The sequence below is a fragment of the Pseudomonas sp. JQ170C genome (genome assembly GCF_035581345.1).
Taxonomy (GTDB): Bacteria; Pseudomonadota; Gammaproteobacteria; order Pseudomonadales; family Pseudomonadaceae; genus Aquipseudomonas.
In genome coordinates, this window is the sequence record NZ_CP141608.1 from 3,265,493 (window position 1) to 3,726,865 (window position 461,373).

General features: G+C 63.6%; 374 protein-coding genes, 2 tRNA genes and 3 pseudogenes (1 of these 379 running past the window's edge). 171 read left to right on the top strand and 208 right to left on the bottom strand.

Going from position 1 to position 461,373, the window contains the following annotated elements; genetic code table 11:
* From U9R80_RS14820 to U9R80_RS14830, 3 genes are all read right to left on the bottom strand, one after another.
* Window positions 1–464 carry the start of an efflux RND transporter permease subunit gene (locus tag U9R80_RS14820; RefSeq protein ID WP_301837518.1) on the bottom strand. Its footprint begins 2,029 nt before the window's first position, so 464 of the gene's 2,493 nt are visible here — the first part of the coding sequence; it begins with the start codon at window positions 462–464; its stop codon lies off the left edge, out of view.
* Window positions 464–1,549, bottom strand: a complete 1,086-nt coding sequence (locus U9R80_RS14825; RefSeq protein ID WP_301837517.1) for a WD40/YVTN/BNR-like repeat-containing protein — start codon at window positions 1,547–1,549, stop codon at window positions 464–466. Before U9R80_RS14825 ends, U9R80_RS14820 begins: the two co-directional genes overlap by 1 nt.
* Window positions 1,550–1,634: 85 nt before the next feature.
* A complete protein-coding gene (locus U9R80_RS14830; protein WP_301837516.1) occupies window positions 1,635–3,329 on the bottom strand; it encodes a DUF1302 domain-containing protein in 1,695 nt (564 codons plus the stop codon).
* Window positions 3,330–3,549: 220 nt separating this feature from the next.
* Between U9R80_RS14830 and U9R80_RS14835 the strand changes: the two genes are divergently transcribed.
* The gene (locus tag U9R80_RS14835) at window positions 3,550–4,623 is read left to right on the top strand and encodes an MBL fold metallo-hydrolase (protein ID WP_301837515.1); all 1,074 of its coding nucleotides are present in this window, start codon (window positions 3,550–3,552) and stop codon (window positions 4,621–4,623) included.
* A gap of 52 nt (window positions 4,624–4,675) precedes the next feature.
* Here the strand turns inward: U9R80_RS14835 and U9R80_RS14840 are convergent, their stop codons facing one another.
* A complete protein-coding gene (locus tag U9R80_RS14840) occupies window positions 4,676–5,419 on the bottom strand; it encodes an SDR family NAD(P)-dependent oxidoreductase (protein ID WP_301837514.1) in 744 nt (247 codons plus the stop codon).
* Between the two features lie 389 nt (window positions 5,420–5,808).
* Between U9R80_RS14840 and U9R80_RS14845 the strand changes: the two genes are divergently transcribed.
* Window positions 5,809–8,400: a LuxR C-terminal-related transcriptional regulator gene (locus tag U9R80_RS14845; protein ID WP_324803071.1), complete on the top strand. Its 2,592-nt coding sequence runs from the start codon at window positions 5,809–5,811 to the stop codon at window positions 8,398–8,400.
* Between the two features lie 317 nt (window positions 8,401–8,717).
* Here U9R80_RS14845 and U9R80_RS14850 read toward each other — a convergent pair whose 3' ends face one another.
* The 3 genes from U9R80_RS14850 to U9R80_RS14860 are packed head-to-tail and all read right to left on the bottom strand — an operon-like array spanning window position 8,718 to window position 10,707.
* Window positions 8,718–9,659: an electron transfer flavoprotein subunit alpha/FixB family protein gene (locus U9R80_RS14850; RefSeq protein WP_301837512.1), complete on the bottom strand. Its 942-nt coding sequence runs from the start codon at window positions 9,657–9,659 to the stop codon at window positions 8,718–8,720.
* Window positions 9,659–10,408 (bottom strand): electron transfer flavoprotein subunit beta/FixA family protein, encoded by a 750-nt coding sequence (locus U9R80_RS14855; RefSeq protein ID WP_301837511.1) that lies wholly within the window; start codon window positions 10,406–10,408, stop codon window positions 9,659–9,661. Before U9R80_RS14855 ends, U9R80_RS14850 begins: the two co-directional genes overlap by 1 nt.
* Complete coding sequence (locus U9R80_RS14860) at window positions 10,405–10,707, bottom strand: hypothetical protein (RefSeq protein ID WP_324803075.1); 303 nt, start codon at window positions 10,705–10,707, stop codon at window positions 10,405–10,407. The genes U9R80_RS14855 and U9R80_RS14860 overlap by 4 nt, the downstream gene beginning before the upstream one ends.
* Before the next feature lie 808 nt (window positions 10,708–11,515).
* Here U9R80_RS14860 and U9R80_RS14865 point away from each other — a divergent pair.
* The gene (locus tag U9R80_RS14865; RefSeq protein ID WP_301837509.1) at window positions 11,516–11,959 is read left to right on the top strand and encodes a hypothetical protein; all 444 of its coding nucleotides are present in this window, start codon (window positions 11,516–11,518) and stop codon (window positions 11,957–11,959) included.
* A 52-nt stretch (window positions 11,960–12,011) separates the two neighbouring features.
* Here the strand turns inward: U9R80_RS14865 and U9R80_RS14870 are convergent, their stop codons facing one another.
* From U9R80_RS14870 to U9R80_RS14915, 10 genes are all read right to left on the bottom strand, one after another.
* A complete protein-coding gene (locus tag U9R80_RS14870; RefSeq protein WP_301837508.1) occupies window positions 12,012–12,662 on the bottom strand; it encodes a dTMP kinase in 651 nt (216 codons plus the stop codon).
* A gap of 39 nt (window positions 12,663–12,701) precedes the next feature.
* Window positions 12,702–13,613: a LuxR C-terminal-related transcriptional regulator gene (locus U9R80_RS14875; RefSeq protein WP_301837507.1), complete on the bottom strand. Its 912-nt coding sequence runs from the start codon at window positions 13,611–13,613 to the stop codon at window positions 12,702–12,704.
* Window positions 13,598–15,079, bottom strand: a complete 1,482-nt coding sequence (locus U9R80_RS14880) for an aldehyde dehydrogenase family protein (protein WP_301837506.1) — start codon at window positions 15,077–15,079, stop codon at window positions 13,598–13,600. Before U9R80_RS14880 ends, U9R80_RS14875 begins: the two co-directional genes overlap by 16 nt.
* A 55-nt stretch (window positions 15,080–15,134) precedes the next feature.
* Window positions 15,135–16,178: a zinc-dependent alcohol dehydrogenase gene (locus U9R80_RS14885; RefSeq protein ID WP_301837505.1), complete on the bottom strand. Its 1,044-nt coding sequence runs from the start codon at window positions 16,176–16,178 to the stop codon at window positions 15,135–15,137.
* A gap of 90 nt (window positions 16,179–16,268) precedes the next feature.
* On the bottom strand, window positions 16,269–16,856 hold the full coding sequence (locus U9R80_RS14890) for a hypothetical protein (protein ID WP_301837504.1): 588 nt from the start codon (window positions 16,854–16,856) through the stop codon (window positions 16,269–16,271).
* Window positions 16,857–16,874: 18 nt separating this feature from the next.
* Window positions 16,875–18,311 carry an APC family permease gene (locus U9R80_RS14895; protein WP_301837503.1) on the bottom strand — a complete coding sequence of 479 codons (1,437 nt, stop codon included), beginning with the start codon at window positions 18,309–18,311 and terminating at the stop codon, window positions 16,875–16,877.
* Window positions 18,312–18,492: 181 nt separating this feature from the next.
* Window positions 18,493–20,871, bottom strand: a complete 2,379-nt coding sequence (locus U9R80_RS14900; RefSeq protein ID WP_301837502.1) for a TonB-dependent siderophore receptor — start codon at window positions 20,869–20,871, stop codon at window positions 18,493–18,495.
* A 16-nt stretch (window positions 20,872–20,887) separates the two neighbouring features.
* Window positions 20,888–21,607 carry a siderophore-iron reductase FhuF gene (gene fhuF, locus U9R80_RS14905; RefSeq protein ID WP_301837501.1) on the bottom strand — a complete coding sequence of 240 codons (720 nt, stop codon included), beginning with the start codon at window positions 21,605–21,607 and terminating at the stop codon, window positions 20,888–20,890.
* 1 nt (window position 21,608) lies between these two features.
* Window positions 21,609–23,270, bottom strand: a complete 1,662-nt coding sequence (locus tag U9R80_RS14910; protein WP_301837500.1) for a cyclic peptide export ABC transporter — start codon at window positions 23,268–23,270, stop codon at window positions 21,609–21,611.
* A 1,060-nt stretch (window positions 23,271–24,330) separates the two neighbouring features.
* The gene (locus U9R80_RS14915; protein WP_324803081.1) at window positions 24,331–25,293 is read right to left on the bottom strand and encodes a FecR family protein; all 963 of its coding nucleotides are present in this window, start codon (window positions 25,291–25,293) and stop codon (window positions 24,331–24,333) included.
* A gap of 210 nt (window positions 25,294–25,503) precedes the next feature.
* Between U9R80_RS14915 and U9R80_RS14920 the strand changes: the two genes are divergently transcribed.
* Together U9R80_RS14920 and U9R80_RS14925 are read left to right on the top strand one after the other, a co-directional pair.
* A complete protein-coding gene (locus U9R80_RS14920) occupies window positions 25,504–26,850 on the top strand; it encodes a lysine N(6)-hydroxylase/L-ornithine N(5)-oxygenase family protein (protein WP_301837498.1) in 1,347 nt (448 codons plus the stop codon).
* Window positions 26,835–27,482: pseudogene (locus U9R80_RS14925) on the top strand (GNAT family N-acetyltransferase); the annotation flags it as partial. The gene U9R80_RS14920 and the pseudogene U9R80_RS14925, both read left to right, overlap by 16 nt.
* A 653-nt stretch (window positions 27,483–28,135) precedes the next feature.
* Here the strand turns inward: U9R80_RS14925 and U9R80_RS14930 are convergent.
* Genes U9R80_RS14930 through U9R80_RS14965 form a run of 8 tightly spaced genes read right to left on the bottom strand, consistent with a single transcriptional unit; the run spans window position 28,136 to window position 62,674 of the window.
* The gene (locus U9R80_RS14930) at window positions 28,136–29,098 is read right to left on the bottom strand and encodes an alpha/beta hydrolase (RefSeq protein WP_301837497.1); all 963 of its coding nucleotides are present in this window, start codon (window positions 29,096–29,098) and stop codon (window positions 28,136–28,138) included.
* A gap of 33 nt (window positions 29,099–29,131) precedes the next feature.
* Window positions 29,132–43,258, bottom strand: a complete 14,127-nt coding sequence (locus U9R80_RS14935; protein WP_324803084.1) for a non-ribosomal peptide synthase/polyketide synthase — start codon at window positions 43,256–43,258, stop codon at window positions 29,132–29,134.
* Window positions 43,255–54,153: a non-ribosomal peptide synthetase gene (locus U9R80_RS14940; RefSeq protein WP_324803086.1), complete on the bottom strand. Its 10,899-nt coding sequence runs from the start codon at window positions 54,151–54,153 to the stop codon at window positions 43,255–43,257. Before U9R80_RS14940 ends, U9R80_RS14935 begins: the two co-directional genes overlap by 4 nt.
* Complete coding sequence (locus U9R80_RS14945) at window positions 54,150–57,194, bottom strand: non-ribosomal peptide synthetase (protein WP_301843347.1); 3,045 nt, start codon at window positions 57,192–57,194, stop codon at window positions 54,150–54,152. The genes U9R80_RS14940 and U9R80_RS14945 overlap by 4 nt, the downstream gene beginning before the upstream one ends.
* An 11-nt stretch (window positions 57,195–57,205) precedes the next feature.
* Window positions 57,206–58,261, bottom strand: coding sequence for a TauD/TfdA family dioxygenase (locus U9R80_RS14950; RefSeq protein ID WP_301843345.1), 1,056 nt, complete (start codon window positions 58,259–58,261; stop codon window positions 57,206–57,208).
* Window positions 58,258–61,686: a condensation domain-containing protein gene (locus U9R80_RS14955; RefSeq protein ID WP_301843344.1), complete on the bottom strand. Its 3,429-nt coding sequence runs from the start codon at window positions 61,684–61,686 to the stop codon at window positions 58,258–58,260. Before U9R80_RS14955 ends, U9R80_RS14950 begins: the two co-directional genes overlap by 4 nt.
* On the bottom strand, window positions 61,683–62,411 hold the full coding sequence (locus U9R80_RS14960; protein WP_324805230.1) for a thioesterase II family protein: 729 nt from the start codon (window positions 62,409–62,411) through the stop codon (window positions 61,683–61,685). Before U9R80_RS14960 ends, U9R80_RS14955 begins: the two co-directional genes overlap by 4 nt.
* 47 nt (window positions 62,412–62,458) lie before the next feature.
* Window positions 62,459–62,674 (bottom strand): MbtH family protein, encoded by a 216-nt coding sequence (locus tag U9R80_RS14965; protein ID WP_301843342.1) that lies wholly within the window; start codon window positions 62,672–62,674, stop codon window positions 62,459–62,461.
* Between the two features lie 218 nt (window positions 62,675–62,892).
* Here U9R80_RS14965 and U9R80_RS14970 point away from each other — a divergent pair, with 218 nt between their 5' ends.
* Both U9R80_RS14970 and U9R80_RS14975 read left to right on the top strand, forming a co-directional pair.
* Window positions 62,893–63,411: an RNA polymerase factor sigma-70 gene (locus tag U9R80_RS14970; protein ID WP_301843341.1), complete on the top strand. Its 519-nt coding sequence runs from the start codon at window positions 62,893–62,895 to the stop codon at window positions 63,409–63,411.
* Window positions 63,412–63,503: 92 nt separating this feature from the next.
* Window positions 63,504–64,472: an endonuclease gene (locus tag U9R80_RS14975; protein ID WP_301843338.1), complete on the top strand. Its 969-nt coding sequence runs from the start codon at window positions 63,504–63,506 to the stop codon at window positions 64,470–64,472.
* Between the two features lie 266 nt (window positions 64,473–64,738).
* Here U9R80_RS14975 and U9R80_RS14980 read toward each other — a convergent pair whose 3' ends face one another.
* A complete protein-coding gene (locus U9R80_RS14980) occupies window positions 64,739–66,640 on the bottom strand; it encodes a potassium transporter Kup (protein ID WP_301843337.1) in 1,902 nt (633 codons plus the stop codon).
* 1,058 nt (window positions 66,641–67,698) lie between these two features.
* On the bottom strand, window positions 67,699–68,622 hold the full coding sequence (locus tag U9R80_RS14985; protein WP_301843365.1) for a LysR family transcriptional regulator: 924 nt from the start codon (window positions 68,620–68,622) through the stop codon (window positions 67,699–67,701).
* A gap of 131 nt (window positions 68,623–68,753) precedes the next feature.
* On the opposite strand from U9R80_RS14985, the gene U9R80_RS14990 reads away from it, so the two are divergent.
* From U9R80_RS14990 to U9R80_RS15030, 9 genes are all read left to right on the top strand, one after another.
* Window positions 68,754–69,917: an acyl-CoA dehydrogenase family protein gene (locus tag U9R80_RS14990; RefSeq protein ID WP_301843366.1), complete on the top strand. Its 1,164-nt coding sequence runs from the start codon at window positions 68,754–68,756 to the stop codon at window positions 69,915–69,917.
* 201 nt (window positions 69,918–70,118) lie between these two features.
* Window positions 70,119–71,321: a CaiB/BaiF CoA transferase family protein gene (locus U9R80_RS14995; protein ID WP_301843368.1), complete on the top strand. Its 1,203-nt coding sequence runs from the start codon at window positions 70,119–70,121 to the stop codon at window positions 71,319–71,321.
* Between the two features lie 38 nt (window positions 71,322–71,359).
* Complete coding sequence (locus U9R80_RS15000) at window positions 71,360–72,202, top strand: FAS1-like dehydratase domain-containing protein (protein ID WP_301843370.1); 843 nt, start codon at window positions 71,360–71,362, stop codon at window positions 72,200–72,202.
* Entirely contained in the window at window positions 72,199–73,020 is an 822-nt protein-coding gene (locus tag U9R80_RS15005; protein ID WP_301843371.1) for an HpcH/HpaI aldolase/citrate lyase family protein, read from the top strand. The genes U9R80_RS15000 and U9R80_RS15005 overlap by 4 nt, the downstream gene beginning before the upstream one ends.
* Before the next feature lie 133 nt (window positions 73,021–73,153).
* Complete coding sequence (locus U9R80_RS15010; protein WP_301843374.1) at window positions 73,154–84,511, top strand: VCBS domain-containing protein; 11,358 nt, start codon at window positions 73,154–73,156, stop codon at window positions 84,509–84,511.
* 877 nt (window positions 84,512–85,388) lie between these two features.
* Entirely contained in the window at window positions 85,389–86,924 is a 1,536-nt protein-coding gene (locus tag U9R80_RS15015; protein ID WP_301842500.1) for a TolC family protein, read from the top strand.
* A complete protein-coding gene (locus U9R80_RS15020; RefSeq protein ID WP_301842499.1) occupies window positions 86,905–87,687 on the top strand; it encodes an efflux RND transporter periplasmic adaptor subunit in 783 nt (260 codons plus the stop codon). The genes U9R80_RS15015 and U9R80_RS15020 overlap by 20 nt, the downstream gene beginning before the upstream one ends.
* On the top strand, window positions 87,674–89,017 hold the full coding sequence (locus U9R80_RS15025) for an efflux RND transporter periplasmic adaptor subunit (protein WP_301842498.1): 1,344 nt from the start codon (window positions 87,674–87,676) through the stop codon (window positions 89,015–89,017). Before U9R80_RS15020 ends, U9R80_RS15025 begins: the two co-directional genes overlap by 14 nt.
* Complete coding sequence (locus tag U9R80_RS15030) at window positions 89,017–91,113, top strand: HlyD family efflux transporter periplasmic adaptor subunit (protein WP_301842497.1); 2,097 nt, start codon at window positions 89,017–89,019, stop codon at window positions 91,111–91,113. Before U9R80_RS15025 ends, U9R80_RS15030 begins: the two co-directional genes overlap by 1 nt.
* A gap of 42 nt (window positions 91,114–91,155) precedes the next feature.
* Here U9R80_RS15030 and U9R80_RS15035 read toward each other — a convergent pair whose 3' ends face one another.
* The gene (locus tag U9R80_RS15035) at window positions 91,156–92,034 is read right to left on the bottom strand and encodes a Dyp-type peroxidase (RefSeq protein WP_301842496.1); all 879 of its coding nucleotides are present in this window, start codon (window positions 92,032–92,034) and stop codon (window positions 91,156–91,158) included.
* A 194-nt stretch (window positions 92,035–92,228) separates the two neighbouring features.
* On the opposite strand from U9R80_RS15035, the gene U9R80_RS15040 reads away from it, so the two are divergent.
* Entirely contained in the window at window positions 92,229–92,801 is a 573-nt protein-coding gene (locus U9R80_RS15040) for an HD domain-containing protein (RefSeq protein ID WP_301842494.1), read from the top strand.
* Here U9R80_RS15040 and U9R80_RS15045 read toward each other — a convergent pair.
* The gene (locus tag U9R80_RS15045; protein WP_301842492.1) at window positions 92,798–93,805 is read right to left on the bottom strand and encodes an AraC family transcriptional regulator; all 1,008 of its coding nucleotides are present in this window, start codon (window positions 93,803–93,805) and stop codon (window positions 92,798–92,800) included. The genes U9R80_RS15040 and U9R80_RS15045 overlap by 4 nt on opposite strands.
* Window positions 93,806–93,978: 173 nt before the next feature.
* Between U9R80_RS15045 and U9R80_RS15050 the strand changes: the two genes are divergently transcribed.
* Window positions 93,979–94,755 (top strand): class II aldolase/adducin family protein, encoded by a 777-nt coding sequence (locus tag U9R80_RS15050; RefSeq protein ID WP_301842491.1) that lies wholly within the window; start codon window positions 93,979–93,981, stop codon window positions 94,753–94,755.
* 46 nt (window positions 94,756–94,801) lie between these two features.
* Window positions 94,802–95,698, top strand: a complete 897-nt coding sequence (locus U9R80_RS15055; protein WP_301842489.1) for a bile acid:sodium symporter family protein — start codon at window positions 94,802–94,804, stop codon at window positions 95,696–95,698.
* A 5-nt stretch (window positions 95,699–95,703) separates the two neighbouring features.
* On the opposite strand, the gene U9R80_RS15060 is transcribed toward U9R80_RS15055, so the two are convergent.
* The 8 genes from U9R80_RS15060 to U9R80_RS15095 all read right to left on the bottom strand — a co-directional run bounded on the left by U9R80_RS15060 (window position 95,704) and on the right by U9R80_RS15095 (window position 102,047).
* A complete protein-coding gene (locus tag U9R80_RS15060; RefSeq protein ID WP_301842488.1) occupies window positions 95,704–96,522 on the bottom strand; it encodes an AraC family transcriptional regulator in 819 nt (272 codons plus the stop codon).
* A gap of 1 nt (window position 96,523) precedes the next feature.
* Window positions 96,524–97,441 carry a pyridoxal-phosphate dependent enzyme gene (locus U9R80_RS15065; protein WP_301842487.1) on the bottom strand — a complete coding sequence of 306 codons (918 nt, stop codon included), beginning with the start codon at window positions 97,439–97,441 and terminating at the stop codon, window positions 96,524–96,526.
* A 147-nt stretch (window positions 97,442–97,588) separates the two neighbouring features.
* Window positions 97,589–98,059 (bottom strand): sterol desaturase family protein, encoded by a 471-nt coding sequence (locus U9R80_RS15070; RefSeq protein WP_301842486.1) that lies wholly within the window; start codon window positions 98,057–98,059, stop codon window positions 97,589–97,591.
* Between the two features lie 80 nt (window positions 98,060–98,139).
* Window positions 98,140–98,289, bottom strand: coding sequence for a hypothetical protein (locus U9R80_RS15075; RefSeq protein ID WP_301842485.1), 150 nt, complete (start codon window positions 98,287–98,289; stop codon window positions 98,140–98,142).
* Window positions 98,290–98,432: 143 nt separating this feature from the next.
* A complete protein-coding gene (locus tag U9R80_RS15080; RefSeq protein ID WP_301842484.1) occupies window positions 98,433–99,374 on the bottom strand; it encodes an HlyD family efflux transporter periplasmic adaptor subunit in 942 nt (313 codons plus the stop codon).
* A 3-nt stretch (window positions 99,375–99,377) separates the two neighbouring features.
* Complete coding sequence (locus tag U9R80_RS15085) at window positions 99,378–99,578, bottom strand: DUF1656 domain-containing protein (protein WP_301842483.1); 201 nt, start codon at window positions 99,576–99,578, stop codon at window positions 99,378–99,380.
* A complete protein-coding gene (locus U9R80_RS15090; RefSeq protein ID WP_301842482.1) occupies window positions 99,568–101,715 on the bottom strand; it encodes an FUSC family protein in 2,148 nt (715 codons plus the stop codon). Before U9R80_RS15090 ends, U9R80_RS15085 begins: the two co-directional genes overlap by 11 nt.
* Before the next feature lie 116 nt (window positions 101,716–101,831).
* Window positions 101,832–102,047: a hypothetical protein gene (locus U9R80_RS15095; RefSeq protein WP_301842481.1), complete on the bottom strand. Its 216-nt coding sequence runs from the start codon at window positions 102,045–102,047 to the stop codon at window positions 101,832–101,834.
* A gap of 191 nt (window positions 102,048–102,238) precedes the next feature.
* On the opposite strand from U9R80_RS15095, the gene U9R80_RS15100 reads away from it, so the two are divergent.
* From U9R80_RS15100 to U9R80_RS15110, 3 genes are all read left to right on the top strand, one after another.
* Complete coding sequence (locus U9R80_RS15100) at window positions 102,239–103,150, top strand: LysR family transcriptional regulator (RefSeq protein ID WP_301842480.1); 912 nt, start codon at window positions 102,239–102,241, stop codon at window positions 103,148–103,150.
* Between the two features lie 94 nt (window positions 103,151–103,244).
* Complete coding sequence (locus U9R80_RS15105) at window positions 103,245–103,625, top strand: RidA family protein (RefSeq protein ID WP_301842479.1); 381 nt, start codon at window positions 103,245–103,247, stop codon at window positions 103,623–103,625.
* A gap of 165 nt (window positions 103,626–103,790) precedes the next feature.
* Window positions 103,791–105,785 carry a peptidase U32 family protein gene (locus U9R80_RS15110; RefSeq protein WP_301842478.1) on the top strand — a complete coding sequence of 665 codons (1,995 nt, stop codon included), beginning with the start codon at window positions 103,791–103,793 and terminating at the stop codon, window positions 105,783–105,785.
* A gap of 142 nt (window positions 105,786–105,927) precedes the next feature.
* Here U9R80_RS15110 and U9R80_RS15115 read toward each other — a convergent pair.
* Window positions 105,928–106,002, bottom strand: a tRNA-Gln gene (locus U9R80_RS15115).
* Window positions 106,003–106,371: 369 nt separating this feature from the next.
* Here U9R80_RS15115 and napE point away from each other — a divergent pair.
* The 5 genes from napE to U9R80_RS15140 are packed head-to-tail and all read left to right on the top strand — an operon-like array spanning window position 106,372 to window position 110,434.
* Window positions 106,372–106,542 carry a periplasmic nitrate reductase, NapE protein gene (napE, locus tag U9R80_RS15120; RefSeq protein ID WP_274115610.1) on the top strand — a complete coding sequence of 57 codons (171 nt, stop codon included), beginning with the start codon at window positions 106,372–106,374 and terminating at the stop codon, window positions 106,540–106,542.
* 33 nt (window positions 106,543–106,575) lie between these two features.
* Window positions 106,576–106,836 carry a chaperone NapD gene (locus U9R80_RS15125; RefSeq protein ID WP_301842476.1) on the top strand — a complete coding sequence of 87 codons (261 nt, stop codon included), beginning with the start codon at window positions 106,576–106,578 and terminating at the stop codon, window positions 106,834–106,836.
* Complete coding sequence (gene napA, locus U9R80_RS15130; RefSeq protein ID WP_301842475.1) at window positions 106,833–109,337, top strand: nitrate reductase catalytic subunit NapA; 2,505 nt, start codon at window positions 106,833–106,835, stop codon at window positions 109,335–109,337. The genes U9R80_RS15125 and napA overlap by 4 nt, the downstream gene beginning before the upstream one ends.
* An 11-nt stretch (window positions 109,338–109,348) precedes the next feature.
* Window positions 109,349–109,828: a nitrate reductase cytochrome c-type subunit gene (locus U9R80_RS15135; RefSeq protein ID WP_301842473.1), complete on the top strand. Its 480-nt coding sequence runs from the start codon at window positions 109,349–109,351 to the stop codon at window positions 109,826–109,828.
* 9 nt (window positions 109,829–109,837) lie between these two features.
* A complete protein-coding gene (locus U9R80_RS15140) occupies window positions 109,838–110,434 on the top strand; it encodes a cytochrome c3 family protein (protein ID WP_301842472.1) in 597 nt (198 codons plus the stop codon).
* 134 nt (window positions 110,435–110,568) lie between these two features.
* On the opposite strand, the gene U9R80_RS15145 is transcribed toward U9R80_RS15140, so the two are convergent.
* The 6 genes from U9R80_RS15145 to U9R80_RS15170 all read right to left on the bottom strand — a co-directional run bounded on the left by U9R80_RS15145 (window position 110,569) and on the right by U9R80_RS15170 (window position 116,547).
* Complete coding sequence (locus U9R80_RS15145; RefSeq protein ID WP_301842471.1) at window positions 110,569–110,988, bottom strand: DUF6691 family protein; 420 nt, start codon at window positions 110,986–110,988, stop codon at window positions 110,569–110,571.
* Between the two features lie 2 nt (window positions 110,989–110,990).
* Window positions 110,991–111,425 (bottom strand): YeeE/YedE family protein, encoded by a 435-nt coding sequence (locus U9R80_RS15150; RefSeq protein ID WP_301842470.1) that lies wholly within the window; start codon window positions 111,423–111,425, stop codon window positions 110,991–110,993.
* A 39-nt stretch (window positions 111,426–111,464) separates the two neighbouring features.
* Complete coding sequence (locus U9R80_RS15155) at window positions 111,465–112,826, bottom strand: outer membrane beta-barrel protein (protein ID WP_301842469.1); 1,362 nt, start codon at window positions 112,824–112,826, stop codon at window positions 111,465–111,467.
* Window positions 112,827–112,923: 97 nt separating this feature from the next.
* Window positions 112,924–114,690 carry an FAD-dependent monooxygenase gene (locus U9R80_RS15160; protein ID WP_301842468.1) on the bottom strand — a complete coding sequence of 589 codons (1,767 nt, stop codon included), beginning with the start codon at window positions 114,688–114,690 and terminating at the stop codon, window positions 112,924–112,926.
* Between the two features lie 31 nt (window positions 114,691–114,721).
* Window positions 114,722–115,642, bottom strand: a complete 921-nt coding sequence (locus tag U9R80_RS15165; protein WP_301842467.1) for a VOC family protein — start codon at window positions 115,640–115,642, stop codon at window positions 114,722–114,724.
* A 71-nt stretch (window positions 115,643–115,713) separates the two neighbouring features.
* Window positions 115,714–116,547: a fumarylacetoacetate hydrolase family protein gene (locus U9R80_RS15170; protein WP_301842466.1), complete on the bottom strand. Its 834-nt coding sequence runs from the start codon at window positions 116,545–116,547 to the stop codon at window positions 115,714–115,716.
* Window positions 116,548–116,718: 171 nt separating this feature from the next.
* Here U9R80_RS15170 and U9R80_RS15175 point away from each other — a divergent pair, with 171 nt between their 5' ends.
* Window positions 116,719–117,456 carry a GntR family transcriptional regulator gene (locus U9R80_RS15175; protein ID WP_301842464.1) on the top strand — a complete coding sequence of 246 codons (738 nt, stop codon included), beginning with the start codon at window positions 116,719–116,721 and terminating at the stop codon, window positions 117,454–117,456.
* The gene (locus tag U9R80_RS15180; protein ID WP_301842463.1) at window positions 117,449–117,748 is read left to right on the top strand and encodes a hypothetical protein; all 300 of its coding nucleotides are present in this window, start codon (window positions 117,449–117,451) and stop codon (window positions 117,746–117,748) included. Before U9R80_RS15175 ends, U9R80_RS15180 begins: the two co-directional genes overlap by 8 nt.
* Window positions 117,749–117,758: 10 nt before the next feature.
* Here U9R80_RS15180 and U9R80_RS15185 read toward each other — a convergent pair whose 3' ends face one another.
* Both U9R80_RS15185 and U9R80_RS15190 read right to left on the bottom strand, forming a co-directional pair.
* On the bottom strand, window positions 117,759–118,847 hold the full coding sequence (locus tag U9R80_RS15185) for a polyamine ABC transporter substrate-binding protein (RefSeq protein WP_301842462.1): 1,089 nt from the start codon (window positions 118,845–118,847) through the stop codon (window positions 117,759–117,761).
* 25 nt (window positions 118,848–118,872) lie between these two features.
* Window positions 118,873–120,177: an NAD(P)/FAD-dependent oxidoreductase gene (locus tag U9R80_RS15190; RefSeq protein ID WP_301842461.1), complete on the bottom strand. Its 1,305-nt coding sequence runs from the start codon at window positions 120,175–120,177 to the stop codon at window positions 118,873–118,875.
* Window positions 120,178–120,331: 154 nt separating this feature from the next.
* Between U9R80_RS15190 and U9R80_RS15195 the strand changes: the two genes are divergently transcribed.
* Window positions 120,332–121,228 carry a LysR family transcriptional regulator gene (locus U9R80_RS15195; protein ID WP_301842460.1) on the top strand — a complete coding sequence of 299 codons (897 nt, stop codon included), beginning with the start codon at window positions 120,332–120,334 and terminating at the stop codon, window positions 121,226–121,228.
* An 18-nt stretch (window positions 121,229–121,246) separates the two neighbouring features.
* Here U9R80_RS15195 and U9R80_RS15200 read toward each other — a convergent pair whose 3' ends face one another.
* From U9R80_RS15200 to U9R80_RS15250, 11 genes are all read right to left on the bottom strand, one after another.
* Window positions 121,247–122,362 carry an acyl-CoA dehydrogenase family protein gene (locus U9R80_RS15200; RefSeq protein ID WP_301842459.1) on the bottom strand — a complete coding sequence of 372 codons (1,116 nt, stop codon included), beginning with the start codon at window positions 122,360–122,362 and terminating at the stop codon, window positions 121,247–121,249.
* 12 nt (window positions 122,363–122,374) lie between these two features.
* Window positions 122,375–123,568, bottom strand: coding sequence for an acyl-CoA dehydrogenase family protein (locus U9R80_RS15205; protein WP_301842458.1), 1,194 nt, complete (start codon window positions 123,566–123,568; stop codon window positions 122,375–122,377).
* Window positions 123,569–123,624: 56 nt separating this feature from the next.
* Complete coding sequence (locus U9R80_RS15210) at window positions 123,625–124,710, bottom strand: Zn-dependent alcohol dehydrogenase (protein ID WP_301842457.1); 1,086 nt, start codon at window positions 124,708–124,710, stop codon at window positions 123,625–123,627.
* Window positions 124,711–124,739: 29 nt separating this feature from the next.
* The gene (locus U9R80_RS15215; protein WP_324803122.1) at window positions 124,740–126,092 is read right to left on the bottom strand and encodes a coniferyl aldehyde dehydrogenase; all 1,353 of its coding nucleotides are present in this window, start codon (window positions 126,090–126,092) and stop codon (window positions 124,740–124,742) included.
* A 125-nt stretch (window positions 126,093–126,217) separates the two neighbouring features.
* On the bottom strand, window positions 126,218–127,585 hold the full coding sequence (locus U9R80_RS15220; RefSeq protein ID WP_301842455.1) for a DUF1329 domain-containing protein: 1,368 nt from the start codon (window positions 127,583–127,585) through the stop codon (window positions 126,218–126,220).
* A gap of 26 nt (window positions 127,586–127,611) precedes the next feature.
* Window positions 127,612–129,441, bottom strand: coding sequence for a DUF1302 domain-containing protein (locus U9R80_RS15225; protein ID WP_301842454.1), 1,830 nt, complete (start codon window positions 129,439–129,441; stop codon window positions 127,612–127,614).
* Window positions 129,442–129,527: 86 nt separating this feature from the next.
* On the bottom strand, window positions 129,528–130,730 hold the full coding sequence (locus tag U9R80_RS15230; RefSeq protein ID WP_301842453.1) for a lipid-transfer protein: 1,203 nt from the start codon (window positions 130,728–130,730) through the stop codon (window positions 129,528–129,530).
* Window positions 130,731–130,758: 28 nt separating this feature from the next.
* On the bottom strand, window positions 130,759–131,898 hold the full coding sequence (locus U9R80_RS15235; RefSeq protein WP_301842451.1) for an acyl-CoA dehydrogenase family protein: 1,140 nt from the start codon (window positions 131,896–131,898) through the stop codon (window positions 130,759–130,761).
* A gap of 105 nt (window positions 131,899–132,003) precedes the next feature.
* Window positions 132,004–133,560, bottom strand: a complete 1,557-nt coding sequence (locus U9R80_RS15240) for an acyl-CoA synthetase (protein WP_301842450.1) — start codon at window positions 133,558–133,560, stop codon at window positions 132,004–132,006.
* Between the two features lie 4 nt (window positions 133,561–133,564).
* A complete protein-coding gene (locus U9R80_RS15245; RefSeq protein WP_301842449.1) occupies window positions 133,565–135,121 on the bottom strand; it encodes an acyl-CoA synthetase in 1,557 nt (518 codons plus the stop codon).
* A gap of 60 nt (window positions 135,122–135,181) precedes the next feature.
* A complete protein-coding gene (locus U9R80_RS15250) occupies window positions 135,182–135,985 on the bottom strand; it encodes an enoyl-CoA hydratase/isomerase family protein (RefSeq protein ID WP_301842448.1) in 804 nt (267 codons plus the stop codon).
* 180 nt (window positions 135,986–136,165) lie between these two features.
* Here U9R80_RS15250 and U9R80_RS15255 point away from each other — a divergent pair, with 180 nt between their 5' ends.
* The 6 genes from U9R80_RS15255 to U9R80_RS15280 all read left to right on the top strand — a co-directional run bounded on the left by U9R80_RS15255 (window position 136,166) and on the right by U9R80_RS15280 (window position 143,251).
* The gene (locus U9R80_RS15255) at window positions 136,166–138,991 is read left to right on the top strand and encodes a LuxR C-terminal-related transcriptional regulator (protein ID WP_301842447.1); all 2,826 of its coding nucleotides are present in this window, start codon (window positions 136,166–136,168) and stop codon (window positions 138,989–138,991) included.
* Window positions 138,992–139,188: 197 nt separating this feature from the next.
* On the top strand, window positions 139,189–140,289 hold the full coding sequence (locus U9R80_RS15260) for an acyl-CoA dehydrogenase family protein (protein ID WP_301842502.1): 1,101 nt from the start codon (window positions 139,189–139,191) through the stop codon (window positions 140,287–140,289).
* Between the two features lie 26 nt (window positions 140,290–140,315).
* Window positions 140,316–141,500 carry a lipid-transfer protein gene (locus U9R80_RS15265; protein WP_301842446.1) on the top strand — a complete coding sequence of 395 codons (1,185 nt, stop codon included), beginning with the start codon at window positions 140,316–140,318 and terminating at the stop codon, window positions 141,498–141,500.
* A 27-nt stretch (window positions 141,501–141,527) separates the two neighbouring features.
* Window positions 141,528–141,968 carry a MaoC family dehydratase N-terminal domain-containing protein gene (locus tag U9R80_RS15270; RefSeq protein ID WP_301842445.1) on the top strand — a complete coding sequence of 147 codons (441 nt, stop codon included), beginning with the start codon at window positions 141,528–141,530 and terminating at the stop codon, window positions 141,966–141,968.
* 14 nt (window positions 141,969–141,982) lie between these two features.
* Window positions 141,983–142,399 carry a MaoC family dehydratase gene (locus tag U9R80_RS15275; RefSeq protein WP_301842444.1) on the top strand — a complete coding sequence of 139 codons (417 nt, stop codon included), beginning with the start codon at window positions 141,983–141,985 and terminating at the stop codon, window positions 142,397–142,399.
* 27 nt (window positions 142,400–142,426) lie between these two features.
* On the top strand, window positions 142,427–143,251 hold the full coding sequence (locus tag U9R80_RS15280) for an SDR family NAD(P)-dependent oxidoreductase (RefSeq protein WP_301842443.1): 825 nt from the start codon (window positions 142,427–142,429) through the stop codon (window positions 143,249–143,251).
* 14 nt (window positions 143,252–143,265) lie between these two features.
* Here U9R80_RS15280 and U9R80_RS15285 read toward each other — a convergent pair whose 3' ends face one another.
* From U9R80_RS15285 to U9R80_RS15300, 4 genes are all read right to left on the bottom strand, one after another.
* Window positions 143,266–143,718 (bottom strand): YMGG-like glycine zipper-containing protein, encoded by a 453-nt coding sequence (locus U9R80_RS15285; RefSeq protein ID WP_301842442.1) that lies wholly within the window; start codon window positions 143,716–143,718, stop codon window positions 143,266–143,268.
* 76 nt (window positions 143,719–143,794) lie between these two features.
* A complete protein-coding gene (locus U9R80_RS15290) occupies window positions 143,795–144,112 on the bottom strand; it encodes a DUF2388 domain-containing protein (RefSeq protein WP_301842440.1) in 318 nt (105 codons plus the stop codon).
* Window positions 144,113–144,179: 67 nt separating this feature from the next.
* Window positions 144,180–144,926 carry a hypothetical protein gene (locus U9R80_RS15295; RefSeq protein WP_301842439.1) on the bottom strand — a complete coding sequence of 249 codons (747 nt, stop codon included), beginning with the start codon at window positions 144,924–144,926 and terminating at the stop codon, window positions 144,180–144,182.
* Window positions 144,927–145,011: 85 nt separating this feature from the next.
* Window positions 145,012–145,440, bottom strand: coding sequence for a hypothetical protein (locus U9R80_RS15300; protein WP_301842438.1), 429 nt, complete (start codon window positions 145,438–145,440; stop codon window positions 145,012–145,014).
* Between the two features lie 228 nt (window positions 145,441–145,668).
* Between U9R80_RS15300 and U9R80_RS15305 the strand changes: the two genes are divergently transcribed.
* The 4 genes from U9R80_RS15305 (at window position 145,669) to U9R80_RS15320 (ending at window position 149,713) form a co-directional block, all read left to right on the top strand.
* The gene (locus U9R80_RS15305; RefSeq protein ID WP_301842437.1) at window positions 145,669–145,989 is read left to right on the top strand and encodes a hypothetical protein; all 321 of its coding nucleotides are present in this window, start codon (window positions 145,669–145,671) and stop codon (window positions 145,987–145,989) included.
* A 27-nt stretch (window positions 145,990–146,016) separates the two neighbouring features.
* Complete coding sequence (locus U9R80_RS15310) at window positions 146,017–147,342, top strand: cation:proton antiporter (RefSeq protein ID WP_301842436.1); 1,326 nt, start codon at window positions 146,017–146,019, stop codon at window positions 147,340–147,342.
* A gap of 138 nt (window positions 147,343–147,480) precedes the next feature.
* Window positions 147,481–148,815 (top strand): putrescine-ornithine antiporter, encoded by a 1,335-nt coding sequence (gene potE / locus U9R80_RS15315; RefSeq protein ID WP_301842434.1) that lies wholly within the window; start codon window positions 147,481–147,483, stop codon window positions 148,813–148,815.
* 13 nt (window positions 148,816–148,828) lie between these two features.
* Window positions 148,829–149,713, top strand: a complete 885-nt coding sequence (locus U9R80_RS15320; protein ID WP_301842433.1) for an amino acid ABC transporter substrate-binding protein — start codon at window positions 148,829–148,831, stop codon at window positions 149,711–149,713.
* Window positions 149,714–149,830: 117 nt separating this feature from the next.
* Here U9R80_RS15320 and U9R80_RS15325 read toward each other — a convergent pair whose 3' ends face one another.
* Both U9R80_RS15325 and U9R80_RS15330 read right to left on the bottom strand, forming a co-directional pair.
* Entirely contained in the window at window positions 149,831–151,096 is a 1,266-nt protein-coding gene (locus tag U9R80_RS15325; RefSeq protein WP_301842432.1) for an NTP/NDP exchange transporter, read from the bottom strand.
* Between the two features lie 12 nt (window positions 151,097–151,108).
* Window positions 151,109–152,032: an aldo/keto reductase gene (locus U9R80_RS15330; RefSeq protein WP_301842431.1), complete on the bottom strand. Its 924-nt coding sequence runs from the start codon at window positions 152,030–152,032 to the stop codon at window positions 151,109–151,111.
* A gap of 250 nt (window positions 152,033–152,282) precedes the next feature.
* On the opposite strand from U9R80_RS15330, the gene U9R80_RS15335 reads away from it, so the two are divergent.
* The 5 genes from U9R80_RS15335 to U9R80_RS15355 all read left to right on the top strand — a co-directional run bounded on the left by U9R80_RS15335 (window position 152,283) and on the right by U9R80_RS15355 (window position 156,960).
* Window positions 152,283–152,882 (top strand): paraquat-inducible protein A, encoded by a 600-nt coding sequence (locus U9R80_RS15335; protein ID WP_301842430.1) that lies wholly within the window; start codon window positions 152,283–152,285, stop codon window positions 152,880–152,882.
* On the top strand, window positions 152,879–153,526 hold the full coding sequence (locus tag U9R80_RS15340; RefSeq protein ID WP_301842428.1) for a paraquat-inducible protein A: 648 nt from the start codon (window positions 152,879–152,881) through the stop codon (window positions 153,524–153,526). Before U9R80_RS15335 ends, U9R80_RS15340 begins: the two co-directional genes overlap by 4 nt.
* Window positions 153,507–155,159 (top strand): PqiB family protein, encoded by a 1,653-nt coding sequence (locus U9R80_RS15345; RefSeq protein WP_301842427.1) that lies wholly within the window; start codon window positions 153,507–153,509, stop codon window positions 155,157–155,159. Before U9R80_RS15340 ends, U9R80_RS15345 begins: the two co-directional genes overlap by 20 nt.
* 17 nt (window positions 155,160–155,176) lie before the next feature.
* Window positions 155,177–155,725 carry a PqiC family protein gene (locus tag U9R80_RS15350; RefSeq protein ID WP_301842426.1) on the top strand — a complete coding sequence of 183 codons (549 nt, stop codon included), beginning with the start codon at window positions 155,177–155,179 and terminating at the stop codon, window positions 155,723–155,725.
* A 107-nt stretch (window positions 155,726–155,832) separates the two neighbouring features.
* Window positions 155,833–156,960, top strand: a complete 1,128-nt coding sequence (locus tag U9R80_RS15355) for an AI-2E family transporter (protein ID WP_301842425.1) — start codon at window positions 155,833–155,835, stop codon at window positions 156,958–156,960.
* 43 nt (window positions 156,961–157,003) lie between these two features.
* On the opposite strand, the gene U9R80_RS15360 is transcribed toward U9R80_RS15355, so the two are convergent.
* The 3 genes from U9R80_RS15360 to ptrR all read right to left on the bottom strand — a co-directional run bounded on the left by U9R80_RS15360 (window position 157,004) and on the right by ptrR (window position 159,289).
* Entirely contained in the window at window positions 157,004–157,963 is a 960-nt protein-coding gene (locus U9R80_RS15360; protein WP_301842424.1) for an HlyD family secretion protein, read from the bottom strand.
* Window positions 157,964–157,966: 3 nt separating this feature from the next.
* The gene (locus U9R80_RS15365; protein WP_301842423.1) at window positions 157,967–158,326 is read right to left on the bottom strand and encodes a DUF3302 domain-containing protein; all 360 of its coding nucleotides are present in this window, start codon (window positions 158,324–158,326) and stop codon (window positions 157,967–157,969) included.
* A gap of 75 nt (window positions 158,327–158,401) precedes the next feature.
* Window positions 158,402–159,289 (bottom strand): putrescine utilization regulator PtrR, encoded by an 888-nt coding sequence (ptrR, locus tag U9R80_RS15370; RefSeq protein ID WP_301842422.1) that lies wholly within the window; start codon window positions 159,287–159,289, stop codon window positions 158,402–158,404.
* Between the two features lie 103 nt (window positions 159,290–159,392).
* On the opposite strand from ptrR, the gene U9R80_RS15375 reads away from it, so the two are divergent.
* Window positions 159,393–160,787: an aldehyde dehydrogenase family protein gene (locus U9R80_RS15375; protein ID WP_301842421.1), complete on the top strand. Its 1,395-nt coding sequence runs from the start codon at window positions 159,393–159,395 to the stop codon at window positions 160,785–160,787.
* Between the two features lie 12 nt (window positions 160,788–160,799).
* Here U9R80_RS15375 and U9R80_RS15380 read toward each other — a convergent pair whose 3' ends face one another.
* The gene (locus U9R80_RS15380; protein WP_442964977.1) at window positions 160,800–162,377 is read right to left on the bottom strand and encodes a mechanosensitive ion channel family protein; all 1,578 of its coding nucleotides are present in this window, start codon (window positions 162,375–162,377) and stop codon (window positions 160,800–160,802) included.
* Between the two features lie 192 nt (window positions 162,378–162,569).
* Here U9R80_RS15380 and U9R80_RS15385 point away from each other — a divergent pair, with 192 nt between their 5' ends.
* A complete protein-coding gene (locus U9R80_RS15385) occupies window positions 162,570–163,466 on the top strand; it encodes a universal stress protein (RefSeq protein WP_301842419.1) in 897 nt (298 codons plus the stop codon).
* Between the two features lie 3 nt (window positions 163,467–163,469).
* Here U9R80_RS15385 and U9R80_RS15390 read toward each other — a convergent pair whose 3' ends face one another.
* The 10 genes from U9R80_RS15390 to U9R80_RS15435 all read right to left on the bottom strand — a co-directional run bounded on the left by U9R80_RS15390 (window position 163,470) and on the right by U9R80_RS15435 (window position 177,946).
* Window positions 163,470–164,171: a phytanoyl-CoA dioxygenase family protein gene (locus U9R80_RS15390; RefSeq protein ID WP_324803145.1), complete on the bottom strand. Its 702-nt coding sequence runs from the start codon at window positions 164,169–164,171 to the stop codon at window positions 163,470–163,472.
* Between the two features lie 52 nt (window positions 164,172–164,223).
* Window positions 164,224–164,679, bottom strand: coding sequence for a carboxypeptidase regulatory-like domain-containing protein (locus tag U9R80_RS15395; RefSeq protein ID WP_301842417.1), 456 nt, complete (start codon window positions 164,677–164,679; stop codon window positions 164,224–164,226).
* Between the two features lie 83 nt (window positions 164,680–164,762).
* A complete protein-coding gene (gene pelG, locus U9R80_RS15400) occupies window positions 164,763–166,136 on the bottom strand; it encodes an exopolysaccharide Pel transporter PelG (RefSeq protein WP_301842416.1) in 1,374 nt (457 codons plus the stop codon).
* Window position 166,137: 1 nt separating this feature from the next.
* The gene (gene pelF / locus U9R80_RS15405; RefSeq protein ID WP_301842415.1) at window positions 166,138–167,655 is read right to left on the bottom strand and encodes a GT4 family glycosyltransferase PelF; all 1,518 of its coding nucleotides are present in this window, start codon (window positions 167,653–167,655) and stop codon (window positions 166,138–166,140) included.
* Window positions 167,652–168,641: a HEAT repeat domain-containing protein gene (locus U9R80_RS15410; RefSeq protein WP_301842413.1), complete on the bottom strand. Its 990-nt coding sequence runs from the start codon at window positions 168,639–168,641 to the stop codon at window positions 167,652–167,654. Before U9R80_RS15410 ends, pelF begins: the two co-directional genes overlap by 4 nt.
* Entirely contained in the window at window positions 168,619–169,989 is a 1,371-nt protein-coding gene (locus tag U9R80_RS15415) for a PelD GGDEF domain-containing protein (RefSeq protein ID WP_301842412.1), read from the bottom strand. The genes U9R80_RS15410 and U9R80_RS15415 overlap by 23 nt, the downstream gene beginning before the upstream one ends.
* A gap of 5 nt (window positions 169,990–169,994) precedes the next feature.
* Entirely contained in the window at window positions 169,995–170,513 is a 519-nt protein-coding gene (locus U9R80_RS15420) for a hypothetical protein (RefSeq protein ID WP_028945009.1), read from the bottom strand.
* Between the two features lie 29 nt (window positions 170,514–170,542).
* On the bottom strand, window positions 170,543–174,187 hold the full coding sequence (locus U9R80_RS15425; protein ID WP_301842409.1) for a tetratricopeptide repeat protein: 3,645 nt from the start codon (window positions 174,185–174,187) through the stop codon (window positions 170,543–170,545).
* Entirely contained in the window at window positions 174,165–176,963 is a 2,799-nt protein-coding gene (locus tag U9R80_RS15430) for a bifunctional glycoside hydrolase 114/ polysaccharide deacetylase family protein (RefSeq protein WP_301842407.1), read from the bottom strand. Before U9R80_RS15430 ends, U9R80_RS15425 begins: the two co-directional genes overlap by 23 nt.
* A 50-nt stretch (window positions 176,964–177,013) precedes the next feature.
* Entirely contained in the window at window positions 177,014–177,946 is a 933-nt protein-coding gene (locus U9R80_RS15435) for an NAD-dependent epimerase/dehydratase family protein (protein ID WP_301842406.1), read from the bottom strand.
* Window positions 177,947–178,707: 761 nt separating this feature from the next.
* Between U9R80_RS15435 and U9R80_RS15440 the strand changes: the two genes are divergently transcribed.
* Window positions 178,708–179,454, top strand: coding sequence for an enoyl-CoA hydratase (locus tag U9R80_RS15440; protein ID WP_301842405.1), 747 nt, complete (start codon window positions 178,708–178,710; stop codon window positions 179,452–179,454).
* Window positions 179,455–179,584: 130 nt separating this feature from the next.
* The gene (locus U9R80_RS15445) at window positions 179,585–180,262 is read left to right on the top strand and encodes a DUF3313 domain-containing protein (RefSeq protein ID WP_301842404.1); all 678 of its coding nucleotides are present in this window, start codon (window positions 179,585–179,587) and stop codon (window positions 180,260–180,262) included.
* On the opposite strand, the gene U9R80_RS15450 is transcribed toward U9R80_RS15445, so the two are convergent.
* The 6 genes from U9R80_RS15450 to U9R80_RS15475 all read right to left on the bottom strand — a co-directional run bounded on the left by U9R80_RS15450 (window position 180,259) and on the right by U9R80_RS15475 (window position 191,087).
* Complete coding sequence (locus U9R80_RS15450; RefSeq protein ID WP_301842403.1) at window positions 180,259–180,666, bottom strand: OsmC family protein; 408 nt, start codon at window positions 180,664–180,666, stop codon at window positions 180,259–180,261. The genes U9R80_RS15445 and U9R80_RS15450 overlap by 4 nt on opposite strands.
* Window positions 180,667–180,781: 115 nt before the next feature.
* Window positions 180,782–182,527, bottom strand: a complete 1,746-nt coding sequence (locus U9R80_RS15455) for a ShlB/FhaC/HecB family hemolysin secretion/activation protein (RefSeq protein WP_301842402.1) — start codon at window positions 182,525–182,527, stop codon at window positions 180,782–180,784.
* A gap of 2 nt (window positions 182,528–182,529) precedes the next feature.
* Window positions 182,530–186,339, bottom strand: coding sequence for an MBG domain-containing protein (locus U9R80_RS15460; protein WP_301842401.1), 3,810 nt, complete (start codon window positions 186,337–186,339; stop codon window positions 182,530–182,532).
* Between the two features lie 157 nt (window positions 186,340–186,496).
* Window positions 186,497–188,197 (bottom strand): response regulator, encoded by a 1,701-nt coding sequence (locus tag U9R80_RS15465; RefSeq protein WP_301842400.1) that lies wholly within the window; start codon window positions 188,195–188,197, stop codon window positions 186,497–186,499.
* Window positions 188,198–188,289: 92 nt separating this feature from the next.
* The gene (locus tag U9R80_RS15470; RefSeq protein ID WP_301842399.1) at window positions 188,290–189,588 is read right to left on the bottom strand and encodes a serine/threonine transporter; all 1,299 of its coding nucleotides are present in this window, start codon (window positions 189,586–189,588) and stop codon (window positions 188,290–188,292) included.
* A 122-nt stretch (window positions 189,589–189,710) separates the two neighbouring features.
* The gene (locus tag U9R80_RS15475; RefSeq protein ID WP_301842397.1) at window positions 189,711–191,087 is read right to left on the bottom strand and encodes an L-serine ammonia-lyase; all 1,377 of its coding nucleotides are present in this window, start codon (window positions 191,085–191,087) and stop codon (window positions 189,711–189,713) included.
* Window positions 191,088–191,233: 146 nt separating this feature from the next.
* Between U9R80_RS15475 and U9R80_RS15480 the strand changes: the two genes are divergently transcribed.
* Window positions 191,234–192,169, top strand: coding sequence for a LysR substrate-binding domain-containing protein (locus U9R80_RS15480; RefSeq protein WP_301842396.1), 936 nt, complete (start codon window positions 191,234–191,236; stop codon window positions 192,167–192,169).
* Window positions 192,170–192,172: 3 nt separating this feature from the next.
* On the opposite strand, the gene U9R80_RS15485 is transcribed toward U9R80_RS15480, so the two are convergent.
* Together U9R80_RS15485 and U9R80_RS15490 are read right to left on the bottom strand one after the other, a co-directional pair.
* Entirely contained in the window at window positions 192,173–192,304 is a 132-nt protein-coding gene (locus tag U9R80_RS15485; protein ID WP_301842395.1) for a hypothetical protein, read from the bottom strand.
* A gap of 758 nt (window positions 192,305–193,062) precedes the next feature.
* A complete protein-coding gene (locus U9R80_RS15490; RefSeq protein ID WP_301843389.1) occupies window positions 193,063–195,300 on the bottom strand; it encodes a putative bifunctional diguanylate cyclase/phosphodiesterase in 2,238 nt (745 codons plus the stop codon).
* Window positions 195,301–195,439: 139 nt separating this feature from the next.
* Between U9R80_RS15490 and U9R80_RS15495 the strand changes: the two genes are divergently transcribed.
* The 4 genes from U9R80_RS15495 (at window position 195,440) to U9R80_RS15510 (ending at window position 199,287) form a co-directional block, all read left to right on the top strand.
* The gene (locus tag U9R80_RS15495) at window positions 195,440–197,059 is read left to right on the top strand and encodes an NADP-dependent glyceraldehyde-3-phosphate dehydrogenase (protein ID WP_301843390.1); all 1,620 of its coding nucleotides are present in this window, start codon (window positions 195,440–195,442) and stop codon (window positions 197,057–197,059) included.
* Window positions 197,060–197,166: 107 nt separating this feature from the next.
* Window positions 197,167–197,634, top strand: a complete 468-nt coding sequence (locus U9R80_RS15500) for a VOC family protein (protein ID WP_301843391.1) — start codon at window positions 197,167–197,169, stop codon at window positions 197,632–197,634.
* Between the two features lie 83 nt (window positions 197,635–197,717).
* Window positions 197,718–198,911, top strand: coding sequence for a hypothetical protein (locus U9R80_RS15505; protein ID WP_301843392.1), 1,194 nt, complete (start codon window positions 197,718–197,720; stop codon window positions 198,909–198,911).
* Window positions 198,912–198,990: 79 nt separating this feature from the next.
* The gene (locus U9R80_RS15510; RefSeq protein WP_301843393.1) at window positions 198,991–199,287 is read left to right on the top strand and encodes a hypothetical protein; all 297 of its coding nucleotides are present in this window, start codon (window positions 198,991–198,993) and stop codon (window positions 199,285–199,287) included.
* A gap of 69 nt (window positions 199,288–199,356) precedes the next feature.
* Here U9R80_RS15510 and U9R80_RS15515 read toward each other — a convergent pair whose 3' ends face one another.
* The 3 genes from U9R80_RS15515 to U9R80_RS15525 all read right to left on the bottom strand — a co-directional run bounded on the left by U9R80_RS15515 (window position 199,357) and on the right by U9R80_RS15525 (window position 204,081).
* Window positions 199,357–200,790 (bottom strand): sigma-54-dependent transcriptional regulator, encoded by a 1,434-nt coding sequence (locus U9R80_RS15515; protein WP_301843394.1) that lies wholly within the window; start codon window positions 200,788–200,790, stop codon window positions 199,357–199,359.
* Window positions 200,765–202,255 carry a sensor histidine kinase gene (locus U9R80_RS15520; protein WP_301843395.1) on the bottom strand — a complete coding sequence of 497 codons (1,491 nt, stop codon included), beginning with the start codon at window positions 202,253–202,255 and terminating at the stop codon, window positions 200,765–200,767. The genes U9R80_RS15515 and U9R80_RS15520 overlap by 26 nt, the downstream gene beginning before the upstream one ends.
* A gap of 356 nt (window positions 202,256–202,611) precedes the next feature.
* A complete protein-coding gene (locus tag U9R80_RS15525; protein WP_301843396.1) occupies window positions 202,612–204,081 on the bottom strand; it encodes a sensor histidine kinase in 1,470 nt (489 codons plus the stop codon).
* A 236-nt stretch (window positions 204,082–204,317) separates the two neighbouring features.
* Between U9R80_RS15525 and U9R80_RS15530 the strand changes: the two genes are divergently transcribed.
* The 3 genes from U9R80_RS15530 to U9R80_RS15540 are packed head-to-tail and all read left to right on the top strand — an operon-like array spanning window position 204,318 to window position 206,511.
* A complete protein-coding gene (locus tag U9R80_RS15530) occupies window positions 204,318–204,548 on the top strand; it encodes a hypothetical protein (RefSeq protein WP_301843397.1) in 231 nt (76 codons plus the stop codon).
* 24 nt (window positions 204,549–204,572) lie between these two features.
* Complete coding sequence (locus U9R80_RS15535; RefSeq protein WP_301843398.1) at window positions 204,573–205,040, top strand: curlin; 468 nt, start codon at window positions 204,573–204,575, stop codon at window positions 205,038–205,040.
* A gap of 16 nt (window positions 205,041–205,056) precedes the next feature.
* Complete coding sequence (locus U9R80_RS15540) at window positions 205,057–206,511, top strand: curlin (RefSeq protein ID WP_301843399.1); 1,455 nt, start codon at window positions 205,057–205,059, stop codon at window positions 206,509–206,511.
* A gap of 149 nt (window positions 206,512–206,660) precedes the next feature.
* Here the strand turns inward: U9R80_RS15540 and U9R80_RS15545 are convergent, their stop codons facing one another.
* Window positions 206,661–206,792 carry a hypothetical protein gene (locus U9R80_RS15545; RefSeq protein WP_301843400.1) on the bottom strand — a complete coding sequence of 44 codons (132 nt, stop codon included), beginning with the start codon at window positions 206,790–206,792 and terminating at the stop codon, window positions 206,661–206,663.
* A gap of 831 nt (window positions 206,793–207,623) precedes the next feature.
* Between U9R80_RS15545 and U9R80_RS15550 the strand changes: the two genes are divergently transcribed.
* From U9R80_RS15550 to U9R80_RS15565, 4 genes are all read left to right on the top strand, one after another.
* Entirely contained in the window at window positions 207,624–209,870 is a 2,247-nt protein-coding gene (locus U9R80_RS15550; protein ID WP_301841169.1) for a FepA family TonB-dependent siderophore receptor, read from the top strand.
* A 236-nt stretch (window positions 209,871–210,106) separates the two neighbouring features.
* Complete coding sequence (locus tag U9R80_RS15555; protein WP_301841168.1) at window positions 210,107–210,718, top strand: response regulator transcription factor; 612 nt, start codon at window positions 210,107–210,109, stop codon at window positions 210,716–210,718.
* Window positions 210,719–210,725: 7 nt separating this feature from the next.
* Window positions 210,726–213,764 carry a transporter substrate-binding domain-containing protein gene (locus U9R80_RS15560; RefSeq protein ID WP_301841167.1) on the top strand — a complete coding sequence of 1,013 codons (3,039 nt, stop codon included), beginning with the start codon at window positions 210,726–210,728 and terminating at the stop codon, window positions 213,762–213,764.
* Complete coding sequence (locus U9R80_RS15565) at window positions 213,679–214,008, top strand: Hpt domain-containing protein (RefSeq protein WP_301841166.1); 330 nt, start codon at window positions 213,679–213,681, stop codon at window positions 214,006–214,008. The genes U9R80_RS15560 and U9R80_RS15565 overlap by 86 nt, the downstream gene beginning before the upstream one ends.
* 6 nt (window positions 214,009–214,014) lie before the next feature.
* Here the strand turns inward: U9R80_RS15565 and U9R80_RS27335 are convergent, their stop codons facing one another.
* The 3 genes and pseudogenes from U9R80_RS27335 to U9R80_RS15575 all read right to left on the bottom strand — a co-directional run bounded on the left by U9R80_RS27335 (window position 214,015) and on the right by U9R80_RS15575 (window position 216,465).
* Window positions 214,015–214,587, bottom strand: coding sequence for a methyl-accepting chemotaxis protein (locus U9R80_RS27335; protein WP_442964978.1), 573 nt, complete (start codon window positions 214,585–214,587; stop codon window positions 214,015–214,017).
* 12 nt (window positions 214,588–214,599) lie between these two features.
* Window positions 214,600–215,427, bottom strand: a pseudogene (locus tag U9R80_RS27340) (PAS domain-containing protein); the annotation flags it as partial.
* An 18-nt stretch (window positions 215,428–215,445) separates the two neighbouring features.
* Window positions 215,446–216,465, bottom strand: a complete 1,020-nt coding sequence (locus tag U9R80_RS15575) for a LacI family DNA-binding transcriptional regulator (RefSeq protein ID WP_301841164.1) — start codon at window positions 216,463–216,465, stop codon at window positions 215,446–215,448.
* 207 nt (window positions 216,466–216,672) lie between these two features.
* Between U9R80_RS15575 and U9R80_RS15580 the strand changes: the two genes are divergently transcribed.
* Window positions 216,673–217,212 (top strand): gluconokinase, encoded by a 540-nt coding sequence (locus U9R80_RS15580; RefSeq protein ID WP_301841161.1) that lies wholly within the window; start codon window positions 216,673–216,675, stop codon window positions 217,210–217,212.
* Window positions 217,213–217,309: 97 nt separating this feature from the next.
* Entirely contained in the window at window positions 217,310–218,662 is a 1,353-nt protein-coding gene (locus U9R80_RS15585; RefSeq protein ID WP_301841158.1) for a GntP family permease, read from the top strand.
* A 167-nt stretch (window positions 218,663–218,829) separates the two neighbouring features.
* Here the strand turns inward: U9R80_RS15585 and yiaY are convergent, their stop codons facing one another.
* From yiaY to U9R80_RS15600, 3 genes are all read right to left on the bottom strand, one after another.
* Window positions 218,830–219,978, bottom strand: a complete 1,149-nt coding sequence (gene yiaY, locus U9R80_RS15590) for an L-threonine dehydrogenase (RefSeq protein ID WP_301841156.1) — start codon at window positions 219,976–219,978, stop codon at window positions 218,830–218,832.
* A gap of 82 nt (window positions 219,979–220,060) precedes the next feature.
* Complete coding sequence (gene ilvA, locus U9R80_RS15595) at window positions 220,061–221,623, bottom strand: threonine ammonia-lyase, biosynthetic (RefSeq protein ID WP_301841155.1); 1,563 nt, start codon at window positions 221,621–221,623, stop codon at window positions 220,061–220,063.
* Window positions 221,624–221,801: 178 nt separating this feature from the next.
* Window positions 221,802–222,230 (bottom strand): PACE efflux transporter, encoded by a 429-nt coding sequence (locus U9R80_RS15600; RefSeq protein WP_301841154.1) that lies wholly within the window; start codon window positions 222,228–222,230, stop codon window positions 221,802–221,804.
* A 97-nt stretch (window positions 222,231–222,327) separates the two neighbouring features.
* Here U9R80_RS15600 and U9R80_RS15605 point away from each other — a divergent pair, with 97 nt between their 5' ends.
* From U9R80_RS15605 to U9R80_RS15630, 6 genes are all read left to right on the top strand, one after another.
* Window positions 222,328–223,218 carry a LysR substrate-binding domain-containing protein gene (locus U9R80_RS15605; protein WP_301841153.1) on the top strand — a complete coding sequence of 297 codons (891 nt, stop codon included), beginning with the start codon at window positions 222,328–222,330 and terminating at the stop codon, window positions 223,216–223,218.
* Window positions 223,219–223,459: 241 nt separating this feature from the next.
* Complete coding sequence (wecB, locus tag U9R80_RS15610) at window positions 223,460–224,614, top strand: non-hydrolyzing UDP-N-acetylglucosamine 2-epimerase (RefSeq protein WP_301841152.1); 1,155 nt, start codon at window positions 223,460–223,462, stop codon at window positions 224,612–224,614.
* On the top strand, window positions 224,611–226,785 hold the full coding sequence (nfrB, locus tag U9R80_RS15615; RefSeq protein ID WP_301841151.1) for a cyclic di-3',5'-guanylate-activated glycosyltransferase NfrB: 2,175 nt from the start codon (window positions 224,611–224,613) through the stop codon (window positions 226,783–226,785). Before wecB ends, nfrB begins: the two co-directional genes overlap by 4 nt.
* The gene (locus U9R80_RS15620) at window positions 226,782–229,757 is read left to right on the top strand and encodes an NfrA family protein (RefSeq protein ID WP_442964912.1); all 2,976 of its coding nucleotides are present in this window, start codon (window positions 226,782–226,784) and stop codon (window positions 229,755–229,757) included. The genes nfrB and U9R80_RS15620 overlap by 4 nt, the downstream gene beginning before the upstream one ends.
* Window positions 229,757–230,602, top strand: a complete 846-nt coding sequence (locus tag U9R80_RS15625) for a DUF4434 family protein (protein WP_301841150.1) — start codon at window positions 229,757–229,759, stop codon at window positions 230,600–230,602. Before U9R80_RS15620 ends, U9R80_RS15625 begins: the two co-directional genes overlap by 1 nt.
* 36 nt (window positions 230,603–230,638) lie before the next feature.
* Complete coding sequence (locus tag U9R80_RS15630) at window positions 230,639–231,715, top strand: GGDEF domain-containing protein (RefSeq protein ID WP_301841149.1); 1,077 nt, start codon at window positions 230,639–230,641, stop codon at window positions 231,713–231,715.
* A gap of 15 nt (window positions 231,716–231,730) precedes the next feature.
* On the opposite strand, the gene U9R80_RS15635 is transcribed toward U9R80_RS15630, so the two are convergent.
* Window positions 231,731–233,029, bottom strand: a complete 1,299-nt coding sequence (locus tag U9R80_RS15635) for an ATP-binding protein (RefSeq protein ID WP_301841148.1) — start codon at window positions 233,027–233,029, stop codon at window positions 231,731–231,733.
* Between the two features lie 16 nt (window positions 233,030–233,045).
* Complete coding sequence (locus U9R80_RS15640) at window positions 233,046–233,747, bottom strand: response regulator transcription factor (protein ID WP_301841147.1); 702 nt, start codon at window positions 233,745–233,747, stop codon at window positions 233,046–233,048.
* A 157-nt stretch (window positions 233,748–233,904) separates the two neighbouring features.
* Here U9R80_RS15640 and U9R80_RS15645 point away from each other — a divergent pair, with 157 nt between their 5' ends.
* From U9R80_RS15645 to mobA, 3 genes are read left to right on the top strand one after another with little or no spacing between them, the layout of a single operon-like run.
* On the top strand, window positions 233,905–235,083 hold the full coding sequence (locus U9R80_RS15645; protein ID WP_301841146.1) for an efflux RND transporter periplasmic adaptor subunit: 1,179 nt from the start codon (window positions 233,905–233,907) through the stop codon (window positions 235,081–235,083).
* 11 nt (window positions 235,084–235,094) lie between these two features.
* Window positions 235,095–238,223 (top strand): efflux RND transporter permease subunit, encoded by a 3,129-nt coding sequence (locus U9R80_RS15650; protein WP_301841144.1) that lies wholly within the window; start codon window positions 235,095–235,097, stop codon window positions 238,221–238,223.
* 60 nt (window positions 238,224–238,283) lie between these two features.
* On the top strand, window positions 238,284–238,859 hold the full coding sequence (mobA, locus tag U9R80_RS15655) for a molybdenum cofactor guanylyltransferase MobA (protein WP_301841142.1): 576 nt from the start codon (window positions 238,284–238,286) through the stop codon (window positions 238,857–238,859).
* A gap of 47 nt (window positions 238,860–238,906) precedes the next feature.
* Here mobA and U9R80_RS15660 read toward each other — a convergent pair whose 3' ends face one another.
* From U9R80_RS15660 to U9R80_RS15685, 6 genes are read right to left on the bottom strand one after another with little or no spacing between them, the layout of a single operon-like run.
* Entirely contained in the window at window positions 238,907–239,335 is a 429-nt protein-coding gene (locus tag U9R80_RS15660) for a MarR family winged helix-turn-helix transcriptional regulator (protein WP_301841139.1), read from the bottom strand.
* Complete coding sequence (hemE, locus tag U9R80_RS15665; protein ID WP_301841138.1) at window positions 239,328–240,413, bottom strand: uroporphyrinogen decarboxylase; 1,086 nt, start codon at window positions 240,411–240,413, stop codon at window positions 239,328–239,330. Before hemE ends, U9R80_RS15660 begins: the two co-directional genes overlap by 8 nt.
* Before the next feature lie 35 nt (window positions 240,414–240,448).
* Window positions 240,449–241,132, bottom strand: coding sequence for a ribulose-phosphate 3-epimerase (gene rpe / locus U9R80_RS15670; RefSeq protein ID WP_301841136.1), 684 nt, complete (start codon window positions 241,130–241,132; stop codon window positions 240,449–240,451).
* 12 nt (window positions 241,133–241,144) lie between these two features.
* Window positions 241,145–242,071, bottom strand: coding sequence for an alpha/beta hydrolase (locus U9R80_RS15675; protein ID WP_301841133.1), 927 nt, complete (start codon window positions 242,069–242,071; stop codon window positions 241,145–241,147).
* Between the two features lie 37 nt (window positions 242,072–242,108).
* Window positions 242,109–243,686 (bottom strand): class I adenylate-forming enzyme family protein, encoded by a 1,578-nt coding sequence (locus U9R80_RS15680; RefSeq protein WP_301841130.1) that lies wholly within the window; start codon window positions 243,684–243,686, stop codon window positions 242,109–242,111.
* Window positions 243,673–245,274: a phosphopantetheine-binding protein gene (locus U9R80_RS15685; RefSeq protein WP_301841128.1), complete on the bottom strand. Its 1,602-nt coding sequence runs from the start codon at window positions 245,272–245,274 to the stop codon at window positions 243,673–243,675. Before U9R80_RS15685 ends, U9R80_RS15680 begins: the two co-directional genes overlap by 14 nt.
* Before the next feature lie 443 nt (window positions 245,275–245,717).
* On the opposite strand from U9R80_RS15685, the gene ccoN reads away from it, so the two are divergent.
* Complete coding sequence (gene ccoN / locus U9R80_RS15690) at window positions 245,718–247,145, top strand: cytochrome-c oxidase, cbb3-type subunit I (protein ID WP_301841127.1); 1,428 nt, start codon at window positions 245,718–245,720, stop codon at window positions 247,143–247,145.
* A gap of 11 nt (window positions 247,146–247,156) precedes the next feature.
* Window positions 247,157–247,369, top strand: coding sequence for a cbb3-type cytochrome c oxidase subunit 3 (locus tag U9R80_RS15695; RefSeq protein ID WP_301841125.1), 213 nt, complete (start codon window positions 247,157–247,159; stop codon window positions 247,367–247,369).
* Between the two features lie 58 nt (window positions 247,370–247,427).
* Here U9R80_RS15695 and U9R80_RS15700 read toward each other — a convergent pair whose 3' ends face one another.
* The 9 genes from U9R80_RS15700 to U9R80_RS27345 all read right to left on the bottom strand — a co-directional run bounded on the left by U9R80_RS15700 (window position 247,428) and on the right by U9R80_RS27345 (window position 260,544).
* Window positions 247,428–248,912: an efflux transporter outer membrane subunit gene (locus U9R80_RS15700; protein ID WP_301841124.1), complete on the bottom strand. Its 1,485-nt coding sequence runs from the start codon at window positions 248,910–248,912 to the stop codon at window positions 247,428–247,430.
* Entirely contained in the window at window positions 248,909–252,016 is a 3,108-nt protein-coding gene (locus U9R80_RS15705) for an efflux RND transporter permease subunit (RefSeq protein WP_301841122.1), read from the bottom strand. Before U9R80_RS15705 ends, U9R80_RS15700 begins: the two co-directional genes overlap by 4 nt.
* Window positions 252,013–255,114 carry an MdtB/MuxB family multidrug efflux RND transporter permease subunit gene (locus U9R80_RS15710; protein ID WP_301841121.1) on the bottom strand — a complete coding sequence of 1,034 codons (3,102 nt, stop codon included), beginning with the start codon at window positions 255,112–255,114 and terminating at the stop codon, window positions 252,013–252,015. The genes U9R80_RS15705 and U9R80_RS15710 overlap by 4 nt, the downstream gene beginning before the upstream one ends.
* A complete protein-coding gene (locus U9R80_RS15715) occupies window positions 255,111–256,394 on the bottom strand; it encodes an MdtA/MuxA family multidrug efflux RND transporter periplasmic adaptor subunit (RefSeq protein WP_442964913.1) in 1,284 nt (427 codons plus the stop codon). Before U9R80_RS15715 ends, U9R80_RS15710 begins: the two co-directional genes overlap by 4 nt.
* 215 nt (window positions 256,395–256,609) lie before the next feature.
* Complete coding sequence (gene tpx / locus U9R80_RS15720) at window positions 256,610–257,110, bottom strand: thiol peroxidase (RefSeq protein WP_301841119.1); 501 nt, start codon at window positions 257,108–257,110, stop codon at window positions 256,610–256,612.
* A 163-nt stretch (window positions 257,111–257,273) separates the two neighbouring features.
* Window positions 257,274–258,551, bottom strand: coding sequence for a serine/threonine transporter (locus U9R80_RS15725; RefSeq protein ID WP_301841117.1), 1,278 nt, complete (start codon window positions 258,549–258,551; stop codon window positions 257,274–257,276).
* Between the two features lie 253 nt (window positions 258,552–258,804).
* Window positions 258,805–259,998 carry an amino acid aminotransferase gene (locus U9R80_RS15730; RefSeq protein ID WP_301841115.1) on the bottom strand — a complete coding sequence of 398 codons (1,194 nt, stop codon included), beginning with the start codon at window positions 259,996–259,998 and terminating at the stop codon, window positions 258,805–258,807.
* Between the two features lie 91 nt (window positions 259,999–260,089).
* Entirely contained in the window at window positions 260,090–260,371 is a 282-nt protein-coding gene (locus tag U9R80_RS15735; RefSeq protein ID WP_301841111.1) for a response regulator transcription factor, read from the bottom strand.
* A complete protein-coding gene (locus U9R80_RS27345) occupies window positions 260,269–260,544 on the bottom strand; it encodes a response regulator transcription factor (RefSeq protein ID WP_367619276.1) in 276 nt (91 codons plus the stop codon). The genes U9R80_RS15735 and U9R80_RS27345 overlap by 103 nt, the downstream gene beginning before the upstream one ends.
* Before the next feature lie 250 nt (window positions 260,545–260,794).
* On the opposite strand from U9R80_RS27345, the gene U9R80_RS15740 reads away from it, so the two are divergent.
* Window positions 260,795–261,856 (top strand): hypothetical protein, encoded by a 1,062-nt coding sequence (locus U9R80_RS15740; protein WP_301841109.1) that lies wholly within the window; start codon window positions 260,795–260,797, stop codon window positions 261,854–261,856.
* Between the two features lie 52 nt (window positions 261,857–261,908).
* Complete coding sequence (locus tag U9R80_RS15745) at window positions 261,909–262,343, top strand: hypothetical protein (RefSeq protein WP_301841108.1); 435 nt, start codon at window positions 261,909–261,911, stop codon at window positions 262,341–262,343.
* Window positions 262,344–262,392: 49 nt separating this feature from the next.
* Here the strand turns inward: U9R80_RS15745 and U9R80_RS15750 are convergent, their stop codons facing one another.
* Complete coding sequence (locus U9R80_RS15750) at window positions 262,393–263,418, bottom strand: Ldh family oxidoreductase (RefSeq protein WP_301841106.1); 1,026 nt, start codon at window positions 263,416–263,418, stop codon at window positions 262,393–262,395.
* A 149-nt stretch (window positions 263,419–263,567) separates the two neighbouring features.
* Between U9R80_RS15750 and U9R80_RS15755 the strand changes: the two genes are divergently transcribed.
* From U9R80_RS15755 to U9R80_RS15780, 6 genes are all read left to right on the top strand, one after another.
* The gene (locus tag U9R80_RS15755) at window positions 263,568–264,437 is read left to right on the top strand and encodes a MurR/RpiR family transcriptional regulator (protein ID WP_301841104.1); all 870 of its coding nucleotides are present in this window, start codon (window positions 263,568–263,570) and stop codon (window positions 264,435–264,437) included.
* 31 nt (window positions 264,438–264,468) lie between these two features.
* Window positions 264,469–265,227: a transporter substrate-binding domain-containing protein gene (locus tag U9R80_RS15760; protein WP_301841102.1), complete on the top strand. Its 759-nt coding sequence runs from the start codon at window positions 264,469–264,471 to the stop codon at window positions 265,225–265,227.
* A 98-nt stretch (window positions 265,228–265,325) separates the two neighbouring features.
* Window positions 265,326–266,045, top strand: coding sequence for an ABC transporter permease (locus tag U9R80_RS15765; RefSeq protein ID WP_301841100.1), 720 nt, complete (start codon window positions 265,326–265,328; stop codon window positions 266,043–266,045).
* On the top strand, window positions 266,042–266,752 hold the full coding sequence (locus tag U9R80_RS15770) for an ABC transporter permease (RefSeq protein WP_028941990.1): 711 nt from the start codon (window positions 266,042–266,044) through the stop codon (window positions 266,750–266,752). The genes U9R80_RS15765 and U9R80_RS15770 overlap by 4 nt, the downstream gene beginning before the upstream one ends.
* Before the next feature lie 26 nt (window positions 266,753–266,778).
* Window positions 266,779–268,020: an NAD(P)/FAD-dependent oxidoreductase gene (locus U9R80_RS15775; RefSeq protein ID WP_301841097.1), complete on the top strand. Its 1,242-nt coding sequence runs from the start codon at window positions 266,779–266,781 to the stop codon at window positions 268,018–268,020.
* An 18-nt stretch (window positions 268,021–268,038) separates the two neighbouring features.
* Window positions 268,039–268,827, top strand: coding sequence for an amino acid ABC transporter ATP-binding protein (locus U9R80_RS15780; protein WP_301841094.1), 789 nt, complete (start codon window positions 268,039–268,041; stop codon window positions 268,825–268,827).
* Window positions 268,828–268,911: 84 nt separating this feature from the next.
* On the opposite strand, the gene U9R80_RS15785 is transcribed toward U9R80_RS15780, so the two are convergent.
* The gene (locus tag U9R80_RS15785; RefSeq protein ID WP_301841093.1) at window positions 268,912–269,202 is read right to left on the bottom strand and encodes a hypothetical protein; all 291 of its coding nucleotides are present in this window, start codon (window positions 269,200–269,202) and stop codon (window positions 268,912–268,914) included.
* 415 nt (window positions 269,203–269,617) lie between these two features.
* Between U9R80_RS15785 and U9R80_RS15790 the strand changes: the two genes are divergently transcribed.
* Both U9R80_RS15790 and U9R80_RS15795 read left to right on the top strand, forming a co-directional pair.
* Entirely contained in the window at window positions 269,618–270,433 is an 816-nt protein-coding gene (locus tag U9R80_RS15790) for a gamma-glutamyl-gamma-aminobutyrate hydrolase family protein (protein WP_301841091.1), read from the top strand.
* Between the two features lie 158 nt (window positions 270,434–270,591).
* Window positions 270,592–271,665: an NAD(P)-dependent alcohol dehydrogenase gene (locus U9R80_RS15795; RefSeq protein ID WP_301841089.1), complete on the top strand. Its 1,074-nt coding sequence runs from the start codon at window positions 270,592–270,594 to the stop codon at window positions 271,663–271,665.
* A gap of 27 nt (window positions 271,666–271,692) precedes the next feature.
* Here the strand turns inward: U9R80_RS15795 and U9R80_RS15800 are convergent, their stop codons facing one another.
* From U9R80_RS15800 to U9R80_RS15810, 3 genes are read right to left on the bottom strand one after another with little or no spacing between them, the layout of a single operon-like run.
* Window positions 271,693–272,904 (bottom strand): YeeE/YedE family protein, encoded by a 1,212-nt coding sequence (locus U9R80_RS15800; RefSeq protein ID WP_301841088.1) that lies wholly within the window; start codon window positions 272,902–272,904, stop codon window positions 271,693–271,695.
* A 45-nt stretch (window positions 272,905–272,949) separates the two neighbouring features.
* A complete protein-coding gene (locus U9R80_RS15805; protein ID WP_301841086.1) occupies window positions 272,950–273,657 on the bottom strand; it encodes an MOSC domain-containing protein in 708 nt (235 codons plus the stop codon).
* A 6-nt stretch (window positions 273,658–273,663) separates the two neighbouring features.
* Window positions 273,664–274,221 (bottom strand): MarR family winged helix-turn-helix transcriptional regulator, encoded by a 558-nt coding sequence (locus U9R80_RS15810; protein ID WP_301841085.1) that lies wholly within the window; start codon window positions 274,219–274,221, stop codon window positions 273,664–273,666.
* A 127-nt stretch (window positions 274,222–274,348) separates the two neighbouring features.
* On the opposite strand from U9R80_RS15810, the gene U9R80_RS15815 reads away from it, so the two are divergent.
* Window positions 274,349–275,083, top strand: a complete 735-nt coding sequence (locus tag U9R80_RS15815) for a hypothetical protein (protein WP_301841083.1) — start codon at window positions 274,349–274,351, stop codon at window positions 275,081–275,083.
* Window positions 275,084–275,178: 95 nt separating this feature from the next.
* Window positions 275,179–275,565, top strand: a complete 387-nt coding sequence (locus U9R80_RS15820; RefSeq protein ID WP_301841179.1) for a hypothetical protein — start codon at window positions 275,179–275,181, stop codon at window positions 275,563–275,565.
* A 9-nt stretch (window positions 275,566–275,574) separates the two neighbouring features.
* Here U9R80_RS15820 and U9R80_RS15825 read toward each other — a convergent pair whose 3' ends face one another.
* The 3 genes from U9R80_RS15825 to U9R80_RS15835 all read right to left on the bottom strand — a co-directional run bounded on the left by U9R80_RS15825 (window position 275,575) and on the right by U9R80_RS15835 (window position 279,585).
* Window positions 275,575–278,016 (bottom strand): TonB-dependent siderophore receptor, encoded by a 2,442-nt coding sequence (locus U9R80_RS15825; RefSeq protein WP_301841082.1) that lies wholly within the window; start codon window positions 278,014–278,016, stop codon window positions 275,575–275,577.
* An 82-nt stretch (window positions 278,017–278,098) separates the two neighbouring features.
* Window positions 278,099–279,073 (bottom strand): FecR domain-containing protein, encoded by a 975-nt coding sequence (locus tag U9R80_RS15830; protein WP_301841081.1) that lies wholly within the window; start codon window positions 279,071–279,073, stop codon window positions 278,099–278,101.
* Complete coding sequence (locus U9R80_RS15835) at window positions 279,070–279,585, bottom strand: sigma-70 family RNA polymerase sigma factor (RefSeq protein WP_301841080.1); 516 nt, start codon at window positions 279,583–279,585, stop codon at window positions 279,070–279,072. The genes U9R80_RS15830 and U9R80_RS15835 overlap by 4 nt, the downstream gene beginning before the upstream one ends.
* 78 nt (window positions 279,586–279,663) lie before the next feature.
* On the opposite strand from U9R80_RS15835, the gene U9R80_RS15840 reads away from it, so the two are divergent.
* The gene (locus tag U9R80_RS15840; RefSeq protein WP_301841079.1) at window positions 279,664–279,957 is read left to right on the top strand and encodes a DUF7693 family protein; all 294 of its coding nucleotides are present in this window, start codon (window positions 279,664–279,666) and stop codon (window positions 279,955–279,957) included.
* A 400-nt stretch (window positions 279,958–280,357) separates the two neighbouring features.
* On the opposite strand, the gene chrA is transcribed toward U9R80_RS15840, so the two are convergent.
* The 5 genes from chrA to U9R80_RS15865 form a co-directional block, all read right to left on the bottom strand.
* Window positions 280,358–281,545 carry a chromate efflux transporter gene (gene chrA / locus U9R80_RS15845; RefSeq protein ID WP_301841078.1) on the bottom strand — a complete coding sequence of 396 codons (1,188 nt, stop codon included), beginning with the start codon at window positions 281,543–281,545 and terminating at the stop codon, window positions 280,358–280,360.
* A 70-nt stretch (window positions 281,546–281,615) separates the two neighbouring features.
* Complete coding sequence (locus U9R80_RS15850; RefSeq protein WP_301841076.1) at window positions 281,616–282,356, bottom strand: TorF family putative porin; 741 nt, start codon at window positions 282,354–282,356, stop codon at window positions 281,616–281,618.
* A gap of 99 nt (window positions 282,357–282,455) precedes the next feature.
* A complete protein-coding gene (locus U9R80_RS15855; RefSeq protein WP_301841074.1) occupies window positions 282,456–284,198 on the bottom strand; it encodes an amidohydrolase in 1,743 nt (580 codons plus the stop codon).
* An 82-nt stretch (window positions 284,199–284,280) separates the two neighbouring features.
* Window positions 284,281–285,261 carry a helix-turn-helix transcriptional regulator gene (locus tag U9R80_RS15860; protein ID WP_301841177.1) on the bottom strand — a complete coding sequence of 327 codons (981 nt, stop codon included), beginning with the start codon at window positions 285,259–285,261 and terminating at the stop codon, window positions 284,281–284,283.
* Window positions 285,262–285,404: 143 nt separating this feature from the next.
* A complete protein-coding gene (locus U9R80_RS15865) occupies window positions 285,405–287,309 on the bottom strand; it encodes a M14 family metallopeptidase (RefSeq protein WP_301841073.1) in 1,905 nt (634 codons plus the stop codon).
* Window positions 287,310–287,381: 72 nt separating this feature from the next.
* On the opposite strand from U9R80_RS15865, the gene U9R80_RS15870 reads away from it, so the two are divergent.
* Complete coding sequence (locus U9R80_RS15870) at window positions 287,382–287,705, top strand: cupin domain-containing protein (RefSeq protein ID WP_301841072.1); 324 nt, start codon at window positions 287,382–287,384, stop codon at window positions 287,703–287,705.
* Between the two features lie 719 nt (window positions 287,706–288,424).
* Here U9R80_RS15870 and U9R80_RS15875 read toward each other — a convergent pair.
* Complete coding sequence (locus tag U9R80_RS15875; protein ID WP_301841071.1) at window positions 288,425–289,318, bottom strand: AraC family transcriptional regulator; 894 nt, start codon at window positions 289,316–289,318, stop codon at window positions 288,425–288,427.
* A gap of 180 nt (window positions 289,319–289,498) precedes the next feature.
* Between U9R80_RS15875 and U9R80_RS15880 the strand changes: the two genes are divergently transcribed.
* Together U9R80_RS15880 and U9R80_RS15885 are read left to right on the top strand one after the other, a co-directional pair.
* Window positions 289,499–290,551 carry an NAD(P)-dependent alcohol dehydrogenase gene (locus tag U9R80_RS15880; protein ID WP_301841070.1) on the top strand — a complete coding sequence of 351 codons (1,053 nt, stop codon included), beginning with the start codon at window positions 289,499–289,501 and terminating at the stop codon, window positions 290,549–290,551.
* Window positions 290,552–290,625: 74 nt separating this feature from the next.
* The gene (locus U9R80_RS15885; protein ID WP_301841069.1) at window positions 290,626–292,851 is read left to right on the top strand and encodes a C1 family peptidase; all 2,226 of its coding nucleotides are present in this window, start codon (window positions 290,626–290,628) and stop codon (window positions 292,849–292,851) included.
* A gap of 37 nt (window positions 292,852–292,888) precedes the next feature.
* Here the strand turns inward: U9R80_RS15885 and ureG are convergent, their stop codons facing one another.
* From ureG to phnD, 15 genes are all read right to left on the bottom strand, one after another.
* Window positions 292,889–293,515 carry an urease accessory protein UreG gene (ureG, locus tag U9R80_RS15890; protein ID WP_301841068.1) on the bottom strand — a complete coding sequence of 209 codons (627 nt, stop codon included), beginning with the start codon at window positions 293,513–293,515 and terminating at the stop codon, window positions 292,889–292,891.
* A gap of 10 nt (window positions 293,516–293,525) precedes the next feature.
* Window positions 293,526–294,200 (bottom strand): urease accessory protein UreF, encoded by a 675-nt coding sequence (locus U9R80_RS15895; protein ID WP_301841067.1) that lies wholly within the window; start codon window positions 294,198–294,200, stop codon window positions 293,526–293,528.
* Entirely contained in the window at window positions 294,200–294,745 is a 546-nt protein-coding gene (locus U9R80_RS15900; protein ID WP_301841066.1) for a HupE/UreJ family protein, read from the bottom strand. Before U9R80_RS15900 ends, U9R80_RS15895 begins: the two co-directional genes overlap by 1 nt.
* A gap of 23 nt (window positions 294,746–294,768) precedes the next feature.
* Entirely contained in the window at window positions 294,769–295,248 is a 480-nt protein-coding gene (gene ureE, locus U9R80_RS15905; RefSeq protein ID WP_301841065.1) for an urease accessory protein UreE, read from the bottom strand.
* A gap of 10 nt (window positions 295,249–295,258) precedes the next feature.
* The gene (gene ureC / locus U9R80_RS15910) at window positions 295,259–296,962 is read right to left on the bottom strand and encodes an urease subunit alpha (RefSeq protein WP_301841064.1); all 1,704 of its coding nucleotides are present in this window, start codon (window positions 296,960–296,962) and stop codon (window positions 295,259–295,261) included.
* Window positions 296,959–297,276: an urease subunit beta gene (locus U9R80_RS15915; RefSeq protein ID WP_301841063.1), complete on the bottom strand. Its 318-nt coding sequence runs from the start codon at window positions 297,274–297,276 to the stop codon at window positions 296,959–296,961. Before U9R80_RS15915 ends, ureC begins: the two co-directional genes overlap by 4 nt.
* Window positions 297,277–297,285: 9 nt before the next feature.
* Window positions 297,286–297,588: an urease subunit gamma gene (locus U9R80_RS15920; protein WP_274116204.1), complete on the bottom strand. Its 303-nt coding sequence runs from the start codon at window positions 297,586–297,588 to the stop codon at window positions 297,286–297,288.
* Window positions 297,589–297,597: 9 nt separating this feature from the next.
* Window positions 297,598–298,431 carry an urease accessory protein UreD gene (locus tag U9R80_RS15925; RefSeq protein WP_301841062.1) on the bottom strand — a complete coding sequence of 278 codons (834 nt, stop codon included), beginning with the start codon at window positions 298,429–298,431 and terminating at the stop codon, window positions 297,598–297,600.
* 282 nt (window positions 298,432–298,713) lie between these two features.
* Window positions 298,714–299,547: a phosphonoacetaldehyde hydrolase gene (phnX, locus tag U9R80_RS15930; RefSeq protein WP_301841061.1), complete on the bottom strand. Its 834-nt coding sequence runs from the start codon at window positions 299,545–299,547 to the stop codon at window positions 298,714–298,716.
* An 81-nt stretch (window positions 299,548–299,628) separates the two neighbouring features.
* A complete protein-coding gene (locus U9R80_RS15935; protein ID WP_301841060.1) occupies window positions 299,629–300,501 on the bottom strand; it encodes a LysR substrate-binding domain-containing protein in 873 nt (290 codons plus the stop codon).
* Between the two features lie 40 nt (window positions 300,502–300,541).
* A complete protein-coding gene (locus U9R80_RS15940) occupies window positions 300,542–301,837 on the bottom strand; it encodes an MFS transporter (RefSeq protein ID WP_301841058.1) in 1,296 nt (431 codons plus the stop codon).
* A gap of 117 nt (window positions 301,838–301,954) precedes the next feature.
* The gene (gene psrA, locus U9R80_RS15945; RefSeq protein WP_301841056.1) at window positions 301,955–303,046 is read right to left on the bottom strand and encodes an iron-containing alcohol dehydrogenase PsrA; all 1,092 of its coding nucleotides are present in this window, start codon (window positions 303,044–303,046) and stop codon (window positions 301,955–301,957) included.
* Window positions 303,047–303,268: 222 nt separating this feature from the next.
* Window positions 303,269–304,093: a phosphonate ABC transporter, permease protein PhnE gene (phnE, locus tag U9R80_RS15950; RefSeq protein ID WP_301841054.1), complete on the bottom strand. Its 825-nt coding sequence runs from the start codon at window positions 304,091–304,093 to the stop codon at window positions 303,269–303,271.
* On the bottom strand, window positions 304,093–304,890 hold the full coding sequence (phnC, locus tag U9R80_RS15955; RefSeq protein ID WP_301841052.1) for a phosphonate ABC transporter ATP-binding protein: 798 nt from the start codon (window positions 304,888–304,890) through the stop codon (window positions 304,093–304,095). The genes phnE and phnC overlap by 1 nt, the downstream gene beginning before the upstream one ends.
* A complete protein-coding gene (phnD, locus tag U9R80_RS15960) occupies window positions 304,887–305,756 on the bottom strand; it encodes a phosphonate ABC transporter substrate-binding protein (protein ID WP_301841050.1) in 870 nt (289 codons plus the stop codon). The genes phnC and phnD overlap by 4 nt, the downstream gene beginning before the upstream one ends.
* 114 nt (window positions 305,757–305,870) lie before the next feature.
* Between phnD and U9R80_RS15965 the strand changes: the two genes are divergently transcribed.
* The 3 genes from U9R80_RS15965 to U9R80_RS15975 all read left to right on the top strand — a co-directional run bounded on the left by U9R80_RS15965 (window position 305,871) and on the right by U9R80_RS15975 (window position 308,760).
* Window positions 305,871–306,743, top strand: coding sequence for a LysR substrate-binding domain-containing protein (locus U9R80_RS15965; protein ID WP_301841048.1), 873 nt, complete (start codon window positions 305,871–305,873; stop codon window positions 306,741–306,743).
* A 103-nt stretch (window positions 306,744–306,846) separates the two neighbouring features.
* Window positions 306,847–307,821: a quinone oxidoreductase family protein gene (locus U9R80_RS15970; protein ID WP_301841046.1), complete on the top strand. Its 975-nt coding sequence runs from the start codon at window positions 306,847–306,849 to the stop codon at window positions 307,819–307,821.
* Window positions 307,822–307,842: 21 nt separating this feature from the next.
* Entirely contained in the window at window positions 307,843–308,760 is a 918-nt protein-coding gene (locus tag U9R80_RS15975; protein WP_301841045.1) for a LysR family transcriptional regulator, read from the top strand.
* 1 nt (window position 308,761) lies between these two features.
* Here the strand turns inward: U9R80_RS15975 and U9R80_RS15980 are convergent, their stop codons facing one another.
* From U9R80_RS15980 to U9R80_RS15995, 4 genes are all read right to left on the bottom strand, one after another.
* Complete coding sequence (locus U9R80_RS15980) at window positions 308,762–309,265, bottom strand: VOC family protein (protein WP_301841044.1); 504 nt, start codon at window positions 309,263–309,265, stop codon at window positions 308,762–308,764.
* Between the two features lie 98 nt (window positions 309,266–309,363).
* Complete coding sequence (gene nfuA / locus U9R80_RS15985; RefSeq protein WP_028941949.1) at window positions 309,364–309,948, bottom strand: Fe-S biogenesis protein NfuA; 585 nt, start codon at window positions 309,946–309,948, stop codon at window positions 309,364–309,366.
* A gap of 57 nt (window positions 309,949–310,005) precedes the next feature.
* Window positions 310,006–311,040: an acyltransferase family protein gene (locus U9R80_RS15990; protein ID WP_301841042.1), complete on the bottom strand. Its 1,035-nt coding sequence runs from the start codon at window positions 311,038–311,040 to the stop codon at window positions 310,006–310,008.
* A gap of 111 nt (window positions 311,041–311,151) precedes the next feature.
* Window positions 311,152–313,452, bottom strand: coding sequence for a fatty acid cis/trans isomerase (locus U9R80_RS15995; RefSeq protein WP_301841040.1), 2,301 nt, complete (start codon window positions 313,450–313,452; stop codon window positions 311,152–311,154).
* Window positions 313,453–313,608: 156 nt separating this feature from the next.
* On the opposite strand from U9R80_RS15995, the gene metH reads away from it, so the two are divergent.
* Both metH and U9R80_RS16005 read left to right on the top strand, forming a co-directional pair.
* The gene (gene metH / locus U9R80_RS16000) at window positions 313,609–317,316 is read left to right on the top strand and encodes a methionine synthase (protein WP_301841039.1); all 3,708 of its coding nucleotides are present in this window, start codon (window positions 313,609–313,611) and stop codon (window positions 317,314–317,316) included.
* 91 nt (window positions 317,317–317,407) lie between these two features.
* On the top strand, window positions 317,408–317,626 hold the full coding sequence (locus U9R80_RS16005; protein ID WP_301841038.1) for a DUF2970 domain-containing protein: 219 nt from the start codon (window positions 317,408–317,410) through the stop codon (window positions 317,624–317,626).
* A gap of 261 nt (window positions 317,627–317,887) precedes the next feature.
* Here the strand turns inward: U9R80_RS16005 and U9R80_RS16010 are convergent, their stop codons facing one another.
* Window positions 317,888–318,970 carry an ABC transporter substrate-binding protein gene (locus tag U9R80_RS16010; protein ID WP_301841037.1) on the bottom strand — a complete coding sequence of 361 codons (1,083 nt, stop codon included), beginning with the start codon at window positions 318,968–318,970 and terminating at the stop codon, window positions 317,888–317,890.
* Window positions 318,971–319,187: 217 nt separating this feature from the next.
* Here U9R80_RS16010 and U9R80_RS16015 point away from each other — a divergent pair, with 217 nt between their 5' ends.
* Genes U9R80_RS16015 through U9R80_RS16025 form a run of 3 tightly spaced genes read left to right on the top strand, consistent with a single transcriptional unit; the run spans window position 319,188 to window position 321,579 of the window.
* Complete coding sequence (locus U9R80_RS16015; protein ID WP_301841036.1) at window positions 319,188–320,840, top strand: nitrite/sulfite reductase; 1,653 nt, start codon at window positions 319,188–319,190, stop codon at window positions 320,838–320,840.
* On the top strand, window positions 320,824–321,318 hold the full coding sequence (locus tag U9R80_RS16020; protein ID WP_301841035.1) for a DUF934 domain-containing protein: 495 nt from the start codon (window positions 320,824–320,826) through the stop codon (window positions 321,316–321,318). Before U9R80_RS16015 ends, U9R80_RS16020 begins: the two co-directional genes overlap by 17 nt.
* A gap of 60 nt (window positions 321,319–321,378) precedes the next feature.
* Window positions 321,379–321,579 carry a hypothetical protein gene (locus U9R80_RS16025; RefSeq protein WP_324803218.1) on the top strand — a complete coding sequence of 67 codons (201 nt, stop codon included), beginning with the start codon at window positions 321,379–321,381 and terminating at the stop codon, window positions 321,577–321,579.
* Here the strand turns inward: U9R80_RS16025 and U9R80_RS27350 are convergent.
* The 3 genes from U9R80_RS27350 to sohB form a co-directional block, all read right to left on the bottom strand.
* Entirely contained in the window at window positions 321,501–321,776 is a 276-nt protein-coding gene (locus U9R80_RS27350; RefSeq protein ID WP_442964979.1) for an NEL-type E3 ubiquitin ligase domain-containing protein, read from the bottom strand. The two genes, U9R80_RS16025 and U9R80_RS27350, sit on opposite strands and share 79 nt — an antisense overlap.
* A gap of 113 nt (window positions 321,777–321,889) precedes the next feature.
* Complete coding sequence (locus tag U9R80_RS16030) at window positions 321,890–322,054, bottom strand: hypothetical protein (protein WP_301841034.1); 165 nt, start codon at window positions 322,052–322,054, stop codon at window positions 321,890–321,892.
* 181 nt (window positions 322,055–322,235) lie between these two features.
* Window positions 322,236–323,252, bottom strand: coding sequence for a protease SohB (gene sohB, locus U9R80_RS16035; RefSeq protein WP_301841033.1), 1,017 nt, complete (start codon window positions 323,250–323,252; stop codon window positions 322,236–322,238).
* A 196-nt stretch (window positions 323,253–323,448) separates the two neighbouring features.
* Here sohB and U9R80_RS16040 point away from each other — a divergent pair, with 196 nt between their 5' ends.
* The 5 genes from U9R80_RS16040 (at window position 323,449) to U9R80_RS16060 (ending at window position 327,525) form a co-directional block, all read left to right on the top strand.
* The gene (locus U9R80_RS16040; RefSeq protein ID WP_301841032.1) at window positions 323,449–324,159 is read left to right on the top strand and encodes a histidine phosphatase family protein; all 711 of its coding nucleotides are present in this window, start codon (window positions 323,449–323,451) and stop codon (window positions 324,157–324,159) included.
* 56 nt (window positions 324,160–324,215) lie between these two features.
* A complete protein-coding gene (locus U9R80_RS16045) occupies window positions 324,216–324,533 on the top strand; it encodes an SCP2 sterol-binding domain-containing protein (RefSeq protein WP_301841031.1) in 318 nt (105 codons plus the stop codon).
* Window positions 324,534–324,728: 195 nt separating this feature from the next.
* Window positions 324,729–325,796 carry a phosphotransferase family protein gene (locus U9R80_RS16050; RefSeq protein ID WP_301841030.1) on the top strand — a complete coding sequence of 356 codons (1,068 nt, stop codon included), beginning with the start codon at window positions 324,729–324,731 and terminating at the stop codon, window positions 325,794–325,796.
* A gap of 22 nt (window positions 325,797–325,818) precedes the next feature.
* Window positions 325,819–326,586: an SDR family oxidoreductase gene (locus U9R80_RS16055; RefSeq protein WP_301841029.1), complete on the top strand. Its 768-nt coding sequence runs from the start codon at window positions 325,819–325,821 to the stop codon at window positions 326,584–326,586.
* A 159-nt stretch (window positions 326,587–326,745) separates the two neighbouring features.
* Window positions 326,746–327,525, top strand: a complete 780-nt coding sequence (locus tag U9R80_RS16060) for a TSUP family transporter (RefSeq protein ID WP_136475667.1) — start codon at window positions 326,746–326,748, stop codon at window positions 327,523–327,525.
* Here the strand turns inward: U9R80_RS16060 and nudC are convergent.
* Both nudC and U9R80_RS16070 read right to left on the bottom strand, forming a co-directional pair.
* Window positions 327,493–328,323, bottom strand: coding sequence for an NAD(+) diphosphatase (gene nudC / locus U9R80_RS16065; protein WP_301841028.1), 831 nt, complete (start codon window positions 328,321–328,323; stop codon window positions 327,493–327,495). The two genes, U9R80_RS16060 and nudC, sit on opposite strands and share 33 nt — an antisense overlap.
* Before the next feature lie 33 nt (window positions 328,324–328,356).
* Window positions 328,357–329,169, bottom strand: coding sequence for a crotonase/enoyl-CoA hydratase family protein (locus tag U9R80_RS16070; protein WP_301841027.1), 813 nt, complete (start codon window positions 329,167–329,169; stop codon window positions 328,357–328,359).
* 156 nt (window positions 329,170–329,325) lie between these two features.
* Here U9R80_RS16070 and nhaB point away from each other — a divergent pair, with 156 nt between their 5' ends.
* A complete protein-coding gene (gene nhaB, locus U9R80_RS16075) occupies window positions 329,326–330,828 on the top strand; it encodes a sodium/proton antiporter NhaB (protein WP_301841026.1) in 1,503 nt (500 codons plus the stop codon).
* A gap of 127 nt (window positions 330,829–330,955) precedes the next feature.
* Here the strand turns inward: nhaB and U9R80_RS16080 are convergent, their stop codons facing one another.
* From U9R80_RS16080 to gnd, 3 genes are read right to left on the bottom strand one after another with little or no spacing between them, the layout of a single operon-like run.
* Window positions 330,956–332,752: a glycoside hydrolase family 15 protein gene (locus U9R80_RS16080; protein ID WP_301841025.1), complete on the bottom strand. Its 1,797-nt coding sequence runs from the start codon at window positions 332,750–332,752 to the stop codon at window positions 330,956–330,958.
* Window positions 332,753–332,772: 20 nt separating this feature from the next.
* Window positions 332,773–334,275 (bottom strand): glucose-6-phosphate dehydrogenase, encoded by a 1,503-nt coding sequence (gene zwf / locus U9R80_RS16085; protein ID WP_301841024.1) that lies wholly within the window; start codon window positions 334,273–334,275, stop codon window positions 332,773–332,775.
* The gene (gnd, locus tag U9R80_RS16090) at window positions 334,272–335,255 is read right to left on the bottom strand and encodes a phosphogluconate dehydrogenase (NAD(+)-dependent, decarboxylating) (RefSeq protein ID WP_324803227.1); all 984 of its coding nucleotides are present in this window, start codon (window positions 335,253–335,255) and stop codon (window positions 334,272–334,274) included. The genes zwf and gnd overlap by 4 nt, the downstream gene beginning before the upstream one ends.
* Before the next feature lie 197 nt (window positions 335,256–335,452).
* Between gnd and U9R80_RS16095 the strand changes: the two genes are divergently transcribed.
* Window positions 335,453–335,620 (top strand): DUF6026 family protein, encoded by a 168-nt coding sequence (locus U9R80_RS16095; protein ID WP_301841023.1) that lies wholly within the window; start codon window positions 335,453–335,455, stop codon window positions 335,618–335,620.
* A 52-nt stretch (window positions 335,621–335,672) separates the two neighbouring features.
* Here U9R80_RS16095 and U9R80_RS16100 read toward each other — a convergent pair whose 3' ends face one another.
* Entirely contained in the window at window positions 335,673–336,164 is a 492-nt protein-coding gene (locus tag U9R80_RS16100) for a GNAT family N-acetyltransferase (RefSeq protein ID WP_301841174.1), read from the bottom strand.
* 416 nt (window positions 336,165–336,580) lie between these two features.
* On the opposite strand from U9R80_RS16100, the gene glgA reads away from it, so the two are divergent.
* The 8 genes from glgA (at window position 336,581) to U9R80_RS16140 (ending at window position 349,530) form a co-directional block, all read left to right on the top strand.
* On the top strand, window positions 336,581–338,140 hold the full coding sequence (gene glgA / locus U9R80_RS16105; protein WP_301841022.1) for a glycogen synthase GlgA: 1,560 nt from the start codon (window positions 336,581–336,583) through the stop codon (window positions 338,138–338,140).
* Window positions 338,141–338,177: 37 nt separating this feature from the next.
* A complete protein-coding gene (gene treZ / locus U9R80_RS16110; RefSeq protein ID WP_301841173.1) occupies window positions 338,178–339,935 on the top strand; it encodes a malto-oligosyltrehalose trehalohydrolase in 1,758 nt (585 codons plus the stop codon).
* On the top strand, window positions 339,928–341,997 hold the full coding sequence (gene malQ, locus U9R80_RS16115; RefSeq protein ID WP_301841021.1) for a 4-alpha-glucanotransferase: 2,070 nt from the start codon (window positions 339,928–339,930) through the stop codon (window positions 341,995–341,997). Before treZ ends, malQ begins: the two co-directional genes overlap by 8 nt.
* On the top strand, window positions 341,994–344,762 hold the full coding sequence (locus tag U9R80_RS16120) for a malto-oligosyltrehalose synthase (RefSeq protein WP_301841020.1): 2,769 nt from the start codon (window positions 341,994–341,996) through the stop codon (window positions 344,760–344,762). Before malQ ends, U9R80_RS16120 begins: the two co-directional genes overlap by 4 nt.
* Before the next feature lie 18 nt (window positions 344,763–344,780).
* On the top strand, window positions 344,781–345,029 hold the full coding sequence (locus U9R80_RS16125) for a DUF2934 domain-containing protein (RefSeq protein ID WP_301841019.1): 249 nt from the start codon (window positions 344,781–344,783) through the stop codon (window positions 345,027–345,029).
* A 79-nt stretch (window positions 345,030–345,108) separates the two neighbouring features.
* Window positions 345,109–347,265 (top strand): glycogen debranching protein GlgX, encoded by a 2,157-nt coding sequence (gene glgX / locus U9R80_RS16130; RefSeq protein ID WP_301841018.1) that lies wholly within the window; start codon window positions 345,109–345,111, stop codon window positions 347,263–347,265.
* 64 nt (window positions 347,266–347,329) lie between these two features.
* Window positions 347,330–348,124 carry an endonuclease/exonuclease/phosphatase family protein gene (locus U9R80_RS16135; RefSeq protein ID WP_301841017.1) on the top strand — a complete coding sequence of 265 codons (795 nt, stop codon included), beginning with the start codon at window positions 347,330–347,332 and terminating at the stop codon, window positions 348,122–348,124.
* Window positions 348,125–348,429: 305 nt separating this feature from the next.
* Window positions 348,430–349,530, top strand: a complete 1,101-nt coding sequence (locus U9R80_RS16140) for an autotransporter domain-containing protein (protein ID WP_301841016.1) — start codon at window positions 348,430–348,432, stop codon at window positions 349,528–349,530.
* 75 nt (window positions 349,531–349,605) lie between these two features.
* Here the strand turns inward: U9R80_RS16140 and glgB are convergent, their stop codons facing one another.
* The 3 genes from glgB to U9R80_RS16155 are packed head-to-tail and all read right to left on the bottom strand — an operon-like array spanning window position 349,606 to window position 357,165.
* Window positions 349,606–351,816: a 1,4-alpha-glucan branching protein GlgB gene (glgB, locus tag U9R80_RS16145; RefSeq protein ID WP_301841015.1), complete on the bottom strand. Its 2,211-nt coding sequence runs from the start codon at window positions 351,814–351,816 to the stop codon at window positions 349,606–349,608.
* Complete coding sequence (gene treS / locus U9R80_RS16150) at window positions 351,816–355,127, bottom strand: maltose alpha-D-glucosyltransferase (RefSeq protein ID WP_301841014.1); 3,312 nt, start codon at window positions 355,125–355,127, stop codon at window positions 351,816–351,818. The genes glgB and treS overlap by 1 nt, the downstream gene beginning before the upstream one ends.
* Window positions 355,128–355,140: 13 nt before the next feature.
* A complete protein-coding gene (locus U9R80_RS16155; protein ID WP_301841013.1) occupies window positions 355,141–357,165 on the bottom strand; it encodes an alpha-1,4-glucan--maltose-1-phosphate maltosyltransferase in 2,025 nt (674 codons plus the stop codon).
* A gap of 142 nt (window positions 357,166–357,307) precedes the next feature.
* On the opposite strand from U9R80_RS16155, the gene U9R80_RS16160 reads away from it, so the two are divergent.
* On the top strand, window positions 357,308–357,469 hold the full coding sequence (locus U9R80_RS16160; protein ID WP_274116244.1) for a hypothetical protein: 162 nt from the start codon (window positions 357,308–357,310) through the stop codon (window positions 357,467–357,469).
* A 153-nt stretch (window positions 357,470–357,622) separates the two neighbouring features.
* Here the strand turns inward: U9R80_RS16160 and U9R80_RS16165 are convergent, their stop codons facing one another.
* A complete protein-coding gene (locus U9R80_RS16165) occupies window positions 357,623–359,296 on the bottom strand; it encodes an AMP-binding protein (protein ID WP_301841012.1) in 1,674 nt (557 codons plus the stop codon).
* Between the two features lie 200 nt (window positions 359,297–359,496).
* Between U9R80_RS16165 and U9R80_RS16170 the strand changes: the two genes are divergently transcribed.
* From U9R80_RS16170 to U9R80_RS16185, 4 genes are all read left to right on the top strand, one after another.
* Window positions 359,497–360,660, top strand: a complete 1,164-nt coding sequence (locus U9R80_RS16170; RefSeq protein WP_301841011.1) for an isovaleryl-CoA dehydrogenase — start codon at window positions 359,497–359,499, stop codon at window positions 360,658–360,660.
* A 109-nt stretch (window positions 360,661–360,769) separates the two neighbouring features.
* Complete coding sequence (locus U9R80_RS16175; protein WP_301841010.1) at window positions 360,770–362,374, top strand: carboxyl transferase domain-containing protein; 1,605 nt, start codon at window positions 360,770–360,772, stop codon at window positions 362,372–362,374.
* 2 nt (window positions 362,375–362,376) lie between these two features.
* Window positions 362,377–363,195: a gamma-carboxygeranoyl-CoA hydratase gene (locus tag U9R80_RS16180; RefSeq protein WP_301841009.1), complete on the top strand. Its 819-nt coding sequence runs from the start codon at window positions 362,377–362,379 to the stop codon at window positions 363,193–363,195.
* Window positions 363,192–365,147 (top strand): acetyl/propionyl/methylcrotonyl-CoA carboxylase subunit alpha, encoded by a 1,956-nt coding sequence (locus tag U9R80_RS16185; protein WP_301841008.1) that lies wholly within the window; start codon window positions 363,192–363,194, stop codon window positions 365,145–365,147. The genes U9R80_RS16180 and U9R80_RS16185 overlap by 4 nt, the downstream gene beginning before the upstream one ends.
* Window positions 365,148–365,222: 75 nt before the next feature.
* Here U9R80_RS16185 and U9R80_RS16190 read toward each other — a convergent pair whose 3' ends face one another.
* Window positions 365,223–365,882: a LexA family protein gene (locus U9R80_RS16190; protein ID WP_301841007.1), complete on the bottom strand. Its 660-nt coding sequence runs from the start codon at window positions 365,880–365,882 to the stop codon at window positions 365,223–365,225.
* Between the two features lie 131 nt (window positions 365,883–366,013).
* On the opposite strand from U9R80_RS16190, the gene U9R80_RS16195 reads away from it, so the two are divergent.
* The 3 genes from U9R80_RS16195 (at window position 366,014) to U9R80_RS16205 (ending at window position 368,498) form a co-directional block, all read left to right on the top strand.
* Window positions 366,014–366,358, top strand: a complete 345-nt coding sequence (locus U9R80_RS16195) for a DUF6124 family protein (protein WP_301841006.1) — start codon at window positions 366,014–366,016, stop codon at window positions 366,356–366,358.
* Between the two features lie 430 nt (window positions 366,359–366,788).
* Window positions 366,789–367,301 carry a DUF4880 domain-containing protein gene (locus tag U9R80_RS16200; protein WP_301841005.1) on the top strand — a complete coding sequence of 171 codons (513 nt, stop codon included), beginning with the start codon at window positions 366,789–366,791 and terminating at the stop codon, window positions 367,299–367,301.
* Between the two features lie 48 nt (window positions 367,302–367,349).
* On the top strand, window positions 367,350–368,498 hold the full coding sequence (locus U9R80_RS16205; RefSeq protein WP_301841004.1) for a M14 family metallopeptidase: 1,149 nt from the start codon (window positions 367,350–367,352) through the stop codon (window positions 368,496–368,498).
* A 24-nt stretch (window positions 368,499–368,522) separates the two neighbouring features.
* Here U9R80_RS16205 and U9R80_RS16210 read toward each other — a convergent pair whose 3' ends face one another.
* Together U9R80_RS16210 and U9R80_RS16215 are read right to left on the bottom strand one after the other, a co-directional pair.
* Window positions 368,523–369,020, bottom strand: a complete 498-nt coding sequence (locus U9R80_RS16210; RefSeq protein WP_301841003.1) for a PaaI family thioesterase — start codon at window positions 369,018–369,020, stop codon at window positions 368,523–368,525.
* Between the two features lie 110 nt (window positions 369,021–369,130).
* Complete coding sequence (locus tag U9R80_RS16215; RefSeq protein WP_301841002.1) at window positions 369,131–370,543, bottom strand: amino acid permease; 1,413 nt, start codon at window positions 370,541–370,543, stop codon at window positions 369,131–369,133.
* Between the two features lie 337 nt (window positions 370,544–370,880).
* On the opposite strand from U9R80_RS16215, the gene U9R80_RS16220 reads away from it, so the two are divergent.
* From U9R80_RS16220 to U9R80_RS16230, 3 genes are all read left to right on the top strand, one after another.
* Window positions 370,881–371,786, top strand: a complete 906-nt coding sequence (locus tag U9R80_RS16220) for a LysR substrate-binding domain-containing protein (RefSeq protein WP_301841001.1) — start codon at window positions 370,881–370,883, stop codon at window positions 371,784–371,786.
* 92 nt (window positions 371,787–371,878) lie between these two features.
* Window positions 371,879–373,120 carry a 2-aminoadipate transaminase gene (locus U9R80_RS16225; protein ID WP_301841000.1) on the top strand — a complete coding sequence of 414 codons (1,242 nt, stop codon included), beginning with the start codon at window positions 371,879–371,881 and terminating at the stop codon, window positions 373,118–373,120.
* A gap of 125 nt (window positions 373,121–373,245) precedes the next feature.
* Window positions 373,246–376,110: an HD domain-containing phosphohydrolase gene (locus tag U9R80_RS16230; protein WP_301840999.1), complete on the top strand. Its 2,865-nt coding sequence runs from the start codon at window positions 373,246–373,248 to the stop codon at window positions 376,108–376,110.
* A gap of 28 nt (window positions 376,111–376,138) precedes the next feature.
* On the opposite strand, the gene U9R80_RS16235 is transcribed toward U9R80_RS16230, so the two are convergent.
* Window positions 376,139–376,780 (bottom strand): ArsR/SmtB family transcription factor, encoded by a 642-nt coding sequence (locus tag U9R80_RS16235; RefSeq protein ID WP_301840998.1) that lies wholly within the window; start codon window positions 376,778–376,780, stop codon window positions 376,139–376,141.
* A gap of 64 nt (window positions 376,781–376,844) precedes the next feature.
* On the opposite strand from U9R80_RS16235, the gene U9R80_RS16240 reads away from it, so the two are divergent.
* Window positions 376,845–377,336 (top strand): DUF2938 domain-containing protein, encoded by a 492-nt coding sequence (locus U9R80_RS16240; RefSeq protein WP_301840997.1) that lies wholly within the window; start codon window positions 376,845–376,847, stop codon window positions 377,334–377,336.
* Window position 377,337: 1 nt separating this feature from the next.
* On the opposite strand, the gene U9R80_RS16245 is transcribed toward U9R80_RS16240, so the two are convergent.
* Both U9R80_RS16245 and U9R80_RS16250 read right to left on the bottom strand, forming a co-directional pair.
* Window positions 377,338–377,586, bottom strand: a complete 249-nt coding sequence (locus tag U9R80_RS16245; RefSeq protein ID WP_301840996.1) for a hypothetical protein — start codon at window positions 377,584–377,586, stop codon at window positions 377,338–377,340.
* Window positions 377,587–377,674: 88 nt separating this feature from the next.
* On the bottom strand, window positions 377,675–377,962 hold the full coding sequence (locus tag U9R80_RS16250; RefSeq protein ID WP_028941898.1) for a hypothetical protein: 288 nt from the start codon (window positions 377,960–377,962) through the stop codon (window positions 377,675–377,677).
* Between the two features lie 155 nt (window positions 377,963–378,117).
* Here U9R80_RS16250 and U9R80_RS16255 point away from each other — a divergent pair, with 155 nt between their 5' ends.
* Window positions 378,118–378,549, top strand: a complete 432-nt coding sequence (locus tag U9R80_RS16255) for a hypothetical protein (RefSeq protein WP_301840995.1) — start codon at window positions 378,118–378,120, stop codon at window positions 378,547–378,549.
* Between the two features lie 74 nt (window positions 378,550–378,623).
* Here the strand turns inward: U9R80_RS16255 and U9R80_RS16260 are convergent, their stop codons facing one another.
* A complete protein-coding gene (locus U9R80_RS16260) occupies window positions 378,624–379,568 on the bottom strand; it encodes a LysR family transcriptional regulator (RefSeq protein WP_301840994.1) in 945 nt (314 codons plus the stop codon).
* A gap of 92 nt (window positions 379,569–379,660) precedes the next feature.
* On the opposite strand from U9R80_RS16260, the gene U9R80_RS16265 reads away from it, so the two are divergent.
* From U9R80_RS16265 to U9R80_RS16280, 4 genes are read left to right on the top strand one after another with little or no spacing between them, the layout of a single operon-like run.
* Entirely contained in the window at window positions 379,661–380,713 is a 1,053-nt protein-coding gene (locus U9R80_RS16265; protein ID WP_301840993.1) for a Gfo/Idh/MocA family protein, read from the top strand.
* 40 nt (window positions 380,714–380,753) lie between these two features.
* Window positions 380,754–382,148 (top strand): MFS transporter, encoded by a 1,395-nt coding sequence (locus U9R80_RS16270; protein ID WP_301840992.1) that lies wholly within the window; start codon window positions 380,754–380,756, stop codon window positions 382,146–382,148.
* Window positions 382,145–382,600, top strand: coding sequence for a type II 3-dehydroquinate dehydratase (gene aroQ / locus U9R80_RS16275; RefSeq protein ID WP_301840991.1), 456 nt, complete (start codon window positions 382,145–382,147; stop codon window positions 382,598–382,600). Before U9R80_RS16270 ends, aroQ begins: the two co-directional genes overlap by 4 nt.
* Window positions 382,597–383,763, top strand: coding sequence for a Gfo/Idh/MocA family protein (locus U9R80_RS16280; RefSeq protein WP_301840990.1), 1,167 nt, complete (start codon window positions 382,597–382,599; stop codon window positions 383,761–383,763). Before aroQ ends, U9R80_RS16280 begins: the two co-directional genes overlap by 4 nt.
* 43 nt (window positions 383,764–383,806) lie before the next feature.
* Here the strand turns inward: U9R80_RS16280 and U9R80_RS16285 are convergent, their stop codons facing one another.
* On the bottom strand, window positions 383,807–384,364 hold the full coding sequence (locus tag U9R80_RS16285) for a DUF4174 domain-containing protein (protein ID WP_301840989.1): 558 nt from the start codon (window positions 384,362–384,364) through the stop codon (window positions 383,807–383,809).
* A gap of 186 nt (window positions 384,365–384,550) precedes the next feature.
* Here U9R80_RS16285 and U9R80_RS16290 point away from each other — a divergent pair, with 186 nt between their 5' ends.
* Window positions 384,551–385,078 (top strand): anthrone oxygenase family protein, encoded by a 528-nt coding sequence (locus tag U9R80_RS16290; RefSeq protein WP_324803258.1) that lies wholly within the window; start codon window positions 384,551–384,553, stop codon window positions 385,076–385,078.
* A gap of 73 nt (window positions 385,079–385,151) precedes the next feature.
* On the opposite strand, the gene U9R80_RS16295 is transcribed toward U9R80_RS16290, so the two are convergent.
* Together U9R80_RS16295 and U9R80_RS16300 are read right to left on the bottom strand one after the other, a co-directional pair.
* A complete protein-coding gene (locus U9R80_RS16295; RefSeq protein ID WP_301840987.1) occupies window positions 385,152–387,512 on the bottom strand; it encodes a DNA polymerase II in 2,361 nt (786 codons plus the stop codon).
* Between the two features lie 41 nt (window positions 387,513–387,553).
* Complete coding sequence (locus U9R80_RS16300) at window positions 387,554–388,774, bottom strand: MFS transporter (protein ID WP_301840986.1); 1,221 nt, start codon at window positions 388,772–388,774, stop codon at window positions 387,554–387,556.
* A gap of 113 nt (window positions 388,775–388,887) precedes the next feature.
* Here U9R80_RS16300 and U9R80_RS16305 point away from each other — a divergent pair, with 113 nt between their 5' ends.
* Window positions 388,888–389,793 carry a LysR family transcriptional regulator gene (locus U9R80_RS16305; RefSeq protein ID WP_301840985.1) on the top strand — a complete coding sequence of 302 codons (906 nt, stop codon included), beginning with the start codon at window positions 388,888–388,890 and terminating at the stop codon, window positions 389,791–389,793.
* Between the two features lie 27 nt (window positions 389,794–389,820).
* Here the strand turns inward: U9R80_RS16305 and U9R80_RS16310 are convergent, their stop codons facing one another.
* Complete coding sequence (locus U9R80_RS16310) at window positions 389,821–390,741, bottom strand: LysR substrate-binding domain-containing protein (RefSeq protein WP_301840984.1); 921 nt, start codon at window positions 390,739–390,741, stop codon at window positions 389,821–389,823.
* Between the two features lie 111 nt (window positions 390,742–390,852).
* On the opposite strand from U9R80_RS16310, the gene U9R80_RS16315 reads away from it, so the two are divergent.
* The 5 genes from U9R80_RS16315 (at window position 390,853) to U9R80_RS16335 (ending at window position 394,355) form a co-directional block, all read left to right on the top strand.
* Window positions 390,853–391,470: a LysE family translocator gene (locus U9R80_RS16315; protein ID WP_301840983.1), complete on the top strand. Its 618-nt coding sequence runs from the start codon at window positions 390,853–390,855 to the stop codon at window positions 391,468–391,470.
* Between the two features lie 203 nt (window positions 391,471–391,673).
* On the top strand, window positions 391,674–392,327 hold the full coding sequence (locus tag U9R80_RS16320) for a sel1 repeat family protein (RefSeq protein ID WP_301841171.1): 654 nt from the start codon (window positions 391,674–391,676) through the stop codon (window positions 392,325–392,327).
* 104 nt (window positions 392,328–392,431) lie between these two features.
* Entirely contained in the window at window positions 392,432–393,130 is a 699-nt protein-coding gene (locus U9R80_RS16325) for an AzlC family ABC transporter permease (RefSeq protein WP_301840982.1), read from the top strand.
* Complete coding sequence (locus U9R80_RS16330; protein WP_128325690.1) at window positions 393,127–393,450, top strand: AzlD domain-containing protein; 324 nt, start codon at window positions 393,127–393,129, stop codon at window positions 393,448–393,450. Before U9R80_RS16325 ends, U9R80_RS16330 begins: the two co-directional genes overlap by 4 nt.
* A complete protein-coding gene (locus U9R80_RS16335; RefSeq protein ID WP_301840981.1) occupies window positions 393,447–394,355 on the top strand; it encodes a helix-turn-helix transcriptional regulator in 909 nt (302 codons plus the stop codon). Before U9R80_RS16330 ends, U9R80_RS16335 begins: the two co-directional genes overlap by 4 nt.
* Here U9R80_RS16335 and ahpF read toward each other — a convergent pair.
* The 8 genes from ahpF to U9R80_RS16375 all read right to left on the bottom strand — a co-directional run bounded on the left by ahpF (window position 394,325) and on the right by U9R80_RS16375 (window position 402,640).
* On the bottom strand, window positions 394,325–395,887 hold the full coding sequence (gene ahpF, locus U9R80_RS16340) for an alkyl hydroperoxide reductase subunit F (RefSeq protein ID WP_301840980.1): 1,563 nt from the start codon (window positions 395,885–395,887) through the stop codon (window positions 394,325–394,327). The two genes, U9R80_RS16335 and ahpF, sit on opposite strands and share 31 nt — an antisense overlap.
* 122 nt (window positions 395,888–396,009) lie before the next feature.
* Complete coding sequence (gene ahpC / locus U9R80_RS16345; protein WP_038612379.1) at window positions 396,010–396,573, bottom strand: alkyl hydroperoxide reductase subunit C; 564 nt, start codon at window positions 396,571–396,573, stop codon at window positions 396,010–396,012.
* A 210-nt stretch (window positions 396,574–396,783) separates the two neighbouring features.
* Window positions 396,784–398,139, bottom strand: coding sequence for a glutathione-disulfide reductase (gorA, locus tag U9R80_RS16350; protein ID WP_301840976.1), 1,356 nt, complete (start codon window positions 398,137–398,139; stop codon window positions 396,784–396,786).
* 94 nt (window positions 398,140–398,233) lie between these two features.
* The gene (galU, locus tag U9R80_RS16355) at window positions 398,234–399,073 is read right to left on the bottom strand and encodes a UTP--glucose-1-phosphate uridylyltransferase GalU (RefSeq protein ID WP_028941878.1); all 840 of its coding nucleotides are present in this window, start codon (window positions 399,071–399,073) and stop codon (window positions 398,234–398,236) included.
* Between the two features lie 47 nt (window positions 399,074–399,120).
* A complete protein-coding gene (locus U9R80_RS16360) occupies window positions 399,121–400,482 on the bottom strand; it encodes a UDP-glucose dehydrogenase family protein (RefSeq protein WP_301842809.1) in 1,362 nt (453 codons plus the stop codon).
* A gap of 88 nt (window positions 400,483–400,570) precedes the next feature.
* On the bottom strand, window positions 400,571–401,485 hold the full coding sequence (locus U9R80_RS16365; RefSeq protein WP_301842808.1) for a c-type cytochrome: 915 nt from the start codon (window positions 401,483–401,485) through the stop codon (window positions 400,571–400,573).
* A complete protein-coding gene (locus U9R80_RS16370; protein ID WP_301842806.1) occupies window positions 401,482–402,132 on the bottom strand; it encodes a c-type cytochrome in 651 nt (216 codons plus the stop codon). The genes U9R80_RS16365 and U9R80_RS16370 overlap by 4 nt, the downstream gene beginning before the upstream one ends.
* 157 nt (window positions 402,133–402,289) lie before the next feature.
* The gene (locus U9R80_RS16375; protein WP_028941874.1) at window positions 402,290–402,640 is read right to left on the bottom strand and encodes a hypothetical protein; all 351 of its coding nucleotides are present in this window, start codon (window positions 402,638–402,640) and stop codon (window positions 402,290–402,292) included.
* Between the two features lie 161 nt (window positions 402,641–402,801).
* Here U9R80_RS16375 and U9R80_RS16380 point away from each other — a divergent pair, with 161 nt between their 5' ends.
* The 8 genes from U9R80_RS16380 (at window position 402,802) to csrA (ending at window position 408,528) form a co-directional block, all read left to right on the top strand.
* Complete coding sequence (locus tag U9R80_RS16380) at window positions 402,802–403,104, top strand: DUF1883 domain-containing protein (protein WP_028941873.1); 303 nt, start codon at window positions 402,802–402,804, stop codon at window positions 403,102–403,104.
* 4 nt (window positions 403,105–403,108) lie between these two features.
* Window positions 403,109–403,279 (top strand): hypothetical protein, encoded by a 171-nt coding sequence (locus U9R80_RS16385; RefSeq protein WP_274116287.1) that lies wholly within the window; start codon window positions 403,109–403,111, stop codon window positions 403,277–403,279.
* 28 nt (window positions 403,280–403,307) lie between these two features.
* Window positions 403,308–404,381, top strand: coding sequence for an NAD(P)H-dependent flavin oxidoreductase (locus U9R80_RS16390; RefSeq protein ID WP_301842805.1), 1,074 nt, complete (start codon window positions 403,308–403,310; stop codon window positions 404,379–404,381).
* An 81-nt stretch (window positions 404,382–404,462) separates the two neighbouring features.
* Window positions 404,463–405,221, top strand: a complete 759-nt coding sequence (modA, locus tag U9R80_RS16395; protein WP_301842804.1) for a molybdate ABC transporter substrate-binding protein — start codon at window positions 404,463–404,465, stop codon at window positions 405,219–405,221.
* Window positions 405,221–405,901, top strand: a complete 681-nt coding sequence (modB, locus tag U9R80_RS16400; protein ID WP_028941870.1) for a molybdate ABC transporter permease subunit — start codon at window positions 405,221–405,223, stop codon at window positions 405,899–405,901. Before modA ends, modB begins: the two co-directional genes overlap by 1 nt.
* A 3-nt stretch (window positions 405,902–405,904) precedes the next feature.
* Entirely contained in the window at window positions 405,905–406,993 is a 1,089-nt protein-coding gene (gene modC, locus U9R80_RS16405; protein ID WP_301842803.1) for a molybdenum ABC transporter ATP-binding protein, read from the top strand.
* A gap of 43 nt (window positions 406,994–407,036) precedes the next feature.
* The gene (locus U9R80_RS16410; RefSeq protein WP_301842802.1) at window positions 407,037–408,047 is read left to right on the top strand and encodes a DNA topoisomerase IB; all 1,011 of its coding nucleotides are present in this window, start codon (window positions 407,037–407,039) and stop codon (window positions 408,045–408,047) included.
* Window positions 408,048–408,327: 280 nt separating this feature from the next.
* Entirely contained in the window at window positions 408,328–408,528 is a 201-nt protein-coding gene (csrA, locus tag U9R80_RS16415) for a carbon storage regulator CsrA (protein ID WP_028941867.1), read from the top strand.
* Between the two features lie 72 nt (window positions 408,529–408,600).
* Here csrA and U9R80_RS16420 read toward each other — a convergent pair whose 3' ends face one another.
* The 4 genes from U9R80_RS16420 to U9R80_RS16435 form a co-directional block, all read right to left on the bottom strand.
* Window positions 408,601–408,972 carry a response regulator gene (locus U9R80_RS16420; RefSeq protein ID WP_301842801.1) on the bottom strand — a complete coding sequence of 124 codons (372 nt, stop codon included), beginning with the start codon at window positions 408,970–408,972 and terminating at the stop codon, window positions 408,601–408,603.
* A gap of 19 nt (window positions 408,973–408,991) precedes the next feature.
* Window positions 408,992–410,437 carry an ATPase domain-containing protein gene (locus tag U9R80_RS16425; RefSeq protein WP_301842810.1) on the bottom strand — a complete coding sequence of 482 codons (1,446 nt, stop codon included), beginning with the start codon at window positions 410,435–410,437 and terminating at the stop codon, window positions 408,992–408,994.
* Between the two features lie 12 nt (window positions 410,438–410,449).
* The gene (locus U9R80_RS16430; RefSeq protein ID WP_301842800.1) at window positions 410,450–411,604 is read right to left on the bottom strand and encodes a two-component system sensor histidine kinase NtrB; all 1,155 of its coding nucleotides are present in this window, start codon (window positions 411,602–411,604) and stop codon (window positions 410,450–410,452) included.
* 92 nt (window positions 411,605–411,696) lie between these two features.
* Window positions 411,697–411,894: a hypothetical protein gene (locus tag U9R80_RS16435; protein ID WP_301842799.1), complete on the bottom strand. Its 198-nt coding sequence runs from the start codon at window positions 411,892–411,894 to the stop codon at window positions 411,697–411,699.
* Window positions 411,895–412,096: 202 nt separating this feature from the next.
* Here U9R80_RS16435 and U9R80_RS16440 point away from each other — a divergent pair, with 202 nt between their 5' ends.
* The 3 genes from U9R80_RS16440 to U9R80_RS16450 all read left to right on the top strand — a co-directional run bounded on the left by U9R80_RS16440 (window position 412,097) and on the right by U9R80_RS16450 (window position 413,065).
* Entirely contained in the window at window positions 412,097–412,291 is a 195-nt protein-coding gene (locus U9R80_RS16440; protein WP_301842798.1) for a hypothetical protein, read from the top strand.
* Between the two features lie 149 nt (window positions 412,292–412,440).
* Window positions 412,441–412,525: transfer RNA gene (locus U9R80_RS16445), tRNA-Leu, on the top strand.
* Window positions 412,526–412,651: 126 nt separating this feature from the next.
* On the top strand, window positions 412,652–413,065 hold the full coding sequence (locus U9R80_RS16450; RefSeq protein WP_301842797.1) for a DoxX family protein: 414 nt from the start codon (window positions 412,652–412,654) through the stop codon (window positions 413,063–413,065).
* A gap of 77 nt (window positions 413,066–413,142) precedes the next feature.
* Here the strand turns inward: U9R80_RS16450 and U9R80_RS16455 are convergent, their stop codons facing one another.
* Together U9R80_RS16455 and U9R80_RS16460 are read right to left on the bottom strand one after the other, a co-directional pair.
* A complete protein-coding gene (locus U9R80_RS16455) occupies window positions 413,143–413,319 on the bottom strand; it encodes a hypothetical protein (protein WP_301842796.1) in 177 nt (58 codons plus the stop codon).
* A 66-nt stretch (window positions 413,320–413,385) separates the two neighbouring features.
* On the bottom strand, window positions 413,386–413,580 hold the full coding sequence (locus U9R80_RS16460; RefSeq protein WP_301842795.1) for a hypothetical protein: 195 nt from the start codon (window positions 413,578–413,580) through the stop codon (window positions 413,386–413,388).
* Between the two features lie 255 nt (window positions 413,581–413,835).
* On the opposite strand from U9R80_RS16460, the gene U9R80_RS16465 reads away from it, so the two are divergent.
* The 4 genes from U9R80_RS16465 (at window position 413,836) to U9R80_RS16480 (ending at window position 416,615) form a co-directional block, all read left to right on the top strand.
* A complete protein-coding gene (locus tag U9R80_RS16465) occupies window positions 413,836–414,072 on the top strand; it encodes a hypothetical protein (protein ID WP_301842794.1) in 237 nt (78 codons plus the stop codon).
* Between the two features lie 73 nt (window positions 414,073–414,145).
* On the top strand, window positions 414,146–414,508 hold the full coding sequence (gene osmE / locus U9R80_RS16470; protein WP_301842793.1) for an osmotically-inducible lipoprotein OsmE: 363 nt from the start codon (window positions 414,146–414,148) through the stop codon (window positions 414,506–414,508).
* An 83-nt stretch (window positions 414,509–414,591) separates the two neighbouring features.
* Window positions 414,592–414,846, top strand: coding sequence for a hypothetical protein (locus tag U9R80_RS16475; protein ID WP_301842792.1), 255 nt, complete (start codon window positions 414,592–414,594; stop codon window positions 414,844–414,846).
* Window positions 414,847–415,043: 197 nt separating this feature from the next.
* Window positions 415,044–416,615, top strand: coding sequence for an arylsulfatase (locus tag U9R80_RS16480; protein WP_301842791.1), 1,572 nt, complete (start codon window positions 415,044–415,046; stop codon window positions 416,613–416,615).
* Between the two features lie 78 nt (window positions 416,616–416,693).
* Here the strand turns inward: U9R80_RS16480 and U9R80_RS16485 are convergent, their stop codons facing one another.
* From U9R80_RS16485 to U9R80_RS16500, 4 genes are all read right to left on the bottom strand, one after another.
* On the bottom strand, window positions 416,694–417,278 hold the full coding sequence (locus tag U9R80_RS16485) for a nitroreductase family protein (RefSeq protein ID WP_324803287.1): 585 nt from the start codon (window positions 417,276–417,278) through the stop codon (window positions 416,694–416,696).
* Between the two features lie 218 nt (window positions 417,279–417,496).
* Window positions 417,497–417,913: a bleomycin resistance protein gene (locus U9R80_RS16490; RefSeq protein ID WP_301842789.1), complete on the bottom strand. Its 417-nt coding sequence runs from the start codon at window positions 417,911–417,913 to the stop codon at window positions 417,497–417,499.
* A gap of 46 nt (window positions 417,914–417,959) precedes the next feature.
* Window positions 417,960–418,361 carry a hypothetical protein gene (locus tag U9R80_RS16495; RefSeq protein ID WP_301842788.1) on the bottom strand — a complete coding sequence of 134 codons (402 nt, stop codon included), beginning with the start codon at window positions 418,359–418,361 and terminating at the stop codon, window positions 417,960–417,962.
* A 47-nt stretch (window positions 418,362–418,408) separates the two neighbouring features.
* Window positions 418,409–419,272 carry a sensor domain-containing diguanylate cyclase gene (locus U9R80_RS16500; protein WP_301842787.1) on the bottom strand — a complete coding sequence of 288 codons (864 nt, stop codon included), beginning with the start codon at window positions 419,270–419,272 and terminating at the stop codon, window positions 418,409–418,411.
* Between the two features lie 358 nt (window positions 419,273–419,630).
* On the opposite strand from U9R80_RS16500, the gene U9R80_RS16505 reads away from it, so the two are divergent.
* Both U9R80_RS16505 and U9R80_RS16510 read left to right on the top strand, forming a co-directional pair.
* On the top strand, window positions 419,631–420,719 hold the full coding sequence (locus U9R80_RS16505; protein ID WP_301842786.1) for a YkvI family membrane protein: 1,089 nt from the start codon (window positions 419,631–419,633) through the stop codon (window positions 420,717–420,719).
* A gap of 247 nt (window positions 420,720–420,966) precedes the next feature.
* Window positions 420,967–421,641 carry a DUF3313 domain-containing protein gene (locus tag U9R80_RS16510; protein WP_301842785.1) on the top strand — a complete coding sequence of 225 codons (675 nt, stop codon included), beginning with the start codon at window positions 420,967–420,969 and terminating at the stop codon, window positions 421,639–421,641.
* A gap of 53 nt (window positions 421,642–421,694) precedes the next feature.
* Here the strand turns inward: U9R80_RS16510 and U9R80_RS16515 are convergent, their stop codons facing one another.
* Both U9R80_RS16515 and U9R80_RS16520 read right to left on the bottom strand, forming a co-directional pair.
* Entirely contained in the window at window positions 421,695–422,063 is a 369-nt protein-coding gene (locus tag U9R80_RS16515; protein ID WP_301842784.1) for a hypothetical protein, read from the bottom strand.
* Between the two features lie 133 nt (window positions 422,064–422,196).
* Window positions 422,197–423,648 (bottom strand): NAD(P)/FAD-dependent oxidoreductase, encoded by a 1,452-nt coding sequence (locus U9R80_RS16520; protein ID WP_301842783.1) that lies wholly within the window; start codon window positions 423,646–423,648, stop codon window positions 422,197–422,199.
* Window positions 423,649–424,197: 549 nt separating this feature from the next.
* Between U9R80_RS16520 and U9R80_RS16530 the strand changes: the two genes are divergently transcribed.
* Complete coding sequence (locus U9R80_RS16530; protein WP_301842782.1) at window positions 424,198–426,549, top strand: hypothetical protein; 2,352 nt, start codon at window positions 424,198–424,200, stop codon at window positions 426,547–426,549.
* A gap of 224 nt (window positions 426,550–426,773) precedes the next feature.
* Here U9R80_RS16530 and U9R80_RS16535 read toward each other — a convergent pair whose 3' ends face one another.
* From U9R80_RS16535 to U9R80_RS16545, 3 genes are all read right to left on the bottom strand, one after another.
* Complete coding sequence (locus tag U9R80_RS16535) at window positions 426,774–429,278, bottom strand: TonB-dependent siderophore receptor (protein ID WP_301842781.1); 2,505 nt, start codon at window positions 429,276–429,278, stop codon at window positions 426,774–426,776.
* 95 nt (window positions 429,279–429,373) lie between these two features.
* The gene (locus U9R80_RS16540) at window positions 429,374–430,357 is read right to left on the bottom strand and encodes a FecR family protein (protein ID WP_301842779.1); all 984 of its coding nucleotides are present in this window, start codon (window positions 430,355–430,357) and stop codon (window positions 429,374–429,376) included.
* Entirely contained in the window at window positions 430,354–430,830 is a 477-nt protein-coding gene (locus U9R80_RS16545; RefSeq protein ID WP_301842778.1) for a sigma-70 family RNA polymerase sigma factor, read from the bottom strand. The genes U9R80_RS16540 and U9R80_RS16545 overlap by 4 nt, the downstream gene beginning before the upstream one ends.
* A 315-nt stretch (window positions 430,831–431,145) precedes the next feature.
* On the opposite strand from U9R80_RS16545, the gene U9R80_RS16550 reads away from it, so the two are divergent.
* From U9R80_RS16550 to U9R80_RS16570, 5 genes are all read left to right on the top strand, one after another.
* Complete coding sequence (locus U9R80_RS16550; RefSeq protein ID WP_324803295.1) at window positions 431,146–431,631, top strand: sigma-70 family RNA polymerase sigma factor; 486 nt, start codon at window positions 431,146–431,148, stop codon at window positions 431,629–431,631.
* Window positions 431,628–432,569: a FecR domain-containing protein gene (locus U9R80_RS16555; protein ID WP_301842776.1), complete on the top strand. Its 942-nt coding sequence runs from the start codon at window positions 431,628–431,630 to the stop codon at window positions 432,567–432,569. The genes U9R80_RS16550 and U9R80_RS16555 overlap by 4 nt, the downstream gene beginning before the upstream one ends.
* Window positions 432,570–432,665: 96 nt before the next feature.
* Entirely contained in the window at window positions 432,666–435,209 is a 2,544-nt protein-coding gene (locus U9R80_RS16560; protein ID WP_301842775.1) for a TonB-dependent siderophore receptor, read from the top strand.
* Window positions 435,210–435,469: 260 nt separating this feature from the next.
* Complete coding sequence (locus U9R80_RS16565) at window positions 435,470–436,186, top strand: hypothetical protein (protein ID WP_301842774.1); 717 nt, start codon at window positions 435,470–435,472, stop codon at window positions 436,184–436,186.
* A gap of 695 nt (window positions 436,187–436,881) precedes the next feature.
* Window positions 436,882–437,829: a universal stress protein gene (locus tag U9R80_RS16570; protein WP_301842773.1), complete on the top strand. Its 948-nt coding sequence runs from the start codon at window positions 436,882–436,884 to the stop codon at window positions 437,827–437,829.
* Between the two features lie 85 nt (window positions 437,830–437,914).
* Here U9R80_RS16570 and U9R80_RS16575 read toward each other — a convergent pair whose 3' ends face one another.
* From U9R80_RS16575 to U9R80_RS16595, 5 genes are all read right to left on the bottom strand, one after another.
* The gene (locus U9R80_RS16575; RefSeq protein WP_301842772.1) at window positions 437,915–438,679 is read right to left on the bottom strand and encodes an ABC transporter ATP-binding protein; all 765 of its coding nucleotides are present in this window, start codon (window positions 438,677–438,679) and stop codon (window positions 437,915–437,917) included.
* A 16-nt stretch (window positions 438,680–438,695) separates the two neighbouring features.
* On the bottom strand, window positions 438,696–439,406 hold the full coding sequence (locus U9R80_RS16580; protein WP_301842771.1) for an ABC transporter permease: 711 nt from the start codon (window positions 439,404–439,406) through the stop codon (window positions 438,696–438,698).
* Window positions 439,403–440,131: an ABC transporter permease gene (locus tag U9R80_RS16585; protein ID WP_301842770.1), complete on the bottom strand. Its 729-nt coding sequence runs from the start codon at window positions 440,129–440,131 to the stop codon at window positions 439,403–439,405. Before U9R80_RS16585 ends, U9R80_RS16580 begins: the two co-directional genes overlap by 4 nt.
* Before the next feature lie 55 nt (window positions 440,132–440,186).
* Window positions 440,187–440,969, bottom strand: a complete 783-nt coding sequence (locus tag U9R80_RS16590) for a transporter substrate-binding domain-containing protein (RefSeq protein WP_301842769.1) — start codon at window positions 440,967–440,969, stop codon at window positions 440,187–440,189.
* Between the two features lie 131 nt (window positions 440,970–441,100).
* Window positions 441,101–442,231 (bottom strand): succinylglutamate desuccinylase/aspartoacylase family protein, encoded by a 1,131-nt coding sequence (locus tag U9R80_RS16595; RefSeq protein ID WP_301842768.1) that lies wholly within the window; start codon window positions 442,229–442,231, stop codon window positions 441,101–441,103.
* A 193-nt stretch (window positions 442,232–442,424) separates the two neighbouring features.
* Between U9R80_RS16595 and U9R80_RS16600 the strand changes: the two genes are divergently transcribed.
* Window positions 442,425–443,810, top strand: a complete 1,386-nt coding sequence (locus U9R80_RS16600; RefSeq protein WP_301842766.1) for an aminotransferase-like domain-containing protein — start codon at window positions 442,425–442,427, stop codon at window positions 443,808–443,810.
* Window positions 443,811–443,815: 5 nt separating this feature from the next.
* On the opposite strand, the gene U9R80_RS16605 is transcribed toward U9R80_RS16600, so the two are convergent.
* Window positions 443,816–444,049, bottom strand: a complete 234-nt coding sequence (locus U9R80_RS16605; RefSeq protein ID WP_301842765.1) for a hypothetical protein — start codon at window positions 444,047–444,049, stop codon at window positions 443,816–443,818.
* Window positions 444,050–444,186: 137 nt separating this feature from the next.
* Between U9R80_RS16605 and U9R80_RS16610 the strand changes: the two genes are divergently transcribed.
* Window positions 444,187–444,558 (top strand): DUF4377 domain-containing protein, encoded by a 372-nt coding sequence (locus U9R80_RS16610; protein WP_301842764.1) that lies wholly within the window; start codon window positions 444,187–444,189, stop codon window positions 444,556–444,558.
* Between the two features lie 126 nt (window positions 444,559–444,684).
* Here U9R80_RS16610 and U9R80_RS16615 read toward each other — a convergent pair whose 3' ends face one another.
* A complete protein-coding gene (locus tag U9R80_RS16615; protein WP_051939439.1) occupies window positions 444,685–444,885 on the bottom strand; it encodes a hypothetical protein in 201 nt (66 codons plus the stop codon).
* A 147-nt stretch (window positions 444,886–445,032) separates the two neighbouring features.
* Window positions 445,033–446,514 (bottom strand): MocR-like pyridoxine biosynthesis transcription factor PdxR, encoded by a 1,482-nt coding sequence (gene pdxR, locus U9R80_RS16620; protein WP_301842762.1) that lies wholly within the window; start codon window positions 446,512–446,514, stop codon window positions 445,033–445,035.
* A gap of 103 nt (window positions 446,515–446,617) precedes the next feature.
* Between pdxR and U9R80_RS16625 the strand changes: the two genes are divergently transcribed.
* The 3 genes from U9R80_RS16625 to U9R80_RS16635 all read left to right on the top strand — a co-directional run bounded on the left by U9R80_RS16625 (window position 446,618) and on the right by U9R80_RS16635 (window position 451,012).
* A complete protein-coding gene (locus U9R80_RS16625; protein ID WP_301842761.1) occupies window positions 446,618–447,088 on the top strand; it encodes a GNAT family N-acetyltransferase in 471 nt (156 codons plus the stop codon).
* A gap of 272 nt (window positions 447,089–447,360) precedes the next feature.
* Complete coding sequence (locus U9R80_RS16630; protein ID WP_301842760.1) at window positions 447,361–449,154, top strand: alpha/beta fold hydrolase; 1,794 nt, start codon at window positions 447,361–447,363, stop codon at window positions 449,152–449,154.
* 235 nt (window positions 449,155–449,389) lie between these two features.
* Window positions 449,390–451,012: a methyl-accepting chemotaxis protein gene (locus tag U9R80_RS16635; protein ID WP_301842759.1), complete on the top strand. Its 1,623-nt coding sequence runs from the start codon at window positions 449,390–449,392 to the stop codon at window positions 451,010–451,012.
* Window positions 451,013–451,075: 63 nt separating this feature from the next.
* Here U9R80_RS16635 and U9R80_RS16640 read toward each other — a convergent pair whose 3' ends face one another.
* Together U9R80_RS16640 and U9R80_RS16645 are read right to left on the bottom strand one after the other, a co-directional pair.
* Window positions 451,076–451,846, bottom strand: coding sequence for a class II aldolase/adducin family protein (locus tag U9R80_RS16640; protein WP_301842758.1), 771 nt, complete (start codon window positions 451,844–451,846; stop codon window positions 451,076–451,078).
* Between the two features lie 51 nt (window positions 451,847–451,897).
* Window positions 451,898–452,737, bottom strand: coding sequence for a TauD/TfdA dioxygenase family protein (locus U9R80_RS16645; protein WP_301842757.1), 840 nt, complete (start codon window positions 452,735–452,737; stop codon window positions 451,898–451,900).
* Window positions 452,738–452,949: 212 nt separating this feature from the next.
* Between U9R80_RS16645 and U9R80_RS16650 the strand changes: the two genes are divergently transcribed.
* Both U9R80_RS16650 and U9R80_RS16655 read left to right on the top strand, forming a co-directional pair.
* Complete coding sequence (locus U9R80_RS16650; protein ID WP_301842756.1) at window positions 452,950–453,636, top strand: TetR/AcrR family transcriptional regulator; 687 nt, start codon at window positions 452,950–452,952, stop codon at window positions 453,634–453,636.
* A gap of 62 nt (window positions 453,637–453,698) precedes the next feature.
* Entirely contained in the window at window positions 453,699–454,145 is a 447-nt protein-coding gene (locus tag U9R80_RS16655) for a hypothetical protein (RefSeq protein WP_301842755.1), read from the top strand.
* A gap of 75 nt (window positions 454,146–454,220) precedes the next feature.
* On the opposite strand, the gene U9R80_RS16660 is transcribed toward U9R80_RS16655, so the two are convergent.
* From U9R80_RS16660 to U9R80_RS16670, 3 genes are all read right to left on the bottom strand, one after another.
* Complete coding sequence (locus U9R80_RS16660; RefSeq protein ID WP_301842754.1) at window positions 454,221–454,583, bottom strand: VOC family protein; 363 nt, start codon at window positions 454,581–454,583, stop codon at window positions 454,221–454,223.
* 150 nt (window positions 454,584–454,733) lie between these two features.
* Window positions 454,734–455,030, bottom strand: a complete 297-nt coding sequence (locus U9R80_RS16665) for a hypothetical protein (protein WP_301842752.1) — start codon at window positions 455,028–455,030, stop codon at window positions 454,734–454,736.
* Window positions 455,031–455,133: 103 nt separating this feature from the next.
* Window positions 455,134–455,415 carry a DUF3224 domain-containing protein gene (locus tag U9R80_RS16670; protein WP_301842751.1) on the bottom strand — a complete coding sequence of 94 codons (282 nt, stop codon included), beginning with the start codon at window positions 455,413–455,415 and terminating at the stop codon, window positions 455,134–455,136.
* Window positions 455,416–456,220: 805 nt separating this feature from the next.
* Here U9R80_RS16670 and U9R80_RS16675 point away from each other — a divergent pair.
* On the top strand, window positions 456,221–456,439 hold the full coding sequence (locus U9R80_RS16675; protein ID WP_301842811.1) for a hypothetical protein: 219 nt from the start codon (window positions 456,221–456,223) through the stop codon (window positions 456,437–456,439).
* Window positions 456,440–457,140: 701 nt separating this feature from the next.
* A complete protein-coding gene (locus U9R80_RS16680; RefSeq protein WP_301842750.1) occupies window positions 457,141–457,605 on the top strand; it encodes a hypothetical protein in 465 nt (154 codons plus the stop codon).
* Between the two features lie 111 nt (window positions 457,606–457,716).
* Here U9R80_RS16680 and U9R80_RS16685 read toward each other — a convergent pair.
* Window positions 457,717–457,895 (bottom strand): annotated as a pseudogene (locus U9R80_RS16685) (DUF4113 domain-containing protein); the annotation flags it as partial.
* A 480-nt stretch (window positions 457,896–458,375) separates the two neighbouring features.
* On the opposite strand from U9R80_RS16685, the gene U9R80_RS16690 reads away from it, so the two are divergent.
* Together U9R80_RS16690 and U9R80_RS16695 are read left to right on the top strand one after the other, a co-directional pair.
* Window positions 458,376–458,681 carry a hypothetical protein gene (locus U9R80_RS16690; protein ID WP_301842749.1) on the top strand — a complete coding sequence of 102 codons (306 nt, stop codon included), beginning with the start codon at window positions 458,376–458,378 and terminating at the stop codon, window positions 458,679–458,681.
* A 476-nt stretch (window positions 458,682–459,157) separates the two neighbouring features.
* Window positions 459,158–460,120, top strand: coding sequence for a bifunctional GNAT family N-acetyltransferase/nucleoside diphosphate kinase regulator (locus tag U9R80_RS16695; RefSeq protein WP_301842748.1), 963 nt, complete (start codon window positions 459,158–459,160; stop codon window positions 460,118–460,120).
* 383 nt (window positions 460,121–460,503) lie between these two features.
* On the opposite strand, the gene U9R80_RS16700 is transcribed toward U9R80_RS16695, so the two are convergent.
* Window positions 460,504–461,019 carry an AAA family ATPase gene (locus tag U9R80_RS16700; protein ID WP_301842747.1) on the bottom strand — a complete coding sequence of 172 codons (516 nt, stop codon included), beginning with the start codon at window positions 461,017–461,019 and terminating at the stop codon, window positions 460,504–460,506.
* Window positions 461,020–461,373: the final 354 nt, after the last annotated feature.

Below are 461,373 nucleotides of genomic sequence, written 5' to 3' on the forward strand. Positions count from 1 at the left end.
TTGTCCGGCATCACCGGACCGCCGGCGAAGCCCTCTTCGGTGACCTCGTTCCAGCGCACCACCGGCATCCACAACGACTTGACGTTGGCCCGATCGACACCCGGGGTCAGAAACAGCTCGTCGTTGATCTGTTTGAGGGCTTGCAGGTAGGCAGGATCGAAAATATCCCCCGAGCGGTTTTCCACTACCACACGCACGGCATTGCCCAGGCCTTTGAGCTCGTCGCGGTGTTCGAGGAAATTGCGGATATACGGCTGGTTCAGCGGAATGGTTTTCTCGAAAGCGGCATTGAGAGTCAGGCGCGAGGAGTCCCAGCCCAGTATCAGCGTGGCGATGCTGCACAGCAGGATCACCAGCAGGCGATGGTTGAAGATCAACTGCTCAAGGCGGCTGCCTGACTTGTGGTTGAAATCTTCGATATTGCTGATGGACTGCAAGTTATCGCTGGCGTTGTGGGTACCCATCACGGCTCTCCGGCTTTCGTGTTCTGTTGCAGGCTTTGCACGCGTACACCGCCAAGCCCGGCCAGGGCGACGGCCCCGTCGGCAGCCGGTGCGAGGGCAAAGTTGGGCGCCACGCGGTCCACCGGGATGCGACGGAAGGTCGCCCCCCGGTCGTTGGAGCGCAGCAACTGACCGGTCTGGCTGGCCAGCAGGATGGAACCGTCATCGGCGATCAGGCCGCTGGTAATGCCTTCCGAGATACCGGTGTCGACCGTGCTCCAGCTCGCGCCACCGTCCAGGCTGCGCAAGGCATTGCCGCGCAGGCCGTAGACCAGCACCAGGCGGTCATCGCCGAGCAGGCCGAACAAGGTGCCCTCGTAGGGCAACTCGACTTTGACGAAGCGCTGGCTGTCCGCGTCCAGTTTCAGCACCAGCCCCTGCTCGGCGACCATGAACAGCGTGCCGGCCGCCGGGCGCAGGCCATACAGGTGCATGCTGCGCGGGTTTTCGACACGGTCCTGCCAGGCGGTCCAGGTCTGGCCGCCATCCTCGGTGCGCAGAATCAGGTTGAAGGCGCCGGTGACGAACCCCGTGCGCGCATCGGCGAACCACACGTCCAGCAAGGGCTTGTCGGCGCCCTGGGTGGCAAACAGTTCGGCGTCCTGCTTCAAGCGCTGCGCCTCGGGGTCATCCGGGTTGGCGGGGTTGCCGAACTGCTTGAGCAGGATCGTCGCGATCTGCCGGCCATCCAGCTGTTTGGTCCAGGTCTGTCCCGCATCGTTGCTGTGCAGCACAACGCCTTCGTGGCCGACCGCCCAGCCTTGGGTGGCGCTGGGAAATGCCAGCGCCGTCAGGTCGGAGCTCACCGGCACCTGGGCCTGGCGCCAGGTGGTGGCGTCATCGGAATAAAGAATATGGCCGCGCTGCCCGGCAGCAATCAGCCGCCCGCCGGCCTTGGCCAATGCATTGATGGGCGCCTGGATCGCCTTGGCGCTGTGCAGCGAAGGCGTGTCCAGAGGCGAGACGAAAGTGGCCTGGGCGAACGCCGGCATGGCCAGCATCGCGGCCAGGATCACCAAGGGGGGCCGTAAGAATGGTTTGAACACGTGTCACCTCACATCAGTTGCGCGCAAGCGCCTTGCACCCGCGAGGGCCGCAACGGGCCTTCGCGGGTGGAGTTGCACTGGGGGCTCAGAGCGTGGTCTTGAAGGTGAAGTACACCGCGCCACGATCTTCGAGCAACGCCTGGCTGCCGCTTGGGGTCAGCGCCGCGCCGGTCACCGGGTTGGTCGAGTAGTCACCGAAGTAATCCACGTACTTCAGATCGAAGCGGTAGCGGCTGTAGAGGTCGAGCGCCAGGCCCACCGCGTAGCTGCCGGCATCCTTGTTGCCGCCGGAGGCGACCGCCGAGTTGCCCGACAGCCCTTGGGAGTAACTGACGGGCAGCGACAGATCGCCACCGGGGAAGACCTGGTACCAGTTCGGCGTGAAGTTCACGGCGATGCCATAGGCGTCGCGGGACACCTCGTCGATGTTGCTGGGCACCGCCTTGTAGGCGGACGATCCCTTGAACAGGTTCAGAGGGTCGTCGTTGACCGAGACCCAGCGGCTCCAGGTCAGCTCTGTCGACCAGCTGGCGCCGTCGAAGAAGGCGGTCGGCCTGATGGTGCCGATCGCGTTGAGCACGCCGTGCAGGGTGTCGCCACGGGCGCCGAGAATGTCGCCGTCGTCCGGCAACTGGGCGGTCGAGGTGACGCGCGCCGCCGAACTCACCAGCGGCATGTTGTGTCGGTAGTTGAGGTCGGCGCCGACACTGATGCCGCCGATTTCCTTCGACAGGCTGATGCCATACATGTCGATCTTGTCGGCATAGTTGAGGTAGTACTGCGGCTGCGCGTTAGCCAGCAGAATCACCTGCGGCAGGGTGTCGGAGAACTGGCGGACATAGAAGCCCAGCGTGCCGTCCAGCCACTGCGGGCTCCAGCGCGTCATGACGCCCCAGTCACCGGAGTTGCGCGGCTCGATGTCATCGCCATGGATGGCACGCAGGGTGGGGCTGAGGATGAACGACTCGCCGCCTTGCTGGTAGATATCGGCAAAGCCCAGGTAGCTGCCCGATTCCGGCACGCGCGAGGGGCGCCATTCAAAGAAGTACTGCGCCGCAAACGACCACTCGGGGTTGACCTGCAACTGCGCCGAAATCTGGTTGCGCGGCAGGTACAGCTCCTTGGCCTCGATCCCTGGCAGGGCCAGTGCCTTGCCCTGGTCCAGGGGGGCCTGGCCGTAGGCGATGCCGTGGATGGCGCCGGCCCCGAGCAACGACTCGCCCCAGTTGATGGTGTGACGGCCCAGGCGGGCCTTGAGTGGCATGTCGCCCAGGTCGTACTGGCCGAACACGAAGGCATCCATCCATTCGGCGGACGGGCCCTCATAGTAGCGGTTGGTATAGCGACTCAGCCCGGTGGCCGGGGTGCCGCTGGAGCCCAGGTGGTTGGAGGTGGCGACGCTGTCGTTGTCCAGGTCGCCCGAATAGGCGGCGTCGTACCAGAGTGCGGCACTGACCCGAGCACCGTACTTGCGTTTGTAGATGATGTCCGACTCGCTGAGGATATCCAGGCGGTTGTTCACCAGCCGGTGCTTGTCGAAGTTGCGGTCGCCGTCATCGTTGTTCGGGTTCGCCAGGATCGCCTTGTCCTGCCCTTCGGTACGCATGCCCAAGTTGTAGCGCAGGGTGTTGTCCCAGCGCAGTTGAAGGTCGTCGTTGCCGGTATCGATCTCGACCGCAGCGGCGCTGCCGCAGGCGATGGCGCACATGGCCACGACCGTTGCCCGCACGGCATGAGAACTGGTGGGATGACGTTGATTCGATTTGTTTTTGTTATTCATCTGGGTCTCTCCTCCCCTGGGTTGAACCTGGACATCCAGGTTCGCAAGCCACTCAATCAGTGATCGAGTGGCCGAAGGGTGCCAGCGTCAGGCCGCAGTCCTCCCCCCCCTTTCTGAAAGGGGGGGGCACCCCTACCCCCTCTCCGTTAACGTCTGCCCCACGAACTGCCTGCACACCTGCACCGGGTGTGTCGGCGATGAGCACAGACGGGAGAACACCATGACGGATGACACATCGGCCGGCGCAGGCGGGCGCATCAGCTACCCCTTCGCCACGCTGCCGACACCGGGCGTACCCGAGCAGATAGCCCCGGGCGTGCACTGGCTGCGGCTGCCGCTGCCGGTCTCGCTGGCCGCCATCAACGTCTGGCTGCTGGCCGACGGCGCAGGCACCGCACTGGTCGATACCGGTATCTACGACGAGCAGACCGTCGCCCTCTGGCGCACCGTGCTTGAAGGGACGTTGAACGAGGCGCCGCTGACGCGTGTCATCGCCACTCATCTGCATCCCGACCATGTCGGCATGGCGGGCTGGCTCACCCGCAAGGCAGGCTGCCGACTGTGGATGACGCGCCTGGAATACCTGCACTGTCGAATGCTGGAAAGCGACAGCGCACGCCCGGCACCGGCAGAAACACTGGCGTTCTACCGGCGCGCCGGCTGGGACGAGCCGACCCTGGAGCGCTTTGGCCAACGCTTCGGCGGTTTTGGCCGGATGATTGCGCCCCTGCCCGACAGTTATCGGCGCATTCGCGACGGCGAGCGCCTGCACATTGGCGAACATGCCTGGGAGGTGGTGGTGGGCGCCGGCCATTCGCCGGAACACGCCTGCCTGTACGATGCCGACCGCAAGCTGCTGATCTCCGGCGACCAGGTGTTGCCGCGCATCTCGTCCAACGTCTCGGTGCAGCCAACCGAGCCCGACGCCGATCCGATGAGCGACTGGCTGGCATCCCTGGCCATGCTGCGCCGCAGCGTGCCCGACGATGTACTGGTACTGCCGTCGCACAACAAACCGTTTCGGGGCCTGCATGCGCGAATCGAGCAGTTGCAGGCCGATGCACTGGACGCCCTGGATCGCCTGCGCCACGGCCTGAAGCAGCCCAAGCGCGTCGTTGACCTGTTTGACTTGCTGTTCAGCGCCGCCGTACGCAGCGACGACACCACCCGGTTCACCCTGGCGACCGGCGAAGCACTGGCCGGCCTCAATCATCTGATCGTGCGCGGCGAGGTTAGCGTCGACCTCGATGAACAGGGTGTGGCCTGGTACCGACGCCAGCCGCATGCGGATTGATCGAGCCCTGCGGGCAAGGCTCGATGCAGGGAACGCTCAGTGCGCCGTCAGCTCAACGAGTACCGCAATGGATATCCAGGGTCAGCGCGTTCAGGTAGGCATTTTCCACCACATGCTGAACCAGCGCGGCGAACTCCTGCGTATGGCCCATGCGCCGGGGGAACAACAGCCCCTCGACGATGGTTTCGCTGACCTTGGCCGGCATGCCGGCAGACATCCCCGACTCGAACAGGCCCGGAGCCAGGCTCACCACGCGAATGCCGTAGCTGGCCAGGTCGCGGGCGATCGGCAGCGTCATGCCGATGACCCCGGCCTTGCTGGCACTGTAGGCCGCCCGCCCCATCTGCCCCTCACGTGCCGCGCCGGAGGCGGTATTGATGATCACGCCGCGCTCGCCGGTTTCCTGGGGGGTGTTCGTCGACATGGCCTGGGCCGCGTAGCGGATCATGTTGAACGTACCGGTGAGGTTGACCCCCAACACCCTGTTCCACAGCTCGGTCGGAAACAGCTGGCCCTTGGAGAGGGTCTTGCACGGCCCCAGGACGCCGGCGCAGTTCACCACCACATGCACTTCGCCAAAGCGTTGCACCACGGCCTCGATGCCCGCCTTGACACTGGCTTCATCGGAAACGTCGACGGCGATGCCGAGCATGCCATCCAGTGCGGCATCGAGTCGCTGTTGATCGAGGTCGAACCCCACCACCTTGGCCCCGGCGGCGGCCAGCGCGTTGCAGGTGGCCAGGCCAAGTCCCGATGCCGCGCCGGTGACGACGGCTACTTTATTATCCAGTTTCATCGTGATTCCTTCGTAGGTGCCCAAAGCGGCAACCCGGAGGATCTTAGAAAACAACACCGTCCCCTCGTCCCCCCCTTTGCGGATGGACTGCCTCGGAACCGGCGGCCGGCGTGCGGCACAGGATCGGGCGCGGTGGGCGCATGATAAAATCTTGACCTGCATCGGTGGGTTGGCTAGTTTCGCCCGACGCGCAAACCGCCCTGCGGCACAGGCATCACCCGCGATTACGTCTAATAATTATTCCCGGCTGTGGCGCAAGCAGACCGCGGAGCGAGGATAAAACGTTGCCGGATATACCCGCCAGACATCTGGTCTCGACCAAGTTTTCGCCCCCGCGCATCGGTACGCGCCATGTGCCCCGCACCGCCCTGCTCGCCCGGCTCAAAAGCATGCAGCACTGCAAACTGGCGCTGGTCACCGGTGCGGCCGGCTATGGCAAGACGACCTTGCTGGCGCAGTGGCGCCAGGACCGGCTCATGGCCGGCGCCGAGGTTGCCTGGATTTCGCTGACGATTGATGACAAGGGCTACACCGCCTTTTGTGGCGCACTGTTCGAGGGGTTGCGCCGCCTGGGTATCGAGGTGGACATCGACCCCTTGCGCGAAGACAGCACGGTGCCGGCGATGGAGGCCTGCGTCGCGATCATCGTCGAAGCGGCCACCCAGCTCAGCAAGGAGCTCTACCTGATCGTCGACGACTACCACCACGTCGAAGTCCCCGCAGCGCACAAACTGATTCAAAAGCTGCTCGAGCAGAGCCCGGGCAACCTGCACCTGGTGCTCGCTGCACGGGTCAATCCGCCGCTGAGCCTGACTCGACTGCGGGTCATGGACCAAGTCGTCGAAATTGAAAGCGCCGAGCTGCCGTTCGACCTGGCCGAGACCCGCACCTTCGTCGAAGAGAACCTGGGCACCGACAGGATCAACGTCGATGAGTTGAGCCTGATCAATGACCTGACCAGCGGCTGGCCCTCGTGCCTGCAACTGATCGTCATCATGCTCAAGAACCGCCCTTCCACGCGCTCGATCCTCAATGACCTGGTCTGGCGCTCCAGCGACCTGCAAAGCTACCTGAGCGAAGAAGTGGTCGCGCACCTGCCAGACGAACTGGTCGAAGTTGCCGAAGCGTTGTCACTCTTTCGCCGATTCAATGCCGCCATGGCCGTGGCCGTGACCGGCAATGCGCAAGCCGGTGAACTGCTGCAGCGCATGGAAGACGAGAACCTGCTGATCTACCGGGTCGACTCTGAAGACCGCATGACCTGGTATCGCTTTCAGCCGCTGTTCGGCGAGTTCCTCAGTGCACGCCTGGAGCGTCGCAAGTCGGACATCCACGCCTTGCACCGCCTCGGTGCGCAGTGGTTCGCCGCGCACAACTGCCTGACCGAGGCGGTGCGACACGCCAACCTGGGTGAGGACACCGAGTTTGCCATCCGGGTGATCGAGCAATCCGCGCCGGCGACCTGGAGCCTGGAATACCTCGCCCCGACCCTGCGCTTGCTCGAGCGTTTGCCCGAGGACGTGCTGTTTTCCCACCAACGCCTGCTGTTCCTGGCCTGCATCACGGTTTCCCTGACGTCGCGTCCGGGGCGGGCGAAAGCCTGGCTCGAGCGTCTACAGGCCAGCGATCTGAGCGAATACCCTGAGCTGGCCAGCGGCCTGCCGCTGATCCAGGCGGCCATCGCCGTCCAGGAAGACGACATCGAGCGGTCCATCGACCTGCTTGAGCCGGTGCTCGACGCGCCGATGGAAAACCCGTTCTTGCGCTATATGCTGCTGGCCGCGCTGACCGTGGCCTACTACACCGCCGGACGCTATGCCGATGCCCGGCGCCTGTTCGACATTCACCCGATCCCCCCGCAGGATCGCGGCAACGACATGGCCCTGGTGGCCGAATCGGCGCGCCTGACCACCTACATCATCGCCGGCGAGATCGGCGAAGCCGAACCGCTGATCTGCGAACTGCTGGAGCGCTCCACCCGCGAAGGCGGACACCGTTCGATCTGCACCAACCTGTGTGCCAGCCTGCTGGCCGATGCATTCTACGAGCTCGACCGCATCGACGACGCCCGCGAACTGATCGCCAACCGCCTGGGCCTGCTGCACTCCTCTGTGCCCGATGTCATCGTGCGCACCAACATCAGCCGCAGCCGCCTGGACTTGCTGCAAAAAGGCCCGGATGCCGCCCTGCCGTTTCTGCGCCAGCAAATTGCCCACCTGCGCTGCCTGGGACAGATCCGCCCGGTGGCCCAATTGCTCGGCGAACAGATCCGCGTGAGCCTGATCAAGGGCCAGCGCAATCAAGCGGTGGAACTGCTGCAATCGCTCGACGACTTTGTCCGCGACCACAGTAGCGAACAGGGCGGCCGTGCAGAGCTGCCCGCCATTGCCGCGCTGGCGCGGGCGCGGATACTGCGCAGCGAGGATTCCCAGGCGGCCCTGCGCGCGTTGAACAAGGTGCAAGACTATGCCGAGCGCTTCAATCGCGCCCGCCTTGGAGTGCTTGTCGACCTGCTGTCGGCCGATGCCCTGGAGGATCTCGGTCGCTCGGAAGAATCCCTCGAACGTCTCTATCGGGCGGTGGAGAATGGCCGGCGCCTGGGGTTGGTCCGCACCTTGCTGGACGAAGGTGCATTGAGCGAGAAACTGCTGACACGCCTGTCCCAATGCCCCCTTGAAGATCAGCTGCGGGAATACCTGGACGAGCTGCTCGGAAAACTCGCCGCCCCCTCTGCGCCGAGTCTTGCAGCCCCGCGTTCACGGCGCACGACAACAACCGGGCAGACGCCGCAACTGACGCCACGGGAACGCGAGATTCTCAGCCTGGTTGCCCAGGCCATGTCGAGCAAACGCATCGCCCACACGCTGGACATCACCCTGGACACCGTGAAGTGGAACCTGCGCAACATCTACGCCAAGCTCGGCGTCTCCAGCCGCTACGACGCCATGGTCTGGGCGCGTAACCATCAACTAATCGACTGAGCCCTGACCAGATCAGGAGCGGGCGTGGGTGGGTGGGAGCAACTGTCTTCACCCTGCCATTCATCACCGCATTGGCGACTGCTACACAGTCGATCGCAGCCTGTCGGCAGCGGCTACGGCGATGTAGCCGCTGCCGAGGTACGAGGCTGCGATCGGCCGCGCAGCGGGCGTAGAGCGTTTCCCGGACTGATCGCAGTGGGAGCGGGCTTGCCCCGCGAGGGGCCCTCAGCCTTCAGACACCTGATTGCCTGCAATGCCCATCGCGGGGCAAGCCCGCTCCTACCCGGGATCTTCAGGCCCGTTCGCCACCGCGCGGATCAAACCAGCCGTTCAAGCTCCGGCACGGCCTCGAACAGATCCGCCACCAGGCCATAGTCGGCCACCTGAAAAATAGGCGCTTCGTCGTCCTTGTTGATCGCCACGATCACCTTGGAGTCCTTCATGCCGGCCAGATGCTGGATCGCCCCGGAGATGCCCACCGCAATGTACAGCTGCGGCGCGACAATCTTGCCGGTCTGGCCGACCTGCATGTCGTTGGCGACAAACCCTGCGTCGACCGCCGCGCGGGAAGCGCCGACACCGGCACCGAGCTTGTCGGCCACGGCATACAGGTGCTTGAAGTTGTCGCCGTTCTGCATCCCGCGACCACCGGAAACGATGATCTTGGCGGCGGTCAGCTCAGGACGGTCGGACTTGGCCAGCACTTCGCCGACGAAGCTGGAGATGCCTGCATCGCAGTGGATACCAACGCTTTCAACCGCGGCCGACCCGCCATGATCGGCAACCGGATCGAAGCCAGTGGCGCGCACGGTGATCACCTTGACCGAAGCGCTCGACTGCACGGTGGCAATGGCATTGCCGGCGTAGATCGGGCGCTTGAAGGTGTCGGCGCTCTGCACGGCGATGATTTCGGAGATCTGGTCAACGTCCAGCCGCGCAGCCACCTGCGGCAGGATGTTTTTCCCGTTGGAGGTGGCCGCCGCCAGCACGTGGTTGTAGATCGAATGTTGTTCGATCACCAGGCTGGCCACCAGCGGTGCCACGTTTTCCGGCAGTTGGTGCGCATAGGCGGCGTTGTCGGCCACCAGCACCTTGGCCACGCCCGCGATGTTCGCAGCGGCTTCAACCACGGCGCCGACACCCAGGCCTGCCACCAGCAAGTGAATATCGTCACCGATCTGGACTGCCGCCCCCAGGGTATTGAGTGTGGCGGCGGCCAGTGTTTTGTTGTCGTGCTCAGCGATTACCAGAATAGTCATCAGATCACCTTCGCTTCATTTTTCAGTTTCTCGACCAGTTCGGCCACCGACTTGACCTTGATGCCCGCGCTGCGGGACGCCGGGGCTTCGACATTCAGGATTTTGCTGGTGGAGGCAGTGCTCACGCCCAGCGACTCCGGGGTGACGATTTCCAGCGGCTTTTTCTTCGCCTTCATGATGTTGGGCAGGGAGGCATAGCGCGGTTCATTCAGGCGCAGGTCGGTGGTGACGATGGCGGGTAGCGTGAGGGACACGGTCTGCGCCCCTCCGTCGACTTCCCGGGTCACGCAGGCCTTGCCGTCGCTGACCTCGACACGGGAGGCAAACGTGCCCTGGCTGTAGCCGCTCAAGGCGGCGAGCATCTGCCCGGTCTGGTTGTTGTCGCTGTCGATCGCCTGTTTGCCGAGGATCATCAGCTGTGGTTGCTCCTTGTCCATCACCGCCTTGAGCAATTTGGCCACCGCCAGGGAGCCCAGTTCGTCGTCGGCCTGCACCAGGATGGCGCGGTCCGCCCCCAGTGCCAGGGCGGTACGCAACTGCTCCTGCACAGCGGACGAGCCCACGCTGACCACCACAACCTCGCTGGCGATGCCTTGTTCCTTCAGGCGCACCGCTTCTTCCACGGCGATTTCGCAGAAGGGGTTCATTGCCATTTTCACGTTGGCGAGATCGACGCCGGAACCGTCCGCTTTGACGCGGACTTTCACGTTGAAATCGACCACGCGCTTTACCGCAGCCATTACTTTCATGAGGAACTCCTGTTGAGCGGACTGTCCGCACGGGGATCGGGTGATCGCCAATTTATCCGCTCACGCTTGTAAATGGCCCTCCCTTGAATGGGTGGGCTGCGCGTCCGGATCACCCCTACCCCCCTTTTTATTCGGTGCTTCGTGGATTGTCGGGAAAGTTTGGCTTGGATGGTGATGGTGATGGTGATGGTGATGGTGATGGTGACGGTGACGGTGACGGTGACGGTGACGGTGACGGTGACGGTGACGGTGACGGTGACGGTGACGGTGACGGTGACGGTGACGGTGTGCTTATCCATTTTGGAGGGTGACGCCACTGGCCCCTTCCGCCCTTACGGCGGGTTCCTTTGGCAAACGCCCCAAAGGAACACAAAGGTCTCGCCCCACCAGGGGCCCTGCGCTTCGCTCCGGGTCCCCTCACTCCGGTGTCGCTACGGGGTATCGCGGCCTACGACTTGCTTCGCCAAGTCTACGTCTCGCGACTTCGGCTAGCGCCGAAGGTGCTTCGCACTCACCCCTCCACTTCCCCTACGCTCGGCCCTTCTGGTTAACGGGGCAGGTAGATCAAAAGCAAGATCAAAAGCAAAAGAGCGGTGCCTACTGGCTCACCGTGGTCCAAAAGCAAGAGCGCAGCGAATTGTGCTCTTGATCTTGATCCACCCGCCCCGTTAACCAGAAGGGCCGAGCGGAGGTGTCGTGGAGGGGCTAGCGCGTAGCGCCTTCGGCCTTGGCCGAAGTTGCGAAGCGTAGAGTTGCTTGCAACTCGTAGCTCGCAATGCCCCGTAGCGACACCGGAGAGAGGGGACCCGTAGCGAAGCGTAGGGCCCCTGGTGGGGCGAGAATTTTTTGCTTACTTTTTTTTTCGACTGAAAAAAAGTAAGGCGCCGTAAGGGCGCAAAGGTGACTCGGCGCCGCCGTGGCAAATGGATAAGCTCACAAAAGCCACAAAGCCACAAAGCCACAAACAACATCAACCCCGTAAACCCGTGAAGATCCTTGTATTCCGGCTACAACTGACCACCCATCAGCCGAATCCCGTATTCGGAGCAGGAAACTAGACTTCATAGGGGGGACCAAATCAACGCACCTCACATCAGGAGATCTGTGATGAACAGAACATCTTGGCTAGCGTTGGTAGTGGCAGTCGGGGCGATTTCAGGTTGCGCAAGCAACGCCGATATTGTCGATGTCCCTCTCAATGCTACCCCGCAGAATGCAGGCCATACCGCGCGTGCCTCCCTGAACCCTACAGGCGATACCACCAGCATCTACCTCACCACCGCCGGCTTGCCCGACCACATGGCAGTCCCGAGCCGCCTTGAAACCGAAATCTACGCAGGCTCCTGCCAAAACCTGGGAAAAGCGCCTGCCTACAAGACCGACAAGGTCGAAACCCTCAACTACCTGTCCCTGGCCCCGCGTACCCGCTATGGGTCCCAGGCCCCGGTAGCGCTGGCTGACTTGACCCGGGGAGACTATGCCTTGCTGGTGCGCACCAGCGCGGCCGATGGCAGTCGACCCATGTTCTGCGGCGACATCAAAGCCGGCTAAGACCGCATCAGGCAAGCGGTTCGGTAAGGTTTCCGTTGCGGCACCCGCCAGGTCACAGTGGCGGGTGCTCCTGGCTGACTGCGCCTTCGGCATCCGCAAGCACGCGATAGATCTCGCAAACCACCTGCATCGTTGCCTCTTCGACCGTCCGTTCATTACGGCACAACACCCAGCCGTGATCGACGATGGCTCGCTCGAACGCCTCGGTACAGGCGACATGCTCTTCCAGCGTGTGCATCACTGTACTGCCCAGGCCACGCGAGCGTGCCGCCGCCCGCGCCCATGAAATTCCAGGCGCGGTGACAACCCCGACATGCAGGTCTGGCACTTGCACATTCCGATCAATGTTCAGTTGCAGAATTTCTGCAAACGGGAGCAACCGGCGAAACGCCGCATCGGACGGGTACCAGCGATCGATCAAGATGATGCTGTCGCGTGGCTGTTTAGGCAGCACGTGCCGGGAAATCCAGGCACGGCTATCGGCAAAGCGCTCACACACCTGCAATTCCAGCTCCCGGCTGGGATGCCTGACGAGCTGGTTGACGAGGGCCATTGTTTCACCGCGATAGGGATCGCTTTTTTTCTCGCACAGGCGGATCACCTTCTTGTTGTCGGCCCTCAATACTTTGGTAATGGCCTCCAACAGCGTGGTTTTGCCAGACCCCTTGGGCCCATCCAGAGAAACGAACAGCGGACGATTCATTCTTCAACTAACGCTTGATAACCGACGGTGGCGGGCACTCTACCCTAGTTCCTGGCTACAGATCGCTTTTGCAGGGTTCAACGATTTCCCCTTGATCGCCTGTACAAACAGCGCCAATAGCTCTGACTGACTGCCAATTCCCAGCTTTTCATACAGGTTCTTGCGGTGAACCTTCACCGTCGCCGGGCTGATCCGCAGCTTCTGCGCAATGGACTGGCTGGAGTGCCCCTGCAGCAACAACCTGACCACTTCACGCTCACGCTCGGTCAACGAACCACGGCCAAAGTTGGCAAACGCCTCTTGTACCAGGTGGTCATGATCATCCATCGGCCTTGCCGCGGCCTGGCTGTTTGCTTCCCAGGCCGCGCGCACTGCCGCGCTGACCACCGGGACGGCGCTTTCCAGTTGCCTGATTTCGTCGTCAAAGAACCGTGTGCGCCCGCGTCGGCGCATCAGTGACAGCACCCCATGGGTGTCCGGGCGCAAGGTGATGAAAAAACCCACTTCTTCGCACAGCCCGAGATGGTGGTAATAGGTCAGGAAGTATTCGCTGTTGTAGAACTGGTCCGGCGCCAACTGGCGCATGCTGTAAACGCCCTCGGACTGTTCCGGGTGGCAGGCCAGGTAGAACGGATCGAGCAGGTAAGGACCGGTCTGGTACTCGTCTATGAAGATGCAGCGCTGTTCTGCCGTGAAGGTGTCGAACAATGCCAGCGGGCGATAGCTGCCCTCATAAATGAACAGCACGAAGTGGTCCGCGATACTCAAGCGTCTCAACCAGGCAGCCAGCGCTCGCAACTGCTGACCGCCGGGCGGCTGCGTCAGCACGTCGACAACACTTCGAGTCCAATCAGTCAGGTGCAGTTGCATCAGCGCAAACCTCAAGGGGTGCAGGTAGCCGGTGGAGCAGGCCACCGGTTTGGCAGGCAGCGGTTTTACTTGAGGTACCACCCCCAGTCCTGGTCGCTGTCGTAGCGGGTAATCTGTTTGATTTCCAGGTAGTTGTTCAACCCCCACTCGCCCAGCTCGCGACCGATGCCACTCTGTTTGTAGCCGCCCCAGGGCGCCTCGGTAAAGGTCGGCTGCGAGCAATTGATCCAGACGATGCCGGCGCGCAGTTTGCGTGCCACCCGTTCGGCACGCAGCAGGTCTTTGGACATCACCGCCGCCGCCAGGCCGAAGCGCGAGTCGTTGGCTGAACGCAGCGCCTGGGCCTCATCGTCAAACGGCCGGATGCACACCACCGGACCGAATACTTCTTCGCGCCAGATCCGGCTGCCGGGAGGTACATCGGCAAAGATCGTGGGTTGCAGGTAGAAGCCTTTGTCAAAACCGGCCGGCCGCACGCCTCCATAGACCAGCCGAGCGCCCTCCTCCAGCCCGTCGGCAATGGCGCTCAACACCTTGTCGTACTGGCCCTTGCTCACCAGTGGCCCAAGCAGCACGCCGTCCTCCAGGCCGTTGCCGATGCGAAGCTTCTCGGCCTCCTGGCGTAGCCGCTCCAGTAGCGGCGCGTAGAGTTCGCGCTGCACCAATACCCGCGACGTCGCGGAGCACACCTGTCCCTGGTTCCAGAAGATGCCGAACATGATCCACTCGACAGCCGCCTCGATATCGCTGTCGGCAAAGATGATGAAAGGCGACTTGCCGCCCAGTTCCAGGCTGATGTTCTTGATGTCGTTGGCGGCCGCTTGCATGATCCTGCTGCCGGTGGGCACGCTGCCGGTGAAGGCCAGCTTGTCGATACCCGGATGCGCGGCCAGCGCGGCACCGGCGTCCTGGCCCAGGCCAGGCAGCACGTTCAACACCCCGGCAGGCAACCCGGCAGTGTCCGCGATGCGCGCCAGCTCAAGCGCCGTCAAGGGCGTCAGCTCGGATGGCTTGAGCACCATGCAGCAGCCGGCCGCCAAGGCCGGTGCCACCTTCCAGGCGGCCATCAGCAGGGGGAAGTTCCACGGAATGATCGCACCGGCCACGCCCACCGGCTCCTTGCGCACCACTGAGCTGAAACGCTCATCGGCCAAGGCGACGGGGTGTTCTTGCTGATCGTCCAGGCCTTCGGCGAGCTCGGCATAGTAGTCAAAGCAGCCCGCGGCATCGCCGATGTCCCACAGGGCCTCCGGCAGCGGCTTGCCGTTGTCGCGCACCTCCAGTTCGGCCAGTGCCTGTTGGCGATTGCGGATGCCCTGGGCGATACGCCGCAACACGTCGGCCCGCGCCGAACCGTTCATGTGTGGCCAAGGCCCCTCGTCAAAGGCCTGGCGTGCGGCCCGCACGGCCAGGTCGACGTCGGCGGCCGTGGCAGCGCCTACCCTGGCAATCAGTGCCTCACTGCTCGGGTCGATCGTGTCGAAGGTCCCGCCCTCGACCGGGTCCACCCATTGCCCATTGATGTACAGCTGCGTATCGGCATTCATGATTGAGCTCCAAGCAAGCCACCCGGCTGGCGCGTGCACGCCAGCCGGGCCAGCGTCAGGAAATTTTCAGTACTTTGCGGCCCACTACCGTTCCCTGGCGAATCTGCTCGAAAATCGCGCCGATCTCCTCCAGGGTGGTCAGGCTCGCCTGGACCGCAACCAGGCCATTGGCGGCAAACTCCACGGCCTCGTGCAAGTCTTGCCGGGTGCCCACGTTGGAGCCGCGGATGGACAGCTCCCAGTTGACGATGCGGTCGATGGAGCTGCGCACTTCATCGGCAGCACCGCCTGGCTGGCCAATGTAGATTGCCGTGCCGCCGGGACGCAGCAGTTTCACGGCCAGTTCAAATGCCTTGTTGGAGGTGGCCGTCACCAGCACGCCATGGACCCCACCCAGCTCTTCGTGGATCGCACTTTCAGGGTCTTTGAGCACGTTGTACACGCGCTCGGCGCCCAAGCGGTGGGCCAGTTCCAGTTTTTCATCACTGACGTCAACGGCCACCACCCTCAAGCCCATGGCCTTGGCATATTGCACCGCCACATGCCCCAGGCCACCGATGCCGATCACGGCCATCCACTGCCCCGGACGCGCCCCCGAACGCTTGAGCCCGCGATACGTCGTGACCCCGGCGCAGAGAATCGGTGCCAGCGCATACAAGTCGGCACCTTGCGGTACTTTTGCCACGAACGCCGCTGGGGCAATCATGTACTCGGCATAGCCCCCGGGTTTGCTGTAGCCGGTGGCCTCGCCCTGCTTGCAGATGGTCTCCATGCCTGCACGGCAGTACTCACACGCGCCGCAGGCGCTGTACATCCAAGGCACGCCAACGGTATCGCCAACCTTATAGCCGGTCACCCCCTCGCCCAGCTCGGCAATATGCCCGGTCACTTCGTGGCCGGGAATCAGCGGCAGGTTGGGCGGTGTAGGCCAGTCGCCATCGCAGGCATGCACATCACTGTGGCACACGCCACAGGCCACGACCTTGATGAGAATTTCACCGATGCCAGGCTGCGGAATAGGCACCTGTTCAAGGTTCAGCGGTCCGCCCAGCTCACGAAGTACAGCGGCTGTCATGGTTTTCTTGTTTGTGTCCAACATAACGACATCCTCATGAAGTAACGTTTTTTGGCAACACTGTCCCCTCGCGCGCAGGGCTCCTGCGCGCGCAAGGCTGTTCGATGACCACGCTCAGCCGGCCAAGGCCTGGCATCGGCTGGCGTGAAGAATCAGGGAGAGCTGTTGAATGAGCAGCACCGTGCTGTCCACTTCAGCAGGTGTGGGTTGGCGCCCGTACTTCACCGGCGGTATGAGCATCCAGACAAAGTCCCCATAGTTGGGACTCAGTACGACCTCACAGGTTTTCTCTGCGGCGTGGTAGTGGATGCTCAAGCCCCCCAGCTCCATGGCCGTGCACAGGGGCAGTACAACGGCACTGGCGTTGAGTTGATCGCACAAGGCGCTGTTGCCCCGCTGCCCGACAAAGCTCGCCGTCCGGCTCGATGGCTTCCAGCCGCGATAACGCAGGCGAATCACCTGGGATACGGCGCCCAGGTCCACTGCGACCTTCCAGCGCCAGCGGCAGGTGTAGATGCGGCCGATCAATTTGCTCGACAAGCGATGCTCGAGCACCAGGTCATCCGCGGCCAGGCGGTGGTCCAGGCCTGACACTGCACGTACCCCCTCCCCACCGTCATGCGCCATGTACGGGTCGAAGCGAGAAACCGTATCGCGAAGCATCTGCTGCGCGCGCCGGTCGATGATCGAATAAAGATCCATGCGGGCTCCGTCGTCGGGTTACTGGCGTTTCAGCTGGGCAAGCAAGTCACGCTCGACACCGTCACCGGGTTCATCCAGCGATTCGGAGCGATGCACGATCCGGCGCAGCACCTCGTCGAGCGGCACCGGCTGGAACAGGGCCTGGCCGGTCTTCTTCAGGTAGATCACGCCAAACGCCAGGATCAACGCCGAGCACACCACGGCAATGCCCAGCACCTGGGCGTCCGCGACCAGTGAACCGATCATGTAAAGGCATGCAACAATCCCGACCACCTGTGGCAACGGATAGAGCGGCGTGCGGAATGGACGGTGGGCATTGGGGTACTTGGCCCGCAGTACCAGCACATTCACCTGGGCGATCAGGTACGACATCAACCAGGTGGTGCAGGCCACGCTGATCATCATGGTGATCAAGGCAATGTCGGCATGGTTGGCCATGGCGTAGACCAGAACGATCAGGATCAGCGCCACCACAAAGAAGATACTGAACCAGGGTGTTCTGGCGGTGGGGTGCAGCCAGGAGAAGATCTTCGGCAGCATGCCTTCGCGCGACAGGCCATAAAGCATGCGCGGCACGGCGATCAGGTAGGTGTCACAGGTCGTCACCGCCGCCAGGATCGAGATACTGCCCATGAGGATCAGCCCCGGCTGGCCGAGCATGGCCGCAGCGCCATCGACATGGGGAATGGTCGAGGCCGCCAGCTCTTCAAGCGACAGGTAACGGGTGATGCTCAAGCCAAACAGCAAGTCGACCAGCCAGATGCTTGCGCAGCCGAAGATCATTGCCAGGGGGATGGTTCGCCCCGGGTTCTTGACCTCTTCGGCCAGGGGCGCGACGAATTCCATCCCGATGAACAGCCAGATCGCCAGGCTCAGGTGACCCAGCTGGTCCTGCCATGTGCCCACTGAGAAGGCCGGCTGCTCGGCCAGTTGCGGGGCAGTCTGGAACCCGGACAAGCCCCATACACCCACCAGGCCAAGCATCAGCATCATGGCGATGGCCAGGGTCGTTTGTACCCGGCCGAACAGGTCCACGCCTTTGAGGTTGATGGCCACCAGTACCGCCAGGATACCCAGTGAAAACAGGTACCACGGCACCCCTGTCAAGCGCTCCAGCGACTGGCCGCCGATGATCATGTTGGTACCGCCGTCGGTGCCGACCAGAACGATGTAGCCAGCCAGTACCGCAAACAGGGCCGGGAGCTTGCCCAGCGCAGGCAGCGTGTATTCACCCACCATGCCGGCCCCCGGCAGCATGGCCGCAAGCTCGGAATAGGACATGGCGATACACAGGATCACCATCAGGGCCAGCAACGCGACGATGCTGAATGCAGGCCCCGAAACACCGTAGCCGTTACCCAGCGCCACCATGGCCGTACCCGAAACCACCAGGCCCACCGATGTGGAGTAGGCAGCCCAGAACCCCAGGCTTCGGCTCAACTTCAAACTACTCATAACGCACCTCTCCACTATTGTTTTTTTAATGACAAGCGGTGTGACGTAAACAGGAAGTGGGGTAACGCTATCAATGCAGCCCTGAAGCTGTACATACACCGACGGGGGTAGACGGGCGCAGAAACAACACTGGCGCCCGAAGGCGCCAGTGACGTTTTTCAATGAGGATGGAAGCTTCGGCCTACCAGTTATAGGTCACGGTACCGTAGACCGTCCGCTGCTGGCCGTACTGGCAACCCACCGTGCTGAAGCAGCCCGCCACGTAGTCCTCGTCGAACAGGTTGGTGGCGTTGAGCGACACTTCCACACCGTCGAGCGAGGCGTCGACCTTGCCCAGTTCGTAAGCGACCAGGGCATCGACCACGCTGTAGCTGTCGACCTTGAAGCTGTTGGCCGAATCACCGTAGGTGCTGCCCACGTAGCGGGCGCCGGCGCCAATGCGCAGCCCTTCGAGCGGGCCGCCCTGGACGATGTAGTCGCCCCAGATCGAGGCCATGTGCTCGGGAATCCGGAACGGTGTGTTGCCTTTGTTGCCGACGTCAGACTTGGTGACTTCGACGTCGTTCCAGGTGTAGCTGCCAATCAGGTTGAAACCCGGGGTGACTTCGGTCTTGCCCTCAAGCTCGATACCCTGGGAGCGAACTTCGCCTTCCTGGCGCGAGAAGCCGCCGACGTTTTCGGTGGCATTCTCCTTGGTCAGGTCAAACGCCGCGATGGTGTACAGGCTGTTGCTGCCCGGCGGCTCATACTTCAGGCCCACCTCGTATTGCTTGCCGACTTCCGGGTCGAGCTGCGAGTTGCTGGCGGTGATGCCCATCACCGGCAGGAACGATTCGCTGTAGCTGGCATAAGGGGCCAGGCCGTTGTCGAACAGGTAGACAATACCCGCGCGACCGCTGAACTTTTCATCCTTCTGGGTTTGCGGATCGCGGTCGTCCTTCTGGTTGCTGGCCCAGTCGTAACGACCGCCGAGCAGGAACACCCAGTTATCGACCTTCATTTGATCCTGCAGGTACACACCGGTCTGCGACAGCTTCTGCTCGTAGCTGGAGGCACTGAACGGAATGAAGGTCAGCGGCTCGCCGTAGACGGGATTGAACACGTCGAAGGTCTGCAGGATGAAGTTGAGCGACTGGTCCTGGTCGAACTTGCCGTTGTTGTAGTCGACGCCGGTCAGCAAGGTGTGCTCCACCGGTCCCGTGGCGAAGTTGGCCTGGATCTGGTTGTCCATGGTGAACAGCCGGCCATCGCCCTTGCGCTCGTCGTTGTAGCGCGAGTAGGCATCGCCCGCCGGGCCGAACAAGGCAATTTCGGAGCTGGACTGGCGGTAGTCGCTGTAGCGAACGTTCTGACGCAGGGTCCAGATCTCGTCGAAGCTGTGCTCGAACACATAGCCCAACGACGTCTTCTCGTTGGTCATGTAGTCGTAGGCGCTGTCGCCGACGTAGGTATCGCGGTCCAGGCGGCCACGCGGGTCGCGAAACACGGTGCCCTGGGCCGGCAGCGGGTTGGCGAAGTTGCCGGTCTGCTTCTGGTATTCGCCCAGCACAGTCAGCTCGGTGTTGTCACTGGGCCGATAGCTGATCGCCGGTGCCAGGTACTCGCGGCGGTTGGTGATGTGATCGGCCTGGGCATCGGCTTCGCGAAACAGGCCCGTGAGGCGGTAGCTCCACACCCCTTCATCGTCCAGGGCATCGCCGAGGTCAAAGGCACCCTGCTTGTAATCGTGGTTGCCCATTTGCAGCTGCACTTCACGCAGCGGGTCGAGGGTCGGACGCTTGCTGACCAGGTTCACCTGGCCGCCGGGGTCGGAAGCACCGTAGAGCACCGAGCTTGCACCACGCAGTACCTCGATCCGCTCCAGGCCGTAGGGCTCCGGGGCATCCCAGCCCAGGAAGTCGGGCAGAAAGGTGCGGGTGCCATCGCGCAGCATGCGGCCGGTGCCTTGCTGGAAGCCGCGAATGGTCATTTGATCGGTAACGAACTGCGGGCCAGCCAGTTCGGCGTTGATGCCCGGGGTATAACGCAGGGCCTGGGCGACCGTCTTGGGTTGTTGGGCCTTGATCTGCTCACGGGTGACCACCGACACCGAATACGGTGTTTCGATGATCGGGGTATCGGTCTTGCTGCCCGCCGATGCACGCTTGGCCACATAGCCGTCATCCGGGCTCACCGAACTGTACGCCTGGCTGACCACGCTGGTGGTGGGCAGGGCAATCGCCGCACCGTCGCGGTGGCTCTGCAAGGTCACATGGTTGCCTTCGATCTGGTAGGCAATGTTGGTCCCCTGGAGCAACTGGCGCAGCGCTTCCTCCGGCTCCATATTGCCGGCCACACTGCGGCTGCGCAGGCCGGAGACGGTGTCCTGGCTGTAGATGATCTGCAAATTGGCCTGGCTGCCCAGCTCGTACAAGGCCGAGGACAGCGACTTGGCCGGAATGTTGATCTGCACCGGTTCAGCCATCGCCGGGGCTGCGGCTGCCATGGCAAGCCCGAGGGTAGCGGCGGCGATGCCGCGACGCAGGCGCTGTGCCTGTTGATTCAGTGGATAGACGCTCATGATGGTCCTGATGGTTTTATGGTTGTATTGGCATGTTGTGTGTGTCCTGGCGCGGGGCCAGTGGGCAGACCGCACAGCGATCGAACGCCAGGCGCTCGCGCAGGCAGCAGACCCGCCGCGTGATGCCGTTGGCGTCGCGGCGCAATGCACTGCGCAAGGCATGACAGCCGCCCCCCTGGAGGCCGTCACGCAAATGAGCCCGCGCTTCCCCAAGCGCGCGGGTCGGTACTACGCCCTGGGCCACCTCCAAAACCCAGTCGATGCACAGCGCCACGTTGCCCCACAGCACGCGCGGCGCAAGGCCGGTATGCGCCGCGAAGCGACTGACGAACGGTTCCAGCAACTGCGCCTGCAGCGCATCGAGCAGCCGCGCGCCATTGCCCTCGCCTGCCGGCGTGCGCCCTGACAGCGGCAGGTGCAGTTCACCCGGGGCGCCCTGCGCATCCACGGTCATGCGCAACTGCCCCAGTTCCAGGCTTACCGGCTCGGCATACAGCAGTCGCGCCAGCAGCAGCGGCGGCAGGATCAGCGCGCTGCTCTCCTGATGCCATTGCGACGCCACCGCCCGTGGATCAGCCTCTGGCCAGTTGCGCGCATACCGCCCCAGCGCCTCGCGCAACAGCCCCGGCTCCAGCCAGCGGCTGAGCAACGGCGCGCCACTGCCCGGCTCGACGCGTGTGCGCGACGCGAGCGGCTGCAGTACCGGCGGCAGGCGCTGGGCCAGCGATGGGCTCACTTCAGCCCGCCTCGGCGCCGCTGACGCGATGTTGCACCAGACGGCCGTTGTCGATGCGCAACAGCGTGTCGGCGGCATCGAAGTAACGGTCGTCGTGGGAGATCACCACGATGGTCTTGCCCAGGCGCTGCAGGTCTGGCAGCAACTCGGTATAGAAAATGCGGCGGAACGTCGGGTCCTGATCGGCGGCCCACTCGTCGAACACCAGCACCGGGCGATGTTCGGTCCACGCTTGCAGCAGTGCCAGACGCTTGCGCTGGCCGGTCGACAGATCGAGGGTAGAGAAACGCCCCTCGTCGATACGTACCTTGTGCGCGATCTCCAGCCGTTCCAGGTACACCATCGCCTCCTCGGGCACCTCATCGCCCTGCTGGACGAGGTCCTCGAACAGGAAGAAGTCCGACAGCACCGTGGTGAACAGCTGGCGATAATCGTCCCGCTGCGTGGCGTCGACGGGCTTGCCGTCGAGCAGCAGGCTACCGCTCTGGGGGACGTACAAGCCCAGCAAGAGCTTGATCAGGGTGGTCTTGCCGCCGCCGTTCTCACCGACGATGAAGACAATCTCGCCCTTGCGCATCGACAGATTGACCGGCCCGATGGCAAAGCCCGAGGCGCCATCCTCGCTCGGATAGCGGTAACGCACGTCGCGCAGCTCGATGCTGGTGATGTCGGTAGGCAGCGGCTTGTCGCGCGCTTCCTGCAAGTGCGGCTCCGGCGAGGTGAACTGCTCGGACAGCTCGGCAATCCGGCGAAACGCCACTTGTGCACGGCTGATGGCGGGCAGCGTACTGAGCAGATGCTCCAGCGGCCCTTTCATGTACAGCAACACCAGGATGAAGCCACTCAGGGTCGCGGTACTGGTGCTCGGCCACATGGCCTGGAAGCCCAGGGCCACGCCAATGACGATGAAGAACAGCGTGGAGCCGACGCCCTTGGCCACCACGAACTGGTTGATCGAGTTCACCTGCTTCTGGCAGATGCTGTCGGCGGTGCCCTCGATGCTTTCCTTGAGCAGGCGTTGGCGGCGCGGACGGTTGATGCGCAGTTCCTTGGCGCCTTCAGCGATCGAGCGGTAGTGCTTCTGCAGATCGTCTTCCAGGTCGCGGGCCTCGAAGAACCCCTTGATGCCCCGTGCCCGTGCATAGTACTGCGCCACCGAGCCCAGCAGAATCGCCAGGGTGGTGGTGAGGAACATTCCCGGCGATAACTGCACCAGGTACACCAGGCAACCCAGGGTGACGCTGAACGACACCGCCAACGGGGCGAAGGCGAAGGCAAAGTCGCTGATGGTGTCGACATCGTGGGTCAACACCGGGATCAGCCGGTGACTGCGGTAGCGTTCGAGCTGGTCGATGGGTGCGCTGAGGATCTTCAGGCCCAGGCTCTTGCGCAGGCGGGCAATCACATGCTGGCCGACATAGTTGGTGCCGATGTCGGAGATGACCGAACCGAGCAGCGCCATCAGGCACAATCCGGCAAAGCCCAGCAGTACGCCCCGGCTGGCGCCGTCTTCAGCATGCAGGGCATGGTTGATGGTCGCCAGCAGCCCGGTGATGCTCAGGCCACCCAGAATGCCGAGCACGGTGGAGACCAGCAACAGTGGCCAGAAAGGACGCAACACCTGTGTCAGTTCATGCAGGGTACTTCGTGCAGGTTCGCTCATCGTCTCGGGTTCCAGGCATGACGCTCGCCATTGGCCGGGGCCTGTGTGCGGGCGTGTTAAAGGGCATGCCTGAACGACGAATGAGCGTGAGATTTATTCAGCGAATTGTTGGAAAAGAAGGTGGGGGGGCGAAATTTCTGGGATTGGGATTCTTGTGTTGGTGTTGGTGTTGTGGGTTTATCCATTCCATGTGGTGACGCTGATGGCCCCTTCCGCCCTTACGGCGGCCTACTTTTCTCTTGGGAAAAGTAGGCAAAACCGCTCGCTCCTGCATCCGGCCCTACGCTGCGCTCCGGGTTCCCTCGCTCCGGTGCCCTCCAGGGGCCTCGCGGCCTACGACTTGCTGCGCCAAGTCTACGGCTCGCGACTTCGGCTACGCCGAAGGGTGCTGCGCACCTGCCCCCTCCAGACACCTCCACTCGGCCTCCTGAAGTCGCAAAGTTACGGGCGGCGCCTGGAAGGACGCATCTTCGAGATCAAAGACCACTGCCAACAAGCAGGCAGGAGCAGGCTCGGTGGGAGCGGGCTTGCCCCGCGATGGGCCCCAGAGTCATGCACATCCAGGCGCAACGCTGAAGCGGGATCTCCGGCAGGCATGAATCTGTCGGCAAAATTCAAAATCCATCGCGGGGCAAGCCCGCTCCCACAGATTGGGCCATCTCCCACCGGCGGGTGACGCCCACGGCCCGTCCCCGCTTTTGATCTTGATCTTCATGCACGAAGGTTCAGGCGCCGCAAAATGCGACTTCAGGAGGCCGAGTGGAGGTGCCTGTAGGGGCAGTGCGCAGCACCTTCGGCGTAGCCGAAGACGCGAGACGTAAACTTGGCGAAGCAAGTCGTAGGCCGCGTGGCCCCGGAAGGCGCCGGAGCGAGGGGACCCGGAGCGCAGCGTAGGGCCGTATGCAGGAGCAAGCGGTTTTGCCTACTTTTCCCAAGAGAAAAGTAGGCCGCCGTAAGGGCGGAAGGGGCCGGCAGCCTCGCCGCACGAAATGGATAAGCTCACAACTCAGCCCAACCCAACCAAGGATCATCGCCCCCGGAACGCCGTGAAGACCTAAATTCAGCGAGCCGAAACCAGAATCACACCATCGCTGTGGCGCAATTTCACCGGAAGTACCTGCGGCAACGCCCTGACCAAATGGCCAAGGTCGGCAGTGTCGTAAATGCCGCCAAAGCGCAGATCACCGACCGCACCGCCCTCCAGCTGCAGCGGCACCTTGAGGTAGCGGTTTATCTGCGCGATGGCATCGCGCAGGCTGATGTCATCGAGCATCAACTTGCCGTTGCGCCAGGCCGCCGGACGCGAGGGGTCGATACGCTTGAGCTGGAGCGAGCGCCCCTGGCTGGCCACCGCCTGCATGCCGGCGGTCAGCTCGGCGCCCTGATTACGGCCGTCGCCGCCCTCGCTGCGCGACACCAGCACCGTGCCCTCGGTCACGCTGACAGTCGTCTGCACCGGAGCGGTCCAGACGTTGAAATGAGTACCCGTCACCCGAATGCTGGCGTTGTCGGCGCTTATCACGAACGGCTTGTCCAGGTCGCGCTGCACATCGAAATACGCCTCGCCATCGCGCAGCACCACCTGGCGCTGGTCACGAAAGCCCAGGTACAGCATGCCGGAGCGCTGGTTCAGCTCGACCTGGCTGTGATCCGGAAGCTGCACCTGACGGCGCGCCTCCTCGGCCATGTAATAACGCACACTGCCCGGCAGTACCCCCCAGGACCAGCCAGCCCCCCAGGCGCCGCCCACGGCCAGTACCAGCACGGCCGCACGGGCCAGCAACGGCGCAGCACGCCGCCGCGAACGCCCCCTCTCCGGCACCTGTACACGCGGCGGCAATTGCTCGCTGACCTGCCAGACCTTGCACATGTTGGCGTACTCCACCGCGTGCGCCGGGTCGGCATCGTACCAACGCAGGAATTCAGCGCGATCGGCGTCGGTGCACTCCTCGAAATGCAGACGCACGCACCAGTCGGCGGCCATTTCGCTCGGGGCTTTGTCGGGGTGGGAGGGGTTGGGCATGATGTGCTGACAGCAGGAAAATTTCGCCAAGCTTACTCCATCCACTTCGCTTTTGCTGGGTTTCCCCCCTGAATTTGCTGATCCGTTCGTAGGTCAATTCGGCCGTTGCTGAAGAACCTGCGCGTTCATTCGTCAAGCCTGATGAACGCTTCTGACGCGCTGTCCACTTGGTCACACGTTCAGGGCACCACTTCAAAGGAGGATTCGCGAATGTCCCAGCGACAGTCCAGCAACAAGCCTTTCGACGTGATCGGCGTCGGCTTCGGCCCTTCCAACCTGGCCCTGGCCATTGCCCTCGAGGAACAGGCCGAGACGGCAGGCCGCCGGGCCAACAGTCTGTTCCTCGATCGGCAGACTGACTATCACTGGCACGGCGACACCCTGGTCAGCCAGAGCGAACTGCAGATTTCCTTCCTCAAGGACCTGGTCACCCTGCGCAACCCCACCAGCCGCTACAGCTTCGTCAATTACCTGCAGCAGCACGGACGCCTGATCGACTTCATCAACCTGGGCACCTTCTACCCGTGCCGGATGGAATACAGCGACTACCTGCGCTGGGTCGCCGGGCACTTCAGCGAGCAATGCGCCTACGGCAATCGCGTCGAGCGGGTGGAACCCGTCATTGGCCTGGACAAGACCATCGAGCTGCTGGATGTGGTCTCGGTCGACAGCCAGGGCCGCGAGCACCGTCGCCGCACCCGTTCGGTGGTCGTCGGCACCGGCGGCACGCCGCGCATTCCCGCGGTATTCAAAGGGCTGCGCGACGATGGCCGGGTGTTCCACCACTCGCAATACCTCAGCCGCATCACCCAGCAGCGCTGCGCACGCGGTGAGCCCATGCGCATTGCCGTGGTCGGTGGCGGGCAAAGCGCCGCCGAGGCGTTCATCGACCTCAACGACAGTTACCCCAACGTACGGGTCGACCTGATCCTGCGTAGCGAAGTGCTCAAGCCTGCCGACGACAGCCCCTTCGTCAACCAGATCTTCGCCCCGGAAAACACCCACCTGTTCTTCGATCAGCCCGAGTCCGAACGCGAGCGTCTGATCAGCGAGTTCCACAACACCAACTACTCGGTGGTCGACCTCAACCTGATCGAACAGATCTACGGCATCCTCTACCGCCAGAAAGTCTCCAAGCGCGAGCGCCATGCCTTCCGCTGCCGTACCCAGGTGCAAAGCGCCAGCGCCGGCGAGCATGGCATCCGCCTGCACCTGCGCGAGGTCGCCACTGGCCACGAAGAGGCGCAACACTATGATGCGGTGATCCTCGCCACCGGCTACGAGCGCAAGTCGCACAAAGCCCTGCTCGCGCCGCTGGCCGAGTACCTGGGCGACTTCGACGTCGAGCGCAGCTACCGCGTGCGCGCCACGCCAAACCTCAAGGCCGGCGTGTTCGTCCAGGGTTTCTCGGAAGCCAACCACGGCCTGAGCGACACCTTGCTGTCGGTGTTGCCGGCACGCGCCTGGGAAATCTCCGAAGCCTTGCTCGAACTGGCCGAAGCTGGTGGGCACGGCCATCTGGAGCTACTCGACAACGTGCTGTCGGCGTCGGCCTGAAAGGAGCTGCCTGGATGAACATGACCACCGCAACGCTGACCCCTGCCCCGGCCCGCAGCAAGCCCCAGGGTGAGCTGTACCGTCGCTATGACGAGCGCCTCGGGATGTGGTTCTCCCTGCGCACGCTGGACATCGAAACGGACCTGCCGCTGTTCAACCGCTGGCAGAACAACACCCGCGTGGCGCACTTCTGGGACGAGCAAGGCACGCTCGAGGAGCACCGTGAGTACCTGCAGAAGATTGTCGATACTCTGCACATCTTCAGCGTCATTGGTTGCTTTGACGACGAGCCCTTTGCCTATTACGAGGTGTACTGGGCGCAGGATGATCGCATTGCGCCATTCTATCCGGCGGGTGAGTTCGACCGTGGTATCCATATGCTGGTGGGCGAGGAGCATCACCGCGGGCCGGCCAAGGTCGATTGCTGGCTGCGTTCGCTGGTCGACTGGCTGTTGCTCGACGAGCCGCGTACCTGTCGGGTGGTGGCTGAGCCCCGTGCCGACAATGCGAAGATGATCGGTTACATGGCGTCGGTGGGTTTTGGCAAGCTCAAGGAGTTCGATTTCCCGCACAAGCGTGCCGCGCTGATGGTGCTCGAACGCGCCGACTTCAGCCCGTTGTCGGTGGGCTGATCTTCCATGCCGGGCGTATTGCGCCCGGCCTTCGGTTCTTGTGACCGGGACATGGTGAACGCCTGTGCGCAGACATGGTGGACACCTCATGATCCGTCCTCCGGAGCGTGGGCTGGGGGTTACGTCTGCGAGCTTATCCATTTCATGTGGCGACGCTGATGGCCCCTTCCGCCCTTACAGCGGGTCCCTTTTGTCTTGGCAAAAGGAACCGGCCTCCTGAAGTCGCGAAGTTACGGGCTGCGCCTGTACTGGCGCATCTTCGAGATCAAAGACCACTGCCAACAGCCAGGTAGGAGCGGGCTCGGTGGGAGCGGGCTTGCCCCGCGATAGTCCCCTGAGCCGTGCACATCCAACTGCAACGCTGAAGCGGGATTACCGGCAGGCATGAATCTATCGGCAAAATTCACGATCCATCGCGGGGCAAGCCCGCTCCCACCGATTGGGCCTGTTCCCACTGGCGGGAGCCCGCTTTTGATCTTGATCTTCATGCACGAACGTTCAGGCGCCGCAAAATGCGATTTCAGGAGGCCGAGTGGAGGTGTCTGTAGGGGGCTGGTGCGCAGCACCTTCGGCTAGGCCGCCGTAAGAGCGGAAGGGGCCGGCAGCCTCGCCACAACAAATGGATAAGCCCACAGGACCACCCGCGAAAAACCTTACTCACAGCTCCGCAATGCCTGAGCCAGGCTACCCGCCATCTCGGCATAGACCTGATCAATCCCCGGCATGATCGCCCCCATCCGCAACAGATCGTGAGTCCCCGCATAGTCGCGCCAGGTCACGCTCACCCCCGCCGCCTGCAAACGCTCGACATAGGCAACCCCCTCATCATGCAGCGGATCGTACTGCGCCAGCCCCACAAACGCCGGGGCCACCCCGCGCACGTCCTCGCACAGCAGCGGCGAAAAGCGCCAGTCCAGGCGATCAGCCGGGGTACGCTGGTACTGGCTGTAAAACCACTCCAGCGTGGCACTTTCCAGCAGATAACCTTCGTCGAACAAGTCATTGGAAACCGTCGCGCGCGAAGCATCGGTGCTGGGATAACACAACAGCTGCAGGCGAATCAGCGGCCAGTCCTGCGGCGCCCTCGCCGCCTGGATCGCCAGCACCGTCGCCAGGGTCGCCCCGGCACTGTCGCCGCCCACCGCCAGCCGGTCCACATCCAGGCCCAGCGCGGGGCCCTCGGCCTGCAACCAGCGCAGGGCATCCTCGGCATCGAACAGCGCTGTCGGGAAGCGGTGTTCCGGGGCCCGCCGGTAATCCACGGCGAGCACCGCGCAGGGCGTGCGCCAGGCAAGCTCGGCGCAGATGCCCTCATGGGAGTCCAGGCTGCCCACCACATAGCCACCGCCATGAAAGTACAACAGCACCGGCCACGCCCCGTCGCAGGCGACCTCGGGCAGATAGAGGCGCAGCCCCAGCTCGGCGCCGTCGCGTGTGCGCGCTGTCAGCTCGCGCCGCGCAACTTGCCGGGGCCAGGGCCAGACCAGCCCGGCGGAGGCTTGCTCGAAGGATTCGCGCGCCGCCACCGGTGACAAGGCGTGCAGCGGTGGACGGCCGGCGAGCCGACCCTCCTCCACCAGGTCCAGGAAAGCCGTGAGTTCAGGGTGCAGTGACATAGTCCAGGGTCCTTGAAATGGGGGTGACGCGGCTCATGAGAGCCGCTCGCAGTGATCGATCAGGGCGTGCAGTTCGGCCTGGAAGCTATCCAGCAGGCCCTGCACGGTGTCTGGGCGGTAGCGCTTGCGGCTGTAGATGCAGCGCATGCCGAGGCGGCCGTCGTGTACCTGGCCGATGATTTCCAGCCAGTTGGCCAACGGGGCCGACGGACTGTGGAAGTCACCCAGGCTTTCCGGGGCCGCGCCGAACAGCGACTGGCCGTTGGCGGCCTGGTCCAGTTGCCCGAGGTAGTTGAAGGTGATGCGTGGCTGCGGCAGTCGCGCCAGCGCCTCACGCACCTCGGCACGCCCCAGGTAGCGCAGCACACCGAAGCCCAGGCCGCGCTCAGGCAGCTGCGCCAGTTGTGCGCGCACCGCCCGCACCGACTCGCTGACCGCGCCGTTGCCCGGGCGCAGATGGACCGGGAACATGCTGGTGAACCAGCCCACCGTGCGGCTGAGGTCGAGTTCGTCGAACAGGTCCTCGCGGCCATGGCCTTCGAGCTGGATCAACACTGAGTCGTCCGCGCTCCAGCGGCACACCGCCCGCGACAGCGCGGTGAGCAACAGGTCATTGATCTGCGCCTGCAGGGCTGCAGGACCAGCCTTGAGCAGCACCTGGGTGCGCTGCGGATCAAGGCTGATATGCGCCTGGGCCGAGGTGCCGACCAGGTTGCGCCCCCGTGGATTATCGACCGGCAGCGCCTGCGACGTGCCCGCGCCCACGTGCTGCAGCCAGAAGTCCAGTTCAGCCTCGCCTTCGGCACTGCGCGCCCGTGCCTGCAGGCGCTGCGCCCAGTCGCGGTAGCGACTGCCGGGCTGGGCCAGTTCAGGCGCGCGACCGCTGCAGGCGGCCTGGTAGGCGGCGAGCAGATCGTCGAGCAGGACCTGCCAGGACACTCCATCCACGGCCAAGTGATGCACCACCAGCAACAGCCGCTCGCCCCCTTGCGCCAGGCGTGCATGCAGCACGCGCAGCAGCGGCCCGTGGCTCAGGTCGAGGCTGCGCTGGGCGCACTGGATGGCCGCTTCCAGGGCCGCGCTGTCGGCCAGGTCCTGCTGCCAGAGCAGGTCGACCTGCTCGGCCTCCTCGACACTGGCGTAGCGCTGCGACCAACCGCCGGCGCCTTGCACGAAGCGCAAGCGCAGTGCCTCATGACGCACCAGCAGGTGCTGCAGTGCCTGCTTGAGGGCATCGGTCTGCAGCGGTTGCAGCACGTCCAGGAGCAGCGCCTGATTGAAGTGCTGGCGCTCCTCCATCGGCACCTCGAACAACCAGTGCTGGATCGGTAGCAGGTTGAACAGCTCACCCTCCGGCAGCACCAGGTCGGCCGTGGTCGTCGGCGCCGTTGGCGTATCGTCCAGCGCCAACAGCTCGGCGATGGTGGGTTTGCGCATCAGATCGCGCAGGCGGATTTCCCGTTGCAGCTGCGGATGGTTACGAACCCGCGACACCACCTGAAGGCTCAGAATCGAGTCGCCGCCCAGCTCGAAGAAGTTATCGGCAATGCCGACCCGCTCAACCCCCAGCACGTCCTGCCAGATCCCTGCCAGCAGGCGCTGCTCCTCGGTCTGCGGGGCAACGAACTGGCTGTCCAGACTGATCTGCGGCGCCGGCAGGGCCAGGCGGTCAACCTTGCCATTGGCGTTGAGCGGCAAGGCCTCCAGCACCATCACATGCGCCGGCACCATGTAGTCCGGCAGGCGCTCGCGCAAGCGCTGGCGCAACTGCTCACCGAGGCCGTCGGCGGCAACCGCCGCCACATAGGCGACCAACTGCTTGCCGCCGTGGCTGTCGCGAGCCACCACCACGGCGCTGTGGACCTGCGGCTGCTCGCGCAGCCGCGCCTCGATCTCACCCAGCTCGATGCGGAATCCCCGTACCTTGACCTGATGATCCAGGCGCCCCAGGTAATCGAAAGTGCCATCGACGCGGCGACGCACCAGGTCGCCGGTGCGATAGAGGCGCCCGCCCACACTGAACGGGTCGGCAACGAAGCGCTCGGCGGTCAGCCCGGGGCGCTGGTGATAACCCCGCGCCAGGCCTTCGCCACCGATATACAGCTCACCCGCCACACCCTCCGGAACCGGATTGAGGTCGGCGTCCAGTACATGCAGGGTACGCGCGCCGACCCGCTCGCCAATCGGCGCATACGCCGCACCGCAAGCGGTCGTGCCTTCGGCCTTCCACAGCAGCGGCGTGATGACGGTTTCGGTCGGGCCGTAGCCATTGATGATCGCCTGCGGCCGCAAGGCGGCGCGGGCACGCTCGAAGGCCGCATCAGGGACCGCATCGCCACCGAAGCAGTACACCCGCACCGCTGGCGCCGTGCCGTCGGTCTCGGCCTGGCTGGCCAGCGCCTGCAGATAGGCCGGCGGAAACGCAGCCACGGTGACCCCGTGTTCGGTCATGGCGGCGAGGGTCTGCTGCGGCGTCCACAGTTCATCGTCACGGATCAGCAGGCTGCCGCCGAACAACAGCGGTACCAGCCAGCGTTCATGGGCACCGTCGAAGGCGAACGACATGAAATGCAGTTCGCGATCCTCCGGACTCATGCCGTAGCGCTCGCCGATCGCTTCGCAGTGCATGGCCAACGGCCCGTGCGACACCGCCACGGCCTTTGGCTGCCCGGTGGAACCGGAGGTGTAGATCAGGTAGGCCAGGCTGTCGGCCTGCACGGCCACGCTCGGCGCCTGATCGTCCAGCCCGTCCAGCGCCAGGCGGTCGAGGGCGAAACGGCTCACCCCGGCCTGCACCGGCAGTTGCTCATCGAGGCTTGAATGGCTGAGCAGCAGGCGCATCCCCGAGTCGCGCAGGATAAAGGCCAGGCGTTCGGCGGGGTGGCGGGTGTCCAGCGGCAGGTAGGCAGCGCCGCACTTGAGCACGGCCAACAGCGCCACCGGCCAGTCCACCGAGCGTGGCAGTGCAACCCCCACCACCGCTTCCGGCCCTGCCCCCTGTGCCCGCAGGAACTGCGCCAGGCGGTTCGAGCGCGACTCCAGCTCGGCAAAGGTCAGGCGCTGGTCACCGCTGAGCACCGCGTCCCAGTGCGGGCTGCGCCGCGCCCATTCGCTGATGCCCTGGGTGATCGTCGGCAGGCTGCGCCGCGGCGCCAGGTGGTTGGACTGCTCGCGGGCCTGCAGCTCGCGCTGACCGAGCATCACCAGCTCGCCCAACGGCGTGTCGGCACTGTCGCAGAAGCCTTCGAGCAACTGCTCCAGGTGGCTGCGGATGCCCTCTACCTGGCTCAGGTTGAAGTGCTCGCGCAGGAACATGTATTCGATTTCAAGCGACTCGCCCAGGGTCACCATCAGGTCCATGGCGAAGTTGGTCACGCCATGGCCGCGCACCGTCTCGAACGTGAGCTCGCCATCGTCCCATTCGCTGAGCAGACGATCGACCGGCTGGTTCTCGAACACCACGATGCTGTCGAACAGCGCCTGGCCACCGCGCCCGGCCCAGCGTTGCACCTGGCTCAACGGCGTGTGCTCGTGCTCCCGCGCCGCCAGGTTGTAGGCCTGCAGCGCCTGCAGCCAGTCGCCCAGGCGCTGCTCGGGCAGCGGCGCCTGGACGATCGGCAGGGTATTGATGAACAGCCCCAGGGTGTCCTGGGAGCCAGGCAGTTCTGCAGGCCGGCCCGATACTGTGGCGCCGAACGCCACGCAACGCTGGCCGGTATAGCGCTGCAGAAGCAGCAGCCAGGCCGCTTGCACCAGGGTGTTGAGTGTCACCCGCTGGCTGCGGGCGAAGTCCTTCAGGCGCGTCGTGCGCGCGCTGTCCAGATGGCTGTAGATGGCCTGGTGACCGCGTTCGCTGCGCTCGCCGGTCAGCGCCTGGGCGAGGAAGGTCGGCTCCTCCAGCGGCTGCAGGCGTTCGCGCCAGAAGCGCTCGCTGACCAGCGGGTCGCGGGTTTGCAGCCAGTCGATGTAATCGCGGTAGCGGCCGGGTGCCGGCAGCGGCTGGCCGAGATAGCGACGCAGCACCTGGCCGATCAACAGCGACAGGCTCCAGCCATCGAGCAGCAAGTGGTGATAGGTCCACACCAGGCGGTAGCGGCGTGCGCCCAGTTGCACCAGCAACAGCCGTTGCAGCGGTGCCTGGCCGAGGTCGAAGGGCCGCTCGCGCTGCTCGCGGGCCAGGGCCTGGTGCTGTTCTTCGCTGGGCGCATGCTCGCGCCAGTCCAGCAGTTCTACCGGCAACGATACCTCGCGATGAATCACCTGCATGGCATCGGCGAAGCCCTGCCAGACAAAACTGCCGCGCAGGCTGTCGTGCCGGCCGCTGACCTCGTCCCAGGCGGCAACGAAGCGTGGCGCATCCAGGCCGTCGATCACCACGTCCAGCTGGTTCACGTAGAGGTCGCTGCCGCTGTCCAGGGCGTGGAACAGCATGCCCTGCTGCATGGGCGACAGCGGCACGATGTCTTCAATCGCCGCCAGGTGCACCGGCAACGCGGCCAGGGCCTCTGCGCCGAGGGCGTCGAGGTCGATGCGTGCCACCGCGCCGGGCGCGGCTTGCGCCGCCAGCGGCTGCGCCTGGGTCGCCAGGGCACGTACGTTCTGGTGCAGGAACAGGTCACGGGGCGTCAGCACAAGCCCGGCCTCACGGGCCCGGGCCACCACCTGCACCGAGACGATCGAATCGCCGCCCAGCTCGAAGAAGTTGTCTTCGGCGCCGACCTGCGCCACGTTCAGCACCGCTTGCCAGATTTCAGCCAGCACCGTCTCGACCGGCCCTTGCGGCGGTACATGCACCCGGGCTTCCAGCTCGGGTTCCGGCAAGGCCTTGCGGTCCAGCTTGCGGTTCGGCGTCAGTGGCATGCGCTCCAGACGCATCAGCCGCGCCGGCACCATGTAGTCCGGCAGCTGCGCCTGCAGTTGCTCGCGCAGACGGCCCAGCAGCGTCTCGTCGGCATCGGCCACCACATAGCCCACCAACTGGTTCTGCCGCGCCACCACGGCGGCTTCGCGCACCGCCGGGTCGGCCAGCAGGCACGCTTCGATCTCGCCCAGTTCGATGCGGAAACCCCGGATCTTCACTTGCTGGTCGATCCGCCCCAGGTACTCCAGCGCGCCATCGGCACGGCGGCGCACCAGGTCACCGGTGCGGTACAGCCGCGCGCCCAGGCCGAACGGGTCGGCGACAAAGCGCTCGGCCGTCAGCCCCGGACGGTCGTGATAGCCCCGCGCCAGGCCGTCGCCGCCGATGTACAGCTCACCGGCAACGCCCAACGGCAACGGTTCCAGGTCGTCGTCCAGGACATGCAGCGAGGTGTTGGCCAGGGCTTCGCCCAGCAGCACCTGCGGGTGTTCCTCATCCAGCCAGTGACGCGCCGACCACACCGTGGTCTCGGTCGGGCCGTACAGGTTCCACACGCCACCGGCGACCGCGCTCAGGCGCTGCGCCAGGTCCACCGGCAGCGCTTCACCACCGCACAGCACCTGCCGCCCGGCCAGGGCGGGCAGGCGTGGGTGCTCGGCGAGCATGCGCCAGGTCGACGGTGTGGCCTGGATGGCCGTGACCTGCTGCTGCTCGATCTGCGCCCACAGGCGCTCAGGGTCGCGCGCGGTGTCGCGGTCCACCAGCACCACGCTGGCGCCGCGCACCAGCGGCAGGTACAGCTCCAGCACCGCAATGTCGAACGACAGCGAAGTCAGGGCCAGCAGCCGACCGCTCTCCGCCAGCCCCGGTGCCTGGGCCATGCTGGCGAGGAAATTGCCAAGCCCGGCACGGCGCACGGCCACGCCCTTGGGCTTGCCGGTGGAGCCGGAGGTGTAGATCACATAGGCCAGGTGCTCGCCCTCGGCCAGCGCTGGCGGGTTGCTGTCCAGGCCGCTGACAGCAAGCTGATCCAGCCACCAGCATTCGGCGGCGGCGCCCAGGGACTGCAGGGTGTCCTGCAGCGAGGTCTGGCTCAGCAGCAACGCCGCGCGGCTGTCGTCGAGCATGTGGCGCAGGCGCTCGGCGGGGAACTCCGGGTCCAGCGGCACGTAGGCGCCACCGGCCTTGAGCACCGCCAGCAAGGCCACCAGCAACTGCGGGCCACGCTCAAGACACACCCCTACCCGCACATCCGGGCCGACGCCAGCCGCTTGCAGGCGGTGGGCCAGGCCATTGGCCTGGCGGTTCAGTTCGGCGTAGCTCAGGCACAGCTCGGCCTGGCGCAGGGCAATCGCCTGCGGCACGCGCGCCGCCTGATGCTCGAACTGCGCCACCAGATCAAAGCCGGTTACCCCGTGGTCGCGTGCAGCGCCGGCGCCCAGCAAGGTTGCGCGTTCGCTGGCAGCCAGCAGCGGGACCCGCCCCAACGCCTGCGTCGGTTCAGCCAGCAGGGCTTCGAGCAGCCGCAGGAAATGCCCGGCCAGGCGCTCGATACTGGCGCGCTCGAACAGGTCGCTGGCGTAGTTGAAGGTGAAATCGAACTGCTGTTCGCCACGCTGATCGACAAACAGGCCCAGATCGACCTGCGCGGTACGCCGCTCGCTCGGCAGGCTCGACAACTGCAAGCCGGACAATTGATCGCGCAGCACTACATCGTGCCGTTGCAGGCTGAACAGCACCTGGAACAGCGGATTGTGACTCAGGCTGCGTTCCGGTTGCAGGGCTTCGACCAACTGCTCGAACGGCAGGTCCTGATGGGCCTGGGCCGCCAGTACGGTGTCGCGAACCTGCAGCACCAGTGTGCTGAACGGCTGCGCCTTGTCCACCCGGGTACGCATGACCTGGGTGTTGACGAACAGGCCGATCAGGCCCTCGCATTCACCGCGCAGTCGGTTGGCCACCGGCACACCGACACACAGGTCCTCCTGGCGCGCATAGCGGTGCAGCAGCACATTGAAGGCCGCCAGCAACAGCATGAATGGCGTCACCTGATAGCCTTGGGCCTGGCGCAGCAGTTCGCTGGCCAGCGCGGTCGGCACGCTGACGCTGACCACCTCGCCGCGATAGCTTTGCTGGGCCGCACGCGCGTGATCGGTCGGCAATTCGAGGATGCGCGGAGCACCCTCCAGCCGCGCCTGCCAATACCCGAGCTGGCGCGCGCCCTCCCCGCCGGCCAGCCAGTCACGCTGCCACAGGGCATAGTCGATGTAGTCGATTGGCAACGCTGGCAGCGCCGACGCTGTGCCCGCACGCTCGGCGGCATACAACTGGCCCAGCTCGCGGACCAGGATGTCCATCGACCAGCCATCACCGACCATATGGTGCAGGGTCAGTAGCAAGTGGTGCTGTTGCTCGCCCAGGCGCAGCAACTGGCCACGCAGCAGCGGGCCGTGGACCAGGTCGAACGCGGCCTGGGCCTGGCGCACCCGCAAGGCCGCCGCTTCAGCCTGCGGATCGGCTTCGCCGCGCAAGTCGCTGAACGACAGGCTGAAGCGGCTGGCAGGCAGCACCTGCTGATAGACCTCGCCATCGTCGCTCGGGAAGCACGTACGCAGTGCCTCGTGGCGTTCGAGCAAGCCCGTGAGGGCACGCTCCAGGGCCAGGCGGTCGAGGGCGCCGTCCAGCTCGAGCGCCACCGGCATGTTGTAGGCATCGCTGCCGGGGTCAAGCTGCCAGAGGAACCACATGCGTTGCTGGGCAAACGACAAGGGCGCACGGGCCGGGCGTTCACGTCGTTGCAGCGCAGTGGCCGTCTCGCCGCCACTGCGCGCCAGGGCCAGGGCCAGGGCCAGCCCTGCCACGTTCGGGGTGTCGAACAGCGTACGCAGCGGCAACTCGACGGCGAACGCCTCACGAATTTTTGCCACGATGCGCACCGCCAGCAACGAATGGCCGCCGATCTCGAAGAAGTCGTCGTCGCGGCCCACCTGCTCCACGCCCAGCACTGATTGCCAGATCGCCGCCAGCTGTATTTCCCGCTCACCCTGTGGCGCACAGTAGCCGCGCGCTTGCCAGAGCGGCGTCGGCAGCGCCTTGCGATCGAGCTTGCCGTTGGGGCTCAGCGGCATGGCTTCCAGGTACAGCAATTGCGCCGGCACCATGTAGTCCGGCAGGTGTTCGCGCAGATGCTCGCGCAGGGCGTCGAGCAGCGCTTGCGGCTGCGCCTGCGGGCTGTCCGGCGTGACATAGCCCACCAACTGCGCCCCGGCAGTCCCCTGCCAGGCCACGACCACCGCCTCGCGCACCTGCGGGTGCTCCAGCAGCCGTGCCTCGATTTCGCCAAGTTCGATACGCAGGCCGCGCAACTTGACCTGGTGGTCGATCCGCCCGACATAGTCGATCACCCCGTCCACACGCCAGCGCGCCAGGTCGCCGGTGCGGTACATGCGCTCGCCCGGCGCGCCGAACGGATCGGCGACAAAGCGCTCGGCCGTGAGCCCCGCCCGCCCCAGGTAACCCCGCGCCAGGTTGGCGCCGGCAATGTACAGCTCGCCTGCGACTCCCACCGGCACCGGCTGTAGCTGGCTGTCGAGAATCATCAGCCGGGTGTTGGCGATGGGCCGGCCGATGGGCACGCTGTGGCGGCCCGGCTCGTCGACACAGTGCCAATAGCTGACATCGATGGCCGCCTCGGTCGGCCCATAGAGGTTGTGCAGCGCTGCGCCATGGTGCTGCTGGAATTGCTGTTGCAACTCGTGGGGCAGCGCCTCGCCACTGCACATGACCTGACGCAGCGAGGCACAGGCGGCCAGCTCGCCAGCGGCAATAAAGGCCTGGAGCATCGACGGCACGAAGTGCAGCGTGCTGATGCGCTGCTCGACGATCACCTGGCGCAGCCGCGCCGGATCACGGTGCGCGCCAGGCGCGGCCATGACCAGCGTGGCGCCGGTAAACCACGGCCAGAAGAACTCCCACACCGACACGTCGAAACTGAACGGGGTTTTCTGCAGCACCCGGTCGCTGCCATCGAGGCGATATTCGTCCTGCATCCATTGCAGGCGGTTGAGCAGCCCGGCGTGATGATTGCCAACGCCCTTGGGCCGCCCCGTGGAACCGGAGGTGTAGATGCAGTAGGCCAGGCTCTGCGCCGGGTAGTCGATGGCGGGTGGCGACGCCGGCTGGCCATCGGTCTCGGCCCAGTCGCGGTCAAGGCACCAGACCGGCGCGTTGCAGGCCGGCAGGCGTTCGAGCAGGGTCTGCTGGGTGAGCAGCAACGGCACATTGCTGTCCTCGACCATGAAGGCCAGGCGGTCGGCCGGGTAGTCCGGGTCGAGCGGCAGGTAGGCACCGCCCGCCTTGAGAATGGCGAGCAAGGCGATGGCCAGCTCCGCCGAACGCTCGGCGAATACCCCCACGCGCACGTCGCAGCCCACGCCGCGGCTGCGCAGCCAGTGCGCCAGGCGGTTGGCACGGGCCTCAAGCTCGGCGTAGGTGAACCGGCGCTCACCGTCAACCAACGCACAGGCCTGCGGGGTGCGCTCGGCCTGGCGGCGGATCAGTTCTGGCAGCATCGGCGCCTGGCTGTAGTCGCGCGCGGTGGCGTTCCAGCCTTGCAGCAGTTGCGCGCGCTCCGCGCTGGCCAGCAAGGGCAAGCGCTCCAGGGCCTGCTCCGGCGCCTGGGCAATGGCCTGCAGCAGGCGCAGGAAGTGCCCGCCCAGGCGGACGATGGTGTCGCGCTCGAACAGGTCGGTGGCGTAGCCGAAGCTGCCGAGCAATTGGCCGTCGGCACACTCGCGGGTGTCCAGCACCAGATCGAACTGGGTGCTGCGCCGTACTGCGGCAAGCGACTCGACGGTCAGGCCCGGCAGCGCCAGGTCGGCCAGGCTGTCGACCCGGTCGTGGTTGAACAACACCTGGAACAGCGGGTTGTGACTGAGGCTGCGCTGCGGCTGCAGGGCTTCGACCAACTGCTCGAACGGCAGGTCCTGATTGGCCTGGGCGTCCAGCACGTGCTCGCGGCTCTGGGCCAGCAGCCGGTTGAACGAGGCTTGCGCGTCGATCTGCAGGCGCAATACCTGGGTGTTGACGAAGAAGCCCACCAGGCCCTCGGTTTCCTCCTGCTGGCGGCCACCGATGGGCAGGCCGATGCGCAGGTCGCGCTGGCCGCTGTAACGCATCAACAAGGTGCCGAAGGCCGCCAGCAGCAGCATGAACAGCGAGCTGCCCTGCTCCTGCGCCAGGCGCTGCAGCTGCTGCGCCAAGGCCGCCGGCACCGCGAAGTCGACGGTGTCGCCACGGAAGCTCTGTTGCGCCGGACGCGGGTGGTCCAGGGGCAACTCCAGCAACGGATGCTCAGCGCCCAGGTGCTGGCGCCAGTGCGCCAACTGGCGTTCGCATTCGCCACTGGCCAGCCACTGTCGCTGCCACACGGCAAAGTCGGCGTACTGGATCGCCAGCGCCGGCAACTGCGCGACCGCGCCAGCGAGCCGGGCGCGGTAACAGACGGGGAATTCATCCAGCAACACCTTCACCGAGGCCCCGTCGGCAATGATGTGATGCAGGGTAAGCAGCATCACGTGCTCGTCTGCCGCCAGCTGTACCAGGCACACGCGCATCAACGGCCCGGTGGCCAGGTTGAAGCCGTAGCCGCCCTCCTCGGCGATCCGCCGCGCCAGTTGTGTTTCACGGGCATCGGCCGCCAGGTGTTGCAGGCAGACCTCGGTAAAGACCAGCGGCAGGTCGTCGATCACCCGCTGGCGCACCTGCTCGCCATCGTCCTCGAACACCGTGCGCAGCGCCGGGTGGCGTGCCTGCAGCTGGCCGAACGCGGCCTGCAGGGCAGCCGCATCCAGCGTGCCACGCAGGCGCAGGCCGCCAGACAGGTTATAGGCCGCGCTATCGGGCGCCAGTTTCCACAAGAACCACAGGCGTTGCTGGTTGAACGACAGCGGCGCGCCGTCGGCATGCGCCGAGGCGTGCAATGCCGGCGCCGCACCAGTGCTCGCGGCCTGTGCCAGTGCAGCCGCCAGGTCACACAAACGCGGGGTGTCGAACACCTGGCGCACGGGCACCTCAAGCCCCAGGCGCTTCTTCAGCCGTGCCACCACTTGCACGGCCAGCAGCGAATGACCGCCCAGCTCGAAGAAGTGATCCTGCGCACCCACGTGCGGCAGGCCCAGCACTTCACTCCAGATCTGCGCCAGCTGTTGCTGGTGCTCGCCCTCGGGGGCCTGGTAGCCCTCGCTGTCGCTCTGCCACACCGGTTCGGGCAGCTGGTTACGGTCCAGTTTGCCGTTGGCGTTGCGCGGCAATTGCGCCATCACCATGATTCGCGCCGGCACCATGTAGTCCGGCAATTGCGCGCGCAGCAGGCCACGCAGTTCAGCGCCCAGTTGCCCATCGTCCGCCGCGACATAGGCCACCAACTGCTTGCCGGTGAGGGTTTCGCGGGCCACCACCAGGGCCTCGCGCACCCGCGCGTCGGCGCGCAGGCGTGCTTCGATCTCGCCTGGCTCGATACGAAAACCACGGACCTTGATCTGGTGGTCGACCCGTCCCAGGTAGTCAAGGATGCCATCGGCGCGCTGGCGCACCAGGTCGCCGGTGCGGTACAGGCGCCCACCGGGGGCGCCGAACGGGTCGGCCACAAAGCGTTCGGCGGTGAGCCCCGGGCGCTGGAAATAGCCCCGGGCCAGGCCGTCGCCACCCAGGTAGAGCTCGCCGCAAACGCCGGTCGGCACCGGGTTCAGGTCGGCGTCCAGGACCCAGACACTGCGCGCGCCGACGCGATCGCCAATCGGCGCATAACCGGCCTGGCACTGGTCGGCCGGGCCGGCCTTCCAGATCATCGGCGTGACCACCGTCTCGGTCGGCCCGTAGCCGTTGATGATCCACGCCGGGCGCAACACCTGGCGAACCTGCTCGAAACTGGCGTGCGGCACCGCATCGCCACCAAAGCAGTAGACCCGCACCGCCGGCACGTCCTCGCGGCCCTCGGCATGTTCGGCAATCTGCTGCAAATAGGCCGGCGGAAACGCCGCGACGGTGACCCCGTAGCGGCCCATGGCCTGGTAGGTCTGCTCCGGCGTCCACAGGCTGTCATCGCGCAGCACCAGGCTGGCGCCGTGGGTCAGGGCCGTGAGCCAGCGTTCGTGGGCGCCGTCGAAGGCAAACGACATGAAGTGCAGTTCACGGTCGGCGGGCGTCATTTCGTAGCGCGCGCCGATGGTCCGGCAGTGCATGGCCAATGGGCCATGCGCCACCGCTACCCCTTTGGGCAGGCCGGTGGAGCCGGAGGTGTAGATCAGGTAGGCAAGGTTGTCGGCATGGGGGGGCACCGCCGGTGCCTGCTCGGGCAGGTCGTGCAGGTCCAACAGGTCCAGGTCCAGCCGTTCGACGCCTTCGGGCAGCGGCGCCCGGCGCGGGTCGCGGCTGTCGCCCAGCAACCAGGCCAGGCCCGCGTCACGAATCTGGTAGGCCAGGCGCTCCTGGGGGTAATCGAGGTCCAGCGGCACATAGGCCGCACCGCTCTTGAACACCGCCAGCAGCGCCACCAGCAACCGTGGCGAACGCGGCAGGCCGACACCCACGCGGCTCTCCGGGCCGACGCCACGAGCGTGCAGGTAGCAGGCCAGTTGATTGGCCTGGCGCTCAAGCTCGGCAAAGCTCAGCACCTGCTCGCCGCAGCGTACCGCCGGGGCGTCCGGGGTGCGGGCGGCCCAGTCGGCGATGCGCCGGTGCACCAGTTGCTCGCTCTCGGCGCTGGCCGGCAGCGCGTTCCAGGCTTGCAGCTGTTGCCAGGCCGCCGGCTCGTGCAGGTCGAAATCGCACAGGCGCGTCTGCGGGCCCTCGGCGATCTGTGCCAGCAGCGCCTCGAAATGCCGGCGCCAGCGTTCAATGCGCGCTCCGCTGAACAGGTCGGTGGCGTAGCTGAGTTCACACAGCAGGCGACCGGCGGAATCCTCGGCGGTGTCCAGGGCCAGGTCGCAATCCACCGCGCGCATGACCGGCGGCAACGACTCCATGGCCACGCCGTTCAATGTCTGCAGGGCGGCGCTGTCGTACCACTGGTGGTTGTAGATCACCTGGAAAAGTGGGTTGTGGCTGAGGCTGCGCTGTGGCGCGAGCGCCTCTACCAATTGCTCGAACGGCAGGTCCTGGTGGGCCTGGTCGGCCAGTGAGCCCTGGCGCACCCGCGCCAGCAGAGCCTCGAAGGGTTCTCGCCCGTCCAGTTCCGTGCGCATCACCAGGGTGTTGACGAAAAAGCCGATCAGCCGTTCGCTTTCGCTGTTGCCACGGCCGGCAATGGGCACGCCGACGCGCAAGTCGTGCTGCCCGCTGTAGCGATACAGCTGCACCTTGAATGCGGCCAGCAACAGCATGAACAGCGTCGCGCCGCGGGCCTGGGCGACCTTGCGCAGGCGCCCGGCCAGCGCCGGTTCGATCTCGAAGCTCAGCACCGCGCCCTGGCTGCTGGGGCGCGCCGGCCGCTGGCGGTCGAACGGCAGTTCCAGGGACGGCGCTTCACCGGCCAGGCGCTGCAGCCAGTATTCGCGTTGGCGTTCGCCCTCGCCGGCGTCCAGCAACTTGCGTTGCCAGGCCGCGCAATCGGCATAGTGTGCCGTCAGCGCCGGCAGATCCGCAGGCACACCGTGGCAATGGCCGTTGTAGCCGCGGGTGAACTCGTCCACCAGCAAGTTCATCGACCAACCATCGGCAACGATGTGGTGTACGCCCAGCAACAGCAGATGCTCATCGGCCGCCAGGCGCAGCAAGGCCACGCGCATCAGCGGCCCGTTGGCCAGGTCGTAAGGGGTAACGGCGCAGGCCATGTGCAGCGCCTCGGCGCGCTCCTGGCGCGCCTGGGGCTGCAGCGCGCCCAGGTCTTCAAACGCGACGTCCAGCTCGACCCTGGGTTCGATCAACAGGTGCGGCTGGCCGTCCACGTCCTGGAAGCGGCTGCGCAGGTTTTCGTGGCGGGCGAGAATGTCGCGCAAGGCATTGCCGACGGCCTCGCGGTCCAGCTCGCCGGTCAGGCGCACCGCCCGGTGCAGGTTGTAGGTGGGCGCCTGGGGGTCGAGCTTCCAGATGAACCATTGGCGGCTCTGCGCGGCAGACAGTGCCAGGGCACCGTCACGCGGCAGGCTGGGTACCGGCAGGCGGCGCAGGTTGACACCCGCTGCCGCCAGCTTGGCGAGAAACAGTTGCTGCTTGTCCTGCGGCAGTTGTGCCAGGCGCACACTGATCGCCTGCAACTCACGGTCCTGCGCCGCTACCTTGGGGTCGAGGACACTACTCATTCGGCCTGCTCCAGTTCTTGCAACAAATCATTCATGAAATCCAGCTCCAGACCGCCATCGGCGGCGGCCGGTACACCCTCCAGCTGTGCGGCAAGGGCGCCGACGCTGGGGTAGTCGAAAAGCGTCTGCAGTGCCAGGTCGACGCCGAAGCCCTCGCGAATCCGCGACAACAGCCGGGTCAGCAGCAGCGAATGCCCGCCGAGCTCAAAGAAGTCGTCGTCGCACCCCACGCGCTCCAGCCCCAGCAGCTCGCACCAGATCGCCGCCAGCTGGCGTTCCTGCTCCGTGCGCGGTTCCACATGCACGCGTGCCTGCCAGTCCGGCGCCGGCAGCGCCTTGCGATCGAGCTTGCCATTGGGGGTCTGCGGCATGCGCGCCAGCACCATTACCTGCGCCGGCACCATGTAGTCCGGCAGCGCGGCCTGCAGTTGCTGCTTGAGCAGCGCGGCCAGTTCGGGTGCCGCCTCTGCCTCGGCATAGGCCACCAGCACCGTACCCGCCGGCCCCTGGCGTGCCACCACGGCCGCCTCGCGCACGCCGTGGCAGCGACGCAGGCAGGCTTCGATCTCGCCGAGTTCGATGCGGTAACCGCGGATCTTCACTTGCTGGTCGATGCGCCCGATGTACTCCAGGGCATCGCCGCGCCAGCGCACCAGGTCGCCGCTGCGGTACAAGCGCTCGCCCGGGTTGCCGAAGGGGTCGGCAATGAAGCGTTCGGCGGTCAGCCCCGGCCGGCGGTGATAACCACGGGCCAGGCCGACGCCACCGATGTACAGCTCACCGGCCACGCCTTCGGCAGCCGGCTCCAGGCTATCGTCCAGGACATGCAGGGACGTGCCGGCAATGGCCTCGCCGAGCAGCACCTGCGCCGCCGCGCTGTCCAAGCGCTTGCGCGCCGACCAGATCGTGGTTTCGGTTGGGCCATAGAGGTTCCACAGCTCACCGACGACCGTGTGCAGGCGGGCCGCCAGGTCGCTTGCCAGCGCCTCGCCGCCACACAGGGCGCGCACGCCCTGCAACAGGCTGAACTGCGGATGCTCGCTGAGCATGCGCCAGGTCGACGGCGTGGCTTGCAGGCAGCCGACACTCTGGTCGGCGATGTACTGCAGCAAGCGCCCGGCGTCACGGGCCAGCACGCGGTCGGCCATGACCACGGTGGCGCCCTGCACCAGCGGCAGGTAGAGCTCCAGTGCGGCAATGTCGAACGACAGCGAGGTCAGCGCGAGCACCCTTTCACCCCTCGCCACGCCGGGCGCCTGGGCCATGCTCAGGAGGAAGTTGGCCAGTGCGCCGTGGCGCACCGCAACGCCCTTGGGCAGCCCGGTAGAGCCCGAGGTGTAGATGACATAGGCCAGCTGTTGCGGGTCGATCACCGGCAAGGCCGGCGCAGCCGCGGCGTCCTCTGCCAGCGTCAGCTGATCCACGCACCAGCGCTGCTGGCCGGGGACCTGCGCTGGCAGTTGCTCGAGCAAGGCACTGTCGGTCAGAACCCAGCGCGCGCCACTGTCATCGAGCATGTGACGCAGGCGCTCGGCCGGGAACTCCGGGTCCAGCGGCACATAGGCGGCGCCGGCCTTGAGGACGGCCAGCAGCGTCACCAGCAGCTGGGCGCGACGCTCAAGGCACACACCGACCAGCGCATCCGGGCCCACGCCATGGGCCAGCAGATGCCGGGCCAGGCGCGTGGAAGCCTGGTCGAGGCTGGCATAGTCGAGCGACTGCGCCGCGTCGCATACCGCCGGCAACGACGGCGTTTGCCGCGCCTGTTCGGCAAACAGCGCTGGCAGGCACAGCCCGCTGCCCAGTGCCGCTGTTTGCCGGGCGCGTTCGACAGCGCTGTGGCGCGCCGCTGGCGAGCGCATCGTCAACTCGCCGAGGCGGCGCTGCGGGTCCCCCGGCAGTACGCGCAGCAACTCGCCCAGGTGCCCGGACAGTTGCGTCAGGAAGGCCGCGCTGAACCCATCGCCACGGGCAGCGAAGGCCAGTTGCAGCTGCTCGCCCGGATGCACCGTGAGGGTCAGCGGATAGTGGCTGGACTCGCGCTGGTGTACCGCGTCGATACGCAGGCGCTGGATGGCACGGCTGCGCAAGGCGGCGTCCACCGGGTAGTTCTCGAACACCAGCAAGGTGTCGAACAGCGATTGCCCGGCACTGCCCGCCCAGCGCTGTACCTCGTACAACGGCATATGGGCCTGCTCCTGCAATTGCAGGGTCTCGCCCTGCAGCACCTGCAGCCAGTCGCCCAGGGGCCGGTGCGCCACCGGCTCGGCAATCAGCGGCAAGGTATTGATGAACAGCCCGAGCATGTCGGCGCTGCCGGCCAGATCGGCCGGTCTTCCTGCCAGGGTGACGCCGCAGCACACCACGCGCTGGCCGCTGTGCCGCTGCAGCAGCAGCAACCAGGCGGCCTGCACCAGGGTGTTGAGGGTGACCCGCTGGCTACGGGCAAAGGCCTTCAAGCGCTCGGTCGCCTGCACGTCCAGGTCGACCTCGACCAGGTGCTGCTGCGCCTCGCCAGGCGTCAGCGGCGAGGCAAGCAGCGTCGGCGCATCCAGCGTCGCGGTGCGCGCCTGCCAGAACGCTTCACCGCGCTGTGGGTCCTGGCGCTGGAGCCAGTCGATGTAGTCGCCGTAGCGACCCGCCGGCTCGACCGTGCCTTCACCGACATAGCGGCCCAGCCACTCCTCGATCATCCGCGCACTGCTCCAGCCATCGAGCAGCAGGTGGTGGTAGGTCCAGACCAAGCGATAGCGCTGCTCATCCAGCCGTAGTACCTGCACCCGTTGCAACACCGGCAGGTCAAAACTGAACGGCAGGCCACGCTGCTGGGTGGCGAAGCGCTCCAGTGCCTGGGAGCTGCAGTCGCGACCGCGCCAGTCGTGCTCTTCCCAGGCCTCTGGCACCTGGCGGTAGACCAGTTGCAGCGGCTGTTCCAGGCCCTCCCAGGCAAAGGCCGTGCGCAGAATCGGATGACGGCCGATCAGCTGTTGCCAGGCTTCGCGCAGTCGCTGCGGCTCCAGCTCGTCCAGATCGAATGCCAGCTGATTGACGTACACGCCTTCGCTGCTGTCGCTCAGGCCATGGAACAACAAGCCTTGCTGCATGGGTGACAAGGGGTAGGCATCGTCCAGTGCCTCGCGGCCCACCGGCAGGCGCGCCCAGACGGCGGCGTCCAGCGCCACAGGGCTGCTGGCTGCGGGCCGTGCATCCTGGGGAGCCAGTTGCGCGGCGACCAGGGCCAGGCGGCGTACCGTCTGTTGCTCGAACAGGTCACGGGGCGTCAGCACAAGCCCGGCCTCACGGGCACGGGCCACCACCTGCACCGAGACGATCGAATCGCCACCCAGCTCGAAGAAGTTGTCTTCGGCGCTAACCTGCGCCACGTTCAGCACCGCTTGCCAGATTTCAGCCAGCACCGTCTCGACCGGCCCTTGGGGCGGTACATGCACCCGGGCTTCCAGCTCGGGTTCCGGCAGGGCCTTGCGGTCCAGCTTGCGGTTCGGCGTCAGTGGCATGCGCTCAAGGCGCATCAGCCGCGCCGGCACCATGTAGTCCGGCAGCTGCGCCTGCAGTTGCTCGCGCAACCGACCCAGCAGCGTCTCGTCGGCATCGGCCACCACATAGCCCACCAACTGGTTCTGCCGCGCCACCACGGCGGCTTCGCGTACTGCCGGGTCGGCCAGCAGGCACGCTTCGATCTCGCCCAGTTCGATGCGGAAACCCCGGATCTTCACTTGCTGGTCGATCCGTCCCAGGTACTCCAGCGCGCCATCGGCACGGCGGCGCACCAGGTCACCGGTGCGGTACAGCCGCGCGCCCAGGCCGAACGGGTCGGCGACAAAGCGCTCGGCCGTCAGCCCCGGACGGTCGTGATAGCCCCGCGCCAGGCCGTCGCCGCCGATGTACAGCTCACCGGCAACGCCCAACGGCAACGGCTCCAGGTCGTCGTCCAGGACATGCAGCGAGGTGTTGGCCAGGGCTTCGCCCAGCAGCACCTGCGGGTGCTCTTCATCCAGCCAGTGACGCGCCGACCACACCGTGGTCTCGGTGGGGCCGTACAGGTTCCACACCCCCCCGGCGACCGCGCTCAGGCGCTGCGCCAGGTCCGCCGGCAGCGCTTCACCGCCGCACAGCACCTGCCGCCCGGCCAGGGCGGGCAGGCGTGGGTGCTCGGCGAGCATACGCCAGGTCGACGGCGTGGCCTGGATGGCCGTGACCTGCTGCTGCTCGATCTGCGCCCACAGACGCTCCGGGTCGCGCGCGGTGTCGCGGTCCACCAGCACCACGCTGGCGCCGCGCACCAGCGGCAGGTACAGCTCCAGCACCGCGATGTCGAACGACAGCGAGGTCAGGGCCAGCAGCCGACCGTTCTCCTCCAGCCCCGGCGCCTGGGCCATGCTGGCGAGGAAGTTGCCGAGCCCGGCACGGCGCACGGCCACGCCCTTGGGCTTGCCGGTGGAGCCGGAGGTGTAGATCACGTAGGCCAGGTGCTCGCCCTGAGCCAGCGCTGGCGGGTTGCTGTCCACGCCGCTAACAGCAAGCTGGTCCAGCCACCAGCATTCGGCGGCGGCGCCCAGGGACTGCAGGGTGTCCTGCAGCGAAGTCTGGCTCAGCAGCAATGCCGCACGGCTGTCGTCGAGCATGTGGCGCAGGCGCTCGGCGGGGAACTCCGGGTCCAGCGGCACGTAGGCGCCGCCAGCCTTGAGCACCGCCAGCAAGGCCACCAGCAACTGCGGGCCACGCTCAAGACACACCCCTACCCGCACATCCGGGCCGACGCCAGCCGCTTGCAGGCGGTGGGCCAGGCCATTGGCCTGGCGGTTCAGTTCGGCGTAGCTCAGGCACAGCTCGGCCTGGCGCAGGGCAATCGCCTGCGGCACGCGCGCCGCCTGATGCTCGAACTGCGCCACCAGGTCGAAGCCGGTTACCCCGTGGTCGCGTGCAGCGCCGGCGTCCAGCAGGCTCGCACGTTCGCCAGCGCTCAGCAGCGGCAGTTGGCCCAGGCGTACACCGGCGTCCTCGGTGATCGCCATCAACAACTGGTGCAAATGCCCATCAACACGGGCAATGGCCGCCACATCGAAGCGGGCACGGTCATAGCTGTAGCAGAAGGCCAGCGACTCGCCCTGATTGACCAGCAGCATCAGCGGGTAATTGCCCTGCTCGCGGCTGGTCAGGTTGGAGAAACGTGGACCATCGCCCTGGCCACTGAGCAGCGTGCTGTCGAGCGGGTAGTTCTCGAATACCAGAATCTGGTCGAACAGCCCCTGCCCGCCCTGCCCGGCCCAGCGTTGCAGGTCGTACAGCGCCGAGTGCTCATGCTCCCGCACTGCCAGGCCCAACGCCTGCACCTGCTCCAGCCATTGGCCGACCGTCAGCTGTGGTTGTGGGCTGGCGACCACCGGCAAGGTATTGATGAACAGGCCCAGTTGCTGCTCGATCCCCGGCAACTCGGCCGGACGCCCGGCCACCGTGGCGCCGAAGGCCACGCATGCCTGGCCGGTGTAGCGTTGCAGCAGCAACAGCCAGGCGGCCTGCAGCAGGCTGCTGAGGGTCACCTTGTGCTGTCGGGCGAAGTGGCGCAGGCGCTCGCTGGCCGCGCTGGACAGCATCGAGCGGTGCTCGGCGATGCCTTGGCCTGGCTGCTCCAGGGCAATGGCGGCCGCCAGCGACGTGGGCGACTGCAGCGGTGCCAGTTGGTCGCGCCAGAAGCGCTCGCTGGCGGCCAGGTCGCGGTCGGCCAACCAGGCGATGTAGTCACGGTAGCGCCCCACCGGGGTCGGCACGGCCTGCCCGGCATAGCGCTGCATCACCTCGGCGAACAATTGCGCCTGGCTCCAGCCATCGAGCAACAGGTGATGACAGGTCCAGATCAAGTGATGCCGGCCGTTGCCGGTCGCCACCAGCAACAGGCGCATCAACGGCGGACGCACCAGGTCGAAGGGCCGGCGCTCGGCCTCGGCAAGTGCATTGCAATCGCCCGCGACCGCTTCGCGCCAGTCCAGCGCGACCTCGCGCACGATCGCCTGCAGAGGCACACCACCGACCGGGCTGACGAAGGCACTGCGCAGCGCCCCGTGGCCGTCCAGGGCGGCTTGCCAGGCATCGCGCAAGCGGGCCGGGTCGAGGGCTTCGACGTCCATGCGCACCTGGTTGATGTAGCTGCCATCGCCCGGTTGATACAGGCTGTGGAACAGCATGCCGTGCTGCATGGGCGACAGCGGATAGAGGTCTTCGACCTGGCTGATCGGCACCGCCAGGCTGTCCAGTTGCGCCTGCGCGACGGGCGCCAGCGGGAAGTCCGACGGCGTGGCACCGCCGATGCCGGGCGTCAGGCAATGGGCAATCAGCGCCTGCAGCTCGGCCTCATAAAGCGCGACCAGTTCCTCCAGCCGTTGCGCATCGAGCTGCTGCGGGCTGAACGTCCAGCCCAGTTGCAGTCGGCCGTCGTTCACCCCACCGTCGATGGACAGCCAATTGGACAGCGGCGCGGCCGGGTCCAGGCTGGCACCGCAGGGCTCCTGCGCGCGGCGCAACAGGCCGCCCTCGAAGCTGGTATCGAACTGGCCAAGGTAGTTGAAGGTGACGCGCGGCACAGGGCGCGCCGCCAACTGCGCACGCACCTCGGCCGGTGCCAGTTGTTGCAGCAGGCCGAAGCCCAGGCCGTTGTCCGGCACCTGGCGCAGGTGCTCCTTGGTGGCCTTGAGCGACTCACCCAGGCCTTCGCACGCCCGCAGGCGCAGCGGATAAGTGGCGGTGAACCAGCCCACGGTACGGCTCAGGTCGAGGTTGGCCAGGTGCTCCTCGCGGCCGTGGCTTTCCAGTTCCAGCAGCAGTTCGGGCTGGTCGCTCCAGCGCCACCAGGCCCGGGCCAGGGCACACAGCAACAGGTCATTGACCTGGGTGCGGTAGGCCGCCGGGGCATCGCGCAGCAGTTGGCGGGTTTGCAGCGGGTCCAGTTGCAACCCCAGGGTGACGGCTTCAGCGACCGCCGCCGGGCCGTCGTGGCGCGCGCCCGGGAAGCTGCCCGACGCCTCGCCCAGCTGCGCCAGCCACCAGGGCAACTGCGCCAGTACCTCGCGGTGCCGGGCGCGCTGCACGAGAAAGCCCGTCCACTCGCCGAAGGCATGGCTACGCGGTGCCAGCGGCGCATTGCTGTCGGCCAGGCGGCGCTGCAGGTCATCGAGCAGAATCCGCCAGGACACACCATCGACGACCAGGTGATGGATCGCCAGCAGCAGGCGCCATCCGCCACCCTGCAATTCGATCAATACCGCCCGCAGCAGCGGGCCATGGGCCAGATCCAGGCTGCGTTGCGCCTGCTCGACAATCGCTGCCAGGGCGTCGGTATCCGCCGCCTCGCGGGTCCATAGCTCGACGGCGGTGGGCGCCGCGTAGGCGGCCTGCCAGGTGCCGGCGCTGTCCTGGTCAAACCGCAGGCTCAAGGCATCGTGGTGGGTGACCACGGCGTTCAGCGCCTGTTCCAGCCGCGCCGGCTGCAGCGGCTGATCCAGCGTCAGCAGCAAGGCCTGGTTCCAGTGCTGGCGCCGGGGCATGGGCGTGGCGAAGAACTGTTGTTGCAACGGCGTCTGCGCGATGTTGCCCAGCGCTGGAGGTGCAGCCCCTTCGCGCTGTCGGGCCAGTGCCTGGGTGACCTGGGCCAGCTGGCGCAGGGTCTGGTGACGGAACAGGTCGCGCGGGCTGACCTGCCAGCCTGCCTGGCGGGCGCGGCTAGCGACCTGGATGGCGATGATCGAGTCGCCACCAAGCTCGAAGAAGTTGTCCTGGGCGCCCACCGCGTCGATGCCCAGCACCTCGCTCCAGATCCGCGCCAGGTCTTGCTCCACTGCGCCTTGCGGTGCGTCGAAGGCCTGCACCTTGTGCACCGGCTGCGGCAGTGCCTTGCGGTCGAGCTTGCCGTTGGCGCTTAAGGGCATCTGTGCCAGCACGATGATCTGCGCCGGCACCATATAGTCGGGCAGTGCGTCGCCCAAACGCAGACGCAGGGCCTCGGCCAGGCGCTCGTCTGCAGCGGCGACCACGTAGCCGATCAACTGCTTGGCGCCGGCCGCCGCCTCGGCGACCACCACCACGGCTTCATTCACTGCCGGGTGTTCCAGCAGTCGCGCTTCGATCTCACCGAGCTCGATGCGCAAACCGCGAATTTTCACTTGATGGTCGATACGCCCCAGGTATTCGATGGCCCCCTCGTCGCGCCAGCGGGCCACGTCCCCGGTGCGGTAGAGCCGGCCACCCTGGCCGAACGGGTCGGCGACAAAGCGCTCGGCGGTCAACCCCGGACGCCCCAGGTAGCCACGGGCCAGGCCAATGCCGCCGATGTACAGCTCGCCCGGCAAGCCTGCAGCCACCGGCTGCAGTTGCTCATCGAGCACATACAGGCGCAGGTTGGCAATCGGCCGGCCAATCGGCACGCAGCCCAGCCCCGGCGCGTCATGACAGGCCCAGTGGCTCACATCGATGGCCGCCTCGGTGGGCCCGTAGAGGTTGTGCAGGCCGGCGCCGCTCTGCGCCAGGAAGCGCTGTTGCAGGTCCAGCGGCAAGGCCTCGCCGCTGCACATCACCAGGCGCAGGCGCGGACAATCGGCCAGGGATTCGGACGCCAGGTAGGCCTGCAGCATCGAGGGCACGAAGTGCAGGACGCTGATGCCCTGCCCGGCGATGATCGCCTTGAGCTCGGCCGGGTCGCGATGGGCGCCGGGGGCCGCCATGACCAGGGTGGCGCCGGTCATCAGCGGCCAGAAGAACTCCCACACCGAAACGTCGAAGCCGAACGGCGTCTTCTGCAGTACCCGGTCGCCCTGCCCGAGGCCAAAGGTGGCCTGCATCCATTGCAGGCGGTTGCACAGGGCCGCATGGCTGTTGCCCGCGCCCTTCGGCCGCCCGGTGGTGCCCGAGGTGTAGATGCAGTAGGCGAGCTGGTCGGGGTGGTTGAGCAGGCTGGGGGCGTGGGCGGGGTAGTCGGCAAAATGCGCCGCGTCACGGTCCAGGCACAGGACCTCGCGTTCGCCGGCCGGCAGGCGTGGCAACAGCTGCGCCTGGGTCAGCAGCAGGGTCGCGCCGCTGTCTTCGAGCATGTAGGCCAGGCGCTGGTCGGGCTGGTCAGGGTCCAGCGGCAGGTAGGCGCCACCGGCCTTGAGCACGGCCAACAGGGCGACGACCATCTCCAGCGAACGCTCGGCGAACACCCCCACCAGGTGCTCCGGCCCTACCCCGCGTGCGCGCAGGCAGTGCGCCAGACGGTTGGCGGCGGCATCGAGCTGGGCGTAGCTGAGCTGCTGCTCGCCTGCGATCAGCGCGGTGGCGTGCGGTGTGGCGGCGGCCTGGGTTTCGATCAGCACTTGCAGGCACTGGGGCTGGCCATAGTCGACTGCCGTCGCGTTCCAGCCGTCGATCACCTGATAGTGCTCATCGGCGTGGAGCATCGCCAGGTCGCCGATAGCGGCATCGGGGCGCGCGACGCAGTCGGCCAGCAAGCGCAGGAAGTGCCCGCGCAGGCGCTCGATCCGCGCGGCATCGAACAGATCGGTGGCATAGGTGAAGGCGCCACTGAGCACGCCGTTGGCGTCTTCTTCGGTGTCCAGGCTGAGGTCGAACTTGGCCACCTGCGCGGCGGCCACCTCCAGCCGGGCGCGCACGCCGGGCATGCCGGGTAGCTCGGCGCTGCCACGCTGTTCGTGGTTGAACATCACCTGGAACAGCGGGTTGCGGCTCAGGCTGCGCTCGACGCCCAGTGCATCCACCAGCGCCTCGAACGGCAGGTCCTGGCAGTCCTGGGCGGCAATGGCGGTCTGCTTGACCTGCTCCAGTGCGGCACGAAATGCCAGGCGTGGCTGCAAGGTGCTGCGCAGCACCTGGGTGTTGACGAAAAAGCCGATCAGCCCCTGGACTTCCGGGCGCTGGCGGTTGGCCACCGGCACCCCCACCAACAGTTCCTGTTGCCCGGTATAACGGTGCAGCAAGGCCTTGAAGGCGGTCAGCAACACCATGAACACACTGGTGCCGCTGGCGGCGGCAAGCGACTTGAGCCGGTCGCCCAGCGCCGGGTCCAGTTCAAAGCCCAGGCTCGCGCCGCGAAAGCTCATTTCCGCCGGCCGTGCCCGATCGGCCGGCAGTTCCAGGATCGGCGGGCGCTCACCCAGGGTCTGCTGCCAGTAAGCCAGCTGGCGCTCGCCCTCGCCGGCTTCCAGCCAGTTGCGTTGCCACAGCGCGTAGTCGGCGTATTGCACGGGCAAGGCCGGCAGTTGCGGCGCATGCCCCTTCAGGTGGGCGGCATAGCCCTGCGCCAGCTCGCCGAGCAGGACCTGCATCGACCAGCCATCGCAGATGATGTGGTGCAGTGCCAGCAGCACGGCGTGGCGCTGCTCATCGAGACGTACCAGGGTGACGTGCAGCAGCGGCCCCTGGTAGAGGTCAAACGCCTGGGCGGCGGCCGTTTGCAGCGCCGCGGCCAGGGCGGTATCGGGATCGGCCAGGGCGCGCAGGTCGAGCACCGGCAGCTGCCTGGCGGCGGACGGCTCGATCACCTGCAACAACTCGCCATCGGCCTCGGCGAAACGGGTACGGAGGATCTCGTGACGCTCGACCAGGCTGTCGAACGCCGCCTGCAAGGCCGCTTCGTCCAGCGGGCCGTCAAGGTGCAGCACGCCGGCCTGGTTATAGGCGGCCGACTGCCGGTCCAGTTGCCAGAGGGTCCACAGCCGGCGCTGGGCATAGGACGCCGCGACGGGCACCTGATTGTCCGGGCGCGCTGGAATCGGCAGGCTTTCGATGCTCATGCCCTGCGCCTTGAGCTTCTCACCCAGCTGACGGCGTGCGGCGGGGTCGAGTTCGGCGAAGCGCCGGGCCAGGGCGAGCAAACGATCAGCAACAGTCATGGTGCCTCCACTTCGGCAAACAGATTTTCCAACGCGTCCAGATCGCTTGCAGGCGCCTGTTGCATCTCGGCGACCTTGGCGGCAAAGCGCTCAAGCGTTTCGCCCTCGAAGAACAGCCGCAGCGGCAGCTCGATGCCCAACTGCGCTTGCAGCCGCGCACGCAGGCGGGTGGCCAGCAACGAGTGGCCGCCGAGGGCAAAGAAGTTGTCTTGCAGGCCCACCCGCTCGATCCCCAGCGCCTCCTGCCAGACTTCGGCGAGCAAGCGTTGCAGGTCAGTCTGCGGCGCCTGGTAGGCCTGCTCGAGCACCGCCTCGGCGGCCAGCGCACGGCGGTCGACTTTGCCGTTGGGCATCAACGGCAGGCGTTCGAGACGACGCACGGCACTCGGCAGCATGTGCGCAGGCAGGCGCTGTGCCAGCTGGGCTTGCAGGCGAGCCGAACGCTGCGGGTCCGGCTCATCGGCAGGTGCAACGATGAACGCCACCAGCTGCGCGCCGCTGGCCGTTTCACGGACCACCACGGCGGCCTCGTTGACCCCTTCGCAACTTGCCAGCACGGCTTCCACCTCGCCCAGCTCGATGCGGTATCCGCGAATCTTCACTTGCGCATCGACCCGCCCGAGGAACTCCAGCAGGCCGTCGGCGCGCCAGCGCGCCAGATCGCCGGTGCGGTAGCCACGGCTGCCGTCGGCCAGCGTCGGGTAGCGTTCGGCGGTCAGCGCCGGGCGATCCAGGTAGCCGCGGGTGACACCCGGGCCTGCCACGTACAACTCGCCGATCTGCCCGACCGGTACCGGCTCGAGGTCTGCGTCCAGCAGCAGCACGCGCATGCCCGGTGCCGGGCGACCGATCGACACCGGCCCGAGGTCGGCATTCCAGGCGCTGCACCAGACACTGCCTTCGGTCGGCCCGTATTCATTGCTCAATACCGTGGCCGGCAAGCGCTCGCGATGCCGGGCCAGCAACGCCGGCGTGCAGGCCTCGCCGGCCACCACGACCACGCGCAGGCGCTGCTCGCCCAGGTGTTCCAGCACTTCGCTGTGCAGGCCGGGCAAGGCCAGGTAATGGGAGATGCCCTGTTCACCCAGCAGCCGGGCGATGGCCCGCGGGTCCTTGGCCTGCTCGTGGGTGGGCAGGTGCAGGCAGCCGCCCTGGCCCAAGGTCCAGAACAGCCCGGCCACGGAGCTGTCGAACGACAGCGACGAGAGCAGCAGGAACGACGCCACCGGCGCCGGGTAGTGAACGAAACGCGCCAGCGTCGACGCCAGGGCATTGGCATGGCTGACCGCAACGCCCTTGGGCGTGCCGGTGGAACCTGAGGTATAGATGACATAGGCCAGGTCATCGCTGCCCACGGCCACCGGCAAGGGTTCGGCCGGGCCCTGCCACACCGGCGAGTCCGGCGCCAGGGACAGCACCGTCAGCCCGGCGGGCAGGGTCAGGTCGGCGCCCTGGGCATCCAGGGCCAGCAGGCAATGCACGCCGGCATCGGCGAGCATGAAGTTCAGGCGATCGGCCGGGTAGTCCGGGTCCAGCGGCAGATAGGCACCCCCGGCCTTGAGGATGCCCAGCATCGCCACCAGGGCCGACAGCGAGCGCGGCGCGTAGACGCCGACGATGCACTCGCGCTCGACTCCCACCGCCTGCAAGGCCCGTGCGAGCTGATTGGCACGCCACTCAAGGGTGGCGTAGTCGAGGGCGTCGTTGCCCTGGCGCACCGCCGGGCGGTCGTGCTGCCCGGCCACCTGGGCCTCGAACAGGCGATGCAACAGCCCAGGCGAGGCCAGCGGCATGTCCGGACCCTGCTCGAACACCGCCAGACGCTCACGTTCCGCGGCCCCAAGCAGGCTGACCTGGGCAAGCCGCTGATCGAAATCGGCCAGGGCGTTGCCGGCAAACACACAGAACTGTTCCAGCCACAGTGCCGCCACAGCGGAGTCCAGGCACTCGACGGCATGCTCCAGGCGCAGGACCTGGCCTTCCCGGCCAAGACTCAGCAGCGGCAAATGGCACGGGTCCAGCTCGACCTCGATACCCGCCACCGGGCGGTACTCGGCGCGGAACCCATAGCCTGTGGCAATGCCGTGTGCGGCCACGGCAACGTCGTCCAGGCACTCAAGCCACGAGCGTGCCTCGTCCAGACGACCTCGCACCTCCTCCAGCACCTGCGCCAGGCTGGCATCGCCGGCAAAGGCCAGGTTGAGAGGCAACTGGCGCTCGAAACGGCCCAGCATGTGCCGCACCTGTTCGTTGCGGCTGTCCAGGGCCACGGTCAGGGCCACCTGGCGCTGGTCGCTCACGCGGCACAGGAAACCACCCCAGAGGAACAGCAACAGATCGTCGCAGGCCACGCCCAGCGCCTGGGCGCGGGCATCCAGCGCTTGCAGCAACGCGTCTGCCGGCACCTCTACGTGCGCCAGGCGGGTGGCCAGGGCATCGCGCTCGAACGGCAACGACGCCCGTGGCAACACGGCCTCCTGCACCCCGCGCCAATAGCTCGTGCCCTGTACGCCGATGTCTGCCGCGAGCAGCTCGCCTTGCCAGTCGGCGTAGTCGATGTACTGCAACGCCTCGTCATCGGCAGGCGGCAAACCGCTGCCGTAGCCTTGACGCAGTTCGACGGCAAGTTGCTGCAAGGCCCGGGCATCGACGCTGGCCAGGGATACGCCCAGCACCACCACGAATGCGCTGGCATCACCGGCCTCTTCCACCGCGGCGGCAAACGCCACCTGCTGCAAGGCGTTGCGCACTACCTCGCCTGCCTCACCGGCTCGCGCGGGGTACAACGGCGATGCAACGTCCTGCTCGACCACCTGCACCGGGCGGCGCAAGCCGTCCATGCGCTGATAGCGGGTACGCAGGACTTCATGACGCAGCTGCAAGGCCTCGAGCAGCGCCTGCAGGCGCGCGGGGTCGAAAGCGCCATCGATGCGCACACGCACAAAAGCGCATAACGGTCGACCGAGACGCTCCTGGCGGGTCAGTACGGCGCCTTGCTGGGCACAGAGTGGGAAGGCGTCTAGGTGGGCAGGCAGTTGCATATAAGGGAACCTCAATCGAGTGCCAGGTCGGCGCTTTTCTGGGCAATCGCCATCGCGGTGAGAATCTTGCGCGGGCCGGTGAATGCATTGCGGGCGTGCAGCGAGAGCATGTTGTCCAGCAGGACCACATCGCCTTTCTGCCAGGGGAATTCGACCATCACATCGCGGTAGGCCTGTTGCAGGTGACGGATGATCTCGTCGGGGATCGCCGCGCCGTCGCCGAAGAAGGTGTTCTGCGGCAGGTCCTCGGGCGCGAATTCGGCCATCAGCGCGGCGCGCAGGGTTTCGGGCAGGGTCAGGGCATTGAAGAACGTGCCATGGTTGAACCACAGCGCTTCGCCGCTACGCGGGTGACGGACAATGGCCGGCCCCACCTGGCGGGTACGCAGGCGGTTGCCGGGCTTCCACTGCGGGCGGATACCGATGCGTGCGCAGTAGGCTTCCACTTCGCCGCGGTCCTCGCTCTGGAACACGGTCTGCCAGGGCAGGCCCATGCCGTCGCCGTAGTTGCGCACGTACATGATCCGGCGCTGGCGGAATTCCTCGCGCACCGCCGGGTCGATGCGTTGCAGCAGCGCGCGGGTGTCGCCCAATGGCGTCTCGCCGCCGGTCAGCGACGGCAGGTCGCAATAGAAATACAGGTGCAACGGGAACACCGGCGAGTAGGAGTGCTCGTTGTGCGGGAAGATCCGTTCGTTGCTCGGGTAGTCGGTGGAACTGTAGATATTGAACTGGCGGGTGATCTGCGTGCGCGGCGAGGCCCGGAACAGGTATTCCAGCGCCCCGCCCGAGACGGCCTGGACACAGCGGTCGAAACCGTCGATGCCGTCCACGTCGAAACCGCGCAAAAGGATCGCGCCGTGCTCGAGCAAGCGCGCCTCGATCAGCTCACGGTGCTGGGCAAGCCACTCCACCAGGTCGGTGCCGGCGTACCGTGGCCGGCACAGCAACGGCAGTCTTTGCCCCTCGAACAGGGGCGCGAATATCACCCGCTCCTCCTGGCCCCCGTTGATGCTTCGACGGGCCCGGCCCATGGTCGGCAGTGCCGTGACGTTGGCGTCGCTCATGATTGCTCCTGAACACTGTGCGGTTGAGGGATGGAAGCCTGCGCAGCGCGCCGGCGCATCGGCCGCTGGCTGCCGATCAGGCTGTGGCGCTGCTGACTATCGGCGGCCCGCGCCTCGCGACGCACCTGGGCGGCGGCCTCCAGCAGCGCGGCCTGGGTCTGCCCCGCCTTGCTCATCCAGGCGTCGAGTACCGCCTGAATCTGCGCGAACAGCTGGGCGATCTCGCCAGGCTCGAACAGCCCTTCGGGCATCTCGAAGCGTGCTTCCAGGCGGCTGGCACTGCTGTAGAAGCCCAGGATCAGGTCCAGCTCGGCAGCCTGCTGGCCAGCGTCGAAGCCTTCCACGCGCACACCGCGCAAACGCGGCAGCGGCGGCTCGCCTTCCTGGTAATTGAGCTTGATGCTGAAGAACGGCGAGCGGCCGGCACGACGCGGCGGGCGCAGGGCCTCCACCACCTGCTCGAACGGCAGGTCCTGGTGCTCGGCGGCGCCCAGCACCACGCCACGGCACTGCTCCAGCAGCGCATCGGTGCTGGCGGCCAGGTCCAGGTCGACCTGCAACACCAATTGATTGATGAAGAACCCCACCAACGGCTCGGCGGCCGGGTGGCTGCGGTTGGCGATGTCACTGCCCAGGCGGATGCGCGACTGGCCGCTGTGCTCGCGCAGGGTGACCGCGAACGCACCGAGCAGCAGCATGAACGGCGTGACCCCGCGCGCCGTGGCGAAGCGGCGCAGGGCGCTGGTTTGCACGCCACTGAAGGCAAACTGTTCGCACACCGCCATCGCGGTCTTGCTGCGCGGCCGTTGCCCGTGAAGCTCCAGCCAACTCTGCTCGCCGGCCAGCGCTTGACGCCAGTAGCCAAGCTGGCGGGCATGCTCGGGACCGGCCAGCAACGCTCGCTGCCAGCGGGCAAAGTCGCCATAGCCCACCGCCAGCGCCGGCATCTGCGCTTCGATGCCGTCCAGGTGGGCGATGTAGAGCGCTTCCAGCTCATCCACCAGGTTGCGCATCGACCAGCCATCCACCGCGATGTGGTGGGTGGTCAGCAGCAGCACATGCTCGCGCTCGTCCAGGCGCAGCAGGTGAACGCGCTGCAGCGGCCCGGTGCTCAGGTCGAAGGGCTGGCGGGCCTGTGAGGCGGCGCGCTGGCGGGCCTGGTCCAAGCGCTGCTGGGACAACAGGCCGAACAGGTCCTCGACGGCAAAGTCCAGGCGCATGGCCTCATGCAGCACCAGGCGCACGCCCTGGCCCTCGGGGACGAAGGTGGTGCGCAGCACCTCATGACGCTGCTGCAGCGCGGCGAACGACGCGCGCAACGCCTCGACATCCAGTGGCCCACGCAGGTGCAGCGCCAGCGGCACGTTGTAGACCGAACCCAGCGGGTCCAGCTGCCAGGCGAACCACAAGCGCTCCTGGGCATAGGACGGCAGCCGTTCGCCCGTCGCGGACGCGGCCAGCACCGGCCGACCCTCACCGCCTGCAGCCTCGGCCACACGCGCGGCGAAACGGGCCAGTTCGGGGTTGTCGAACACGCAGGCCAGCGCGAGGTTCACCCCCAGCCGCTCGCGCAGGCGCCCGATGATCTGGGCGGCGGCAATGGAGTTGCCGCCCAGGGCGAAGAAGTTGTCGTCGCGAAACAGTTCATCCAGCCCCAGGACTTCGGCCCAGACCGCCGCGACCGCACGCTCGTGATCGTCGGCCAAGGCCTGGCCCTGGCGCACCACGGGCTGGTCGTTGCGCCGCAGATGGAAGCAGTCCAGCTCGGCGCGTTCGAGCATTTGCCGGCAGGCCGAACGCTGCAGCTTGCCGCTGGAGGTCTTGGGCAGTTCGCCGGGGTTGAGCAAGGCAATCCATACCGGCGTCTGCTGACAGACATCCGCCACGACCCGGTCGATGTCGGCGCACAGCTGGGCGGCGCTGATCTTGCGCTGGGTGGTGCGACCGATCTCGACCGCGATACCGATGCCTTCACCGTGGGCCTGCTCTACCACGAAGGCCGTGACCCGGCCCTTGCGTGCGCCTTCGACGTTGTACTCCACCGCGCGTTCCAGGTCCTGCGGGTAGATGTTCTGGCCGCGGACAATGATCATGTCCTTCAGCCGCCCGGTGACGAACAAGCGACCTTCGCGCACAAAGCCCAGGTCGCCGGTGCGCAGCCAGGTGCGCCCTTCGCGGCTGACGAACGCCCGGGCGCTCGCTTGCGGGTTGCGCCAGTAGCCGCGCGCGACGCTGTCGCCGCTGGTCCAGATCTCGCCAATGTGGCTGTCGGGCTTGATGTCGCCGGTGTTTGGGTCCACCAGTATCACGTCCAACCCCGGGTGCAGGACGCCGCTGCTGACCAGCAGGCTGCCCTCGCCCGGCTCGGCGCGGTCTTCGCCCAGTGCATGGCTGTCGAAACTGGTGCTGACAAAGGGCTCGTCAGCGGTGGTGCCGGTGACGAACAGGGTGGCTTCGGCCAGGCCATAGCACGGCAGGAACGCCAGCGGGTTGAAGCCGGTGCCGGCGAAGTGCCGGGCGAAGGCGTGCAGGCTGTCCTGGCGCACCGGCTCGGAACCGGAGAACAGTACGCGCAGGCAGCTCAGGTCCAGTGTCGCCAGCACGCTCTCGTTCACCCGCTCGGCCGCCAGGCGGAAGGCGAAGTCCGGGGCGCCGGTGTGGGTGGCGCGGTACTGGCTGATCGCTTCGAGCCAGCGGGCAGGACGCTCGACGAAATGCCGCGGCGACATCAGCACCAGGGTCGCGCCCCGGTACAGCGACAGCAACAGGCAACCGATCAGGCCCATGTCGTGGTACAGCGGCAACCAGCTCACGAAGGTGTCGCCTTCATGCAGGTCGAAGCCCCTCACCATCATTCGCTCGTTGGCGACCAGGTTGCCGTGGCTCACTTCCACGCCCTTGGGGGTGGCCGTGGACCCGGAGGTGTATTGCAGGAAGGCGATGTCATCAAAGGCCGGGCGCCGCACCAGGCCGTTGTCGCTGCCGGACGGCGCCAGGGCGTCGACCGACAGCGTGGTCGGCAACGCCTGGTCGAAGGCCTGTACCAGCGACTCGCGCAGGTGGCTCTCGGTCAGCACCAGGCTGGGCTGGGCATCGTCGAGGATCGCCCGCACCCGGCTCAGCTCGTACTGGCGCAACGACTCGGGCGGCAGTGCAGGCACGGCGATGATGCCGGCATACAGGCAGGCGTAGAACGACACGACATAGCTCGGGCCGCTCTGCATCAGCAACAGCGCCCGCTCACCGACGCCGGCATGGCGCGACAGTTCGCCGGCCAGCTCACGGGCCCGGCGGTCGAGCTCGGCGTAAGTCAGCGTCAGGCGCTGCGCTTCGCCATCGAGGAGAAAGTGCACCGCCGGCTTGTCAGGGTGCCGGCCTGCATGCGCGATGAGCGCTTCGACCAGCGACGTAGGGAGGGCTGTCATGTCGCACCTTTGCAAAGAAAGTGAGAGTCAGGGCGTACGCCGGCCAGGCCTGGCAACGGCATGGCCGGACTTGCCAGGGTGGTCTCCAGGCAGGCCACCAAGTGGTCGAGCACCGCGCGCTCCTGTTCCTGGATGAAGAAGTGGCCGCCGGCAAACAGCTCAAGGCTGAAGCCGGCGCCGGCATGCTCGCGCCAGGCCAGCAGCTGCGCCTCGCTGGCGCGGTCCTCGGTGCCGGCCAGTACATGCACGGGGCACTGCAGCGGCGCCATCGGCTGATAGCGATAACGGCCGCACAGGAGGAAGTCCGCGCGCAGCACAGGCAGGGCCAGACGCATCAGTTCGGGGTCTTGCAGCGCCTCCGGGGGCGTGCCTTGCAGGGAGGTCAGTTCGGCCAGCAGTTGTGCGTCGTTCAGGGGTTGGCGAAAGCGCAGGTAGTCGCGATGGGCCGGCGCCGAGCCGCCCGACACCAGCAACGCCCGCGGTGCCGGCAAGTTGTGCGCCCGCAAGGCACAGGCCAGCTCGAATGCCAGCAGCGAACCCATGCTGTGGCCGAACAGCGCATACGGCCGATAGGTCTCGCCCCGCAGTTCGCGCGCCAGTTGCGCCGCCAGGTCGACCAGGTCGGTTGCCAGCGGCTCACCCGCACGGGCGCCGCGTCCGGGGAGTTCGACCGGGCGAATATCCAGCCAGGCCGGCACGTTGCGGCGCCAGCGCGCATAGCTCATGGCACTGGCACCGGCGTAGGGCAGGCAGAACAGCGTCAGCACAGCGCTCACCGACCGGCCTGCCCGTCCATGTGCTGGCGCAGGCTCAGGGGGCGCATGTCGGTCCAGACCGACTCGATGTAGTCCAGGCAGTCTTGCTTCGGGCCGCTTTTACCCGCTTCCCGCCAGCCTGCCGGCAGCGCCTTGTAGTCGGGCCACAGCGAGTACTGCTCCTCGGCGTTGACGAGTACTTTGAACGTTGCATCTTCGCGGTCGAAAGCCATTTCCGATTCCTCAATCTGTCGAGTAAAAGCGACACGGCTTACGCCTTGCCGCTCGGTTTCCTAAACGACGAATGACTGGGAAAGAACTTCAGAAGGTGGTTTTGCGAGCGCTCAGGGTAGGAAAAAACTGAATAAGAGTGTTGTTGCAAATAGTTCTTAATAAGTCTAGATTCTCCACCCTCGCTGGCAGACTTCCACAAGAACAGATCAGGTGCCTCATGCAAAAACTCGGTGCAGCCAGAAGTGGTTCCCCCTTGCTTGACGTGTTCTATGACCAGCGCTCACGCCTGATCGGTCTTGCTGCCCGGATCACCGGGTGTCGCAGCCATGCCGAGGACATCGTTCATGAAGCCTTCATGAAAGTCGACGATGCTGGTGAGACCGAGCAAATCCGCTCTCAGGCGTCGTACCTCACTCGCGTGGTGCGCAACTTGTCGATCGACCACTACCGGCGACGCCAGTTCGAGGAACGGCTCATCAGCCAGGACACCGACAGCTACGAGGCGCCTGTGCACCATGCCGAGACGCCCGAAGCGCTGGTGTCGGACCAGCAACTGCTGGAGCGGGTGTCCGGGGCACTGGCCGACCTGCCCGAACGCACCCGCTATGCATTTGAAATGTGCAGGATCCACGGCATGAAGCAAAAGGACATCGCCAAGGCCCTCGGCGTCTCCCCGCCCCTGGTCCACGCGATGATCCGCGAAGCACTGCTGCATTGCCGGGAGAAGGCGCTCTGAGCCAAGAGCGCATGATCCCTGTGAGCTGAACAGGGTGCGGCTGGCATCGCGGCGGGTATACTGCGCCGCTCTTGAATTTCACAGCCTTTCCCATGAAAAAATTGCTTTGCGCCGTTGCTGTTTTCTTCGCTGTCACCAGCCCTGCTTTCGCCACTCCCCCCGCTACATTCACCGAAGCCAAGGTCGTCGCCAAACAGAAGGTCTACCTCGATCAAGCCACCAGCGCGATGGGGGACCTGTACTGCGGCTGCAAATGGACCTGGGTCGGCAAGTCCGGTGGCCGGGTCGATGCCGGCTCGTGTGGCTACGAGACCCGCAAGCAACAAAGCCGCGCTGAACGCACGGAGTGGGAACACATCGTGCCGGCCTGGACCTTCGGCCACCAACGCCAGTGCTGGCAGAACGGCGGCCGGGAACAATGCGTGGACACCGACCCCGTGTTCCGTGCCATGGAAGCCGACCTGTTCAACCTCTATCCGGCTGTGGGTGAAGTGAACGGCGATCGCAGCAACTTCAACTACGGCATGGTCTCTGGGGTTTCGCCGCAATATGGCCAGTGCACGACGAAGGTGGACTTCCAGCAAAAAGCCGCCGAGCCTCGCGACGAAGTGAAGGGCCTGGTGGCCAGGACCACCTTCTACATGTTCGATCGCTACCGGCTGAACATGTCGCGCCAGCAGCAACAGCTGCTCATGGCCTGGGACAGGCAGCATCCGGTGACGACCTGGGAGCGCGAACGCAATCGGCGCATCGCCGCGGTCATGGGGCACGCCAACCCCTTCGTCACCGGTGAGCGCAGTTGGACATTGGGCTACAAGCCGGTGGGCGGCGCGGTCACAGCGGCCGTGAACGCACCCAAGGAAAAAGCGCCAAAACAGACGGCCCAGCCGACCCTCGCCAGCGCCGACGGCATGATCATCGGCAACCGCAACAGCCACGTGTATCACCTGTCCAGCGGCTGCCCGGGTTATACCCAGGTGGCGACGAAGAACCAGGTGACCTTCGCATCGGAGTCCCAGGCCCAGGCGGCCGGGTACCGCAAGGCAGGCAACTGCAAGTAGCGGGCAGTCCGACCGCATCGCGGGGCAAGCCCGCTCCTACCGGGGGTAATTCTGTGGGAGCGGGCTTGCCCCGCGAGAGGCCCTTTCGGCTTGTACCGATGTTATGGCCTGAACCACGACCGCTGCGCGGCCGATCGCAGGCTGGCGCCAGCGGCTACGAAAAGCGGGGCTTCCCCACATGCAACATCCTGCGTATCGCGGGGCAAGCCAGCTCCTACCGGGGGTAACTCTGTGGGAGCGGGCTTGCCCCGCGAGGGCGCAGCGAATCACATCTCCACTTGCGTCCCCAACTCGATCACCCGGTTGAGCGGCAAGTTGAAATAGCGAAGGTTGCTGTTGGCATTCTTCAGCAAAAACGCGAACAACCCTTCCCGCCACCGCGCCATGCCCATGCGCTTGGTGGCGATCACTGTTTCGCGGCTCAAAAAGTAGGTGGTGCCCATCGGGCTGAAATCCAGCTCCGGCAAATGACACAGCTGCAATGCCGCCGGCACGTCCGGCTCTTCGATAAAGCCGAAGTTCAGGTTGACCCGATAAAACCCTTCACCAAAGCCCTGTACTTCAAAGCGCTCGGCCAGCGGCACCCGCGGCCGGTCCTGGGACACCACGGTCAACAGCACCACCCGCTCATGCAACACCTGGTTGTGCAGCAAGTTGTGCAGTAACGCATGGGGCACGGCACCCGCGCGGGCGGTCAGGAACACTGCCGTACCCTGCACCCGGTGCGGTGGCTGTGCGGCGATGCTGGCGATGAACAAGGGCAGCGGCAGCGCCGACTCATCCAGTCGCTCGACGATCATCTTGCGCCCGCGCTTCCAGGTGGTCATCAGGAGGAACAAGCCGATCCCGGCGATCACCGGGAAGGCCCCGCCCTGGAAGATCTTCGGCGCGTTGGCGGCGAAGTACAGGCTGTCGACCAGCAGGAAACCCAGCAGCAACGGCACCGCCAGCCAGCGCGGCGTCTTCCACAGCAACAGCACCACGGCCGCCGACAGCAAGGTGGTGATCAACATGGTGCCGGTCACCGCCACGCCATAGGCGGCCGCCAGGGCACCGGAGGATTCAAAGCCGATCACCAGCAGCACCACGCCAACCATCAACGCCCAGTTCACCGTGCCGATGTAGATCTGCCCCTGCTCCTGGCTCGAGGTGTGCTGGATGAACATGCGCGGCACATAGCCCAGCTGGATGGCCTGGCGGGTCAGGGAGAACGCCCCGGAAATCACCGCCTGGGAGGCGATGATGGTGGCCAGGGTCGACAGTGCGATCATCGGCACCAGCGCCCAGCCCGGCGCCAGCAGGTAGAACGGGTTGCGCACGGCCTCCGGGTTGCCGAGGATCAACGCCCCCTGGCCGAAGTAGTTGAGCACCAACCCCGGCAGCACCAGCAGGATCCAGGCCCGGGCAATGGGCTTGCGACCAAAGTGACCCATGTCGGCATACAGCGCCTCGGCGCCGGTCAAGGCCAGTACCACTGCACCCAGGATGGCGACGCCGATACCCGGGTGGACCACAAAGAACTGCACCGCCCAGACCGGGTTCAGCGCCTGCAGCACTTCCGGGCGCTGGACAATGCCGTGGATACCCAAGGCCCCCAATACGGTGAACCACAGCACCATCACCGGGCCGAACAGTATGCCGATGCGCGCCGTGCCGTGTTTCTGGATCAGGAACAGGCCCACCAGCACCACCAGCGCAATCGGCACCACCCAATGTTCGATGCCGTCGAAGGCCAGTTGCAGCCCCTCGACCGCCGACAGTACCGAGATCGCCGGGGTGATCATGCTGTCGCCATAGAACAGCGCGGCGCCGAACAACCCCAGCAGCACCAGCACCCGGCTCAGTCGCGGATACGGCGCCGCAGCCCGCCGCGCCAGTGCGGTCAGGGCCATGATGCCGCCCTCGCCCTGGTTGTCGGCACGCAGCACGAACAGCACATACTTGACGGTCACCACCCAGATCAACGACCAGAACACCAGCGACAGGATCCCCAGCACGCCGTCATGGTTGGCCTGCACGCCATAGTGGCCGGCGAAGACTTCCTTGAGGGTGTACAGCGGGCTGGTACCGATGTCGCCGTAGACCACGCCGACGGCGGCGACGAGCAGGCTGATTGACGAGGTTTTTGCAGGGTTCTGGTGTGTTGCGTGGGAAGCAGATGAGCTCACAGTAAGCGGTCTCGAACACGGAGGGTCTGGACACCGCTGCCCGGCACCGGGGTTCGATGCACAGGCAGTCAGGAGATAACGCCGCCAGTATCCTTGCAAGCGTTGGCGGGCGGCGTAAAAAGTCCGTAAAAAAATGGTTCATCACGGATTGTCGGGAACGTTTGGCTTGGCTGGCTTGGGCGGTGGCTGTGGCTGTGGCTGTGGCTGTGGCTGTGGCTGTGGCTTGGGCGGTGGCGAGCTTATCCATTTTGTGTGGTGGGGCCACTGGCCCCTTCCGCCCTTACGGCGGCTTACTTTTTTTCAGTCGAAAAAAAAAGTAAGCAAAAAATTCTTGCCCCACCAGGGGCCCTACGCTTCGCTTCGGGTCCCCTCGCTACGGTGTCGCTACGGGGCATTGCGAGCTACGACTTGCTTCGCCAAGTCTACGCTTCGCAACTTCGGCCACGGCCGAAGGCGCTTCGCGCTAGCCCCTACACGACACCTCCGCTCGGCCCTTCTGGTTAACGGGGCGGGTGGATCAAGATCAAGAGCACAATTCGCTGCGCTCTTGCTTTTGGACCCCGGTGAATCAGTAGGCACCGCTCTTTTGCTCTTTTGCTCTTTTGCTCTTTTGCTCTTTTGCTCTTCTGCTCTTCTGCTCTTCTGCTCTTCTGCTTTTTCTTTTGCTTTTGATCTTGCTTTTGATCTACCTGCCCCGTTAACCAGAAGGGCCGAGCGGAGGTGTTGCGAAGGGGTGAGTGCGAAGCACCTTCGGCGTTAGCCGAAGTCGCGAGACGTAGACTTGGCGAAGCAAGTCGTAGGCCGCGATACCCCGTAGCGACACCGGAGAGAGGGGACCCGTAGCGAAGCGTAGGGCCCCTGGTGGGGCGAGAATTTTTTGCTTACTTTTTTTTTCGACTGAAAAAAAGTAAGGCGCCGTAAGGGCGCAAAGGTGACTCAGCGCCGCCTTGGCAAACGGATAAGCCCGCAGCACTAAAAGCCACAAAGCCACAAAGCCACAAAGCCACAAAGAACATCAAACCCGTAAATCCGTGAAGAACCTAAAAAATGCCCGCCGCCTAGAGCATGTGCCCCGCCCAGACCTGCCGCTCGATAAGGTCAGCGGCAATGTCGGTGAAGGCCTGGGCCACGAATTTGGCCGCAGGGCTGACCCTTCGATCCGCCGGGAACACCTGCACCAGCGTGCGCATCGGTGTCGGGTCGACCAGCGGGGCTGCGCTCAGGCTGCCGTTCTGCAGTTGGCTGTAGATGGAGGCCAGGGGCAGTACGGTGAGGCCGAAGCCATTGCGGACCAGGTCGACCATCGCCGTAAAGGAGTCGGCCTCGAGGCTGGTGCGCAAGGTGATGCCGGCCTTGCGCGCGCACTCGTCGACGATCAGCCGCAGCCCGTGGCGCGCACTGGGCAGCACCAACTCGCGCGCTTGCAGCTGCGCAAAGGCGACCGGCGTGTCCAGCCGCAGACCGGCGTCGGCGGGGCCGACCAGTATCAGGTTTTCCATCATCACCGGGACGATACGCAAGGTGTGCAGCGGCGGCGGGTCGTAGGAGATGGCCAGCTCCAGCTCGCCGCGCTGCAGCCAATCCAGCAGATAGCCGCTGTAGGCCGAGGAAAAGCGGATACCCAGGTGGGGCTGCACTTCGCGCATTTTGCGCACCCAGGGAACGGTGGCGATTTCGGCCACCGTCGGCGTGGTGCCGACCACCACAGTGCCGCGAAACAGCGAACCGCCGCCGGCCACGGTGCTGCGGATCGACTCCATCTCTTCCATGATCCGCGTGGCATGGGCCAGCACCTCGCGGCCCATCTCGGTGATTTGCATGCCACGCCCATGGCGCTCGAACAGGTAGCCGCCCAACTCCTGCTCCAACTGGCGAATCTGCCGGCTAAGGGCCGGCTGGGCGATATGCAGGCGATCAGCCGCCTTGCTCAGGCTGCCGAGCTCGGCAACGTGGATCAGCGTCTTGAGTTGAACGACATCCATAGAAAAACCACCCCGGGGGTCATCATTGAGCTATGCCGAACCAGCATACCTCAAAGACAAAAACGGTAGTCGTCCTCTACTCCCTGCCTCGTCAGAATCACTGCATCCGTATCCCGGCGAGTCCAATAACAATGACCGATCGCAACCACGAAGCACTCAATGCCATCCGCGAAGGTGTACGCGCACTGTGTGCCGATTTTCCTGCCGAATACTGGCGCACGATTGATGAACACAAAGGCTTCCCCGAGGCCTTCGTCAGCGCCATGACCGAAGCCGGCTGGCTGTCGGCAATGATCCCTGAAGAGTACGGCGGCTCCGGCCTGGGCCTGGCCGAGGCGTCGGTGATCCTTGAAGAGGTCAACCGCTGCGGCGGCAACTCCGGCACCATTCACGGCCAGATGTACAACATGTTCACCCTGCTGCGTCACGGCAGTGACGAGCAGAAACGCTACTACCTGCCCAAGCTCGCCAGTGGCGAACTGCGCCTGCAGTCGATGGGGGTCACCGAGCCGACCACCGGCACCGACACCACCAAGATCAAGACCACCGCCGTGCGCCAGGGCGACCACTACCTGATCAATGGCCAGAAGGTGTGGATCTCGCGGGTCCAGCATTCGGACCTGATGATCCTGCTGGCCCGCACCACGCCCCTGGCCGAGGTCAAGAAGAAGTCCGAAGGCATGTCGATCTTCCTGGTCGACCTGCGCGAAGCCATCGGCAACGGCCTGACCGTGCAGCCCATCGCCAACATGGTCAACCACGAAACCAACGAGCTGTTCTTCGACAACCTGCACATTCCGGCCAGCAGCCTGATCGGTGAAGAAGGCAAAGGCTTCAAGTACATCCTCGATGGTCTCAACGCCGAACGCACCCTGATCGCCGCCGAATGCATCGGCGATGGCCGGTGGTTCATCGAGAAGTCCAGCCACTACGCCCGCGACCGCGTGGTGTTCGGCCGGCCGATCGGCCAGAACCAGGGGGTGCAGTTCCCGATTGCCGAAGCGCACATCGAGATCGAGGCGGCCGACCTGATGCGCTGGCGCGCCTGTGAGGAATACGACAGCGGCAAGAACGCCGGCGCTGCGGCCAACATGGCCAAGTACCTGGCGGCCAAGGCCAGTTGGGAAGCCGCCAACGCCTGCCTGCAAACCCACGGTGGCTTCGGCTTTGCCAATGAATACGACGTCGAGCGCAAGTTCCGCGAGACCCGCCTGTACCAGGTCGCGCCGATTTCCACCAACCTGATCCTGTCGTACGTGGCCGAGCACCTGCTGGAGCTGCCGCGTTCGTTCTAGGTTTTGTATGAAAAGTCTTGTGTGGCCCGTTGTGGGAGCGGGCTCGCCCCGCGATCGGGTGCGTCGGTACCCGCTATAGCGCTGAATCCGGCCTTATCGCGGGGCAAGCCCGCTCCTACATGCAAGTATTTTTCGTACGCCGAATCACCGCACCCTACCGTGCGGTGCCCCAGGATGCGCCATGACAAGAGAGACAACAGCATGAGCCAGCCCACACGCCCTCGCCCCCTGGACGGCATTACTGTCGTCAGCCTTGAACATGCGATTGCCGCGCCCTTCTGTACCCGCCAGCTGGCCGACCTCGGTGCCCGCGTCATCAAGGTCGAGCGGCCCGGTGTTGGCGACTTTGCCCGGGGTTACGACCAGCGGGTGAACGGCCTGGCCTCGCACTTCGTATGGACCAACCGCTCCAAGCAGAGCCTGACCCTGGACCTCAAGCAAGCGGTCGCAACCGAGGTGCTCGACGACCTGCTCGCCGGCGCCGATGTCCTGGTGCAGAACCTTGCCCCCGGCGCCGCCGCGCGCCTGGGCCTGTCGTTCGAGGCGTTGCACGCGCGCTTCCCACGCCTGATCGTGTGTGACATTTCCGGCTATGGCAAAGGCGGGCCCTATGAGCAGAAAAAAGCCTATGACCTGCTGATCCAGAGCGAGGGTGGCTTTTTGTCGGTGACCGGCGGCCCGGAAGAATCGCAGATGGCCAAGGCCGGTTGCTCGATCGCCGACATCGCGGCCGGCATGTACGCCTACACCGGCATCCTCAGTGCCCTGCTGCTGCGGGAGAAAACCGGCGAAGGCAGTCACCTGGACGTGTCGATGCTCGAAAGCCTGGTCGAGTGGATGAACTTTCCGCTGTACTACGCCTATGCCGGCGCCTCGGCGCCCGTGCGCGCGGGGGCGGCCCACGCCACCATCTACCCCTATGGGCCGTTCCCGACGGGCGATGGCAACACCGTGATGCTCGGTGTGCAGAACGAGCGCGAGTGGCAGCAGTTCTGCCTCAAGGTGCTGCAGCAGCCACCCTTGGCGAACGATGAGCGCTTCCAGAGCAACGTCAAGCGTGTGGAAAACCGCGCGGTGCTGCGCGAGCTGATTGTGCAGGCCTTCGCCAGCCTGAGCCTTGCGGCGGTGACCGAACGCCTTGAGCAGGCCCAGATCGCCAATGCCCAGGTCAACGACATGCAAGGGGTGTGGGAGCATCCGCAGCTGCAGGCCCGTGAGCGCTGGACTCAGGTCGACACCCCCGCCGGCACCATCCCCGGCCTGTTGCCGCCGGCCACCAGCAATGCCTATACACCGCGCATGGACCCGGTACCCGGCCTTGGCGAACACACCGATCAGGTACTGGCAGGCCTGGGTTTGTCGGCCGAACGGATTGGCCAACTGCGTGCAAGCGGGGCGGTATGACCCTGTCCCCTCGCCCCGCCACCTTGAAGGAACCCGCCATGAACACCCCTGATTACGCGAGCTGGGTTGGCCGCATCGAAGAAAGCCGCGACCAGCTCAGCCATACCCTGGTCAAGCGCATCGCCGCCACCCTGGGCCAGGCAGCCCCCAACCCCGGGGAGGCCCTGCCACTGCTCTGGCACTGGGCGTTCTTCCAGGAACCGGTGACCGGGGCCGGTCTTGGGCCCGACGGTCACCCGGCACTGGGCGGCTTCCTGCCACCGGCCCACAACCGCCAGCGCATGTGGGCGGGCAGCCGCTTGAGCTTCCATCACCCGCTGCGGGTCGATGCCCAGGTCGAGCGCATTTCCACGCTGCTCAAGGTCGAGGAAAAGCACGGGCGCACCGGCTCGCTGCTGTTCGTCACGGTGCGCCACGAGATCTACCAGAACGGTGAGTGCGCCCTGGTCGATGAACAGGACATCGTCTATCGCGAACCCTCGCCGCCGAAGCTGAGCAACACCGAAGCGCTGATGGCCGGCCAATGGCAGGAAACCATCGAACCCGATGCCACCCTGCTGTTCCGCTATTCGGCGGTCACCTTCAACGGCCACCGCATTCATTACGACTGGCCCTATGTCACCGAGACCGAAGGCTATCCGGGGCTGGTGGTACACGGCCCGCTGATCGCGACCTTGAACCTGCGTGCCTTCCAGCGCGCCCACCCGCAGGCCATCGTCAAAACCTTCAGTTTTCGTGGCGTGCGCCCGCTGATTTCACCCCAGCCGTTCCAGGTTGTCGGCGCGCTGGTGGCCCCCGGGAAGGCCCAGCTGCAAGCGGGCAACCAGGACGGCACCGCGCAAGTCGGCGACGTCACCTATATAGAAGGAGGCGCGCAATGACCCAGGCAGTGATCCGCAGTGCCCTGTTCGTACCCGCCACCCGTCCCGAGCGCATTCCCAAGGCCCTGGCCAGTGGCGCCGACCGGGTCATCGTCGACCTCGAAGACGCCGTCGAGGAGTCCCTCAAGGATCAGGCCCGCGAACATCTGGAGCGCTTTCTGCACGGGCATCCTGGCGTACAGGTGCTGGTGCGGGTCAATGCACCTGAGCACCGGGCACACGCGGCGGACCTGGCCTTGTGCCAACGCTATGTCGAGGTCTGCGGCGTTGTACTGCCCAAGGCCGAGTCACCCGCCCAGGTGCTGCTGGCCGCTGCGACCGGCAAGCCGGTCCTGCCGATCATCGAAAGCGCCCGGGGCCTGGCGGCGCTACCGGCCATTGCCGGCACAGCGGGCGTCGAGCGCCTGGCCTTCGGCAGCCTGGACCTGGGCCTGGACCTGAACCTGCGCAGTGGCAGCCCCGGCGCCGAACGGCTACTGGACCAGGCCCGCTATGCGGTGCTGCTGCACACCCGTGTCGCTGGCCTGGCGCCGGCCCTGGACGGGGTGTTCCCCGGCATCCACGACACGGCCGGCCTGTGCCTGGCCGCCCAGACCGCCCGCGACATGGGCTTTGGCGGTGCCCTGTGCATTCACCCAGGCCAGGTCGCGGTGATTCACGCCGCCTTGCGCCCCAGCGACGAGGCTTTGGACTGGGCCAGGCGGGTGCTGCGAGCGGCGCACCACACTGATGGAGCCTTCGCCCTGGACGGCGAGATGGTCGACGCACCGGTCATCGCCCGTGCCCGCTCGCTACTCGCACAGGGGGGTGATGCCTGATTCGGTTGCGACCGGGACTACATATGTCGTCGTAACAACTGGAAATACCTCAGAATCCTCCTACGCTTTCGGTGTTCAGTGCCGTGAATGAACTCAATGGAATGGTTCGTCGTGTTTTCTGAGGGTTGTTGCTATGCATGGTTCGCGTGGTTTTTCCCCTGCCCCACATCTGCGTCCACAAGCCCAGACGCTTGCACTGGAGCCCAGGATTCTGTTCGACGGCGCTGCTGCCACGGCAGCGGCCGATCAGCAGCACGCCGATACGACGGCCCCCAAGGACGATGCCTCGGCGCACACCACGCCCACCGATGCCCCGGCGCGCAGCGAGCCTGCACCTTCGGCCGCCCGGCATCTGCTGGTGCTCGACAGCCGTATCGAAAATAAAGAGCAGTTGGTCGCGCAGTTGCCCAGCGACGTCACTGCCCTGGTGGTCGACAGCAGCCAGGACGGGCTGGCGGCCATTTCCGCGGCCCTGGCACAGCTGGGCAAGGTCGACTCGATCCAGGTGCTGTCCCACGGCGGCGCCGGGCAGTTCACCCTGGGCAACCGCACCATCACGGCCGACAACATCGCCACCCTCGCCCCCACCCTGCAACAGTGGCAAGTCAACCTGACCCAGGACGCCGATATCCAGCTGTATGGCTGCAACATTGGTGCAGGAACGGCCGGCAAGACCCTGGTCACCGAACTGGCGCGCTGGACCGGCGCCGATGTCGCGGCCTCCGACAACGACACCGGGAACGCTGCCGCCGGCGGTGACTGGAACCTGGAGGTGCGCAACGGCACCATCGACCAGCACATTGCCCTGAGTGCGGTGGCCCTGGCCGACTTCGACGGCCTGCTGGCCGATGCAGCGCCCACGGCGAGCGTGCCGGTGGCCGGCGACGACGTTCTGCTGGGCAACACCTTCAACTTCACGGTGAACTTCAACAACACCTCGGGGCAGGCAGGCTACGCACCGTTTCTCAATATTTTCATGCCGGTTACCGGCAGAGACGGCGACGATGGCGTCACTTTCATCTCCGCCAGCTACCTGGGCCAGAGCCTGGTGGCCCATGCGGTCACCTTCGATGCCTCCGGCAATGCCACCCACCCCTTGGCCAAGGACGCCAGCGGCAACTTCGTGGTGCTCAATGCCGGCACCTACGGCCTGCGCGCAGGCGATCAGCTCGTGGTGCTGGAGCTGCCGTTCGCCAGTGTGACGGCCGACCAGCCGGTGATTCCGGTACAGATCACCGCCAGCCTCAGCCCCCTGGCCGACACCGCCTTTTCCGACGGCTCGCCTGACCTGGTGATCAAGACCAGCGGCGGCTTCGAGTTCGGCAACGACGCCCTCGACAACCCCACGGGCGACCCCAGCCTGATGCAGATCGGCACGGCCGATTACACCGTGCACCCCACGGTACTGACCATCGACCAGACCCTCTCGACCCCCGAAGGCGAGACGGTCACCGGGCCGAACTTCGGCCGGACCCTGACCGTGACCATCACCCCGGCCCCCGGGCAGACCCTGAGCAATGTGCAGGTCACCCAGCCCTTGCCCGATAACGTCCAGGTCACGGCCATCACCCCCGGCCCCGGGGGCGTGCTGCGCTCGATCACCCTGCACGACGGCACGGTGATCACTGATCCGACCGGCATCGCGGCGGCCATTGCCGCCAATGACATCTTTATCGACTCGTTCACCGTCGAGTACGCCACGCTGTCTGCCGCCACCGATACCCAGGTGGTGTTCTATGTGCCCGAATTCGATGCCAACGCCCTGCCGGTGCTCGATCCAGTCACCGGCAACCCGGTGACCATCACCGTGGGCGCACCGACCGCCAGCGGCCAATGGGCGCCGCTGGACCCCCGTGATGTGGTGGCACCGAACACCACCATCGACTTCAGCGGCACCGGCGACCCCGTGCAGTTCGTCGCCAAGTCGATCACCCTGCTCAAGCAAGTGGGCATTACCAACGATATCGGCCAGGTCGGCGTGACCCCGGGCGACACCTTGCAGTACACCTTGAACCTTGCCATTTCGGACTTCTTCGCCTTCGGCAAGGACTTCTTCAATGAAGGCCAGCTGGTGGTGCGCGACCAGCTCAGCGACGGCCAGACGCTGGTCGGCACCCCGACCATTACCGTGACCATCAATGGCGTGGCGCGCACCATCACCCTGGTGACCAGTACCGTCACCAACACCGACGGCAGCACCTCCCTGGTGTTCGATATTGCCCAGTCGCTGCGTGATGCCGCCGCCGTGGTCGGCGGCTGGTTCAATGGCGACCTGGCCTTCGACGACCGCCTCGAAGGCGCCGCGCTGGCCGTGCTCAGCTACACCGCACTGGTCGGGCAAAGCTACCGCCCGCCGTCAGGCGCACCCCACAGCGAAATCAACGAAGGCGACGACCTGGGCAACTCGGCGGTGGTCGAAGGCACGCTGCTGCAGGATGTGCTCAACCTCACCGGCGCGTCGCAGTCCGACGATTCGTCGACGGTGAGCACGGTGCCGACGCGCACCGTGGATATCCAGATCCTCGACGTCAACAACCAGCCACCCCCCGCCAACGGCGAACTGCGCCCGGGCGATGAGGTGACCTTCCAGCTCAGTTACGACCTGGTCACCGGCGACTACGAGAACTTCAAGCTCACCGCCTACCTGCCCCTGCCGCTGTTCGATGTCACCGGCATCACCTGGGCAGTGGGCGACCAGGCCGGTCAATGGCAGATCGGTGACGGCAACACCAACCTCGGGGGTGTGATCTCGGTCACCAGCGCCAACGGCAACTCGGTGGTGTTCGACTTCGGCAGTTTCGTCACCGCCGGTACCGCCGGCAGCCGCATCGTGGTGCGCTTTACCCTGCGCGTGGGCGACCAGCCGTTTGCCGACCAGCGCTCACTGGACGTGCTGGCCCAATCCAGCCAACAGACCACCCTCACCGACCGCACGCTGATCTCTTCGGACATCGCGGTGATCGTCTCGGTCGCCGAACCTGTACTCAACATCAAGCATGGCGTGGTCTCGGGCTCCAACGGCACGGTCACCAACACCACCGGCAGCTGGAACCCGCCGGGCAGTACCGGCGTGCCCTTCAACGGCACCCTCACCGACCTTGCCGCCGTGGACGGCAACATCAGCGGCATCGACGGTGCCGATCGCCTGCGCCTGGTCACGGCGATCGAGAACAGCGGCGGTGGCGGCGCGTTCGACGTGACCACCAGCATCACCTTGCCCACGGGCCTGAGCTTTGTGGGCGGCAGCCTGGCCAATGCCAACTTGCAGATCTACCGCGGCGACGGTACACAACTGATCGCCGGCACCGACTACCGCGTCATCGGCAACCAGATCACCTTCCTCGATGCCGGTGGCCAGGCCACCCTGCTGGCCGGGCGCAACGGCACGGCCGCCGACACCAGCGGCGCCAACCTGGTGGTGATCAGCTATGACGTCGAGGTCAGCGCCAGCATCGAAGCCAGTCGCAGCCTGCAAAGCACCGCCATCCTGAGCAACTACGCCAGTGTCGATGGCGGCAGCGACTTCACCCCCACTGACCTGCAAGACCTCGCCAATCAGCAAGTCGCCGCCCCGGAGATACGCAAGACCTTCGCCGACGGCAGCCTCGACAACGGCGACTCCAGCGCCAGCCACACCACCGGCAGCGACCTGGTGGTGGGTGAGTCGATGCGTTACGACATCATTGTCACGCTGCCCGAAGGCGGCACCCAGAACCTGCGCATCGACGACCTGATTCCCCCGGGCATGCGTCTGGACACCAGCTTCAACGGCGGCCTGGGCTATCAGATCATTACCACCACCGCCGGCAGCGGCGCCCTGGGCGCCAACTTTGTCGGCAGCGTGGTGGTCAGCGGTATTGGTGGCCAGGGCGGTACCCTGGGCGACGACGGTGTGGACGCCCGCCTGACCTTCAGCGTGTCCGGCGCCAGTGCCGACAACCTGACCGGCAACAACAGCTTTGTGATCCGCCTGCAGCTGGTGGCCAGCAACGTCATCGGCAACCAGGCCAACAAGGCGCTGCAGAACAGCGCCCAGTTGCTCTACAGCGACCCGGACGCCGACACGCCCAACGGCACTGCGCCGGTGGACCGCACCGTCGCCCTCAGTGGCGGCCAGCCTACCGTCACCCTGCGCGAGCCGACCTTGCAGGTGACCCAGCAACTGACCTCCACCACAGGCCCTGCCGGCTATGACGAAGGCGACCCTGTCGAGTTCACCATCACCATCAGCAATGGCACGGGCAGCAGCGACTTCAACGCCTTCGACATCACCCTGCTGGACAACCTGCCCACCGAAATCGACAACCTGACCCTGGTCGGCGTGCTGTACCAGAACGGCGCCACCAACAATGGCGGCGTCGATTTTGAAATCGTCAACGGCCAGTTGCGCACGGTCAGCGGCGCCAATATCGACATCGCCAAGGGCGGCAGCATCGTCTTGCGCATCAGCGGTGTGATCAACTCCACGGCCGCTGCCGAGGCTTCCTTCGACAACCAGGCCGCAGTGCAGTGGACCAGCCTGGACGGTGCCCAGGCCGGTGAACGTACCGGTGTCGATGGCACCCTCAACAGCGGCGTGCTCAACGACTACCAGCTGGTTTCCACCCTGATCGTGCCGGTGGCCCAGGCCATCAGCCTTTCGCGGGTCGGCGGCTTGCCGGATACCGCGCCGTCCAACCCCACCGATGGCCCGGTGGAACAGGTGACGGTCGGTGAAGTCATCCGCTACCGGGTGGTGGTGCTGGTGCCCGAGGGCAACAACCCCAACTACCAGATCCAGATCACCCTGGCCGCCGGGCTGGAATTCATCGCCCCGGATCAGTTGGCCAATGCCCTGCGCATCGCCTTTATCTCCAATGGCGGCCTGACCAGCGACGCCAACCTGATCATCGGCGGCACCCTGAATATCGACGGCAACGAGGACAGCCCCGAAGCCCTGCCCATTACCCCGGACCTCTCCGGGGCGGCGCCCACGGGGATATTCGACCCTTCCCGGGTGGTGATCGTGAACAACCTCGATGGCACCCAGACCATCACCTTCAACCTGGGCAATGTGACCAATGGCAACGGCAACGACGACGACCTCGAAGGGATCTCCCTGGAGTTCAACGTGCGCGTCAACAACGAAGCCGCCGCCTTTGCCGGCGCCCAGCTGGGCGTAAGCGCCCAGGAAATCGTCAACGGCAACGCCCGGGCCAGCAGCGATACCCTGTTCGAGCAAGTGGTGGAGCCCAGCTTCACCGGCCTGGACAAACACATCAGCAGCTTTGACCCCAACCCCGGCGGCAGCACCGGCACCGCCACGGTACAGATCGACTTCACCCAGAACGGCGGCCTGCCGGCCTTCGACACCCAGCTCACCGACAGCTTTGCCGGGGGCAGCGGCTATACCCTGCTCAGCATCCAGATCAACGGCGTGACCTATGGCCCCGGCAACCTGCCCGCCGGCGTGAGCTTCAGCACCACGGGCGGTGTGAGCGTGAACTTCGACCAGCTCGATGTCGGCGCCCAGGTCAGCGTGGTGTACCAGGTGACCCTGCCCAACGCCCAGGTGATCGCCAGCAGCGACGCCACCCTGACCTGGAGCAGCCTGCCGGAAGACTTCACCAGCTTTGCCGGCTCCAGCGTGGGTGCCGATGGCCAGCCCGATGGCGAGCGCACCGGCAGCGGCAGCGGCCCCAACCAGTACATTCTGCACGACAGCGCCGGCCTGGGCGTGATCAGCGGCACCCTGTGGAACGACACCGCCTCGGCCGACTCCAGCGTTACCCCCGACGGCCCGGGCCTGGCCGGTCAGACGGTGATTCTGACCTGGGCCGGGGCCGATGGCCTGCTCGATACCACCGCCGACAACCTGCAATTCAGCACCGTGACCGATGCCAACGGCCAGTACCGCTTCGGTGTCCTGCCGGCAGGCGTATTCCGCATCGACGTGCCCACCGGCCGAATCAACTACCCGCAGCCGCTGGGCGACCTGCGCGTACGCATCGACAGCGATGCCAGCACCGGCCTGGGCCAGATCAACGTGACCCTGGGCGATGCCGCGACCGGCACGGCCGACGCCGGCTTCGTGGAGCAGAACGACGCGCCGGTCAACAGCCTGCCGGGCACCCAGAACGGCCTGGAAGACACGCCCCTGGCGATCACCGGCATCAGCGTCGGCGATGTCGATGCCAATCGCGATCCCGACAGCAATAGCCGCACCCTGACCATCACCCTGACCGTGCATGACGGCACCCTGTCGCTGAGCAGCACCCCTGCCGGCGTGGCGGTCGGCGGCAACAACTCCAGCACCCTGACCCTGACCGGCAACCTGGCCGACCTCAACCTGGCCCTGGCCAACCTGATGTACCTGGGCAATGCCAACTTCAACGGCACCGACACCTTGACCGTGTTCAGCAATGACCAGGGCAACTACGGTGATGCCGACGGCGACGGTATACCGGGTACGCCCAACGACGCACTGACCGACCAGGACCGCCTGCAGATCATCCTCGCCGCGGTGAATGACACGCCGATAGCGCAGCCTGACAGCGCTACGGCCGTCGAGGCCGGCGGCACCAACAACAACGTCGCCGGTATCGACCCGCGCGGCAATGTGCTGACCAACGACACCGATGTCGACATCGCCACCAACGCCGATCGCCTGCGGGTGATCTCGGCAGGCACGCTGCCCACGAACCAGCAGACCCTGCCCGACGCCGGCATCGTCGTGGTGGGCGGCCGCTACGGGCAATTGGTGATCGGCACCAATGGCTCCTACCAGTACTTTGTCGACAACAACAACGCCGAGGTCCAGGCCCTGCGCCTGGCCGGGCAAACCGTGTCGGAAACCTTCACCTATGTGATCGCCGACCTTGCCGGTGCCACCAGCAGCACCAGCCTGACGGTCACGATTGCAGGTGCCAACGACACGCCGGTGGGCGTCGATGATGACGGCATCGCCGTGGAGGCCGGTGGCGTGGGCAACGCCACGGGCGGCCAGGATGCCGTGGGCAATGTGCTGGCCAACGACACCGATGTCGACTCCGTCGCCAACGGCGAGACCCGCACCGTGCTTGGCATCCGCCACCTGCGCGAGACGGCGGCGGGCGTGTTCACCGATGTCGTGCCGGGCGTGGCCACGACCATCGACGGCACCTTCGGTACCCTCACCATCAACGCCGATGGCAGCTACCGCTACGTCATCGACAACAGCAACACGGCAGTTCAGCGCCTGGTGGTCGGTGACCAGTTGATCGAGTTCTTCAGCTACCGGCTCCGTGACACCGGAGGGCTGGACGATATCGCCCAGTTGCGCATCGTCATCCAGGGGGCCCACGACAATCCCGTGGCCAGCGATGACGAGGCCGCCGCCCAGGCGGCGTCCACCAATGGCAATGCCCAGGAGAGCAACCCCACCGGCAACGTCATCCTGTTCCCCAGCCGGCCCGGCCCCATCGATCAGGCGGGCGGCAACGGCGTTGACCTGGACGTCGACCGCACCGACCGGCCCAGCAGCCAGCTGCAGGTCAATGGCGTGATCGCCTCAACCGAGGCCGACTACGATCCGCTCGTGGACACCCTGACAACCGTCAACACCGGCACCACCTCAGCCGACGGCACTGTCATCAACGGCCTGTACGGCACGCTGCGCATTGGCGCCGACGGCTCGTTCTTCTACGACGTGGACAGCGACAACCCTACCGTCCAGGGCCTGCCCCCAGGCGGTGTCCTGACCGACGTCTTCACCTATCGGATCGTCGACACCGCGGGCCTGACCGATGTGGCGCAACTGACGATCACCGTGCGCGGCGTCAACGACCCGCCCGTGGCGCAGAACGTCATCGCGGTGGCGACCGAAGCCGGTGGTTTCAATAACCAGAGCCTCGGGGTCAACCCCTCTGGTGATGCCACCGCCAACGCCTTCGACCCGGACGGCGACCCGCTGACCGTGACCGAGATCCGCGCCGGCGCAGAAAACCAGACCAACCCGCCGGTGGCGGTGGCGGTGCAGCCAGGCGGCACCCAGGTGGTCGGCCTGTACGGCACCCTGACCATCAACCCCGATGGTACCTACACCTATGTGGTGGACAACGCCAATGCCGCGGTCCAGGCGCTGCGCCTGAGCAGCGACCTGCTACTCGAACGCTTTACCTACACCATCAGCGACGGCGTCGGGGCCACCCCCGAGACCGACCGTGCCGAAATCATCGTGCTCATCCGTGGCCAGAACGACAACCCGGTGGCCAACGACGATACGGCGACCGCGGTCGAAGCCGGCGGCCTGAACAACAACCTGCCGGGCCAGGACCCCAGAGGCAACGTACTGCACCAGGACCTGCCTGCCAGCCAACTGGGCAACGACACCGATGTCGATGGCGGCGAAGATGCCAGCGACCCGATCGACTATGGCGAAACCCAGGCCGTAAGCTCGGTGCGCACCGGCAGCGAAACCCAGGCCGGCACCAACGGCACCCTGGGCACCGAGCTGCGCGGCGCTTATGGCTGGCTGACGCTCAACGCCGACGGCAGCTACAGCTACCGCCTCGACAATGCCATGACCGAGGTGCAGCAACTGCGCGCGGGCAACAGCCTGCAAGACCTGTTCAGCTACACCGTGATCGACGCCAGCGGCGCCGAAGACCGCGCCACCCTGACCATCAACATCAACGGTGCCAACGACACCCCGGTCGCCCGCAACGACATCGCCACAGCCATCGAGGCCGGTGGCCAGGGCAACAACATTCCGGGCAGCAACCCCAGTGGCAATGTGCTGGGCAACGACACCGACGTCGACGCCTTCGGCGAAACCCTGAGCGTCACCCGTGTCAGCCAGGGCATCAACGTCGGGATTATCGGCAGCGCCTTCGTCGGCACCTACGGCACCCTGACGCTGGGCGCCGATGGCAGCTACACCTATGTGCTGGACAACAACAACCCGCAAGTCCAGGCCTTGCGCAGCGCCGCCAATACCCTGACCGAAGCCTTCACCTACAGCATTCGCGACCTGGCCGGTGCCACCAGCTCGGCGCAGTTGATCATCATCATCCAGGGCCGTGACGACACGCCGGTGGCGGTCAACGACACCGCCATTGCCGTGGAGGCCGGGGGCACCTTCAACGCCACCCCCGGGGTCAACCCCACCGGCAACGTGCTGGCCAATGACACCGACGTCGATGCCAACGACACCAAGACCGTCAACGGCATCCGCACCGGCGCCGAAGCCGCGGGCGGAATCTTCACCGCCGTCACCGGCAGCCAGGTCATCAATGGCCTGTACGGCACCCTGACCATCGGCGCCGATGGCAACTTCACCTATGTCGTCAACAACAGCCTGGCTGCAGTGCAGGCGCTGAAACAGGGCGAATCGCTGATCGAGCAGTTCACCTACAGCATGCGCGACACGGCCGGGCCTATCGACACCGCGCAGTTGATCATCACCGTCCAGGGTGCCTGGGACGCCCCGGTGGCCACCAACGACGTGACCGTGGCGGTGGCCGACAACGGCAACGGCAACAGCGTCAACCCCACAGGTAACGTGCTGCCCAACGACACCGATGTCGACCAGGGCGACCAGAAGCACGTCAGCGCTGTCCGTGCCGGCAACGAAGCCGCGGCCGGCCCCCTCGACCCGGTCAATGGCGGCACCAACAACACCAACGGCACCGTGATCACCGGGCTGTACGGCCAACTGATCATCGGTGCCGACGGCAGCTTCATCTACAACATCGACAGCAGCAACCCGACGGTGCTCGCCCTGGGGCCGCTGCAGTTCCTGCGGGATACCTTCACCTACCAGGTCACCGACCTGGGTGGCCTGAACGACCTGGCCGAGCTCAACATCATCATTCGCGGGCGCAACGATGCGCCGGTGGCCAACGATGACGCCGCCACCGCCGTCGAGGCCGGCGGCCTGGACAACAGCGAGGCCGGCATCAACCCCAGCGGCAACGTCATCACTGACAACGACACCGACGCGGAAGGCGACGTACTGCATGTGATCGGCATCAGCACCGGCGCAGGCACGGTGGGTACCGTGGGCAGTACCTTGCGCGGCCTGTACGGTGACCTGACGCTGCATGCCGACGGCAGTTGGCAGTATGTGCTCGACAACAACCTGGACGTGGTCCAGGCCCTGCGCACCAGCGGCCAGACCCTCACCGACGTGTTCAGCTACACCCTGGTCGACTTCTGGGGCGCATTCGACACCGCCCAGCTGACCATCACCGTCGATGGCCGCAACGACACGCCCCACGCCCGGGACAATGGCAGCATCGCCGTGGAAGCCGGTGGCGTGGCCAACGGCACCCCGGGCCGCGACGGCGTGGGCAACGTGCTGGGCAACGACACCGATGTCGACAGCGTCGCCAACGGTGAGAGCAAACAGGTGCAAAGCTTCAGCAATGAAGACGGCCAATCGGTCAGCGCCGGCCAGGTACTGGTCGGTCGCTATGGTCGAATGACGCTCAATGCCGATGGCAGCTACACCTACCTGGTCGACAACAGCAACCCCACCGTCCAGGCCTTGCGCACCGCCGGCGAGACGTTGTCGGAGACCTTCACCTACCGCATGCGCGATACCACGGGGGCCACGTCCGATGCACGCCTGACTGTGGTGATCCAGGGTGCCAACGACGCGCCCGTGGCGCAGAACGACAGCGCCGTGGCCATCGACCAGGTGCCCGCACCACAAACCAGCGGCAATGTGCTGCCCAACGACAGCGATGTGGATGGCAACGACCGCTTGCAGGTGGTTGGCGTGCGCACCGGAGCCGAAGCGGCCAGCGGCAACGCCGGCCTGGTCGGCCAGCCGCTGCAGGGCCTGTACGGCACACTGATCCTCAACGCCGACGGCAGCTACACCTACAGCATCGACCTGAATAACCCGCAGGTACTGGCAGCCGCCGGCCTGGGCCAGGTGCTGCAGGACGTCTTCACCTACACCGTGGGCGACCTGGCCGGCGGCCAGGACCTGGCGGAACTGGTCATCACCCTGGACATCGCCGCGCCGTTCATTCCGGCGCCCGCCGGTGAGTTTTTCAACCGCCCGACCAGTGATCCTTTCAATCGTCTGCCGCTTCCCGATGTGCTCCCGGCGATCTTCATTACCCCGGTGGTGGAGCGCGATGCACGGCTCAATGAGCTCTCCAGCTGGGAAACCGGCGGCAGCCGGCTGCGCCTGGCAACGGTGGCCGCGCAGCAGAGTGAATCCATCGGTGCCGGACTGGGGCTGGTGCAGGGTCAGTTTGTCAGCAACAGCGTGCAGCGCAGCCAGCGCGACAGTGAGCTGGACCTTGCGTGGTTGCTCGGGCGTCAGGGGCGTACCAGCCTCAGTGCCGATGGGCTGCTCAGCGATCCTTCGGTGTTCACCCTGGACCCGGCGCACCTGACCCAGGGCCCGGCGCAAAGCGAACCCCCTGCCGAGCCCCGCAACGCGCGTGGTTTTACTGCGCAATTGCACGCCGCCGCACAGCGTTTGTACCCGCACGGGCGTAGCGCACCAGAATGAATGGTGCTTTGTGGATTGTCGGGAAAGGTTGGCTTGGATGGTGATGGTGATGGTGACGGTGACGGTGACGGTGACGGTGTGCTTATCCATTTTGTGTGGTGGGGCCACTGGCCCCTTCCGCCCTTACGGCGGGTTCCTTTGGCAAACGCCCCAAAGGAACACAAAGGTCTCGCCCCACCAGGGGCCCTACGCTTCGCTACGGGTCCCCTCACTACGGCGTCGCTACGGGGCATTGCGAGCTACGAGTTGCAAGCAACTCTACGCTTCGCAACTTCGGCCATGGCCGAAGGCGCTTCGCGCTAGCCCCTCCACGACACCTCCGCTCGGCCCTTCTGGTTAACGGGGCCGGTGGATCAAGATCAAGAGCACAATTCGCTGCGCTCTTGCTTTTGAACCACAGTGAGTCAGTAGGCACCGCTCTTTTGTTTTTGTTCTTTTGTTTTTGCTCTTTTGCTCTTTTGCTCTTTTGCTCTTTTGCTTTTGATCTTGCTTTTGATCTACCTGCCCCGTTAACCAGAAGGGCCGAGCGTAGGTGTCGTGGAGGGGTGAGTGCGAAGCACCTTCGGCGCTAACCGAAGTCGCGAGACGTAGAGTTGCTTGCAACTCGTAGGCCGCGATACCCCGTAGCGACACCGGAGTGAGGGGACCCGAAGCGAAGCGTAGGGCCCCTGGTGGGGCGAGAATTTTTTGCTTACTTTTTTTCGACTGAAAAAAAGTAAGGCGCCGTAAGGGCGCAAAGGTGACTCGGCGCCGCCTTGGCAAATGGATAAGTCCGCGAAAGCCACAAGCCACAAGCTACAAAGCTACAAAGCTACAAAGCTACAAAGCTACAAACCCGTGAAGATCCGAATTCACTGCTCTATACAAAGGACTGAATATGCCCACAAACGCGACCCGGTTTACGATAACGGCCCTCACTTCAGCCTTGATACTCAGCGCCTGCGCGTCGCTGGAACCCCAGGCCATCACCGAAGAACAGAACCGCCAGCGCATCGTCGACGACCAGGCCCGCATGTACCGTGACCAAGAACCGGTCACCGCGCCCATCACCTTTTACGAAGCCGCGGCGCGGGCACTGAAATACAACCTCGACTACCGGCTCAAACTGATGGAAAGCGCCCTGGCCTCAGACCTGCGCGACGTCTCCAGCCACGAAATGCTACCGCGCCTGGTGGCCTCGGCCGGCTATGCCGGACGAAACAACGACTCAGGCGGCACCTCCATCGGCATCGAGGACCGCGAAGAGAGCTTGCGCCCATCGACCTCCGAAGACCGCTACCGCACACTCTACGGCCTGGGCCTGAGCTGGAGCCTGCTCGACTTTGGCGTCGCCTACTACCGCACCCAGCAAAAAGCCGACCAGATGCTGATGGCCGACGAACGCCGGCGCAAGGTGGCGCAGAACGTCCTGCAGGATGTACGCAACGCATATTGGCGCGCACTGGCCGCGCAACGCCTGATGCCTGAAGTGGACAAACTGCTGGCCCGCACCCACCGCGCCCTGACCCAGGCCCGCGAGGCCGAGAACAAAGGCTTGCTGCCCCGCCAGGAGATCCTCGCCTACCAGCGCGCCCTGCTCGACTCGGTGTACCTGCTCACCGTCCGCCGCCAGGACCTGGAATTCGCCCAGGCCGAGCTGTCAGCCTTGATGTCGCTGCCACCCAAGACCCGCATGGTCCTGGCCGACATGCCCGAGCCGCAACTGCCGCAGATCGGTACCGGTATCGACCAGCTGGAGCTGCTGTCGCTGCAAAACCGCCCGGAGATCATGGAAGAGTGGTACCGCAAGCGGGTCAACGAGAAAGACCTGAAGATTGCCAAAGCGCAACTGTGGCCCAACGTCAGCTTCGACTACGGCTACCGCTACGACTCCAACTCGCTGGCCTACAACAGCCATTGGAATGCCACCGGCCTGCAGGTGTCGATGAACCTGCTCAAGCTGCTGCAACTGCCCTCGCTCAACGCCGCCCAGCAGTCGCAAGGCAACACCGACGACATGCGCCGGGTCGCGCTGTCGATGGCCATCCTCACCCAGGTGCGGGTGGGCGCCTTGCGCTATCAACTGGCACGCCAGGAGGTGACGTTCTCCGATGAAAGCCTGCGGGTGGACCAGAGCCTGCTCAACTACGCCCAGGCGGCGCAGCGCAACAACCTGGGATCGGAGCTCGAGCTGATCCGCGCCGAAGGTCGCTACCTGCTCTCGCGCTACCAGCGCGAGGCGGCGTTCTCCAGTGCCCAGGCGGCCTGGGGCCGGCTCTACAACTCCATCGGCCTGGACATCCTGCCGGCCGAGATCGACCAGCACGACATCAAGACCCTGGCCAACGAGATCCACCGCACCCTCAATGAACAGGAACAAAAACGCCTGCTCGTCACCCAGCAAGGAACGCCTCATGCCCAACCGAGCTTGTGAATCTGCCGTGATGATTCTGCTGTCGCTCGCCACTGCCCTGCCCGCCTGGGCCGAAGACGCCCCCCAGGCGCCCCTGGTGCCGCCGCCCCTGGATGAGGCCGCGGCCATTCGCGTGTTGCTGGCCCCTGAGCTGGAAACCACCTTGTCGAGCCAGATGGCCGGCACCCTGACCGAGCTGCGCGGCAGCTTCGGCCAGCGCGTGGCCAAGGCAGCCCCGCTGGCACGCTTCAATTGCAGCGAAGCCCAGGCCCGGGCCAAGGTGGCCGCCGCCGAGCTGGCCATGGCCCGGCAGAACCTGGATGCCAAGAGAAACCTGCGCAAACTCGATGCCGTGGGCGATCTGGAAGTGTCCATGGCCAATACCGAAGTGCAGAAGGCCGACGGCGCCCAGGCCATGGCCGCCGCGCAAACCGGCTATTGCCAGGTGCTGGCGCCGTTTGCCGGGCGAGTGGCCAAGGTCCATGTAAAGCCCTACCAGACCGTGAGTGCCGGCACGCCGCTGTTCGACCTGGTCAGCGATGGCGACCTCAAGGTGCGCCTGAACGTGCCCTCCACCCGCTTGAAGAACCTCAAGCCCGGCATGCCCCTGGAGGTGAATATCGTTGAGACCGGCAAGCAGTACCCGGCGCATATCAGCGTCATCAATGCCCGGGTCGATGCCGTGGCGCAGACCGTCGAGCTCGAAGCCCAGCTCGATAACAAGTACCCCGAATTGATTGCCGGCATGAGCGGCACGGCGCGGTTCCCCGATGACCATGAGTGAATCGCCGCCGCTCAACCTGCTGCTACAGCTGGGGGCCCTGCGCGATCGTGCCTTGCAGGCCGACTCGCTCAATGCCTTGAGCTTCTCCATGGCCAACGACTTGTACCCGCTGCTGGCGTTCCACCAGGCCCTGGTGTTCGCCCAGCAGGGCAAGCGTCTTGAGCTGCTGCAGGTGTCGGGCCTGACCCGCCCCAGCGAAGACTCGCCCTACCTGGTGTGGCTGCAGCGGGCCAGCCGCTGGATCGCCAGCCAAGTGCCCGACGCGGCCCCCGTGTGGCTGACCCGCAGCAGCGTGCAGCCGCCCACTGATGTCGCCGACGGCTGGGATGAATGGTGGCCCGAGGGGCTGTGGTGCCTGCCGGTACATGATCGCGACGGGCAACGCCTAGGGCTGTTGCTGCTGTTGCTGGAGCAGGCGCCGCCGGCGGTGATGCAGCAGGCCGTGCCTACCCTGCTCGACACCTGGGGTTACTGCTGGACAGCACTGACGCGCCAGCGCCGGCTGCTGTCCTGGCGCCTGAGTCGGCGCCAGGGGTTGCTGCTGTTGGCGGCCCTCGGGCTGCTGTTGCTGGTGCCGGTACGCCAGAGCGCATTGGCGCCGGCGGAAATCGTCTCGCGCCAGGCGCAGATCATCAGTTCACCCATTGATGGCGTCATCGACCAGATCCAGGTACGGCCCAACCAGGTGGTCGACGTCGGGACGCCGTTGTTTTCCCTCGATGAAACCACCCTGCGCAGCCGCGCCGAAGTACTGGGCAAGGAAGTCGCGGTGGCCGATGCCGAACTGTCGGCCGCCAGCCAGCGCGCCTTCGACAACCCGCAAAGCAAGGGCGAACTGACCCTGCTCGAAGGCCGCGCGCGCCAGCGCCGGGCCGAGCTGGCAGCGGTCCAGGCCCAGCTCAAGCGCACCCGGGTACTGGCGCCGCGCGCGGGCGTTGCGGTGTTCAGCGACCCCAACGACTGGCTGGGCAAACCGGTGGTCACCGGCGAACGCATCATGCAGGTGGCCGACCCAGCGCAACCGGCGATGCTCATCCAGTTGCCGGTGGCCGACGCCATTGCCCTGGAACCCGGGGCCGAGGTGACGCTGTTTCTGACCGCCTACCCGCTGACGCCGCTCAAGGGCAAGATCCTCGAGACCAGCTACCAGGCCCGCAGTACCGATGACAACGTGGTCGCCTATCGGCTGCTGGCGAGCATCGACGAAGCCTCGGAGCATGCCCGCCTGGGCCTGCACGGCACCGCCAAGCTGTATGGTGGCCGGGTGATGCTCGGCTATTACCTGCTGCGTCGCCCGATTGCGGCGGTCCGTGCCTGGAGCGGCCTGTAATGCGCGAGCCCGCCGACCTGCCCTTGCCGCCACTGCGTGAAGACCTGCGCCTGTGCGAAGCGTCCGAAGGCAGCAACGGCGAGCCGGCCTGGGTGATCCAGGACACGGTGATCAACCGCTTCTACCGGATCGGCTGGCTGGAGTTCGAGTGCCTGCTGCGCTGGGGCCAGACCCCGCGCCAGATCAGCACCCAGATCGCCGAACAGACGGCCCTCAAGCCCGATGTCGACCAGGTGCTGGGGTTCCAGGCCTTCCTCGAACAGCACCAACTGCTGCGCGCGGGCCCCCAGGCGCTGGAGCGGCTCAAGGCGCGCGCTGACGAGCGCACCTGGCTGAGTTGGCGCTGGTGGCTGCATCACTACCTGTTCTTCCGTATCCCGCTGGTGCGCCCGCAACATCACCTGCAGCACCTGGCCCGGTCACTGGGCTGGTTGTTCAGCCCGCTCACGGCAGTGGCGGTGATGGCCTTGAGCGTGCTGGGGATCATCCTGGTGCTGCACCAGTGGGACACCTTCGTCCACGACGTGGTCGAGTCGTTCTCGGTCGAGGGGCTGCTCAGCTTTGCCTTGGCGCTGATGGTCGCCAAGACCTTGCACGAGTTGGGCCATGCCTTGGTGGCGACCCGCCTGGGCTTGAAGGTGGGGCACATGGGGATCGCCTTCGTGGTGCTCTGGCCCATGCTCTACACCGACACCGGGGAAAGCTGGAAACTGCGCAAGTCGCAGCAGCGCCTGGCCATCGCCGCGGCCGGGATCATCACCGAGCTGTCGCTGGCAGGCCTGAGCACCCTGGGCTGGGCCCTGTGCGACCCGGGCCCGCTGCGCAATGCCCTGCTGTACCTGGCGACCACTAGCTGGGTGTTGTCGCTGGCCCTCAATGCCAGTCCGTTCATGCGCTTTGACGGCTACTTCATCCTTTCCGACCTGCTGGACTTTCCCAACCTGCACGAACGCGCCTCGGCCCTGGCCCGGGTCAGCCTGCGCCGCAGCCTGCTGGGCCTGGACGAGCCCTGGCCGGAACACTTTGCGGTCGGCAAGCGCCGCCTGCTGGTCACCTTTGCCTTTCTCACCTGGGCCTACCGGCTGGTGCTGTTCCTGGGTATTGCCCTGGCGGTGTACCTGTTCTTTTTCAAATTGCTGGGGATCGTACTGTTGGTAGTGGAACTGTCGTGGTTTATCGCCATGCCGATCTGGCGTGAGCTCAAGCACTGGTACACCCAGCGCAGTGCCGTGCCGCAGCGCCGGCGCTGGCTGTTCTATGGCCTGCTGGCGGCGCTGTTGCTGCTGTTGGCGGTGCCCTGGCGCAGCCAGATCGACGCCGTGGGCGTGGCCCGTGCCGAGCATCAACTGCGGGTGTATGCGCCCTATCCTGCGCGCCTGCAGTCAGTGCGCGCCGAGGGGGCGGTCAAGGCCGGTGACACCCTGGTGGTACTGGACGAACCCGACATTGCCTCGCGCCTGCAGAGCAGCGAAGCCAACGCCCGCAGCTACCAGGCACGCCTGGGTGGCCTGCTGGCCGAGCCGGGAGGGCTTGCCGAACAGGCGGCGACCCGTGAGCGCTTGCGCGTGCAGTACGAGGAAGCGCGCTCGGCGCGCTCGGAAATCGCCCGCCTTAACCTGCAGGCACCGTTTGAAGGGCAATGGCTGGATGTGAACCCTGACTGGCGGCCCGGGCAATGGGTGGGGCGCCAGGAAGCCCTGGGGGTCTTGATCGACCCGCGCCACTGGCAAGTCGATGCCTATGTCGACCAGGACAAAGTGCACCGCCTGGTCCAGGGTGGCCGGGTGCGTTTTTACGCCGATGGGCAGCCTGTGCCGGTCAGCGGACAGGTGATCGCCATCGCCAGCACCCGCACCAGCCAGCTCAGCCACCGGCTATTGGCGTCACGCTACGGCGGGCCGTTGGCGGTGGCCGCCCATGACAGCGCGCTGATACCGACGACGGCGGTGTTCCAGGTATTGGTGCAACTGGACGCACCCTTGCCGTCGCTGCGCGAAACCCGCGGGCACCTGAAAATCGAAGGCGAACGCCGCAGCTTGCTGGCCGATGGTGTGACCCACCTGATGGCGGTGTTTCTGCGCGAGAGCGGGTTCTGAAGCGGATCGGGGATCGCGGGCTTGCCCGCGATCCCCGATCAATCAGCCCAGCACGGCACTCAGGTCGAGCCCGGCTTCACCCATCGGCGGGCACCAGTAGTAACCGCCAGTCAGCGGCCGGCTGAAGCGGTACAAGGCATCGACCACACCGTCTTCCAGCCCGCTCATGCGCCGCAATTGCACTTCAAATGCGTCGAACGAATGACCAAAGGCCAGGAAGGCCAACCCTGCCCCGCGCTCGTCCGCCCACGGCATCGAGCGACGCACGATGAACGCCTCGGGCTCGAAGCTTTCCTGCGCCGTGCGCTTGACATGCGCCGACACCGGCGCCTCGTCGAGTTCCTCGTTGTCGGACTTGCGTCGGCCAATGATGTCGTCCTGTTCGGCCTGTGGCAGGGCCTTGAAACAGTCCAGGTCATGGCGCCACAGCTGGAACGCGGCGAAGCTCGAACCACTCACCCCCGGGACGTCGCCGGCAACGATCGCCGCCTCGACCGCGGCGTCTTCCACCGGGTTCTCGGTGCCATCTTCATAACCGGTCAAATCATGGCCGCTCTTGTGGCGGAAGGCGTCGGTGGCCTCGACCAGCGCAAACGCCGGGGCCAGCCGCTTTTCCAGGTCCTGGCTGAGCAACCACAGCTCACCCCGGTCTGCGCCGCGCACCCACAACCAGAGGTCGTGCTGGGTGCAAGGGTTGTCGACGGCGGCGGTCAGCTGCGGGAAGGCACGCAGGCCTTCGATGCTACGCCCCAGCGCCTGTACCAGCGGCGCGCCGAAACCGGCCACCACGCGGCTGCCATCGACCTGCAACAACAGCGCATCGAGCACGCCGGCGAGCGCGGCCGGGGTGTGCAGGGAGAAAAACAGGTGACGGGCTTGAGCAGGAACGGGAGCGTCGAGAATGCCAGGCTGGAACTGCATCGGGTATCGGATCCTTGAGTAAAGCCGCGAATGCTACTGCCTGGGGCCAGGGTCCACAAGCGCGGCGCCTTGACGCAGGCGCGGCCAACAATGGCCAACAAAGATAACAACCTGGCGCCTGGGGTGATTGGGTACAAGGCCCGCGGCTTCTTATGCTCGGCCCAGCCACAACGGCCTTGACCCTGGAGCCCTGCATGAACGCACGCGCGCGCTTTACCCACATGGACGACAGTACCGCCGAGGACTGGGCAATCATCGCCCGTCACTTTCCCGACTTCGCCGCAGGCTTGCCCGAGCGCATCCTCGCTCACCTGAAGTTGCTCGAAGGGGATTTCGGCGGCTTTGCGGTGGATCGCCTGACCCATTCCCTGCAGACCGCCACATTGGCCTACAACGCCGGTGAAGACGAAGAGTACGTGGTCTGCGCCCTGCTTCACGATATCGGCGACACCCTGGGCAGCTACAACCACGCCGATATCGCCGCGGCGGTGCTCAAGCCTTTTGTCAGTGCCGAGAACCACTGGATGATCGAGCGCCACGGCATCTTTCAGGGTTACTACTTTTTCCATCACCTGGGCATGGATCGCTTTTTACGCGAGCAATTCAAGAAGCACCCGCAGTATCACCGCACCATCGAGTTCTGCGCCCGCTACGACGCAGCCGCCTTTGACCCGGCGGCCGAAACCCTGCCCCTGGAGTTCTTCGAGCCGATGCTGCGCCGGGTTTTTGCCCGTCCCCGGCAATCGCTGTACGTGGCCAACGACTAAGGTGCGCGGTTGCCGCGGTACTCGTTGGGGGTCGTGGCGAACCAGCGCCGAAAGGCACGAAAGAAGTTGCTCGGTGCGGAGAACCCCAGCAAATAGGAGATCTCCTGCAGGCTAAGCCCCGGCTGGGCCAGGTATTGCTCGGCCAGGGTACGGCGCGTGTCGTCGAGCAGTTGGTGAAAACTGCTGCCCTCCTCCTGCAGGCGCCGCTGCAAGGTGCGCTCGGACAGCAACAGGGCCTGGGCCATGACTTCCCGACGCGGCTCCCCCTGGGGCAGCAGGCGACACAGCAACAAGCGCACCTGGTGCGTCACCTGGCCATCGGCGAAACGTGCCAGGTAGTCATCGGCAAAACGCTGGTGCAGCTTGGCCAGGGCGGCATTGGCCGTGGGCAGCGGCGCGTGCAGGTCGGCGCGCTCGAAGCACAGGGCGTAATGCTCGGCCTCGAACCGCAAGGGCGCCTGGAATACTTCGGCATAGGGCGCCGGGTCCCGGGGGGCTTCACTGCGAAAGCACACCCGTCGCAGCTGCACAGGCCGATTGGCCAACCAGCGACAGAACGCCAGAAAGTACGCCAGCGAGCCTTCGGCACTCTGCCGGGTCGAGGGCAAGCGGTCGCCATGAATGGCCAGGGTCAGGTCATAGCCTTCGTCCGTGGCCTGCAGGGCCAGGTCGGCCCCCTCGCCGATGATGCGCTGATAACGCACCAGGCTCTCGATCCCCTCCAGCAGCGTATGGCTGGACATCACCGCATAGCCCACCACATGGAAGGCCGACGGCCGCACGGCCCGAGCCATGCCAAGGCCGATGGCCGGGTTGTCGGTGAGCGCCGTGGCGGCGTGCCACAAGCGGGTCATGCCGTCCTGGGGAAAGCGCGCATCGGCGTCGCTCAAGGCCGCGTAGTTCATGCCCAGGGCCTGGAACAGCTGGCGACAATCCACGCCCTGGTGCTCCAGGGACTGGACGATGGTGCTGGCCCAATGTGAAGAGGTGGTGCGTTCGGTCATCAAAGGACTCTTGTTCGATCGGTGCGCAGCAGTTCTACACCACTGCCCGCAGACGAACAACCTCAGCGGTCGGTTGACCCGCAAGGCTACCAGTCTGGCTGCCAAGGCGAGTTCCGGGCGCGCGCCGGCTGGCTAGACTCAGGGCCAAAACCACAAGAACAAGGAATGCCCCCATGCCTAGCGTGAATTCACCCTCCGATGTCCAGCAACAGGTCTCTGCCCTGGAATGGCAAACCCGTGTCGATCTGGCCGCCTGTTACCGGCTGATCGCCCTGCACGGCTGGGACGATCTGGTGTTCACCCATATTTCGGCCAAGGTGCCGGGCACCGACGACTTCCTGATCAACCCCTATGGGCTGATGTTCCACGAAATCACTGCCTCAAGCCTGGTCAAGGTCGACCTTGAAGGCACCAAGCAGATGGACAGCCCCTTCGAGATCAACCCGGCCGGCTACACCATCCACAGCGCCGTGCATGAGGTGCGCCACGACGTCAATTGCGTGCTGCACACCCACACCGCCGCCGGCGTTGCCGTATCGGCGCAGCAGGCCGGTATCCTGCCGCTGTCCCAGCAGTCGATGTTCGTGCTGGCCAGCCTGAGCTACCACGACTACGAAGGTGTCGCCCTGCACGCCGAAGAAAAGGCCCGCCTGCAGGCCGACCTGGGCCTGAGCCACTACATGGTGCTGCGCAACCACGGCCTGATGACCTGCGCCAGCAGCGTGGCCGACGCGTTCCTGATGATGTTCATTTTCCAGCGCACCTGCGAGATCCAGCTGATGGCCCAGGGCAGCGGCGCGGCGCTCACCGAAATCCCCAAGAGCATCCTCGCCGGCACCCAGGCCATGCTCGCCGGCGTGCTGCGCAGCAGTACCGGCATGGGCGGCGCCTTGCCGTGGCCGGCCCTGCTGCGCAAGCTCGATGCGCAGATGCCGGGCTACGCGGCCTGAGATCCTCGCCTACACTGGCGCTCATCCCTTTGCGTGAGACCCGGACATGACTGCATCGCCATTGCTCAGTGCCTTTCTGCCCATTGCCCTGGGCTTCATCATGCTGGGGCTGGGGTTGACCCTGACCCTGGCCGACTTTGCCCGGGTGGTGAAATTCCCCCGCCCCGTGCTTATCGGCCTGGCCTGCCAGATCCTGCTGCTGCCGTTCATTTGCTTCCTGATTGCCAAGGGCTTCGGCCTGGCCCCGGCGCTGGCGGTGGGCCTGATGCTGCTGGCCGCCTCCCCTGGCGGCACCACGGCCAACCTGTTCAGCCACCTGGCCCACGGCGACGTGGCCTTGAACGTGACCCTGACTGCCGTCAACTCGCTGATCGCGATCCTGACCATGCCGCTGCTGGTAAACCTGTCGCTGGCCTACTTCATGACCGCCGACCAGGCCATTCCACTGCAATTCACCAAAGTGCTGCAGGTGTTCGCCATTGTGCTGGTGCCGGTGGCGCTGGGCATGCTGATCCGCCGCCTGGCGCCCGGCTTTGCCGCGCGCATGGAGCGGCCGATGAAATTGATTGCGGCCTTGTTCCTGGTGTTCACCGTGGTCCTGGCCTTGGTCAAGGACTGGCAGACCGTGGTGGACTACGCCCCCGTGGTGGGTGGCGCCGCGCTGCTGTTCAACCTGCTCAGCCTGGGTATCGGCTACTGGCTGCCGCGCCTGCTGAAAATCCCCAAGCGCCAGGCGATTGCCATCGGCATGGAGATCGGCATCCACAACGGCACCCTGGCCATCGCCCTGGCGCTGGCCCCGAGCCTGCTGAACAACTCGACCATGGCGATACCGGCGGCGATCTACAGCCTGATCATGTTCTTCACGGCCGCAGCGTTCGGCTGGTGGGTAAGCCGCGAACCCCTCCTGGTAGGCGCGAACGTGCCCCGCGATGCCGAGTGACCGGCTCAGCCCCCACCGGCGTTGTGCCTACCCGCGCCTACCAGGGCCCGGGGTGGCGCGCCGTAGGTGCGGCGGAACAGGCGGCTGAAATGCGCCTGGTCGTAAAAACCCAGGTCCAGCGCGATGCCGGCCAGGGGCTGGCCCGCCAGCACCCGAGGCAAGGCGCGCTCAAGGCGTAGCTGGGTCAGCCATTGCTGCGGGGGCAGCCCGCAGTGATTGCGAAAACGGCGCAGCAATTGCCAGGGGCTCAAATCGACGAACGCTGCCATTTCTTCCAGGCTCGGCGGCTGGTCCAAGCGCGACTCCAGCCACTCGCGCAATTGCTGCCAATGCCTGGGATCGAAGCCGTTGCCGTGGTCACTGACCCTAAGGCTGGAGCCCATGCCCAGCAACAGTGCCAGGGCGTCCCAAAGCTGGCTCTGGAAGGCCAGCGGGTCGTGCTGCTGGTGCAGGCCATTGAGCAACCGTTGCAATTGCGGGTGGCGCAACTGCGTGGCGTTGAGCGTGGGCAGACCTTGCCGGCCGTCGCTCAGGTCACGGCTGGCCTCGGCCAGCCAAGTCGGGTCAAGGGTCAGGATACGAATGCCGTAGCCGTGCTCGTCGACGCTGGCGCCGTCGTGCACATGCTCCGGGGCCATCAGCAGGATGTCCCCTGCCCCGGCCACCTGGCGCTCGCCGCCGGCAGCGTAGCGCTGCTGCCCGGCGACGATCAGGCCAATGTGGTACTCCAGGTGAAAATGCCGGGGGAAGGCAAATTGCTGGTACCGGGCATCGATCAGGCGAACCCCTGGATGGCCCGGTGCCTGGTGAACGACACTTTCCAACCTAGCAGGCCGCCCGCCACTGGCGGATCTGGTCCAGGGTCGCGGTCACGCCACCACAGACGATCACCAGCACCTTGGCATAGCCCTTGAGCGCTTCGCTGGGCGCATAGGCCAGTGCCAGTGCGGCGCCGCAGGCAGGCTCGACCAGCAGGCGCTGGTCCGAGAGGAACCGCTCGCACGCCTCCAGCGCCGCCTGGTCGCTGACCACATGACTGAACACCGGTCGCGCCTGGCTCCACTCGAACGCCCGCAGGCACACTTGCTTGGCGGCCAGCGAGGTCGCCACGGTGTTGACGCTGTCCAGGGCAACCCACTGCTTGTGTGCCATGGCCGCCGCCAGCGACGCCGCGCCGGTGGTTTCCACGGCGAACACCGGCACCTGGCCCAGGCCGTTGCGCGCCAGACCTTCACACACACCGGAAAACAGCCCGCCACCGCCCACCGCCACCACCACTGCATCAGGCGTGAAACCACTGGCGACGACTTCATCGATCATGGTCGCGTGGCCTTGCCACAGCAGCGGGTCATCGAAGGGGTGGATATAGGCGTCATCGTCGCCCAGCAGCGACAGCGCCAGCGCATTGGCTTCGTGCCAGGCCTTGCCATGGACGATCACCTCGGCCTGTTCCTGGCGGATCAGTTGCTTGGCCCGCTCGGTGGTGGTTTCCGGCACCACCACGGTAACGGCCAGGCCCAGGCAACGCCCGGCGTAGGCCACGGCGATGCCGGCATTGCCGCCCGAAGACGAGACGAAACGGCGCTTGCCTTGCTTGGCATAGGCTTCACAGGCGGCGCCGATACCGCGCAACTTGAACGAGCCCGAAGGCTGCAGCGCGTCCAGCTTCAACCAGATGTCCAGGCCGCTGGCCAGGCTCAGCGGGCGGGATGCCAGCAGCGGGGTTTCGATATGCAGGCTCATGCACGTACTCCATGTGGGAAACAGCTCCAGCGTACGCTTAACGGGATGGGCAATCTTGTATGAAATTGCGCACCCCCTGTGTAGGAGCGGGCTTGCCCCGCGATAGCCATTTGCCTGACACACCGCTATCGCGGGGCAAGCCCGCTCCTACACATGAGTCTTGCGGCGGGCGCGCAGTTGGCGTTTGAGGCGGTGCAAAGGCGGGGCATACAAGAAGCCGAACGATACGCTGTTGTCCCGCCCCTTCAATGCATGGTGCAGCAGGTGCGCCTTGTACAGGCGCTTGAGGTAGCGGTTGCGCGGCCTGGGTTTGAACGGCCAGTGCCGGTGGACGATGCCGTCGTGCACGATCACGTAGATAACCCCGAATGCCGCCACCCCTGCCCCCACCCATTGCAACGGCGCATGACCGGCGCGGCCCAACGCCACCAGGGCAAAGGCGATCAGGGCCAGGGCTGCCAGGTAGATATCGTTGGTTTCCAGGGCGCCCAGGTGCGGTTCATGGTGCGAGCGGTGCAGGAACCAGCCCCAGCCGTGCATGATGTAGCGATGGGCCAGGTAGCCGATGCCCTCCATGGCCGTCAGGGTGCAGAGAAATACCGCGAGGTTGAGGATCATCGAAGGGAGTACGGTTCAAAGGGCATGTGAAGGGCGAAAAGCCTACCACCACCGCCCCTTCCGGCACACCCTGCAGCGGGTTAAAACCGATTGAATGTCGCGTGTTCGGTGACCTTGGGCAGGTACAGGCTGGTGATTGAAAAGTGTTGCGGTACCGGGTCGGGCGCGGTGGATGCGGTAGCGGCGCCCACCAGTACGATGACAACCAGGGAAAAGAGGTAGTGACGCATAACGATGCTCCTGCACCCGGGTTAGCCTGGGTGGTGAAGTTTTTTGTTGTAGGTCACCACCATGGACCCTTGTGCAGGGCGTGTCTTGTCTTAGTGCGCCAGTGCCTTATCTTTTCATGCCAATTCGATGATCTGCCGACATTTCAATCGCGCACGGTAACCGTGGCCGTGGTGCCGGCACGCAAGGCGGCCTTGCCGGCATAGGCCGGGTCGATCTCGATCCGCACCGGCACCCGCTGGGCCAGTTTGACCCAGGTGTAGCTGGGGTTGACGTTGGCCAGCAGGCGGTTGCCCAGCTCGTTTTCGCGGTCGGTGATGGCATAGGCGATGCTCTGCACCGTGCCCTCGAAGCGCTCTCCGCTCATCAGCGTGATGTCCACCCGGCTACCGGGGTGAATGCGTGGCAACTTGGTTTCCTCAAAGTAGCCGCTGACATAGAACGAGGCGCTGTCGACCAGGGCCATCAAGGCCACACCACTGCTTGCATAGTCGCCCTGACGGGTCTGCAGGTTAGTGACGAAGCCTGTGACCGGCGACACGATACGCGTGCGTTCAAGGTCCAGTTCGGCCTGGGTCAGCGCCGCGCTGGCCAGTCGGCTGTTGGCCAGGGCCAGGCTCAGGTCCGACTGGCCGCGCATCAGTTCGGCCTGGGCGACGGCGACATCGGTGCTGGATTTTTCCCATTCCTCCCCGGAGATCGCAAAGCCTTGCTTCAAGGTACGCCGGCGCTGTTCTTCACTCTGGCGCTGCTTGAGCAAGGCCTGGCTCGAGACAATCTGCGCGCGTGCCTGGCCTTCGCTGGCCTGGGCCACTTCCACCGCGCGCCGTGCATGCTCCACCGCCAGGGTGTAGCGGGCCGGGTCGATCTCCAGCAGCAGATCGCCCTTGTTCACGTGCTGGTTGTCCTGCACGTGCAGCGCGGTGATGCGCCCGGACACATCGGCCGACAAGGTCACCACGTCGGCGCGTACCCGCGCATCGCGGGTCCAGGGCGCACGGGTGTAGTGTTCCCAGGCAAACCAGCCAAGGATCAATGCCAGTGCCACGATTGCCAGGGTCGAGGCCTGGGCCAGAAACGTCTTCAAGGTTCAACTCCCCATGAACAGGATGATCAAGGCACAAAGGCAGGTGTACAGCGCGCCCTCGAACAGGGCCGGGTGCCACACCCGCTGCATCACGCCCAGGCGTTGCAGCAGCCACAGCAGCACGAACAGCAAGGGCATGGCCAGCAGCAAGGCCTGGGCAATCGGTGGCAGGTAGACGCCGCCGATCTCGAAATCAATGGGCAAGGGCCGGTACTCCTTCGGCGGCGGGATCAAGGTAGGTGCTGTAGTGCCGCAGGAACCCGGCGATGACCAGCAGCGCCACGCGAATCCTGAACAGCGAGCGCAGCTGCTCGGCGGGCGCTTCAAACTGTTCGCTGTGCAGGGTGTCGAGGTCCTCGCCCAGCGCCTGCAGGGTCTCGAGCAAGGCCGGCAATTGGCCCCGGGTGCGCCCGGCCACATAGCGACCGGTGTTGCGCAGCACGTGTTCAAGACGTTCGCGGGTCGCCTCGGCCAGTAGCAGGTTACTGCGCCCCTGCTCCTGCAACTGGCGCAAGGCCACGCCAAGCGCCATGCATGCCAGGTTGACCTCGAACAGCGCCTTGGAGCGCGGGTCCTGGGTGGCGGGCAGCAGCCCGAGGATCAGGGTCAGGCGGTCGACCATGCGACTTTCAAAGGCAAACTGCCGCTCATCGCTGGTGGGGCCCTTGAGCAAGGCATAGACCTGCTCGCGGGTCTCGCGGAACAAGCGCTCGATGCGCAGGCGCGGATTGAACGGAAACAGCCAGGCATACACCAGCAGCGACAGCACCCCGCCACAGATATAGGCGCCGGCGAACTCGAACCACTGTATCGCGGTGTTCTGCCAGGCACCGATGTTCTGCGGCCCGAACAGCAGGAAGCTGGACAGCCCCAGGCCCATGCCGATGCCCGCGGTCATCGGGGTAGAAAGCCCCACCGCCACCACGTACAGCAACGGCAACAGCAACAGCGCGAGCATCTCGAAGTCCACCACCTGGGGAATCAGCCAGAACTGGTACAGCGCCGACACCACCAAGGCCATGCCCAGGCCGCGCATGTAGTTCTGCGCCGCCATCAACGGGCGTGGAAAGGTCGCCATCAGCGAACACAGGATACCGACCAGAATCACGCCGGCGCGGGCGCCGTCCCAGGCGGTCTCGATCCAGATCACGCCAGCAACGAGCAAGGCGATGAAGGCGCGGCTGGCGTTCATTGCCGCCAGACGAAAATCCAGGTGCAGCGGATTGGTCAGTGGCTGGCGGTAGACACAGTCGCCCGCACGCCCATCCTGGATCGCATCGCTCAGCTCCAGCATTTCACCCAGCTGCTCAAGCAAGCGCGCCTGTTCCCAGCGCAGGGCCCAGGCGAGCGAGCGCAGGGTCGGTGGCAGGTCGTGCTGCAGTTGCTCGGCCTGCAGGGCCGCCTGGTCGAAACGACGCTGCAAGGCGCTGAAGTGTTCGCGGGCACTGGCCGGCATGGCCCTGCCCTGTTGCGCCAATTGATCGAGGAAGGCCAGTTCGTCGGTGAGCAGGCGGTTGATGAACTCGGGATACGCGCCCTGCCAGCGCTCGGCAATCATCAGCTTTTGATTGCGCAGTACGGTCAGGCGCGAGCTGAGCAGCACCAACTGATTGCCCAGCAACTGCACCAGGCCGTTGGCGCCACGCAAGTGCGGGGCATCGAAGTACAGGTGGCGGCGCAGTCCTTCCAGGGCGCTGATTTCACCGAGAATCTGCATTTGTCGCTGACTGAACGCGGCGCTGGTTTCTTCGCCGCGAATGGCCGCGGCGGCGTGGGCGGCCATCAGCTTGATCAGGTTGTCGACTTTGGCGAAATACCCCGTGGCCACCGCCTGGGGCCGGGCGCCGAGCAGGCTGACGGCACACACGCAGGCCACCGCCAGCAGGGTTTCGGTGACCCGGGTGATGGCCAGCATCAGGGTATTGCCTTGCTCGGGAATCGCCAGCATGGCGACCACCACGGCGGTAAAGCCGCTGAGCACAAAAGCATGGGAACTGGTGTAGCGCAGCAAGGTGCCCCCGGCAGTACACAGCGCCAGCCACAACGCCAGGGTGACAATAAAAGGCACGGGCGCCTGGGGGAACAGCGCCATGATCAGCACCGCCACCGCCGCCCCCACGGTGGTGCCGACCACCTGGGCGAAACTGCGCTGCAAGGTCATGCCACCCAGCGGCTGGCTGACGATGAACACGGCCATGATCGACCACTTGGGCTGGTCGAGGTCGAAGATAAAGGCCAGGTACAAGGTCAGCAGGCAGGCGACGATGGTCCGCAGGGCAAAACGAAACGTGTCCGGCCCTGGGTGCAGGACCATCCGGAAATAGTTGATCAGTGGCTGCATACCGCTCCCTCGACACACTGTGCTACTTACCTTAGTCACAGTGATGGACCGGCGGAAGCGGTGTTGGCACATTACAGCGTTGCAAATTCGGAACGGTGGCTAAAGCGACCAAGCCTTCAACGGCGATCATCCGACAGCGGTGTCGGCTGGTCCGGTTCAGGCAGGCGATCGTCCAGCTCCGGATCATCAGGCACACGCTCGACATCCTGAGGATGCTCGCGCCGTTGCGGGTCGCCATCGACATTGGGGTCGGTGACCGGGTCGTGTTCGCGTTGCGGGTTGTTGAGCGGGTCCTTCCAGAGCGGATCGTCATCAGGGCGTGGGCTGCTCATGGCAATTACCTCAAGAAACCGGCCGGGTGAAATCCTGGCCGTATCCGTTGGAGGTACACCAGCACCCCGCGTGCCATCGAGGCGATCAATGGTTGGCCAGCGAAAATATGCTCAGTGCCCAGCAAAATCCGCTGCAAGGCGCAACGCCCGGCGGGGTATCGTGTAGCCAAACAATCAGCCAGAGGTGCACTGTGGCGTCCTATACCTTGCGTCAGTTGAAGTACTTCGTCACCACCGTCGAATGCGGCAGCGTGGCCGAAGCATCGCGCAAGCTGTACATCGCGCAACCGTCGATTTCCACCGCGATCAAGGGCCTGGAAGACAGCTTCGGCGTGCAGCTGTTCATCCGCCACCATGCCCAGGGGGTCTCGCTCACGCCCAGTGGCGCGCGCTTTTACCGCAAGGCCCAGGAACTGCTGCGCATGGCCCGGGAGTTCGAGCAGAACGCCCTGGCCGACAATGACGTGGTGTGCGGCCAGATCGACATCGGCTGCTTCGAGACCGTTGCCCCGCTCTACCTGCCACGCCTGATCAAGGGGTTTCACGAACGCTTCCCGGGGGTGGAGATCCGCCTGCAGGACGGCGAGCAACAGGAACTGGTGCAGGGCCTGACCGGCGGGCGTTTCGACCTGGCGATTTTCTACGACCATGACCTGGACAGCACCATCGAGACCGAAGCGCTGATGGCGCCGCAGCGTCCCTACGCCCTGGTGCCGGCCGGGCACCGCTTTGCCGGCCAAGCCCAGGTGTCGCTGCGTGACCTGGCCCTGGAGCCGATGATCCTGCTGGACGTGCAGCCCAGCCGTACCTATTTCGTGAGCATCTTCGAGGAGCTGCAACTGAACCCCAACATCGTCTTCAGTTCGCCGTCGATCGAGATGGTCCGCGGCATGGTCGGCCAGGGCTTCGGCTTTGCCCTGCTGGTGACTCGCCCCCACCTGACCTGCACCTACGACGGCCAGGAGGTGGTCTGCGTCGAGCTGGCCGAGAATGTCACCGGTTCCGGGCTGGTGGCCGGGTGGCTGAAGCGCGCCCAACTGACCAAGCCTGCGCAATTGTTCGTCGAATACTGCAAGGAACAATTCACCGCCTGGCTGAAGTGATCGCGCCCGCGCCCCGGCAAGAGGATTTCTGGGCGCAGCGTGGGCCCAGGGATTAGACTGGGCGCCTTTTTTTCACATCGAACACGAGGTTCTCATGGCCAACCACGACATCACCTACATCCCGGACCCGGACGTGGACTCCATCTCCAGTGACGTCACCGGCTTCGGCGGCCTGCTGGTCTCCACCCAGATCCCGACCCGTGCCGACGGCAGCCTGGAGCTGGGCGACATCACCGCCCAGAGCGAATGCACCCTCGAGGCGCTCAAGGTGGCCCTGGAGCGTGCCGGCAGCTCCATGGACCGCGTGCTGCACCTGACCATCTACCTCACCGACATGGCTGACCGCCCGGCCTTCAACGAAGTGTACAAGCGCTACTTCGCCAAACCCTGGCCGGTGCGCGCCGCCGTAGGCGTCGCGGCCCTGGCAGCGGAAGGCATGCGCGTCGAAGTGACCGCCATGGCCGCCAAGGCCTGATCCCCCTTGTAGGAGCGGGCTTGCCCCCGATAGCGGTGTATCAGTCACATCGTTTCGCGGGGCAAGCCCGCTCCTACCGGCACCACCGGGCAGCATTCGGGTGCCGTCGCGCTGTTTCGCCGCTACAATGCGCGCCTTGACCGTGACAGCCTGACTAAAAAAACCATGTCCCTGCCCAAACATCATCTTGAATTGCTCAGCCCTGCCCGCGATGTGGCCATCGCCCGCGAGGCCATCCTCCACGGCGCCGACGCCGTGTACATCGGTGGCCCAAGCTTCGGTGCGCGCCACAACGCCTGCAACGAGGTGAGCGAAATCGCCCAGTTGGTGGAGTTCGCCCGGCGCTACCACGCCCGTATCTTCACCACCATCAACACCATCCTGCACGACAACGAACTGGAGCCAGCCCGCAAGCTGATCCACCAGCTCTACGACGCCGGCGTCGACGCGCTGATCGTCCAGGACCTGGGTGTGATGGAACTGGACATCCCGCCGATCGAACTGCACGCCAGTACCCAGACCGATATCCGTACGCTGGGCCGGGCCAAGTTCCTCGACCAGGCCGGCTTCTCGCAACTGGTACTGGCCCGCGAGCTCAACCTCAAGGAAATCCGCGCCATTGCCGATGAAACCGATGCCGCCATCGAGTTCTTCATCCACGGCGCGCTGTGCGTGGCCTTCTCCGGCCAGTGCAACATTTCCCACGCCCAGACCGGGCGCAGTGCCAACCGAGGCGACTGCTCCCAGGCCTGTCGCCTGCCGTACACCCTCAAGGACGAGAAAGGCGGCGTGATCGCCTATGAAAAGCACCTGCTGTCGATGAAGGACAACAACCAGAGCGCCAACCTGCGCGCCCTGGTCGAGGCCGGCGTGCGCTCGTTCAAGATCGAAGGGCGCTACAAGGACATGGGCTATGTGAAGAACATCACCGCCTACTACCGCCAGCGCCTGGACGAAATCCTCGAAGACCGCCCGGACCTGGCCCGCGCCTCCAGCGGCCGCACCGCGCACTTCTTCCTGCCCGACCCGGACAAGACCTTCCACCGCGGTAGCACCGACTACTTCGTCAGCGAGCGCAAGATCGATATCGGCGCCTTCGATTCACCGACCTTCACCGGCCTGCCGGTGGGCGTGGTAGAGAAAGTCGGCAAGCGCGACCTGATGGTCGTCACCCATGAGCCGCTGTCCAATGGCGATGGCCTCAACGTGCTGGTCAAGCGTGAAGTGCTGGGCTTTCGCGCCAACATTGCCGAGCCCAAGGGCGAGTTCGATGAAGACGGCGAGAAGCGCTACCGCTACCGCGTAGAGCCCAACGAGATGCCCAAGGGCCTGCAACTGCGCCCCAACCATCCGCTGAGCCGCAACCTGGACCACAACTGGCAACAAGCCCTGCAGAAAACCTCTGCCGAGCGCCGCGTGGGCCTGACCTGGGTGGCGCAGCTGCGCGAGGATCGCCTGCAACTGACCGCGACCAGCGAGGAAGGCATCAGCGCCAGCGTCGCGCTGGACGGCCCGTTCGGCGCGGCCAACAAGCCGGAGCAGGCGCTTGAGCAACTGCACGACCTGCTTGGCCAACTGGGCACCACCCAGTACCACGCCACCGACATCAAGCTTGATGCACCGCAGGCGTACTTCATCCCCAACTCGCAGCTCAAGGCCCTGCGCCGTGAAGTGATCGAAGCCCTCACCGCCGCCCGCGTTGCCGCCCACCCTCGTGGCGCGCGCAAGGCCGAGAGTGATCCTGCGCCGGTATACCCCGAGTCGCACCTTTCGTTCTTGGCCAACGTGTACAACCAGAAGGCCCGCGACTTCTACCACCGTCACGGCGTCAAGCTGATCGACGCAGCCTACGAGGCACACGAAGAAACCGGCGAAGTGCCAGTGATGATCACCAAGCACTGCCTGCGCTTCTCCTTCAACCTGTGCCCCAAGCAGGCCAAGGGCGTGACGGGCGTGCGCACCAAGGTCGCGCCGATGCAGCTGGTGCATGGCGATGAAGTGCTGACACTGAAGTTCGACTGCAAGCCGTGCGAGATGCACGTGATCGGCAAGATGAAAGGCCACATCCTCGACCTGCCGCAACCCGGCAGCGTGCAGCAGGTGGTCGGCCACATCAGCCCTGAAGACCTGCTCAAGACCATCCCGCGCGCGCCTCACTAAGCGACGGGCAAGCACGGCGCTGTCATGGCGCCGTGCCGGTTCTTGCCCCCCTGCGGGTAAAAAAACGCGTACTGCAGATACAAGAACACCCCGGCGTTCTGGCAGCGCATGCTGCTGAACGACCGGGGTGCTCTTGAGAATATGGCAGGGGCGGCTGGATTCGAACCAACGCATGGCAGGATCAAAACCTGCTGCCTTACCGCTTGGCGACGCCCCTGTAGACTTGGCAGCATGCCCGTGAAGGCCTGTGCAAGAATGCGCGCAAATTTACCAACATATTTGCCCCCTGGGAAGCCCCTTCCGCAAAAAAATATCAGTGGAAACAGCCGCTTACTGCCCGAGTGACGATTTTTGGCAGCGCAGCCGGGGCTCAGACCCGCTCGTTGATGCCCTGGTACGTACGACTCGGCGCCATTGAACAGCATTGAACTATAATTGCTCTTATTAGCGTTTTAACTAATGGCTTAATTAACTTCCGCCTCCATGACCTGTATCAATAAGCCGTCGGTCGCTCTACGGTTTTATCGACAAACTCGAAGCACTTGTTGATCTACGCTCAATCAACAGTTCGACTGGAGATCGTTCCATGTCATTGGCTGAAGAACAAAAACCCGCGCGCCGCAAGGAAGCCAGGCTGTTCATCTTTCTTGTCGCCTTTCTCTTCCCCTTGCTGTCGGTGGCTATCGTCGGCGGCTACGGCTTTATCATCTGGTTCTTGCAAATGCTCTACGGCCCGCCTGGGCCGCCCAACGGATAGACCTTCCCCTACCGTGTCTATTGGAGCCAGCCCATGGACGAAATGCTGCATATCGCCAGTCTTGTCGTACTTGCCCGCCCTGAACTGCTAGAAGCGGTAAAAGCCAACTTGCGCCTGCTTGAAGGGCTGGAGTTGCATCAACAAAGTGCCGTTGGGAAGTTGGTGGTGGTACTTGAAGCCCGTGATGAAACACAGATTCTTCAGTGCATTGAACAGATCAACAACTTGCCCGGCGTATTGAATGCGGCGTTGATCTATCACGAACTCCTCGACCCTGCAGGAGCGTCCCAATGAGCATGACCCGCCGTGAATTTGCCAAGGCCCAGGCTGCCGCCATTGCTGCCGCTGCGGCCGGCTTGCCGATCTACACCACCGCCAGCAACCTGATCACCGAAGCCGACATGGTCACCCTGGACTGGAACAAGGCGCCCTGCCGCTTCTGCGGCACCGGTTGCAGCGTGATGGTCGCCACCCGCGACAACAAGGTCGTGGCCACCCACGGCGACGTCAAGGCCGAGGTCAACCGCGGGCTCAACTGCGTCAAAGGCTATTTCCTGTCCAAGATCATGTACGGCAACGATCGCCTGACCCAGCCGCTGCTGCGCATGAAAAATGGCCAGTACGACAAACAGGGCGAGTTCCAGCCCATCAGTTGGGAAAAGGCCTTCGACATCATGGAGGCCAAGTTCAAGGAGGCCCTGAAGAACAAAGGCCCGGAAGCGGTGGGCATGTTCGGCTCCGGGCAATGGACCGTGTGGGAAGGCTATGCCGCCAACAAGCTGATGAAGGCCGGCTTTCGCAGCAACAACATCGACCCCAACGCTCGCCATTGCATGGCCTCGGCGGTCATGGGTTTCATGCGCACCTTCGGCATGGACGAGCCGATGGGCTGCTACGACGATATCGAAGCCACCGATGCCTTCGTGCTCTGGGGCTCGAACATGGCCGAGATGCACCCGATCCTCTGGAGCCGGGTCACCGACCGACGCCTGAGCAACCCCCAGGTCAAGGTCGCGGTGCTGTCGACCTTCGAGCACCGCAGCTTCGAGCTGGCCGACATCCCCATGGTGTTCACGCCACAGACTGACCTGTTGATCCTCAACTACATCGCCAACCACATCATCGAAAGCGGTGCGGTGAACAAGGACTTCGTCAGCAAGCACACCCGCTTTGCCAAGGGCGCCGATGACATCGGCTATGGCCTGCGGCCGGACAACCCCCTGGAGGCCAAGGCCAAGAACGCCGACAAGGCCAACACCTGGAGCGACATCGACTTCGACCAGTTCGCCGCGTTCGTCAGGCCCTACACCCTGGAGCGCACCGCCAAGGAGACCGGCGTGCCTGCCGAGCGTCTCAAGGCCCTGGCCGAGCTGTATGCCGATCCCAAGCGCAAGGTGGTGTCGTTCTGGACCATGGGGTTCAACCAGCACACCCGCGGGGTGTGGGCCAACAACCTGATCTACAACATCCACTTGCTCACCGGCAAGATCAGTGAGCCGGGCAACAGCCCCTTCTCCCTCACCGGCCAGCCCTCGGCCTGTGGCACGGCGCGCGAAGTCGGGACCTTCTCCCACCGCCTGCCGGCGGACCTGGTAGTGACCAACCCAAAGCACCGCGCCACCGCCGAGAAGATCTGGAAGCTGCCCGCCGGCACCATCCAGGAAAAGGTCGGGTTCCATGCCGTGCAGCAGAGCCGCATGCTCAAGGACGGCGTCCTCAACGTCTACTGGACCCAGGCCAGCAACAACATGCATGCCGGCCCCAACATCATGCAGGAGGTCCTGCCTGGCTGGCGCAAGCCGGACAACTTCGTCATCGTCTCGGACGTCTACCCCACGGTCTCGGCCCAGGCCGCCGACCTGATCCTGCCCAGCGCCATGTGGGTGGAAAAGGAAGGCGCCTTCGGCAACGCCGAGCGCAGGACCCAGTTCTGGCACCAACTGGTTACCGCACCGGGCGATGCCAAGTCCGATTTGTGGCAGTTGGTGGAGTTCTCCAAACGCTTTACCACCGATGAAGTCTGGCCGGCGGAGCTGCTGGCCAAGGCCCCCGAGCTCAAGGGCAAGACCTTGTACGAGGTGCTGTACAAGAACGGTCAGGTCGATCAGTTCCCGGTCGAGCAACTGGAGGCCGGCTTCAAGAACGATGAGGCCAAGGCCTTCGGCTTCTACCTGCAAAAGGGCCTGTTCGAGGAGTACGCCCAGTTCGGCCGTGGCCACGGTCATGACCTCGCCACCTTCGACCGCTACCACAGCGAACGCGGGTTGCGCTGGCCGGTGGTGGACGGCAAGGAAACCCGCTGGCGCTACCGCGAAGGGCTCGACCCCTATGTGCAGGCCGGCAGCGGCGTGCAGTTCTATGGCTACCCGGACAAGAAGGCAATCATCTTCGCCCTGCCCTACGAGCCGCCTGCCGAAGCCCCGGACAAGGACTACCCGTTCTGGCTGAGCACCGGCCGCGTGCTGGAGCACTGGCACACGGGCAGCATGACCCAGCGGGTCGAGGAGCTGTACAAGGCGGTGCCCGACGCCCTGGTGTACATGCACCCGGAGGATGCCAAGGCGCTGAACGCCCGGCGTGGCAGTGAAGTGAAGGTGATCAGCCGCCGTGGCGAGATCCGTGCGCGCATCGAAACCCGCGGGCGCAACAAGCCACCGCGCGGGCTGGTGTTCGTGCCGTTCTTCGATGCCAACAAGCTGATCAACAAGGTCACGCTCGATGCCACCGACCCGATCTCCAAGCAGACCGACTACAAAAAATGCGCCATTCGCATCGAGTTGATCAGCGTGGCCTGAGGAGCACCGTCATGAAGCTACGAATCCTGCCGTTGTGCCTGCTCGCTGCCATAGGTGTGGTGATCGCTGCCGAGGTTGACTACCCCCTGGACGCGCCCGGGCCGGACGGGCGGCGCCCCGGTGGCACCCTGACCCAGAGCATGCCGGCCCCGGTCATTGCCAACGATGAAAACAAGGACCTCAAGCGCGAACGCAACTACCCGGACCAACCCCCGACCATCCCCCACAGCATTCGCGGCTACCAGATCGACATTAACGGCAACAAGTGCCTGTCGTGCCACAGCCGGGCCAACAGCGCACGCAGCCAGGCCACCATGATCAGCATCACCCACTACATGGACCGCGACGGCCAGGCGCTGGCGGCAGTTTCACCCCGGCGCTACTTCTGCAACCAATGCCATGTACCGCAGAAAGAGGTGCAGCCGCTGGTGGGCAACAGCTTCGAGACCATCGACAAGATCCTGCAAGACGACGCCAACGCCAAACCTTGAGGAGCCGCCATGAAAGCACTGTTCGCCCTGCTCAAGGAGTACTGGGGCATCCTCTGTCGACCCAGCGTGTACTTCAGCCTGGGCTTCCTGACCCTGGGCGGGTTTATCGCCGGGATCATCTTCTGGGGTGGTTTCAACACGGCGCTGGAGATGACCAACACCGAAAAATTCTGCGTGTCCTGCCACGAGATGCGCGACAACGTCTTCGTCGAACTCAAGGAAACCATCCACTACACCAACCGCTCGGGCGTGCGCGCCAGCTGCCCGGATTGCCATGTGCCCCACGAATGGACCCACAAGATCGCCCGCAAGATGCAGGCGTCCAAGGAAGTGTGGGGCAAGCTCTTCGGCACCATCGACACCCGCGACAAATTCGTGGCCTTGCGCCGGGAACTGGCCGAGCACGAATGGGCGCGGCTCAAGGCCAACGACTCACGGGAGTGTCGTAACTGCCACAACTTCGAGTTCATGGACTTCACCCGCCAGAGCAAACGGGCAGCGGCCATGCACTCCACCTCACTGGCCAAGGGCGAAGCCACGTGCATTGACTGTCACAAGGGCATCGCCCACAAACTGCCCGATATGCATGGGGTCAAGGGCTGGTAGCACCGGGAATACGGCAGGGACGCTGGGGCGACTGCTGCGCAGTCGATCGCAGCCTCGTTCCTCGGCAGCGGCTACCACGGCCCCTGTAGCCGCTGGCGCCAGCCTGCGATCGACCGCGCAGCGGTCGCCCACCGCTACCGGCCTCGCGCCCGCTCCAACACGCCAAACACGCCCATCCCCAGCAGCATCGCCGCGACAAAGAACAGCACCTGCCAGTTCCCGCTCAACACCAGGGCCAATGAAGGCCCAGGGCAGATCCCGGCGATACCCCAGCCCACGCCAAACACCAGGCTGCCGATGATCAAGCGCCGATCCAGCTCACGGGCCACCGGCATGCGCATCGGCAGGCCGAGCAACGAGCGGGTATGGCGCTTGCTCCACTGCATCGGCACCAGCGCAGCCCCGATCGCCCCCACCATCACCAGCCCCAGGGACGGGTCCCACTGCCCGGCAAGGTCCAGAAACCCCAGCACCTTGGCCGGGTCGGCCATGCCCGCCAGCAACAGGCCAAGACCAAACAACAACCCGGCCACCACCGCCATCACACCCCGCATGATCAAGCCCCCAGCACATGACGAACGATGAACACCACGGCAAAACCGCTGGCCATGAAGCACAGCGTCGCCAGCAATGAACGGGGCGACAGCCGCGCAAGGCCACACACGCCATGGCCACTGGTACAACCGGCGGCGTAACGGGTACCCAGGCCGACCAACAGCCCAGCCACGATCAGGCCCCACACGCTGGTCTCGAACATCACCTGCACCGGCCCTGCCCACAACCACCACAGCAACGGCGAAAGCAGCACGCCAGCAAGAAACAGCGCCTTCTCCCCTCGCCCTTCGCTCCCGGGCTGCAAGACGCTACCCAGCAAGCCGCTGATGCCAGCGACACGGCCATTGACCAGCGCAAACAGGCTCACCGCCACGCCAATCAGCACGCCGCCCATCAAGGCTGTCCAGGGTGTGAAGTGGGTCCAGTCGATTGTCATGTGTGCTCCTGCTGTAGAAATGAGGGCGTCGGGCCTGCGTCAGAAGTACACCAGTGCCTCGATCAACCCACTCAGTTGACTGCGGTCCCGGCCATTGCCGTAGACCCGGTCATTGTACAGCGGGTCGAACAGGTCGTAGCGCAGCTCGGGGCGCAGGCTGATATGCCGCGTGGCATCCCAGCGCAGGCCGACCGTCACGGCATTGAAGTCACCCCGGGCGTTGCTGGTGGGAAACAGCACGAACGCATCACGGTCGCGAAAGTGCTCGGCACGCGCCGAAAAGCTCAGGTCCTTGCGGTACTGATAGGTCACCACGCCGTTGACACCCCACCACGACGCCCCCGCAAACCCCGGCCCCGTCACGATATCCACGGTGTGCGCCTTGCCATCGCCGGACTGGCGGCCATACACCGCCTCCGCGCCCATCGACCAGCGGGCATCGAAGGCGTGCCAGGCATTGAGCGAATGCTGCTGGCGCAGCTGGCCGTCTGGCGAAACCAGGCGTGCGCTGGGCGCTTGCACATCGTCCAGGTCATGGTTTTGCTCATCGCCGAGCATGAACTCGTAGTCGACCCAGGTCTGCAAGTCGGCGGTGCGCCAGCGCAGCGCGCCAAGCACCGACTTGCCCGGGTTGTTGTCGCGCAAATTGTTGCGGCCCTGCACCACGCCAATCTCGGCGCCCAGCAGGCTGCGGTCGCCGTTGTACAGCCGGGTGCTGGCCAGCACGCCGGCCACGGTACTGGGTTCGGACACAAAGGCGTAGGTCTTGCTGGCAAAGGGATTTCGCGCTTCGCGAATGTTCGGCGGAATCTCGTAGCCCAGCGCCGGGCCGAAAATCCCTGCCATCAGGCTGATGCCCGTGCCATAGGGCAGGTAGACCGCGGCAAACAGATTGGGGGTAGCCACGAAACGCTGTTTGTCGCGCCGGGCGCGCTCCGGGTCATCATCGCCTGGCGAGTTCACCCCCCAATGCATGTCCCAGCCATAGGTGCGGGCAAATTCGGCATTGCGCCCGTAGAAGGTTTCCAGGCTGAAGCCGAACGACACCGCCTCAGGCGCCGGCCCCGGAAGCGGCGTGACTCGGGGAATCACGTTGGCCACCAACGGCTTGTCGACGAACAGGTGCAGCGATGCCAGCTCCAGCCCCTCATCGGAAAACCCCGTCAGCGGCAGATTGCTCAAGCCATCCTCGCGCTCGTCGGCATTGGAGCGGTTGTTGCGCGCATAGCCCAGGTCCAGCAGCCCGGCGATGCGGATGCCGTGATCACGCTCCAGCCCAGGGCCCAGCAGCCAGCGCGCCAGGGCGCCTTCGCCCTTGTCTTGATCTTCGGCGTGGCCGGCCTGGGTGACCAGGGCCAGGACCGCGGCAGCCCCGAACGATTTCGTCAGCGTAGTGAACATCACATGCCCCTTGTTCTTATTGTTCTGGTAACAGCGGGCAAACGCTCCCCTTACCCGGCGTTGGCGGCCCGGTTGGGGAGCGTTTGAGGGAGCGCGCTTAGTGACGGGCCAGAATGGCCTTCAGCGCATCGAGCAGTTCGGCGTCGCATGCAGGTGAACTGCCATGGGCGCGCCAGGCGACATGCTGGTCGGGACGTACCAGCAGGCAGCCGTCTTCGCCGATTTCCCGCTGGCGTGCCCAATCGCCGTAGCTGTCGGCATAGTCGAGGCCCAGGCCGATACGCCGCACTTCAAGGTCGATACCCAGTTCGCGAGCCGCCGCCACGGCGGCGCGGCACCAGCCATCACCGCCATGGCCGGTGAGCAGGGTCAGGCGGCCCTGGCCACAGATATCCAGGGTCGATACCTGCTGCCCCCGTGCATCGTTGAGCCAGGCATGGGGCAAGCGGGCGCCGGGCCAGGTGGTGGGATGGTAGTAGAGCTCCGGGTCGCGGCTGTAGGCCGGCTGCTCGCTGCCATCGTCCAGCACCGCGGCGCTGCGGTAGCGCTGGCCCAGCTCCACGCCATGGCAGTTGAACTGGTAGTGCTGCAACTGGATGGCCTGCTCCAGCGCCGCCCGACGCTCGCGCCCCAGTGCCGTGTCGGCGTGCAACTCGTCCAGGCGTTCCCAGCCTTCGGCTTCGCTTTGGCCCGGCTCGAACCCCAGCGCGCTGGAGATCGGCAGCATGTTGCGCACGCTGGCCATGGCCCGGTTCACCACCTGCTGGCCAACCGGCTGGCGCTCCTGGGAGTAGCTGTCCAGCAGCCCCGCCCCTGCCTGGCCCTTGAGCACCAGTGCCAGCTTCCAGGCCAGGTTGTAGGCATCCTGCACCGAGGTATTGGTACCCAGGCCATTGGCCGGGGGATGCCGGTGCACCGCATCGCCGCAACAGAACACCCGGCCTTGCCCGTAGCGGTCGGCCACCACCTGGTTGATCTGCCACTTGCTGGTCGAGAGCACTTGCACCGGAATATCGGCATCACCAATCACCCGCCGTGCCCGTTCGATCACCGCCGCCTCGCTGAGGTCGGGCTCGCCCTGGGCGGGGTCGTACATGAACAGCATCACCCACTCATCCCACGGGCGCACACAGATGAAGGTGCCGCTGCCGACCCAGTAGTCGTTGCCCGGCTGCACCATCCAGTACAACACCCCCGGGCGGCTTTCGCAGTAGCGACGCAGGTCGGCCCGCAACCAGACGTTGACCGCACAGCCCAGGCCCATCTGCCCTTGCAGGGGGATACCGAGTTGCTCCATGACCCGGCTGCGGGCACCGTCGGCGCCGATCATGTACTGCGCCCGCACGGTGAATTCCCGCCCGGTAACCCGGTCGAGAATGCGAGCGGTGACGCCGTGGTCGTCCTGGGTGAAGTCGAGCAGTTCGTTGTCAAAGCGCATTTCGCTGCCAGCGCGCAGCGCGGCATTGGCAACAATCGGCTCCATCAGGTGCTGGGGAATGTTGCACATGGCCGATGGGCTGGCTTTCTCGTAATCGGACTTGCGCTCGATGGCGTTGCCCCAGGTGAGCAGGCGGCCCAGCTCCTGGCCGCTGAAGCTGGTGGCCCAGACGTTGTTGGCCATCAGCTCGTGGGGGCTGGCGGCGGCGGTTACCTGGGGCTCGACGCCGGCATCGCGAAACACCTCCATGGTGCGCTGGTTGGTGATGTGCGCGCGGGGGCTGTTGGCCGTCCAGCGGTACTTGTTGATCAACAGGCTCTTGATGCCATAGCGCGACAACAACAGCGACGCCGTGAGGCCCGCCGGCCCGCCGCCCACGATCAGGACGGGCACCTCGATGTGCGGGGTCGATTCTTGCTGGTTCATTATTGTTCTCCAGTGTTGCCTGTGTTGCGTATCAAGGCTGCGCCTGATCCGCCGCCTCGGTGTTGAAGATGAAGTAGTCGGGCACTTGCGGGCCCCAGAGGTAGAGCGAGCTTTCGGCAGGAAAGTCGCCGGCTGGCCACTGCGTCCCCGCCTCGATGTAGTCCATTTCGGTGGAGTACTCGCTGAACGACCCCCAAGGATCGCGCACGTAATGGAAGTAGTTGGAACCCAGGCAATGGCGCCCGGTACCCCAGCCTTCGCGATAGCCGGCCGCCGCCATCTGCTCGGCGCCGTTGCCCACCTCGTCGATGCTGCCCACTTCCCAGGCCGCATGGTGAAAGCCCTTGGCGCTGCTCTTGGCGAAGGCCACCAGGTGGTGGTCGCAGCCGTGGCGGGCATGGGTGAAGGCGATGATGTCCTGGGAGCGATCCGACAACGTGAGCCCCAGCACTGACTCATAGAACGCGACCCCACGGGACACATCAGGGGTAAACAGCAGCACATGGGAAAGCCGTTGCGGGCGCACCTGGGTCACGTCGACGCGGCTGCCGACGCCGCGCAGGCCACGAACCACCGGCGGGCTCGGCATCCGCGCATCCGGCATGGTTTTGACCCCCACCTTGATCTGCAGCAGATTGCCGTCCGGGTCGCGGAACCAGAAGCCTGTGCCGTCGCCATGCTCGAACCGCGCCCCGCTCTGCTCCACTTGCTGGCGCAGCGCGGCGTAATCGGACGCAAAGCAGTTGAAACTGATCCAGGCCAGGGACTTGGCCGCCCCCGGCAGTAGCTGCAACCAGCGATGGCCATCGGCGGCGGATACCGCCAGTTGCCCGCCGTGGGCCTGCACATCGAGGCCGAAATGGCCGAAAAAGTGCTGTGCCTCGCTCAGCGAAGGCACGAACAACGCGTAATGATCGATTGAATGCACGCCACGAACTGTCGTGATGCTCATCATCGTCTCCCGTTCTTGTTGTCATCGAAGCGCCGGGGCAGGCCCTGCGCTTGCGTTGGCCGGCGTGGCAGTCAGGCTTCGTCGACCACCGGGTTGACCAGGCTGCCAATGCCTTCGATAGACACTTCGACCACGTCGCCCGCCTTGAGGTAGACCTTCGGGTTCATGCCAAAGCCAACCCCGGCCGGCGTGCCACTGACGATCACGTCACCGGCTTCGAGGGTCACCGCTTCGCTCAAGGTGGCAATGATGGTGGCGACATCGAAGAGCATGTCGGTGGTGTTGGCCGACTGCACCACCTTGCCGTTCACCCGGGTCTGCAGCAGCAGGCCCTTGCCACCGGCCGGCAGCTCATCGGCCGTGACCAGGTCGGGGCCGAAGGCACCGGTGTCGTCGAAGTTCTTGCCCACGGTCCACTGCGGCGACTTGAACTGGTAGTCACGCACCGACGCCTCGTTGAACAGGGCATAGCCGGCGACGCAGGCCAGCGCCTGGTCCTTGGGAATGTGTCGACCGCCACTTTTGAGCACCACGGCCATTTCGCCTTCGTAGTCCAGGGTGTCGGAAATGCGTGGGCGCACCAACGGCTGATTGTGGGCCGTCAGGCTGGTGTTGAAGCGCGGGAACAGCGTGGGGTAATCGGGTTGGGCGTAGGGCGATTCTTTGGTGTGGTCTGCGTAGTTAAGGCCCACGCAGACGATTTTGCCGGGCTTGCGCATCAGGGGCAGGTAGTCCTGCTCGCCAATCTCCACCACCGGCCCCTGGGCACGGGCCCCGTAGGTGGTGAGGTCGACACCGTCGGCCAGCAGGGCTTCGAGGGTTTGCTCGCCCAGCACCTTGACCCCTTGCTCGGTACGTACACCCAGTGTCGGGCGGCCCTGGTGGTTGAAGTAGACATAGCGCATGGAAACGTTCCTCTGATTGTTATGGGATGGCCGCCCGGCGGGTCGGCGTGGACAGAAGCTAACTCCGCAACAAATATATCGTCAACCATAAAATATATTTTCTTGAGATTTTCGATAAAGAAGCCGGTGTGTATACTTTCGCTCATTCCGTTCCACGCCCGGACCCCGCCCATGAATCAAGCACCCCGCCCTGGCGACATCGCCGAGCTGACAGAAAAGCGCACCATGGCCTCACAGCTGGAGTGGCGCGTACGCCAGGACATCATCAACGGCAAGCTGGTGCCGGGCAGCAAACTGCGGCTCAAGGAGTTGGCCGAATCCTATGACGCAGGCGTGATTCCGCTGCGCGAGGCGCTTTCCAGGCTCGCCGCCACGGGGTTCGTGAGTTCAGAAGATCAGAAGGGATTCAGTGTCGGACGCATCTCTGCCGACGAGATTCGCGACATTACCCGCACGCGCCTGCACATCGAGTGCAAGGCGCTGGAGCTGTCGATTCGCAACGGTGATGTCGAGTGGGAAAGCCGCCTGATCGCCGCCCATCACCGGCTGCATCGGCTGCATCGGCTGCCGATCGTCGAAGGCCCCGAACGTTTGCTGCGAGGCGACTGGGAGCAGGCTCACGAAACCTTCCACATGGCGCTGCTGGCCAACTGCGACTCGCCCTGGCTGTTGCGCTTCGCCCAACTGCTGCGTGATCAGACGGCCCGCTACCGTGTGCTGGCCATGCACTATGCTGGCAGTGTCCATCGCGACGTGGCCGGTGAACACAAGGCGTTGCTTGACGCGGCCCTGGCCAAAGACACTGAAAAAGCCTGTGCGCTACTGACCGAACACTACGAAGCCACCACCGGCACCGTGCTCAAACACACCTTGCTCGGCGGCAATCAACAGGATGCTGACCATGCCTAAGGCGTTATTGACCTTCACCACCTGCATTGCCTCGGTGTTCGTTGCCGGGTGCTCCACGCAACTGACCGACGCGGGGGCGAAGGTCGACCTGGTGACAGCCGCCTCATCGCAACACTGTGACCTGGTCTCGATGTTCACCGTACAAGGCGCCGATCCCGACGAGACCTTGCGCATGGCGTTCAATCGAGCGGCGGTGCTGGGTGCGGACAGCCTGGCGGTTGCCGATGGCAAGGAAACCTCGGACGGCGCCGAAATCAACGGCGCCGCCCTGGTCTGTCACCCACAAGGATGACGCACCGGCCTCACAGCCCGCTGGTCACCTTGGTCCACAACCGGGTGACCTGACGCATCACTTTCGGTGGCATGGCCTTGAGCGGGAACAAGGTGGACATCACCTCCGGCGCCGGGTACATGGCCGGGTCATCGCGCAATTGCTGGTCCACCAGCGGCAGCGCCGCACTGTTGCCATTGGGGTAATGGATGGCGTTGCTGATGTCGGCAATCACCTTCGGCTCAAGCAGGTAGTTCATGTAGGCGTAGCCGTTGTCCTGGTTGGGCGCGTTGCGGGGCATCACCACCATGTCCACGGCCAGGGTCGAACCTTCCTTGGGAATCGAGTAGCCGATGTTCACGCCGTTGTTCGCTTCGCGGGCGATGGTCGCGGCCTGGGCGATGTCGCCGCTGAAGCCGATGGCCACGCAAATGTTGCCGTTGGAAAGGTCACTGACGTACTTGGACTGGTGAAAGTACTGCACGTACGGCTTGACCTTCAGCAGCGCCGCCTCGGCCTGCTTGTAGTCGGCCAGGTGCTCGCTGTCGTGCTTGAGGCCCAGGTAGTTGAGGGTAATGGGCAGCATCTGGGTCGAGTTGTCGATGAACGCGACCCCGCACTGGCTGAGCTTCTCCATGTTCTTCGGATCGAACAGCAGGTCCCAGCTGTGAGTCACGTCGGTACTGCCGAAGATCGCCTTGATCTTGTCGACGTTGTAGCCGATGCCGACCGTTACCCACATGTACGGAAAGCCGTACTCGTTGCCGGGGTCGTTGACCTGGAGCATGTTCAGCAACTGCGGATCGAGGTTGTTCCAGTTGGGCAGCTTGCTCTTGTCCAGCTTCTGCAGGGCACCCGCCTTGATCAGTTGCGCCAGGAAGTGGTTGGAAGGGCTGACCACGTCATAGCCGCTGCTGCCCGTGATGAGCTTGGCCTCGAGCATTTCATTGCTGTCGATCAGATCGTAGGTGGTGCGGATGCCGGTCTGGGCGGTGAAGTTGCTCAGGGTGTCGGCGGCAATGTAGTTGCTCCAGTTGGAGATGCGCACGGTATCGTCCGCGACGGCAACCGCGCTGCACGCGGTACACAGGGCAACGGCAAGGTGTTTGAAAGGGATCATGGCATTCTCGTTCTTGTTAGTGAGCTCAGGATTCTGATTTCGCGCGGCAGGCCTCGTAGCGCAGCCGCACCGAAGCACCGATATCGAAAAACGGGCTGGGCGGCAGCCAGCCAGGCGCAGCCTGCTCCAGCACACTGCTGAGCAAGGACGACTGACTGCCCGAGGCCATTTCCGCCAACAGGCGGCCCCACAAGGTGCCGCGCGCCACACCCGAGCCGTTGCAGCCCGCCACGGCATGAATGCCGCGGTCGACCCGGGCAAAGCGCGGTTCACCCGAGCGGGTGGCACTCAGGTGCCCGGTCCAGGTGAACTGCAGGTGCTGCTCGGTGATCCACGGGAAACGCCGTTGCAGGCCGCGCACATGGATGTCCCGGCGCGCTTGCAGGGCGCTGCCGACCAGGTCCTGGTGGCGGTACTCAACGGTGTTGCGAATCAGCAGGCGCCGGTCATTGGTCAGGCGCAGCGTGGCCCCGGCCGGCCGGGTCGACAACACGCCCCAGGGTGCCGGGCTGCCCATCTGCCGGTACTCGTCATCGGTCAATGGCCGGGTCAGCGAGGCGCTGAGCTCCAGCGCGAACACCGAGCGATCCACCAGGCCGACCCGCGGCATGAAGGCCCCTACGCACACCAGCACCTGGGCGGCCTCGACACTGCCATTGCGCGCCAAGGCGCGCACATTGCCGTTGGCCATACGCTCAAGCCCAGTGATGTCGGTGTGCTCGAACACCGCGACACTGTCCGGCAGGCTATCGAACAAGCCCTTGGCGTACTTGGCAGGCTGCAACAGCGCATTGCCGCCAGCGCAGAGAATGCCGGCCTGGTAGAAATCCGTGCCCAGGCGACTGGCCAGCGCCCTGCCCTCCAGGAACTCGGCGCGAGCGCCCACCGCCTGCAGGGTCTCGACCCGCTGGCGGGCTTCTTCGAGCTTCGCCGGGTCGTGTACGGCAAAGAAGTAACCGTCTTCGCGCCAGTCACAGTCGATGCCCAGGCTGTCGATGCGCTGACGCACCTCCTGGTTGGCCGCACGGCTGATTTCGGTGCTCTGCTGGTAATAGGCGTTGAGCGTGCGCCCGAGCAGTTCTTCGCCGCCGGGGTTTTCGTGGGCCACCACGAACCCTGAATTGCGTGCCGACGCGCCTTGGGCGGCGCGCTGGCGATCGACCAGCACGATACGCGCCTGCGGGTGCATCCGGGCCAGGTGATGAGCCGCCGAAAGGCCGGTGAAGCCACCGCCGATGATCAGCCAGTCGGCCTGCTCTACGCCACGCAAGCTGGCACGGGGGGCCGATTCCCCCGCCTGGACGATCCAGCCACAGCGATTTTCTGTCATGTGTTCACCTCATGCCGCTCGTGCTTGTTGTAGGCCGGCGCCATGAACTATTAGCATGCTTGCATGCCGTTCAGCTGATCGCCTGAGCACGAAAATAAGAGGTTAACGATGCGCAATCCAACGCTATTAACGCATTCATCCATGCCGTTTTCGCATGAATAAATTCTTCAGGGCACCGTCGATGCATGCCCTGCAGGCGCTGGTCGAAGTGGCAGACACGGGCAACTTCACCGAAGCGGCTACCCGCTTGTGCCTGACCCAGAGCGCGGTGAGCCGCAAGATCCAGCAACTGGAGAGTCACTATGGCGTGGCGCTGCTGGTGCGCAACAGTCGCCATGTGGCCTTGACTGCCGAAGGCAGGGAAGTACTGGAGTCGGCCCGGCGGATGCTCAGCGAGCTTCAGGCCCTTGAACTGCGCCTCGCCCCACGGGATACACCCCTGCGCATCCGCATTCATGTCTCGCTGGCCGTGCGTTGGCTGCTGCCGCGCCTGACCGACTTCTACCAGCGTTATCCCGACCTGACCCTGTCGATCGAAACCGTGGCCACCGCGCAGGTGGACCCTGCGGGTGATTGTGATGCCTGCGTTGTCTACCTGCCTGCACCCCCGGCGGATCCGGCCCAGCACACCCTGTTTGAAGAAGTCCTGGTACCGGTCTGCGCACCGGGCGTGGTGGATGGCAAGCCTGCGCCCGAAGGGCTTGAGTCGCTGGCTCACTACCCGCTGATTCACGGCTCGACCGATCATGTGGAATGGTCGTGCTGGCTGAAAGCCAACGGCCAGGCGCTGTCGGGGCATCGCAAACACGTCACCTTCAACCTCGACGAACTGGCCCTGGACGCGGCGACCCGAGGCCTGGGCATTGCCATGACCGACCTGGCACTGGCGCAGGAACTGATAGACCGCGGAGACCTGACCATCCCCTTTGGCCCGGCCATCAGGACTGGCGGTGTGTATGCCTTGTGGATGCAGCCCTCCAGCGCCCGCCACCCGGCCCGGCAGGCGGTGCTGGACTGGTTCCTTGGAAGTAACGGGCTTGCCCCGCGATAAGGCCGGTCGCGGCGCGGACTACATCAGTTTGGCAAACGTCTGCAGATGGTGATCATCATCACCAAACTGCCGCGCCACCATCAACAAGTGCTTGGCATGATGCGACAGCATGTACTCCCAGGTAAGCCCGATACCGCCATGCAGCTGGATACCCTGGTCCGCCACAAAACGGCTGGCCCGACTGACGATGAACTTGGCCGCCGCCAGCGTACGGCTGCGCGCGTCGCTCTCAGGTTGGTCGGCCACGCACGCAGCAAGCAACGCCATTGAAGTGGCCTGGTCCAGCTCGATATGCATATCCACCATTCGATGCTGCAACACCTGAAACGTGCCGATCGGCTGACCGAACTGCCGGCGCGTCTTCAGGTAGTCCAGGGTCAACGCACAGGCCGCCTCCATGCTCCCCACCGCTTCGGCACACTGCGCCGCAATCGCCCGCCCCTGCTGGTAACGCAGTGCCGCCAGCGCACCACCCGGCTCACCCAGCAGCGCGCCCGCCTCGACAAACGCCTCCTGCAGATAAAGCTCACACGCCATGCGCCCATCAAAGGTTGCAAACGACCGCCGGCCAACACCCGGAGCGTGCGGATCAAGCAGGAACAGGCTGATCCCCTCGCGACTGCGCGCCGACACCACGATCAGCCCCGCACTCTGCCCGCCCACCACCACCGACTTGCGCCCGTCGAGCGTCCAGCCGCCTTCAACCGGCGTTGCCACGGTGTGCACATCGTGCAGTTGGTAGTGGCTCTGGGGCTCCTCAAGGGCAACGGCCAACTGCAGGCGGGCGCTACCCACTTGTGGCAACAACGCCTGCTTCTGCGCCTCGGTTCCCAGTTGGGCCACCAGGCCACCGGCGTAAACCACCGAGTGCATGAAAGGCTCGAGACAAAGCCCCCGCCCCAGCTCGGTCATGATCACGTGGGTATCGACACCGCTGCCGCCGAAGCCGCCATAGGCTTCGGCGAAGGGGACGGCGCACAGGCCAAGCTCGCCCAACTGCTGCATGAACGCCGTGCTGAAGCCGCACGCACTGTCGCGAGCCTGTTCGCGCTGTGCAAAACCATAGGTGTCCCGCACCAGGCGCGCGGCGGTGTCCTGCAGCATCAGCTGCTCTTGAGTCAGTTTGAAATCCATGAGCAAGGCGCCTTAGAGTTCGAGGATCATTTTCGCGATGATGTTTTTCTGGATTTCGTTGGCGCCGCCGTAGATCGAAGCCTTGCGCGCATCCAGGTACTGATAGGTGGCTGCACTGCTGTACGCGGTGTACAGCAACGGCTCATCGCCATAGCCCAGCTCGTCCTCGATGAACGGCATGGCATAAGGGCCCACCGCCTTGCTCATCAGGTAGGTGATGGCCTGGCGGATTTCCGTGCCCTTGATTTTCAGAAACGAGCTTTGCGCCCCCGGTGCAGCGCCATCCTGCGCGGCGGCCAGGGTGCGCAGGTTGGTCATTTCGGCGGCGATCAACTGCATCTCGACTTCGGCGACCTGGGCACGGAACAACGGCTCCTCGATCAACGGGCGGCCGTCGCGCAGCTCGTGAGTGGCGATGTGCTTGAGGCGGCCAAGCAGCGCCTTGTTCTGGGCAATGCCTCCGATACTGGTGCGCTCGTGGGTCAGCAGGTACTTGGCGCAGGTCCAGCCGTCGTTCTCCTGCCCGACCAGGTTGGCCACCGGCACGCGCACATCGTCGAAAAACACTTCGTTGACCTCATGCTCGCCATCAAGGGTGATGATCGGCCGCACGGTGATGCCCGGAGTTTTCATGTCGATCAGCAGGAACGAAATACCCCGCTGCTGGCGCGCCTCGGGGTCGGTGCGCACCAGACAGAACATCCAGTCGGCGTAGTGGGCCAGGGTGATCCAGGTTTTCTGGCCGTTGACCCGGTAGACATCGCCGTCACGGGTTGCCCGGGTTTTCAACGACGACAGGTCCGAGCCAGCATCCGGTTCCGAGTAGCCCTGGCACCACCAGTCTTCGCAGCTCAGGATGCGCGGCAAGAAGCGCGCCTTCTGCTCGGCGGTACCGAACTTGATGATCACCGGGGCGACCATTTTCAGCCCGAACGACACCACTTTCGGTGCCCCGGCAGCAAAACACTCTTCATCGAAAATGTGCTTTTGCACGGCGCTCCAGCCGGTGCCGCCCACCTCCACCGGCCAGCCCGGTGCCAACCAGCCCTGCTGGTTGAGGATCTGCATCCACTGCACCTGATGCGCCTTGCTCAGGCGCTTGCCCTGATTGATCCGGTCCGACAGCTCGGCGGGCAGCCGGTCACGCAGAAAGCCCCGCACCTGCTCACGAAAAGCCTGCTCGGGCGCTGTGTATTCAATGTCCATCATTGCACTCCATCAGCCGGTTAGCTGCCCGAGGGCAGCAGGTTCATGCCCGCGCCTTACGCGTCGAACAGAATTACCGAGCGGGCCAGCTCGCCACGGCGCAGTTCGTCGAAGGCCTCGTTGATCTGGTCCAGGCGGATGCGCTGGGAAATCATCTGGTCGAGCTTGAGCTTGCCGGCCATGTAGAAGTCCACCAGACGTGGCATGTCCACCGGGAAGCGGTTGGAGCCCATCAGCGAGCCCTGCAGACGCCGCTCGTGCAGCAGTTGCAGCGGGTCCACTTCGATTTTCAGGCCCGGCTTGAGCATGCCGATCACCGTGGCGGTACCGCCGCGGGCCAGCATGGCGAAGGCCTGCTCGACAGTTTGTTTGAGGCCGATGCACTCGAAGGCGTGGTGTACACCGCCACGGGTCAGTTCCAGCACCTGCTTGGCGGCATTGCCGTCCTTGGCGTTGATCACATCGGTGGCGCCGAACTGGCGGGCCAGCTCCAGCTTGGAGTCGAGCATGTCGATGGCAATGATCCGCCCTGCCCCCGCCAGCGCAGCGCCATTGATGGCCGCAAGGCCAATGCCGCCACAGCCGATCACGGCCACGGTTTCACCCGGGCGTACCTTGGCGGTGTTGAACACTGCGCCCGTGCCGGTGGTGACCGCGCAGCCGAGCAACGCAGCGCGGTCCAGCGGCATGTCACGCCGGATCGCCACGCAGGCGTTCTCATGCACCAGCATCTGCTCGGCAAAGCCGGACAGGTTGACGAATTGCGGGATCGGCTTTTGCACGTAGGTCAGGCGCGACTCTTCGTCTGCGCCGCGTTTGGTTTCCGGGGAAACACAGCGGGCCAGGTGGCCGGTGACACAGTGCTCGCAGTGGCCGCAGAACACCGTGAGGCACGTCACCACGTGGTCGCCGGGCTTGACCGAACGCACCTCACTGCCGACCTGCTCGACCACCCCGGCCGCTTCATGCCCCAGCACCAGCGGCCCCGGGAACGGAAATGACCCATCAATCACATGCAGGTCTGAATGACACACGCCCACGGCCCGGGTGCGGATCAGCACCTCACGGGGGCCCGGTTTGCTGATGCCCACTTCTTCGATAACCAGCGGGGCGCCAACCTGATGGAATACGGCAGCTTTCATGGCAGTTCTCTTGATTGGAAGGTGAAGGTTCAGGCCGCCGTCGGCGCGCTACGCAGCACCGCCTTGGCATGGCTGAAGGTGCGGAAGCCGTCGATACCGTGATAGGCCCCCATACCGCTCTGGCCAACACCGCCGAACGGCAGGCCCTCGGTGCTGGCATGGCTGAGCACGCCATTGAGGGTCACGCCGCCGGAGCAGGTACGGGTGAGCACCCGGGCTTCCTCTTCGGCGTCATGGCCGAAGTAATAGAGCGCCAGGGGACGTGGGCGGGCGTTGATGAAGGCGATGACCTCGGTGATGCTGTGGTAGGGCTTGATCGGCAGCAACGGGCCGAAAATCTCGTCCTGCATCACCTGCAGATCGTTGCCCGGATCGCGCAGCAAGGTCGGCGCGATCTTGTTCAGCGGCGCCTGGCTCAGGTCCTCGGCCGTGGCGTTGAGTTCGATCAGCTCGACGCCTGCCTCGCGTGCTTCGCTCAGGTAGCCCTGCAGGCGCTCGACATGGCGGGTGTTGATGATCGAGGTGTACTCGGGGTTGTCCTTGAGGGTCGGGAAAAATTTCGCGACCACCGCCTTGGCCACGGCAATGAAGGCGTCCACCGACTCGTGCGGTACGAACACATAGTCGGGCGCCACACACAGCTGGCCGGCATTGAGCAATTTGCCGATGACCACCTTGGCCACCGCCTCGTTGAAGTCGGCTGAGCGCGAGAGGATGGCCGGCGATTTGCCACCCAGCTCCAGGGTCACCGGCACCAGGTTTTCGGCGGCCGCGCGCAGTACATGCTTGCCGATGCTGCTGGCACCGGTGAACAGCAAATGATCGAACGGCTGGCTGCAGAAGGCCTGGCCAACGTCGGCGCCACCGACGACCACGGCGACCTCATCTTCACCATAGACCGAGCGGATCAGCCGGGCGATCAGGGCCGAGGTATGCGGGGTGTATTCGGAAGGTTTGATCATCACCCGGTTACCGGCGGCGAGCGCCCCCGCCAGGCCGCTGAAGACCATGTAGCCCGGGACATTCCAGGCGGTGACGATACCCACCACGCCCAGTGGCTGGTAGTGCACCCAGGCCTGGCCAGCCTTGGCCTGGCGTGCTTCGGGTTGCATCCAGCGGGCCAGTTCGGCCTTGGTCTGGGTGAGTGTGGCCAGGGGTGAAAGTACCTCGCTGCCCTTGGAAAAGCTCGGGCTGCGGTGGCCGAAATCGGCGGCCAGGGCGTCGATGATGTCCTGTTCGTGGTTGGCCAGCAGACCGATCGCGCGGTCGATCAGCTCGCAGCGTTGTTCGGCGCTGTAGGGTTCACTGGCCAGGAAGGCGGCTCGCTGCTTTTCAAGGATCAAACGGATATCGGTGCTGGTTGAATGCTCGATGGCGCTCATCACTGCCTCGCTGGTTATTGTCAGAGTGCGAATGGCTGCATGGTTGATCATCGGGGCGCGGGTGCCGCCACCCGGATCAGGTGGCGGCTACCGGTATGTGCCTTGATCGCTCAGGCGTTCAGCAGTTAACGCACACCGGCATTACGCAGCGCCGACGGGGTGAAGTCGTTGAGCTTGGCGCTGATGCCGTAGGTGGTGGCATGTCGGGACTGGTTGGTCATGGCCAGGACGTTGTAGCGACCGGCAATCAGGTCGTAGATGCCGAGCATGGCGAAGTTGGGCGAACCGCGTTCGTAGTCGTTCATTGCGTACCCCTCCGCCACCCGCCACAACTGGCCACGGCCGTCGTAGTGGTCGACCTCGGCCAGTTGCCAGGTGTCTTCGTCGAAGTACATGTCGCGCTTGGCGTAGATGTGCCGCTGTCCAGGCTTGAGGGTGGCCTGTACATGCCATACCCGGTGCAGTTCATAGCGCGTCAGGTCCTGGTCGATGTGCCCCGGTTTGATGATCTGCTCGTACTTGAGCTTGGGCGACTGCAGCCGGTAGTTGTTGTAGGGGATGTAGATCTCTTTCTTGCCGATCAACTTCCAGTCGTAGCGGTCCGGGGCGCCGTTCATCATGTCGGTGTTGTCGGCGGTGCGCATGCCGTCCGAGCCGTTGCCCGGGCCGTCGTAGGCCACCTGCGGCGCACGCCGAACACGGCGCTGGCCGGCGTTGTAGACCCAGGCCAGGCGCGGTTCCTTGACCTGGTCGATGGTTTCGTGGATCAGCACCACGCTGCCAGCCATGCGCGACGGTGCGGTGATTTCCTGCTTGTAGTAGTAGAGGACGTTGTCGCCCTGCCCCGGCTTGATGTCGCTCATCAGCTGTGGAAACGCCAGGGTGTCGTCGTACTCGACGATTGAGTACGAGCCGTTGGTTTGCGGCGCTGCTTGCGCCGCCTCGCGACTCATGTTGCCGCCGCGGTAGCGGTTGTTGTGGTTCCAGTACACCTCTACCCCGCTCTTGGGGATCGGGAACGGGTAATAACGGTTCTGCGCGAAGTTCACCAGGCCGTTGCCATCGGGCGTAAGCTCGGTGGTGACGGCGCTTTTCTTGGCAATGTCGTAGATGTTCTGCGGCGAGGCCGCGCTGCGTTGGGTCTTGTACACCGGAATCCTGTAGCTGTCCGGGTAGCGCTTGAACATCGCCAGCTGGCCGGGGGTAAGTTTGTCCTTGTACTGCTCGGCAGTGGCGGCCGTAATCACCATCAGCGGTTTGTCACCGGCGAATGGATCACCCAGAAAGCCGTTGTCCAAGGGTGCGGCACCCGGCTTGAGGCCGCCGGTCCAGGCCGGGATGCTGCCATCGGCGTTGCCCTCCTTCTGGGCGCCCAGCGGTGTCAGGGTGGTGCCCAGTTGCGCGGCTTCCTGGGGCGAAACAGCGGCCATCACACTGCTTGCCAGCAGCGACAGGCTCAATGCGCCAACGCGCAGAATCAGACGTGCGTTCATGTTCAGGTTCCTCTGGCAGGGTTGCATCAGAAACTCACGCCCAGGCTCAGGGCGAGGAAGTCGCGGTCGATGTTGGTGTTGAAGTCGCCACCAAAAAAGTTGGTGTAACTGAGGCTTGCGGTGTAGGTGTTCTGGTACTCGGCATCCACGCCCACGCTGACCGCCTTGGAGCCTTCATCGAAGTTCGGGCCATAACCCTGCACGTCGTGGGACCAGGCCAGGTTGGGCGAGAGGTTGATGCCGGCGATCACGTTCTGGTAATCGAGCTTGCCGCGTACGCGATAACCCCAGCTGTTGCTGGTGTAGAAGCCGTCGTCGTTGCACTCCTGGGCCGGGTTGCTGGCCGTTGGCGTACCCGCCGCGCTGCCCTGGCAGGTAGCCAGGCCCACAGCCCCCGGCAGTTCACCGGAACCAAACGCCGGGCTGCGACCAAAACGCAGGTCGCTGCCGTCGGCCTTGCCCAGGCCATTGATGTGGTTGTAACCCACCTCGCCCACCACGGTCAGGCGGCTGGCTCCCAGCACCTGGTCGAAGAACTGGGTGGCGGTAACTTGCGCCTGGGTGACCGGCATGCGCTTGTAGCCGTTGACTTCGGCGCCCAGGGTACGGCCGGCAAAACCGGTGGTGATCAAGGGCGAGGTAGCACCGAAGGTTGCCGATGACAACAGGTCCGCGGTGTTCAGCTGCAGCGGCATGTTCGGCCGGTAGCTGACTTCACCGCCCAGCGACACACCGCCGACGTTGGTCTGGAAGCTCAGGCCGTAGAGGCGGATGTCTTCGGGGTAGTCGATGAAGTAACGGGCACTGCGCGCCGACGCCACGCCCCCTGCGGCGTTGCTCATCTGGTTGATGCTCAGGTACGGGTTACGGCTGTGGTAGTTCATGGCGTAGGCACCGAACTCGGTGTCGTTGAACTCGGGCACGAACCAGCGCAAGGCCAGGCCGTACTGGCCGCTGTCGCGGGCATCCTTGTCCTTGAGCCGCGGGATGTAGGCATCGTCAAGGCCGGCGGCGATGGCGGCCAGGCCCCCGGTGTTCTGCGCAGCGCCCGGCGGCAGGTCGAGGCCGGCGATCACCAGGCGGTCGTTGCAGCCCTGTGGCACACCGTCGTTGCCAAAGAAGGTGCCGCAGTTGTCGACCACCGATTTCTCCCATTCGAGCTGCAGGAACGCTTCGGCGGTGATGTTCTCGGCCAGCCCCTGGGAGACATAGAGCAGGTTGACCGGAATCAGGCCCTCCTTCACCTCCGCCCCCGGCCGGCGCAGCGCGGCCACGTCGATGGGGTTGATGCTGTTGATCGAGTTGCCGATGAAGGTGCTTTCACCCCAGCTCACCACCTGCTTGCCCAGGCGCACGTTGCCGACCTGATCGCCGATGGAATAGTTGTGGTACACGAAGCTGTCGAGGAACATCGCCCCGGACGACTTGGCCGCACGGTCGCGTCCGCTGTCGTCGATGTCGTAGAACGGCCGGCGCTCGTCCATCAGCTCGAAGTCGTACCAGTATTTGCCGCGCACGAAGGCGCCACTGTCACCGTATTTGAGCTCCAGATCGTGCACGCCCTTGAAGATCTTCGAGAAGGTCTCGCCCCTCTTGAAGTTCAGGCGGTTGTCGTCGGTGGTGCGCGACGACGACTCACCGGACTTGCCCTGGGAATTGAAGTTGGAGATGAATTTCGCCTCCGGGTCGGTGGTCGACCAGCTGGCACCGATGGACAGCGCCGAATCGAAACTGCCCTGGATCTCCCCGATGTTGAACTCCACCGCCTGGGCTTGAGGGCCCGCGCAAGTGGCAAACATTACAGCTACGGCCAGCAGACTTGGCTGGAAGACGCCGCGCATTGTTGTTCTTGTCATGCGGTTTCTCCGGTTAGGGATTGAGTGGTGCATCCGTGCTGGCAATCGGGTGTGTCCCTGCACCCGGAGAATTGAGGCGTTACCGGTTACCGGCTGGCACTGGCATACAGCGTCACCACGCAGGCGCCGCCCAGCCCCAGGTTGTGGGCCATGGCCAGGCGCGCGCCTTTGACCTGACGCTGATCGGCGTTGCCGCGCAGTTGCTGGGTCAGCTCGTAGCACTGGGCGAGGCCGGTGGCCCCCAGCGGATGCCCTTTTGAAAGCAGGCCACCGGACGGGTTGATGACGATTTGCCCGCCGTAGGTGTTGTCGCCGTCCTTGACGAACTGCTCGGCGCCGCCTTCCGGGCAAAAGCCCAGCGACTCGTAGCTAATCACCTCGTTCTGGGCGAAGCAGTCATGCAGCTCGCACAGCTGGATGTCCTGCGGGCCAACGCCGGCCTTCTCGTACACCTGGTGTGCCGCCGCCCGGGTCATGTGGGTGCCGACCCAGTCGAGCATCGACGGTTTGTCGAAATTGAAGGATTCAGGCGTGTCGGTGGTCATGGCCTGGGCCACGATCTGCACGTCACGGCGCAGCCCGTGCTTGCGGGCAAAGCGCTCGGACACCAGGATCGCCGCCGCACCGCCGCAAGTCGGCGGGCACGCCATCAGGCGGGTCATCACCCCAGGCCAGAGCACCGGATCGGCCATGACGTCTTCGGTGGTAAGCACCTTGCGAAACAGTGCCAGCGGGTTATTCGCCGCATGGCGGCTGGCCTTGGCGCGCACCGCGGCGAAGGTCTCCATGCGCGTGCCGTACTTTTGCATGTACTCGCGCCCGGCACCGCCGAAGGTGCGCAGCGCCTGGGCCATTTCGCTGCCGACATCGGCGGTGAGCCCGTGCAGGATCGGCAGGAAGCGCTCACGGGTCACCGGACGGTCATCCCAATGGGACTTCAAGGGGCCTGCCTGCATCTGCTCGAAGCCCACCGCCAGCACGCAATCGGCGGCGCCCGACTCGATGGCCTTGCGCGCCAGGTACAAGGCGGTAGAGCCGGTGGAGCAGTTGTTGTTGACGTTGATCACCGGGATGCCCGTCATGCCCACTTCATACAGCACGGTCTGGCCGCAGGTGGAGTCGCCGTAGACATACCCGGCGTAGGCCTCCTGCACCAGCTCATAGCCAATGCCGGCGTCGGCCAGGGCGCGGCGTACCGCTTCGGCGCCCATCTGTACATAGGTCGGGCTGGTTCCGGGCTTGCTGAAGGGAATCATCCCGACGCCAGCCACCATTACGTTCTCGCTCATGGGTTCACCTGAAATTAAAACCAAGGGATCAAAGCTGGCGGGCGATCAGTTCGCGCAGCACTTCACTGGTACCGCCGAAAATGCGCGTCACACGCATGTCGACGAAGGCCCGGGCAATCGGGTACTCAAGCATGTAGCCGTAGCCGCCGTGCAGCTGGACCATGTCGTCCAGGCACTTGCACAGGGTCTCGGTGGCCAGCAGCTTGGCGATGGCCGACTCCTGCACCGTCAGGCGGCGGCGCATGTGTTCGCCGATGTAGTGGTCGATGGTCAGGCGCACCGCCGTGGCCTGGGCCTTGATGTCGGCGAGCTTGAATTTGGTGTTCTGGAAGTCCCAGACGGTCTGGTTGAAGGCCTTGCGGTCTTTGACGTACTCGATGGTCTGCTCAAGCATGCGCTCGAGCTTGGCGGCGCTGTACAGGGCGATCACCAGGCGCTCCTGGGGCAGCTCCTCCATCAAGTGCATGAAGCCCTTGTTCTCTTCGCCCAGCAGATTGCCCACCGGCACCCGCACCTCGTCGAAGAACAGCTCGGCGGTGTCTGCCGCCGACTGGCCGACCTTCTCCAGCTTGCGGCCACGGCGAAAGCCCGGGCGGTCGCACTCGACCATGATCAGGCTGCACCCCTTGGCACCTGCGCCGGGGTCGGTCTTGCACACCACCACGACCATGTCGCACGACAGGCCATTGCTGATGAAGGTCTTGCTGCCGTTGATCACCCACTCGTCACCGTCGCGCACCGCGGTGGTGCGGATGGCCTTGAGGTCGGAGCCGGTGCCAGGCTCGGTCATGGCCACGGCCAGCACGGTTTCGCCGGTGCAGATCTTCGGCAGCCATTGCTGCTTTTGTGCTTCGGTGCCCAGGCGCACGATGTAGGGCGCGACGATGTCCGAGTGCACCCCCAGGCTCCAGCCCGAGACACCGGCGCGGTACAGCTCTTCGATCAGCACCGCCGAGTGACCGAAGTCGCCGCCACCGCCGCCATATTCGGCCGGAACGGTGAGGCACAGCAGATTATGGCGACCAGCCTTGAGCCAGGTTTCGCGATCCACCTGCCCGGCTTCGTCCCACTGCGCCTGCTTGGGCAGGCATTCACGCTCGAAGAAACGCCGTGCGGTTTCGCGCAGCATTTCATGGTCTTCACGGTAGACGGTACGGTTGATGTGCATCGGAATCTCCAGTGGGTTGCCAGGCCAGGTACGCCTGCTTCGTAACCCCAATGTAGTGAGCAGGGTGGGTGTTTAAGCCACCCGGATCGGGTAGCGCCGCCAGCGTCAGCTCGCAGGCGCTGCGAGGCCCGCCACATAAGGCGCGCGCAGCACCCGCTTGAGGACTTTGCCGGCCGCCGACAGCGGCAGTTGCGGGCGGAATTCAATCGATTTGGGGCACTTGTAGCCGGCGATGAACTGGCGGCAATGCCCACGCAATTGCGCCTCGTCCACCTGGGCGCCGGGGCTGCGGACCACCACCGCATGCACCGCCTCGCCCCACTGCGGATGGGGAATGCCGATCACCGCGCACTGGGCCACTGCCGGGTGCCTGGCCAGGGCGTTCTCGACTTCGGCCGGATAGATGTTCTCGCCGCCGCTGACGATCATGTCCTTGAGCCGGTCGACGATGAACAGATACCCCTGCTCGTCCATGTAGGCGCCGTCGCCGGTGTACAGCCAGCCATCGCGCAAGGCCCTGGCGGTTTCCTCGGGTTTGTTCCAGTAGCCCTGCATGATGTTCGGCCCGCGCACGATGATTTCGCCCACGGTGCCGCGGGGTACCTCCACGCCGTCAGGGTCGACAATCTTCACCTGCACGCCCAGCCCGCCACGCCCCACCGAGCGCGCCAGGCCACTGGCCCGCGCCTGGGGGCTGTGGTTGCACGGCAGGTTGCTCGACACCACCGGGCACGCCTCGGTCAAGCCATAGGAGTGCGAGAGTTCGATGTCCGGCAGCCGCGCCAGCAACTGCTCGACCATTTCGCCGGCACTTGGCGACGCGCCATAGGTCAGGCGCCTAAGGGAGCTGAGGTCATGGCGGTCGAAGTCGCTATGGGCCAGCAGCGCAAGGATCATGCTCGGTACCAGCAGCGTTTCCGTGACCCGCTCGCGCTCGATCACCTGCAAGGTCTGTGCGGCGTCGAAGCTTGCCACCAGCACATGGCTTTCTCCGGCCATGAACTGGATCAATGCCCGCGCCATGCCGGCCACATGGAACAGCGGCGCTACGTGCAAGAGCCGCCCGCCAGCAATCGGCGGCATGTCCACCATTCGTGGCATGCAGGCCGACCATAGGTTCAGGTGCGACTGCATGACGCCCTTGGGAAAGCCGGTGGTGCCGCCGGTGTAGAGGATGCAGGCCAGGTCGTCGCCACCGCGCCCGGCATCCTCCACCGGCGCCGTGTCGGCAATCAGCTGCTCAAAGCCATACATGCCCACCGGCGCCTCGCCGTCGCCGGCATGGATAAACAGCGGTGGCGTGCGGGCCAGGTCGCAGATGCCTTCGGCCAGGCCGGCAAAGTGCTCGTCGACGATCAGGATGCCGGTGCCGCAGTCGTCCAGGGAATAAACGATCTCGGCCACGCTCCAGCGACTGTTCACCGGGTTGAGCACCCCGCCGCCCCACCACACGGCGAACAGGTACTCAAGGTAGCGGTCGCTGTTGTGCGCCAGCATGCCGACCCGGTCCCCCGGGGCCATCCCCAGGCGTTGCAGGGCGCCGGCCAGGCGGGCGACGCGCTCGACGAACTGTCGGTAGGTCTGACACCTTTGAGCAAAACAGGTGGCCAGGTGTTCGGGGTTTTGCTGCAGGGTGCGGTGCAGGCATTGGGTCATGTACATGGCGTCAGCTCACCCCGCGGTCCTTGCCGCCCCAGAACGGCTCGCGCAGGTCGCGCTTGAGCACTTTGCCGGCACCGGAGAGCGGCAAGGTGGCGCGGAACTCGACGGTTTTCGGGGTCTTGTAGCCGGCGATCTGGCGGCGGCAATGCTCGATGATGTCGGCGTCGCGGGCCAAGGCGTCGGCCTTGAGCACGATCACCGCATGCACCGCCTCGCCCCACTGGGCACAGGGAATGCCGATCACCGCGCAGGCAGCGACCGCCGGGTGGCTGGCGATGGCGCTTTCCACTTCGCCGGAATAGACGTTCTCGCCACCGCTGACAATCATGTCCTTGAAGCGGTCGACGATGTAGATGAAGCCGTCCTTGTCCATGTAGGCGCCGTCGCCAGTGTGCATCCAGCCGCCGCGCAGTGCCTGGGCGGTTTCCTCAGGTTTGTTCCAGTAGCCGAGCATGATGTTCGGCCCACGCACCACCACCTCGCCCACCGTGCCGCACGGCACCTCGTTGTCGTGCTCGTCGACAATGCGCACGGTCACCCCCAGCCCTGGCCGTCCGGCCGAACGCAGTCGACCGTTGGCGACGCCTTCGGGGCCGTGGTTTTCCGGGCCGTTGGCCGAGATCGGCGGTGCGGCTTCGGTCATGCCATAGCCCTGGGTGAACCTGACCTGCGGCAGGGCCTTGAGGGCAAGTTCCAGCAATGGCACGGCGATGGGTGAGGCGCCGTAGGTCAGGTCGCGCAGGCAACTTAGGTCATGCCGGGAAAACTCGGGGTGCATGATCAAGGCTTGCAGCATGGTCGGCACGATGAGGATGTCGGTGATGCGCTCGCGGGCAATGGTGCGCATCACATCCACGGCATCGAAGGCGGGTACGAAGTAGCTCGGCAGGCCGACCAGCCCGATCAGGATCACCCGTGACAGCGCCGCCAGGTGGAACATCGGTGCGATATGCAGGCTCAGGGCATCGGCCGGCACCGGCACATCGGCGGCACGCGCCACCGCCGCCGACCACAGGTTCATGTGCGACTGCATCACGCCCTTGGGCCGGCCCGTGGTGCCGCCGGTATAGAGGATGCTGGCCAGGTCCTCACCGCCACGAAAGGCATCGTCCACCGGCGTGGCCGCTTGAATCAGTTGCTCGTAGCCGAGCATACCGTCAGGCGCCGGGCCATCGCCGACATGGATCAGCAACGGGCGCACCTTGGCGCTGGCGGCGATGGCCTCGGCCATCGGCAGGAAGGTGTCATCGATCAGCAGGATGCGGGTGTCGCAGTCGTCCAGGGAGTAGACGATCTCGGCCACGCTCCAGCGGATGTTCACCGGGTTGACCACACCTCCCCCCCACCAGGTGGCCAGGTAGTACTCCAGAAAACGGTCGCTGTTCAGGCCCAGCATCCCGACACGCTCGCCGGTGTGCATGCCCAGTTGCTGCAAGGCGCCCGCCAGGCGCGCCACCCGCGCGGCCAATTGGGCGTAGGTGTGGCGGCGGTCGCGAAACACGGTGGCCAGGGCGTCGGGGTTTTGCTGCAGCATGCGGTGCAGCCCTTGGGTGAGGTACATGAAGCTCTCCTGGGAATTATTGTTGTCAGGGTTGAACGGCGGTAACGAAGGGATGCGGGATCAGTTCCCGGTGTAGCGCGGGGCGCGCTGCTCGGCTTTTGCCAGGCGGCTTTCAGCCTGGTCGAGGCTGTCGCGCAGCAATCCCCAATGCAGGTGGGCCTGGGCGGCGAAGTCCCGGGGGTTCAGGTGGGCACTGTGCAGCGCCAGGCGCTTGACCGACTGCACCGCCAGCGGACCATTGGCGGCGATGCGCTCGGCCAGGCCCAGGGCCATCGGCATCAGTTGTTCGCGCGGTGCAAGGTCGCTGATCAGGCCGATTAGCAACGCCTGCGCGGCGCTGACCGGCGCACCGGTCAGCGCCATCTTCATGGCATGGGCGGCGGGAATGGCCCGCAACAGGTACTGCACACCGCCGGCCGGCGCAATGGTGGCCTCGCACACCTGGGGCAAGCCAAAGCTTGCGTGTTCGGCACCAAGGCGCAGGTCACACTGCAGCGCCAGCTCCAGCCCGCCCCCCAGGCAGGCACCGTTGATGGCAGCGATGAGCGGCTTCCAGATTTCAAGGTCGCTCAGGTCCAGCAGCCGTGCATGGCCGCCCTCCTCGGCTTCGGTCTCGCGGCTTTTGAGCGCGCCGGCCACGACGCCTGGCAGCGCCCGCAGTGATTCCACTTGGCCAATACCGCAGCAAAAAGCCCGGTCAACGGCTCCGGTGAGCACGATCACCCGCACCTGCTCGTCGTCCTGGCAAGCGCTAAGGGTCTTGCGCAAGTGCATCAGGTCACTGACGCTCAGGGTGTTGTCCGGCATTTGCCCATCAAGCGTGATGACCGCCACGTGCTCGTTGATCTTGAACTGTATGGCCATGGGCGAGCTCCTGCGCTGCGGGGCATGGTTTTCTTGATGGTTTCAGTAGAACAACGCCGCCCTCCCTCATCGCCACCCGCATCGGGTGGCGATGCCGCTCCCGCCAGCACCGGGCTTCAAGCGCCGGGTTACATTGAGATAGATTCAGTGCATGCTTGAAAAAAAATGAGCGGGAAGCCCATGGACAAAAACCGCAAGTCTGTCGCAGCGGATAGCCAAGCCAGCCAGGTCTTTAATCCGACACAGTCGCCGATCGTCAGCACCAAGCTGATCCCGCCACGCAGCAGCCGGCTGATTGCCCGCGAACGGCTGCAGGAGCAGATGCTCAAGGCCCGCCGTCAGCGCTGTATCGTGCTCCAGGGCCCGGCCGGCTGCGGCAAGACCTCGACCCTGATTGCCTGGCGCCAGGCCTTGTTGCCGTTGGGTTTCGAGGTGGCCTGGCTGACATTGTCTGCCGACGACAACGAGCTGACGCGCTTTCTCGATTACCTGCTGGCAAGCCTGGGCCAGGTCGACCCCGAGCTTGTGCGCGAGGCCACTCAGCTCGAAGGCCGCGGTATCGACGGCGAGGCCGTGGAACGTACGGTCATCACCCTGGTGCGCAGCATCGCCCGCCGCAGCGACGAACTGGTGCTGGTGCTCGACGACCTGCATCACCTGACCGACGTCGGCATTCACCAGGCCCTGCAATGGTTGCTCGACTACGCCCCCGCCAACCTGCACCTGGCGCTGGTGTCGCGCAGTAGCGTGCCGTTGTCGCTGGCTCGCCTGCGCAGCCAGAACCTGGTGCAGGAATTGAACCTGCGCGACCTGCGTTTTACCCCGGCCGAGTCCGAGCAGTTTCTCAAGGCGCAGTTGGGCCAGATCGACTCCCGTGACGCCCGGCTCATGCACGAGCAGACAGATGGCTGGGCTGCCGGGTTGCAACTGCTGGCCGTGAGCCGCAAGAAGAATCGCCCGGGGTCCTCGGCATCGACCGCGCCGGTGCAGCCCCAGGTGCGGGACGACCAGGCATTTGCGCGGTTTTTTGAAGTCGAGGTGCTGTCCCACCTGTCACCCACCGACCTTGACCTGATGCTGCTCATGGCCGTGTGCAACCGCTTTTGCGCCTCGTTGTGCGCAGCCCTGAGCGGCCACCCCGAAGCCGTGAGTGAAGCCACCGCGCTGCTGGCGCGCCTGGAGCGCGACAACCTGTTCCTGATCCCGGTAGACAGCGCCGGACGGGAAACCTGGTACCGGCTGCACCCGCTGCTGCGCGAAACGCTGCTCACGTACTTCGACTCGCGCAGCGCGGCCGAGCAGCAGGCAGTGCACGTGCGCGCCTGGACCTGGTTCCGCGACCACAACCACCTGAACGAAGCCGTACACCATGCGGTCAAGGGGGGCGACCCTGCTGCCGCCGCATTGTTGGTGGAGCAGCATGCCCCGACCCTGTATGCCCATGGCGATTTGCGCATGCTGATCGAACTGGTGCGCCTGTTGCCGGTGGAGCAGGTGCAGTCGCGGGTCAAGCTGCGCCTGATCAAGGTACGTATGCAGTTGTACGCCCGGGATTTTGCCGGCTGCGCCGAAAGCCTGGAGCAGCTGTTTCGCGACCTGCCGGAGCACGATGTGCACGACCACTTCATGCTGGCATTGATGCGTGCCTCCCTGGCCCTGCAGCGCGATGACACCGAAGCTGCCATGGCCGTACTGCCGCAGCTGCTCAACCCGCCGCCGGGCAGCGACAGCGTCGCCATCGGCTCGTGCGCCAACATCCTGTCCTGGCTGTACATGCACCGTGGCGACTACGAAAAGGCCCGCCAGGTGCAGATTGACCGGCCACTGCTGCTGGTCAACGGCGAGCCGCTGCTGGGCACCACCGCCGGTAGCCTGCAAGGACGCTGCATGGTGGGTTTGAGCCTGGCCCTGGAAGGCCAGATGACCCAGGCCGAACGGGTCTACCGCGATGTGTTGCACACGTCCGGCCAGTGCGGCAAGGCCGGGGCCGATGCCACCTACCTGTCCGCCGCCCTGCTGGGCCAGGTGCTCTACGAAACCAATCAGGTGGACGAGGCGTTCACGTTGCTCTCGGGCTGGGTCGACATCCTCGAACGGATCTCGATTCCCGATTCGGTGCTGCGGGTCCTGCAGGTGTTGTGGGATGTGCAGTGGCTGGCCGGCAATCAGCAGGAAGCCTTCGCCTTTGTCGAGCGTCTGGATGAGTACGCGATCAAGCTGGGCCTGGACCGCTTGCAGGCCTACTGCCTGACCTGGCAGGTGCGCTGGCTGCTGATCCTGGGCGAGACTGCGGCGGCACAGGGCAAACTCACCCGCCTGGAAGCCCTGGACGCCCGCCACCCCGATGCCGGGCAAACGGCGCTCAAGGAAATCCACATCCTCACCGAGAATGCCCGGGTGCGCTGGCAGCTGGCCCAGGGTGATCTGGACGGCGCGGCAGCACGCCTGGATCAACTGATCGCCACCTGCGAGCGCCACCGCCGGCAGTTGGGCACTGTGCGTTTGCTGGTGCTGGCTGCCGTCGTCGAGGCCGAGCGTGGCAACCCGACGCGGGCCCGGGACAACGTCCTCGAGGCGCTACGCCGCGGCCAGCGCTTTGGCTTGCTGCGCAGCCTGCTGGACGCCCACCCCAAGGGGCTGGAGCTGATCAACGCCGTCGCCAGCCGGGAAACCCTCGACCCGGTGCTGGCGTTCTATGTCGAGCGTCTGCAAGAGGCGCACAATGCCATTCCCGCCGTGGCCAGCGCCAAGCCCTCGGTCACGGCGCCGAGCAAACCCGGCGCGGTGGCTATCGAGCCGCTGAGCGAGCGCGAGATCGAAGTGCTGCGCTTGCTCGCCCAGGCCCTGCCGAACAAGAAAATCGCCCGGGCCCTGGGGCTGTCGCCGGAAACGGTGAAATGGCACCTGAGCCATATCTACAGCAAGCTTGGGGTCAGCAGCCGCGATGAAGCCGTCGCGCGCATGCGAGACCTGGAATCCCACCCCGGCAACGCGCCTCACGCCTGAGCCCCCTCCTCCACCGCCGTGTTTTTTTGGCCCGCCACCCGCCTCGGGTGGCGTTCGGCCAAGGCCCTGCACCTATCGTAACCCTCATTCCACAGGCGCACCGCGCGCCTGGCGTAAGCGCCTGATCCAGGCGGCCTGCCACCTTTGAGGAGACGTGCGTGCACATTGCCCGAACCGTTTTGCGCGACGACCATGAAATGTTCCGCACCACTGTGCGCCGCTTTTTCGAGCGTGAATGCCTGCCGCGCCAGTCGGCCTGGGACAAGGCCGGACAGGTGGATCGCGAAACCTGGCTCAAGGCCGGCCGTGAAGGCCTGCTGGGTATCAGCCTACCGATGGAATATGGCGGTGGCGGCGGCGACTTCGGCCACTGTGCGGTGTTCAACGAAGAGTTCGCCCGCTGCGGTGTGAGCGGCCCTTACTTTGGCATGCATTCCGACGTCATCGCCCCCTACATCAACCGCTGCGGTACTGAAGAACAGAAGCGCAAATGGCTGCCGGGCGTGTGCGCCGGCGAGATCATCCTGGCCATCGCCATGACCGAGCCTGGCACCGGCTCCGACCTCAAGGCGGTGCGCACCACCGCCGTGCGCGAGGGCGATGAGTATGTGATCAACGGCAGCAAGACCTTCATCAGCAACGGCCTGACCGCCGACCTGGTGATCGTGGTGTGCAAGACCGACCCCGACGCCGGCGCCAAGGGCATCAGCCTGATTGCCGTGGAAACCGACCGCCCCGGTTTTGTCCGGGGCCGCAAGCTGGACAAGGTCGGCCAGCACGCCCAGGACACCGCCGAGCTGTACTTTGACAACGTCCGCGTACCGGTAGCCAATCGCCTGGGCGATGAAGGCCTGGGCTTCAGCTATCTGATGGCCGAACTGCCTCAGGAGCGCTTCTCCATTGCCGTGTCGGCCGCCGCCAAGCTCGAGCGCCTGCTGGAGCAGACCCTGGACTACGTGAAGGACCGCAAGGCCTTCAACCAGACCGTGTGGGACTTTCAGAACACCAAGTTCAAGCTCGCCGACATCAAAGCCCAGGCCACCGCGTTGCGGGTGATGGTCGACCACTACCTGGGCGAGCACATGCGCCGCCGCCTGACCCTCGAAGAGGCGGCGATTGCCAAGCTGTACACCACCGAAACCCTGTCGCGCTGCATCGACGACATGGTCCAGCTGCATGGCGGCTACGGCTACATGCTCGAGTACCCCATTGCCCGGGCCTTTGCCGACATGCGCGTGAACCGCATCTACGGCGGCACCAGTGAAGTGATGCGCGAACTGATCGCGCGCAAGCTCTGACCCTCGAAAACAACAAGGAAAATACGATGAACAACAAAGTATTCGTGGCTGGCGTGGGCATGATTCCGTTCAAGAAGCCTGGCACCAACGAGCCCTACGATGTGATGGGCGAGCAGGCGATCCGCCTGGCCCTGGCCGACTGCGGCCTGGACTTCAAGCATATCCAGCAAGCCTATGCAGGCTATGTGTATGGCGACTCCACCTGCGGGCAGAAAGCCCTGTACCGGGTCGGCATGACCGGCATTGCGCTGGTCAACGTCAACAACAACTGCGCCACCGGCTCCAGCGCCCTGTTCCTGGCCCGCCAGGCGGTGCAAAGCGGCGCGGTGGACTGCGCCCTGGCGTTTGGCTTCGAGCAGATGAACCCCGGTGCGCTGAAATCGGCCTGGAGCGACCGCGCCCCGGCCACCGAGCGCGCCCTGAATCTGACCAACGACCTGGTGGGCATGCCCGAGTTGCCCACGGCCATTCGCCAGTTCGCCGGGGCCGGCTACGCCCACATGCAGAAATACGGCACCCAGCTGGCCACCTTCGCCAAGATCCGCGCCAAGGCCAGCCGCCATGCGGCGAACAACCCGCTGGCGGTGTTTCGCAATGTGGTCAGCCCCGAAGAGGTGCTGGCCGCACCGATGCTCTGGGAAGGCGTGCTGACCCGTCTGATGGCCTGCCCGCCCACCTGCGGGGCGGCGGCCGCCATCGTGGTGTCCGAGGCGTTTGCGAAAAAGCACGGTTTGCGCACCGACGTACTCATGGCCGGCCAGGCGCTGACCACCGACCTGCCCAGCACCTATGACGCCAACGACATGATCCGCGTGGTCGGTTTCGACATGACCCGCATGGCCGCCAACATCGCCTACAACCAGGCGGGCATCTGCCCCAACGACGTCGACGTGATCGAACTGCACGACTGCTTTGCCCAGAACGAGCTGCTGACCTACGAAGGCCTGGGCCTGTGCGCCGAGGGCGCGGGCGAGCAACTGGTCAACGATGGCGACAACACCTATGGCGGGCGCTGGGTCACCAACCCGTCCGGCGGCCTGCTCTCCAAAGGCCACCCACTGGGCGCCACCGGCCTTGCCCAGTGCTACGAGCTGACCCATCAACTGCGCGGCAGCGCCGACCAGCGCCAGGTGCAGGGTGCGCGTACCGCGGTGCAGCACAACCTCGGCCTGGGCGGTGCCTGCGTGGTCACCGTGTACCAGAAACACTGACCCGGCCTGCCCTCAAGGAGCCCCTCGATGATCGACAAACAACATATCGGCCGTCAGCTACCTGCCTTTCAGGCGACCGCCGAAGCCGGGCAGCTGCGCTTTTTCGCCAAGGCTACCGGCGAGACCAACCCGGTCTACTTCGACGAGCAGGCTGCCCGCGATGCCGGCCACCCGAGCCTGCCGCTGCCGCCGACCTTTCTGTTCTCGCTGGAGTTCCAGATCCCGTCCAACGCCTGGCGCGACGAACTGGGCATCGTCACCGCGCGCATCCTGCACGGCGAGCAATCGTTCCGTTACCACCGCATGGCCTATGCCGGCGACACCCTGCGCTTTGACGTGCGCATTGCCGACATCTACGACAAAAAAGGCGGCGCCCTTGAATTCGTGGTGCGCGAAACCCGTGTGACCAACCAGCACGGCGAGCACGTTGCCGACCTGCGTAGCGTCCTTGTACAGCGCAACAGCTGAAGCGGAGACCCCTGATGACTACCCCAGTGCTGCAACACCTGCAGGTCGGCGAACAACTGCCGGCCCTGACCCTCGCCCCGATCAATCGCACCACCCTGGCGCTGTTCGCCGGCGCCTCGGGGGATCACAACGCGATCCATATCGACATCGACTATGCCCGCAATGCCGGCATGCCCGACGTGTTCGCCCACGGCATGTTGTCGATGGCCTACCTTGCCCGCCTGGTCACCCACTGGGTGGACCAACGCCAGCTGCGCGACCTGGCCGTGCGCTTTCTCGGCATTACCCACCTGGGCCACCAGATCACCTGCACCGGCACGGTGGTGGAGCGCTTCGAGGCCGAAGGCGAACAACGCCTGAGGGTCGAGATCCGCACCGCCAATCAATACGGCGAAATCAAGATCGTCGGCGACGCCGTGATCGCCCTGTAAACAAGACCGATAAAAGAGGAAAGACCCATGGCAAAACTCGAAGGCAAGGTCGCACTGGTAACAGGTTCCGGGCGCGGCATCGGCCAGCAGATCGCACTGAAACTGGCCCGCGAAGGCGCCCGCGTGGTGATCAACGACCTGGACGCCGACCCGGCGCACGAAACCGCCGAAATGATCCGCAACCTCGGAGGCCAGGCCGCCGTGTGCCACGGCAATGTCAGCGCCCCGGACTTTGCCGAGCGCTACATCAAGACGGCAATGGACAACTTCAACGCCATCGACATCATCGTCAACAACGCCGGCTACACCTGGGACGACGTGATCCAGAAGATGAGCGACGAGCAGTGGTACGCCATTGTCGACTGCCACATGACCGCGCCGTTTCGCATCCTGCGCGCCGCCTACCCGGTCATCAAGGCCCAGGCGCAGGCCGATGCGGCCCTGGAGCGGGAAGTGTTCCGCAAGGTGGTGAACATCTCGTCGGTGTCGGCGCTCAACGGTAACGCCGGGCAGATGAACTATTCCTCGGCCAAGGCTGGGGTGATCGGCATGACCCGTGCGCTGGCACGTGAGTGGGGGCGTTTCAAGGTCAACGTCAATGCCGTGGCCTTCGGCTTTATCGAGACCCGCATGACCAGCGCCGACGCCCACGCCGGCGCCACGGTGAATATCGAAGGCCGGGATATCCGTGTCGGCATCAGCCCGGAGGCGGCCAAGTCGTTCGCCCAGCGCAACCCCCTGGGCCGCCCGGGCACGGTGCAGGAAGCGGCCGACGCGGTGTACCTGTTCTGCTCACCCGAGTCGAACTACATCACCGCGCAGACCATCGCCGTTGCCGGCAACCTGCAATAACATGCACCGCAGCGTCAGGGGGTGACCTGATAGCCCTTGCCCTGCAGGCAACTGGTGTACGCCGTGGTATTGGTCGATTCGTTCGTGCGGCGTTGCTGGCGGCGCTCCTGGCGCTGATGGGCGCCGCCGACGACGGCACCGGCCGCGGCGGTTTGCTTGGCGCGGTTCTGCCGGTAATCCTGCTTCACGTCGTCATCGACGCGATCATAGATCTCGTCGTGCTGGTTACCGCGCACATTCGCCCCCACTGCCCCGGCGGCGGCCCCCACGGCCGCGCCCTTGATCCGCCCGCCGCTGGGCGTCGAGGTATTGCTCGAGGCACTGTTGGCGACGTTTTGGCATTCGTTCATATCCAGCTGGACTTGCTGAGAACTCTGGCCCTTCATCGGCACCACGGTTTCGGCGCTTGCCTGGGCGCTGAACAGCGCAAGCGCCACACATAGGCTCACTGACGACAACCTGAACATGATGACCTCCGGATCCTGCACCTGCTTCGGCGAAGCAGCCTGTTAAGTGTAGATCCGCTGCTGAGGTGTGCCGGGGTCAGCGTTCGGTGCCCAATTGATCCTGCATCAGGATCGCCCGGGCGATGTCTTCATCGGTGGCTTGCAGTCCCGGGTTCTGTTGCCGAACCCGCTGCAACATGGACTCCAGGTACACCCCACGAATGGCCCCGCCGCTGGCGATGAACGACGAGGCATCGTCACGGGCCGGAATGATCCGTTTGTCATCCTTGAAGGTGGAATACAGCGAAGCGGAAACCCCTGCCGAGGTGGCGACATCACCGGCATCGACATCAGCCAGGGCCGCGCCGAAAGGCAGACAGAGAACAAGCGAAGAAGCGATCAGTAGACGACGCATGGTGGTGCCTCCGGAAATAGACTCCCTACGTCAACTAAGATACGTCTGCCCCGGCAGGAGTTCCCTGCTACTGCACCGGCAGAAAGTTCATCAGCAGCAGGCTTTGCGCATAGTTCAGGCCAATGCGCCGGTACCGCTCATCGAGCATCTGCGCCAGCAGGTCAAGCCGGGCGACGATCTTGCCGAATTCGACGGCGAAGCTGAGGTTGCTGCCCTCCTCGGTCATTTCGTTGGAAAACAGCAACAGCACGCCGTTTTCATCCTGGCGCTGGCTGAGCATCCAGGTGGCCTTTTCGATGTTGCGCGCCGCGTTGCTGACGAACTGCGGATTGATGGTGTCGGTCATGAAGAATTCGCTGCGCCCGCCATGGGCGGTCACCAGCATGCTGCCGATGGCGTAGATGAACGCCCCCACCCGGTCGCCGCGAAACTCCGGGCTCAGGGCGTAGCTCAGGGCCGCCAGGTCTCGTCGCTCGCCCAGTTGCGGCAACGTCTGGCGCTGCTCGATGGCCTGGCGGATCTGCCGTTCGGCAGTGGTGGCATCGACAAACCCGGATTGACGCCACTGATTGGGGTTGCGCAGGTACAGCTTGTTCATCAGCAGGTACAGGCTGCGCAGGTTGTCGCGCATGGCCAGTGTCGCCATGCGGTCGACGCTGGTCTGGAACAACTCCTGGGGGTTGCCCTGGCTGAACTGGGTGGCGATGTCGCGGCCCTGCTGCTGGCTGCAGGCGCTGGCACACAGGATCAAGGCACCGGCCAGCAACGGCTGGCACAGCACTCGCAGGGAACGAACAGGGGCAGTCTCGACCATCGGCACCGGGTGTGGATTCTGGAGGCGGCGCCGGGAATCGGCGCCGTCTGGCCATGAGTAGAGCCGCGAATCGGTAAAAAGTGCCTCAAGGCGCTTGCCAGCGGCCGCCAGCCGACTCGCAGTCCTTGCGCGCCTGCTGCAAATGCGCGGTGGCGTAGTAGTAGGTCACCATCTGGGCGCCGTCGGGGACCGCAAGGCTGTCGCGTGCCGGCGCCTTGCTGGTGGCGTGCGGATTGGCCAGGCTTTCCTGGGTCAGACTGGCGGTACAACGCCCCACCGAATTGTCCTGGCAGGCCTGCACCCGGCGCTTCTGGGTGCTGAGCATTTCCTTGCTCTCGTTGCTGCACGACCAGTCAATGGCATCGTCGGGCATACCGGTGAACTGATAGCAGGTATGGGATTCGATGCTGGGCACCGAGGCGCTCTGTGAGCGGGTCTGCACGTCGCAGGCTGCGCCAAGGCTGACGCCACTGCCGAGCATAGCGACGGTGAAGAGGAATGCATGGAGGTTCATGGCCGTGTACCTGTCAGGCTGCTGCTATCAGTTCTGAGCATCGAGAACTGGTGCAGGTTCAGCTTTTTTCGACCAACGCCCTGCCACGGCTACCGTTCGTAAAACATGATGGATGCTGCGCCAATAAGCGGCAGTGCAACGAGGTTTTTAGCGCAATAGCGTTTGCACTTCTCCCGTCGGCAGCCGGTCCGATGTGTAATCACACCCGGCTTTGCAAAGGAGCCCGTCATGTCCGACGCCCACCGTCGCTTTCAGCTCAAGGCGTGCCGCCGGTTCGCCCTGAAACAGAACCAGCATCTGTTCCATCAGGCCTGGCACCTGGATCGCCAGGCGTTTGCCTTGCTCGACCACCCGCAACTGGATGCCGAGTCCTTCTCGCTGTACCAGCGCCTGCGGCGCAAAGCCCGGGACAGATACCAGGAAGCCATCGAGCATCTGTTGCTGGTGAACCGCGTTTTCGCCGATCCCTTGCCGCTGATGCTCGACGCTCGCTCGCATCACATCGAACATGAGCCTTCGTCAACCGGCCGGGTACTGACCGACGCCTGAAACCCCAATGCTGGCGGGGGTGACGCCATGAGCTTCATTGTCTGGGTGGCCGTGCTGGGCATGGTGCTGCTGACGCTGGCCCTGACGTCCGCGTACCTGCGCTGGCTGCCGGTGACCACCTCGGCGGTGTGCCTGGCGCTGGGTGTGGCCATCGGCCCGGCGGGCTTGGGCGTGTTGCAGTTGAACCTGGCCGAGGCTGCGCCGTGGATGGAGCACCTGACCGAGGTGGCCCTGCTGTTTTCCCTGTTTGTGTGCGGCCTCAAGTTGCGCCTGGTGTTCAGCCGGCGCATGTGGCGCGTGGTGGTGGGCCTGGCCGGCCCGCTGGTGCTGGTGAGCATTGCCGGCCTGTGCCTGTTGCTGCACCTGTGGTTGCAGTTTTCCTGGGGGTTGGCGCTGCTGGTCGCTGCCATGCTCGCCCCCACCGATCCGGTGCTGGCGTCGCTGGTGCAGGTCAGCGATGCCAAGGACCAGGATGCCATGCGCTTCGGTCTGTCCGGTGAAGCCGGGCTCAATGACGGCGTGGCCTTTCCCTTCGTGCTGCTGGGCCTGCTGCTGATCGCCCAGGCGCAACCCACCGCCGGCGCCCTGCTGCAGTGGGCCGCGCACGACTTGCTGTGGGCGGTCAGCGCCGGCCTGGCGCTGGGCTATGCCATGGGCCAGGGCGTCGGACGCCTGAGCCTGGCGCTGCGTATCCGCAACGATGACAGCACCCTCTCGCCCAACGACTACCTGGCCCTGGCCCTGATTGCCCTGGCGTATGTCGGCGCCGAGCTGATCCAGGCCTATGGCTTTCTCGCGGTATTTGCCGCCGGGCTCGGGCTGCGCCGTACCGAGATGAGCTCCAGCGACCATGCCCCGGTACCGGCCGAGCATCTGGTGCAACCGCTGGTCGGCCATCATCAGCTGGCGCCGGAGCAGGCGACCCACGGCGACACCCGCCAGTTGCCGGACAAGCAAGTGGCCGCCGGCATCATGATGGGTGACATGCTGGCGTTCGGTGATCTGGTGGAGCGGGCGCTGGAGGTCTTTCTGGTGACGTTGCTGGGCATCGTCCTGGCCAGCCATTGGGACTGGCGCGCCCTGGGCGTCGGCCTGGTGCTGTTCGTGGTGGTGCGCCCGCTGGGCACCCTGCTACTGCCCTGGGGCACCCTGCTGGACCGCCAGCAACGTCTGCTGGTGGGCTGGTTCGGCATTCGCGGGATCGGCAGCCTCTACTACCTGTTCTACAGCCTCAACCATGGCCTGCCCCCGGGCTTGGCCACGGCCTGCATCAACCTGACCCTGTCGGTGGTGGCCCTGAGCATCGTGCTCCACGGGCTGAGCACCCAGCCCTTGCTGAACCACGCCAGGTAGGAGCGGGCTTGCCCCGCGAAAGGCCAGTGCATCAAACCCATCAGGTGTCGCCCGGATTACGATCGCGGGGCAAGCCCGCTCCTACCGGCCGAAATGACCTATACCCAATAAGCCGCACATCACGCATTGGGGATAGGCATGGCCGAGTCGAAAAAAATGGGCCTGATCGGGCTCACCACCCTGGTGATGGTCAACATGATGGGCTCGGGCATCATCATGCTGCCCACCAGCATGGCGCAGCTGGGGGCGGTCTCGCTGTTGTCGTGGGCCGTCACTGCCGTCGGCTCCATGGCCATCGCCTACAGCTTCACCCAATGCGGGGTGTTCTGTAACCGGCCGGGCGGGTTGTCGGCCTATACCGAGGAGGCGCACGCCAAGTCGGGGTTCTTTCTGTGCTCCTACCTGTATTTCCTCTCGCTGGCGATTGCCAACGTCGCCGTGGCGATTTCGGCCGTGGGCTACATGACGGCGTTCTTTCCCTGGCTGGGCAGCAGCGCAACGGCGCTGTTAGTCGGCACGGCCGGCTTGATCTGGCTGACCATCCTGGCCAACTTCGGCGGGCCGAACATCACCGGCAAGATCGGCGCCATTACCGTCTGGGGGGTGATCGTGCCCGTGGCGGGCCTGAGCGTGATCGGCTGGTTCTGGTTCGACAGCAACATCCTCGCCCAGGCCTGGAACCCCAACGACTTGCCGATCTGGGAGGCCATCGGCAAGACCATTCCGCTGACCCTCTGGGCGTTCCTGGGCATGGAGTCGGCGGCCCAGGCCTCCGATGCGGTGGAGAACCCCCAGCGCAACGTGCCCCTGGCCTGCCTGTTCGGCACCCTGGGCGCTGCGGTGGTGTATGTGCTGTCGACCACGGTGATCCAGGGCATCGTGCCCAACCTTGAGCTGGCCAATGCCTCGGCGCCCTTCGCGCTGGTGTACGCGAAAATGTTTAACCCGGTGGTCGGCAACATCATCATGGCGCTGGCGGTGATGGCCTGCATCGGCTCGCTACTGGGCTGGCAGTTCACCCTGGCGCAGACCGCGAAGATGACGGCTGACCAAGGGCTGTTTCCTGCGCTGTTCTCCCGGGTCAGCGCCCGCAACGCGCCGATCCTCGGCATGATCGTGTGCGGCGTGCTGCAGACGGCGATGGCGCTGTCGACCATCTCGCCCAATGCCAGCGCCCAGTTCGGCAAGCTGGTGAGCCTGGCGGCGGTGACCAACCTGATTCCCTACGTCACGGCCCTCACCGGCCTGCTGGCGATCATGTACAAGGCCCGGGTCAGCCCGGCGGTATACACCCGCAACACCGTGGTGCTGCTGGTCGCCGTGGGCTATTCGCTGTACGCGCTCTACGCCTGCGGCATGGAAGCGGTGCTGGGGGGCGCCCTGGTGCTGGCCTTCGGGTATCTGCTGTATGGCTTTCTGGCCAAGCGCTTCATCATCCAGCAGGCGGCGGTCGAACGCGCCGAGCTGCCTTGAGCGAGGACCGCCCATGAAGATGAAAATAGTGGCCTGCCTGCTCAGCCTGGTGCCGCTGTATGCCCAGGCCGACACCCTGGAGCGGGTTCGGGCCAGCAACACCCTGACCCTGGGCTATTTGCCTGACTTTGCCCCGTTCAGCGCGCAGAACGGCGACCAGCCCACGGGCTACGCCATCGACCTGTGCGACAAGATCGCCGGGCAGGTGAAGGCGACGCTGAACCTTGCGCAGCTGCAGGTGCGCTACCAACCGGTGAGGATGGCCGATGAAATCAGCGCCGTCAGCCGGGGCCAGGTAGACGTCCTGTGCACGCCCACGGTGGCGACCCTGGAGCGGCGCCAGCAGGTGAGCTTTTCAGTGCCCGTCTACACCGCCGGGCTCACCGCGGTGGTCCGCCAGGATGCACCCGAGACGCTGCTCAATGTGCTCAGCGGCCAGCAGGCACACAGCGGCCCGACCTGGCGCGCCACACTCAACCGCGGCTTGACCAACCAGACCTTTGCGGTGGTTTCGGGGGCGGTGAGCGAGCAGTGGGTGCGTCAGCAACTGCGCAGCCTGGGGGTGATTGCCACGGTGATCACCGTCGAGAACAACCTTGCCGGGCTCGAGGCGGTTGCCCAGGGCAAGGCCAATGCCTTTTTCTCCGAGCGCATGGTGCTCAAGAACCTGCTGGCGGGCCAGGGGGATGGTGCTTCGTTGAGGTTGCTCGAGCATATCTATGAGTATGCGCCGGTGTCGATGGTGCTGCCGCGCAGTGATGAGGCATTCCGGTTGCTGGTGGATACGGTGTTGAGCCAGATGTACCGGTCTGGGGAAATCGAGCAGGCCTATGGGCGGTACCTGGGCGGGACCACCGAAACGATTCGCAAGCTGTTCAAACTCTATGCCCTGCCCTGAACCCGGTAGGAGCGGGCTTGCCCCGCGATAGCGGTGGGTCAGGCAGATCGCTATCGCGGGGCAAGCCCGCTCCTACAGAGGTTCGCGCTGGCCAATGTGATTGCGGATAGCCCGCTCCTACAAGGGTTCGCGCTGGCGTTGCTGGCGGCCCAGCCAGGCACCGGTCAAGGCCCACACCAACGCGATTGCAGCGCCGATGAACATCGCCAGCGCCGGGTGATCGCCGATCACGTCCAGCCCGCGCTTGACCCAGCCACTGAGCGCATCGCCGCCGCGATAGACCACGGTGTCGGTAAAGTTCTTGGCCTTGTACTTCTGCTCGGGCACGACCACCGTGTAGAGCATTTCGCGCCCCGGCCGCACCAGCGCGTACTCGCCCACCCGGCGCACCACCATCACCACCACGAACACCGCAAACAACGGCGCCAGCGCCAACCACAGGAACCCCACCACCATCACCAATGGCACGGCCACCAGCAACACCCCTACCCCAAGCTTGCGCGCCAGGTGGCCGGTGATGAACACCTGGGTGAGGATCGAGAGGAACTGCACCAGGCTGTCGATCAATCCGAACACCTGGGTTTGCTCGGTACGGCTGGTGAAGTGCGTCGCCACCAGGCGTGCCTGCTCGAAGTACAGGAAGGTGCTGACACTGGCCAGCAACACCACAAACACGGCAATGCCCAAAAGATACGGTGAGCGGAACACTTCGCTGGCGCCGGCGAACGGATTGCCGCCCAGCGGCCGTGAACGCGGCAGTTCGGTGTCGGCGGGCAGCGGATGGCGATCCCTGAAGCGCTGCAGGCACGCCGCCGCGACGATGCTGCCGAGCAAGCAGGCCGTGGCCAGCAGCACCAGCCCGGCGTGGCCGATCACCTCCACCAGCACGGTCCCCAGCAACGGCCCCACCAGCCCGCCCAGGCTCGCGCCACCGGCCAGCAGGCCGAACAGGCGCTTGGCCTGCTCGCTGGAGAACAGGTCGGCCAGCACGCTCCAGGCCAGGGAAATGGTCAGCAAGTTGAACATCGACAGCCAGATGTAGAACGCGCGGGCACTCCAGAGGTTGTCCGGTTGCCACGCAAACAGGGCGGCGAACACCAGCAGGTTGCTGGCCAGAAAGCCGTAGGTCCAGGGCAGGATGCGCCGGCGCTGCACCTTCGAGGCCAGCCAGCCGAACAGCGGCAACGCCAGCAATGTCAGCACGAAGGTGCCGGTGAACAGCCATTGCAGGTTCTCGACACCACCGGCCACCCCCATGGTTTCGCGTACCGGGCGCAGCATGAAGTAGCCGGTGAACAGCAGAAAGAACAGCGCAAGCCCGGCCACCACGATCGGCAGCTCGCCGTCGCGGACGTTGAACAGGCGGGTTGCCAGGGCGCTCATGGGCTGTTCGCCTCAGGCGAACTGGGCAATCAACTGCTTGCTCTGGGCGCCACTGAGCAACGGCCCGTGCCCGGCCTTGAGCTGGTCGAGCTGGCGGTCCGGGCGGCGGGTGGCCGGGATCACCGTGGTCACCGCCGGGTGGCTGATGGCGAACTTGAGAAACAGCTGAGCCCAACTGCTCACCCCGAGTGCCGTGGCCCAGGCCGGCAACGGCTGGTCCTTGACCTTGGCGAACAAGCGGCCATCGTCGAACGCCCGGTTGATCAGTACCGCCACGCCCTTGTCCTGTGCCAGCGGCAACACGGTGCGGGCGGCGCCGGGCGAGTTGACCGAGTAGTGGATCTGGATGAAGTCCAGCGGCTCCTTGCGCAGGATGGCTTCCAGCTCGTCCAGGCCGCTGTCCACGTAATGGGTCACCCCCACATAGCGCGTCAGGCCCTGGGCCTTGAGCTCGCGAGCGTAGGGCAACTGGCGTTGCCAGTCGCGCAGGTTATGGATCTGCAGCAACTCGACCTTGTCGGTGCGCAGGCTGCGCAAGGTGCCGGCCCACTGCGCCTCGGCGGCGGCGCGGCTGTCGGCGGCGATCTTGGTGGCCAGGAAGGTTTTGCTGCGCCAGCCGCCCTCCTCCAGCAACTGGCCAAGCACAGCGTCGGCCCCCCCGTAGTTGGGCGAGGTGTCGATGACCTGCCCACCGCCCTCGAAGAACACCTTGAGCACCTGCTTGAGTTGCTGGTACTCGGGCGACCCGGCATCCACTTCAAAGCTGCCAGAGGTGCCGGCGCCAATCACCGCCAGCGCCTCCCCGCTGGCGGGAATCTTGCGGGTGAGCATGGCGCCGCCGGGGCTCTGGGCGAAGGTGATAGCGGGCAAACTCAGGCAACCGACACCGGCAGCCAGGGCGGCGCTGGCCGCCAGAAAATCGCGACGGGTGGGCATGGCAAGGCTCCTGTGCGAAAGACAGCGCAAGAAAAAAAGCTTAGCCCCGTGGGAATCGTTACACCCCGGTAATCGTTACGTCATGTGTAAACAGCCCAAGGAGTACATTTGTACTCCTTGGGTTTCCATGGCGTTGACCACCACGCAGCTAATATTGCTGCCCTGTTGTGCAGATGTGGGAAAAATCCGTGAGCTTGTCTGCACGGCGTCTATATTGAGCTAGACCCCGCCGGCAGTCTGAGCGAGCACCATGCTGCAAACCGATCAACTGATCATCTGCGAACATTGCGACTGTGTGTACCACAAGGTCCCCCTTGCCAAGCACCAGAAGGCTTTATGCCTGCGCTGTGGTGCCGTGCTGCAACGCCATAACAACCTGAACCTGCAACAGCGCCTGGCCCTGAGCCTCACCGCCGGGGTGCTGTGGATACTGGCCAACTTCTACCCGGTGATGAGCATCAGCCTGCAGGGCTTTTCCAACAGCGCCACGCTCTGGGACTCGGTGCGCGCCCTGGCCACCGGGCCGATTACCTTCATTGCCCTGGTGGCGGCGATCTCCATCATCATCGCGCCGATGTTCCAGCTGATGCTGCTGATCTGGGTGTTGACCTACGCCCTGGCAGGCCAACGCTCGCCGGGCTTCAAATGGTGCATGCGCTGGCTGGAAACCCTGCGCCCCTGGAGCATGCTCGAAGTCTGCCTGCTCGGCGCCATGGTCGCGGTGTTCAAGCTGGCCGGCCTGCTCGATGTGCTGCCCGGCATTGGCCTGTTGGCCCTGGCGGCCCTGAGCCTGTTGATGATCCGCGTGGCCGGCCGCGATATCCGTGACTTGTGGGACGAACTGCCATGAACCGCCCTCCCTTGGCCAGTGAGCTCAACCTGGTGCTGTGCCATGCCTGCGGCAAGGCCTGCGACACCACGGCCGGGCCCGTGCATGAGTGCCCGCGCTGCGGCGCCCCGGTACACGAACGCAAGCCCAATGCCCTGACCCGCACCTGGGCCTACCTGATTGCCGCGCTGGTGTTCTATATACCGGCCAACCTGCTGCCGGTCATGAACACCAAGATGCTCGGCAGTGGTGACGACAGCACCATCATGAGCGGGGTGATCGAGTTCTGGGCCCATGGTGCCTGGGACATTGCCTCGATCATCTTCATCGCCAGTATCGCTGTGCCGGCGACCAAGTTCGTCGCCCTGGGCCTGTTACTGATCACCGTGCAGCGCGGCAGCGACTGGGCGCAGAGGGAGCGCTCCAAACTCTATCGCTTCGTCGAGCTGATCGGTTACTGGTCGATGCTCGATGTGATCGTGGTGGCGCTGGTCGCCGCGCTGGTCAAGTTTCAGGCCCTGGGCGACATCGAGCCGCGCCCGGGCATTCTGTTTTTTGGCCTGGTGGTGGTGTTCACCATGCTGGCCGCGATGAGTTTCGACCCCCGAATGATCTGGGAAAGCCGCGAACCCAAGGAGCGCATGGATGAAGTCAGCAGTCACTGAAGAACCGCCAGTGCCAGGCGCAGCAACGGTAAAAACCCGGCGCTTCAGCGTTTCACTGGTGTGGATCGTGCCGATCATCGCGGTGCTGGTGGGCATCTCTCTGGTGGTGCATAACTGGCTGCAGCAAGGCCCGACCATCGAGATCACCTTCAAGACCGGTGAAGGCCTGACAGCCAACAAGACCGAGGTCAAATACCGCAACGTGGTCATCGGCAAGGTCTCGACGGTGGAGCTGAGCGACGACCAGAAACACGTGACCGCCACTGTGCAACTGGTCAAGCACGCCGAAAACTTCACCCGCAAGGATTCGACCTTCTGGGTGGTGCGGCCGCGTATCGGGGCCGGCGGCGTATCGGGCATCGACACCCTGTTTTCGGGTGACTTCATTGGTGCCGACGCCGGCAAGGAAGGCGCCCGGGCCAAAACTTTCACCGGCCTTGAAATGCCGCCGCCCATCACCTACGACGAACCCGGCAAGCGCTTTACCTTGCACACCAGCGACCTGGGATCGCTGGGGGTTGGCTCGCCGTTGTACTTTCGCAAGATCCCCGTCGGCCAGGTCGTCTCCTATCAGCTGAGCAAGGATGGCAAGGGCGTGGACATCGAAGTGTTCGTGCAATCGCCCAACGATGCCTTCGTCACCAACAACACCCGCTTCTGGAATGCCAGCGGCATCGATGTCGAAGCCGGTGCCAATGGCTTTGCCGTGCGCACCGAGTCGCTGTCATCGCTGCTGGTGGGCGGCATCGCCTTCCGCGCCCCGCAGTTCAACCCTGAGGATGAGGTGGCGAGTGAAGACCGGGTGTTCGAGCTGTTCGAGAACGAGGTCAGCGCCCTCGCCCCGCCCAACGGCAAGGCGCAGTACTTGGCCCTGCGCTTCGACCAGGCGCTGCGTGGTCTGAAAGTCGGCGCCCCGGTAGAATTCCTCGGCGTCGAGATCGGCAAGGTGGTCTCGGTCAACCTGGACTTCGACCTCGAACAACGCAGCTTCCCGGTCAATGTCGGCATCGTTATCTACCCGCAACGCCTGGGCAAGGCCCATACCAAACTGCTCAAGGCACTCAAGCACAACCCGGAGGACGAACAGGGCTCCGCCGAGGTGCTGGGCATGTTCGTCAACAACGGCCTGCGCGCCCAGGCCCGCAGCGGCAACCTGCTCACCGGGCAGTTGTACATCGCCCTGGACTTCGACCCCAAAGCGCCGAAAGTGGTCTTCGACCCCACTGCCCGGCCGATCATGATCCCTACCGTACCGAGTAGCCTTGAGCAGTTGCAGGAGAAATTCGAGGTCATGGTCGATCGCCTCAACCGCCTGCCGATCGAGCGCATCGCCAACAACCTGGATGCCAACCTGGTAGAACTGCGCAAGGGCTTGCAGCAGTTCAACAACCGCACCTTGCCGGGGGTTCAGGGCACGCTGGCGGAAGTCAGCAAGACGCTGCAATCGGCCAACTCGACCCTGGCCGACGACTCGCCGCAGCGTGAGCAACTGACCCAGACCCTCGACGAGCTGGGACGCATGTCGCGCTCCTTGCGTGAACTGGCTGACTACCTGGGCCGCAATCCTGAGTCGCTGCTGCGAGGCAGGCCCAAGGATGCCCCGGCTGACACCTTGAAACCGTCGCGCAATTGACCGCAGGAGCACCGACCATGGCGCACGCCACCAAATTCGCATTGCTGGGCCTGACCTTGATGCTCGCCGCGTGTCGCAGCGACCCGATCCACTACCACACCCTGATCCCCCAACAGCCGGTGCCGGTCAACAGCGTTGATGTGCAACTGGAGCTGATCAGCGTGCCGCCCCAGGTTGACCGGCCGCAGCTGGTGATCCGCCAGAGCAACAGCAGCCTGGCGATCCTGGAAACCGAGTGGTGGGGCGCAAGCCTTGCCGATGAGCTGCAGAACGCCCTGATCAACCAGTTCTCCAGCAACAGTGCCCAGCCAGGCCTGGGCTTGCGGGTCGATATACAGCGTTTTGACTCGGTACCGGGGCAGTACGCGCTGTTCGATGCCCGCTGGCGCCTGCGCGCGGCCGGCGGCAGCGATGCCGGCGCCCTGAATTGCCGCAGCGTGATCCAGACCCCGGCAGGCCCCACCATCGAGGAGCTGGTGGTGGCCCATCAACAGAACATCAAGCGTTTTACCGAACAGGTCAGCCAGGCCGCCCGTGGCGGCGCCAATCGCTGCCCCACACCGTAGGAGCGGGCTTGCCCCGCGATGCGATGTGACTGCTGGATCGCTATCGCGGGGCAAGCCCGCTCCTACTGTGTTTGTACCCTCCACTGCATCTGTAGAAGGAATCTCACATGGCCGACCCTCGACCGATCCACTTTGGCAATGGCAGGGAACTGCTGGATGTACTGATCCGCGCAGGGTTGATCGCGGCGCTGGTGATGTTCTGCTTCGATATCTTCAAGCCGTTCCTGAGCCTGATGCTCTGGGCGATGATCCTGGCGATCACCCTGTACCCGGTGAACCAGCGTCTGGGCGGCTGGCTTGGCGGGCGCAATGGCCTGGCGGCGGTGCTGCTGGTGATCGTCGGCCTGGCCTGCCTGATCGGCCCGTTGAGCCTGCTCGGCACCTCGATTGCCCAGTCGGTGCATGCGGGTATTCAGGGCTTTGAAGACCAGGTCATCGAGATCCCGCCACCGCCGGCCAACGTGCGCGACTGGCCCTTGATCGGTGCACCGCTGTACGGCATCTGGGAACACGCCAGCACCGACTTGAGCTGGGCATTGTCGCAAGTGGCGCCGCACCTCAAGGGGGTGAGCAAGACCCTGCTGACCCAACTGGCGGGGATCGGCTCGGGCATTCTGGTGTTTGTGCTGGCGCTCATCATCGGCGGCGTCATCATGGCCAAGGGCGAAACCGGCCATCGCACCGGCGTGGCCATCGCCACGCGCATTTCCGGGCCTGAACGCGGGCCCATGCTGGCCGAGTTGTGCACCTCGACCATCCGCGCCGTGGCCCAGGGGGTGGTGGGTATCGCCTTCATCCAGATGATCCTGGTGGGCATCGGCCTGGTGGTCATGGGTGTGCCTGCGGCGGGGGTACTGGCCTTGCTGGTGTTGCTGCTGGGCATCACCCAATTGCCGGTGCTGCTGATCACCCTGCCGATCGTGATCTACGTCTTCGCCCATGACGGCGTGGGAGCCAGCACCGTGATCTTCGCCATCTGGACGATCCTGGCCGGGCTCTCGGATAACGTCCTCAAGCCCTTGCTGCTGGGCCGCGGCGTTTCCGTACCGATGCCGGTGGTACTGATCGGCGCCCTGGGCGGCATGCTCACCAACGGCATCATCGGCCTGTTCATCGGCCCAGTGCTGCTGGCGGTGGGGTATAAGCTGTTCATGTCCTGGGTGGCGCAACCGCTGGTCGTGGACCATCCTGTGCCGGATCCTGTACTGGACAAGCCCGAAGATCGACCGATCTGATCGCCGTTACAGCGGGCATGCCGCGCGGCATGCCCGCCTCCCCTCAATGGAACGGGAAGATGTAGTTCATCCAGGCGGCCATGCGCAAAAGAATCTTGCGCATCGCCGCAATGTGATGAAAGTGCTGGCTGTACAGCGCTGCCTGTCCATACGCGCCACCCGGCATCTGCGCACTGTACTTGGCAAACTCAGGGTCGGTGATCTCGATGATCACCGGCACCCTGCCTGCTGGCGGTGACCCGGTAAAGCCGATCAGGTTGCCCGAAGGCTGCACCTGCCCTTCGGCAATCACCGAAATGACGTTCTTCACCCGTCCCTTGAATACCTTGCCCGGTATCCCATCGAACGCCACCTCGGCCTCGTCGCCGGGCACCAGGCGCAGCAAGCTGTTCTGCCGCATCCAGGCCGCGAAGTACTGCCCCTCATCAGGTATGAACACCATCGAGGGCCGCAGCGGCAGCCTGCTCGCCATCATGCCCTTGCGCAGTGATACATGGGTCACATACCCCTTGCTCGGCGCGCGCACCACCGTGTTGTCCAGCTCGAACTGGGCACTGTCGATCTGTGCCTGCAGGTCGTCGACCCGGGCGATGGCCGATTCCTGCTCGCGGCGGGTACCGAAATTGCGCTTGATCAGCTCGTTGATCCGGTACAGGTCGCCCTTGGCCGCCAGGTGCTGGGCCTTGAGCGACTCAAGCCGGTACTGGAACGGTGCGGGGTCGATACGAAACAGCACATCGCCCTCCTCCAGTGGCTGGTTGCCCTGCACCGGAACGTCGATCACCTTGCCGGTGACCACCGGGATCACCGGCACCGAGACGAAGTAGGAACGCGCCACCTCCGAGTAGGGATGGTTGTAGTTCATGGTGAAAATCAGCGCACCGATAATCAGCACCCCACCCAGCACCGCCGTGGGCACGGTCCATTTATTGAGGGGGATGCGGAACAGCTTGAAGATCGCCACGCAGATCGCGGCGTAGGTCAGTATCAGCAGCAGGTCCATGGCCTAGATCCCCCCGCCCGACTCGACACGAGCCTCGCTGGCACGGGCCTGGGCTGCCTCCAGCTGGGCCACCCGCTGCTGCAGCTCCTGCACCTCTCGTTGCAGGTCGGCTGCCGAAGGCTGGACGCCCGAGCCGATGCCCCAGCCGCGATCCTCGCGGTAGAGCATCGCCCAGATCCATAAAAACGGCCAAAGTGCATGCAGGGTGAACAGGCTGACCCACCCCGTGGCATGGATGGCATCCTGATGGGGATGGTTACGGTGAACGGCGATTTCATAGGGAATATCGTGAAGCACGATGATGCCGTAGAACATCACCAGCCCCACGAAGATCAACAGACCCAAGGCAAAGTAATCAAGCATGGCTTCTCCGTTCTCGCACGTGACATGAGTGCGCTGGCTTGAGTCTAGCCAATGAACACCGGCGTATTGCGCGATTTATCCGGCCTGTTCGACGCTCGCGTCCGCCCGGCGCGTTTCAAGCAGTTCAACAAAACTCGACAGGCTCTGGGACACGGTGCCCCGCCGCCACACCAGCCAGGTGTCGAGGTAGCGAAAGTCCTCGGACAGCGGCCAGACACTCACCGTGGCGCACCCCGGCATGCTCTGCAGCATGCTGCGCGGCATCAGCGCCAGGCCAGCGCCGGCGCTGACACAGGCGAGCATGCCGTGATAGGACTCCATCTCGTAGATCTTGCCCGGCACGGCCGCATCGGTGCTGAACCAGCGCTCGAAATGGTGACGGTAGGAACAGTTGGCGCGAAAGGCGTAGATGTTCTCGCCGTTGACATCCTGGGCGCGGGTGACCGGCCCGTGCTGCAGGGGCGCGATCAGGACCATTTCTTCCTTGAACACCGGCACCCCGTCCAGGGTCGGGTGCAGCACCGGACCGTCAACAAAGGCCGCCACCAGGCGCCCGGCCAGCACCCCTTCGATCATCGCCCCGGACGGCCCGGTCGATAGGTCCAGCTCGACCTTGCTGTATTGCTGGTTGTAGGCCGCCAGCAGCGCCGGAATGCGCACCGCCGCCGTGCTTTCGAGCGAACCCAGGGCGAACGGCCCCTGGGGCTCTTCGCCCGCCACGGTCAGGCGCGCCTCCTCGACCAGGGCCAGGATGCGCCGGGTGTAGTCAAGAAAGGTCCAGCCCGCCGGCGACAGGCGCAGGCGGCTTTTTTCACGAATGAACAGCTCGACGCCCAGGTCGGTCTCCAGCTGTTTGATCCGTGTGGTCAGGTTCGACGGCACCCGATGGATATGCTGGGCGGCGACGCTGATGCTGCCGTGTTCGGCCACGGCCTTGAAGATCTCCAACTGGACCAGATCCATGGCATTCTCCTTTCATGAATGAAAGGCTCATTATTATTCAGTTTCCAGAACATGCACAGCGCAATACGCTGGCGGCATTCCCTAACACCTGCAGGACTGTGCCATGACCGCGTTCCCGAGCCACACCCACGCTGTGTCCATCAACCCCGCCACCGGCGAAGCCATCGGTCATTACCCCTACGAATCCGAAGCCGCCCTCGATGCCGCCCTGCAACGTGCCGCAGCGGGCTTTTCCCAATGGCGCCGTACCCCGGTGAGCGACCGCGCTCAACTGATCCTCGACCTTGCCGGCGCCATCCGTGAAAACGCCCCGGCCATGGCCCGCATGATCACCCTGGAAATGGGCAAGCCCCTGGCCCAGGCCCGTGGCGAAGTAGAGAAATGCGCGCAGCTGTGCGAGTGGTATGCCGCCCAGGGCCCCGCCATGCTCAGTGCCGAATCGACCCTGGTGGACAACGGCACGGCGCGCATCGAGTACCGCCCGCTGGGCCCGATCCTGGCGGTGATGCCGTGGAACTTCCCGGTCTGGCAGGTGCTGCGTGGCGCGGTGCCGGCGCTGATCGCCGGCAACACCTATGTGCTCAAGCACGCCCCGAACGTGATGGGCAGCGCCTACCTGCTGCTGGAGGTGATCAAGCAGGCGGGCTTGCCGGAAGGCGTGTTCGAGGTCATCAACGTCACCCCTGAAGGCGTCTCCCAGGCCATCAAGGACCCGCGCATCGCCGCCGTGACCCTGACCGGCAGTGTTCGCGCCGGCATGGCCATCGGCGCCCAGGCTGGCGCCGCGCTGAAAAAATGCGTGCTGGAACTGGGCGGCTCCGACCCGTTCATCGTGCTCAACGACGCCAACCTCGATGAAGCCGTCCGCGCCGCGGTCATCGGCCGTTACGCCAACACCGGGCAAGTCTGCGCCGCGGCCAAGCGCCTGATCGTCGAGCAAGGCGTGGTGCAAGCCTTCACCGAGAAGTTCGTCGAGGCCACCCGCAAGCTGGTGATGGGCGATCCGCAGGATGAGCAGACTTACCTGGGCCCGATGGCACGCTTTGACCTGCGCGACGAACTGGACGAGCAAGTGCAGGCCACCCTGGCCGAAGGTGCCACCCTGCTGCTGGGCGGGCACAAGGCCGAAGGCGTGGGCAACTTCTATGAGCCAACCGTGCTGGCCGACGTCACCGACCAGATGACCTCGTTCCGCCAGGAGCTGTTCGGCCCGGTGGCCTCGATCATCACCGCCCGCGATGCCCAGCACGCCCTGGCGCTGGCCAACGACAGCGAGTTCGGCCTGGCCGCGACGATCTACACCCAGGACCTGGCGCTGGCCGCCCGGCTCACCGATGAACTGGACACCGGCGGCGTCTTCGTCAACGGCATCTGCGCCTCCGACCCCCGCGTGACCTTTGGCGGCGTCAAGAAGAGCGGTTTTGGCCGCGAGCTCTCCCACTTTGGCGTGCGCGAGTTCTGCAACGCCCAGACGGTGTGGCTCGACCGCCGCGCGTGAGGCAGCGCCCGGTTACGGCGCTTTCGGCGGCTTTGCCGGGGCGCTGTACCAGTGTTCCCTGGGCACCCACTTGGCCTCGGGTGGGTCCCCCAGGTAGTGCGGCGACATGATCTGCACGCCGTATTCGTTGAACACATCCTGGATGTGCGCATGCAGCTCGCTGAGCAGCACCGCCCGGGGCCGGGGTTGGCTGGGGATGGCCTGGGCCACCAGGCGGTACTCGGGGTAGAAATCCGACAGCGCGGTCTGGAACACCTGTGGCTTGGGCTGCTCCAGAATGCCGTGGGTGCGCCCCGCCGCCTCCAGCAACATCGCCTCGACCTGCCGCCAGGGCGTGTCGTAGCCGATGGTCACCGTGGTATCCACCACATAGCCCTCGCCCTCCACACTCCGTGAGTAGTTCTTGGTCACGCTGCCGGTAATCATCGAGTTGGGCAGGGTCAGTACTTCACCCAGCCCGGTACGGATACGGGTGGTGAACATACCAAGCTCGGTCACCGTGCCTTCATACTCGCCGATGCGCACAAACTCCCCCGGTCGCAAGGTGCGGGTGTAGGTCAGGATCAGGCCGGAGGCCGCCTGGCCGACCACGCTGGTGGCGCCCAGGGAAATCATCAGGCCGATCAGCACCGACAACCCCTTGAACGCTTGAGTATCGGCCCCCGGCAGGTACGGATAGGCCATGGCCAACGCAAAAAGCCAGATGGCCAGGGCCGTCAGCCGCGTGGTGGGTTGCAGGGTTTCCTGGTTCAGCCAGCTCAGGGTGCCAGGCATTGCCAGGCGCCGCAGCAGGTGACGGCTGAAGGCCACCGCGCCACGGGCAATGAAGAAGATCGCCAGCGCCACCACCAGCCCCGGGATGGCGCTGACCATGCCTTCGAGCAGGTAGCGGGCCAACTCGAACAGGTAGGCGTTGAGCTGTTCGCCCCAGGGCCGCGTATAGGGAAAGCGCGAAAGCACGAAGCCCAGCCACTCGTAGCTGAGCAAGGCGATCAACAGCCAGCGCACCAGGGTCAGCGCACGGCGGATCAGGGTATAGATGTAGTTGGCGTCGATAACCGGCGTCTGCCCCACCGTCAGGGGCCGCGCGTGGCGGCGCATCAGCGCGGGCAAGCGTTCATGCAACTTGCGCCGCACCAAGGCAATCAGCCACAGCAGTGCCAGGTACAGCACGGTGGCAATGGCGGCGGCCAGCAACGCGCGCATCAACAGTTGCAGGTTGCGCGCCTCACGGCTTTCCTCCACCGCCTGGCGCAGGTTGGCGGCGGCCTGGTTGGCAGCCTCCAGTACCGAGTTCTGGGTCAGTGGGTCGATGTCGTGGGGGGTGACGATAAAGGCGCGCTTGTCGCCCAGCAACACCAGGTAGGCGTCCTGGATCGGGTCGGTGCGAACCTGAAGCTCGCGGTTCTCATCCAGGGTTTCGGCGATCACCGCCTGCGCGCGCTTGACCCGTAGCTGGGGTGTTTCGCCAAGCAACGAGGCGCGAAACAGCATGATGCTGCGGTTGAACACCTTCAGTTCCACCGGCTCGTGCGCAGGCGTTGCAGCCTCCTGGGCCCCCGCCAGGCCCGTCAGCAACAGGCAACTCATCAACAGCCAGCCCACGACACTTCCCCGCCCCATGCCCTGCTCCTCGGATACTGGCTTGCAACGCTCTGTAGCGCAGCCTAGACCAGCCCGGACCGCTTGTCAGATTGCCCACTGCCCCGCGCCGAAAGGCCTGCTGGCAATGGACTAAACTCAAGCTCGGGGGCTGGCATGCCACACAACCGGAGGTGCACCATGAGCCAGTACCAACGCCTATTCCTGATGGTCGGGTCGGACCTGCGCCATACCCCGGCCATGGAGCGCGCCGCGGCGCTTGCCCGTGTCACCGGCGCTACGCTGCACATCACTGCCTTTATCGAAGAGGTCGACACCCTCGGCCTGATGAGTGGCGATGAGCAGCGGCTGCAGACCCTGGTGACCGACAACCGCCAATGGCTGGCCGACGAAGCCACCCTGCTGCATGAAAACGGTATCCGGGTGACCACCGATGTGATGCTGACCCGCGATGTACTCAAGGCAGTGCTCACCCAGGTGGTCGAGATCGGCCCTGATTTGCTGATCAAGGATGTGCAGCATCAATCAACCTTCAAACGGCTGATGAGTACGCCCCTGGACTGGGAACTGCTGCGTGAATGCCCGTGCCCGGTGCATCTGGTGAGCGCGGTGCATTGCCCGCTGCCGCGCATTGTCGTGGCGGCCGTGGACCCCACCCACCCCGAACACCCCTACAGCGACCTCAACGAAACCGTCATCAAGGCAGCCGCCGACCTCGCCCAGCAGTGCAATGCCGAACTGCACCTGCTGCATGTGTGCGACAGCGCGCATACCCATATGTCCGACTTCGGTGCCGGCACGATCACCATGCCCGGGTTCGGCAACGATGTGCGCAAGTCGATCCACAAGGCCTTCGAGCACTTGGCCGAACGGCACGAGATACCCGTTGATCGCCAGCATTTTCTCTCGGCACCGATCACCCGCAGCATTGCCGAGTTCGTCGCTCACAGCCGCACCGACGTGCTGGTGATGGGCAACCACACGCGCACGCTGACCGAGCGCATGACCGGGAGCACCACCGAGCATGTGGTCGACCATCCGCTGTGCAATGTGCTGGCGATCAGGGCCCAGGCATGAACGTCAGTCGTACTCAGCCTCGGCGTGTTCGCCCAGCAGTCGTCGTTGACGGGCCGTAGCGGCCGCCAGCACCGCCGGTTTGAACTGCCAGTGCAGGTACGGCGAGAACTTCTGCGCGACCATGCGCCGGCCGTAGTGCACCTGCAACATCGAGCGGCAGCGGTCGGCGGTGCGGTTGTCGCTGCCGCCATGCCATAGCTCGCTGCGAAACATCAACGCATCGCCGGCATGGCACAAGATGCTCTGCGCCGCCTGCCCCTGCCACTGCTGCTCACCCGGCTGTGGCTTGCGCCCTGCCCGGTGGCTGCCGGCCAGCACCCGGGTGGGGCACAGGTCGGCATCGACTTCGTCCAGGTAGCACTGGAGCGTACACACCTGCATGGGCAGCTCGAAGCCGGGGTCGGCCAACAGCTCTGGCGGCAAGGCCATGACCAGGTAGTCCAGGTGCAGCGGCATGCCCAGGCAGCCTGGATGGCTGCGCCAGGCCGTCTGGCCGATGATGTGGCAATCCTCGCCCAACGCCGCTTCCGCCAGTTCGATCACCCCCGGCAAGTCCAGATAACTCAGCCACAGCGGGTCACGGTTGAACACGCACTTGTAGTGCTCCACCAGGCCGTTGTAGTCCCAGTGCTGAGGTTTCAGGCGACCGATGGCCGCTTGCAACTGGTCGATCTGCGCGCAGTCCAGCACACCGGGCAACAGCACGAAACCGTCCCGGTGCAACGCGCCAAGGGCCGACTGCAGGTGTATGCCGGGGCTATTCACGCCAGTGCAGATTGAGCTTGACCGGCGTGCTGCCATCGATCACCACCTGCTGACGCTGTTGCTCGCCGTTGAGGCTGGCCAATACCTGGTAATGGCCGTTGGGGAGCTTGGTGTAGAGCATCGGACCGACATCCGAGAGGGTCAGCACCGGCTGACCGCCGGCCGACTCGATACGCACTTCAGCACCGCTCTGGTACTTGTTGTCCGGGCCCGATGACAGGGTGATCTGCAGGTTATAGCCACGGATCTGCTGCATGGCCTGGGATTCGTCGATGCCGATGCCGCCCTTGAGGTAGCTGATGCCGTTCTGCTCCTGGGGATGCAGTTGCACGCCGGCAGGGTCGATGGCCGCCTCGTCCAGTGTTTGCGCGGCGGCCAGCGGTGCCACGCAGAGCATGACCATTGCCAGGGCGAGACCGCTCAGAACGCATTGCTGATGGCTGTTCATGGCGTGTCCTCCAACACGGATCCAGCCTTCATTATCCGCGCATCAGCGCCCGGGTTGCCCGGGCCTGACGCGCGGCGCGGCGGTCAGCGGTTGGAACGCATGAACGTGTCGAACTCAAGGTCGTCCAGGGCCGTGGACAACCGGGCCAGCCCCAGCAGCACACAGGCCAGCAGCGAGAAGGTAAAGCCGTAGCCGAAGAAGCTTGGCCCCAGGTGCAGGCTGAGCAGGGTCAACCCGGCGTTGAGCACCACGAACAGCAGGCACAGCTCCCGCACGATGGCGCGTTTGTCGAGGTAGAAGAACACGTTGAGAATGGCCATGAACACCACCTGGATACTCACCCCGATCAGGTCGATGTAGAACAGCGGCAAGTAGTAGCTGGAAATCCCCAGCCAGGCCAGCAGACGTGGACCGAACAGGAACAGCAGCACCACGGTCAGGCCCTGGACCTTGCAGATCTCCAGCAGGCCCTGGCGAATCGAATAGGTCATCTCGACCTTGAGCTGGCTGATGTGCTGCAACGTCTCGCCTTCACGCACCGCGCGGAACAGGCGGTCGTACCACTCGGCAAAATCCGTCTCGATGCGCACCAGGAACACCGCCATGCCGGGGATGATCGCCAGGTACGCCAGGAAGATCGGCAAGTCGTAGAGGATCGAGGCACGCAACGGCCCGATCACCTGGCTCGAGGTGTAGGGGTTGAACCAGAAGATGAACTTGTCGATCCAGATGCCCAGGTTGTAGCAGAAGCCGGTGAGCAGCAGGCTGATAAACACCTTGCGCCGGTCGAGGAAGTCGAAGGCCACCAGCTTTTCGGCGCGGTATTCGCGCAGGATGTCGAACAGGAACAAGAACAGCAGTGTGCTGTGCCCCAGCAGCAACGCCAGCAACAGCCCTTCCATCTGCAAGTAGCGCAGGAAGAAGGCGCTGCCGACCATCAGCGAATACCCCAGCAGCATCACCAGCAGAATGCGGTTGTAGGCCTTCATCCCCGACAGGAAGATGATCACCAGCCACAAATTGCACAGCACCACGAAGTTGGCCAGCACCAGCAGGCGGTAGATCAGCGGCTCATCGAACAGGGTCGCCAGCAGCACGATGCCCAGGACACCGGAACCCACCGTAACCAACAGCAGGATGCCCAGCAGGTTAGGCAGGATCTGGTCATAGTTGCGCTCGAACAGGCGATCGGAAACGAAGCGCGTGAAAAACAACTGCAGACCGCCGGTGAGAATCAACGAGGTGGCCATCAGGTAGGTCACGGTGATCAGGAACTGGCGGATCAGCGTCTCGGGAATCACCAGCCCCAGGCTGATCACCCCCACCAGCATCACACTGAGGATCGACAGCACCCACGGCCCGGAGCTGATCAGCCCGGCATAGACGTAGGCATGCAAGGTCGAGGTGTAGGAGTCGCGCGAAAGAATCTTGCGCAGTTCAAAGCCGATGCCGGCCATATCAGACAGTCTCCATGGCAGCGTTATAGAGCGCGCGATAGCGGTCGATCATCAGGGTCTCGCTGTAGTAACGCTGTACCCGTTCAACCCCCACGGCCTGGGCTTGTTCCCAGCGCTCGTTGTTGCGCAGCAGCTCGATGATCGCCAGCGCAGTGGCCTGCGGGTCGGCAATCGCCACCACCTCCCCCGCCCTGCCCAGGTCGCGGTCGGCCGCATCGCCGCCTTCGATCAACTCGCGGCACGAGCCCACATCGCTGCTGACCACCGGCGTGCCTGCCGCCCAGGCTTCAAGGATCACCAGCGGCTGCGCTTCGCTGATCGAGGTCAGGACCATCAGCCCAAGCTTGGGGAGGACTTCGTGGATTCGCTGGAAGCCCAGGAACTGCACTTGCTGTTCCAGGCCCAGGCTCACCACCAGGCTGCGACACTCGGCGACGTACTCCGGGTCTTCTTCTTCGGGCCCGACGATCCAGCCCTGCACTTCAGGCATGGCCGTGACCACGCCGCGCATGGCGCGCAGGAAGGTCTTCACGTCCTTGATCGGCACCACCCGGCCGATCAGGCCGACCACCGGGGCAATGCCCGGGGCGCGATCCTTGAGGACCTGGTCCCATAGCGTGAGGTTGATACCGTTGGGAATCACCTGGGTGCGCGCAGGGTCGGCGCCGTCCTTGATCTGGCGTTGGCGGTTGCCGTCGTACAGGGCAATGATGCGATCGGCGCTGTTGTAGATCAGGTGCCCCAGGCGCTCGAAAAAGCGCACCCAGAGCACACGGATATACCCGGAGCCGGTGTCCAGGCTGTCGTTGAGCGCCTGCTCGGTGGACTCGGCGATCCAGCTGGCCTGGGCCAGGTCGATCTTGCGTTCCTTGGTGTAGATGCCATGTTCGCTGAGCAGGAAGTCGCACTGCCACAGCTGCTTGAGGATACAGCCGACCAACCCGGCATACCCGGTGGAAATCGAGTGCAGTACCCGTGCCCGCGGCATGCGCCGGGCGACCTCGGCAAGCATCAGCAGGGGCGACTGCATGGTGCGCAAGGTCCAGAAATAGTTGACGAACGACGGGTCGGCGCAGTGCTGCAGGTAGCCTTCGGTCAATGCTTCCCAACTGGCCCGGCTGTACAGCACGTCACCCAGGCGGATGCGCCCCACGGCCAGCGAATCCAGCATCCGCGTGCCCAGTTCGACCGGCGGCGTATCAGGGTGGTGCAGGTAGCGAAACAGTTCGCCCAGGTCCTCGTAGGTGGCTTTGTGTGCCCCGTGGGATCGCTTGGGGTTCTGCCAGGCCTCCTCCAGGAACACTTCTTCGATATGCACCACGTTGCCCGGCACTTCATAGCGGCGCTCGCCGTAGGCTTGACGCTGACCACCGATGAACAACACCGAGAACGTCAGCTGCGGCAGCCCGAGGATCAATTGGTGAATCCAGCTTGAAACGCCACCGCGCACATAGGGCCAGGTGCCTTCCAGCAGCAGGCAGACATCGGCGATCGGCGCCTGGCTCGCAGACTTCTTCATGTCCAGCTCCTGAGCAGAGAGGCAAAAGGCGGACGCTGCTGCATCTCGCTGGGGAGTTTGCGCAACAACAGCGGAATGTCGCGGTACAGCCCGGTCTCGAAGGCGATTTCGGCCCGAAACGGCAGTACTTTTTCTGCCGCCATGCCGCTGCGTTCCGCCTCCAGCAGATGCACCTGGGCCTTGGCAATATCGCCTCGGCCCAAGGCGATGCGCCCGGCCAGCAACAGCAACTCGCCGCCCTTGCCGGCGGCCAGGCCGCGTTCGGCGTGTTCACCGGCCTGCCCCAGTACGTGGGCCTGGACGCTGCCCTGGGCCAGGCCCAGGTAGGCCAGCTCGAAGTACCAGCGCGCCAGTGTCGCGTGCAGCGAACCGACCGCCTTGGGCCGGGCCTTGGCCAACTTGCCCAGGGCGGTCTCGATGTGTTGGTTGATATCGCTTTCCTGTTTATCGAGCATCGAGTAGGCCAACAACCGCACGTCATCGCTGGGGTCGCCCAGCGCAAGCTTGAGGATCGGTACCGCCTCGCGGCCCGGCATGCGCCGGGTGGCCAGCAGCGCCGCCAGGCGCTGGTCGGGGTCCGGGGCGTGGCGCAGTACATCCTGCAGGCCACTGTCGGCGAAGGTTGGCGAATGCAGTTGGGTCTTGGCCCGGAACGGCAGGTCGGGAATGCCGATGGCCCGCCACAACTGGCGCTCGCGCTTGCGCGGCAGGTACAGCGCCGGGAAGATCGCGGCGATCACCCCGACACTGCCCAGGATCGGCACGAAAAACGCCAGGCTGAAAATAAACAGCGGGCTCCAGGGCAGCGGCCGGCGGTAGCGCGCCGGCAACAGCAACCAGATCGCTCCCGTCAACATCAGGCACGCTGACAGGTGGCTGGACACATACAGCAGCGCCATCTGCAGGTCAGGCAGCCCCAGGGTCAGGCTCGCCCAACTGCCCGCTTCGAGAACAACTGCGCCGCTAAACAGCCACTTGCTGATCATTCAGGCCACACTCGTTATGCAGGAAGTTACGCAGCCCCCCACGTTGCGGGGCTGCCTCCAGGTCATAGGCCAGCACCTTCACGCCCAGGCTGTCGAGGTCGACGTTCATGCCGAAGTGCTCGTGAATCAGCCGACCCAGGCGGGTCAGGTAGCCTTCGGCACCCTCTGCCGAGGTCAGAGGCAACAGCACCAGCAGGCAGTCGTTGCCCCGGGCGTTGCGCAGCGGCAGGTGCAGGTCCAGGCCGCGCTGGCTGCGCTCGAACAGCCGCGCCAATTCGTCATTGGGCCGGGTCTGCTCGAAGATATAAAGGCAGGCCGACAACTGATGCTGCTCGACGTCGATCAACGAGCGCTTGAGCTGACTGGTGAAATGCTGGGCGTCGGCCGAAGGCAGCTGCAGCACCTGCGGGTCATGCTGGAGCAGGTCGGCGATGTGACCGGCCAACAGCATCAGGAGGCTCAGGGTGCGCTCATGGAAGGCAAAGAACGGCATCTGGCGCACCGCCAGGATGGCCTGGACCCGGCCACCGGTGTCGATCAGCGGGATACACGCTTGCAAGGTCGAGACGCTGGTATGTTCGCCGGCGTCCAGCACTTCTTCGAGCACACTGACCAACTCGCCACGCTCAAGGCACAGGCTCACCAGCAGGTCGCGACTGTCCAGCTCATCCATCACCCCGGTGGACGCCAGCAGGGTCAGTTGCGGCGGCTTTTTGGGCTGCTCCTGGACCCGGTACAGGCCGGCCACCCGCAACGAGCCGTACTGGCCCAGCAACGTCAGGATCGGATCAGCCAGCAAGGCCAGGGCATCGTTTTCACCCGGCTGGGCCCGCAGACGCTCACGCAACCCCAGCAAGGAGCTGCGCAGGCTCTGGTCGCTGCCGGCCAGGCGCTGCTCCAGACGGTCATGGGACACGCGCAAGATCTGGTGTGCCCGGGTGAAGTCATCGAGGCGGTACTGGCGGTAGTCGTTGGCCATCTGCAGGCGTTGCAGGCGCCGCTCCCACAAGTCGCGCACCTCCCCCACCAACATGCCGCAGACCAGCACGCCGACAATGTAGGCCGGGGCGATCGTGGCATAGGCCTCCAGGCCGTCGTGGCGCAGCACAAAGAACGCTGCCACCAGCAAGCTGGCACTGAACAACCCACGCACAAAGCCATAGCGCACACCGATGAGCAGCGGTGCCAGCAGCGACCAGGGGAAGTCGCCGTGCACCTGCAACGGATCGTGCGGGGTGAACCACAACCCGATACCGATCACCAGGGCGGTGACCACGACGGTCTCAACCCAGGTAGAGGGTCCATTGGCTCGCGGGGCGAGGCTGAAATCCATGTGTGAAGAGTTCATCACTATTACTCGAGCCGAAGGTCGCCAACCAGTTTGTCCAGGACTTTCTGCGCGGAGCCTGCCAGGCTTTCACGCGACCAGCCGGCGCGCGCGCCGCTGTTGCTCCACAGCACCCGGCCCGTGGCAGGCTCTACCACCCGCAGGCTGATGCCCACGGCCGGTTCGCCATCCAGGCCGTTCTTGTATTGCCACTCCTCGACACTCCCGGTGACCACGTAATCGAGCTTTTGCGAGCGCGCCCACTGCATGCCCGCCTCCTGGCGCTCGTTGTCTTCGAGCAGCGCCGTGTCGACCTTGGCCGAAGGGGTGTAGACCTGCGGTTGCAGGCCACGGCTGCTGAGCACACTGAGCAGGATCTGTTCGCTGCGCTCGCCGGCCTGGGGGGTCTGCGAATAGTTGACCAGCGGCAGCACACCCCATTGGGCACTGCTGGACAGCTCGGCGTTGTTCTTGCCGGTAAAACTGCTGCAACCGACCATGAGCGTCGCCGCCACGGCCAGACTCAGGCTACGAATGGCTTGCATACTGTGTACTCCTGTTGAAATTTTCATGTTCAGCGCCCGAACCGCAGGCTGTAGCTGACGCCCACGGTGCCGCCGGACTCGCCGCCGCCACCTTCGGGTGCCGATTGATACCCCATGGTCAACGCCAACTCGTCGTCGCCGAAGACCTCCATGCCGATACCGGTGCTGAAGCCGTAGTTGACGGTGTTGTCGATCCACTGCCAGCCGGCGTTGACGTCCAGCAACCAGGTGTACTGCCCGCGGGTACGGTTCAGCGCACCGGGGAAGCCACGGCGCCAGGAGCTGCCGATGTACAGCTGGCCGTAACGGTCAGGCAGCAAGTCGTCAGGACGGAGCTGATCGGGGTCGTCCAGGCCCAGGTCCTCGATGTCGATCGCGCCACCCCGGCTGCTGGCCAGGTGCGCAAGGTTGCGGTTGTCGAGGCTGTTGTGCTGGTAGTCCAGGCCACTGCGCAGTTCCCAGTTGGGGCCGGCGAACTGCAGGGTGTGGACGTACTCGACGCGCAGCGCCTGGCCGTTGCCCAGGTCATCGCCTTCACGGGTTTCAAACCAGCGCTGGCCGAGGTTCCACGACAACAGATCTCGCGCCGAGTAGCGATGCGCGCCCCCTACCCAAGCGCCGCTCTGCTGGCCCAGGGCCCGCATCAGGCCGGTATCTTCACTCTTGCGCTGCCATTCGCCGCCCACTTCAAGCGTGTCGCCTGGGGTCACCTGCCAACTGCGACTGATGCCCAGGCCGTTGCGGTCGTCGTCATCACGCTGGCTGGTGTCGGCCATCAACTTGAGCACGCCGTCGCTCAATTGCCGTTGCAGGGTCAGCTCGACGTTGCGCTCGGTGCCCAGGGCCGAACTGTCGAGGCTGTCGCCGTTGTAGTCGCCCTGCTCCAGGTCCAGCCGGGTGTACCAGTCATCGCCCAGGTAACGCGCCATGCTCACCCGTGGGCCACTGAACTCCGGCCCACCGTAGTTCTGCTGCTGCCAGCCGAACTGGATACCCTGGGGCGTGGCTTCGGTCAGGCCAATGGCCTGCTGGCGCAATTGATCGCGCATGGCCGCGGTCTGTTCGTCACCCAGTTCCGAAAGACTCAAGGCCAGGGCCTGGGACGGACGCCCCAGGTTGGTCAGCGCCTCGACTTTCTGGGCCGGGTCCAGCTCATTGCCGGCAATCAACTGCTCCAGTGCATTGCGGTCACGGCCGCTGAGGATTTCCTGGATCTGGTCGGCCCGCTCGATGCGCAAGCCACGGCTGCGCGCCCAGGCCAGCCAGTCGCCCTTTTGTGCCGACTGATTGATGGTGTCCAGGCGTGCCAGCATCTGGTCGAACCACAGCTGCAGCATCGGCTTGGAGCCGTCCTGCCACAGCAGCGCCTGGCCCTGGGCCTTGCGCGAGGAGTAGCTGGTAGACAACAGGCGCAGCCAGGTGGCGTAGCCCTGGGGGGTGGCGACCACCGTTTCCGGGGTGATTTCCCGGGTGAGGCGCAAGCGCAGGCGCTGGGCGCGGTCCACTTGGCCGGCCGACTCCAGGGCATCGGCGTAGGCGGCCTGGATCAGCCAGTCGACGTCATTGCCCTTGAGGTACAGGCGGTACCAGGCCAGCGCCTCGCGGCTTCGACCCAGTTGCTGGTTGGCGGCGGCAAACGGCAGCCACAGGGTGCTGTCGCGGCGTGCGAGCGGGCGCCATTGTTGCAGCAATGGCTTGAGCTCATTGCTGCGGCCCAGGTCCACATACAGCCAGAGCAGGCGCTCGCGGAACAGATTGTCGTGGGGGTAACGCTGCAACCCTTCCTGGTACAGGCGAATCGCCTCGTCCGGCTGCTTGTTGTGCGCGGCCAGGGCGCCACGCGCCGCCCAGACTTCGGCACGATCAGCGACCTGCGGCGCCTCCTTGGCCTCATCGAGCAAGGACGCTACCAGGGCCCATTCCTGCAGGTCCTGCGCCAGTTGCAAGGCGTAGACGAACTGCTCCGGCTCAAAGGTCCGGTGCCAGCTGTCGACCATCATGCGCAGGGCTTTTTGCGGGTCGCTCTGGCGGTAGAGGTTGATCAGCACACTCTCGTCACCACTGTTCAAGTGGCCTTTGAGCACCAGCAACTGCTCCAGGCTCTGGCGCAGGTCGTCGTCACGTTCCAGGGTCCAGGCAAGCTCGGAGCGGGTTTCCCAGTACTCGACTTCCTTGACGGTGCTGGTGTCGACCGCGTCGATCACCTGCCAGGCCGATTCGTTGTCGAAGTGCTTGAGGTGGTTGCTGACCCAATCCAGGCGCTCGGCCATGGTCAGCTTGAAATGCGCACTGAAGTTCTGCCAGGCCACCAGGCGCTCGTCGTACTGGCCGGTGTTCTCAAGGTTCTGCAGCAACCGCAGGTGTGCCAGCCGATGTTTGGGGTAGTGGCGCAAATAGCTGCGCAGCCAGTGCTCGGCATGCTCGGGGGTGCCACGGGATTCTTCGGCGTAGATCAGCGCATCGAGTTCGGTGTCGGTCAACGCACGACTGTGCATGATGTCGGCCAGCAGCGGGATGCCCTGGTCGAACTCGAAGCCCTGCAAGGCCAGGCGCCAGGCATGCTCGTACTGCCCGGGCTCGTTGTGCAGCTTGAACAGCGCCACCCAGTGTTGCAGCGCACCGGGGATGTCGCCCTGCCATTCGGCAATCAGCGCCAGTTGCTTGAGCAGGCCGATGTCTTCGGGCTCGTGCACCAGCAACTGTTCACCGGCGGCGCGCGCACCGGCCAGGTCACCGAAGGCCAGGCGCTTTTGCAGCTCCTTGCGCATCACCTCGGGGGTGTCGGGCTGCTCTTTGCGCCACAGCACAAAGAACTGCTCGGCCAGGTCCGGCCGGGCGTGGCCCACGGCAACGTCCACCGCCAGGTCGAGCAGCGCGGGTTCGTACTTGAGATCCGGCTGGGCCTTGATTTCGCGGGCCAGCAACTCGATGGCTTCTTCGCCGCGGTCGGTGGCCACCAAGTCCTTGAAGGCTGCGACCAGGTACTGCTGGCGCAGGGCCGGGTCCTGGCTGCCTTCGAGCAGTTGCACGTAGATCGCCGCAGCCTTGCCCGGCTGTTCGCTGGCCAGGTACCACTTGGCGGCTTGCTCAAGCCAGCTGGTCGCCTGCTCGGGTTGGCGCTTGGAAAGCTCGACAAAGCTGTCGGCAGCCACCGCCGGCACCCCGCTTGCGAGGGCAAGGCGGGACAGGGTCTGCAGTTGCGCGTCGGGCAATGCCTTGTAGTCGAAGGCACGGAAACGGCCGGCCAGGGCCTCGCGATCCGCGTCGCTCACGGGTGCGGCAGCAGTGGCGGTAGTGGTAGTGGTAGTGGCGGTAGAGGCGGCAGAGTTGGCCTTGCTGGCCATGACCTGAGCATCAAGCGCCAACTGGTAAAAGGGTTTGAGCACCGGGTCGGGGCTTGGCCACTCGTCCAGGTGCTTCTGTGCCCGGTCGAAGTGGTTCAGCTGCAGCAGCAGATCGAGCAACTGGGTACGCAGCTTCTGGTCTTCGGGATAGGCACCGAGCAGTACCTCGGCGTAGCCGGCCGAGACTTCGTCCAGCTCCTGGCCATTGGGCTGGAACACGTCTTCATTCTGCAGGGTGGCCCACAGCAGAATCCCCACCACCACGGCCACCGCCAGCAATGCCCAGCGGTTGAGCAGACGTGGACTCTTAGTTACAGGAGAGTTTTGCATCGCTCACCTGCCTGTAAGGAAGTTGGAAGTGCCAGAGACCCTGGGCCGCCTTGCCGGTAAATTGCTTGCCATTGACCTGTACGCTACAGGCGCCGGCCGAACGCACCGAAAACCGCAGATCGGTCTGCCCGTCAAAGCCGAAGCTCACTTGCTGGTCGTTGAGGTAGCGCCATTGGGTCAATGGCAGACTCGCCTCCTCCAGTGCCGGGCGCGGGTCGCGATCCGGGCGCAGCACCAGCCGGGCGTGGTCATCGCTCAAGTGCACATAACGCCCTTGCGGCAGGTCACGCACACCGGCCACACCCTCGGAGCGGCCAAGGTCCGGCCAGCCTTGCTGGGCATCCAGGCGCAAGGTGCGCAAGCCGTCCATGCCACGGACCTGCCAGCTGCCATCGGCGTTACGCGCAAGGCTGGACTGATACAGCCCGTGCAGGCGCGGCAGATAGTCGCTCATCCACAATGAAATCGGCTGCTGCGCGTTCATGTGCTTGTAGATGTCGGCCATGACCTTGATCGAGGCTTCCTTGGTGCCGGAATAGAAGTGGTAGTACAGGTGCAGGCCGCGCAGGCGCCGCGGCTTGTCGGTGAGCTGGAAGGTGTCGATTACATCGCGGAACCCGTAGTACGGCCCTTTCCACAAGTTGGTGTACATGTTCTCGTTGATGATCGGCGCGTAGTACTGCATGCCGCCGCTGGTGGGGCGCAGCAACGGTGACAGGCCGGTCAGTGACGGGTTGGCGTTGGTCATGATGGTCTGGCCACCGTTGACGTTGGCCAGCCCCGCATCATAGGCAATCTTGATGGTGTCGCCGCTGGGCAAGGCGTCACCGGGCCAGAACACCATTTTCACCGGCTTCTGCGGCGTGGTCAGGCGGCTGTTGATGTAGTCCCGCGAGCCGACGATTTCGCGGCGAAAATCCAGCTTGTCGTAGCCGGGAATCTTCAGGTGCAAACCGTATTCGGCGTGAAAGTCATCGCGCTTGACGGTTTTTTCCGGCTGCAGGAAGAACGGGTGGCTGTAGGTGTGGGTGGCCACTTCAACCTTGGGGTCGGCCAGCACTTCGCGCGCCAGCGGCTCAAGCTCCTTGGCCAGGTACGGGAACATGCCTTTGGGCGAGGTTTCGCCTTCAATGATGGACACCGAGGTCAGGTAAGGGTTGGCACGGATGAAGTCATCCAGCACTACGCGACCGGAGTACGGCGTGCCAGGGATCTCGGCACGCGACGGGAAACCGTCGCCATCAATGTGTACCGTGGCGATACGACGACCATTCTCGGTGGTGGTATCGGGGCGCGGCTGCATCGGCAGGCGCAAGGCCTTTTGCACGAACGCGAACGGGTCAAGCACCCAGCGGCTGCGTTCGGCGTTGGTTTCGATGACATAAGGCGCCAGGGCCATGCCGCCCCACTCGGCGGTGACGATAGGCGTGTACTTGCGGTTCTGGCCATCGCTGAGCACCAGGCCAGGCGTCGGTCCGTCGGGCTTTGCCGACACCAGGGTCAGGCCACGGCTGCGGGGCACCAGCGGCGCCTCGAACTTGCCGACCAGGCTGTCGTCCTGGCTGACCACCTGCAACGGGCCGGTTTTGCCGGGGGCGCGTTCGCTCAGGCCCAGGCGCTGCAACAGCGCCCCGTCTTCGATCGGCAGGCCGGCGAAAATCGCCAGTGGCACCTGCTCATCGAGGCGTTTGTTCACCCAGGTATAAAAAGCGCTGCTGTCTTCCGGCACGCCGTTGGTCATCCACAGCACCACGCCGGCGTACAAGCCATCGAAGCGATGTTGCGGCAGCGGCTGGTCGGTGGGCAGGTAATCGACCCGGTAGCCCAGGTACTCGAGCAGACCGCCCAGGAACAGATGGCCAGGGTTTTCGGTGAGGTCGCCTTCGCGCGGGTCGTACAACATGGCGATACGGCGCGGCTGCACTTCAACCGTGCTCAGGCTCATGCCGTCCAGGTCCGGGGTACTGATCACCGGGGTGAAACCTTCCTGGCTCAATTGCTTGGCCAGCTTGCGGGCTTCCTCGCGGCGTTCGCTTGGCAGGTAGTCGATGGCCACCAACGGGATGTTTTTTTCGCGCAGCGGCTTGAGCTTGCCTTCGAGCCACTGCTGGTCATCGGCCGGTACCGGGCGATAACGCTTGGCGCCAGGGTCCCAACCGGCATGGATCGACTCCACCGCCACCGCGCTGGCCACGCCGTCCAGTTCACCGAGCACTTCAAAGCCGCGGTTGAAAAACAGTTTGAGTTGCGGCTGGCGGCGGTGCAGCTCGCGCAGCAACGAGGCCAGCGCCTTGCGCTGGGCTTCCTGGTCGGCCTTGGGCAGCAGTTGGAAGCTGTCCAGGGTGTCGAGGAACAAGCCCGAGTAGCCCTGGGCCTTGAGCGCGGCGGCACGCTTGAACAGGTGCTCGCGCCAGGCGTCGGTGGTCAGGTCCATGACCTGGCTGTTCCAGGCCTGGTTGCGCATGGCGCTGGCGGCCTGGGTCAAGGCATTGCGCTGCAGGGCCGCGCGATCACCATCGAACTCGCCGATCGACAGGTAGGCGAAGGGTTGGCTGCCCAGGCGGCGCAGGGTCTCGACATCGGCGGAAGTCAAATGCCCAGGCTCTACAACCGTCCAGTCAAACTGGGCCAGTTCAGGCAGTGGCGGATTGTCTGCGTACCAGAATGCGACACTTGCAGGCCCGTTGTCCCGAGCCTGTGCGGCAAACCCTGCCATGCACAATGCCAGCGCTGAACACCAGCGCCAGGCAGTTGAGCGAACAACTGTCTTTTCCATAATCAACTCTTGATGTACTCGAACGATACGACGATCAATCGTCCCGGGGTTCACAGGCTGCGCAGAAGACACCTCAAGCCATCAGCCACCGTGGTGGGCTCATTCAATTTGAAGCGCTGCAGCAAGCGGCGGTTGTCGGCCCGCGAGTGACGGATGTCGCCCGGCCGTGCGGCTTGATAGCTGACCGACAAGGGGTTGTCGGTGGCGGCGTCGATGGCCTTGATCAGCTGATTGAGGCTGGTGGTGCGCCCCAACCCGACATTGACCGCCCCGCTCGCCGGCTCCTCGGTTTGCAGGGCCTGCAGCAGGATCTCGACCAGGTCGGCGACGTAGACGAAATCGCGGGTCTGCTCGCCGTCACCAAACACCGTGACGGGCTGTCGGTTGCGGCCTTTCTCGACGAAGATGCTGATGACCCCGGAGTACGGCGAGGAAGGGTCCTGGCGCGGCCCGAAGATGTTGAAAAAGCGCAACACCACCGGCTCCAGGCCATGCTGGCGACGATAGAAGTCGAGGTAGAACTCGCTGGCCAGCTTGTCGGCGGCGTAAGGGGTCAGCGGTGCCTTGGGGGTGTCTTCATCAATGGCCGTGCCTTCGCCGTTGCTGCCGTACACGGCGGCACTGGAGGCGAATACCACACGCTTGATACCGGCTGCCGCCATGCCCTGGCAAACGTTGAGGGTGCCGATGAAGTTGCTGCGGTGGGTGCCTGCCGGGTCATCGACCGAGGCCTGTACCGAGGCGACGGCCGCCAGGTGCACGACGGCGCTGCAACCTTGCAAGGCCTGGTTGACCACTTCAGCGTCGGCCACATCCCCCACTTGCAGTTCCAGGGCCGGATTGTCGAGTGGCAAGTTGGCTTTTTTACCGCTGGACAGGTTGTCCAGTACGCGCACTTGGTAGTGTCTGCTCAGTAACTTATCGACCAGATGCGAGCCAATAAATCCGGCGCCGCCGGTTACCAGTATGCGTTTAGCAGACATAAAGCGTCCCCCGATAAAACTCAGATAATGACCTCAGCAACAAGTTGTTTAAGGCCGCATTAATTCGCTGGATCGAGCGCCCTTGGCAACACGGTCTGAAAGTTATATTCGCCGACACTTACGGCTTCGTCCTGAGGCCTTTTTTATATTCACTAATAGCTAATAGCCATAATGTACTGCATGCATCATGACAGTTTTAATTCGCTCGTGTCAATAATCCGTTCTTTTCTATGTGATCGACCAAAATCGTCGGTTTTTTGTCACTCAAGGGTTCGGATCACCACGAAACGTCCGTGTTTTCGGGGAAATGCTCAGGTTCACACCCCACAACCTGTAAGCAAAACGGACACTTCCATTACGGGGAACTGTAGTAGGCGTTACTCATAAGTCCAATTGCCATCACTCTTTTGGTTGACAGGCATCTGACGCCAACGGATTCACACCGGATAAAAAAACAGCCGCAAGCGCCCCCCGCCCGGCTGCACGCCCTGGCTGTATAGCTTCTTCAATTACTTGTTTCTACAGGATTTATTGTGCATTTCTAGCGGCCGACGGCCCCTGACTTTGCTGTATCAATCGTGAGAATCCGGCGCGACTTTTATATCGCCTCCCAGGGCCAATAAACAGGTAGGAGCGGGCTTGCCCCGCGAGCATCCGGCACGGCAGTCGCCCCCATCGCCTGAATGGACGACGCCCGCTACCTTTCACCCGTTTACACTCCGCGGTCTGCAGCATCACGACAATCACAACAAAGGCTTGCCATGAACGACCTGATTACCCGTGACCTCGACAATGGCCTGTTGACCCTGACCTTCAACCGGCCAGACAAACTCAACGCCCTGAACAACGCCATGTACAGCCAGCTGGGCGACCTGCTGCTGGCCGCCGGCGAAGATGCCCGGGTCGAGGTTGTCCTCATCACCGGAGGGCCCCAGTGCTTCAGTGCAGGCAACGACCTCAAGGACTTTCTCGACAACCCGCCCAGCGACATGGATAGCCCCGTGTTTCGCCTGATGCGCATCGTGATGGCGCTGGACAAGCCGTTGATTGCGGCGGTGTCGGGCGCGGCCATTGGTATCGGCACCACCCTGCTGTTGCACTGCGACCAGGTGCTGGTCAGCCGCTCGGCCAAACTGCGCATGCCGTTCGTGCCATTGGGCGTGTGCCCCGAATTTGGTTCCAGCTTGCTGCTGCCTCAATTGCTGGGCCATGCCCGCGCGGCGCGGTTGCTGCTGTGCAATGAAATGCTCAGCGGCGAACAGGCGCTCGAGTGGGGACTGGCCAACGAACTGCATGAAGATGGCGAACAGTGCCTGGCCGCGGCGCGGAAACTGGCGGCGCGGTTGCAGGCCATGCCGCAGGACGCATTGCGGGTCAGCAAGCGCTTGCTCAAGGACACCCAGCGGGCGGCGCTGGAGGCCACCGTCCAGCGTGAAAGCCTGCTGTTCATCGAGCGGCTGCAGGCCCCCGAGACGAAGGCGGCATTGCGGGCATTGGTCAAGGATTGACGGCCATCGCGGGGCACGCCGGCGCCTGTGCAAGACCGCTGCCCTGGCTGGCGAGCAGGCCGGGAACTGCTAGCGTTGTACAGGCAATCTTCACCCTTGCCCCACGGCATTTGCCAAGGAACGAAAGCCGATGAATTCCACCCTGCGCGCTACCCTGCTCTGCTCTGCCCTCGTTGTGCTGGCCGGTTGTGCCAGCTCCCGGGTCGATCCCAGCCAATACTCCGGTTTTCTCAAGGACTACAGCCGTTTGAAAGAGGCCGAGAGTATCTCCGGTGCGCCGGTGATGCGCTGGATCGACCCCAACCTCAAGGCCGCCCGCTACACCCAGGTGTTCATCGAGCCCAGCCAGTTCTATCCCAAGCCCCACCCCACCGAAGTGATCTCGTCGCAGACACTGCAGGAGATCACCCGCTACTACGACACCGCGCTCAAGCGTGAGCTCGGCGCCGTGGTACCGCTGGCCAAGGCCCCCGGCCCGAATGTGCTGGTGGTGCGCCCGGCGATTACCGCCGTGGCGACCCACAACGAAGGCCTCAGGCCGTATGAAGTGATTCCCATCGCCCTGGTGGCGGCAGCGGTAAATACCGCCGCCGGGGGCCGCGACCAGGATGTCGACATTGCCACCGAAGCTGCGTTCCTCGACGGCGGCAACAACGCAGTGCTAGCCCAGGTGGTGCGCAAGGGCGCCGGCAAGGAGCTCGAGAACGACACCACCAAGCTGACCGTCCAGGACGTCAAGCCGGTGCTCGACAGCTGGGCAACCGACATGCGCCGCAGCTTCGTGAAGTTCAAGAGCGAGGCGCATTAATCGCTCAGTTGGCTGTCGATGACAATGCTGCCGCTGAGCAGCTTGCGTACCGGACAGGCATTGGCCACGCCCAGCAGGCGCTCGCGCTGGGCAGCATCGAGATCACCGTGCAGTTCGATCACACGCTTGATCTCGGTGCGCATGGGCGCACTCTTCTCTTCCTTGGTGATATCCAGCTGCACATGTACATGCTGCAGCGGCCATTCCTTGCGCCGGGCATACATCGACAAGGTAATCGCGGTACACGCACCCAATGCCGAGAGCAGCAGTTGATGGGGGTTCGGGCCGCTGTCACGGCCGCCAAGCGCCTGGTTCTCGTCGGCCAGCCACTGGTTCACGCCGGCGGAGAGGTTGACGGTGTAAGGGATCTCTCCCAGTTCGGCATGCACGGTTGAATCGGTCATCTGCAGGGGCTTCCTTGGCAATGGCCAAGCCAGAAGGGCCTGGCGCGAGTGTGCTTACACTAGCGTCAGGCCCTTTGCCTGTGAAGCCACATTCACGGTCTGCAGTGTCCTGCGGTTAGAACAGCTTGAGGAAGTTGAAGTACAGCCGAGGTTCCTTGCCGTTGTGATCCTCCAGCTCTTCGGCCGACACCGAGCGCGTCAGCGGGAACGCCAGTTCAGGCGACAGGTACATGTCCTTGGCGACCTGGAAGTGGGCGCCGAAGCCTGCCGACGACAGGCTCTGCGAGCCGAAATAATCAGGGCTGTTGTTCCACACCTTGCCCACGTCCCAGAAGCCGTAGTACTGCGTCGGCACACGGTAGTCCTTGACCTGGTGCGCGGTGTTGTACTGCAGCTCGACCTTGCCCGCGATACCGTTGTCGGCGGCGATTTCCGAAGGGTCGTAGCCGCGACCGAACTGGCTGCCGCCCACCCCGAACTGTTCGGGCGACAGCAGCGCATTGCCGAAGGCCGTCTGGCCTGTCAGGGCCAGGTAGAGGTTCAGCCCCTCGAGCACCTTGCTCAGGTCCTGGATGCGCTGGGCATCGTATTGCAGTTTGGTGAAATCGGTCTGGCCGCCCTCCCGCGAGGGGTTGGCGCGACCTTCGTCGCTGGCGCCCAGTACGTCCAGGCCTTTGCTCACTTCCGCTTTCAGTAAGTTGCGCCCACCGTACCGGTCGGTGAAGTCCCAGCTGGCGCCCAGGCGCAGGGCACGAATGCGGTCATCGCTGGACGGTGCCTGGTCCGGGTCGTCCAGGTACTCGGCCTTGCCGTTGAACCAGGTGAACGCGGCAGACGTCTTGAAGGTTTCGGCACGGGTACGAATCCACGGATGGGCGATGCGCACGGCCAGGGTATCGCCGCTGCTGTTGGCATTAAGGAAATCGAAGGTATCGGCGTTGCCGTCGTTGTGCTGTGCCAGCACGCTCAGCACCGTACCCTGGCTACCCAGCGGCAGTTCGTACTGGCCTTCGTAGAACGCCATCTTGTCGCCTTCGACCGAACGCCCAAGACGCAGCGACAGATGATCGCCCAGGCCCAGCGGATCGTTCAGGCCGATCCCGCCATACACCTGCCAGGGTCCGAAGTAGCGGCTGTCGCGGTTGTCGAAGCCAATGAAACCTTCCCAGCGGCGCAGCTCGTTGGCAACGTCCAGGTCAGTCCCCGGCCCCACGCTCGAAGGCGACAACACCGCCCGGCTGTCCACGCCCGAGAGGTCGTTCATCAGCAGCAGGTTACGTTCCAGGGTCTTGCCGGTCAGTGGCGCTTCATTGCGAATGTTCGCGGCGTAGCGCTCCACGGCCTTGTTGCTGGGCCCGCTGATCTTGACCTGGTTGACCTTGCCTTCGACCACCTGCAAGCGCAGCAGGCCCTTGTCGACTTTTTGTGCCGGAACAAAAGTGCGCACCAGCAAAAAGCCGTCGTCGCGGTAGCGCTGGGTGATCTGGTCGGTCACGGCATTCACCTCGCCCAGCGTCACCTGCCTGCCTTCGAGCCCCTTGAGCAAGCTGGCGAAGGTGCCTTGCGGGTAATGATCGGCACCGTCGAGGATCACCTTGCTGACTTTGAAGCGGGTGCTGCTGGCGGTCAGTGGCCGTGGCTGGGCAGGCGCCTGTACCTCGGGCGCCGGTGGCGAGACCCGGGTCGGCGACAGCTCCAGGCTGCCGGGCATCTCCACGACCGGGCTGCGCCGACCGTCCGGGCCGGGGGTTTCCACGCGTCCCGGGTCCAGGCCGCTGAGCGGCGCTGCCAGTACCGGTTGAACAGCCAGGGCGACGGCGATGCACAGGGCCAGGGCCGATTTTTGCGCGAAAGTGTTCATGATTATTTGCCTCCTTTTTGAGGCTGTTCCAGGTGACGGGGGATCACACTGCGGTTCCAGTCAGGGATCTGAAATTTGCCGTCCTTGAGCAAGCCATTGGCATAGGTCAGCACGTCGGAGACGTCTGGCAGGCGGTCCTGCTTGTCGCCATAGGCGCGGGGCTTGCACACCAGCTGAACGGCGTAGGTGCGGGCAACAGCCGGGGTTACCGAGTAATTGGCCACCACCGCCGACGGCGACTCCAGGGCGGTGCAGCGTTCGCTGCCCGGGGCCTGGGCACTGATGGCCACGCCTTCTGCCCGGGGTTGCAGTGGTGTTGGCGGCGCGGCCGGGTCGGCGGGATCGGGCAGATTGGCCGGTGCGGGTACGTCACCTGGCACATCAACGGGCCCATCGGGCGGCACCATGGGGCCGGTGATGGTCAAGGTGCCGTCATAGAAGGTCACCTGGTAGTTGGCTCCGGCATCGATACCGTTCTGGCCAATGGCATAGGGGCCGACGGCTTCACCCGGATCACGCTTGAGGCCCACCGCCACCCCGTCGTTGTACTTGAGGCCCTCGACACTGTGGGTCAGCGCCGGGTCGGCCTGGCCCTGGACCTTGCTCTTGTCATCGGCACGGATCACCAGGGGCGCCGGAGTAATGGTCAGTACACCGTCCTTGAAGGTCAGGCTGTAGTTGCCGCTGGTGCTGCGCAGCTCGCCCTGGCCGATCTGGTAGTGGCCGACGTTTTCGCCGGCGCGGGTGCCGGCGCCGGCACGTGCCAGGGCACCCGCGTTGAGCAGTTGATCCGGGGTTTCGCCAAATTTCTGCCCGCTCATGTCGTAGCCCAGGTGCGGGTCGCTGTCGCCATAGACCTTGCTCTGGTCACGGGCGGTAACGGTCAGAGGTGCCGGGGTGATGCTCAACACACCGTCGCGCACTTGGGTCTGGTAGCGCTGGTTGACGAAGTCACCGGTGCTGGCAGCACCGCTGATGGCGTAGTGGCCAACGTCGGAGCGTTGGGTGGCGCTGGTCTGCGGGGTCAGGTTGACGGCAAAGCGTGGGTCGCCCAGTTGCTCACCCACATACTGATCGAGTGCCTGCACGGCCTGGGTGTTGCTGTCGCCGGGGTTGGCCAGTACCAGTGGCCCATGACTGAAGGCCGGGTTGGCATCGCCATACTGGCGGCTGGCGTCGTCGACCTGCACGGCCAGCTTGGCCTGGTTGGCGTTGAGCCTGACGGCATCGGCGCCGGCGTCCTGGGTTTCGAGGAAATGCACCCGCGCCCGTTCCAGCAACGGCCCGGCAGGCGCCTGGCCATCCTTGGGCTGTGCCCAGGCCTGGTCGTTCATCAGCCAGGCCAGCACGCCGTCCACCCGGGTGACCTTGTCGCCCAGGGCCACCACCAATTGCTCGGAGGTGCCGTCCTGGCTGTTGTGCTGGATCTCGCCCTGGTTCATGGCGCCGCCGATGGCGTAGTCATCCACGCCCCAGCCGGCGTCGGCTCCATTGCGTGGGTCCTTGGCGACCATCACCACGCCTTTGTAGGCGTCCAGGGCAAAGCCGACAGGCAGGTCACCGACCTCGACGCCATTTTTCTCGACCCGGGTCAGTGCGGTTTTGCCGCTATCGGGCATGAGTTTCCAGTGATCACCGCGGCTGTCGGTAAAGCTCAGGCCGTTGACCAGGTAGTCGGAGCTGTCCAGGTAGTTCATCAGGATGTTGGGGTCGATGGGCTGGCCGTTGGCACCGACGAAGCCGGCGGCCTCGAACACCAGGTAATCAAAGCGCTGGCCGCTCTGCTCCAGGGTCACATTGACCGGTGAGTCCACCCCGGAGCCGGGCGATGCAGTGACGTCCTGAAAGCCCACATACTTGATCTGCTGGGCGCTGACGCCATTCATGCTTTCACCCGAATACGGCGCCACCACGGCACCGGTAGTGGTCGTGCCGCTGGCGTTGGTCTGGTTGAACTGGAACACCCCGTTGCTGGCCTGGCCGGCCAGGGTGCCGGCATGGTTCAGGGCGCTGTCGAGCAGGACACTGGCGCCCTGCACGGCCACCCTGGAGCCGATCAGGGCGGTGTTGGCATCCTGAATCACCGAGGCGGTGTTGGCGGTCTTGATCCAGATGGTGCCGTTGCCGACATCGACTATTGCGCGCTTGCCATAGGCCGCTGCGCCACTGTCGGCCGGGGTCGAGAGATCGTTCAGGCGTACATCGCCGGTGGCCGCGATGTACAGGTTGCCGTCCTTGAGCAGGATCGGCGCGTTGATGTGTACCGAGCCGCTGTCATTGCGCTTGGCTTTGTCCAGCGCCGAACCGCTGCCCTGGCTGTCGTAGTCGGTGACGCTGCCCACGGTGCCACTGGCAATCAGCGCCAGGGTCTTGCCGCTACCCACCACCGGGGCAACGATCGGGGCGTTGACGTTGATGCGTTCGCGGGCCTCGATGCGCACGTCGTTGTTGGCCAGGCTGTTGGCGATCACCGCGTTGCTGACGTTATCGCCGGTGGGCACTTCGACGATGTCAATGCGATCCGGGTCCAGCAGCCAGAGGCCCGATGTTGCGCCGCCGGAGGCATCCACGGCGGCGTCGCCGGTGACGCTCAGGCGCTTGCCCGAGGTTTCCACCACCCCGCCCTGGATACCGCCCTTGGCACTGGCCTTGCCGGCAAACTCGGTAGTGCCCGAGGACCAGACCACGACCTTGCCACCCTCGCGGGCGCCATCGGCCCTGAGCTGCGCGCCCTTCTCTACCCGGGTGGCCTTGGCCGCCTGCTCCGGGCCTTTGCCCTGGAAGCTGCCGCCTATCAGCGCGGTGCCGCCTTTGCCGGCGCTACCGGAAACATCGACCTTGGCGCTGCCGGCCAGCGTCACCTGGTCGCCCAGTACGCTGACCTGGCCACCGTCCCGCCCCTGGGCCGACAGATTGCCCACGACCTGGGTCTGCTCGGCGTTGCCCAGCACGATGGTGCCACCCTGATTGCTGACCGAATCGGCAATCACGGCGCCACCGACACTGATCACCGAATCCAGGTGCCTGGCGGCGCGCTGGGCACTCATCGCCACCACGCCTTCGCCCACCTCGATCTGGCCACTGTTGCTGACGCCACCCTTGAGGCTGGGGTCGACGCTGTTGGCCTCGGCGGGCGAACCGCCAACGGCCAGGCTGATCAGGCCGTCGCCATGAAAGTCGAGAGTGGCCCTGGGACCGGTGGCCAGGTTGACCTGGCCTTTGCGCGCCTGAATCACACCGGCGTTCTCGACCTGGGCGCCGAGCAATGCCACGGTGCCGTTGTCGAACACGCTGATCTTGCCGTCGTTGCGCACCAGGCCCTTGAGCTGGATGTCCAGCTTGCCGCCGTTGGCGAACTCGCGTGCCTGCTCGTCGGTGATCACCCCGGCGCTGGCCAGCAATGCACTGGTCGACACCCGGGCGTTGGGGCCAAACCAGATGCCGTTGGGGTTGAGCAGCAGCACCTGGCCGTTGGAGGTGAGCACGCCCATGATCTTCGACGGATCACTGCCGATAACCCGGTTCAGGGTCACCGAGGTGCCGTCGGGCTGCTGGATATGGACCTTGTTGTCGGGGCCGATGCTGAACCGCTGCCAATTGATCCCGGTGCGCGGGGTGCTGGTGTCGATCTGCATGTTCGGCCCGCTCTGGTTGATGGCGCCTTGGCCCGAAATGACCTGGCCACCCTGGGGCAGTTCATTGGCGAACAGCTCGCAAGGGGCCATGGCATCGCCTGCTGCCAGGGCAATGGCCAGGAACAAAGGCGTCAGCGCCAGGCGCTGGGGGCTGCTGAGTCGGGTGGAACGTTTCATGGACCATCTCCTCAATCTGCGCAGCGAAGGGGCTGCGGGGTTGAGGCGATCATTGGCCTTGCGGGGGGCGGTACGGGATCAGGGGATCATGAGAATGCTGTAGGGGGCGCACTACAAGCCATACCAGGCGCCCACCCGATCGGGTGCGGGGGATCAGCTACAACGTGGCCTGGGGCAGGCGCAGGCGCAAGGTCAGAAGATGGCCGCCCTGGGGTGGCCAGTGCCAGCGCAATTGCCCGCCCATCAATTGCGCCAGGCGCTCGCACAGCACCAGTGCCGGTTGCGGGTTATCGCTCGGCGGATCGAGGCGTGCATCGGGCTGCCGCGCACCGACGCGCAGCTCCCAGAGCATTTCGGCATGCCCCAGCAGTGCGCTGCTGGCGGTGACCTGCAACGGCCCCGCGACCCACTGCCCACAGTGGCGGAGCAACAGGCCGACAATCTGCTGATAACGCCCACGGTCGACCCAGCCTGGGGACGGCGATTGCGGCGCCTGCCACTCGGCACTCACGACGCCGTCGGCAGTGGCCGCCTGCAGCGTATCGCGGGTCAGGCGCAGCAGGTCAGTCGCCCGCGGCCTGAGCAGCAGTGTCCCGCTCTCCAGGTCCGCCAGGTCCAGCAGCACGCCGATGCGGTCAAGTATCTGCCGCGTGTCGTGCCGCGCCTGCTGCAAGGCCGGGCTGTCCTCGAAGGTGGCGGCCACCTCGCGCAAGCGCCGGGCGATCATTTCCAGCATCTGCCGGAACTCCTCGCCAACCCGGTGCAGGAACATCAACCGCGCCCGCCTCACCGCAAGGTTCTGCTCATTGGCATGGGTCAGGCTGATCAGGGCCTGTTCATGTTCGGTCATGTCAACGAAGGAGCACAGCATGCCCACCAGCGCCCCCTGTGCATCCCGGTACGGCGCCCCCCAGTGATGCAGGGCACGTTTGCGGCCACGGTCGTGGATCACCAGTTCGAGGCTGTAGGGCTGCTGCGCGGCGACCGCTTGCAGGTAGTGCTGGTGAAACTGCAGGGCCTCCTGCGGCGGTACCCGTTCGCTGTCGATGACCCGCTTGCCCACCGCTTGCTCCAGGGTGGTATCGAGCACTTCCTGAAAGCGCCGGTTGCAGGTCAGCAGATAGCCTTCGACATCGCGCAGGCACACCGGCATCGGCATGGCCTCGAACAGTTCGTGAAAGTACTGGTCGCGGTGCTCGTCGGGCAAGGCGCTGGCGGTGGTCGGCAGGCGTTCGAGCAAGCCGCCGCGCCAGGCGATTTCCAGCAGCTCGGCAAGCGAGCCGGCATTGAGCTTTTGCAGCAGGCGCGCCTTGTAGGTACTGACCGTACGGTCGCTCAGGTTCAGCTCGTCGGCGGTGTCCTTGTTGCTGCGACCATTGACCAGGTACTGCAGCACAGTACGCTCCCGCGGGGACAGGTTGCGCAGTTGCTCGTCTTCGGCTTGCAGGCCTTGCGGTGCGGCAACGCTGCCCAGGCTTCTGACCGGAAACCACGCATGGCCATGAAGCAAGGTACGCACCGCTTCACCGAGCTCCTCCACCCCCTCAAGCTTGCTGACAAACCCCGAAGCGCCCGCCTGCAGGCACAGGCCGGCGATGTGCTCGGTACTTTGCGCGGTGAGGACCAGGGTGCGGGTGGAGCTTTGCCGTTGATGCAGGCGGCGGATCACTTCCAGCCCGCCCAGCCGGGGCAGCGCAAGGTCCAGGATCAGCAGCGCGGGCTTGAGGGCCAGCGCCTGTTGCAGGGCATCGGCGCCGTTGTCCAGGGCCGCCACCACCTGGTGGCCCTGGGCGTCGAGCAAGGCCTGCACGGCGGCGCGCAGCAAAGGTTGCTCGTCTGCAATCACGATTGTGTGCATGGCCATCGCTCCTGCGAAGTATCCGCTACAGCGTAGTGCATGGCCTTGCATTCGCAGCGCCGGGGGTGGTGCTCCCCCGGCGCCACCGTGGATCAGGCGAGGAAGGAGTAGAGAATCGCCGACAGGGTGATCAGGCCGATCAGCACCACGAACACATTGGACAGCTTGCCCGAGTATTTACGCAGCGACGGCACCTTGTGCACGGCGCACATCGGCATCAGGAACAGCAGGCAGGCAATGATCGGCCCGCCAAGGTTCTCGATCATGCCGAGGATGCTCGGGTTGAGGGTGGCCACCGCCCAGCAGGCCAGCACCATGAACAAGGCGGTCATTTGCTCCAGGCGTTTGGCCGACAGTTGCTTGCCACGGCTGCGCAGGCTCTTGATGATCAGGCCCTGGAACCCTTCGCTGGCACCGATGTAGTGCCCCAGGAACGACTTGGTGATGGCGACCAGGGCAATCAGCGGCGCGACAAAGGCAATCACCGGCGTCTGGAAGTGGTTGGCCAGGTACGACAGGATCGAGATGTTCTGTTGCTTGGCGGCGGCCAGGTCGGCCGGGCTCAGGGCGAGTACGCAGCTGAAGCAGAAGAACATTACCGTCAGCACCATCATCACGTGGGCACTGGCGAGGATCTTGCCGCTCTTGGCATCGGCCTGCTCGCCGTAGCGATGCTTCTGGTCAACGGCAAAGGCCGAGATGATCGGCGAGTGATTGAAGGAAAACACCATCACCGGAATCGCCAGCCACAGGGTCTTGAAGAACAGGTCCAGGGGCATGCCTTCGCTGGCCTGGGCGAAGAAGGCGCCGTTCCAGTTCGGGATCAGGCTCAGGGCCAGCAACAGCAACGCGGCGACGAAGGGATAGACCAGCAGGCTCATGACCTTGACGATGATGCCCTGGCCGCTGCGCACCACGATCATCAGGCCGCAGATCAGCAGCAAGGCCAGCACCGCCCGGGGTGGCGGGGCCATGTGCAACTGGTGCTCCATGAAGCTGCTCAGGGTGTTGGTCAGCGCCACGCTGTACACCAGCAGGATCGGGAAGATGGCGAAGAAGTAGAGCAGCGTGATCAGCTTGCCGGCACCGACGCCAAAGTGCTCCTCGACCACTTCGGTAATGTCTTCACTGGCGCCGCGCTTGCCCGAGAGCACGAAGCGGGTCAAGCCACGGTGCGCATAAAAGGTCATCGGGAAGGCCAGCAGCGCCAGCACCAGCAGCGGCCAGAAGCCCCCTACCCCGGCGTTGATCGGCAGGAACAGGGTACCGGCACCAATGGCGGTGCCGTACAGGCCCAGCACCCAGGTGGTGTCATGGCGGTTCCAGGCGTTGCTGCGTACCGGCGCAGCCGTTTGCGCACCCGTCAGGGTGGTGGTGTTTACATCAGTCATCGATATTGCCTTGTAGTTGTTTTTGTTGCGTATGAATAACTAGCTGTGTAGGAGCGGGCTTGCCCCGCGATAGCGGTGTATCTGCCCAATCGCTATCGCGGGGCAAGCCCGCTCCTACGGGTTCAGCACTCGACGAAGGCTACCGCCAGGCCGCCGCGAGAGGTTTCCTTGTAGTTGGCGTGCATGTCGGCACCGGTGTCGCGCATGGTGCGGATGACCCGGTCCAGCGAGATGAAGTGTTCACCATCACCGCGCAAGGCCATCTGCACGGCGTTGATGGCCTTGACCGCAGCAATGGCGTTGCGCTCGATGCAGGGCACCTGGACCAGCCCGCCGACCGGGTCGCAGGTCAGGCCCAGGTTGTGTTCAAGGGCGATTTCAGCGGCGTTTTCCACTTGCATGGGGGTTGCGCCCAGCACGTCGGCCAGCCCCGCCGCGGCCATGGCGCAGGCAGACCCCACCTCGCCCTGGCAGCCCACTTCGGCACCCGAGATCGACGCGTTCTTCTTGCACAGGATGCCCACGGCTGCGGCGCTGAGCAGGAAGTCGACGACGTCGTTGTCGCAGGCATCGGGGTTGAACTTCATGTAGTAGTGCAGCACGGCGGGGATGATGCCCGCGGCGCCGTTGGTGGGCGCAGTCACCATGCGCCCGCCCGCGGCGTTCTCTTCGTTGACCGCCAGCGCAAACAGATTGACCCACTCCATGGCGCTCAGGGTCGAGCCGATCACGTTGGGCTTGCCCAACTCCTGCAAGCTGCGGTGCAACTTGGCGGCGCGGCGCTTGACGTTCAGCCCGCCCGGCAGGATGCCTTCGTTGCGCAAGCCGTTGTCGACACACTCGCGCATGGCCGCCCAGAGCTTGAGCAGGCCGCCGCGCACTTCAGCCTCCGGACGCCAGGCCCGCTCGTTGGCCATCATCAGCTCGCTGACCCGCAGCCCGTGCTGCTTGCACAGCGCCAGCAGCTGGGCGGCGCTGTCGAAGTCGTACGGCAACTGCACCTGCGCGGCACTTTCATCCGCCTGGCCGATCTGCGCGGCCTCGACGATAAACCCGCCGCCCACCGAGTAGTAGGTCTGCTGCAGCAAGCAGCCGTGGTCGCTGCTGGCTTCCAGGGTCATGGCATTGGGGTGGTACGGCAGGCTTTCGTCCAGCAACAGCAGGTCACGGCTGCATGCGAAGGCAATCGCGTGGCGGCCGTCGAGCAACAGCGTCTGGCTGGCGTGCAACTGGGCAATGCGCGGTTCGATGCTCTGTGGGTCGATCTGGTCGGGCCACTGGCCCATCAGCCCCAACAGGCAAGCGCGGTCAGTGGCATGCCCCACGCCGGTGGCCGACAGCGAGCCGTACAGGCGAACCTCCACCCGGCTCACCTGCTCCAGAACACCCTGCTCGCGCAGGGCCTGGGCAAAGGTGGCAGCCGCCCGCATCGGGCCAACGGTATGGGAGCTGGAGGGCCCGATGCCAATTTTGAAAAGGTCGAAAACACTGATAGCCATGCTAATGCCTGCACGCTAAAGCGACGACTGTCACTCTGCGGCGTTGTGAAAAAATTGATGGGTGTCGCGAAGTTGCGCGATACTGCCCGGTCACCGTGGCATTGACCAACGAATCTTTCTAAGCAAGCCTTTAGCAGTACTAAACGATGAGACGACAGATGAATGGCCAGATGTACGTCTGGCTCCACGTGTTTTCCTGTGCGGCGCGGCACCTGTCGTTCACCCGCTGCGCCGAAGAACTGCACATCACCCCCGGTGCGGTGAGCCAACAAATCCGACAATTGGAAGAGCGCCTGGGCTTTCGCCTGTTCTTGCGCCGCGCCCGTGGCGTGGAGCTGACGGCCGAAGGCCAGCGTCTGGCGCAGACCGTCAGCGAAGCCTACGGCAGCATCGATACCGAGCTGCGCCGCCTGGATGCCGGCGAGATTCGCGGCACGCTGCGCCTGCGCTCGATCCCTTCCTTCCTGGCCAAGTGGCTGACCCCGCGCCTGCCGCGCCTGCAGCAACGCTACCCGGACATTCAACTGCGCCTGGTGGCCGAAGACAGCAGCCAGGCCCTGCACGAAGGCGACTTCGACCTGGCCATCGACCTCAATGACGGCAGCTACCCGGGCATGCACTCGACGCCGCTGCTCGACGAACAGATCTTCCCGGTCTGCTCCCCGGCCCTGCTTCGCGGCCGCCCGCCGCTGCACGGCCCGGCGGACCTTGCCTACTACCCCTTGCTGCACGACATCACCGCCTGGCGCGGCAGTTCCGAGTACGCGGAATGGGAGTTCTACTTGCAGGGAATCGGCGCCGGCGGCCTGGATGTGCGCCGCGGCCATACCTTCAATCGCAACCACTTGACCATCGAGGCGGCCATTGCCGGGATTGGCGTGGCGATTGCCCGGCGCACCCTGCTCAACGACGAGCTCGAGCGCGGCGCGCTGATCGTGCCGTTCGGCTCGGCCATCGCCAACCACAAGCGCTATGTACTGCACTACCCGCCCGGCGGCCTGGCGCGTCCGGGGGTGCGGGCGGTGCACGACTGGCTGGTGGAAGAGGCAGGCAGCTTCCGCACCCTGCACACGCCGGCGTAAGGCTCAAATCAGGTTCATCACGGATTGTCGGGAAAGTTTGGCTTGGGTGGGGGTGGCGGTGGCGGTGGCGGTGGCGGTGGCGGTGGCGGTGGCGGTGGCGGTGGCGGTGGCGGTGGCGGTGGTGAGCTTATCCATTTTGTGTGGTGGGGCCACTGGCCCCTTCCGCCCTTACGGCGGCTTACTTTTTTTCAGTCGAAAAAAAAAGTAAGCAAAAAATTCTCGCCCCACCAGGGGCCCTGCGCTTCGCTCCGGGTCCCCTCGCTACGGTGTCGTTACGGGGCATTGCGAGCTACGAGTTTGCAAGCAACTCTACGCTTCGCAACTTCATTCGCCGAAGGCGCTGCGCGCTAGCCCCTTCACGACACCTACGCTCGGCCCTTCTGGTTAACGGGGCGGGTGGATCAAGATCAAGAGCACAATTCGCTGCGCTCTTGCTTTTGGACCCCGGTGAATCAGTAGGCACCGCTTTTTTGCTTTTGATCTTTTGCTTTTGATCTTTTGCTTTTGATCTTGCTTTTGATCTACCTGCCCCGTTAACCAGAAGGGCCGAGCGGAGGTGTTGCGAAGGGGTGAGTGCGAAGCACCTTCGGCGTTAGCCGAAGTCGCGAGACGTAGACTTGGCGAAGCAAGTCGTAGGCCGCGATACCCCGTAGCGGCACCGGAGAGAGGGGACCCGAGCGAAGAGGGGACCCGTAGCGAAGCGTAGGGCCCCTGGTGGGGCCAGAATTTTTTGCTTACTTTTTTTTTCGACTGAAAAAAAGTAAGGCGCCGTAAGGGCGCAAAGGTGACTCGGCGCCGCCTTGGCAAACGGATAAGCCCGCAGCACTAAAAGCCACAAAGCCACAAGCCACAAAGCCACAAAGAACATCAAACCCGTAAATCCGTGAAGAACCTCAAATCAGCCGTTCGCGCTCCACCTGGGCCGTGCGCAACCATTGATCGAACTGCTGCGCCGGCATGGGCCGGCCGATCAGGTAGCCCTGCCCCTGGTCGCAGCCGGCGTTGCGCAAGAACTCGTATTGCTGGCGGGTTTCAATGCCTTCGGCCGTGATGCGAAACCCCAGGGCGTGCCCCAGGTCGATGATCGCCCGGGTGATCGCCACGTCATCGTCATCGCCCGGCAGGTCCTTGATGAAAGCGCGATCGATCTTCAAGTGGTCGATCGGCAGCATCTTCAGGTACGCCAGCGACGAGTAGCCGGTGCCGAAGTCGTCCACCGCCGTGGCCACGCCCAACTGCTGCAACTGCGCCAGTACCGCACAGGCATGTTGCTGGCTTTCCATCAGCAGGCTTTCGGTGATCTCCACTTCGAGCATGCTCGGTTGCAGATCGAAGCGCTGCAAGGCCTGGGTCAGGCTGGCGACATAATCGCTGCGCTCGATCTGCAGGGCCGCGACGTTGATCGCCACCGGGCCAGGCAGGCAGTCGGCACTGCGCCAGGCCGCCAGCTGCGCGCACACCAGCTCCAGCACCCGCTCGCCCAAGGGGATGATCAGCCCGCTGCGCTCGGCCAGGGGAATGAACTCGGCCGGCGACACCAGCCCGTGTTCGGGGTCATGCCAGCGCAGCAGTGCCTCGGCGCCCTCGACACGGCCGCTGAACAGATCGACCTTGGGCTGGTACCACAGCTCGAATTCGTTGTGCTGCAAGGCACGCCGCAGGGCGCGCTCCAGGCACAGTTGCTGCTGCAGGCGCAGGGTCATGTCGGGGTGATAGCGGCGCCAGGCATTGCGGCCGCTTTCCTTGGCGGCGTACATCGCCGTGTCGGCATGGCGCAGCAGTTCATCGTCGCTGTGCCCGTGAACCGGGTACCAGGCCAAACCAATGCTGCCGGTGACCAGGGCCGTGTTGCCGTTGAGCTCGAAGGGCTGTTGCAGGGTCTGCAGCACGGCCCGCACCCGGGCCACGCAGGACGCCTCGCTGCCGGCCAGAAAGAAGGCGAACTCATCGCCGCCCAGGCGGCACACGCAATCCCCCGGGTCGATCATCTGCGCAAAGCGTGCCGTCGCCTGCTGCAACAGCAGATCGCCCATGTGATGGCCGAGGCTGTCGTTCACCTGCTTGAAGCCATCAATGTCCAGCAACAGCACGGCCAGCGACTCGGTCTCGACGAGGGCGCTGCACAAGCGCTGCTGGAACAGCAGTCGATTGGGCAAGCCGGTGATGGCGTCATAGTGCGCCAGCCGCTCAAGTTGCGCCTGGGACTGCTTGAGCTCGCGATTGCGCACATTGATCAGGTGGTTGCTGCGGTTGAGCTGGGCGACGAACAGGCTGAACAGCCCGGTGCAGGTCAAGGCGAACAGGAACAGCGGCGATGCGAACAGGCTCATCGACGGCCAGCCACCCAAGGGGCTGGCCGCCAACTGCCAGAGCCCGCCGGGCACATCGACATTGACGGTGACCGGATGGCGCTCGAACAACAGCGGATCACCCCAGATCATCCCGCCCACGGCACCCTGGCCGTCGGCACCGCGCAGGGCCAGCTCGAAGCCCGGGTCCAGGTCCAGCCCCGCGGCGCTCAGCAGGCGGTCTATATCGGCAACGATGGAGACATTGCCCCAGTACAGCTTCACGCCTTTATGGCCCTTGAGAAACACCGGTCGCCGGTAGATCAGCCCGCGCCCGCCCTGGTACAGCTGCAACGGCCCGGCCAGCACCGGGCTGTAGTGCTCTCGCGCCCGCTGCAACAGCGGGTATTGCTCCGGCAGGTGACGGTAGTCGACACCGACGAGGCTCTGGTTGCCGCGCAGCGGGTAGACATCGGCCACCACATCGCCCGGCGCGATGGAGATATGGCGAATGTGCGGGACCGAGGCGATGGCCTGGCGGGCCATGTCGTGAAAGTGCTCGGGGGTGATCTGCCCGTCCGCGCTGATCAGTTGGGCGATGCCTTCGGTCTCGCCAAACGCCGAACGCAACTGGGCCTCCAGGGCCGCACGCACGCCTGACAGGCGGGCACCGGCGTTGGCGATCACTTCACTTTCCTGGCGCTGCACATCCAGGCGCCCGAGCGCCACCGACAAACCGATGCCAATCAGGGCAAAACCGATCGGCAGCAGCCGATTGAAGGTGGACCGCAGACGCCTGGGCAGGACCAGACTGTCATCTAGTGCAAGGATTCTTGTGCTCATAGGTCCGTTATTTGCGCAGGCTTTACGCTTTATCGGCGCACCGGACGCAATATTGAGCGAGGCTGGCTTTTTTTAGCGCGCTGGCGTTATGCTCGAACTGAAACGTTTCACCCAACCTAGAAAAAGAGGTGCTGCGCCCATGGACCGTCTGCTCGATTCGCTGTTTCCCACTGCCAACGAGATCCCCGAGGCGTACCGCCTGGGCGAGCCGCTGGAGCAAACGGAGTACCTGGTCAACGGCCAGTTGCAGCGCTGGGACGGGCCCCTGGCCACGGTGCGCAGCCCGGTCTGGCTCAAGCAAGGCAACGAGGAAACCCAAGTGATCCTCGGCAAAACGCCGCTGCTCGATGCCGACACCGCCCTCACCGCCCTGGACGCCGCCGTGCACGCCTACGACAAGGGCCGCGGCGCCTGGCCGACGATGCGCGTTGCCGAGCGTATCCAACACGTCGAAACCTTCCTGGCCAGGATGCGTGAACAACGTAGCGCCGTGGTCAAGCTGCTGATGTGGGAGATCGGCAAGAACCTCAAGGATTCGGAAAAGGAATTCGACCGTACCTGCGACTACATCGTCGACACCATCGGCGCGCTCAAGGAACTGGACCGGCGCTCCAGCCGCTTTGAACTGGAGCAGGACACCCTCGGCCAGATTCGCCGCGCGCCCCTGGGTGTGGCGCTGTGCATGGGCCCCTACAACTACCCGCTCAACGAGACCTTCACCACCCTGATCCCGGCGCTGATCATGGGCAACACCGTGGTGTTCAAACCGGCCAAGTTCGGCGTGCTGCTGATTCGCCCATTGCTCGAAGCGTTCCGCGACAGCTTCCCGGCGGGCGTGATCAACGTCATCTATGGCCGCGGCCGCGAAACCGTCAGTGCGCTGATGGCCAGCGGCAAGATTGATGTGTTCGCCTTCATCGGTACCAACAAGGCCGCCAGCGACCTGAAAAAGCTTCACCCGCGCCCGCACCGCCTGCGCGCGGCGCTGGGCCTGGACGCCAAGAACCCGGGGATCGTATTGCCCGAGGTCGACCTGGATAACGCCGTCAACGAAGCGGTCACGGGGGCGCTGTCGTTCAACGGCCAGCGTTGCACGGCGCTGAAGATCCTGTTCGTGCACGAGGCGGTGGTCGACCGCTTTCTCGACAAGTTCCAGCGCAAGCTGGCTGCCCTCAAGCCCGGCATGCCGTGGGAGCCGGGCGTGAGCCTGACGCCGCTGCCCGAGGCCGGCAAGATCGACTACCTCAATGGCCTGGTGGCCGATGCCCTCGACAAAGGCGCCCGGGTCATCAACGAAGGCGGCGGTGTCAGCCGTGGTTCGTTCTTCTACCCGGCACTGCTGTACCCGGTGAATGCGCGGATGCGCGTGTACCAGGAAGAGCAATTCGGCCCGGTGGTGCCGGTGGTGCCTTACCGCGACCTGCAAACGGTGATCGACTACGTGCTCGACTCGGATTTCGGCCAGCAACTGAGCATCTTCGGCACCAACCCGGCCGAGGTCGGGCGCCTGGTCGACACCTTCGCCAACCAGGTCGGGCGTATCAACCTCAACGCCCAGTGCCAGCGTGGTCCGGACACCTACCCGTTCAACGGGCGCAAGAACTCCGCCGAAGGCACCCTCTCGGTTCACGATGCGCTGCGGGTGTTCTCGATCCGCACCCTGGTGGCCACCAAGTTCCAGGAGAGCAACAAGCAACTGATCAGCGACATCATCCGCAACCGCGATTCGAGCTTCCTGACCACCGACTACATTTTCTAGTTGCCGTCCGTCCAGCGCCGAGGGTTTTGATTTGCCGAATAGCCGAAACTGTACAAACATACAGTTTCGCGCCATTCACCCACGGCGCTTTAAGGAGGATCCATAAAATGGCCGTCAAACCAATCCCCGAAGGACAACACAGCATCACCCCCTACCTCGGCATCAAGGATGCCGCCAAAGCCATCGACTTCTACAAGGCCGCCTTCGGTGCGGTCGAAATGTTTCGCCTCGACGCGCCCGACGGGCGTGTAGGCCATGCGGAGCTGAAGATCGGCGACTCCTCGATCATGCTTGCCGACCCTTGCGATCAGGCCGGCGGGCTGACCAGCAGCCAGTCGCTGGGCGGCGCCGCCATTGGCCTGCACCTGTATGTCGAGGATGTCGATGCCCGCTATGCCCAGGCGCTCAAGGCCGGGGCCACCCAGGTCAGTGCCGTGCAAGACCAGTTCTACGGCGACCGCAGCGGCACCCTGAAAGATCCGTTCGGCAACCTCTGGTTCATCTCCACCCACAAGGAAGACCTCTCGGTGGAAGAAATCCGCGCCCGCGCCGCAAAACTGTTCGGCGGGCAGTAACCGCGAAAGCCCGGCAGGCGAATGGTCGCCAGCCGGGCTTTGCATTAAGGTGGCAGGCACAGGAAGGCTGGCCAGGATTGTCCATGAGAATCATCGAGAAGAACGCCGCGCTGGTGCGCACCCTCACCCCCGCCGAAGACGAACTGCTGCGTGGATTTGCGCAGGGCAGCCTGGAAGGCCCGCGCCTGTTGCAAGCCAATCAACTGCTGCTGAAGATCCGCGCCGCCGGGCACTGGCTGGCGTGTGATTGCCTGCCACGGGCAATGCCGGTGCTCAACGTCAACCTCAACAGCCACACCGGCACGCTGTTCCTCAAGAACAATCCCGGTACCGCCGAGCATGACCCCGACTGCGCCTTCATCAAGGATGAGCGCGAGGCCGGCCGTGCCGAGGAAAACGACAGCGTGCCCGCCGCCTGGCTCGCGCCCGACACGCCATTGCGCCTACTGGGTGACTTTCCCCGTGCCAGCACTTCTGCGGGCCAGCAGGAGGGCAGCAGCGGTGAGAAGCGCGAGCAGCAGCGCCTGCTGTCGCTGCTCTTGACCCTGATCGAGGCCAGCGGCCTGAATGTCTACGCCACCCACCTGAAAAAGGACCTCACCGGCCAGTTCGCCGAACTGCGCAACGTGGCCAGCCGCTACCCGCTGATCGAACGGGTTCCGGCCAGCAACTACCTGGAAACCCGCCTGGACATGAAGCACATGATGATGCTCAAGGCCCGGCTGCGTGACTCCAGCGCCTTTGGCAACCATCGCCGCTACGGCCTGATGCTCGACTGCGTCAACCAGATCAAGACCCGCAAGGTGTTCAACGAGCGCAGCGAAGACGGCTTCGATTTCCAGGGCCATCACCTGCTCTGGGGTGGCAGCAAGACCCCGGGGCCGTTGCTGGCCCTGGCGATCTACTCCCCCGCCACCGCCGGCAGCCACTTCTATGAACTGATCCATGTCGCCAGCGTGCCGGTGCTGTCGCGCGGTCAGTTTTTCCCGGTGTATCGCGATGAGGAACGCGAGCCGCTGAAGATGCTCGTCTCATTGATCGACTGGATGGCCAGCAAGGGCGTGCGGGTGATCATGCGCCGCCCGGTGATCGGCAGCCAGGGCATGGATACCCTGGTGCTAAGTGCCGACCAGGACCGGGTGCTGTCGATATCACTGACCGAGCAGCCGCTGGGGCCGGAGCCCGAAGCCGAGACGTTCAAGCGCTATGCCGACTTCAAGAGCCTGGATACCTTCCGCAAGTATGTCGCGGGGTTCTTCATGCGCGGGCGTGAGTAGCACCGCTGGTCGTCTGCATCGCACCCGGGGTGAGCGCGACGGCCCAATGTCTGGACAGCTCATGAAAAGGAGTTTGGCCATGACCCGCACCACACTTGCCGCCCTGATCTTCAGCGCCTTGCTCGGCGCCCAGGCCTTTGCCGGCAGCACAGGCCCCACCAACCCCAACCCCGACACGGCCCCGGCGACACCGGCGCTGCCGGGGGTCAACACCGGTACCAACCCCACCGATACCCCGCTGCCCAACGGCACCGACCCCCGCACCCAGGGCAACGACAACGGCCGTCAGGGTGGCGTCGAAACCGACGGCACCCGGCGTGAGCCCAGTGATGGGACAGGGTCAGAGAAAGACGATCAAAGCACCGGCAGCTACTAGACGTAGGAGCGGGCTTGCCCCGCGATGGCGATGTGACTGGCAGATCGCAATCGCGGGGCAAGCCCGCTCCTACCACTGGCGTTTGTCTGGGCGGGTCAAGCCGAGTTTCTCGATACGGTAGCGCAGCATGTCCCGGCTCAAGCCCAGCAACCGTGCCGACTTGGTGACGTTCCAGTCGGTACGGTCGAGCATCTTGCGGACCATGTCGCGCTCCACCTCCGGCAAGCTGGTGGTGCCCGGTATTTCTGCGCTGCCTTGCAGTTCATGAACGTTGACAGGCGCCATCGGCAGATCCAGTGGTTCGTCTACCAGGCTCATGCACACATTGAGCTGATGCGGGGCGATCTCCTCGTCCGGTGCAAGCAGCACGGTCTGTTCGAGCATGTTGCGCAGCTCACGCACGTTGCCCGGCCAGCTGTAGTTGAGCATCAACTCCTCGGCCTCGGGGCTGAAGTACAGGTGCGTCTTGCCATAGCGCTTGCCGTGCAGGGCCAGGAAGTGCCGGGCCAGCAGCAGGATGTCTTCGCCCCGGGCGTAGAGCCTGGGCACCTTGATCGAGATGATGCGCAGGCGGAAGAACAGGTCGCGACGAAACTTGCCCTGCTGCACCATTTGCTCAAGGTTGCAGTTGGTCGCGCTGATGATGCGCAGATCGACCTTGCGCTCCTTGACCGCACCGATACGGCGGATGGTGCGGTCTTCCAGCAATTTGAGCAGCTTGGCCTGCAACACCAGGTCCATTTCGCCAATTTCGTCCAGGAACAGGGTGCCGCCATCGGCCGCTTCCACCAGGCCAACCCGACGGTCCTTGGCATCGGTGAATGCGCCCTTTTCATGGCCGAACAGTTCCGCCTCCAGAAGGTTGGCGGGAATGGATGCGCAGTTGAACTCGATAAACGGCCCTTTGCTGCGAGCGCCGTCAAAATGCAGGGCACGGGCCACCAGTTCCTTGCCGGTACCGGTTTCGCCTTCCACCAGCACCGGCGGCAGGTCACCGCTGGCCATGCGCCGTTCGGCGTCGAGCAATTGCGTGAGGGTGTGCTTGAGCCCGAGCATGGCCGGCGATTCGCCGATCAATGCCTGGCCGCCGGATTTCTGCGCCTCGCGCTCCTGGTAGAACGACAGCGTGCGCTCCATGCGCTCGGCCGCCAGGGCCTTGTCGAGCATCAGCTTGAGCTCTGCCAGCACCACCGGTTTGGTCAGGTAATGGAACGCACCCTCTTTCATCGCCAGCACGGCATCCTCGACGTTGCCGTAGCCGGTCATCATGATCACCTTGAGCTCCGGCGCCCGTACCGTCAGCGCTTTGAGCAACTCATGGCCGCTCATCCCAGGCAGCGAGTTATCGGTCAGGACTGCATCTGGCTGGCACTGTTGCAACTGCTCCAGCGCCTGCTCGGCGCTGTGGCAAACGGTGACCTCAAAGCCTTTACGCTCCAGATAGGTCTGGATGTTCTCAGCGAGGATTTCATCATCCTCAACTACCAGGATGCTGTGCTCCATGGTCCCCTCCCGACGCAACATTAAAGATCAGGCATACGCGGGTTCCTTCCTCCTCGCGGCTGCTCAAGGTAATCGAGCCGCCAAATCGTTCCATGATGCGCTTGACCAACACCAAGCCGACCCCGAGGCCGCCCTGCTTGGTGGTAAAAAACGGCTTGAAGACCATGCGCTCCTGCTGCTGGCTCATGCCTTTGCCAGTATCACTCAAGGTTAGCTGGACCTTGCGTTCACTGGCGAGCTCAACGACCTCCAGGGTCAGTTGCCCGCCGCCGGGCATGGCCTCCAGGGCGTTGGAAAACAGGCTGTTGAGGATCTGGGTGAGCAACACCGGCTGGCTGACCACCTGTGCCGAGGGCGGCAGGCTGACCTGCAGTTGTACCTTGTTGCGCTCGATCTGCTGGGTGAAAGCATTGCAGGTGTCTTCGACGGCAGCCACCAGCTCGACCGCTTCGGCATCATCCTTCAGCGGCCGCAACGACACCAGTAGCTCGCGCACCCAGCGTGACATACGGTCGACCTGGCTGATGATGTCGCCAATGTTCTTCTGCGACTGGCTGCTGGCAATCTCCTGGGCGAGCTCGGCGCTGGAGCGAATGGTGGCCAGGGGATTGCGCAGGCTGTGGGCGACGGCCGAGGACATTTCGCCCAGGGCGACGAAGGTTTCGCTGGCCACAAGTTGCCGTTGCTGGGTCTGCAGCATGCTGGCGGCGCGGCGCACGATCCAGAACAGGCCGAAGTAGATCAGCGCACCGCCGAGCAGGGTCGAGGTCCAGATCAGCACATAGCCACGCTGGATTCGCCGCACCAGGTCCTGGGGCTCCTTGTACACCTCGACCATCGACAGCACCTTGGTGCCACTGTCGTCGAACATGGGGATGTAGTTTTCGATGAACAGGTACTCGGGCTCGCGCAGGAACTTCTGTTCCTCGCGGTCCTCATGGGCCTTGTGATAGCTGGCCGACACCGGCATCTGGGAATTGAACGACTCGTCGAGGTCATGATCGGCGTCGATCTTCTTGCCGATCAGTTGCGGGTTGGTGGACCAGACGATGGTCCGGTCCAGGGCATAGACATTGCTCAGCAAGGTGTCGGGCAGGTGCTCGACATGATCGAGAAACTCGCTGCGGGTCGCTGCGGCCAGGTCGGCACTGACGTGAGCATGCTGGCCATCCAGGCGCGGGTCGAGCAGCTCGGCCATGGTGGTGCCGGGGGGAATGCGCGAATGCCGCACTTCAGCCTGGGCCATGGCCTGGATGAACTGCGCGGTGAGCATGGCATCGCGCTCGACGCTGTCGTTGACGACGAAGCGCGTCGAGACATAGCCAAGGCCGATCGCCACCGAGGCGATGATCAACAGACTGACCACGGAAAACCAGCGCAGCAGATTGAACTCGCGCCAGTTGCGGTCGGGTATTGATTGCGTGACGCGGCCCTCATCGGCCAGTTTCTTGTTCAGCACCTGCATCGGGTTTTCCTGGCGGGCTGTATTTTCTTAAAACTTATAGCTCAGACAGGTCCTGAAGTTTTACAACAAATTTAATGGCCCTTCGACCAGTGATAGTATTTTGCCTTTACTGGACTTCAAACACCCCGGCCGCCGGGCCTCGCACCTGCTCCAGTGCCCCCTGGCGCGTGGTCATGATCTCTCAACCAGTTTGATGGCCAGGCAATGTCGAACTGCAATTACTCGGCCAAACGCTTCAAGACATGCATGTACTTTCAATGACTTATGCGCACTACCTAATAAACAGCATCAGATAAACCTGGGGAATTTTTGCCCCAGAGTCGGGTAAAGGTCGGGTAAAAGAAGGGGGAATGTCGTCAGCTGGCAGGCAGCAGGTGAACCACGCGGAAGGTCAATTGTACGCAGGTGCCCTCGCCTTCACTGCTGGTCAGCCGCACTGCGCCACCGAAGCGCTCCATGATCCGCTTGACCAGCACCAGGCCCACGCCCAATCCGCCTTGCTTGGTGGTGAAAAAAGGCTTCATGGCCATGTGCAGCTGCTCCTCGGTCATGCCCTTGCCACTGTCACACACGCGCAGGATCAAGGTCTTGCGGTTAAGGCTGACCTGCTCGATGCGCAAGGTGCCGCCTTCGGCCATCGCTTCCAGCGCGTTGGCGATCAGGCTGTTGAAGATCTGCCCCAGCAATACCGATTGGCTGAACACCTGCACACCCGCCAGCGGGTCTACCTGGACCACGATGCCCTGGCGCTTGAGAGGCAGGGAGAAGGCCTGCAGGCTGTCTTGCAGGACCCGTTCCAGCTCCACCGGCGCGGGCTCATCGTTGAGCGGGCGCAATGACTGCAGCAATTGGCGAACCCAGTGCGACATCCGATCGACCTGGCTGATGATGTCGCCAATGTTCTTCTGGGCCGGGCCCTCCTCGAACTCCTGGGCCAGTTCCGCGCTGGAGCGGATGCTGGCCAGCGGGTTACGCAGACTGTGGGCAACCGCTGACGACATCTCGCCCAGCGCCACGTAGGTTTCGTTGTTGATCAAGCGCTTTTGCTGCAGCGCCAATTGCCGGTTGGCGCGGTACATCAGCCAGAACAGCCCCCCATAGACCAGCGTCGCGCCCACTGCGACGGCCAGCCAGATCAGCAGCAGGCCACGCTCGATACGCAGAATCAGGTCACGGGGCTCCTTGTAGATCTCCACCATGGCCGTGACGTTCTCGCCATCGGCATCGAACAGCGGAATGTAGTTCTCGATGAACAGTTGCTCAGGCGGGGTGATGAACTTCTGCTCGCTGCGCCCCTGGTCAACGTCGTGGTAGCTGGCCGAGACCCGCACCTTGTTTTCAAAGGCGGTATCGAGGTCTTCATCGGATTCGATCATCTTGCCCACCAGCGCCGGGTTGCTTGACCAGATCACCGTGCGATCCGGCGCATAGATGTTGGCCAGGAGCATGTCGGGCAGGTTGGCCACATGGTCGAGAAACTCGCCCCGGGCGCTGCGCCGGGCCTGGGGATCGACATCCGGGTAGCTCAGGTCCAGCCGCGGGTCGAGCAATTCGCCCATGGTGCGCACGTTGGGAATGGACACATGGCGTACCTCGGCCGCGGCGATCGCCTGGATGAACTGCGCGGTCAACAGCGCATCGCGCTCGACGCTTTCGTTGATCACGAAGCGGCTGGAAATCAGCCCCAGGCCCACCGCCACCGAGAGGATGATCGCCAGGCTGACAAAGGCATACCAGCGCAGCAGGTTAAAGGGCCGCTTGCCCGTACCGGCGGGGTGCGAGGTTTCTTGCAGGGGTGGCGAATCCAGGCGTGATTGCAGGTCCATCGCGAACTCCGGCAGATGACTTCTAAGGTTATAGCCCAGTTCCCGAATTTACCCCGTGCTGTTCCCCCAATCGCCCCCAACCCTGGGTCATCGGCCCCGGCCACTGACACGCCGAAAACACCCCCGACGGCCCTGTAGCCCTCGCGTTTGGCGTGTTTGACAACATTGGTATGGAACTTGCCGAGCTTCCTGCAAAGGCCCCACGCCCATGGGCTCGATTGCAAGAGGGAAGACTCATGCACCGTCCACCCCACACGCTGGCTTTACGGATCCAGGCACCGGCCCAGGCCGCGCCGTATGCAGTAGCCCCTGGGCCCTACCTCGCCGCCTGGCATCGGGATACCCACGGTCGAATGCTCGACCTGTACCTGAGCAACAGCACGACGGTGGTGCCGACCTCGGCACCGACGGCGACCATCCGCAGTAGTCAGGGCACCGTTCGTACCGTGCCGGTCACCGTGCAGTAACCGGCAACAACAGGAGAAACGACCATGGCGCGCCTGACCAGCCTACTGCTTTGCCTGACCTTGATCGGTCAGGCCGCCCTGGCCGATGACCTGATGGATAACGCCGACCTCGCCGTTGGCGGTGACCTGGGCGAACCGCTGTCGATGCTGCCACTGCCCGCCGGGCAACAGGCGTTGATCGATCAGAACGGCCAGTCCAACCGCGCCGCCATTGGCCAGGATGGCCAAGCCCTGTTGGGCCGGATCGTCCAGTCCGGCGGGGCACAGGAGGCGTACATCCTGCAGCAAGGCAGTGACCTGATGGCAACCATTACGCAGCAAGGTTACGGCAACGACGCTTCGATCACCCAGAGCGGCAGTAACAACCGGGCCCAGATCGAGCAATACGGAAATAGCAACAGTGCCAGCATCGTTCAAGCCGGTACGGGGCTCTCAAGCTCCGTGATTCAGGCCGGTAGCGGGCAGCACGTGCAAGTCAACCAATACCGTTAAACCTGGAGGCAACACCATGTTCAAGCTCGCTCCCCTCAGCGCCGCCATTGTTCTGGCCCTTGCCGGCCAGGTCATGGCCGACAGCCAGTCCACCCAGAACCAGACCGGCACCGAAAACATTGCCGAAGTCAAACAGACAGCCGCTCCCAAGAGCACTGCCACCCAGAACCAGGTCGGCGTGGGCAACAACCACATGGCCGTTCAGCAAGGTGGCGACAGCACCATCAACCAGAGCACTGTGGGTGACTACAACGCAGGCTATGCCGAGCAACTGTACGAGTTCGGCAGCCAGATCAACCAGCAATCATCCGGCACCACCAGCAACACCCACGCCAGCCAGTCCCTGGGCATCGAGAACCAGTCCCTGCAGACCCAGGAAGGCAACGGCAACTTCTCGTTCGTCTACCAGGACGCCCAGACCAGTAGCCAGGCCACCACCCAGCAGTACGGCAACGACAACCGCGCCTTTGCCGAGCAACTGAACCCCACCCTGGCCACCAGCGGCATCAACAGTGCGCTGATCATCCAGGCGGGCACCAACAACTATGCCGCTTCCGAACATATCACCCACAACAGCGGGCAGATCGGCATCTACCAGACCGGCGACGACAACTGGGCCTATGGCGACCAGCGCGACGGCCAGGGCGGTACCGTCACCATCAACCAGATCGACAAGGGCAACTCCACCGAAGTCTGGCAGGACTCCCAGCTCAGAAGTGAGGCAACCATCACCCAGATCGGCCAGACCAACGAAAGCGTCGTCGACCAGAGCTACGGTAGCAACAACGTCACCAGCGTTTTCCAGGTTGGCGACCTCAACGCCCTGTATGCCGATCAGTTTGAGGCGATCGGATCGCTCTCCACGCTGGTGCAATCGGGTTCGGGCAACCTCAGCTACACCTACCAGACCGGCGAAAACCATGTGCTCTCGGTCACCTCCTCCGGTACAGGCAACACGGTCCTGGCCAGCAACTGGAAAGGCGACAAGAAGGGTGGCCAGTTCGGCAGCGGTCAACGCGCCGAGATCAACCAGTCCGGCATGGGCAACAGCGCCAACCTGACCCAGAAGGACACCAACCAAGTGGCGCGCCTGAACCAGAACGGCAAGGACAACGTTGTCGAAGTGATCCAGGCCGACGTCAACAACGAGCTGTACTTCGATCAGAACGGCAGCGACAACTTGCTGATCGCCGACCAGCGCGGCAACGACAACTATGCCGCCGGTACCAGCATTGGCGTGAACAACAACATCAAGCTGGACCAGTCCGGCACCGGCAACCAGAGCTACACCTGGCAGCTGTATGGCGACAACAACAAAGCCACCATCACCCAGACCGATGGCGTCAACGTTGCCTACGTGACCCAGGGCGGCTCGGGTAACCAGGCCATGGTCGATCAGAGTGGTGCGAGCATGACGGCCACCGTCCAGCAGTTTGGTGACCGCAACCAGGCCACGGTGTTGCAGCAGTAAGCGCTTTCGCGGGGCAAGCGCGCTCCTGAAGCGCGTTTGCCCCGCGATCAACCACCCCGAATTTTCCCGCTTGGCCGCTACCACCGATGGGGGTGATAGCGGTCCTTTTTCTTTATGCCCTGCCACAACCCACGCCCCAGAGCCTCGCCTTAAAATTGGTTCTTTACGGATTGTCGGGAAAGTTTGGCTTGGGTGGCGGTGGCGGTGGCGGTGGCGGTGGCGGTGGCGGTGGCGGTGGCGGTGGCGGTGGCGGTGGCGGTGGCGGTGGTGAGCTTATCCATTTTGTGTGGTGGTGCCACTGGCCCCTTCCGCCCTTACGGCGGGTTCCTTTGGCAAACGCCCCAAAGGAACACAAAGGTCTCGCCCCACCAGGGGCCCTGCGCTTCGCTACGGGTCCCCTCGCTACGGTGTCGCTACGGGGCATTGCGAGCTACGACTTGCTTCGCCAAGTCTACGCTTCGCAACTTCGGCCACGGCCGAAGGCGCTTCGCGCTAGCCCCTCCACGACACCTACGCTCGGCCCTTCTGGTTAACGGGGCGGGTGGATCAAGATCAAGAGCACAATTCGCTGCGCTCTTGCTTTTGGACCACGGTGAGTCAGTAAGCACCGCTCTTTTGCTTTTGCTTTTGATCTTGCTTTTGATCTACCTGCCCCGTTAACCAGAAGGGCCGAGCGGAGGTGTCGTGGAGGGGTGAGTGCGAAGCACCTTCGGCGTTAGCCGAAGTCGCGAGACGTAGAGTTGCTTGCAACTCGTAGGCCGCGATACCCCGTAGCGACACCGGAGTGAGGGGACCCGGAGCGGAGCGTAGGGCCCCTGGTGGGGCGAGAATTTTTTGCTTACTTTTTTTTTCGACTGAAAAAAAGTAAGGCGCCGTAAGGGCGCAAAGGTGACTGGGCGCCGCCTTGGCAAATGGATAAGCCCGCAGCACTCAACGCCACAAATCCACAAATCCACAAAGAACATCAAACCCGTAAATCCGTGAAGAGCCTTAAAATTTTATTTCTTTCCTGACACCTTTACTTGCGAATGATAATCCATATCATTCTCGACCTTCCGGGCGTTCTGGCCTTTTGCCATTCCGCTCACTTTAGGTACCAGGAGAGATCTGACATGGCGTCGCGCTTCACATTCTGCCCCTTGAGTCTTGCCGTGCTGGCAACGCTGGGCACCACCTCCCTCACCGCTGCTCCCCTGCCCCTGGATCATGGCGAAGTCCAGGTCCAGCCCACCGACCTGCCGGTCGCCGGCAGCCGCCAGGCCATCGAACTGGAAGACACCCGGGTGCTGGGCACCGCCGAGGAGGAACTCAAGCAAGCGCCGGGGGTGTCGATCATCACCGCTGAAGACATCAAGAAGCGCCCGCCGGTCAACGACCTGTCCGACATCATTCGCCGCGAACCGGGGGTCAACCTCACCGGCAACAGCAGCAGCGGCGCCCGCGGCAACAACCGCCAGATCGACCTGCGCGGCATGGGCCCGGAAAACACCTTGGTGCTGATCGATGGCAAGCCCTCCACCTCGCGCAATGCCGTGCGCTATGGCTGGAGTGGCGACCGCGACACCCGCGGCGAAACCAACTGGGTACCGGCTGAAGAAGTCGAGCGCATCGAGATCCTGCGCGGCCCGGCAGCCGCGCGCTACGGCTCCGGCGCCATGGGCGGTGTGGTGAACATCATCACCAAGCGCCCGACCCAGGATTATCGTGGTTCGATGACCGTCTACAGCGTGTTTCCCGAAGATGACGCCGAAGGCATGGGCAAGCGCGCCAACTTCAGCCTCAGCGGACCGATCAGCGACGACGTGATCTTTCGCGTGTACGGCAGCCTGAACAAGACCGACGCCGACGACATGAAGATCAACAGCGACCACCAGGCCTTTGAGGAGTCCTTGATGGCCGGCCGCGAAGGCGTGCGCAACAAGGACGTCAATGGCCTGGTGAGCTGGAAGATCGACCCGTCCAACACCGTCGACCTGGAATCCAGCTACAGCCGCCAGGGCAATATTTTTGCCGGCGACACCATGCTCAACGCCGGTGGCGAGTTCGTCGAAAGCCAGGTGGGCAAGGAAACCAACGTGATGCAACGCTCAAGCTTCGCCGGCACCCACCGCGGCGACTATGACTGGGGCACCAGCACGGCATCGCTGTCCTACGACCTGACCCGTAACGAGCGCCTCAACGAAGGCCTGGCCGGCTGGGGCGAAGGTGCGCCGTCCGACGGTGCCGGTCGCTTTGAATCGCGCCTGCGCAACACCCGCGCCACCGGCGAGATCAACCTGCCGCTGAGCGCAGGGCTCGAGCAAGTGCTGACCCTGGGTGGCGAATACCTCTACGAGTCGCTCAACGATCCAGGCTCCCTGCGCCCGCAAAGCTATGACCCAGGCAGCGAACTGTCGGGCTTTGACCGCGCCCAGACCAAGAGCACCGCGCACAGCTACGCCCTGTACACCGAAGACAACATCGAGGTCGGCAGCAACACCATCGTCACCCCGGGGCTGCGCTACGATCACCATGAAGACTTCGGCGGTAACTGGAGCCCGAGCCTGAACGCCTCGCACCAGATCACCGAGGCACTGAGCATCAAGGGCGGTATCGCGCGCGCCTACAAGACGCCGAACATGTACCAGTCCAACCCCAACTACCTGCTCTATAGCCGCGGCGGTGGCTGCAACTCCAGCGAGCTGAACAACGGCGGCTGCTACTTGCTGGGCAACGCCAACCTGGACCCGGAAACCAGCGTCAACAAAGAGCTGGGCCTGGCCTACGACAAGGGCACGTGGCGCACCAGCGCGACCTACTTTCGCAACGACTACAAGAACAAGATCGAGGCCGGCAACCAGACATTGTTCCGCCTGCCCAACGGCCGCCGCATCCTGCGCTGGGAAAACACCGACAAGGCGGTGGTAGAAGGTGTGGAAGGCAACGTGTTCATTGCCCTGAGCCCAAGCCTGGACTGGAACACCAACTTCACCTACATGATCGAGTCCGAAGACAAGAAGACCGGTGAACCCCTGAGCATCATTCCCGAATACACCGTCAACACCACGCTGGACTGGAACGCCACCGAGAAGCTTTCGTTCCAGATCAACGGCACCTATTACGGCAAGCAGGAGCCACCGAGCTACAACGCCCGCGCCAACGAGGCCCTGGACAAGAATGTGCAGAAAGAGGTCGAGCCCTATGGCCTGGTGGGTATCAGCAGCGGCTATGAATTCAACAAGCACTTGAGCGTGCGCGTCGGCGTGAACAACCTCTTCGACAAGCGCCTGTATCGCGAAGGCAATTCCGATGAGGCTGGCGCACTGACCTACAACGAACCCGGTCGCGCTTACTACGCCTCCTTTACTACCTCTTTCTAAGGTCCTACACCAGGCCGGCGATAAAACGTCGGCCTGCACCCCAAGATTTATCGTTTTAGCATCATTAGTTTGTAGGAATACTCTCAGTTTTAGCCCGTTTTAATCCACGCCAGCACACTTCCTATACTATCGCTCCTTAATTCGACATATCGTGGGCGCCCTTCCGGCTACGGCCAGATTTACCTTCCTGAACCACTCGGGAATTAGCCCCACAGACCCGATTATGGAGTTGCACAATGACCTCGGTGTTGATTGTTGAGGATCATGCGATAGTTCGCTATGCGTTGATTACCTTGCTTGAACGCGATCGCCATCAAATCGTCGGTGAAACCGCCGATGGCTCCAACGCCGTAGCGTTGGCGCGCAAGCATTGTCCAGAAGTAGTGATACTTGACCTTGGCCTGAAAAAAATGGACGGCCTGAGCGTGCTCAGGAGTCTGCGCACCCTCGCCCCGCCCCCCCGGGTGCTGGTGCTCACCGCTCAGCCCGCTGACCTGTTTGCCCGACGTTGCCTGGATGCCGGTGCATCGGCATTCGTCGCCAAGGACAACGACCTGACGGCCGTCACCTTCGCCATGGACGCGATCCTCAAGGGCTACTCGCTGTTCCCTGACCTGTCGAACTTTCGCAGCCCGCTCAAGAGCGAAGCGGAACGCCTGTCCAAACTATCCGACCAGGAGTTGAACGTACTGCGGCTATTGGCACGGGGAGAGTCGAACAACGAAATTGCCGACCGCATGCTCCTGAGCGCGAAGACCATCAGCACCTACAAGACCCGGATCATGGAGAAGCTCGAAGTCAGCTCGCTGGTAGCCTTGTTCGAGCTGTCCAGGCGCAACGCGCTCTGAACCGCCCATGCACCTGCTGACTGTACTGCTGCTCGGCAGTTTGCTTGCCTTTTTGCCGCCCCCTTCCCATGCCGCGGACACTGGCGAACCCCGCCAGTTGTTGGCACGCTCGGTCAGCAGTAGCGTCGCGCCGAACCTCTCGCCTGAAGACCGGCGCTGGCTGAGCGACAAGCAGCGGCTACGCCTGGGCACGTCATCGCCCGACTACCCCCCCTTCGATATCAATGTCAGTGACAACGAATACGAGGGGTTGACGGCCGACTTCGCCGGGCTGATCAGCGAGCTGTTGGGCATTCCCATCGAGGTTCGCCGTTTTGCCAATCGTGACCAGGCCGTCGCTGCCCTGCAGGCGGGGCAGATCGACCTGCTTGGTAGCGCCAACGGCTTCGAGGCGGCGCACGCGCACCTGGTGCTCAGTCGTCCCTACACCGACGACCAGCCGGTGATCGTGACCGCCGCCGGCAAGCGGCTGCCTGCCGATGCCTCCCTCGACGGCTTGCGCCTGGCCATGGTCGACCATTACCTGCCCACCCACACCGTCAATGACCTGTATCCCCAGGCCAGGCTGCAACTGTACAACTCGGTGCTGGCCGGCCTTTCAGCCGTTGCCCTGGGGCAGGCCGACGCGTTCCTCGGCGACGCGGTCAGCAGTGACTACCTGATTACCCGCAACTACCTGGGCCGCGTGCAGATCGATCACTTCATCAAGAACGTCCGTGGTGGGTTCGCCCTTGCCATGCTCCGTGAAGACACCACCCTGCTACGCCTGGTGAATCTCGCCCTGGGCGGTATCAGCGACAGCGAGCGCTTGAACATCCTGCGCCGCTGGACCGGTGGCAGTGCCAGAGTGCTGCTCGATCGCAGCACACTGGACCTCGACGCCGCCGAGCGTGCCTGGATCGAGCAGCATCCCGTGGTGCGGGTCGCCTTCAACAAGTATTTCGCGCCCTTGAGTTTCTATGACGACAACCAGCAATTTCGCGGCATCACAGCCGATGTGCTGGAGCAGGTCAGCCTGCGCACAGGGCTGAAGTTCGACATCCTGCACGTGGATTCGCTGGCCGACCTGGTCGCCCGGGTCGAGCAAGGCAGCGCCGATGTTGCCGCCGCCCTGGCGCCAAGCCCCGCGCGCGAAGCGACATTGCACTTCAGTCGGCCCTACCTGATCAGCCCGCGCGTGCTGGTCACCCGCAACAGCCCTGGTGCGGTACAGAGCGCCGAGCAACTCAAAGGCAAGCGCCTGGCCCTGCTGCGCGGCCACCCCCTGAAAGCCGAACTGCATGCGCAATTCGCCCCCATCACGCTGGTTGAAGTCGATGACCCGTTGACGCTGATGGAGCATGTGGTGGAGGGCAAAGTCGACGCCGCCCTGGCCTCGCAGAGCAACGCCGCCTACTTCATCAGCCGGATGTTCAAGGACCGCCTGCACATCGCCACGATCCTCAGTGACCAGCCGGGTACCACACACTTCGCCGTCGGCCGTGACGCCACGGTGCTGCACTCGATCCTCAACAAGGCCCTGCTCAGCATCGCGCCGGACGACATGGCCAAACTGACCGGCCGTTGGCAGACCAATGCACTGATCAGCGACAGCCCCTGGTACAACTACCGCAAGCTGGTGGCGATGATTGTGCTGGGCGCCGGCCTGGTGATCAGCGCTGTGATTCTCTGGAACCGCTACCTGCGCAACGTACTCAAGGCGCGCAGCGAGGCCGAACAGGCCTTGCAACAGGAGCTGGGCTTCAGTCAGCGATTGCTTGAGCAATTGCGCGTGGCCAAGGACCAGGCGGAACAGGCCAGCCGGGCGAAAAGCACCTTCCTGGCCACCATGAGCCATGAAATCCGTACCCCCATGAACGCGGTCATCGGCCTGCTGGAGCTGGCGATCAAAGAGGCCGAGCACGGCCAGGCCGACCGCGAATCGCTGCAAGTCGCCTTCACCTCGGCCAACGGTTTGCTGGAACTGATCGGCGACATCCTCGATATCGCACGCATTGAGGCCGGGCACATGACCCTCGCGCCCCAGGCAACGGACCTGAACACCCTGGTCAATGCCACCGTTCGAGTATTCGAGGGCATTGCCCGGCTCAAGCGCCTGCACCTTGGCACTGATCTGCAGACGACCGGGCAAGCGGTGCTGGTCGACCCCGTGCGCCTCAAGCAGGTCCTCTCCAATCTGCTCAGCAATGCACTCAAGTTCACGGAGCACGGCAGCGTCACGGTGGGCATGCAAGTCGATGACCGCCAGGCAGGACACCTGGCCGTTACCTTGTGGGTCAAGGACACCGGCATCGGAATCAGCGCCGACGACCAGCAACGCTTGTTCCACAGTTTTTCCCAGGTCGCCCCCCAAGGCACGCGGCAAGGCGCCGGCCTGGGGCTGGTCATCAGCCGCAACCTGTGCCAATTGATGGGTGGCGATCTGCAGCTGTACAGCAAAGAAGGCCAAGGCACGCGCATGCAGGTCACGCTCTTGCTGCCCGTGGCCGAGCCCATTCAGTGCCCGGAGCCTGAACCGGTCTCACTCCCCCTCCAGACACCCCGGCAGTCGATCCTGATTGTCGACGACTACCCCGCCAACCTCATGTTGCTGGAACGGCAATTGGGCGTGCTCGGCCATGAGGTCCACCTGGCGCAAGACGGCGAGCAAGCGCTGGCGTTGTGGCAAGCGCAGCCGTTCGATGTGGTCATCACCGACTGCCACATGCCGGTCATGGACGGCCATCAACTGGCGCGGCGCATCCGCCTGCTTGAGCAACAGCAGCAACGGCCTGCCTGCCTGATCCTCGGCTTGACGGCCAATGCCCAGGCCGAAGAGCGCCAGCATTGCCTGGACAGCGGCATGAACGACTGCCTGTTCAAACCCATCAGCCTGAACGAGCTGCGCCATCATCTCTATTCGGCTATCGCCCCCCTCCCCCGGGCCGCCACGCCGCTGGACGAGCATGCCAGCGGCTTCGATGTCGACAAATCTCAGGTACCTGACACTGGGCGACCCGGCATTGGTCGAGCGTTTGCTGCACCAACTGGCCCAGAGCAACCATGAAGACCTCAAGGCCCTGCATGCCCTGGGCCCGCAGCCTTCACGCCAGGCCATACGTGCCTTCGCCCACCGGATCAAGGGCGGGGCCAAGCTGCTCAAGGCCCGGGGGGTGGTACGCCACAGCGAGGCACTGGAACAGGCCTGCGTGGGCGGCGCGGCGAACGATCAACTGTACGCCAAGCTCGCCACCCTGGAGAAAAGCCTGCGGGCCCTGGACCGACAACTGAAACAGGGCCGCACGACCTGACCTTCCTCAGTGCAGTTGCAAGGTCGAGTTGATCTGGCTGATGGCATCGACCACATGTTGCGAGCCCTGCTGAATTTCCAGGATCACCTCGCCGGCTTCATTGGCCAGCTCCACCCCCAGGCCGGTCTGGCTCAAGCTGGATTGCATGCTGGCCACTGCAGTCAGCGACAAGTCGTGGTTCTGGCGCACCACCTCGACAATTTCCAGGGTGGCCTTGCTGGTTCGCGCCGCCAGGCTGCGCACTTCGTCGGCGACAACGGCAAAACCGCGACCGTGCTCGCCTGCCCGGGCAGCCTCGATGGCGGCATTGAGGGCGAGCAGGTTGGTCTGGTCGGCGATGCCGCGAATGGTCTGGACGATCTGGCCGATCAGCTCCGACTGTTTACTGACGGCATCAATGCTGCGAGCCGCGGCATTGAGGTTCTGGGAAATTTCCTCGATCACCTGCACTGTCTGCTGTACCACCTGCGACCCCTTTCGCGCGCAGGCATCGTTTTGTACCGAGGTGGCATGGGCGGCTTCGGCGGCTGTTTGCTGGGTACTGACCTGGGAGGTAATGTCGCTGGCGAACTTGACCACCTTGTGCAAGCGGCCGCGGGTGTCAAAGATCGGATTGTAGGAGGCTTCCAGGTACACCATCTGCCCCAGCTTGTTGACCCGTTCAAAGCGATGCGAATGGTATTCGCCGCGGTTGAGCGAGGCCCAGAAGGCTTTGTAGGTCGCCGACTCGCTTTCGCTCCTGTGGCAGAACAGGCTGTGATGCTGGCCGACGATCTCGTCTTCGCGGTAATGCATGGTGTCGAGAAAGTTCTGGTTGGCCTTGATCACCCGGCCCTCAGGGGTGAACTCGATCACTGCCATGGAACGGCTGATGGCCTTGACCAGGCTTTCATTCTCGTGGTCGCGGTTCACCCGCTGGGTAATGTCGCTGGCCACCTTGAGCACACGGGTAACCTGCTGGCCTGGCCCGAACACCGGCATGTAACTGGCTTCCAGCCAGACTTCCTGGCCCTGGCGGTTGAGGCGCATGAACGTCCCGCTGACCGCCTCGCCTCGCCCCAGGTCACGCCAGAGTTTCCGATAGGCCTCGCTGTTGGCGTAGTCCTGCTCGCAGAAAATCCGGTGGTGCTTGCCGCAGATCTCCCCGGCGCTATAGCCCATCGCCTTGCAGAAGTTGTCGTTGGCCTCGAGGATGACCCCGTCAGGGCTGAACTCGATCATCGCCATGGAGCGGCTGATGGCGGCCAACTTGTCACTCATCCCGGCCATTGCCCGGGTGCATTGCTCGATTTCAGCCAGATCGGACTTACGATGAAAATCAAACATCGGACTACCCTCTACGCTCAGGACGTTACGAGATGCTGCTGAGCATAGATAAAGCTTTGTGCCGTGCAAGCACGTTGATATCACTCCCCCCATAGAGGGTGGGGCGGGGGTTCAACTGCTTTCGCGTACCACCAGCTCAAAGCCCAGGTCCTGGTTGTGCACGGCCGCGCGCTTGCCATCGAGCAGCCCCAGCAATGCCTGGGCAGCACAGCGACCAATGGCGGCGCGCGGGGTACGGATCGAGGTCAGGCGCGGGACCATGTGCGCCGAGGCTGGCAGGTCGTTGAAGCCGACCATCGCCACCTGCTGCGGCACCTTGATCCCCAGGCGCAGCGCCTGAAGAATCGCGCCCTGGGCCAAGTCGTCGTTGCAGAAGAAGATGCCGTCAACGTCCGGCTGTTGCGCCAGCAACTGACTGAACAGTTCCCCGCCCAGGCCAATGGATGAGGGTTGCGGCGACAGCACCTGCAGTTCGTCGGAAAATCGCCCTGCGGCGACCAGCGCCTGGCGAAAACCCTCGGCGCGCTGCATCACCCGTGGGTCCAGCTGCGCCGCGATAAAGCCCGGGCGCTGGCAACCGCGCTCAAGCAAATGGCGCGCAGCGGCAGCGCCGGCCTGTTGCTGGGAAAACCCCACCGACATGCCCTGGGCCTCGACCCCCAGCTCCATCATGTGCACGCAAGGCACGCCACTGGCGCTGAGCATCTGCTTGGCCGCCTCGCTGCGGTCGAACCCGGTGAGCAGCATGCCGCGTGGCTGGTAGGCCAGATAGTTGCGGATCAGGTTCTCTTCTTCGGCGATATCGTAGTGATAGTTGCCGATCAGTACCTCAAGGCCACGGGGGCGCATGACCTCGTGGATGGCCTCCAGGGTCTCGATGAACAGTTGGTTGGACAGCGAGGGGATCAGCACCACGATCGACTCGCTCTGCGCCGATGCCAGCGCCCGGGCGGCAGGGTTGGCCACATAGCCCAGGGCGGTGGCGGCCTGCTTGACCTTCTCCACCAACTCCGGGGCAACCGTGCTGACCCCGCGCAGGGCGCGGGAGGCGGTGATCGGGGAAACCCCGGAAAGCCTGGCGACTTCAGCCAGGGTGGGACGACCGGTAGTACGGGAGCCGATGCGGGTCATGGGGAGGTTTTATTTTCGACTTGCAAAGAATGGGGAACGGGCACTAAGGTAGCGCTGTCTCAGAACACAGGCAATGCATAACTGCAGGTGACCTGAAATGAGCATCCAGACTGCTTATACAAAATCAATAACATCTGGGTGGGGAGCGCCCGAGGCACCTGTCGCCTCGGCCAAAGATAGCGCTATCTCACCCTGCAGGAGGTACCGATGAACCCACCCCTGTCCGCGATCGTGGTAATGGGCGTAGCTGGCTGCGGCAAGAGCTCCGTCGGTGCCGCCATCGCCGGCCAAAGCGGCGGCCGCCTGATCGAAGGCGATGCCTTCCACCCCGCTGCCAATATCGCCAAGATGAGCGCCGGAATTCCCCTGGACGACGACGACCGTGCCGGTTGGCTGATCCGTCTGGGCGAAGAACTGCAGGCCACCCTCAAGGCCGGCGAACGTCCCATCCTCACCTGTTCGGCGCTGAAAAAGCGCTACCGCGACGCCCTGCGCCATGCCGTACCGGACCTGGGCTTTGTGTTTCTCGATCTCACGCCTGAAGAAGCCAGCCGCCGGGTGCTTGCCCGCCCCGGGCACTTCATGCCGGCCAGCTTGATCGACAGCCAGTTCGCCGCCCTTGAACGCCCCGACGGCGAAGCCCTGACCCTGCCCCTGGATGCCACCCTGCCGCTGGACCAGATCGCTGTGCGGGTGGACCTGTGGCTAAAGCCCTGCGGTGAACCGGTACTGGCGCGAACGGCCTGACCTGGCGGTTTCTCGGCTCACCAAAGATAGCGCTATCTCACCCCGTAAATGCTGCAAATGCTCCGCCCACAACAATGACAAGACGAGGCACTGAACCATGTTCGGTTTGGCAACTGATACCTACCTGCTGCTCGATGCAGTGGTCACCATCATCGGCCTGGTGCTGCTGATCACTCACTTCAAAGTCCACCCTTTCGTCGCCCTGACCCTGGCCGCCGGCTTTCTCGGCCTGACCTCGGGCATGCCGGTGGCCAAGGTCATGAAGTCGTTCCAGGACGGTTTCGGTGGTGTACTGGGATTTGTCGGCATCGTTCTGGCCCTGGGCACCATGCTGGGCAAGCTGATGGCCGACTCCGGCGGCGCCGACCAGATCGCCCAGACGCTGATCAAAGCCTTCGGCAAACAGAAAGTGCATTGGGCCATGATGTTTGCCGCCTTCCTGGTCGGTATTCCGCTGTTCTTCGAGATCGGTTTCGTGCTGTTGATCCCGCTGGTGTTCATCGTCGCCCGGCGCTCGGGCGTGTCGCTGATCAAGATCGGTATCCCGTTGCTGGCCGGCCTGTCGGTGGTGCACGGCCTGGTGCCGCCGCATCCGGGGCCGCTGCTGGCCATCGGCATCTTCAATGCCGACATCGGCAAGACCATCTTCTATGGCCTGATCGTCGCCCTGCCTACCGCCATCATTGCCGGGCCGCTGTATGGCAACTTCATCTCCCGCTACATTCCCGGCTCGCCCTCGCAGGAGCTGATGGACCAGATCGCCCGGGAGTCGGAGCAGAAGAACCTGCCCAGTTTCAGCGTGACCCTGATCACCGTGCTGTTGCCGGTGTTCCTGATGCTGCTGAAAACCTTCGCGGACGTGGTCCTGCCGGCCGAGCACATCGTGCGTCAGTGGATGGACCTGATCGGCCACCCGATCACCGCCCTGCTCGCTGCCTTGCTGCTGGCCTTCTATACCTTTGGCGCGGCCAGGGGCTTTTCCCGCCAGCAGATCATGAAATTGCTCGACCAGAGCCTGGCGCCGACCGCCGCTATCGTGCTGATCGTGGGTGCCGGCGGTGGTTTCAAGCAGATGCTGGTGGATACCGGGGTGGGCAATGTCATCGGCCAGATGGCCGTGCAAGCCGAGATTTCGCCGATCATGCTGGCGTGGCTGGTGGCGGCGGTGATTCGCATTGCCACCGGCTCCGCCACCGTGGCAACCATCACCGGGGCCGGCATCGTCGCACCGGTGATCGGCATGATGCCCGGGGTCAATCGTGAGTTGCTGGTGCTGGCGACCGGGGCGGGCTCGTTGATTCTGTCGCACGTCAACGATGCCGGGTTCTGGCTGGTGAAGCAGTACTTCAACATGACCGTGGCCGAGACGTTCAAGACCTGGAGCATGATGGAGACCATCCTGTCGGTGGTCGGCATCATCTTTATCATGTTGCTGTCGTTGGTGGTGTGAGGGCTGATCGCGGGGCAAGCCCGCGTCTACCGGGCGTAATCCTGTAGGAGCGGGCTTGCCCCGCGAAAGGTCGGCACAGCCAGCCAATCAGGTGTTGCCTGAACCATTGATCGCGGGGCAAGCCCGCTCCTACCGACGGGTAAGAGCGGGTGTGCCCCGCGATGCCGTTAAAAGGCTGCCTTGAAAATCGCCTCGATCTCTTCCTGGCTCGCCGGCCGTGGATTGGTCAGCCCACAGGCATCCTTCAGGGCATTGCCGGCCAGGGTCGGCACATCCGCCTCACGCGCACCCAATACCGCCAACCCGGCCGGGATATCAATGGCCCGCGACAGGTTCTCGATTGCGGCAATCGCCGCATCACTGCCCTGCTCCGCGCTCATGCCGCTGACCTCCACCCCCATGGCCTTGGCCACATCGCGCAGGCGCGCAGCGCTGACCTTGGCGTTGAAGCGCTGCACATGGGGCAGCAGCACCGCATTGCACACCCCATGGGGCAAGTCATAGAAACCGCCGAGCTGGTGCGCCATCGCATGCACATAGCCCAGCGAGGCATTGTTGAAAGCCATACCGGCCAGGAACTGGGCATACGCCATGTTCTCGCGCGCCTGCAGATCGCTGCCGTCGGCCACGGCCTGGCGCAGGTTGTCGCTGATCAGCTCGATGGCCTTGATCGCGCAGGCGTCGGTAATGGGCGTTGCCGCCGTGGAGACATACGCCTCGATGGCATGGGTCAGCGCATCCATCCCCGTTGCCGCCGTCAGCCCCTTGGGCATCGCGGCCATCAGCGCCGGGTCGTTGACCGACAGCAGGGGCGTGACGTTGCGGTCGACGATGGCCATTTTCACGTGGCGGGCTTCGTCGGTGATGATGCAGAAACGGGTCATCTCACTGGCGGTGCCCGCCGTGGTGTTGATCGCAATCAGCGGCAGTTGCGGCTTGGCCGAGCGGTCGACACCTTCATAGTCGCTGATATGCCCGCCGTTGGTGGCGCACAGGGCAATGCCCTTGGCGCAGTCATGGGGCGAGCCACCGCCCAGGGAGATCACGCAATCGCAGCGCTCGCGCTGCAATTGCGCCAGGCCCTGTTCGACGTTGGCGATACTGGGGTTGGGCTTGGCGCCGTCGAAAATCGATGAGTCGATGTCGCGCATGGCCAACAGCTCGGCAATGCGCGTGGCGACACCGGCCTTGGCCAGGCCCGTGTCGGTAACGATCAGCGCCTTGCGCAGTCCGTAGCCGGCTATGGCGGCCATCGCTTCGTCCAGGCAATCAATGCCCATGATGTTGACGGCGGGGATGAAGAACGTGCTGCTCATGGCGAAACCCTCGTGCAATATTCCATTGCCTTCAGGATCCGCCTATCCGGGCTGCCCCGTGTTGATCTGGGGCAAGCCGCGCTCAGCCCAGGAACAAGCGGTAGGCCGGGTTGTCAGTCTCATCCCAGTAGCGATAGCCCATGTCGTCCAGCGCTTGCGGCAAGCCGGCCTGCTCCTCGTCAGGCACCTCCAGGGCAGCGAACACTCGCGCCTCGGCCGCGCCATGATTGCGGTAGTGGAACAGGCTGATGTTCCAGCGTTTGCCCAGCCGCTCCAGGAACCCCAGCAACGCACCCGGCCGCTCGGGAAACTCGAAGCGCATCACCCGCTCATTGGCGCCGGGGCCGGCATGGCCGCCCACGGTATGCCGCACGTGCAGCTTGGCCAGTTCGTTGTCGGTCAGGTCCAGCACGCTGTAGCCCTGCTCGCGCAAGTTGGCCAGCAACTGGTCACGGGGGTCGTTTTGCGGATGGGTCTGCACCCCGACGAACAGCCGCGCTTCCTTGCCGGGGTAGTAGCGGTAGTTGAACTCGGTGATCTGGCGCTTGCCCAGCGCCTGGCAGAAGGCGCGAAAGCTGCCGGGCTGCTCGGGGATGGTCACGGCGATGATCGCTTCGCGCTGTTCACCCAGTTCGGCGCGCTCGGCCACATGGCGCAGGCGGTCGAAGTTGACATTGGCGCCAGAGTCGATGGCCACCAGGGTCTGGCCCACGGCGTGCTCGCGGGCCACGTACTTCTTGATCCCGGCCACCGCCAGCGCCCCCGACGGCTCGGTGATCGAGCGGGTGTCGTCGTAGATGTCCTTGATTGCCGCACACAGTTCATCGTTGCTGACCGTGATCACTTCATCCACATAGTGCCGGCACAGCTCGAAGCAGTGGGCGCCGATCTGCGCCACCGCCACGCCCTCGGCGAAGCTGCCGACCTGCGGCAGCACCACCCGCTCACCCGCCGCCATGGCCGCTTGCAGGCAGTTGGAGTCCTGGGGCTCGACACCGATCACCTTGACCTGCGGGCGCAGGTATTTGACGTAGGCGGCGATGCCGGCGATCAGCCCGCCGCCGCCCACCGGCACGAAGATCGCATCCAGGGCGCCGGGCTGCTGGCGCAGGATCTCCATGGCCACCGTGCCTTGACCGGCGATCACGTCCGGGTCGTCGAACGGCGGGACGAAGGTTGCGCCTTCACTGTCGGCCAGTTTCAGGGCATGGGCCAGGGCATGCGGGAAGCTGTCGCCGTGCAGCACCACTTCCCCGCCGCGCGACCGCACGCCGTTCACTTTCAATTCCGGAGTGGTGGTGGGCATCACGATGGTTGCCCGCATGCCCAGCTCACGGGCAGCCAGGGCCACACCCTGGGCGTGGTTGCCGGCTGAAGCGGTGACCACCCCGCGCTCGCGCTGGACCGGGCTCAGGCGGCTGAGGCGGTTGTAGGCCCCGCGGATCTTGAAGGAGAACGTCGGCTGCAAGTCTTCACGCTTGAGCAGCACCTGGTTGCCCAGGGCCAGTGACAACGCCGGTGCAGGCTGCAATGGCGTCTCGATCGCCAGGTCGTACACCGGTGCAGCAAGAATGCGCCGCACGTAGTCGGACAGCAGGTTCAGCGACGCGGACGGTGTGCGAGGGCTAACGGCAAGGCTGGTCATCGGTGACTCCTGGTTTTTTAAAGTGCCCAGGAGAGAGAGAAAAAACCCGCCTCCAGGGCGGGTTCTGTGCAAGTGCCAGCTAGCCCGCCAAACTGATAATGGCGGTAATAATGCTGTGCTGAGGCGACTGCAGGAATGTATTCATGGCGGGGAAACTAGCCCAGCGGCCGTGTTGAAGTCAAGCGGGCTCTCGCGCCGATTCCGGCACATCGAACACCCGGTCGAAGCTCCACTGGAACACAAAGGCATAGACGAAGAAAAACAGGAACAGCGCAAGGTTGGTCAACAACGCCGCCCAGAGGCTGATCTGCAACCAATACGCAACCACCGGCAACAGGATCAGCACCATCCCGCCCTCGAAGCCCAACGCATGCACAAATCGCCGCCACAGGGTGCGACGCCGCTGCGCCTGGCGCGCTTCCCAGTACTCGAAGATCCAGTTGTAGAACATGTTCCAGCCCAGGGCCACGGCTGACAGTATCAGCGAGAGCACCGTTGATTGCGCCATGTCCGTATCAAACGCCCAGGCCAGCGTCGGCGCCACACACAGCACCGCGATGGCTTCATAGAGAATGGCCTGGACGACCTTGCGCGCCTTGCCTTGCATGACTGGCTCCCCTCGACAGATGAAGCCCCACCCTAGCTGCGTTGAGGCGCAGGTTCAATTGAGCTAGATTGAGCCTCCCTCAATCAGGTTGAACGTCATGTTCGCCAAACTGCCCCTGACTGCCCTGCGCACCTTTGAAGCGGCGGCCCGCCTGGGTGGCTTCAAGGCCGCGGCCGACGAACTGGCAGTGACACCGGCTGCGGTCTCGCACCAGATCAAGCAACTGGAAACCCGCGTGGGCCAACGGCTGTTCCTGCGCAGTGCCCAGCGGGTCGAACTCACCCATGAAGGCGAGCAACTCTACCGCCAGGTACACCAGTCCCTGGGCGACCTGCAACAAAGCCTCGCCGCCCTGCTCCCCGCTTGCGACCAGCAGCAACTCACCCTGACCACCACCGCCGCCTTCGCCAGCCTCTGGTTGATCCCGCGCCTGGGTGATTTTCATCGGCGTCACAGCGACATCCAGGTCAAGGTGCAAACCAGCAACACGGTCATCGACCTGCACCGCGACCACAGCCTGGACCTGGCCCTGCGCGCCGAATTCAATCCAGACCCGACGCTGTACCGGGTGCCGCTGATGCCTGAGCACTTTGCCGTCTACACCCCACCCGGCTGGCAGGAGCCACCCGCCGATCAGCCGCTGGTACTGATCGAAGCCCCCTGGGTATCGGCCAGCGGCGCGGCCATCGACTGGGCCCGGTGGTGTGAAATGGCGGGCAAACAGGCCTGGCTGCAACGCGCGCGCTTTCATCACTACGACGATGAGCAGCACGCCTTGCAGGCGGCGGCCGCCGGCCACGGGCCGGTGCTGGCAAGCAGTGTGCTGGTGGCCGAAAGCCTGAGGCGCGGGTTGCTGCAGCCGTGGCGTGAAGACATCCGGTTACCGGCAGCCCAGTACAGCGCCGTGTGCGTACCGGGCCAGGAACGACGGCCCGCCGTGCGCGCATTCCTGGACTGGCTCCATCATTTCCGGACTGTCTCCCTGTAGGAGCGGGCTTGCCCCGCGACAGTGAGCATACCGATTTACCAATGGTGGCGCCGAGTCACTTTTCCGCCCTTGCGGCGGCCTACTCTGAATCGCCAACAACCGCTCTAACACCTGCCTTCCTTGACGCCAAAAAACCGTTCCGGCGATTGGACAACCCCCCGTTCTGCTGCTTGTATCTAACTCCTACAAGATCCACGGATGGTACAACTTCGCACATCAGGAAGGGACGAGGACGACGACAATGGCCTACACAGTCATGATGGTTTTTGGCACGCGCCCCGAAGCAATCAAGATGGCCCCTCTGGCCCAGGTATTACGCCAGTGGCCAGACGTCGAGCTGAACATCTGTTCCACCGGCCAGCACCGGGAAATGCTCCAACAAGTGCTCAAGGATTTTGGCCTGAGTGTCGACGAAGACTTGCACGTCATGACCCAGGACCAGACGCTCAATAGCCTGTCGCAGCAATTGCTCGAGCAACTGGACGCTACCTACTCGCGCATCAAGCCCGACATCGTCCTGGTTCACGGCGACACCACCACCAGCTTTATCGCGGCGCTCGCTGCGTTCAACCGACAGATCCCAATCGGCCATGTCGAGGCCGGCTTGCGCACCGGCAACCTCAAGGCGCCCTGGCCCGAGGAAGCCAACCGGCGCCTGACGGGGGTGATCGCCGACCTGCACTTTCCGCCCACCAACCGTGCCCGCGACAATCTGCTGCGCGAAGGTGTGGTGCTGGAAAACATCGAAGTCACCGGCAATACCGTGATCGACGCGCTGCTGTGGATGCGCGAGTACCTGAACAAGAGCCACTGGCGCCCGGCCCCCGAATCGCCGCTGGCGCAACTGCGCGATGACCAGCGCATGGTGCTGATCACCGGCCATCGTCGGGAGAACTTCGGCCAGGGGTTCGAGCGCATCTGCCTGGCCCTGGCAGAACTGGCCTTGCGCTACCCGGACGTGCAGTTCGTCTACCCCGTGCACCTCAATCCTCAGGTTCAAAAAGCCGTGTACGGGCTGCTCTCGCACCAGCCGAACATTCTCCTGGTCGCGCCCCAGGACTATCAGCACTTCGTCTGGCTGATGGACCGCGCCTACCTGATCCTTACCGACTCCGGCGGCGTCCAGGAAGAGGCGCCAGCACTGGGCAAGCCGCTGCTGGTGCTGCGCAAAGTCACCGAGCGGCCCTCGGTGCTCGAAGGCGGCACGGTGAAGCTGGTGGGCACCCTGACTGAACGGATCGTCAAGGAAACCAGCCTGCTGCTCGACGATGCCGAGGTCTACAAACGCATGAGCCGGGTCTTCAGCCCCTACGGCGATGGCCATGCCAGTGAGCGCATTGCTGAACGACTGAGCCGCTGGCTCGAGGAAAACGCTCGCGAGCGCGGTGACTCATGAGCCTGGCGTTCATCGACTTCCTCACCTACGTACTGTTCGGCCTCAAGCTACTGGCAATTACCCTGGCAGCGCTGATGTTCCTGCTCGGCCTGGACGACCTCTTCATTGATCTCGTCTATTGGGGCCGCAAACTGATCCGTCGCTTTCGCATCTACGACAAGTACGAGAAAGCCGACGAAAAACGCCTGTTCGAGGTCGCGGAAAAGCCCCTGGCAATCATGGTCCCGGCCTGGAACGAGGTGGGCGTGGTGGGCGAGATGGCGCGCCTGGCGGCGTCGACCCTCGACTACGAGAACTACCAGATCTTCGTCGGCACCTACCCCAACGACCCGCAAACCCAGGCCGATGTCGATGCCGTGTGCCTGCACTACCCCAACGTGCACAAAGTGGTGTGCGCCCGCCCCGGCCCCACCAGCAAGGCCGACTGCCTGAACAACATCATTGATGCCATCCTGCGTTTTCAGAGCGATGCCAAAATCGAGTTCGCCGGTTTCATCCTGCATGACGCCGAAGACGTTATCTCGCCCATGGAACTGCGCCTCTACAACTACCTGCTCCCCAACAAGGACATGATCCAGATTCCGGTGTATCCCTTTGCGCCGGAATGGAAGGGCTTTACCGCCGGCCACTACGTCGACGAATTCGCCGAAAACCACGGCAAGGACGTGATCGTGCGCGAAGCGCTCACTGGCCAGGTGCCCAGCGCCGGGGTCGGCACGTGCTTCAGCCGCCGGGCCATCAGCGCCCTGCTCGAGGACGGCGACGGCATAGCCTTTGACGTGCAGAGCCTGACCGAAGACTACGACATCGGCTTTCGCCTCAAGCAAAAAGGGATGAAGTGCATCTTCGCCCGCTACTCCATGACCGACCCGAACCTGGCACTGGCACGCGACTGGCACTGGGGCATGAGCCGTGAGTTCGCCCAGGTGATCTGCGTGCGCGAGCATTTCCCCCGGGACTGGCAGCACGCGATCCGGCAAAAGTCGCGCTGGATCGTGGGCATCGTGTTCCAGGGCACCAGCAACCTGGGCTGGAGCCGCAAAGGCGCACTCAACTACTTCCTCTGGCGCGACCGTCGCGGTTTGATCGCCTATCTGCTGAGCTTTCTCGTCAACCTGCTGTTTCTGGTGCTGCTGGCCATGTGGCTGGTCACCGTGGTGGCGCCCGACAGCTGGCGTTTCCAGTCGATCCTGGCCGACAGCCCGACCCTCACCCTGCTGCTCTGGCTCAACGGCCTGATGCTGATCAACCGCCTGTTCCAGCGTGGCTTCTTCGTCACCCGCTACTACGGCATTGTCGAAGGGCTGCTGTCGGCGCCGCGGATGATGTGGAGCAACTTCGTCAACTTCTTCGCCAACCTGCGGGCCTTGCGTCAGGTCATGGAGATGGGCGACTCGCGCCGCGTCGCCTGGGACAAGACCACCCACGAATTCCCGGCCCTGACGGCCCCCATGCGCACACCCCTGGGGCAACGCCTGATCGACAAGGGCCTGATTACCGAGGAGCAGTTTCAAGCGGCGATCACCAACCCGGTACGCCGGCGCCTGGGCCGCGAACTGCTGCTGCGCGGCCTGATCACCAGCGAGCAACTGGTGCAGACCCTGGCCGAACAGCTCGACCTGCCCTGGGCGCCGCTCAACCCCTTCAAGATCGACCCGCTGCTGATTGCCCAACTGCCGCGCAAACTGGCCGTGCACTACGCCGTGCTGCCGGTGGCCGAAGAAGGCCAGACCCTGGTGCTGGCCAGCGAAAGCCCGGTCAGCCAGGTGTCGCTGGGCGTTATCAGCCGTCAGCTCAAACGCCCGGTGAGTTGCCGCCTGGCGCCGCAAGGACGGGTGACCCTGGGCCTGCGCTACCACTACCCAAGCCCCTGGCAACACGAGGAAGTCCGGGAAATGATCGCCGTGCTCGAACGCCATCAGGACGATGCGCAGTTGCTCGAACGGGTCTGCCGTCACCAGATCAAACTGGGCACCCTGTTGCAGGTGCGCGGCACGGTGCCGGTGACCCTGTTCAACCAGGCCCTGATCGACTTCAACCCCGACGCCATGACCCTGGGCGAGCACTTGATCCAACGCGGCATCATCACCGAAGAGGTGTTGCAGGACGCGCTCGCCGAACAGGCCCGCGAACAGCATGAAGCCTTTGAACTGACCCGGGAGGTGGCATGAGCCTGCGCCCGCCGCTGACCGCCGCCTGCCTGCTGTTGTCGCTCTACGCCGTGCACACCGTGGCTGCGCCCCTGAGTGATTTCGAGCGCTTTCGCAGCTACCCCTACATGGAGCGCAGCTACCGCGAGGCAAAGAAGAACAACTGGAAGGAGGTAGAACGCCTGACCCGCCACCTGCTGCAGCGGGTACCCAACAACGATGAGGCCCGCGCCCTGCTGATCCAGGCCCTGGCCCACCAGCGCAAATACCGCGACGCCGAACAGCTGGCCGAACAGGCCGGCACCGCCGACACCGATGCCCTGCTGGAATTGCGCCTGACCTGGATCGAACAGGACCCGCCCGCCGCCAGCCAGGTGGAGGGCTGGATCGCCGGCAGCTCACTGAACCAGCGGGTGCGCCTGTGGCAGGCCTACAGCCTGAGCCTGGCCAAGTTTGGCGGCGCCGCCAAGGCGCTGGACTGGCTCAACCAGCTACCCGCCAAGGGCGATGACAACATCTTGCGTCTGGCCCGGGCCAACTGGGCCGAACAATTGCACAACTGGAGCCAGACCATCGACGCCCTCGCGCCGCTGGCTGCCCGCGGCCAGCTACCGGCCAACGACTGGCAACGGCTGGCGAACGCCTATGTGCAGCGCCTGGACGAAGCGCCGTTGCAGCGACTGCTGAAAACCCCACCCTCGGCCGACATCGCCCGCCAGACCCGCCTGGCCATGGCCAACCGCGCCATCGCCATGGGCCACGACCAGCTTGCCCAGCGCTGGCTGCAATCGTTGCCCGAGGCCGACCTCCAGCATCCCCAGCAGCGCCAGCAGTTGTGGGAGCTGGCACGCCAGGGCAACGACAGCGCCCTGGTGCGGCGCCTGAGCAATGAGCTGAACCGACCGTGCCTGGAGACCGCCGAGTGGCTGTCACGCCATGACCCGGACCTGGCCCGCCAGCAGTTCGGCCAGTGCCGCTCGCAGGACGATCCCAAGACCTGGCTGGTGCTCAATCAGCGCCTCAACGGCGCCGGTGGCGGCGCCCGCTCGGCACAGGAATGGGAACGCTACTACCTGCAGACCGGCGATCTGCAGGCCCTTGAACAGACCACGTTCCTGCAGCTCAAGGCAGGCCACACCAGCCACGTGCGGCAGTTGCTCGAACGTGCCTACGACCAGCGCCAGGGCCGCTTGCCGGCGTCGCTGCTGCAGCGCCTGGCGGGGCTTTACAGCCAGGCCGACGCGCCCCTGGATGTGCGCCGCATCAGCGGCCTCATCCCGCGGGTCGATGCGGCCAACCGGGCGTTGCTGCTGGCCAGGCTGGCAGAGCATGGCGAATGCGCAGCGGTGCGCCAGGCGATCCCGGCCACCCCTACCGAAGTCGGGCAGTTCCGCGCGTTGGGCCGCTGCGCCATGCCCGAACGCCCCGGTGAAGCCGTGGTGTATTACCAGGCGGCCGAACGCCTGGGCGACACCGGCAGCCGCCTGCCCCTGGCCTACGCGCTGGAAGCGGCTGGCGACTCGCAAGCCGCGCAACCGATCTGGAACAGCCTCAGTGACAGCCAGTGGACCGACAATGCCCGCCTCACCGCTGCCCGCAGCGCCCTCAATGCCAACGACCCGGACCGCGCCAGGGCTCACTGGGAAAAAGCTGCGCACCGCAGCGCCGATGACTTTGCCCTGGGCGCCGCCATCGCCCAGCGCCAGGGCGATAGCGCCGCAGCCCTGGACTACCAGCGCCAGGCCCTGCAGCATCAACCGCGCGCCGAGCACTACTACAGCGCCTCGGTGACCGCCCAGCAGGCCGGAGCCCTGGAGCAGAGCAACGCCTGGCTCGCCGACGCCGTGCGCCTTGACCCCGACAACCCCCGCTACCGCGCCGACTACGGCATGCGCCTGGCGGGCAGCGACGATCCGGCACTGCGTCGCCAGTCGATCCCGCACCTGGAACGCTCGACCCGCGACCTGCCCGAGGATTACCGCCTGGGCGAAACCCTGGCGCTACGCTACATCGAGGCAGAGGACAGCGCCGCCGCCCGCAAGGAACTGCGGCGGGTGCTCGATGTAGAGCAGGACCTGGTCGACGAAGGCGACGAGTACGGCAGCCTGGAGGCGCGCAAGTACCGCCAGCGCCGTGCTCACGAAGCCTTGTCGCGGCGTGACAGCATCACCCTGGCCAGCACCTGGTCGCCTGCCGGTATCTCGACCAACGACAACTTCCGTGACAACCGCCAGGAGCGCCGCGCCGCCTCGCAGAACGTGCAGCTGGCCATGTGGGACCACGCCCTGGGTGAGGAGCCCAGCCGCAACGGCAGCACCCTGTCGGTGTACGGCCGCGTGCTGTTCGGTGGCCAGAGCCGCACCGACTATGCCCAGAGCATGGGCACCGGGATCGGCTTGCGCTACAAGCCGTTGGGCCAGGCCAACCTGAACCTGTACGCCGAGCTCTACCACCAGCGCCAGATTGATGATGAGCACTACAACGGCCTGAGCCTGGGCCAGTTGCTCAGCCCGAGCAAGGTCGGCGACAACTGGGGTGACCTGCGCGGTAATGCCGAGTCGAGCAACGACTTGCTGCTGCGGGCCACCTCCTCGTTCCTGGACCAGGGTGACTGGCGCAACGACTGGCGCATTGATGAGGACGAGTGGAACGAGCGCTTCCTGTACCTGGATGCCGCCTGGTGGACCCGCGCCGGTGACCATCAGTGGCTGTCGCGCTACCAGCAAGGCCACGCCTGGAAGCTGCGTACCGACTCACCGCAATCCGTCATGCCCTATGGCTTTGTGGAATTCTCAAGCCAGGACCCCAGCAACGACTGGCGCCAGGACCTGCGCACCGGCGTCGGCCTGCGCTGGCAATGGTGGTTCGACGACGACCGCTACAACGCCTATCGCGGCTCGCTCAAAGTGCGCGCCGAGTACCAGCAATCGCTGGGCGGCAATCTGTATGAGCGGGCCAACGGCATGTTGCTTGGTGTGGAGATGACGTTCTGATGCGCGGATTGATCGCTTTGCTGCTACTCACCCTGTGCCTGCATGCCAACGCCGATGAACAGCTGTTCTATCAGCCGCTCAACCGGGATGCACAACTGACCCAGGCACAATGGCGCACGTTGTGGAGTGCCACCCGGGCCCAGGGCGGCAAAACCCTGATCGTGCAGTGGAGCGCCTACGGCGACAGCGACTTTGGCGGCGCCGACGGCTGGCTCGCCAACAGCTTGCGCAGCGCCCACGAACAAGGCCTGCAACTGGTGCTCGGGCTGTACATGGACGCCGCCTACTACCAGCGCATCCAGGGGGCCGACAGCGCCGGGCTGAGCGCCTACTGGAAAGCCCAGCTGGGGCGTTCCCTGGCCCAGCAACGCACCGTGCGCCAGCACTGGAAATTGCCGGTGGCCGGCTGGTACCTGCCCATGGAACTGGACGACCTGCACTTTCAGGACCCGCTGCGGCGCCAGGCACTGTTCGCCCAGTTGCAGGCGTTCAACCGCCGCCTCGATGCACCCCTGCACATCAGTGCCTTCAGCGCCGGGCACCTGAGCCCGGCAGCCAACGCCCGGTGGCTTGAAGAACTGGCCGGGTTGAACCTGCAAGTGTGGTGGCAGGACGGTACCGGTACCGGCCGCCTGGCGCCGCTGGTACGCCAGCAGTACCAGGCGGCGCTGCCCTGCACCATCGGCATCGTGCACGAGGCCTTTCGCCAGGTCAGCAAGGACGGCCAGCCCTTCAGGGCTGTGTCCGCCGCCCCGCAGGCCCAGGCCGGTTGCCACCCCAGCGCCGTGTTCTCGCTGCGCTACCGCCCCTGGGCCAAAGGCCTGCTAACCTTGAGCGGCAATTGAGGCGCATTCAGAACTCACAGCATTCGCAAGGCCACCATGTACAAAACCATCGAACAGCAGGTGCGCGCCAACATCGCACCACCCGAACTGCGCCGGGAGTTTCGCCAGCATGATTTTGAAAGCCTGCATTCCTTCTGCCTGCTGATCTTCTGCGTCAGCTTCGGGATCTGGTTGCTGTTCGACCTGATCGTCGGCTACCTGGACGTGCAAGCCTTCACCTACCGGTCGATGGTGTTCATCGCCGTAATGGTCATCCTCACCATCATGCTCGGGTTTACCCGCAAGGCGACGCACTTCGATGTGCTCAACCTGGTGTTCGTTGCCGTCATCACCCTGGCCATGCGCCTGGTGATCGAGGGCTTGCCTGCGGAGCTGCACACGGCCTGGCTGGTGCTGGGGGCTTCCAGTTCGCTGTTCAGTGTCTCGGTGCTGCCCGTAAGGCGCTGGTCGTTCTTCGCGGCCATGCTGGTGATCTGGTTCAACCTCAACCCCTACCGCGAAGGGCTGATACATCCCCTGGAACTGCGGGGCGGCCTGGTGCTGTGCTATGCCCTGTTCCTCAGCGGCCTGATCACCTACACCTACCTCAAGCTGCGCAGCGTCAAGCTGTACAACTTCTACATGTCCAAGGTGCTGCTCGAACAAGCCTACGTCGACGCCCTTACCGAAATCCCCAACCGCCGCTCGTTCATGACCAAGACCCAGACCCGCCTTGAAGGCGAAGAGCCGCATCGCTACCTGGCGATGATCGACATCGACAACTTCAAGAAGGTCAACGACCAGTTCGGCCACGACATCGGCGACGTGGTGCTCAAGCGCACCGCGGCCAACATCAAGGCAACGATGAACGAGTTCGAGTACGCCCGCTTGGGCGGCGAGGAGTTTGCCGTCTATCTGTGGGGGTTGAACCAGGCCGATGCCGAACGGCGGGTCGAAGCCTTGTGCCAACGGGTGCGTGACGATGCGGCCGAGTACCCGGTGACCATCAGCATCGGCCTGACCCTGGTCGGGCGTGACGACAGCCTGAGCAATGCCTTGATCAAGGCCGATGAGGCGTTGTACCTGGCCAAGCATGAGGGCAAGGACCGCTATGTGGTGTGGCGCAAGGCTTGAACCGCGAGGTGTGAATCACCCTCGCGGCAAACGAATCCTGAACTGCGCCCCACCCAGCGCCGACTGGCTCACGGTCAAGGTCCCGCCCTGCCCCTCGATTGCCCGCCGGCTGATCGCCAGCCCCAGGCCAAAACCGCCGGTGGTGCGATCCCGGCTGCGGTCCAGGCGATAGAACGGCTGGAAGATCAGCTCACGCTGATCCGCTGGGATGCCAATGCCGTCATCCTCGACCGTCAGCAGGCAGTGCCCCTCGGCATCCAGGCTCAAGCGCAGCAGCAATTGCCGGTCGCAATAGCGCATGGCATTGCGCACCAGGTTCTGTAGCGCCCGCGCGGTCAGGCGTGGGTCGAGGATAAAGCGCGGCAGGTTATCGTCGGCGCGCACCTGCCATTCGATGCCGCGGCTATCGAGTTCCTCGGCAAAGCTGCCGAGGATACTGTCGACCAGCTCCAGCAACGACACCTCGACCCGTTCCCGGGCCTGGTCGGCGTTCTGCAGGCGGCTGTACGACAGCAGCTCGAGCACCAGCTCATCCAGCTCGCGCACATGCCCCACCAGTTCGAGCAAGCGCTTGCGACAGCCGGGCGGCACTTCGTCGAACAGCAGCACCAGGCCAAAGTCCAGGCGCGTCAGCGGTGTGCGAAGTTCGTGAGAGACGGCGTTGAGCAGCTCACGTTGCTGGGTCAGCAGGCGCTCGACGTCCTGCGCCATGGTGTCGAACACCTGGGCCAGTTCGCCGATGTTCGAGCGCGCCGGGATCTGCGTGCGCTCCGACAACTGCCCCTGGCCCAGGCGCCGCGCGGTCTCCTTGAGGCGCTCAAGGTCACGCCAGTGCGGCCACACCCACAGCAGCAGGCAGCCCAGCAAGGCCGCGCCGATCAGCACGGTGACGCCCCACGACAGCAAGTTGATGTCGACCGGGTCCGGCGGGTTGCGCAGCTCCACCGCCCAGGTCGAATCCAGCGGCGCCAGGGCCGAGTTGTAGTAGCCCCAGTCGCCCAGGCGCACCACATTCTCCCCTGCACTCAGGCGGGTCCGGTCGTCATGGGACAGGCCGATCTGGTCCTGGCGGCGCAGCTCGATCTGCAGCGGAGCAAAATCAGCGGCCAGTTGCCGCTCGACCTCGGGCCATTGCGCTGCCGGGACCTGGCGAAAACGCTCGACAATGAGCTTCTGTACGCCCTTGGCCTGGTCCAGGTTGTAGGCGATGAAGCGCTCGTGAAAGGCGCCGACAATGGCGTCGGGAATCAGCAACAGTGCCCCGGCATAGGCGGCAATGGTCACCAGGTACAGGCGTACAAGGATTTTCAGCATGGGTCAGGCACCCTGATCAGAACTCCCACTCGACACGGCTGAACAGATAGCCCTTGCCCCACACGGTCTTGATCTTGCGGGCTTCGCCAGCACTGTCATCGAACTTGCGGCGCAACTTGGAAATCGCCACGTCCACGGAGCGGTCAGTGCCGTTGAATTCAATACCGCGCAGCTGCTGCAGGATGCGGTCACGGCTGAGCACCTCGCCGGCGTGGCGCGCCAGCACCACCAGCAAGTTGTACTCGCCGCTGGACAGCTCCACCAACTGCTCACGCCAGAACACATTGCGCTCGGCCAGGTCGATGCGCAGCCCGCCGATCACGATCAGGTCGGTTTCCAGGCGCGGTTCGTTGATGCTGCTGCGGCGCAGCAAGGTGCGCACCCGGGCCAGCAGCACCCGTGGTTCGCAGGGTTTGGTGACGTAGTCGTCAGCGCCCATTTCCAAGCCCAGGACCTGGTCGTGGCTGTCGTCGCGGGCGGTGAGCATGAGGATCGGCAAGGCCTGGGACTCGGCGCGCAACAGGCGACAGACCTGCAGGCCATCGAGCCCCGGCAGCATCAGGTCGAGGATCACCAGGTCCGGTTTGCTGCGCCGGGCTTCGGCCAGTACGTGGTCGCCCCGGGCGATCACACTGACGCAAAAGTCGTTGCGTTGCAGGTAGCTGGCGATCAGTTCGGACAAGGCGCAGTCGTCTTCGACCAGGAGGATGTTGGGCATGGGCAATTTGACAGGCTGGAAAAGTCAGGCAAGGATATAGGACCTTCTGCGCAGCCAGCGTAACCCTTCACACTTTTTCACACTCGGCCTACACAGCTTAACAGTTGGACGTTGGCCTCCTGCCTTAGCATTGCCGGGTCATTTATGGAAGATCCGCATGTTCAGTTCAAGCCCCGTCCGTCTGCGTGCCTTGCTGCCGCTGCTTGCCATCACCTTGTCCCTTGGCGCGTGCTCTGACAGCACCCCGGATGAGGAAAAGGCCCCGCCCAGCGCCGTCAGCATCGAAACCGTCCGCGTCCAGCCACTGGCCATCAGCACCGAGCTCAACGGCCGCATCCTTGCGCCCCGTACCGCCGAAGTGCGCGCCCGGGTCGCCGGCGTGGTGCTCAAGCGGGTGTACCGCGAAGGCAGCGACGTCAAGCAGGGCGATGTGCTGTTCAAGATCGACCCGGCCCCGTTCAAGGCCGACTACGACAGTGCCCGCGCCGTCCTGGCCAAGGCCGAAGCCAACCGCTACCAGGCGCGCCTGCAGGATGAGCGCTACCGCGAACTGATCACCATCAACGCCGTCAGCCGCCAGGACCACGACAACGCCCGGGCTGCAGTGATGCAGGCCGACGCAGCGGTCGCCGAAGCCAAGGCCGCGGTGGAGCGGGCCAAGCTGAACCTGGGGTATGCCACCGTGACTGCGCCGATATCCGGCCGCATCGGCCGCGCCCTGGTCACCGAAGGGGCGCTGGTGGGCCAGAACGAGACCACGCCACTGGCGACCATTCAGCAACTGGACCCGATCCACGCCGACGTGACCCAGTCGACCCGCGAGCTCAACACCCTGCGCCGCGCCCTGCGCGCGGGTGAGCTGCAGCAAGTGGGCCAGGATCAGGCCAAGGTCACTCTGGTCCAGGACGATGGCACGCCTTACCCATTGCCGGGCAAGTTGCTGTTCTCCGACATCAGCGTTGACCCCAGCACCGGCCAGATCACCTTGCGCAGCGAGTTCCCCAACCCCGACCTGGACCTGCTGCCAGGCAGTTTCATTCGGGTGCGCCTGGACCAGGCGGTGAAGCAGCAAGGCATCAGCGTGCCGCAACGCGCCATCCTGCGCGACAGCGCCGGCCAGCCGCGGGTGTTGCTGGTCGATGACCAGGCGCGCGTCAGCGAGCGCCCGGTGGTGCTGGGCAGCGTGCAGAACGATCGCTGGATCGTCAGCGAAGGCCTGGCCCCCGGTGACCGGGTGGTGGTCGAGGGCTTGCAGCACGTTCGCCCAGGCGATCAGGTAAAAGTCGACAACCCGGCCAACGACGCTCCATCCATCGCCAAGTCCACCGGCCAGTGAGGGCCTGATTCATGCCGCAGTTTTTCATTGACCGCCCGGTGTTCGCCTGGGTGGTCGCGCTGTTCATCCTGCTGGCTGGCGCCCTGGCGATTCCACAGTTGCCGGTGGCCCAGTACCCGGACGTGGCCCCGCCCCAGGTGGAGATCTATGCGATCTACCCTGGCGCTTCGGCGCAGACCGTCGACGAGAGCGTGGTAAGCCTGATCGAGGAAGAGCTCAACGGCGCAGACAATCTGCTCTACTTCAGCTCGCAGAGCAGCCTGGGCAGCGCCACCATCACCGCCACCTTCGAGCCTGGCACCAACCCGGACCTGGCCCAGGTCGATGTGCAGAACCGCCTCAAGGTGGTCGAGTCACGCCTGCCACGGCCCGTCATCCAGCAAGGCCTGCAAGTGGAGAAGGTGTCCACCGGTTTCCTGTTGATGGTGACCCTGACGGCCGAGAACGGCAGCCTCGATGAAGTGACGTTGAGCGACTTCCTGGCCCGGAACGTGATGAACGAGATCCGCCGCCTCAAGGGCGTCGGCAAGGCCCAGCTGTATGGCTCCGAGCGGGCCATGCGGATCTGGCTGGACTCGCAGAAGCTGATCGGTTTCAACCTGACCCCCGACGACGTCAACGAAGCGATTGCCGCTCAAAACGCCCAGGTCGCCCCGGGAAGTATCGGCAACCTGCCCGGCACCGGCACCCAGGAGATCACCGCCAACGTGGTGATCCATGGGCAGTTGAGCACCGTGCAAGAGTTCTCCGATATTGTCCTGCGCGCCAATCCGGACGGCTCGCGGGTGACCATCGGTGATGTCGCCCGGGTCGAGATCGGCAGCCAGGAGTACCAGTACGGCACCCGCCTCAACGGCAAGCCGACCAGCGCCTTCAGCGTCAAGCTGTCGCCGGGCGCCAATGCCATGGAGACCGCCACGCTGGTGCGCAGCAAGCTCGATGAGCTGTCGCGCTACCTGCCGCCAGGGGCGAAATTCGACATCCCCTACGACACCTCGCCCTTCGTCAAGGTCTCGATCCAGCAAGTGATCACCACCCTGCTCGAAGCCATGGCCCTGGTGTTTGCGGTGATGTTCCTGTTCCTGCAGAACATCCGCTACACCCTGATCCCGACCCTGGTGGTACCGGTGGCCCTGGCCGGCACCTTCGCCGCGATGCTGGCGCTGGGCTTCTCGGTCAACGTCCTGACCCTGTTCGGCATGGTGCTGGCCATCGGCATCCTGGTGGACGACGCCATCGTGGTGGTGGAGAACGTCGAGCGGATCATGAGCGAGGAAGGCCTCTCGCCCCGGGATGCCACCAAAAAAGCCATGGGCCAGATCACCGGCGCCATCGTCGGTATCACCCTGGTGCTGGTCGCCGTGTTCCTGCCAATGGCCTTCATGCAGGGCTCGGTGGGTGTGATCTACCAGCAATTCTCGGTGTCGATGGCGGTGTCGATCCTGTTCTCGGCGTTCCTGGCCCTGAGCCTGACCCCTGCCCTGTGCGCCACCCTGCTCAAACCGATCGCCAAGGGCGAACACCACGAAAAAGGCGGCTTCTTCGGCTGGTTCAACCGCCGCTTCGAGAGCCTGACCAACGGCTATCAGCGTTGGGTGATCCAGGCGCTCAAGCGCAGCGGCCGTTACCTGGTGGTGTATGGCGTGCTGGTGGCGGGCCTGGTCTATGGCTTCAGCCAACTGCCCTCCTCGTTCCTGCCCACCGAAGACCAGGGCTATACCATCACCGACATCCAGCTGCCGCCGGGGGCCAGTCGAGCCCGTACCGAGTTGGTGGCGGCACAGATCGAGGCACATAACGCCACCGAACCTGGCGTGGGCAACACCACCCTGATTCTGGGTTTCAGCTTCTCCGGCGAAGGCCAGAACGCAGCGCTGGGTTTCACCACCCTCAAGGATTGGTCCGAGCGCGGTGCCGACGATAGCGCCCAGGCCATTGCCGACCGCGCCAATGCCGCCTTCAGCCAGTTCAAGGATGCCATTGCCTACTCGGTGCTGCCGCCTCCGGTGGACGGCCTGGGGACCTCCAGTGGTTTCGAGTTCCGCCTGCAGGACCGCAGTGGCCTGGGCCATGCGGCGCTGATGGCGGCCCGCGACCAACTGCTGGCCAGCGCCGAGAAAAGCCCGATGCTGATCAACGTACGCGAAAGCGCCCTGGCCGAAAGCCCGCAGGTGCAGCTGGAAGTCGATCGCAAGCAGGCCAACGCCCTGGGCGTGTCGTTTGCCGACATCGGCAATGTGCTCAACACCGCGGTGGGCTCCAACTACGTCAACGACTTCCCCAATCAGGGGCGTATGCAGCGGGTAGTGGTGCAGGCCGAAGGTGACCAGCGCAGCCAGGTCGAAGACCTGCTCAAGATGCATGTGCGCAACAGCAGCGGCAAGATGGTCCCGTTGGCCGCCTTCGTTCAGGCCAAGTGGATTACCGGCCCCGTGCAACTGACCCGCTACAACGGCTATCCCGCCGTTGCCGTGTCGGGCGAGCCGGCACCGGGCTACAGCTCGGGTCAGGCCATGGAAGAAGTCCAGCGCCTGGTCGACCAGCTGCCACCGGGCATGGGCCTGGAGTGGACCGGCCTGTCGCTGCAGGAGCGCTTGTCCGGCGCCCAGGCACCAATGCTCATGGCCTTGTCGTTGCTGGTGGTGTTCCTGTGCCTGGCGGCGCTGTACGAGAGCTGGTCGATCCCCACCTCGGTATTGCTGGTGGTTCCGCTGGGTGTACTGGGTGCGGTGATCGCCGTGAGCCTGCGCGGGATGCCTAACGATGTGTTCTTCAAGGTCGGCCTGATCACCCTGATCGGCCTCTCGGCGAAGAACGCGATCCTGATCATCGAGTTCGCCAAGAGCCTTGTCGATGAAGGCCATGACCTGGTCGACGCCACGGTCCAGGCAGCGCGCCTGCGCCTGCGGCCCATCGTCATGACCTCGCTGGCCTTCATCCTCGGTGTGGTGCCGTTGGCCATCGCCACCGGCGCCAGTTCCGCCAGCCAGCAAGCCATCGGCACCGGGGTAATCGGCGGCATGCTCAGCGCAACGCTGGCCGTGGTGTTCGTACCGGTGTTCTTTGTGGTGGTGATGCGCCTGACCGGCAAGCGCCGGGCCCGGCTGCAACAGCCGCAATCGGCGCCTGAGCCGCACTGATCTGGACAGGCGGCGGTGTGCGTGGGAAGGTAAACGGCTGATCTTGCCAGGAACCCTCCCATGACACTCGCCGCCACCCCCTTCTCCATTCTGTTGCTGGCTGGTGGCCGCGGGCTACGCATGGGCGGCCAGGACAAAGGCCTGGTGGCCTGGCACGGCACACCCCTGATCGCCCATGTCCAGGCGGTGGTTCGGCCATTGACCGACGACCTGATCATTTCCTGCAACCGCAACCTTGAACAGTACCGGCCCTATGCCGATCAACTGGTCTGCGACCCTGAGGCGGATTTCCCCGGCCCCATGGCCGGGGTAATGGCCGGCCTGGCCGTAGCCCGTCACCCCTGGGTGTTGGTACTGGCGTGCGATGCGCCGCAGATCGACACGGCCCTGGTCCTTGCGTTGCGGGCCAAGGCCGTCGAGCACCAGCAAACGTGCATGGTGCGCCAGGGTGGCTACTGGCAACCGATGTTCAGTGTGATACCCAAGGCCCTTGCCGGTGATCTTCAACAGCGCTGGCAGCAAGGTGAGCGCAGCCTGCAACGGGCACTTCTGGCGCATCCGGTGCAGGCGCTGGAGTGTGCCGAGGACGATGCGCGGCTGTGCAACTTCAACTCGCCGGAATTCCTGCAGCGTTGACCAGCGCCTCATCACCCCGGTAGGTGCGGGTGTGTCCCGCGATCACCTCAACGCAACCGTGACCGAATCCGGTGACACACGTTGAGCACCTGCTGCACCTCGCTCTCGCCAAGGTCGATCTTGCACGCCATGTTGCTGAATACCTTGGCGGCTTCGGCCTTGAGTTCGCGGCCCTTGTCGGTGAGCAGCAAGTTGCGCCGACGGCGGTCGGTGGGGTCGAGGTAGACGGTGATAAAGCCGTTATCGGCCAGGCGCTTGACGATAGGCGTCAAGGTCCCGAGGTCGAACAGGGTCAGCTCGCTCAGGGCACTGATCGAGACATCATCCTTGCCCCACAACCCGGCCATCACCAGCAGTTGCGGGTAGGTAACGCCACGCTTCTTCAGCGGCTCGGCGTAGTCGCGAACCATGGCATTCGCTGTGGAATACAGCGAAAAGCACAGCATCTTGTCGAAGTCGAACGTTGGGTCAAGCATGCACACCTCCTTTGACCTGGCTGTACGCACGCACCGCATCCACCACAATTGCCAGGGCCTGCAGTGGGGTCGAAGGCAATATGCCCTGCCCCAGGTTGAACACGTGCCCGGTGCCTGCAGAGGTGGGACCGAAGGCTTGCAACGTGCGCTGCACGCCCCGGCGGATACACGCCTCATCGCCCAGTAGCACGGCTGGGTCAAGGTTACCCTGAAGGGCCACCGAGTTGCCCACCAGCTGCCGCGCCATGCCCAGGTCGTAGCTGGCATCGAGCCCCAGGCAATCGGCACCGCTCTGGGTCATCTCCACCAACCATGGGCTGGCACCGCGACTGTAGAGAATGGAGGGAACGCGCTGTCCGTGCTGGCTCTTGTGTACCCGCGCAAGCACTTCGCGGGCATAGAACAGCGAAAAGCGTTGGTACATGCCATTGGCCAACGTTCCGGCAAACGGATCAAGCAACATCACCGCCTGGGCTCCGCTTTCGATCTGTGCGTTCAGCGAGGCCGCCACGGCCTGGCTGGTAGTCATCAACAGCCGATGCAGCAGTTCCGGGCGTCGATAGAGCATCCGCTTGACCAGCTGGAAATCCCCCGGTGGCCCGCCTTCGACCATGTAGCACGCCAGGCTCCAGGGGCTGCCGGCAACGCCGATCAATGGCACCTTGCCCTCCAGCGCCCGGCGCGACTGCGCCACCGACTTGTAGAGGTATTCCTGGGCCCGGGGCTCCGGCACACGCAAGCGGTGGATGGCTTTTTCATCGCGCAACGGATGACGCAACCGAGGCGTCTCGCCATTGACGAAGTACAGCCCCAGGCCCATGGCATCGGCCAGGGTGAGGATATCGGTGGTCACCACCGCCGCGTCCAGGCTCAGGTGCCGAAACGGCTGCAGTGTAGCCTCGGTGGTGTAGTCGGGGTGCTTGAGCAGCGACAGGTAACAGCCGGACGTTGCCCGCAGCAGGCGGTACTCGGGCAAATGATGACCGGCCTGCCCCATCAGCCACACCGGCGTGTGTAGCGTCGGCTGACGCAGCAAGGCCTTGATGAAGGAATTATTGTGCAAGGACGGGTAACTCATGCTGGATTCGCGAGAATCGTTGAAAAGACCGCCTGTCAGAGGCGGTTGGGTACAGCATTGGCCATTTCGCGGCGCAAGGCCGAGATCGTGGCACAGTAGTCGGTCTGGGCAAAAATCGCCGTGCCGGCAACGAACATGTCGGCACCGGCCGCTGCGACCTGGCCGATGGTCTCCAGGTTGACTCCACCATCAACTTCCAGGCGAATGTCACGGCCGCTGTCGTCGATCAGCTTGCGCGCCGCGGCTATCTTGGGCAACACCTGGGGGATGAAACGCTGGCCACCAAAGCCGGGGTTGACCGACATCAGCAAGATCAGGTCGATGCGGTCCATCAGGTAATGAGCGGCGTCCAGGGTGGTGGCCGGGTTGAACACCAGGCCTGCCTTGCATCCCAGGTCCTTTATCAGCTGCACCGAGCGGTCCAGGTGCACCGTTGCCTCAGGGTGGATGGAAATGTAATCGGCACCGGCCTCGGCAAAAGCCTGGATCATGCTGTCCACCGGCGACACCATCAGGTGTACATCGATGGGCGCGGTAATGCCGTAGCTGCGCAAGGCCTTGCAGAACTGCGGCCCCATGGTCAGGTTGGGTACATAGTGGTTATCCATGACATCGATATGGATGACATCGGCACCTGCGGCCAGCACTTGCTCGACTTCTTCACCCAAACGGGCGAAGTCGGCCGCCAGAATCGAAGGTGCAATCCAGAACTCTTTCACACGCGTACTCCATTACTCATTGACTAATCGTTGCAACAACCCGGACGCCCCCTGCCCCAGCGCGGCGCCGATCTGGGCGATCAGCGCAGGTTGGGGTGGATCGAGGTGGAAGTGATGGCCGCCGTCATGCCAGTGCACCCGGGTATTGAGGGGCAAGGCGTTCTTGCGTTGATCGAATTGGCTGCCGGCAAACAGGCCCTGGCGGCCGAGCAGCAGGTGCAGCGGGCAAGTGATCTGCTGCAGGAACTCACAGGCCTGGCGCTCCGTCAGCGGCAGAAGCTCGGGCAGTACCAGCCGCGGGTCGTGGCGCCAGCGGTAGCCGTGACCCAGGTTGATCAGGTCGCGCATCGCCAGCAAGCGCGCGCCTTCCGCACTGAGGCTGCCGTCGATGCTATTGCGCCGTTCGCTGATAGCCGCTTCCAGGCTGCTGAACCGGGCTTCTTCCGGACCGCTGAAACCGTGCAGACGCGTACGCAATGCCAGGCGCAACAAGCGTTGGGCCTTGCGCATGTGCTCGACCGTGCTGCCTTCGGGTACCGTGAACGGAGCCCCCATTCCGTCGATAAACACCATGCTGTCGATGTTGCGATTCATGGCGGCCAGAATCGACGCCACGCCCGTCCCCATGGAGTGGCCAAGCACTGAAAAGCGCTTCCAGCCCAGGCTCTCGACCAAGGCGTTCATATCGTCGGCGTGCTCCCACAGGTAATAACCGCTGTCGGCACGCCGGTGCTCGGAGCGACCGTGGCCGGCAAGGTCCGGGGCCACCACAAAATGATCAGGCAACAGGGGCGCGATACGCTCGAAGGATGCGGCGTTGTCCAGCCAGCCATGCAGGGCGAGCACCGGATGGCCAGCTTCATTGCCCCAGGTACGCAAGGCGAAGTGGTTGCCATTGACGTCCAGTGTTTGATCGCGGCCTCGGTTGCCCAGACTCATGGATTTCCCTTCCTCAGTGATCGCCCGCTGCAACCGCTCATCCTGCCACCGCCAGCTGTGTGTTGCAGGCCATGCGATGCAACTGCTGGAGGTCGAACTTGCCATTGGCGGTTCGCGGCAGGCTGCTTTCAATGGTGATCGACAGGGGCACCTTGTGAGCGTCCAGGCCCTGCCGGCATCGTTCGAGCACCTGCGCGACCGTCAACTGTGCACCCTGGGCCAGGGTGACGAAGGCCCAAAGCCCTTCGCCGACCGCTGCATGGTCGACACCGACCACCGCTGCGGCCTCGATACCTTCGATGGCGTAGAGATAGCCCTCCACCTCGCTGGGGCTGACTTTCATGCCACGGGACTTGATCATCTGGTCCATGCGACCCTGGAAGTACAAGTAACCATCCTCATCCAGGCTGCAGTAGTCACCGGTGTACAACACGCTTTCGCCCGGATAGCGCCCAGGCTTGAGTTTGAGCGCCGTGGCCGCGGGGTTGCGCCAGTAGCCCGCCATCACCGTGGCCCCGCGAATCACCAGCTGACCGACCTGGTGGGGCTCGTCGATGAGTTGATCATCTTCGTCCACCAGCCACAGCTCGGTGTTGGGGATGGCAATGCCGACACTCCCGGGCTTGCTGTCGATGTCTTCCGGCGGCAGGTAGGTGCAACGCTTGCATTCGGTCAGGCCGTACATGGAGTAGATCTGTGCCTGGGGAAACAGCGCTTTCATCTGCGCAATATGCGGCGCCTTGAGGGCGGCACCGGTGTTGGTGACCATGCGCACGTCGGGGAAGATCGCCTCGCGCTTGCGCGCATACTCATGCAGCAGCACCAGCATGGTCGGCACGAACGGGATCACCGTGACCTGGTACTGGCGGATCTTCTTGATCAGGAAAATCGGCCAGGTAAATTCCTTTTCCAGCACCAGCGTGGCACCGGCGCTCATGGCCATGATCATCTGGTACAGGCCGTAGTCGAACGACAGCGGCAACGAGCACAACACATTATCGGTCTCGTTGTAGCCCAGGTAGGTGTGCAGGGAACTGAGTGCCGCGAGCATGTTGCGGTGGGTCAGCATCACGCCCTTGGGCATGCCGGTCGACCCCGAGGTATAGATGATGGCCGCCAGGTCCAGGTCCAGGTTGCCGCTCGGCAGGGGCACGCCTGCACCCTGGCCCAGCAGGCCTTCAAAGGTTTGAACCTGCGTCGACCCCGCCTCGCCGTCGAGCAGCACGATGAGCTTGAGGTGACTGAGTTGCGCCGTGTCGGCTCGCAGGCTGGTCATTTTCTCGGACGTGGTGATCAGCACCGAGGCCTCGGCATCGCGCACGATGTAGTCAAGGCTGTCGGCATGGGTTTCGAGCCCCACATTGACGACCACGCCCCCCGCCTTGAGCACGCCCCAGAACGCACAGACCGTTTCGACCCGGTTGCCCAGGCACAGCACCACCCGCTCCTGGCGCCGCAGGCCGTTGACCTGCAAGCCCGCCGCGAGCCTGGCACTGGCCTCGTCAAGCTGGGCGTAGGTGTAGGTTTCATCGGCATAGATGATCGCGGCCTTGTCCGGATGCAGGCCGTTGCGTGTTTCCAGCACATCCTGCAGCAGCACTTCAGACGCCTTCATGGTGCACCTCGATTGCCTCCACTGCTCGACGGCCGGTGGGAAGCTGGCGATGAGCGTCGATATAGCCGGCCAGGGTCGCCACGGTCTTGAAGTGCCCTGGGGTGATGGTGTCGGGGTTGACGAAGAACCCTTCGATGTCGTCCTCCAGGCTCACCAGCAGCTCCATAGACGTCAGCGAGTCCAGCCCCAGTTCGTCGCGCAGGTGCGAGTCGGCACTGATGGCCACGTGTTCCGGCAGGTTCAACACCACCCGCAGGATGTCGGCCAATTGGCGTTGGGTCGCGGCCTGGGCAATGGGCGTGGGCGCTGCCTTGCCAGCGGTGCCGAGCAGTTCATCAAGGGCCACGTCGGCATGACTGTCGCGGATTTCCACGGCGCTTTGCCGGGCCCGGGCGAGAAACAAGCGATTGTGGCTGACCACCACTTCGGCCGGATGGCCGTGGCTGTGGAACAGTGTCGGCGAGGCCGTGGGCCCATAGGCACCCGAGGCCGTCACCGCAAGCAGGTCACCTTCATGCAGGGCCTCCAGTTGCACATCCCGCCCAAGCAGGTCGTCCGGGCTGCAGAGCGGTCCGGAGATATGGTACTCACGCAGCGGCCCGCCGTTGTCGCCGGTGGCCTTGACGATCCGGAAGTTGCGCTTGAGCACCTGGCCACTGCCGGCAGCCGCACCGTGGCAGTTGGTGCCACCGTCGGTCACAGCAAAGGTCTTGCCGTGGTTTTCCTTGATGTTGTCGACGGTCACCAGCAACGAGCCACACTTGCCGGCCACAAAGCGCCCGGACTCCAGAATGATCCGCGTGCGAGGAAACTCGTGATGGAAGGCATTGAACAACGGCGCCAGCAATTGCTTGAGCTGAGCCGTGTCGAGTTCCTTTTCGTTTTCGTAGTACTTGATACCCAGGCCGCCGCCAACGTCGACCATGCGCAGGTCCAGGTTGTAGCGGCGGCTCAGGCTGCGAAACAGCCCCAGAATGTAGTCGGCGTTGTCGTACACCGATTGCGCATCGAGGATCTTGGTGCCGTTATAGACATGGATGCCCTTGATCCTGATGTTGGGCAACGCCAGGTAGTCGGCGAAGTTGGCCACCGCAGTGTCTTCTTCGATCCCGAAGTGCGTGGGCCGCCCACCCATCTTCCAGGGCGAGCCTGCGGCGGAAAAATTGGGGTTGATGCGAATGGCGACCGGTGCGTCACAGCCCAGCTCACCTGCCAGGGCAGATAACTTGCGCAGTTCGCTCTCAGACTCGACCACGATGGCGAACACCCCCACTTCCAGCGCCCGACGATGCTCTTCAGGCTTTTTGTAGGGGCCGAGCAGGATGATGTCCTGGGGGGCAACACCGGCTTTGAGGGCTATTTCCAGCTCTGCCAGCGAACAGACTTCGGCGTTGCCACCGTACGAGCGGATCAGTTTGACCAACGACAGGTTCGGGTTGACCTTCAACGCATAGAAGATGTCCACGCACTCGGGCAACGCATCGCGCAATTCATTGAAACTGCTGCGCAACACGGCTTCATCGTAGAGGTAGGTGGGTGTCCCGAACGTCGCTTTGGCCTGGAGTACCAGGTCCTTGGAAAGCTTCATCTTATGCTCCCTTCTGTTCTTATAGTCTGCCGCCGCAGCGGCGTCGCCCCGTTGTGTAAGCGCCTTCGCACAAACGCCGTAGCAGTTTGGCTCCATGGCAAATTGCGCATCTCTGACACGAACCATCGCTTCGCGCCTAAAACTTTGCGCGCAAAGTTTGTCGAAATTTTGCGTCCGGGGTTACGGTGATGTCAAGGTAATTCCAAGTTCCCCGGGCTGCGGCGTAAAGCCACACTTCGCCTCCCGGCGAACACAGCACAGCGTAATTTCGCCGCAGCCTGCCCATATCAGTAGGCCTTGCGCCCAATGAATACGGGGGCCTTATCTGATCCGTAGTTCTGCCAGGTTTCTGAGTCTGTTTTGCCTCGCCCCAGCTTCCTACAGTGCGCCTGGGCTCTGCCCCCACGGCAGAGCGAGCCATACAGGAACTGTGGAAAAAAGCCATGAGCACACATCAACAGGCGCAGGCCTACAACTACAAAGTGGTCAGACAATTCGTGGTCATGACGGTGTTCTGGGGCATCGTCGGCATGGCCATGGGGGTGTGGATCGCCTCGCAACTGGTCTGGCCGGAGCTGAACCTGGAACTGCCGTGGACCAGCTTCGGCCGCCTGCGCCCCCTGCACACCAGCCTTGTGATCTTCGGCTTTGCCGGTAGCGCACAATTTGCCGCCAGCTACTACGCGGTGCAGCGTACCTGCCAGGTACGCCTGTTCAGCGACAAGCTGGCCGCCTTCACCTTCTGGGGCTGGCAAGCGACTATCGTGATCATGCTGGTCAGCCTGCCGCTGGGCCTGACCACCACCAAGGAATACGCCGAGATCGAATTCACCGGTGCGGTCTGGATGGCCATTGTCTGGGTGGCCTACGGCGTGGTGTTCTTCGCCACCCTGCTGCGCCGCAAGGCCAAGCATATCTACGTCGGCAACTGGTTTTTCGGCGCCTTCATCGTGGTGATTGCCATGCTGCACGTGGTCAATCACCTGTCGATCCCGGTGAGCTGGTTCAAGTCCTACCCGGTCTACTCAGGCGCCACCGACGCCATGGTGCAGTGGTGGTACGGCCACAACGCCGTGGGCTTCTTCCTGACCACGGGCTTTCTGGGGATGATGTATTACTTCGTGCCCAAGCAGGTCGGTCGCCCGGTGTACTCCTATCGCCTGTCGATCGTGCATTTCTGGGCGCTGATCACCCTGTACATCTGGGCTGGCCCGCATCACCTGCACTACACCGCCCTGCCCGACTGGGCGCAATCGCTGGGCATGGCCATGTCGCTGATCCTCCTGGCCCCGAGCTGGGGCGGCATGATCAACGGCATGATGACCCTCTCCGGGGCCTGGCATAAGCTGCGCGACGACCCGATCCTGCGCTTTCTGGTGCTGTCGCTGGCGTTCTACGGCATGTCGACCTTTGAAGGCCCGATGATGGCGATCAAGACCGTCAACGCCCTGTCCCACTACACCGACTGGACCATCGGTCACGTTCACGCCGGGGCCCTGGGCTGGGTGGCGATGATCACCTTCGGCTCGCTGTACCACATGATCCCGAAAGTGTTCGGCCGCGAGCGCATGTACAGCACCGGCCTGATCAACGCGCACTTCTGGCTGGCGACCATCGGCACCGTGCTCTACATCGCCTCGATGTGGGTCAACGGCATCACCCAGGGCCTGATGTGGCGCGCCACCAACGACGACGGCACCCTGACCTACTCGTTCGTCGAGGCATTGGTGGCCAGCCACCCGGGCTTCCTGGTGCGCTTTGTCGGTGGCGTGTGCTTCCTCGCCGGCATGCTGCTGATGGCCTACAACACCTGGCGCACCGTGCGGGTGGCCGATGAACGCCTGGCCTTCAGCAACGCGCGCATCGCTTGAGGAGCATCGATATGAACGAGTGGCTGTATGCGCTGTACTGCCTGACCGGCGTGTTGTTCTTCTACCTGGTGACCAGCGCCTGTTTGCGTGGCCACAGCCGTGAGGTAGACGATCAGGTCAGCTTGATACCCTTTGCCGATGACCCGCTGGTGGCGCAGCGGGTGGCGCAGGCGATCGGCAAACCGGTGCCGGCAGAGAAGCCGGATGCAGCGATGAAGGCCTGATCAGGCCTGAACAGAAACGCGGCGAAAGGTACGCTTTCGCCGCGTTCATCGTTGCTGTTCAAGGCGCCTCGGCAAACGCCGACGGCGCCTCCCAGCCGCCGCCCAATGCGGCAATCAACTGCACACTCGCCACCAGGCGCCCTTGCAGCAGGTTCAGGACGCTGCGCTCGTTGCTCAGTGCCGTGGTCTGTACGTTGACCACGTCCAGGTAGGCAATCAGACCTGCCTTGTACTGGTTGTTGGTCAGGCGCAAGGACTCGCGGGCAGAGTCCAGGGCTTCGCTGCGAATCCGCGCTTCGTCTTCGTAGACCTTGAGCTGCACCAGGTAGTTTTCCACTTCCTTGAAACCATCCAGCACGGCCTGGCGGTACTGGGCCACGGTCTGGTCGTAGACGGCTTCGGTGCGATCGACTTCGGCCGACCGCTGGCCGCCATCGAACAGGGTCATGGCCAGTTGCGGGCCCACCGACCAGAACCGGTTCGGCAGGCTGATCCAGTCGTTGAAGCTGCTACTGCTGTAGCCACCGTTGAGGCTCAGGGTCAGGTCCGGGAAATAGGCGGCCTTGGCCACGCCGATGCTGGCATTGGCCGACATGACCTTGCGCTCGGCCGAGGCGATGTCAGGACGGCGCTCCAGCAATTGCGACGGCAGCGCCAGCGGCACCTGCGGCAGTGCCGGGATGTCCTGGCTGTCGGCCAGGGCAAAGTCCGCCGGCGCCTTGCCCAGCAATACCGCGATGGCATTTTCCAGCTGGGCGCGCTGCCAGACCAGGTCGACCAGATCGGCCTGGGTGGTCTTGAGCTGGGTTTGCGCCTGGGCCACCGCGTCCTTGCCGGAGACGCCGGCACGGTACTGGTTTTCAGTCATGGTCAGCGAGCGCTGGTAGGCCACGACCGTGGCTTCGAGCAGGCGTTTCTGTTCGTCCATGACCCGCAACTGCAGGTAGTTCTGCACCAGCTCCGACTGCAGGCTCAGGCGGATCGCCGCCATGTCGGCAAGGCTCGCCTGGGCGCTGGCTTCATTGGCCGCCAGGCTGTCGCGCAGCTTGCCCCAGAGGTCGGCCTCCCAGCTCACACCGAGGGTGGTGCTGTAGGTGTTGCGAATCCCGCTGCTGTTGTTGCTCAGGCTGGAGCTGGAGCTGCCGGTGCCCTGGCTGGAGCGGGTCTTGCCGGCGTTCAGGTCAAGGCTTGGAAACAGTGCGCCACGGGCACTGCGCACCAGGGCCTGGGCCTGGCGGTACTGGGCTTCGTACTGGGCGACGGTCTGGTTGCTGGCATTGAGCTCGTCAACCAGGCCATTGAGCCGGGCATCGCCATACAGCTCCCACCAGGCCCCACGCGCCAGGGCATCCGACGGATTGGCCTGGGACCAGCCGGCAGCGTGCTTGAACTGCGCCGGCGTGGGGCTTTGCGGTCGGTGGTAGTCCGGGCTCAGGGTGCAGGCGCTGAGCATGGCCAGGCACAGGCTGCAGGTCAACAAGCGTGAACCACGGGCGCCGAGCAGCTGCAGCGTGCGGTTGGAAAGGATCGGACGTCGGGTCATAGCGGGGTTTCCAAAGCAGCGTCGGTGCGCACGCCGCGCCAGTGGTTGAAACGATGGCGCAGGCGGTCCAGATAGAGGTAGACCACAGGGGTGGTGTAAAGCGTAAGGACCTGGCTGAACACCAGCCCGCCGATGATGGTCAGGCCCAGCGGCTGGCGCATCTCGGAGCCCTCGGCATGGCTGAGCAACAGCGGCAAGGCACCAAGGATCGCGGCCAGGGTGGTCATCAGGATCGGCCGCAGGCGCAGCAGGCAGGCCCGGCGGATCGACTCCTCCGGAGTCAGGTGTTCGTGACGCTCCAGCTGCAAGGCCAGGTCGATCATCATGATCGCGTTTTTCTTCACCACGCCGATGAGCAGGAACAGCCCGAGCAGCGAAATCAGGCTGAACTCGCTGCCCACCACGTACAGGGTGAGCAAGGCCCCGACGCCGGCCGAAGGCAGGGTCGAGAGAATGGTCAGGGGGTGGATGTAGCTCTCGTAGAGAATGCCGAGCACCAGGTACACCGCCAGCAAGGCACCGAGAATCATCCACGGTTGCCCTTCCTGGCTCTTGGCGAAGGCATCGCCGGTACCGCCCACCTTGGCAATCACATCCTCGGGCAGGCCGACCTTGGCCACTGCCCGCTCCACCGCGGCCAAGGCCTGGTCCTGGCTGTAGCCTTCGGCAACGTCGAAGTTGATGTTCTCGGAGGCGAACTGGCCTTCATGGCTGACCCGGTCATCGGCCAGGCTGTTCTCGTAGTGGGCAAAGGTCGACAGCGGCACCCGGGCACCCTCTGCGGTGATGACCTGGACCTGCTCCAGGGTGCGCGGGTCCTGGGCATACTTGGGGTTGACCTCCATCACCACCTGGTACTGGTTCAGGCTGTCATAGATGGTCGAGATCTGCCGCTGGCTGTAGGCGTTGTTGAGCACCGAGGTCACCATGCTCATGTCGATGCCCAGGCGCTTGGCCTGTTCGCGGTCGACCACCAGGGTGATCTGTTCGGTGCCGCCACCTTCGCGGGCATCGATGGCGGTCAGCTCAGGCAGCGCCTTGAAGGCTGCGACCACCTTCGGGTACCACTCGCGCAAGGCCGACAGCTCGCTGCTTTGCAGGGTATAGAGGAACTGCGAGGTGCTCTGGTCGCGACCGCCACCAAACTGCAGGTCCTGGTCGGCCATGAGGAACAATCGCCCGCCCGGCACCTTGGGCATTTCCTTGCGCAGCCGCTCGATGATCTTCTGCGCCGAGTCCTTGCGCTCGCTGATCGGCTTGAGGCGCACCAGGATCATGGCGTTATTGGTGCCGCTGTTGCCGCCGATAAAGCCGGCCACACTCTGCACGGCCGGGTCCTTGAGCAAGGCGCGGCGGTAGATTTCCATCTTCGGCTGCATCACCTGGAACGACAGGCCATCGTCGCCGCGCACAAAGCCCATCAACTGCCCGGTGTCCTGCTGCGGCAGGAAGGTCTTGGGCACCACCACATACAGGGCGATGTTGACGGCGATGGTCACCAGCAGGCTGAGCAACGTCAGGCGCCGGTGGCGCAAGACCCAGTCCAGCGTGCGTGCGTAGCCTGCCATCATGCGCTGATTGAGCTGCTCGCTCCAACGCTGCAAGCGGGTCTGCTCGCCTTCGGGGTGAGCCTTCAGCCAGCGGGCGCAGAGCATCGGCGTCAAGGTCAGGGAGACCACCAGCGAGACAATGATCGCCGCCGCCAGCGTGATGGAGAACTCGCGAAACAGCGAACCGACAATGCCGCCCATGAACAGGATCGAGACGAACACCACCACCAGCGAGAGGTTCATCGACAGCAAGGTGAAGCCGACTTCCTTGGCCCCCAGGAAGGCGGCGCGCATCGGCGGCACGCCTTCGTCGATGTGCCGGGAGATGTTCTCCAGCACCACGATGGCGTCATCGACCACCAGGCCGGTGGCGAGGATCAGCGCCATCAGCGACAAATTGTTCAATGAGAAACCGCACAGGTACATGACCGCAAAGGTCCCCACCAGCGACACCGGCACCGCCAGGGTCGGGATCAGCGAGGCGCGCAGGTTGCCCAGGAACAGGAACACCACCAGCACCACCAGGACCACGGCAATGATCAGGGTGTGCTCAGCTTCCTTGAGGGTCGCGGTGATCACTGGTGAGCGATCCATGGCCACGTCCAGCTTGACGCTGGCCGGCATCAGCGATTCAAGGGCCGGCAACTGCTCCTTGATCTTGTTCACGGTCTCGATGATGTTGGCGCCGGTCTGGCGGTTGATCACCAGCAGCACCGCTTGCTGGTCATTGAAGAAGCCGCTGTTGTAGCGGTTCTCCACCGCATCGCTGACCTTGGCCACATGGCTCAGGCGCAGCACCGCGCCGTCCTGGTAGCGAATCACCAGGGGCTCGTAGTCCTTGGCTTTTTCCAGCTGGTCGTTGGCCTGTACCTGCCAATTGCGCTGGCCGTCCTCGATAAAGCCTTTGGGCCGGCGCTGGTTGGCGTTGGCGATGGTCTGGCGCACATCGTCCAGGGCCACGCCGTATTGGTTGAGCAACTGCGGCTCGAGCTCGATGCGCACCGCAGGCAAAGAACTGCCGCCGATTTGTACTTCACCAACCCCGGGCACCTGGGACAGGCTCTGGGACAGGATGGTCGAGGCCAGGTCATAGAGCTGGCCCTTCTGCAGCACGCTGGAAGTCAGCGCCAGCACCATGATGGGTGCCTGGGAAGGGTTGAATTTCTTGTAGGTGGGCATGCTGCGCATACCACTGGGCAGCAGGTTTCGCGAGGCGTTGATCGCCGCCTGCACCTCGCGGGCTGCGGCATCGACATCCCGGCCCTGGTCAAAGCCCAGGATCACCCGGGTCGAACCCTGGCTGGAGCTGCTGGTCAGCGTCGTGACCCCGGAAATCGCGCCCATGGAGCGCTCCAGCGGGGTCGCCACCGTCGAGGCCATGACCTCGGGGCTGGCGCCGGGAAGGTTGGCCTGGACCACGATCACCGGGAACTCGATCTGCGGCAGCGGCGCCACGGGCAACAGGCCGAAGCTGACGCCGCCCAGCAGCATGATCGCCAGGCTCAGCAGCATGGTCGCTACCGGCCGGCGGATGAACGGTGCGGAGAGGTTCATGGCTGGGCCTGCACCGCGGTGTCAGGCTGACGGCGCCAGCGGCGAGCCAGGCGGTCGAAGTACAGGTAAATGACCGGGGTGGTAAAGAGCGTCAGCACCTGGCTCACCAGCAACCCGCCCACCATCACCAAGCCCAGCGGTTGACGCAGCTCGGCGCCGGAGCCGGTGGCGAGCATCAACGGGATAGCGCCGAACAGCGCCGCCAGGGTGGTCATCAGGATGGGCCGGAAGCGCAACAGCGCCGCCTGGTAGATCGCCGTCTGCGGGGCCACGCCCTGGTTGCGCTCGGCCTCGAGGGCGAAGTCGATCATCATGATCGCGTTCTTCTTGACGATACCGATCAACAGAATGATGCCGATGATGGCGATCATGCCCAGGTCGTTGCCGGACAGGATCAACGCCAGCAAGGCGCCCACCGCCGCCGACGGCAGGGTCGAGAGGATGGTCACCGGGTGGATGTAGCTCTCGTAGAGCACGCCAAGCACGATGTACATGGTCACCACCGCCGCCAGGATCAACAGCAAGGTGCTCGACAGCGAGGCCTGGAAGGCTTCGGCGGCGCCCTGAAAGCGGGTCTGCACCCCGACTGGCATGCCGATCTCCTGCTGCACCTGCTCGATCACCTTGACCGCCTCACCCAGGGCCACGCCCTGGCCGAGGTTGAACGACATCATCACCGCCGGGAACTGGCCGATATGGGCGATCGCCAGCTGTGCCTGGCGCTGCTCGATGCGCGCCAGGCTCGACAGCCGTACCTGGCCGCCATCCGTGGCCTTGACGTGGATCTGCTCGAGCACTTGCGGCCCCAGCGTGGACGCCGCTTCGGCCTGCAAGACCACACGGTACTGGCTGGCCTGGGTGTAGATCGTCGAGATCTGCCGCTGGCCGAAGGCGTCGTACAGCGCGTTGGTGATATCGGCGACATTGATGCCCAGGCGGCTGGCGGCATCGCGGTCGATCACCAGGAACACCTGCAGGCCCTTGTCCTGCAGGTCGCTGGCCACGTCGGTGAGCTCCGGGCGCTGCTGCAGGGCATCGACCAGCTTGCCGCTCCACTGCGCCAGCAGCTCGGCATCGGGCGACGACAGGCTGAACTGGTACTGGGTGCGACTGACCCGGTCTTCGATGCTCAGGTCCTGCACCGGCTGCATGAACAGGCGGATGCCGATCAGCTTGTCGACTTCCGGCTGCAGGCGGGCAATCACCTGGGTCGCGGTGAGGTCACGCTCGCCATGGGGCTTGAGGTTGATCAGCAAGCGGCCGCTGTTGAGGGTGGCGTTGTCGCCATCGACACCGATGTAGGACGACAGGCTCTGCACCGCCGGGTCCTGCAGGATGATCGCGCTCAGTGCCTGCTGGCGCTGGCTCATGGCAGCGAACGACACCGACTGCGGCGCCTCGGAAATGCCCTGGATGACGCCGGTGTCCTGCACCGGGAAGAAGCCCTTGGGCACCACCAGGTACAGCAGCACGGTCAGGCCCAGGGTGGCAACCGCCACCAGCAGGGTCAGCGGTTGATGCTTGAGCACCCACTGCAGGCCGCGGCCGTAATGCTGAATCATCCAGTCGATCCAGGCGCCGCTGGCGCGGTAGAACCGGCTTTGCTCTTCAGGCTTGGGCTCGCGCTTGAGCAAGCGCGCGCACATCATCGGCGTCAGGGTCAGCGACACCACCAGGGAAATCAGGATGGCCACCGCCAGGGTGATGGCGAACTCGCGGAACAGCCGGCCGACCACATCGGCCATGAACAGCAGCGGGATCAGCACCGCGATCAGCGAGAAGGTCAACGAAATCAGGGTGAAGCCGATCTGCCGGGCGCCCTTGAGCGCCGCTTGCATCGGCGTCTCGCCCTCTTCGATATGCCGCGAGATGTTCTCCAGCATGACGATGGCGTCGTCCACCACAAAGCCGGTGGCAATGGTCAGGGCCATCAGCGTGAGGTTGTTGATCGAGAACCCGGCCAGGTGCATGACGGCGAAGGTGCCGATCAGCGACAGCGGTACCGCCACCGACGGAATGATGGTGGCGCTGAAACGGCGCAGGAACACGAACGTCACCATCACCACCAGGGCGATGGCGATCAGCAGCTCATGCTGGACGTCCTTGACCGAGGCGCGGATGGTCTGGGTACGGTCGGTGAGCACGGTGACGTCCAGGCCCGCCGGCAGGTTGTCGGTGATCGACGGCAGCATGGCCTTGATCCGGTCGACCACCTCGATAACGTTTGCGCCCGGCTGGCGCTGGATGTTCAGCAACACCGCCTGGTTCTGGTTGGCCCAGGCCGCCAGGCGCTCGTTCTCGGCGCCGTCGACGATCTCGGCAACGTCCTTCAGGCGCAGGGGCGCACCGTTGTTGTAGGCCAGGATCAGGTTGGCGTATTCCTCGGGGGACCGCAGCTGGTCATTGGCGTCGAGCATCGACACCCGGGTCGGGCCGTCGAAGTTGCCCTTGGGCTGGTTGACGTTGGAGGCACCGATCAGGGTGCGTACATCGGCGAGGTTCAGGCCCGCCGACGCCAGGGCATCAGGGTTGACCTTGATCCGCACCGCCTGGCGCTGGCCGCCGGCGATGCTGACCATGCCGACGCCGCCAATTTGCGCGATCTTCTGCGCCACCCGGGTGTCGACCAGGTCATTGAGCTTGGGCAGCGGCATGGTTTGAGAGGAAATGGCCAGGGTCAGCACCGGCGTATCGGCCGGGTTGACCTTGTTGTACACCGGCGGTGCCGGCAGGTCGGTGGGCAGCAGATTGGTGGCGGCGTTGATGGCCGCCTGCACCTGCTGCTCGGCCACGTCCATGTTCATGTCCAGGCTGAAGCGCAGGGTCAGCACCGAGGCGCCGCCGGAGCTGGTGGAAGCCATCTGGGTGAGCCCGGGCATCTGCCCGAACTGGCGCTCCAGGGGCGCGGTGACCGCACTGGTCATCACTTGGGGGCTGGCGCCCGGGTAAAGGGTCATGACCCGGATGGTGGGGTAATCGACCTGGGGCAATGCCGCCACCGGCAGCATCTTGTAGGCGATCAGGCCGGCCAGAACGATGGCCAGCATGCTCAGGGTGGTCGCCACCGGGCGCAGGATGAACAGCCGCGAGAGGTTCATGCGCCGGCCTTGCCCTGGGTGCCCGGGGTAACGGAGGCGTCTTTCTTGTCCTGGCCTTGCAGGTGCTGGCCGGGTGTCACCGGTACTTCGGAGCTGTCATTGACCACTTCGACGTCACTGCCGTCACGCAGACGGTCGGTGCCTTCGAGCACTACCCGCTCGCCCTTGGCCAGGCCTTCAACGATCACGGTGTGCTCGCCATCGCTGGCACCCAGCTTGAGTGGGCGAATGCGCACCTTGTTCTCCCCTTCCAGCACATACACGAACGAGCCGTCGGTGCCGAACTGGATCGCCGCCGAAGGGGCCAGCACCACGTCTTTGAGGGTGTCGGCCAGCAGGCGCACATTGACGAACTGGTTGGGGAACAGGGCTTCGTCCTGGTTCTCGAAATAGGCCTTGAACTTCAGGGTGCCGGTGGTGGTGTCAATCTGGTTGTCGAGGCTGCGCAGCACGCCGACCGCCTGCTGCTGTGTATCACCCCGGTCCCAGGCTTCCACCGGCAGCTTGGCGCCGCTGCGGTAGCGCGCCAGGACCGTGTTGAGTTCAGATTCGGGCAAGGTGAACGCCACGGTGATCGGCTGGGTCTGGGTAATCACCACCAGGGCGGTGGTGTCGTTGGCCGCCACCAGGTTGCCGACATCGAGCTGACGCAAGCCCAGACGGCCGGTGATCGGCGCGCGGATGCGGGTGAAATCCAGGTTCAGCTTGGCATCGCCGACCGCTGCCTGGTTGGTCTTGATCGTGCCCTGGAACTGGCCGACCAGTGCCACTTGGGTGTCGAGCGTCTGCTTGGCGATGCTGTCTTCGGCATACAGGCCTTTGTAGCGTTCCAGGTCGATCTGGGCGTTTTTCAGTTGCGCCTGGTTCTGCGCCAGGGTGCCTTCGGCCTGTTGCAGGGCGATCTGGTAGCTGCGCGGGTCGATCTCGGCGAGCAGGTCGCCGCTCTTGACCTTCTGCCCTTCCTGGAAGTTGACCTTGACCAGCTCACCGCCCACCCGGCTGCGGACATTGACGGTGTTGGTTGCCGTCACCGTGCCCAGGGCCTTGAGGTACACCGGGAAGTCGCCCACAGTCGCCGGCTCCACACGCACCGGCACCGGCCCGCCAAAGGCGCCAAAACCGGGCCGACCGCCCTTGCCCCCCGGCGCACCGGCCGCCTTGTGGGCGGCTGGCGACGGCCACAGCCACCAGCAAAGGCCGGCGACCAGCAGCAGGATCAGCAGGCCGACAAGCCAGCGACGAGAGGAACGGGAACGAGAAAGCATCGGTTGATCGACCATTGTGCGAAGAGGAATTCTTTTGAGGAGGCTGAACGATAAGCACTGCAGCGAGATAAGCAAAGCGCCTTTACCGGCAATTTACTTTGGCTTACGTAGGTAAACCGATGAAGTTTAAATAAAAACGGCCTGGACAAGTCCAGGCCGTAACAACTCTTTACAGCTTCGCGGGGCACGCCCGCTCCTACCGTAGGCGCGGACTTGCCCCGCGATAAGCCTTACTTCAGAACAGCCAGCGCTGCATCGTAGTTCGGCTCGTCAGCAATTTCGCCCACCAGCTCGGCGTGCAGCACCTTGTCGTTCTCGTCCAGCACCACCACGGCACGGGCAGTCAGGCCGGCCAGCGGGCCGTCGGCGATGGCAACGCCGTAGTTCTCGATGAACTCGCGGCCCCGCAGGGTGGACAGGTTCTGGACGTTTTCCAGGCCTTCAGCGCCGCAGAAGCGCGCCTGGGCGAATGGCAGGTCGGCCGAGATGCACAGCACCACGGTGTTATTCAGTTCGCCAGCCTTCTTGTTGAAGGTGCGGACCGAGGTCGCGCAGGTCGGGGTGTCGACGCTTGGGAAGATGTTCAGCACTTTGCGCTTGCCGGCAAGGCTTGCCAGGGTCACGTCAGCCAGGCCAGCACCAACCAGGGAAAACGCTGGAGCCTGGGCGCCGACTTTCGGCAGTTCGCCTTTGACCTGAACCGGGTTGCCTTTGAGAGTCACTTGAGCCATGAGCTGAGTCCTTATGCGGGGGTGAGTAAAGGACCAGAGTTAATCACGAAAGTGCCCAGGCACCTATGGGGGAAGGATAAATTGTTGCATTGCCAGACAATTTTTGTGGACAAACCAGCTATCCGAAAGCAGACAATCCTGCTTCCGGATAGCTGTTTGGTCATCAGCTGAGCAGCGAATACACCAGCGCGGAGATCGCCACCAGGCCGACGGCAACCACAAAGACGTTGGACATCTGCCCGCTGTATTTGCGCATGGCCGGCACTTTGCGGATGGCATACATCGGCATCAGGAACAGGATCGCCGCGATCACCGGGCCACCCAGGGTCTCGATCATGCCCAGGATGCTCGGGTTGAGGGTAGCGACGATCCAGCAGATCACCAGCATGAACGCTGCGGTCATGCGGTCCAGGGCCTTGGCGCCGGGGCGCTTGCCGGTCTTGACGATCAGGCCCTTGAGGCCTTCGCTGGCGCCGATGTAGTGGCCCAGGAACGACTTGGCAATGGCGATGAAGGCAATCAGCGGCGCGGCAAAGGCAATGGTCGGGTTGCTGAAGTGGTTGGCCAGGTACGACAGGATCGACAGGTTCTGCGCCTTGGCTTCGGCCAGTTGGGCGGGCGTCAGGGTCAGGACGCAGCTGAATACGAAGAACATCACCATCGCCACCATCAGCAGGTGGGCGCGGCACAGGATCTGGCCGCTGCGCTCATCGGCGTGCACGCCGTAGCGGCGCTTCTGGTCCACGGCAAAGGCCGAGATGATGGGCGAGTGGTTGAACGAGAACACCATCACCGGAATGGCCAGCCACAGCGTGTGCAGGAATGCCGAACCCGACGGCAGCTCGGTGGCGGTGGTGAGGATACCGCCGCTCCAGTGCGGAATCAGGAACACCGCCAGAAAGGCCAGGGCGACGATAAACGGATAGACCAGCAGGCTCATGACCTTGACGGTGGCCTGCTCGCCGCAGCGAACGATGGCCAGCAGCCCCAGGATCAGCACGAACGACAGCACCGCGCGCGGTGGCGGCTCGATGTGCAACTGGTGCTCCATGAAGCTGCCGACGGTGTTGGTCAGCGCCACGCTGTAGATCAGCAGGATCGGGAAGATGGCGAAGAAGTACAGCAAGGTGATCAGGGCGCCCGCCTTGATGCCGAAGTGCTCTTCGACCACCTCGGTGATGTCGGCACCCTCGCGCCCGGAGAGCACGAAGCGGGTCAGGCCGCGGTGCGCGTAGTAGGTCATGGGGAAGGCTAGCAGCGCCAGGATCAGCAGGGGCCAGAAGCCTCCGAGCCCGGCGTTGATCGGCAGGAACAAGGTCCCGGCGCCGATGGCTGTGCCAAACAGGCCCAGCATCCAGGTGGTGTCCTGGCGGGCCCAGCTGCCGAGGGCAACTGGGGTCGATTCGTAGCGTTGTTCAACGCTTTGGGCCTGCTCGTTCATCCGGGTGCAACTCCACTCGCAAACTGCAACAGGGCTGAGAACAGCGAGACAGAGGCCTCACCGCTGCTCAACCATACAAAGAGGGGCGCGATTGTGCGCCCATTGGTTGCACTTGCAAAGTCTTGACCGAGGAGCGGTTGCACCTTTTACAGCATGTAGGAGCGGGCTTGCCCCGCGACGGGGCCAATCCAGCCAATACACCTCTATCGCCTGGATTGGCCTCGTCGCGGGGCAAGCCCGCTCCTACAGGGGGTTATTGAACGGCGGCGATGGCCTCGGCCACTTGTTGCAGGTTGTCCGGGCGCAGGCCCGACATGCACACCCGGCCGCTGTCGATCAGGTACACACCGAACTCGTCACGCAGGCGACGGACCTGCTCGACGCTCAGGCCGGTGTAGCTGAACATCCCACGCTGGCTCAGGAAGAAGCTGAAGTCCTGGCCCGGCAGCAGCACGGCCAGGGCATCCACCAGGCCCTGGCGCATTTGCAGGATGCGCAGGCGCATCTGCTCCACTTCCACCGCCCATTGGGCATTGAGCTCGGCGTCGCCCAGCACCGCGGCGACCAGCTGGGCACCGAAGTTCGGCGGGCTGGAGTAGTTGCGGCGCACGGTGGCCTTGAGCTGGCCCAGCACGCTCTGGGCGGTATCGGCGTCGTCACAGACCACCGACAGCCCGCCTACCCGCTCGCCATACAGCGAGAAGATCTTCGAGAACGAGTTGCTGACCAGGCACGGCACGCCGGCACGGGCCACTTCGCGAATGGCATAGGCGTCTTCGTCCAGGCCTTCGCCGAAGCCCTGGTAGGCGATGTCCAGGAAGGGAATGAGGGTGCGCGCCTTGACCACCTCGATCACCTGCTGCCATTGCGCCTGGCTCAGGTCGACACCCGTGGGGTTGTGGCAGCACGGGTGCAGCAACACGACGCTGTTGGCCGGCAAGGTGTTGAGGGTCGCCAGCATGCCGTCGAAGTCCAGGCCACGGGTGCCCTGGTCGAAGTAGGGGTAGGTGTTGACGGTAAAACCTGCGCCTTCAAAGATCGCCCGGTGGTTGTCCCAGGTCGGATTGCTCACCCATACCTGGGATTGCGGGAAGTAACGCTTGAGGAAGTCGGCACCGACTTTCAGCGCGCCGGAGCCGCCGACGGTCTGCACGGTGGCCACGCGGCCGCCCTGCACGGCGGGATGGTCAGCGCCGAACAGCAGCGCCTGGATCGCCTGGCGATAGCTGTTCAGGCCTTCCATCGGCAGGTACAGCGAGGCTTCGTGCGGCTGGCCGGCCATGCGTCGCTCGGCTTCGCCCACCGCCGCCAGCTGCGGAACCACGCCGGCGGCGTCGTAATACAGGCCGATACTCAGGTTGACCTTGTTGGCACGAGGGTCGGCCTTGAAGGTCTCCATCAGGGACAGAATCGGATCGCCGGCATAGGCATCGACATGTTTGAACACAGCGTGCAGCTCCTTGGGTCTGGGCAAATCGAAAAAAGACTGTGCCGAGGATACCTGTAGCCGCGCCGAAGCAACATGTCCGTTGGTGCAATTAATCTGTGCATCCCTGCATGGGGTGGGCCCTGCCCGGCCATGGCAGCCAGCCGTGGGTGAAGGCCAGGTACAACAGCGCACAGACATTGGCCGTCGACGTCTTGTCGAGCATGTTGCGTCGATGGGTACGCGCGGTCTGGTCGCTGATACCCAGCGCGCGGGCAATCTGCTTGTCGCTCAGCCCCTGGGCCAGGCAGCCAAGCACGTGCTGTTCACGTGCAGACAACGGCGTCGGCAACCTTGGTTGCCCGGCCTCAAGGTCGGGGCTGAGGCCAGGCACAGGTAGCGCGCCACCAACGCACTGGCCCTGCCGACCTTGAGTTTGGCGTGCACATTCTCGCGGTGTTTGCGCGCCGTAGACAGGGCGATGGACAACCGCCGGGCAACTTCCCGATCAGTCAACCCACGCGCAACCCACGAAAGCACTTCGGTTTCCCGGTCGCTCAATCGCATGTTCTGTCCCTGAACTGTTCGCTGCCGCGCGATGGCTTGCCGGCGCCTGAAAACCAAGCCTAGGACCTGCCAAACCACTGTCAAGGCTGACCCGGACTGCCTTCGTTACATACCGCATTTGCCGAATGTTCCTACTCAATTGGCAGATAGATCATTCAACCGCCGACGTTTTTCAACCCGGTGGTCGGCGGCAGGGAGTGCCGCTGCGAGTCGCTGCTCGGCCTCACTCAACGGAAAAGGAATGCACACCATGTACTGGAACCGCTCGTTTACCGATCTGATCCGCAATGGCCGCGCCGCGTACTGGGGCAACTGGACCCTCGACCAGAAACTCAAGGTCGGCAGTGTCGGCTTTGTCTCACCCGACAATGGCGACTTCACCCTGGTGCAGGAGCAAGCACCCGGGCTGACGATCAGCACGCGCAATGCCCCCAACCAATGGAAGCTGTCGTCGAGCAATGTGAAACGCACCCAGAGCAGCGTCACCCTGGACGGCTCGGCCACCGACCCTGAAACCGGCACCAAGATCACCGCCGGCACGGAAGTGAAGTGGGATTTTGCCTCCACCGGCTCCATCGCCTCCGAGTTCGGCATTGCCTCGGAGTCGTACCTGGCCGACCTCACGGTCCTGACCCAGCCCCAGACCCTGCAGTGGCTCAAGGATCAGGCGGCGCGGGTCAGCATGGCGTCGAGCACCGGTATCGCCCAGGGCTTCGGCGTGGTCACCAGCGTGATCTACGCCACCAGCGGGCTTAACGTCGGCTCCCAGGACGACAGCTCCTCGTTCTCGGTTACCGGCTCCGTCGGGGGCGTGCAGGACCTGCTGGCCAGCGCCGACGCCAAGGGCTCGTATGTGTCGACCAACCAGACCAAAAGCGTCGACCAGCACCTGTGGCCCGACAAGGCCAGCACGCTGGCCAGCCAGCCGATCCCCATCGCCTACACCTTCGCCTCGTTCGATGGCGAGCTGTTGATCCCCAACTGGATCACCCGCCTGGGCGGGCTACAGATCCTGTTCAACAACAAGCCCGGCTGCACCTACATCACCGATATCACCCTCGACTACGACACGCCGACCGGCAAGCAACACCAGTCGTTCAGCCTCAGTGGCGGTCTGTCGAAAACCGTCGGCAACATCCCGCTCAACGCCACCAACATCACCGCCCAGGTGAAGTTCAAGGGCGTGCTGAACAGTGACAGCTACAGCTTCAGTTGGCCGAGCCCGCTGGGCCAGTGGCTGACCGGCAGCCGGGAAATCCAGATGACGGGCGTATGGCCAGGCAAGACCTCGGCCCAGGACCTTCAGCACTGATCAATCAACCTGCAAGGAGGCAGCCCTGCGGGGCTGCCATGAGGACACGGACATGTACAACCTGACCGACGATTTTTTTGTGAAGCACATTCGCCCGCTCGGCAATCATGGCATCCATCCCTTCGTGGACATGCCCCATGTCGAGGACGACCTGAAGGATGTCATCCACCGCGCCGGCATCATCCTGCAGGCGCGCAAGGAAGAAATGGGGCATGAATATCCCAATACGGTGATGTTCATGTACAAGGACACCCTCGAAGACATCGGCAACTACCTGGGCGTTCTCAATGCCAGGAATGCCGAGTTCGATTACTCAGGAAGGATCAACTGGATCGTGACCTGGACAGGTACGACAAAATACGAAGTCATCAAGAACGCCGCAGGCTTTGGTGGCAACACCAACAATGCCAAGGAGTGCTACCACTACCGCAAGGCCCATGTTGACCACAACAGCACGATCGGTGTTTACGACGGGCTCAAACTCTAGTGTTTCACCCCGGGCCGCCGTCAGACGGCCCGGGGTGCTCTCATCCCGCCTACCCCGCCATCGCCTGCAATTGCTCAAGCTCCTGCACCGTCAGGCTCACGCCCTCCTGCTCGGAAGCCTCGCGCTCGCGAAAACGCCGCTCGCCCGGCATGCGGCTCAAGCCCACCGCGTGCATCTGCTCCACCAGCTGCCGGCTGCGCTCGGCAAAGTGGTTGCCTTCGGCCTTGCCCGGGTCGATGACGATGATCAACTGCCCGGTCCAGGGGGTTTTCGCCCCGGGGTGCTGTGACCAGTCGAACTCGAACGAGAAGTTGCCACCGGTCAACGCCGCAGCCAGCAACTCGACCATCATCGACAGTGCCGAGCCCTTGTGCCCGCCGAAGGGCAACAGAGCGCCACCGTCGAGAATCTTGTGGGGGTCGCGGGTCGGCTGGCCCTCGCTGTCTACGCCGATGCCATTGGGCAGCATCTCGCCCTTGCGTGCGGCGATCTGTACATCGCCGTGGGCCATGGCGCTGGTGGCCATGTCGAACACGATAGGGTCGCTCTCGGCGCAGGGCGCGGCAAAGGCAATCGGGTTGGTGCCGAACAGCGGTTGGCGGGCACCGTGGGGCACCACGCAAGTCATGCTGTTGACCACGCTCAAGGCCACCAGCCCTTCTTCAGCGAACGGCTCGACATCAGGCCAGAGCGCAGCGAAGTGATGGGAGTTATGGATGGCCAGCACGGCGATCCCGGCGCTGCGGGCCTTCTTCACCAGCAGCGCGCGGGCGGCCGCCAGGGCTGGCTGGGCGAACCCGCCCCCGGCATCGACGCGCACGAAACCGCTGGCCACGTCTTCCACCACAGGCACCGCCTGGCCATCGACCCAGCCGCTGGCCAGGGTCGACACATAACCGGGAATACGGAATACGCCATGACTGTGAGCGCCGTCGCGCTGGGCGCTGGCGCAGTTGTAGGCAAGGCTGGCGGCCACCGCGTCACTGGTGCCGTTTAGAACAAAGATCCGGTGCAACAAGGCCTGCAGGTCGGCAAAGGCAATCTGCGTGACAGCAGTGTCGGGGCGTGCGGACATCTGAAGCTCCCTTATTGGATTTGGTATGGGCTGCAGCGCTGGGCATGCCGGGAACTCTCGCGCAGTGACAGCAAACTGTCAAATATTGACTTGATGACAGAAAACATTCATTTTCTGTTTCCAAGTGCAACCGCCTTCGAGAATCGCCCGTGAGCCAACCGATCAAGCAACGCCTGGAAAACAGCCTGCATAACGCAGCGGCTTCGGGTCGCAAGATCGCCAGCTACATGCTCGCCAACCTCACCGACCTGCCGTTTGAAACCTCGGCAAGCCTGGCGGCGAAAATCGGCGTCAGTGAGTCCAGTGTCGGGCGGTTCTGCCGTGCCCTGGGCTATGAACACCTCAAGGCCCTCAAACACGATCTCAAGGACGACCTGGGCGATGGACCCTGGCTGGTCGGTGATCGTTTGCAAGAATTCCGCCAACACCATGGCAAGGATGCCGCCGGCATCGCCCGCAGCCTCGAGCAGGAAGTCGGGGCGCTGGTGCGGGTCTACGAGTACAGCCGTACCGACGCCTGGCAAACCGTCAGCCAGCGCCTGGCGCAGCGGCGCAAGGTGTTTGTCGCCGGCTTTCAGACCGAGCGCGGCATCGCCCTGTGCATGACCCACCTGCTGCAGTACCTGCGTGATGGCGTGCAGGTGGTCGATGGCAGCGCCGGGCATTTTGGCGAGGTGCTGCTGAGCGCCCCGGCCGACAGCGCCCTGGTGGTGTTCGAGGCCCGTCGCTACTCACGCCATGCCCTGACCCTGTGCCGCAAGGCACGCGAAGCGGGCATCCCGGTAACACTGGTTACCGACACCTTCTGTGACTGGGCCGATGCCAACGCCGATGAGGTGTTTCGTATCCCCACCGAATTCAATCTGTTCTGGGAGTCCACCGCGACGATGCTGTCGTGGGTACACCTGATGGTCAACGAGGTCTGCAAGAAGCTAGGACCGGATGTTGAAAAACGCTTGGAAGCAACTGCCGCTCTACACAACGAATTCGTTGGCTACACGTCAGCGAGCAAACAATAGCAAGAGTGCAAACAACAGATCGAGGTGTGACATGAAACCCGTTATCCGCTTTGCAGGTGCGTGCGCCCTGCTGCTGGCCGGCATCACTTCGGCCCAGGCCGAGACCCTCAAGATTGCCACTGAAGGCGCCTACCCGCCGTTCAACTATGTCGATTCGGATAACCAGCTGCATGGCTTTGATGTGGACATCACCAAAGCCCTTTGCGAGCAGATGAAAGTCGAATGCACCCTCGTTGCCCAGGACTGGGAAGGCATCATCCCGGCGCTGATGGCCAAGAAGTACGACGCGGTGGTGGCCTCGATGATCGACACCCAGGAGCGGCGCAAGAAGATCGCCTTCACCAACCACTACTACAAGACCCCGCTGTCGGTTGCCGTGCCCAAGGACAGCGAAATCAGCGACGCCCAGACCGACTTCAAGGGCTACACGGTCGGTGCGCAAGCCTCCTCGACCCAGGCCATCTACGCCGAAGACGTCTATGGCAAGGCCGGTGCCGACGTCAAGCTCTACCCCACCCTCGATGAAGCCAACGCCGACCTCGCTGCCGGGCGCCTGGACGGTGTGATCGCCGACAAATTCCCCCTGCACGAATGGCTGGGCAAGGCAGGCAAGGACTGCTGCAAGATCCTCGGCGACGTCAATGGCACCAAGGCCGACGCCTCGATTGCCGTGCGCAAGGAAGACACCGCCCTGCGCGAGCGGCTGAACAAGGCGCTGGACGAAATCGTCGCCAACGGCACCTACCAGAAGATCGCCAGTCGCTACTTCGACTTCGATATCTATCAGTGATGCATCGCCGGGCAAGCCCGCTCCTACCGTAGGAGCGGGCTTGCCCGGCGAAACCCCAACGCCAACACCGCTCACTCTTCCCGCGAGAGGGTTCGCCCATGCTCGAACAACTGTCCCTGTTATCTTTCGCCAGCGGCGGCTGGGGCCAGGCCCTGCTGGCCGGCGCCCTGGTGACCATTTCCCTGGCCCTGGCCTGCCTGCCCATCGGCCTGCCGCTGGGCCTGGGCGTGGCGCTGATGGCGCGCTCGCCCAAGCGTTTCCCACGGGCCGTGGCCACGGTGTTCTCCACGGTGTTCCGTGGCCTGCCTGAACTGCTCACCCTGCTGATCATCTACTACGGCTGCCAGATCGCCGCGCAGAAAATCCTCGCCGCCATGGGCTATGAAGGCGAAGTGATGATCAACACGTTCCTGGCCGCGATGATCGCCTTCAGCCTGGTATTCGCCGCCTTCTCCAGCGAAATCTGGCTGGGCGCTTTCAAGACGGTTGCCAAGGGCCAGTACGAAGCCTCCCAGGCCCTGGGCCTGAGCAAGGCCACCACCTTTCGCAAAGTGGTGTTCCCGCAACTGGTGCGCATCGCCATGCCGGGGTTGTCGAACAACTGGCTGTCGCTGCTCAAGGACACCTCGCTGGTCTCGACCATCTCGCTGGTTGACCTGATGCGCCAGACCAACCTTGCCGTCAGCGTGACCAAGGAACCGATGTTCTTCTACGGCGTCGCCTGCCTGGGCTACCTGCTGTTCTCGGCGCTGTCGGGCCGGGTCTTCGTGTACATCGAGCAGTATTTCAGTCGCCACATGCGGAGTGCCCGGACATGAGTTTCGATCAACTGCTGGCCCTGGTACTGGACCCCGACCTGCTCGAACGCTACGGCCCCCGCTTTATCGATGGCCTGCTGGTGACCGGCAAGCTGGTGGCGATTTCCTTCACCCTGGGCGCCCTGCTGGGCATGCTGCTGGCCCTGGCGCGGCTGTCGAACAACGTGCTGCTGCAGCGCTTCAGCGCCGGCTACATCTACTTCTTCCGTGGCTCGCCGCTGCTGGCGCAGCTGTTCCTGCTGTACTACGGCCTGGGCTCGCTCAAGGGCTTCTGGCAGGACGTGGGCCTGTGGTGGTTCTTCCGCGATGCCTGGTACTGCACGGTGCTTGCCTTCACCCTCAACACCGCCGCCTACCAGGCCGAGATCTTCCGCGGCAGCCTGCTGGCCGTTGCCCCCGGCCAGTACGAAGCGGCCAAGGCCTTGAGCCTCAAGCGCTCGACCACCTTCTTCAAGGTGATCCTGCCGCAATCGCTGATCGTTGCCATCGGCCCGCTGGGCAATGAACTGATCCTGATGATCAAGGCCAGTGCGATCGCTTCGCTGGTGACCATCTACGACCTGATGGGCGTGACCAAGCTTGCCTTCTCGCGCAGCTTCGACTTCCAGATCTACCTCTGGGCCGCCGTGCTCTATCTGCTGATCGTAGAGATCGTGCGCCGCAGCCTCAAACACATAGAAGCCCGACTGGGCCGCCACCTGCGCTGATTGCCTGCTCTGTGAGGACCGTTCCAATGCATTGTCAAACCATCGTTCTGGGCGCCGGGATTGTCGGCGTCAGCACGGCCCTGCACCTGCAGGCCCGCGGGCGCAAGGTCATCCTCATCGACCGCGACGAGCCGGGCAGCGGCACCAGCCATGGCAACGCCGGGCTGATCGAGCGCTCAAGCGTCATTCCCTATGCCTTCCCCCGGGAGCTGTCGAGCCTGCTGCGCTACGGCCTCAATCGTCAGTCCGACGTGCGCTACAGCCTGACCCATGTGCCGAAGATCGCGCCCTGGCTATTCAAGTACTGGCAGAACTCCTCCGCCGCAGGCCTGGCCGTGGCCACCCGGGCCATGCTGCCGCTGGTGGAGCGCTGCGTGGAGGAACACGACGCGCTGATCGACGCTGCAGGGCTTGGCGAACTGGTGAAGGCCAACGGCTGGATCGAGGTGTTTCGCAACGACGCCGCCTTCAGCAAGGCCCAGGCCGATGCCCATGCGCTCAAGCCCTATGGGCTGAGCTACGAGATTCTCGATCGCCAGCAACTGCATGCCCGTGAAGCCGACCTCAGCGGCGATGTGGTCGGCGGCATTCACTGGCTCGACCCCAAGACCGTCACCAGCCCGGGTGCGCTCACCCGTGGCTATGCGGCACTGTTCGTCAAACGCGGCGGCCAGTTCATCCATGGCGATGCGCGCACCCTGCGGCGGATCGACAGCGAATGGCAGGTCGACAGCCGCCAGGGCCCGATCACCGCACCCGAGGTCGTGGTTGCCCTCGGCCCACAGTCGGGCGACCTGTTCAGGCCGCTGGGCTACAGCATTCCGCTGGAGATCAAGCGCGGCTACCACATGCACTACCAGGGCCGCGATGGCGCCCAGCTCAAGCACTCGATCTGCGATGCCCAGGGCGGCTATGTACTGGCGCCGATGGCCCAGGGCATCCGCCTGACCACCGGTATCGAGTTTGCCGCCAGCACTGATGCAGCCAACGAGATCCAACTGCAACGCTGTGAAGCCCTGGCGCGCAAGATCTTCCCACTGGGCAAGCGCGTCGACGCCCAACCCTGGCTGGGCCGACGCCCGTGCCTGCCCGACATGCGCCCGGTCATCGGCCCCGCCGCCTACCACAAGGGCCTGTGGTTCAACTTTGGCCACGCCCACCATGGCCTGACCCTGGGCCCGGTCAGCGGCCGCTTGCTGGCCGAGATGATGACCGGCGAAACCACCTTCACCGACCCTGCGCCCTACAGCGCGGCACGCTTCAATTGATCGCGGGAGAATAACAACATGACCGCTTCACTGAGCCTTGCATCCAGCCACCCTGCCCCGCAAACCGACCCGCGCAAGGTCGTGGTGCGTATCGAGGGGTTGAACAAACACTACGGCGCCTTCCATGTGCTGCGCGACATCAACCTCAATGTGCGCGAGGGTGAACGCATCGTCCTGTGCGGGCCTTCCGGGTCGGGCAAGTCGACCTTGATCCGCTGCATCAACCGCCTGGAAATCGCCGAGCATGGCAGCATCCGCGTCAACGACACCGACCTTGCCCTGACCAGCCGTGAAGCGGGCCAGGTGCGCAGCGAAATCGGCATGGTGTTCCAGCACTTCAACCTGTTCCCGCACATGAGCGTGCTGGACAACTGCACCCTGGCACCGATGACCGTGCGCGGCCTGTCACGCAAGGAGGCCGAGGAGCGTGCGCGGTTCTACTTGAACAAGGTGGGAATCGAGAGCCAGGCCGGCAAATACCCCAGCCAGCTTTCCGGTGGCCAGCAGCAGCGGGTGGCGATTGCCCGGGCGCTGTGCATGAAGCCCAAGATCATGTTGTTCGATGAACCGACCTCGGCGCTGGACCCGGAAATGGTTGCCGAAGTGCTGGATGTGCTGGTGAAACTGGCCGACACCGGCATGACCATGCTGTGCGTGACCCACGAGATGGGCTTTGCCCGGCAAGTGGCTGAACGGGTGCTGTTTCTGGACGGCGGGCAGATCATCGAGGATGCGAGCCCCGAGGCGTTCTTCAATAACCCGCAGACTGCGCGGGCCAAGGGGTTCCTTGCGCAGATTCTGCACTGACTGAAACCATCGCGGGGCAAGTCGCACCGCCGCTCCTACCTGAAGGAGCGGCGGTGCGACGTCTCGACTTGCCCCGCGATGTTCTCACTGCGGATGCATCTTCGACTTGATCAGACCGATGATGAAGGTCAGCACCGCACCGCCGGCACCACCGCCGACGATACTGCTGATCAGCGCCGCCAGGTCCACCCCGCCCCCTGCCGCCGCCGCACCCGGCTCACCGGTGACGGCCGCAATGATCTGCCCCAGCACCACCCCGCCAATACCGCCGACAATCGAATTGAGCCCCGGCCCCATGCTTTGCTTGCTCATGCCGACGGCATTGCCGCCGACCACGCCCGCGATGATCTGAACCACCAGACTGACAATATCCATGATGCGATCCCTGTGTAGCGTTGAGAGATGACGACTCGCGTCCGGCTACTACAAAAGAAATGACCACAGGATCAGAGGCGTCTTGATCCGGTCAACGACATCAGGCTGTTGCCGACGAGCAAAGTATAGGTGGGCCCCTCGGCGCTGTTAATAATAATTAACTGCAAAATCGACGCCGGCAGCGTCCCGCCTGGCCCGCAGCCCTGAAATTGCACACATGCAATGAGAGCCTTCGGCTGCGCAATCTGAAGTCGTTTGACATATTAAACGGCTCTGGCAAGCTGTATGACAGGTTTCGACCGGAAATGCTGGCCTTGAGCGGCGTTCCGGCAGTGCTCGAAGCCTCAGGTAGCGCCCAGGTTTCAATTGCGCGCCTGCACAATAATGACAGGCCGCGCCTGTCCCAAGGTGACATATGCCCAACAGCAACATTGGCAATAAGAATCAAACCCTTCGTAAACCCGTCGTCCTGATGACCATGGGCTCCCAGGAGCGCAAAGGTCACGACTATCAGGTCATGACCCACAAATACATCGTCCCGCTGGTTGAACACGCCGGTTGCGTACCGGTCCTGGTTCCGACCTGCTGCGGTGTCGAAGACCTGGAAACCTACCTGGACATGGCCGATGGCGTGTACCTGACCGGTGCCGGCAGCAACATCGACCCGGCCCTGTACGGCCAGGAGAACGAAACCCCAGGCAAAGGCCAGGACCGCAACCGCGACCTGTTCGACATCCCCCTGGTGAAACTGGCCATTGCCCGTGGCTTGCCGATCTTCGGTATCTGCCGTGGCATGCAGGAAATCAACGTGGCCCTGGGGGGTGACATCTACCAGAAGGTCTACGCCGAAGCGGGCTTCAACGATCACCGGGAAAACCCGGAAGATCCGGTCGATGTGCAATACAGCGCCGTGCACAACGTGCGTATCGAGCAAGGTAGCTGGCTGCAGAAGCTGCTCAAGACCGACGAAATCCGCGTCAACTCGCTGCACGGCCAGGGCCTGAAAAACCTCGGCAAGGGCATCGAGCCTCTGGCCCGCGCCGAAGACGGCTTGGTCGAGGCCATTCACGCGCCTAGCCTGTCGCCGTTCCTGTTCGCCGTTCAGTGGCACCCGGAATGGCAAGCAGCGAAGAACCCGGACTCGGTGAAAATGTTCGAGGCCTTCGGTGAAGCCTGCCGCAAGCAAGTGGCCAAGGTTTCAGGCGTAAAGAAGTTTAGTTCCGCCGCCTGATGCAAACATCGCGGGGCAAGCCCACTCCTGGCACAGGAGCGGGCTTGCCCCGCGTTGCGTTTTCATGACCCCGATCAATAGCAATCCCCGCCCAACACGCGCACCCTGACCGAAGACTGCACGACCCAGCCACGCACACCTGTTCAGGAGAAATGGCCATGTCCCGCATGAAAGCGGCAATCTTCGTCGAAAAAAACCGCATTGTTCTGGATGAAAAACCCATTCCCGAAGTGGGTCCCTCCGATGCGCTGCTGCGCATTACCACCACCACCCTCTGCGGCACCGACGTGCATATCCTGCGCGGCGAGTACCCGGTCGCCAAAGGCCTGACCATCGGTCACGAGCCGGTCGGCATCATTGAAAAACTCGGCTCCCAGGTCCAGGGCTTTAGCGAAGGTCAGCGGGTGATCGCCGGCGCCATCACCCCCAGCGGCCACAGCTATGCCTGCCTGTGTGGTTGTGCTTCCCAGGACGGCCCCGGCACCGCCCACGGCTTTCGTCCGGCCGGCGGCTGGAAATTCGGCAACACCATCGACGGCTGCCAGGCCGAATACGTGCTGGTACCCGATGCCATGGCCAACCTGTCACCGATCCCCGACGGCCTGAGCGACGAGCAAGTGCTGATGTGCCCGGACATCATGTCTACCGGCTTCTGCGGCGCTGAACGCGGGGGCGTGCGTATTGGCGACACCGTCGCAGTGTTCGCCCTGGGGCCGATTGGCTTGTGCGCCGTGGCCGGGGCCAAGTTGATGGGTGCGACCACCATCATCGGCGTCGACACCGTGCCCGCGCGCATGAGCGTTGCCCGCCAGCTGGGCGCCACCCACGTGGTCGATTTCAAGCAAGGCAACGTGGTGGAGCAGATCATGGCCCTGACCCAGGGCCGGGGGGTGGACGTGTCGATCGAAGCCCTGGGCACGCAATCGACCTTCGAGTCGGCGCTGCGCATCCTGCGGCCGGGTGGCACGCTGTCGAGCCTTGGGGTGTATTCGTCCGACCTGAGCATTCCGCTGTCGGCCTTTGCCGCCGGGCTGGGTGACTACAGCATCGTCAGTACCCTGTGCCCCGGCGGCAAGGAGCGCATGCGGCGGCTGATGGAGGTGGTGGGCAGCGGCAGCGTCGACCTCAAGCCGCTGGTGACCCACCGCTTCAAGCTCGACGACATCGAAGCGGCCTATGAGCTGTTCGCGCACCAGCGTGACGGGGTCATGAAAGTCGCGATCACCCCGTAAGCCCCGGCAGGCGTCAGGTGTGCAGCCTCAGCAACCGCTGAGCTGCACCGGGCGCCGCTCGCCTTCAAAGAAAAACGGGCGCAGGCGCACGCCCACCAGGTTGCCGGCATAGGCGGCGACCAGCCACAACCAGCCATGCAGGCTGCCCGAGGCAATGCCGCTGAAGTACGCACCGATGTTGCAGCCATAGGCCAGGCGCGAGCCGTAGCCCAGCAGCAAGCCGCCCACCACCGCCGCGATCAGCGAACGCAGCGGAATGTTCAGGTTCGGTGCAAAGCGCCCGGCAAGCCCGGCGGCGAGCAAGGCCCCCAGCACAATCCCGATGTCCATGACCGTGGTGATGTCCTGCCACAGTGGCGAAGCCAGGGCCTTGGCATTGGCAGGCGCCTGCCAGAACACCCAGCTGCCGACATCCACACCCAGCCCGCTCAAGGTCTTGGCGCCCCACAAGGCGAACGCCGAGGTAATGCCCCAGGGTCGACCGGCCAGCGCCAGGGTGGCGTAGTTCAGCAGCGCCAGCGCCACCGCGCCCCACACCAGCGGCCAGGGCCCCTGCAGGAAACGGCGCAGGCCACGCACATCGCTGTGCACGGGGGCTTCGAGTTGGCCGTGACGGCGCTTCTCCAGCACCCGGGTCAGCATGGCGATGGCGGCAAACACACTCAGGCTCGCCACCAGGGCCGGCATCACGCCCCATGCCTTGACGATCGAGGTGGCAGGCAACGACGGCAGCGCAAACCACCAATCGGCATGGTGAGTCGCGGTCACCGAACCGATGATGAAGAACAGCAGCGTCACCAGCATTCGGGCGTTGCCGCCGCCCACCGTGAACAGCGTGCCGGACGCGCAGCCGCCGCCCATCTGCATGCCGATACCGAAGATGAACGCACCGAACACCACCGACACCCCGATCGGGGCAACCAGCCCGGTCACCGGCGTGCCGAACAGGGTGCCGGCACTCAAGGCCGGGAAGAACAGCAGCACGGCCACGCTGAGCATGACCATCTGCGCACGCAGGCCAGCCCCGCGGCGCTCGGTGATGAACACCCGCCAGGCCGAGGTAAAGCCGAAGGCGGCGTGGTACAGCGTCAGCCCCAGGGCGGCGCCGACGATCAGCAGCAGGACCTGTTGCAGGCCAGCGGCGCTGTTGAGGAACAGCGCACCGACCAGCAACAGGGCCAGCGCACACAGCGCAACAGTGAAGCGGCGCTGCGGCGCCGCTGAAACGGTAAGACCCATCGTGGTACTCGGATAAAGGCAGAACGGGCCGCGAGTATACGCCTATCAGGCCGGTCGTTCGACGCCAGGGCCCTGCAGGCGCGGCGCCCAGTCTTCGACTTCTGCCTTTTCCAGGCGGCGTTCCAGGGTGCGTCGCCAGGACGGTGCCAGTGGCAGTGTCAGGCACTGGCGCAGGATATCGGCATCCACCTGCTTGTCGAACAACACCGACGACAACCGCGCCACTGACCATTGCGGGTAACGGCGTTCGATCAGCTCAAACACCGACCCTGCGGCCACCACGCCCTCCTCCAGCACCCGGTAATACCAGCCGGTACGGCCGCTGTGCTGCACGCGCAGCGACATGTCCCTGACGCCGAAGCGGTCGTTGAGCTTCCAGCACGGCATGCGCCCCTGGGAAACTTCCAGCACTGCGCTACCCACCCGCAGGCGGTCGCCAAGGCATACCGTGTGCTCGGTCCAGCCGCAGGTGCTGAAGTTTTCACCAAAGGCCCCCGGCGCCTGCAGCAGGGGATGGGCACCCAGCTCCAGGGCCCAGGCGGCGTAGTGCTCGCGGGGGTAATGATGGATGGCCTTGTCCCTGCCGCCGTGTACCCGCAGGTCGCCCTGCTCGTCACCGGCCAGGCCCAGCTCGGTCACGGCAACCTCGCCGGTGCGCGGCTGCTTGTCGATGGCACTGTGCGAGCCCGGCCGGGTATACGGCACGGCCCTGCCGGTGAGGACGGCATCAAGGGTCAGAAGGTTTGCCGTCATGGGCAGTCACTCCGTCAGTTCGGCGAGCTGATGCTCGCGGCAGATCAGATCGCACTCGGCCACGGCCAAGGGCTCCCGGGTCAGTTCACAAAAGCCGCCGGTGCCCGTGGGGCGATGGAAGCGGCAGGTCTTGCACAAGCCGAAACCCGGCACGTTCTCGTTGCGCTGGATGGTGCGCAACAAGTCGGCCAGCAACCCTTCCAGGTCCTGGGCGCGTGCACCCATGCGCTCGGTAGCAGACTCCAGAAAGTCCGGCGGCATGACCGCATCGAGCAAGACCCGGGCCGGTTCGGTCAGGCTCAGGTGGACACTGCGTTTGTCGTTCAGTGCCTGGGTCTTGAGGATCAAGCCCTTGGCCTCCAGGGCCTTGAGCGATTGTGAGACGGTGCCCTTGGTCAGCCCCAGGTACTCGGTCACCGCCAACGGCGTATTGGAGTAGCGGTTGCAGCGCGCCAGATACAGCAAGGCGCTCAGTTGAATGGGCTGAAGCTCGGCCAGCAGCGGGTGCTGGCGAAACCACACACGGGTCAGGCTCGACAACCGTTCCAGCAGGTCGAATAGCACGGCGTTTGGCCTCGATTGATGACGTCGATAGATAGTATCGAATAAAAACTATATTGACAAAGGCCGGGATCGGCTTAGGCTATTTGGTATCGAATCGAAACCTTAATCCCGCAACCGGAGTCATCCCATGAAACGCACCCTCGCCTTCACCCTCACCTTGCTGGCCACCCAGGCCTGGGCCCATGAAAGCCCTGGCATCACCAGTGCCAAGGGCAATGCCGAGGCCGCCTTCGACCTGGTCCAGACCCGCGTCTTCAAGCAAGGCGACAATTTGGTGTTCGAGCAACTTGTAGACGGCAAGGCCGGCAGCCGCCTGCCCACCGCCAAGGGCGGGTTTGCCGGCGCCGAGGTCTACAGCTATGTCTGGCCCACCAGCCTGGACAGCAGCAGCGTGGGCTTCGACGCCAAGGCCGGCATCCTCGCCCTGGCCCTGACCTCCCACCCGGATTTCGACGACACCCCCAAGCTCGATGAAAACCGCGACGGCAAGACCGACAACGACGGTGGCCTGTGGCACTCCCACTGGGTGGTGCTGAGCAAGGATGAAAGCTGCGGCCCGGGCGGGCTCAAAGTGCGCGACATCCCCGAGGGGGCGAAACCGAAGCTGCCGGCCACCTGGCCTGGTGCGCCGATCTACATCGACTCCCCCGGCTACGACCTGAGCCTGGACAAGAACGCTGCACGGATCAGCGTGCCATTGGCGGCGGTGGGCTTTCCGCAAACCTTCAACTATGACGGTGTGACGGCGGCACTGAAGGTCAATGCCGACCTGCACAATCCGCTGCTGTGCGTGAGCAGTGTGTGGGATATCAGCTCCGGGGACCTGTCGTTGCCGGGGACCTGGAAGCTCAAGCAGCAGTGACCGTACCGCGAGGCCAGCCCGCGCCTGCCGGATTTGTGTTGCCCAGGCAGGCGCGGACTTGCCCCGTGTTCAACGCTGTAGCTATGCTCAATTTCATGAACGCCACCCTGCCCACCCGTTCCCCCTGCCCGCCCGGCGCCTGCGATTGCGGCCGTGAAACGCTGCAGGACATGCGCATCCTGCTGCTGACCCGGCAGGAAGAAAAGCGCCTGCTGGAGCGTCTGGAGAATCTGCAGAGCCTGGCCGACCTCGAGCACATGCAGCGCAAGCTGTACGAGAACCTGGGCATCCGTCTGCACATCAGCCCCAGTTTCAACGAAGTGCGGACCATGCGTGGCTTCACCATCCAGATCGACGACCTGCCGGGCCTGTGCCGCAAGACCCGCCAGAATATTCCCGCCGCCATACGCCGGGCCCTGGAGCGCCAGCCGGAGATTGCCTACCGGCTGCTCGATGCCCATGACCTGCTGCGCGATGCCTGACGGCAGCGATTACCAGTTGTAGGTCAGCTCGGTCGTCAAGGTACGGCCTTCGCCGTAATAGCAGTCCACATCGCTGCTGCAGCGGCTGACATACACCTTGTCTTCCAGGTTCTGCAGGTTCACCTGCACCTTCACGCCCTTGATCCGCAGCGGCGATTGCTGCAAGTCATAGGAGAGCATGCCGTCGTACACGGTATAGGACGGGATGCTGAAGTGGTCGTCGGCAAAGTCAGTGCCGTCGCTGCCGCGCACATAGCGCGTGCCCAACCCCATGCCCAGGCCAGCCAGCGGCGTATCACCGATAAAGTGGTAATCCAGCCACAGCGACGCCGTCATCGGTGGCGTGCCGGAAGGGTGTCGGCCTTCACGCCCATCGTTGTCCTTGGTGTAGGTCACGTCGTTGCGCGACAGCGAGGCGATCACCCCCAGGTTGTCGGTCAGGTTGGCCTTGCCCTCCAGCTCCACGCCACGCGAACGCAATTCGCCGACCTGGCTGTTGAAGCCGGGGTTGCTGACGTCGGCGGTCAGGATGTTCTGCTGCTTGATCTCGTACACCGACAGCTGGATGAAGCTGTCCTGCCCCGGTGGCTGATACTTGACCCCGGCCTCGACCTGCTTGCCGGTGGACGGCTCGAACGGTTTGCCGCCGCGGTCGGTGCCGCTCAACGGCAGGAACGACTCGGAGTAACTGACGTAGGGCGTGAAACCGCTGTCGAACGCGTAGCCAAGCCCTGCCCGGCCGGTGAATTTCTCATCCTTGACGTTGCTGAAGTTGCCGGCAATCGGCTCGCGGGTATCGACCTCGACCCAGTCATAACGGCCGCCCAGGGTCAGGAACCAGTTGTCCCACTTGAGTTGGTCCTGCACATACAGGCCGGTCTGGGTCACGGTGTTGTCCCAATCGTACGGTTGGCCAAAATTCAGCGGCTGGCCGTACACCGGCGAATACAGGTCGATGATCGGCGGATTGCGGTCGTACAGGCCCAGGAACTTGGAATTGGAATGGTAGTAGTCGACCCCCACCAGCAGGGTGTGGGCCACATCGAGGGTATTGAACTTTGCCTGGGCCATGTTATCGACGCCAAACACCTTGTTGCGCTGTGCCCAGTCGACGCCGAAGCGGGTCTGGTAGCGCTGGTCGTCAACGCCCGTCTGCGGGTTGGTCACGAAACGGTAGCCATGCAGCGGTGCCCGGTAACGGTCGTCGACATAGGCGTAGCGGGTGTTCTGCTTGAGGGTCCAGACATCGTCCAGCGCATGACTCACTTCATAGCCGAAGGTGTACTGCTCGCGGTCATAGGCATTGATGCCCGGCTCGCCGATGAAGCGACTGCGTTTGATCCGCCCGTTGGGGCTCTCGAACACCGTGCCCACGGCAGGCAGGCCCTGGGCCTCCGGCACGCCATTGTCTTTCTGATAGTGACCGTAGAGCGTCAGGCGCGTCTGGTCGTTGGGGGCCCAGGTCAGGCTGGGCGCCAGCACAAAGCGCTGTGATTCGACGTAGTCGATCTCGCCATTCTTGTCGAAGCCGCTCCCGGTCAGGCGATACAGAAACTCGCCCTGCTCATCCAGCGGCCCGGCAACGTCGAAGGACGCCGCACGACGATCCTGGCTGCCGCCCCCCAGCACCACCTCCCGCAACGGGGTACTGGTCGGGCGCTTGGACACCATATTGACCAGCCCGCCCGGCTGGTTCTGACCATAAAGCACCGACGCGGGCCCCTTCATCACCTCAATACGCTCGAGCAGGTAAGGGTCGATTTGCAGCGCGCCGCCGGTACTGCCACCGCCGTAAGGCAAGTGCAGGCCGTCCAGGTACAAGGGGGTCGGGCTGAAGCCCCGTGAAGTGGGTTCGTCGAAGACACCGACGCGGTCGGAGAAGCCCCCGCCGGTGATGCCGGGGGTATAGCGCAGGGCCTGGGTCACCGACTGCGAGCCCAGGGCCTTGATCTCTTCCTGGGTGACGATGTTGATGGTCTGGGGCGTTTCCAGCACCGAGGTGTCGGTCTTGGTGGCCGTACCGGTGCGCTTGGCCACATAGCCCACCACCGGGCCCCAGGCGTCTTCATCGCCCTGGCCGGTGACCTGGGTGGCGCCCAGCTCCAGGGCATCACCGGCAGCCGCAGGTTCCAGGCTCCAGGTGCCGCCGGCGGTAATGCTCAAGCGCAGGTCACTGCCCTGCAGGGCCTGGCTGGCGGCCTGTTCAGGGGTGAACCGACCACTGACCCGAGCGGCCCGTTTGCCCTGCACCCATGCCGGGTTTACCGACAGCACACGCCCGGACTGACGGGCGATGCGGCTCAGGCTTTCACCCAGCTCGCCGGCGGGAATGTCGAAGGCCTGGGTGGCACTGACGGCGTGCTCGTCCTGCGCCAGGACGTACATCGGCGTGCTGCTGCCCAGCGCGATGGCAAGGGCCAGCAGGCTGGGGCGGATCATGGAATCGGGCATTGGCTATGGGCTCGTTTTAAGGTGTTGTCCATAACGAGGACACGCCAGTCACCGGATCCCCTCACGGCCCGCTGATTTTTTCTCAGATCACATCGATGCGGATCAGCCAGCTACCGAGGCTGTCGACCCGGATGGGCAGGGTTTCGCTCAGCGACAGCAAGGTGCGATCGCTGTCATCCAGCGGGAAGCTGCCATACACGCGGACCTGCGCCGCTTGCGGGCTGATGCGCAGCAGCCCGGTGCGGTACGGGCGCAAGGCCTCGATCAGGTCACCCAGCGGCTCGTCGCGCACATCAACCCGGCCATCGGTCCAGCTGGCGCGGGTGCGCAGCGACGGCGCCAGGGCCTCGCTGCGCAGGCCATCGAAGCGAAATGCCTGGCCTTCGTCGACCCTGATCGGCGCATCATGCCCGGTACTGAGCAGCACACTGTGCTGCTGCACGGCCACCAGGCTTTGGCCATCGTCCTGGCGCATCACGAACCGTGTACCGAGGGCTTGCACCTGGCCCTGGCGCGTAGCGACGATGAACGGCCGACCGGGTTCGGCGGCCACCTCGACCTGCAACTCACCCTCGCGCAGCACCACCAGACGTTGGCGGGCATCGAAGCGCAGGTCCACCGCGCTACGGGCATTGAGGCGCAAGCGCGAGCCATCGGCCAAGGTGTAGGTGCGGCGCTCGCCGGTGCCGGTGTGCAGGTCGGCCAGCACATCGCCCAACGGCATGCGTCGATGGACAAGTCCCGCACTGCCCAGCCCCAACAGCAACATCGCCAGCCCACCGCCCAGCACCTTGCGCCGCGACGGCGGAGCCTGGGTGCGCAGGCTCCGGCTGGCCATGGCCAACTGGCCGGGGGTGCGCTGCTCGGCCTGTTGCAGGTCGGCCAGGGGTTGCTCGAGCACCGCGTTGACCCGTTGCCAGGCCGTCTGGTGGCTCGGGCACCGCTGCAGCCACAGCTCGAAGGCGTGCTGCATGCGGCTGTGCCTTGGCGCATGTTCAAGTTTGAGCAGCCAGCCCACGGCTTCGTGGGTAGCGCGATCGACCGGTACGTTACTCATTCAGGGCTCACACTCAGGCAATGCAAAAAGGCCCGGCGCAGGTCACGCTCCACCGTCGCCAGCGACACCCCCAGGTGCTCGGCAATCGACGGTTGGCTCAACCCTTCCAGGCGATGCAGAATAAAGGCGTGGCGAACCCGCTGCGGCAAGCCGTCGAGCAGGCGGTCGATCTGCGCCAGGGCTTCGCGTACCAGCAGCACATCTTCGGCAGACGGCATGCACTGCAGCGGCAAGCGCCCCAGCTCTTCCAGATACGCCTGCTCCAGCGCACGCCGACGAAACAGGTTGCTCAGCAACCGCCGGGCCACCGTGGCGAGAAAGGCACGGGGCTCTTCAAGGGCTGGCAATGCCGTGCTGCCCATGGCCCGGACAAAGGTATCCTGAGCCAGGTCGGCAGCGTCATGGGGGCAGTTCAGCCGGCGATACAGCCAGGCGCGCAACCAGCGATGATGATCGCTGTACAAATGGGCCACGATAGCCTTCGAGTCGACAGAGCGGGTCACTTCGGTCATCACATGCTAATGGTAATTACTCTCATTATCGTGATGGCACCGTGAATATACAATCCCCCTTCCAGGAACAGATGACAGATGCCTTCCCTGACACCCCGTGAGGTCTACCAGCAATTGCGCGACGCCGCCCTGGGTGTTCGCCCGCTGCAGCCCCTGGCCCCCCACGCCGCCTGCGGCCAGGTACAGGTAGACATCGAGGGCTGGCAGTTGCTGCTGGACTTCGAGGGACATCGCCTGCACCACTGCGCGCACTGCCGCCGCGAGGGCTCACTGGACACCTGGCAGCGCTATGGCACCGACCCGGTCAGCTTGCTGAGCACCTGGGAGCTGGCGCAGATCGAGCGCTTGTTGCTGGGCATAGCGCAACGCTAGTTGCTACGCTGCGTGGCTACCGCCGATTGGACCGGTAGGAGCGGGCTTGCCCCGCGATCAATCGTTCAGACAACACCCGTTTTGCCGGCTGTACCGGCCTCTCGCGGGCCAAGCCCGCTCCTACCTTGAGGTGGCTCCTGCGCCTACAACCCCGCCGAGTGGGCCGGTGGGAGCGGGCTTGCCCCGCGATCAGTCGTTCAGGCAACACCCGTTTTGCTGGCTGTGCCGGCCTCTCGCGGGCCAAGCCCGCTCCTACTTTGAGGTGACTCCTGCGCCTACAACCCCGCCGAGTGGGCCGGTGGGAGCGGGCTTGCCCCGCGATCAGTCGTTCAGGCAACGCCCATTTTGCCGGCTGTACCGGCCTCTCGCGGGGCAAGCCCGCTCCTACCTTGAGGTGCGCCTACAACAGCCAACCGGCGACACCACAACAGATCACCACCAACCACGGCGGTAGCTTCCAGCGCATCAACGCCACCAGTGCCAGCAGCGCCAGGCCCGCGTCCGCCGGGCGGAGAATGGCGCTGGTCCACACCGGCTGATACAGCGCCGCCAGCAACAACCCGACCACCGCCGCGTTGATGCCCAGCATCGCCGCCTGCATGCGCAGGTTCTGCCGCAACCGCTCCCAAAAGGGCACCGCCCCCATCACCAGCAGGAACGACGGCGCAAAGATCGCCACCAGGCACAGCAAACCGCCCGACCAGCCCGATGGCCCCGCTTGCATCGACGCGCCAAGGAACGCAGCGAAGGTGAACAAGGGCCCCGGCATCGCCTGCGTGACGCCGTATCCCGCCAGGAAGGTTTCGTTGCTGACCCAGCCCACGGGCACCACTTCGGCCTGGAGCAACGGCAGCACCACATGGCCACCGCCGAACACCAGCGATCCGCTGCGATAGAAGGCATCGAACATCGCCAGGGCCGGGCCAGGCCAGTGCTGGGCCAGCAACGGCAGGCCCAGCAGCAGAGCAAGAAACAGGATCAGCCAGCACACGCCAGCGCGCTTGCCGACCGTGATCGGCAACGGCTCGTGGGCAACGGCCTTGCCGGGATTGAACAGGAGCAGCCCCGCCCCACCGGCGGCCACCATCACACCGACCTGCCCCCAAGGCGAAGGCACCGCCAGCACCAGGGCGGCGGCCGTCACCATCAGGGCAATCCTCGGTGCATCCGGACACAGGGCGCGCCCCATGCCCCAGACCGCCTGGGCCACGACCGCCACGGCAACCACGTGCAAGCCATGCAGGACACCGGGCGGCAGCGCCGAACCCAAGCTGGCAATCCCCTGAGCGATCGCTATCAGTACCAGCGCCGACGGCAGGGTAAACCCCAGCCAGGCGGCCAGTGCGCCCCGGTAACCCGCTTGCGCCAGCCCCAGGGCGATGCCGACCTGACTGCTCGCAGGGCCTGGCAGAAACTGACAGAGCGTCACCAGGTCGGCGTAGCTGCGCTCGTTGAGCCAGCGTCGACGGGTGACGAACTCGTGGTGAAAAAAACCAAGATGCGCCACCGGGCCGCCGAACGAGGTCAGGCCCAGGCGCAAGAAGATGAGAAAGACCTGCCACGGGCTGCTTGAAGGGGTGCGGGGCATGCGCTGCGCTTCTGATCGGCAGAAATGAGCGACAGTCTAGCGCGGAGCAAGCCCGCTCCCACAGTAACCTTCAGAAGGTTTTGCTGGCACTGGCCACCAGGGTGGCCGAGCACAGGTCGTCGTAGCCATACCAGCTCATGCATTCGCTTTTTTTCAGGTCGGTATCGATGTAGCTCAGGCTCCAGGTGACCCCGACAAACTCGCGGGTCAGCTTGGCCTCCCACTCGTAATAGGCATCGCGATTGTCACCATTGGTGGCCCAGAACGCGGGGTCCTTGACGTCGTTGTAGCCCACCCGCAATTCCACGCCGACCTCGGCAGGCAAGGTGAAGCTGTAGCTGACGTAGCTGTACAGGGTGTCCTGGTCTTCACCGAAGGCATTGGGCGAATCGCTGGAGTAGTTGACGCTCAGCTTGACCCCGTACAGATCGAGGATGGCGTAGACCTCGCTCATGTTGAACTGGCCTTCCTTGGGGTAGCTGTACTTGAGGTAGCCAAGGTCCAGGCTGATGGCATCGGTGGCCTGCCAGTACCAGCCGGCATAGTAGTCCACCTCCTGGCGGGTCTTGTAGTCAAAGCCGTAGTCGACGTTCGAGGTCCAGGCGCCGATGTACAGGCCACTGCCATGGATCAAGGTAGCGCCGGCCTGCAGGGCCGGGTCGCCAAGGGTCTGCGACACGCCACGGGAGCGATAGTCGCTGACGGCGGCCAGGGTCAGTTCCAGGCTGAGGTCGTCGTTCAGGGTCAGGGCCTGACTGGTCAAGGGGGCCAGCATCAGGCTGGCAACGGTGAAGATGGCGCGTGCGTTCATGGGAAACCCTTATTGTTATCGGTGTGCGGGCAGATTCGTGCAGGCGAGACCCGGCCCCTCGCGGGGCAAGGAACCAGGCATCGTGGTCAGGGAGCGCGGTCAGGACGCGGGGGCGTAGACCTGTTTGCCGGCGAAGAAAGTCTTCAGCACTTGGGTGTCGAACAGCTCGTCGTTGCTGACCTTGAACACGTCACGGTCAAGCACGATCAGGTCGGCCTGCTTGCCCGGCGACAGCGAACCGATCTGCTGCTCAAGACGCAGGGTCTTGGCGGCATTGAGGGTGTAGGCCTGGAACATGACCTGACGGTCGACACTCTCCTTGGCATTGAGCACCCCCAACGGCCCCTTGCGGGTGATGGCCTGGGCGATGGCGTTCCAGGGGTTGGGGCTGGACACCGGCCAGTCACTGGCCCCGGCAATCGTTGCACCGGCCTTTTGCAGGGAGTGGGCCGGGTATTGGTAGCCGTAGGCCGAGGCGCTGATGTAGGGCTTGACCAGCTCGACGGTATAGCTCTCGCCAGTGGCCCAGAGCAATTGCATCGACGCGATCACGCCCAATTGCTTGAAGCGTGGAAAGTCCTTGGGATCGACCAGTTGCAGGTGGCTGATGCTATGGGCCTTGGGGCTGCTACTGAGCGTGCGCGCATAGTCGACAGCATTGAGTGATTCACGCACTGCACGGTCGCCCACCGCATGCATGTGCACGATCCAGTCGCGCTGTTCTGCGGCGGCCACCAGTTCACCAAAGTGCTCAGGCTCGATCAGCAACTGGCCGTTCTTGTGGCTGTTCTTGTAGGGGGCGATCACCGCTGCGGTCTGCCCCGGATACTCGAGCACACCGTCGACGAACACCTTGATCCCCGGGAAGCTCAGGTTGGGCACACCGTCGAACTGTTTAATCACCTTGGCCAGCACTTCAAGGTCGGCGGGGCGGCTCTTGGGGTTGGCGATCATCAAGGCGGCAACGTGGGCATTGAGCTCGCCCTTCTCGGCCAGGGCACGGTACAGCGGCAGCACGCCGACACTCTGTTCGGTCGCCTTGAAATCAAACAGCGAGTCGCCGCTACCGGCGTTCGAGGCGGCGTCCATCCAGGCCGTGACCCCATACTGGTTATTGATCCGCACCGCCTCGCGGGCAGCCTTGATCATGACCTCTTCACTGGCCGGGGGAATCTGGCTGCGCACCTGATCCCAGCGCGACTCGGAGAAGTAGCCGTTGGGGGTGAAGTCGGCGTCGTGGCCGACGTAGCTGCGGTCCTGCTCGGACATGCCCTTGACCCGCGCCGCGTCGATGTTCAGGCGCTTGAGCATGGCGTTGTTGGCCCAGCCGGTGTGGCCGTCGATACCGCTCAGCACCAGCGGCTGGTCCACCCAGCGCCCCTGGTTGAACACCTGGCCCAGCTCGCGGCTTTGCTCCCAATAGGCCGAGCTCACCCCGGCAATACTGATCACATCCCCGGCTCGCCCGCGCCCCTCCTTGACCTCGGCCAGAATCCACTGCTCAAGTTCGGGCAGTGGTTTTTCTTCGTCTTGCAGGTTGGCACCCAGGCTGTCGAACGCCGCGACCACCGGGTGGCTGTGGGTGTCGATCATGCCGGGCATCAGCACCTTGCCGGCCAGGTCGATGCGTTGCGTATGGGCATCGGCCAGCGCATTGATCTGGGCGTCGCTGCCCACTTGCAGGATCTTGCCGTCCTTGACGGCCACCGCCTGCATCAGCCCCTGGCCAGGTTCCGCGGTGTACACCTTGCCATTGACCAGCACGAGGTCGGCGGCAGCCAGTGCGTGGAAAGAACAAGCGGCCAGCGTGGTGGCCAACAGGGTGGGAATCAATCGTTGCATTGGAACGCTCTCTTGTTTTTATCGGGGCTGGGCACACCCTATAGCGCGCCGCAAAAGAGCGGACCTCTGCAAATGAGGAGGGTCAGGCGGATTTCTCACCCCCTGCAAGCCCGACACGCAAGGCAGAGCCCAGCTCCACCTTGCTCTTGACCCCCAGTTGGGCGTAGCAGTTGCGCAGATAGGTGCGCACTGTTGCCGGGCTCAGTGACAGGATGCGGGCGATTTCCTTGTAGGAATGACCCGCGGCGAACAGCATCGCGGCCGTGCGCTCGCGGGGCGCCAGCACCACACCGGGCGGCGGCGCTTCCAGCGACAGGATCACATGCTCGGCATTGGGGCTCAGGGTCAGGGCGCAGCGGCCCAGGCGCATCACGCAGGGCACCTTGTGCAACTGCGCGGTCACCGCAGACGGCAGCACCGAGCCGTGCCAGCCCGGCACCTCGCGTTCGATTGCAGCACACAGGCGTGCGCCGATGTGCAACAGGCTGCCATCCAGGCGTGCCACGCCGAAATCACGGGCACCGTTGCCGGTGTCGACCCGGATCATGTCCTGCACCTGGAACCGCCACAGTTGCAGCAAGTGATCGCAGAAAGCGGCAAACAAGCCCTCCTCCTGGGCATCGAACGCCACATCGTCAACGCCCCGGTACAGGCAGACAAAAAAATTCAGGCCGCTTTCGGGCAGCTCGAAGGTAATGCTCATGAGGTGGTAGAGGTCGTAGCGGCGGGCAAACACATTGACCGCTTCGACCGGGTCGGTGAATTCGCTGTCGCGCACCACCTTGCCCACCCGGGTCAATGTGTCCTGGGCAAAGCTGTCGACCCCGGCCACCTGGCGCCACTCGGCGGCGAACGCATCGGGCAGATCGATACGCCCGTGCATCCAGCTTTGCGGCGCTACGCTGGCAGCGCCTGCAGACATCTCCCCCCACCAGGCCGAAGCGAACGGCACCAGTTCACGAAACGCCTGCAAGCCGTCGGCGATAAAGTGCGAGCCGCCCTCCTCGCGCGCCAGGCTGGCCAACTGGAGCACACAACGATTGAACGCCTGGAGCGTTGCCATCGACAGCGGTGTCTGGCTTGTTTCGACTGCCACGCCGGCTATTCCTTATTGTTGAAATCTTCGCATGTAGGAGCGGGCTTGCCCCGCGATAGCGATCAGGCCGTCACATCGCATCGCGGGGCAAGCCCGCTCCTACGCATCGGTCAGTACACCGTGCCGACCGGGTACACAAACGCGTTCACGTCATAAAACGGCGTGCGCTGGTAGAACCACTGCAAACGCGCACCGGGGCTGGCGGCAAAGGTCTTGTCGTCCTTGAGCTTTTTCTCGAACTCGGCCTTGAGTGCCGGGCTCTCGGCCAGCATCTTGCGCGCCATGGGCTCCATCACGTACTCCTCGGGTTCTTCGGCCACCACCAGGGTCGAGTTGAAGAACCCCCAGGACCAGAACGAATCCGGGCTTTGCGGGTACAGCAAATTGACCGCCAACACCCCCAGAGGCTGATCGAGGTCGATCACCACCGAGCCCGCCGGGAAGGTCTGCAGCCGCTCGAACGGCTTGCCCACGCCACTGACCGGCAGGCGCCCTTCATAGCCGGGAATCTGGTTCGGCTGCGCGCGATCGGGCTCGAACCCGCCGGCCACCTTGACCTGGTCCATGCGATAGAGGGTGACCGCGATGGCGGTGGGCTTGTCCAGGGTGGTCATCTGAATGCCATGGGCCTTGAGGCGGGCAATCACCTCGCGCCATTGTGCTGGCACCACGTATTGTTGCGGGCGCTTGACCACCAGGTCCGGCTCGGTGTTGCCGGTGACCGGCACCGTGAGCTTCTTGGGCTGGTTGCTCCAGACAATGGTCTTGGCCCCGGTGATCGGCGACTGCTCGTAGCGGTAGTCGCCCACGGTGAACGGTGTGGTCTGCGCCTTGCCTGGCTTCCAGGTGAGGATCACATCCTGCTGGGTTTCAAGCCGCTCGCGGTCCTGGCGGATGGCTTCTTTGAGCGAGGCCGACTGGTCACCGATCACCTGGATCATGCCCTTGAGCATCACGTAGTTGCCCAGCACCTGGGTCTGGTACGGGTGCAGTGCATGCTGCTCGATCAGGATCGACGGCACATTGCGAATGTCGCCGTACTGGTTGGAAAACCGCGCGAGGTCGGTGCGGTACGGGTAGTAGCCCTGGGTCGGGTCCTGGTTGTCGTTCAGGCTGATGCACTCGTGCACCACATGGCCGTCCGCCTCCAGGGCCTGGTACACCGGCGCACGCATGACCGTGTCCATCCAGGCGCTGCTGGCCGGCGACCAGCCATTGCCATTGTGGCAATAGGAGCTGTCGTAGGGGTACATGGCGCCGTCGGTGGAATGGGTGTCAGCAAAAAAACTCAGGTCATAGGTGTTGAACACCCAGGCAACGTTGCGGATCTCGGCGCTGTCGAGCTTGGTGAAATCGCGGTTGAGGTTGTAGTTCAAGCCGTTGACCCGCCAGCCGGTTTCCTGCGGGCCGTTCTGGTTGATCCGGCCGTAGGCACTGCGGCGCAGGTCGCCGTCGATGTTGACGGTGGGTATGAACAGAATGTTGACCTTCGCCAGCAGACTGGCCAGCGGCTTGTCGCCCGTGGTCATGTCGCGCAGCAGCATGAACATGGCGTCCTTGCCGTTGGCCTCGCCGGGATGGATCTCGGCTTCGACCAGGATCGTCGGCTTGCCGGAATCGTTGAGCCCTGCCGGCGACTTGTCGACTTCAAGCGAGGCGATGGCCATCACCATCGGGTGACCCTCGGCGCTTTTTTCCGGCAACTCGTGAAGCACCACACTGCCACCGGACGCTGCCGCCAGCCTGGTCAGGTAAGCGCGGGTTTCATCGTAGTTGCTGGTCTGGTTGAAACCGCTGGCCTCGGCCTGGGTAATCAGCGGGTTATCCGCCTTGGCGATATAGCGCGTGCTGGTCAGCGCCTGCTCGAACATCGGCGGCAGAATGCGCTGCTTGGCCGCCTCGGGGTAAGCGCTATCGTCGATATAAGAAGGCGCGCCGGGCAATGCTGCCAGTGCCGGCAAGCCTGCGCCCATCAGCATCGCGGCAACGAGGGGCTGCAAAAGCGAGTGTTTCATGATGTTTCCCTATCATGAGAGGCAGACGCCACCTTAAACCACAATGCCAAGCCAGACGAGAGGCATTCCACCATGCTCGAGAACCTGTTCACGTCCCTGCCTGGGGACACCAGCCGGGAACACATCGACACCCTGCTCAGCCGCCCGGGACTGCGCATCGAGCGCATTGTCTCCTACGGCCAGGCCAGCCCGCCGGGCTTCTGGTATGACCAGCCGCAGAACGAATGGGTCGTGGTCCTCAGCGGCTCGGCGGGGCTACGCCTGGAGCACGAGGTCGCGGAACGGACAATGCGCCCGGGCGACTGCATCGAACTGCCGGCCCACTGCCGGCACCGGGTGGAATGGACAGACAGCACACAAGCCACCGTCTGGCTGGCCATACACTGGCCCCTGTAGGAAGCGGGCTTGCCCCGCGATGAGACCGGTACAGCCAGCGCATCCGCCAGATCGCGGGGCAAGCCAACTGAAACAAAGTCGCCTAGATTGCGGCCGCGGTGCGGCCGATCGCAGGCTATCGCCAGCGGCTACAGGGGGCTGGGTTGTAGCCGCTGCCGAGGAACGAGGCTGCGATCGACTGCAAAGCAGTCGCCATCCCGTCAGGTACGGCGCAGCCTGTGAGAACGCCACAGACCAGCAAGAGCGCAGCGAATTGTGCTCTTGATCTTGATCTGGCTTTTGATCTACCCGCCCCGTCAACCAGAAAGGCCGAACGGAGGTGCACGACTCGAGGGCCTTCACCGGGCAAGCCAACCGAAACAATGTCGCCTGAATTGCGGCCGCTGTGCGGCCGATCGCAGGCTGTCGCCAGCGGCTACAGGGGCTGGGTTGTAGCCGCTGTCGAGGAACGAGGCTGCGATCGACTGCAAAGCAGTCGCAATGCCCCGTAGCGACACCGTAGTGAGGGGACTCGAAGCGCAGCGCAGAGCCCCTGGTGGGGCAAGCCCTTTGCTTACTTTGGGGCGTTTGCCAAAGTAAGGCGCCGTAAGGGCGCAAAGGTGATTCAGCGTCACCACAGCCAATGGATAAGACCACCAACACCAACACCTCATCGCGAGGCCGGTGATGGTCCTACCCAATGTGCACGACTCGGGGGCCATCGCGGGGCAAGCCCGCTCCTACAAATAAGGTTGTTCTTCGCCGGGACTGCGGTCGAAATGACGCTTGTATTCGCGGCTGAACTGCGACGTGCTCTGATACCCCACCCGATGCGCCACCTGCGCCACCCCCAGCCCTTCACCAATCAACATCTGCTGGGCCTTGAGCAAGCGCAGCCGCTTCAGATACTGCATCGGCGACAACAACGTACTGCGCTTGAAATGCTCATGAAACGTCGAGGCGCTCATGTTGGCGCAATTGGCCAGCGCCTCGACACTCAAAGGCTCGGCATAGTGTTCGCGCAAGTGGTTCAGTGCCGCGGCAATACGCGCAAAATGCCCTTGCTGCTCGACCAGCGCCCGCAAAACCCCCGCTTGTGGCCCGCGCAAGGCCACGTACAACACCTCCCGCACACGGGCCGCGCCCATCACCTGGCTGTCGAGGGGGTCCTGCAGGCAACGCAGCAAGCGCTCGACGCTGTCGCGCATGGCGTCATCCAGCACCGCCGAGGTCATCGACTCCGGTGTCTGTGCCTTGATCGGGTGGTCGGCCGGCGAGCCCATGCTCTGCACCAACTCCCCCAGCACCAGACGGTCGATTGCCACCGAAACCCCCAGCAGCGGCGCCTGCGCGGTGGCGAAGGTTTCGCACATGAACGGCACCGACAACGCCTGCACCAGATAATGACCCGCACCGTATTCCAGGGTCCGTGGCCCCAGGCGCGCCAGTTTGCTGCCTTGAGCGAGGATCATCAGGCTGGGCTCATAGATCTGTGGACTGCTGGCGACGTAGTGACTGGCCGAGAGCACCTGCACCTGGGGTACGTGGGTGTCGACGAAGCCCGGACGCACGGCGAGGGTGCGGATCAAGGCGCAAAGGTTGGCGTTGGCATCAACGTGGCAAGTCAGCTGCATGGAAAACCAGGACGGAGGAATAGACACTGCCATGATCGCAGCTTGGCGGCCACCTGTGTGCAAGCCCCGCACAACTCCGGAGCTTTAGGCATGACTGGCGGAGGAATGACGGTGGGCAGTACCCCTGCCCCTGCGGACAATGCGCCCACTTATCCGCTTAAACGTTTTACCGAGGTTTCCATGTACACAGCAATCGGTTACGCCGCCCAGTCCCCCACCGCGCCCCTGGCGCCCATGAGCTTCCAGCGCCGCGCCCTGCGCGCCGATGATGTGGACATCGAGATTCTCTACTGTGGCGTGTGCCACTCGGACATCCACCAGGCCCGCAATGAATGGGGCATCGCCGTGTACCCGCTGATGCCCGGCCATGAAATCGTCGGCAGGGTCACGGCGGTAGGCGACAGCGTCAGCCGCTATAAGGTCGGCGACAACGTCGGTGTCGGCTGCATGGTCGATTCCTGCCAGCACTGTGAAGCCTGCCGGGCGGACCTTGAGCAGTACTGCCTCGAAGGCCCGACCATGACCTACGCCACCCCGGACCGTATCGACGGCAGCAACACCATGGGCGGCTACTCCAACAGCATCGTGGTCAGCGAGCGCTTCGTGCTGCGCATCCCGGCAGCCCTGGACCTGGCCGGCGCCGCGCCGATCCTCTGCGCCGGCATCACCACCTACTCGCCGCTCAAGCACTACGGGGTCAAGCCCGGCGATCGTGTGGGCATTCTGGGCATGGGCGGCCTGGGGCACATGGGCATCAAGTTCGCCAAGGCCATGGGGGCGGAAGTCACGCTGTTCACCCGTTCCGCCAGCAAGGCCGAGGAAGCGCGTCGCCAGGGTGCCGACCATGTGATCGTCTCCACCGATCCCGAGCAAATGCAGGCGGCGGCCGAACAGTTCGATTTCCTGCTCGACACCATCCCGGTCCAGCACGACCTGAACCCTTATCTGCAGACCCTGAAGTTCGATGGCGTGCACATCCTGGTGGGCCTGATCGAACCGGTGGACCCTGCCCTGCACGCGGCCAACCTGGTGATGAAGCGCCGTGTCCTGGCCGGCTCGTTGATCGGCGGTATCAAAGAAACCCAGGAGGTGCTGACCTTCTGCGCCGAGCACGATATTCGCTGCGACATCGAGATGCTCGATATCCGCCACATCAATGAAGCCTACGAGCGGATGATTGCCGGCGATGTGAAGTACCGCTTCGTGATTGATATGGCTACGCTCAAGGGTTGAAGATTCACTTCAGGTGCAGGGGCCCGCTCGAGGCCCCTGCCCGCCACCCCGGTTTCTCCATGGAGAGCCAGCCCATGACCAAGCCAAAAGCCGGCACCGTCAAATCCCCCTCACCCAAGCCTGCCGTCAACCGCACCCCCATCGCCGGCCGTTTGTTCGACGCCCGCCCTGATCGCCTGGACTTTCGTGACCTGCCCTACGCCCCGCCCCTGCGCTCGCTGCCGCCGTGCTGGCCGGCGCAGACCGATCTGGCCCTGTACCTCAAGAGCTACGTCGCCCAGGGGCTGGTGCTGGACCAGGGCGCTGAAGGTGCCTGTACCGGCTTCGGCCTGGCCTGCGTGGTCAACTACCTGCTATGGCTCCAGCACCTGGCGCTGGGCAGCAAGGGCAACTTTGAATCGGTCAGCCCGCGCATGCTGTACGAACTGGCCCGTCGCTACGATGAATGGCCGGGCGATGACTACCAGGGTTCAAGTTGTCGCGGCGCGCTCAAGGGCTGGCACAAGCACGGGGTGTGCAGCGCGACGCACTGGCCGTTTTCCACCCAGGGTTTCATTCGCCCGCAGCCCCACTGGGACACCGATGCGGCCGGACGCCCGCTGGGCGTTTACTACCGCATCAATCGCAACGCCGTGGTGGACCTGCAGGCGGCGGTTCTGAACATCGGCGCCGTCTATGTGTCGGCCAGCGTGCATGACGGCTGGGAAGCGCTCATGCACAAGCGCTCCAGCGCCGTGCCGAAGGACCTCGACAGCCTGCCGGTCATCCCGCCCCCGCAATCGCCCGGGGTGCTCGGCGGGCACGCCTTTGCCATTGTCGGCTACGACCGCCGCGGCTTCGTGGTGCAGAACTCCTGGGGCACCCGCTGGGGGCGTTCGGGGTTTGCCATCCTGTCTTACGAGGATTGGGTGATCTACGGCACCGATGCCTGGGCCTGCGCGCTCGGGGTGCCGCAGCAATTGTCGGACCCGACGAAACTCAAGGCCGGCGTCTCGGACTTGCGCAATCAGGTGTCCTCGGCCTTTCGCGTGGGCTCGGGGCGTTCGCTGACCGGGCTTGATCGGTCCGCCAGGGTGCCGGCCAACCCTGTGGACGACCCCTGGCCCTTCGACCATCCCTTCAATGAACCTCGGTATCAGCCGGTCAGCACCTCGCGCGCCTATGAGCTCACCCTGGTGACCGGCAACGACGGTGAGATAGTCCCCACCGACTTCACCCGTGGCCCGCTGGATCGCGCCGGCCTGGTCCAGGAAGTGATGCACGAACGGCCACTGGCCTGGCTGAAGACTCAGGCAGACAAAAAGGTCCTGCGCGTGGTGCTCTACGCACACGGTGGGCTGAACGCTCAGGACGCGTCGATCCAGCGCATTCGGGTGCTGGCCCCCTACTTTCTGGCCAACGGTATCTATCCGCTGTTCATGACCTGGAAGACCGGCCCGGGCGAGACCCTGGCCAACATGGCAGAGGACTGGCTGCGCAAACTGTTCGGTGCTGACGAGCGGGTCAGTGGCGTGGACGACCTGATCGCCGAGGGCAAGGACCGCGCCATCGAAGCGCTCGCCCATGTGCTGGGCACCGGGATCTGGACGCAAATGCGCAGCAATGCCCGCGACAGCAGCCTGCCCGGGCATGGGCTTGATCTGGTCGGCAGGACGCTGCAAAGCCTGGCCGCTGAGCTGCAAACCCAGGGTGCCAGGCTGGAGCTGCATCTGGTGGGCCACTCGGCAGGGTCCATCCTGCTCGGCCATCTACTCGATCTGCTGGGCAGGAGCACGCCCACGCCATTGAAGGTACAAAGCTGCGAGTTGTTTGCCGCAGCCTGCTCCAGCGCATTTGCCCTCGAGCACTACCTCAAGGCGCATGCCAACGGCGTGCTGAGCCTGGAGCAGCTCTGGCTCGACGTCCTCAGAGACGAAGACGAGAAAGCCGATGGCCTGCCGACACCGGACTTTCCCGCCTACGGCAAGTCGCTGCTGTACCTGGTGTCGCGAGCGCTGGAGGATGTGCGCAAACAACCCCTGCTGGGCATGGCCCGGGCACTGGACCCGCACTTCGCCAACGACAAGGATCAATGGGAGGCCAGCGCCCTGCCGGCGATTCAGCAGTGGCTGGCCAACTGGCCAACCAAGCCTGACCGCCTGCGTGTGTGGCCTTCACCCTGGGTGAGAACCACACGCGACGGCCAGCAAATCCCGGCGACCCACGGCTCCTTCGACAACAACATCGAAGTGATCAGCTTTGTGCTCATGCGCATCCTCAAGAAGCAGCTCATCGGGCCGTTGGAGTGGCTGGACTACTGATCTGATCACACACGGGGCCGCACCTGCGGCCCCGCCGTCAGCCCTCGACTGCCTTGAGCATGCCGCGCTCGACAATGAAGTCGATGACCCGCTGCAGGCCCTGCCCGGTCTTGAGGTTGGTGAAGGTCCAGGGCCGCTCGGGGCGCATGCGCCGGGTGTCGTTTTCCATCACCTCAAGGGAGGCGCCGACGTAGGGCGCAAGGTCGATCTTGTTGATCACCAGGAAATCCGACTTGGTGATGCCCGGCCCGCCCTTGCGCGGGATCTTCTCCCCTTCGGCCACATCGATCACATAAACGGTAAGGTCGGCCAGTTCCGGGCTGAAGGTGGCGCTCAGGTTATCGCCACCGCTCTCGACGAAGATCACTTCGAGGTTGCCGAACTTACGCGCCAGCTCCTCCACCGCCGCCAGGTTCATCGAGGCATCCTCGCGAATGGCGGTGTGCGGGCAGCCGCCGGTTTCCACGCCGACGATACGCTCCGGCGCCAGGGCGCCGGCTTCGGTGAGGATGCGCTGGTCTTCCTTGGTGTAGATGTCGTTGGTCACCACGGCGATTTCGTAGTGGTCGCGCATGGCTTTGCACAGGGCTTCGAGCAGTGCGGTCTTGCCGGAACCCACCGGGCCGCCGACACCGACGCGCAGGGGTTGCTGGTAGCTTTGCATGGGGTTTTCCTCAGGATCGGAACAATCGGGTGTATTGGGTTTCGTGACGCGCCGAAGCAATGGCCAGCAGTGGCAGGCCGCCGCCGAGTTGCTCATCGGGTAAATCAAGGGCGCGTTCCAGCACCAAAGGCAGCTCGGCGCACAGGTCTCGCAGCAGGCTTTGGGCCGCTTGCTGGCCGAACGGCACCAGCTTGACCCCGGCCATCACCGCCCCTTCAAGCCAGGTGAAGCCAAGCCCCAGGGCCAGGTCGTGCAACGGAATGTCCCAGTGCGCCCCCAGCCAGGCCATGCCGCCCAGCTGACTCAGGGCCAGGCTCGACCGCCACGCGGGCGCCTGGCACAGCTGCCAGCCATCGAGCAGCCGGGCCAGGGCCATGCCGCGCTGGCGCTCCTCCAGGCGCAGTTCGGCGGTTTCGCGGTTGGCCAGCAGGAACCGGCTCCAGCGCAAGAATGCCTGCGCATCGTCCTCGCGGCAGGCCCGGTACAGGCGGGCCAGCACCGGCCAGTCGAGGCAGCCAAGGGTGTCGTCCAGCTGCTGCCGCTGCCACTGACGAAAGCCCTCGGCGCCCTGCACCCAGCCCGCCTCCACCGCCCACTCCAGCCCCTGCGAATAGGTAAAGCCACCCACCGGCAAGTTGGGGCTGGCCAGCTGCAGCAGGCGCAGCAGCTTCAGCTCGGTACTCATCAGCCGGCCAGTACCAGTGCGGCGCCGGCCAGCAGGCCGCCACCGAAGGCTTTTTGCAGGCCGGCATGGCGGCGCAGCAGGCAGCCAGCGGCAAAGCCTGCCAGCAACAGCAGACCGCTGACGGTCACAAAGCCTGCACTGAACATCCAGAACGCCCCGGGGCTGGCCTCAACGCCGTGGGCCCAGCCATGGAACAAGGCGAACACCGGCATGGCCAGGGCCAGCAACACCTGGCGGCGCGGCAGCAACAACGCGGCGCCAGCCACCAGCAACGAGCCGATGATCATCGGCTCCATGCCGATCACGCCGCCGAACAGATAGCCCAGCAAGGCGCCGCCGAACATCGCGGCCAGGGTCAGCAACGGCAACGCCAGGGTGCGTCCGGTCAGCGCTGCCAGCACGCCCGTGCCCAGCAGCATCAACAGGTGATCAAGGCCGGTGAGCGGGTGCAGCAAGCCGTCCTGCAAGGGATGGGTGTCGTGCCCCGGGTGGGCGAACGCAGGGACCGCGAGCAGCAGCAAGGCCAGTGCCAGGAAAGTTTTCATCGGGGGTATCTCCTTATAAGAAATCAGTGGTGAGCGACGCGCACGAAGGGGTGGTCGGTATGCCCATGGCTGTGCGGCGCACTCTGGTACGCACCGGCCTCAGGCTCGAACGGCGCCTGCTCCACCAGCACCTCCAGGCCCAGGCCGCGGACCATTTCGTCCAGCACATGGTCGTGCTGGTAGCGCACGAATCCGGCTTCGATCTGCAGCGGCACGTGGCGATTGCCCAAGTGGTAGCTGGCCCGCGCCAGCAGCAAGGGGTCGGCGCAGCGCACGGTGGATACCTGCTCGGCGGCGGCCAGCACGCGGATCACCTCCCCTCCCAGCTCCGCCGCCAACAGCTCGCCGCCACGCAGCAGTTGCCCACGCTCGAGCATCAGCCCGGCTTCACGGCCATCATCGAGGGTGACGCGCACGCGGCTCTTGATGCGGGTATCCAGGCTCAAGGTGACGGTGCCACTGACGTGCTCGGCGTCGGTGACCCGACGGGTCAAAAGAATCATGCTCGCTCCTTCAAAACAGAAAATAACGTTGCGCCATCGGCAGCACCGTGGCCGGCTCGCACACCAGCAGCTCGCCGTTGGCACGCACCTCGTAGGTTTGCGAATCCACCTCGATCATCGGCAGCAGGCCGTTGTGGACCATGTCGCCCTTGCGCACCGTGCGACAGCCGCGGGCGATACCGATCAGGCTGCGCAGGCCCAACTCATGGTGAACGCCGCGCGCCACCGCCGACTGCGACAGGAAGGTCATGCGCGTGGCATTGCGCGCCGCACCCAGGGCACCGAACATCGGTCGGTAGTGCACCGGCTGCGGGGTCGGAATCGAGCCGTTGATGTCGCCCATGGGCGCCATCGCGATCATCCCGCCCTTGATCACCAGTGCAGGCTTGACCCCGAAAAACGCCGGGGCCCAGAGCACCAGGTCGGCCAGCTTGCCGGCCTCCACCGAGCCCACTTCGTGGGCAATGCCGTGGGTCAGTGCCGGGTTGATGGTGTACTTGGCAATGAAGCGCTTGACCCGGAAGTTGTCGCTGTAGTGGCTGTCGGGTGCCAGCGGCCCGCGGCGACGCTTCATCTGGTCGGCGACCTGCCAGGTGCGCAGCACGACCTCCCCGACCCGGCCCATGGCCTGGGAGTCGGACGAGGTCATGGAGAAGGCACCGATGTCGTGGAGGATGTCTTCTGCGGCGATGGTCTCGCGGCGGATGCGCGACTCGGCAAAGGCCACGTCCTCGGCGATGCTCGGGTCCAGGTGGTGGCAGACCATGAGCATGTCCAGGTGCTCGTCCACGGTGTTGATGGTGTACGGCAAGGTCGGGTTGGTGGACGACGGCAGCACATTGGCAAAGGCGGCGGCACGGATGATGTCCGGCGCATGACCGCCGCCGGCCCCTTCGGTGTGGAAGGTGTGGATGGTGCGGTCGCCGATGGCCGCCAGGGTGTCCTCGACACAGCCGGACTCATTGAGGGTGTCGGTGTGGATGGCCACCTGCACGTCCAGCTCCTCGGCCACCGTCAGGCAGCAGTCGATGGCCGCCGGGGTCGAGCCCCAGTCCTCGTGCAGCTTCAGGCCCACGGCACCGGCGCGGACCTGCTCGCGCAGCGCCTCGGGTTGCGAGGCGTTGCCCTTGCCCAGCAGGCCGATGTTGATCGGCAGCTCGTCGGCGGCCTGGAGCATGCGTGCCAGGTACCAGGGCCCGGAGGTGCAGGTGGTGGCGTTGGTGCCGGTAGCCGGCCCGGTGCCGCCGCCGATGAAGGTGGTGATGCCGGAGGTCAGCGCCTCTTCCACTTGCTGCGGGCAAATGAAGTGGATGTGCGAGTCGATGCCGCCAGCGGTGACGATCTTGCCTTCGGCGGCGATCACCTCGGTACCGGGGCCGATGGGCAGGGTCACGCCGGGCTGCACATCGGGGTTGCCGGCCTTGCCGACGCCGACGATGCGCCCGTTCTTGATGCCGATGTCCGCCTTGACGATGCCCCAGTGGTCGATGATCAGTGCGTTGGTGAGCACCAGGTCCATGGCCACGGCCGCGAGCATCTGGCCCTGGCCCATGCCGTCGCGGATGACCTTGCCGCCGCCGAACTTGACCTCTTCGCCGTAGATCGTGAAGTCCTTCTCAACCTCCACCCACAGCTCGGTGTCGGCCAGGCGTACGCGGTCGCCCACGGTGGGGCCGAACATGTCGGCGTAGGCGCGTCGGGAAATACGGCTCATCCACGCCCCTCCAGCCTGCCCATCACCTTGCCTTGAAAGCCATGGACCTCACGCTTGCCGGCGTACGGCACCAGGGTCACGGTCCGCGCCTGACCGGGCTCGAAGCGCACGGCGGTGCCGGCAGCGATGTCCAGGCGCAGGCCCAGGGTGGCCTCGCGCTCGAACACCAGGCAGTCGTTGACCTCGTAGAAGTGGTAGTGCGAGCCGACCTGCACCGGCCGGTCGCCGTGATTGGCCACGGTGACGGTGGTCCGCGCGTAGCCCACATTGAGCTCGATGTCGCCATCGGCGACCTGTGTTTCTCCGGGGATCATGCTGCGCTCCTAGACAATCGGGTCATGCACGGTCACAAGCTTGGTGCCGTCGGGAAAGGTGGCTTCGACCTGGACGTCGGGGATCATTTCACTCACGCCTTCCATGACCTGGTCGCGGCTGAGCACTTCGCGGCCCAGGTTCATCAGCTCGGCGACCGTGCGCCCGTCACGGGCACCCTCCATCACCGTGGCACTGATCAGCGCCACCGCCTCCGGGTAATTGAGCTTCAGGCCGCGGGCCAACCGGCGCTCGGCAAGCAAGGCGGCGGTGAACAGCAGCAGTTTGTCTTTCTCTCGCGGGGTCAGCTCCATGGCGTTCTCTCAAGTGGCCCAGATACGCGGCGGGCATGGCGCCAGGCCGACCACTTCGGGTCGCAAGGCATGCCAGATCCGCTGCAGGGTGAGTTGCAGGCGTTGGTTGTCGTGGTCCAGCAGGCGTACCACCAGCAATTGCCCGAGCAAGGTCGCCCCCGCGGGAACGTCGAGGTCCTCGATCAGGCGGCGAGTCTGTTCGAGCACCGCGTCGTTGGCCGGGTAGGCACAGAAAGTGGCTTGCAGTGGATAGCCGCCCAGCTTTTGCAGCTGGCCACCTTCGATGCGCAGACGTTCATGCAGGCCGGGGTCGTCGGGCACGTCGATCTGCAGGCGGCTGTCCAAGGCGCCGTGGCTGAAAGGCTCGTTCATTACCGGTCGGCCCAGGCACAGGGTTTCCCAGGCCAGCAGTCGCGCACCGGGTTCGAGGCTGAAGCGGTTTTCAAGGCGCACGCGCGCACCGGGGAAGCAGATGCTGCCCTGAGGCAGCCACTCCAGCACGCTGTCGGCGGCCAGGTGAAAGTGCTGGTCGAGGGTCGAGGTCTGGCCGTTGCTGCGGTAGAACTTGGTGGCCCCGGGCATGGTCAGCAGCGCATGGCTACCGGGGTCGAGGTGCACGTCGAGCACCAAGGTGTCGCCACCGACCACCCCGCCGGGCGGATGCAGCACATAAACGTGGCACGGGGCGCCTTCGGGGTAGAACGGGCGCTGCACCAAAAGAGGACCAAAATGTCGCCGCGCACCAATACAGGTCTTTTGCCCACGGCGTACGAAGCGCAGCATCAGTTCGGCGCTCCAGCCGGTGCTGTGGGCAGTGAGGTCCAGTGGCTGGGCAAGCGTCATGCATCTGATCCCTGTAAATACGGAGTCCGACATGCTTGATGGATCGGTCGGGCCTCGGGTTTTACGAGAGGTTTGACCAATTGATCAGCATTCGATGCAGGGAACAAAGCACATAGCGGGCCAGATGGGGGGGAAGTTGCTTCGGGAGCACTGCCTTGCTCAGCAGCGCGACCGCTGCGCGGTCGATCGCAGGCTGTCGCCAGCGGCTACACGGGGCAGCCATCATCGCGGGGCAAGCCCGCTCCTACCGGTAGGAGCGGGCTTGCCCCGCGATGGGATGGGTCAGGCAGATCGCGCCTGCGGCATCTCCCCGCGCGCCAGCCGCGCATTGATGTCATCGATCACCGCCGGCAATTCGGCGATGGTGTCGATCAGGTAATGCGGGCGCGAGGCTTCGAACATCCGGCCGATACGGGCACGTTCCTGTTCCAGGGTTTCCAGCGGCAAGGCTTTGTAGGCTTCGTACGACAACCCCAGGGCATTGCCCGAACAGGTCAGGGCCACGGTCCACATGCCCGCCTTGCGGCCTTCAAGGATGCCCGGCCAGGTATCGTCCACTTTCACACAGGCCGCCACGTCGTCGATGCCCAGGGCGATGACGTTGGCCAGGGCCTGGGCCGGCCACGGACGGCCGTTGGGGGTTTCGTCGGTGGCCACCACGTGGTCGGCGACGTAGCCATTGCGCGCGGCCAGTTCCACCACTTTGTCCATCACCACTTTCGGGTAGCCCGAGCACGAGCCGATCTTCAGGCCTTGCTCACGCAGGCTGGCGATGGCCTGCAAAGCCCCCGGGATCAACGCCGAATGCTCGGCGATTTTTTCGATCTGCAGCGGCATGAAGCGGTTGTAGAGGGCGGTGACGTCGTCATCGCTGGGGGTGCGGCCGAACACCCGGCGATAGCGCTCGGCAATCTGCGGCAGGTCGCACAGGGTGCGGATGTGGTCCCACTTGCCCATGCCCATGGGGCCGCGGGCTTCTTCCAGGGAGACGTCCACGCCAAACTCGGCAAAGGCTTCGACGAAGATCTGGGTCGGCGCGAACGAGCCAAAGTCGACCACGGTGCCCGCCCAGTCCAGGACGACCGCTTGCAGGCGTTGAGGGTTCTGATAGTGCATGGTGATTCTCCGGTTTTTCAAGGATGAGAGCGGCCGCGCCTTGCACGCAAGGCGTTGTCGATGGGCCAGGTGTAAACGGGCCTAGCTGTCCGGGGGCGCGGCGGCGTCGAACAGTTCGGCGATGATCGGGCGATTGCGTCGTATCGCCAGGCAACACAGGTAGTAGCTGATGTGAAACGGCGCCTCGATAAAGGACACGGCCTTGGTGCCAGGACGGTCGGCGTACTCCACGGCAGCGACAAAGCCGATGCCGATGCCCTGCACCACCGCGTGCACAATGGCCTCGCGGCTGTTGAGTTCCATGGCGCAGTCCAGGGTCACGCCATAACGCTGGCAGCCTTCTTCCACCAATTGCCGGGTCCGCGAAGCCGCTTCACGCAGTACCAGCCGCTGGCCACTGATTTCATGCACGCTGACCTGCGCCTGGTGCGCCCAGGGGTGGTCGTCGCGCACCACCGCCAGGATCGGCACTGTCCGATACAGGTGGGTGCTCAGGCGCTGGTCGAAGGCCGACAGCGCCAGGATCGCCACGTCGATATCAAAGGCGTAGAGCCGCTCCAGGGTTTGCGCCTCGGTGGTGAACGAGGTGTTCAGGTCGATGTCCGGGTACTGCTGCATCAGGCTGTAGGTCAGGCTCATGGCAATCGGTGGCGATACCGCACCAATGCGCAACATGCCTTGCTTGCGCTGGCTGAAGCGCTGCAGCAGTTGCACCGCTTCATCCTCCTGGCCGAACAGGCCCTGGGTGATGTCATACAGCTTGTGCCCCGCCGCGCTCAGTTCGATGTAGCGACCACGGCGGTGGAACAGTTCGACGGAAAACTTTTTCTCCAGGGTGCTCACCTGCTCACTGACGGTAGGCTGGCCGACACTCAGGTACTCGGCGGCCAAGGTGAAGCTGCCGGTCTTGGCCACCGCGTGAAATGAACGTAACCATTTGTGGTACTGGTACATGAGCAGCTTCCGTTCCTGGAGTCGGTTCTAGGTTAGATGATCAGCGCCGCACGAACAGCGCCACCACGGCACTGCACAGGCAACTGGCGGTGACGACGATGAAGATCAGCGAGGTGTTGCCCGTGGTGTCGAGCATCCGGCCGATCAGCGGCTCGGCGAGGCCGGCAAACAGGTAGGACGAGAAGTTCATCACCCCCGTGGCAGTGCCCGCACGCTTGGCGCCGACCAGGTCCGGGCACAGTGCCCAGAAGCTCGACGCCGGGCCATAGACGAAGAAGCCGCAGAGGAACAAGGCCACCAGGCCCACGGTGCTGTGGGCCGGCAGGCTCCACATCCACAGGCTGGTCAGGGCACCGAGGAACATATAGAGCATGATCGCCAGGTAGCGCTTGGAGCCGAACAGTTTGTCCGAGACCCAGCCATTGCTCAGCGCCCCCACCGCCATGCCCACCGGGAGGGCCACGGTGATCCATTTGGGGTCGATGAAGCTCTGCCCCGACTTCCAGTCGGCACCGAGAAAGTGCACCGGCACCCAGACGATCAGGCCGTAGCGCGCCGCGTTCTGAAAGCCCAGGGACACCGCAGCGATCAGCAGGCGGACGTTCTTGAGCACGGCCTTGTAGCGCTGCGCCGAGCTCTCTTCGCTTTCGTGACCGACCTCATGGTTCTTGTCTTCGGCGTTGGCCACCCCGGTGTCGTCCAGCGGCTTGAAGCCCATGTCCTGCGGACGTTCACGGGCCACCAGGTAGAAGACGACGCCACCGGCCAGCATCAGCAGCACCGGCAGGCGGAAGATCCAGCGCCACTCCAGGTGCAGCACTTCGAGCACCACCACCGAGGTGACATACGACAGCACCGAGGCGCAGCCGGCGGCGAATACATAGAAGCCATACACCCGGCCACGCTCGCCGGCGCTCCACCAGTTCGACAGCAAGCGGCTGCCCGGCGCCCAGCCCAGGGCCTGGAAGTAGCCGTTCACGCCCCAGGGCAGGATCAGGCTCATGAAGCCACCGGCAAAACTGGTGACCCAGTTCGCCGCGCACGAGAGCACCGCGCCCAGGCTCATGATCCGCCGGCCGCCGAACTTGTCTGCCAGGTTGCCGTTGATGGCCTGGCCGATGGCATAGGCCCAGAGCATGGCGGTGGAGGCCCAGCCGAGGGTTTCCTTGCTCAGGCCGAACTCGGCCTGGATGCCCGGAATGGCGAACCCGAAGGTTTGCCTGCCGGTGTAGAAAAACAGGTAGCAGAACATTGCCGCCAGCAGCATTCGCCATTGCGCGGTGCGAAACGGTGACGCAGGGACAGCCAGACCGGACAGACTTTCGGCACGATTCATGGTGATTTCCTTTTTTGTTCGCTAGCGCGAGCCACAGCCCGCGTTACGGCACTCTTGGTTGGTGCAACAGGAAACAGAGCGACCCTACAGGGTGCTCACTACGTTGGGAAACGAATTTCAGGCGGCGCTGGCGCCGATGAAGTTCTTGCCCCGGGCGCCCTGCAGGGCGTGAGCGATCATCGCCTGGGCCTCGTCGGCATCGACGCCATAGTCGGCAAAGTCGGTCTTGACCCCGAGGCTGTGCAGGAAGGTGCGCAAGCGCGAGCGGGCCTGGTCCAGGTCCGGGCCGAACACCCGCTGCAGGGTGCGGTCGCGGCCACCGTCGCGGCCCCAGGCAAGGCCCAGCACCAGCGGCAGCGAAAAGGAGCAGGCAATGCCGTGGGGCACGCCGTGGCGCAGGGTCATTTCGTAGGAGATCGAATGCGCCAGCGCCGTCTTGGTGTTGGAGAACGCCATGCCGGCCTTGAGCGCGGCCAGCGCCATGCGCGCCCGCAGGTCACGGTTGCCGAGGTCGCGCTGCAGCCGGGGCAGGCAGTCGAGGATGTCTTCGATGGCCGACACCGCGAAGGTATCGGAGAGCGGGTTGGCGTTGACGTTCCAGATCGCTTCCAGCGCATGGGACAGGGCATCCAGCCCGGTGGATACCGTCACCCCGGCCGGCACGGTGAGCATCAGGTCGGGATCGACGATTGCTGCCTTGGGCCAGGTGCAGTCCAGGTGCAGGGAATACTTCTTCTGCGCGGCGCTGTCCCAGATGGTCGCCCACGGCGTCACTTCGCTGCCGGTCCCGGCCGTGGTGGGTGCAGCGATCAAGGCCTTGCAGCGCGCCGGTGTGAACGGCTGACCGAGGGCCAGCAGGTGCAGCAGTTCATCGAACTGCCCCGATTCGGTACCCACGATCAGCGCCTTGGCGGTGTCGATGGCGCTGCCGCCGCCCAGGGCAATGACAGTCTGGCAATCGCCGGCCTCGGCCCAGAAACGCTCGTAGGTGGTGCGCAGTTGCGCCACGTCCGGATTGGGTTGTACGTCCTCGACCACATGGCACAGGCGCTCGCCCAGCAGGGCCTGCACCTGGTCGATCAAGCCCAGGGCGCGCGCCTCGGGAAAGGTCACCAGGGCGACCTGCTGACCTGCGGTCAGGTCGCTGATACGGCTGAGGCTGCCGCTGCCGAAGCAAGTGGCCACCGGATTATGGAAGTAGGCAGGCATGGCGGTTCCCTTTGTTGTTGTTTTGGCTGGGGACATAGTCATGGCCGCGTCGCCTTGGCTCAAATCGAATGATTCAAGGCTTGCATCGGCTGAACCGATAACAGAAATGGCAGTAACCCTTTGCACAACGACGACTCCCGACAAAACAGTAAATCGCAGGCGAAGCCGGGCCGTGTCGGGCCCTGGCTCGCCAGTCAACATGGATAGAAACGTGGGGGTGACTCAGTGGCGGCTGTCGCCCTGGATACGACGGCGCAAACGGCTGGAGACCAGGTCGGCGGCCACCACCATGAGGGTGATGACGATGATGCAGGTGGCGGTTTCCTGGTACTTGAACAGTTTCAGGCTGCTGACCAGTTCAAACCCCAGCCCCCCTGCCCCGACCATGCCCAGTACCGTTGCCGAGCGCAGGTTGACCTCGAAGCGGTACAGCACCACCGCGATCCAGGCGGTGATCACCTGGGGGATCACGCCAAACACGATCACCTGCAACGGCCGCGCGCCCGTGGCTTGCAAGGCTTCTATCGGCCCCTGGTCGATCTCCTCGATGCTGTCGGCAAAGAACTTGCCGAGCATGCCCACCCCGTGCAGCGCCAGGGCCAGCACGCCGGGAAATGGCCCAAGGCCCACCGCCGAGACAAACACCAGCGCCAGGATCAGCTCGTTGATGCTGCGGATCACGTTCAGGGTTTGCCGGGTGCCGGCATACAGCCAGCCATTGCCTTGCAGGTTGCGCGCCGCCAGGAACGCCAGCGGGATGGCGAAGACGATCCCCAGCAACGTACCCCACAGGGCGATCTGCAGGGTCTCGACGGCCGGTTGCCACAACCTTGGCAGGATGCTCAGGTCAGGCGGCATCGAGCGGGCCAGAAAGTCGCCGATCTGCGGCAAGCCGTTGCTCAGCTCGCGCCAGCTCAACTGGGTGCCCTGGGCGCTCCAGTGCAGCAGGGTCACGGCCAGCAGCACCCAGGCGCCGGTGACGATCCAGCCACGCGGGGTGTCGGGGGTGTTGACCAACCACTGGTAAGGGGTGGGTTGTCGGTTCATCAGGCGACTCCTCCGCCAATCTGCATACAGGGCACCGCCACCGGGTTCTGGCTGGCATCGGACTGGCGCTCGGCCTGCGGGTAGATGCGTTGCAGGCAGGCCTCGTCCAGGACCTCGCGCTGGCTGTCGAACACCAGCCGGCCATGGGCCAGGCCGACGATGCGGTCACCGAACTCCCGGGCCAGGTCCACCTGGTGCAGGTTGCAGACCACGGTGATGCCCAGCTCGCGGGTGGCATCGCGCAGGTACTGCATCACCCGCCGGGCGGTCTTGGGGTCAAGGCTGGCCACCGGCTCATCGGCCAGGATCACCTTGGGCCGCTGGGCCAGGGCGCGGGCGATGCCGACCCGCTGCATCTGCCCACCCGACAGCGAGTCGGTGCGGGCCGTGGCCTTGTGCGGCAGATCGACCTGCTCCAGGCAGTTCATCGCCAGGGCCACGTCGCGGCGACTGAACAGCTGCAGCAGCGAAGCCAGGGTCGACACCGAGCCCAGGCGCCCGGTAAGCACGTTCTTGAGCACCGACAGGCGCGGGACCACATTGTGGTGCTGGAAGATCATCGCCACCTGGCGACGCAGCTCGCGTTGCTGGCCGGCGCCCATGGCGTCGATGCCGGCAATCTGCAATTCACCGCTGTCGGCCTGCACCAGGCGGTTCATGCAGCGCAGCAGCGTCGACTTGCCGGCCCCGGACTGGCCCAGCACCACCACGAATTCGCCGGCGCCGATATCCAGGTCGATGCCCTTGAGCACCGGGTTGTCGGCGTAGTCCTTGACCAGGCTGCGCACGCGGATCATTTCATGCTCCGCAAGTCGAGATCGAGGACCTTGGCGGTGTCGCGCACCACGTCATAGGCGGCATCGGTGGTCGGCTGAAAACCATTGAGCTGGCCCTGGTCGCCCCACGGCACGTCCTTGATGTTGGCCATGGCGGCAGCGATTTTCTGCTTGAGCGCCGGGTCCAGGTTCTGCCGCCAGACCATCGGTGACTCGGGAATGTCGGAAGACGACCAGACGATCTGCAATTCATCCGGCTTGATATGCCCCTGGGCCATGGCGGAGGCATAGATGCGGTCAGCCACCGCCGCGGCATCAACCTTGCGGTTGGCCACGGCAAGGATGCTGGCGTCGTGGGAGCCGGAGAAAATCACCCGGGAAAACACCTTGTCCGGCCTATAGCCGGCCGCTTCCAGGCCCGCCTTGGGGAACAGATGACCAGACGCCGAGCTTGGATCGACAAAGGCGAAGGTATGGCCCTTGAGGTCGCTCAGCTGATGGATGCCGCTGTCCTTGCGCGCCACGATCTGGCTGCGGTAGGCACTCTTGCCAGCCTTCTTGGTCACCGCCACGGCGAAGGCATCGACGCCGGCCACCTGGTGCGCAAGCACATAGGAGAACGGGCCCAGGTACGCCACGTCGAGCTTGCCTGAACGCAGTGCCTCGATCACACCGTTGTAGTCAGTGGCCACGAACGGCTTGACCGGCATGCCGAGCTGGCGCTCAAGATCCGCCAGTACCTGCTTGCTGCTTTCGATCATGGCCTGGGAGTCTTCGGAGGGAATCAGGCCGATGCTCAACGACGACTGCGCCCACGCCGGGTTGCAGGCCAGCACGGGCAACAGGGCAAAGCCGGTCAAACGGAGCAGTTTGGCGAACGGGTTCATGGGGAGTGTCCTGCGGTTGTTGTTTAAGGTCACTCCACACTAGGGGTGTCACGTGACAGTCACAGCTTCAATTCACTATGCGTTTTCCCGCAAAACCATTGATGGAAGCTATGGATGTCCACCACCAAGTTGCGCACCTTTCTCGCCGTCGCCCGCCAGGGCAGCTTCAGCGCGGGCGCCCGTGCCCTGGGCTTGAGCCAGCCGACCGTCACCACCCAGATCCAGGCCCTGGAGCGTGACTACAACGTCGAGCTGTTCCATCGTCGGGGGCGGCGCATCGAGCTGACCGTGGTCGGGCGCCAGTTGCTGCCCATCGCCCAGCAACTGGGCATGCTGGAGCTCGAAGCGTTCAACCTGCTGCGCGACTCCGGCAAGCTCAACCGTGGCCAGCTGAAGATCGGCGCGGTGGGCCCCTTTCATGTCATCGAGATGGTCGATGCCTATCGCCACCAGTACCCGCAGATCGACTTGTCGATCAAGGTCGGCAACTCGGCCACGGTGCTGGCCGAGCTGGAACACTACGTGACCGATGTGGGGGTGCTGGCGGGCCTGCATCAAGACCCGGCCTTCTGCGCGCAGCTGTATGCCCGTCACCCCGTGGTGCTGTTTGCCAATGTCGACCATCCGCTGGCGCGCTTTGATGAACTCCCCCTGCAGGCGCTGCAAGGCCAGCCGCTGCTGCACCGCGAAAGCGGCTCCACTACCCGGCTGGCCCTGGAAAAAGCCTTGATCGAACAGGACGTCACGCCGCGGGTGGTCATGGAGATCGGCAGCCGGGAAGCCCTGCGTGAGGCCGTGATCCGCGGGATCGGCGTGGGGGCGGTGTCGGAGGCGGAGTTCATTGCCGATGCGCGGATCAGGACCATCCGCTTGCAGGGCGATCCGGTGCACACCGAAACCTACCTTTACTGCCTGGCCGAGCGGCGCAACAGCCAGGTGATTTCGTCATTTCTTGACCTGGTGAGCACACGCCAGGTCGGTGCCTGACATTGCTGCACAGCATGCCGCACTGCACTGCATTTTCAGGTTATTGTTGATCCATCAGTGGGTAATTATCCTCTGGGCACTCCCCCAACCCGAGGAACTGATCATGGTTATGCGCGTACACCTTGAGCACAGCGGCGACCCGCAGGTGCTGCAACTTCAATCGGCCCCCGTCCAGGCCCCCGGCCCCGGCGAGGTATGGCTGGAACAAGCGGCCATCGGCGTCAATCCATTGGATGTGAACCAGCGCAAAGGCGATGTGCCCCTCTCCCTGCCGTCGGGACTGGGGCTGGAAGGTGCCGGCACGGTGGCGGCCATTGGCCCGGGCGTGAGCAACGTTCAGGTGGGCGACCGTGTGGCCTATGCCACGGGCCCCTTGGGTGCCTATGCCAGCGCCCGGTTGTTCCCGGCCGAGCGCCTGGTCAAGCTGCCCGACACTCTGACCTGCGAAGCAGCGGCTGCGGTGCTGTTCAAAGGCATTACCGCCCAGTACCTGCTCAAGAGCACCTACCCGGTCGGCCCGGGAACGCGGGTGTTGATCTATGGCGCAGCAGGGGCGTTGGGTCAATTGATGGTGCCGTGGGCCAAACACCTGGGAGCATATGTGATTGGCGTCGTCTCCAGGACGCAAAGCGTGGCCAGGGCCACGGCGGCCGGTTGCGACGCGGTGCTGGTGTTCGATGCCCAGACCCTGGCCGCCCAGGTGCTGGAGGTGACCCAGGGGCACAAGGTCGATGTGGTGTACGACTCGGTTGGCCGGGTGTCGCTGCAGGCCTCGCTCGACAGCCTGCGGCCACGGGGTTTGCTGGTGTCGTTCGGGGCAACCTCCGGTGCCCCCGAGCCGCTGGCCATGAGCACCCTCAACGCCAAGGGTTCGCTGTTTGTCACCCGCCCGTCCCTGGCCGCCCACACCGCCACCACGGACGAATACCAGCAACGTGCGCAGGACGTGCTGGCGGCCGTGACGGCAGGTATCATCCAGCCGCACATCTGGCGACGCTACCCGCTCACCGATGTGGCCAGCGCCCATGACGACCTGCAACAAGGCCGCTCCGAGGGCGCGCTCATTCTTTTGCCCTGATGCGTGAGGCACAGCACCGACATGGACCCGTTCGACAGTCGCCAGGCCGATGAGCTGGCCACCCTGCTGGCACTCTTCACCCATGGCTCGTTCGCGGCTGCGGGGCGGCAGTTGCAGCGTCATCCGTCGGTGCTGTCCAAGCGCCTCAATGCCATGGAGCAGCGCCTGGGCATCCGCCTGGTCGAGCGCACCACCCGTCAGTTGCGCTTTACCGACGAAGGCGTGCGCCTGGTCGAGCGTTTTCAACAGGCGCTGAGCCTGATCGGCGAAGCCGAGCGTGAGGCCGCCCAGGGCGCGGTGCAGATCAGGGGGCGTTTGCGCCTGGCGCTGCCCTCGACCATGGGGCGGATGTGGCTCAGTCCGCTGCTGGCCGAGTTCGCCCTGGCGCATCCGCAGGTGACACTGGAAACCGAGTACTCGGAGCGCTTTGTCGACCTGGTGGCAGAGGGTTTCGATGCGGCGATCCGCATTGGCGAACTGAGCGACAGCCGTCTGGTAGCGCGCAAGCTCTGCGAACATCAACGCATCCTCTGCGCCGCCCCGGCCTACCTTGTACGCCATGGGCAGCCCGCGTCACCGGCCGCGCTGGCCGAGCACAATTGCCTGGGCTTCACCGGCTTGCGTTCGTATCCGCAGTGGCAATTGTTTTGCGACGGTGAGTGCCAGAGCGTGAAGATCCAGGGTTCGATCCGCAGCAACGACAATGAAGCCCTGTTGGCCGCGGCCCGGGCCGGCGTTGGCATCATTGCCGGCGGCGACTGGATGATGAAGAAAGACCTGGACGCCGGCACCCTGCAGCGGGTGCTGCCGCAGTGGCAGCTGGACAGCGATGCCGGGATCTACTTCGTTCGCCCCGGCGCCCGCTTCAACAGCGCAGCGACCACCGCGATCAAGCAGTGGATCGAACAGCAGTTCGCCAATGGCGCGCCCTGGCGCTGACTCAGTCGCCTTCGTAGGCGCGTTCGAGCGCAGCGATGTCCATCTTCTTCATTTTCAGCATGGCCGCCATGACCCGCCCGGCCTTGTCCGGGTCCTGGTCTTCAAGCAGCTCGAACAAGCGTACGGGCACCACCTGCCAGCTCAGGCCATAACGGTCCTTGAGCCAGCCACAGACCTGCGCCTGCGGGTCGCCATCCTCGCCCAGGGTGTTCCAGTAATGGTCGATTTCAGCCTGGCTCTGGCAGTTGATCTGCAATGAAATGGCTTCGTTGAACGTGAAGTGCGGCCCGCCATTGAGGGCGCTGAATTGCTGGCCGTCGAGATCGAAGGAAATGGCCATGACAGAACCCGCCGGGCGCCCGTGGATTTCGCTGCCGACTTCGCTGTAGTAGCTGGTGCTGAGAATTCTGGACGCGCCGCCGAAGGTCTGGATGTAGAACCGTACGGCCTGCTCGGCCTGGTGGTCGAACCACAGGCAGGGGGTGATGGTCTGGATGCGTTGCATGTGTAGCCTCCTGTTTGAATGCAATCGCGGGGCAAGCCCGCTCCTACCGGTAGGAGCGGGCGTGCCCCGCGAAGGACCACCCAGGCAACAGAAGGCCCTTAGTAGTAAGCGTTCTCTTTCTGACTGTGGTCAGTCACGTCACGCACACCCTTGAGCTCGGGAATACGCTCGAGCAAGGTCCGCTCGATGCCTTCCTTCAAGGTGACGTCGGCCTGGCCGCAGCCCTGGCAACCACCGCCGAACTGCAACACGGCGATGCCGTCCTCGACCACTTCGATCAGGCTGACCTGACCGCCGTGGCTGGCCAGCCCCGGGTTGATCTCGGTTTGCAGGTAATAGTTGATGCGCTCGTTGATCGGGCTGTCTTCGTTGACCATCGGCACCTTGGCGTTCGGCGCCTTGATGGTCAGCTGGCCACCCATGCGATCGGTGGCGTAGTCGACCACGGCGTCCTCAAGGAACGGCACGCTGACGGCGTCCAGGTAGGCGGTAAAGCTGGCAAGACCCACGGCGGTGTCTTCCGGCTTTTCTTCGCCCGGCTTGCAGTAGGCAATGCAAGTCTCGGCGTAGGTGGTGCCTGGTTGGGTGATAAAGATGCGAATGCCAATACCCGGAGTGTTCTGCTTGGACAGCAGATCGGCCAGGTAATCGTGCGCGGCGTCGGTAATAGTTATGGCGCTCATGGAAGTTCCTCACAGACTTGCCGGCAGTTTACGCCAACCTTGGCGCCGAACAAAGTCCTAGTAATTTTGTCGGGAAAGCGTTACAGGCGCCGGCGCCCCCACAGGCGGTGCAAACCAGTCGCTCAGGTGGCGGTAAAGGCGCTTTTCCAGCAACAGGTAACTGCCCCAGGACAGCAGTGCAATCAAGGGCACGCACAGGGCAAACACCGCATAAGGGCTCATCCCCAGGCGCTGGCTGGCGAACCAGCCGCCATACAGCACCAGCACATGCACCAGGTACACCGAATAGGAGCTGTCGCCCAGCGCCTTGAGCAAGCGGTTGCCCTTGAAGTACGGCTCCAGCGACACGCAGGCCAGCACGATCAGGGCGCTGGGCAGGCCCCAGTGCAACAGGCGCCGGGATGCGTCCAGGTAGTGAATCGCCACACCCGCCAGCAGCAGGATCGCCAGGGGCAACCACAAGCCCTGGGCGACCCAGCCACGCCGGTACAGCACGCCGATGCCGATGCCCAGCAAAAACTCGTAGACGATGTTGTTGCGGTAGAAGTGATTGAGCAGCCCGGCCCGGGTCAACACTTCGCTGACCAGCAGCAAGGCCGCCGCTACCAACAGCACCCGGTGCTGCTGGCGCACCAGGAATACCAGGGAGAACAGCAGGTAGAAGAACATTTCATAGTTCAGGGTCCAGCCGACGTTGAGCGTCGGGTACTGACCATAACCGCCGGGGTTCTCGGCCGGGATGAACAGCAGCGACAACACGAAATGCTCAAGGTCGATGGCCTGGTGCGGCATCCACTGGCGCGCGGTGAGCAGCAACAGCCCCATCAACGCGGTGTAGAACCAGTAGGCCGGCACGATGCGCAGCGCCCGGTTGAGCAGAAAGCGCTGGGGCGCAATGGCCTTGTCGCGGGTCGAGAGGTAAATGACCATGCCGCTGATGACAAAGAAGATATCCACCCCCACGGCACCGCGGTCGGTGAGGAACTGGCCGACGGGGCCACTGGCGTGGAAGTCGAAGAAGATCTGCATGAAGTGGTGACACACCACCACCCAGGCGGCGAACGCCCTCAAGGCTTGAAGCGAATACAGCATCCGGACACCTGCTTGTGAATCCTACCCAAGCCCCGGCCGGAACCGGGGCTGCTTGCAGGGTGGGACCGCAGGATGCCGGGAAAGGTCAACCGACCTTCCCGGCGGTGAGGCTCAGAGGTTCTCGTAGCGGTTCATGTCGAGCACACCCGCTTCCACCGGATCGGTCTCCTGGATGTAGGTGCTCAGGTCATGGAAGTACTGCCAGAACTGCGGGTGGCTGCGGCGCACGCCCCAACGCATGACGATGCGCTCGAACTTGGCCGTGTCGTCGCGCGCCAGTTCCATGTCCTCGACAAACTCCGGCACGTCGCTGGCCGGGACGTTGAAGATGAAGTTGGGGTAGCTGCTGAGCACACCCGGGTACAGGGTCAGGGTGTCCAGGCCCGGCTGGTAGCGATAGGCCTCACCGAGCATGAACGCCACGTTGCTGTGGGCGCGGTTGCGCATCAGGCTGTAGACCTGGCGCTGGCCGCCCTGCCCTTCGATGCGCAGCATCGTCGCCTCGGGCAACTGGCCAATCACCTTCAGCCCCGCGGCCGGACGCGACACCAGGCGGCTGAGGACCTGCTCGACGCCACGGAACTCCTCGCTCATTTCAGGGCGCGAGCAATAGGCGCTGATGCAGCGGTTGATCGGGTCGGGGGCGGCGTTGAGGCTGCCGGTGCGCTGGATCAGCTTGAGGCCGAAGTCGCGCTTGGGATCATTGGCGGCCAGCTTCAAGGCTGTCGGGGTATCGGTGTCGATGTCCTCGTAGTCCAGCCACATCTTCACCTTGCCGCTGTTCTGGTACCAGTCGCTGAGGATCGCGCCACGCTGATCGGCCGGCATCAGGCGCAGGAAGTTGACCTCGGCCCCATTGCGGATCAGGTCGAAGTACAAGCGCGTCTGCGCCTGGTGCGAGACGTTGCCGTAGACGTCGAAGTTGACCGCCAGCTGGTAATAGGTGCGCTCGAACAGCGGGTAGTCGAACAGCCACAGGGTCTTGGGCACATCGCCAATCAGGCCCTTGGTCACCGAGGCGCTGTCGAAGTGACGGAAGATGGTCAGCAACGCGTTATCGTTGCCGGCCCACAGGGTCGACCAGCTCGGCGGCGGCATGTCGGCGTAGGTGTCGCGGCGCAGGCTTTCGTACTCGTTGCGCTTGTCGCGGTAGGCGTGCCAGAGGCTGATGATGCTGCCGACATCGTCGATCTGACCGGGCATGGCCAGCAGCGGCGTGGCCTGGCCCCGGTACTCGGCATCGGTCACGTAGCGGTCGTGGATCGGCTCCTGGAACAGCGCCCAGAATTGGTCGCGGATCACGTCGGTAGCGATCTGGCCACGGCACACCGGGCCACGGATGAAAGTGCGCACGAAGTACTCGGCGTTATCGAGCATGAACTGGTAGCGGGCCACGGCGGGAATCGCTTCAAAGGTCTCGAAGGGATTGGCGCGGTGGCGCGGGCCGTAGCCCGGCAGTGCATTGGCGTGCCAGTCGCCGCTGTAGAACAGCTGCTTGACGCGCTTGAGCTTCTGCGGGCCCATCGGGTAGGTGATGTGGGTTTTATGCACGATCACGCCCTGTACCGGCATCAGGCGGTAATAGAAGTCGGTACCGGGGGGATCGTTGGGGCGACGCGTGGCGATCAGGTCGATCGGCTGGCCGCTCGGTGTGCGTGAACGCACCCACTGGAAGAAGTGCCCGCCCTCGCCGCCCACGAAGTGGATGTGGGCCAGGAACAAGTGCTCATACAGCCAGCGGCCGACCAGGGCCTCGGTGGAACCGGGGCGGTTGAGCAGCGCTTCCCAGTCGGCGATCTGCGCAGCCTCGGTGGCGCTTGGCTGAATCGGCGCGTGCTCGACCGGGGCGCCTGCGGCAAGCCAGCGTTGCAGCGTCTGGTACTCGGCATCGGTGAGGCCGGTGACCGCCAGCGGCATGCCCTCCTTGGGATGGGCACCGGCGTAGGCGTCGAACTCGCCCGGCTGCGGGCACATGTTGTTGCGGTTAAGGCCCAGGACGATCTCTTCGGGCAGCTTGGCATTGGGCGTCAGCGGTGTCTTGTGGCCCAGTTCGAGCATCCGCGCCATCAGCGCGGCCTGGCTGCCCTGGTTGTCGAGCACCGAATAGAACCCCTTGCGCTGCCAGGCTTCAGTGCTCTGGGCGTCGTAGAAAAGCCGCGTCGGGGCCACGGCCTTGCTGCGGTCGCCCTGGTACACCGGTACCTTCGAGGCGCCTCGCGAGGCGCCCTCGGCACTGCCCAGGTTGAGCTGGCAGGCTGCGTCGTTGCAGGCGTGGCAGGCCACGCATTTCTCGGTGAAGATCGGTTGGATGTCCCGGGTATATGAAATAGCCGGGCTCGATTGAGGGGCTTGCCCTAGCGCTGCGCCACTGAGTAACAGAGCGAAAGCGCCGGCAAGTAAGCGATGCACCATGTGCCGAATGTCCTGGGTATTGAAAGCTTCACGATTCTACCGGTGCTGGTGGCGTGCCAACATGAATGAAATTCATGTAAACCTTCGACACGTCTAAAAACCGCGCAGCTTTGTTATTATTCCGCAACTTTTGTTTTCGCCCGACCAGGTAGTCCTATGTCTGACCGCAGCGCTCGTTTCCAAGCACTTCAGCAAGCACTCAAAGAGCGCATTCTGATTCTCGATGGCGGCATGGGTACTATGATCCAAAGCTACCGCCTCGAGGAACACGACTATCGTGGCACGCGCTTCGCCGATTGGCCAAGCGATGTCAAAGGCAACAATGACCTGTTGCTGCTCTCGCGCCCGGATGTCATCGCCGCCATTGAAAAGGCCTACCTTGACGCGGGCGCCGATATTCTCGAAACCAACACCTTCAACGCCACGCAGATTTCCCAGGCCGACTACGGCATGGAGTCGCTGGTGTATGAGCTGAACGTCGAAGGCGCGCGCATCGCCCGCCAGGTCGCCGATGCCAAGACCCTCGAAACCCCGGACAAACCCCGTTTCGTTGCCGGTGTCCTGGGCCCGACCAGCCGTACCTGCTCCATTTCCCCGGACGTCAACGACCCAGGCTTTCGCAACGTCACCTTCGATTTGTTGGTAGAAAACTACATCGAGGCCACCCGCGGCCTGATCGAGGGCGGCGCCGACCTGATCCTGATCGAGACCATCTTCGACACCCTCAACGCCAAGGCGGCGATCTTCGCCGTGCAGCAGGTGTTCGAGGAAGACGGCCTGGAATTGCCGATCATGATTTCCGGCACCATCACCGATGCCTCGGGCCGGACCCTGTCCGGCCAGACCACCGAAGCGTTCTGGAACTCGGTGCGCCATGCCAACCCGATCTCGGTGGGCCTGAACTGTGCGCTGGGTGCCAAGGACCTGCGTCCCTACCTGGAAGAGCTGTCGACCAAGGCCGGCACGCATGTCTCCGCCCACCCCAACGCCGGCCTGCCGAACGCCTTCGGCGAGTACGACGAAACCCCGGCCGAGATGGCCGCAGTGGTCGAAGAGTTCGCCGCCAGCGGTTTTCTCAACATCATCGGCGGTTGCTGCGGTACCACCCCGGGGCATATCCAGGCCATCGCCGAAGCGGTCGGCAAGTACCCGCCGCGCGCAATCCCGGACATTCCCAAAGCATGCCGGCTGTCGGGCCTGGAGCCCTTCACCATTGATCGCAGCTCCCTGTTCGTCAACGTCGGCGAGCGCACCAACATCACCGGTTCCGCCAAGTTCGCCCGGCTGATTCGCGAAGAGAACTACACCGAAGCCCTGGAAGTGGCCCTGCAGCAGGTCGAGGCCGGCGCCCAGGTGATCGACATCAACATGGACGAAGGGATGCTCGATTCCCAGGCGGCCATGGTCAAGTTCCTCAACCTGATCGCCGGTGAGCCCGACATCTCCCGCGTGCCGATCATGATCGACTCCTCCAAGTGGGAAGTGATCGAGGCGGGCCTCAAGTGCATCCAGGGCAAGGGCATCGTCAACTCGATCTCGATGAAAGAAGGCGTCGAGGCCTTCAAGCATCACGCCAAACTGTGCAAGCGCTATGGCGCCGCCGTGGTGGTGATGGCCTTCGACGAAGTCGGCCAGGCCGACACTGCCGCACGCAAGCGCGAGATCTGCCAGCGCAGCTACGACATCCTGGTCAATGAAGTGGGCTTCCCGCCCGAAGACATCATCTTCGACCCGAACATCTTTGCCGTGGCCACCGGCATCGAAGAGCACAACAACTACGCCGTGGACTTCATCGAAGCCTGCGCCTACATCCGCGACCACCTGCCCTACGCACTGAGCTCCGGCGGGGTGTCCAACGTCTCGTTCTCGTTCCGCGGCAACAACCCGGTGCGCGAGGCGATCCACTCGGTGTTCCTCTACCACGCGATCCAGAATGGCCTGACCATGGGTATCGTCAACGCCGGCCAGCTGGAGATCTACGACGAGATTCCCCAGGTCCTGCGCGAGAAGGTCGAGGACGTGGTGCTCAACCGCACCCCGGAAGGCACCGACGCCCTGCTGGCGATCGCCGACGACTACAAGGGCGGCGGCGCGGTCAAGGAAGTCGAGAACGAAGAATGGCGCTCGCTGCCGGTCGGCAAGCGCCTGGAACACGCGCTGGTCAAAGGCATCACCGCCTTTATCGTCGAAGACACCGAGGAATGCCGCCAGCAATGCGCGCGGCCGATCGAGGTGATCGAGGGCCCGCTGATGAGCGGCATGAACGTGGTGGGTGACCTGTTTGGCGCCGGCAAGATGTTCCTGCCCCAGGTGGTGAAGTCTGCCCGCGTGATGAAGCAGGCCGTTGCCCACCTCATTCCGTTCATCGAAGCCGAAAAAGGCGACAAGCCCGAAGCCAAGGGCAAGATCCTCATGGCCACGGTCAAGGGCGACGTGCACGACATCGGCAAGAACATCGTCGGCGTGGTGCTGGGCTGTAACGGCTACGACATCGTCGACCTGGGCGTGATGGTGCCGGCCGAGAAGATCCTGCAAACCGCCCGCGAGCAGAAGTGCGACATTATCGGCCTGTCCGGCCTGATCACCCCGTCGCTGGACGAGATGGTCCATGTTGCCCGCGAGATGCAGCGCCAGGATTTCCACTTGCCGCTGATGATCGGTGGCGCCACCACCTCCAAGGCGCACACTGCAGTGAAGATCGAGCCCAAGTACAGCAACGACGCGGTGGTCTACGTGACCGACGCCTCCCGCGCAGTGGGTGTTGCCACGCAGTTGCTGTCCAAGGAACTCAAGCCCGGCTTTGTCGAGAAGACCCGCCTGGACTACATCGACGTGCGCGAGCGCACTGCCAACCGCAGTGCCCGCACCGAACGCCTGAGCTACGCACAATCCATTGCCGCCAAGCCGAAGTACGACTGGGCCGGTTACCAACCGGCGGTGCCGAGCTTCACTGGCGTCAAGGTACTGGAGAACATCGACCTCAAGGTGCTGGCCGAGTACATCGACTGGACGCCGTTCTTCATCTCCTGGGACCTGGCGGGCAAGTACCCACGCATCCTCACCGACGAAGTGGTCGGTGAAGCAGCCACCGCCTTGTTCAAGGACGCCCAGGAAATGCTCGCCAAGTTGATCGACGAGAAGCTGATCAGCGCCCGTGCGGTGTTCGGCTTCTGGCCCGCCAACCAGGTCAACCATGACGACATCGAAGTCTATGGCACCGACGGCCAGCCGCTGGCCCGGCTTCATCACCTGCGCCAGCAGACCATCAAGCCGGACAGCAAGCCCAACTTCTCCCTGGCCGACTTTGTCGCGCCCAAGGACACCGGCATCACCGACTACGTGGGTGGCTTTATCACCACCGCCGGCATCGGCGCCGAAGAAGTGGCCAAGGCCTACCAGGACAAGGGCGACGACTACAACTCGATCATGGTCAAGGCCCTGGCCGACCGCCTGGCCGAGGCCTGCGCCGAGTGGCTGCACGAGCAGGTCCGTAAAGACTACTGGGGCTACGCCAAGGATGAGCACCTGGACAACGAGGCGCTGATCAAGGAGCAGTACTCGGGCATCCGCCCTGCCCCGGGCTACCCGGCCTGCCCGGACCACACCGAGAAGGAAACCCTGTTCCGCCTGCTCGATGGCACCGCCATTGGCGAAACCGGCCCCAGCGGCGTGTTCCTGACCGAACACTTCGCCATGTTCCCGGCGGCGGCGGTCAGCGGCTGGTACTTCGCCCACCCACAGGCGCAGTACTTTGCCGTGGGCAAGGTCGACAAGGACCAGGTTGAAAGCTACACCGCGCGCAAGGGTCAGGATCTGAGTGTGAGTGAGCGCTGGTTGGCGCCTAACCTGGGCTACGAGAACTGAAAGCGCGGGGCAAGCCCGCTCCCACTGTGGGAGCGGGCTTGCCCCGCGATTAGGTCTAGACTGAGAAAAATCCTACACCAAGGACTTACTCATGGACGACCCAGCCCAAGGCAAGCCCCCAACCTTCTGGCAGATGCTGCAGAGCATCCTGGCAGCGGCGTTTGGCGTTCAAACCGGCAAGAACCGCGCTCGCGACTTCAACCACGGCAAGGCCAGCCACTTCATTGCGCTGGGCACCGTGTTCACTTTGATCTTCATTCTGGTATTGGTGGGGTTGGTGCAACTGGCCATGCACCTTACTGCTCGCTGAAATGCAATCCGCCCGCAGATGTCCATTCTGCGGGCGGTTCATGTTTACCCATCGCGTGATGTCACTGGTGGCTGACCCAGTACACGGCGGTCACGACTACCAGGATGATCAGACAGAGTATCGCCCAGGCATCGACACTGCTGTCACTCTTACCCGCTTTGGTCGAGTTTCCCATTGCATCGCCTCTTGTAGTGGTTATGGGAATGCATGTCACCCGTTGCAGTTAAGTCCAGCAATGCCCTTTGCTCAAGCAGGGACTTTTCAATAATCGACCGGCGCCACCAGAAAGGGATAGCGATAGCTCGCTGAATGCCCCTCGGCGCTGAAGCGGTGAAAGTCCAGGCCGTAGTCGGCCTTGTCCTGCAGGCTCAACCAGCGACGCGCCCGTTGCGGGTCGATCAGTTGCAGTACGGGGATCTGGTGATCGCGATAACCATCACGGTCGATGGGCAGGTTGTGCGCATCATCGTGCAGCAGGACCATGGCCCAGCCCCCCAGTGAGAAGTGTCCGCCCATCAGCACGCTCAAACGTCCGTCAATGCGCGCCTGCAAGGCCTGCGGGGAGCTGTTGACGGCGCTGAACAGCACATCCTTGCCCGGCGTACGACCGGCTTCGGCAAACGCCTGCATCGCACCAAAGGCCATCTCGTCATTGGCCGACCAGACCAGTTCAATCTTCGGGTAGCGCTTGAGCAGTTGCTGGGCCTGTTCGTAGGCCCGCTCCTTGCCCCATCCCCCATAGACCACCTGCCGCAGGCGCACCTCGGGGTGCTCGGCCAGGGCCCGGCGCATGCCCTTTTCGCGCAGCTGCGCGGCAGGCGTGGTCTTGATGCCGGAAAAAGCCAGCAGCTCGATCGGCCGCGTCATGCCGGGCCGGGCACGCAGCGCGATCAATTCCTTGAGCATCTGATAGCCGGCTTGCTCGTCGTTGCCGACCAGCGTGCCGAGCACCGGGGGATACTTGTCCGGATGATCCTGGATCATTGCCGCCTGGTCCGGGGTCAGGCCGTTGTTGACCAGGAACAACTTGACCCCGCTGTCGCGCGACAGGCGGATGATTTCCGGCGCGATATACTGTTCATTGACCAGCACCAGGTAGTCGGGCCGCTGCGGGCTTTCGAGCACCTGACGCGCCTGGGTCAGCGCCAGTTCAGGCTGGCGTTCGCTGTACTGAATACTCAACGCCATCCCCAGGTCGCTGGCAGCGGCCTGCATGAAGCGCGAATAACTGACCCAGAAGGTTTCATCGGAATAGCCCGGATTGAGGAACACCACCGACGCGCCCTGGGCACTGGCTACCAACGGCAGACTCAGGCACAGACTTCGGCACAGGGCCTTGATCATGCGGATTCGCTCCAGCCACTCAAACCGTCAATTATAAACACCAGCAGGGCCTAAACAGCCAAATGCCAGTCAGTCTCACTTAGTCCAAATGGTTCTTTTCATATGCAAAAACATCACTTTTGCGCATAAACGCAAACTGCTATCTTTCGTCCGCTCCGCTTGGGAGTGCGCGGCCGTGCGCGCGATTAGCTGCAAGCAGCTTGAGAACAGGACCCCTATGTACGTATACGACGAGTACGATCAGCGGATCATCGAGGACCGCGTCAAGCAGTTCCGTGATCAGACCCGCCGCTACCTGGCCGGTGAGCTGAGCGAAGAAGAGTTCCGCCCCCTGCGCCTGCAAAATGGCCTCTATATTCAACGTTTTGCCCCGATGTTGCGGGTCGCGGTGCCCTATGGCCAGCTGACTTCGCGTCAAACGCGGATGCTGGCGAAGATCGCGCGCGATTACGACAAGGGCTACGCCCACATCAGTACCCGGCAGAACGTGCAGTACAACTGGCCTGCGCTGGAAGACATCCCCGAGATCCTGGCTGAGCTGGCGACCGTGCAGATGCACGCCATCCAGACGAGCGGCAACTGCCTGCGCAACGTCACCACCGACCAGTTCGCCGGTGTCGCTGCCGATGAAGTGATCGACCCGCGCCCATGGTGCGAGATCGTCCGCCAGTGGACCACTTTCCACCCCGAATTCGCCTACCTGCCGCGCAAGTTCAAGATCGCCATCAACGGCTCGACCAGCGACCGCGCAGCCATCGAAGTCCACGACATCGGCCTGGAGCCGGTGTACAACGCCGCCGGCGAGCTGGGCTTCCGCGTACTGGTCGGTGGCGGCCTGGGCCGTACCCCGGTGGTCGGCGCCTTCATCAATGAGTTCCTGCCCTGGCAAGACCTGCTCAGCTACCTGGACGCGATCCTGCGGGTATACAACCGCTACGGCCGTCGCGACAACAAGTACAAGGCGCGGATCAAGATCCTGGTCAAGGCGCTCACCCCTGAAGTCTTCGCCGAGAAGGTCGAGGCCGAAATGGCCCACCTGCGCGGCGGCAGCACCACCCTGACCGAAGCCGAAGTGCAGCGCGTAGCCAAGCACTTCGTCGACCCGGACTACAAGGTGCTGGACAACCTCGACTTCAGCGACCTTGAACAGCAGCACCCAGGCTTCGCCCGCTGGCGCACCCGCAACGTGCTGGCGCACAAGAAGCCTGGCTACGTGGCCGTTACCCTGTCGCTCAAGCCGACCGGCGTTGCCCCGGGCGACCTGACCGACAAGCAGCTCGATGCCGTGGCCGACCTCGCCGAGCGTTACAGCTTCGGCCAGCTGCGTACCTCCCACGAGCAGAACATCATTCTGGCCGACGTCGAGCAGAGCCAGTTGCACACCCTGTGGCTGGAGCTGCGCGAGAACGGCTTTGCCACGCCGAACATCGGCCTGTTGACCGACATCATCTGCTGCCCGGGTGGCGACTTCTGCTCCCTGGCCAACGCCAAGTCGATCCCGATTGCCGAATCCATCCAGCGCCGTTTCGACGACCTGGACTACCTGTTCGACATCGGTGAACTGGACCTGAACATCTCCGGCTGCATGAACGCCTGTGGCCACCACCACGTCGGCCACATCGGCATCCTCGGGGTGGACAAGAAAGGTGAGGAGTTCTACCAGGTCTCCCTCGGTGGCAGCGCCAGCCGCGACGCCAGCCTGGGCAAGATCCTCGGCCCTTCCTTCGCCCAGGACGACATGCCGGATGTGATCGAGAAGCTGATCGACGTCTACGTTGAGAAACGTACCGAAGACGAGCGCTTCATCGACACCTACCAACGTATTGGCATCGACCCTTTCAAGGAACGCGTCTATGCAGCGAATCATTAAGAACAACGAAATCGTCGACGAAACCTGGCACCTGCTGCCCAAGGATGCCAATTTCGACGAACTGACCAACTGCGACGACTACATCGTTCCGTTGCAGTTCTGGCGCGACCACGCCCATGTCCTCAAAGCCCGCGATGGCGGCCTGGGTGTGTGGCTGGACGCCGATGAAGAAGCCGAGGAAATCGGCGACGACGTCGCTCACTTCCAGGTGATCGCCCTGAACTTCCCGGCCTTCACCGACGGGCGCAACTACTCCAACGCGCGCCTGTTGCGTGACCGCTACAAGTTCACTGGCGAGCTGCGTGCCATTGGCGATGTGCTGCGTGACCAGCTGTTCTACCTCAAGCGCTGCGGCTTCGATGCCTTCGCCCTGCGCGCCGACAAAGACCCGGTCGAAGCCCTGGAAAGCCTGAAAGACTTTTCGGTGACCTACCAGGCCGCTACCGACGAGCCGCAACCGCTGTTCCGTCGTCGTTAACGAAAACGGCTCCCGTGCCTTGCCAGGCACGGGAGCCGTTTTGATTCCAGGCCTCTACAAATGAGTGACCTGGCCTGGCAGGCTGCTCCAGATCGTTGCAGTCAGCGCCGCTACCACACGCTGTTCTTCGGCAGCCCGACGTTGTTGAATCGTTTCAATGCGCTCACGGCAAGCCTGATCACTCATGCTTTGCTTGTCAGCATCGAACGCTTCGAGCCGGAAAAAAACGGCCTGCTGGTTTCATCGAAACGTGCGCCATAGCGCGTCTTGAGAAAATCCACCCAGAAATCCCGACTGACAATGGATGCCCGCAACAGCTGGGATGTTTCATTTCCCAGCACTTGTGCAGCGGCAGCGTCCAGCTGTGCCTGACTGACATTGGCCTTGTTCACGAACACCATATAGTGCGGCTGGCCCGCAAGTTCGAGGCGCTCGGCCAACCCAACCCGAAACGCCATGCGCACCTCGACCTCGTCAACCCACTGTCCGGCCTCACGGCGTCGACGATCGTCCCGCTTTCACGTGCGGCGTTTACCAAGACCATGACTTGGGCGCCAGGGCGCTGCCCGTTTCAAACGAAGCGTCTGCGGCGAAGTTCTGCAGGGCGGCCGGCATCAGGCTCTGGCGGCGCGGGACGTTCGAGCGGGTGGAGGGCGGTTGCCAGCACCCGGGCCGAGGCGCGTCGGCGGGCCTGATAGTCGAGCAGGACCTGGCGTTCGCCTGGCTGGGCATTCATGAACCAATCGGCAGGGCCGGTCGAGCGGTATTGCTCGGCGAGCTGATGGTCGCGCAAGCGAGGAAGGGACCGTTGAGGCCGGGGATGGATATCGAATGGGCGGTTGGCATCGCGGTTCTCCTTGGGCGAATGAGGCCGAAAGGAGAACCGCTTTGCTGGCGCCAAAGGCGCTATTTATTGCTTAACGCCAGCGGCCGAGCTTGCTCCACAAGCCAAGCAGGGTATTTTCGATCGACCCGCTTGCCGCCAGCCCGACCCGCTCCTGTAGGCTTTTACGCTGGGCGTAGTGCAGGTGGTACAGGTTCGCTTCACGTGCCCGCTCGCCCAGGTACTCGTCGCTGGTCTTGAGCTCGTCGACCAACTGCTTGTTCAGCGCCGCGACCCCCAGCCAGACTTCACCGGTGGCCACTTCATCGATATGCAGCTGCGGGCGATAGCGCGAGACGAAGTCCTTGAACAACTGATGGGTCACATCCAGGTCTTCCTGGAACTTCTCCCGGCCCTTCTCGGTGTTCTCGCCGAACACGGTCACCGTGCGCTTGTACTCGCCGGCGGTGAACACCTCGAAGTCGACGTCGTGCTTCTTCAACAGGCGATTGACGTTGGGCAACTGGGCCACCACACCGATCGAGCCGAGAATGGCGAAAGGCGCGCTGACGATCTTCTCGCCGATGCACGCCATCATGTAGCCGCCGCTGGCAGCGACCTTGTCGATGCAGATGGTCAGAGGTATGCCCGCCTGGCGGATACGCGCCAGTTGCGAGGCCGCCAGGCCATAGCTGTGAACCATGCCACCGCCACTTTCCAGGCGCAGCACCACTTCATCGCGCGGGCTGGCCAGAGTGAGCAGCGCGGTAATCTCATGGCGCAGGCTTTCAGTGGCCGAGGCCTTGATATCGCCATCGAAATCCAGAACGAAAACCCGCGATTTTTCCTCGGGTTTCTTCTTGAGTTGTTTCTCCGTCTTGGCCTGCTGCTTGCGCAGCGCCTTGAGCTGGGACTTGTCCAGCAGGCTGGATTCCAGCCGCTCGCGCAAGTCCTTGTAGAACTCGTTGAGCTTGCTGACCTGCAACTGCCCGCCCCCCTTGCGCCGGCCCTTGCCGCGCAACCCGGCAATCGCCGACAGGACAATCAGAATCGCGATCACCAGGGTCGCGGTCTTGGCGAGAAAGCTTGCGTACTCTGCAAGAAACTCCACAGTAACTCCTTAACATGCCTGCGCCCCTGTGGCGCGAACCGATAGTCAAGCATACCGACGCGGCGGCCTTGCTGCCAATGTAGGAAATTTCCGGAAATGCAGTTCAAACGCTCTTTTCAAACGCTTGTATGTTTTTCCGTTGACAGCCTGTCGGCAGCGCCCTAACCTCGGCTCATTCTTCTTGCAGGCAGACGACGTGGGCAGCATCTACCTGATTCGACATGGCCAGGCTTCCTTTGGTGCAGACGACTATGACGTCCTCTCGCCCGTGGGCATCCGCCAGAGTGAAGCACTCGGCGAACACCTGGCCCAGTTGGGGTTGCGCCTCGACCGCTGCCTGGCGGGCGACCTGCGTCGCCAGCAGGACACCGCACGCCTGGCCCTGGCGGCCATGCACACGGCAGGCTGCGAGGTACCGCTGCTGGAAACCGATGCGGCGTTCAATGAGTTCGACGCCGACGATGTGATCCGCAGCCTGCTCCCGGGCCTGCTGCCCGAAGAGCCCGAGGCCTTGCATATCCTGCGCAACGGCACGCAGAACCGTCGCGAGTTCCAGCGCCTGTTCGCCCTGCTTATCCAGCGCTGGCATGGCGGTGAGCATGAAAGTGATTGCCTGGAGTCCTGGCAGGGTTTTGTCGAGCGGGTCGATGGCGGCCTTTCGCGCGTACTGCAGCAAGCGGACAGCAATGACAACATTGCCATTTTTACTTCAGGCGGCACCATTGCCGCCTTGCTTCACCGGGTAACCCGTATCACTGCCAGCCAGGCGTTCGAGCTCAACTGGCAGATCATCAACACCTCGCTCAGCCAGCTGAAGTTTCGTGGCCGCGAGGTGGCCCTGGCTTCCTTCAACAGCCAGGCCCATGTGCAGCTGTTGAAGGTGCCGGAACTCATCACCTACCGATGAACACCGGCTCGTTGTGACCTCGCCGGTCACGCCAATCACTTAATAAGGAACACACCATGAGCGATGTAGCAAAAGCCGTCGAAGCGATGAAAGCCAAGTTCAACCCAGCTGCCGCTGCCGGCCTGGACCTGATCTTCGGTTTCAACATCACCGACGAAGACAAGCACTACGCCCTGATCGTCAAGGATGGCACCTGCGAAATCCAGGAAGGCGAAAACGCCGACGCCAACTGCACCCTGGTGCTGGACAGCGAAACCCTCAAGGGTATCGTCAGCGGCGACACCGACGGCATGCAGGCCTTCATGGGCGGCAAGCTGCGCGTTGAAGGCGACATGATGCTGTCGATGAAACTCAGCGAGCTGTTCCCGGCCTGAGCCCTGCGCTGATGCCGAACAAAACCGAAGTCCTTGTGGCTTCGGTTTTTTTTCGCCCGGCGGTTCTGGCCGTGGCATCAGGAACGTTGATCGACCTGCAACACGCTGGCCTATAAGGCGCTGAAAGGCTTGTTCGGGTCCGACGCGAGAATTAGATTAGCCAATAATCTCTGGCTTCGATCATAAGGTAAAAGCATGACGCTCACTGATCAGTCCACCCAGGTCCGCCCCGGCGAAGAGCTCGATGCCGCCGTGATCGACCCGTACCTCAAGGCGCACATCGCCGGTTTGAGTGGCTCGCCCAGCATCAGCCAGTTTCCCGGTGGCGCCTCGAACCTGACCTACCTGGTGCAGTACCCCGAGCGCGAATTTGTCCTGCGCCGCCCGCCCTTCGGCCACAAGGCCAAGTCGGCCCATGACATGGGCCGCGAGTTCCGCATCCTCAACCAGCTCAACAGCGGTTTCCCCTACTGCCCCAAGGCGTATGTGCACTGCACCGATGAGTCGCTGATCGGCGGCGAGTTCTACGTGATGGACCGGGTCAAGGGCATCATCCTGCGCTCGGACCTGCCGCCTGAGCTGGGGCTCGATGCCGAACGCACCGAGGCGCTGTGCAAGAGCTTCATCGACCGCATGGTCGAACTGCACCAGGTGGACTACCACGCCTGCGGCCTGGGTGACCTGGGCAAGCCCGAAGGCTATGTGCAACGCCAGATCGAAGGCTGGGCCAGCCGCTATGAAAAGGCCCTGACCCCGGATGCACCGCGCTGGGAAAAGGTCATCGCCTGGCTGCACGAGAAGATGCCGGCCGACCACCCCAAGCCTGCCATCGTTCACAACGACTACCGCTTCGACAACGTCATCCTCGATGCCGAAAACCCCATGCGCATCATCGGCGTGCTCGACTGGGAAATGACCACCATTGGCGATCCGCTCATGGACCTGGGCAACACCTTGGCCTACTGGATCGAAGCCAGCGACCCGGCGCCGATGCAACTGATGCGCCGCCAGCCCAGCAATGCGCCGGGCATGCTCACCCGCCAGCAGTTCGTCGACTACTACGCCCAACGCGCCGGCATCCAGATCGACAACTACGACTTCTACTACACCTATGGCCTGTTCCGCCTGGCCGGCATCGTCCAGCAGATCTACTACCGGTTCTTCCATGGCCAGACCCAGGACAAGCGCTTCGCCCAGTTCATCCATATGAACAAGCTGCTGGAGCACATGAGCCTGCAGGTCATCGCCACGTCCAGCCTCTGACAATTACAACAAGGAAAAGACCATGTCCAAGACCCAACTGTTCGACCTCGACGGCAAGATCGCCTTCGTTTCCGGCGCCAGCCGCGGTATCGGCGAAGCCATTGCCCACCTGCTGGCCCAGCAAGGCGCCCATGTGATCGTCTCCAGCCGCAAGCTCGACGGCTGCCAGCAAGTGGCCGACGCGATCATCGCCGCCGGTGGCAAGGCCACGGCCGTTGCCTGCCATATTGGTGAAATGGAGCAGATCAGCCAGGTCTTCGCCGGTATCCGCGAACAGTTCGGTCGCCTGGACATCCTGGTCAACAACGCGGCGACCAATCCGCAATTCTGCAACGTGCTGGACACTGATCTGGGCGCCTTCCAGAAGACCATCGATGTGAACATCCGCGGCTACTTCTTCATGTCGGTCGAAGCCGGCAAGCTGATGCGCGAGCACGGAGGCGGCAGCATCATCAACGTGGCGTCGATCAATGGTGTGTCACCGGGGGTCTTCCAGGGGATCTACTCGGTGACCAAGGCTGCGGTGATCAACATGACCAAGGTCTTCGCCAAGGAATGCGCGCCGTTCGGCATTCGTTGCAATGCCCTGCTGCCGGGCCTGACCGACACCAAGTTCGCCTCGGCGCTGGTCAAGAACGATGCGATCCTCAACACCGCGCTGCAGCAGATTCCGCTCAAGCGCGTGGCCGATCCCAAGGAAATGGCCGGTGCCGTGCTGTACCTGGCCAGCGATGCCTCAAGCTACACCACGGGCGTGGCGCTGAACGTGGATGGCGGGTTCCTGTCCTGATAAACGCAGCGCGGGGCGAGCCCGCTCCCACCGGTTTTGCGTGTACCGGTGGGAGCGGGCTCGCCCCGCGAAGAGGCCCTGACAGACGGCCTCGATCTCCTTTACCATATCGGCCGTCAGGCGCAGCTCCTTCTGCGCCCAGCCGATTAAGCTCATGCCATGCCCTTTGAACTCAGCGTAGACCTCACCACCCTCGCCATTCTCGCCGCTGTCGCCTTTGTTGCCGGATTCATCGATGCCATTGCCGGAGGCGGTGGCCTGCTGACCACCCCCGCCCTGCTGACCGCCGGGATGCCACCGCACCTGGTGCTGGGCACCAACAAGCTCAGCTCGACCTTTGGTTCGGCGACCGCCGGATTCACCTACTACCGACGCAAACTGTTCCACCCAGCCCAGTGGCGACACGCCCTGGCCGGCACCTTTGTCGGCGCCCTGATCGGTGCCGTGGTCGCCCACTACTTGCCGGCCGAATGGCTGAACAAGATGCTGCCGGTGATCGTCTTCCTGTGTGGTGTCTACCTGCTGTTCGGTGGCACGCCCAAGGCGCCGCTGGATGCCGATGTACCGGTGAAGAAAAAATGGCAACTGCCCCAGGGCCTGACCCTGGGTTTCTATGATGGGGTAGCCGGCCCGGGCACCGGTGCGTTCTGGACCGTCAGCACCCTGCTGCTCTACCCCATTGATCTGGTCAAGGCCAGCGGTGTGGCGCGCAGCATGAACTTCGTCAGTAATGCCGCGGCACTGTCGGTGTTCATCTTTTCCGGTCAGGTCGACTGGCTGGTGGGGCTGTCGATGGGCTCGGCGCTGATGGTCGGCGCGTTCTTCGGCGCGCGTACCGCCATCAGCGGCGGCAGCAAGTTCATCCGCCCGGTGTTCATCACCGTGGTGCTGGCGCTGACCGTGCGCCTAGCGTGGCAGCACTGGTTCGGCCAGGCCTAAGCGACGCGCCACGTACAGGTCGATCAGGTACCGGGCGATCGAGCGCCCCGCCGGCAACGGCGGCAGCGCATCGACCCGGAACCACTGGGCGTCTTCGATCTCGTCCGGCTGCATGACGATCTCCCCGCCCGCGTACTCGGCATGAAAGCCCAGCATCATCGAATGCGGGAACGGCCAGCACTGGCTGCCGACGTACTGGATGTTCTGCACCTCGATCGCCACTTCCTCGCGCACTTCGCGCACCAGGCAGTCCTCGGCTGATTCGCCAGGCTCGGCAAAGCCCGCCAGGGTGCTGTAGACGCCGGTGACAAAGCGCGGTGAACGGGCCAGGAGGATTTCATCGCCACGGGTGATCAGCACGATCATGCTCGGCGAAATGCGCGGGTAGCTGCGCAGGTCGCAGGGCTCGCAGAACATCGCCCGCTCCCAGTGGATCTGCTGCATGGGCTGACCGCAGCTGCCGCAAAAGCGGTGCTCGCGCGCCCAGGTGCCGATCTGGGCGGCATAGCCAAGAATCTTGTAGGTATCGAAGTCGCCTTCAAGCATGAACTGGCGCAACCCGCGCCAGCTGCAACCGGCCACCGCCTGCGGGGCCCGGAGTTCGAGCAGGTACACCGGCTGACCATCAAAATGGCCGATGCCGTGCTCGAACAATACGTCCAGCGCTTGCCGCTTGAGCCAGTCGCGCGGGAACAGCGCGCCGTTGTCGTCAACCAGAAAGCCCTCGCGGCTACGGGCTACCGCCCAGCCGCCAGCGAGGTTTGTGTCCAGTACCGCGGTGGTCCAACGCACTGCCATGTTCCGGTTCCTTGCGCGGGCCCGCCGCTGGGGTCAGTCGGCGAACTCGGGTTTCTGTTTGCTCATGTGGGCAGCCACGGCCACCCGCAGATCCGTGGATTGCAACATGGCGGCGTTCCAGGTGGCAATGTAGTCCAGGCCATCGTCGATACGGTGATCGCGCATATAGCTGATCATTTCCTTGGTGCCGGCCACGGCAATCGGGGATTTTCCCGCAATTTCGGCAGCAATGGCAAAGACTCCGTCGAGCAAGGCGTCATGGTCATCGTAGACCCGATTCACCAGGCCGATGCGCTGGGCCTCGTCGGCCTCGACATTACGCCCGGTGTAGGCCAGCTCGCGCATGATGCCATCGCCGATGATCCGCGGCAGGCGCTGCAAGGTGCCCACGTCGGCAGCCATGCCCATGTCGATTTCCTTGATCGAGAACTGCGCGTCGCGGCTGCAGTAGCGCATGTCGCACGCCGAGATCAGGTCGATGGCGCCGCCGATGCAGTAACCGTGAATGGCCGCCAGGACCGGTTTGCGGCAGCTGTCCACCGCATTGAACGAGGCCTGCATGCGCAAAATGATCCGGCGCAGCGTGCGGGCGTTGCGGCCCACGTCCTTGCCCAGCTCGTTGGCCAGATTGGCCAGCATCATCAGGTCGATACCGGCCGAGAAGTGTTTGCCCGCGCCGCTGATCACCACGGCACGCACCGCATCGGTCTCGTCGATCCACTTGAAGATCTCGACGATTTCGCTCCAGAACGCCGCGTTCATCGCGTTGTACTTTTCCGGGCGGTTGATCTGCACATGGGCGATATGGTTGTTCAGTTCGACCTTGAATGCCTGGTAGTCGGTCACAGCGCTCTCCTTGAGGGGGCAGGATAATCGCAGGACTATATCAAGGCCTCGGGGCCGAGCGAGGCCGCACTTGCGCCAAAACCGGGACTTTTACCTTGATCTGGCGGGCTGTATCCGGCACCTTGCGCCCCTGTTGAATTATTAGGATACATTTCCATGTCCCGCTCCCTGGCCGGCGCCCTGGCCCACAACTTCCTCGGGCAGTCGCCCCGCTGGTACAAGGCGACCCTCTGCCTGTTCCTGCTGCTCAATCCCGTGCTGCTGTTCACCCTCGGTCCGGTGGTCACCGGCTGGGTGCTGGTGGTCCAGTTCATCTTCACCCTGGGGATGGCCCTCAAGTGCTATCCATTGATGCCGGGTGGCCTGCTGATGATCGAAGCGCTGGCGCTGGGGATGACCACACCGCAGGCGCTGTATGACGAACTGCAGCACAACTTCCCGGTGATCCTGCTGCTGATGTTCATGGTCGCCGGCATCTACTTCATGAAGGACCTGCTGCTGTTCGTGTTCTCGCGCATTCTGCTGGGCGTGCGGTCCAAGGCGATGCTGGCCCTGCTGTTCTGCTTTCTCTCGGCCTTCCTGTCGGCCTTTCTCGATGCCTTGACCGTAACGGCGGTGATCATCAGCGCGGCGGTCGGCTTTTACTCGGTCTATCACCGGGTGGCCTCGGGGGGCAACCCGCGCGAAGAGTCTGACCTGGACAGCGACCACGACATCGCCCAGCTGCAGCGCGATGACCTGCAGCAGTTTCGCGCCTTCCTGCGCAGCCTGTTGATGCACGGCGCCGTGGGTACCGCCCTGGGCGGCGTCTGCACCCTGGTGGGCGAGCCGCAGAACCTGTTGATCGGCCATGAGATGGGCTGGCACTTCGGCGACTTCTTCCTCAAGGTCGCCCCGGTGTCCCTGCCGGTGCTGGCGGCGGGCCTGGTGACCTGTGTGCTGCTGGAAAAACTGCGCTGGTTCGGCTACGGCACCCTGCTGCCAGACAACGTGCGCGATGTGCTGGCCGCCTACGCCGCCGAAGACGACGCCCAGCGTACCGCGCAACAGCGGGTGGCGCTGCTGGTCCAAGGCCTGGCCGCATTGATCCTGATCGTCAGCCTGGGCCTGCACATTGCCGAGGTCGGCCTGATCGGCCTGCTGGTGATCGTGCTGATTACCGCCTTCACCGGCATTACCGACGAGCATCGCCTGGGCCGCGCGTTCCAGGACGCCATGCCGTTCACCTCGTTGCTGGTGGTGTTCTTTGCCGTGGTCGCGGTGATTCACGAGCAGCAGTTGTTCACGCCGCTGATCCAGTGGGTGCTGGCACTGCCGACCGAGCAACAGCCGGGCATGCTGTTCATTGCCAACGGCTTGCTGTCGGCGATCAGCGACAACGTGTTCGTGGCGACCATCTACATCACCGAGGTCAAGCAGGCGTTCCTCGACGGCCACATGAGCCGCGAGCACTTCGAGACCCTGGCGGTGGCGATCAATACCGGTACCAACCTGCCCAGCGTGGCCACGCCCAATGGCCAGGCCGCGTTCCTGTTCCTGCTGACCTCGGCCATTGCACCGCTGATTCGCCTGTCGTACGGGCGGATGGTGTGGATGGCGTTGCCCTATACCGTGGTGATGGGTGGCTTGGGCTGGTGGGCTGTGACCTATTGGTTGTAAGCCCTGCCTTGTAGCCGCTGGCGTTGGCCTGTGATCGGCCGTGCGGAGGTCGGTATTCAGGCGACGCCTTGTTGGCTGGATGTGCCGGCCTCTCGCAGGGCAAGCCCGCGCCTACGGGGCGATGGTTTTATCCGCTTTTTGCCCGGTCACGCGCCGGGCACTGCGCCCGGTGCAGGTTCAACGCCGTATTGATAATGCCGATATGGCTGAAGGCCTGGGGAAAGTTGCCGAGCATGCGCCCGCTCAAGGGGTCGTACTGCTCGGCCAGCAGGCCGACGTCGTTGCACAGCCCGCTCAAACGCTCGTACAGGTCGTGTGCATCCTGGTCGCGGCCCAGCAGCACATACACATCGGCCAGCCAGAACGAGCAGACCAGGAACGTCCCCTCCCCCGGCGTCAAGCCATCGCAGCCGCTGTCGGTGTCGTAGCGCAACAGCAGGCCATTGCGCAGTAACCGGCGCTCGATCTGTTCAAGGGTGGCCAGAAAGCGCGGATCGTCGGCCGACAGGAAACCCGTCAGGGCAATCTGCAACAGGCTGGCATCCATTTCGGTCGAACCGTAGGCCTGCACAAAACAGCCCAGTTCCGGGCTCACGCCCTGCTCACAGACTTCACGGTGAATCTTCGCCGCGACCTGCCGATAGTGCCTGGCCCTGGCTTGTCCTTCCTCGGTGGTGTCGCTCAGGCTCGCCGCGCGGTCGAAGGCCACCCAGGCCATGACCTTGGAATGGGTGAAGTGCTGGCAGCCGCCGCGTACCTCCCAGATCCCTTCGTCGGGCTCGCGCCAGACCTTTTCCAGGTACGCCAGAATCACCCGCGAGATCGCCGCACTGCGCGGATGCCGTGGCAGGCCGCCGCGTACCGCCTGGCACAGGGCATCGGCCATCTCGCCATAAATGTCCAACTGGTGCTGCAGGGCGGCGGCGTTGCCGATCCGTACCGGCTGCGAGCCTTCGTAGCCGCCGAGCCAGGGCAGCGCGTACTCCTGCAACCGTCGCTCACCCGCCAGGCCGTACATGATCTGCATCTGCTCCGGGTTGCCGGCCACCGAGCGCAACAGCCATTCACGCCAGGCCTGGGCTTCCTCGAAGTAGCCAAGGTTCATGAACGCCAGCAAGGTCATGGTTGCATCGCGCAGCCAGCAATAGCGGTAGTCCCAATTGCGTTCACCGCCCAGGCGTTCGGGCAACGAGGTGGTGACTGCCGCCACGATGCCGCCGGTGGGGGCATAGGTCATGGCCTTGAGGGTGATCAGCGAGCGCTTTACCAAGGCCGTCCAGGGGCCGACATCGGGACAGCGCCCAGCGAAAGCCCGCCACTGTGCCGCCGTTTCTTCCAGGGCTTTTTCGATGCAGAACGAGGGCGGCAAGGGCAAGTGGGAGGCTTGGTAGGTGAGGCTGTAGGCCAATTGCTGGCCCGGCTGAACGCTGAAGTGGCTGCCCACATGCTGGTCGTGGGAATGGGTGGCGACTTCACTGCGCAGTACCAGGCGATCCGGCCCGGCCACGGCGGTCAGGACCAGAGGCTCGCTCTTTTCAACCCAGGGCACGCTGTTCCCGTAGTCAAAGCGCATCACCAGGTCCATCTCGAAGGGCACTTGACCTTCGAGCCCTTCGACCACCCGCACCACGGTGTTGTGATCGGCCAGTGGCATGCAGTCGGTGACCCGGGCTCGACCGCTGGCGGTGACGAAGGTGGTCTGCAGAATCAGCGTGTCCTGCAGGTACTCCCGGCTGACCTGCGTCACCGCCTCGCTGGGCGCCAGGCGCCAGCGCCCGTTTTCCTCATCGCCGAGCAAGGCTGCGAACACCGCCGGCGAATCGAACCTGGGCAGGCACAACCAGTCCAGTGCGCCGTCACGCCCCACCAGGGCGGCGCTACGGCAGTTTCCGATCAGTGCGTAGTCTTCGATCAAGCCGGGCATCGGCCCTCCTCTTGCGTGTGTCAGCCAATGCTGTGCCAGACCCTCCGATCCCGGGCCAGTAACTCGTCCGCCGCTGCCGGGCCGTCTTCACCGGCGGCGTAGGGTTGGACCTCGCCGCCCTCCGCCCAGGCGTCGAGAAATGGCTGCACGGCACGCCAGCCGTTCTCGATATTGTCGGCGCGCTGGAACAGGGTCTGGTCGCCTGTCAGGCAGTCGTAGATCAGGGTCTCGTAGCCGGTGGACGGCTGCATCTTGAAAAAGTCCTTGTAGGCAAACCCAAGTTCGACGTTCTCCATCGCCAGGGCCGGGCCTGGCCGCTTGGCTTGCAGGTCGAACCACATGCCTTCGTTGGGCTGGATCTGGATCTTCAAATAGTTGGGCTTGAGCTTCTCGACTTCGGTGTCACGAAACTGTGCATAGGGCGCAGGCTTGAAGCAGATGGCGATCTCGGTATCGCGCACGCTCATGCGCTTGCCGGTGCGCAGGTAGAACGGCACTCCCACCCAGCGCCAGTTGTCGATCATCACCTTCAGCGCCACGTAGGTCTCGGTCTGGCTGTGCGGATCGACCCGCGGCTCCTCCCGGTAGCCGGGCAACTTCTTGCGCCCCAGTTTACCGGCGGTGTACTGCCCGCGTACCGAGTTCTTCAAGGCCATGTTCTTCGACCAGGGGCGTATGGCACCGATGACCTTGGCCTTCTCGCTGCGCACCGCGTCGGCGCCAAAGGCCGCGGGGGGCTCCATCGCAACCATCGCCAACAGCTGGAACAGGTGATTGGGCACCATGTCGCGCAACGCGCCTGTGTGGTCATAGAATGCCCCGCGGCTCTCGACCCCGACGGTTTCGGCGGCGGTGATCTGCACATGGTCGATGTAGTGGTTGTTCCAGAAGGCCTCGAACAGGCCGTTGGAGAATCGACTGACCAGAATGTTCTGCACTGTCTCCTTGCCCAGGTAATGGTCGATTCGGTAGATCTGTTTCTCGTGCATCACCTTGAGCAGGCAGGCGTTGAGCGCCTCGGCGCTGGCCAGGTCCGAACCGAACGGTTTTTCCACCACCACCCGGCGAAAGCCCTCGGTTTCATCCAGCAGGCCAGCCGCCCCCAGGCGCTGCACCACTTCGCCGAAAAAGCGCGGTGAGGTGGCCAGGTAGAACACCGCGTTACTGCTCGGGTTCTTTTCGATTCGCTGGGCGATGGCCTGGTAGGTAGCCTCGTCGAGGAAGTCGCCGGTCAGGTAGCCAATGCGTTTGGCCAGCCGGCTCCAGCGCTTGTCGTCCAGGCACTTTTCAGCGCCTTCACGGCCCTTGTCGCGCTCGCGCATGAACGCCTCCAGGCGTTCGGCGAATTGCGCATCGGTGGCGCTGTTATGGTCCACCCCGACAATGCGCAGGTTTTTGTCCAGCAGGCCATCACGGCTGAGATTGTAGAGCGCCGGCATCAACAGGCGCTTGACCAGGTCGCCATTGGCGCCAAACAGGAACAGGGTGCAAGGTGGTGCCGCTTCGATTTGTGGTGTCGTCATTCGGGTTTCTTCTCGACATGGCCACCGAAACCGAAACGCATTGCCGAGAGCATCCGGTCAGCGTAGGTGCCCTGCTGCTGACGCGAACGGAAGCGGGCAAACAGCGCGCTCGACAGCACCGGCACCGGCACCGCCTGCTCCACGGCGGCATCAATGGTCCAGCGCCCTTCGCCGCTGTCGGCCACCGAACCGCTGTAGCCACCCAATTGCGGGTCGGCCACCAGGGCATCGGCGGTGAGGTCCAGCAACCACGACGTCACCACGCTGCCACGACGCCACACTTCGGCAATCTCGGCCACGTCCAGGTCAAAACGCTGTTCGACCGGCAAGGCATCGCTGCCCTTGCTCTTGAGGATGTCGAAGCCCTCGGCGTAGGCCTGCATCAGGCCGTACTCGATACCGTTATGGATCATCTTCACATAGTGCCCGGCACCTGCCGGGCCGGCGTGGATGTAGCCCTGTTCGGCGCGCCCGGCCGGCCCCTGGCGGCCTCGTGTGCGGGGGATGTTGCCGACACCGGGGGCCAGTGTGGCAAACAGCGTATCGAGGCGATCGAAGACCGCCTTCTCGCCGCCGATCATCATGCAGTAGCCACGCTCCAGGCCCCAGACACCGCCCGAGGTGCCCACGTCCATGTAATGCAGTTGCCGCTTGCCCAGGTCGCAGGCGCGACGGATGTCGTCCTTATAGAAGGTGTTGCCGCCGTCGATGATCACATCGTCGGCATCCAGCAGATCGGCCAGTTGCGCAATGGTCTGCTCGGTGGCGTCGCCGGCCGGCAGCATCACCCATACCGCTCGTGGCTTGTGCAGCTTGCCCACCAGGGCGCCCAGGTCGTGCGCGCCGACAGCACCCTCGGCGGCCAGGGTTTCGACGGCCTTGCGGTCGCGGTCATGGACCACCGTCTGGTGGCCGCCGCGCATCAAACGCCTTGCAATATTGCCGCCCATGCGGCCCAGCCCCACGATTCCCAGTTGCATGTGCCGATGCTCCCCTTGAATGAAAACTGCCGGTTCAGGCCTTCAAGGTTAGTCCAGCACGGGCAGACTTGGTTCAGCGACGAACGGCAAGACAGCAAGAAACAAATAAGTTCCCATGCACTTAAAAAGAATTCAGAATCCCGGCCGACCGAGCCACTACGCTTGTAACAAACAACCAGCCATTTGCGAGGTGTGCAATGGGAACCCTTCTGGCGAAAATGCCGCCCCAAACGCTCTACGTCACCATTACCCGGGAAGAGCTGCGGCGCCTGCGAGAAGAGCGCGATCTGTTGCAACAGCAAGTTGCCACGCTGAGTCAACAGTTAGAACAAGCCAAGTCCGACAGTAAAAACTCTCTCACCTGATCCTCACGGGTAGGTTATCCAACACCTACCCTTCCACTTTTCGCCCCCTGCCCTACAGCGCCTTGGTCCAGAACTGCATGGCGCCATAGGCCGGATCGAAGCGGGCGTGTTCAAAGCCGAATGTGCGGTAGCTGCCCTGTGCGGCGGGATTGCCTTCGAGCACCTCCAGGGTCAGCTTGCAGCAACCGCGCTGGCGGGCGATTTCTTCGACCTTGGCCAGCATGCGCTGGCTCAATCCCTTGCCGCGATGCGCCGGCACCACCGACACATCATGAATGTTCACCAGCGGCCGGCAGGCAAAGGTCGAAAACCCCTCGAAGCAATTCACCAGCCCCGCCGGCTGGCCATCGACGAAGGCCAGTACGCTGAAGGCATGGGGCCGCCGCGCCAGTTCCTCCGGCAGTTGCGCCAGCAACTGCGGATCGAGCGGTTGCCCACCGCCCATAGGGTCCCGGGCATACTGGTCCAGCACCAGGCCGATGGCTTCTGCGTGCATCGGGTTGCTGTAGCTGGCCTGTAGAACCAGAATCCGTTCGCCGTCCATGGTCATCCCTGTCCCTTAAAAAGTGTTGCCCCGGTCAAGCGCCGGGGTAAGTCGGCCGATTGTACGGTATGCCACAAGCTGAAAGTAAAGTGACCAGCGGGTCACATTTCCCCGCGTATCTCTCCTACACTCAGTTGCGGCCACGAGATTGTTCGGAAAACACGACTGAAAAAAGTCGAACTTTCTGAAATCGCAACAGGTCAGCAATTTAGTAGGCCATCGTTTCTGGTCATCCAGGCGCGGCCCACCCACCCCAAACTGTCACCACGCCGCCGGCACGGATCGCCGACTTGCGTAGCGCTTGCGCGCATGACGTCGGGGCATGGTTCGCAATGCAACTCCACACACAGAGAGACGCCTTTAGCAGACACACAACAACGGGTGACCACACCCGCAACATAGGGACGGAGAGAAGTATGATCAGTGCCGCTGTCGAGCCTAACGTAGAGCATTTCACCCCGGACAACCGTGAGCCACTGGCCACGCATTTCAATACGACAGCCAAGGCACCCGACGCCGACCCCCGGCACACTGCGCATAAACGTAAAGTCTTGTTCGTAACCTCCGAGATCGCCGACCTGGTCAAGACTGGCGGCCTGGGCGACGTTTCCGCAGCCCTGCCCCGTGCGATGCGCCACCTGCACGATGTGCGGGTGCTGATTCCCGGTTACCCGCAGGTGCTGGAAAGTGAGTACCCGATTCACCTGGTGGGCGAGCTGGGTGGGCATGCGGCATTGCCACCTTGCAAGATCGGACGCATGGACCTGGCCGACGGGCTGGTGATTTACGTGCTGATCTGCCCGGAGCTGTACCAGCGCGAAGGCACACCCTATGGTGCCAACAACGGCCGTGACTGGCCTGATAACCACATCCGTTTCGCCCGCCTGGGCCTGGCCGCCGCTGAAATCGCCGCAGGCGAAGGCATGGTGCACTGGAAGCCGGACCTGGTGCATGCCCATGACTGGCCCGCCGGCCTTGCCCCCGCTTACATGCACTGGCGCGGCCTGCAAACCCCGACCCTGTTCACCATTCACAACCTGGCCTACCAGGGCGTGGTCAGCCGTGCCTGCTGCCCGGAGCTCGCCATCCCCAACCATGCCCTGCAGCAGGAAGGCATGGAGTTCTACGGCAAGCTGTCGTTCCTCAAGGCGGGCCTGGCCTACTCCAGCCACATCACCACGGTCAGTGCCACCTACGCCCGGGAAATCACCACCCCGGACTTCGGTTGCGGCCTGGACGGCTTCCTGGACAGCAAGGCCCAGCAGGGCCTGCTCAGCGGCATCCCCAACGGCATCGATGAAAGCTGGGATTCGGCCAGCGACCCGCACCTGGCCCACCCGTTCAGCCTCAACGACTGGGATGGCAAGGCCGCCAACAGCCGCCAGGTACGTGAACTGTTCGAGCTCGAACCGTCCACCGGCCCGCTGTTCGCCGTGGTGTCGCGACTGGTCTACCAGAAAGGCCTGGACCTCACCCTGGGCGTGGCCGACTACATCGTCAGCCAGGGCGGCCAGATAGCGATCATTGGCCGCGGCGAGCCGGAAGAAGAACACGCCATGCGCGAACTGGCGCTGCGCTACCCCGGCCAGATCGGCGTACGCATCGGCTTCAACGAAACCGATGCCCGGCGCATGTTTGCCGGCAGCGATTTCCTCCTGATGCCGTCGCGCTACGAGCCCTGCGGCCTGAGCCAGATGTACGCCCAGCGCTTCGGCTCGTTGCCGGTGGCGCGCAATACCGGCGGGCTGGCCGACACCATCGACAACGGCGTCACCGGCTTTCTGTTCGACGAGTCCACGGTTGAAAGCTACCGCCAGGCACTGAGCCGGGCCTTCTATGTGTATGGCAAGAAGGACTTGCTCAACGCCATGCGCTGCCTGGCCATGACCCAGCCCTTCAACTGGTGCCAGGCGGTGGAACCCTATGCGCGGCTGTATGAGGAGCTGGTCGAGCGGGCGCAGGTGATGGCGCGTTAAGGACGAGGTGGCAGGTATGCCCTTGAGGTCAGAGCCGATCGCGACCCACGGGGCCGTGATGCTTGATAGTGAAACCGCGCGCTTTGCGCTGTGGGCACCGGATGCCCACAGCGTAGAGGTGTGCCTGGAGCCGGATATGCGCCACGCCCTTGTGCGCGGCGCCGACGGTTGGTTCAGCGCACGCCTGCCGGCCATCGCCGGCAGGCGTTACCGCTACTGTATCGACGGCGACCTGCAAGTGGCCGATCCGGCCTCACGCTTTCAGCCGGAAGGCGTGCACGGCCCCAGCCAGCTGGTCGACCTTGCCGGCTACCCCTGGCAGCACCCCCACTGGAAGGGCCGCCCCTGGCAGGAGGCGGTGATCTACGAAGTGCATGTGGGCCTCATGGGTGGCTACACCCAACTGATCCAGCAGCTGCCGCGCCTGGCCAGCCTGGGCGTGACCGCAATCGAACTGATGCCCCTGGGCCAGTTTCCCGGCGAGCGCAACTGGGGCTATGACGGCGTGCTGCCCTTCGCGCCGCAGCACAGCTACGGCACGCCCGAGCAACTGTGCCAACTGATCGACCAGGCCCATGGCCACGGCCTGATGGTGCTGGTGGATGTGATCTACAACCACTTCGGCCCCGACGGCAATTACCTGAACCGCTACGCCGCTGGCTTCTTTCGCCAGGACCGGCACACCCCCTGGGGTGCTGCCATCGACTTTCGCCGCCCGCAGGTGTGCGATTTCTTCATCGAGAATGCCCTGATGTGGCTGCACGACTATCGCGTCGATGGCCTGCGCCTGGACGCCGTGCATGCCATCGGGCATCCCGAATACCTGCGCGAGTTGAGCCAGCGGGTGCGCCAGACGCTGCCAGCCGACCGGCAGGTGTGGCTGGTGCTGGAAAACGAGCACAACCAGGCGCACCTGCTGGAGCAAGCGTACGACGGGCAATGGAATGATGACGGCCACAACGCCCTGCATGTGCTGCTCACCGGGGAGCAGGAAGGCTATTACGCCGACTACCGCGAGGCGACCATTCAGAAGCTGGCCCGCTGCCTGAGCCAGGGGTTCGTGTTCCAGGGCGAAGCGGACCGCACGGGTCGCGTGCGCGGCGAGCCCAGCGCGCACCTGTCGCCCTGCGCCTTTGTGCTGTTTCTGCAGAACCACGACCAGGTCGGCAACCGTGCCCTCGGCGAGCGCCTGACGCGGCTGTGCCCGCCCCAGGCCCTGCGCGCCGCCACCACCCTGCTGTTGCTGTCGCCCATGATCCCGCTGCTGTTCATGGGCGAGGAATGGGGCAGCCAGACGCCGTTCCTGTTTTTCACCGACCACCACGATGACCTGGCCGATGCCGTGCGCGAGGGGCGGCGGGCCGAGTTCGCCGGTTTCAGCGCCTACGCCGACCCGCTGCAGCGGGCCGCCATCCCCGACCCCAACGCCCTGGCCACCTACAGTGCCTCGCGCCTGCGGGTGCCGGATGACCCGCAAGAGGCCTGGCAAGCCTTTTACCGGCAGCTGTTGCACCTGCGCCAGCGGCACATCGTCGCCCAGTTGCCTGGCTGCCGCGCCGAGGGTGCCGAGGTGATCGGCGCCAAGGCGTTGAGCGTGCGCTGGCAACTGGCCGACGGTCGCACCCTGCGCATCGACCTCAACCTCGGCCCGACTTCAGTGGCCTGCACACTGCCCCCGGCCTCGACACACGTGTATGCCTGCACAAGCGTAACGCTCCCCAGCGATCATCTGCCTCCCTACTCCACCCTGGTCAGCCTGCTGCCCAGCCCCATGCCGGAGCCTGTCCATGACTGACGCACACCTGCAGCAACTGGCCGAGCTGGCCGGGCTTTCGGTGGACTGGATCGACGCCAACGGGCGCCCCCAACAGGTCAGTGATGGCGCCTTGCGCCAGGTGCTGGCAGGGCTGGGTCACCCTGCCGACGACCCGCAGGCCATCGCCGCCAGCATCGCCGCCCTGAAGACAGCCCACGACGCCCGGCACCTGCCGCCACTGTTCACCGTCGATGAACAGCAGGCACTGGACCTGTCTGCCTACTTCGCCGCTGCCAGCCCCGTCCGGGTGCAGCTTGAGGACGGCAGCGAACACCACCTGCAACTGGACCCGAACGCCTGCCTGGCGCCGGGGTTGCCGGTCGGCTACCACCAGGTGGACATCAATGAGCGGCGCTTTACCCTCGCCGTGGCCCCCTCCCGCTGCTTCAGCCTTGGCGATGCGCTGCACACGCCAACCCCGCGCTGCTGGGGCATCAGCGCGCAACTCTACAGCCTGCGCCGTCACGGTGATGGCGGCTACGGCGATTGCCAGGCCCTGGAGCAACTGGCCCGCAGCGCCGCCGAACGCGGCGCCGATGCCCTGGCCATCAGCCCGCTGCACGCCATGTTCGCCAGCGACACACAACGCTACAGCCCTTACTCGCCCTCCAGCCGCCTGTTCCTCAACAGCCTGTACGCCAACCCTGCCGTGATACTGGGTGAACGCGTGGTGCGGGTGGCCATCGAGACCCTGGGGCTCGAGCAGCCCCTTGAGCAGCTCGAGCAGCAGCCGTTGATCGACTGGCCCCAGGCCGGGGACGTGCGCTACCGACTGCTGCAGTTGCTGTTTGACGACTTCATCGACGGCGACCATCCACTGCGCGTCGATTTCGAGAGCTACTGCACCCAGGCAGGCGATGCCCTGGAGCAACACTGCCGCTTTGAAGCACTGCTGGGCGAGGCCCGTGCCCGCGGCCTGGGCCAGGACTGGCGGCAATGGCCCGACAGCTGGCACGACCCGCGCAGCGCTGAAGTCGCCGCGTTCGCCCGGCAGCACCGCGAGCAGATCCAGTTTCACGCCTTCTGCCAATGGCTGATCGAGCGCAGCCTGCAACGCGCCCAGGATGCAGCCCGCAGCAACGGCATGGCCATCGGCCTGATCGCCGATCTGGCGGTCGGTGCCGACGGCGCCGGCAGCCAGGCCTGGAGCCGCCAGGACGAGCTGCTGGCCGGGCTCAATGTCGGTGCGCCGCCCGACATCCTCAACCGCTCGGGACAAAACTGGGGCATCTGCGCCTTTTCCCCCGAAGGCCTGCGGCGCAATGGCTACCGCGCCTTTATCGAGATGCTGCGGGCCAACTTCGCCCATGCCGGGGGGCTGCGCATCGACCACATCATGGGCCTGCAGCGCCTCTGGCTGGTGCCGCTGGGCGCCCATGCCCGTGACGGCGCCTACCTCAATTATCCGCTGGACGATCTGCTGCGCCTGCTGTGCCTGGAGTCGGTGCGCCACCGCGCCATTGTCCTGGGCGAGGACTTGGGCACCGTCCCCGCCGGGCTTCGGGAAAAACTCGGGCAGCGCGCCATCCTCGGCATGCGCGTGCTGCAATTCGAGCAAGACCCGCCCGGCCACTTCAAACCCATTCTCGACTGGCCCGACAACGCCCTGGCCACTCCCAGCACCCACGACCTGCCACCGCTGGCCGGCTGGCTGCAGGCCCGCGACATCGACTGGAACCAGCGCCTGGGCCTGATCGACGCCATCACCGAACGGCACTGGCGCGAAACCCGTCAACAGGAGCGGCTGGGCCTGCAGCGTACCCTGGAGCACAACTATGGCGCCCTGGCCGACAACGATGCACTGATCGACGCCTGCGTGCGCTTTCTCGGCCACACCCGTGCCCCGCTGGTGTTGCTGCCGCTGGAAGACCTGCTGGGCATCGACGAGCAACCCAACCTGCCCGGCACGGTCGACGGCCACCCCAACTGGCGCCGTCGCTTCGCCCTGCCGGCCACCGCGGTGCTCGACGACAGCGATGCCGCCCGGCGCCTGGAACTGCTCGCCCAGGCCCGCGAGCAAGCCTGGGAGCGCGACCGATGAAACCCTTGAGCGCCACCCTGCGCCTGCAGTTTCATGCCGGCTTCAGCCTCGACGATGCGGTGCCCCTGGTGCCCTACTTTGCCCGCCTGGGCATCAGTCACCTGTATGCCTCCCCGCTGCTCAGTGCCCGGCCGGGATCGATGCACGGCTACGACGTGGTCGACCCGACCCGGATCAACCCCGAGCTTGGCGGTGAAGCGGCACTGATTCGCCTGGTGGCTGCGCTGCGCCAGCACGGCATGGGACTGATCCTGGATATCGTCTCCAATCACATGGCCGTGGGTAGCGACAACCCCTGGTGGCAAGACCTCCTGACCTGGGGACGCCGCAGCCGCTATGCGACGTTCTTCGATATCCAGTGGCATTCCAGCGATCCCTTGCTGGAAGGCCAGTTGCTGTTGCCATTCCTCGCCAGCGACTACGGCGCGGTGCTGCAGGCCGGGGATTTGCGCCTGCAGTTCGAGGCGCGGGACGGCAGCTTTCACGTCCAGCACCACGAGCACCGCTTCCCGATCAGCCCCACCGACTACGGGCAGATCCTGTGCCTGAGCGACAGCACCGACGTACAGGCCCTGGGCATGCGCTTTGTTGCCCTGCACAGCGCCAGCCACGCCGCCGACAAGGCGCCGACCCTGCAACAGGAACTGGTGGCGCTGGCCAATGAGGTTCCCATCGATCACCTGCTGCTGGCCTTCGATGGCCGCAGCGCCGCAGGCTTCGAGCGCCTGCACGGCTTGCTGGAAAGCCAGGCGTATCGCCTGGCCAGCTGGCGCACCGCGGCCGATGACATCAACTGGCGGCGCTTTTTCGACATCAACGAACTGGGTGGTTTGCGGGTCGAGCGCAGCGAGGTGTTCGAGGCCACCCACCACACGCTCTTCGAGCTGATCCGCCGCGGCCTGGTCGACGGCCTGCGCATCGACCACATCGACGGCCTGGCCGACCCCCGGGGCTATTGCCGAAAACTGCGCCGGCGGGTGGACCGCTTGCTGGCCGAGCGCCCCTTGAGTGCCGCGCTGGACCACTTCCCCATTTATGTCGAAAAAATCCTCGCCGCCGATGAGCAGTTGCACAGCGACTGGGGGGTGGATGGCACCACCGGCTACGAGTTCATGAACCAGGTCAGCCTGCTGCAGCATGACCCGGCCGGCGAAGCCATCTTGAGCGAAGCCTGGAGCGCCCTGAGCGAACGCCCGGGCTTTGCCGAAGAAGTACGCCTGGCGCGCCAGCAGGTGCTCAACGGCAGCCTGGCGGGCGACTTCGAGTCAGTGGCCCAGGCGTTACTCCACGTGGCGCGTGACGACCTGATGAGCCGCGACCTGACCCTGGGCGCAATCCGCCGGGCCTTGCAGGCACTGGTCGAGCACTACCCGGTGTACCGCACTTACCTCAACGCCGCGGGCCGCCCCCCTGAAGACGAAGCCTTCTTCCAGCAGGCCCTACAGGGCGCCCGGCAAGCCCTGGGCGAAGGCGACTGGCCGGTGCTCGACGCCCTGCAGCGCTGGCTGGGCGGGCAACCCTGGCGCAGCCTGCCTCCCGGCCCTGCGCGCAAACATGTGCGCCATGCCTGCATTCGCTTCCAGCAACTCACCTCGCCTACCGCTGCCAAAGCCGTGGAAGACACGGCCTTCTATCGTTCGGCCCTGCTGCTCTCACGCAACGACGTGGGCTTTGATGCCGAGCGTTTCAGTGCCCCGGTGGAGGCCTTTCACCACGCCTGCCAGCAACGCCAGCAGCGCTTTCCAGGCAATCTGCTGAGCACCGCCACCCACGACCACAAACGCGGCGAAGACAGCCGCGCGCGCCTGGCGGTATTGAGTGAGCGCAGTGAGTGGCTGGTCGGCCGGATCGAGCACTGGCGCGAGCTGGCCACGCCCCTGCGTACCGAACTGGCGGACGGCATCGCCCCCGGCCCTGGCGATGAGTGGCTGCTGTACCAGACCCTGCTCGGCAGCTGGCCCTTGAGCCTGGCGCCTGACGACACACTGGCGTTGCACGCCTACGGGCAACGCCTGCAGCAATGGCAACGCAAAGCCCTGCGCGAAGCCAAGTTGCGCAGCAGCTGGAACGCGCCGAACGATGCCTACGAGCAGGCCTGCCTGCGCTTTATCGAGGCCCTGTTGCTGGAGCCGCAAAACCAGCAACTGCGTCACTCCCTGGCCCATGCCGCCCATACCCTTGCCTGCGCCGGCGCCCTCAACAGCCTGGGCCAGTGCCTGCTGCGCATGACCGTGCCGGGGGTGCCGGACCTGTACCAGGGCAATGAATTCTGGGACTTGAGCCTGGTGGACCCGGACAACCGCCGCGCCGTGGATTTTGCCGAACGCCGCCAGGCCCTGGATGAAAGCACCAGCACGGCGCAGCTGCTTCAGGATTGGCGCAGCGGCCGGGTCAAGCAGGCCCTGATCAGCCAGGTGCTGGAACGTAGCCTGGACTACCCCGAGCTGTTTGCCGAGGGCCGTTACCTGCCGCTCGAGGTGCGCGGCAGACACGCCGAGCGGGTCCTCGCCTTTGCCCGCGTCGGTGACTCGGCGCGGGCCATCGTGATTGTGCCGCGCCTGGCCTGCGCCTTGCTTGGGGATACCCCGATTCCCTTGATCCCGGCACAGAACTGGGACGACACACACCTGCTGTTGCCACCTGCCTTGTCACCTGCCAACTACACGGGACTTTTTGCCAGCAACGCAGTCACAACCTCTAAGGAGCTGTTACTCAGCGCTGTACTCAGGGAGTTCCCGGTCAACGTTTTGATTGATCATGCCTAAGCCATCAGGAGCGTCGAGATGAGTGTCGAAGAAAAACGAATCCGCGAGTTCGCCTACCAGATCTGGGAGTCGGAAGGAAAGCCCGAGGGCCACGAGTCCCGTCACTGGGAAATGGCACGCAAGCTGGCCGAGGCCGAGGCCCTGGCGCCCAAGGCCACTCCGCGCAAGGCCAAGGCCAAGCCGGGGACGCCGCTTGAGGTGACGCCGGCCAAGCCTGCAGCCGCCAAAAAGCCGCGCAGTACCAGCAAAAAACCGCCTGTTGCTTGAAAGCGTTCGCGGGGCAAGCCCGCTCCCACGGTAGGAGCGGGCTTGCCCCGCGATGCCCCCGACATCGACAAGGAGCCCCATGACCAAGCCCAAGCCCACTGTCGCCCCGGTTATCGAACCCTCGCGCATCCGCGAAGGCCTGCCCTTTCCGCTGGGCGCCACCTGGGACGGCCTGGGGGTCAACTTCGCCCTGTTCTCCGCCCACGCCACCCGGGTCGAACTGTGCCTGTTCGACGCCAGCGGCGAGGTTGAGCTCGAACGCATCGAGCTGCCCGAGTACACCGACGAAATCTTCCACGGCTACCTGCCCGATGCCCACCCCGGGCAGATTTATGGCTACCGCGTTCACGGCCCCTACGAGCCGCAGAACGGCCACCGTTTCAATCCCAATAAGCTGCTGATCGACCCCTACGCCAAGCAATTGATCGGCAGCCTGAAGTGGTCCGAAGCCCTGTTTGGCTACACCATCGGTCACCCCGATGGCGACCTGAGCTTCGATGAGAGCGACAGCGCGCCCTTCGTGCCCAAGTGCAAGGTCATCGACCCGGCCTATACCTGGGGGCGCGACCAACGCGTGGGCATCCCCTGGGAACGCACCATCCTCTATGAAGCCCATGTGCGTGGCATCAGCATGCGTCACCCGGCGGTACCCGCCGACAACCGCGGCACCTTTGCCGGATTGATGTGCGACGAGTTGCTCGGTCATATCAAGCAGCTGGGGGTGTCATCCATCGAACTGCTGCCGATCCACGCCTTCGTCAATGACCAGCACCTGCTGCAAAAGGGCCTGAACAATTACTGGGGCTACAACAGCATCGCGTTCTTCGCCCCGCACCCGCGTTACCTGGCCAACGGCAAGATCGCCGAGTTCAAGGAGATGGTCGCGCACCTGCACGACGCCGGCCTCGAGGTGATTCTGGATGTGGTCTACAACCACACCGCCGAAGGCAACGAGCTGGGCCCGACCCTGTCGATGCGCGGCATCGACAATGCCTCCTACTACCGGCTGATGCCGGACGACAAGCGCTTCTACATCAACGATTCAGGCACCGGCAACACCCTGGACCTGAGCCACCCCTGCGTGCTGCAACTGGTCACCGATTCCCTGCGCTACTGGGCCGGCGAGATGCACGTGGACGGCTTTCGTTTCGACCTGGCCACCATCCTTGGGCGCTATCACGAAGGCTTCGATGAACGTCACAGCTTCCTCGTGGCCTGTCGCCAGGACCCGCTGCTCAGCCAGGTCAAGCTGATCGCCGAGCCCTGGGACTGTGGCCCCGGCGGCTACCAGGTGGGCAACTTCGCCCCCGGCTGGGCCGAATGGAACGACCGCTTTCGCGACACGGTACGGGCCTTCTGGAAGGGCGACGAAGGTCAGTTGGCCGACTTTGCCGCGCGCATGACCGCCTCTGGCGAGCTGTTCAACCGCCGCGGGCGCCGGCCCTATGCCTCGGTGAATTTCATCACCGCCCACGACGGTTTCACCCTGCGCGACCTGGTCTCGTACAACGACAAGCACAACGAGGACAACGACGAGAACAACCAGGACGGCAGCAACAACAACCTGTCCTGGAACCACGGCGTCGAGGGGCCCACCGACGACCCTGAGATCAACGCCTTGCGCCTGCGCCAGATGCGCAACTTCTTCGCCACCCTGCTGCTGGCCCAGGGCACGCCGATGATCGTCGCCGGTGATGAGTTCAGCCGCACCCAGCATGGCAACAACAATGCCTACTGCCAGGACAGCGAGATCGGTTGGGTCAACTGGGACCTGGACGATGAAGGCGCGGCCCTGCTCAAATTCGTCAAGCGCCTGACCAAGCTGCGCCTGGCCTACCCGGTACTGCGCCGCTCGCGGTTTCTGGTCGGCGACTACAATGAGGCGATCGGGGTCAAGGACGTCACTTGGCTGGCCCCGGATGGCAGCGAGATGAGTGTCGAACAATGGCAGGACAGTCAGGGAAGAACCCTCGGCATGCTGATGGATGGTCGTGCCCAGGTCAGTGGCATTGCGCGAGCGGGAGCCGACGCCACCTTGCTGTTGATCGTCAATGCCTACCACGATTCCGTCACCTTTACCCTGCCCCAGGTGCCCGAGGGCGAAGACTGGAACTGCCTGCTCGACACCGACCGGCCACAACTGCGCAAGGGCGAACGGCATGAGCTCGACACCGCGCTGGAGGTGGCCGGACGCTCACTGGTGCTGCTGGAGTTGCAACGCGAAGACGACACATGAAGGACGGGAACTGAATCCGACCGGGGCCAGTCCCATGCAGTAGGCTTGCCGACAAGGAGCGATCGTGAATCTTGAACCGCACCCCTCCATCCTTGCAGGTACCCGCCAGGCACCCCCGGTGCAGCGCTTGCGGGTCCTGACCGTCAACACCCACAAGGGCTTTACCGCTTTCAACCGCCGCTTCATCCTGCCTGAGCTGCGCGAGGCCGTGCGCAGTACCCAGGCCGACATCGTGTTCCTGCAGGAAGTGCTCGGCAGCCACGACCGCCATGCCGCCCGCTACGCCGGCTGGCCGCAAACCTCGCAGTACGAATTCCTCGCCGACAGCATGTGGAGCGATTTCGCCTATGGGCGCAACGCCGTCTACCCCGACGGTCACCACGGCAACGCCCTGCTGTCCAAGTACCCGATCATCGAGCATCGCAACCTCGACGTCTCGATCACCGGCCCCGAGCGCCGAGGCCTGCTGCATTGCGTGCTGGATGTACCCGGGCAACACCAGGTGCATGCCGTGTGCGTCCACCTGTCACTGCTGGAAAGCCACCGGCAAAAGCAGCTGCAACTGCTGCGCCGACTGCTCGACTCGCTGCCGGCCGATGCACCGGTGATCATTGCCGGTGACTTCAACGACTGGAAGCTGCGGGGCAACCGCACCCTGGGCTTGCACCGCGGTTTGCACGAGGCGTTCGAGCGTCATCATGGCCTGCTCGCCCGCACCTACCCCGCCCGCCTGCCGTTGCTGCGCCTGGACCGTATCTACCTGCGCAATGCCAACAGCCATGCCCCGCAGATTCTGGGCAACAAGCCCTGGAGTCACCTCTCCGATCACCTGCCCCTGGCAGTGGAAGTGCACCTTTAGCAATGATTCGGCATAGCCACCACGGCTGAAAGAGCCGTGGCGACTATGAAACGTGAATAATTGTTAATTTTCAGCCAATTGGGGCATCCAATAGCTTGACAACGGTTCCATAACGTCTTCTTGACGCCCGCCCGGTCCTCTCCTTAGCTACAAGTAATGTCACATCCTTGTTCCGAGCCTCTAGCTCGCGCCTTTCAGCGCGTGACAGGAACTGTTTTTCTGCTGGTTTGGGTCGCCCTCTGGTTTTGTTTTACAGCCCGGGACATCAGGCCAGAACCTTGGCTGTAATACAGAGGAGATCCGCCATGAAAAAAACTCCGACTCCTACGGGCTTTGAGTATGTTTTCTACGCGGTTTCCACGTCGCTGCTTCTTGCAACCCCGTTGGAAACCCATGCGTTGGGCCTGGAGGATAACGACCCGTTCACCAGCTTCATGCAGCGCCAAACCCAGGTACCAGGACAAAACCTGCCGACCCCGACCCTGGCGCTGGTCCCCGTCAGCGCCAGTGGCCTGGCCCTGCACACCTTGAATGCGTTTTCCGACCGCATGGCCGAGCGCAATGCCCCGGCTGCCACGGACGCCATTGCCAGCCAATGGGCTCAGTTCTTTCCGGCCCCGATGAAAAACGGGGCCGCAGAACCGTCGCGCCTCGACGCGCGCACCCCGACCCTGCAGATCAGCCCGGACCTGTTCGTGCGTGAAACCAGCAGCGGCAATACTCACCGTGCCGGTTTCTTCGTTGGCCACAGCAACCTGCAAAGCGGTTTCGATGGCATGCACAAGCCTCAGGTAGGCGACAAGAAAACCGCCGTGAACCTGGACGGTGAAAGCCTGGGTGTGTACTGGAGCATGACCCACGACCAGGGCTGGCACCTGGACGCCGTGGCCATGGGTACCCGCTTCGACATCAACGGGCGCAGCGAAACCGGCCAGCGCCTCGATGGCAATGGCCATGCGCTGACCTTGTCGGTTGAAGGCGGCTACCCCATCCAACTGGGTGACAACTGGACCATCGAACCCCAGGCCCAGTTGATCAACCAACAGTACTTTCCGGGCAGCCAGACGCCGGCGACCACCCAGCAAGCCTTCGATGAGCAACCGAACTGGACAGGCCGGGTCGGGGCCAAGTTGTCGGCCCGCTACAACCTGCGTGGCATGCCGATCGAACCCTTCCTGCGTACCAACGTCTGGTACGACTTCTCCAATGCCGACACCGTCAGCCTGGACCAGGTCGACAAGATCAGCAGCGGCCGCAATTCGGCCACCGTGGAAGTGGGGTTGGGTCTGGTGGCACGGGTGACGCCCAAGGTCGCGCTGTTCGTCAGCGCCGACTACAGCAGCGATGTGGATGACAACGACTTGAATGGCCTGATCGGCAACCTGGGTGTGCGGGTCAGGTGGTAGTAGGAGCGGGCTTGACCCGCGATAGCGATGTGGCTGGAAAGGTCGCTATCGCGGGGCAAGCCCGCTCCTACCGGGTCAGGCGGGGCGCAGGATGAGTACGCCCAGCGGTGGCAGGTTCAGGGCCAGCGATTGCGGCTGGCCGTGGCTGGGAATGGCCTCGCTGGTCACCGCGCCCAGGTTGCCGTGGTTGGTGCCGGCATAGCCTTCGGCATCGCTGTTGAGCACTTCGGCCCAGCGCTCGCCAAAGGGCACACCGATGCGATAGCGCTCCCGCGGCACCGGGGTGAAATTCGCCACCACCAGCAATGGCTCACCGCTCGCACTCCAGCGCAGCCAGGCATAGACGCTGTTGTGGGCATCGTCGCCAATCAGCCATTGGAACCCCTGGGGCAGGCAATCCTGTTCGTGCAGCGCGCGCTCTTCGCGGTACAGGCGGTTGAGATCGCCGACCAGGCGCTGCACCCCCAGGTGCTCGGGGTACTTGAGCAGGTACCAGTCCAGTTCGCTGTCGTGGTTCCACTCGCGCCACTGGCCAAACTCGCAGCCCATGAACAGTAGCTTCTTGCCCGGGTGGGTCCACATGAAGGTCAGGTAGGCGCGCAGGTTGGCGAATTTCTGCCAGCGGTCACCGGGCATCTTGTCGATCAGCGAGTGTTTGCCATGGACCACTTCATCGTGGGAGATCGGCAGGATGAAGTGCTCGGAGTAGGCGTAGATCAGCCCGAAGCTCATCTCGTTGTGATGGTAGGTACGATGGATCGGGTCGTTCTGGATGTAATGCAGGGTGTCGTGCATCCAACCCATGTTCCATTTGTAGGCAAAACCCAGACCGCCCTGTTGGGTCGGCTGGCTGACCCCGGGCCAGGCCGTGGACTCTTCGGCAATCACCAGGGCACCCGGCACCTCAAGCGCGACCACCTCATTGAGGTGGCGCAGGAAGTCGATGGCCTCGAGGTTTTCCCGACCGCCATGGCGGTTGGGCACCCACTCGCCGGCCTTGCGCGAGTAGTCGCGATACAGCATCGAGGCCACGGCATCGACTCGCAGCCCGTCGATATGAAAGTGCTTGAGCCAGTGCAACGCCGAGGCCAGCATGAAGCCGTGCACTTCGGTACGCCCCAGGTTGTAGATCAGGGTGTCCCAGTCCTGGTGAAACCCTTCGAGGGGGTTGTCGTACTCATACAGCGCCGTGCCGTCGAAGCGCGCCAGGCCGTGGGTGTCGGTGGGGAAATGCGCCGGCACCCAGTCGAGGATCACACCGATGGACGCCTGGTGACAGGCATCGACAAAGGCGGCGAAGTCTTCAGCGCTGCCGTAGCGTGCCGTCGGCGCGAACAGCGACAACGGCTGATAGCCCCACGAGCCGCCAAACGGATGCTCCATGATCGGCATCAGTTCGATATGGGTGAAGCCCGTCTGCTGGATGTACGGCACCAGTCGCTCGGCCAGTTCGCGCCAGTTGTAGAAACGCGCCACCTCACCGGTGTCGTCCAGCTCGCATTGCCAGGAGCCGGCGTGCAGCTCATAGATCGACAAGGGTGCGTTGGTCGCCTGGCGCTCACCCCGGACCTGCATCCAGGCCTGGTCCTGCCAGTCATGGGCCAGGGGCCCGGCCACCCGTGAGGCGGTGCTGGGCGGCAGCTCCGTGGCGCGGGCCAGCGGATCGGCCTTGAGCGGCAGGATGCCCTCGCGACCGAGCACTTCGTACTTGTAGGCTTCACCGGCCGTCAGGCGCGGCACGAAGATCTCCCAGACGCCGGAAGGATGGCGCAGGCGCATCGGGTGGCGACGCCCGTCCCAGTTGTTGAAATCGCCCACCACCGATACCCGCCGGGCATTGGGTGCCCACACGGAGAAGCGCACCCCGTCGATGCCTTCTACCTGTGTCAGTTGCGCGCCCATGCTGCCGGAAAGGTCGCGGTGATTACCCTCGGCAAACAGATAAAGGTCCATGTCCCCCAGCAGCGGACCGAAGCTGTACGGGTCTTCGGTCAGTTGCTCGCCGCCGGCCCAGTTGATGCGCAGCACATAAGGCTGCTGCTCGGGCAAATGAGCGATGAACAGGCCCGGCACCGATTGCTGCTCAAGCTCGCCCAGCACCCGCCCGTCATCACGGGCCAGGGCCTGTGCGCTCAAGGCGTTGGGCAAATAGGCGCGGACAAACTGGCCGCCTGCACCATCCGGGTGCGGGCCGAGCACGGCGAACGGGGCGGCATGCTCGGCCCTGACCAGGGCGTCGCTGTCTCGATGACCCAGCCCGCCTTCCTCGCGCTTGCGTTGATTCATTACGTTTCTCCCCAGGTACTTGTCAGGCCATGGAGGCCATGCAAAGGCACGGCCAGCCAACTTGGGCGGTTTTCGGCTTCATACAGGATTTCGTAGGCGGCCTTTTCCAGGCTGAACAGTTCCAGTGCCGCACGCTCGCCGTCGGCATGTTCCCAGGCATGGGGCATGGCCGCGGTGGCCAGCCCATAGGCCTCGACAAAGGCATGTCGGGCCTGGTGCAGATAACGCCTGGCAACCCGCTGACGTGCCTGGCGGGCACTGTCCGAGAGGTCGACACTGGAGGCACTGCGCAGCACCATGGCAGCAGCATAGTCGAAGGATCGCAACACGCCGCTGACATCCTTGTAGGGGCTGTGTTTGGCCCTGCGTTCCTGCAGCGGGCGCGCAGGCTCGCCCTCGAAGTCAATCAGGTAGGCATCGCCCTGGACCACCAGTACCTGCCCCAGGTGCAGGTCGCCATGCACGCGCATCAACAGGCCGCCCTGGGCCTGCGTGCTCAGGGTGGCGACCGTGGCCAGGAGGTCCTTGCGTTGCTGTTGCAGGTCATCGACCAGGACCTGGCTGTCGGGGTCCAGTTCGCCGCGGTGCTGTTTGAGCAGGTCCAGGGCGCGGGTCAGTTGAGCACTGATCTGTTGACCCCAGGCCTGGCAGTCTTGTGGGGTGCTGGCCCGTGGCTGGAAGGCCGGGTCCTGGGTCGGCGCCGCCAGCAACAGGTGCATCTCGCCCAGGCGTTGCCCCAGCAAGGCAGCAAAGTCGGCCAGGTCCTGCAGCGCATCGGTATGGGCATCCAGGCCTTGCTCGCCGGGTTCCAGCTCGTCGCGAATGGCCCGCTCCAGATTGTTCTGGGTCCAATCCCAGGCATCACCCTGGTTGCTCAGGTAGCCCTGGGCGATCATCAACAAGTGTGGCTGTTGCCGGGCGTCGACGCGGCTGACCCAGCCCAGCAGCGGCGAGATATTGGCGAAGCCGGCAGCGGTCAGGTAGGCGCTCATTTCCAGCTCCGGATGCACCCCGGGGTTGACCCGTCGGATCAGCTTGAGCACCAGGCTGCCGCCGACCACCACCGAGCTGTTGGACTGCTCGGCCGAGAGGTAGCGCACCTCGGCATCGTCACCCAGGTTCAGGGCGGCCAACTGCTCGGTGGCGTTGAAACTCAACTCGCCCTCGGCACAAGGCAGCCGGGTCCCTTCCTTGCACCCCAACAGCACCGCACGGATGAAGCTCTCCAGCACAAAGCCATCGGTGATCAGGCCCACCTGGCGCCCGCGGCGTACCCGCGCCAACGCCAGTTGCTGGGGCGGTGCGCTGTTGATCTGCTCTTCGCCGATCAGGCCGAAGGGCAGTTGGTAGCGGTTGCTGTGATCGCCACTTCTGACCTCGATCTCGCTGAGCAATACCGGGCTGGTGGGCGCACCGAAGCGTACCCCATAGGCAATAGACACCTGATCAATGCGGGTTTCCTTGCCCGCGAACCAGCGGCGCTTGGGCAGGTACTGGGGCAGGATGCCGTCTTGCAGGGCGTTGCGGGCCGGTGCTTCGAGCAGCTCCTCCATGCGCTTCTTCAGCACCAGTGTGGTGAACTCCGGCAGGCTCTGGGCCGGCTCCCGGTGCCAGCTGGGCATCTGGTCCTTGGGCGCCAGCAGGAACCAATAGAAACCATAGGGCGGCAGGGTCAACAGGAACGGCAACTGGCCAATGGGCGGGAAGGCGCTGGCGCCGAGCATCTCCACCGGCACCATGTCGGCGTACTGCGACAGCTCCAGCTCGGCGGCCTGGGCGGCACGGGAGACGTTGGCCACACACAGGATGATCTCGCTCTTGCCGTCGGGCCCGGTGTATTCGCGGATGTACGCGAGGATCCGGCGGTTGCTGGGCGAGAGCATTTTCAAGCTGCCTCGGCCGAAGGCCTTTTGCTGTTTGCGCACCGCCAGCAGGCGGCGGTTCCAGTTCAGCAGCGAGTGCGGGTCATGGGCCTGGGCCTCGACGTTGACCGAGGCGTAGCCGTACAGCGGGTCCATGATCGGCGGCAACACCAGGCGTGCCGGGTCGGCGCGGGAGAAGCCACCGTTGCGGTCGATCGACCACTGCATGGGCGTGCGCACGCCGTCGCGGTCGCCCAGGTAGATGTTGTCGCCCATGCCGATCTCGTCGCCGTAATACAGCGTCGGCGTGCCCGGCATCGACAGCAGCAGGCTGGACAGCAGTTCCACCCGGCGCCGGTCGCGTTGCAGCAGGGGCGCCAGGCGCCGGCGAATCCCCAGGTTGATCCGGGCCCGACGGTCCTCGGCATAGTAGTTCCAGAGGTAATCGCGCTCGCGGTCGGTGACCATCTCAAGGGTCAGCTCATCGTGGTTGCGCAGGAAGATCGCCCATTGGCAATTGGGCGGAATTTCCGGGGTCTGGCGCAGGATGTCGGTGATCGGAAAGCGGTCTTCCTGGGCCACGGCCATGTACATGCGCGGCATCAGCGGGAAGTGAAACGCCATGTGGCATTCATCGCCCTGCCCTTCGCCGAAATACAGCTGGGTGTCCTCCGGCCATTGATTGGCCTCGGCCAACAGCATGCGGTCGGGGTAATTGGCGTCGATCTCGGCGCGGATTTGCTTGAGCACCTGGTGGGTCTCGGGCAGGTTCTCGTTGTTGGTGCCATCGCGCTCGATCAGGTACGGGATGGCGTCCAGGCGCAGGCCGTCCACGCCCAGGTCGAGCCAGTAGCGCATGACCCCGATCACCGCCTTCATCACCTGCGGGTTATCGAAATTCAGGTCGGGCTGGTGCGAGTAGAAACGGTGCCAGAAGTACTGCCCGGCCACCGGGTCCCAGGTCCAGTTGGATTTCTCGGTGTCGAGAAAAATGATCCGCGTGCCGTCGTACTTCTGGTCGCTGTCGGACCACACGTAAAAGTCCCTGGCCTTGCTGCCGGGCTTGGCGTGGCGGGCCTTCTGGAACCAGGCGTGCTGGTCGGAGGTGTGGTTGATGACCAGCTCGGTGATGACCCGCAAACCACGCGTGTGCGCCTCGGCGATGAAGCGCTTCACATCGGCCAGGGTGCCATAGTCGGGGTGCACGGCCTTGTACTCGGCGATGTCGTAGCCGTCGTCGCGCCGTGGCGAGGGGTAGAACGGCAGCAGCCACAGGGTGTTGACCCCAAGTTCCGCGATGTAGTCGAGCTTGGCGATCAGCCCGGGGAAATCACCGATGCCGTCGTTGTTGGAGTCGAAGAAGGATTTGACGTGAACCTGGTAGATGATCGCGTCCTTGTACCACAGGGGATCGTCGATGAAGGCTGCCGGGCGGGTGCGCTTGGCCATGGTCGACTCCTTTCTAGAGGGCTTTTTCGATACGCCAGATACCGAACGGCAGGTGCCAGGGCTCGATGCGCATCCATTGGGTCTTGCCGTGCCAGGTCCAGCGGTGGCCGGTCATCAGGTCTTCGCCGAAGGTGTCGGCGTTGTCATCCAGGCCCAGCTCCCACAGCGGCAGCTCGAAGTGGGCTTCCTGGGCGTTGTGCGGGTCGAGGCTGATGGCGATCAGGATGAAGTTGTCGCGCTCGGCGGTGCGCTTGCCGAAGTACAGGATGTTGTCGTTCCAGGCATTGAAGAAGGCCACGCCCAGGTGGGTCTGCAGCGCCGGGTTCTGGCGGCGGATACGGTTGAGCTGGGCGATCTCGGCAATGATGTTGCCCGGCTGGGTGAAGTCCCGCGGGCGGATCTGGTACTTCTCCGAATCCAGGTATTCCTCTTTACCCGGAATGGGCGTGGCCTCGCACAGCTCGAACCCCGAGTACATGCCCCACAGCCCCGAGCCCATGGTCGCCAGGGCGGCGCGAATCAGGAACCCGGCGCGGCCCGATTCATGGAGAAAGAACGGGTTGATGTCGGGGGTATTGACGAAGAAGTTGGGCCGGTAGCAATAGCGCCAGGGTGGCTGGTTGAGCTCTTCGAAATAGCGTTGCAGCTCGGCCTTGGTGTTGCGCCAGGTGAAGTAGCTGTAGCTCTGGGAATAGCCGACCTTGCCCAGGCGCGCCATCATGGCCGGTTTGGTGAAGGCTTCGGCGAGGAAGATCACATCCGGATGCTGGCTGCGGATGTTGGCGATCATCCAGTGCCAGAACGGCAGCGGCTTGGTGTGCGGGTTGTCGACGCGGAACATCTTCACGCCTTCCTGCACCCAGCCCAGTACCACATCGCGCAGGGCCAGCCACAAGGCCGGCACGGCATCGGCGGCATAGAAGTCGACGTTGACGATGTCCTGGTACTTTTTCGGCGGGTTTTCCGCATAGCGTATCGAGCCGTCGGGCCGCCAGGAGAACCAGCCGGGGTGCTCCTTGAGCCAGGGGTGGTCCTGGGAGCACTGGATGGCGAAGTCCAGGGCGATCTCCAGGCCGTGCTCGGCGGCAGCGGCCACCAGCCGGCGAAAGTCCTCGCGGCTGCCCAGTTGCGGGTGAATGGCCTCGTGTCCGCCCTGTTCACTGCCGATGGCATAGGGGCTGCCCGGCTCCCCGGGTTCGGCCTGCAAGGCGTTGTTGCGGCCCTTGCGGTGGCGCACCCCGATGGGATGGATCGGCGGGAAATACAGCACATCGAAGCCCATGTCGCGGATCATCGGCAGGCGTTCATGCACATCGTTGAAGGTGCCGTGCCGCTCGGGGTCATCGGTGATCGAGCGGGGAAACAGCTCGTACCAGCTGGCAAACAGGGCCTGGCGCCGCTCCACATCCAGGGGGTATTCGGGGCTGCGGCTCAGGTAGGTGCGGTGATCGGCTTCGCGCATCAGGCTGGCGGTGTTGGGATGCAGCAGCTGCGCCACCTGCTCTTCGGGGGGCAGGGTCGGCAGCGCCAGGCGCAAGCCTTGCAACTGATCGTGCAACAAGCCCTGGCAGCGTTCGATATTGTGCTCAAGCAGCAGCAAGCCTTCCTGCAGCTCCAGCGGCACGGCAACGCCGGCGTTGAACTTCTTCTCGAGGTCCTGGCAGTAGGTGGCGAACGGGTCGATCCAGGCTTCGATACTGAACAGGTGCGGCCCCTGCTCGGCCACGGTGAACTGCGCCTGCCACAGGTCATTGCCCGCGAACGTCATGGGCACGCAATGCCAGCGCCGGCTATGCGCCTGGCGCCAATTGAGCATCACCGCCAGGGCGTCGTGGCCGTCGCTGTAGACCTTGCTGCTGACCTGCACCGCCTCGCCCACCACGGCCTTGACCGCAAACAGGCCGCCATCGAGCAGCGGCTGGGTGTTTTCGATCACGATCCTGGGTTCGAGCAGTGCCTGGGACAGGCTGATGGCCTGGTCGGGATGATCGGCGGCCGGGGCTGTACGGTCGGTTTTGAAGGGCTCATCGCGGGTCATCGATCCTTGCTCCGTTACGAGGTAGGCGTAAGAGTTCAGAGCGGATGGGCGGCGTGGGGTTCAAAAAAAATGAGCGATTGACGCCCAGTGCAGTCGAAAACAACTGAGCCCGTCATCCATACCCCCCTTGCGAGGTCAGGCCATGAACATTCCCATCCCGGCAGAAACGCCCGATCCGAATATCGACGACCCGACGCTGCCACCTGCGGTGCCGGATGAAGAGCCCGATGAGTTGCCGGTCAAACCGACGGTGCCGCCCACCGTAGGCGACCCGCCCAGTGACGAGCCGCCGGTGAAAGCGTAGACGATCGCGGGGCAAGCCTGCCCCTGCACGGTAGGAGCGGGCTTGCCCCGCGAATGCGATCTGCCTGACCCAGCGCTATCGCGGGACAAGCCCGCTCCCACGGCGCTTGATGCTCGCGCCCCCAGTTAGGCGCGGGCTGGTCCCGCGATAGCCTCACCCCTTCGTCAGTTCCTCGATACTGATCTCGCGCATCCTGAACTTCTGCACCTTGCCGGTCACTGTCATCGGGAACTCGTCGACAAAGCGGAAGAAACGCGGGGTCTTGAAGTGGGCGATACGGCTCTTGCACCACTGCTGCAGCTCGATCTCGCTGGCGCTGTGGCCCGGATGGAACTTGATCCAGGCAACAATCTCCTCGCCGTAGCGTTCATCCGGGATACCGATCACCTGCACATCGGCCACGGCAGGGTGGGTGAAGAAGAACTCTTCAAGCTCCCGTGGATAGATGTTCTCGCCGCCGCGGATGATCATGTCCTTGTTGCGCCCGGCGATACACACATACCCCGCCTCGTTCATGGTCGCCAGGTCGCCGGTGTGCATCCAGCCAGCCGGGTCGATGGCCTCGAGGGTGGCTTCGGGGTTGCCCCAGTAGCCGAGCATGACGCTGTAGCCACGGGTGTACAGCTCGCCAATGGTGCCGCGCGGCACGACGCAGCCGTGCTCGTCGACAATCTTGCTTTCCAGCTGGGGCTGCGTGCGCCCTACCGTGGTTACCCGCAGTTCCAGGTCGTCATCCGGGCCGGTCTGCAACGATACCGGGCTGGTTTCGGTCATGCCGTAGGCGATCTGCACCTCGCTCATGTGCAGTTGGTCGATGACCCGGCGCATCACCTCGATCGGGCAGGTGGCGCCGGCCATGATCCCGGTGCGCAGGCTCGACAGGTCCCGCTCGGTGCGCTGGGGGTGATCGAGCATGGCGATGAACATGGTCGGTACGCCGTAGAGCGCCGTGGCCTTCTCCTGGGCGACGGTGTCCAGGGTCAGCAAGGGGTCGAAGGCGTCGTTGGGGTAGATCATGGTGCTGCCGTGGGTAATGCAGCCCAGGTTACCCATGACCATGCCGAAGCAGTGGTACAACGGCACCGGGATCACCATGCGGTCGTGCTCGGTCAGGCCCAGGCTTTCGCCGACCATGTAGCCGTTGTTGAGGATGTTGTAGTGACTGAGGGTGGCCCCCTTGGGGAAGCCGGTGGTGCCGGAGGTGTACTGGATATTGACCGCTTGATCGAACTGCAGGCTGGCCTGGAGGGCCTGGTAGTCGGCCGGCGTGGTATGCGCCGCCAGGGCTGCCAACTGCTCCCAGGCCAGGAAGCCAGCCGGGGGCGTGGCATCCAGGCTGATCAACCCGCGCAGGGCCGGCAGGCGCTCGCTGCTGAGCTCGCCAGGCACCTGATCGCCGAGTTCGGGCAACAGCTCACCGAGCATGGCGTGATAATCGGAGGTCTTGAAGGCACCGGCGCAGATCAACCACTGGCAACCGGACTGCTTGAGCACATACTCAAGTTCACTGGTGCGGTAGGCGGGGTTGATGTTGACCAGGATCACGCCGATCTTGGCGCTGGCGAACTGGGCAATGCACCACTGGGCACAGTTCGGTGCCCAGACGCCCAGGCGGTCGCCGGTCTTGAGCCCCAGGGCCATCAGCGCCCGGGCGTGACAGTCGACGCTGTCGGCCAGTTGCTGCCAGCTGTAGCGCAATTGCTGGTGGCGCACCACCAGAGCCTCGCGCTGGGCAAAACGCGACACAGTATTGTCAAATGCCTGGCCGATAGTCATGGCCAGCAAGGGCTTATCCTGGCGCCCCTGGGTATAGCTCGGTTGATTCATGGCGGTCCCTTGTTGTGGTTGTTCTGGGAACTGATTCAAGCGGGTCCTACTCTGGCTGATATTTACGTTAACGTAAAGGTCATGGCGCGATTGACAGTGACCGGCGGCAGGTTTACGTTAACGTAAAGGTTATTGATAGACCCGTAGGCGCGGGCTTGCCCCGCGATACCCCTGATATCCAAGAACAAAAAGGTGCCCACATGCGTTATCCGACCCTGAACTTCGCCCTGGGCGAAACCATCGACATGCTTCGCGACCAGGTGCAGTCTTTTGTCGCCGACGAACTGGCACCTCGCGCTGCACAGATCGACCAGGACAACCTGTTCCCCGCCGACATGTGGCGCAAGTTCGGTGACATGGGCCTGCTGGGCATCACCGTCTCCGAAGAATACGGCGGCGCCGGCCTGGGTTACCTGGCCCACGTGGTGGCCATGGAAGAAATCAGCCGCGGTTCGGCCTCGGTCGCCCTCTCCTACGGCGCCCACTCCAACCTCTGCGTCAACCAGATCAATCGCAACGGCAACGCCGAGCAAAAAGCCAAGTACCTGCCCAAGCTGGTCAGCGGCGAGCACATCGGCGCCCTGGCCATGAGCGAGCCCAATGCCGGCTCCGACGTGGTGTCGATGAAGCTGCGCGCCGAAGCACGCGGCGACCATTTCGTCCTCAACGGCAGCAAGACCTGGATCACCAACGGCCCCGACGCCAACACCTATGTGATCTACGCCAAGACCGACCTGGACAAGGGCCCCCACGGCATCACCGCCTTTATTGTCGAGCGTGACTTCAAGGGCTTCAGCCGCAGCAACAAGTTCGACAAGCTGGGCATGCGCGGCTCCAACACCTGCGAGCTGTTCTTCGACAACGTCGAAGTACCCAAGGAAAACATCCTCGGTGCCCTCAACGGCGGCGTGAAAGTGCTGATGAGCGGCCTGGATTACGAGCGCGTGGTGCTCTCCGGCGGCCCGACCGGCATCATGCAGGCCTGCATGGACCTGGTAGTGCCCTACATCCACGACCGCAAGCAGTTCGGCCAGAGCATCGGTGAGTTCCAGCTGATCCAGGGCAAGATCGCCGACATGTACACCCAGCTCAACGCCAGCCGGGCCTACCTGTATGCCGTGGCCCAGGCCTGCGACCGCAGCGAGACCACCCGCAAGGACGCCGCCGGAGTGATCCTCTACACCGCCGAGCGTGCTACCCAGATGGCCCTGGAAGCCATCCAGATCCTCGGGGGCAACGGCTACATCAACGAGTTCCCGGCCGGTCGCCTGCTGCGCGACGCCAAGCTCTATGAAATCGGCGCCGGCACCAGCGAGATTCGCCGGATGCTGATCGGGCGCGAGCTGTTCAACGAGACTCGCTAAGCGACTCAGCGGTTAGCTTCAAGCGACAAGCTGCACGAATAAGCAGTTGTAGCGCCGATCAACTCTTGCAGCTTCAAGCGTGCCGCTTGAAGCTGCGCCAGGAGCCCCGATGATTCTGAAATCCCAATTGAACCCCCGCTCTCCCGAGTTCGCGCACAACAGCGCGACCATGTTCGAGCACGTCCAGGGCCTGCGCACACTGCTGGCCAAGGTCCACCAGGGCGGCGGCCACAAGGCCCAGGAACGACACACCTCGCGGGGCAAACTGCTGCCGCGCGATCGCATCGACCGCCTGCTCGACGCCGGTTCGCCATTCCTGGAAATCGGCCAACTGGCCGCCCATGAGGTGTACGGCGAAGACGTGCCGGCCGCGGGCGTGATTGCCGGCATCGGCCGGATCGAAGGCGTCGAGTGCATGATCGTGGCCAACGACGCCACGGTCAAAGGCGGTTCCTATTACCCGCTGACGGTCAAAAAGCACCTGCGTGCCCAGGCCATCGCCTTGCAGAACCGCCTGCCCTGCCTGTACCTGGTGGACTCCGGCGGTGCCAACCTGCCACGCCAGGACGAAGTGTTTCCGGACCGCGAGCACTTCGGACGGATCTTCTTCAACCAGGCCAACATGAGCGCCCTGGGTATTCCGCAGATCGCCGTGGTCATGGGCTCATGCACCGCCGGCGGCGCTTATGTGCCGGCCATGGCCGACGAAGCGATCATGGTGCGCCAGCAGGCAACCATCTTTTTGGCCGGCCCGCCGCTGGTCAAGGCGGCCACCGGTGAGGTGGTCAGCGCCGAGGACCTGGGCGGTGCCGATGTGCACTGCAAGACCAGCGGCGTGGCCGACCACTATGCCGACAACGACGAGCACGCCCTGGCCATCGCCCGACGCTGCGTGGCCAACCTCAACTGGCGCAAACTCGGCACCTTGCAGCAACGCGCACCGATCGCACCGCTGTACGACGCCCAGGAGCTGTACGGCGTGGTACCGGCCGATGCCAAGCAGCCTTTCGATGTGCGTGAGGTGATTGCCCGCCTGGTCGACGGTTCGGTGTTCGACGAATTCAAGGCGCTGTTCGGCACCACGCTGGTGTGCGGCTTTGCCCACCTGCACGGCTACCCGATCGCCATCCTGGCCAACAACGGCATCCTGTTTGCCGAGGCCGCGCAAAAAGGCGCGCACTTTATCGAGCTGGCCTGCCAGCGCGGCATTCCGTTGCTGTTCCTGCAGAACATCACCGGCTTCATGGTGGGCCAGAAGTACGAAGCCGGCGGTATCGCCAAGCACGGCGCCAAACTGGTGACCGCCGTGGCCTGCGCCCAGGTACCGAAGTTCACCGTGATCATCGGCGGCAGTTTCGGTGCGGGTAACTACGGCATGTGCGGCCGCGCCTACGACCCGCGGTTCCTGTGGATGTGGCCCAATGCGCGCATCGGCGTCATGGGCGCCGAACAGGCCGCCGGCGTGCTGGCCCAGGTCAAGCGCGAGCAGAGCGAGCGCAGCGGCCATCCGTTCAGTGCCGAGGACGAGGCACGGCTCAAGCAGCCGATCCTCGACCAGTACGAGCACCAGGGCCACCCGTACTACTCCAGCGCCCGCCTGTGGGACGACGGTGTCATCGACCCGGCACAAACCCGCGATGTACTGGGCCTGGCGTTGTCCGCCGCCCTCAACGCACCGATCGAACAAAGCCGTTTCGGCATTTTCCGGATGTGAGCATGAGCGACTTCACTACCCTTGAACTGATCAAGGACTCCCGTGGTTTCGCCACCCTGTGGCTAAGCCGGGAAGACAAGAACAACGCCTTCAACGCCCAGATGATCCGCGAACTGATCCTGGCCATCGACCAGATCGCCGCGGACACCAGCCTGCGCTTCGTCCTGCTGCGTGGCCGTGGCCGGCATTTCAGCGCAGGCGCCGACCTTGCCTGGATGCAGCAATCGGCAGCGCTGGACTACAACACCAACCTGGACGATGCCCGCGAGCTGGCAGAGCTGATGTACAACCTGGCCAAGCTCAAGGTCCCGACTCTGGCCGTGGTCCAGGGCGCAGCCTTCGGTGGCGCGCTGGGCCTGATCAGTTGCTGCGACATGGCCATCGGCACCCGTGAGGCGCAACTGTGCCTGTCGGAAGTGCGCATCGGCCTGGCGCCTGCGGTGATCAGCCCGTTCGTGGTACAGGCCATGGGCGAGCGCGCCGCACGTCGCTACGCCCTGACCGCCGAGCGCTTCAGTGGCGAGCGCGCCCGTGAACTGGGCTTGCTGGCCGAGGCCTACCCGGCCACCGAGCTTGAGCAGCAGGTCGAACTGTGGATCGACAATCTGCTGCTCAACAGCCCCCAGGCCATGCGCGCCAGCAAAGAGTTGCTGCGCGAAGTGGGTCACGGTGAGCTGACCCCTGCCCTGCGCCGCTACTGCGAGAACGCCATCGCCCGCATCCGGGTCAGCCCCGAAGGCCAGGAAGGCTTGCGCGCCTTCCTGGAAAAACGCACACCCGCCTGGCAGGGCGAACCGTCGAACAAGGAGCCGCGCCCATGACCCGCACGCCATTGACTACCTTGCTGGTTGCCAACCGCGGCGAGATCGCCTGCCGGGTGATGCGCACCGCCAAGGCCCTGGGCTTGACCACCGTGGCCGTACACAGCGCCATCGACCGCGAGGCGCGTCACAGCCGAGAAGCCGATATCCGTGTTGACCTGGGCGGCGCCAAGGCCGCCGAGAGCTACCTGGACATCGACAAACTGCTGGCCGCAGCCAAGGCCAGCGGCGCCCAGGCGATTCACCCGGGTTATGGCTTTCTGTCGGAGAACGCAGGCTTTGCCCGTGCCATCGAAGCCGCCGGGCTGATCTTCCTCGGCCCACCGGCCAGCGCCATCGACGCGATGGGCAGCAAGTCCGCCGCCAAGGCGCTGATGGAGCAAGCCGGCGTGCCCCTGGTGCCGGGCTACCACGGCGAAGCCCAGGACCTGGAAACCTTCCGCGCCGCCGCCGAGACCATCGGCTACCCGGTGCTGCTCAAGGCCACCGCAGGCGGTGGCGGCAAAGGCATGAAGGTCGTCGAAAGCGAAAGCCAACTGGCCGAAGCCCTGGCGTCGGCCCAGCGTGAAGCCCAGTCGTCGTTTGGCGATGCGCGCATGCTGGTGGAAAAGTATGTACTCAAGCCGCGTCACGTAGAGATTCAGGTGTTCGCCGACCAGCACGGCAACTGCCTGTACCTCAATGAGCGCGACTGCTCGATCCAGCGCCGCCACCAGAAAGTCGTCGAGGAAGCCCCAGCCCCCGGCCTGAGCCCAGCCCAGCGCCAGGCCATGGGCGAAGCGGCGGTCAAGGCAGCGCAGGCCATTGGTTATGTCGGCGCCGGTACCGTCGAATTCCTGCTCGATGCCCGCGGCGAATTCTTCTTCATGGAGATGAACACCCGCTTGCAGGTAGAACACCCGGTGACCGAAGCCATTACCGGCCTGGACCTGGTGGCCTGGCAGATCCGTGTCGCCTGTGGCGAACCGCTGCCGATCACCCAGGAGCAGGTGCCGCTCAACGGTCACGCCATCGAAGTGCGCCTGTACGCCGAAGACCCCGCCAACGACTTCCTCCCGGCTACCGGGCAACTGGCGCTGTACCGCGAATCGGCGCCGGGTAAAGGGCGTCGGGTCGACAGTGGCGTCAGTGAAGGCGACAGCATCTCGCCGTTCTACGACCCGATGCTGGGCAAGCTGATCGCCTGGGGCCAGACCCGTGAACAGGCACGCCTGCGGTTGCTGGCGATGCTCGATGAGTTCGCCATTGGCGGGCTGAAAACCAACATCGCGTTCCTGCGGCGCATCCTCGCCCACCCGGCGTTTGCCGAGGCCGAGCTTGATACCGGTTTCATCCCGCGCTATCAGGAGCAGTTGCTGCCAGCGCCCCAGCCCCTGCCCGCCACGTTTTGGCAGGCAGCGGCTGAAGCCTTCATCCAGAGCCAACCGGTGCAACACCGTGACGATGATCGCCACTCGCCCTGGGCGGCCAATGCGGGCTTGCGCCTGGGCGTACCGGCGCATATCAGCCTGCACTTGAACTGCAATGGCCAGGACCAGGCCGTGGCGCTCACCCATGCGGCTGCGCCGACGCTGACGCTGGACGGCGATGAACTGATGATCGAGCACGATGGCCTGCGCCGTCGGCACCTGGCGATCCGTCGCGGCAACACCCTTTACCTGCAATGGGACGGCGAGCTGCACGCGGTGACCCCGTTCGACCCGATTGCCGAGGCCGATGCCAGCCACAGCCACCAGGGCGGCCTGAGTGCGCCCATGAACGGCAGTATCGTGCGGGTGTTGGTCGAGGTGGGGCAGACGGTTGAAGCCGGTACTCAGTTGGTGGTGCTGGAAGCCATGAAAATGGAACACAGCATTCGCGCAGCGCACGCCGGGACGGTCAAGGCGCTGTTTTGCCAGGAAGGCGAGATGGTCAGCGAAGGGGCTGTACTGGTAGAGCTGCAAGAAGACTGAAAACACATCGGGGGGCAGGCTCGCGTCTACAGGTTCTGTGTGTACCTGTAGACGCGGGCTTGCCCCCCGATGCTTTTAGAACCTTACAAACGCCTGTACCACCACACCCAGCACTTCACACTGCTGCGTGAACACCGCCTTGGGGTACGTCGGATTCAGTGGCTTGAGGTAGCGCTGGCCACCCTCCTCGATCAGTTGGCGGAAAATCAGGCCCGTGCGGTCGGGCACGCGGGCGATCACCAGCTTGCCCGGTGCAACGCTCACGCCTGTATCCACCAGGATCAGCATGCCCTCCGGCACGCTCAAGCCCATCGGCGCGGTCATTGCGTCGCCTTCTACCGGCAGCCAGAACGCACGGCCCAACGCGACATGGTCCGAGGACTGGCGTACGCAGGGTTCAGTGGGCTCGATCGTTTCCAGGCCGTCCCAGGCCAGGATCGGGTAGCGAAAATACAGATCGTGCTTCTGGTGCGCCGGGTCCAGGGATGCCGCCGCCGTGCCGGGCGCTCCATAGGTGCCGCTGGTTTCCGAGGTGTGCGGGGGAAACACCATCTGCAGAGGCGGCAAGCCGACCTCGATCAGAATCTGGTTCAACACCCTGAGCCTGGGCTCGCGCTCTTCGCGCAACCAATGCCCGACTGCACCCTGGGTGACCCCGATGCGTTCGGCGAGATTCTCCTGCGTGACTTTGAGTTCACGCATTCTGGCCTTGACCAGATCAGTCCAATTATCCATCGCTGGCACGATACGGACTGCTCCATGACGCTCAATACACAAATTGTAGTATTTAAAAAGCAGTCACAACTACATTGCGTATTATTATGCGGACCTACCTTAGAACGCTTACCCCTATGGCAGGTAGCCGAATGAAGCAGACATTTCCTGAAATGGATCTCAACCTGGATAACGAAGCGCTGAGTACCAGCGACGCTGCCCGCAAAGCGCTGGATTTCTACCTCAATCCAGCCCCGGTGTTGCCGTCGGTGGAGGAACCCTGGGTGGTCCCGCGAGAAAACCTCAGCGGTCCTGAGGCTGCCGAACGTGCCGTGCAGTTGCTGCTGTGTGCCGAAGCCACCGCCTGCGAGTCGGCCAACGGGTTACAGGGACGGCCGCGGCAACTGGCCTTGACCGTGGTGCACATGGTCCGTCTGGCCCAGACCATGGTCGAGCACATACCTGCCGAGCAGCGCGCTAAAGGGACAGAGGGTTAACGTGGGGAGTCGCAGCATGGCGGCGCTGGCGCCGTTCATTCAAGGAGGGAGCGCATTCGGTAAAGTTTTTTTACGGAATGACGGAGAATTCATTTGACTTGCAAATGATAACGATTATTATTGCTCGCAACTGGTCGCGAGACTGGTTGGATAAACTGAAAGCCCTTAGGTCGGACTCTCAGATTATCTCCTCATCAGGCTAATCACGGTTTTTGACCCGGCTTTTTGCCGGGTCTTTTTTTTTGGCTCTTCAGGCTAATGAAGGCGGGTGTTGCTTGAATGGCCGCGATGATAGCAAATGAATGTCGTACCGTGAAGGATGTAACGGCGCTTTGCAGAATTAGCACTTGAGAATCAATCTCGTTAAGACTAAGCTGATGCAGCGTCACGGAGGACGCCCCCTCCCCCCATCCGAGCAAGGAGCTTGTACATGACCCGTCTGCTGCTGCCCCTTGAGCATCACCCCGAGTCCCAGGACCTTGCGGACGACACCCTGCTGCAACACCTGAAGAAGCTGCCGCGTCGCGTCCAGCAAGTCTTCCTCCTGAGCCGTCTCGATCAACTGAGCTTTGCCAGCATCGCCGAGCGCCTGGGCCTGCCCGCACTGACTGTCGAACGCCACATGAACCAGGCCCTGCAAAGCGTACGCCCGCAAGGTGACGTCATCGCGAGCATGGCCGGCCAATGGTATGTGCGCTTGCAGAGCCCGCAGGTGACGGCCAGCGAGCGCATCGACTTTCGCCGCTGGCTGGACACCGCCCCCGAACATCGCGAAGCCTTCCACGCCACCGAACTGCGCTGGCGCACCTTGCTCGCCCCGGCGCAGCGGCTGGGCCACGACGCCTGGTACCGCGAGCCGCGCGCGGCCTTGTCGGTGGGCGGTTGCTCGGTGGCCATCGGCCTGGGCCTGGCAGCATTGGCAGCGATTGGTTTCTGGTCCTGATCCAGGCGTGTAGAGTGGGTGCCACAACAACTCTACAGGTGCCTGGTGATGACTGTGACGCTGCCCCCTCTGCATATCGACTGCGATTTCGATTCCGGCAATATCCTGATCAACGATGCCAGTGACCCGCGCCTGACCCGCCTGGCTATCCGGCCCGACACCCACAGCGGTCACTTCCAGTGGTTCCATTTCAAGGCCAACGGCCTGACCCCAGGCCAGCAGCACGGTTTTGTCCTGGAGAACGCCGGCCAGTCTTCCTATAACGGGGCCTGGACGGGCTACCAGGCCGTGGCGTCCTACGATCAGCAGCAGTGGTTCCGCGTCCCTACCCGCTTTGACGGCAAGGCCTTGACCTTTGAACTGGCCGCCGAGCAGCCACAGGCCTGGTTTGCCTATTTCGAGCCCTACCCCCGTGCCCGCCATAACCAATTGATCGAACGCGCCCGGCAGTTGCCGGGTGTCGAGCTACTGGCCACCGGCCGCAGCGTTGAAGGCCGTGATATTCCCTTGCTGCGCGCAGGCGACGGAGCCCCCGGCAAGCGCAAGCTGTGGCTGATTGCCCAGCAGCACCCAGGCGAGCACATGGCCGAATGGTTCATGGAAGGCGTGATCGATCGCTTGCAGCAGAACGATCCGACCGTGCAGGCGTTGCTCCAGCGAGCCGACCTCTACCTGATCCCCAACATGAACCCCGACGGCGCCTTCCATGGCCACCTGCGCACCAACTTTGCCGGCCAGGACCTCAACCGCGCCTGGCAGAACGCAAGTATCGACAAGAGCCCGGAAGTGTTCTTTGCCCAGTCGCAAATGAAGCAGCACGGCGTCGATCTGTTCCTGGACGTGCATGGCGACGAAGAAATCCCGCATGTGTTCACCGCCGGCTGCGAAGGTAACCCTGGCTTCACCCCGCGCCTGGCTGAACTGGAGAAAGCCTTCCGCGACAACCTGTGCAAGCGCACGGTCGATTTCCAGCAGGTACACGGCTATCCGCGTTCGGCCCCGGGCCAGGCCAACCTGACCCTGGGTGCCAACAGCGTCGGCCAGGCCTATGACTGCTTGTCGCTGACCCTGGAGATGCCCTTCAAGGACCACGACGACGCCCCCAACCCGCAAACCGGCTGGAATGGCCGACGCTCCAAGGACCTGGCTGACGCCGTGCTGGATGTCCTTGGGCAGATGGTCGACACCCTGCGCTGAGGTGCGTCGACCCTCTGGTTTGCTTTACGCCTGACCGTGAGCCTTGTGCTTGAGTTTCTCGGTGTCGACCCGCACGAACACCGAGTCAGCCGTCACGGTCAGCACGTCATCCGCCCAGACCTCACAAATCACCCGGCTCTTGCGCCCTACCTCACCTTCGACCCGTGCCTTGAGCAGCAGCTCGACGCCCATGGGAGTTGGCTTGAGGTAGCTCAGGTTCAATTGTCCGGTCACGCAGTCCAGACGCGGCAGGGTGCCGGGCTCGCGGCCTTCGGCGCGGTAGTGGTAGGCCATGGCCGTCCAGTTGGAATGGCAGTCGACCAGCATCGCCAGCAGGCCGCCGTACACCAGCCCCGGCCAGCCCAGAAAGGTGCTGTCGGGCGAATGGCGGCAGATCAGGTGAATACCGTCCTCGTCCCAATGGCTTTTCACGTGCAGACCACTGGGGTGGGAACAGCCGCAGCCATAGCAGACGCCTTCGGGGGCGGCCAGTTCCTGGAGGGATAGCAAGTGGTTACTCATAAGCTTCCTGATTGTCTGTTTTAGAGGGAAAGCGAGGGCTGATAGTAACGCCGTGTAACGCAAAAGCCCATGAACAGGTCATGGGCTTTTTTACGTTGCAAAGGTGCGGGCTAGGCGCCTTTGCCCGACACCGCCGGCTGGCCTGCCAGGGCGCTGGCGCCCGCTTTGCGCCGGGTCAGCGAGATCAGCAGGATGGCCAGGGTGACGCCTGCGGTCATCAGGGTCTCATAGCGGTAGGCCGGGCTGATCAGCATGTAGCCCAGCACCGTGACGATCAGGCCGATCACCAGCCACGTCAGCCACGGGAACAGCCACATCTTGAACGCAAGCTCAGTGCCCGCACGGTCGGTGATGGCCCGCATGCGCAATTGCGAAACCGCGATCACCAGGTACACCAGCAAGGCGATGGCCCCGGTGGTCGAGAGCAGGAAACCGAACACCTTGCCGGGGAACACATAGTTGACCAGGCAACCGGCAAAGCCGGCGAAGGTCGAGAGGATCACCGCCACGGTGGGGACGCCGTTGCCGGAAATGCGCTTGGTCATCTTCAGCGCCTCGCCGCGCGAACCCAGCGAGTAAAGCATCCGCGAGGCGGTGTAGAGCCCCGAGTTCATGCAGCTGGTCACCGCCACCAGCACCACCAGGTCAACCAGCAACTTGGCGCCGGGTACATTCAACACCTCCAGCACGCGCTGGAACGAGCCCACGGACTTGAGCCCCGGATCGTTCCAGGCCACCAGCGAGACAATGAAGAAGATCGAAACGATGTAGAAGATCGCGATGCGGTAGACCACCAGGTTGGTGGCCTTGCGGATCTTCTCTTTGGGGTTGGCGGTTTCGTCGGCCGCAATGGTGACGATCTCGGCGCCGAAGAACGAGAAAATGGTCACCAGCACACCGCCCAGCACCGCGCCGAAGCCATTGGGCATGAAGCCGCCGTTGGCCCATAGCTGACTGACCCCGGAGGTCTGCTGCGCCAGTGGCCACACGCCAAACACCGCCAGGGTGCAGACACCGATGAAGGCCAGGATCGCCACCACCTTGATCAGGGCGAACCAGTACTCGAATTCACCGAAGTTCTTCACGCTGATCAGGTTGGTGCACGACAGCACGATCATGATCAGAAAGGCGAACAGCCAGGACGGCACGCCGGGGAAATACGCATGGAGGATGTCGGCGCCGGCAATGGCTTCGACCGGGATGATCAACACCCAGAACCACCAGTACAGCCAACCGATGGTAAAGCCGGCCCAGGGGCCGATGGCCTGGCTTGCATAGGTAGAGAACGAGCCGCTGTTGGGGTTGGCAATGGCCATTTCCCCCAGCATGCGCATCACCAGCAGCACCAGCAGGCCGGTCATGGCGTAGGAAATCAGGATGGCCGGCCCCGCCGTGGCAATGGCGGTGGAAGAGCCGATGAACAAGCCGGCGCCGATGATGCCGGCGATGGAAATCATCGACACCTGGCGCGATGTCAGTCCGTGTTGCAGCGAACGCTGTTTCTTTTGTTCTAGCGAAGCCATGTTCAACCCTCAACTGGGTATGCCGCCGCGCCTTAGCGCAACCGACAGGGATAGAGCAGAAGTTTTTTATAGGAATGGTGACGCTTGTTGTTGTCTGCGGCCCGTCCCAAGCCGAATTAAAGTCGCCCTCTGAATAATCAAACAATGAACTTTCGAGCAGGAAAATACGGCCAGTTAGTTGCTCTGACTTCGGTGTTTTGCCTACTGTGAATTTCAGTTGAAATCCTTGATGCGGGTCAGTATTAATCTAGAGGACCGACTGTCACAAACGACCTTTTAGAAACACATGATTCCATTACGGAATGACCTCACGCCTTTTTCGCCGGATTGACCGCCCATGTCCAAACGCCTGATGCCCTCGACCACCGCGCTGCAGTGCTTTGAAGCTGCCGCCCGGCACCTGAGCTTCACCCGCGCCGCCCAAAAGCTGCACCTGACCCAGAGCGCGGTGAGCAAGCAGGTCGCCCAGCTCGAAGACATGCTCAGCCATCCCTTGTTCCAGCGCATTCGCCGACGCCTGCACCTGACCCCGGCCGGCGCCCTGTACCTGACCGAGGTGAACAAGATCCTGGTCCAGCTGGATATGTCCAGCCGCTACATCCTGAGCTATGGCGGCGAGACTGAAGTGCTGCGCATTGCCACCCAGCCGACCTTCGGCGAGCGTTGGCTGGTGCCCAACCTCAAGGGCTTTGGTGAGCGCTACCCGCGCATTCACCTGGACGTACGCAACGCCCTGGAACCCTTTGATCTGGTCCAGGCCAAGGCCGATATTGCCTTCTTTTTCGGCCAGGGCACCTGGCCAGGGGCAACCTGCATCGAACTGTTCAATGAGCAGGTGGTGCCGGTGTGCGCACCCGCGCTGCTGGCCCGTCATGCCTTCGCCAGCGCCGGTGCCCTTACCGAGCACCGCCTGCTGCAATGCACCTCAAGGCCCGAAGCCTGGCACGAATGGTTCCAGGGCCAGGGCCTGCACAGCGAAAACAGCTACCACGGCCCGCGCTTCGACACCTTTTCCATGTGCATCCGGGCCGCCCAGGCCGGCTGCGGTATCGCGCTGATCCCCCAATACCTGGTGGCCGAGGAGCTGCAGGAGGGCAAATTGGTGATCGCCTGGGCACACGCCAAGCCCAGCGAAGGCTCGCACTTCATTGCCCATGCCGAGCACGCCGCCGAAGTGCCCAAGGTCCGCGCGTTTGTGCAATGGATCACTGAGCGCGTAGGGCTTGAGGCGCAACATTCATAATTGGCGGAATGATTGCAATCCTTTAATTCGTTTGCGCTCAGCTCGCCAGTCTCGCTTATATACCGGCAAAACTAATCAGAGGCCGCGTGCACATGAGCCACGAAACAATCAGCCAGTCCATTTCCGTAGTTCATCCCATTACACTCTCGCACGGTAAAAACGCGGAAGTCTGGGACACCCGTGGCAAACGTTATATTGATTTTGTCGGTGGCATCGGCGTGTTGAACCTGGGCCATTGCAACCCGGGTATTGTCGCGGCCATCCAGCATCAGGCCACACGCCTCACCCATTACGCGTTCAATGCCGCCGGGCATGAGCCGTACATCGAATTGATGCAGCGCCTGGCAGCGTTCGTACCGGTGTCCTACCCCTTGAGCGGCATGCTCACCAACAGTGGCGCGGAGGCGGCGGAAAACGCCCTTAAGATTGCCCGGGGCGCCACCGGCAAGACGGCGATCATCGCCTTCGACGGTGGCTTTCACGGCCGCACCCTGGCCACCCTGAACCTCAATGGCAAGGTTGCTCCGTACAAGCAGCGGGTCGGCGTGCTACCGGGGCCGGTGTATCACCTGCCCTACCCCAGCGCCGATACCGGGGTGACGACCGAACAGGCCCTGACGGCCCTGGAGCGACTGTTCAGTGTCGAGATCGACGTCAATGAAGTGGCGGCAGTGATCTTCGAGCCGGTCCAGGGCGAAGGCGGCTTCCTGGCCATGGAGCCGGCCTTTGCCCAGGCCCTGCAGCGCTTCTGTAAAGGCCACGGGATTCTGATGATCGCCGACGAGATCCAGTCCGGCTTCGGCCGCACCGGCCAGCGCTTTGCTTTCCCGCGCCTGGGCATCGAACCCGACCTGCTGCTGGTCGCCAAGAGCATTGCCGGCGGCATGCCGCTGGGGGCCGTACTGGGACGCAGGGAGCTGCTCGACAGCCTGCCAAAGGGCGGCCTGGGTGGTACCTACTCCGGCAACCCGATGGCCTGTGCGGCGGCCTTGTCGACCCTGGAGCAGATGACAGACGCCAACCTCGCCACCTGGGGCGAGCTGCAGGAAAGCGCCATCGTCAGCCGCTACCAGCGCTGGCAGGCGCAGAAGCTGTCGCCCTGCCTGGGCCGCCTGACCGGCACCGGTGCGATGCGCGGCATCGAGCTGGTCGATGCCAACGGCGCACCCGCCCCGGCGCAGCTGGCCCGTGTGCTGGAAACGGCCAGGGACGCCGGGCTGTTGCTGATGCCCAGCGGCAAGGTCCGGCACATCATCCGCCTGCTTGCGCCACTGACCATCGAGCCTGAGGTGCTCAACGAGGGGCTGGATATTCTGGAGCGATGCCTGGCCTAGGTTTTCGCCCCCAGGCGCCCGGACAATGGCTGGTCTAGCATTGTCTTACCCATGCGCCGCCGGTATTGGCCTATGTGGAACTGAACTGCAGTTATCACTTCGCGTGCCAATGAAGGTCCTCCACCATGAACCAACCCCGTCGCGGGTTTCCCCTGCAGGTGCTCATCGGCCTGGCGATCATGTTCAGTACCCTGGTGCTCTGCGGGGTACTGGCATACCAGGGTTATCACGGTATCAAGCAGGCGCTGGTGGCCGCCTCGGCAGAATCCACGCACCAGTTGGGACGTACCATCAACGAGCGTGCCCAACGCTTGATCGACCCGGTGCTCAGTACCATCCGTCTCCTGGCCCACGACCCCATCTCCCATGCCCAGAACCTGCAACAGCGGCTCGATCGCCTGCCGTTGCTGGTGGCCAGCCTGTCCACCAACGCGACGCTCAGTGCGGTGTATGTCGGCTATCCGAATGGTGAATTCCTGCTGGCGCGGACCCTGCGCACTGACGCGCAGAAGCAGGACCTGCAAGCCCCTGCGGGCACCGCCTACCTGGTTCAGAGCATCAGCCTGGACGAAAGCGGCCAGTTGCAGGGGGAGTGGCGCTTCTATGACCCGCAGCTGAAGCTGCTCGAGCGCCTTGCCAAGCCCGACTACCGCTTCGATCCGCGTACCCGCCCCTGGTTCGTCTCCGGCATGGCGTCGGCCGCTACGGTGCTGACCAAGCCCTATGTCTTCTTCACCACCCGGGAGATTGGCCTGACGATGGCGCAGCGCAGCATCGACGGGGCGGCGGTGATGGGCATGGATGCCTCGGTCAATGACCTGGGGGGTGAAGTCGAGGACCTGCGCATGACGCCCGGCACCGAGATGGCCGTGGTGGACAGCGCAGGCAGCGTGATCATCTACCCGGACCTGCAGCGTGTGGTGGTCAAGGAAGGCGAAGACCTGCGCTTGTCGCGCCTGGATGAATTGGGCGTGGCAAGCCTGGACTGGTTGTTGGCCAATGACCACAAGGGTCTGGAACCGGTTCGCTACCAGGCTGGCGGCAAGGACTGGTATGGCATTCAGGTGCCCTTGTCGTCGTTTGTCCAACATGACATCCGAATGCTGATTGCCATACCCGCCACCGAACTGCTGATCGGCGCACGCCAGGCGTTGCTTGAAGCGGCGTTGTGGGCGAGCGTGCTGACCGCCCTGCTGTTGCTGGTTGGCTGGGCGCTGGCCCGGCGCATTGCCCAGCCGCTGCAGGCGCTGACCCAGCAGGTGCACGCCCTGGCCGGTTTTGACTTCGCTCAGAAAGTGGGGGTCGACTCGCGGATCACCGAGGTGCGCGAGCTCAGCCAGGTCCTGGGCAGCATGTCGCGCACCATCAACAACTTTCAGGCCATTACCCTCACCCTCAGCCGAGAAACCGACCTGGACAAGATGCTCGGTGAGGTGCTCGGCCAACTCGTGGAGGCCACGTCCGTTGAAGGTGGGGCCGTTTACCTGCAGAAGGAAGCCTCCGACGCCCTGCACCTGGCAGCCCATTGCCGGGGCGATCAGTATCCCGCCGAACTGACCCTGGAAATGGGCAGCCACGGCGACCTGAATGCCGCCGTGGCACACGCACTGCAAAGCCAGGCGCACTACCTGGCCGTTGCCTTGAACGACCGCAGCGAGCACCTGCTCGGCATTCTGGTGCTGCAACTGCGACCCCAGCAGCAACCGGGCGGCGTGCAGCAACCGTTCCGCCAGTTCGTCCAGGAGTTGTCGGGGGCTGCCGCCGTCGCCATCGAAACGCGCCAGTTGGTCGAAACCCAGCAACGCCTGCTGGATGCCATCATCAAATTGCTGGCCGACGCCACTGACGCCAAGAGCCCCTACACCGGCGGGCACTGCCAACGGGTCCCGCAACTGGCCGAGATGTTGCTGGACAAGGTCATCGAAGCTCGCAGCGGTCCTTATGCCGATTACCGCATGAGTGAACTGGAACGGTATGAATTCAGGATCGCCGCCTGGCTGCATGATTGCGGCAAGGTCACCAGCCCCGAATATGTGGTCGACAAGGCCACCAAGCTGGAAACGCTGTACAACCGCATCCACGAGATCCGCACGCGCTTTGAGGTGCTATGGCGCGACCTCGAAGTGGACTACTGGAAAGGCATGGCCGCTGGCGGTGATCAGCAAGCGCTGCAATGGGCCCTGGAGAGTCGCCGGGCCGAGCTTCAAGATGAGTTCGCCTTCGTTGCCAATGCCAACATTGGTGGCGAGTTCATGAGTGACGAGGCTATCGAACGCCTCAAGCAAATTGGCGCGCGGCGCTGGGAACGGCATTTCGACAACCGCCTGGGCTTGTCGCGGGACGAGTCCGAACGCCTGGCACCGGTTTCTTCGCCTGCCCTGCCGGCGCAGGAACAGTTGCTGGCCGACCGTGCCGATCACATCGTGCCCTGGGGCGAACGCAAGCCCCCGGTAGACAAGCATGACCCGCGCAACATCTGGGGCTTCGACATGCGCCTGCCGGCGCAGGCCTACAACTATGGCGAGCTGTACAACCTTTCTATCCGCCGAGGCACGTTGACCGACGAAGAGCGATTCAAGATCAACGAGCACATCGTGCAGACCATCATCATGCTCAATACCCTGCCGCTGCCCAACCACCTCAAGCGCGTGCCGTCCATCGCCGGTAACCACCATGAGAAGATGGACGGCACCGGCTACCCGCGTCGCCTGCGCAAGGACGACATGAGTATTGCCGAGCGGGTGATGGCTATCGCCGACATCTTTGAGGCACTGAGCGCGGCCGATCGCCCCTATAAAGCCGCCAAGACACTGTCTGAGTCGGTGAAGATCCTGGGGGCGATGGCCCGCGACCAGCATATCGATGCGGACCTGTTTCGCTTGTTCCTCACCACGGGGGTGTATCGCCAGTACGGCGAGAAATTCCTGCGCCGCGAACAGCTCGACGACGTGGATATCCAGCCCTACCTCGCGGCCCTGGATGCAGTCTGACTGCCGTGCTGCGCCCAGGCTTGCAGTGCTATTGCAATGCGCCCGGCCAGTGCTCGATGCCATTGGCAAAATGGCGTGCGCGCAAGCCGCCGGCCTTCAGGGCCGCAACCGCATCACGGGAAAACACGCACCAGGGGCCACGGCAATAGGCGATGACCTCCTGGCTCGGTGGTAGCTCGCCCAGGCGCTGCTGCAATTCACGGAACGGAATATTGATCGCCCCGGGCAAGTGGCCCTGGGCGAACTCGTCGGCCGGGCGGACATCCAGCAACGTCACGCTCTGCTCGCGCAAGCGCTCGAGCAACTCTTCACGGCTGATGGCTTCCAGTACCTCGGGGGTGTGCCGGCTGTCGTCGAGCAGCTCGCGCATGGCGGCGCGATTGAATTCGGCCAATTGCCCAAGCGCGGCAAGCACGCCGTGGATGGGGCCCTCACCGAGGCGGTACAGCACACGCTTGCCGTCGCGGCGGGTCTGCACGAGCCCGGCGCGGCGCAGGTGCTGCAAGTGCTGAGAGGCATTGGCCACCGACAGCTCGCACTGCTGCGCCAGTTGCTCCACGGCACGCTCACCCTGGGCAATGGCATCGAGCAGGTTAAGGCGATGGGCATGGCCCAGGGTTCGGGCCAGCTCGGCGATATCGTGCTGAAATTGAGTATTGAGGTCAGTCATTGACAGCACGGTAGCATTGACCAATCATTCAATCAATTCATTGAATGATAGACAGGAGAAACCCATGCTCGAAGGATTCATTCTCGCGGTGTTGATCGGCCTGACGGCAACGGCACTGGCCGATCTGTGGACACTGTTCCAGCAGCGCGTGCTCGATATCCAGGGACCGAACTGGGCCCTGGTGGGCCGCTGGGTCGGGCATATGCCACAAGGCCGGTTCGTCCATGCCAGCATCGCCAAGGCACCGGCCTTGCCGTCGGAGCGGGTGCTGGGGTGGGCCACCCACTACCTGACCGGCATCGTTTTCGCCGCCGTGCTGCTGGCTCTCAACGGAGTGGAGTGGGTGCGCCAGCCTGTCTTGCTGCCGGCGCTGGCGCTGGGTGTGGCCACGGTGCTGGCGCCATTCCTGATCATGCAACCCGGGATGGGCCTGGGCATTGCCGCATCAAAAACCCCCAACCCACCGGCGGCACGCGTGCGCAGCCTGGTCGCCCATATCGTGTTCGGGGTGGCTTTGTATCTGGCGGGGTTGCTGTGGTCGGCGGTGCTGGCCTGAATCATCGACTGTGATGCAGCCAACGCTTCATGCGCGGCCACAGGCCGGAGGCTGGAAGCAGGACCGGCAGCCGCTCGGGCTGGACCGTGAGTTGCTGTTGCCAGCTATCCACCTGCGCCCTGAGCTCGGCCTCATGGCTCAAATGATGCTCGAACTCGGTGCGCGGCCCGGCGGCGAGGCTGCCCAGCACATACTCGACGGCGAGCTGGTCAAGCTCGTCCTGGGGCTCGTTGTCATCAACATTGCTCATTCCCGGCACTCCTGCGGTGCAGCCAGGACTTGTCTGCAATCTACAGCATACAACCCCGGCTGACGGCGCGGCCGCGAAGGGATGAACGTTACAGGCCGAGCTCTTGAGGGGTGAGCATGTCGCATTCAAAGGCGATCCAGCCACCTTCGAGTTCGGCATGGCCGTTGACGATCGGGCCGTAGTAGCTCAGGCCGTTGTCCAGGGTGACGCAGATATGCGTGGCTTTGTCCGGGGCGGCCAGGGCGCCGACAAAATGCACCTTCTTCAAGGTTTCGGTGACTGCTTCAAGGCCGACCCGAATCGCGACGTTTTCCACCGCTTCGACATCTTCGTGCAGGTCGTCGCTGACGGTCACGGTGGCTGTGTAGTTGTACATGCTTGAACTCCAACGACGGATAGATCGGCGTCTGCTGACGCGCGCGGGCGCCTAGGGTAATGGACTGGCGCACAAAAATCCCGCGCACATCGACATCCGGCGCCGGCAAAGGCTGGTATTGTGCGCCCCCGCCATGATCAATCTGGGAAACGACATTGACCGCTGAACAACACCTGACCCCTGACCTGTTCGAGGTCGACAAGCGCCTGGGCCTCAAGCCTGTGGTGGATTTCAACAGCTACCTGCAAAAGGCCTTCGGCGACGGCCCGTGCCGTTGCAGCCGCTGCCTGGCCAGTGCAGGTGACGAGTCGGGCTACGAGCATGCGCACACCTTCAACCTGCAAGGCCAGACGGTCCATCGCCGCTTTGCCACGACCTCCGGCAGCGATGTATTGCTGGTACTGAAGAAGGCCTGGCTGTCGTACACCAAGGCCGAGCTGTCGCCGCTGGGCAACCTCGACCTCGACACCCTGCGCGCCTTCGTCGAACCGCAATGGCACAAGCGCCTGGTGCCGCTGCTGCTGGCCAGCGGCCTGGTCCGGGACGTTGAAGGGCAACTCATGTTGCAGGCCCAAGCGGGCGACTGACGCAGATGTAGGAGCGGGCTTGCCCCGCGATAGCGATCTAGCTGATACACCGCTATCGCGGGGCAAGCCCGCTCCTACGCGCCCACTGCCAACGCATAAGGCCCCTCGGCCAGTTGCTCGCGCAGGAACGCCACGCAACTGCGCACTTTGGCCGAGCTGCTCGAGCGCGCCGCCGTCACCGCCCAGACATCGGCCGGCTGGTGATACGCCGGCAGCACCCGCACCAGCGAGCCATCCTCGAGATTACTGACCACATCCCAGTAAGACGCCATGATGATGCCGTGCCCGTCCAGTGCCCACTGGCGCACGATGTCGCTGTGGTTGGCCGCCATCGGGCCGGTGACTTTGACCGTCTCGACACCGCCCGGGCCGGTCAGCCGCCAGACCCCGAAACGATCGTCGCGGCTGCGAAACAACAGGCAATCCTGCTGCGCCAGCTCTGCCGGCACCCGCACCGGCCCGCGCCGCGCCAGGTAGTCGGGAGCCGCCGCCAGCACGCGTTTGTTCTCGGCAATCCGATGGGCAATCAGGTGCTTTTCCTGCACCTCCCCCACGCGGATATCAATGTCGAAGTTCTCCCCGATCAGGTCCACCCGCCGGTCCATCAGTTCCAGCCAGACATCCAGGTTCGTATGACGCTTGCGCAGCAACGACAGGATCGGTGCGACATGCTCGCGCCCGAGGCGCAGGCTGGTGCTGATGCGCAAGGTGCCACGCGGCTCGCTGTGCGCCCCGGACAGCGACTCGAGCATCGACTCGACGTTCTCGAGAATCTTCTGCGCCCAGATGAAGGCGGCCTCGCCATCGCTGGTGATGTTCACCCGGCGCGTGGTGCGGTTGAACAACTTCACCCCCAGCAGCGTCTCCAGGGTGGCGATGCGCTTGCTGACATGGGCCGGCGACAGCCCTATCTCGGTGGCTGCGGCAATGAAGCTCGAACGCCGGGCCACCTCACAGAACAGCTGCAAGTCGCGCAGCAGCGGATCATTATTCGCTAGTAGCGCATTCTGATTCTTCATTCAGCCCGATTATCTCCCCAGCGTTTTTTATTAGCCTCTCACAAAACCGCCGTCGCGGTCAGCCTTGCCCACACAAGAACAATGAGAGCGCCATGACCACCCTACGCATCGCCGTCGCCGGTGCCGGCCTGATCGGCCGTCGTCACATCGAACTGATCCAGGCCAGCAGCGCCTGCCAACTCTGCGCGCTGGTCGACCCGGCACCGGCCGCTGCGGCGCTGGCCCAGTCCGCCGGGGTGCCGCTGTACACCTCGCTGGAACAGCTGTTCGCCGAACAACGCCCGGACGGGGTCATCCTCGCCACGCCTAACCCGCTGCACGTGCAAGGCGCCCTAGCCTGCGTCGAACACGGCGTGGCGGCGCTGATCGAGAAGCCGGTGGCCCACAGCCTGGCAGAAGGCAAGCGCCTGCTGGCCATTGCCGAGCAACGTGGCGCACGGTTACTGGTGGGACACCATCGCGCCCACAGCGCGATTCTCGACAAGGCCCGCGAGGTGATCGCCGAAGGCGTGCTCGGCAACCTGGTCGCGGTGATGGGCAGCGCCCTGTTCTACAAGCCCGATGATTACTTCGACGCCGCGCCCTGGCGCCGCGAGGCCGGTGGCGGACCGGTGCTGATCAACATGATCCATGAGATCGGCAACCTGCGTTCGCTGTGCGGCGAAATCGTCGCCGTGCAGGCGCAGGCCTCCGGTGCCACCCGCGGTTTTGCCGTGGAAGACAGCATCGCCATCAGCCTGCGCTTTGCCAGCGGCGCCCTGGGCACCTTCATGCTCTCGGACACCGCCGCCTGCGCCCGCAGTTGGGAGCAGACCGCCCGGGAAAACCTCGATTACCCAAGCTACGCCGACGAAGACTGCTACGTGATTGCCGGCACCCGTGGCTCGCTGTCGATCCCGACCATGCGCCTTAAGTACTACGAGCGCGATGAACACCGTTCCTGGTGGAAGCCCTTCAGCACGGCAGTCGCCACGCTGGAGCAGGCCGACCCGCTGCAACGCCAGCTGGCGCACTTCTGCCAGGTGATACGCGGTGAGGCGCAACCGCGGGTGACCGTGCGTGACGGCCTGCGCAATTTGCAGATTGTCGATGCCATCACCCAGGCCGCGCAGAGCGGCCAGATCGTGCTGACCGAATCGCTGTAAACCGCCGTACCTCCATAACAACAACAAACGGAGACACCCGATGGCCAAGCATGCCGAGGGGCTGCACGCTACGCAGCAAACGAAAAAAGCCACGGCCAGTGGCTGGGTCGGTTCGGCCCTGGAGTACTACGACTTCTTTATCTACGCCCAGGCCGCGGCACTGATTTTCCCGCAGATCTTCTTCCCATCCAGCGACCCCAGCGTGGCGATCATCGCCTCGCTGGCCACCTACGGCGTGGGTTACCTGGCGCGCCCGGTCGGGGCCTTCTTCCTCGGCCACTGGGGTGATACCCGCGGGCGCAAGAACGTGCTGTTGCTGTGCATGTTCCTCATGGGCCTGGCCACGGTCGCGGTCGGCCTGCTGCCCACCTACAACCAGATCGGCTACTGGGCACCCGCGTTGCTGGTGGTGCTGCGCCTGATCCAGGGCTTTGCGGTGGCCGGGGAAATCGCCGGGGCGAGCTCGATGATCCTTGAACATGCCCCGCCCGGGCGACGCGGCTTCTTTGCCAGTTTTACCCTGCAAGGGGTACAGGCCGGGCAGGTGCTGGCTGCGGCGATCTTCCTGCCACTGGCCTACTTCATGCCCGAGGACGCCTTCAACAGCTGGGGCTGGCGGATTCCGTTCCTGCTCAGCGCCGCCGTGTTGATCGCCGCCTTCATCATCCGTCGCGAGGTGGAGGAGCCCCAGGCGTTCACCCGCAAGGTCAACCCGCAGGTGCGCCAGCGCTCGCCGATCCGCGACGCGTTCAAGTACAGCTGGCGCGGCATGCTGGTGGTGCTGGGGGTGTCGCTGATGAACGTGATCCCGGTGGTGACCACGGTGTTCGGCGCTGCCTACGCGGTGCAGCCGGCCTACGGTGTGGGCTTCGACAAGAGCGTGTACCTGTGGATTCCGGTGGTGGGCAATATCGTCGCGGTGCTGGTGATTCCCTTTGTCGGCAACCTCTCGGACCGCATCGGTCGCCGGCCGCTGATCATCGGCAGTGCACTGGGCTGCGGCCTGATGTCGTTCCTGTACCTGTACGCGATCAGCCTGCACAACCTGCCACTGGCCTTCGCCGCCTCGCTGCTGATGTGGGGGATGATCTACCAGGGCTACAACGCGATTTTCCCAAGCTTTTTCCCCGAGCAGTTCCAGACCCACTACCGGGTGTCGGCCATGGCCATTGCCCAGAATGTCGGCTACATGTTCACCGCCCTGCTTCCGGCCCTGTTCACCGCTGTGGCACCCCCTGGCTCGGACAACGTACCGCTGCTGATCGGCAGCATCACCTGCGTGGTGACCGCGATCTCGGCCATCGCCGCCTGGAGCGCGCCGGAAACCTACCGCACGCCACTGGACCAGCTCGGCCGCGTTGACGCCGTCGCCCTGGACAAACCTACCTACGACGCCCTGCGCACCACCTCACTGACTGGAAACCTGCACCCATGACCACCCTGCTCGTGCTCAACGGCCCCAACCTGAACATGCTTGGCCTGCGCCAGCCCGAGGTCTATGGCCGGGAAACCCTGGCCGATGTCCAGGCCCTGTGCCAACAGACCGCCAGCGGCCACGACCTGGCCCTGGAGTTTCACCAGACCAACCATGAAGGCCAAATGATCGACTGGATTCACCAGGCCCGTGGCCGAGTGGCCGGCATCGTCATCAACCCCGGCGCCTGGACCCACACCTCGGTGGCAATCCACGACGCCCTGATCGCTGCCGAAGTACCGGTGATCGAGGTGCATATTTCCAACGTTCACCGCCGCGAAGCCTTCCGCCACCACTCCTATGTGTCGCTGGTGGCCAAGGCGGTGTTGGCCGGTTTCGGCACCCACGGCTATGTGCTGGCCATCGACCATTTCGCCCGCGAGCTGCGCGGGCAACCAGGAGGTGATGCATGAAAACACTCGCCAACCCCAGCCAGCGACTGCGCCTGGGCTTCGTCGGCGGCGGCCTGGAGTCATCGATCGGCGCCACCCACCGCTACGCGGCCCACCTGGACGGGCACTTCGAGCTGGTCGCCGGGGTGTTTGCCCGCGACCCGCAGCGCAACCTGGCGGCCGCGCAGGCCTACGGCGTGGACCCGGCGCGTACCTACAGCGACTTTGCGCAGATGGCCCAGGCCGAAGCCGCGCGCACCGACGGTATCCAGGCGGTGGCGATCATGGCGCCCAATGCCGTGCATGTACCGGCGAGCCTGGCCTTCCTCGAACACGGGATCGACGTGATTTGCGACAAGCCCCTGGCCACCCACATGGACGAGGCCAGGGCCCTGGTCGAGCGGGTTCGCCAGGGCCCGGCGTTGCAATTGCTCACGCACAACTACAGTGGCTACCCCATGATCCGCGAAGCCCGGGCGCTTATCGCCCAGGGCGCGATTGGCGAGGTGCGCCTGGTGCAGGTCGAGCATGCCAGCGCCTTCGGCACTCATCCGCTGGAACAGCAAGGGGTCAAGAACCTGGCCTGGCGCACCGACCCGGACCAGGCCGGCACCTCGTCAGTGCTGGCCGATGTCGGTGTGCACGCCCATCAGTTGCTGCGTTTCGTCACCGGGCAAGAGATCAGCGAAGTTTCCGCCGAACTCAGCACCCTGGTGCCGGGCCGACGCTCGGACGACAACGCCCACGTCAAACTGCGCCTGAGCGGTGGCACCCGCGGGATGCTCTGGGCAAGCTTTGTGGCCGCAGGCCACCGGCACGGGTTGCAGATCCGGGTATTCGGCTCGACCGGCTCGCTGTACTGGCATCAGGAAGAACCGGAGCGCCTGGAGCTGCGTCATCAGGACCAGCCCCATCAAGTGCTGCGCCGTGGCGAAGCCTGGCTCAGTGAGGCAGCGAAGCAGGCCACGCGGATCAAGGCCGGTCAGCCGGAAGGGTTGCTCGAGGCCTTCGCCAACATCTACAGCGACGCCGCCGAGCTGATCCGGGCCCGGCGCGAGCAGCGCCCAAGCGCCCCACTGGCGCGCCTGTGTCCGAACGCAGAAGACGGCTTGCGCGGCATGGCGTTCATCGAGGCTTGCGTGCGCTCGGACCAGGATCAGGGCTGCTGGACCCCGGTGGCCTGAACCACGCACCAGGCCATTGCGGGTTGCTGAATCGCTGGAAGGCTCAGTCTTCCAGCGGTTTCGGTGGCGCGGCCGGCTTCGCAGGTTTGGCAGGCTTGGCCGGTTTGCCCTCCTTGCCCTCCTTGCCCGGCTTGACCTCGGCCACGGGCGTGGCCACCGTCGGTGGGGTGACCGCCTTTTCGGCGGCGGGCAGTTCGTCCACTGCCTTGAAGATCGACTCAGGTTCTACCGAGCCATCGTGTTCGATCACATGCTTCTCGCCATCCTTGCCGACCAGAATCACCTGGGTACCGGTACGCGCACCCAGCTTCAGCTCGCGGATCAGGGCCATGGTGGTCTGTTGTTCAAGGTTCTTGTCGTCACGCTTGCCGACCATACCGGCAACGCTGTAGAGCACCAGGCTACGTTCATCGAAGGCCTTCTTCGTGGCCGGGTCCTTGAGCGCTTCGTTGAGGCCGCGCAGGGTCGGGTCGGCGGTGCTGGGTGCAATCACAATCAAGGGGCGGGACTTGTACAGGTCCTGGGTCAGGGGGGCGTCGTCAGCGAGGACGGGGCCGGCAATGGCCAGCAAGGTGGCGAGGGTCAGTGACCGGACGAGCATGCGCATCTCCTTCAAATTCCATGCATCAAAGACTACAGATCGCGTCGAAAGATCCGAGGTGCGAGCCTAAACTACAGGACGATTTCCGTGGGCTGGCCAAAGGTAACTTCCGATTTCCAAGTAGCACCTTCGCCTCGTCCAGAGACGGCTGACATCTGAATCTGAGGATAGCTGAAGCTGTCAGCCATGCCTGTCACACCGCTGCCGAAGGACTGGACCATGAGCTTTGTCGAAACCCTGCTGTTGCTGCTGATCCTTGCCACTGCCCTGGGCTGTGGCTTGATGGGCGGGCTGTTCTTCGCCTTCTCCAACTTCGTGATGAAAGCCCTGGAACGCATACCCGAACAAAGCGCGGTGACGGCCATGCAGTCGATCAACCGCGTGGTGCTCAATCGGCTGTTCCTTGCCTTGTTTTTCGGCACAGCGCTGACCAGCGTGGGCTTGCTGGTCTGGGCATACCAGCGCTGGCCGCTGTCGGGCAGCCTGTGCATGGCCATCGGCAGCGCCTTGTACCTGGCGGGCAATGTGGTGGTGACGATGCTGTTCAACGTGCCGAAAAACCAGGCCCTGGCCAAGCTGGACCCGGGCAGTGCCGAAGCCGTTGCGGCCTGGCATCGCTATGTGCCGGGCTGGAACCGCTGGAACCATGTGCGAACGGTGACGGCCCTGGCGGCAGCGGCGTGGTTGATGCTGGCGCTGTGGCTGGTCCGGTAGGAGCGGGCTTGCCCCGCGATGGCGGTGTGTCAGCCACAGGGTATCGCGGGGCAAGCCCGCTCCTACGTGCGTTTTAGAACAAGCCCAGTTGCCGGTCGATCAAGGCCGAGAAATCATCCTGCACAAACGGCAGGATGGCATCGGCTACCGGTTGCAGTTGGCGGGTCAGGTAATGGTCGTAGTCGATGGCCGAGTGCCGGGTCTCCAGCGGCTCTGGTCCGGCCACGGTGATCACATAACTGATCCAGCCGCCGTTCTGGTACTGACGCGGCCGGCCCTGGCGCTGGTTGTAGTCATCGGCCATGCGCGCCGCCCGCACATGGGGCGGTACGTTGCGCTGGTAGTCGGCCAGGGGCCTGCGCAAGCGCTTGCGGTAGATCAGCAGGTCATCGTGCTCGCCGGCCAGGGTCTTGCGCACGTATTCGCGCAGGTAGGCCTGGTAGGGTTGGCGGCGGAAGATCCGCTCGTACAGTTCCTGCTGGAACTGCCGGGCCAGTGGCGACCAGTCGGTGCGCACGCTTTCCAGGCCCTTGTAGATCATCTCTTCATGCCCGTCACGGTGTTGCACCAGCCCGGCATAGCGCTTCTTGCTGCCCTCTTCCGCGCCGCGAATGGTGGGCATAAGAAAGCGTTTGTAGTGGGTCTCGTATTGCAGCTCCAGGGCGCTGTCCAGGCCATAGGTCTCACGCAGGTGTTCACCCCACCACTGATTGACGTGCTGCACCAGGCGCCGGCCGATGGCATCGGCGTCGGCCTCGTCGTGGGCGCGCTTGAGCCAGACGAACGTGGAGTCGGTGTCGCCGTAGATCACGCTGTACCCTTGAGCCTCGATCAGCTCGCGGGTGCGGCGCATGATTTCATGACCACGCATGGTGATCGACGATGCCAGGCGCGGGTCGAAGAAGCGGCAACCGCTGGAGCCGAGGACGCCATAGAACGCGTTCATGATGATCTTCAAGGCCTGGGACAACGGCGCATTGTGTTCGCGCTTGGCCGTCTCCCGGCCCTGCCAGACCCGCTCGACAATCGCCGGCAGGCAATGCTGGGTGCGCGAGAAGCGTGCGCCGCGAAACCCCGGTACCGAGTTCTCGTCATCGGGCACGCGCAAGCCTTCCACCAGCCCCAGCGGGTCGATCAGGAAGGTGCGGATGATGGAGGGGTACAGGCTCTTGTAGTCGAGCACCAGCACCGACTCGTACAAGCCGGGCCGCGAATCCATGACAAAGCCACCGGGGCTGGCTTCGTCCGGTCGCTCGCCCTGGTTGGGCGCGACAAAGCCCTGGCGGTGCATCAAGGGGATGTACAAATGACAGAACGCAGCCACCGAGCCGCCACTGCGATCGGCGGGCAGGCCGGTGACCGTGGCACGCTCCAGCAAAAAGGTCAGCAGTTCGGTCTTGGCGAAGATGCGTGTGACCAGCTCGCAGTCCTTGAGGTTGTAGCGCGCCAGCGCCGGCTTGTCCTCGGCAAACATGCGGTTGATTTCGTCCATACGCTGGTACGGGGTGTCGATGGCCTTGCCTTCGCCGAGCAGGGTCTGGGCAACGTTCTCCAGGCTGAACGAGGGAAAGCTCCAGGTCGCCGAACGCAGCGCCTCGATGCCGTCGATGATCAGGCGCCCCGAGGCCCCGGCAAAAAAGTGCGCGCGGCTGCCGTGCTCGCGCCACTCCATCACCTCGCCCTCGCGCCCCAGGCGCAGCGGCACCTGCAGCTGCTGGGCATGGGCGTGCAGCACCCGCAGGTCGAACTGCACCAGGTTCCAGCCGATGATCGCATCCGGGTCGTGCACGGCGAGCCAATGGTTCAGGCGCTCGAGCAACTGGCCGCGGCTGTCGCAGTACTCCAGGTCGAAGTCGATGCCCTGGGCGTCGCCGTTGGCAGGCCCGAGCATGTACACCTGGCGCTGGCCGCAGCCTTGGAGGGCGATGGAATAGAGTTCGCCGCGCTCGGTGGTTTCGATGTCCAGTGACACCAGTTTGAGGGTCGGGCGGTAGTCGGGGGCGGGCTTGAGCTGGGCATCGTGCAGCACGCCGTGCGCATCTGGCGTGCCGCTGAAACTGACGGGCGCGGTGATGAAGCGCTCCATCAGGTAGCGCTCCGGCGGACGGATATCGGCCTCGTAGACTTGCACGCCGGCGGCGCGCAGGCGCTTTTCCAGCTGGATCAACTGGCGGTGCTGGCGGCAGTAGAGCCCCAGCACCGGACGCTGCTCAAAGTCGCGAAGACCAAGGGGGCGCAATTCGACGTCGCGCTCACCGCGCAGCACGGCCTGCGCTTGTGCCTGATGAGCCGCAGGAATGAAAGCCACCGACGTCTGCACTGGCAAGCGCACACGCCGAGGGCCCTGATCGGTGGCCAGCCAGAACTCCACGCAGGTTCCTGCCGGAGTGTCGCGCCAATGCCGGGTCAGGACAAAGCCCTGCTGTAACTCCACCGCTGCAACCTCAATACCGCTGGATAGAGGGCAATTCTACCCTAGCCCGCCACCCGGGCGCCCGGTGTAAAGCCGTGGCGACGGGATTGCGCGGCAATCAGCAACGCGGCGCCGATCAAGGCGAGCAACACCCAGGTGAAACTGCCGACACCCCACTGAGTCAGCAACACGCCGCCCAGCACGCCGCCGGCGGCAATGGCCAGATTCCACACGGTGACGATCATCGACTGGGCCACGTCGGCGCCCTCCCCGGCGGCGTCGGCGCTGGCCGTCTGCAGCAGGGTCGGCGCACCGCCGTAGGTCAGGCCCCACAACGCCACGCTGAAGAACACCAGCGTCGGTGACTGGCCGGCCAGGCCCAGTACCAGCGCCACCGCACCAAACCCCGCCAGGCTGAGCACGACCATGGTGCGCAGGTAGCGGTCGATCCAGGCACCCACCAGGGCAATGCCGGCCAAGGCAGCAATGCCGAATGTCAGCAACACCAGCCCGGTGCTGGCCGCCATGTTCGCCGCCGCCAGAAACGGCACGATGTAGGTGTACAGCACATTGTGGGCGAGCACCCAGGTGAGGATCACCAGCAGCACGGCCAACACCCCCGGCGTGCGCAGCACCTGGGCGATGCCGGGGCGCTGGCCCGGCTGGTGCCCGTCGAAATCCGGCACCTTGCACAGCACCCAGACGATCAGCAACACGGTCGACAGCGAGACGCCGGCAAAGGTCGCCCGCCAGCCCACCAGTTCGCCCAGCCAGGTACCGGCCGGCACGCCCAGCGACAACGCCAGCGGTGCGCCGATCATCGCCACGGCCATGGCCCTGCCCTGCAGGGCCGGGCTGACCATGCGCCGTGCATGCCCGGCAATCACGCCCCAGGCCAGGCCTGCGGCAACCCCGGTCATGAAGCGTGCGGCCAGGGTCAGCGAGTAGGATTGCGACACGGCGGTCAGGGTGTTGAACAGCAGAAAGCCGACAATGGCCAGCAACAACACCGGACGCCGCCGCCAGCCCTGGGTCAGGGTCACCAGGGGAATGGCCGTGAGCAACGAGCCCAGGGCATACACCGTGACCAGTTGCCCGCTCATGGCTTCGCTGATGTGCATGCCTGCCGAGATCTGGCCGAGCAAACCGGCCGGCAGGGTTTCGCTGAGAATGGCAATGAAGCCGGTCATTGCCAGCGCCAGCAAACCACTGAGCGGAAACGGCTGTTCGCCGGCCTCCTCGGGGTTGGCCGGGACAGCGGCGCTGCAACTCATTTGCGACATGGTGAAACTCCTGTTTGAAAGACACACGAACCTTACTGGCAGCGGCCACTGCGGAAAAAGATGGGTACTATTCCGCACATCCAGGACACTGATGTCCGCAATAGGAGTTGCACGTGGATAGCCTCAACGGTTTTGTGGTGTTTGTGCGCGTCGCCGAAACCCGCAGCTTTGTCGCTGCTGCGCAATCGCTTGGCGTCAGTGCCTCGGCGATCGGCAAACGGGTGGCGCGCCTGGAAGCCCGCCTGGGTGTGCGGTTGTTTCACCGCAGCACCCGCAGCATCACCCTCACCGCCGAGGGCACAGTGTTTCTTGAGCGCAGCCGGCGCATCCTGGCCGAGATCGAGGCCACCGAACTTGAACTGTCACAATCAACGGAAACCCCACGCGGGCGCCTGCGCGTCAGCCTGCCCCAGGTCACCGCGCTGGTGATGCCGGCCTTGAGCGAATTCATGGCGCTGTACCCGCAGGTCGAGCTGGACCTGGATTTCAGCGATCGCATGGTCGATATCGTTGGTGAAGGGTTCGATGTGGTGATGCGTGGCGGTACGCCGTCGGACTCCCGCTTGAACGCGAAATTCCTCGGCCACTTCCACCACCTGCTGGTGGGCTCCCCTGGCTACTTCCAGCGCTGCGGCACGCCGCGCCACCCTGACGACCTGGCACGGCACACCTGCTTGCATTACCGCTTCCCCAGCAGCGGCAAACTTGAGCGCTGGCCACTGCGCAGCGAGCAACCCGGCCGCGACTACGACATTCCGGTATCGATGGTCTGTAACCATGTCGAGACGCGGGTGTGCTTTGCCATGCGCGACCGCGGCATCACCTGCCTGCCGGATTTCACCGTGCGCCAGCAACTGGCCAAGGGGGAACTGGTGACGGTGCTGGATGATTTCATGGAGCGCCGAGGCAGCTTTTACCTGCTGTGGCCCTCGGGGCGGCAGATGCCGTCACGCTTGCGGGTGTTCATCGACTTCATGAGTGAGCGGGTGTTCAGCGAACCGGCCCGCCCCCACCCGTGAGGTGCTGGCAACACCGGCGGGCTTCCATTAGTCATACCAATAATCAAACCCCTGCTGCGGCAACTGCGGTGCCCTGGCGAGCAGCATCTCACCCAGCGCCCGCACCTGCCGGGCCTGGGGGCTGGACCTGAGCCAGGTCAGGTAGTAGCCCTCGCCGGTGGCGACAGCCTGGGGAAACGGCGCTACCAGCCGACCGCCTTCGAGCTCAGCCTGGGCCAGCAGCAGATCAACCACGGCAACACCTGCGCCTTGCTGGGCAGCGGACATGCCCTGGTCGAGGGTGTCGAACACCTGCCCACGGTCGATCGGTACCTGCAGGGCACCCAGGCGGGTGAGCCAGCGCCGCCAATCGCGACGGTCTGGCGAGGGGTGCAGCAATTGGCTGGGGGCCAGGTCGGCCAGGGCGCGGGCGGTGGCGGCGCTGTGCTCCGGGCTGCACACCGGCACCAGCCACTCATCGAACACCTTGAGGCTATCGACCTCGGCGGCGAAACGTCCGTCGGCCAGCAGGATCGCGGCATCAAAGGGCTCGCTGTAGAAATCGACGCGGTCGATATCCATCCATACGCTCGAGAGTTGCACCCGGCTGTGCGGCGCTTGCTCGCGGACCTGATCGAGGACCTTGAGCAACCAGCGCACCGTGAGGGTCGAGGGTGCCTTCAGGCGAATACCGTTGCGGTCTTTTTTCAGCAGGCCGCAGGCGTTTTCGATGATCTTGAACCCGACCTTGAGCTCCTGGGCCAACAGCCGCCCGGGCTCGGTCAGGGTCAATCGAGGCCCGCGCCGCTCGAACAGGGCGCAGTCGTAGAGGCTTTCGAGGGTCTTGATGTGGTGGCTGACAGCACCTTGGGTCAGTGCCAGCTCCTGGGCGGCGCGGGTGAAGGAGCCGTAGCGGGCAGCCACCTCGAAGGCTCGCAAGGCCTGGAGGGCGGGAATGCGTTCAGACATGGTCGAAATTAAGCATGAGTAAAACTAATAGAAAGCCATAGTAACAGGCGTTTTACAAGGTTCAGGGTGCTGCCGAGAATACCGCCCACCGCTTACCGACCGAGTCTGCCGATGAACACCGTCCTGCTGCTGTCCTATGCCCTTGCCGTCCTGCTGTTGATTGCCACCCCCGGCCCGGTGGTGGCGCTGGTTGTCGATACCGCCGCCCGCGCTGGCCGGCGCCAGGCCGTGGCCACGGCCCTGGGCACCAACGCTGCATCCCTGGTGCTGATCGCCGTGGCGGCCGGGGTGATTCTCACCAGCGTGGTCATCGACCCGCGCTGGCTCGCGGCCTTGAGCCTGGTGGGCTGCCTGTTCATCGCCTACCTGGCCATTGGCAGCCTGCGCCAGGCCGGGCAAGACGACGCTGACCGCCCTGCCCCCCCCAGCGCGCGGGGTGGCTGGTGGCAAGGCTTTGCCGTGGGCCTATCAAACCCCAAGGACATCCTGTTCTTTGTAGCCTTCTTCCCACAATTCATTCAGGTGAGTACTCATGTAGGTCACAGCCTGTTACTACTTTCACTTGTGTGGGTGGTGATCGATGTGGCGATATTGGGCCTTTATATTTTCATGACACAGAGATTGATTTCCCCCCGCCATCATTACCTGATCCGCCTGACCAGCGGCGGTTTGCTGCTGGTGATCGCCGTGGCGGGGCTGTTCTACAATCTCGATGTGCTCCGCTCCTGATCCGGTGCGGGTTTGGACTGCGGTCCGGGTACGGTTAGAATAAACGCCGAACACCCAGGCCCCTTCGAACCACACTATGGACAGTCGGATTGAACCCTGAACTTCACAGCCGTACCCCATTATTCATGCACAGCCGCCAGCCCCAGCTTCACAAAGGCCTCAACCTGATACGCGCGCAAGTACTGCGCGGCCTGATCCTGGTGATGGCCCCTGCCTGCGTCCTGGCGGACGACGCCCCCATCGACCCGCACGCCGACCTTTTGTACCGCCAGGCCCTGACCTTTCTGGAGCAGGCCGACGCCCAGAGCAGCAGCTTCACCCTCAAGGCCAGCACCACCGACCAGGACCTTGCCCAGCAAGGCCAGGCGCTGGGGCGCACCCTGGCACCGGCGGTGAGCCTGCTGAAAAAAGCCATCGAGCGTGACCATCCCGTGGCCCGCTACCGGCTGGCGCTCTACTACATGACCTACCTGCCCGCCAGCCAGATTCCGGAGGCCGCCTGCCCGCTGCTGCAAGAGAGCCTTGCCCAGGGCTTTGCGCCCGCTGCCCTGGGGATCGAGAGCTGGTGCACCGACTACAGCCAGAGCAGCGCCTTTGCCAAGGACCTTGAAAAAATCCCCGCCCTGGCCCCCCGCTACGCCTCCTACTACCCACAGCCAGCCGAACGCCTGCAGTGCACCCGCCAGCAGCCCCAGGGCCTGGCCATGCAGTGGGGGCGCCAGCGTGACTACCAGGCTGAAATCTACCGTTTGCAGGGCACTCTCTATCCGGGGCAACGCCAGGTTTACTGGCAGAAGGCCGTGGATCTCAACGGTTGCTTTGCCGCCCAGCAGCTGTTGCTGAGCCGCCATCACTGAGACCCCGCCACAGGAACGGGTGACCCCACACAGCAAGATCGTTCAAGTCACCCGCTCGCCGCTCTGGCATGCTGTACATCCTTGTTCAGTCGCCGCAGATTTCCATGTCGAATCCACCCTTCGCCCGCCAAGCATTCATCCAGGGCGCCATTGCCATCCTGCCGTTGTCCCTCGCCGTTGCCCCCTGGGGTCTGTTGGCCGGTTCGATGGCCATCGAAGCCGACCTGACCCCGTGGGAAGGCCAGGGGCTGTCGGCCATCGTCTTTGCCGGCGCCGCCCAATTGGTAGCCATCGGCATGATCAAGGGCGGGGCCAACCTGTTCTCGATCCTCTTGACCACCCTGCTACTGACGTCCCAGCACCTGCTCTACGGGCTGTCGATGCGTCCGGTGATGTCGGGCCTGCCGACGCGCTGGCGCCTGGGCCTGGGCTTTTTGCTCACCGATGAGTTCTTCGCCCTCACCAGCCAGTACGACCAGCAACAGTTCAATCGCTGGTACGCCCTTGGGGTGGGCCTGACGTTCTACATTGCCTGGAACCTGTTCACCCTGGCCGGGATCATCCTGGGCCAGAACATTCCGCACCTGGACCAGTTGGGCCTGGACTTCTCCATCGTCGCCACCTTCGTTGCCCTGATCGCGCCCCTGGTGCGCAACCTGCCCACCGTGGTGTGTGTCGCGGTGTCGTTGTTCAGTTCGGTGCTGTTCAGTTTCTGGCACTGGGAAACCGGCCTGGTGGCCGCTGGCCTGCTGGGCATGAGTGCCGGTTTCATCTGCCAGAAATTCAGTGGAGCACGCTCATGATCTTTGCCTTGATTATCGGCATGGGCCTGTTGGTGTTTCTCAACCGCTACGCCTTTCTCGAACCGCGCCTGCCCCTGCGCCTGAGCTCCAACGCTCGGCAGTTCCTGGGCTTTGCCGTACCGGGTATGCTCACGGCGATTTGCGGGCCGATCATTTTTCTGCCCGGCCACCAGCTCGACCTGAGCCTGGCCAACCCCTACCTGCTCGGTTCGGTGGTGGCCGTCGTGCTGGTGTTGTTGACCCGCAGTACCTTGATCAGCATGCTGGTGAGCATGGCTTTTTTCTTTGTCTTTCGCTGGTGGTTGAACGGCAGTCCATGAACGCAGCAGCACAGGAACAGACCCGCTTCTGGCAAGCCCCGGCCCTGGGGGATATCGAGCTGCTGCACGCCCGATACATCCAGCAGCGCTTTGCGCCCCATGTGCATGAAGGGTATGTGATCACCATTATCGAGTCCGGCGCCCAGCGTTTCTGGCACCGCGGCAGCGAGCACCTGGCGCCGGTGGGCAGCATGGTGCTGATCAACCCGGACGAGTTGCACACCGGTGCCAAGGCCCATGAACAGGGCTGGCGCTATCGTGGTTTCTACCCCGACAGCGAGCGCATCACCGGCGTGCTCGACGAATTGGACATCAAGCGCGACGGCCTGCCCGGCTTCCAGGCCAGCGTGCTGCACGACCCGCAACTGGCCAAGGCATTCAGTTGGCTGCACAGCTCTGCCGAGCATGGCGCCAGCGCCCTGGAACAACAAACCGCGTGGCGCGAGGCGGTGTTGTTGCTGCTGCAGCGTCACGCCCACGTGGTCAGCCCGCGCGCACCGGGCAATGAGCCATGCGCCGTGGCCCGGGCCAAAGAATTGATGGACAGCCGCCTGGCCTACCCGCCTTCACTGCAGGAACTCGCCGAAGCCGTCAGCCTGTCGCCGTTTCATTTCGCCCGGGTGTTTCGTCAGGCCACGGGGCTGCCGCCGCATGCCTGGCTCAAGCAGCGTCGTTTGAGCCGTGCGAGGGAGTTGTTGAAGAACGATTGCCTGCCCTTCAATGTGGCGTTTGCGCTGGGATTTTCAGACCAGAGCCACCTGAACCGGCAGTTCAAGCAGGCGTATGGGGTGACGCCGGGGGAATATCGCCAGGCAAAAGCATCACGAGGCAAACCCGCCCCCGCAGGAGCGGGTTTGCCCCGCGATCTGGATCATCAGGCCGGCGCCGACGTCCGGATCAAGTGATCAAAGGCGGCCAGTGAAGCCTTGGCGCCCTCGCCCACGGCAATCACGATCTGCTTGTACGGCACGGTGGTCACGTCGCCTGCGGCAAACACACCCGGCAGGTTGGTCTGGCCACGGGCGTCGACAATGATCTCGCCCCGCCCAGACAACTCGACCGTGCCCTTGAGCCAATCGGTGTTGGGCAGCAGGCCGATCTGCACAAAGATGCCTTCCAGCGCGATGTCATGCAGCTCATCGCTGTTGCGGTCCTTGTAGCGCAGGCCGTTGACCTTCTCGCCATCGCCCAGCACTTCGGTGGTCAAGGCGCTGGTGATGACCTTGACGTTCGGCAGGCTGTGCAGCTTGCGCTGCAACACGGCGTCGGCACGCAACTGACTGTCGAACTCGATCAGGGTCACCTGGGCGACGATACCCGCCAGGTCGATCGCAGCTTCCACACCCGAGTTGCCACCACCGATCACCGCCACACGCTTGCCCTTGAACAGCGGGCCATCACAATGCGGGCAGTAGGCGACGCCACGGCTGCGGTACTCTTTTTCGCCGGGCACATTCATTTCGCGCCAGCGGGCACCGGTGGCCAGGATCACGGTCTTGGCCTTGAGCGAGGCGCCACTGGCCAGGCGCACTTCGTGCAGGCTGCCGTCAGTGGCCGGGATCAGCGCTTCACCGCGTTGCAGGTTCATGATGTCGACGTCGTACTGCTTGACGTGCTCTTCCAGGGCCATGGCCAGTTTCGGGCCTTCGGTTTCCTGCACCGAGATGAAGTTTTCGATGGCCATGGTGTCGAGCACCTGACCGCCGAAACGCTCCGCGGCAACACCGGTGCGGATGCCTTTGCGCGCGGCGTAGATGGCCGCTGCAGCACCGGCGGGGCCACCGCCGATCACCAGCACGTCGAAGGCGCCCTTGGCGTTGATCTTCTCGGCCTGGCGTTCACCTGCACTGGTGTCCAGCTTGGCGAGGATCTCTTCCAGGCCCATGCGGCCCTGACCGAAGACTTCACCGTTGAGATAGACACTCGGCACGGCCATGACCTTGCGCGATTCGACTTCGGCCTGGAACAGCGCGCCGTCGATGGCAACGTGACGCACGTTGGGGTTGAGCACCGCCATCAGGTTCAGCGCCTGGACCACGTCCGGGCAGTTCTGGCACGACAGCGAGAAGTAGGTTTCAAAGTTGAATTCACCCTTGAGGGCGCTGATCTGCTCGATCACTTGCGCGCCGGCCTTGGACGGATGACCGCCGACCTGCAGCAGGGCGAGCACCAGCGAGGTGAATTCGTGGCCCATGGGGATGCCGGCAAAGCGCAGGCTGATGTCCGCTCCCGGGCGATTGAGCGAGAAGGAAGGACGACGGGCGTCGCTGCCGTTTTCGCGCAAGGTAATCAGATTCGACAGGCCGGCAATTTCAACCAGCAAGTCGCGCAATTCGCGGGATTTCGCGCCGTCATCGAGGGAGGCAACGATCTCGATCGGCTGAGTGACCCGCTCCAGGTAGGCTTTCAACTGAGTTTTAAGCGTGGCGTCCAACATACGGGCGATTCCTTTTTCAAACGGTAGAAAGTAAAACGCCCGGGCGAAAGCGCCCGGGCGTTTTTGCGGGGCGGTGACAACGTCAGGTGCGGCAGACCACCGCCCTCGGCTGGCTCACGGTCTTAGATCTTGCCGACCAGGTCCAGCGATGGCGCCAGAGTGGCTTCGCCTTCTTTCCACTTGGCCGGGCACACTTCGCCTGGGTGGGCAGCAACGTACTGGGCAGCCTTGATCTTGCGCAGCAGCTCGCTGGCGTCACGGCCTACGCCACCGTCGTTGAGTTCGACGATCTTGATCTGGCCTTCCGGGTTGATCACGAAGGTGCCACGGTCAGCGATACCGGCTTCTTCGATCAGCACGTCGAAGTTGCGCGAAATGACGTGGGTCGGGTCACCGATCAGCGGGTATTGGATCTTGCCGATGGTGTCCGAGGTGTCGTGCCAGGCTTTGTGGGTGAAGTGGGTGTCGGTGGACACGCCGTAGATTTCCACGCCCAGGTCTTTGAATTCGGCGTAGTTGTCGGCCAGGTCGCCCAGCTCGGTCGGGCAGACGAAAGTGAAGTCGGCTGGGTAGAAAAACACCACGGACCATTTGCCCTTGAGGTCGGCTTCAGACACTTCGACGAACTTGCCCTGGTGGTAAGCAGTGGCTTTGAACGGTTTTACCTGGCTGTTGATGATAGGCATAAGTGACTCTCCTTCAGGGGGTTGAAAAATCTGATGGGAGAATCGTAGCTAATACACTGGCTCAATGCTCATTGGCAAAGCTGATGCTGCTGATTGGTTTTGGCTATAACGGGTGAGTATTAATAGAAGGGATTGGATGGAAGCAACGCGGGACAAGCCCGCTCCTACCAACTCTGTAGGAGCGGGCTTGCCCCGCGATAATCTCAAGCCTTAACGAGTCGGCGTACGCAGCGTCACGAACTCCTCGGCCGCCGTCGGATGCACCCCGATGGTCTCATCGAACTGCTGCTTGGTTGCACCGGCCTTGAGCGCAATGCCCAGGCCCTGGATGATCTCGCCCGCGTCCGGGCCGACCATGTGGCAACCCAGCACGCGATCGGTATCGGCATCGACCACCAGCTTCATCAGGGTCTTTTCCTGCACGTGGGTCAGGGTCAGCTTCATCGGCCGGAAGCGGCTTTCAAAGATCTGCACCTGATGCCCCTGCTCCAGCGCCTGCTCTTCGGTCAGGCCCACGGTGCCAATCGGCGGCTGGCTGAACACTGCCGTCGGAATGTTCTGGTAGTCCACCGGGCGGTACTGCTCTGGCTTGAACAGCCGGCGGGCCACGGCCATGCCTTCGGCCAACGCGACCGGGGTGAGTTGCACGCGGCCGATCACATCGCCGATGGCCAGAATCGACGGTGCAGTGGTCTGGTACAGGTCATCGACGCGGATGAATCCACGCGGGTCCAACTCAACCCCGGTGTTTTCCAGGCCCAGGTTGTCGAGCATCGGGCGACGGCCCGTGGCGTAGAACACACAGTCGGCCACCAGCTCGCGGCCGTCCTTGAGGGTGGCCTTGAGGCTGCCGTCGTCCTGGCGGTCGATGCGCTGGATGTCGCTGTTGAACTGCAAGTCCATGCCGCGCTTTTCCAGCTCTTCCTTGAGGTGGGTACGCACCCCGCCATCAAAGCCGCGCAGGAACAGGTCGCCGCGGTACAGCAGCGAGGTCTTGGCACCCAGGCCCTGGAAGATACCGGCGAATTCGACGGCAATGTAACCGCCGCCCACCACCAGGACGCGCTTGGGCAGTTCCTTGAGGTAGAACGCCTCGTTGGAGCTGATCGCCAGCTCCTTGCCAGGAATGTCGGGGATCTGCGGCCAGCCGCCGGTGGCGATGAGGATGTGCTTGGCGCTGTAGCGCTGGCCATCGACTTCCACTTCGTGGGCGCCGGTGAGCTTGGCGTGCCCTTCAAGCAAGGTGACCCCGCTGTTGACCAGCAGGTTGCGGTAGATACCATTGAGCCGCTCGATCTCACGGTTCTTGTTGGCGATCAGTTGGCCCCAGTCGAACTGGGCATCTTCCAGCGACCAGCCAAAGCCTGCCGCCTGCTCGAAGTCATCGGAAAAGTGAGCGCCGTACACCAGCAGTTTTTTCGGTACGCAGCCAACGTTGACGCAGGTGCCACCCAGGTAGCGGCTTTCGGCCACCGCCACCTTCGCACCGAAGCCGGCAGCAAAACGCGCAGCGCGCACACCGCCGGAACCGGCGCCAATTACGAACAGATCAAAATCATGGGCCATTTCAGTCTCCTTGCCAGGCCGACAGCATACCCCCTGTCAGGGGCCGCAAACAAAAAAGCCACCCGAAGGTGGCTTTTTCATACAACACCGGAAATCAGTAGGCCTTGCCGGTCTTGTAGAAGTTCTCAAAGCAGAAGTTGGTCGCTTCGATGTAGCCTTCAGCACCACCGCAGTCAAAACGCTTGCCCTTGAACTTGTAGGCAATTACGCAACCGTTCTGCGCCTGCTTCATCAGGGCGTCGGTGATCTGGATCTCGCCGCCTTTGCCTGGCTCGGTTTCTTCGATCAGCTTGAAGATGTCCGGGGTCAGGATGTAGCGGCCGATGATGGCCAGGTTCGACGGCGCGTCTTCAGGGGCCGGCTTCTCGACCATGCTGTTCACGCGGTAGATGTCGTCACGGATCATCTCGCCGGAGATCACGCCGTACTTGTTGGTTTCCTGCGGATCGACTTCCTGGATGGCGACGATCGAGCAGCGGAACTGGTTGTACAGCTTGACCATCTGCTGCAGAACACCGTCACCTTCGAGGTTGACGCACAGGTCGTCAGCCAGCACGACCGCGAACGGCTCGTCGCCGATCAGCGGGCGGCCAGTCAGGATGGCGTGGCCCAAGCCTTTCATTTCGGTCTGGCGGGTGTAGGAGAACGAGCACTCGTCGAGCAGGCGACGGATACCGACCAGGTACTTCTCTTTGTCGGTGCCCTTGATCTGGTTTTCCAGCTCATAGCTGATGTCGAAGTGGTCTTCCAGGGCGCGCTTGCCGCGGCCGGTAACGATGGAAATCTCGTTCAATCCAGCTTCCAGCGCTTCTTCAACGCCGTACTGGATCAGTGGCTTGTTCACCACCGGCAGCATTTCCTTGGGCATGGCTTTGGTAGCAGGCAGGAAGCGGGTGCCGTAACCGGCTGCCGGGAACAAGCATTTCTTGATCATAAACGTCCTTAACAAGGGCTTTGCGTACGAAATTCGGCGCAGTCTAATCAGGCGGCAGTCACCTTACAATGCCCTGCCACCGGGCGACCGATGCCATGATAGAGAAATCCTAGTGTAGATAGTTCCCCCGGATCATAAATATTGCGCCCATCGAAGACCACGGGCATGCGCATCAGGCCGCGCAAGCGGACGAAATCCGGCTGGCGATACTGCTTCCACTCGGTTACCAGCACCAGGGCATCGGCGCCTTCGGCGCACCCGTAGGGGTTGCCCGACAAACGCAGGCGACCACTGGCCACGGCCTCGGGATAGCGCTGGGCCGCAGCCTCCAGGGCCGCAGGGTCAGTGGCCTGGACCCGCGCCCCGGCCGCCAGCAGCGCCTCGATCAGCACCAGGCTCGGCGCTTCGCGCAGGTCATCGGTGCCCGGCTTGAACGCCAGCCCCCAGACCGCCACCACGCGTCCGTGCAAAAAGCCGCCAAAGTGCTGGGCCAGTGCCTGGAACAGCAAAGTCTTCTGCAGTGCATTGCGCGCCTGTACGGCCTCCAGAATCGCGCTGGGGTAGCCCACCGCTTGCGCGGTATGCAGCAAGGCGCGAACGTCCTTGGGGAAACAGGAGCCGCCATAACCGCAGCCGGCGTAGATGAAGTGAGTGCCGATGCGCGTATCGCTGCCGATGCCACGGCGCACCTGTTCGATGTCCACGTCCAGCTGTGCACACAGCCCGGCCAGTTCATTGATGAAGGAGATTTTCGTCGCCAGGAAGGCGTTGGCGGCGTACTTGCTGAACTCGGCCGCCCTTGGGGTCATCAGCAGTACCCGGTCATGGTTGCGCACGAACGGGCTGTACAGGCGCTGCAACAGCGCCGTGGCATCCGGGTTGTCGCAACCGAGGATGATACGGTCGGGGCGCATGAAGTCGTCGATGGCGCTGCCTTCCTTGAGAAACTCCGGGTTGCTCGCCACCGTCACGGGCAGCTTCAGCCCGCGAGCCTTGAGGCCCTGCAGGATATGCCGGGCCACCCGCTCGCAGGTACCCACCGGCACGGTCGACTTGTTGACCACAAGGCAGGGTCGGGTCAGCAGCTGTCCCAGCGCGTCGGCCACCGCCAGCACATGACCCAGATCAGCCGAGCCATCTTCCTGGCTGGGCGTCCCGACGGCGATAAAGGCCACCTTGGCCTGTGCCACGCCTATGTCCAGGGCCTCGGTAAAGCTGAGCTGACCGCTTGCCAGTTGCGCCTTGAGCAGCGCTTCAAGGCCGGGCTCATGGATCGGGCATTCGCCGCGCTGCAAGCGCGCCAGCCGTTGCCGGTCGCGTTCCACGCACACCACCTGGTTGCCCATTTCGGCAAAACAGGCCGCCGTCACCAGCCCCACATAACCCGCTCCGATTACACACAGTCGCATGGCCGCATCTCCTTGCTGGGATGCGGTCATTGCAACCAAGGGGTGTTGCACCGGCATGACGACTTGGCGTCATGCCGGTGACAAGGCGTTACTTGCCGGTGCCCTGCCCGATCAACACGCCGTCAAGCTTCTGCCCGTACAGGTTGACCCCGTCGTTGGCGTGGTACTTGAGGCGGGTCTTCTCGATCGAGCCTTCCACCAGGCGCGGGTCCTGCGGGCGTTCATGGCGGTTGATGAAGGCGGCGACGTCCCAGGCCTGCTGGTCGCTCAGGCTGCCAGGCTTGCCCAGGGGCATGTTGTACTTGATGAAGGACGCGGCGGTGTTGATCCGGTGCATGCCAGCGCCCCAGTTGTACGAGTCCTTGCCCCACAGCGGCGGCATCACGTAGTCCTTGGCGACCTTCTGACCTTCGCCATTGGCGCCGTGGCAAATCGAGCATTGCTGCTGATAGACCTGCTCGCCGCGCTTGAAGTCATAACCCTGGGCAGGTTTGGGCACCTCGGGATAACCGCGGCCCGGCGCTTCCACGCCAATCGGCGCCTTGCTCGCCAGCCAGTAGGCATACACCGACAGGGCCGTCATCTCCGGGCTGTCCGCCGCCGGTGGCGTGCCGTTCATGCTGAACTGGAAGCACCCCTGGATACGCTCGGCGAAGGTGTTGACCTTGTCGTTTTTCTTGCGGTACGCCGGGTACATGGGGTACGCGCCCCACAGGGGTGCCGAATTGCCCAGGCGCCCCTGGTCCAGGTGGCAGTTGCTGCAGTTCAGGCCGTTGCCGACCTTGTCCGGCATCAGCCGCCGGGTATCGACAAACAACGCGTGACCCTGGCGGACCATCTTGCCGTAGGCGTTGTCTGGCAGTTCACTCTCGGCAGGCGGCGCAAACCCCGGGGCGCCGCTGGCAGGCGGTACCTTGATCTGCGACTGATCGTCCATGGCTATCGGTGCGGCGTGGGCAGTGCCCAAGGCCAGGGCCAGGGCCCCGAACATCAACGGTTTCATGGCTTGGCCTCCGGGCTTGCTGGGTTGGCGAAGTAGTCGGCTACCGCCTTTATTTCCTCATCGCTCATCGCCTTGGCAACACCGACCATCAACTGGTTCGGGTCGTTGCTGCGCGTGCCGTCGCGCCAGGCATTGAGTTGCGCCACCAGGTAGGCGGCCGGCTGATGCGCCAGTGGAGGAAAGTGCTCGCCAACGCCGACGCCACCCGGGCCGTGGCATTGCACGCAGCCAGGCAGCTTGCGGCTCCAGTCGCCATACAGCGCCAGCTTCTGGGTGGCATCGCCGGCCATCTGCTGGCGCCGGGTGTCGGCCACCGGGTCGCTGGGCATGGCGGCCAGGGTGCTGGCAACCGCCTGGATTTCCTCATCGCTGAGGGCCTTGGCCAGTGGCTCCATGATCGGGTTCTTGCGGGTGCCGTCACGGAAATCGTGCAGCTGTTTGCTCAAGTACCCGGCCGGCAACCCGGCCAGGCGTGGAAAACCAGCCGCCGCCATGCCCTTGCCATCGGGGCCGTGGCAACCCAGGCAGGCCATTGCGGCGGGGTTTTGCCCACCCTGGCTGAAGATTTTCTGACCGTCTGCGGCATGCGCTGCGGTGACTGAGAACAGCAATAGGCTGCTCATCAGGATTCGATCCAGTGGGATCATCACGGACTCCATTTTCTTGTTATAAGCTTAGGCTTATTAGTCATAAGCCTACAGATAGTAGGCCCATACACCGCCAGCGACAACGCTGTAGGACACAAGAAAATGGCAAATCGCCAGCTGAAACGATTAGCTCGCTACTAAATGCCGTCTAGCGGACTCAACCCGAGATGCAGTGCGTGGCGGCGGTTTTCACATCGCCCAGGCGCAGGGGGAAATTGTTCAAGCGTTCATACAGCTTGATGCTGCTGCCACCACCGCGTTCGTTGATGTCGACCAGGGCTGCAGGGCCAGCGCCAACCTTCTGCGGCACGACCAGGCGCAAGCCGTCGTGATGTTTTTCCACTTCCAGCGGACCGCGGGTCTCGGCCAGTTCCTGTTGCACGCACACGGCGTATTCCTGAGGCTTTTTGCCGGAGATCACGCTCAGGGTTTCCGGGGTGTTTTCAAGTTCCGAGACACTTGCACAACCACCCAATGTCACTGCCAGCGCTGCTACAACCCACTTCATCAAGCTACACCTCCACCACGGAAAGACAGTCTGACCACGTCCAGTCCATTTTGCTCCCTTCGTTGGCAGATTTATCGCACTGGCCGGTACGAAGGGCGCCAGCCCGACCAACGATCATGGTATCGTTTCGGTTTGCCGACAGATCCATTGCGGAGAGCAACATGAAATTCGTACACCAGCGCGAGCACCTCAACGAGGATGACATCGTCGTCATCCACTGCTCCCAGCGCTGCAATATCCGCCTGATGAACGACGCCAACTTCCGCAGCTTCAAGAATGGCGGCCGCCACACCTATCACGGCGGTGCGTTCGTCGACTTCCCGGCCAAGATCACTGTGCCCAGCACCGGATTCTGGAACATCACCATCGATACCGTCGGCCCACGCGCGCTGTCGGCCGTGACCAAGCCGACCTTCACCCACACCATCAAGATCATCCGTCGTTCGTCCTCGAAGCTGAGATAAGCCCATGAGTCAGACCATCAAGTACGTCATCAAGTACAAGCTCGACGGCGAGCGTCGTTTCGACTTCGCCCTGCTCAGCAGCGACGCGCCGGACCAGGTCCAGGCCGCGCTGGAAAAGCTCCACGGCGAAGACGCCAAGAAAATCACCGACATCAAGGTAAGCAAGGCCCTGTAATAGCCCCACCGCACAAGGAAGCCCAGGCATGAACCGTTGGCCAGATACCCGACTTCTTGACATGTTCGGCATCGAAGTGCCGATTATCCAGGCACCCATGGCCGGTTCCACCGGTTCGGCCATGGCCATTGCCGTGAGCAATGCCGGCGGCCTGGGTTCCTTACCGTGCGCAACCCTGGGCCTTGAGCAGATCCGCAGTGAACTTGAAGCGTTCAGGCAGGCCAGCAATGGCCCGCTCAACGTCAATTTTTTCTGCCATCTGCCGCCCCAGCCCGATCCGGCCCGTGACGCGGCCTGGAAGCAGGCGCTCAAACCCTACTACGAAGAACTTGGCGCCGACTTCGACGCGCCGACGCCGGTGTCCAACCGCGCCCCGTTCGATGACGCCGCGTGCCAGTTGATCGAGCAGTACAAGCCCGCCGTGGTCAGTTTTCACTTCGGCCTGCCCGAGGCGGGCCTGCTGGAGCGGGTCAAGGCTACCGGGGCCAAGGTGCTGTCCAGCGCCACCACCGTTGACGAAGCCCGCTGGCTGGAGCAGCACGGTTGCGATGCGATCATCGCCATGGGCTATGAGGCCGGCGGTCACCGCGGGATGTTCCTCAGTGGCGACCTGAACACCCAGGTCGGCACGATGGCACTCGTGCCCCAAGTGGTCGATGCCGTGACGGTGCCGGTGATCGCGGCAGGCGGCATCGGTGACCATCGCGGCATTGTTGCCGCCATGGCCCTGGGCGCCTCGGCGGTGCAACTGGGCACTGCCTATCTGCTGTGCCCGGAAGCCAAGGTGTCGGCGGCCCATCGCCAGGCACTGCTGAACGCCAAGGACAGCGACACCGCCGTGACCAACCTGTTCACCGGCCGCCCGGCCCGCGGCATCAATACCCGGATCATGCGCGAGCTGGGGCCGATGAGCGCGCTGGCACCGCACTTTCCTCTGGCAGGGGGTGCGCTGATGCCGCTACGGGCAATCAGCGAACCCAACGGCAACAGCGACTTCAGCAACCTCTGGTCTGGCCAGGCAGCGCGTCTGGGCCAAGCGTTGCCTGCCGGCGAGCTGACCCGCAGCCTGGCGCAAAAAGCCCTCGCTCAGTTACTTCGTTGAATCAGAGCTTTCCGTTTGCCGGACAATCGCTATATATTCTCGTATACAACGATTACCCCTCAGTCCGTGGAGCTGTGTTTCATGAGTACATGCGCACCTCGTTTTGCCCTGGCCGCCCTCGCCACCCTGGTGACCCTCAACAGTGCTTGGGCCGATGAAGTCCAGGTTGCTGTCGCCGCCAACTTCACAGCCCCCATCCAGGCCATCGCCAAGGATTTTGAAAAAGACACCGGGCACAAGCTGGTAGCCGCCTACGGCGCCACCGGGCAGTTCTACGCGCAGATCAAGAACGGCGCCCCGTTCGAGGTGTTTCTCGCTGCCGACGACAGCACCCCGGCCAAGCTCGAAAGCGAAGGCGACAGCGTCAAGGGTTCGCGCTTCACCTATGCCGTGGGCACCCTGGCCCTGTGGTCGGCCAAAGAGGGCTACGTCGATACCAAGGGCGAGGTCCTGAAGCAGAACCAGTTCAAGCACCTCTCCATCGCCAACCCCAAAGCCGCCCCCTATGGCCTGGCCGCCACCCAGGTGCTGGACAAGCTCAAGCTGACCGACGCCACCAAGGCCAAGATCGTCGAAGGCCAGAACATTACCCAGGCCTATCAGTTCGTCTCCACCGGCAATGCCGAGCTGGGGTTTGTCGCCCTGTCGCAGATCTACAAGGACGGCAAAGTCAGCCAGGGCTCGGCCTGGATCGTACCGGCCACCCTGCATGAGCCGATCAAGCAAGACGCGCTGATCCTCAACAAGGGCAAGGACAACCCGGCCGCCCAGGCGCTGGTCGATTACCTCAAAGGCCCGAAAGCCGCTGCGGTGATCAAGTCGTACGGCTACGAAATCTGATGCCACTGGATGCCAGCGACCTGGGTGCCATCTGGCTGACCTTGAAACTGGCCAGCCTGACCACCTTGATTCTGCTGCTGGTCGGCACCCCCATCGCCTGGTGGCTGGCGCGTACGCGCTCCTGGCTGCGCGGGCCGGTGGGGGCCGTGGTGGCGTTGCCCCTGGTGCTGCCACCCACGGTCATCGGCTTCTACCTGCTGCTGGCCCTCGGCCCGCACGGCTGGATAGGCCAGGCCACCCAGGCCATGGGGCTGGGCACCGTGGTGTTCAGCTTCACAGGCCTTGTGATCGGTTCGGTGATCTACTCGATGCCCTTTGTCGTGCAACCGCTGCAGAACGCCTTCAGCGCCATCGGTGAACGCCCGCTGGAAGTGGCCGCGACCCTGCGCGCCACGCCCTGGGACTGCTTCGTCCATGTGGTGTTGCCACTTGCCCGCCCCGGCTTCATCACCGCCAGCATCCTTGGCTTTGCCCATACCGTGGGCGAGTTCGGTGTGGTGCTGATGATCGGCGGCAATATCCCCGACAAGACCCGCGTGGTGTCGGTGCAGATCTTCGACCACGTCGAGGCCATGGAGTACGCCCAGGCGCATTGGCTAGCCGGTGCCATGCTGGTGTTCTCGTTCCTCGTGCTGCTGGCGCTGTATACCAGTCGCCGGGGCAAGTCGGCCTGGAGCTGAAGGATGAATGCAGGGATTCACGCGCGGCTCAAGGTCGCCCGCAACGATTTTGAACTGGATGTCGACCTGCAACTGCCTGGGCGGGGCATCAGTGCCCTGTTTGGCCACTCCGGTTCCGGCAAGACCACCTGCCTGCGTTGCCTGGCCGGCCTGGAGCGCGCCCCCGAGGCCTACATCGAGGTCAACGGCCAGGTATGGCAAGACTCGCAGCGCAAGCATTTTCTGGCGCCGCACCTGCGCCCGATCGGCTATGTGTTCCAGGAAGCCAGCCTGTTCCCGCACCTGTCGGTGCATGGCAACCTGACCTTCGGCTGGCGGCGCATTGAGGCAAACCAGCGCAAGGTCAGCCTGGACCAGGCCTGTGCGCTGCTGGGTATCGAGCACCTGCTCGAGCGCAAGCCCGCTACCCTGTCCGGCGGCGAAGCCCAGCGCGTGGGGATCGCCCGAGCGTTGCTCAGCAGCCCCCAGCTTTTATTGATGGACGAGCCCCTGGCGGCCCTCGATGGGCCGCGCAAGCGCGAAATCCTGCCTTACCTTGAGCGCCTGCACGACGAACTGGAGATCCCGCTGATCTACGTCAGCCATGCCCAGGATGAAGTCGCCCGTCTCGCCGATCATCTGGTGCTGCTGGAGCACGGCAAAGTCCAGGCCAGCGGCCCGATTGCCGCCACCCTCGCCCGCCTCGACCTGCCCCTGGCACGGGGCGACGATGCCGGGGTCATCATCGAAGGCCAGGTGAACAGCTACGATCCTGGATATCAATTGCTCGGCCTGCAGTTGCCCGGCAGCGCCCTGCAATTGCGCCTGACCCACGACCCCATGGCCCTCGGCACCTCGCTGCGCCTGAAGATCCAGGCCCGCGATGTCAGCCTGAGCCTGGCCCACGAGAGCCAGTCGAGCATTCTCAATCGCCTGCCGGTGCAGGTCACCGGTCACCAAGCGGCGGATAACAGCGCCCATGTACTGGTGAGCCTGGATGCCGATGGCAGCGTGCTGCTGGCGCGGATCACGCGCTATTCGGCCGACCAACTGGGCCTGCACACGGGCCAGCAATTGGTGGCGCAGATCAAGTCGGTGGCACTGCTGGGCTGATTGCGCGGTCCATAGAACACGCCCCCGTGATCGGACCCGGACCATGCCCGACATTCCCCTGCCCGACGACCTGCACTATGTCGATGACAGCCAGCCGGGCCTGCGTCGTAAAAAGCTGCGTGGGGCCTTCGTCTATGTCGATGCCGCTGGCCAGCGCATCAGCGACCCCATCACCCTGGCGCGCATCAAGGCACTGGCCATTCCCCCGGCCTACACCGAGGTGTGGATCTGCGCCGACCCGCGCGGCCACCTGCAAGCCACCGGGCGCGATGCACGAGGCCGCAAGCAGTATCGCTATCACGCGCAGTGGCGGGACTTTCGCGACAGCCACAAGTACGGCCGCATGCTGGCGTTCGCCGGCCTGCTGCCGAAACTGCGCAGCCAGCTGGACAGCCACCTGGCACGTCCCGGGCTGGACCGGGAAAAGGTCCTGGCCCTGGTGGTGAGCCTGCTCGATACCACGTTGATACGTGTGGGCAACCGCCAGTATGTCCGCGACAACCAATCATTTGGCCTGACCACCCTGCGCAATCGCCACGTCAAGGTCCAGGGCAGCGCCATACGCTTCTGCTTTCGCGGCAAGAGCGGTATCGAACACCAGGTAACCCTGCGCAACCGCCGCCTGGCCAACCTGGTCAAACGGTGCATGGACTTGCCGGGGCAGGACCTGTTCCAGTACCAGGATGAACAGGGTCAGCGCCATTGCATCGGCTCGGCCGACGTCAACGCCTTCCTGCAACAGCTGACCGGCAGCGACTTTACCGCCAAGGACTACCGCACCTGGGCGGGCAGCACCCTGGCCCTGAACCACTTGCGCAGGTTGCAGTGGCAACCGGAGCCACAGGCTCGCCAGCAAATCGTTGAAACGGTCAAGCACGTGGCCCTGCGCCTGGGCAATACACCGGCGGTGTGCCGACGTTGCTATATCCACCCGGCCTTGCTGGAGTGTTTTGCCCGGGGCGAACTGGCCAAATTGCCAACTGCGCGAAAACGCAAGGGCCTGGAGGTGGAGGAAGTTCGGCTGTTGCTATTTCTACAGGCTATTGCCCCTTGAAATCGCCTTCCGTTGACCATAGTTCTCATATCATGCAGAGAAATTTCCCATATTCGTTCAACCCCCCTATGCTTGCGGGTGTGAGCAGCGTTCGCTGCTGCAGAGCGCTCAACTGCCCCCTGGGGACCTGTTACTAAAGACTCACTACAGAATCTGTGTTCGGAGGAATTACTATCCGCCGAAAGCGTCTTTAATGAAGGAATAGAGGAACGCGTTGTGCGTGTTTCCGGCCGCTGCGGGCAAGGCCTGCGGGGCAACTAACGTTACCAAGGAGATATAAATGCTGATACTCACCCGCAAGGTTGGCGAAAGCATCGTCATCAATGACGACATCAAAGTCACCATTCTGGGCGTCAAGGGCATGCAAGTGAGGATCGGCATCGATGCACCCAAAGATGTCCAGGTGCACCGTGAGGAGATTTTCAAACGCATCCAGGCCGGCAGCCCGGCACCGGACAAAGGAGACGAGCATCACGAGTAACCCTCGCTGACTCAAGCCGCACGGATGCGCTTGACCCTGCCGAGCAAGCCCTGGCAGCGGGCCGCAATGGCCTTATGGTGATTCGGGCGCACCGACCAGCTCCTTGACCTTGGCGATCATCTTGTCGATGTCGAATGGCTTGTCGAACACTGCCACGAACAAATCGGGATTGTCTCGCCCCTCATGGGCCTGTGCACCACTCATCAAAATGACCGGCAAACCCTGCAATTGCGGTTCTTCGCGGATTTTCCTCGCCAGCTCTTCGCCATTGAGCTGCGGCATCATGTAGTCGGTGATCACCAGCTCCACGCGCTTTTCCCTCAAGAAATCCAACGCTTTCTGGCCGTTGCTGGCTGTTTCGACCACGTAACCTTCGTCCTCAAGGGCATAGCCGAGGATATCGGCGATCAAGTACTCGTCGTCGACGACCAGAATCGTGCTCATGGCAGTGCAGCCTGCAGGCTCACGCGCCCTGCACCGGCGTCGCGGAACCGGACAGCACCGCCGTGGCCTGGGTGAAGGCTTTTTTCAGATCAATACCCTGGTCACTGATGATCAGCTCCAAGAGCGCCGGGTCGTAATAGCTGTCCCTCACCTTGAGAATCGACAACAGGCGCTTGAGCTCCGAATCCAGCTCGACAAAGCGCATCAACAGCAAGTTATCGACGATGCTCGAGAGGTCTGGCGCTGGCGCATTGATTTCCGACCCGAAGATATCGCGCATTTCCCACGTTGCCATGACGCAGACGTCACGGGCGCGCAGCTCGCCAGTCAGGGCGCGGAAGAATTCGTTCAGCCTCGCAGGGTTGGTCGCCAGCCGGGTGAAGGCGCCCAGGCTGTCGATCAGCACGCGGCGAATGCCATGGGCTTGAACGTGGTGCAGCAAGCGCGCACCGACATCGTCGAGCAACCCCTCGGTGGTCGGCTGCCAGGCAATATGCAGCGCGCCACTGCGCTCCAGGGCCGCAAAATCATGGCCAAGGGCGCTGGCCTTGAGGCGCAAGCGCTGGGGTGTTTCATAGAAGCCGAAATGCAGGCCGGGGGCATCGACAGTGGAGGCTGACAGGAAGCTCACACCCAGGGATGTCTTGCCGATCCCCGAAGGCCCCATCACCAGGGTCATCGACGCGTCCGGCAAGCCACCGCCCAGCAATTCATCGAGCACCTTCACCCCGCTGCCAACCCGCCTCTGCACATCACTGCCCAGGCTGCTCGGGTGGCTGTAGAGCGCTTCCAGCCTGGGGTAGACCTGCAGGCCGTGATCGGTGATCTCGCATTCATGCAAACCCGAGAGCGCCCCGCTGCCGCGCGTCTTGCGCAGCTGGATGCGGCGGACCGAACGGCTGCCGACCAACTCCTCACCCAGTTCGATCACACCATCGACCATCGTGTGCTCCGGACTGCCGTCGTCCAGTCGCGAGCTGGTGAGAAACACCACCGTGCAGCCCGCGAACGCCGCATGCCCTTGCAACTCGGCAATGAACTTCTTGGTGTCCAGAGGGGTTTCAGCCCGGGAGCGGGCAGTGAGCAGGCCATCGACGATCAACAGCGTGGCCTGGTGGCGATTGATCTCACCGCGCAGCAATTTGACCACCTGGTCCAGCCCCTCGCTCTCAAGCGTGTCGAATGCGCTGACGAACTGGATCTGGTTGCCGATCAGCGCCGCGTCGAAAAAGGCCAGGGTCGAGAGGTACTGGAACAAGCGCTCGTGCGATTCGCTCAACAAGGTCGCTACCAGTACCCGCCCACCCTGGCCAACGTGGTTGAAGGCCAGCTGATTGGCCAGGATCGTCTTGCCCGACCCCGGGCGCCCTTGAACGATGTAGGAGGCGCCGACGATCAAACCACCCTTGAGTAGCGCATCGAGCCCACTGATCTCAGTGGTAAGTCGTTTGAGCTGTTCCACGATAGTGCGACCTGTTCAATTCGTCGTTGGCGTGACCGGCTGGGAGGCTGGCAGGTACAGCGTCATGCAAGTGCCGGCGTCGGCGCTACTGGCAACACTGACGGCACCATTGCTTTGCCTGGCAAATCCATAGACCTGGCTCAACCCCAATCCAGTTCCCTTGCCAAAGGCTTTGGTGGTGAAAAAAGGTTCAAAGATACGTGGCAGCACATGCGGGGCAATGCCTCGGCCGTTGTCGCTGACATCAAGACGCACAAAGCTGCCATGCAAGTCATCGACCTCCCCCTGCAGTTGGCAGTTGCGCGCCTGCAAGCGGATGACCCCGTCGGTCTCGATAGCATCGCGGGCATTGAAGATCAGGTTGAGCAAAACCATCTGCAACTGACCACCATCGACTTCGACATCCTGCACGTCCTCGTCGATCTGTATTTGCAAGTCGATGTCTTTAGGCAATGCCTGCCCGAGCAACATCCGCGTCGAGTCGATCAAGGGTGGCAAGGCGACCCTGCCGGAATTCAGTGCCTTGTACCGGGCAAAGCTGAGCAACTGCTGGGTCATCTGCGTGCCCCGCTCACCGGCATCGAGAATATGTTCAAGCAAACGCTGGGTACGCTGCGGGTCTCGGCTGGTGAGGGCCAGGCGGGCCGAACCGAGAATGATGGTCAAAAGATTGTTGAAGTCATGGGCCATGCCGCCGGTCAATTGCCCGAGGGCTTCAAGCTTTTGCGCCTGGAACAGCTGCGCACGCATGGCGTCGAGCTGCTGGGCGGCCTCGCGGCGGTCGGTGATGTCGCGGGTGATTTTCGCAAGGCCGACAATTTCGCCGTCCGTCCCTCGGATCACATCCAGCGCTGCCAGGGCCCAGAACTGCGTGCCGTCCTTACGCACACGCCAGCCCTCATCCTGGGCAACCCCGGTACTCAAGGCCAACGCCAGCAGCCTGGCTGGCCGGCCGTCGATACAATCCTGCTCGGTGAAAAACAGCGAGAAGTGCTTGCCGATCACTTCGTCGGCGCGCCAGCCCTTGATCCGCTGCGCACCGGCGTTCCAGGACACCACATAACCATCGACATCAAGCATATAGATGGCGTAATCCACCACCGCCTGCACCAGTTGCTCATACCGACTGGCGTGCATGGTGTGCAAATCCGAGCGATTAGAAGAACCCATGGCAGCTCCACGCACATCGCAGACGTAGTCAAGAATAGACAGCATACGCCGCTTGCTGCGTCACCGGCCCGGCAATTCTTCCGGGTGTGTCGCTACGGTGTTTGCCTGGGACGCGTCTTGAACACAAGGTACAGGCACCCCGCCAGAATCAGTGCACCACCGAGGAACGCGAATACGCGCTGCTCGGTGGCAAGGTCCGGATCACTGCCCATCATCACCAGCAGTACCCCCGATACGATCAGGCTGAAAAACAGAAAGGCTGCTGCCAACCAGGCATGGACGAACAGCAAACGCCAGAACCATCTGGCACGAGACCTGGGTGGCGGGGGTAACGAGGGCTCGGGCGCAGACACGTCGCAACTGACTCATGTTGGATCCAATTCGCGGTACAGTGGCCGAATGACATTCCGGTGTCAATTGCTCTATAGTCCGCCCCTTCCCTGCTCATATCACCTGTTAATGAGGGCGCAACACTTGGCCGCCGACCCACGGATGAAAGGCATTCGCGACGATTTGCACAGTACGGCACGCGAACTTGAACGCGTGTCGCGCGAACTGGACGGCCACGCCCGCTACCTGCTGCGCTCGATCCACCGCACCGACGCCGCCGAGGTACTGGGGCAGATTCAGGGGCTGCAAGCCTCGGTGGAACAGCTTCGCGACGTTGCCCATCGAATCAGTCGATAGGCCCCGCCCAGGCGACGCCTGGAAGCCGGCGTGCGGTTGACTCAAATATAACGATGAGTTATAAAGCACGCTTGATTGCGGAGGAAAAGCATTTTCCCCAGGGCTTCGATTCAATAGCACGCCCGGTCGCCAGACGCTTTCAAACCTGTGCGAGTGTGGTGGAATTGGTATACACAGCAGACTTAAAATCTGCCGGCGTGAGCCTTGCGGGTTCGAGTCCCGCCACTCGCACCATCTTCTGAAAAAGGCGCCTTGAAGGCGCCTTTTTATTGCCTGCGATTCAGGCCCTGCCCCACCTGCGGCGCAAAGGCTGCAAGCACCTGCTATGGTGAAACTGCCCTATCACAAAGGAAGGCAGCCATGCGCTATACCCTGTTCGACAACCAGCGTGACGTGATCATCCTGCTAGCGCGGATTCTGTTGATGATCCTGTTCGTGATGTCCGGCTGGAGCAAGATGACCGGCTTTGCCGGCACCGTCGATTACCTCGCCTCCCTGGGCGCCCCCATGCCTCAGGTCGCCGCCGGGGTGGCAGTAGCCATGGAGTTCTTCGTCGCCATACTGTTGATTGTCGGGTTCTATACCCGCCCGCTGGCGTTTCTGTTCGCCCTGTTCGTGGTGGGTACCGCCGTGATCGGCCACCCCTACTGGAGCATGGTCGACCCGGCGCGTGCAGCCAACAGCGCTCAGTTCTTCAAGAACATGAGCATCACGGGCGGCTTGCTGCTGCTCGCCGTTACCGGTGCCGGCAGGTTCTCGGTCGACGGGCGATAAGCCGGATTGCAGGATAGGCTCCTCCCACCGACGTCACACGCGTGGGAGGCGCGGCCTCTCGCGGGGCAAGCCCGCTCCTACAAGTCGTCCAGGGTATCGACGCCTTCGTCCCAGTCCACTTCGTCGTCTTCTTCGTCATCTGCCGGGTCGTCCATCGGATCGACTTCGTCCTGAAAAGCGGAATCGTCGTCATGGAACTCATGATCCAGCAGGTGATCATGTTCGGGTTCGTGAAGGTCTTGTTCGTCGTGCATCAAAAGTTCCTGATTCTGCCGCACATCAGCGTGTGCCGGCCTGGATGAGCGCGCAATGATCCCAGCTCACTTCTGACGAAGCAACGCGGCATTGGCCTGTCGCACCATCTGCACCCATTCGCTGGCACTCACCGAACCTGAATGCTCTAGCTGCCCTGCAGCCAACAGGGCCTGGTCATACTCCGCTTCCTGCAAAGAATGTTCGCCAAGATACCTGGCCCGCCATTCCAGGATCGCCGCGGCGCCTTGTTTATCGTCCATCCCCATCCTCACGTCGCGCTGATTGAAGGCACGCAATCCAGGTGCCGCCTGAAGGGCGGCGAGATTACACCACATCAAAGCCAATGAGAATTGTTAGCATTTTTACCTGAATGGGAAACAGACGGACGGACACCCGCTTGCGCCGGGCATCTGCTTGGAAAAGGCCTCATGAGGCAGTGTTTTGGTCGCTAACGACCTTGTTGGCCTTCGACACACCGACTAATACTTAAGTCTTACCTGGGGAGGTATAAAAAAATGCTGCCAAGATTCGTTGTCGTTCCAGCAGTGCCCATTGAGACGCATTCTGTACGCAACGGCACTCGATACTACGCAACTACGGTCACCGGAGGTTTTGACCTCTATGACAATCAGGAAAAGCTTCGACTCAAGCCCAGCTATCCCACCAGGGCCGAGGCCGATGCCGAATGCGCCAGAAGAAATAGCGAGCCCAGCTGTCACTATGCGGTGTTTCCCCTACTACGGACGGTTTGAGCCACATGTGATCCTGGCTGTTTGACGATTGTACTGGCGTCTCTTCGCGACACGTATTTGCGGGAGTCCTGCCATGAACACATCTGCGTTTGCCCTGGTAGCCGTGCTGTCAGCGGCAGGTGGCTGCTCTACCGACGCCTATGTCTTTCGCGACCAGCCGCTGGTCGCGAAGGTCGAGTCGGGGATGAGCAAAGATCAAGTCGAGCGTATTGGCGGCAAGCCATTGTCGGTATCGGATCGCACTGTCGAACCGGGTACCTGCTTTGACTACATGCTCACTGCAGCGGGTCGAACCCAGCCTTACCATGTCAGTTTCAATGCGGATGGAAAGGTGGACCATCAAAGCTACATGACCTGCGCCCAATGGAGTCACGCCCAGCAAAAATCCAGGGACGCCCCCACCAATATGGGCGGCATCGGTGGTTCGGGTTACTAGCACAGTGAGCTACGCTCAATAGCGTTGACACGAGCCTGCTGTACTCGCGTCTGGCTGGTTTTATTTCGTTCGGGAGAACCGTTATGAAGTACCTGGCAGCGTTTATCGTCGCACTGACACTCGGCAGTTCCGCCTTCGCCACTGAGTGCGATGACAGCATCAAACAGCTCGAAAACATCGACAGGACCGACGGACAGGCACTTGCCGGCGGTAAGGTCGATGAGTTTCGCGAATTGCTCGAGCAGGCCAAGCAGGCACAAAAAGCAGGCGATGAAGAGTTATGCAATTCATCGGCGCAGCGTGCCCTGCAGATCTACAAGGTTGGACGCAGCAAATAGGCAACCTTGATGCGTAGCCGCTGTCACCCGGCGGCGGCTACGAGCAGGCCCTCATGATGTTGCTGAATACTCCCCTGAGTAGTTTGTTCGGACTACTCGGATTTCCCCCTCAATATCCTCCCTTTTGCCCTCGCAGTATCGGCACCTGCCTCTCTACTATCGACGTCAAAAATCAACAATAACGATGGAGACAGAACATGGCCCGCACAGGGAAATGGTCACGCCTACTTGCCGTGGCAGGTGCACTACTAATCGCGTCACTGGGTGTAAAAGCCGCCGACAAGCCGAACATCCTGGTGATCTTTGGTGATGATATCGGCATGTTCAATATCAGCGCCTACAACCAGGGCATGATGGGCTACGAGACGCCCAACATCGACCGTATCGCGCGTGAGGGTGCGTTGTTCACCCACTCCTATGGCGAGCAGTCCTGTACCGCCGGGCGCTCGGCCTTCGCGCTGGGCCAGCACCCCTTCCGCACCGGCCTGTTGACGGTTGGCATGCCTGGTTCCGAGCATGGCATTCCGGACTGGGCACCGACGATCGGCGATGTGATGAAGCAGCAAGGCTACACCACCGGCCAGTTTGGCAAGAACCACCTGGGTGATCGCGACCAGCACTTGCCCACCAACCACGGTTTCGACGAGTTCTTCGGCAACCTCTACCACATGAATGCCGAGGAAGAACCGGAAACCTACTACTACCCCAAGGACCCCGAGTTTCGCAAAAAGTACGGCCCGCGCGGGGTGATCCACTCCTACGCCGACGGCAAGATCGAAGACACCGGTGCCCTGACCCGCAAACGCATGGAAACCATCGACGAAGAACTGGTGCAGGCCACCGAAAACTTCATCGACAAGGCGCACAAGGCAGACAAACCCTTCTTCGTCTGGTTCAACTCCACACGCATGCACATCTGGACCCACCTGAAGAAAGAGTCCGAAGGCAAGACTGGCGTTGGCCTCTACCCCGACGGTATGGTCGAACACGACGGCCATGTCGGTCAGTTGCTGAAAAAGCTCGATGACCTCGGGATCGCCGACAACACGATCATCATCTACACCACCGACAACGGCGCACAAAAATTCACCTGGCCCGACGGCGGCACCTCACCCTTTGCCGGCGAAAAAGGTACATCCAACGAAGGCGGCCATCGCGTGCCCTTGCTGGTCAAGTGGCCCCAGGTCCTCAAGCCGGGCAGCCGCTACAACAACATGATCGCCCATAACGACTGGATGCCTACGCTGGCAGCCGCCGCCGGTGACCCGACGCTGGTCGCCGACCTGGCCAAGGGTGGCAAGCTCAATGGCAAGGACTATCGAGTCCACCTGGACGGCTACAACTTCCTGCCGTTCTTCAAGGGTGAGGCCAAGGACAGCCCGCGCGAAGAATACTTCTACTTCAGCATGGCGGGGGATCTGGACGCGATCCGCTGGAAGGAATGGAAACTGAGCTTTGCGCAGATGGAGGGCGACTTCAGCACCAGTGCGCGCAAGGTGACCAACGTGCCGGAGCTGACCAACCTGCTGGCCGACCCGTTCCAGACAGCCCGCAAGGAATCGCCCAGTGCCCGGCGCTGGGCGGCTGACCAGGCCTGGTTGCTGGTTCCGATCAAGGCCAAGGTCGGCGCCTTTCTGGGAACCCTGTCGCAGTACCCGTTCCAGGAAGGGGTCAGCCTGAACGTCGGCAGCATCAACTACCAGAGCCTGGCGGTGAAGAAAGCGCTGATGGACTTGAAGAAGGCGCCACCGGCCAAGGCCGGCGAATAGACGTCGTCGAGGACCTGAAACACAAGGGCAGCCATTGGCTGCCCTTTTTCGTTGGTGCTGTGATCCGTACTTTGCAGGTCAAGCGTCTTGCCACAACACGGCGTTTTCGGTCGCTGCGCGCGAGGTGAAAAAACGATTGGCCGGCGCGTCGTGATCGGCATGCCCAAACGACACACCACACACCACCAGCCGGCTTTCATCAAGTGCGAAGTGGCGCCGCACAAACGCTGAGTGGCTGGCCAATGCCGCCTGAGCAATGGCCCCAAGGCCCAGCGCCTCGGCAGCCAGCAGCAGATTGGCCACATAACCACCGCAGTCGACGGCACCGTAGGTACCGAGCCCTCGTTCGGTGGTAATGATCGCTACGTGCGGCGCACCGAAGAGCGAGAAGTTACGTAGCATCTGCTGCTTGCTCGCCACTCGGTCACCCGGCGCAATGCCCAGACTTTCGTAGAGCTGCTGCCCACATTCACGCCGACGTTGTTGGTACACCCCTTGATACTCAGCCGGAAAATCAAAGTCCGGGTGAGCGGAGCCGGCCAGTAACTCGGCGGCGTAGGCAGCCCGAAACCGTTCCGTCGCCTCGCCACGGGTAACGATGACTTGCCAAGGCTGGGTGTTGCACCATGAGGCCGAGCGCTGGGCCAGTGCAAACATGTTCATTGCCTGCTCATGTTCGACGGGCTGCGGCAAAAAGGCCCGGCAACTGCGGCGGCGGTGTAACAAGCGTTCCAAGGTGTCGAGGGGTGCGGGGTTCATAGCGGTGTCCTGTTCGATTTCATGAAAATCATCCCGACACTGATGCTGACGGACGCCCCCGTGCTGGCACAACCACCAACAGTGGGGGGCATGGGGGGGGTAGTTTCAGTGCAACACCGGCACTATTTGACGCCGATATCCTCTGCGAAGCGAAGCAGGTATCCATCGGGGTCCAGCACGAGAAAATTTCGTTGGCCAAACTGCTGATCGTGGCTGCGGTACCAACGCTCTTGCGCAGTGCGCCTGAGCGGCCAGCCTGCCGCCTCAAGTGCAGCAACAAGCGCCAAGGCATCGGGGCACTCGATGGACAGATTCATTCCACGCCCATAGGGCGGCTCAAGCGGACCGACTCGCCAAGGCGATTCGCTGTGCCAATCCTGCTCCAACATCAACTGGCTTTTACCGAAGGAGAGAAAGGCGAACTTATCCTCCGGCCGATCGTACTCAAGCGTGAACCCCAGCACTTCACAGTAAAAATGAAGACTCTGCTCCAAATCTGAAACGATCAACTCGGGTACCAGTGCATTCAGCTTGAACATCGTTGCGCTTCCATTGCGTTACATCCGTGGGTAAATCCGACCCTGTTCATAGGGGCTCCCCGCGCCTTTGAATCATCACGGCGAGGCCCGCCAGCAGAATGGCGAGCAGGTAGGCAAACAGCCCGAGGTTGATCCCCAGAATCATTTTTTCCGAGCCATCCGAGAGCACCATCGATCCGCCGTAGCCGTCACGCAGCCAGTAAGCCATCAAGAAGCCCCCGGTGACGAACAGGGTGAGCAGGCTCGCGAGCCTGAGGTCATCCTTGCCCCACACAAGCCAGACGCTGAATGCGCCAATGGCTGTATTGGTAAACAACTGCCAGGTCTCGTGCAGCCGCGCATGGGCCTCCCATGCCTGATTGAAGACGTGGGTTTCATTGATCTCGAGAATCGGTACAACGACGGCGTAAAAAACAATGCCAATGGTCACCAGGCACTTTGCCAACATGTGAAACCTCCCTGTCCTGCTTTGACCCAACGTACCCGGCAGGCGCGTCACCCTGCTGCAGAGCGCTGCCTTTTTATCCGATACATATCGCCATCGGCATGACTGAGCAGTGTATCGGCATCCTCCCCGTCCGCCGGGTACAAGGCCACGCCGATACTGCAGGACGGCATGGCGATCCCGTCAAATTCAGCGCCCAGCGGTTCGGCCATGACGGCGAGGATCTGCGCTACCTTCTCGGCAACCACATCCTGTGACTGCAGGTCCGTCAACAGCACAGTGAATTCATCGCCCCCCATCCGCGCCACCGTGTCAGTCTCGCGCACGCAACGCTCCAGCCGTCGTGCAACCGTACACAGCACGCGATCACCCGCCGCGTGCCCATGAACATCATTGATGCCCTTGAAATCATTGATATCCAGAAACAGCAACGCCAGCGTGTTGTTGTGGCGGTGTGCAGCTCGAAGGGCCGAGTCCAGGCGATCATTGAACAGCGACCGATTGGTCAGGTGTGTCAGCGGATCGTGATGGGCCAAGAAGCGCAGTTCGTCCTCGGCCTGCCTGAGCGCGGTGACGTCCCGTGCGACACCGATGCGCGCCCCTACCTCCCGGGACCAGAAGGCCGCCCACAGAATGTGAACCACACCTCCATCCTTGCGGATGTAGCGGTTGCGAAAGTCGACATGGGCGTGACCATTCATGACTCGGATGATCGAGGCGCGCGTCACCGACAAGTCGTCAGGGTGGATGTAGTCGGTAATCGGGGTACCGATCAGCTCAGCGGCACGGTAGCCGAGCAGTGCCTCGCAGGCGTCGCTCACAAATACGATCTGGTTGTCCCCGTCGACCACGAAGACCGTGTCCAACATCAGATGGATCAGTTTGGGGTAGAGCGCTTCTAGGTCTACGGGCATAGGCCAGGGGGTCCGGTTTGTTCTTCATGATCATAGCCCGACGGGCCCGTTTGGCGACGCTGATCTGCCCATCATGCGACGAAGCGCAGAGGACGTTGCGGTCAATTCTGCCGGAATTGCGCAACTTATGGCGCAGAACTATTTTTTTCAGCGTTTTCAACCAGATACATCAACTTATTCAGTCAAAACAACTAGCCCACACTTCCTATACTGCGGGGCGGCGTCCGCATGCCAGCGCGCTCCAGCGAGCCAGGGTGCTTGTTGTGCTGTCAAGGGGATAGCCGTTCTGCGGAAATGCGGGGACAGGAAGTGCCTCACGTTTCCATGCACTAATAAGTCTAAGAACGAGAAAAGTTTAATGAATAAACAATCCATCCAGATTGCGCTGGCCTACATGTCCGTGGTGATCGGCGGCGGCTTCGCCTCCGGGCAGGAGGTACTGCAGTTCTTCACCGGCTATGGACTGATTGGCATTGTCGGTACTCTGGTCAGCGGTGTGCTGTTTGCCTTCCTCGGCATGCAGATCGCCCGGATGAGTTCGCAGATGCAAGCGAACTCACACAAGGAAGTCCTTTACCGTTTGTTCGGTGCGCGAATCGGCCTGGTCGTCGACGTCGTGCTGTCGTTCTTCCTCTACGGTGTCGGCGTTGTGATGCTGGCTGGCAGCGGTTCGATCTTTACCCAGGAATACAACCTGCCACCGCTGTTCGGGGGCGTCCTGATGACCGTCCTGGTGATCGCCACCCTGTGCCTGCACGTCACCCGCATCATCAACCTGATCAGCGCGGTCATGCCCTTCCTGCTGGCCATGGTGCTGATCATCACCACCTACTCGATCTTCAACTACAACGCCTCGATCGAGACCCTCGACGCCGTTGCCCGCGAGAACAACGAGACCGTCACGGGCAACTGGTTCGTCGGCGCCCTGCTGTACGCATCGTTCAACATCGCCGTAGGTTTCCCGATGCTCGCCGTTATCGGTGGCATGACCAAGCAGCCCAAGGCCGCAGCCGTCGGCGGCATACTCGGTGGTCTTGGCCTGGGCGCGCTGATCCTGCTGCTGAACATCGGCCTGTTCGCCAACATCAACCAGCTGCAGGGCATCGAAATGCCGTCGCTGGCACTGTCGGGGCGTATCTCGCCAATCCTTTCGGTGGTGATGTCGATCGCGCTGGTCTGCATGATCTACAGCACGGCGGTCGGTATGTTCTTTGCCTTCAGTGCCCGCTTCGCCAAGCCTGATACGCGCCGCTTCAAACTCGTCAGCGCAGTGACCGTATGCGTGGGCCTGGCCTTGAGCCTGGGCGGTTTCAGCAAGTTGGTCGGCACCGTCTATCCACTGCTGGGCTACGTCGGCTTTGCGCTGATTCTCGCCATCGGCTTCAGTTGGGTACGCGGCCGCGCTGCTGCCAAGGCGCAACGCGCCGAACTGAACGCTCTGTCCTGAGGCTCACACCTATAAGCAGCTGAGCCCCCGCAGTGCGTTGCAAAAAAACCGATGCCAGGTCCTGGCATCGGTTTTTTTATGCCCGCTCAACTGCTGGTGCCCTGTGCCTTCAGGCTGATCGCGACCTGCTTCCATTCTTTAACACTTGTAAGTTGATACTTACGAGCTAGGTTTGTTCCTACACCTTGGTACAGCACATTCCTATACCGGAGCGTTCCATGAGAATTTCGCCACAAGGAGCTACACCATGAAGTCGAAGTACCTGATGATCACGCTCTGCGTTACCTCACTGGCGCTGTCAGGCTGTGCCAGCAAGTACGTTGAATCCGATCAATATTCCGGCTTTCTCAAGGACTACAGCGCCCTGAAGGAAGAGAAGTCACCGTCGGGAGCGGCGGTCATGCGCTGGATCGACCCGAAAGTCGATGCCAACAAGTTCAGCAGCGTTTATATCGAACCAAGCCAGCTTTACCCCAAGCCACAAGCGACGGAGAAAATCCCGGACTCCACCTTGCAAGGCATCACCCAGTACTACAACCAGGCGCTGCAAACCCAGTTCTCTAAAGTTCTCCCCCTGGCCAAAGGCCCAGGCCCGGGCGTGTTGGTCGTGCGCCCGGCGATCACCGCCGTGAGCGCCAAGACCAAGGGGCTGCGTCCGTATGAAGTCATCCCGATCGCCCTCGTCGCTGCGGGCGTCAGTGCCGCCACTGGCATTCGCGATCAGGACACCAGCCTGTCGACCGAAGCGCAGTTTATCGATGCCAGCAACAACAAGGTCGTTGCCCAGGTGGTGCGCAAAGGCGCCGGTGCCGAGCTGGAGAACTCCGACCAGGTCATGACGGCCAAAGACGCCAGGGCCGTGCTCGATGGCTGGGCTACCGACATGGTCAAATCGTTCCAGCAACTCAAGGCCAAGCACTAGGACGTGACCACACATGCACAAAGCCCAGCGCGACGCTGGGCTTTGGCTACGACCTAGGTGTGTGAACACATCAGCGCTGCATCCAGCAACCGTCCCTTGTCATACCAGGCATCGCGTTGATAGGCAGAGAATTGATGCTGGCTGCCGGAACTGTGGACCTCGACAAGGCCCGAGGCCTTATTGGGGTCGGTGCTATCGACAAAGAGCTTGAGGGTGTTGTTTTCCGTTACGGTGTACGTCTTTGAACCGCCGGGAAGTTCGTCTTGCACACAGACAACATAATCGGGTGGCGCCTTTACTGTGGTACCCGAGGTGTAATCGTCTCCCTTACGGATATCAGGATTTTGTGCACAGCCTGCGAGGAAGCAGGCAACCAAAAGCGACAACGTCAAATCACAGGTGGTCGACCTTGAACCCTTCATGTGACACCTTCCGTCTGCCCCCTGGTCAATCTTTGGATAGCTACGGATAAAAGCTGCCATTTTTTAGTTGTAGGCCGCACTGAAGCTCATGAACCCATCGCCCCTAGAGCGTAGCTCTCGCCGGAATTGAAGATTATTCTCGTTGGCTATTTTCCATACGTTGAAACTGCATAACTTCCTGCAAAAGCCTGGGCAGATTTACAAAGGCTTTTTTTCGGGCTTCAGCAAATCGGTTCAGCACCGCCAGCTTTGCAGGATCGCCTTCCTGCAGGCTTCTCAACACGGAGGGTAGAAGGTGCAAATGGCACTGAGCAAGCCAGCGTGACAACCCCGCGTCGTGCTTCCACTGCCGCTGATTGTCAAGATAAACGGCCCACATGCGGAGCCAGTCCGCCGATGAACGGGGTGCCGGAACAACCCCACAGAGTTGATTCATCCGCACCTGATCGTCGAGATGGCTTTCTACATAGGCAATAAGCGCGGCACTGAACAAGATCTGATAACTGCTGACCGTCACCACATTGATGCGATTGCCATCAAACGCTTTTACGCTGCCTTCAGGAATGATCGGAATAGCACTCGCGCTGCAGTCAATGTAGAGGGCATCAATACCAGCAGCGATACTGCCCCGCTCAAGCACTACGCGGTTGGCTTCAATCGCGTGAACCCGCCCCAGGCGCACTACATCGTTGATGCTTCGTAGCGCCCGCAACTCCCCCTGTGAAACGGTTGCCCCACGAAAACCGGTAGGTTCGACAGTTGTATCAATGCGCAGCAGTTCACCGGCACGTTCGAGCCTGAGGAACAAGTCAGCGAGCGAGTCCGCAGCGCCTATTGCTTCAAACTGATTGGCGAGGCTACCGATGGTACGGACAAAGTTCTCCGGGCCGGGTTGGACATTGGCGCGATCCAACAGCCAGAAGGCATTAGGAACAATCCATTGAATCCTGTTGGCTGCCACCCCATTCTGCAACAGCCACAAACAGGCATCGATGGCGGTCTTCCCTCCCCCTACCACGACGTAACGCGAGTGGGGCTTTTCGATCCTGGGCAAGTCGTTCAGCGGAACACACCGTACACCCGAGGCTATTTGGTAACGCGGGGCATGGGTCGAAGGAACGGCTGTCTGGGCGATCGTTGCATCCACCAGCTTCCTGCGTACCTGGATGGCATTACTGTCGCCCGTCAACAAAGAGGTGATGCAATGTTGACTGCTGCGATCACCTTCGTAATTGTGCATCGGAAAGTAATGCACCCGCCCTGACGGCAAGAATCGCTGCTGCATCAACTGGTCGAAGTAACTGACAATCTCGGCACCTGAGGCCAGCTCATACATGCCCTCGCCCCATTCCGATTCGTCCTTTAGACCGGAGCCAAGTTCGCGGGAGTTAACACCATAGAAAGCAGATGGCTGGTGCAGGCGGACAAACGAGTAGGCGTCATTCCAGTGCCCACCGGGTTGAGCATGCCGATCCACCATCACTACATTCGCATCCGACTCATCGAGTAATGTGTCGACGAAGGCCATTGCAGTTGCCCCCGCGCCGATCACCAGATAATCGGTACTTGTGGTTGCAGTGTTCATGGAAGCGCCCTCACTGCGATGAAAAATGCTCCTCCATCTTGTCAGGCTAGTTCTTTTTGTATGCAGCAAGAGAACAGTTGTTACTTACCGACATAGCCATCGGCAATGAGCCTGAGAGCGAGCTCGTCTGCCCAGATAATGCGGCAGCCGTGCCGCTCATAGGTTCCCCACCGGCGGCGCCGATACCGACAAGATTAATCCGTAGATGGCGAAGCTTCTTCACCCGCTTGGCATCCTGACTGAAGTCGAACACCCAGCCATTGGCGAATACGCGATCGATTCTGGCCTGCTCTGCGGCAACTTCAGCGGGGGGGACGCCTCCCGGTGCCCGCGATGTAAATCCTGAGCCAATGCCCGTTCAACGACTGCAGCCAGTCATCCGTTCTCACTTTACCTGGCACCCTTGTCCAGACATTATCGCCGCGCAAATAAAGGCCATCTGCCAATAAGAAATTAGGGAGCGTGACAATAATGAAGTGGCTCGCGAGTAGCGCAATGCTAATGGCTGCGCTCAGCGTTGGGGGTTGTGTAACGGCTCCAGTTTCAAACATGACCGCCCCCACCTGGGTAACCACCTCCAGTGCAACCACGCAGCAAATCTGGGGCGTCTACGACGGGCTCGCTGGCACCACCTGGTCGGCACCGAACGCCTACACGCTGTTCTACCGCTGGGCAGTGCCCCAACAAGTCCTGGTGGAAGAATTCCGCCACCCCAAAACCGGCGAACTGGCCGGCACCAACATTATCGTTCCAGGCGCGGCACCGGGTAGCTTGGCACTCACGTCGTCCGTGGCGGGAATGCAATGGCAAGGCACGCTGGACGCAAACGGCAGTGCCCTTTTCGCCCGTGACGGCATGATGAAAATGCCTTTGCGGGTAAGCCGGACACCGGCCGGCGAATTGCTTCAAGAGAAGGTCACGCTGAGCGGCACCGCGGTGGTAACCGTGGACGCTTCCACGACATACAAGCTGGCAGCAAATGACGCTGTCGCCACGGCGGCAGGCTATTTGCCCGCCCCTCGCAATGAATCCACTCCCCCGCCCCTAACGCCCGTCGCCCATGAGCACGTGGATAGTCAGGCAGAACAAAATGTGCCATCCAGCCAAAACTGGGGCGTGCTCGAAAAAATCTCAGGAAAAGTGTGGCTTGTGGAGGGGACAGGGGGACGAGGCTCCCACTCGTTCGTTCTGAAAGTTGAAAAATCCAAGTCCCGAGACGTTATCTCTGCTTATACGGGGAACGGTTATGTATTTGAAAAATCCATGGATTACCAGCGCTCCCCGTCTGGCGGCCTGAGCGCCACAGGAAACACCACAATTGGCCACAAGACCAATATGCGAGTCATCATTGGCGCCAATGGCGAGATGGTCAGGTTTAGCGACGAATCCCATCGCGACACCTACAACCTTAATGAACTCGGCGAGCTTATTATAAAACGCGAAACGAAAGGCTGGCTCAGTGATACGTGGAGCACGGAAAGCGAGATCCGCTTAAGAGACGTGACCATGGGCCCAGAATGGGGAGCTTTCGCCAAGCTGGCAGGCTTCGCGTGGATCAATAAGAAGAACACATTCCCAACTGTCTACTACGACATTTCATACCCAGAAAAAAACACAATCCAGATATGGATCGGGCCGAACAATGACAATTACTGGGGCACGGATGGGGCGTTGCTAACGGGCAAGAACATGACTGGCCACACTGAAAGCAGCATAAAAAACACCTATCTTCTGGAACCTGGCAATTCCACTTATACCGTACACAGCCCCTCCTCAATGACTCGCGCCATCAGCGAACGTCGCAAGGATATCTATTCCCTGATCGATGAGAACACCATCAGAATCTCGCAACTGGAGATAAAAGATGGCTCGTGGCAGCCCGTTAAAGAAATTGAATTGTCTCGCGAGCAGAAGAATGAGAAAGATGACCGTCTTCAACAATGGGCGACCTACGAGCAGAAGAGACGGGACAGTGAGCGTTCCACCCAGTTCCTGAATAATATGGCCGCATTGAATGGAGCGTTGACGGCCGCCAACGAGGTTGCCTCACGACAAGTGGCAGAGTCCCAAGCCAGCCTGGATCGGACGCTCGCCGTTGTCTCTCGGCAAGCCCAACTTGAGCGCGCCACGGCCCAACCGACGGAGTCCTCTTCCATCAGCGCCCCCTCAACCGAGGCAGAACAGGACGCCACGGTGGCCGCTGCGCTGGCCCAGGTTCGTCAAACCGCCGAGCAGGCAGGTGGCGACCCGCAGTTGTTTGCACAATTAGACGAAGCCCAGCAGTTACTCGCCGAGAAAAAAGCAAAGCGTTCGCAGCAGGCCGGCACCCACAAGATCCTCCCCTCAAAAATCCAACTGAGCACAGCGACCAACAGCATCACGCCAACCGCTATCCAGCAGGAAGTCATTGAGCCCTCCGATACGATGGCGCAGGGCAAGGTTCGCCTCTGCAATCGTCCCGGTGACGAAGGTCCAGCCCATTGGCCAACGTGTCCGCAAACACGTGCTGAAGAAGCAGAGTCCCGCCGCCTCGCTACGTCAAAGGGCAGTGGGAGCGACACCTCTCAAGGTAAACACTCGGTGCCTACCCGGACCGGCTCAGGGAAAGCTCCAGGTGGTTCGGGAGACACGTCGCAGACCAAGCCCCCAAGCAAGGCGAGCACAAGCGATGACGAGCCATTTGCGTGGTGCACACAGAACAAGAAAGGCTTCAAATGCTGGGGGCCATACGGCCCGATGCCCACAGAAGCTACGTTAAGGGGTGCTCTGGGTAGCACTGGTTGTGGCAACGGCGACGGCGATACGCCAGCCCTTGGCGAAACCACTCGCTTCGATTGCAACATCAGGAAGGTGAAGGGCCTTCATGGCTACGTTCCTGAAGATCCGCCGGACTGGAAATAAGCGGATCGCACGGCCAAGCCTGCCTCGTGCGGGCTATTCGCCTTTGGCTCAGCCCATCCGCGAGCGCCCGATTCTGGCCGCTCGACGATGAGCTTGAACGTGCTCGCCTGTACCTGGAAACGGGTCATGAAATCATCGGTGCCAATCGTTTGATGAAGATGAGTTCATGACCGTTTTTACCCACTTTGGGCCATTAGCAGCCAGCCCAAAGAAAAGCTACCCACTTAGTCCCAGACACCCCGCAGGGTCAGCATGTAGTTACGCGGCGTACCGTAGTAGTTGGCGTAGTCGGGGTGGGTCAGGGTATCGAAGTACTTGCGGTCGAACAGGTTGTTGGCGTTGAACGCCAGCGACCAGTGCGAATCGACTTTGTACTCGAGCATCGCATCCCACACGGCATAGCCACCCTGGGACATCTTCACCTGGGTCGGGCCGATGTAGTTCACACCGCTGTACTCGATCTCGCCGCTGGCAAAGTTGGCGCTCTGGATGGTCGCGCCACCACCGACTTTCCAGTCCGACAGCTCGCCCGGCAGCACGTAGGTGCTCCAGAACTTGGCCTGGTGCTTGGGCGTCACGCTGCTGAAGATCGCGCTGTTGGTGCGGTCTTCGTTGCGGTTGAAGGTGTAGCCGGCCATCACCTGCCAGTTCGGCAGTAGCTCACCGCTGATTTCCAGGTCGATACCCTTGCTGGTGACCTTGCCGCGTGACAGGTAGCAGCAGCTGCCGCCGTACATCAGCATTTCCTGGTTGTAGCTCGGGTCGAGGGTCGCCTGGTTCTCGCGCTCGGAGTAGAACAGCGCCGCCGAGACATTCAGCGCTCCGTCCCACAGCTCGCCCTTGACCCCGGTCTCGTAGGTCTTGCCTTCCATCGGCTCCAGCGGCTTGCCCGGCTGTGGCCCCGCCAGGAACTTCGCCTGCGGGTTGAAGATCTCCGAATAGCTGATGTAGGTGGACCACGCTTCGCTCAGGTCGTAGACCAGGCCGCCGAACGGCACCACCTTGGTCGGCTCGCGGTAGTTGACGATGTTCCGCTCCGACCATACGTCGGTGACCCGGTTCTTGATCGAGTAGACCTGCTCGTACTTGTAGCGGGTGGCGCGCGCGCCAACGATCAGCTTCAGCGGGTCGGTCAGTTGCAGGCGCAAGGTGGAGTACAGGCCGTACTGCTTCTGCTTGTTCGGGCTGTAGTCACGCCAGAACTCCTTGTCCATGGTGCCTTCCTGCCAGGGCTGATCGGCCGGGCCAAAGCGCCCGCTCATGCCGTCGGCAGCGCGCCAGCGGGCGCGGATGCTCTGTGCGTCGGCGCCGACCAGCAGCTCGTGCTCGCGGCCCAGCATGTCGAACTTGCCGGAGAGGTTCATGTCCAGCACGGTCTGGTCGGTCTTGGCACGCTGGTAGCTGCCCGACCAGTACGGGCCGGTGCCGTCGGCCCTGTCGATGTTGCCGTAGGTAAACGCACCCTGGCTTTCGACGGTCTCGAACACGTGGGTCAGCGAGGTATTGAATTTCCAGTCTTCGCTGAAGTAGTGGTCGAGCTTGAAGAACAGCTCGTTGGAGGAGTGATCGGAATACGACCAGTTGGTAGTCGGCCAGTAGCTGCGGCTGTAGTCCGGGCTCTTGCCATCGGAGTAGAACGGCAGGCCGTCACCGGTACCGGTTTCCTTGTTCTTCTCCAGGCGGCCACCGAGGGTGATCATGGTGTCGGGCGTCAGGTCCGCCTCGAGTACGCCGTAGATCGTCGGGTTCTCGGTACCGCGGTTGTCCATGAAGTACTGGCGGTCGTTGTAGGCGGCGACCAGGCGGCCACGCAGGGCACCGTCGAATGCGAGCGGGCCGGTGACGTCGACCTGCGAGCGGTAGTTGTCCCAGGAGCCGGCCGAGGCCTCGAACTTGAGCTGGTAGTGGTCCAGGGGGCGCTTGCGCACCAGGTTGATGATGCCGCCCGGGTCGCCCACGCCACCGAACAGCCCGGCGGAGCCGCGCAGCACTTCGATGTGGTCGAACTCGGCGAGGTTGTACAGGTGGTTGGAATAGCCACCGTTGGCGTCGAGGCTGGCGGCGCCGTCGATCTGGATGTTCTTGATCTCGAAACCACGCGAATAGAAGCGCGGCATCCGGTAGTTGGCGCTCTTCACGGTGATGCCGGGGGTGGCACGCATGGCGTCGCCCAGGCTGGTGATCTGCCGGTCCTTGAGGGCCTGGTCGGTGATCACTGAGACTGATTGCGGCGTCTGGCGCAGCGACGTCGGCGTCTTCGAGCCAACGCTGGTCAGGCCGGTGGTGTAGGAGCCCGAATTCTCCGTGGCCTGGCCCATGCCCTGCCCGCTGACCTGCGTGCTGGCCAGTTCGATTGCCGCGCCGCCACTCAAGGCAACCGGGTTCAGCGCCCAGTTCCCATTCGCCGCCTGGGTAGCAGCGAGACCGGAGCCTAGCAACAGGGCATCCAGGCCCTGCTGGACGGTGTAATCACCCTTCAGGCCGGGAGCCTGCTTGCCGCGTACCAGCGCAGGGTCGAATGGAAGGTTGATTGCCGCCACCTGTGCGAACGCATTGAGCGATGGCTCCAGCGCGCCCGCAGGCAGATCGTAATGGCGTGCTTCAACCTGTTCGGCGTGGACCGCGCAGACAGGCAAGGCCAGGCCAGTAGCGCCGGCAAGCAACACGCCGCGCAGCGCAAGGGCAAGGCGGGTTCTGGGCACATGGCGAGGTGAGAACAGGGATGACATGTAAATCGAGCTCCATTCGTTTGGCAGGTGTTTTCCCTGTTAGCCGAAGAGCTCGAAAAAACCCGCAGCCAGAAATCGGGTTTTTACAAAAACGATCAGCGAGCAACCACGCGACGCCACCACGGGGTAAAGCGCTCGACCCTGACGGGCAGCGAGTCACCCAGGGCATCCAATGCCCGGTCAATGTCGCCGAGCTGAAACACCCCGGAAACTTCCAGCCCAGCAATCTGCCGGTCACAGCCCAGCCAGCCGCGCTGATAGCGCGCCAGCTCGGCGACCAGCGCTTGCAACGGCATGCTGCGCGCCACCAACTGGCCTCGCGTCCATGCACTGGGGTCCATCTCGCTATGCTGCAGTTTCCGGCTGCCTTCGGCGTCGATTGAGTACTCCTCGCCTGCGGCAACCGTTTGCTGTTGCGCGGGTTGATGGATGGCTACCCTGCTGTGCTCGACCCGCAGCCGTGTCGAGGTTTCGTCCTGGCGCACGCTGAAAGCGGTACCCAGTGCCTGCAACCGGGCCTGGGCGGTGTGCACCCAGAAGCTGCGCCGCCCCCCAGGCGAGCCATCGTCCGGGCCTGTGTCGATGAAGATTTCACCGTGCAAGAGCTTGATCAGCCGCTGGCTGGCGTTGAATGTCACATCGACGGCGGTATGGGTATTGAGCTGCAACCGAGTGCCATCGGCGAGCACCACCGTTCGCCGCTCGCCCACGGCGGTGCTGTAATCCGCGCCCCAGTGCCGGACAGCTTCCTGGCTCTGCCAGCCCATCCCGCCAATCACCAGCCCGGTGCCCAGCACCTGGAGCAGCCGCCGCCGACCCAACGGCCGGTGCTGCATGCGTTCCAGGGTATCGCGTGCCACGCCACCGGGTACCCCCGGCAGGCTGGCGAGACTGTCGAATGTCGACTCATTGCTCTGCAATGCTTGCCAGGCGGCCTCATGCAGGGGATGGAGCTGGCGCCAGTGAAGACACCCTTGCACGGCCTGCTCATCCGCGTAACCGGATTGCAGGCGCACCATCCATGTGATCGCCTGATCGAGCACTTCGTCCGGCAATTCGGGACGGCCGGCCCTCGTCACAAGGTGGCCAGATAGCAATGGCGGATGGCCTTTGCCATGTAGCTTTCCACCGACCTCAGGCTGACGCCCAGCTGAACGGCAATCTCTTTGTAGCCAAGCCCATCCAGGCGCGAGAGCAGGAATGCCGTGCGCACCTTGGGCGGTAAACCGTCGAGCAAGGCTTCTACCTTGGCCAGGGTTTCAAGCAGGATCATCTGCGCTTCGGGTGATGGCACCAATGGCTCAGGCAAGCTGGCCACCGCTTCGAGGTAAGCCCTTTGCAGGCGATCACGGCGCGCACGATCGATCACCAGGGCCCGGGCGATGGTGCTGAGCCAGGCTCGCGGCTGATGCACGTCCTTCAGCCGCTCGGGTTTGCCGAGGACGTTGACGAACGTGTCTTGCGCCAGGTCGGCGGCATTCTCTCCCTGGCGCAGACGTTTGCGCAGCCAGTCAACGAGCCACGCGTGGTGCTCGATATACAGTGCTTGCACATCGGAGTGCGCAGGTGGCGAAGAGGGTGGTGAGAACACTGCGGCCCTTAGCTTCAAATAAGAATGCGTATGAGAATTTGTCGCATCTTATACAGGCCCGATTATGCCTGACAAGCCGCTGTGGAGACGGTACCGGTCTTAGGCCCCTCCTCCCGCTGGAACCAGCGTATCGCCGCGATGCAAGACCCCGGAGGCCCACCGGCTGCGGTTCCCTTTAATTATCAATACGATTAAGATTCAAACTCATTTATATCTGCAACGCTCTTCAGGGTTATTCGGGTGTACAAAACTCCACCTGCGTCTTCATCGGACGACATGCATTGCCTGTATCGCGATCACAGTAACTGGCTGCGTGCGTGGCTGCGGCGGCGCCTGCATGATCAGGAGCGCGCTGCGGATATTACCCACGATACCTTTGTGCGCCTGATCACCAGCACTGTCGCCCACCCGCTTCGTGAACCGCGCAATTTCCTCGCGACCGTTGCCAAGCGCGTCATGGTCGATCATCTGCGCCGACGGAGCCTGGAGCAGGCGTATCTGCAGGCACTCGCCCAGGAACCGGAGCTGTCGCAGGCCTCCCCCGAAGAACGCTTGCTGGTAATGGAAACCCTGCTGCAACTCGATGCCATGCTCGATGGCCTCAACTACAAAGTCCGCCAGGCCTTGTTCCTCGCCAATCTGGAAGGCTTGAGCTATGCGCAAATCGCAGTGCGCCTGGACGTGTCGGTCAGTTCGGTGACCAAGTACGTGGCCAAGGCGACCGAGCGATGCCTGCTGTTCGCGCTGGACGCTGATGCATGACCGCGGCCAGACAACGCCAGGCGCTGCGCGATGCTGCACAGTGGCACGCCTGCCTGGGGGCCGCACCCGAATGCCGGCAAACCCAGCAAAACTGGCAAGCCTGGCACCAGAGTGACGCCATGCATCAATGGGCCTGGCAACGCCTGGAGGCCTTCAACGCCGAGCTGCGTGGCGTGCCTGTCGCTGTGGCGCAACGGGCCCTGGCGGCAGACCCGGTCATGCCCGCCCGGCGCACCTTGCTCAAAGGCCTGGTGCTGGGCCTGGGTGTCTCCGGGCTTGCCTGGACGGGCTATCGACAAACCCCGCAGTGGCTAGCCGATGTGCGCACCGCCACCGGCGAGCGACGCGAACTGACGCTGCACGACGGCACTCGGCTGACGCTCAATACAGCCAGCGCCGTGGACATTCGCTATACCGCGAATCAACGCCTGATCGTCCTGCATGCCGGGGAAATCATGCTGCAGACCGGCAAGGATTCCCGTCCGCTCAGCGTGCTCAGCCCGCATGGAGAGATGCGCGCACTGGGCACACGCTTCAGTGTGCGTCTGGACGATGAGCTGACCGAGCTCGACGTTATCGAACAGGCGGTTGAAGTGCGCAATCAAACGACTGCGGTGCCCCGGCGTGTCGAGGCCGGCATGAGCCTGCACTTCGGGCATGGGCCCTTGCCACTGCCCCGGCCTTTGGACCCGAACCGGGCCGAGTGGGTCAATGGCAGCCTGGTGATCGACGATTGGCCGTTGCACCGGGTGCTGACGGAACTGCAACGCTATCGCCCGGGCTTCATCGACTGCGCCCGGGACGTTGCTCATCTGCGCCTGTCGGGCGCCTACCCATTGGACGATACAACCCGCGCACTGGCGGCCATTGCCCAGGTGTTACCGGTGCGCATCGAGACTCGCACCCGCTTTTGGGTCCGGGTTCGAGGGCTTGGCTGACAAGCGATTAAAAAAAGTTCTCATTAGCATTGTCGGTTTTCCGGTTTCGTTCGACCCCTCCTGCAAACCGCCTCAAGGCCTTTGAAGGAGTCATCCATGCCACACCGCGCCCCTCGTCATGCTTATCCCCGAAAACCCCTCGCCGTTGCCCTGTTCAGCGCTGGCCTGATCCTGCAGGCAGGGCTTGGTCACCCGCTCCTGGGCCAGGGTGGGTACGCCAATGCCGCAGAAGCGGCGCGCACCTACTCGATCGCCGGCGGGCCACTCGGCGCGGTGCTCAGCCGCTTTGCCAGCGAGGCCGGGGTGGTGCTGTCGTTTGAAGCCGGGCTCACCCAGGGCAAGCGCAGCCCGGGCCTGCAGGGCAGCTACAGCATCGAGCAAGGGTTCGCACAGTTGCTCGGCGCAAGCGACCTCAGGGTAGTGCGCAGCAGCAACGGCGACTATGTCCTGATGCCACGGATCAAGGGCGATGCGCTCGAGCTGGGAGTGACCAGCGTCAACGCCACGGGGCTCGGCGCCACGACCGAAAACAGCGGCTCCTACACCACCGGCTCGACAACCGTGGGCAGCAAGATCGCCCAGTCGATCAAAGAAGTCCCCCACTCGGTGTCCGTTGTCACCCGCCAACGCATCGAGGATCAGAATCTCACCACCCTGACTGACGCCCTGGACAAGACCACCGGCGTAACCCTGCAGAAGAACGGTGCCTCCGGCTCCTCGCTGGGCAACGACACCAACTTCTATTCCCGTGGCTTCGCGGTGTCGAACATCCAGTTCGACGGCGGTGCGCCGATGGACACTTCGATCTCCGGCTACGGCTCGATCAGCCAGCTGGACCTGGCCCAATACGACCACGTCGAGTTCCTGCGCGGGGTCGACGGTCTCTATTCGGGCAGCGGCAACCCCGGCGGCACCATCAACCTGGTACGCAAGCGGGCCCTGGACCACAACCAACTCAAGTTCTCTGCATCGGCCGGCAGCTGGGACACCTACCGCACCGAGCTCGACGTCACCGGCCCGCTCACCCAGACCGGGAACATCCGGGGCCGCCTGGGCACGGCCTATCAGAACAACCAGTTCTTCTACGACGTGGCCAACATGGAAAAGCATCTATTCTACGGATCGCTGGAATTCGACCTGAGCCCCGCTACCTTGCTCACGGTCGGTGGCAGCTACCAGGAAGGCGAAGGCATTTCCAACTTCGGTGGCCTGCCCCGCTACAAGAACGGCGACGACATCGGCCTGTCACGCAAGACCGCCTACGTCACCTCCTGGGACACCGTGCACGAGAAGACCAAACAGGCCTACCTCAAGCTCGACCACACCTTCAACGAAGACTGGACCTGGACCACCGACCTGACCTACATGGACATGGATCGCGACGCCAACTCCCTGTTCGCCAATGGCGCGGTCGACCCGATCACCCTGCAAGGCCCGATATGGCTGCACTACCCCGCCAAGACCGGGCTGGAGCGCAAGGGCATCAACAGCTACGTCAAAGGTGGCTTCGACCTCTTCGAGCTGCGTCACGACGTGCTGCTGGGCGCCGACTACTCGCACGCCGAAGGCTATACCGTGCAGCGCTGGGGCAACGACAACTTCATCCCGATCAACATCTTCGACCTTGAACGCCCGGCCGACCTGGGCAGCCTGCCGAACAAGACCGATGACAACACGACGGAGAAATACGGTTACTACGGCATGACCCGCCTGTCGTTGAGCGACAGGACCAAGCTCATACTCGGCGCCCGGGTTTCCACCTACAAATACCGTGACGTCGAAGTGTTCTTCGACGACCTGGGCAACGTTCTGGACGACCCTGCCCCGTACCATCGTCGGTTCAAGGAGCAAGGCGTAACCACGCCGTATGCCGGGCTGACCTTCGACCTGACGCCACAATGGACCACCTACCTCAGCTACGCCGAAACCTACAAGCCACAGTTCCTGCAGCAGGCGTACCCGAACCAGGCGCTGGACGCCGCCACGTCGAAGAACTATGAGGTCGGTCTCAAGGGGCTGGTCCTGGACGACAAGGTCAACACCAGCGTCGCGATCTACCGTATCGAGCAGCAGGACGCCGCCATCCAGGACCCGCGATACCCGATGGTGTTCGGGGCGAACAACTGCTGCTACCTGAACCAGGGTGAGGTGGTCAGCGAGGGCATTGACGCCGAGATCAGCGGTGAAGTGCTGACCGGACTCGAGCTGTTCGCCGGCTACACCTATAACCACACCGTCGACAAGGCCAGCGATGAAACCCGCGCGGTCTATGCGTCGGTCACCCCCAAGCACCTGTTCAAGTTGTGGGGTACCTACCGCCTGCCGGGCGACCTGGAAAAGTGGAAGCTCGGCATGGGCGTCACCGCGCAGAGCAGCAACGGTCGTAGCGGCACAGTGAACGCCTTCAACCCGGACAGCGGCGAGTACGATGGCGCTGCAGAGGCATTCAAGTTCGTCCAGGCCGGCTACGCCATCTGGAACTCGAGCCTGGAATACCAGATCGACAAGAACTGGTCGGCCATCGTCAATGCCAACAATATCTTCGACAAGAAGTACTACCAGACCGTCGGCACCTCGGCCAATGGCAACTTCTACGGTGAACCGCGCAACTTCACGCTCACCGTACGCGCCGCCTATTGACCGGCCAGCAGAACCGCTAACCGGTCAATCAAAAACGCTGCTCAGTGGCCCACGCAAACGCCTTGCGCGCCAGTGAGCAGCATTTCTCGCAACGTTTCCAGGCATCGTTCTGGCCGGTGTCTGTCGAGGGGCGAATGCCGCGGGGGATTGCGTCTAAAGGCGCATGCGCTGCTTATCGCTCGCGACGAAATTTTATGGCACTCTGCCACGCTCGCGCTTGCGGGCCACACACATAGCAAGCCCCAAAACACCTGTTAGCCATGAAAAACATCAGCCTCAAGAATAACTACATGCTAGATATCTCACCCACTTCGGCAAGCCTGATACACACCATTGCATCGGCAACAGCAATCGTTGCAGCGTTGATATCGGCCAGCGCAGTCATCCTCGCCCATAGGGCCGCCGAAGTACAAAACAGGCATGCCGAAAGTTCTATAGCAGCAGCGACCCAGGCCACTCAGAATGCCAAAGACGCCGCCGCTCAATCAAAGCTGCAAATAGTCGCGCTCACCCAGCAGAATCTAGAGTTATCAACAAAGCTGGAAGCTGAGAAAACGGAAAGACTGAAAGTCGCCTCCACACTCAAGCCCCGAAAGTTGACACCTGAGGCACTCGCCGCGTTCACGGCCCTGGCGGCTGAGTTGTCCGAGAAAAAAACGACGCCCACCGTGCTCATCAACGTCACCAGAAATGACGATGAGATATTGCAGTTTTCCAAACAGATCGCGGTGGCCTTGACCAAAGCGGGCGTTCAAGTCCAGATCAAGAAACTCACTTCGATGAAGGACATCACCGGCACCCAGGTCGTACTGTACAGCGGCCCCGGCGACCAGGCGCTGGAGCGAGCCTTCAGGAACACCCACCTTGATTTCCAGATCCTGCGCTCGTCCAAACACCCAAGGGTGAACATACAAGACCAGGATTCCCAGGACATCACTGCCTTCATCAGCGTCTACCCGAAAGGCGTGTCCCAGTAGCCCCGGCTCAGCACGCCACTGAAACGCGAGCGTTGTGGGAGCAGACTGGCATCACGACGCCGGACAACCAACGTGCCTGCCGTGCACTGAACTCACGCTTTTCGACATAAGCAATGCCCATGCTGTAACCGTTCTCACAGCATAAGACCGAACACTTATTATCCCGTGAGTAAATTAGAAAAAAACAAGCTAACCACCCTATAGAAAGTACTAATCCTAACGTGCATTGGCGAGCATAATAACCACCCACTGATTTGACCACATACCGCGTTCTCGAAGAGCAAGTCCAATTAAACCGAGAGCGCCCTTGGGAAGAGGTATGAATGCGATAAAGCCTCACTGTATTCATTTGCCAACAGCCAACCAACACACGGGAACGCAACGACGCCGACTACAGGTGTAACTTGCGTATTACACACTCACCCTCCTCTGCAGACGCAGCGGGGATGCAAACCTTTGCGATTGAAACAGCGATTGGGTTCCACGATTACTGACGCCCGCTCCAAGTAAACATCAACAATCAAACTGAGCGAGCGAGATCCGGTTTTAGCTGTTTGGTGCATGAAGTCATTAGTGAGCCTGTACCACAAGTGGGGCTTGGCGAAGTAACGGGTACACCCATCCCATGCTGCGTCGGCCAGGAACGCCGCACCCTCACTTGCATGAAAACTGTACTCACGCACAGGTAGTCGATCATGCACACAGTTCGTAGCACCTTGGTCGTGGTGGATTCGCACCAACCCGCCGACCAGATCCTGAACAGAGCCAGAATGATCGCCAGCGCTACACAGTCGCACTTGCATCTGCTGGTCTGTTGCAAAGGCGCCCATCACTCCAGTTCGCTGGACGATCTGCAACACACCATGGAACGCGAGGGCTACAGCGTCAGCACCCAACAGGCTTGGGAAGGCAACTCGCACAAGACCATCATCGCGGCTCAACAAGCGCAAGACTGCGGACTTGTAATCACGCAGCACTTACCCGATAACCCGCTGTTGAAGGCCGTTCTCACGCCTGAGGACTGGAAGCTGTTGCGGTACTGCCCCTGCCCGGTGCTCATGGTAAAAACCGCCAGGCCATGGACCGGAGGCACCATTCTCGCGGCCGTCGATGTGGACAGCAGCGACGTAGGGCACCGGGTCCTGCATTCGGGCATCGTCAGCCACGGCTACGACATCGCCCAACTGGCCAGCGGCACCCTGCACATGATGAGTGCCTACCCCTACCCCCTGCTGTCATCGAGCGACCCCGTCCTTCAAAACAAGGAAAGCATCGAGGCGTTCTATTGCGAGCAATGCAAGCGGCTTCAACACGAGTTCCACATCAGCGACGAGCACCTGCATGTCGAAGAAGGCCCGCCAGACGTGCTCATCCCGTACATGGCACACAAACTCGAGGCGGCACTGACAGTGATCGGCAGCGTCGCCCGCACCGGACTCAGCGGCGCCTTGGTCGGCAACACCTCTGAGATGATTCTGAACACCCTCGACAGTGACGTGCTGGTACTCAAACCGGACGATGTGATCAATCACATGGAAGAACTGGCCGCCCCACCTTCAAGTCTGTCCGGCGATATGGCGACGACGTCCTGGCCCTACCATCATCACCACCATCACCCTCACCGCATCAAGCAATCGGCATAAAGGCATTTCGCAACACTGGACTTTCCAGGGCCCGAACGAAAACCCCGCAGACGTTAATCTGCGGGGTTTTGTTTGAACGCTGGGGTTACTTCAGGCTGCCACTGAGAAACTGCTGCAAGCGTTCACTTTGAGGATTGCCCAGGACAGCCTCGGGCGTACCCTGCTCCTCGACACGCCCCTGGTGCAGAAACAGCACCTGGCTCGACACTTTGCGTGCAAAACCCATTTCGTGAGTGACCATGATCATGGTACGGCCTTCTTCGGCCAACCCTTGAATGACCTTGAGCACTTCGCCCACCAACTCCGGATCGAGTGCCGAGGTCGGTTCGTCAAACAGCATGATGTCGGGCTCCATACTCAAGGCCCGGGCGATGGCGACCCGCTGTTGCTGGCCGCCAGAGAGAAACGCTGGGTACTGGTCAGCCACCCGTGATGGCAGCCCCACTTTGTCCAGATAAAGCCGGGCACGCTGCTCTGCCTCCTTCTTGCTCGCGCCCAGCACCCGGCGTGGTGCCAGGGTGATGTTGTCCAGCACAGTCATGTGACTCCAAAGATTGAAGTGTTGAAACACCATCGCCAGGCGGGTGCGCAAGCGCTGCAGCTCAGCGGCATCGGCCACGTGCATGCCGTGCCGGTCGTGGACCATGCGAATGGGCTGGTTATCCAGGCTCATGGCGCCTTCATTGGGTGTTTCCAGAAAGTTGATGCAGCGCAGAAAGGTGCTCTTGCCCGAACCACTTGCACCGATCAGGCTGATCACATCGCCGGGCTTGGCGTTGAGCGAAACGCCCTTGAGTACTTCATGACTGCCATAGTTTTTATGCAGGTTATCCACGGTCAGTTTGTACATGTGTGTAGATCCTGAATTAGTGAGCAGGGCCAAGGAACGCCAGCCAACGGCGTTCAGCCAGACGGAACAAGCCAACCAGCGCAAACGTGATTGCAAGGTACATAGCAGCGGCAATGCCGAAGGACTGGAAGGTAAGGAAGGTTGCCGAGTTGGCATCGCGAGCGATCTTGAGTATGTCCGGCACCGTGGCGGTGAAGGCCAGCGTGGTCGAGTGCAGCATCAAAATCACTTCGTTGCTGTAGTACGGCAACGAACGGCGCAAGGCCGACGGCATGATCACATAGGCATAGAGTTTCCAGCCGCGCAGGCCGTAGGCCTTGGCAGCCTCGACCTCGCCGTGATGCATGTTGCGGATCGCCCCGGCGAATATTTCCGTGGTGTAGGCACAGGTGTTCAGGGCAAACGCCAGGATGGTGCAGTTCATGGCATCGCGAAAGAACGCGTCGAGCACCGGCTGCTCGCGTACTGCGGCGATGCTGTAGATCCCGGTGTAGCAAATCAGCAACTGGATATACAGGGGCGTACCGCGGAACAGGTACGTGTAGAACTGTACCGGCCAGCGTACCCAGGCAGTGCTTGAAACCCGGGCAATCGACAGCGGGATCGACATGATGAAGCCGAAGAAGATCGAAGCGCTGAGCAGCCAGAGCGTCATGGTCAGGCCGGTGATGTGACGACCGTCGTGGTAAAGGAACGGTTGCCAGTATTCCTGCAAGAGTTCGATCATCGTGCCGACTCCCTGAAGCCCGCCCTGTAGAAGACCTCCAGTCGACGCAGGAGGTAGTTTGAAACGCTGGCAATCAGCAGATAGACCAAGGCCGCCAGGAGCAGAAAGTAGAACAGCTGATAGGTGCTTTTGCCGGCGTCCTGAGCGGCCTTGACCAAGTCGGACAGGCCGATGATTGAGACCAGTGCGGTGGCCTTGAGGATTACCAGCCAGGTGTTGCCGATGCCCGGCAGGGCGAAGCGCATCATTTGCGGGAACACCACGAAGCGAAAGCGCTGGATGCGGGTAAGGCCATACCCGGTTGCAGCTTCCAGTTGCCCACGAGGAACGGCGCGGATTGCCCCGCGAAACGTCTCGGTAAAATACGCACCGTAGATGAAGCCCAGCGTAATGACGCCGGCGTTGAACGGGTCGATCTCGATGTAGTCCCAGCCCAGCGCCGTGGTGAGGCTGGTCAGCCATGTTTGCAGGCTGTAGAAAATCAGCAGCATCAGCACCAGGTCCGGTACCCCGCGAATCAGCGTGGTATAGAGCTGCGCAGGCACGCGCAATACAGCAGAACCTGAAAGTTTGGCGATGGCGCCGATCAGACCGAGCATGGCGCTCAACAACAGTGACAGGACAGAAAGCTTGACGGTCATCCAGGTGCCTTGCAGCAACAGCGGGCCGAAGCCCTTTAGGCTGTAGCCGGATAGCCCCAGAATCTGCAATAGGTTTTCAAACATTGGGCAGCCCTTTGGCAATCATGAAAGTGCCCATCCGATGATGGGCATTCGGTGGTTACTTGCCGCTGTAGAGGTTCAGGTCGCCAAAGTATTTTTGCTGGATTGCAGCGTAAGTGCCGTTGTCGTGGAGTGCCTTGATGCCTTTGTCTAGAAGTGCTTTCAGTTCCTGATTGCCCTTGGCGATACCCACCGCCGTTTTTTCCGGCATCAGCTCGCTGTCGATCTGCTTGCTGGCTTGGAAGCTGGCACCTTGTGGTGACTTCAAAAAGCCCAGTTCGGCTTGCAGCTTTTCCTGAATCGACGCATCGAGGCGGCCGGAAACCAGGTCAGCGTAGACCTGGTCCTGGTTGGCGTAGGCCTTGGTGTCTACCCCAGCCTTGTCCAGTACGGCTTTGGCGTAGGCTTCCTGGATGGAGCCTTGTTGGTAACCGACTTTTTTGCCTTTGAGCGATGCCAGATCAATGTCGATGGCAGTGCCTTTTCTGGACACCAGTACCGTGGGGCTCGAGAAAATCTCGCTGGAAAAGTCGATGACTTTTTCACGGGCTGGTGTGACCGTCATCGACGACAGCACGCCATCAAACTTGTTGGCCCTCAGGCCCGGGATCATGCCGTCGAAGTCGCTCTCGACCCATTTGCAGGTGACCTTCAGCTCAGCGCAGATCGCATTGCCCAGATCAATATCGAAGCCAACCAGGCTGCCATCGGCGGCCTTGGATTCAAAGGGCGCATAGGACGGATCGACGCCAAAGCGCAACGTCTTGTACTCCTTGGCCAAAGCGGAACCGGCAGCGACACAGAGCGCCAACGCAGAAAGGGTCAGAATTGTTTTTTTCATTGTTTTATTCCTAGTGAGCGCTTGCGGCGCATGGGTACTGCGACGGGAACGTCCAGGGCGCCAAGCAGCAAAACCTGACGTTCATCTTGTTGTGATGGCTATCGCACCGTTCAGCCCTGGCGGACTCGCCTTCAGGCGCAGAGGAGCGAACCTGAACGTGTTGCCTGGTGCCCTGCGACAAAGGTCAGCTCGGTGTTGGTTTCGGTGAAGCGCTCAATCACCCGCGCGTAGAGGACGCCGGCAACACCGCTGTAGAGCGTGCTGACCTGGCCGCTGATTGGATCGATCACATCGGCCAGTGCGCTGCCCGGCTCGACCCTGCTGCCGAGCGGCGCGCGGTAGGCGACCACGCCGGGGTGCGGGGCCCTGAGTATCTCCACGCCACCCAGCGGGGTTGGCTCACACAAAGGCGTTGGCACCTTGACCTCGGCATCGGCGATCAACCCCAGGTGCCCCAGGTACGCCAACAGGGCATCGGCATCGCCCGTCGCCATCTCGTGGCCGACATCGTGCAGGCCACGCAGTTCCAATGTGGCGGAGAAGGTGGCCAGCGGAATCGGCAAGTCTGGAAAGTGCCGTTGCAGTCTGTCCCACAGGGTGGTGAAGGACTCGTCAAAGCAATAGGTCTTGGCGTCGGGACCACCCTGTTCAGTGGTATGCAGCACCGCATGTGCCCCGGTGAAGCCGGCCAGCACCCGTGCTTGCTCCTGCTGCTCGCTGTGCACGTAGAGGTGCACCGCGGCTTCGCTGTCACAGTGCAGGTCGATGATGTAGTCGGCTTCGCTGGCCAGTCGCAGTAACACCAGTCGCAAGGATTCGAGCTCGGTGGCGGGCTTCAAGGCTTCGAGGCGCTCACGAATGCAGCGACGGATCAACGCTACGTTGGCAGCGGGATCACTGCCAAGTGCACCGGCAACTTCCTCGCGCACCAGTGCGGCGAGGTCCAGGTAGTTGCGATTGAAATTCTCTCGGCTGGACAGTTCAAAGCGGCCCAGCTGACGTCCGAACACGTAGTTGCCAAGGCCTATGGGATTGGCGATCGGCACCAGTACCACTTCGCCGGTCAGGCGGCCAGCCGCCTCCAGTTCGAGCAGGTGCTGCTTGAGGTGATGCAGCGCCAGCATTCCCGGATGCTCATCGGCATGCAGACCGGCCTGCAGGTAAACTTTTTTGCCCTGCCCCTGTGGGCCGAAATGCAGACTGATGATCTCTCGCTGTGCGCCAAGGGTCTGCGTGATAAGCGCATGACGATGCTGTTGCATAGTTAAGTATCTCAATGAGTGGTTCAGACGATTAAGAGGCCGGCGGTGTCTTCCTGATCTTGCCGAGCAGAAGCAATTCGCCCCTCAGAACACGATTTCCACTTTCAACGCTACGCGATATTCGCTTTCGTTCCATACACACCGGCCCCTAAAATGGGCGCATCTGTATTGGTCGAAAAGGCTGCACACCTCAATGAATTCGCCTCGGAAAACAACGCGTATCGGTCAGTTGGTGGAGCACTTTTCTCAGTTGATCGACCAAGGCAAACTGACGCCGGGCAGCCGTTTGCCCTCCATTCGCGCTGCCGCCAAGGCGTTTGAAGTCAGTACGTTCAGCGTGGTGCAGGCTTACGATCGCCTGGTCGCATTGAGTTATGTCGAGGTGCGCAGAGGAGCAGGCTTTTTTGTCGCCAAGACCTCGGCGAGTGTCGAGCAGCAACGTAGCGTGGCCCCCTTGAGGGATGTCTATTGGCTGCTCGATGATGGGTTCAATCCAGATGCCGATGCCCTGCAACCGGGTAGCGGTGGCGTTCCCGATGCCTGGCTGGATGAGGCGGGCTTGCGTCTGGCCATGCGCAGCCTTGGTCGTGGCACTGGATTCATTGCCGGGTATGGCGAGTCTCATGGGGTCCTGGCACTGCGGCAATGGTTGCAGCGTCACCTGGGGGAGCGAGGCGTACCTGCCAGGTGCGAGCACATCGTGCTGACGCATGGCGCCAGCCAGGCGCTCAACATGGTGATTAACACCCTGCTGCGACCAGGTGATTGTGTGCTGGTGGACGACCCGGGCTACATCAACCTGCTGGCCAATCTGCGCGACCACAAGGTCAAGATCGTTGGAGTGCCCTGGACGCCACAAGGGCCGGATGTGGAGAAGCTTGGCGAGCTGCTGAACCACCATCGACCCAAGGCTTTTTTCACCAACCCCTGGCTGCAAAACCCTACCGGTGCCAGTTACAGCCCTGCAGTGGCCCATCGCGTCCTGCAACTGGCCGATGCGCATGATTGCTGGATTGTCGAAGATGACGTGCATGGCCAGCTGGTACAGAACAATCAGCCACCCCTGGCGGCCCTGGACAACCTGCAACGGGTTATTTATATCGGCAGCGTTTCCAAAGACATGGCGCCGTCCCTGCGGGTTGGCTACGTCACTGCAGAGCCGGCAGTGGCCGAAGCCTTGTTGCACTACAAGATGACGACCGGGCTCTACAGTTCGCAGCTTTGCGAACACCTCGCCTTGCAAATGCTTAACGATGGCAACCAGCGTAAACGGTGCCAGAAGCTGCGTGACCGGCTGTTGCAGGCTCAAGTGTTTGCCCGCCAGCAACTCAAACAGATCGGCTGGCAATGCTGGGCGCCCATAGCACCTGCGCCGTACCTGTGGATTGGTAGCGGTCAGGAAGACTTCGATCCGGTGGCCCTCACCCGCGCAGGACTCAAGCAGAATATCCTGCTGTCCCCTGGCTGCATCTTCCGCCCGGACTTGGAGGCCTCACCCTGGTTACGCTTCAACGCGGCGTTAGGCGAAGACCCGGCTGTCTGGAGCTTTCTTGCAAAGAGCACAATTGCCGCAGGCTGACGCGCTTAGCCTTGAGCGTCATGCACGGTGACCCTCACGCCCGTGGCCACAATCTCGTACTCGGTCTCGGATATCTTTTTCACGTCACCGCCGAACTGCATCTCGAAATGCTTCAGGCCTTCATGCCGAACCATGCCGTGCGGCGAGCGCTCAACGGTCTCGTCCTGATAAATGTTGATCACGTATTCCACGTTATCCGTGCCAGTACCCATGATCTTTCCAACATATTTATCTGCCATGTCCGGACTCCTTGGGTGAAGTCTCAAAGTAGCGGGTACCGACCGATCAATCCACTGCCTTGAGCAACGCTTGAATACACCGGAGGTGGCACATAACATTCCACGCCCAATGAATGCCGAGTAACCAAGAAACGCTCATGCAAAAAATGATACTGGTCGTCGCTGCAACGCTGCTGGCCGTCGGTTGTTCCACGCACGAAACGATCGACCCGAAGCCCGTCCAGCCAACGACTAAAACGGCGTACCTTGAGATTGCCCCCGAAACGCGGACGTGTACCGGTGTGGGGGTTTTCCAGTGCCTGCAGGTGCGCGAAGTGACCTACGATGCTCAAGGCGTGAAAGCACCCTCGAACGAAGACTGGCATAACTTTTATGGCGGTATCGAAGGTTACGAGCACAACACCGCTGAACGCGTGGTGTTGAAGGTGAAGATGATTGAAGTTCTCAACCCTCCGGCTGACGCGTCCAGCGTCCGCTATGTCTTGGAGGAGTACATCGAAAGGAACTGATTCATCCAGGAGCAGGTGGCATGAGTCGGAACCGCCGCGCCACACCATACGGTCCTACTGGCTGTGGCGCGGAAGCTAGGCGATTTCCGAGAACGCGAAGCGCTGCGGATCTGCCTGGAAAGCTGGTTACTTGAGCTGCAACCGAAGGTTGTTCAAATGCTCAAGCGCAGCCTCCTTCTCCTCCATGCCGACGGGGCCCTCGCTGCCCATGATCGAGGAGTACGCATCCTCATAGACCTTCGCCACAATCTGGGCGCTCTCGGACCGCTTCAGGAAAGCCATTAGAAGGTGTTCAACGGCATCTACTTGCGCTTGGTTCAAGCTCACAACGACCTCCTAGATCCGGCCCCATGCCGGTCACCCGTAATAACCCATCCCACACTTAATTGCCACCCTGCTGCCTTCGGCCACGCAGGGCGGTGCATGCAATGGCGATGGGGCTGGTGATCCTCGTCAGCCGCGGCCGGCAGCACACTACGTGAGCAGGCCCGCAAGCACCTTCGCCAGCTTCTCCACCGAGGCGCGCATCTCGGCAGGCGTCTGCGCCGCGAACCCCATCAACACGCCAACATCATTCCTCGGCGTCGCATACAAGCTGCCGAGCCCAAGCAGGTCGATACCCGCCGCTCTTGCCGCCGTGACCACAGCATCCTCCGCCAGGTCCTGGACGAAATGACAGGGCATCTGCAGCCCCCCGGCCGGAATGCGCGGCGCCAGAAACGCCCCAAGATGCTGTTGCACCAGTTCAGCCAGCACGTCCCGTCTCCCGGCATACAGCGCCCTCATGCTGCGCACATGAGCCGTGTAGTGCCCGCCTTCCATGAACCTTGCCAGGGTCAGCTGGGCAATGGACGCCGTATGCCCATCCTGCAGCGTGCGTGCGCTGGTCATCGGGGCGACGAGAGCAGGCGGCAACAGCAGGTAACCGATACGCAGCCCGGCGAACAGCGACTTGGTGAAGGTGCCGATGTAGAGCGTCCGATCATGCGCGTCCAGGCCCTGCACGCAGGCCGTCGGCCGGCCTTCGTAGTGGAACTCGCTGTCGTAGTCATCTTCGATGATCCAGGCTCGCTGCTGCCTTGCCCATTCGATCGCGAGCAAGCGCCTGTCGAGCGACAAGGTCGCGCCGGTTGGGTATTGGTGGGAAGGCGTAAGAAAAACCGCCCTGGCATGGGGGGCCAGCGCGCCCATGCCCTCGACCTGCATGCCGCATTCATCCACCGGCACGGGAACGCACTTGAGGCCTGCGGCGCCGACGGCTTTGCGGGTGCCCTGGTAGAGCGGGTCTTCGACCAGCACCTGGTCGTCCGCATCCATGAGTACCTGGGCGCACAGGCCTAGCGCCTGCTGTGAGCTGGTGAGAATCAGCACCCGATCGGCAGACGCCTGCGCCCCCCGTTCGAGGTTGAGGTAGTCAGCGATTGCACTGCGCAGTGAGGCCATGCCCTGGGGCTCACTGTGCTCCAGGGCCTGGGTGCCATATTCCTTGTACACCTGGCGCTCCAGCTTTTCCCAGATGGCCAGGGGAAAGTGCCGGGTCTCGGCCACCCCAGGTGCGAAGGGACGTGACGTTTGGAAGTTGTCCACGCCCCCGCTCCTGAGCATGCCCATCGCCCTGCGACTAAGTTGAGGTGTCCCGTCGCAGACAGCCTCGCGTTGGCGCTTTCGCAGCGGCAGGTGCCGAGCGCGTTGCGACACGAAGCTTCCACTGCCCACGCGGCGTTCGATGAAACCCTCCGCATGCAGCTGGCTGTAGGCCGCTTCCACGGTATCCCGCGAGACACCCAGGGAATGGGCCAACGGCCGTGAGGCCGGTAGCGACTTTCCGGCCGGTAGCGCGCCATCAAGAATCAATTGACGAATCGCCCGCTGGATACGTACATGCAGCGACAACGCCCCATGAGCGGGATCGCTTATCCAGGCTTTGACCGACTGCAACTGTGAGTGCTTGAACATTGGTCTGGTTAACCTGAAGAAAGTGGCAGGGCAACTCCGGCCATTCTATCGCTATAAATGCAGCTGCTTTCCAACCACTCTTCACACTGAAAGGGGTTTCACGATGACAGCCGCACAGCAATTCGTTTCCGTTCGCCCGTTGGCGCCGAGTGATTTTCAACAATGGTCTGCTTACTGGGACCAGTATCAGGCGTTCTACAAGGTGGCGCTGAGCCAGGACACCACTGAGCTGACCTGGGCGCGTTTCTTCGACCCGACGGAGCCCGTGCACTGCGCCGTAGCCACGGACGGTGAACGGCTCCTGGGCTTCGTCCATTTTGTTTTCCATCGCTCGACCTGGGGGCGTAATGACTTCTGTTACCTGGAGGACCTGTACGTCTGCCCAAGTGCCCGGGGGAAAAAGGTCGGCAAACGATTGATCGAGTTTGTTCAGGGCCAGGCGCAGGAGAAACACTGCGATCGGCTCTACTGGCATACCCAGGAGACGAACCAGACCGCACAGCGACTGTACGACTGGATAGCCGAGAAGCCGGGGGTGATCGAATACCGGATGGCGCTGCCTGCTAAGGACTGACGGTAATGAGAAACTTTCGGCGCTCATCCCCGAAAGTTTCGCAACACCACTCTTTCCAGGTGCCGAACGAAAAACCCTGCAGACCTTAATCTGCGGGGCTTTCCCTGACTGTCCCGGGTCTCCTCCCGCTCAGCACGTCGGCCCACAACGCCCTTGTCATGAAATGAAAATTCGTTGTCGTGCGATGCGACGTGGCCGCGAGCGCGGCACTTTAGAGTCAGTGGCGAACATCACAACCGGACACTGCGTCCGGAATAATAATGAGAGCCAACATGAGCAGATCCACCCGAACGAGCGAGACCGCAACCACTACCCAACGCTCCCCGGCGACCAGCCGAAAGCGTCGCGTTCGCAAGGATGTCGATCTTCCGGAGAGCACCCAGGAACAAGCGTTGATCTGCACGGCTGCCAACCAGACCCTGGCAGGCAATCCACTGGTCAGCGTGCGCGCAGCGGACCTGGCCAGCTCGGCCGGCTACCTGCTCAAGGCCGTGGGCAAGTCGCCGCTCAAGGCAGGCGCTCATCTGGGTGGCTACCTCAAGGAGTTGCGCGGCATCGTCGGCGGCCATTCCAACATTGCGCCAGACCCGAAGGACAAGCGCTTTGCCGATCCAGCCTGGCAATCCAACGCCTTCCTGCGCGCCCTGCTGCAAAGTTACCTGGCCGGCCAAAGTGAACTGACCCGCTTCATTGAGGCCACCGACCTTGCCCCGCTGGAAAAGAGCCGGGCCCATTTCGTCGCCGCGCTGCTGGCCGATGCAGTGGCACCGAGCAACTCGCCACTGACCAATCCGGCGGCGCTGCGCAAGCTGGTGGACACCGGCGGCATGAGCCTGGCCAGGGGCGCCCGCCAATTCGGCCAGGATATGCTGAACAACCGTGGGCTCCCCCGGCAGGTCGACAGCACGCCGTTCACGGTTGGGGAAAACATCGCCACGGCCAAAGGCGAAGTGGTGTTTCGCAACGAGATGTTCGAGCTGCTGCAGTTCGCGCCCACCACCGAAAAGGTCTATGCCCGGCCCCTGGTGATGTCACCGCCGCAAATCAACAAGTACTACGCCATCGACCTGTCGCCGGAAAAAAGCCTGATCAAGTGGATCCAGGACAGCGGTGTGAACCTCTTCGTCATCAGTTGGCGCAACCCCACCCGCGAACACCGCGACTGGGGCCTGTCCGATTACGCCCTGTGCCTCGACCAGGCGGTGGACGTGGCGCGCAGAATCACCGGTAGCCCGGATGTGAACATGTGGGGCTCCTGCTCGGGCGGTATCACACTGGCAGCTTACCTGGGCTGGCTGGCGGCCCGTGGCGAAGGCCACAAGGTGGTCAACACCAGCTGGGCCGTGTGCGTGCTCGACATGCCGTCGGCGCTGGATGACACCACCCTGGGGCTGTTTACAACGCCGTCCGCCCTGCGTGCGGCCAAGGCCAGCTCCCGGCGCAAGGGCGTGTTGAGCGGCCAGGGCATGGCCCGCATGTTCGCCTGGATGCGGCCCAACGACCTGATCTGGAACTACTGGGTCAACAACTATCTGCTGGGCAATAAACCGCCGGCCTTCGACATCCTGGCGTGGAACAACGACACCACGCGGCTACCCGCCCAGCTGCACGCGGACTACCTCGACCTGATCCAGCAAAACCCCTACAGCAACCCGGGTACCCTGGAGATTGCCGGCGAGTCGATCGACATGAGCCTGGTGAAGGTGGGCGCCTATGTGGTTGGCGGCACCACCGACCACATTACCCCTTGGCAGGGCTGCTACGGCACCGCCCGGTTGTTTGGCGAGGACGCAACCTACGTGCTGTCCAACGCCGGTCACCTGCAGAGCCTGGTGAACCCGCCGGGCAACCCCAAGTCGTTCTACTATGCGGCGCCAGCCGCGGCCCAGACGCCGGAAACCTGGCTGCAGAACGCCGGGGAGCGCCAGCAAGGCAGTTGGTGGCCGCATTGGCGCGAATGGATTGGGCAGCGCTCGGGTGACAGCCTGCCGGCGCCGAAGAAGCTCGGATCGCGCAAGTACCCACCCCTCTGCCCCGCTCCAGGCACTTATGTCATGGAACGTTGAGGCTGCCCTCTCTTATTCGAGCTGATCCTACGCCACACGGGGGGGGCAGAATCGAGTGCGTGGCGCGATCCTTGAATCGTGGAGGGCAGATGCTGAAGGGCTGGCTTGAGCAACATGACTTATTGGCCGGCGCTTGAAGCAACTGCTCGTTCACGCCTTAACTTTCCAGCGATTCGCTTCACAGGATGAAGCGCCGTTGGCGGGTGCCAACTGTTTAAACCTATAAGAAGAAAATATGCTCAGAAACATTAGTATCGCGTGGCGTGCATCCATTGGCCTGGGTCTGGTGACTGCGTTAACCGCAGCGCTGGGGATATTTGCGCTGTATCAGTTAGAGGATATGCGTGAAAGTACACGGCAAATCAGTGACGACTGGTTACCCGGGGTCATGGTCTTGAGTCATGGCGCACAGAATATTCAGCGTATCCGTGCCCTGACACTGCGCATCATGATCAACCGAGACCCACAGAGCCTGGAGCAAAACTACAGCAAGATCGATTCGCTCAAGGCCGAAACTCGAACAGCGATGGCGCAGTACGAAAAAACCATCCTCATCGAAGAAGACCGAGTGATGTACCAGAGCTTCAAGACCGCCGAAGCCGGCTACATGTCACTTCAGGGCAAGGTGATCGAGTTGTCGCGCAAGGATCAACTCGACGAAGCCCGGAACCTTATCAACGGTGAGATGAACCAGCGTGCGGATGTGCTGAGCAAGGCACTCGCCGACCTGATCGAGCTAAACAACCGTGGCGCCAATGCCGCTGCCGCCAACAGCGTTGAGGTTTTCAACAGTGCCCGTAGTGGTGTTATCGGTGCGTTGTTACTCGTTGCACTGGCGTCATGCGCGGTGGCAATCGGTTTGATTCGCAGCATCGTCCTGCCGCTGCGTCAGTCGGTTCAACTGGCCGAGACGGTGGCAACCGGCAACCTCACTACGCGCATCGTGGTAGTTGGCAAAGATGAGCCTGCGCAATTGATAGGCGCACTGGCCACGATGCAGGCCAATCTGCGCGACACCATCACGTCCATTGCTGAATCGTCCAATCAGCTGGCGTCGGCGGCCGAAGAGTTGAGTGCCGTTAACGAAGATGCATGCCGTGGGCTTCATCAGCAGAATGGCGAAATCGAGCAGGCGGCCACAGCGGTCAATGAAATGACCAGTGCCGCAGAAGATGTTGCCCGCAACGCAAGCTCTACAGCCGATGTCACACGAACGTCCGACCTGACGGCGCAGCAAGGCCGCCAGCAAGTCTTGCGAACGGTCGACGCCATTGCCGAGCTTGCCGGTGGCGTCACTACAACGGCCAGTGAGGTAGAAAATCTGGCCGGCCGGGTACGCGACATCAGCCAGGTCGTCGATGTCATTCGCTCGGTTGCCGAGCAGACCAATCTGCTGGCACTCAACGCTGCCATTGAAGCGGCCCGGGCAGGCGAGGCAGGCCGCGGCTTTGCCGTGGTCGCCGATGAGGTACGCAGCCTTGCACACCGGACCCAGCGCTCGACCCAGGAAATCGAGGACCTGGTCAAGGCCATCGAAGGCGGTACGGAATTGGCCGTCAATGCGATGAAAGGAAGCAATACCCGCGCGCGCGACACACTGGAGGTGGCCCACGCCGCCGGGCAGGCCCTTGAGCAGATTGCCTCCTCGTTCACACAGATCAATGAACGCAACCTGGTGATTGCCAGTGCTGCCGAACAGCAAGCGCACGTCGCCCGGGAAGTGGATGCCAACCTCGCCAACATCCGCGACCTGGCTTCGCAGACCGCCGCCGGCGCGACACAAACCAGCGCTGCCAGCCAGGAGCTGTCGCGCCTGGCCGTTTCGCTTAACGGTCTCGTGTTGAGGTTTACGGTTTAATACGACACGGTCGCCATCAAAACGGCTGGGCCAGGTCCAGCCGCTCTGGTAAGTGGAGCAGGCCTACTCAAGCACGGTGGGATCGCGCCGGATTTCCTCGCGAGCCATGGCTTCCCACAGGAATGGGAAGCCATTTTCATCTGTACGTCCTCCGGTTGCGCGCGCGACGCTGGCGGGCAACGGTGAACCGCCTCCGAGCATTTCGACATGCCAGGCCAAGCGGCTGCGCCACTCCAACGTGATCGCGCACAAGTGAGCCTGGCGAATCCCGTTGGCCACCACCAGCACGCCGTGGTTGGCAAGCAACGCCCATTTTTGCGTACCGAGAGCATCCACGACGGCGCGGCCTCGCTCGCTGTCTTCAACCGTGCCCCGATACTCGTCATAGAGCACCGGGTCAGTGTCAACCAAGGCGGACGTTTGGTCGTAGATCGGTGGAACACGCCCGGCCGCCGACCACACGGATCCCCACTGCGGATGATTGTGGATGACCACGCCGACGTCATGCCGGGCGGTGTGTACATCAATGTGCAGGTTGATGGCCGGGGTTATGTTCCACTCACCCTCGATCACCTTCCCTTGCGGATCGAGGCGCACGATATCCGAGGCCGTCACTTCACCCCAGGTGAGCTCCCACGGATTGGCCAGGTAAGTGCCGTCGTCCTGGCGAGCGGTGATATGGCCGGCGATGTGATCGTTATACCCCTCCCGATGCAACACCCGACATAGCAGCGCCACGGTCTGGTGTGGGGTCAATTCGGGCAACAGCGCATAGCGACCCGGCTTGGGCGCGTAGCGGGCCAGCAAATCCTTGTTCAGCGTGTCCGTCGACATAGAGGTTTCCTTTTGAGGGGCTGTCAAAAGCGGTGAGTGACCAATCATGAATTACCCGCAAAAAGACCCGCGAGCGAAGACCGAGGTGCGCTGCATGCGCCGTTGGTGCGGTTGATAGTCCAGGATGGCGTTGTGCAGAACGCTACGGTTGTCCCAGAGCACCATGTCACCGACTCGCCAGCGGTGGCGCAAGCCAAATTGAACGTGTTGGCAATGCGCATGCAGGAAGGCAAGGATGGCATCGCCCTCGGGGCTGGCCAGGCCGTCGATATGGGTGGTGTAGGTCGGGCTCAGATACAGCGCCTTGCGACCGGTCACCGGGTGCCGAATGACCAGCGGATGCAGGTGCCGCCGGTTGGCCTTGATGACCTCGACATAGCGCTCGTGCGTGACGACGTTCTGGCGTAGCGCTGCCGTCATGGGTCCGTTCATGTCGTGCCAGGCGCTGAGGCCTTCGAGGTAGTGCTTCATGCGCTCGGACAGCGCATCGTAGGCGCTGGTCATGCTGATCCAGCAGGTGTCGCCGCCACATGGCGGCAGGATGCGGGCGTGAGTCATGGTGACAATCGGCGGGCTGGGTAGAAAACTCTCGTCGTGGTGCCACATATCCGCTCGATCGCCCAGCTTGGAGTCGATCACAGTGATTTGTTCAAAGCCCTCGCCCAGGTTGGGATAGAAGGTATGTACTTCTGGCTCACCGAAATACTGTGCAATCGCCAAATGTTGTTCGGGGCTTAATTCTGGGACGTGCAACACGATGGCTTCATGTTTGAACAGTGCCGCCTCAAGCGCTGCCAATGTTTCTGGCAAAACCAATGAAGCCGGATTCAGATCAAGCACTTCGGCGCCCAGGCTTGGGCCAAGGGGCTGGAGGGTGAAAGATGAAGGCATGGGCAATCTCCCGGCAAGGTTGGAGCATCCGATCTTATGGGGCGCATTACTACGCGTTTAGACGATGTCTGATTGACGAGAACGATCATACTGACGTCGCGATGGCTGAGATATTCGCCTTCCGCAAGCGACCAAACTTGTTTCTAACTAATTGATTTAATTAATTTATTTTAAAGTTTTAGTACAACGAAAAATGCACCGCTCGGTTTCCCATGAACAACCAAGGTGATGAAACCACGATGAGCCTAGAGTCTTCGCCAAAGCAGCTTCCCGCATTACGCAAGCGGCCGACCCAGTCGCGCTCTCGCGCATTGGTCGAAGCCGTGGAGCAGGCGTGCCTGCGAATTCTGGATGAGGCCGGTGAGCAAGCGCTGACCGTCGCCCGCATCGTGGAAACATCAGGGGTCGCCGTCGGCTCGATCTACCAATATTTCCCCAACAAGGACGCGATCGTTGCCTTGCTGTACGAGCGTGTGCTCGACGAGGAATCCGAGGAACTACTTAGGGTGCGCGAGAGGCTGGTTGGCGTGCCATTGAAATCGGCACTGCGCGATATTCTGGCCAACATCATTCGTGTCGAAACTCGCCTGTTCAAATTGAACAAGGCCTTTCACTTGCGTTACCACTCCGCCCTGCACCTGGGGATGTGGCGCGGCCCTTACCACACCACAGGTGAATTCATCGAAGCCACCTGGCTGCCGCTCTTGCAGCTATATGAGCAGGAGATCACCACGGAGCACCCCGCCTTGGCGGCTTACTTGCTCGGACAGGGGTTGCGCAGTGTCATCCGCTCGGTACTGGAGGATATGCCGGCGCAGCTGGAGCATCCGGCCTTGCTCGACAGCCTCGTGGCCATGGCTATGGGTTGCTTGCGACCGTCCGCTTTCGACGCCTATTAAAGCTTGCGCAAAACAGGCCGAAACAGGAGATGGCAATTAGCCACAACCCCAAGGAGATGTAGATGGGCATAGTCATGGCTATCCTGGTAGGCCTGTTCGGCCACAAACTTCTAGAAACCAAGCTGTTCGCCGGCGGATATTCCTTGTCTCAGGCATTCTGGGGCTTTGGGGTGATCGGGGGCAGTATTGTGCTGGCAGTCGCGATGGGATACGTGGCGTATGTATTGAACGGCGATCAAAGCAGTGGCGCTGGTTGGACGCTTGCCGCGATTCGCGGCGTTGCCGTACCCGTAGGCTGCTATGCCCTTGTCACGTTCGTTGGAATATGGCGGTCAGCGGCCAATAGCGAGACCTGGGTGAAAATAGTAGCCCGTTACTTTTCTGTATTTTTTCTCAGCACCGCGGCCGCTTGTGTGATGCTGGGCTGGTTCAACCTGATCATTGCCGGTGGCGTCTATCTGTTGAAAAAGCGCCTGCAGCGCAAACCTGCTGTTTCAGCTGTCTCGTAAGCTGTCAGTCAAGAAGGCGATCACAAAAGCCCACTATCAAGCGGGCTTTTTTATAGGAGATCAGAACGGGGATGGTCAGTTACCGGGCATCTCCGCGCTCCAAACGGCCAACTCATAACCATCCGGATCGATGAAGTGAAACCTACGCCCGCCGGGAAAAGTAAACACCTCCTGGCTAATAGTAGCGCCTGCCGATAGCAGTTTACGCTGCGACTCTTCGAGATCGTCCGAATACAGGATCACTAAAGGACCTCCAAATCGAACGGGCGCCCCCGTTGCAAAACCGCCCGTCAAGCGCCCATCGCTGAACTCTGTGTAGGTCGGGCCATAGTCAACAAAGCTCCAGCCGAACGCCTCACCATAGAATGCCTTGCTGCGTTCAATGTTGCCGACATTGAACTCGATATTATCGATCTGACTATCCTTTCCTTTACTCATCTACATCTCCTTGTTTGTGCTCGCACTCTATCACCGGTCTAACTGGGCCGGGTCGGCCAACGCTACTGCGAACAGCTCAACTGCAAACGCCAGGTTTTCTGGCCTGACCAAAACCTGAGCCTGCGGCGCTGCTCGCCCGTTACGGGTTGGTCAGTCCTGATCTGTCAGCTCGCAGACGCCATTCGCACCACCCTTGCCGGTATACGACACATCAGGCGTGCCATCGGGCTTGATGCTGAGCGATACAGTTACCCCGCTCCCTTTTGCCTCGAAATAGTTGTCGTTGAATTTCTTCAACTTAGCCTCTTTGCCATTGATGTAGATCGGCCCACCTTCGTCGGCGTGTACCTCAATGTTTCCTGGGCAGGTTGCATTCACCAGTGGAATGCCCGCATTGGCAAAGCCAGCAGCGCAAACCAGCAAAGCGCCCAACAGTAGCTGCTTCATCGAATCATCTCCTGATTCGGCCAAGTGCCGAAGCATCAGCAATAGCCCACTTCAACGAGTGACGCCACCCCGGCGACAAAACCCGCCAGCCAACCAACAAAAATCAAATTTGATGATCGGGTAGCGCGTAGTCGAATTTGTATGAATGCTGCCCGTCAGCGATCGTGATGACCAAGCTGCCAGCTAGCCCGCAAAGCGCTTCAGTTCCGGAATCAGGAACGACGGTAATAGACTGAACGGGGGCCCCACGATTCATTGTCGAACTGTGTTGAAGTACGAAGCTACCGCTCAGACAGCGCAAGGTTCCGTGCACAGCTTCCATGGCAACGTAGCCGGCGGAACCTTGGACGCTGCTGCGAAAAGACCAAATTGCACCTTGAGGCATGCCGCCACACCCATATTAGGGGGCGATTGGGGCAGATGCTAAGTTCTCAAGGACTGCTTCTAAAGTAGATGTAGATGGCCACCGTATCCACGGCGACCGCTATCACGATCACTGCGATCATGAAACACAGCATCTCTTCAATCATAACCATCCCCCACTGATCGGCTGATTTGGGAGGTAGGGCAATTTCTATTCCAACTCATATATGCCGCATCCGGCCACGGAGGGCGGTGCTTACTCTGCGTTGATCTACACGTCCGGGTCAGACCATAGGCACAACATATGAATAGGGGGGTGGCGAAGATGTCAGCTCAGCACAACCGCTAAAAAGCAGGGCAATCATTGAAACCGACAAAAGCCGCATTCGTGCTTTGCCTACCGGAGTGAACGCGAAACACAGCACTATGGCTTCGATGCTTGATCAATTTGCTTCATCAAGGTTCGCCGGCGCTGCCCGCCAGCGCTTTTTGCCTTGGCCTATCACAGCTATCGACGTTACTTAGAGCTGCCTTCAGCGCGATCCACATCGTATTCAGATTTCAAGTTCAGCTCGGCAGCGTCCGAATCCGTGTAGTAGGCCTTCCGTACTAACTGACTCGTTTCGTATGCGCAGTATCCGCTGATGGTAGATGCCGTGGTCATGACCAACCCGAAAGCCACCACAAGTGCTCTGTTACTCATTTGGCTCTCCTGCCAATCGAAAAAAAGCACGGACTTTACCTAACCATCTCCCCTAGCGCCAACTCGCAAGATAAATGGCGCCTATCCACTTCAACAGATCACGCCACCCCGGCGGGGAACGCTCATGTCTGCATTTCAGAAAAATCCCGCCTTCGACTTCAAAACCCAGTACCACCTGGGCATTGATCCGCAGGACAATGAAACTGTGGTCGACTTTTTCTGCGGTGGTGTCAGCGCCAGTACTCGCTTGGAGATGGGCATGGGCAGTTCGGTGACGGTGGCTGGTCTGGCCTGGACCAATGACCCGTGGCGCATTACTGAACAGCAAGCTAAAACCGCCTGATCGACGAATCAGTCCAGCCTTCAAAACGGAGGAAGATCGGCGATCCTTCTCCCTGATATGCACTGTTCCTCAGTCAACGACCCGTTTCCGTCGGGGATTATTAATCCAGCCCCAACGGGGGCTTCTGACAAATGGAACACGAGGTGGAATGTATCGCCACTCTCTATCAACCCCAGCACCTCCGCAACGGAGAAGTCGAGCAACGCTTTGGACGATTCAGACAAGGCGTTAGCCGGATGACCATGCGTCTCTTGGCCCTGAAGCGCAATCAGCCTTCCATCTTCGTCATGTCTAGCGGCAGTCACAGCGTAAGTAGTCATAGCCATTACCTCCCCATGAGCCCCGAATTATAGCTGCCCAAAAGTACCCCTGGGCCTGCCCCGTGACAACGGACGCCAAGAAGCGATACTTACATCGCTATCCTGGAGGCGGCTTTGAGGCGCTTTTCAGTTCCAATACTTTAGGACTCCAACCACCCTGAAAGCCGCACTCTACAGGGCTCGCCGCTTCAGTTTTGGAACCGATTACTACACCGTCCCCATGCTAAAACCGACCTACCCATGGGCCTCCCTGTGATGGTTCAGTGCCGGTGAAACATTACAGTTAGTTAGATTCCAATCCGCCGAAATTACCGCAGTGACGATGAATAGACAGCGTTACCGACAAGTGGCACCTTAGCGGCCTCTATTTGGGAATCATTCATGAACAAGGCTACTTTGCTGGTACTCGCTTCGCTCGCACTTGGAGGTTGCGCATCGCACCCCCAACAGGCGCTGATAAGGGACCCGAACGTTGTAAGCACTCCATCTGGCCCCTCGAATCCTTACCCCCCAGGCACCGTCATCGTCGTTGCCACTCCGGGTTTTGAATGGGCTGCAACGAACGTCGCCCAAGTGCTCAATGCGGATGCTGTTGCACCTAAGCTTTCCTGGTTTGCGGCGCGAAATCTTGCTTTGTACAACGAGAACGTTGTTGGCCTCGTCGAGGTCAGCGTTGATGTAGATAACATCTTTGAATCCGTTTCCGCTGTTTGCAGAAATAAAGAGACTCAGTCAATTTGGCAGGAGACCCGGGTCCTCAATTTTGCTGGAGGGCGAGAGCGGTTAGCGCGGGATATGGTCGGAGGACTGGTGAACAAAGTTTCTGGCAAGCCATGCCCGCTGTAATTTCAGCCAAGCATTGCTGAGCATTTTCAAGGTTCGAGCTCAAGAGAGTGGCCGCCGTGAGGGATCATACAGCCCCCCACGGCACCCTACTCCGCCCGGCACCCTCTGCAGCGATACCTTCCACAACTGATCCAGCCTGGTGGTAAAGCCCTGGCTCATCATCTCGCGGCGCCTCCCCAACCCGGGTTCATCGGTACCCACGCCGCTCGCAGCGTGCCCCTACCCCACTGCTCATTGATCAGGTCCAGAACAGCTATCACCCTGGTCGACTCGGCTGGTTGCGCCGCGGCGTTTTTTTCGTCCAGGTCATCCATGATTCAGCTCCCTGTTAATTGGTTAGGGCAGTACAGGTCGCCTCGCACACAGTACCAACCGTGCGAATTTGGTCGACAGCCTGCGAGAGGAAATAGCGGAACCTTACTACTTGCACAGTGCATCTCTTATAAAAAATAGAAGCTCATAAAAAGTGTCGCGACCCTTGAATTTATCGCGAACTACAGGAGTTTCGCTCAGCGCACGACCCCCGTTAAGGTGCAAAGTGAAACTTCTCCGCCTCACCGAATAAGAAATAAATTGTAACAAAGACCTCTTGAAATATTTTAAACACAAAGAAACCAACATTTACTGCCCGAAAATGAGAAACCTTGCCTTTAAAAGCTGGATGGAAACCCAGTTCATTAAAGCACCACCCAATGGTAACGTATGCTTTCGCATTGCTCAGAACAAGAAACAGCATGAGCAAACTTGTTGGTTGGATAAAGGATTAACGAATGACTATCGAGCGAGAGATTTTCTCGGCCCTTATCGCGCAGAACGCATTTCAAGATGAAAAGCCGAGCGTACAAAGCTACGCCCAGCTAGCCGTCGACAAGGGATTTAGAGCGCTTTCGTCAAAGCAACAGGCAGTGGTAAGCCCCTTCCTGCAAAAAAAATGCGAGGGCATGAAAAAACCAAATGAAAAACACAACAACTGCCAAAATACTATAGGCGGCCGTGAATTGGTTACAGCCCTTGAGAAATCCGAGCCTTATAAAGGATGGCGCTGCGAGAGCTGCCGAAGCGAATCTGCAAATTAATAAATCGATCGATATAGAGCAATAACCTAAAAACCTGGAAAAACAACCAGAAAAATCACCATTGCTCTCGCTACTCCTGAACGTTATTGCAGCAGGCCACCATAGGCCTGCTCGCAGGTCTTTCTTTTCTTCAGGCCATGATCAATAGCCCCCATCAAATCGCCGTTCACTCGTCACGCACTTGAGCACTTCGGAAAAATTTTGCACGACGCAGCCAACCCCTTCTGCGTGTCTAATTTTTCACGGAGAAAATAGTGCCAATATATCAAATAGCACTGCTGGTTGTTCTCGGTATCGCCACACTCTGGTGGAGCTACCGATTGGATAAGAAGAACCGTCAAAAGAGTTGCGCACTATGGCTTTCAGCTTCCAATCAACGCCCAAACGGGCACGTTATTGCCTGAAGGAAAGGTGCGCAGGCTGTTCGGCTTTACTCGCGTTATGTCGTAAAATAGCCGGTTGCCGAAAGAACCGTCATGGCCATGGCCATGAAGGGCTTTCATCCTTTACGAATAACTGTGGTGAAGATGAACAAGCCTTTCATTTCGCTGTGCCCTGAAATTACTCGGGCACATGCGCTGACGCTGATGGATTGGTTGGAGGATGAGCGCGTTACCTGCTATCTGAGCGACTCGCGTCATGTTTCCCGCTCCATCGAGCAAGCCATCGATCGGACTCAATTGCCGATCCTGACCCATCTATTCAACCGTGGCGGCCGATTCTTTATGGCCTATGACCGGTATGACGCCCCGGTGGGCTTTGTCCGTCTCATCAAGACCGGCTCGAATTGCGAGATAGTCCTGGTCATCGGAGACAGCGACAAATGGGGCCGAAACCTTGGCGCCCGCACGATCCGCGAAGGGATGAAACTTGCCTTCCTCGACATGCGGGCCAAGAAGCTCATCGCCAAGATTCACCCGGACAACGCGCGCTCGCTGAAAGCCTTTCTGCGTAGCGGCTTTCTGCTTGAGAGCGAAACGCCGGCGTTGAAGTCATTTTCCATGACGGCGGGGCGCTATCTCCAGTTCTTGCGCGAAGGTGCCGCTGGCGACTCCACTGAGATCTACATCACTGAAATCGACAAGGCCAGGCTCGAGAGTCTGATCGCGCTCGAGCAAGGCTCGGTCGTTGTTGAACTCGAACATGAGCTTGAGCGAGCCATTGTCGTCAAGCCGCAGCAGGTGGCGCGCAATGTCGTCACGATGAACTCTAGGGCCTTGCTGCAGCTGGACGACGAAGAGATCGAAGTGGCCTTGGTCTACCCTGAAGACGCGGACAGCAGCGCCGGGAAGCATTCCGTGTGTTCCGACATCGGCGCCGCCATTCTGGGCTATCAGGAGGGGGACGCCATCGACTGGCGAGTTTCTGATCGGACCCGCCGGATTGGGATCAGGAAAGTGCTTTACCAGCCGGAGGCCGCTGGCGACTTCCACCTGTAATTGCGCCTTTAGCTCAGTGTTGGTCCATCAGGCGCGGGCCGGGTTTCCGTGCCTGATGCAGACCACCAGTCATAGGCCGCGCCGTTCACCGTTTATGACCGGGCAGAAGCGGACTGGAGGCCGAGGTCGGAATCGAACCGGCGTAGACGAATTTGCAATCCGTTATCGACCTCAAATTTCATTGGGTCTAATCGCGGGAGCCCCCGTAAATAAAGGGCGCCCCCTAATGCTCATGCATCTGCATTCATTACCATTTGGGACATTCGATGTCCCAGATTTGTCCCACGACTTCATCACCCCTTCTCCAGCGTCCTGCCGACCGATTCCCTTCCTTTATATACACACCGAACTCGGCCCGAGTGGGCCAGGCCTGTAGCAGAGGATCATTTTCCAATGCTCGAGAGAAAAATCCGGGCATCCCGATTAGACCGCAGATAAACCACACGGCATGCCGATGGCGCAGTCGCCACAAGCTGCTCTATCTTCATTCGTGTTGAGTTTTTCGTCCGCCACATGTACCTGAAAAACACTGGCAGGTTAGTCAGCAGGTCGGGGCAGTTCTCCGGTAAGTCAGGTCGAGGCCGACCGTGGTTAAGCAGTGCTCTGAGCAGTACACGCCAAAACCTAAGGGGCGCCGAACGATCAATCCATATCAAAAGGTCTGCGCGGGCCAATCGGTTGTCCCAAGTGGCTGAATGGCCTCCTTCAAATATCCTACGATCACGCGCCTCGACCTCCCGACAAAGGCGAGTTTTTTCGTCCCAGCTCCGCTCAACCCACCCTGGCTGCCAATGAATGGTATCGATATGAACAACAGGCAAGCCCGTATGCTCGCCGAGTTTACGCGCCAACGTGCTTTTTCCGGAGCCAGCCTGACCAACAATCATCACCCGTTGCATCGAGGCCCCTTTTCGCTATGCATACTGATTTTTTTGGGGGCGCGATTCTACGGCAATCCCCGCTTCAGTCAACTGCAAGCAGCCTAGGCTTCAGCGATGTCATCCTAAAAACCCCGATCTGAGACTTCGTATGGAATCCCCCATTTGTCCAGTAGCTCCGGGCCTTTCGGCCAATCTTCGAGATCAACAAACCACCACTCTAAATCGTGACACACTCCAACGACCTCTTTGCCTCCTAGAAGGCCAGTTTTCTTGGCTGAAACGGTCATAAAAGTCTTGTTCGTATCTCGATGAGTTCCCCTAAGCTTCAGCGAGATTTCGATTCCAGCCCCGACAATCGCTGCTTTTAGGTCC

Excerpts from the sequence above, each read along its gene's own strand:
- U9R80_RS14830 (WP_301837516.1), bottom strand. The coding sequence starts at position 3,329 with ATGAATAACAAAAACAAATCGAATCAACGTCATCCCACCAGTTCTCAT.
- U9R80_RS14835 (WP_301837515.1), top strand. The coding sequence starts at position 3,550 with ATGACGGATGACACATCGGCCGGCGCAGGCGGGCGCATCAGCTACCCC.
- U9R80_RS14840 (WP_301837514.1), bottom strand. The coding sequence starts at position 5,419 with ATGAAACTGGATAATAAAGTAGCCGTCGTCACCGGCGCGGCATCGGGA.
- U9R80_RS14845 (WP_324803071.1), top strand. The coding sequence starts at position 5,809 with ATGCAGCACTGCAAACTGGCGCTGGTCACCGGTGCGGCCGGCTATGGC.
- U9R80_RS14850 (WP_301837512.1), bottom strand. The coding sequence starts at position 9,659 with ATGACTATTCTGGTAATCGCTGAGCACGACAACAAAACACTGGCCGCC.
- U9R80_RS14855 (WP_301837511.1), bottom strand. The coding sequence starts at position 10,408 with ATGAAAGTAATGGCTGCGGTAAAGCGCGTGGTCGATTTCAACGTGAAA.
- U9R80_RS14860 (WP_324803075.1), bottom strand. The coding sequence starts at position 10,707 with ATGGATAAGCACACCGTCACCGTCACCGTCACCGTCACCGTCACCGTC.
- U9R80_RS14865 (WP_301837509.1), top strand. The coding sequence starts at position 11,516 with ATGAACAGAACATCTTGGCTAGCGTTGGTAGTGGCAGTCGGGGCGATT.
- U9R80_RS14870 (WP_301837508.1), bottom strand. The coding sequence starts at position 12,662 with ATGAATCGTCCGCTGTTCGTTTCTCTGGATGGGCCCAAGGGGTCTGGC.
- U9R80_RS14880 (WP_301837506.1), bottom strand. The coding sequence starts at position 15,079 with ATGAATGCCGATACGCAGCTGTACATCAATGGGCAATGGGTGGACCCG.
- U9R80_RS14885 (WP_301837505.1), bottom strand. The coding sequence starts at position 16,178 with ATGTTGGACACAAACAAGAAAACCATGACAGCCGCTGTACTTCGTGAG.
- U9R80_RS14890 (WP_301837504.1), bottom strand. The coding sequence starts at position 16,856 with ATGGATCTTTATTCGATCATCGACCGGCGCGCGCAGCAGATGCTTCGC.
- U9R80_RS14895 (WP_301837503.1), bottom strand. The coding sequence starts at position 18,311 with ATGAGTAGTTTGAAGTTGAGCCGAAGCCTGGGGTTCTGGGCTGCCTAC.
- U9R80_RS14900 (WP_301837502.1), bottom strand. The coding sequence starts at position 20,871 with ATGAGCGTCTATCCACTGAATCAACAGGCACAGCGCCTGCGTCGCGGC.
- U9R80_RS14910 (WP_301837500.1), bottom strand. The coding sequence starts at position 23,270 with ATGAGCGAACCTGCACGAAGTACCCTGCATGAACTGACACAGGTGTTG.
- U9R80_RS14915 (WP_324803081.1), bottom strand. The coding sequence starts at position 25,293 with ATGCCCAACCCCTCCCACCCCGACAAAGCCCCGAGCGAAATGGCCGCC.
- U9R80_RS14920 (WP_301837498.1), top strand. The coding sequence starts at position 25,504 with ATGTCCCAGCGACAGTCCAGCAACAAGCCTTTCGACGTGATCGGCGTC.
- U9R80_RS14930 (WP_301837497.1), bottom strand. The coding sequence starts at position 29,098 with ATGTCACTGCACCCTGAACTCACGGCTTTCCTGGACCTGGTGGAGGAG.
- U9R80_RS14935 (WP_324803084.1), bottom strand. The coding sequence starts at position 43,258 with ATGAGTAGTGTCCTCGACCCCAAGGTAGCGGCGCAGGACCGTGAGTTG.
- U9R80_RS14940 (WP_324803086.1), bottom strand. The coding sequence starts at position 54,153 with ATGACTGTTGCTGATCGTTTGCTCGCCCTGGCCCGGCGCTTCGCCGAA.
- U9R80_RS14945 (WP_301843347.1), bottom strand. The coding sequence starts at position 57,194 with ATGCAACTGCCTGCCCACCTAGACGCCTTCCCACTCTGTGCCCAGCAA.
- U9R80_RS14950 (WP_301843345.1), bottom strand. The coding sequence starts at position 58,261 with ATGAGCGACGCCAACGTCACGGCACTGCCGACCATGGGCCGGGCCCGT.
- U9R80_RS14955 (WP_301843344.1), bottom strand. The coding sequence starts at position 61,686 with ATGACAGCCCTCCCTACGTCGCTGGTCGAAGCGCTCATCGCGCATGCA.
- U9R80_RS14960 (WP_324805230.1), bottom strand. The coding sequence starts at position 62,411 with ATGAGCTATGCGCGCTGGCGCCGCAACGTGCCGGCCTGGCTGGATATT.
- U9R80_RS14965 (WP_301843342.1), bottom strand. The coding sequence starts at position 62,674 with ATGGCTTTCGACCGCGAAGATGCAACGTTCAAAGTACTCGTCAACGCC.
- U9R80_RS14970 (WP_301843341.1), top strand. The coding sequence starts at position 62,893 with ATGCAAAAACTCGGTGCAGCCAGAAGTGGTTCCCCCTTGCTTGACGTG.
- U9R80_RS14975 (WP_301843338.1), top strand. The coding sequence starts at position 63,504 with ATGAAAAAATTGCTTTGCGCCGTTGCTGTTTTCTTCGCTGTCACCAGC.
- U9R80_RS14985 (WP_301843365.1), bottom strand. The coding sequence starts at position 68,622 with ATGGATGTCGTTCAACTCAAGACGCTGATCCACGTTGCCGAGCTCGGC.
- U9R80_RS14990 (WP_301843366.1), top strand. The coding sequence starts at position 68,754 with ATGACCGATCGCAACCACGAAGCACTCAATGCCATCCGCGAAGGTGTA.
- U9R80_RS14995 (WP_301843368.1), top strand. The coding sequence starts at position 70,119 with ATGAGCCAGCCCACACGCCCTCGCCCCCTGGACGGCATTACTGTCGTC.
- U9R80_RS15000 (WP_301843370.1), top strand. The coding sequence starts at position 71,360 with ATGAACACCCCTGATTACGCGAGCTGGGTTGGCCGCATCGAAGAAAGC.
- U9R80_RS15005 (WP_301843371.1), top strand. The coding sequence starts at position 72,199 with ATGACCCAGGCAGTGATCCGCAGTGCCCTGTTCGTACCCGCCACCCGT.
- U9R80_RS15010 (WP_301843374.1), top strand. The coding sequence starts at position 73,154 with ATGCATGGTTCGCGTGGTTTTTCCCCTGCCCCACATCTGCGTCCACAA.
- U9R80_RS15015 (WP_301842500.1), top strand. The coding sequence starts at position 85,389 with ATGCCCACAAACGCGACCCGGTTTACGATAACGGCCCTCACTTCAGCC.
- U9R80_RS15020 (WP_301842499.1), top strand. The coding sequence starts at position 86,905 with ATGCCCAACCGAGCTTGTGAATCTGCCGTGATGATTCTGCTGTCGCTC.
- U9R80_RS15025 (WP_301842498.1), top strand. The coding sequence starts at position 87,674 with ATGACCATGAGTGAATCGCCGCCGCTCAACCTGCTGCTACAGCTGGGG.
- U9R80_RS15030 (WP_301842497.1), top strand. The coding sequence starts at position 89,017 with ATGCGCGAGCCCGCCGACCTGCCCTTGCCGCCACTGCGTGAAGACCTG.
- U9R80_RS15035 (WP_301842496.1), bottom strand. The coding sequence starts at position 92,034 with ATGCAGTTCCAGCCTGGCATTCTCGACGCTCCCGTTCCTGCTCAAGCC.
- U9R80_RS15040 (WP_301842494.1), top strand. The coding sequence starts at position 92,229 with ATGAACGCACGCGCGCGCTTTACCCACATGGACGACAGTACCGCCGAG.
- U9R80_RS15045 (WP_301842492.1), bottom strand. The coding sequence starts at position 93,805 with ATGACCGAACGCACCACCTCTTCACATTGGGCCAGCACCATCGTCCAG.
- U9R80_RS15050 (WP_301842491.1), top strand. The coding sequence starts at position 93,979 with ATGCCTAGCGTGAATTCACCCTCCGATGTCCAGCAACAGGTCTCTGCC.
- U9R80_RS15055 (WP_301842489.1), top strand. The coding sequence starts at position 94,802 with ATGACTGCATCGCCATTGCTCAGTGCCTTTCTGCCCATTGCCCTGGGC.
- U9R80_RS15065 (WP_301842487.1), bottom strand. The coding sequence starts at position 97,441 with ATGAGCCTGCATATCGAAACCCCGCTGCTGGCATCCCGCCCGCTGAGC.
- U9R80_RS15070 (WP_301842486.1), bottom strand. The coding sequence starts at position 98,059 with ATGATCCTCAACCTCGCGGTATTTCTCTGCACCCTGACGGCCATGGAG.
- U9R80_RS15075 (WP_301842485.1), bottom strand. The coding sequence starts at position 98,289 with ATGCGTCACTACCTCTTTTCCCTGGTTGTCATCGTACTGGTGGGCGCC.
- U9R80_RS15090 (WP_301842482.1), bottom strand. The coding sequence starts at position 101,715 with ATGCAGCCACTGATCAACTATTTCCGGATGGTCCTGCACCCAGGGCCG.
- U9R80_RS15095 (WP_301842481.1), bottom strand. The coding sequence starts at position 102,047 with ATGAGCAGCCCACGCCCTGATGACGATCCGCTCTGGAAGGACCCGCTC.
- U9R80_RS15105 (WP_301842479.1), top strand. The coding sequence starts at position 103,245 with ATGGCCAACCACGACATCACCTACATCCCGGACCCGGACGTGGACTCC.
- U9R80_RS15110 (WP_301842478.1), top strand. The coding sequence starts at position 103,791 with ATGTCCCTGCCCAAACATCATCTTGAATTGCTCAGCCCTGCCCGCGAT.
- napE (WP_274115610.1), top strand. The coding sequence starts at position 106,372 with ATGTCATTGGCTGAAGAACAAAAACCCGCGCGCCGCAAGGAAGCCAGG.
- U9R80_RS15125 (WP_301842476.1), top strand. The coding sequence starts at position 106,576 with ATGGACGAAATGCTGCATATCGCCAGTCTTGTCGTACTTGCCCGCCCT.
- napA (WP_301842475.1), top strand. The coding sequence starts at position 106,833 with ATGAGCATGACCCGCCGTGAATTTGCCAAGGCCCAGGCTGCCGCCATT.
- U9R80_RS15135 (WP_301842473.1), top strand. The coding sequence starts at position 109,349 with ATGAAGCTACGAATCCTGCCGTTGTGCCTGCTCGCTGCCATAGGTGTG.
- U9R80_RS15140 (WP_301842472.1), top strand. The coding sequence starts at position 109,838 with ATGAAAGCACTGTTCGCCCTGCTCAAGGAGTACTGGGGCATCCTCTGT.
- U9R80_RS15145 (WP_301842471.1), bottom strand. The coding sequence starts at position 110,988 with ATGCGGGGTGTGATGGCGGTGGTGGCCGGGTTGTTGTTTGGTCTTGGC.
- U9R80_RS15150 (WP_301842470.1), bottom strand. The coding sequence starts at position 111,425 with ATGACAATCGACTGGACCCACTTCACACCCTGGACAGCCTTGATGGGC.
- U9R80_RS15155 (WP_301842469.1), bottom strand. The coding sequence starts at position 112,826 with ATGTTCACTACGCTGACGAAATCGTTCGGGGCTGCCGCGGTCCTGGCC.
- U9R80_RS15160 (WP_301842468.1), bottom strand. The coding sequence starts at position 114,690 with ATGAACCAGCAAGAATCGACCCCGCACATCGAGGTGCCCGTCCTGATC.
- U9R80_RS15165 (WP_301842467.1), bottom strand. The coding sequence starts at position 115,642 with ATGAGCATCACGACAGTTCGTGGCGTGCATTCAATCGATCATTACGCG.
- U9R80_RS15170 (WP_301842466.1), bottom strand. The coding sequence starts at position 116,547 with ATGCGCTATGTCTACTTCAACCACCAGGGCCGCCCGACACTGGGTGTA.
- U9R80_RS15175 (WP_301842464.1), top strand. The coding sequence starts at position 116,719 with ATGAATCAAGCACCCCGCCCTGGCGACATCGCCGAGCTGACAGAAAAG.
- U9R80_RS15180 (WP_301842463.1), top strand. The coding sequence starts at position 117,449 with ATGCCTAAGGCGTTATTGACCTTCACCACCTGCATTGCCTCGGTGTTC.
- U9R80_RS15185 (WP_301842462.1), bottom strand. The coding sequence starts at position 118,847 with ATGATCCCTTTCAAACACCTTGCCGTTGCCCTGTGTACCGCGTGCAGC.
- U9R80_RS15190 (WP_301842461.1), bottom strand. The coding sequence starts at position 120,177 with ATGACAGAAAATCGCTGTGGCTGGATCGTCCAGGCGGGGGAATCGGCC.
- U9R80_RS15195 (WP_301842460.1), top strand. The coding sequence starts at position 120,332 with ATGAATAAATTCTTCAGGGCACCGTCGATGCATGCCCTGCAGGCGCTG.
- U9R80_RS15200 (WP_301842459.1), bottom strand. The coding sequence starts at position 122,362 with ATGGATTTCAAACTGACTCAAGAGCAGCTGATGCTGCAGGACACCGCC.
- U9R80_RS15205 (WP_301842458.1), bottom strand. The coding sequence starts at position 123,568 with ATGGACATTGAATACACAGCGCCCGAGCAGGCTTTTCGTGAGCAGGTG.
- U9R80_RS15210 (WP_301842457.1), bottom strand. The coding sequence starts at position 124,710 with ATGAAAGCTGCCGTATTCCATCAGGTTGGCGCCCCGCTGGTTATCGAA.
- U9R80_RS15215 (WP_324803122.1), bottom strand. The coding sequence starts at position 126,092 with ATGAGCGCCATCGAGCATTCAACCAGCACCGATATCCGTTTGATCCTT.
- U9R80_RS15220 (WP_301842455.1), bottom strand. The coding sequence starts at position 127,585 with ATGAACGCACGTCTGATTCTGCGCGTTGGCGCATTGAGCCTGTCGCTG.
- U9R80_RS15225 (WP_301842454.1), bottom strand. The coding sequence starts at position 129,441 with ATGACAAGAACAACAATGCGCGGCGTCTTCCAGCCAAGTCTGCTGGCC.
- U9R80_RS15230 (WP_301842453.1), bottom strand. The coding sequence starts at position 130,730 with ATGAGCGAGAACGTAATGGTGGCTGGCGTCGGGATGATTCCCTTCAGC.
- U9R80_RS15235 (WP_301842451.1), bottom strand. The coding sequence starts at position 131,898 with ATGCACATCAACCGTACCGTCTACCGTGAAGACCATGAAATGCTGCGC.
- U9R80_RS15240 (WP_301842450.1), bottom strand. The coding sequence starts at position 133,560 with ATGTACATGACCCAATGCCTGCACCGCACCCTGCAGCAAAACCCCGAA.
- U9R80_RS15245 (WP_301842449.1), bottom strand. The coding sequence starts at position 135,121 with ATGTACCTCACCCAAGGGCTGCACCGCATGCTGCAGCAAAACCCCGAC.
- U9R80_RS15250 (WP_301842448.1), bottom strand. The coding sequence starts at position 135,985 with ATGGCCATACAGTTCAAGATCAACGAGCACGTGGCGGTCATCACGCTT.
- U9R80_RS15255 (WP_301842447.1), top strand. The coding sequence starts at position 136,166 with ATGGACAAAAACCGCAAGTCTGTCGCAGCGGATAGCCAAGCCAGCCAG.
- U9R80_RS15260 (WP_301842502.1), top strand. The coding sequence starts at position 139,189 with ATGTTCCGCACCACTGTGCGCCGCTTTTTCGAGCGTGAATGCCTGCCG.
- U9R80_RS15265 (WP_301842446.1), top strand. The coding sequence starts at position 140,316 with ATGAACAACAAAGTATTCGTGGCTGGCGTGGGCATGATTCCGTTCAAG.
- U9R80_RS15270 (WP_301842445.1), top strand. The coding sequence starts at position 141,528 with ATGATCGACAAACAACATATCGGCCGTCAGCTACCTGCCTTTCAGGCG.
- U9R80_RS15275 (WP_301842444.1), top strand. The coding sequence starts at position 141,983 with ATGACTACCCCAGTGCTGCAACACCTGCAGGTCGGCGAACAACTGCCG.
- U9R80_RS15280 (WP_301842443.1), top strand. The coding sequence starts at position 142,427 with ATGGCAAAACTCGAAGGCAAGGTCGCACTGGTAACAGGTTCCGGGCGC.
- U9R80_RS15285 (WP_301842442.1), bottom strand. The coding sequence starts at position 143,718 with ATGTTCAGGTTGTCGTCAGTGAGCCTATGTGTGGCGCTTGCGCTGTTC.
- U9R80_RS15290 (WP_301842440.1), bottom strand. The coding sequence starts at position 144,112 with ATGCGTCGTCTACTGATCGCTTCTTCGCTTGTTCTCTGTCTGCCTTTC.
- U9R80_RS15295 (WP_301842439.1), bottom strand. The coding sequence starts at position 144,926 with ATGGTCGAGACTGCCCCTGTTCGTTCCCTGCGAGTGCTGTGCCAGCCG.
- U9R80_RS15300 (WP_301842438.1), bottom strand. The coding sequence starts at position 145,440 with ATGAACCTCCATGCATTCCTCTTCACCGTCGCTATGCTCGGCAGTGGC.
- U9R80_RS15305 (WP_301842437.1), top strand. The coding sequence starts at position 145,669 with ATGTCCGACGCCCACCGTCGCTTTCAGCTCAAGGCGTGCCGCCGGTTC.
- U9R80_RS15310 (WP_301842436.1), top strand. The coding sequence starts at position 146,017 with ATGAGCTTCATTGTCTGGGTGGCCGTGCTGGGCATGGTGCTGCTGACG.
- potE (WP_301842434.1), top strand. The coding sequence starts at position 147,481 with ATGGCCGAGTCGAAAAAAATGGGCCTGATCGGGCTCACCACCCTGGTG.
- U9R80_RS15320 (WP_301842433.1), top strand. The coding sequence starts at position 148,829 with ATGAAGATGAAAATAGTGGCCTGCCTGCTCAGCCTGGTGCCGCTGTAT.
- U9R80_RS15325 (WP_301842432.1), bottom strand. The coding sequence starts at position 151,096 with ATGAGCGCCCTGGCAACCCGCCTGTTCAACGTCCGCGACGGCGAGCTG.
- U9R80_RS15330 (WP_301842431.1), bottom strand. The coding sequence starts at position 152,032 with ATGCCCACCCGTCGCGATTTTCTGGCGGCCAGCGCCGCCCTGGCTGCC.
- U9R80_RS15335 (WP_301842430.1), top strand. The coding sequence starts at position 152,283 with ATGCTGCAAACCGATCAACTGATCATCTGCGAACATTGCGACTGTGTG.
- U9R80_RS15340 (WP_301842428.1), top strand. The coding sequence starts at position 152,879 with ATGAACCGCCCTCCCTTGGCCAGTGAGCTCAACCTGGTGCTGTGCCAT.
- U9R80_RS15345 (WP_301842427.1), top strand. The coding sequence starts at position 153,507 with ATGAAGTCAGCAGTCACTGAAGAACCGCCAGTGCCAGGCGCAGCAACG.
- U9R80_RS15350 (WP_301842426.1), top strand. The coding sequence starts at position 155,177 with ATGGCGCACGCCACCAAATTCGCATTGCTGGGCCTGACCTTGATGCTC.
- U9R80_RS15355 (WP_301842425.1), top strand. The coding sequence starts at position 155,833 with ATGGCCGACCCTCGACCGATCCACTTTGGCAATGGCAGGGAACTGCTG.
- U9R80_RS15360 (WP_301842424.1), bottom strand. The coding sequence starts at position 157,963 with ATGGACCTGCTGCTGATACTGACCTACGCCGCGATCTGCGTGGCGATC.
- U9R80_RS15365 (WP_301842423.1), bottom strand. The coding sequence starts at position 158,326 with ATGCTTGATTACTTTGCCTTGGGTCTGTTGATCTTCGTGGGGCTGGTG.
- ptrR (WP_301842422.1), bottom strand. The coding sequence starts at position 159,289 with ATGGATCTGGTCCAGTTGGAGATCTTCAAGGCCGTGGCCGAACACGGC.
- U9R80_RS15375 (WP_301842421.1), top strand. The coding sequence starts at position 159,393 with ATGACCGCGTTCCCGAGCCACACCCACGCTGTGTCCATCAACCCCGCC.
- U9R80_RS15380 (WP_442964977.1), bottom strand. The coding sequence starts at position 162,377 with ATGAGTTGCCTGTTGCTGACGGGCCTGGCGGGGGCCCAGGAGGCTGCA.
- U9R80_RS15385 (WP_301842419.1), top strand. The coding sequence starts at position 162,570 with ATGAGCCAGTACCAACGCCTATTCCTGATGGTCGGGTCGGACCTGCGC.
- U9R80_RS15395 (WP_301842417.1), bottom strand. The coding sequence starts at position 164,679 with ATGAACAGCCATCAGCAATGCGTTCTGAGCGGTCTCGCCCTGGCAATG.
- pelG (WP_301842416.1), bottom strand. The coding sequence starts at position 166,136 with ATGGCCGGCATCGGCTTTGAACTGCGCAAGATTCTTTCGCGCGACTCC.
- pelF (WP_301842415.1), bottom strand. The coding sequence starts at position 167,655 with ATGAAGAAGTCTGCGAGCCAGGCGCCGATCGCCGATGTCTGCCTGCTG.
- U9R80_RS15410 (WP_301842413.1), bottom strand. The coding sequence starts at position 168,641 with ATGATCAGCAAGTGGCTGTTTAGCGGCGCAGTTGTTCTCGAAGCGGGC.
- U9R80_RS15415 (WP_301842412.1), bottom strand. The coding sequence starts at position 169,989 with ATGAACTCTTCACACATGGATTTCAGCCTCGCCCCGCGAGCCAATGGA.
- U9R80_RS15420 (WP_028945009.1), bottom strand. The coding sequence starts at position 170,513 with ATGCAAGCCATTCGTAGCCTGAGTCTGGCCGTGGCGGCGACGCTCATG.
- U9R80_RS15425 (WP_301842409.1), bottom strand. The coding sequence starts at position 174,187 with ATGCAAAACTCTCCTGTAACTAAGAGTCCACGTCTGCTCAACCGCTGG.
- U9R80_RS15430 (WP_301842407.1), bottom strand. The coding sequence starts at position 176,963 with ATGGAAAAGACAGTTGTTCGCTCAACTGCCTGGCGCTGGTGTTCAGCG.
- U9R80_RS15435 (WP_301842406.1), bottom strand. The coding sequence starts at position 177,946 with ATGTCTGCTAAACGCATACTGGTAACCGGCGGCGCCGGATTTATTGGC.
- U9R80_RS15440 (WP_301842405.1), top strand. The coding sequence starts at position 178,708 with ATGAACGACCTGATTACCCGTGACCTCGACAATGGCCTGTTGACCCTG.
- U9R80_RS15445 (WP_301842404.1), top strand. The coding sequence starts at position 179,585 with ATGAATTCCACCCTGCGCGCTACCCTGCTCTGCTCTGCCCTCGTTGTG.
- U9R80_RS15450 (WP_301842403.1), bottom strand. The coding sequence starts at position 180,666 with ATGACCGATTCAACCGTGCATGCCGAACTGGGAGAGATCCCTTACACC.
- U9R80_RS15455 (WP_301842402.1), bottom strand. The coding sequence starts at position 182,527 with ATGAACACTTTCGCGCAAAAATCGGCCCTGGCCCTGTGCATCGCCGTC.
- U9R80_RS15460 (WP_301842401.1), bottom strand. The coding sequence starts at position 186,339 with ATGAAACGTTCCACCCGACTCAGCAGCCCCCAGCGCCTGGCGCTGACG.
- U9R80_RS15465 (WP_301842400.1), bottom strand. The coding sequence starts at position 188,197 with ATGCACACAATCGTGATTGCAGACGAGCAACCTTTGCTGCGCGCCGCC.
- U9R80_RS15470 (WP_301842399.1), bottom strand. The coding sequence starts at position 189,588 with ATGACTGATGTAAACACCACCACCCTGACGGGTGCGCAAACGGCTGCG.
- U9R80_RS15475 (WP_301842397.1), bottom strand. The coding sequence starts at position 191,087 with ATGGCTATCAGTGTTTTCGACCTTTTCAAAATTGGCATCGGGCCCTCC.
- U9R80_RS15480 (WP_301842396.1), top strand. The coding sequence starts at position 191,234 with ATGAGACGACAGATGAATGGCCAGATGTACGTCTGGCTCCACGTGTTT.
- U9R80_RS15485 (WP_301842395.1), bottom strand. The coding sequence starts at position 192,304 with ATGGATAAGCTCACCACCGCCACCGCCACCGCCACCGCCACCGCCACC.
- U9R80_RS15490 (WP_301843389.1), bottom strand. The coding sequence starts at position 195,300 with ATGAGCACAAGAATCCTTGCACTAGATGACAGTCTGGTCCTGCCCAGG.
- U9R80_RS15495 (WP_301843390.1), top strand. The coding sequence starts at position 195,440 with ATGGACCGTCTGCTCGATTCGCTGTTTCCCACTGCCAACGAGATCCCC.
- U9R80_RS15500 (WP_301843391.1), top strand. The coding sequence starts at position 197,167 with ATGGCCGTCAAACCAATCCCCGAAGGACAACACAGCATCACCCCCTAC.
- U9R80_RS15505 (WP_301843392.1), top strand. The coding sequence starts at position 197,718 with ATGAGAATCATCGAGAAGAACGCCGCGCTGGTGCGCACCCTCACCCCC.
- U9R80_RS15510 (WP_301843393.1), top strand. The coding sequence starts at position 198,991 with ATGACCCGCACCACACTTGCCGCCCTGATCTTCAGCGCCTTGCTCGGC.
- U9R80_RS15515 (WP_301843394.1), bottom strand. The coding sequence starts at position 200,790 with ATGGAGCACAGCATCCTGGTAGTTGAGGATGATGAAATCCTCGCTGAG.
- U9R80_RS15520 (WP_301843395.1), bottom strand. The coding sequence starts at position 202,255 with ATGCAGGTGCTGAACAAGAAACTGGCCGATGAGGGCCGCGTCACGCAA.
- U9R80_RS15525 (WP_301843396.1), bottom strand. The coding sequence starts at position 204,081 with ATGGACCTGCAATCACGCCTGGATTCGCCACCCCTGCAAGAAACCTCG.
- U9R80_RS15530 (WP_301843397.1), top strand. The coding sequence starts at position 204,318 with ATGCACCGTCCACCCCACACGCTGGCTTTACGGATCCAGGCACCGGCC.
- U9R80_RS15535 (WP_301843398.1), top strand. The coding sequence starts at position 204,573 with ATGGCGCGCCTGACCAGCCTACTGCTTTGCCTGACCTTGATCGGTCAG.
- U9R80_RS15540 (WP_301843399.1), top strand. The coding sequence starts at position 205,057 with ATGTTCAAGCTCGCTCCCCTCAGCGCCGCCATTGTTCTGGCCCTTGCC.
- U9R80_RS15545 (WP_301843400.1), bottom strand. The coding sequence starts at position 206,792 with ATGGATAAGCTCACCACCGCCACCGCCACCGCCACCGCCACCGCCACC.
- U9R80_RS15550 (WP_301841169.1), top strand. The coding sequence starts at position 207,624 with ATGGCGTCGCGCTTCACATTCTGCCCCTTGAGTCTTGCCGTGCTGGCA.
- U9R80_RS15555 (WP_301841168.1), top strand. The coding sequence starts at position 210,107 with ATGACCTCGGTGTTGATTGTTGAGGATCATGCGATAGTTCGCTATGCG.
- U9R80_RS15560 (WP_301841167.1), top strand. The coding sequence starts at position 210,726 with ATGCACCTGCTGACTGTACTGCTGCTCGGCAGTTTGCTTGCCTTTTTG.
- U9R80_RS15565 (WP_301841166.1), top strand. The coding sequence starts at position 213,679 with ATGTCGACAAATCTCAGGTACCTGACACTGGGCGACCCGGCATTGGTC.
- U9R80_RS15575 (WP_301841164.1), bottom strand. The coding sequence starts at position 216,465 with ATGACCCGCATCGGCTCCCGTACTACCGGTCGTCCCACCCTGGCTGAA.
- U9R80_RS15580 (WP_301841161.1), top strand. The coding sequence starts at position 216,673 with ATGAACCCACCCCTGTCCGCGATCGTGGTAATGGGCGTAGCTGGCTGC.
- U9R80_RS15585 (WP_301841158.1), top strand. The coding sequence starts at position 217,310 with ATGTTCGGTTTGGCAACTGATACCTACCTGCTGCTCGATGCAGTGGTC.
- yiaY (WP_301841156.1), bottom strand. The coding sequence starts at position 219,978 with ATGAGCAGCACGTTCTTCATCCCCGCCGTCAACATCATGGGCATTGAT.
- ilvA (WP_301841155.1), bottom strand. The coding sequence starts at position 221,623 with ATGACCAGCCTTGCCGTTAGCCCTCGCACACCGTCCGCGTCGCTGAAC.
- U9R80_RS15600 (WP_301841154.1), bottom strand. The coding sequence starts at position 222,230 with ATGCAAGGCAAGGCGCGCAAGGTCGTCCAGGCCATTCTCTATGAAGCC.
- U9R80_RS15605 (WP_301841153.1), top strand. The coding sequence starts at position 222,328 with ATGTTCGCCAAACTGCCCCTGACTGCCCTGCGCACCTTTGAAGCGGCG.
- wecB (WP_301841152.1), top strand. The coding sequence starts at position 223,460 with ATGGCCTACACAGTCATGATGGTTTTTGGCACGCGCCCCGAAGCAATC.
- nfrB (WP_301841151.1), top strand. The coding sequence starts at position 224,611 with ATGAGCCTGGCGTTCATCGACTTCCTCACCTACGTACTGTTCGGCCTC.
- U9R80_RS15620 (WP_442964912.1), top strand. The coding sequence starts at position 226,782 with ATGAGCCTGCGCCCGCCGCTGACCGCCGCCTGCCTGCTGTTGTCGCTC.
- U9R80_RS15625 (WP_301841150.1), top strand. The coding sequence starts at position 229,757 with ATGCGCGGATTGATCGCTTTGCTGCTACTCACCCTGTGCCTGCATGCC.
- U9R80_RS15630 (WP_301841149.1), top strand. The coding sequence starts at position 230,639 with ATGTACAAAACCATCGAACAGCAGGTGCGCGCCAACATCGCACCACCC.
- U9R80_RS15635 (WP_301841148.1), bottom strand. The coding sequence starts at position 233,029 with ATGCTGAAAATCCTTGTACGCCTGTACCTGGTGACCATTGCCGCCTAT.
- U9R80_RS15640 (WP_301841147.1), bottom strand. The coding sequence starts at position 233,747 with ATGCCCAACATCCTCCTGGTCGAAGACGACTGCGCCTTGTCCGAACTG.
- U9R80_RS15645 (WP_301841146.1), top strand. The coding sequence starts at position 233,905 with ATGTTCAGTTCAAGCCCCGTCCGTCTGCGTGCCTTGCTGCCGCTGCTT.
- U9R80_RS15650 (WP_301841144.1), top strand. The coding sequence starts at position 235,095 with ATGCCGCAGTTTTTCATTGACCGCCCGGTGTTCGCCTGGGTGGTCGCG.
- mobA (WP_301841142.1), top strand. The coding sequence starts at position 238,284 with ATGACACTCGCCGCCACCCCCTTCTCCATTCTGTTGCTGGCTGGTGGC.
- U9R80_RS15660 (WP_301841139.1), bottom strand. The coding sequence starts at position 239,335 with ATGCTTGACCCAACGTTCGACTTCGACAAGATGCTGTGCTTTTCGCTG.
- hemE (WP_301841138.1), bottom strand. The coding sequence starts at position 240,413 with ATGAGTTACCCGTCCTTGCACAATAATTCCTTCATCAAGGCCTTGCTG.
- U9R80_RS15675 (WP_301841133.1), bottom strand. The coding sequence starts at position 242,071 with ATGAGTCTGGGCAACCGAGGCCGCGATCAAACACTGGACGTCAATGGC.
- U9R80_RS15680 (WP_301841130.1), bottom strand. The coding sequence starts at position 243,686 with ATGAAGGCGTCTGAAGTGCTGCTGCAGGATGTGCTGGAAACACGCAAC.
- U9R80_RS15685 (WP_301841128.1), bottom strand. The coding sequence starts at position 245,274 with ATGAAGCTTTCCAAGGACCTGGTACTCCAGGCCAAAGCGACGTTCGGG.
- ccoN (WP_301841127.1), top strand. The coding sequence starts at position 245,718 with ATGAGCACACATCAACAGGCGCAGGCCTACAACTACAAAGTGGTCAGA.
- U9R80_RS15695 (WP_301841125.1), top strand. The coding sequence starts at position 247,157 with ATGAACGAGTGGCTGTATGCGCTGTACTGCCTGACCGGCGTGTTGTTC.
- U9R80_RS15700 (WP_301841124.1), bottom strand. The coding sequence starts at position 248,912 with ATGACCCGACGTCCGATCCTTTCCAACCGCACGCTGCAGCTGCTCGGC.
- U9R80_RS15705 (WP_301841122.1), bottom strand. The coding sequence starts at position 252,016 with ATGAACCTCTCCGCACCGTTCATCCGCCGGCCGGTAGCGACCATGCTG.
- U9R80_RS15710 (WP_301841121.1), bottom strand. The coding sequence starts at position 255,114 with ATGAACCTCTCGCGGCTGTTCATCCTGCGCCCGGTGGCGACCACCCTG.
- U9R80_RS15715 (WP_442964913.1), bottom strand. The coding sequence starts at position 256,394 with ATGGTCGATCAACCGATGCTTTCTCGTTCCCGTTCCTCTCGTCGCTGG.
- tpx (WP_301841119.1), bottom strand. The coding sequence starts at position 257,110 with ATGGCTCAAGTGACTCTCAAAGGCAACCCGGTTCAGGTCAAAGGCGAA.
- U9R80_RS15725 (WP_301841117.1), bottom strand. The coding sequence starts at position 258,551 with ATGAACGAGCAGGCCCAAAGCGTTGAACAACGCTACGAATCGACCCCA.
- U9R80_RS27345 (WP_367619276.1), bottom strand. The coding sequence starts at position 260,544 with ATGCGATTGAGCGACCGGGAAACCGAAGTGCTTTCGTGGGTTGCGCGT.
- U9R80_RS15740 (WP_301841109.1), top strand. The coding sequence starts at position 260,795 with ATGTACTGGAACCGCTCGTTTACCGATCTGATCCGCAATGGCCGCGCC.
- U9R80_RS15745 (WP_301841108.1), top strand. The coding sequence starts at position 261,909 with ATGTACAACCTGACCGACGATTTTTTTGTGAAGCACATTCGCCCGCTC.
- U9R80_RS15750 (WP_301841106.1), bottom strand. The coding sequence starts at position 263,418 with ATGTCCGCACGCCCCGACACTGCTGTCACGCAGATTGCCTTTGCCGAC.
- U9R80_RS15760 (WP_301841102.1), top strand. The coding sequence starts at position 264,469 with ATGAAACCCGTTATCCGCTTTGCAGGTGCGTGCGCCCTGCTGCTGGCC.
- U9R80_RS15765 (WP_301841100.1), top strand. The coding sequence starts at position 265,326 with ATGCTCGAACAACTGTCCCTGTTATCTTTCGCCAGCGGCGGCTGGGGC.
- U9R80_RS15770 (WP_028941990.1), top strand. The coding sequence starts at position 266,042 with ATGAGTTTCGATCAACTGCTGGCCCTGGTACTGGACCCCGACCTGCTC.
- U9R80_RS15775 (WP_301841097.1), top strand. The coding sequence starts at position 266,779 with ATGCATTGTCAAACCATCGTTCTGGGCGCCGGGATTGTCGGCGTCAGC.
- U9R80_RS15780 (WP_301841094.1), top strand. The coding sequence starts at position 268,039 with ATGACCGCTTCACTGAGCCTTGCATCCAGCCACCCTGCCCCGCAAACC.
- U9R80_RS15785 (WP_301841093.1), bottom strand. The coding sequence starts at position 269,202 with ATGGATATTGTCAGTCTGGTGGTTCAGATCATCGCGGGCGTGGTCGGC.
- U9R80_RS15790 (WP_301841091.1), top strand. The coding sequence starts at position 269,618 with ATGCCCAACAGCAACATTGGCAATAAGAATCAAACCCTTCGTAAACCC.
- U9R80_RS15795 (WP_301841089.1), top strand. The coding sequence starts at position 270,592 with ATGTCCCGCATGAAAGCGGCAATCTTCGTCGAAAAAAACCGCATTGTT.
- U9R80_RS15800 (WP_301841088.1), bottom strand. The coding sequence starts at position 272,904 with ATGGGTCTTACCGTTTCAGCGGCGCCGCAGCGCCGCTTCACTGTTGCG.
- U9R80_RS15805 (WP_301841086.1), bottom strand. The coding sequence starts at position 273,657 with ATGACGGCAAACCTTCTGACCCTTGATGCCGTCCTCACCGGCAGGGCC.
- U9R80_RS15815 (WP_301841083.1), top strand. The coding sequence starts at position 274,349 with ATGAAACGCACCCTCGCCTTCACCCTCACCTTGCTGGCCACCCAGGCC.
- U9R80_RS15820 (WP_301841179.1), top strand. The coding sequence starts at position 275,179 with ATGAACGCCACCCTGCCCACCCGTTCCCCCTGCCCGCCCGGCGCCTGC.
- U9R80_RS15825 (WP_301841082.1), bottom strand. The coding sequence starts at position 278,016 with ATGCCCGATTCCATGATCCGCCCCAGCCTGCTGGCCCTTGCCATCGCG.
- U9R80_RS15830 (WP_301841081.1), bottom strand. The coding sequence starts at position 279,073 with ATGAGTAACGTACCGGTCGATCGCGCTACCCACGAAGCCGTGGGCTGG.
- U9R80_RS15835 (WP_301841080.1), bottom strand. The coding sequence starts at position 279,585 with ATGACCGAAGTGACCCGCTCTGTCGACTCGAAGGCTATCGTGGCCCAT.
- U9R80_RS15840 (WP_301841079.1), top strand. The coding sequence starts at position 279,664 with ATGCCTTCCCTGACACCCCGTGAGGTCTACCAGCAATTGCGCGACGCC.
- chrA (WP_301841078.1), bottom strand. The coding sequence starts at position 281,545 with ATGCCCCGCACCCCTTCAAGCAGCCCGTGGCAGGTCTTTCTCATCTTC.
- U9R80_RS15850 (WP_301841076.1), bottom strand. The coding sequence starts at position 282,356 with ATGAACGCACGCGCCATCTTCACCGTTGCCAGCCTGATGCTGGCCCCC.
- U9R80_RS15855 (WP_301841074.1), bottom strand. The coding sequence starts at position 284,198 with ATGCAACGATTGATTCCCACCCTGTTGGCCACCACGCTGGCCGCTTGT.
- U9R80_RS15860 (WP_301841177.1), bottom strand. The coding sequence starts at position 285,261 with ATGGCAACGCTCCAGGCGTTCAATCGTTGTGTGCTCCAGTTGGCCAGC.
- U9R80_RS15865 (WP_301841073.1), bottom strand. The coding sequence starts at position 287,309 with ATGAAACACTCGCTTTTGCAGCCCCTCGTTGCCGCGATGCTGATGGGC.
- U9R80_RS15870 (WP_301841072.1), top strand. The coding sequence starts at position 287,382 with ATGCTCGAGAACCTGTTCACGTCCCTGCCTGGGGACACCAGCCGGGAA.
- U9R80_RS15875 (WP_301841071.1), bottom strand. The coding sequence starts at position 289,318 with ATGCAGCTGACTTGCCACGTTGATGCCAACGCCAACCTTTGCGCCTTG.
- U9R80_RS15880 (WP_301841070.1), top strand. The coding sequence starts at position 289,499 with ATGTACACAGCAATCGGTTACGCCGCCCAGTCCCCCACCGCGCCCCTG.
- U9R80_RS15885 (WP_301841069.1), top strand. The coding sequence starts at position 290,626 with ATGACCAAGCCAAAAGCCGGCACCGTCAAATCCCCCTCACCCAAGCCT.
- ureG (WP_301841068.1), bottom strand. The coding sequence starts at position 293,515 with ATGCAAAGCTACCAGCAACCCCTGCGCGTCGGTGTCGGCGGCCCGGTG.
- U9R80_RS15895 (WP_301841067.1), bottom strand. The coding sequence starts at position 294,200 with ATGAGTACCGAGCTGAAGCTGCTGCGCCTGCTGCAGCTGGCCAGCCCC.
- U9R80_RS15900 (WP_301841066.1), bottom strand. The coding sequence starts at position 294,745 with ATGAAAACTTTCCTGGCACTGGCCTTGCTGCTGCTCGCGGTCCCTGCG.
- ureE (WP_301841065.1), bottom strand. The coding sequence starts at position 295,248 with ATGATTCTTTTGACCCGTCGGGTCACCGACGCCGAGCACGTCAGTGGC.
- ureC (WP_301841064.1), bottom strand. The coding sequence starts at position 296,962 with ATGAGCCGTATTTCCCGACGCGCCTACGCCGACATGTTCGGCCCCACC.
- U9R80_RS15915 (WP_301841063.1), bottom strand. The coding sequence starts at position 297,276 with ATGATCCCCGGAGAAACACAGGTCGCCGATGGCGACATCGAGCTCAAT.
- U9R80_RS15920 (WP_274116204.1), bottom strand. The coding sequence starts at position 297,588 with ATGGAGCTGACCCCGCGAGAGAAAGACAAACTGCTGCTGTTCACCGCC.
- U9R80_RS15925 (WP_301841062.1), bottom strand. The coding sequence starts at position 298,431 with ATGACGCTTGCCCAGCCACTGGACCTCACTGCCCACAGCACCGGCTGG.
- phnX (WP_301841061.1), bottom strand. The coding sequence starts at position 299,547 with ATGCACTATCAGAACCCTCAACGCCTGCAAGCGGTCGTCCTGGACTGG.
- U9R80_RS15935 (WP_301841060.1), bottom strand. The coding sequence starts at position 300,501 with ATGTACCAGTACCACAAATGGTTACGTTCATTTCACGCGGTGGCCAAG.
- U9R80_RS15940 (WP_301841058.1), bottom strand. The coding sequence starts at position 301,837 with ATGAATCGTGCCGAAAGTCTGTCCGGTCTGGCTGTCCCTGCGTCACCG.
- psrA (WP_301841056.1), bottom strand. The coding sequence starts at position 303,046 with ATGCCTGCCTACTTCCATAATCCGGTGGCCACTTGCTTCGGCAGCGGC.
- phnE (WP_301841054.1), bottom strand. The coding sequence starts at position 304,093 with ATGAACCGACAACCCACCCCTTACCAGTGGTTGGTCAACACCCCCGAC.
- phnC (WP_301841052.1), bottom strand. The coding sequence starts at position 304,890 with ATGATCCGCGTGCGCAGCCTGGTCAAGGACTACGCCGACAACCCGGTG.
- phnD (WP_301841050.1), bottom strand. The coding sequence starts at position 305,756 with ATGAACCCGTTCGCCAAACTGCTCCGTTTGACCGGCTTTGCCCTGTTG.
- U9R80_RS15965 (WP_301841048.1), top strand. The coding sequence starts at position 305,871 with ATGTCCACCACCAAGTTGCGCACCTTTCTCGCCGTCGCCCGCCAGGGC.
- U9R80_RS15970 (WP_301841046.1), top strand. The coding sequence starts at position 306,847 with ATGGTTATGCGCGTACACCTTGAGCACAGCGGCGACCCGCAGGTGCTG.
- U9R80_RS15975 (WP_301841045.1), top strand. The coding sequence starts at position 307,843 with ATGGACCCGTTCGACAGTCGCCAGGCCGATGAGCTGGCCACCCTGCTG.
- U9R80_RS15980 (WP_301841044.1), bottom strand. The coding sequence starts at position 309,265 with ATGCAACGCATCCAGACCATCACCCCCTGCCTGTGGTTCGACCACCAG.
- nfuA (WP_028941949.1), bottom strand. The coding sequence starts at position 309,948 with ATGAGCGCCATAACTATTACCGACGCCGCGCACGATTACCTGGCCGAT.
- U9R80_RS15990 (WP_301841042.1), bottom strand. The coding sequence starts at position 311,040 with ATGCTGTATTCGCTTCAAGCCTTGAGGGCGTTCGCCGCCTGGGTGGTG.
- U9R80_RS15995 (WP_301841040.1), bottom strand. The coding sequence starts at position 313,452 with ATGGTGCATCGCTTACTTGCCGGCGCTTTCGCTCTGTTACTCAGTGGC.
- metH (WP_301841039.1), top strand. The coding sequence starts at position 313,609 with ATGTCTGACCGCAGCGCTCGTTTCCAAGCACTTCAGCAAGCACTCAAA.
- U9R80_RS16005 (WP_301841038.1), top strand. The coding sequence starts at position 317,408 with ATGGACGACCCAGCCCAAGGCAAGCCCCCAACCTTCTGGCAGATGCTG.
- U9R80_RS16010 (WP_301841037.1), bottom strand. The coding sequence starts at position 318,970 with ATGATCAAGGCCCTGTGCCGAAGTCTGTGCCTGAGTCTGCCGTTGGTA.
- U9R80_RS16015 (WP_301841036.1), top strand. The coding sequence starts at position 319,188 with ATGTACGTATACGACGAGTACGATCAGCGGATCATCGAGGACCGCGTC.
- U9R80_RS16020 (WP_301841035.1), top strand. The coding sequence starts at position 320,824 with ATGCAGCGAATCATTAAGAACAACGAAATCGTCGACGAAACCTGGCAC.
- U9R80_RS16025 (WP_324803218.1), top strand. The coding sequence starts at position 321,379 with ATGAGTGACCTGGCCTGGCAGGCTGCTCCAGATCGTTGCAGTCAGCGC.
- U9R80_RS27350 (WP_442964979.1), bottom strand. The coding sequence starts at position 321,776 with ATGGCGTTTCGGGTTGGGTTGGCCGAGCGCCTCGAACTTGCGGGCCAG.
- U9R80_RS16030 (WP_301841034.1), bottom strand. The coding sequence starts at position 322,054 with ATGAATGCCCAGCCAGGCGAACGCCAGGTCCTGCTCGACTATCAGGCC.
- U9R80_RS16045 (WP_301841031.1), top strand. The coding sequence starts at position 324,216 with ATGAGCGATGTAGCAAAAGCCGTCGAAGCGATGAAAGCCAAGTTCAAC.
- U9R80_RS16050 (WP_301841030.1), top strand. The coding sequence starts at position 324,729 with ATGACGCTCACTGATCAGTCCACCCAGGTCCGCCCCGGCGAAGAGCTC.
- U9R80_RS16055 (WP_301841029.1), top strand. The coding sequence starts at position 325,819 with ATGTCCAAGACCCAACTGTTCGACCTCGACGGCAAGATCGCCTTCGTT.
- U9R80_RS16060 (WP_136475667.1), top strand. The coding sequence starts at position 326,746 with ATGCCCTTTGAACTCAGCGTAGACCTCACCACCCTCGCCATTCTCGCC.
- nudC (WP_301841028.1), bottom strand. The coding sequence starts at position 328,323 with ATGGCAGTGCGTTGGACCACCGCGGTACTGGACACAAACCTCGCTGGC.
- nhaB (WP_301841026.1), top strand. The coding sequence starts at position 329,326 with ATGTCCCGCTCCCTGGCCGGCGCCCTGGCCCACAACTTCCTCGGGCAG.
- U9R80_RS16080 (WP_301841025.1), bottom strand. The coding sequence starts at position 332,752 with ATGCCCGGCTTGATCGAAGACTACGCACTGATCGGAAACTGCCGTAGC.
- zwf (WP_301841024.1), bottom strand. The coding sequence starts at position 334,275 with ATGACGACACCACAAATCGAAGCGGCACCACCTTGCACCCTGTTCCTG.
- gnd (WP_324803227.1), bottom strand. The coding sequence starts at position 335,255 with ATGCAACTGGGAATCGTGGGGCTGGGCCGCATGGGCGGCAATATTGCA.
- U9R80_RS16095 (WP_301841023.1), top strand. The coding sequence starts at position 335,453 with ATGGGAACCCTTCTGGCGAAAATGCCGCCCCAAACGCTCTACGTCACC.
- U9R80_RS16100 (WP_301841174.1), bottom strand. The coding sequence starts at position 336,164 with ATGGACGGCGAACGGATTCTGGTTCTACAGGCCAGCTACAGCAACCCG.
- glgA (WP_301841022.1), top strand. The coding sequence starts at position 336,581 with ATGATCAGTGCCGCTGTCGAGCCTAACGTAGAGCATTTCACCCCGGAC.
- malQ (WP_301841021.1), top strand. The coding sequence starts at position 339,928 with ATGACTGACGCACACCTGCAGCAACTGGCCGAGCTGGCCGGGCTTTCG.
- U9R80_RS16120 (WP_301841020.1), top strand. The coding sequence starts at position 341,994 with ATGAAACCCTTGAGCGCCACCCTGCGCCTGCAGTTTCATGCCGGCTTC.
- U9R80_RS16125 (WP_301841019.1), top strand. The coding sequence starts at position 344,781 with ATGAGTGTCGAAGAAAAACGAATCCGCGAGTTCGCCTACCAGATCTGG.
- glgX (WP_301841018.1), top strand. The coding sequence starts at position 345,109 with ATGACCAAGCCCAAGCCCACTGTCGCCCCGGTTATCGAACCCTCGCGC.
- U9R80_RS16140 (WP_301841016.1), top strand. The coding sequence starts at position 348,430 with ATGAAAAAAACTCCGACTCCTACGGGCTTTGAGTATGTTTTCTACGCG.
- glgB (WP_301841015.1), bottom strand. The coding sequence starts at position 351,816 with ATGAATCAACGCAAGCGCGAGGAAGGCGGGCTGGGTCATCGAGACAGC.
- treS (WP_301841014.1), bottom strand. The coding sequence starts at position 355,127 with ATGGCCAAGCGCACCCGCCCGGCAGCCTTCATCGACGATCCCCTGTGG.
- U9R80_RS16155 (WP_301841013.1), bottom strand. The coding sequence starts at position 357,165 with ATGACCCGCGATGAGCCCTTCAAAACCGACCGTACAGCCCCGGCCGCC.
- U9R80_RS16160 (WP_274116244.1), top strand. The coding sequence starts at position 357,308 with ATGAACATTCCCATCCCGGCAGAAACGCCCGATCCGAATATCGACGAC.
- U9R80_RS16165 (WP_301841012.1), bottom strand. The coding sequence starts at position 359,296 with ATGAATCAACCGAGCTATACCCAGGGGCGCCAGGATAAGCCCTTGCTG.
- U9R80_RS16170 (WP_301841011.1), top strand. The coding sequence starts at position 359,497 with ATGCGTTATCCGACCCTGAACTTCGCCCTGGGCGAAACCATCGACATG.
- U9R80_RS16175 (WP_301841010.1), top strand. The coding sequence starts at position 360,770 with ATGATTCTGAAATCCCAATTGAACCCCCGCTCTCCCGAGTTCGCGCAC.
- U9R80_RS16180 (WP_301841009.1), top strand. The coding sequence starts at position 362,377 with ATGAGCGACTTCACTACCCTTGAACTGATCAAGGACTCCCGTGGTTTC.
- U9R80_RS16185 (WP_301841008.1), top strand. The coding sequence starts at position 363,192 with ATGACCCGCACGCCATTGACTACCTTGCTGGTTGCCAACCGCGGCGAG.
- U9R80_RS16190 (WP_301841007.1), bottom strand. The coding sequence starts at position 365,882 with ATGGATAATTGGACTGATCTGGTCAAGGCCAGAATGCGTGAACTCAAA.
- U9R80_RS16195 (WP_301841006.1), top strand. The coding sequence starts at position 366,014 with ATGAAGCAGACATTTCCTGAAATGGATCTCAACCTGGATAACGAAGCG.
- U9R80_RS16200 (WP_301841005.1), top strand. The coding sequence starts at position 366,789 with ATGACCCGTCTGCTGCTGCCCCTTGAGCATCACCCCGAGTCCCAGGAC.
- U9R80_RS16205 (WP_301841004.1), top strand. The coding sequence starts at position 367,350 with ATGACTGTGACGCTGCCCCCTCTGCATATCGACTGCGATTTCGATTCC.
- U9R80_RS16210 (WP_301841003.1), bottom strand. The coding sequence starts at position 369,020 with ATGAGTAACCACTTGCTATCCCTCCAGGAACTGGCCGCCCCCGAAGGC.
- U9R80_RS16215 (WP_301841002.1), bottom strand. The coding sequence starts at position 370,543 with ATGGCTTCGCTAGAACAAAAGAAACAGCGTTCGCTGCAACACGGACTG.
- U9R80_RS16220 (WP_301841001.1), top strand. The coding sequence starts at position 370,881 with ATGTCCAAACGCCTGATGCCCTCGACCACCGCGCTGCAGTGCTTTGAA.
- U9R80_RS16225 (WP_301841000.1), top strand. The coding sequence starts at position 371,879 with ATGAGCCACGAAACAATCAGCCAGTCCATTTCCGTAGTTCATCCCATT.
- U9R80_RS16230 (WP_301840999.1), top strand. The coding sequence starts at position 373,246 with ATGAACCAACCCCGTCGCGGGTTTCCCCTGCAGGTGCTCATCGGCCTG.
- U9R80_RS16235 (WP_301840998.1), bottom strand. The coding sequence starts at position 376,780 with ATGACTGACCTCAATACTCAATTTCAGCACGATATCGCCGAGCTGGCC.
- U9R80_RS16240 (WP_301840997.1), top strand. The coding sequence starts at position 376,845 with ATGCTCGAAGGATTCATTCTCGCGGTGTTGATCGGCCTGACGGCAACG.
- U9R80_RS16245 (WP_301840996.1), bottom strand. The coding sequence starts at position 377,586 with ATGAGCAATGTTGATGACAACGAGCCCCAGGACGAGCTTGACCAGCTC.
- U9R80_RS16250 (WP_028941898.1), bottom strand. The coding sequence starts at position 377,962 with ATGTACAACTACACAGCCACCGTGACCGTCAGCGACGACCTGCACGAA.
- U9R80_RS16260 (WP_301840994.1), bottom strand. The coding sequence starts at position 379,568 with ATGAAGAATCAGAATGCGCTACTAGCGAATAATGATCCGCTGCTGCGC.
- U9R80_RS16265 (WP_301840993.1), top strand. The coding sequence starts at position 379,661 with ATGACCACCCTACGCATCGCCGTCGCCGGTGCCGGCCTGATCGGCCGT.
- U9R80_RS16270 (WP_301840992.1), top strand. The coding sequence starts at position 380,754 with ATGGCCAAGCATGCCGAGGGGCTGCACGCTACGCAGCAAACGAAAAAA.
- aroQ (WP_301840991.1), top strand. The coding sequence starts at position 382,145 with ATGACCACCCTGCTCGTGCTCAACGGCCCCAACCTGAACATGCTTGGC.
- U9R80_RS16280 (WP_301840990.1), top strand. The coding sequence starts at position 382,597 with ATGAAAACACTCGCCAACCCCAGCCAGCGACTGCGCCTGGGCTTCGTC.
- U9R80_RS16285 (WP_301840989.1), bottom strand. The coding sequence starts at position 384,364 with ATGCTCGTCCGGTCACTGACCCTCGCCACCTTGCTGGCCATTGCCGGC.
- U9R80_RS16290 (WP_324803258.1), top strand. The coding sequence starts at position 384,551 with ATGCCTGTCACACCGCTGCCGAAGGACTGGACCATGAGCTTTGTCGAA.
- U9R80_RS16300 (WP_301840986.1), bottom strand. The coding sequence starts at position 388,774 with ATGTCGCAAATGAGTTGCAGCGCCGCTGTCCCGGCCAACCCCGAGGAG.
- U9R80_RS16310 (WP_301840984.1), bottom strand. The coding sequence starts at position 390,741 with ATGTCTGAACGCATTCCCGCCCTCCAGGCCTTGCGAGCCTTCGAGGTG.
- U9R80_RS16315 (WP_301840983.1), top strand. The coding sequence starts at position 390,853 with ATGAACACCGTCCTGCTGCTGTCCTATGCCCTTGCCGTCCTGCTGTTG.
- U9R80_RS16320 (WP_301841171.1), top strand. The coding sequence starts at position 391,674 with ATGGCCCCTGCCTGCGTCCTGGCGGACGACGCCCCCATCGACCCGCAC.
- U9R80_RS16325 (WP_301840982.1), top strand. The coding sequence starts at position 392,432 with ATGTCGAATCCACCCTTCGCCCGCCAAGCATTCATCCAGGGCGCCATT.
- U9R80_RS16330 (WP_128325690.1), top strand. The coding sequence starts at position 393,127 with ATGATCTTTGCCTTGATTATCGGCATGGGCCTGTTGGTGTTTCTCAAC.
- U9R80_RS16335 (WP_301840981.1), top strand. The coding sequence starts at position 393,447 with ATGAACGCAGCAGCACAGGAACAGACCCGCTTCTGGCAAGCCCCGGCC.
- ahpF (WP_301840980.1), bottom strand. The coding sequence starts at position 395,887 with ATGTTGGACGCCACGCTTAAAACTCAGTTGAAAGCCTACCTGGAGCGG.
- ahpC (WP_038612379.1), bottom strand. The coding sequence starts at position 396,573 with ATGCCTATCATCAACAGCCAGGTAAAACCGTTCAAAGCCACTGCTTAC.
- gorA (WP_301840976.1), bottom strand. The coding sequence starts at position 398,139 with ATGGCCCATGATTTTGATCTGTTCGTAATTGGCGCCGGTTCCGGCGGT.
- galU (WP_028941878.1), bottom strand. The coding sequence starts at position 399,073 with ATGATCAAGAAATGCTTGTTCCCGGCAGCCGGTTACGGCACCCGCTTC.
- U9R80_RS16360 (WP_301842809.1), bottom strand. The coding sequence starts at position 400,482 with ATGCGACTGTGTGTAATCGGAGCGGGTTATGTGGGGCTGGTGACGGCG.
- U9R80_RS16365 (WP_301842808.1), bottom strand. The coding sequence starts at position 401,485 with ATGAAACCGTTGATGTTCGGGGCCCTGGCCCTGGCCTTGGGCACTGCC.
- U9R80_RS16370 (WP_301842806.1), bottom strand. The coding sequence starts at position 402,132 with ATGATCCCACTGGATCGAATCCTGATGAGCAGCCTATTGCTGTTCTCA.
- U9R80_RS16375 (WP_028941874.1), bottom strand. The coding sequence starts at position 402,640 with ATGAAGTGGGTTGTAGCAGCGCTGGCAGTGACATTGGGTGGTTGTGCA.
- U9R80_RS16380 (WP_028941873.1), top strand. The coding sequence starts at position 402,802 with ATGAAATTCGTACACCAGCGCGAGCACCTCAACGAGGATGACATCGTC.
- U9R80_RS16385 (WP_274116287.1), top strand. The coding sequence starts at position 403,109 with ATGAGTCAGACCATCAAGTACGTCATCAAGTACAAGCTCGACGGCGAG.
- U9R80_RS16390 (WP_301842805.1), top strand. The coding sequence starts at position 403,308 with ATGAACCGTTGGCCAGATACCCGACTTCTTGACATGTTCGGCATCGAA.
- modA (WP_301842804.1), top strand. The coding sequence starts at position 404,463 with ATGAGTACATGCGCACCTCGTTTTGCCCTGGCCGCCCTCGCCACCCTG.
- modB (WP_028941870.1), top strand. The coding sequence starts at position 405,221 with ATGCCACTGGATGCCAGCGACCTGGGTGCCATCTGGCTGACCTTGAAA.
- modC (WP_301842803.1), top strand. The coding sequence starts at position 405,905 with ATGAATGCAGGGATTCACGCGCGGCTCAAGGTCGCCCGCAACGATTTT.
- U9R80_RS16410 (WP_301842802.1), top strand. The coding sequence starts at position 407,037 with ATGCCCGACATTCCCCTGCCCGACGACCTGCACTATGTCGATGACAGC.
- csrA (WP_028941867.1), top strand. The coding sequence starts at position 408,328 with ATGCTGATACTCACCCGCAAGGTTGGCGAAAGCATCGTCATCAATGAC.
- U9R80_RS16420 (WP_301842801.1), bottom strand. The coding sequence starts at position 408,972 with ATGAGCACGATTCTGGTCGTCGACGACGAGTACTTGATCGCCGATATC.
- U9R80_RS16430 (WP_301842800.1), bottom strand. The coding sequence starts at position 411,604 with ATGGGTTCTTCTAATCGCTCGGATTTGCACACCATGCACGCCAGTCGG.
- U9R80_RS16440 (WP_301842798.1), top strand. The coding sequence starts at position 412,097 with ATGAAAGGCATTCGCGACGATTTGCACAGTACGGCACGCGAACTTGAA.
- U9R80_RS16450 (WP_301842797.1), top strand. The coding sequence starts at position 412,652 with ATGCGCTATACCCTGTTCGACAACCAGCGTGACGTGATCATCCTGCTA.
- U9R80_RS16455 (WP_301842796.1), bottom strand. The coding sequence starts at position 413,319 with ATGCACGACGAACAAGACCTTCACGAACCCGAACATGATCACCTGCTG.
- U9R80_RS16460 (WP_301842795.1), bottom strand. The coding sequence starts at position 413,580 with ATGGACGATAAACAAGGCGCCGCGGCGATCCTGGAATGGCGGGCCAGG.
- U9R80_RS16465 (WP_301842794.1), top strand. The coding sequence starts at position 413,836 with ATGCTGCCAAGATTCGTTGTCGTTCCAGCAGTGCCCATTGAGACGCAT.
- osmE (WP_301842793.1), top strand. The coding sequence starts at position 414,146 with ATGAACACATCTGCGTTTGCCCTGGTAGCCGTGCTGTCAGCGGCAGGT.
- U9R80_RS16475 (WP_301842792.1), top strand. The coding sequence starts at position 414,592 with ATGAAGTACCTGGCAGCGTTTATCGTCGCACTGACACTCGGCAGTTCC.
- U9R80_RS16480 (WP_301842791.1), top strand. The coding sequence starts at position 415,044 with ATGGCCCGCACAGGGAAATGGTCACGCCTACTTGCCGTGGCAGGTGCA.
- U9R80_RS16485 (WP_324803287.1), bottom strand. The coding sequence starts at position 417,278 with ATGAACATGTTTGCACTGGCCCAGCGCTCGGCCTCATGGTGCAACACC.
- U9R80_RS16490 (WP_301842789.1), bottom strand. The coding sequence starts at position 417,913 with ATGTTCAAGCTGAATGCACTGGTACCCGAGTTGATCGTTTCAGATTTG.
- U9R80_RS16495 (WP_301842788.1), bottom strand. The coding sequence starts at position 418,361 with ATGTTGGCAAAGTGCCTGGTGACCATTGGCATTGTTTTTTACGCCGTC.
- U9R80_RS16500 (WP_301842787.1), bottom strand. The coding sequence starts at position 419,272 with ATGCCCGTAGACCTAGAAGCGCTCTACCCCAAACTGATCCATCTGATG.
- U9R80_RS16505 (WP_301842786.1), top strand. The coding sequence starts at position 419,631 with ATGAATAAACAATCCATCCAGATTGCGCTGGCCTACATGTCCGTGGTG.
- U9R80_RS16510 (WP_301842785.1), top strand. The coding sequence starts at position 420,967 with ATGAAGTCGAAGTACCTGATGATCACGCTCTGCGTTACCTCACTGGCG.
- U9R80_RS16515 (WP_301842784.1), bottom strand. The coding sequence starts at position 422,063 with ATGAAGGGTTCAAGGTCGACCACCTGTGATTTGACGTTGTCGCTTTTG.
- U9R80_RS16520 (WP_301842783.1), bottom strand. The coding sequence starts at position 423,648 with ATGAACACTGCAACCACAAGTACCGATTATCTGGTGATCGGCGCGGGG.
- U9R80_RS16530 (WP_301842782.1), top strand. The coding sequence starts at position 424,198 with ATGACCGCCCCCACCTGGGTAACCACCTCCAGTGCAACCACGCAGCAA.
- U9R80_RS16535 (WP_301842781.1), bottom strand. The coding sequence starts at position 429,278 with ATGTCATCCCTGTTCTCACCTCGCCATGTGCCCAGAACCCGCCTTGCC.
- U9R80_RS16550 (WP_324803295.1), top strand. The coding sequence starts at position 431,146 with ATGCATTGCCTGTATCGCGATCACAGTAACTGGCTGCGTGCGTGGCTG.
- U9R80_RS16555 (WP_301842776.1), top strand. The coding sequence starts at position 431,628 with ATGACCGCGGCCAGACAACGCCAGGCGCTGCGCGATGCTGCACAGTGG.
- U9R80_RS16560 (WP_301842775.1), top strand. The coding sequence starts at position 432,666 with ATGCCACACCGCGCCCCTCGTCATGCTTATCCCCGAAAACCCCTCGCC.
- U9R80_RS16565 (WP_301842774.1), top strand. The coding sequence starts at position 435,470 with ATGAAAAACATCAGCCTCAAGAATAACTACATGCTAGATATCTCACCC.
- U9R80_RS16570 (WP_301842773.1), top strand. The coding sequence starts at position 436,882 with ATGCACACAGTTCGTAGCACCTTGGTCGTGGTGGATTCGCACCAACCC.
- U9R80_RS16575 (WP_301842772.1), bottom strand. The coding sequence starts at position 438,679 with ATGTACAAACTGACCGTGGATAACCTGCATAAAAACTATGGCAGTCAT.
- U9R80_RS16580 (WP_301842771.1), bottom strand. The coding sequence starts at position 439,406 with ATGATCGAACTCTTGCAGGAATACTGGCAACCGTTCCTTTACCACGAC.
- U9R80_RS16585 (WP_301842770.1), bottom strand. The coding sequence starts at position 440,131 with ATGTTTGAAAACCTATTGCAGATTCTGGGGCTATCCGGCTACAGCCTA.
- U9R80_RS16590 (WP_301842769.1), bottom strand. The coding sequence starts at position 440,969 with ATGAAAAAAACAATTCTGACCCTTTCTGCGTTGGCGCTCTGTGTCGCT.
- U9R80_RS16595 (WP_301842768.1), bottom strand. The coding sequence starts at position 442,231 with ATGCAACAGCATCGTCATGCGCTTATCACGCAGACCCTTGGCGCACAG.
- U9R80_RS16600 (WP_301842766.1), top strand. The coding sequence starts at position 442,425 with ATGAATTCGCCTCGGAAAACAACGCGTATCGGTCAGTTGGTGGAGCAC.
- U9R80_RS16605 (WP_301842765.1), bottom strand. The coding sequence starts at position 444,049 with ATGGCAGATAAATATGTTGGAAAGATCATGGGTACTGGCACGGATAAC.
- U9R80_RS16610 (WP_301842764.1), top strand. The coding sequence starts at position 444,187 with ATGCAAAAAATGATACTGGTCGTCGCTGCAACGCTGCTGGCCGTCGGT.
- pdxR (WP_301842762.1), bottom strand. The coding sequence starts at position 446,514 with ATGTTCAAGCACTCACAGTTGCAGTCGGTCAAAGCCTGGATAAGCGAT.
- U9R80_RS16625 (WP_301842761.1), top strand. The coding sequence starts at position 446,618 with ATGACAGCCGCACAGCAATTCGTTTCCGTTCGCCCGTTGGCGCCGAGT.
- U9R80_RS16630 (WP_301842760.1), top strand. The coding sequence starts at position 447,361 with ATGAGCAGATCCACCCGAACGAGCGAGACCGCAACCACTACCCAACGC.
- U9R80_RS16635 (WP_301842759.1), top strand. The coding sequence starts at position 449,390 with ATGCTCAGAAACATTAGTATCGCGTGGCGTGCATCCATTGGCCTGGGT.
- U9R80_RS16640 (WP_301842758.1), bottom strand. The coding sequence starts at position 451,846 with ATGTCGACGGACACGCTGAACAAGGATTTGCTGGCCCGCTACGCGCCC.
- U9R80_RS16645 (WP_301842757.1), bottom strand. The coding sequence starts at position 452,737 with ATGCCTTCATCTTTCACCCTCCAGCCCCTTGGCCCAAGCCTGGGCGCC.
- U9R80_RS16650 (WP_301842756.1), top strand. The coding sequence starts at position 452,950 with ATGAACAACCAAGGTGATGAAACCACGATGAGCCTAGAGTCTTCGCCA.
- U9R80_RS16655 (WP_301842755.1), top strand. The coding sequence starts at position 453,699 with ATGGGCATAGTCATGGCTATCCTGGTAGGCCTGTTCGGCCACAAACTT.
- U9R80_RS16660 (WP_301842754.1), bottom strand. The coding sequence starts at position 454,583 with ATGAGTAAAGGAAAGGATAGTCAGATCGATAATATCGAGTTCAATGTC.
- U9R80_RS16665 (WP_301842752.1), bottom strand. The coding sequence starts at position 455,030 with ATGAAGCAGCTACTGTTGGGCGCTTTGCTGGTTTGCGCTGCTGGCTTT.
- U9R80_RS16670 (WP_301842751.1), bottom strand. The coding sequence starts at position 455,415 with ATGCCTCAAGGTGCAATTTGGTCTTTTCGCAGCAGCGTCCAAGGTTCC.
- U9R80_RS16675 (WP_301842811.1), top strand. The coding sequence starts at position 456,221 with ATGTCTGCATTTCAGAAAAATCCCGCCTTCGACTTCAAAACCCAGTAC.
- U9R80_RS16680 (WP_301842750.1), top strand. The coding sequence starts at position 457,141 with ATGAACAAGGCTACTTTGCTGGTACTCGCTTCGCTCGCACTTGGAGGT.
- U9R80_RS16690 (WP_301842749.1), top strand. The coding sequence starts at position 458,376 with ATGACTATCGAGCGAGAGATTTTCTCGGCCCTTATCGCGCAGAACGCA.
- U9R80_RS16695 (WP_301842748.1), top strand. The coding sequence starts at position 459,158 with ATGGCCATGGCCATGAAGGGCTTTCATCCTTTACGAATAACTGTGGTG.
- U9R80_RS16700 (WP_301842747.1), bottom strand. The coding sequence starts at position 461,019 with ATGCAACGGGTGATGATTGTTGGTCAGGCTGGCTCCGGAAAAAGCACG.